Source organism: Hyphococcus aureus, assembly GCF_042643165.1.
GTDB lineage: Bacteria > Pseudomonadota > Alphaproteobacteria > Caulobacterales > Parvularculaceae > Hyphococcus > Hyphococcus aureus.
This window is the reverse complement of the sequence record NZ_JBHRSH010000001.1, coordinates 1235527-1680258: the sequence shown is the minus strand read 5'-3', so window position 1 is coordinate 1680258 and position 444732 is coordinate 1235527. Positions and strand designations below refer to the sequence as shown.

At 58.9% G+C, this 444732-nt stretch carries 456 protein-coding genes, 4 tRNA genes, 1 pseudogene and 3 riboswitches (2 of these 464 cut by a window edge); of the genes and pseudogenes, 186 read left to right on the top strand and 275 right to left on the bottom strand.

Annotated elements, in window-relative coordinates; translation table 11 throughout:
- The 4 genes in view from ACFOOP_RS08265 to ACFOOP_RS08250 are tightly spaced (at most 11 nt apart) and all read left to right on the top strand, a layout consistent with a single transcriptional unit that may run on beyond the window.
- On the top strand, nt 1-578 hold the 3' end of the coding sequence (locus ACFOOP_RS08265) for a carboxyl transferase domain-containing protein (protein ID WP_379880433.1). It extends 1027 nt beyond the left edge of the window; only the last 578 of its 1605 coding nucleotides appear in the window; its start codon lies off the left edge, out of view; the stop codon is at nt 576-578.
- Nucleotides 579-589: 11 nt separating this feature from the next.
- Nucleotides 590-1120 (top strand): GNAT family N-acetyltransferase, encoded by a 531-nt coding sequence (locus tag ACFOOP_RS08260; RefSeq protein WP_379880431.1) that lies wholly within the window; start codon nt 590-592, stop codon nt 1118-1120.
- A gap of 4 nt (nt 1121-1124) precedes the next feature.
- Nucleotides 1125-3131 (top strand): acetyl/propionyl/methylcrotonyl-CoA carboxylase subunit alpha, encoded by a 2007-nt coding sequence (locus ACFOOP_RS08255; protein ID WP_379880430.1) that lies wholly within the window; start codon nt 1125-1127, stop codon nt 3129-3131.
- Nucleotides 3128-4021 carry a hydroxymethylglutaryl-CoA lyase gene (locus ACFOOP_RS08250; RefSeq protein WP_379880429.1) on the top strand — a complete coding sequence of 298 codons (894 nt, stop codon included), beginning with the start codon at nt 3128-3130 and terminating at the stop codon, nt 4019-4021. The genes ACFOOP_RS08255 and ACFOOP_RS08250 overlap by 4 nt, the downstream gene beginning before the upstream one ends.
- Here ACFOOP_RS08250 and ACFOOP_RS08245 read toward each other — a convergent pair.
- The 3 genes from ACFOOP_RS08245 to ACFOOP_RS08235 form a co-directional block, all read right to left on the bottom strand.
- A complete protein-coding gene (locus tag ACFOOP_RS08245; protein ID WP_379880428.1) occupies nt 4018-4974 on the bottom strand; it encodes a homocysteine S-methyltransferase family protein in 957 nt (318 codons plus the stop codon). The genes ACFOOP_RS08250 and ACFOOP_RS08245 overlap by 4 nt on opposite strands.
- A gap of 118 nt (nt 4975-5092) precedes the next feature.
- Nucleotides 5093-6463 (bottom strand): serine hydrolase domain-containing protein, encoded by a 1371-nt coding sequence (locus ACFOOP_RS08240; RefSeq protein ID WP_379880427.1) that lies wholly within the window; start codon nt 6461-6463, stop codon nt 5093-5095.
- Between the two features lie 2 nt (nt 6464-6465).
- A complete protein-coding gene (locus tag ACFOOP_RS08235) occupies nt 6466-8187 on the bottom strand; it encodes a dipeptidyl-peptidase 3 family protein (RefSeq protein WP_379880426.1) in 1722 nt (573 codons plus the stop codon).
- 183 nt (nt 8188-8370) lie between these two features.
- Between ACFOOP_RS08235 and ACFOOP_RS08230 the strand changes: the two genes are divergently transcribed.
- From ACFOOP_RS08230 to ACFOOP_RS08200, 7 genes are all read left to right on the top strand, one after another.
- Nucleotides 8371-9567: a lytic murein transglycosylase gene (locus ACFOOP_RS08230; protein WP_379880425.1), complete on the top strand. Its 1197-nt coding sequence runs from the start codon at nt 8371-8373 to the stop codon at nt 9565-9567.
- A 216-nt stretch (nt 9568-9783) separates the two neighbouring features.
- Nucleotides 9784-12045, top strand: coding sequence for a TonB-dependent receptor (locus ACFOOP_RS08225; RefSeq protein ID WP_379880424.1), 2262 nt, complete (start codon nt 9784-9786; stop codon nt 12043-12045).
- Nucleotides 12046-12134: 89 nt separating this feature from the next.
- Entirely contained in the window at nt 12135-12818 is a 684-nt protein-coding gene (locus ACFOOP_RS08220; RefSeq protein WP_379880423.1) for a Fe2+-dependent dioxygenase, read from the top strand.
- Nucleotides 12819-12916: 98 nt separating this feature from the next.
- Nucleotides 12917-13441 (top strand): phasin family protein, encoded by a 525-nt coding sequence (locus tag ACFOOP_RS08215; protein ID WP_379880422.1) that lies wholly within the window; start codon nt 12917-12919, stop codon nt 13439-13441.
- 41 nt (nt 13442-13482) lie between these two features.
- Entirely contained in the window at nt 13483-15387 is a 1905-nt protein-coding gene (gene mnmC, locus ACFOOP_RS08210; RefSeq protein WP_379880421.1) for a bifunctional tRNA (5-methylaminomethyl-2-thiouridine)(34)-methyltransferase MnmC2/FAD-dependent 5-carboxymethylaminomethyl-2-thiouridine(34) oxidoreductase MnmC1, read from the top strand.
- A 72-nt stretch (nt 15388-15459) separates the two neighbouring features.
- On the top strand, nt 15460-16848 hold the full coding sequence (locus ACFOOP_RS08205; RefSeq protein WP_379880420.1) for a pyridoxal-phosphate dependent enzyme: 1389 nt from the start codon (nt 15460-15462) through the stop codon (nt 16846-16848).
- Nucleotides 16849-17296: 448 nt separating this feature from the next.
- Entirely contained in the window at nt 17297-17641 is a 345-nt protein-coding gene (locus tag ACFOOP_RS08200; protein WP_379880419.1) for an arsenate reductase, read from the top strand.
- Nucleotides 17642-17648: 7 nt separating this feature from the next.
- Here the strand turns inward: ACFOOP_RS08200 and ACFOOP_RS08195 are convergent, their stop codons facing one another.
- A complete protein-coding gene (locus ACFOOP_RS08195) occupies nt 17649-18044 on the bottom strand; it encodes a four-helix bundle copper-binding protein (protein ID WP_379880418.1) in 396 nt (131 codons plus the stop codon).
- Between the two features lie 92 nt (nt 18045-18136).
- On the opposite strand from ACFOOP_RS08195, the gene ACFOOP_RS08190 reads away from it, so the two are divergent.
- The 4 genes from ACFOOP_RS08190 to ACFOOP_RS08175 all read left to right on the top strand — a co-directional run bounded on the left by ACFOOP_RS08190 (nt 18137) and on the right by ACFOOP_RS08175 (nt 22107).
- Nucleotides 18137-18601 carry a YaiI/YqxD family protein gene (locus ACFOOP_RS08190; RefSeq protein ID WP_379880417.1) on the top strand — a complete coding sequence of 155 codons (465 nt, stop codon included), beginning with the start codon at nt 18137-18139 and terminating at the stop codon, nt 18599-18601.
- 155 nt (nt 18602-18756) lie between these two features.
- A complete protein-coding gene (locus ACFOOP_RS08185) occupies nt 18757-19248 on the top strand; it encodes an Hsp20/alpha crystallin family protein (protein WP_379880416.1) in 492 nt (163 codons plus the stop codon).
- Nucleotides 19249-19379: 131 nt separating this feature from the next.
- Nucleotides 19380-20549: a cystathionine gamma-synthase gene (locus ACFOOP_RS08180; RefSeq protein WP_379880415.1), complete on the top strand. Its 1170-nt coding sequence runs from the start codon at nt 19380-19382 to the stop codon at nt 20547-20549.
- A 142-nt stretch (nt 20550-20691) separates the two neighbouring features.
- A complete protein-coding gene (locus tag ACFOOP_RS08175; protein ID WP_379880414.1) occupies nt 20692-22107 on the top strand; it encodes an alanine/glycine:cation symporter family protein in 1416 nt (471 codons plus the stop codon).
- Here the strand turns inward: ACFOOP_RS08175 and ACFOOP_RS08170 are convergent.
- The 5 genes from ACFOOP_RS08170 to rpmH form a co-directional block, all read right to left on the bottom strand.
- Nucleotides 22104-23048, bottom strand: coding sequence for a tyrosine recombinase XerC (locus tag ACFOOP_RS08170; RefSeq protein ID WP_379880413.1), 945 nt, complete (start codon nt 23046-23048; stop codon nt 22104-22106). The two genes, ACFOOP_RS08175 and ACFOOP_RS08170, sit on opposite strands and share 4 nt — an antisense overlap.
- Before the next feature lie 50 nt (nt 23049-23098).
- Nucleotides 23099-23740 (bottom strand): ribosome biogenesis GTP-binding protein YihA/YsxC, encoded by a 642-nt coding sequence (gene yihA / locus ACFOOP_RS08165; protein WP_379880412.1) that lies wholly within the window; start codon nt 23738-23740, stop codon nt 23099-23101.
- Entirely contained in the window at nt 23737-25548 is a 1812-nt protein-coding gene (yidC, locus tag ACFOOP_RS08160; RefSeq protein WP_379880411.1) for a membrane protein insertase YidC, read from the bottom strand. The genes yihA and yidC overlap by 4 nt, the downstream gene beginning before the upstream one ends.
- A 55-nt stretch (nt 25549-25603) precedes the next feature.
- Entirely contained in the window at nt 25604-25939 is a 336-nt protein-coding gene (gene rnpA, locus ACFOOP_RS08155) for a ribonuclease P protein component (RefSeq protein WP_379880410.1), read from the bottom strand.
- Between the two features lie 71 nt (nt 25940-26010).
- The gene (gene rpmH, locus ACFOOP_RS08150) at nt 26011-26145 is read right to left on the bottom strand and encodes a 50S ribosomal protein L34 (RefSeq protein ID WP_379880409.1); all 135 of its coding nucleotides are present in this window, start codon (nt 26143-26145) and stop codon (nt 26011-26013) included.
- A 303-nt stretch (nt 26146-26448) separates the two neighbouring features.
- On the opposite strand from rpmH, the gene ACFOOP_RS08145 reads away from it, so the two are divergent.
- From ACFOOP_RS08145 to ACFOOP_RS08135, 3 genes are read left to right on the top strand one after another with little or no spacing between them, the layout of a single operon-like run.
- Nucleotides 26449-27177 (top strand): TVP38/TMEM64 family protein, encoded by a 729-nt coding sequence (locus ACFOOP_RS08145; protein WP_379880408.1) that lies wholly within the window; start codon nt 26449-26451, stop codon nt 27175-27177.
- 2 nt (nt 27178-27179) lie between these two features.
- Nucleotides 27180-28592: a dihydrolipoyl dehydrogenase family protein gene (locus ACFOOP_RS08140; protein WP_379880407.1), complete on the top strand. Its 1413-nt coding sequence runs from the start codon at nt 27180-27182 to the stop codon at nt 28590-28592.
- A gap of 6 nt (nt 28593-28598) precedes the next feature.
- Complete coding sequence (locus tag ACFOOP_RS08135) at nt 28599-30005, top strand: sensor histidine kinase (protein ID WP_379880406.1); 1407 nt, start codon at nt 28599-28601, stop codon at nt 30003-30005.
- Between the two features lie 2 nt (nt 30006-30007).
- Here the strand turns inward: ACFOOP_RS08135 and ggt are convergent, their stop codons facing one another.
- Nucleotides 30008-31822 carry a gamma-glutamyltransferase gene (gene ggt, locus ACFOOP_RS08130; protein ID WP_379880405.1) on the bottom strand — a complete coding sequence of 605 codons (1815 nt, stop codon included), beginning with the start codon at nt 31820-31822 and terminating at the stop codon, nt 30008-30010.
- A gap of 243 nt (nt 31823-32065) precedes the next feature.
- Here ggt and ACFOOP_RS08125 point away from each other — a divergent pair.
- Nucleotides 32066-32142 (top strand) — tRNA-Arg (locus ACFOOP_RS08125).
- A gap of 134 nt (nt 32143-32276) precedes the next feature.
- Entirely contained in the window at nt 32277-32585 is a 309-nt protein-coding gene (locus ACFOOP_RS08120; RefSeq protein WP_379880404.1) for a YdeI/OmpD-associated family protein, read from the top strand.
- Between the two features lie 134 nt (nt 32586-32719).
- Here ACFOOP_RS08120 and ACFOOP_RS08115 read toward each other — a convergent pair whose 3' ends face one another.
- Together ACFOOP_RS08115 and ligA are read right to left on the bottom strand one after the other, a co-directional pair.
- Nucleotides 32720-33562: a class III extradiol dioxygenase subunit beta gene (locus ACFOOP_RS08115; protein ID WP_379880403.1), complete on the bottom strand. Its 843-nt coding sequence runs from the start codon at nt 33560-33562 to the stop codon at nt 32720-32722.
- Between the two features lie 4 nt (nt 33563-33566).
- Entirely contained in the window at nt 33567-33971 is a 405-nt protein-coding gene (gene ligA / locus ACFOOP_RS08110) for a protocatechuate 4,5-dioxygenase subunit alpha (protein WP_379880402.1), read from the bottom strand.
- A 177-nt stretch (nt 33972-34148) separates the two neighbouring features.
- On the opposite strand from ligA, the gene ACFOOP_RS08105 reads away from it, so the two are divergent.
- The 3 genes from ACFOOP_RS08105 (at nt 34149) to ACFOOP_RS08095 (ending at nt 37260) form a co-directional block, all read left to right on the top strand.
- Nucleotides 34149-35342 (top strand): amino acid aminotransferase, encoded by a 1194-nt coding sequence (locus ACFOOP_RS08105; RefSeq protein ID WP_379880401.1) that lies wholly within the window; start codon nt 34149-34151, stop codon nt 35340-35342.
- A 37-nt stretch (nt 35343-35379) separates the two neighbouring features.
- On the top strand, nt 35380-35991 hold the full coding sequence (rnhB, locus tag ACFOOP_RS08100; protein ID WP_379880400.1) for a ribonuclease HII: 612 nt from the start codon (nt 35380-35382) through the stop codon (nt 35989-35991).
- Nucleotides 35992-36219: 228 nt separating this feature from the next.
- On the top strand, nt 36220-37260 hold the full coding sequence (locus ACFOOP_RS08095; protein ID WP_434056910.1) for a site-specific DNA-methyltransferase: 1041 nt from the start codon (nt 36220-36222) through the stop codon (nt 37258-37260).
- Nucleotides 37261-37264: 4 nt separating this feature from the next.
- Here ACFOOP_RS08095 and ACFOOP_RS08090 read toward each other — a convergent pair whose 3' ends face one another.
- Nucleotides 37265-38317 carry a hypothetical protein gene (locus ACFOOP_RS08090; protein ID WP_379880397.1) on the bottom strand — a complete coding sequence of 351 codons (1053 nt, stop codon included), beginning with the start codon at nt 38315-38317 and terminating at the stop codon, nt 37265-37267.
- A 27-nt stretch (nt 38318-38344) separates the two neighbouring features.
- Entirely contained in the window at nt 38345-38872 is a 528-nt protein-coding gene (locus tag ACFOOP_RS08085) for a lipocalin family protein (RefSeq protein ID WP_379880396.1), read from the bottom strand.
- A 413-nt stretch (nt 38873-39285) separates the two neighbouring features.
- Here ACFOOP_RS08085 and ACFOOP_RS08080 point away from each other — a divergent pair, with 413 nt between their 5' ends.
- Nucleotides 39286-40266 carry a 5'-nucleotidase, lipoprotein e(P4) family gene (locus ACFOOP_RS08080; RefSeq protein WP_379880395.1) on the top strand — a complete coding sequence of 327 codons (981 nt, stop codon included), beginning with the start codon at nt 39286-39288 and terminating at the stop codon, nt 40264-40266.
- A 151-nt stretch (nt 40267-40417) separates the two neighbouring features.
- Here the strand turns inward: ACFOOP_RS08080 and atpF are convergent, their stop codons facing one another.
- The 5 genes from atpF to ACFOOP_RS08055 all read right to left on the bottom strand — a co-directional run bounded on the left by atpF (nt 40418) and on the right by ACFOOP_RS08055 (nt 43083).
- Entirely contained in the window at nt 40418-40999 is a 582-nt protein-coding gene (gene atpF, locus ACFOOP_RS08075) for a F0F1 ATP synthase subunit B (protein WP_379880394.1), read from the bottom strand.
- Between the two features lie 14 nt (nt 41000-41013).
- A complete protein-coding gene (locus ACFOOP_RS08070) occupies nt 41014-41574 on the bottom strand; it encodes a F0F1 ATP synthase subunit B family protein (RefSeq protein ID WP_379880393.1) in 561 nt (186 codons plus the stop codon).
- 32 nt (nt 41575-41606) lie between these two features.
- Nucleotides 41607-41834, bottom strand: coding sequence for a F0F1 ATP synthase subunit C (locus ACFOOP_RS08065; protein WP_104828989.1), 228 nt, complete (start codon nt 41832-41834; stop codon nt 41607-41609).
- Nucleotides 41835-41921: 87 nt separating this feature from the next.
- Nucleotides 41922-42713 carry a F0F1 ATP synthase subunit A gene (locus ACFOOP_RS08060; RefSeq protein ID WP_379880392.1) on the bottom strand — a complete coding sequence of 264 codons (792 nt, stop codon included), beginning with the start codon at nt 42711-42713 and terminating at the stop codon, nt 41922-41924.
- A 40-nt stretch (nt 42714-42753) separates the two neighbouring features.
- Nucleotides 42754-43083, bottom strand: a complete 330-nt coding sequence (locus ACFOOP_RS08055) for an AtpZ/AtpI family protein (RefSeq protein WP_379880391.1) — start codon at nt 43081-43083, stop codon at nt 42754-42756.
- 260 nt (nt 43084-43343) lie between these two features.
- Between ACFOOP_RS08055 and ACFOOP_RS08050 the strand changes: the two genes are divergently transcribed.
- On the top strand, nt 43344-43841 hold the full coding sequence (locus ACFOOP_RS08050; RefSeq protein WP_379880390.1) for a hypothetical protein: 498 nt from the start codon (nt 43344-43346) through the stop codon (nt 43839-43841).
- Here the strand turns inward: ACFOOP_RS08050 and ACFOOP_RS08045 are convergent.
- The 11 genes from ACFOOP_RS08045 to ACFOOP_RS07995 all read right to left on the bottom strand — a co-directional run bounded on the left by ACFOOP_RS08045 (nt 43838) and on the right by ACFOOP_RS07995 (nt 52650).
- On the bottom strand, nt 43838-44191 hold the full coding sequence (locus ACFOOP_RS08045) for a DUF1428 domain-containing protein (RefSeq protein ID WP_379880389.1): 354 nt from the start codon (nt 44189-44191) through the stop codon (nt 43838-43840). The two genes, ACFOOP_RS08050 and ACFOOP_RS08045, sit on opposite strands and share 4 nt — an antisense overlap.
- 58 nt (nt 44192-44249) lie before the next feature.
- Entirely contained in the window at nt 44250-44900 is a 651-nt protein-coding gene (locus ACFOOP_RS08040) for a glutathione S-transferase family protein (RefSeq protein WP_379880387.1), read from the bottom strand.
- 4 nt (nt 44901-44904) lie between these two features.
- The gene (locus ACFOOP_RS08035) at nt 44905-45372 is read right to left on the bottom strand and encodes a VOC family protein (protein WP_379880386.1); all 468 of its coding nucleotides are present in this window, start codon (nt 45370-45372) and stop codon (nt 44905-44907) included.
- The gene (locus ACFOOP_RS08030) at nt 45369-45854 is read right to left on the bottom strand and encodes an SRPBCC family protein (protein ID WP_379880385.1); all 486 of its coding nucleotides are present in this window, start codon (nt 45852-45854) and stop codon (nt 45369-45371) included. The genes ACFOOP_RS08035 and ACFOOP_RS08030 overlap by 4 nt, the downstream gene beginning before the upstream one ends.
- Nucleotides 45854-46327, bottom strand: coding sequence for an SRPBCC family protein (locus tag ACFOOP_RS08025; RefSeq protein ID WP_379880384.1), 474 nt, complete (start codon nt 46325-46327; stop codon nt 45854-45856). Before ACFOOP_RS08025 ends, ACFOOP_RS08030 begins: the two co-directional genes overlap by 1 nt.
- Nucleotides 46328-46792 (bottom strand): SRPBCC family protein, encoded by a 465-nt coding sequence (locus ACFOOP_RS08020; RefSeq protein WP_379880383.1) that lies wholly within the window; start codon nt 46790-46792, stop codon nt 46328-46330.
- Nucleotides 46793-46818: 26 nt separating this feature from the next.
- Nucleotides 46819-47223 (bottom strand): VOC family protein, encoded by a 405-nt coding sequence (locus ACFOOP_RS08015; RefSeq protein WP_379880381.1) that lies wholly within the window; start codon nt 47221-47223, stop codon nt 46819-46821.
- Nucleotides 47220-47561, bottom strand: a complete 342-nt coding sequence (locus tag ACFOOP_RS08010; protein WP_379880380.1) for an ArsR/SmtB family transcription factor — start codon at nt 47559-47561, stop codon at nt 47220-47222. Before ACFOOP_RS08010 ends, ACFOOP_RS08015 begins: the two co-directional genes overlap by 4 nt.
- A gap of 199 nt (nt 47562-47760) precedes the next feature.
- Nucleotides 47761-51228, bottom strand: a complete 3468-nt coding sequence (gene smc, locus ACFOOP_RS08005; protein ID WP_379880379.1) for a chromosome segregation protein SMC — start codon at nt 51226-51228, stop codon at nt 47761-47763.
- Nucleotides 51229-51363: 135 nt separating this feature from the next.
- Nucleotides 51364-52089 (bottom strand): DsbA family protein, encoded by a 726-nt coding sequence (locus ACFOOP_RS08000; protein WP_379880377.1) that lies wholly within the window; start codon nt 52087-52089, stop codon nt 51364-51366.
- 105 nt (nt 52090-52194) lie between these two features.
- Complete coding sequence (locus ACFOOP_RS07995) at nt 52195-52650, bottom strand: DciA family protein (protein WP_379880376.1); 456 nt, start codon at nt 52648-52650, stop codon at nt 52195-52197.
- A 73-nt stretch (nt 52651-52723) separates the two neighbouring features.
- Here ACFOOP_RS07995 and mutY point away from each other — a divergent pair, with 73 nt between their 5' ends.
- The 3 genes from mutY (at nt 52724) to ACFOOP_RS07980 (ending at nt 55289) form a co-directional block, all read left to right on the top strand.
- Nucleotides 52724-53791 (top strand): A/G-specific adenine glycosylase, encoded by a 1068-nt coding sequence (mutY, locus tag ACFOOP_RS07990; protein WP_379880375.1) that lies wholly within the window; start codon nt 52724-52726, stop codon nt 53789-53791.
- Nucleotides 53792-53942: 151 nt separating this feature from the next.
- Nucleotides 53943-54683 carry a VPLPA-CTERM sorting domain-containing protein gene (locus ACFOOP_RS07985; RefSeq protein WP_379880374.1) on the top strand — a complete coding sequence of 247 codons (741 nt, stop codon included), beginning with the start codon at nt 53943-53945 and terminating at the stop codon, nt 54681-54683.
- Between the two features lie 30 nt (nt 54684-54713).
- Nucleotides 54714-55289, top strand: a complete 576-nt coding sequence (locus ACFOOP_RS07980; RefSeq protein WP_379880373.1) for a DUF924 family protein — start codon at nt 54714-54716, stop codon at nt 55287-55289.
- A 10-nt stretch (nt 55290-55299) separates the two neighbouring features.
- Here ACFOOP_RS07980 and ACFOOP_RS07975 read toward each other — a convergent pair whose 3' ends face one another.
- The 5 genes from ACFOOP_RS07975 to ACFOOP_RS07955 all read right to left on the bottom strand — a co-directional run bounded on the left by ACFOOP_RS07975 (nt 55300) and on the right by ACFOOP_RS07955 (nt 59263).
- On the bottom strand, nt 55300-56088 hold the full coding sequence (locus ACFOOP_RS07975) for an SDR family oxidoreductase (RefSeq protein ID WP_379880372.1): 789 nt from the start codon (nt 56086-56088) through the stop codon (nt 55300-55302).
- A 12-nt stretch (nt 56089-56100) separates the two neighbouring features.
- Complete coding sequence (locus tag ACFOOP_RS07970; RefSeq protein WP_379880371.1) at nt 56101-56547, bottom strand: nuclear transport factor 2 family protein; 447 nt, start codon at nt 56545-56547, stop codon at nt 56101-56103.
- A 7-nt stretch (nt 56548-56554) separates the two neighbouring features.
- Nucleotides 56555-58261: a methionine--tRNA ligase gene (gene metG / locus ACFOOP_RS07965; RefSeq protein WP_379880370.1), complete on the bottom strand. Its 1707-nt coding sequence runs from the start codon at nt 58259-58261 to the stop codon at nt 56555-56557.
- Nucleotides 58262-58327: 66 nt separating this feature from the next.
- Nucleotides 58328-58747 (bottom strand): DUF2267 domain-containing protein, encoded by a 420-nt coding sequence (locus ACFOOP_RS07960; RefSeq protein ID WP_379880369.1) that lies wholly within the window; start codon nt 58745-58747, stop codon nt 58328-58330.
- A 9-nt stretch (nt 58748-58756) separates the two neighbouring features.
- Nucleotides 58757-59263: a GNAT family N-acetyltransferase gene (locus tag ACFOOP_RS07955; protein WP_379880368.1), complete on the bottom strand. Its 507-nt coding sequence runs from the start codon at nt 59261-59263 to the stop codon at nt 58757-58759.
- Nucleotides 59264-59540: 277 nt separating this feature from the next.
- Between ACFOOP_RS07955 and ACFOOP_RS07950 the strand changes: the two genes are divergently transcribed.
- The 3 genes from ACFOOP_RS07950 to ACFOOP_RS07940 all read left to right on the top strand — a co-directional run bounded on the left by ACFOOP_RS07950 (nt 59541) and on the right by ACFOOP_RS07940 (nt 62195).
- The gene (locus tag ACFOOP_RS07950) at nt 59541-60383 is read left to right on the top strand and encodes a glycine/sarcosine N-methyltransferase (RefSeq protein ID WP_379880367.1); all 843 of its coding nucleotides are present in this window, start codon (nt 59541-59543) and stop codon (nt 60381-60383) included.
- Nucleotides 60383-61219 (top strand): SAM-dependent methyltransferase, encoded by an 837-nt coding sequence (locus tag ACFOOP_RS07945; protein ID WP_379880366.1) that lies wholly within the window; start codon nt 60383-60385, stop codon nt 61217-61219. Before ACFOOP_RS07950 ends, ACFOOP_RS07945 begins: the two co-directional genes overlap by 1 nt.
- Nucleotides 61220-61424: 205 nt before the next feature.
- Nucleotides 61425-62195, top strand: a complete 771-nt coding sequence (locus ACFOOP_RS07940; protein ID WP_379880365.1) for a class I SAM-dependent methyltransferase — start codon at nt 61425-61427, stop codon at nt 62193-62195.
- A 45-nt stretch (nt 62196-62240) separates the two neighbouring features.
- Here the strand turns inward: ACFOOP_RS07940 and ACFOOP_RS07935 are convergent, their stop codons facing one another.
- Genes ACFOOP_RS07935 through ACFOOP_RS07920 form a run of 4 tightly spaced genes read right to left on the bottom strand, consistent with a single transcriptional unit; the run spans nt 62241 to nt 64596 of the window.
- A complete protein-coding gene (locus ACFOOP_RS07935) occupies nt 62241-62630 on the bottom strand; it encodes a hypothetical protein (RefSeq protein WP_379880364.1) in 390 nt (129 codons plus the stop codon).
- Nucleotides 62631-62662: 32 nt separating this feature from the next.
- Nucleotides 62663-63133, bottom strand: a complete 471-nt coding sequence (locus ACFOOP_RS07930; protein WP_379880363.1) for a DUF1801 domain-containing protein — start codon at nt 63131-63133, stop codon at nt 62663-62665.
- A complete protein-coding gene (locus ACFOOP_RS07925) occupies nt 63133-64443 on the bottom strand; it encodes a spinster family MFS transporter (protein ID WP_434056909.1) in 1311 nt (436 codons plus the stop codon). The genes ACFOOP_RS07930 and ACFOOP_RS07925 overlap by 1 nt, the downstream gene beginning before the upstream one ends.
- Before the next feature lie 18 nt (nt 64444-64461).
- Nucleotides 64462-64596 carry a hypothetical protein gene (locus tag ACFOOP_RS07920; protein ID WP_379880361.1) on the bottom strand — a complete coding sequence of 45 codons (135 nt, stop codon included), beginning with the start codon at nt 64594-64596 and terminating at the stop codon, nt 64462-64464.
- Nucleotides 64597-64687: 91 nt separating this feature from the next.
- Here ACFOOP_RS07920 and ACFOOP_RS07915 point away from each other — a divergent pair, with 91 nt between their 5' ends.
- From ACFOOP_RS07915 to ACFOOP_RS07905, 3 genes are all read left to right on the top strand, one after another.
- Entirely contained in the window at nt 64688-65269 is a 582-nt protein-coding gene (locus ACFOOP_RS07915) for an LOG family protein (RefSeq protein WP_379880360.1), read from the top strand.
- Between the two features lie 29 nt (nt 65270-65298).
- Complete coding sequence (locus ACFOOP_RS07910; protein ID WP_379880359.1) at nt 65299-66294, top strand: NADPH:quinone oxidoreductase family protein; 996 nt, start codon at nt 65299-65301, stop codon at nt 66292-66294.
- Between the two features lie 144 nt (nt 66295-66438).
- The gene (locus tag ACFOOP_RS07905; RefSeq protein WP_379880358.1) at nt 66439-67113 is read left to right on the top strand and encodes a DUF2799 domain-containing protein; all 675 of its coding nucleotides are present in this window, start codon (nt 66439-66441) and stop codon (nt 67111-67113) included.
- Here ACFOOP_RS07905 and ACFOOP_RS07900 read toward each other — a convergent pair.
- From ACFOOP_RS07900 to ACFOOP_RS07855, 10 genes are all read right to left on the bottom strand, one after another.
- Nucleotides 67107-68624 carry an acyl-CoA carboxylase subunit beta gene (locus ACFOOP_RS07900; protein WP_379880357.1) on the bottom strand — a complete coding sequence of 506 codons (1518 nt, stop codon included), beginning with the start codon at nt 68622-68624 and terminating at the stop codon, nt 67107-67109. The two genes, ACFOOP_RS07905 and ACFOOP_RS07900, sit on opposite strands and share 7 nt — an antisense overlap.
- 60 nt (nt 68625-68684) lie before the next feature.
- Nucleotides 68685-70205, bottom strand: a complete 1521-nt coding sequence (locus ACFOOP_RS07895; protein WP_379880356.1) for an FMN-binding glutamate synthase family protein — start codon at nt 70203-70205, stop codon at nt 68685-68687.
- Between the two features lie 115 nt (nt 70206-70320).
- On the bottom strand, nt 70321-71901 hold the full coding sequence (gcvPB, locus tag ACFOOP_RS07890) for an aminomethyl-transferring glycine dehydrogenase subunit GcvPB (RefSeq protein WP_379880355.1): 1581 nt from the start codon (nt 71899-71901) through the stop codon (nt 70321-70323).
- Nucleotides 71898-73241: an aminomethyl-transferring glycine dehydrogenase subunit GcvPA gene (gene gcvPA / locus ACFOOP_RS07885; protein WP_379880354.1), complete on the bottom strand. Its 1344-nt coding sequence runs from the start codon at nt 73239-73241 to the stop codon at nt 71898-71900. Before gcvPA ends, gcvPB begins: the two co-directional genes overlap by 4 nt.
- A 30-nt stretch (nt 73242-73271) precedes the next feature.
- On the bottom strand, nt 73272-73643 hold the full coding sequence (gene gcvH, locus ACFOOP_RS07880) for a glycine cleavage system protein GcvH (RefSeq protein ID WP_379880353.1): 372 nt from the start codon (nt 73641-73643) through the stop codon (nt 73272-73274).
- A 9-nt stretch (nt 73644-73652) separates the two neighbouring features.
- Entirely contained in the window at nt 73653-74828 is a 1176-nt protein-coding gene (gene gcvT / locus ACFOOP_RS07875) for a glycine cleavage system aminomethyltransferase GcvT (RefSeq protein WP_379880352.1), read from the bottom strand.
- A gap of 35 nt (nt 74829-74863) precedes the next feature.
- Nucleotides 74864-74988: riboswitch (glycine riboswitch) on the bottom strand.
- A riboswitch (glycine riboswitch) is annotated at nt 74989-75094 on the bottom strand.
- Nucleotides 75095-75176: 82 nt separating this feature from the next.
- Nucleotides 75177-75626, bottom strand: coding sequence for a Fur family transcriptional regulator (locus tag ACFOOP_RS07870; protein ID WP_379880351.1), 450 nt, complete (start codon nt 75624-75626; stop codon nt 75177-75179).
- A 59-nt stretch (nt 75627-75685) separates the two neighbouring features.
- Nucleotides 75686-76951: a 2OG-Fe(II) oxygenase gene (locus ACFOOP_RS07865; RefSeq protein ID WP_379880350.1), complete on the bottom strand. Its 1266-nt coding sequence runs from the start codon at nt 76949-76951 to the stop codon at nt 75686-75688.
- 27 nt (nt 76952-76978) lie between these two features.
- The gene (locus tag ACFOOP_RS07860) at nt 76979-78034 is read right to left on the bottom strand and encodes a Fe(3+) ABC transporter substrate-binding protein (RefSeq protein WP_379880349.1); all 1056 of its coding nucleotides are present in this window, start codon (nt 78032-78034) and stop codon (nt 76979-76981) included.
- 105 nt (nt 78035-78139) lie between these two features.
- On the bottom strand, nt 78140-79150 hold the full coding sequence (locus tag ACFOOP_RS07855) for an ABC transporter ATP-binding protein (protein WP_379880347.1): 1011 nt from the start codon (nt 79148-79150) through the stop codon (nt 78140-78142).
- A gap of 102 nt (nt 79151-79252) precedes the next feature.
- Here ACFOOP_RS07855 and ACFOOP_RS07850 point away from each other — a divergent pair, with 102 nt between their 5' ends.
- Entirely contained in the window at nt 79253-80881 is a 1629-nt protein-coding gene (locus ACFOOP_RS07850; RefSeq protein WP_379880346.1) for an ABC transporter permease, read from the top strand.
- 1 nt (nt 80882) lies between these two features.
- Here the strand turns inward: ACFOOP_RS07850 and ACFOOP_RS07845 are convergent, their stop codons facing one another.
- Both ACFOOP_RS07845 and ACFOOP_RS07840 read right to left on the bottom strand, forming a co-directional pair.
- On the bottom strand, nt 80883-82169 hold the full coding sequence (locus ACFOOP_RS07845; RefSeq protein WP_379880344.1) for an amidohydrolase family protein: 1287 nt from the start codon (nt 82167-82169) through the stop codon (nt 80883-80885).
- 26 nt (nt 82170-82195) lie between these two features.
- Nucleotides 82196-83722, bottom strand: a complete 1527-nt coding sequence (locus ACFOOP_RS07840; protein WP_379880343.1) for an amidohydrolase — start codon at nt 83720-83722, stop codon at nt 82196-82198.
- Between the two features lie 152 nt (nt 83723-83874).
- Between ACFOOP_RS07840 and ACFOOP_RS07835 the strand changes: the two genes are divergently transcribed.
- The 3 genes from ACFOOP_RS07835 to ACFOOP_RS07825 all read left to right on the top strand — a co-directional run bounded on the left by ACFOOP_RS07835 (nt 83875) and on the right by ACFOOP_RS07825 (nt 87244).
- Nucleotides 83875-85614 (top strand): alkaline phosphatase D family protein, encoded by a 1740-nt coding sequence (locus ACFOOP_RS07835; protein WP_379880342.1) that lies wholly within the window; start codon nt 83875-83877, stop codon nt 85612-85614.
- A gap of 65 nt (nt 85615-85679) precedes the next feature.
- Complete coding sequence (locus tag ACFOOP_RS07830; protein ID WP_379880341.1) at nt 85680-86240, top strand: hypothetical protein; 561 nt, start codon at nt 85680-85682, stop codon at nt 86238-86240.
- The gene (locus ACFOOP_RS07825; protein ID WP_379880340.1) at nt 86237-87244 is read left to right on the top strand and encodes an adenosine deaminase; all 1008 of its coding nucleotides are present in this window, start codon (nt 86237-86239) and stop codon (nt 87242-87244) included. The genes ACFOOP_RS07830 and ACFOOP_RS07825 overlap by 4 nt, the downstream gene beginning before the upstream one ends.
- Here the strand turns inward: ACFOOP_RS07825 and ACFOOP_RS07820 are convergent.
- The 10 genes from ACFOOP_RS07820 to ACFOOP_RS07775 form a co-directional block, all read right to left on the bottom strand.
- A complete protein-coding gene (locus tag ACFOOP_RS07820) occupies nt 87241-87798 on the bottom strand; it encodes a BPSL1445 family SYLF domain-containing lipoprotein (protein ID WP_379880339.1) in 558 nt (185 codons plus the stop codon). The genes ACFOOP_RS07825 and ACFOOP_RS07820 overlap by 4 nt on opposite strands.
- Before the next feature lie 131 nt (nt 87799-87929).
- A complete protein-coding gene (locus tag ACFOOP_RS07815; protein ID WP_379880338.1) occupies nt 87930-88604 on the bottom strand; it encodes a DJ-1/PfpI family protein in 675 nt (224 codons plus the stop codon).
- Nucleotides 88601-88966 (bottom strand): MGMT family protein, encoded by a 366-nt coding sequence (locus tag ACFOOP_RS07810; RefSeq protein WP_379880337.1) that lies wholly within the window; start codon nt 88964-88966, stop codon nt 88601-88603. Before ACFOOP_RS07810 ends, ACFOOP_RS07815 begins: the two co-directional genes overlap by 4 nt.
- Nucleotides 88967-90163, bottom strand: a complete 1197-nt coding sequence (locus ACFOOP_RS07805) for an acetyl-CoA C-acyltransferase (protein ID WP_379880336.1) — start codon at nt 90161-90163, stop codon at nt 88967-88969.
- 11 nt (nt 90164-90174) lie between these two features.
- Nucleotides 90175-91095, bottom strand: coding sequence for an SDR family NAD(P)-dependent oxidoreductase (locus ACFOOP_RS07800; RefSeq protein ID WP_379880335.1), 921 nt, complete (start codon nt 91093-91095; stop codon nt 90175-90177).
- A gap of 10 nt (nt 91096-91105) precedes the next feature.
- The gene (locus tag ACFOOP_RS07795) at nt 91106-91561 is read right to left on the bottom strand and encodes a MaoC family dehydratase (RefSeq protein WP_379880334.1); all 456 of its coding nucleotides are present in this window, start codon (nt 91559-91561) and stop codon (nt 91106-91108) included.
- A gap of 34 nt (nt 91562-91595) precedes the next feature.
- The gene (locus ACFOOP_RS07790) at nt 91596-92735 is read right to left on the bottom strand and encodes an acyl-CoA dehydrogenase family protein (protein ID WP_379880333.1); all 1140 of its coding nucleotides are present in this window, start codon (nt 92733-92735) and stop codon (nt 91596-91598) included.
- Nucleotides 92736-92758: 23 nt separating this feature from the next.
- Complete coding sequence (locus ACFOOP_RS07785) at nt 92759-93961, bottom strand: acyl-CoA dehydrogenase family protein (protein WP_379880332.1); 1203 nt, start codon at nt 93959-93961, stop codon at nt 92759-92761.
- Nucleotides 93962-93976: 15 nt separating this feature from the next.
- Entirely contained in the window at nt 93977-95686 is a 1710-nt protein-coding gene (locus ACFOOP_RS07780; protein ID WP_379880331.1) for a class I adenylate-forming enzyme family protein, read from the bottom strand.
- A 107-nt stretch (nt 95687-95793) separates the two neighbouring features.
- Nucleotides 95794-97305, bottom strand: coding sequence for a lipopolysaccharide biosynthesis protein (locus ACFOOP_RS07775; RefSeq protein ID WP_379880330.1), 1512 nt, complete (start codon nt 97303-97305; stop codon nt 95794-95796).
- A 161-nt stretch (nt 97306-97466) separates the two neighbouring features.
- Here ACFOOP_RS07775 and ACFOOP_RS07770 point away from each other — a divergent pair, with 161 nt between their 5' ends.
- Nucleotides 97467-98258, top strand: coding sequence for an inositol monophosphatase family protein (locus tag ACFOOP_RS07770; protein ID WP_379880329.1), 792 nt, complete (start codon nt 97467-97469; stop codon nt 98256-98258).
- A 41-nt stretch (nt 98259-98299) separates the two neighbouring features.
- On the top strand, nt 98300-98941 hold the full coding sequence (locus ACFOOP_RS07765) for a histidine phosphatase family protein (protein ID WP_379880328.1): 642 nt from the start codon (nt 98300-98302) through the stop codon (nt 98939-98941).
- A gap of 35 nt (nt 98942-98976) precedes the next feature.
- Here the strand turns inward: ACFOOP_RS07765 and ACFOOP_RS07760 are convergent, their stop codons facing one another.
- The 4 genes from ACFOOP_RS07760 to ACFOOP_RS07745 all read right to left on the bottom strand — a co-directional run bounded on the left by ACFOOP_RS07760 (nt 98977) and on the right by ACFOOP_RS07745 (nt 101677).
- On the bottom strand, nt 98977-99816 hold the full coding sequence (locus ACFOOP_RS07760) for a beta-etherase (RefSeq protein WP_379880327.1): 840 nt from the start codon (nt 99814-99816) through the stop codon (nt 98977-98979).
- 42 nt (nt 99817-99858) lie between these two features.
- Nucleotides 99859-100701: an SDR family NAD(P)-dependent oxidoreductase gene (locus ACFOOP_RS07755; protein ID WP_379880326.1), complete on the bottom strand. Its 843-nt coding sequence runs from the start codon at nt 100699-100701 to the stop codon at nt 99859-99861.
- A gap of 129 nt (nt 100702-100830) precedes the next feature.
- Nucleotides 100831-101082 carry a hypothetical protein gene (locus tag ACFOOP_RS07750; RefSeq protein ID WP_379880324.1) on the bottom strand — a complete coding sequence of 84 codons (252 nt, stop codon included), beginning with the start codon at nt 101080-101082 and terminating at the stop codon, nt 100831-100833.
- A 133-nt stretch (nt 101083-101215) separates the two neighbouring features.
- Nucleotides 101216-101677, bottom strand: coding sequence for an Hsp20 family protein (locus ACFOOP_RS07745; protein ID WP_379880323.1), 462 nt, complete (start codon nt 101675-101677; stop codon nt 101216-101218).
- Between the two features lie 200 nt (nt 101678-101877).
- On the opposite strand from ACFOOP_RS07745, the gene ACFOOP_RS07740 reads away from it, so the two are divergent.
- The 3 genes from ACFOOP_RS07740 to ACFOOP_RS07730 are packed head-to-tail and all read left to right on the top strand — an operon-like array spanning nt 101878 to nt 104023.
- Entirely contained in the window at nt 101878-102777 is a 900-nt protein-coding gene (locus ACFOOP_RS07740; protein WP_379880322.1) for a class I SAM-dependent methyltransferase, read from the top strand.
- On the top strand, nt 102777-103094 hold the full coding sequence (locus ACFOOP_RS07735; protein ID WP_379880321.1) for a hypothetical protein: 318 nt from the start codon (nt 102777-102779) through the stop codon (nt 103092-103094). The genes ACFOOP_RS07740 and ACFOOP_RS07735 overlap by 1 nt, the downstream gene beginning before the upstream one ends.
- A complete protein-coding gene (locus ACFOOP_RS07730; RefSeq protein ID WP_379880320.1) occupies nt 103091-104023 on the top strand; it encodes an alpha/beta hydrolase in 933 nt (310 codons plus the stop codon). The genes ACFOOP_RS07735 and ACFOOP_RS07730 overlap by 4 nt, the downstream gene beginning before the upstream one ends.
- A gap of 9 nt (nt 104024-104032) precedes the next feature.
- Here the strand turns inward: ACFOOP_RS07730 and ACFOOP_RS07725 are convergent, their stop codons facing one another.
- From ACFOOP_RS07725 to ACFOOP_RS07705, 5 genes are all read right to left on the bottom strand, one after another.
- On the bottom strand, nt 104033-104461 hold the full coding sequence (locus tag ACFOOP_RS07725) for a c-type cytochrome (protein WP_379880319.1): 429 nt from the start codon (nt 104459-104461) through the stop codon (nt 104033-104035).
- A 64-nt stretch (nt 104462-104525) separates the two neighbouring features.
- A complete protein-coding gene (locus ACFOOP_RS07720; protein ID WP_379880318.1) occupies nt 104526-105347 on the bottom strand; it encodes an inositol monophosphatase family protein in 822 nt (273 codons plus the stop codon).
- Between the two features lie 66 nt (nt 105348-105413).
- Nucleotides 105414-105806, bottom strand: a complete 393-nt coding sequence (locus ACFOOP_RS07715; protein WP_379880317.1) for a helix-turn-helix domain-containing protein — start codon at nt 105804-105806, stop codon at nt 105414-105416.
- 196 nt (nt 105807-106002) lie between these two features.
- The gene (locus ACFOOP_RS07710; RefSeq protein WP_379880316.1) at nt 106003-107184 is read right to left on the bottom strand and encodes a glycosyltransferase family 4 protein; all 1182 of its coding nucleotides are present in this window, start codon (nt 107182-107184) and stop codon (nt 106003-106005) included.
- Between the two features lie 399 nt (nt 107185-107583).
- Nucleotides 107584-108489, bottom strand: coding sequence for an N-formylglutamate amidohydrolase (locus tag ACFOOP_RS07705; RefSeq protein WP_379880315.1), 906 nt, complete (start codon nt 108487-108489; stop codon nt 107584-107586).
- Between the two features lie 210 nt (nt 108490-108699).
- Here ACFOOP_RS07705 and cpdR point away from each other — a divergent pair, with 210 nt between their 5' ends.
- The 5 genes from cpdR to rfbA all read left to right on the top strand — a co-directional run bounded on the left by cpdR (nt 108700) and on the right by rfbA (nt 112292).
- Nucleotides 108700-109059 carry a cell cycle two-component system response regulator CpdR gene (gene cpdR / locus ACFOOP_RS07700; RefSeq protein WP_379880314.1) on the top strand — a complete coding sequence of 120 codons (360 nt, stop codon included), beginning with the start codon at nt 108700-108702 and terminating at the stop codon, nt 109057-109059.
- 165 nt (nt 109060-109224) lie between these two features.
- Nucleotides 109225-109299, top strand: a tRNA-Val gene (locus ACFOOP_RS07695).
- Between the two features lie 151 nt (nt 109300-109450).
- The gene (gene rfbB, locus ACFOOP_RS07690) at nt 109451-110518 is read left to right on the top strand and encodes a dTDP-glucose 4,6-dehydratase (protein WP_379880313.1); all 1068 of its coding nucleotides are present in this window, start codon (nt 109451-109453) and stop codon (nt 110516-110518) included.
- Between the two features lie 44 nt (nt 110519-110562).
- Entirely contained in the window at nt 110563-111429 is an 867-nt protein-coding gene (gene rfbD, locus ACFOOP_RS07685) for a dTDP-4-dehydrorhamnose reductase (RefSeq protein ID WP_379880312.1), read from the top strand.
- Nucleotides 111426-112292: a glucose-1-phosphate thymidylyltransferase RfbA gene (gene rfbA, locus ACFOOP_RS07680; RefSeq protein ID WP_379880311.1), complete on the top strand. Its 867-nt coding sequence runs from the start codon at nt 111426-111428 to the stop codon at nt 112290-112292. The genes rfbD and rfbA overlap by 4 nt, the downstream gene beginning before the upstream one ends.
- Nucleotides 112293-112295: 3 nt before the next feature.
- Here the strand turns inward: rfbA and ACFOOP_RS07675 are convergent, their stop codons facing one another.
- Complete coding sequence (locus ACFOOP_RS07675) at nt 112296-112982, bottom strand: phosphoadenylyl-sulfate reductase (protein WP_379881537.1); 687 nt, start codon at nt 112980-112982, stop codon at nt 112296-112298.
- Nucleotides 112983-113241: 259 nt separating this feature from the next.
- Here ACFOOP_RS07675 and ACFOOP_RS07670 point away from each other — a divergent pair, with 259 nt between their 5' ends.
- Nucleotides 113242-114423, top strand: a complete 1182-nt coding sequence (locus ACFOOP_RS07670) for an NAD-dependent epimerase/dehydratase family protein (RefSeq protein ID WP_379880310.1) — start codon at nt 113242-113244, stop codon at nt 114421-114423.
- Between the two features lie 17 nt (nt 114424-114440).
- Here ACFOOP_RS07670 and ACFOOP_RS07665 read toward each other — a convergent pair whose 3' ends face one another.
- The 4 genes from ACFOOP_RS07665 to ACFOOP_RS07650 all read right to left on the bottom strand — a co-directional run bounded on the left by ACFOOP_RS07665 (nt 114441) and on the right by ACFOOP_RS07650 (nt 117940).
- The gene (locus tag ACFOOP_RS07665; protein WP_379880309.1) at nt 114441-115382 is read right to left on the bottom strand and encodes a carbon-nitrogen hydrolase family protein; all 942 of its coding nucleotides are present in this window, start codon (nt 115380-115382) and stop codon (nt 114441-114443) included.
- Nucleotides 115382-115966: a thioredoxin family protein gene (locus ACFOOP_RS07660; protein WP_379880308.1), complete on the bottom strand. Its 585-nt coding sequence runs from the start codon at nt 115964-115966 to the stop codon at nt 115382-115384. The genes ACFOOP_RS07665 and ACFOOP_RS07660 overlap by 1 nt, the downstream gene beginning before the upstream one ends.
- Before the next feature lie 12 nt (nt 115967-115978).
- Nucleotides 115979-117145: an aminotransferase gene (locus ACFOOP_RS07655; protein WP_379880307.1), complete on the bottom strand. Its 1167-nt coding sequence runs from the start codon at nt 117143-117145 to the stop codon at nt 115979-115981.
- Nucleotides 117146-117271: 126 nt separating this feature from the next.
- Nucleotides 117272-117940, bottom strand: a complete 669-nt coding sequence (locus ACFOOP_RS07650) for a Fe2+-dependent dioxygenase (RefSeq protein WP_379880306.1) — start codon at nt 117938-117940, stop codon at nt 117272-117274.
- 107 nt (nt 117941-118047) lie between these two features.
- Here ACFOOP_RS07650 and ACFOOP_RS07645 point away from each other — a divergent pair, with 107 nt between their 5' ends.
- A complete protein-coding gene (locus ACFOOP_RS07645; RefSeq protein WP_379880305.1) occupies nt 118048-118983 on the top strand; it encodes an AEC family transporter in 936 nt (311 codons plus the stop codon).
- 52 nt (nt 118984-119035) lie between these two features.
- On the opposite strand, the gene ACFOOP_RS07640 is transcribed toward ACFOOP_RS07645, so the two are convergent.
- The 4 genes from ACFOOP_RS07640 to ACFOOP_RS07625 form a co-directional block, all read right to left on the bottom strand.
- Nucleotides 119036-119371 (bottom strand): hypothetical protein, encoded by a 336-nt coding sequence (locus tag ACFOOP_RS07640; RefSeq protein ID WP_379880304.1) that lies wholly within the window; start codon nt 119369-119371, stop codon nt 119036-119038.
- 128 nt (nt 119372-119499) lie between these two features.
- Nucleotides 119500-119979, bottom strand: coding sequence for a hypothetical protein (locus tag ACFOOP_RS07635; RefSeq protein WP_379880303.1), 480 nt, complete (start codon nt 119977-119979; stop codon nt 119500-119502).
- Between the two features lie 97 nt (nt 119980-120076).
- Complete coding sequence (locus tag ACFOOP_RS07630) at nt 120077-121366, bottom strand: O-acetylhomoserine aminocarboxypropyltransferase (RefSeq protein WP_379880302.1); 1290 nt, start codon at nt 121364-121366, stop codon at nt 120077-120079.
- A gap of 125 nt (nt 121367-121491) precedes the next feature.
- Complete coding sequence (locus ACFOOP_RS07625; protein ID WP_379880301.1) at nt 121492-122367, bottom strand: c-type cytochrome; 876 nt, start codon at nt 122365-122367, stop codon at nt 121492-121494.
- A gap of 111 nt (nt 122368-122478) precedes the next feature.
- Between ACFOOP_RS07625 and ACFOOP_RS07620 the strand changes: the two genes are divergently transcribed.
- Nucleotides 122479-123198: a sulfite exporter TauE/SafE family protein gene (locus ACFOOP_RS07620; protein ID WP_379880300.1), complete on the top strand. Its 720-nt coding sequence runs from the start codon at nt 122479-122481 to the stop codon at nt 123196-123198.
- 11 nt (nt 123199-123209) lie between these two features.
- Here ACFOOP_RS07620 and ACFOOP_RS07615 read toward each other — a convergent pair whose 3' ends face one another.
- Together ACFOOP_RS07615 and ACFOOP_RS07610 are read right to left on the bottom strand one after the other, a co-directional pair.
- A complete protein-coding gene (locus ACFOOP_RS07615; protein ID WP_379880299.1) occupies nt 123210-123620 on the bottom strand; it encodes an MAPEG family protein in 411 nt (136 codons plus the stop codon).
- A gap of 32 nt (nt 123621-123652) precedes the next feature.
- Nucleotides 123653-123847 carry a hypothetical protein gene (locus tag ACFOOP_RS07610; RefSeq protein ID WP_379880298.1) on the bottom strand — a complete coding sequence of 65 codons (195 nt, stop codon included), beginning with the start codon at nt 123845-123847 and terminating at the stop codon, nt 123653-123655.
- Between the two features lie 250 nt (nt 123848-124097).
- Here ACFOOP_RS07610 and ACFOOP_RS07605 point away from each other — a divergent pair, with 250 nt between their 5' ends.
- Nucleotides 124098-124484, top strand: coding sequence for an endonuclease domain-containing protein (locus tag ACFOOP_RS07605; RefSeq protein WP_379880297.1), 387 nt, complete (start codon nt 124098-124100; stop codon nt 124482-124484).
- A gap of 122 nt (nt 124485-124606) precedes the next feature.
- On the opposite strand, the gene ACFOOP_RS07600 is transcribed toward ACFOOP_RS07605, so the two are convergent.
- The 9 genes from ACFOOP_RS07600 to ACFOOP_RS07560 all read right to left on the bottom strand — a co-directional run bounded on the left by ACFOOP_RS07600 (nt 124607) and on the right by ACFOOP_RS07560 (nt 132935).
- The gene (locus ACFOOP_RS07600; RefSeq protein ID WP_379880296.1) at nt 124607-125194 is read right to left on the bottom strand and encodes a M15 family metallopeptidase; all 588 of its coding nucleotides are present in this window, start codon (nt 125192-125194) and stop codon (nt 124607-124609) included.
- A 50-nt stretch (nt 125195-125244) separates the two neighbouring features.
- Nucleotides 125245-125712: a hypothetical protein gene (locus ACFOOP_RS07595; RefSeq protein ID WP_379880295.1), complete on the bottom strand. Its 468-nt coding sequence runs from the start codon at nt 125710-125712 to the stop codon at nt 125245-125247.
- A gap of 27 nt (nt 125713-125739) precedes the next feature.
- A complete protein-coding gene (thiC, locus tag ACFOOP_RS07590) occupies nt 125740-127635 on the bottom strand; it encodes a phosphomethylpyrimidine synthase ThiC (protein WP_379880294.1) in 1896 nt (631 codons plus the stop codon).
- A gap of 49 nt (nt 127636-127684) precedes the next feature.
- A riboswitch (TPP riboswitch) is annotated at nt 127685-127794 on the bottom strand.
- 63 nt (nt 127795-127857) lie between these two features.
- Nucleotides 127858-128607 (bottom strand): hypothetical protein, encoded by a 750-nt coding sequence (locus tag ACFOOP_RS07585; protein WP_379880293.1) that lies wholly within the window; start codon nt 128605-128607, stop codon nt 127858-127860.
- Nucleotides 128608-128619: 12 nt separating this feature from the next.
- The gene (locus ACFOOP_RS07580) at nt 128620-129939 is read right to left on the bottom strand and encodes a M20/M25/M40 family metallo-hydrolase (protein ID WP_379880292.1); all 1320 of its coding nucleotides are present in this window, start codon (nt 129937-129939) and stop codon (nt 128620-128622) included.
- A gap of 73 nt (nt 129940-130012) precedes the next feature.
- On the bottom strand, nt 130013-130504 hold the full coding sequence (locus ACFOOP_RS07575; protein ID WP_379880291.1) for a GFA family protein: 492 nt from the start codon (nt 130502-130504) through the stop codon (nt 130013-130015).
- Between the two features lie 20 nt (nt 130505-130524).
- Nucleotides 130525-131316 carry a phosphodiester glycosidase family protein gene (locus tag ACFOOP_RS07570; protein ID WP_379880290.1) on the bottom strand — a complete coding sequence of 264 codons (792 nt, stop codon included), beginning with the start codon at nt 131314-131316 and terminating at the stop codon, nt 130525-130527.
- Nucleotides 131300-132076 (bottom strand): hypothetical protein, encoded by a 777-nt coding sequence (locus ACFOOP_RS07565; protein ID WP_379880289.1) that lies wholly within the window; start codon nt 132074-132076, stop codon nt 131300-131302. The genes ACFOOP_RS07570 and ACFOOP_RS07565 overlap by 17 nt, the downstream gene beginning before the upstream one ends.
- A 379-nt stretch (nt 132077-132455) precedes the next feature.
- Nucleotides 132456-132935: a thioredoxin domain-containing protein gene (locus ACFOOP_RS07560; RefSeq protein ID WP_379880288.1), complete on the bottom strand. Its 480-nt coding sequence runs from the start codon at nt 132933-132935 to the stop codon at nt 132456-132458.
- A 137-nt stretch (nt 132936-133072) separates the two neighbouring features.
- On the opposite strand from ACFOOP_RS07560, the gene ACFOOP_RS07555 reads away from it, so the two are divergent.
- Nucleotides 133073-134218 carry an FAD-dependent oxidoreductase gene (locus ACFOOP_RS07555; RefSeq protein WP_379880287.1) on the top strand — a complete coding sequence of 382 codons (1146 nt, stop codon included), beginning with the start codon at nt 133073-133075 and terminating at the stop codon, nt 134216-134218.
- Here the strand turns inward: ACFOOP_RS07555 and ACFOOP_RS07550 are convergent, their stop codons facing one another.
- A complete protein-coding gene (locus tag ACFOOP_RS07550; RefSeq protein WP_379880285.1) occupies nt 134219-135511 on the bottom strand; it encodes an adenylosuccinate synthase in 1293 nt (430 codons plus the stop codon).
- 150 nt (nt 135512-135661) lie between these two features.
- On the opposite strand from ACFOOP_RS07550, the gene ACFOOP_RS07545 reads away from it, so the two are divergent.
- Nucleotides 135662-136690, top strand: coding sequence for a helix-turn-helix domain-containing protein (locus ACFOOP_RS07545; RefSeq protein WP_379880283.1), 1029 nt, complete (start codon nt 135662-135664; stop codon nt 136688-136690).
- Between the two features lie 85 nt (nt 136691-136775).
- Nucleotides 136776-138137 (top strand): amidohydrolase family protein, encoded by a 1362-nt coding sequence (locus tag ACFOOP_RS07540; RefSeq protein WP_379880282.1) that lies wholly within the window; start codon nt 136776-136778, stop codon nt 138135-138137.
- A gap of 21 nt (nt 138138-138158) precedes the next feature.
- On the opposite strand, the gene serA is transcribed toward ACFOOP_RS07540, so the two are convergent.
- Together serA and ACFOOP_RS07530 are read right to left on the bottom strand one after the other, a co-directional pair.
- Entirely contained in the window at nt 138159-139745 is a 1587-nt protein-coding gene (serA, locus tag ACFOOP_RS07535; RefSeq protein WP_379881536.1) for a phosphoglycerate dehydrogenase, read from the bottom strand.
- A gap of 27 nt (nt 139746-139772) precedes the next feature.
- Nucleotides 139773-140930, bottom strand: a complete 1158-nt coding sequence (locus ACFOOP_RS07530; RefSeq protein WP_379880281.1) for a phosphoserine transaminase — start codon at nt 140928-140930, stop codon at nt 139773-139775.
- Nucleotides 140931-141091: 161 nt separating this feature from the next.
- Here ACFOOP_RS07530 and ACFOOP_RS07525 point away from each other — a divergent pair, with 161 nt between their 5' ends.
- Nucleotides 141092-142108, top strand: a complete 1017-nt coding sequence (locus tag ACFOOP_RS07525) for a DMT family transporter (protein WP_379880280.1) — start codon at nt 141092-141094, stop codon at nt 142106-142108.
- Here ACFOOP_RS07525 and ACFOOP_RS07520 read toward each other — a convergent pair.
- Both ACFOOP_RS07520 and thiD read right to left on the bottom strand, forming a co-directional pair.
- A complete protein-coding gene (locus ACFOOP_RS07520) occupies nt 142101-142988 on the bottom strand; it encodes a PhzF family phenazine biosynthesis protein (protein WP_379880279.1) in 888 nt (295 codons plus the stop codon). The genes ACFOOP_RS07525 and ACFOOP_RS07520 overlap by 8 nt on opposite strands.
- 95 nt (nt 142989-143083) lie before the next feature.
- The gene (gene thiD, locus ACFOOP_RS07515; protein WP_379880278.1) at nt 143084-143875 is read right to left on the bottom strand and encodes a bifunctional hydroxymethylpyrimidine kinase/phosphomethylpyrimidine kinase; all 792 of its coding nucleotides are present in this window, start codon (nt 143873-143875) and stop codon (nt 143084-143086) included.
- A gap of 125 nt (nt 143876-144000) precedes the next feature.
- On the opposite strand from thiD, the gene ACFOOP_RS07510 reads away from it, so the two are divergent.
- From ACFOOP_RS07510 to ACFOOP_RS07500, 3 genes are all read left to right on the top strand, one after another.
- Nucleotides 144001-144198 carry a hypothetical protein gene (locus tag ACFOOP_RS07510; RefSeq protein WP_379880277.1) on the top strand — a complete coding sequence of 66 codons (198 nt, stop codon included), beginning with the start codon at nt 144001-144003 and terminating at the stop codon, nt 144196-144198.
- A gap of 179 nt (nt 144199-144377) precedes the next feature.
- A complete protein-coding gene (locus tag ACFOOP_RS07505; protein WP_379880276.1) occupies nt 144378-144815 on the top strand; it encodes a glyoxalase superfamily protein in 438 nt (145 codons plus the stop codon).
- Nucleotides 144815-145234: an ester cyclase gene (locus tag ACFOOP_RS07500; protein ID WP_379880275.1), complete on the top strand. Its 420-nt coding sequence runs from the start codon at nt 144815-144817 to the stop codon at nt 145232-145234. Before ACFOOP_RS07505 ends, ACFOOP_RS07500 begins: the two co-directional genes overlap by 1 nt.
- Nucleotides 145235-145242: 8 nt before the next feature.
- Here ACFOOP_RS07500 and ACFOOP_RS07495 read toward each other — a convergent pair whose 3' ends face one another.
- Nucleotides 145243-145713, bottom strand: coding sequence for a winged helix-turn-helix transcriptional regulator (locus tag ACFOOP_RS07495; protein WP_379880274.1), 471 nt, complete (start codon nt 145711-145713; stop codon nt 145243-145245).
- 205 nt (nt 145714-145918) lie between these two features.
- Between ACFOOP_RS07495 and ACFOOP_RS07490 the strand changes: the two genes are divergently transcribed.
- Nucleotides 145919-146437, top strand: coding sequence for a hypothetical protein (locus ACFOOP_RS07490; protein WP_379880273.1), 519 nt, complete (start codon nt 145919-145921; stop codon nt 146435-146437).
- A 57-nt stretch (nt 146438-146494) separates the two neighbouring features.
- Here ACFOOP_RS07490 and ACFOOP_RS07485 read toward each other — a convergent pair whose 3' ends face one another.
- A complete protein-coding gene (locus ACFOOP_RS07485) occupies nt 146495-147064 on the bottom strand; it encodes a TetR/AcrR family transcriptional regulator (RefSeq protein ID WP_379880272.1) in 570 nt (189 codons plus the stop codon).
- 164 nt (nt 147065-147228) lie between these two features.
- Between ACFOOP_RS07485 and ACFOOP_RS07480 the strand changes: the two genes are divergently transcribed.
- Nucleotides 147229-147771 (top strand): carboxymuconolactone decarboxylase family protein, encoded by a 543-nt coding sequence (locus ACFOOP_RS07480; RefSeq protein WP_379880271.1) that lies wholly within the window; start codon nt 147229-147231, stop codon nt 147769-147771.
- Nucleotides 147772-147837: 66 nt separating this feature from the next.
- Here the strand turns inward: ACFOOP_RS07480 and glmM are convergent, their stop codons facing one another.
- Complete coding sequence (gene glmM, locus ACFOOP_RS07475; RefSeq protein WP_379880270.1) at nt 147838-149205, bottom strand: phosphoglucosamine mutase; 1368 nt, start codon at nt 149203-149205, stop codon at nt 147838-147840.
- Nucleotides 149206-149331: 126 nt separating this feature from the next.
- Here glmM and ACFOOP_RS07470 point away from each other — a divergent pair, with 126 nt between their 5' ends.
- Complete coding sequence (locus tag ACFOOP_RS07470) at nt 149332-150867, top strand: hypothetical protein (protein WP_379880269.1); 1536 nt, start codon at nt 149332-149334, stop codon at nt 150865-150867.
- Here the strand turns inward: ACFOOP_RS07470 and ACFOOP_RS07465 are convergent.
- From ACFOOP_RS07465 to ybgC, 13 genes are all read right to left on the bottom strand, one after another.
- Complete coding sequence (locus ACFOOP_RS07465; RefSeq protein ID WP_379880268.1) at nt 150864-151508, bottom strand: methyltransferase domain-containing protein; 645 nt, start codon at nt 151506-151508, stop codon at nt 150864-150866. The two genes, ACFOOP_RS07470 and ACFOOP_RS07465, sit on opposite strands and share 4 nt — an antisense overlap.
- The gene (locus ACFOOP_RS07460) at nt 151505-152608 is read right to left on the bottom strand and encodes a glycosyltransferase family 2 protein (RefSeq protein WP_379880267.1); all 1104 of its coding nucleotides are present in this window, start codon (nt 152606-152608) and stop codon (nt 151505-151507) included. Before ACFOOP_RS07460 ends, ACFOOP_RS07465 begins: the two co-directional genes overlap by 4 nt.
- A gap of 77 nt (nt 152609-152685) precedes the next feature.
- Entirely contained in the window at nt 152686-153492 is an 807-nt protein-coding gene (gene folP, locus ACFOOP_RS07455; RefSeq protein ID WP_452176987.1) for a dihydropteroate synthase, read from the bottom strand.
- 194 nt (nt 153493-153686) lie between these two features.
- On the bottom strand, nt 153687-154076 hold the full coding sequence (locus ACFOOP_RS07450) for a hypothetical protein (protein WP_379880266.1): 390 nt from the start codon (nt 154074-154076) through the stop codon (nt 153687-153689).
- 74 nt (nt 154077-154150) lie between these two features.
- On the bottom strand, nt 154151-156085 hold the full coding sequence (ftsH, locus tag ACFOOP_RS07445) for an ATP-dependent zinc metalloprotease FtsH (protein WP_379880265.1): 1935 nt from the start codon (nt 156083-156085) through the stop codon (nt 154151-154153).
- A gap of 143 nt (nt 156086-156228) precedes the next feature.
- Nucleotides 156229-157581 carry a tRNA lysidine(34) synthetase TilS gene (tilS, locus tag ACFOOP_RS07440; protein WP_379880264.1) on the bottom strand — a complete coding sequence of 451 codons (1353 nt, stop codon included), beginning with the start codon at nt 157579-157581 and terminating at the stop codon, nt 156229-156231.
- A 3-nt stretch (nt 157582-157584) separates the two neighbouring features.
- Nucleotides 157585-158409 carry a tol-pal system protein YbgF gene (gene ybgF, locus ACFOOP_RS07435; protein WP_379880263.1) on the bottom strand — a complete coding sequence of 275 codons (825 nt, stop codon included), beginning with the start codon at nt 158407-158409 and terminating at the stop codon, nt 157585-157587.
- A gap of 159 nt (nt 158410-158568) precedes the next feature.
- Nucleotides 158569-159069: a peptidoglycan-associated lipoprotein Pal gene (pal, locus tag ACFOOP_RS07430; RefSeq protein WP_379881532.1), complete on the bottom strand. Its 501-nt coding sequence runs from the start codon at nt 159067-159069 to the stop codon at nt 158569-158571.
- Nucleotides 159070-159371: 302 nt separating this feature from the next.
- The gene (gene tolB / locus ACFOOP_RS07425) at nt 159372-160697 is read right to left on the bottom strand and encodes a Tol-Pal system beta propeller repeat protein TolB (RefSeq protein WP_379880262.1); all 1326 of its coding nucleotides are present in this window, start codon (nt 160695-160697) and stop codon (nt 159372-159374) included.
- Between the two features lie 140 nt (nt 160698-160837).
- The gene (locus ACFOOP_RS07420; protein WP_379880260.1) at nt 160838-161710 is read right to left on the bottom strand and encodes a hypothetical protein; all 873 of its coding nucleotides are present in this window, start codon (nt 161708-161710) and stop codon (nt 160838-160840) included.
- Between the two features lie 38 nt (nt 161711-161748).
- Nucleotides 161749-162180 carry a protein TolR gene (gene tolR / locus ACFOOP_RS07415; RefSeq protein ID WP_379880259.1) on the bottom strand — a complete coding sequence of 144 codons (432 nt, stop codon included), beginning with the start codon at nt 162178-162180 and terminating at the stop codon, nt 161749-161751.
- A complete protein-coding gene (gene tolQ / locus ACFOOP_RS07410; protein ID WP_379880258.1) occupies nt 162180-162902 on the bottom strand; it encodes a protein TolQ in 723 nt (240 codons plus the stop codon). Before tolQ ends, tolR begins: the two co-directional genes overlap by 1 nt.
- Before the next feature lie 352 nt (nt 162903-163254).
- Nucleotides 163255-163677, bottom strand: a complete 423-nt coding sequence (gene ybgC, locus ACFOOP_RS07405; protein WP_379880257.1) for a tol-pal system-associated acyl-CoA thioesterase — start codon at nt 163675-163677, stop codon at nt 163255-163257.
- 62 nt (nt 163678-163739) lie between these two features.
- Here ybgC and ACFOOP_RS07400 point away from each other — a divergent pair, with 62 nt between their 5' ends.
- Nucleotides 163740-164783: a hypothetical protein gene (locus tag ACFOOP_RS07400; protein ID WP_379880256.1), complete on the top strand. Its 1044-nt coding sequence runs from the start codon at nt 163740-163742 to the stop codon at nt 164781-164783.
- Here ACFOOP_RS07400 and ACFOOP_RS07395 read toward each other — a convergent pair.
- From ACFOOP_RS07395 to ACFOOP_RS07350, 10 genes are all read right to left on the bottom strand, one after another.
- Complete coding sequence (locus tag ACFOOP_RS07395; protein ID WP_379880255.1) at nt 164780-165295, bottom strand: DUF3592 domain-containing protein; 516 nt, start codon at nt 165293-165295, stop codon at nt 164780-164782. The genes ACFOOP_RS07400 and ACFOOP_RS07395 overlap by 4 nt on opposite strands.
- 68 nt (nt 165296-165363) lie before the next feature.
- Nucleotides 165364-166401: a Holliday junction branch migration DNA helicase RuvB gene (ruvB, locus tag ACFOOP_RS07390; protein WP_379880254.1), complete on the bottom strand. Its 1038-nt coding sequence runs from the start codon at nt 166399-166401 to the stop codon at nt 165364-165366.
- Nucleotides 166401-166838, bottom strand: coding sequence for a hypothetical protein (locus ACFOOP_RS07385; protein ID WP_379880253.1), 438 nt, complete (start codon nt 166836-166838; stop codon nt 166401-166403). The genes ruvB and ACFOOP_RS07385 overlap by 1 nt, the downstream gene beginning before the upstream one ends.
- 10 nt (nt 166839-166848) lie before the next feature.
- Nucleotides 166849-167013 carry a hypothetical protein gene (locus ACFOOP_RS07380; protein WP_379880252.1) on the bottom strand — a complete coding sequence of 55 codons (165 nt, stop codon included), beginning with the start codon at nt 167011-167013 and terminating at the stop codon, nt 166849-166851.
- 17 nt (nt 167014-167030) lie between these two features.
- The gene (gene ruvA, locus ACFOOP_RS07375; protein ID WP_379880251.1) at nt 167031-167663 is read right to left on the bottom strand and encodes a Holliday junction branch migration protein RuvA; all 633 of its coding nucleotides are present in this window, start codon (nt 167661-167663) and stop codon (nt 167031-167033) included.
- Complete coding sequence (gene ruvC, locus ACFOOP_RS07370; RefSeq protein ID WP_379880250.1) at nt 167664-168164, bottom strand: crossover junction endodeoxyribonuclease RuvC; 501 nt, start codon at nt 168162-168164, stop codon at nt 167664-167666.
- A gap of 46 nt (nt 168165-168210) precedes the next feature.
- Entirely contained in the window at nt 168211-169149 is a 939-nt protein-coding gene (locus tag ACFOOP_RS07365) for a tetratricopeptide repeat protein (protein ID WP_379880249.1), read from the bottom strand.
- A gap of 371 nt (nt 169150-169520) precedes the next feature.
- A complete protein-coding gene (thiE, locus tag ACFOOP_RS07360; protein ID WP_379880248.1) occupies nt 169521-170168 on the bottom strand; it encodes a thiamine phosphate synthase in 648 nt (215 codons plus the stop codon).
- 39 nt (nt 170169-170207) lie between these two features.
- On the bottom strand, nt 170208-171074 hold the full coding sequence (locus tag ACFOOP_RS07355) for a Coq4 family protein (protein WP_379880247.1): 867 nt from the start codon (nt 171072-171074) through the stop codon (nt 170208-170210).
- A 112-nt stretch (nt 171075-171186) separates the two neighbouring features.
- Entirely contained in the window at nt 171187-171540 is a 354-nt protein-coding gene (locus ACFOOP_RS07350; RefSeq protein WP_379880246.1) for a DUF2794 domain-containing protein, read from the bottom strand.
- A gap of 298 nt (nt 171541-171838) precedes the next feature.
- Here ACFOOP_RS07350 and ACFOOP_RS07345 point away from each other — a divergent pair, with 298 nt between their 5' ends.
- Both ACFOOP_RS07345 and ACFOOP_RS07340 read left to right on the top strand, forming a co-directional pair.
- On the top strand, nt 171839-172771 hold the full coding sequence (locus ACFOOP_RS07345) for an AEC family transporter (protein WP_379880245.1): 933 nt from the start codon (nt 171839-171841) through the stop codon (nt 172769-172771).
- 51 nt (nt 172772-172822) lie between these two features.
- On the top strand, nt 172823-173263 hold the full coding sequence (locus ACFOOP_RS07340) for a putative signal transducing protein (protein ID WP_379880244.1): 441 nt from the start codon (nt 172823-172825) through the stop codon (nt 173261-173263).
- Nucleotides 173264-173267: 4 nt separating this feature from the next.
- Here ACFOOP_RS07340 and hisS read toward each other — a convergent pair whose 3' ends face one another.
- Nucleotides 173268-174758: a histidine--tRNA ligase gene (gene hisS / locus ACFOOP_RS07335; protein ID WP_379880243.1), complete on the bottom strand. Its 1491-nt coding sequence runs from the start codon at nt 174756-174758 to the stop codon at nt 173268-173270.
- Nucleotides 174759-174862: 104 nt separating this feature from the next.
- Here hisS and ACFOOP_RS07330 point away from each other — a divergent pair, with 104 nt between their 5' ends.
- Complete coding sequence (locus ACFOOP_RS07330; RefSeq protein ID WP_379880242.1) at nt 174863-175336, top strand: hypothetical protein; 474 nt, start codon at nt 174863-174865, stop codon at nt 175334-175336.
- A gap of 39 nt (nt 175337-175375) precedes the next feature.
- On the opposite strand, the gene ACFOOP_RS07325 is transcribed toward ACFOOP_RS07330, so the two are convergent.
- Genes ACFOOP_RS07325 through pgi form a run of 3 tightly spaced genes read right to left on the bottom strand, consistent with a single transcriptional unit; the run spans nt 175376 to nt 178244 of the window.
- The gene (locus ACFOOP_RS07325) at nt 175376-175975 is read right to left on the bottom strand and encodes a LysE family translocator (RefSeq protein WP_379880241.1); all 600 of its coding nucleotides are present in this window, start codon (nt 175973-175975) and stop codon (nt 175376-175378) included.
- Nucleotides 175976-175981: 6 nt separating this feature from the next.
- Nucleotides 175982-176566, bottom strand: coding sequence for a peptidylprolyl isomerase (locus tag ACFOOP_RS07320; RefSeq protein WP_379880240.1), 585 nt, complete (start codon nt 176564-176566; stop codon nt 175982-175984).
- A 13-nt stretch (nt 176567-176579) separates the two neighbouring features.
- Nucleotides 176580-178244, bottom strand: a complete 1665-nt coding sequence (gene pgi, locus ACFOOP_RS07315; RefSeq protein ID WP_379880239.1) for a glucose-6-phosphate isomerase — start codon at nt 178242-178244, stop codon at nt 176580-176582.
- 97 nt (nt 178245-178341) lie between these two features.
- On the opposite strand from pgi, the gene ACFOOP_RS07310 reads away from it, so the two are divergent.
- The gene (locus ACFOOP_RS07310) at nt 178342-178521 is read left to right on the top strand and encodes a hypothetical protein (RefSeq protein ID WP_379880237.1); all 180 of its coding nucleotides are present in this window, start codon (nt 178342-178344) and stop codon (nt 178519-178521) included.
- On the opposite strand, the gene ACFOOP_RS07305 is transcribed toward ACFOOP_RS07310, so the two are convergent.
- The 4 genes from ACFOOP_RS07305 to ACFOOP_RS07290 all read right to left on the bottom strand — a co-directional run bounded on the left by ACFOOP_RS07305 (nt 178504) and on the right by ACFOOP_RS07290 (nt 183132).
- Nucleotides 178504-180606 (bottom strand): protein-disulfide reductase DsbD family protein, encoded by a 2103-nt coding sequence (locus ACFOOP_RS07305; protein WP_379880236.1) that lies wholly within the window; start codon nt 180604-180606, stop codon nt 178504-178506. The genes ACFOOP_RS07310 and ACFOOP_RS07305 overlap by 18 nt on opposite strands.
- A 141-nt stretch (nt 180607-180747) precedes the next feature.
- Nucleotides 180748-181542, bottom strand: a complete 795-nt coding sequence (locus ACFOOP_RS07300; protein WP_379880235.1) for a SapC family protein — start codon at nt 181540-181542, stop codon at nt 180748-180750.
- 158 nt (nt 181543-181700) lie between these two features.
- The gene (locus ACFOOP_RS07295; protein ID WP_379880234.1) at nt 181701-182576 is read right to left on the bottom strand and encodes an alpha/beta fold hydrolase; all 876 of its coding nucleotides are present in this window, start codon (nt 182574-182576) and stop codon (nt 181701-181703) included.
- Between the two features lie 52 nt (nt 182577-182628).
- Nucleotides 182629-183132, bottom strand: a complete 504-nt coding sequence (locus ACFOOP_RS07290; RefSeq protein WP_379880232.1) for a 3'-5' exonuclease — start codon at nt 183130-183132, stop codon at nt 182629-182631.
- 132 nt (nt 183133-183264) lie between these two features.
- Between ACFOOP_RS07290 and ACFOOP_RS07285 the strand changes: the two genes are divergently transcribed.
- Entirely contained in the window at nt 183265-183675 is a 411-nt protein-coding gene (locus ACFOOP_RS07285; RefSeq protein WP_379880231.1) for a secondary thiamine-phosphate synthase enzyme YjbQ, read from the top strand.
- Here the strand turns inward: ACFOOP_RS07285 and ACFOOP_RS07280 are convergent.
- The gene (locus ACFOOP_RS07280; RefSeq protein ID WP_379880230.1) at nt 183672-183881 is read right to left on the bottom strand and encodes a hypothetical protein; all 210 of its coding nucleotides are present in this window, start codon (nt 183879-183881) and stop codon (nt 183672-183674) included. The two genes, ACFOOP_RS07285 and ACFOOP_RS07280, sit on opposite strands and share 4 nt — an antisense overlap.
- A 27-nt stretch (nt 183882-183908) precedes the next feature.
- Nucleotides 183909-184787 carry a S49 family peptidase gene (locus ACFOOP_RS07275; protein ID WP_379880228.1) on the bottom strand — a complete coding sequence of 293 codons (879 nt, stop codon included), beginning with the start codon at nt 184785-184787 and terminating at the stop codon, nt 183909-183911.
- 168 nt (nt 184788-184955) lie between these two features.
- Here ACFOOP_RS07275 and ACFOOP_RS07270 point away from each other — a divergent pair, with 168 nt between their 5' ends.
- Complete coding sequence (locus ACFOOP_RS07270; RefSeq protein ID WP_379880227.1) at nt 184956-185990, top strand: polyprenyl synthetase family protein; 1035 nt, start codon at nt 184956-184958, stop codon at nt 185988-185990.
- 7 nt (nt 185991-185997) lie between these two features.
- Here the strand turns inward: ACFOOP_RS07270 and ACFOOP_RS07265 are convergent, their stop codons facing one another.
- The 4 genes from ACFOOP_RS07265 to ACFOOP_RS07250 are packed head-to-tail and all read right to left on the bottom strand — an operon-like array spanning nt 185998 to nt 191507.
- Complete coding sequence (locus ACFOOP_RS07265; RefSeq protein ID WP_379880226.1) at nt 185998-187146, bottom strand: glycosyltransferase family 4 protein; 1149 nt, start codon at nt 187144-187146, stop codon at nt 185998-186000.
- Nucleotides 187147-187201: 55 nt separating this feature from the next.
- Complete coding sequence (locus ACFOOP_RS07260) at nt 187202-188080, bottom strand: 4-(cytidine 5'-diphospho)-2-C-methyl-D-erythritol kinase (RefSeq protein ID WP_379880225.1); 879 nt, start codon at nt 188078-188080, stop codon at nt 187202-187204.
- Nucleotides 188077-189816: a tetratricopeptide repeat protein gene (locus ACFOOP_RS07255; protein WP_379880224.1), complete on the bottom strand. Its 1740-nt coding sequence runs from the start codon at nt 189814-189816 to the stop codon at nt 188077-188079. The genes ACFOOP_RS07260 and ACFOOP_RS07255 overlap by 4 nt, the downstream gene beginning before the upstream one ends.
- An 11-nt stretch (nt 189817-189827) precedes the next feature.
- Nucleotides 189828-191507 (bottom strand): electron transfer flavoprotein-ubiquinone oxidoreductase, encoded by a 1680-nt coding sequence (locus ACFOOP_RS07250; protein WP_379880223.1) that lies wholly within the window; start codon nt 191505-191507, stop codon nt 189828-189830.
- Nucleotides 191508-191621: 114 nt separating this feature from the next.
- Here ACFOOP_RS07250 and ACFOOP_RS07245 point away from each other — a divergent pair, with 114 nt between their 5' ends.
- From ACFOOP_RS07245 to ACFOOP_RS07235, 3 genes are all read left to right on the top strand, one after another.
- Nucleotides 191622-192260 (top strand): lysoplasmalogenase, encoded by a 639-nt coding sequence (locus ACFOOP_RS07245; RefSeq protein ID WP_379880222.1) that lies wholly within the window; start codon nt 191622-191624, stop codon nt 192258-192260.
- A 26-nt stretch (nt 192261-192286) separates the two neighbouring features.
- On the top strand, nt 192287-193099 hold the full coding sequence (locus ACFOOP_RS07240) for a uracil-DNA glycosylase (protein ID WP_379880221.1): 813 nt from the start codon (nt 192287-192289) through the stop codon (nt 193097-193099).
- Nucleotides 193100-193223: 124 nt separating this feature from the next.
- Entirely contained in the window at nt 193224-195002 is a 1779-nt protein-coding gene (locus ACFOOP_RS07235) for a lytic transglycosylase domain-containing protein (protein ID WP_379880220.1), read from the top strand.
- A 7-nt stretch (nt 195003-195009) separates the two neighbouring features.
- Here ACFOOP_RS07235 and ACFOOP_RS07230 read toward each other — a convergent pair whose 3' ends face one another.
- A complete protein-coding gene (locus ACFOOP_RS07230; RefSeq protein WP_379880219.1) occupies nt 195010-195744 on the bottom strand; it encodes a ZIP family metal transporter in 735 nt (244 codons plus the stop codon).
- A 117-nt stretch (nt 195745-195861) separates the two neighbouring features.
- Here ACFOOP_RS07230 and ACFOOP_RS07225 point away from each other — a divergent pair, with 117 nt between their 5' ends.
- Nucleotides 195862-196272 (top strand): GFA family protein, encoded by a 411-nt coding sequence (locus ACFOOP_RS07225; protein WP_379880218.1) that lies wholly within the window; start codon nt 195862-195864, stop codon nt 196270-196272.
- A gap of 9 nt (nt 196273-196281) precedes the next feature.
- On the opposite strand, the gene ACFOOP_RS07220 is transcribed toward ACFOOP_RS07225, so the two are convergent.
- The 10 genes from ACFOOP_RS07220 to ACFOOP_RS07175 form a co-directional block, all read right to left on the bottom strand.
- A complete protein-coding gene (locus tag ACFOOP_RS07220; protein WP_379880217.1) occupies nt 196282-197253 on the bottom strand; it encodes a type II secretion system F family protein in 972 nt (323 codons plus the stop codon).
- Between the two features lie 7 nt (nt 197254-197260).
- Complete coding sequence (locus ACFOOP_RS07215) at nt 197261-198250, bottom strand: type II secretion system F family protein (RefSeq protein WP_379880216.1); 990 nt, start codon at nt 198248-198250, stop codon at nt 197261-197263.
- Between the two features lie 6 nt (nt 198251-198256).
- Complete coding sequence (locus ACFOOP_RS07210) at nt 198257-199747, bottom strand: TadA family conjugal transfer-associated ATPase (RefSeq protein WP_379880215.1); 1491 nt, start codon at nt 199745-199747, stop codon at nt 198257-198259.
- A 15-nt stretch (nt 199748-199762) separates the two neighbouring features.
- Entirely contained in the window at nt 199763-201556 is a 1794-nt protein-coding gene (locus tag ACFOOP_RS07205) for a CpaE/TadZ family protein (RefSeq protein ID WP_379880213.1), read from the bottom strand.
- Nucleotides 201557-201599: 43 nt separating this feature from the next.
- Nucleotides 201600-202280, bottom strand: coding sequence for a CpaD family pilus assembly protein (locus ACFOOP_RS07200; protein WP_379880212.1), 681 nt, complete (start codon nt 202278-202280; stop codon nt 201600-201602).
- A 14-nt stretch (nt 202281-202294) separates the two neighbouring features.
- Nucleotides 202295-203767, bottom strand: a complete 1473-nt coding sequence (locus ACFOOP_RS07195; RefSeq protein WP_379880211.1) for a type II and III secretion system protein family protein — start codon at nt 203765-203767, stop codon at nt 202295-202297.
- Between the two features lie 25 nt (nt 203768-203792).
- The gene (gene cpaB, locus ACFOOP_RS07190) at nt 203793-204536 is read right to left on the bottom strand and encodes a Flp pilus assembly protein CpaB (RefSeq protein WP_379880210.1); all 744 of its coding nucleotides are present in this window, start codon (nt 204534-204536) and stop codon (nt 203793-203795) included.
- Nucleotides 204537-204623: 87 nt separating this feature from the next.
- Nucleotides 204624-205130, bottom strand: a complete 507-nt coding sequence (locus ACFOOP_RS07185) for an A24 family peptidase (RefSeq protein ID WP_379880209.1) — start codon at nt 205128-205130, stop codon at nt 204624-204626.
- A 124-nt stretch (nt 205131-205254) separates the two neighbouring features.
- On the bottom strand, nt 205255-205425 hold the full coding sequence (locus ACFOOP_RS07180) for a Flp family type IVb pilin (protein WP_379880208.1): 171 nt from the start codon (nt 205423-205425) through the stop codon (nt 205255-205257).
- Between the two features lie 167 nt (nt 205426-205592).
- Nucleotides 205593-206315 carry a Crp/Fnr family transcriptional regulator gene (locus tag ACFOOP_RS07175; protein ID WP_379880207.1) on the bottom strand — a complete coding sequence of 241 codons (723 nt, stop codon included), beginning with the start codon at nt 206313-206315 and terminating at the stop codon, nt 205593-205595.
- A gap of 186 nt (nt 206316-206501) precedes the next feature.
- On the opposite strand from ACFOOP_RS07175, the gene ACFOOP_RS07170 reads away from it, so the two are divergent.
- Nucleotides 206502-206960, top strand: coding sequence for a pilus assembly protein N-terminal domain-containing protein (locus ACFOOP_RS07170; RefSeq protein ID WP_379880206.1), 459 nt, complete (start codon nt 206502-206504; stop codon nt 206958-206960).
- Nucleotides 206961-206994: 34 nt separating this feature from the next.
- On the opposite strand, the gene ACFOOP_RS07165 is transcribed toward ACFOOP_RS07170, so the two are convergent.
- Genes ACFOOP_RS07165 through ACFOOP_RS07150 form a run of 4 tightly spaced genes read right to left on the bottom strand, consistent with a single transcriptional unit; the run spans nt 206995 to nt 210953 of the window.
- Nucleotides 206995-208164, bottom strand: coding sequence for an acyl-CoA synthetase family protein (locus tag ACFOOP_RS07165; protein WP_379880205.1), 1170 nt, complete (start codon nt 208162-208164; stop codon nt 206995-206997).
- Nucleotides 208161-209027, bottom strand: coding sequence for an aminotransferase class IV (locus tag ACFOOP_RS07160; protein ID WP_379880204.1), 867 nt, complete (start codon nt 209025-209027; stop codon nt 208161-208163). The genes ACFOOP_RS07165 and ACFOOP_RS07160 overlap by 4 nt, the downstream gene beginning before the upstream one ends.
- Before the next feature lie 16 nt (nt 209028-209043).
- Nucleotides 209044-209607: an anthranilate synthase component II gene (locus ACFOOP_RS07155; protein ID WP_379880203.1), complete on the bottom strand. Its 564-nt coding sequence runs from the start codon at nt 209605-209607 to the stop codon at nt 209044-209046.
- A complete protein-coding gene (locus ACFOOP_RS07150) occupies nt 209604-210953 on the bottom strand; it encodes an anthranilate synthase component I family protein (protein ID WP_379881530.1) in 1350 nt (449 codons plus the stop codon). Before ACFOOP_RS07150 ends, ACFOOP_RS07155 begins: the two co-directional genes overlap by 4 nt.
- A gap of 157 nt (nt 210954-211110) precedes the next feature.
- Between ACFOOP_RS07150 and ACFOOP_RS07145 the strand changes: the two genes are divergently transcribed.
- On the top strand, nt 211111-212235 hold the full coding sequence (locus tag ACFOOP_RS07145) for an AI-2E family transporter (protein WP_379880202.1): 1125 nt from the start codon (nt 211111-211113) through the stop codon (nt 212233-212235).
- Here the strand turns inward: ACFOOP_RS07145 and ACFOOP_RS07140 are convergent.
- Nucleotides 212232-213128 (bottom strand): hydrogen peroxide-inducible genes activator, encoded by an 897-nt coding sequence (locus ACFOOP_RS07140; RefSeq protein ID WP_379880201.1) that lies wholly within the window; start codon nt 213126-213128, stop codon nt 212232-212234. The genes ACFOOP_RS07145 and ACFOOP_RS07140 overlap by 4 nt on opposite strands.
- Before the next feature lie 148 nt (nt 213129-213276).
- Here ACFOOP_RS07140 and ACFOOP_RS07135 point away from each other — a divergent pair, with 148 nt between their 5' ends.
- The 3 genes from ACFOOP_RS07135 to ahpD all read left to right on the top strand — a co-directional run bounded on the left by ACFOOP_RS07135 (nt 213277) and on the right by ahpD (nt 216428).
- Nucleotides 213277-213822, top strand: a complete 546-nt coding sequence (locus ACFOOP_RS07135) for a peroxiredoxin (protein ID WP_379880200.1) — start codon at nt 213277-213279, stop codon at nt 213820-213822.
- 62 nt (nt 213823-213884) lie between these two features.
- Nucleotides 213885-215885: a tetratricopeptide repeat-containing sulfotransferase family protein gene (locus tag ACFOOP_RS07130; protein ID WP_379880199.1), complete on the top strand. Its 2001-nt coding sequence runs from the start codon at nt 213885-213887 to the stop codon at nt 215883-215885.
- Nucleotides 215886-215903: 18 nt separating this feature from the next.
- Nucleotides 215904-216428 (top strand): alkylhydroperoxidase, AhpD family, encoded by a 525-nt coding sequence (ahpD, locus tag ACFOOP_RS07125; protein ID WP_379880197.1) that lies wholly within the window; start codon nt 215904-215906, stop codon nt 216426-216428.
- A gap of 52 nt (nt 216429-216480) precedes the next feature.
- Here ahpD and ACFOOP_RS07120 read toward each other — a convergent pair whose 3' ends face one another.
- From ACFOOP_RS07120 to ACFOOP_RS07110, 3 genes are all read right to left on the bottom strand, one after another.
- Nucleotides 216481-217440: a class I SAM-dependent methyltransferase gene (locus ACFOOP_RS07120; RefSeq protein ID WP_379880196.1), complete on the bottom strand. Its 960-nt coding sequence runs from the start codon at nt 217438-217440 to the stop codon at nt 216481-216483.
- A gap of 138 nt (nt 217441-217578) precedes the next feature.
- Nucleotides 217579-220596 carry a TonB-dependent receptor domain-containing protein gene (locus ACFOOP_RS07115; RefSeq protein ID WP_379880195.1) on the bottom strand — a complete coding sequence of 1006 codons (3018 nt, stop codon included), beginning with the start codon at nt 220594-220596 and terminating at the stop codon, nt 217579-217581.
- Between the two features lie 234 nt (nt 220597-220830).
- Entirely contained in the window at nt 220831-222630 is a 1800-nt protein-coding gene (locus ACFOOP_RS07110) for a tetratricopeptide repeat protein (protein ID WP_379880194.1), read from the bottom strand.
- Between the two features lie 150 nt (nt 222631-222780).
- On the opposite strand from ACFOOP_RS07110, the gene ACFOOP_RS07105 reads away from it, so the two are divergent.
- Together ACFOOP_RS07105 and ACFOOP_RS07100 are read left to right on the top strand one after the other, a co-directional pair.
- Nucleotides 222781-223344: a hypothetical protein gene (locus ACFOOP_RS07105; protein ID WP_379880193.1), complete on the top strand. Its 564-nt coding sequence runs from the start codon at nt 222781-222783 to the stop codon at nt 223342-223344.
- Between the two features lie 9 nt (nt 223345-223353).
- Nucleotides 223354-224208 carry an alpha/beta fold hydrolase gene (locus ACFOOP_RS07100; protein ID WP_379880192.1) on the top strand — a complete coding sequence of 285 codons (855 nt, stop codon included), beginning with the start codon at nt 223354-223356 and terminating at the stop codon, nt 224206-224208.
- Between the two features lie 14 nt (nt 224209-224222).
- Here ACFOOP_RS07100 and ACFOOP_RS07095 read toward each other — a convergent pair whose 3' ends face one another.
- The 7 genes from ACFOOP_RS07095 to cysG form a co-directional block, all read right to left on the bottom strand.
- Complete coding sequence (locus ACFOOP_RS07095; RefSeq protein ID WP_379880190.1) at nt 224223-224867, bottom strand: 5-formyltetrahydrofolate cyclo-ligase; 645 nt, start codon at nt 224865-224867, stop codon at nt 224223-224225.
- A 103-nt stretch (nt 224868-224970) separates the two neighbouring features.
- The gene (locus ACFOOP_RS07090; protein ID WP_379880189.1) at nt 224971-225723 is read right to left on the bottom strand and encodes a phosphoadenylyl-sulfate reductase; all 753 of its coding nucleotides are present in this window, start codon (nt 225721-225723) and stop codon (nt 224971-224973) included.
- 9 nt (nt 225724-225732) lie between these two features.
- Nucleotides 225733-226194 (bottom strand): DUF934 domain-containing protein, encoded by a 462-nt coding sequence (locus tag ACFOOP_RS07085; protein WP_379880188.1) that lies wholly within the window; start codon nt 226192-226194, stop codon nt 225733-225735.
- On the bottom strand, nt 226181-227836 hold the full coding sequence (locus ACFOOP_RS07080; protein ID WP_379880186.1) for a nitrite/sulfite reductase: 1656 nt from the start codon (nt 227834-227836) through the stop codon (nt 226181-226183). Before ACFOOP_RS07080 ends, ACFOOP_RS07085 begins: the two co-directional genes overlap by 14 nt.
- Nucleotides 227836-228456: a glutathione S-transferase family protein gene (locus ACFOOP_RS07075; protein ID WP_379880185.1), complete on the bottom strand. Its 621-nt coding sequence runs from the start codon at nt 228454-228456 to the stop codon at nt 227836-227838. Before ACFOOP_RS07075 ends, ACFOOP_RS07080 begins: the two co-directional genes overlap by 1 nt.
- Nucleotides 228457-228459: 3 nt before the next feature.
- Nucleotides 228460-228741 (bottom strand): DUF2849 domain-containing protein, encoded by a 282-nt coding sequence (locus ACFOOP_RS07070; RefSeq protein ID WP_379880184.1) that lies wholly within the window; start codon nt 228739-228741, stop codon nt 228460-228462.
- The gene (gene cysG, locus ACFOOP_RS07065) at nt 228738-230147 is read right to left on the bottom strand and encodes a siroheme synthase CysG (protein WP_379880183.1); all 1410 of its coding nucleotides are present in this window, start codon (nt 230145-230147) and stop codon (nt 228738-228740) included. The genes ACFOOP_RS07070 and cysG overlap by 4 nt, the downstream gene beginning before the upstream one ends.
- A 263-nt stretch (nt 230148-230410) precedes the next feature.
- On the opposite strand from cysG, the gene gcvA reads away from it, so the two are divergent.
- Nucleotides 230411-231346, top strand: coding sequence for a transcriptional regulator GcvA (gene gcvA, locus ACFOOP_RS07060; protein WP_379880182.1), 936 nt, complete (start codon nt 230411-230413; stop codon nt 231344-231346).
- Between the two features lie 193 nt (nt 231347-231539).
- On the opposite strand, the gene ACFOOP_RS07055 is transcribed toward gcvA, so the two are convergent.
- Entirely contained in the window at nt 231540-231995 is a 456-nt protein-coding gene (locus tag ACFOOP_RS07055; protein ID WP_379880181.1) for an iron-sulfur cluster assembly scaffold protein, read from the bottom strand.
- Between the two features lie 21 nt (nt 231996-232016).
- Nucleotides 232017-232712 carry a pirin family protein gene (locus tag ACFOOP_RS07050; protein ID WP_379880180.1) on the bottom strand — a complete coding sequence of 232 codons (696 nt, stop codon included), beginning with the start codon at nt 232710-232712 and terminating at the stop codon, nt 232017-232019.
- A 348-nt stretch (nt 232713-233060) separates the two neighbouring features.
- On the opposite strand from ACFOOP_RS07050, the gene ACFOOP_RS07045 reads away from it, so the two are divergent.
- Nucleotides 233061-233573, top strand: coding sequence for a hypothetical protein (locus ACFOOP_RS07045; RefSeq protein ID WP_379880179.1), 513 nt, complete (start codon nt 233061-233063; stop codon nt 233571-233573).
- Between the two features lie 64 nt (nt 233574-233637).
- Here ACFOOP_RS07045 and ACFOOP_RS07040 read toward each other — a convergent pair whose 3' ends face one another.
- From ACFOOP_RS07040 to cysS, 5 genes are all read right to left on the bottom strand, one after another.
- Nucleotides 233638-234480, bottom strand: a complete 843-nt coding sequence (locus ACFOOP_RS07040) for a class III extradiol dioxygenase family protein (protein ID WP_379880178.1) — start codon at nt 234478-234480, stop codon at nt 233638-233640.
- A 12-nt stretch (nt 234481-234492) separates the two neighbouring features.
- Complete coding sequence (locus tag ACFOOP_RS07035) at nt 234493-234843, bottom strand: protocatechuate 4,5-dioxygenase subunit alpha (protein WP_379881528.1); 351 nt, start codon at nt 234841-234843, stop codon at nt 234493-234495.
- 97 nt (nt 234844-234940) lie between these two features.
- A complete protein-coding gene (locus ACFOOP_RS07030) occupies nt 234941-236104 on the bottom strand; it encodes a hypothetical protein (protein WP_379880176.1) in 1164 nt (387 codons plus the stop codon).
- Between the two features lie 90 nt (nt 236105-236194).
- Nucleotides 236195-237220: a TIGR00341 family protein gene (locus tag ACFOOP_RS07025; RefSeq protein ID WP_379880175.1), complete on the bottom strand. Its 1026-nt coding sequence runs from the start codon at nt 237218-237220 to the stop codon at nt 236195-236197.
- Nucleotides 237221-237224: 4 nt separating this feature from the next.
- Entirely contained in the window at nt 237225-238598 is a 1374-nt protein-coding gene (gene cysS, locus ACFOOP_RS07020; protein WP_379880174.1) for a cysteine--tRNA ligase, read from the bottom strand.
- A 137-nt stretch (nt 238599-238735) separates the two neighbouring features.
- Here cysS and hisI point away from each other — a divergent pair, with 137 nt between their 5' ends.
- A complete protein-coding gene (gene hisI, locus ACFOOP_RS07015; RefSeq protein WP_379880173.1) occupies nt 238736-239140 on the top strand; it encodes a phosphoribosyl-AMP cyclohydrolase in 405 nt (134 codons plus the stop codon).
- A 10-nt stretch (nt 239141-239150) separates the two neighbouring features.
- Here the strand turns inward: hisI and ACFOOP_RS07010 are convergent, their stop codons facing one another.
- Complete coding sequence (locus ACFOOP_RS07010) at nt 239151-239714, bottom strand: TetR/AcrR family transcriptional regulator (protein WP_379880172.1); 564 nt, start codon at nt 239712-239714, stop codon at nt 239151-239153.
- A gap of 255 nt (nt 239715-239969) precedes the next feature.
- On the opposite strand from ACFOOP_RS07010, the gene ACFOOP_RS07005 reads away from it, so the two are divergent.
- The 3 genes from ACFOOP_RS07005 to ACFOOP_RS06995 all read left to right on the top strand — a co-directional run bounded on the left by ACFOOP_RS07005 (nt 239970) and on the right by ACFOOP_RS06995 (nt 241395).
- Nucleotides 239970-240182 carry a hypothetical protein gene (locus ACFOOP_RS07005; protein ID WP_379880171.1) on the top strand — a complete coding sequence of 71 codons (213 nt, stop codon included), beginning with the start codon at nt 239970-239972 and terminating at the stop codon, nt 240180-240182.
- Nucleotides 240183-240336: 154 nt separating this feature from the next.
- Nucleotides 240337-240741 (top strand): nuclear transport factor 2 family protein, encoded by a 405-nt coding sequence (locus tag ACFOOP_RS07000; RefSeq protein WP_379880170.1) that lies wholly within the window; start codon nt 240337-240339, stop codon nt 240739-240741.
- 18 nt (nt 240742-240759) lie between these two features.
- The gene (locus ACFOOP_RS06995; RefSeq protein ID WP_379880169.1) at nt 240760-241395 is read left to right on the top strand and encodes a pyridoxamine 5'-phosphate oxidase family protein; all 636 of its coding nucleotides are present in this window, start codon (nt 240760-240762) and stop codon (nt 241393-241395) included.
- Here ACFOOP_RS06995 and ACFOOP_RS06990 read toward each other — a convergent pair.
- Together ACFOOP_RS06990 and ACFOOP_RS06985 are read right to left on the bottom strand one after the other, a co-directional pair.
- The gene (locus ACFOOP_RS06990; protein ID WP_379880168.1) at nt 241392-242090 is read right to left on the bottom strand and encodes a DUF2270 domain-containing protein; all 699 of its coding nucleotides are present in this window, start codon (nt 242088-242090) and stop codon (nt 241392-241394) included. The two genes, ACFOOP_RS06995 and ACFOOP_RS06990, sit on opposite strands and share 4 nt — an antisense overlap.
- Nucleotides 242091-242128: 38 nt before the next feature.
- A complete protein-coding gene (locus ACFOOP_RS06985) occupies nt 242129-243892 on the bottom strand; it encodes a tetratricopeptide repeat-containing sulfotransferase family protein (protein ID WP_379881526.1) in 1764 nt (587 codons plus the stop codon).
- A 414-nt stretch (nt 243893-244306) separates the two neighbouring features.
- Between ACFOOP_RS06985 and ACFOOP_RS06980 the strand changes: the two genes are divergently transcribed.
- Complete coding sequence (locus ACFOOP_RS06980; RefSeq protein ID WP_379880167.1) at nt 244307-245668, top strand: MATE family efflux transporter; 1362 nt, start codon at nt 244307-244309, stop codon at nt 245666-245668.
- Here ACFOOP_RS06980 and ACFOOP_RS06975 read toward each other — a convergent pair.
- Together ACFOOP_RS06975 and ACFOOP_RS06970 are read right to left on the bottom strand one after the other, a co-directional pair.
- Nucleotides 245665-246723: a quinone-dependent dihydroorotate dehydrogenase gene (locus ACFOOP_RS06975; RefSeq protein WP_379880166.1), complete on the bottom strand. Its 1059-nt coding sequence runs from the start codon at nt 246721-246723 to the stop codon at nt 245665-245667. The two genes, ACFOOP_RS06980 and ACFOOP_RS06975, sit on opposite strands and share 4 nt — an antisense overlap.
- Nucleotides 246720-247076 (bottom strand): DUF952 domain-containing protein, encoded by a 357-nt coding sequence (locus ACFOOP_RS06970; protein ID WP_379880165.1) that lies wholly within the window; start codon nt 247074-247076, stop codon nt 246720-246722. Before ACFOOP_RS06970 ends, ACFOOP_RS06975 begins: the two co-directional genes overlap by 4 nt.
- A gap of 84 nt (nt 247077-247160) precedes the next feature.
- Between ACFOOP_RS06970 and ACFOOP_RS06965 the strand changes: the two genes are divergently transcribed.
- Nucleotides 247161-248525, top strand: a complete 1365-nt coding sequence (locus ACFOOP_RS06965) for an SLC13 family permease (RefSeq protein WP_379880164.1) — start codon at nt 247161-247163, stop codon at nt 248523-248525.
- Between the two features lie 3 nt (nt 248526-248528).
- Here ACFOOP_RS06965 and ACFOOP_RS06960 read toward each other — a convergent pair whose 3' ends face one another.
- Together ACFOOP_RS06960 and ACFOOP_RS06955 are read right to left on the bottom strand one after the other, a co-directional pair.
- Nucleotides 248529-249272: a sulfite exporter TauE/SafE family protein gene (locus ACFOOP_RS06960; protein WP_379880163.1), complete on the bottom strand. Its 744-nt coding sequence runs from the start codon at nt 249270-249272 to the stop codon at nt 248529-248531.
- Between the two features lie 97 nt (nt 249273-249369).
- Nucleotides 249370-249804, bottom strand: a complete 435-nt coding sequence (locus tag ACFOOP_RS06955) for a tellurite resistance TerB family protein (RefSeq protein WP_379880162.1) — start codon at nt 249802-249804, stop codon at nt 249370-249372.
- Between the two features lie 161 nt (nt 249805-249965).
- Here ACFOOP_RS06955 and ACFOOP_RS06950 point away from each other — a divergent pair, with 161 nt between their 5' ends.
- From ACFOOP_RS06950 to ACFOOP_RS06905, 10 genes are all read left to right on the top strand, one after another.
- A complete protein-coding gene (locus ACFOOP_RS06950) occupies nt 249966-251549 on the top strand; it encodes a lysine--tRNA ligase (protein WP_379880161.1) in 1584 nt (527 codons plus the stop codon).
- 41 nt (nt 251550-251590) lie between these two features.
- On the top strand, nt 251591-252976 hold the full coding sequence (locus tag ACFOOP_RS06945) for a mechanosensitive ion channel domain-containing protein (RefSeq protein WP_379880160.1): 1386 nt from the start codon (nt 251591-251593) through the stop codon (nt 252974-252976).
- 61 nt (nt 252977-253037) lie between these two features.
- Entirely contained in the window at nt 253038-253700 is a 663-nt protein-coding gene (locus ACFOOP_RS06940) for a DUF6629 family protein (RefSeq protein ID WP_379880159.1), read from the top strand.
- A 279-nt stretch (nt 253701-253979) separates the two neighbouring features.
- Entirely contained in the window at nt 253980-254228 is a 249-nt protein-coding gene (locus tag ACFOOP_RS06935) for a hypothetical protein (protein WP_379880158.1), read from the top strand.
- 97 nt (nt 254229-254325) lie between these two features.
- On the top strand, nt 254326-256275 hold the full coding sequence (locus tag ACFOOP_RS06930; protein WP_379880157.1) for a PrkA family serine protein kinase: 1950 nt from the start codon (nt 254326-254328) through the stop codon (nt 256273-256275).
- 68 nt (nt 256276-256343) lie between these two features.
- A complete protein-coding gene (locus tag ACFOOP_RS06925) occupies nt 256344-257666 on the top strand; it encodes a YeaH/YhbH family protein (protein ID WP_379880156.1) in 1323 nt (440 codons plus the stop codon).
- Nucleotides 257663-257995, top strand: coding sequence for a hypothetical protein (locus tag ACFOOP_RS06920; RefSeq protein ID WP_379880155.1), 333 nt, complete (start codon nt 257663-257665; stop codon nt 257993-257995). Before ACFOOP_RS06925 ends, ACFOOP_RS06920 begins: the two co-directional genes overlap by 4 nt.
- The gene (locus tag ACFOOP_RS06915; protein WP_379880154.1) at nt 257992-259485 is read left to right on the top strand and encodes a SpoVR family protein; all 1494 of its coding nucleotides are present in this window, start codon (nt 257992-257994) and stop codon (nt 259483-259485) included. Before ACFOOP_RS06920 ends, ACFOOP_RS06915 begins: the two co-directional genes overlap by 4 nt.
- A 182-nt stretch (nt 259486-259667) precedes the next feature.
- Nucleotides 259668-260849, top strand: a complete 1182-nt coding sequence (locus ACFOOP_RS06910; RefSeq protein ID WP_379880153.1) for a PIG-L deacetylase family protein — start codon at nt 259668-259670, stop codon at nt 260847-260849.
- 92 nt (nt 260850-260941) lie between these two features.
- Entirely contained in the window at nt 260942-261415 is a 474-nt protein-coding gene (locus tag ACFOOP_RS06905; RefSeq protein WP_379880152.1) for a RidA family protein, read from the top strand.
- Nucleotides 261416-261430: 15 nt separating this feature from the next.
- Here ACFOOP_RS06905 and ACFOOP_RS06900 read toward each other — a convergent pair whose 3' ends face one another.
- The 3 genes from ACFOOP_RS06900 to ACFOOP_RS06890 form a co-directional block, all read right to left on the bottom strand.
- Nucleotides 261431-262363, bottom strand: a complete 933-nt coding sequence (locus ACFOOP_RS06900) for a prephenate/arogenate dehydrogenase family protein (protein ID WP_379880151.1) — start codon at nt 262361-262363, stop codon at nt 261431-261433.
- A complete protein-coding gene (gene hisC, locus ACFOOP_RS06895) occupies nt 262356-263450 on the bottom strand; it encodes a histidinol-phosphate transaminase (protein ID WP_379880150.1) in 1095 nt (364 codons plus the stop codon). Before hisC ends, ACFOOP_RS06900 begins: the two co-directional genes overlap by 8 nt.
- A gap of 66 nt (nt 263451-263516) precedes the next feature.
- Complete coding sequence (locus ACFOOP_RS06890; RefSeq protein WP_379880148.1) at nt 263517-264260, bottom strand: class I SAM-dependent methyltransferase; 744 nt, start codon at nt 264258-264260, stop codon at nt 263517-263519.
- Nucleotides 264261-264365: 105 nt separating this feature from the next.
- Here ACFOOP_RS06890 and gloB point away from each other — a divergent pair, with 105 nt between their 5' ends.
- Nucleotides 264366-265148, top strand: coding sequence for a hydroxyacylglutathione hydrolase (gloB, locus tag ACFOOP_RS06885; protein ID WP_379880147.1), 783 nt, complete (start codon nt 264366-264368; stop codon nt 265146-265148).
- 2 nt (nt 265149-265150) lie between these two features.
- On the opposite strand, the gene ACFOOP_RS06880 is transcribed toward gloB, so the two are convergent.
- Both ACFOOP_RS06880 and ACFOOP_RS06875 read right to left on the bottom strand, forming a co-directional pair.
- Complete coding sequence (locus ACFOOP_RS06880; protein WP_379880146.1) at nt 265151-265951, bottom strand: IclR family transcriptional regulator; 801 nt, start codon at nt 265949-265951, stop codon at nt 265151-265153.
- Between the two features lie 317 nt (nt 265952-266268).
- Nucleotides 266269-266342, bottom strand: a tRNA-Gly gene (locus ACFOOP_RS06875).
- A 253-nt stretch (nt 266343-266595) separates the two neighbouring features.
- On the opposite strand from ACFOOP_RS06875, the gene ACFOOP_RS06870 reads away from it, so the two are divergent.
- From ACFOOP_RS06870 to ACFOOP_RS06855, 4 genes are all read left to right on the top strand, one after another.
- Nucleotides 266596-267423 carry a lipid-binding SYLF domain-containing protein gene (locus ACFOOP_RS06870; protein WP_379880145.1) on the top strand — a complete coding sequence of 276 codons (828 nt, stop codon included), beginning with the start codon at nt 266596-266598 and terminating at the stop codon, nt 267421-267423.
- 109 nt (nt 267424-267532) lie between these two features.
- Nucleotides 267533-268471: a radical SAM protein gene (locus ACFOOP_RS06865; protein ID WP_379880144.1), complete on the top strand. Its 939-nt coding sequence runs from the start codon at nt 267533-267535 to the stop codon at nt 268469-268471.
- A gap of 10 nt (nt 268472-268481) precedes the next feature.
- On the top strand, nt 268482-269138 hold the full coding sequence (locus ACFOOP_RS06860; protein ID WP_379880143.1) for a DUF938 domain-containing protein: 657 nt from the start codon (nt 268482-268484) through the stop codon (nt 269136-269138).
- A 761-nt stretch (nt 269139-269899) separates the two neighbouring features.
- Nucleotides 269900-271174 (top strand): MFS transporter, encoded by a 1275-nt coding sequence (locus tag ACFOOP_RS06855; protein WP_379880142.1) that lies wholly within the window; start codon nt 269900-269902, stop codon nt 271172-271174.
- On the opposite strand, the gene ACFOOP_RS06850 is transcribed toward ACFOOP_RS06855, so the two are convergent.
- The gene (locus ACFOOP_RS06850; protein ID WP_379880141.1) at nt 271149-272246 is read right to left on the bottom strand and encodes a 2'-deoxycytidine 5'-triphosphate deaminase; all 1098 of its coding nucleotides are present in this window, start codon (nt 272244-272246) and stop codon (nt 271149-271151) included. The genes ACFOOP_RS06855 and ACFOOP_RS06850 overlap by 26 nt on opposite strands.
- Nucleotides 272247-272391: 145 nt before the next feature.
- On the opposite strand from ACFOOP_RS06850, the gene apaG reads away from it, so the two are divergent.
- The 3 genes from apaG (at nt 272392) to ACFOOP_RS06835 (ending at nt 275711) form a co-directional block, all read left to right on the top strand.
- Complete coding sequence (gene apaG / locus ACFOOP_RS06845) at nt 272392-272832, top strand: Co2+/Mg2+ efflux protein ApaG (protein WP_379880140.1); 441 nt, start codon at nt 272392-272394, stop codon at nt 272830-272832.
- Between the two features lie 40 nt (nt 272833-272872).
- Entirely contained in the window at nt 272873-274348 is a 1476-nt protein-coding gene (locus tag ACFOOP_RS06840; RefSeq protein ID WP_379880138.1) for a TrkH family potassium uptake protein, read from the top strand.
- Nucleotides 274349-274445: 97 nt separating this feature from the next.
- Entirely contained in the window at nt 274446-275711 is a 1266-nt protein-coding gene (locus ACFOOP_RS06835; RefSeq protein WP_379880137.1) for a hypothetical protein, read from the top strand.
- A 57-nt stretch (nt 275712-275768) separates the two neighbouring features.
- Here the strand turns inward: ACFOOP_RS06835 and ACFOOP_RS06830 are convergent, their stop codons facing one another.
- On the bottom strand, nt 275769-278216 hold the full coding sequence (locus ACFOOP_RS06830; protein ID WP_379880136.1) for a hypothetical protein: 2448 nt from the start codon (nt 278214-278216) through the stop codon (nt 275769-275771).
- An 87-nt stretch (nt 278217-278303) separates the two neighbouring features.
- On the bottom strand, nt 278304-279182 hold the full coding sequence (gene ypfJ / locus ACFOOP_RS06825; protein ID WP_434056908.1) for a KPN_02809 family neutral zinc metallopeptidase: 879 nt from the start codon (nt 279180-279182) through the stop codon (nt 278304-278306).
- A 185-nt stretch (nt 279183-279367) separates the two neighbouring features.
- Between ypfJ and ACFOOP_RS06820 the strand changes: the two genes are divergently transcribed.
- Together ACFOOP_RS06820 and ACFOOP_RS06815 are read left to right on the top strand one after the other, a co-directional pair.
- A complete protein-coding gene (locus ACFOOP_RS06820; RefSeq protein ID WP_379880132.1) occupies nt 279368-280699 on the top strand; it encodes a hypothetical protein in 1332 nt (443 codons plus the stop codon).
- A 132-nt stretch (nt 280700-280831) separates the two neighbouring features.
- Nucleotides 280832-281527, top strand: a complete 696-nt coding sequence (locus ACFOOP_RS06815) for a Crp/Fnr family transcriptional regulator (RefSeq protein WP_379880131.1) — start codon at nt 280832-280834, stop codon at nt 281525-281527.
- Nucleotides 281528-281530: 3 nt separating this feature from the next.
- Here ACFOOP_RS06815 and ACFOOP_RS06810 read toward each other — a convergent pair whose 3' ends face one another.
- From ACFOOP_RS06810 to ACFOOP_RS06785, 6 genes are all read right to left on the bottom strand, one after another.
- Nucleotides 281531-282556, bottom strand: coding sequence for a methyltransferase (locus tag ACFOOP_RS06810; RefSeq protein ID WP_379880130.1), 1026 nt, complete (start codon nt 282554-282556; stop codon nt 281531-281533).
- A gap of 144 nt (nt 282557-282700) precedes the next feature.
- Nucleotides 282701-283510: an ABC transporter permease gene (locus tag ACFOOP_RS06805; protein WP_379880129.1), complete on the bottom strand. Its 810-nt coding sequence runs from the start codon at nt 283508-283510 to the stop codon at nt 282701-282703.
- Between the two features lie 9 nt (nt 283511-283519).
- Nucleotides 283520-284452, bottom strand: coding sequence for an ABC transporter ATP-binding protein (locus ACFOOP_RS06800; protein ID WP_379880128.1), 933 nt, complete (start codon nt 284450-284452; stop codon nt 283520-283522).
- Between the two features lie 171 nt (nt 284453-284623).
- Entirely contained in the window at nt 284624-285505 is an 882-nt protein-coding gene (locus ACFOOP_RS06795; protein WP_379880127.1) for an NHL repeat-containing protein, read from the bottom strand.
- Nucleotides 285499-285828, bottom strand: a complete 330-nt coding sequence (locus ACFOOP_RS06790) for a hypothetical protein (RefSeq protein WP_379880126.1) — start codon at nt 285826-285828, stop codon at nt 285499-285501. The genes ACFOOP_RS06795 and ACFOOP_RS06790 overlap by 7 nt, the downstream gene beginning before the upstream one ends.
- A gap of 129 nt (nt 285829-285957) precedes the next feature.
- Complete coding sequence (locus ACFOOP_RS06785) at nt 285958-286155, bottom strand: DUF1674 domain-containing protein (RefSeq protein ID WP_379880125.1); 198 nt, start codon at nt 286153-286155, stop codon at nt 285958-285960.
- Between the two features lie 69 nt (nt 286156-286224).
- Here ACFOOP_RS06785 and htpX point away from each other — a divergent pair, with 69 nt between their 5' ends.
- Complete coding sequence (gene htpX / locus ACFOOP_RS06780) at nt 286225-287142, top strand: zinc metalloprotease HtpX (RefSeq protein ID WP_379880123.1); 918 nt, start codon at nt 286225-286227, stop codon at nt 287140-287142.
- Nucleotides 287139-287876: a hypothetical protein gene (locus ACFOOP_RS06775; RefSeq protein ID WP_379880122.1), complete on the top strand. Its 738-nt coding sequence runs from the start codon at nt 287139-287141 to the stop codon at nt 287874-287876. The genes htpX and ACFOOP_RS06775 overlap by 4 nt, the downstream gene beginning before the upstream one ends.
- Nucleotides 287877-287896: 20 nt before the next feature.
- Here the strand turns inward: ACFOOP_RS06775 and ACFOOP_RS06770 are convergent, their stop codons facing one another.
- Both ACFOOP_RS06770 and polA read right to left on the bottom strand, forming a co-directional pair.
- The gene (locus ACFOOP_RS06770) at nt 287897-288430 is read right to left on the bottom strand and encodes a methylated-DNA--[protein]-cysteine S-methyltransferase (protein ID WP_379880121.1); all 534 of its coding nucleotides are present in this window, start codon (nt 288428-288430) and stop codon (nt 287897-287899) included.
- A gap of 68 nt (nt 288431-288498) precedes the next feature.
- Nucleotides 288499-291288 carry a DNA polymerase I gene (gene polA, locus ACFOOP_RS06765; protein ID WP_379880120.1) on the bottom strand — a complete coding sequence of 930 codons (2790 nt, stop codon included), beginning with the start codon at nt 291286-291288 and terminating at the stop codon, nt 288499-288501.
- Nucleotides 291289-291343: 55 nt separating this feature from the next.
- Between polA and ACFOOP_RS06760 the strand changes: the two genes are divergently transcribed.
- Nucleotides 291344-291727, top strand: coding sequence for a VOC family protein (locus ACFOOP_RS06760; RefSeq protein ID WP_379880119.1), 384 nt, complete (start codon nt 291344-291346; stop codon nt 291725-291727).
- A 6-nt stretch (nt 291728-291733) separates the two neighbouring features.
- On the opposite strand, the gene ACFOOP_RS06755 is transcribed toward ACFOOP_RS06760, so the two are convergent.
- Together ACFOOP_RS06755 and ACFOOP_RS06750 are read right to left on the bottom strand one after the other, a co-directional pair.
- On the bottom strand, nt 291734-293026 hold the full coding sequence (locus ACFOOP_RS06755; RefSeq protein WP_379880118.1) for a polyhydroxyalkanoate depolymerase: 1293 nt from the start codon (nt 293024-293026) through the stop codon (nt 291734-291736).
- Between the two features lie 219 nt (nt 293027-293245).
- Complete coding sequence (locus ACFOOP_RS06750; protein WP_379880117.1) at nt 293246-293848, bottom strand: SCO family protein; 603 nt, start codon at nt 293846-293848, stop codon at nt 293246-293248.
- 80 nt (nt 293849-293928) lie between these two features.
- On the opposite strand from ACFOOP_RS06750, the gene ACFOOP_RS06745 reads away from it, so the two are divergent.
- From ACFOOP_RS06745 to ACFOOP_RS06735, 3 genes are all read left to right on the top strand, one after another.
- Entirely contained in the window at nt 293929-295275 is a 1347-nt protein-coding gene (locus tag ACFOOP_RS06745; protein ID WP_379880116.1) for an ActS/PrrB/RegB family redox-sensitive histidine kinase, read from the top strand.
- Between the two features lie 80 nt (nt 295276-295355).
- Nucleotides 295356-295925, top strand: coding sequence for an ActR/PrrA/RegA family redox response regulator transcription factor (locus tag ACFOOP_RS06740; RefSeq protein ID WP_379880115.1), 570 nt, complete (start codon nt 295356-295358; stop codon nt 295923-295925).
- A 145-nt stretch (nt 295926-296070) separates the two neighbouring features.
- Complete coding sequence (locus ACFOOP_RS06735) at nt 296071-298809, top strand: M16 family metallopeptidase (RefSeq protein ID WP_379880114.1); 2739 nt, start codon at nt 296071-296073, stop codon at nt 298807-298809.
- A gap of 185 nt (nt 298810-298994) precedes the next feature.
- On the opposite strand, the gene ACFOOP_RS06730 is transcribed toward ACFOOP_RS06735, so the two are convergent.
- On the bottom strand, nt 298995-299348 hold the full coding sequence (locus tag ACFOOP_RS06730; RefSeq protein WP_379880113.1) for a hypothetical protein: 354 nt from the start codon (nt 299346-299348) through the stop codon (nt 298995-298997).
- A gap of 300 nt (nt 299349-299648) precedes the next feature.
- Here ACFOOP_RS06730 and ACFOOP_RS06725 point away from each other — a divergent pair, with 300 nt between their 5' ends.
- The 4 genes from ACFOOP_RS06725 to ACFOOP_RS06710 are packed head-to-tail and all read left to right on the top strand — an operon-like array spanning nt 299649 to nt 303414.
- Nucleotides 299649-300599 carry a flagellar motor protein MotA gene (locus ACFOOP_RS06725; protein ID WP_379880112.1) on the top strand — a complete coding sequence of 317 codons (951 nt, stop codon included), beginning with the start codon at nt 299649-299651 and terminating at the stop codon, nt 300597-300599.
- An 18-nt stretch (nt 300600-300617) separates the two neighbouring features.
- On the top strand, nt 300618-301646 hold the full coding sequence (locus ACFOOP_RS06720) for a peptidoglycan -binding protein (protein WP_379880111.1): 1029 nt from the start codon (nt 300618-300620) through the stop codon (nt 301644-301646).
- Between the two features lie 20 nt (nt 301647-301666).
- A complete protein-coding gene (locus tag ACFOOP_RS06715) occupies nt 301667-302545 on the top strand; it encodes a hypothetical protein (protein ID WP_379880110.1) in 879 nt (292 codons plus the stop codon).
- Nucleotides 302542-303414 carry a M23 family metallopeptidase gene (locus ACFOOP_RS06710; RefSeq protein ID WP_379880109.1) on the top strand — a complete coding sequence of 291 codons (873 nt, stop codon included), beginning with the start codon at nt 302542-302544 and terminating at the stop codon, nt 303412-303414. Before ACFOOP_RS06715 ends, ACFOOP_RS06710 begins: the two co-directional genes overlap by 4 nt.
- On the opposite strand, the gene ACFOOP_RS06705 is transcribed toward ACFOOP_RS06710, so the two are convergent.
- The 11 genes from ACFOOP_RS06705 to ACFOOP_RS06660 all read right to left on the bottom strand — a co-directional run bounded on the left by ACFOOP_RS06705 (nt 303415) and on the right by ACFOOP_RS06660 (nt 312005).
- A complete protein-coding gene (locus ACFOOP_RS06705) occupies nt 303415-303834 on the bottom strand; it encodes a DUF2306 domain-containing protein (RefSeq protein WP_379880108.1) in 420 nt (139 codons plus the stop codon).
- 71 nt (nt 303835-303905) lie between these two features.
- Complete coding sequence (locus ACFOOP_RS06700) at nt 303906-304637, bottom strand: SURF1 family protein (RefSeq protein ID WP_379880107.1); 732 nt, start codon at nt 304635-304637, stop codon at nt 303906-303908.
- Entirely contained in the window at nt 304624-304992 is a 369-nt protein-coding gene (locus ACFOOP_RS06695; RefSeq protein ID WP_379880106.1) for a DUF983 domain-containing protein, read from the bottom strand. Before ACFOOP_RS06695 ends, ACFOOP_RS06700 begins: the two co-directional genes overlap by 14 nt.
- A 9-nt stretch (nt 304993-305001) precedes the next feature.
- Nucleotides 305002-305586, bottom strand: coding sequence for a hypothetical protein (locus tag ACFOOP_RS06690; protein ID WP_379880105.1), 585 nt, complete (start codon nt 305584-305586; stop codon nt 305002-305004).
- A 111-nt stretch (nt 305587-305697) separates the two neighbouring features.
- Nucleotides 305698-306669, bottom strand: a complete 972-nt coding sequence (locus ACFOOP_RS06685; RefSeq protein WP_379880104.1) for a cytochrome c oxidase subunit 3 — start codon at nt 306667-306669, stop codon at nt 305698-305700.
- A gap of 105 nt (nt 306670-306774) precedes the next feature.
- Complete coding sequence (locus ACFOOP_RS06680; RefSeq protein WP_379880103.1) at nt 306775-307344, bottom strand: cytochrome c oxidase assembly protein; 570 nt, start codon at nt 307342-307344, stop codon at nt 306775-306777.
- Nucleotides 307345-307357: 13 nt separating this feature from the next.
- Entirely contained in the window at nt 307358-307474 is a 117-nt protein-coding gene (locus tag ACFOOP_RS19895) for a cytochrome c oxidase system small membrane protein (RefSeq protein WP_491062255.1), read from the bottom strand.
- A 21-nt stretch (nt 307475-307495) separates the two neighbouring features.
- Entirely contained in the window at nt 307496-308434 is a 939-nt protein-coding gene (locus ACFOOP_RS06675) for a heme o synthase (protein ID WP_379880102.1), read from the bottom strand.
- Between the two features lie 104 nt (nt 308435-308538).
- Entirely contained in the window at nt 308539-308919 is a 381-nt protein-coding gene (locus tag ACFOOP_RS06670; protein ID WP_379880101.1) for a hypothetical protein, read from the bottom strand.
- Between the two features lie 234 nt (nt 308920-309153).
- Nucleotides 309154-310827 (bottom strand): cytochrome c oxidase subunit I, encoded by a 1674-nt coding sequence (gene ctaD, locus ACFOOP_RS06665; protein WP_379880100.1) that lies wholly within the window; start codon nt 310825-310827, stop codon nt 309154-309156.
- Nucleotides 310828-310844: 17 nt separating this feature from the next.
- Nucleotides 310845-312005, bottom strand: a complete 1161-nt coding sequence (locus tag ACFOOP_RS06660; protein WP_379880099.1) for a cytochrome c oxidase subunit II — start codon at nt 312003-312005, stop codon at nt 310845-310847.
- Nucleotides 312006-312259: 254 nt separating this feature from the next.
- Between ACFOOP_RS06660 and ACFOOP_RS06655 the strand changes: the two genes are divergently transcribed.
- The 3 genes from ACFOOP_RS06655 (at nt 312260) to ACFOOP_RS06645 (ending at nt 315476) form a co-directional block, all read left to right on the top strand.
- Nucleotides 312260-312799: a tetratricopeptide repeat protein gene (locus tag ACFOOP_RS06655; protein WP_379880098.1), complete on the top strand. Its 540-nt coding sequence runs from the start codon at nt 312260-312262 to the stop codon at nt 312797-312799.
- Nucleotides 312800-312876: 77 nt separating this feature from the next.
- Nucleotides 312877-314298, top strand: a complete 1422-nt coding sequence (tldD, locus tag ACFOOP_RS06650) for a metalloprotease TldD (protein WP_379880097.1) — start codon at nt 312877-312879, stop codon at nt 314296-314298.
- 233 nt (nt 314299-314531) lie between these two features.
- A complete protein-coding gene (locus ACFOOP_RS06645; RefSeq protein WP_379880095.1) occupies nt 314532-315476 on the top strand; it encodes a hypothetical protein in 945 nt (314 codons plus the stop codon).
- 39 nt (nt 315477-315515) lie between these two features.
- Here the strand turns inward: ACFOOP_RS06645 and ACFOOP_RS06640 are convergent, their stop codons facing one another.
- Nucleotides 315516-316649 (bottom strand): DUF3667 domain-containing protein, encoded by a 1134-nt coding sequence (locus ACFOOP_RS06640; RefSeq protein ID WP_379880093.1) that lies wholly within the window; start codon nt 316647-316649, stop codon nt 315516-315518.
- A gap of 126 nt (nt 316650-316775) precedes the next feature.
- Between ACFOOP_RS06640 and ACFOOP_RS06635 the strand changes: the two genes are divergently transcribed.
- Together ACFOOP_RS06635 and gluQRS are read left to right on the top strand one after the other, a co-directional pair.
- The gene (locus tag ACFOOP_RS06635; protein WP_379880092.1) at nt 316776-317486 is read left to right on the top strand and encodes a DUF8692 domain-containing protein; all 711 of its coding nucleotides are present in this window, start codon (nt 316776-316778) and stop codon (nt 317484-317486) included.
- A gap of 4 nt (nt 317487-317490) precedes the next feature.
- The gene (gluQRS, locus tag ACFOOP_RS06630; RefSeq protein WP_379880091.1) at nt 317491-318369 is read left to right on the top strand and encodes a tRNA glutamyl-Q(34) synthetase GluQRS; all 879 of its coding nucleotides are present in this window, start codon (nt 317491-317493) and stop codon (nt 318367-318369) included.
- Here the strand turns inward: gluQRS and ACFOOP_RS06625 are convergent.
- Both ACFOOP_RS06625 and ACFOOP_RS06620 read right to left on the bottom strand, forming a co-directional pair.
- The gene (locus tag ACFOOP_RS06625) at nt 318366-319358 is read right to left on the bottom strand and encodes an aldo/keto reductase (protein WP_379880090.1); all 993 of its coding nucleotides are present in this window, start codon (nt 319356-319358) and stop codon (nt 318366-318368) included. The two genes, gluQRS and ACFOOP_RS06625, sit on opposite strands and share 4 nt — an antisense overlap.
- A gap of 106 nt (nt 319359-319464) precedes the next feature.
- Entirely contained in the window at nt 319465-320070 is a 606-nt protein-coding gene (locus ACFOOP_RS06620; RefSeq protein WP_379880089.1) for a DUF1287 domain-containing protein, read from the bottom strand.
- A 140-nt stretch (nt 320071-320210) separates the two neighbouring features.
- Here ACFOOP_RS06620 and ACFOOP_RS06615 point away from each other — a divergent pair, with 140 nt between their 5' ends.
- The 3 genes from ACFOOP_RS06615 (at nt 320211) to ACFOOP_RS06605 (ending at nt 321744) form a co-directional block, all read left to right on the top strand.
- A complete protein-coding gene (locus tag ACFOOP_RS06615) occupies nt 320211-320633 on the top strand; it encodes a hypothetical protein (protein WP_379880088.1) in 423 nt (140 codons plus the stop codon).
- A gap of 125 nt (nt 320634-320758) precedes the next feature.
- Entirely contained in the window at nt 320759-321181 is a 423-nt protein-coding gene (locus ACFOOP_RS06610; protein ID WP_379881524.1) for a YccF domain-containing protein, read from the top strand.
- 35 nt (nt 321182-321216) lie between these two features.
- Nucleotides 321217-321744 carry a GNAT family N-acetyltransferase gene (locus ACFOOP_RS06605; protein ID WP_379880087.1) on the top strand — a complete coding sequence of 176 codons (528 nt, stop codon included), beginning with the start codon at nt 321217-321219 and terminating at the stop codon, nt 321742-321744.
- A gap of 48 nt (nt 321745-321792) precedes the next feature.
- Here the strand turns inward: ACFOOP_RS06605 and ACFOOP_RS06600 are convergent, their stop codons facing one another.
- Together ACFOOP_RS06600 and ACFOOP_RS06595 are read right to left on the bottom strand one after the other, a co-directional pair.
- The gene (locus tag ACFOOP_RS06600) at nt 321793-322263 is read right to left on the bottom strand and encodes an NfeD family protein (RefSeq protein ID WP_379880085.1); all 471 of its coding nucleotides are present in this window, start codon (nt 322261-322263) and stop codon (nt 321793-321795) included.
- Nucleotides 322264-322329: 66 nt separating this feature from the next.
- A pseudogene (locus ACFOOP_RS06595) lies at nt 322330-323282 on the bottom strand (SPFH domain-containing protein).
- 215 nt (nt 323283-323497) lie between these two features.
- Between ACFOOP_RS06595 and ACFOOP_RS06590 the strand changes: the two are divergent.
- The 6 genes from ACFOOP_RS06590 (at nt 323498) to ACFOOP_RS06565 (ending at nt 328666) form a co-directional block, all read left to right on the top strand.
- Nucleotides 323498-325273, top strand: coding sequence for a hypothetical protein (locus ACFOOP_RS06590; RefSeq protein ID WP_379880084.1), 1776 nt, complete (start codon nt 323498-323500; stop codon nt 325271-325273).
- 67 nt (nt 325274-325340) lie between these two features.
- Nucleotides 325341-325544 (top strand): twin transmembrane helix small protein, encoded by a 204-nt coding sequence (locus tag ACFOOP_RS06585; RefSeq protein WP_379880083.1) that lies wholly within the window; start codon nt 325341-325343, stop codon nt 325542-325544.
- A 180-nt stretch (nt 325545-325724) separates the two neighbouring features.
- Nucleotides 325725-326474 (top strand): electron transfer flavoprotein subunit beta/FixA family protein, encoded by a 750-nt coding sequence (locus ACFOOP_RS06580; protein WP_379880082.1) that lies wholly within the window; start codon nt 325725-325727, stop codon nt 326472-326474.
- A complete protein-coding gene (locus ACFOOP_RS06575) occupies nt 326474-327403 on the top strand; it encodes an electron transfer flavoprotein subunit alpha/FixB family protein (RefSeq protein ID WP_379880081.1) in 930 nt (309 codons plus the stop codon). Before ACFOOP_RS06580 ends, ACFOOP_RS06575 begins: the two co-directional genes overlap by 1 nt.
- A gap of 124 nt (nt 327404-327527) precedes the next feature.
- On the top strand, nt 327528-328118 hold the full coding sequence (locus tag ACFOOP_RS06570; RefSeq protein WP_379880079.1) for a hypothetical protein: 591 nt from the start codon (nt 327528-327530) through the stop codon (nt 328116-328118).
- Between the two features lie 77 nt (nt 328119-328195).
- Nucleotides 328196-328666, top strand: coding sequence for a DUF1203 domain-containing protein (locus ACFOOP_RS06565; protein WP_379880078.1), 471 nt, complete (start codon nt 328196-328198; stop codon nt 328664-328666).
- Between the two features lie 3 nt (nt 328667-328669).
- On the opposite strand, the gene ACFOOP_RS06560 is transcribed toward ACFOOP_RS06565, so the two are convergent.
- Nucleotides 328670-329851 carry a DUF819 family protein gene (locus ACFOOP_RS06560; protein ID WP_379880077.1) on the bottom strand — a complete coding sequence of 394 codons (1182 nt, stop codon included), beginning with the start codon at nt 329849-329851 and terminating at the stop codon, nt 328670-328672.
- A gap of 215 nt (nt 329852-330066) precedes the next feature.
- Between ACFOOP_RS06560 and ACFOOP_RS06555 the strand changes: the two genes are divergently transcribed.
- Nucleotides 330067-330945, top strand: coding sequence for a 3-hydroxybutyryl-CoA dehydrogenase (locus tag ACFOOP_RS06555; protein WP_379880076.1), 879 nt, complete (start codon nt 330067-330069; stop codon nt 330943-330945).
- A 128-nt stretch (nt 330946-331073) separates the two neighbouring features.
- Nucleotides 331074-331277, top strand: a complete 204-nt coding sequence (locus ACFOOP_RS06550) for a dodecin family protein (RefSeq protein WP_379880075.1) — start codon at nt 331074-331076, stop codon at nt 331275-331277.
- 60 nt (nt 331278-331337) lie between these two features.
- Here the strand turns inward: ACFOOP_RS06550 and ACFOOP_RS06545 are convergent, their stop codons facing one another.
- The 3 genes from ACFOOP_RS06545 to ACFOOP_RS06535 all read right to left on the bottom strand — a co-directional run bounded on the left by ACFOOP_RS06545 (nt 331338) and on the right by ACFOOP_RS06535 (nt 335663).
- Nucleotides 331338-333152 carry an aq_1923 C-terminal domain gene (locus ACFOOP_RS06545; protein WP_379880074.1) on the bottom strand — a complete coding sequence of 605 codons (1815 nt, stop codon included), beginning with the start codon at nt 333150-333152 and terminating at the stop codon, nt 331338-331340.
- 117 nt (nt 333153-333269) lie between these two features.
- Nucleotides 333270-334946 carry an aq_1923 C-terminal domain gene (locus ACFOOP_RS06540; RefSeq protein ID WP_379880072.1) on the bottom strand — a complete coding sequence of 559 codons (1677 nt, stop codon included), beginning with the start codon at nt 334944-334946 and terminating at the stop codon, nt 333270-333272.
- 108 nt (nt 334947-335054) lie between these two features.
- Nucleotides 335055-335663, bottom strand: a complete 609-nt coding sequence (locus ACFOOP_RS06535; RefSeq protein WP_379880070.1) for a TlpA family protein disulfide reductase — start codon at nt 335661-335663, stop codon at nt 335055-335057.
- 40 nt (nt 335664-335703) lie between these two features.
- On the opposite strand from ACFOOP_RS06535, the gene argH reads away from it, so the two are divergent.
- The 3 genes from argH to lysA are packed head-to-tail and all read left to right on the top strand — an operon-like array spanning nt 335704 to nt 338492.
- Nucleotides 335704-337110 (top strand): argininosuccinate lyase, encoded by a 1407-nt coding sequence (argH, locus tag ACFOOP_RS06530; protein WP_379880069.1) that lies wholly within the window; start codon nt 335704-335706, stop codon nt 337108-337110.
- Between the two features lie 4 nt (nt 337111-337114).
- A complete protein-coding gene (gene lptM / locus ACFOOP_RS19885; RefSeq protein ID WP_434056907.1) occupies nt 337115-337225 on the top strand; it encodes an LPS translocon maturation chaperone LptM in 111 nt (36 codons plus the stop codon).
- A 7-nt stretch (nt 337226-337232) separates the two neighbouring features.
- Nucleotides 337233-338492 carry a diaminopimelate decarboxylase gene (lysA, locus tag ACFOOP_RS06525; protein ID WP_379880068.1) on the top strand — a complete coding sequence of 420 codons (1260 nt, stop codon included), beginning with the start codon at nt 337233-337235 and terminating at the stop codon, nt 338490-338492.
- 212 nt (nt 338493-338704) lie between these two features.
- On the opposite strand, the gene ACFOOP_RS06520 is transcribed toward lysA, so the two are convergent.
- Complete coding sequence (locus ACFOOP_RS06520; RefSeq protein ID WP_379880067.1) at nt 338705-339079, bottom strand: DUF5658 family protein; 375 nt, start codon at nt 339077-339079, stop codon at nt 338705-338707.
- Between the two features lie 113 nt (nt 339080-339192).
- Between ACFOOP_RS06520 and ACFOOP_RS06515 the strand changes: the two genes are divergently transcribed.
- Nucleotides 339193-341700, top strand: coding sequence for a DUF4175 domain-containing protein (locus ACFOOP_RS06515; protein WP_379880066.1), 2508 nt, complete (start codon nt 339193-339195; stop codon nt 341698-341700).
- A 65-nt stretch (nt 341701-341765) separates the two neighbouring features.
- On the opposite strand, the gene ACFOOP_RS06510 is transcribed toward ACFOOP_RS06515, so the two are convergent.
- The 3 genes from ACFOOP_RS06510 to ACFOOP_RS06500 all read right to left on the bottom strand — a co-directional run bounded on the left by ACFOOP_RS06510 (nt 341766) and on the right by ACFOOP_RS06500 (nt 344845).
- On the bottom strand, nt 341766-342566 hold the full coding sequence (locus ACFOOP_RS06510) for a hypothetical protein (protein WP_379880065.1): 801 nt from the start codon (nt 342564-342566) through the stop codon (nt 341766-341768).
- A 196-nt stretch (nt 342567-342762) separates the two neighbouring features.
- A complete protein-coding gene (locus tag ACFOOP_RS06505; RefSeq protein WP_379880063.1) occupies nt 342763-343278 on the bottom strand; it encodes a phosphoribosyltransferase in 516 nt (171 codons plus the stop codon).
- A gap of 112 nt (nt 343279-343390) precedes the next feature.
- Complete coding sequence (locus ACFOOP_RS06500; RefSeq protein ID WP_379880062.1) at nt 343391-344845, bottom strand: zinc-ribbon domain-containing protein; 1455 nt, start codon at nt 344843-344845, stop codon at nt 343391-343393.
- Nucleotides 344846-344925: 80 nt separating this feature from the next.
- On the opposite strand from ACFOOP_RS06500, the gene ftsE reads away from it, so the two are divergent.
- The 5 genes from ftsE to ACFOOP_RS06475 all read left to right on the top strand — a co-directional run bounded on the left by ftsE (nt 344926) and on the right by ACFOOP_RS06475 (nt 348960).
- Nucleotides 344926-345621, top strand: a complete 696-nt coding sequence (gene ftsE, locus ACFOOP_RS06495; protein WP_379880061.1) for a cell division ATP-binding protein FtsE — start codon at nt 344926-344928, stop codon at nt 345619-345621.
- 1 nt (nt 345622) lies between these two features.
- A complete protein-coding gene (locus ACFOOP_RS06490) occupies nt 345623-346576 on the top strand; it encodes a cell division protein FtsX (protein WP_379880060.1) in 954 nt (317 codons plus the stop codon).
- Nucleotides 346577-346666: 90 nt separating this feature from the next.
- Complete coding sequence (locus tag ACFOOP_RS06485; protein WP_379880059.1) at nt 346667-347251, top strand: YdcF family protein; 585 nt, start codon at nt 346667-346669, stop codon at nt 347249-347251.
- A 4-nt stretch (nt 347252-347255) separates the two neighbouring features.
- Nucleotides 347256-347984, top strand: coding sequence for a lysophospholipid acyltransferase family protein (locus tag ACFOOP_RS06480; protein WP_379880058.1), 729 nt, complete (start codon nt 347256-347258; stop codon nt 347982-347984).
- Entirely contained in the window at nt 347977-348960 is a 984-nt protein-coding gene (locus tag ACFOOP_RS06475; protein WP_379880057.1) for a DUF2125 domain-containing protein, read from the top strand. The genes ACFOOP_RS06480 and ACFOOP_RS06475 overlap by 8 nt, the downstream gene beginning before the upstream one ends.
- A gap of 3 nt (nt 348961-348963) precedes the next feature.
- Here ACFOOP_RS06475 and ACFOOP_RS06470 read toward each other — a convergent pair whose 3' ends face one another.
- Together ACFOOP_RS06470 and ACFOOP_RS06465 are read right to left on the bottom strand one after the other, a co-directional pair.
- Nucleotides 348964-349317, bottom strand: coding sequence for a MarR family transcriptional regulator (locus ACFOOP_RS06470; protein WP_379880056.1), 354 nt, complete (start codon nt 349315-349317; stop codon nt 348964-348966).
- A gap of 77 nt (nt 349318-349394) precedes the next feature.
- Nucleotides 349395-350762, bottom strand: a complete 1368-nt coding sequence (locus ACFOOP_RS06465) for a leucyl aminopeptidase family protein (protein ID WP_379880055.1) — start codon at nt 350760-350762, stop codon at nt 349395-349397.
- Nucleotides 350763-350891: 129 nt separating this feature from the next.
- Here ACFOOP_RS06465 and ACFOOP_RS06460 point away from each other — a divergent pair, with 129 nt between their 5' ends.
- The 5 genes from ACFOOP_RS06460 to ACFOOP_RS06440 all read left to right on the top strand — a co-directional run bounded on the left by ACFOOP_RS06460 (nt 350892) and on the right by ACFOOP_RS06440 (nt 355693).
- The gene (locus ACFOOP_RS06460; RefSeq protein ID WP_379880053.1) at nt 350892-351917 is read left to right on the top strand and encodes a tetratricopeptide repeat protein; all 1026 of its coding nucleotides are present in this window, start codon (nt 350892-350894) and stop codon (nt 351915-351917) included.
- A 185-nt stretch (nt 351918-352102) separates the two neighbouring features.
- Entirely contained in the window at nt 352103-353320 is a 1218-nt protein-coding gene (locus ACFOOP_RS06455; protein WP_379880052.1) for an Nramp family divalent metal transporter, read from the top strand.
- Entirely contained in the window at nt 353320-354063 is a 744-nt protein-coding gene (pxpA, locus tag ACFOOP_RS06450; RefSeq protein ID WP_379880051.1) for a 5-oxoprolinase subunit PxpA, read from the top strand. The genes ACFOOP_RS06455 and pxpA overlap by 1 nt, the downstream gene beginning before the upstream one ends.
- Nucleotides 354060-354749, top strand: a complete 690-nt coding sequence (gene pxpB / locus ACFOOP_RS06445; RefSeq protein WP_379880050.1) for a 5-oxoprolinase subunit PxpB — start codon at nt 354060-354062, stop codon at nt 354747-354749. The genes pxpA and pxpB overlap by 4 nt, the downstream gene beginning before the upstream one ends.
- Nucleotides 354746-355693, top strand: coding sequence for a 5-oxoprolinase subunit C family protein (locus ACFOOP_RS06440; protein WP_379880049.1), 948 nt, complete (start codon nt 354746-354748; stop codon nt 355691-355693). The genes pxpB and ACFOOP_RS06440 overlap by 4 nt, the downstream gene beginning before the upstream one ends.
- Here the strand turns inward: ACFOOP_RS06440 and ACFOOP_RS06435 are convergent.
- The 3 genes from ACFOOP_RS06435 to ACFOOP_RS06425 all read right to left on the bottom strand — a co-directional run bounded on the left by ACFOOP_RS06435 (nt 355652) and on the right by ACFOOP_RS06425 (nt 359777).
- Nucleotides 355652-357205, bottom strand: coding sequence for a BCCT family transporter (locus tag ACFOOP_RS06435; RefSeq protein ID WP_379880048.1), 1554 nt, complete (start codon nt 357203-357205; stop codon nt 355652-355654). The two genes, ACFOOP_RS06440 and ACFOOP_RS06435, sit on opposite strands and share 42 nt — an antisense overlap.
- A gap of 130 nt (nt 357206-357335) precedes the next feature.
- Nucleotides 357336-358487: a sialidase family protein gene (locus tag ACFOOP_RS06430; RefSeq protein ID WP_379880047.1), complete on the bottom strand. Its 1152-nt coding sequence runs from the start codon at nt 358485-358487 to the stop codon at nt 357336-357338.
- Nucleotides 358488-358529: 42 nt separating this feature from the next.
- Complete coding sequence (locus ACFOOP_RS06425; RefSeq protein WP_379880046.1) at nt 358530-359777, bottom strand: sialidase family protein; 1248 nt, start codon at nt 359775-359777, stop codon at nt 358530-358532.
- A 246-nt stretch (nt 359778-360023) separates the two neighbouring features.
- On the opposite strand from ACFOOP_RS06425, the gene ACFOOP_RS06420 reads away from it, so the two are divergent.
- On the top strand, nt 360024-361268 hold the full coding sequence (locus ACFOOP_RS06420; RefSeq protein WP_379880045.1) for a sialidase family protein: 1245 nt from the start codon (nt 360024-360026) through the stop codon (nt 361266-361268).
- A gap of 179 nt (nt 361269-361447) precedes the next feature.
- Here ACFOOP_RS06420 and ACFOOP_RS06415 read toward each other — a convergent pair whose 3' ends face one another.
- From ACFOOP_RS06415 to ACFOOP_RS06400, 4 genes are all read right to left on the bottom strand, one after another.
- Nucleotides 361448-362437 (bottom strand): amidohydrolase family protein, encoded by a 990-nt coding sequence (locus tag ACFOOP_RS06415; protein ID WP_379880044.1) that lies wholly within the window; start codon nt 362435-362437, stop codon nt 361448-361450.
- Between the two features lie 182 nt (nt 362438-362619).
- A complete protein-coding gene (locus tag ACFOOP_RS06410; RefSeq protein ID WP_379880043.1) occupies nt 362620-365172 on the bottom strand; it encodes a TonB-dependent receptor in 2553 nt (850 codons plus the stop codon).
- 372 nt (nt 365173-365544) lie between these two features.
- Nucleotides 365545-366468 carry an amidohydrolase family protein gene (locus ACFOOP_RS06405; RefSeq protein WP_379880042.1) on the bottom strand — a complete coding sequence of 308 codons (924 nt, stop codon included), beginning with the start codon at nt 366466-366468 and terminating at the stop codon, nt 365545-365547.
- 529 nt (nt 366469-366997) lie between these two features.
- On the bottom strand, nt 366998-367777 hold the full coding sequence (locus ACFOOP_RS06400) for an SDR family oxidoreductase (RefSeq protein WP_379880041.1): 780 nt from the start codon (nt 367775-367777) through the stop codon (nt 366998-367000).
- Nucleotides 367778-368013: 236 nt separating this feature from the next.
- On the opposite strand from ACFOOP_RS06400, the gene ACFOOP_RS06395 reads away from it, so the two are divergent.
- The 6 genes from ACFOOP_RS06395 (at nt 368014) to kce (ending at nt 373379) form a co-directional block, all read left to right on the top strand.
- The gene (locus ACFOOP_RS06395) at nt 368014-369174 is read left to right on the top strand and encodes an iron-containing alcohol dehydrogenase (protein ID WP_379880040.1); all 1161 of its coding nucleotides are present in this window, start codon (nt 368014-368016) and stop codon (nt 369172-369174) included.
- The gene (locus ACFOOP_RS06390; protein WP_379881522.1) at nt 369149-369208 is read left to right on the top strand and encodes a hypothetical protein; all 60 of its coding nucleotides are present in this window, start codon (nt 369149-369151) and stop codon (nt 369206-369208) included. Before ACFOOP_RS06395 ends, ACFOOP_RS06390 begins: the two co-directional genes overlap by 26 nt.
- A 206-nt stretch (nt 369209-369414) precedes the next feature.
- On the top strand, nt 369415-370371 hold the full coding sequence (locus tag ACFOOP_RS06385; protein ID WP_379880039.1) for a helix-turn-helix domain-containing protein: 957 nt from the start codon (nt 369415-369417) through the stop codon (nt 370369-370371).
- 100 nt (nt 370372-370471) lie between these two features.
- Nucleotides 370472-370933 (top strand): Cif family virulence factor, encoded by a 462-nt coding sequence (locus ACFOOP_RS06380; RefSeq protein WP_379880037.1) that lies wholly within the window; start codon nt 370472-370474, stop codon nt 370931-370933.
- A gap of 17 nt (nt 370934-370950) precedes the next feature.
- On the top strand, nt 370951-372432 hold the full coding sequence (locus tag ACFOOP_RS06375; protein WP_379880036.1) for an NAD-dependent succinate-semialdehyde dehydrogenase: 1482 nt from the start codon (nt 370951-370953) through the stop codon (nt 372430-372432).
- Between the two features lie 11 nt (nt 372433-372443).
- Nucleotides 372444-373379 carry a 3,5-dioxohexanoate:acetyl-CoA acetone transferase gene (gene kce / locus ACFOOP_RS06370; protein WP_379880035.1) on the top strand — a complete coding sequence of 312 codons (936 nt, stop codon included), beginning with the start codon at nt 372444-372446 and terminating at the stop codon, nt 373377-373379.
- A gap of 9 nt (nt 373380-373388) precedes the next feature.
- Here the strand turns inward: kce and ACFOOP_RS06365 are convergent, their stop codons facing one another.
- The 12 genes from ACFOOP_RS06365 to rpmI all read right to left on the bottom strand — a co-directional run bounded on the left by ACFOOP_RS06365 (nt 373389) and on the right by rpmI (nt 385442).
- The gene (locus tag ACFOOP_RS06365; protein ID WP_379880034.1) at nt 373389-374309 is read right to left on the bottom strand and encodes a cupin domain-containing protein; all 921 of its coding nucleotides are present in this window, start codon (nt 374307-374309) and stop codon (nt 373389-373391) included.
- Nucleotides 374310-374341: 32 nt separating this feature from the next.
- Nucleotides 374342-375100: an HpcH/HpaI aldolase family protein gene (locus ACFOOP_RS06360; protein ID WP_379880033.1), complete on the bottom strand. Its 759-nt coding sequence runs from the start codon at nt 375098-375100 to the stop codon at nt 374342-374344.
- A gap of 123 nt (nt 375101-375223) precedes the next feature.
- A complete protein-coding gene (locus ACFOOP_RS06355) occupies nt 375224-376540 on the bottom strand; it encodes an MFS transporter (protein WP_379880032.1) in 1317 nt (438 codons plus the stop codon).
- Between the two features lie 35 nt (nt 376541-376575).
- A complete protein-coding gene (bla, locus tag ACFOOP_RS06350; protein ID WP_379880031.1) occupies nt 376576-377532 on the bottom strand; it encodes a subclass B3 metallo-beta-lactamase in 957 nt (318 codons plus the stop codon).
- 213 nt (nt 377533-377745) lie between these two features.
- Entirely contained in the window at nt 377746-379872 is a 2127-nt protein-coding gene (locus tag ACFOOP_RS06345) for a nuclear transport factor 2 family protein (RefSeq protein ID WP_379880030.1), read from the bottom strand.
- Between the two features lie 192 nt (nt 379873-380064).
- Nucleotides 380065-380140: transfer RNA gene (locus ACFOOP_RS06340), tRNA-Thr, on the bottom strand.
- A gap of 94 nt (nt 380141-380234) precedes the next feature.
- Complete coding sequence (gene pheT / locus ACFOOP_RS06335; protein ID WP_379880028.1) at nt 380235-382643, bottom strand: phenylalanine--tRNA ligase subunit beta; 2409 nt, start codon at nt 382641-382643, stop codon at nt 380235-380237.
- A gap of 13 nt (nt 382644-382656) precedes the next feature.
- Entirely contained in the window at nt 382657-383040 is a 384-nt protein-coding gene (locus ACFOOP_RS06330; RefSeq protein ID WP_379880027.1) for a DUF302 domain-containing protein, read from the bottom strand.
- Between the two features lie 11 nt (nt 383041-383051).
- Nucleotides 383052-384128: a phenylalanine--tRNA ligase subunit alpha gene (gene pheS, locus ACFOOP_RS06325; RefSeq protein WP_379880026.1), complete on the bottom strand. Its 1077-nt coding sequence runs from the start codon at nt 384126-384128 to the stop codon at nt 383052-383054.
- A 223-nt stretch (nt 384129-384351) separates the two neighbouring features.
- The gene (locus ACFOOP_RS06320; RefSeq protein WP_379880025.1) at nt 384352-384654 is read right to left on the bottom strand and encodes a UrcA family protein; all 303 of its coding nucleotides are present in this window, start codon (nt 384652-384654) and stop codon (nt 384352-384354) included.
- A gap of 218 nt (nt 384655-384872) precedes the next feature.
- Nucleotides 384873-385229 (bottom strand): 50S ribosomal protein L20, encoded by a 357-nt coding sequence (rplT, locus tag ACFOOP_RS06315; RefSeq protein ID WP_379880024.1) that lies wholly within the window; start codon nt 385227-385229, stop codon nt 384873-384875.
- A 12-nt stretch (nt 385230-385241) separates the two neighbouring features.
- On the bottom strand, nt 385242-385442 hold the full coding sequence (gene rpmI / locus ACFOOP_RS06310) for a 50S ribosomal protein L35 (RefSeq protein WP_379880023.1): 201 nt from the start codon (nt 385440-385442) through the stop codon (nt 385242-385244).
- 406 nt (nt 385443-385848) lie between these two features.
- Between rpmI and ACFOOP_RS06305 the strand changes: the two genes are divergently transcribed.
- Nucleotides 385849-386793, top strand: a complete 945-nt coding sequence (locus ACFOOP_RS06305; protein WP_379881520.1) for an aspartyl protease family protein — start codon at nt 385849-385851, stop codon at nt 386791-386793.
- A gap of 78 nt (nt 386794-386871) precedes the next feature.
- The gene (locus ACFOOP_RS06300) at nt 386872-388179 is read left to right on the top strand and encodes a metal-dependent hydrolase family protein (RefSeq protein WP_379881519.1); all 1308 of its coding nucleotides are present in this window, start codon (nt 386872-386874) and stop codon (nt 388177-388179) included.
- A gap of 107 nt (nt 388180-388286) precedes the next feature.
- Here the strand turns inward: ACFOOP_RS06300 and ACFOOP_RS06295 are convergent, their stop codons facing one another.
- A complete protein-coding gene (locus ACFOOP_RS06295; protein ID WP_379880022.1) occupies nt 388287-388745 on the bottom strand; it encodes an Lrp/AsnC family transcriptional regulator in 459 nt (152 codons plus the stop codon).
- A 124-nt stretch (nt 388746-388869) separates the two neighbouring features.
- Here ACFOOP_RS06295 and ACFOOP_RS06290 point away from each other — a divergent pair, with 124 nt between their 5' ends.
- The 4 genes from ACFOOP_RS06290 to ACFOOP_RS06275 all read left to right on the top strand — a co-directional run bounded on the left by ACFOOP_RS06290 (nt 388870) and on the right by ACFOOP_RS06275 (nt 391720).
- Nucleotides 388870-389157 (top strand): DUF6356 family protein, encoded by a 288-nt coding sequence (locus tag ACFOOP_RS06290; protein WP_379880021.1) that lies wholly within the window; start codon nt 388870-388872, stop codon nt 389155-389157.
- Between the two features lie 28 nt (nt 389158-389185).
- Complete coding sequence (locus ACFOOP_RS06285; protein WP_379880020.1) at nt 389186-390199, top strand: YeiH family protein; 1014 nt, start codon at nt 389186-389188, stop codon at nt 390197-390199.
- A gap of 110 nt (nt 390200-390309) precedes the next feature.
- The gene (locus ACFOOP_RS06280; RefSeq protein WP_379880018.1) at nt 390310-391260 is read left to right on the top strand and encodes a hypothetical protein; all 951 of its coding nucleotides are present in this window, start codon (nt 390310-390312) and stop codon (nt 391258-391260) included.
- Nucleotides 391261-391273: 13 nt separating this feature from the next.
- A complete protein-coding gene (locus tag ACFOOP_RS06275; RefSeq protein ID WP_379880017.1) occupies nt 391274-391720 on the top strand; it encodes a hypothetical protein in 447 nt (148 codons plus the stop codon).
- 27 nt (nt 391721-391747) lie between these two features.
- Here the strand turns inward: ACFOOP_RS06275 and ACFOOP_RS06270 are convergent, their stop codons facing one another.
- A complete protein-coding gene (locus ACFOOP_RS06270) occupies nt 391748-392254 on the bottom strand; it encodes a type III secretion system chaperone family protein (RefSeq protein ID WP_379880016.1) in 507 nt (168 codons plus the stop codon).
- A gap of 192 nt (nt 392255-392446) precedes the next feature.
- Between ACFOOP_RS06270 and sdhC the strand changes: the two genes are divergently transcribed.
- The 5 genes from sdhC to ACFOOP_RS06245 all read left to right on the top strand — a co-directional run bounded on the left by sdhC (nt 392447) and on the right by ACFOOP_RS06245 (nt 396844).
- Nucleotides 392447-392878 carry a succinate dehydrogenase, cytochrome b556 subunit gene (gene sdhC, locus ACFOOP_RS06265; protein ID WP_379880015.1) on the top strand — a complete coding sequence of 144 codons (432 nt, stop codon included), beginning with the start codon at nt 392447-392449 and terminating at the stop codon, nt 392876-392878.
- Between the two features lie 3 nt (nt 392879-392881).
- Nucleotides 392882-393217, top strand: coding sequence for a succinate dehydrogenase, hydrophobic membrane anchor protein (gene sdhD / locus ACFOOP_RS06260; protein ID WP_379880014.1), 336 nt, complete (start codon nt 392882-392884; stop codon nt 393215-393217).
- A gap of 4 nt (nt 393218-393221) precedes the next feature.
- On the top strand, nt 393222-395009 hold the full coding sequence (gene sdhA / locus ACFOOP_RS06255) for a succinate dehydrogenase flavoprotein subunit (protein ID WP_379880013.1): 1788 nt from the start codon (nt 393222-393224) through the stop codon (nt 395007-395009).
- Nucleotides 395010-395020: 11 nt separating this feature from the next.
- Nucleotides 395021-395680 (top strand): hypothetical protein, encoded by a 660-nt coding sequence (locus ACFOOP_RS06250; protein WP_379880012.1) that lies wholly within the window; start codon nt 395021-395023, stop codon nt 395678-395680.
- A gap of 81 nt (nt 395681-395761) precedes the next feature.
- Nucleotides 395762-396844 (top strand): dipeptidase, encoded by a 1083-nt coding sequence (locus tag ACFOOP_RS06245; protein WP_379880011.1) that lies wholly within the window; start codon nt 395762-395764, stop codon nt 396842-396844.
- An 8-nt stretch (nt 396845-396852) separates the two neighbouring features.
- Here ACFOOP_RS06245 and ACFOOP_RS06240 read toward each other — a convergent pair whose 3' ends face one another.
- Both ACFOOP_RS06240 and ACFOOP_RS06235 read right to left on the bottom strand, forming a co-directional pair.
- Nucleotides 396853-397650 (bottom strand): hypothetical protein, encoded by a 798-nt coding sequence (locus ACFOOP_RS06240; protein ID WP_379880010.1) that lies wholly within the window; start codon nt 397648-397650, stop codon nt 396853-396855.
- Nucleotides 397647-398111, bottom strand: coding sequence for an ABA4-like family protein (locus tag ACFOOP_RS06235; RefSeq protein WP_379880009.1), 465 nt, complete (start codon nt 398109-398111; stop codon nt 397647-397649). The genes ACFOOP_RS06240 and ACFOOP_RS06235 overlap by 4 nt, the downstream gene beginning before the upstream one ends.
- A gap of 202 nt (nt 398112-398313) precedes the next feature.
- On the opposite strand from ACFOOP_RS06235, the gene ACFOOP_RS06230 reads away from it, so the two are divergent.
- Nucleotides 398314-399072: a LytTR family DNA-binding domain-containing protein gene (locus ACFOOP_RS06230; protein WP_379880008.1), complete on the top strand. Its 759-nt coding sequence runs from the start codon at nt 398314-398316 to the stop codon at nt 399070-399072.
- 18 nt (nt 399073-399090) lie between these two features.
- Here ACFOOP_RS06230 and ACFOOP_RS06225 read toward each other — a convergent pair whose 3' ends face one another.
- The gene (locus tag ACFOOP_RS06225; RefSeq protein ID WP_379880007.1) at nt 399091-399768 is read right to left on the bottom strand and encodes a ferritin-like domain-containing protein; all 678 of its coding nucleotides are present in this window, start codon (nt 399766-399768) and stop codon (nt 399091-399093) included.
- A 91-nt stretch (nt 399769-399859) separates the two neighbouring features.
- Complete coding sequence (locus ACFOOP_RS06220; protein WP_379880006.1) at nt 399860-401041, bottom strand: TonB family protein; 1182 nt, start codon at nt 401039-401041, stop codon at nt 399860-399862.
- 248 nt (nt 401042-401289) lie between these two features.
- Here ACFOOP_RS06220 and ACFOOP_RS06215 point away from each other — a divergent pair, with 248 nt between their 5' ends.
- Entirely contained in the window at nt 401290-402126 is an 837-nt protein-coding gene (locus tag ACFOOP_RS06215; RefSeq protein WP_379880005.1) for a crotonase/enoyl-CoA hydratase family protein, read from the top strand.
- Here the strand turns inward: ACFOOP_RS06215 and ACFOOP_RS06210 are convergent.
- Complete coding sequence (locus tag ACFOOP_RS06210; RefSeq protein WP_379880004.1) at nt 402121-404169, bottom strand: NAD(P)-binding protein; 2049 nt, start codon at nt 404167-404169, stop codon at nt 402121-402123. The genes ACFOOP_RS06215 and ACFOOP_RS06210 overlap by 6 nt on opposite strands.
- On the opposite strand from ACFOOP_RS06210, the gene creD reads away from it, so the two are divergent.
- From creD to ACFOOP_RS06195, 3 genes are read left to right on the top strand one after another with little or no spacing between them, the layout of a single operon-like run.
- On the top strand, nt 404168-405535 hold the full coding sequence (gene creD / locus ACFOOP_RS06205; RefSeq protein WP_379880003.1) for a cell envelope integrity protein CreD: 1368 nt from the start codon (nt 404168-404170) through the stop codon (nt 405533-405535). The genes ACFOOP_RS06210 and creD overlap by 2 nt on opposite strands.
- 37 nt (nt 405536-405572) lie before the next feature.
- Nucleotides 405573-406403 carry a succinate dehydrogenase iron-sulfur subunit gene (locus ACFOOP_RS06200; RefSeq protein WP_379880002.1) on the top strand — a complete coding sequence of 277 codons (831 nt, stop codon included), beginning with the start codon at nt 405573-405575 and terminating at the stop codon, nt 406401-406403.
- Nucleotides 406404-407348, top strand: coding sequence for a hypothetical protein (locus ACFOOP_RS06195; RefSeq protein ID WP_379880000.1), 945 nt, complete (start codon nt 406404-406406; stop codon nt 407346-407348).
- On the opposite strand, the gene ACFOOP_RS06190 is transcribed toward ACFOOP_RS06195, so the two are convergent.
- A complete protein-coding gene (locus ACFOOP_RS06190) occupies nt 407322-407612 on the bottom strand; it encodes a hypothetical protein (protein ID WP_379879998.1) in 291 nt (96 codons plus the stop codon). The two genes, ACFOOP_RS06195 and ACFOOP_RS06190, sit on opposite strands and share 27 nt — an antisense overlap.
- Before the next feature lie 403 nt (nt 407613-408015).
- On the opposite strand from ACFOOP_RS06190, the gene ACFOOP_RS06185 reads away from it, so the two are divergent.
- Nucleotides 408016-409383, top strand: a complete 1368-nt coding sequence (locus tag ACFOOP_RS06185) for an ammonium transporter family protein (RefSeq protein ID WP_379879996.1) — start codon at nt 408016-408018, stop codon at nt 409381-409383.
- Nucleotides 409384-409447: 64 nt separating this feature from the next.
- Here the strand turns inward: ACFOOP_RS06185 and ACFOOP_RS06180 are convergent, their stop codons facing one another.
- Entirely contained in the window at nt 409448-410227 is a 780-nt protein-coding gene (locus ACFOOP_RS06180; RefSeq protein ID WP_379879995.1) for a hypothetical protein, read from the bottom strand.
- 101 nt (nt 410228-410328) lie between these two features.
- Between ACFOOP_RS06180 and ACFOOP_RS06175 the strand changes: the two genes are divergently transcribed.
- The 6 genes from ACFOOP_RS06175 to ACFOOP_RS06150 are packed head-to-tail and all read left to right on the top strand — an operon-like array spanning nt 410329 to nt 415064.
- A complete protein-coding gene (locus ACFOOP_RS06175; protein WP_379879994.1) occupies nt 410329-410661 on the top strand; it encodes an ArsR/SmtB family transcription factor in 333 nt (110 codons plus the stop codon).
- Nucleotides 410658-411086 carry an ArsI/CadI family heavy metal resistance metalloenzyme gene (locus tag ACFOOP_RS06170; protein ID WP_379879993.1) on the top strand — a complete coding sequence of 143 codons (429 nt, stop codon included), beginning with the start codon at nt 410658-410660 and terminating at the stop codon, nt 411084-411086. Before ACFOOP_RS06175 ends, ACFOOP_RS06170 begins: the two co-directional genes overlap by 4 nt.
- A 3-nt stretch (nt 411087-411089) precedes the next feature.
- Entirely contained in the window at nt 411090-411548 is a 459-nt protein-coding gene (locus ACFOOP_RS06165; protein ID WP_379879992.1) for an arsenate reductase ArsC, read from the top strand.
- Nucleotides 411549-411558: 10 nt separating this feature from the next.
- Complete coding sequence (gene arsB, locus ACFOOP_RS06160) at nt 411559-412596, top strand: ACR3 family arsenite efflux transporter (RefSeq protein WP_379879991.1); 1038 nt, start codon at nt 411559-411561, stop codon at nt 412594-412596.
- Between the two features lie 26 nt (nt 412597-412622).
- Nucleotides 412623-413756 carry a cell division protein ZapE gene (zapE, locus tag ACFOOP_RS06155; RefSeq protein WP_379879990.1) on the top strand — a complete coding sequence of 378 codons (1134 nt, stop codon included), beginning with the start codon at nt 412623-412625 and terminating at the stop codon, nt 413754-413756.
- Between the two features lie 39 nt (nt 413757-413795).
- Nucleotides 413796-415064, top strand: a complete 1269-nt coding sequence (locus ACFOOP_RS06150) for a hypothetical protein (RefSeq protein ID WP_379879989.1) — start codon at nt 413796-413798, stop codon at nt 415062-415064.
- Here the strand turns inward: ACFOOP_RS06150 and ACFOOP_RS06145 are convergent.
- Nucleotides 415061-416815: a sodium:solute symporter family protein gene (locus ACFOOP_RS06145; protein ID WP_379879988.1), complete on the bottom strand. Its 1755-nt coding sequence runs from the start codon at nt 416813-416815 to the stop codon at nt 415061-415063. The two genes, ACFOOP_RS06150 and ACFOOP_RS06145, sit on opposite strands and share 4 nt — an antisense overlap.
- A gap of 8 nt (nt 416816-416823) precedes the next feature.
- Entirely contained in the window at nt 416824-417111 is a 288-nt protein-coding gene (locus ACFOOP_RS06140; protein WP_379879987.1) for a DUF4212 domain-containing protein, read from the bottom strand.
- Between the two features lie 104 nt (nt 417112-417215).
- Between ACFOOP_RS06140 and ACFOOP_RS06135 the strand changes: the two genes are divergently transcribed.
- The 5 genes from ACFOOP_RS06135 to rplS all read left to right on the top strand — a co-directional run bounded on the left by ACFOOP_RS06135 (nt 417216) and on the right by rplS (nt 420889).
- A complete protein-coding gene (locus ACFOOP_RS06135; protein ID WP_379879986.1) occupies nt 417216-418457 on the top strand; it encodes a multidrug effflux MFS transporter in 1242 nt (413 codons plus the stop codon).
- Nucleotides 418454-418999 carry a ribosome maturation factor RimM gene (rimM, locus tag ACFOOP_RS06130; protein WP_379879985.1) on the top strand — a complete coding sequence of 182 codons (546 nt, stop codon included), beginning with the start codon at nt 418454-418456 and terminating at the stop codon, nt 418997-418999. Before ACFOOP_RS06135 ends, rimM begins: the two co-directional genes overlap by 4 nt.
- A gap of 245 nt (nt 419000-419244) precedes the next feature.
- Nucleotides 419245-419700, top strand: coding sequence for a hypothetical protein (locus ACFOOP_RS06125; protein ID WP_379879984.1), 456 nt, complete (start codon nt 419245-419247; stop codon nt 419698-419700).
- An 89-nt stretch (nt 419701-419789) separates the two neighbouring features.
- The gene (trmD, locus tag ACFOOP_RS06120) at nt 419790-420515 is read left to right on the top strand and encodes a tRNA (guanosine(37)-N1)-methyltransferase TrmD (protein WP_379879983.1); all 726 of its coding nucleotides are present in this window, start codon (nt 419790-419792) and stop codon (nt 420513-420515) included.
- Entirely contained in the window at nt 420515-420889 is a 375-nt protein-coding gene (gene rplS, locus ACFOOP_RS06115) for a 50S ribosomal protein L19 (protein WP_379879982.1), read from the top strand. The genes trmD and rplS overlap by 1 nt, the downstream gene beginning before the upstream one ends.
- A gap of 60 nt (nt 420890-420949) precedes the next feature.
- On the opposite strand, the gene ACFOOP_RS06110 is transcribed toward rplS, so the two are convergent.
- The 6 genes from ACFOOP_RS06110 to ACFOOP_RS06085 form a co-directional block, all read right to left on the bottom strand.
- Nucleotides 420950-422146: an alkaline phosphatase D family protein gene (locus ACFOOP_RS06110; protein ID WP_379879981.1), complete on the bottom strand. Its 1197-nt coding sequence runs from the start codon at nt 422144-422146 to the stop codon at nt 420950-420952.
- A gap of 65 nt (nt 422147-422211) precedes the next feature.
- A complete protein-coding gene (locus tag ACFOOP_RS06105; RefSeq protein ID WP_379879980.1) occupies nt 422212-423633 on the bottom strand; it encodes a M20/M25/M40 family metallo-hydrolase in 1422 nt (473 codons plus the stop codon).
- A gap of 101 nt (nt 423634-423734) precedes the next feature.
- A complete protein-coding gene (locus ACFOOP_RS06100; protein WP_379879979.1) occupies nt 423735-424250 on the bottom strand; it encodes a hypothetical protein in 516 nt (171 codons plus the stop codon).
- 81 nt (nt 424251-424331) lie between these two features.
- Nucleotides 424332-424886 carry a GNAT family N-acetyltransferase gene (locus ACFOOP_RS06095; RefSeq protein ID WP_379879978.1) on the bottom strand — a complete coding sequence of 185 codons (555 nt, stop codon included), beginning with the start codon at nt 424884-424886 and terminating at the stop codon, nt 424332-424334.
- Nucleotides 424887-424888: 2 nt separating this feature from the next.
- Nucleotides 424889-425893: an acyltransferase family protein gene (locus ACFOOP_RS06090; RefSeq protein WP_379879977.1), complete on the bottom strand. Its 1005-nt coding sequence runs from the start codon at nt 425891-425893 to the stop codon at nt 424889-424891.
- Nucleotides 425890-427029: a glycosyltransferase family 4 protein gene (locus tag ACFOOP_RS06085; RefSeq protein WP_379879976.1), complete on the bottom strand. Its 1140-nt coding sequence runs from the start codon at nt 427027-427029 to the stop codon at nt 425890-425892. The genes ACFOOP_RS06090 and ACFOOP_RS06085 overlap by 4 nt, the downstream gene beginning before the upstream one ends.
- A 179-nt stretch (nt 427030-427208) precedes the next feature.
- Between ACFOOP_RS06085 and ACFOOP_RS06080 the strand changes: the two genes are divergently transcribed.
- Nucleotides 427209-427577, top strand: coding sequence for a hypothetical protein (locus ACFOOP_RS06080; protein ID WP_379879975.1), 369 nt, complete (start codon nt 427209-427211; stop codon nt 427575-427577).
- Nucleotides 427578-427579: 2 nt separating this feature from the next.
- Here the strand turns inward: ACFOOP_RS06080 and ACFOOP_RS06075 are convergent, their stop codons facing one another.
- From ACFOOP_RS06075 to ACFOOP_RS06045, 7 genes are all read right to left on the bottom strand, one after another.
- On the bottom strand, nt 427580-428257 hold the full coding sequence (locus ACFOOP_RS06075; RefSeq protein WP_379879974.1) for a hypothetical protein: 678 nt from the start codon (nt 428255-428257) through the stop codon (nt 427580-427582).
- The gene (locus ACFOOP_RS06070) at nt 428221-428535 is read right to left on the bottom strand and encodes a hypothetical protein (protein WP_379879972.1); all 315 of its coding nucleotides are present in this window, start codon (nt 428533-428535) and stop codon (nt 428221-428223) included. Before ACFOOP_RS06070 ends, ACFOOP_RS06075 begins: the two co-directional genes overlap by 37 nt.
- Nucleotides 428536-428588: 53 nt before the next feature.
- Entirely contained in the window at nt 428589-429161 is a 573-nt protein-coding gene (locus tag ACFOOP_RS06065) for a hypothetical protein (RefSeq protein WP_379879971.1), read from the bottom strand.
- Nucleotides 429162-429407: 246 nt separating this feature from the next.
- Entirely contained in the window at nt 429408-430370 is a 963-nt protein-coding gene (gene mdh, locus ACFOOP_RS06060; RefSeq protein WP_379879970.1) for a malate dehydrogenase, read from the bottom strand.
- Between the two features lie 147 nt (nt 430371-430517).
- On the bottom strand, nt 430518-431135 hold the full coding sequence (locus tag ACFOOP_RS06055; RefSeq protein WP_379879969.1) for a LysE family translocator: 618 nt from the start codon (nt 431133-431135) through the stop codon (nt 430518-430520).
- 4 nt (nt 431136-431139) lie between these two features.
- The gene (locus ACFOOP_RS06050) at nt 431140-431814 is read right to left on the bottom strand and encodes an outer membrane protein (RefSeq protein ID WP_379879968.1); all 675 of its coding nucleotides are present in this window, start codon (nt 431812-431814) and stop codon (nt 431140-431142) included.
- Nucleotides 431815-431915: 101 nt separating this feature from the next.
- Nucleotides 431916-433367: an alanine/glycine:cation symporter family protein gene (locus ACFOOP_RS06045; RefSeq protein ID WP_379879967.1), complete on the bottom strand. Its 1452-nt coding sequence runs from the start codon at nt 433365-433367 to the stop codon at nt 431916-431918.
- A 253-nt stretch (nt 433368-433620) separates the two neighbouring features.
- On the opposite strand from ACFOOP_RS06045, the gene ACFOOP_RS06040 reads away from it, so the two are divergent.
- Entirely contained in the window at nt 433621-434040 is a 420-nt protein-coding gene (locus ACFOOP_RS06040; protein ID WP_379879966.1) for a hypothetical protein, read from the top strand.
- A gap of 266 nt (nt 434041-434306) precedes the next feature.
- Here the strand turns inward: ACFOOP_RS06040 and ACFOOP_RS06035 are convergent, their stop codons facing one another.
- The 11 genes from ACFOOP_RS06035 to ACFOOP_RS05985 form a co-directional block, all read right to left on the bottom strand.
- Nucleotides 434307-435197, bottom strand: coding sequence for a DUF4349 domain-containing protein (locus tag ACFOOP_RS06035; RefSeq protein ID WP_379879965.1), 891 nt, complete (start codon nt 435195-435197; stop codon nt 434307-434309).
- 133 nt (nt 435198-435330) lie between these two features.
- A complete protein-coding gene (locus ACFOOP_RS06030; RefSeq protein WP_379879964.1) occupies nt 435331-435537 on the bottom strand; it encodes a hypothetical protein in 207 nt (68 codons plus the stop codon).
- A gap of 190 nt (nt 435538-435727) precedes the next feature.
- Nucleotides 435728-436114, bottom strand: a complete 387-nt coding sequence (gene rpsP, locus ACFOOP_RS06025) for a 30S ribosomal protein S16 (protein WP_379879963.1) — start codon at nt 436112-436114, stop codon at nt 435728-435730.
- Between the two features lie 26 nt (nt 436115-436140).
- A complete protein-coding gene (locus tag ACFOOP_RS06020) occupies nt 436141-436680 on the bottom strand; it encodes a hypothetical protein (RefSeq protein ID WP_379879962.1) in 540 nt (179 codons plus the stop codon).
- Complete coding sequence (gene ffh, locus ACFOOP_RS06015) at nt 436677-438221, bottom strand: signal recognition particle protein (RefSeq protein WP_379879961.1); 1545 nt, start codon at nt 438219-438221, stop codon at nt 436677-436679. The genes ACFOOP_RS06020 and ffh overlap by 4 nt, the downstream gene beginning before the upstream one ends.
- A gap of 13 nt (nt 438222-438234) precedes the next feature.
- Nucleotides 438235-438561 carry a cupin domain-containing protein gene (locus ACFOOP_RS06010; protein ID WP_379879960.1) on the bottom strand — a complete coding sequence of 109 codons (327 nt, stop codon included), beginning with the start codon at nt 438559-438561 and terminating at the stop codon, nt 438235-438237.
- Between the two features lie 213 nt (nt 438562-438774).
- Nucleotides 438775-439134, bottom strand: a complete 360-nt coding sequence (locus tag ACFOOP_RS06005) for a hypothetical protein (protein WP_379879959.1) — start codon at nt 439132-439134, stop codon at nt 438775-438777.
- A gap of 99 nt (nt 439135-439233) precedes the next feature.
- Nucleotides 439234-439611 (bottom strand): hypothetical protein, encoded by a 378-nt coding sequence (locus ACFOOP_RS06000; protein WP_379879958.1) that lies wholly within the window; start codon nt 439609-439611, stop codon nt 439234-439236.
- Between the two features lie 101 nt (nt 439612-439712).
- On the bottom strand, nt 439713-440108 hold the full coding sequence (locus tag ACFOOP_RS05995; RefSeq protein ID WP_379879957.1) for a hypothetical protein: 396 nt from the start codon (nt 440106-440108) through the stop codon (nt 439713-439715).
- Nucleotides 440109-440409: 301 nt separating this feature from the next.
- Complete coding sequence (locus ACFOOP_RS05990) at nt 440410-441051, bottom strand: helix-turn-helix domain-containing protein (RefSeq protein WP_379879956.1); 642 nt, start codon at nt 441049-441051, stop codon at nt 440410-440412.
- A 22-nt stretch (nt 441052-441073) separates the two neighbouring features.
- Nucleotides 441074-442492, bottom strand: coding sequence for a dicarboxylate/amino acid:cation symporter (locus ACFOOP_RS05985; protein ID WP_379879955.1), 1419 nt, complete (start codon nt 442490-442492; stop codon nt 441074-441076).
- Between the two features lie 110 nt (nt 442493-442602).
- Between ACFOOP_RS05985 and ACFOOP_RS05980 the strand changes: the two genes are divergently transcribed.
- Nucleotides 442603-442797 (top strand): CsbD family protein, encoded by a 195-nt coding sequence (locus ACFOOP_RS05980; RefSeq protein WP_379879954.1) that lies wholly within the window; start codon nt 442603-442605, stop codon nt 442795-442797.
- Nucleotides 442798-442900: 103 nt separating this feature from the next.
- Here the strand turns inward: ACFOOP_RS05980 and ACFOOP_RS05975 are convergent, their stop codons facing one another.
- Nucleotides 442901-444732, bottom strand: the 3' portion of a protein-coding gene (locus ACFOOP_RS05975) for a prolyl oligopeptidase family serine peptidase (protein ID WP_379879953.1). Its footprint extends 274 nt past the window's final position; 1832 of the gene's 2106 nt are visible here — the last part of the coding sequence; the start codon falls outside the window, past its right edge; its stop codon occupies nt 442901-442903.

The following is a 444732-nucleotide window of genomic DNA, read 5'->3' as shown; positions in this document are numbered from 1 at the left end:
CCAATAACGGCATCCTGTTTTCCGAAAGCGCCAAGAAAGGCGCTCATTTCATTGAGCTTTGCTGCCAGCGCAAAATCCCGCTGGTGTTCTTGCAAAACATCACAGGTTTCATGGTGGGGCGGTCCGCAGAAGAAGGCGGCATCGCCAAGGACGGCGCCAAGCTCGTCACAGCCGTCGCCACAGCTGCGGTGCCGAAATTCACCGTGGTTGTCGGCGGCTCCTACGGTGCCGGCAATTACGGTATGTGCGGACGCGCTTACGGTCCCCGCTTTATGTTCATGTGGCCGAACGCGCGCATCTCCGTCATGGGCGGCGAACAGGCGGCGAGCGTCCTCGCCACAGTCAAACGCGACGGGTTACGCGACGGCGAGACATGGAGCGCCGAAGAGGAAGATGAGTTCAAAGCCAAAATCCGCGCCAGTTACGACGAACAGGGCTCGCCTTATTACTCCTCCGCACGGCTCTGGGATGACGGCATCATAGATCCGGCGCAAACCCGCGATGTGTTAGGGTTGTGTCTCTCGGCGTCAATGAATGCGCCTGTCGAGGAAACACGCTTCGGCATGTTCAGAATGTAGGAAATGACTAAATGACGCTTGGCCTTTTCATTCGCGACGCCGTCGATGACGACCATGACGCTCTCCATGGCCTCATTGCAAGCGCCTTTGGTCGCGATGACGAGGCGCAGCTCATGCGCACATTATGGTCCGAACACGCCGTCGAAATCGAACTCGTTGCGGAAACAGGCGGCGTTGTCGTCGGCTATTGCGCCTTCACGCCCATAAGCTGCAAGCCTGATCTTGATGGCCTGCTTTTGGGACTTGGCCCCCTTGCCGTTGCGCCTGAGCATCAGCGCCAGGGCGTCGGCGCCGCGCTGGTGGAAAAAGGACTGCAACATTGCCGCTCGCGAAATGCGCGCTTAATCGCGGTTCTTGGCGATCCTGACTATTATGCGCGGTTCGGATTTGAACCCGCAGCAAAACGAAAAATGACCTGGGCGGGATTTGACGCTGGCGACGCTTTTCGCGTCATCGCGCGCGAAGATGACGCGTTTGGCCGCGTCACGCCCAATGAAATCCGCACCATTCATTATCACAACGCTTTCGACATGGTGAGTTAACGCAATGTTCAAGAAAATTCTCATCGCCAATCGCGGAGAAATCGCTGTTCGCGTCGCTAGGACGGCGCGGCGCATGGGCGTCGCCACCGTCGCTGTCTACTCCGACGCCGACGCAAACGCTCCCCATGTGCGCGCCTGCGATGATACGGTCTATATTGGTCCTTCCGCCGCTGCGGAAAGTTATCTGCGCGCGGAAAAGATTATCGACGCCTGTAAAAAAACCGGCGCCGAGGCAGTGCATCCGGGCTATGGTTTTCTTTCCGAGAACGCTTCGTTCGCCGAGGCGCTCGACAAGGCCGGTATTGTCTTTATCGGACCCAGCGCCGAGACGATCCGCGCCATGGGATCGAAATCGGCGGCGAAAGATTTGATGGAAGCGGCCAACGTGCCGACGACGCCCGGCTATCAGGGCGAAGATCAGGCTGTCGCAACATTTAAAAAGGAAGCAATGCGTATCGGCTATCCGGTGCTCCTGAAAGCGACGGCGGGCGGCGGCGGCAAGGGCATGCGCATGGTCGCCCGCGAGGAAGACCTTGAGGATGCCCTCACTTCCGCGCAGCGCGAAGCGAAATCCGCTTTCGGCGATGACCGCTTTTTGATCGAGAAATATGTGACGCGTGCGCGCCATGTTGAGGTGCAGATTTTTGGCGACGGCAAAGGCGACGTCGTGCACATGTTCGAGCGCGACTGCTCGGTGCAGCGCCGCCACCAGAAGGTCATCGAGGAAGCGCCCGCGCCGAACCTGCCCGCGAATACTCGCGCTGCGCTCCTGAAAGCCGGCGTTGACGCCGGCAAGGCCGTGAATTATCGCGGCGCGGGCACGGTGGAGTTTCTCTACGACGCAGAAAATGACGCCGTCTATTTCATGGAAATGAACACGCGCCTACAGGTCGAACATCCTGTGTCGGAAATGATCACCGGGCTTGATTTTGTCGAATGGCAATTGCGCATCGCCTCTGGTAAAGGCCTGCCGTTGTTGCAAGACCAGATCGGGGAAAATGGCCACGCCTTCGAGGCGCGGCTATACGCCGAAAACCCGAACCAGAATTTCGCCCCCTCAATCGGCACGCTGACAACGCTGCGGTTGCCGTCCGAAACCGCGCGCATCGATTCCGGTGTCGAGGAAGGTCAGGCAATCACGCCGTTTTACGACCCCATGATCGCGAAAATCATCACCTATGGATCAACGCGTGAGGAAGCTTTGGGCGCCATGCGCGCCGCATTGTCTGAAACGCGCGTCGCCGGGCTGGAGACCAACGCCGCCTTTCTCTATGCCCTCGCCGCCGAACCGGATTTCATCACGGGCGAGGTTTCAACGAAATTTATCGAAGAGCATGACGGCGCACTCTTCGCGCAAGCGCCTGCCGGACCGAAACAATGGGCCGTTGCGGCGCTATGGAAGCAACCGCCTGTCGCCCATCACAAAGACCCCTGGAACAGCTTAACAGGCTTCCGCCTGAACCGTCCGCGTCACGAAGTGATGTGGGTCGAGCATGAGGGCCATGCTGCGATCCTGCGTCTTTCCAAAGACGGCGAGGCTTTCAAGGCGACGCTCGAACCCGATGCTTCCGCCGCCGCGCGACGCGAAGGCCGCGAGCCGCAAGCGCCCATCCAGTTTTCGTTTTCCGGCGTGAACAATGGCGTCGACATGCGGCTTGCCGTGGAAGGTGAAGACGCTGTCGCTTTCGCCGCGCCCCATAACGACAAGCTTCGCGTCTGGATCGGCGCAGGGCATTGGGACATCGCCTTCCCTGACCCGCTCGCCGGGATTTCCACGCATCATTCGAGCGAAGGCTCGCTTGTCGCGCCCATGCCCGGCGTCGTGACGCTCCTCTCCGCCAAGCCCGGTGACGCCATCGAGGCGGGCAAGCCGCTTCTCGTCATGGAAGCCATGAAAATGGAGCACGCCATCAAGGCGCCCTTCGACGGCGTCATCAAAGCCTACAAATTCCAGCCCGGCGACCAGGTGAAAGACGGCGATCTGCTGGTGGAATTCGAGGAAAGCGCGTGAGCCAATTCATCACCCTTTTTGAAGTCGGCCCGCGCGACGGTCTGCAAAATGAAAAACAGACTGTCGACGTCGCCACCAAGGTCGAGCTGATCGAGCGGCTCGCCGCCTGCGGTTTCAAAAATGTCGAGGGCGGCGCGTTCGTCTCACCGAAATGGGTGCCGCAGATGGCGGCGTCTGACGAGGTGATGGCGAAGATCGAGCGCAAGCCCGGCGTTTCCTATCCGGTGCTGACGCCGAATATGAAGGGCTATGAGGGCGCGCGCGCCGCGAAAGCCGATACGGTCGCGATCTTTGGCGCAGCGTCGGAAAGTTTTTCACAGAAAAACATCAACTGCTCCATCGCCGAAAGCCTGGAGCGCTTTCGCCCGGTGGTCGAGGCGGCGAAGGCCGACGGCGTCAAAGTGCGTGGCTATGTCTCCTGCGTCCTCGGCTGTCCCTATGAGGGAAAGATCACGCCAAGCCAGGTCGTTCCCGTCGCCAAGGCGCTTTACGAGATGGGCTGTTATGAAATTTCGCTGGGCGACACGATCGGCGTTGGAACACCCGAAGAAACAAAAGCGCTGGTCCGCGCCGTCGCGACAGAAGTTCCCCTCGCCGCGCTTGCCGGACATTTCCACGACACCTACGGACAGGCGCTCGCCAATACCTGGGCGGCGATAGCGGAAGGCGTCACCGTATTCGACAGTTCCGTGTCCGGCCTCGGCGGCTGCCCTTATGCGAAAGGCGCGAGCGGCAATGTGGCGAGCGAGGACGTTGTCTACTCCCTCGCCCGCTCCGGTTTTGAAACCGGCGTCGATCTCGACACGCTGGTCGCCACAAGCCTCTGGATTTCAGAAAAGCTCGGACGCAAGCCCGGCTCGAAAGTGACGCTCGCCCGAACGGCCGGTTAGGCCGCCGCTTTTTTCGCCCGACTGATTTCCTGAGCGATCGCCGACACATGACGCAAATCCGTGCCGCAGCATCCGCCGAAAATCGTCAGCGACGGAACCAGCCGCCGCAACGCTTCATTTTCCAGCGCTAACTCGCCCGGATTGCCGTCATCCAGCGCCTCGGCTTCATCAAGCTCCGCATGAGAGCATTTCGACGCATTGGCGCGTACGCCCTTCAGCCGCGAGAGCCAATGATCACTATCGCGCAGCACATTTGTAAAATGGGTCGGATGTGCACAGTTGATCATGTAATAGGCTGGCGCTTTTCGCGCTTCGAAATCCGTTTCCATAATCGCTTCGCCCAATGGCTGACCGGATGGCAGGCGCCCATCGGTCTCGACCGTGAACGACACGGCGCAAGGCATTCCCGCCGCCGCCGCTGCATTCACAAAGCCAATCGCTTCCGGCGTATTGTTCATGGTCAGCGCAGTCGTGATGTCCGCCGCCGTGCCGACGAAAATCTCCGCCTGAAACGAGTGATAGTCTTCCGCCTCTTGCACTGTCATCAGAGCGCCCGCCTGGTAGCCGTCGCCGCGCGGTCCGACATTGGCTGAGATGACGAAAGGCCGCTCGAGCGCTGCTTCGTCGCGCACCTCTTCAATAAGCGCAATGGCGTCGCGATTCGCCGCTTCCAGCGCGGCGCGGTCGTAACCGAGCTTTGGGCCCCAATCGGGGCTTGCGCGCCAGGTTGCCGTTTCGAAAATAAAGCCGAAGCCATACCGTTTCGCTAGCCGCGCATGCTCCAGACAATATTCGCGCATGGCCGCACGGCCCTTTTCATCCTTCAGCAAGGTGAAAGACGCGAAATGCGGCAACTCAAATCCCTTGTTGAACAGAAGATCCGTTTCCATGCCGCTGTCGGTCAGGAAAATGTCCTCACCCAGTTGCGGCAGTTTTTTTCTATAGGTCGTCATGCCTTGTTCCTTCTCTCTTTGAGCGCAGGAGATAGGAGCGCGCGCACCCCGCCTTTACTGGCGGATGGCGGGAGACATCTCTGACTTTCGTCAGGGAAAACCTGTCTTTCAGGTAAGGTTAGCCCTCCAGCGCGGCGAGAAGATCGGCGGAGAATTTCGCAATATCGAAACCACCGCCATCGTCGAATCCCCTGCGCACCACGAGCATGTTGTGCGCAGGAATGATCACCAGATATTGCCCGCGATTGCCTTGCGCCGCGTAGGTTCCTTCCGGCAGCCCGTGGCGTTCGCCGAAAAGCCAGAACTGGGCGCCGTAACCGGGCATCTGTGCGCCATTGGCGCGAGTTAGAGGCGGCTGCGCCGGCGCAGGCGTCGCCACATAATTGGCCCACCCTTTGGGCAGGATGCGCTCGCCTTCCCAGACGCCGTCAGCCAGATAAAGAAGCCCGATACGCGAAAGATCGCGCGCGGTCGTCCATACCTGTGACGACATGACGAAATCGCCATTCCAGTCAGTTTCCAGAAAGGTGTGCTCCATGCCAAGCGGCAACAACACGCGCCAGAATGGATACTCAATATATTGCTGGTCGTTCTTCATGCGCTCGCGCAGGGCCCGCATCGCCGTCATGGTGTCATTATTCGCATAGCGCCAGCGTGTTCCCGGCGCCGCGACAAGACGGTTCGTAATCGCATGATCGACAACACGCCCGCCGCCGAAATAAACATCGTCGGTTCGATTGCCCGCAGTCGGCGATGTGAGACCGCTGGACATGTGCAGCAGGTTTTCAAGCGTGATGGCGCCGCGTGGATCGCCAGGCGAGCCCCACGCGGCAAGTCCCGCCGGTTTGTCAACCTCGATAAGTCCGTCATGGACCGCGGCGCCGATCACTGTCGCTGCAATCGATTTCGCCACAGACCATGTGCGCTGCGGCGTCGCAGCGTCAAAGCCGTCACGGTATTTTTCCGCTATGACAGCGCCGTCTTTCAGGACGAGAACGGCCGTCGTCTCCGTCCCCTCTCCATAGGTGGCGCGGTCAAAGGCCACGTCAACAATGCCCAACAAATCGGGATCATTGCTGAGACGCTCGGTCAGCGGGCTAGGCGCCTTGCGATCCCAGAAAGATTTAACATAGGGAAGCGCGCCAATGGCGTCTTTATCCGCCATGGCGGGCAGTTGCGCACAACCGAGATATGGACGCCAGGCGGCCATGCGAGCACCGCCTTCATAACGGACCAAAACCGTCTTTGCCTTATCGTCGATCACCGCATCAGGCAGCGCCGCCATGGCTTCGCGATAATCCGGATAGATGCGGTGAAGCTCGTCGCCAGCGATTTCATCAACTGAGCGGTCAGCGTTAAAATGCGCCGAACAGGTAAACGCCGCCTTGTAGCCCGCCACATTGGAAAGATGGGCAGGGTCAGGCGTTTGCGCATGCGCAGCGCTGGCCATGAGAGGCAACGCTATGGCGGAGATCAGTGAGGGTTTCATGCTTAAAGCTCATCCGCATAAACCGGCTGAATATCCACCGGCAGATCAGTGAGCGAAGCGATGATACTTTCCGCATGTTCATCAAGTTTGGCATATGTGTTGAGGAAAGTTTTTGCCCCATCATAGTCGCCATCGCCCTGAACGATAACAACATCGCGCGTCAGGTCGGAAATCGCCTGTTCCAGCTTCGCGAAATCAATCACGTAGCGCTCCGCCTGCGCGTCCCACGAAAAGGCGCCCGCTTCCTTGAAATAGGAATACTGAAACGCCGCGCCTTTTCCATGCGCTTCGTTAATGCCGAAACGCATGGCGCGGAACAGCCCGACAAAATAGGTGGCGAGGAAATTTTCTTTCTCCGCCGCCGGCATGTCGCCCCGCTCCATCATATACAGAATGTTATAGGCGCCCATGACATCGGCTTTGCCTTCCTCAACCGCAGAATAAAGCTCCTGCAACTGGGCGTTCACCGTCGTCTCTTCACCATCAACCGTGATCGTGCCAGGCCCGAGGCTGTGGGAGAGTTCATGGAACAGCGTTTCGCCGGACATGTATTTTTTCATGAGCAGCGACGCCTGCCCGTCTACAAGCACGTCTTCGGCCATTGGCGCCAGAATGCGGTCAAACTTTGCGCCCAGCACATTGTTGAGCAGGACTTTCTTGGCGCCTTTCGCTTCGCGCACCCGCTCGTCATTCGGCAGGTTGAAGGCGATGGTCTGAACGCCCGGCACATTGTCGCCGCCGCCATGAACCTGATAGGTGACGGCGATGGGCGATTCAAAACCGCGCTTGAAATTTTTATAGCTCTCATCGACCGGCAAATTCGCCTCCATGTCGCGGAGGTAATCTTTATATTTAGCGAGCGCTGCGCTTTCTTCCGGATTCTTGATCGTAATGAAGGCTTCAAAGGCGGTCTTGTAGCCGAACAGGCCGTCCGTATAGACCTCATATGGCCCAATGGCCGCTTCAATGGGGCCTTGAAGGTCCATCCACGCCATTTCCGATTCATAGTAATCGTCAGAGAGGAACGCATCCGCGCGGAGCGTCAGGAATTTCTTGAGGCTTTCATTAGTGGTGATGTCCGCCGCCTCGCGCAGCAACGCCGCCGCTGGCTCCAAAAATTCGCGGTAATGTTCAGAATAGGGAATGGCCTTTAGTCCGCCGTCATCCGTGCGGCGGATCACGGTGTAACCGCTGGTGAAAGCGTCCTCGTCTTCAGGATGCGCGGCGATCCAGGCGGCGAATTCCTGCTTGGTCATATCGGCGGGATAGAACGCCGCGCCTTCCGGCAATTCCATCTCACCGTAAAACGGCTTGTTGTGGTCGAGCGTATCCCATGGACCGAAATGAAGATCGAACATCTCAAGCAGCAGCTCATTGCCGCCCGCTTCAATTTCCGCACGCCATGCAGGGTTCATCTCGCTGCGCTGGCGCAGATAGATTTTCGACATCAGAGTGCCGACCTGGTTGAGTTTGTTGACAACCTGCCGCTCCTCATCCGTGAGGAAGGAGGTGTCGGCCTCCATCTCAACAACCGCGAACTGGGCGCGCATGGTTTTCAACTCGTCTTGACCAGCCATCATTTTCTCCTCAGAGGCCGCCTCTTCGCCTGCCGCCTTTTCCGGCGCGGCCTTATCAGGCGCGGTCGATGCGTCCTGGCCTGAACAAGCCGCGACAAGCGCCAATGCAGAGACTGCGAAAAGGGAGGAAAAATTGCGGTTGAGCATGTCGAATCCTTAACACTTCGGTCGGCGGGCGCCGCCCCTTTTGCGGCGCAATCTAGCCCTTTCGCCGCGTCTCCGCAAAGCTTGCCATAATCCGGCCTTGCGGGGACGGTAGGGTTTTAATATTGCTTTGGCGGCATGATTTTTGGCCGATTGTATGATTCGCGTGCGACCAAAGGGGACGGCATGAAAAACTGGCTTATCAGTCTCGGCATCTTCGCCGCCGCCAGCCTTTCGGGCGCAAGGGCTGAACCTGCTGATTTCGAACGCTGGCTCGACAGCTTCCGCGCCGAGGCCGCCGCCGCCGGAATTTCCCAAAGCGTTCTCGACGAGGCCTTGACCGGCCTGTCCATCAATCCACGAGTTTATGAACTCAACGACAACCAGCCAGAATTTTCTCGCGGCATCTGGGATTATCTCGACAGCGCCGTCTCCGCGACGCGGGTCACTAACGGCAAGGCAAAATATCTTGAAAACCAGCGCCTCTTTACGCTGATTGAAAACGCCTATGGCGTTGACGCAGAAATCGTCGCTGCAATCTGGGGACTTGAGTCCTCTTACGGAGCGATCATGGGTGGGCACGACACCATTCAGGCGCTGGCGACGCTTGCTTTCGAAGGGCGCCGCACCGGCTATGGCCGCAGCCAGTTGATTGGCGCGCTTAAGATCATCCAGCATGGATACGCCGCGCGCAACGAGTTGAAAGGCTCCTGGGCGGGCGCCATGGGTCACACACAATTCATTCCGACCACCTATCTTGCCTACGCCGTCGATCACGATGGCGATGGACGGCGCGACATCTGGTCGAATCTCGGCGATGTCTTTGCCTCAACGGCGAATTATCTCAGCGTTTCCGGCTATCGCGGCGGCGACCCCTGGGGTCTGGAAGTCAGACTGCCCGCAGGCTTCGATTACAGCCTCGCTGACAGCGACATCAAAAAGGCGGTTGTCGAATGGGCGGCCAGCGGCGTCGAAGCGATCAGTGGGCCAGGCCTGATAGAGCGCTTTGATCCGAATATGCGCGGACGCCTCATTATTCCCGCTGGCGCGCGCGGCCCCGCATTTATCGTCTTCGATAATTTCAGCGCCATCCTGAAATATAATCGGTCCACCTCCTATGCGCTCGCCGTCTCTCTTCTGTCGGAAGAGATCGCCGGACGCAGCGGCGCGATTGTCGCCGCATGGCCAAGAGACGACCGGCCGCTCTCACTGGATGAACGCAAGGCGCTGCAACAGGCGTTGAAAGATCGCGGTTTCGATCCGGGCCCAGTGGACGGGATTATCGGCGCCGGCACAAAGAGCGCGCTCCGCGCCTGGCAGAAACAGGCCGGCCTTCCCGCTGACGGCTACGCCTCGGCCAGTGTTCTGGACGCCCTGCGCTAAAATTTCTCCAATTCGGCTTTTATGCCTCGCCGCATTCTCGCGGCGACATACTATTTTTATCCTCCACACCAATGCCTTACTATCTTTCTGCGATTTATTATCAGAATCATTCGCAAATTTATTGCGAATGATTCTTAACTGCGTTATGAGCCCCTCGCCGGGCAATGTCCGGCGCAAACCGTCTCGTCTTTCAGTCATTTCCAATGGGGGCTCGCCGTGGGCAGCAATTCCGTCAAACAGCCGAAATCTCTTCGCTTCATCGCTTCACAAACCGCACTCGCCGGGCTCGGCGGCCTTTCCGCCGCGCAGGCGCAGGAAACAATCCTGCTCGCCTCAGCAGCGCCGACAGTGCGTGATGAAATCATCGTCGAAGGCGAAAAGCGCGGCTCGAACCCCTTCGCCGACCCTGAAGCGCCTTACAAAATCGACCGCTCCGCGTCCTCGAAACTCACGGAAGATCTTCTGAACACCGCCAAATCGGTTTCCGTCATCCCGAAAGAGTTGATCGACGACGCCGGCGCCACTTCCCTCCGCGACATTATCCGCACCCAGCCCGGCGTCACTATCGGCACCGGTGAAGGCGGCAACGCCTTCGGTGACCGCATCTTCATTCGTGGCTTCGATGCGCGCAACGACGTTTATGTCGACGGCGTACGCGATCCGGGCGTTGTCAGCCGTGAAGTCTTCGCCGTCGAACAGATTGAAATCCTGAAAGGCCCATCGGGCGCCTTCGCAGGCCGCGGCTCCACCGGCGGCGCGGTCAGTCTCATTTCAAAAGCGCCGCAGCTCACCAATTTCGGCGACGTCGAGGCGAGCGTCGGCACCAGCGACACATATCGCGTCACCGCCGATCTCAACTACGCCTTTTCCGACACCCTCGCCCTTCGGGTGAACGGTCTTTATCACGAGTCCGATACGCCGGGCCGCAATGAAGTCTACAATGATCGCTGGGGCGCGGCAGCGGCGCTTTTGTGGACTCCCACTGAAGCGCTCGCCATCACACTCGATTATTATCATCTCGATACGGATGAGCTGCCCGATTACGGCCATCCATGGAACGAAGCCGAAAATGCGCCCTTTGATGTGCAGCGCGACTTTTTCTATGGCCTCGTCAATCGCGATTTCCGCGAGACATTCGCCAATATCTACACAGGCCGCATTGAATTCGCGCCGGCGGACAACATTACGCTCAACAGCGTCACCCGCTACGGCAAAACCGGAAACGCCTATGTCGTGACAGCGCCGGAGCGGCCGGACATCACCGATCCGAATCCGGCGAGCTGGACGCTGAGCGCCAACCCGAAAAACCGCAATTCGGTGAACAAATATATCGCCAACCAGACGGATGCCACGATTGATCTCATGACCGGCGGACTTGAACACACTATCGTTGCGGGTTTTGAAATCAGCCGCGAGGATATTGAAAACCGTCCCTTCGCATTCCTCGACTCAGAAGACCCGTCAACAGGCAATCCCATAACGCCCTTCACAGTGACGCAACCCATTTTCAATCCGGATCCGTTTGCGGCCTGGCCCTTCCCGGTTGAAGAAAGCGGCGCTTATTCCATCGCAGAAGTGGAATCCAACGCCGTCTATTTTCTCGATACAATTAAGCTGAATGAAGCCTTCTCCGTCTTTGGCGGCGTAAGATACGATGACTACTCGATCGATGTAGAATCGATCGGCGGCCGTTTCGGAGACAGCATGGTCTCCAATGACAGTGACTTTGTGAACTGGCATCTCGGCGCTCTCTGGAAGCCGGCGCCCAACGCATCGATCTATGCGTCGTTCGGCTCCTCTTCAAACCCGTCGGGCGAACAGGTAGACGGCCTCGGCGATTCCTATGGCGGCATCACGGCGACAACGGAGAATCTGGATCCCGAGCGCAACAAATCCTACGAGCTCGGCGCCAAGTGGAACATCTTTGACGAGCATCTGTCGCTGACAGCCGCAATCTATCGCACCAACAAGACCAATGCGCGCGTGCAGGTGGAGCCGGGATTTGGCGGCGCTTTCGCGCTCGAAGGCGAACAACGCGTGCAGGGAATCGAATTCGGCTTTTCGGGAAATGTTACGGAGGCCTGGAGCCTGTATGGGGGACTTTCGCTGCTTGAGGCGGAGATCACCAAGTCGCCGAACCCTGATGAAATTGGCGGAAAATTTCCCAATGTCGCAGAGAAAAGCTTTACGCTTCTGTCACGCTACGACATCACCGAACGCATTCATATCGGTGGTCAGGCGAATTACCAGGGCGCGCGCGCCGGTGGAACAACTGTCGGGATCGGAACGGAAATTCCTGATTATTGGCGCTTTGACTTTTTCGGCGGCTGGCAGGTGACGGATCGCGTCGGCGTTTCCTTTAACGTCCTGAACGCCACAGGCGAAGTCTACTATGATGCGATCTACCGTTCAGGCACACCTTTCGTTTACATCGCGCCAGGCCGTTCAGCCCTGTTTACTATCGACATCGATATCTGAGGTGATGACGGCTTTCCCTCTCTGCCTCTTATCACCTAAACTCCGCCGACCGCTTAGGCCGGCGGCTTTTGCGTTTGAAAGAACTCACCATGCTTTTGCCGATTCCAGATTTGCTGGGCGCTGACGACGTCGCATATATCCTCGAACAGCTGGGCGCGGCAGAATGGGTGGATGGCCGCGCGACCGCTGGCGCGCAGTCGCGGGAAATGAAGCGCAACACACAGCTTCCCGAAAACAGCCCGGTCGCCAAAGCGCTCGGCGACAGAATTCTGGATGCGCTGGCGCAGAACAGCTTGTTCATTTCGGCGGCTCTGCCGCTGCGGATATTTCCGCCCCTCTTCAATAAATATGAAGGCGGCGGCGCGTTCGATGCGCATGTGGACAACGCCATCCGGGGCGTGCCGGGAACCCCGGTCCGTCTGCGCACCGATCTTTCAGCGACACTATTCCTTACAGAACCGGATTCTTATGACGGCGGCGAACTCCTGATCGAGACCCCTTTTGGCGCTCAGGAGGTCAAGCTTCCCGCCGGCTCCATGGTGCTCTATCCGTCATCAAGCCTCCACCGCGTGGCGCCCGTGACGCGGGGAGCCCGGATCGCGTCGTTCTTCTGGATGCAGAGCATGATCCGGTCGTCAGACGATCGAGCCATGCTGTTCGACCTCGATCAGTCGATCCAGGCCCTCAGCCGGGAAAAAGGCCTCAACGACCCCTTGGTTCTCAATCTTTCCGCCGTTTACCACAATATGATCCGCCGGCTGGCCGAAACCTGATTTCCAGCCCTTGCTGCACTGCAAAAATGCGCCTATATCCCGCGGCAATTGCTGCGCCGCACAATCCCGGCGCGGCTCCAGGGATAAGGAGCGCCATAATGGCTACGACTAAGAAAACTGCGGCGAAAAAAGTCGCCGCACCCTCGACCGAGACCAAAGCCGTCGAAACCCCGATCATGCCGGACATTATGTCTTTTTCATCGGCGACCGATTGGGCGGAAACCGCAAAACAACAATTCGAAACGATGATGTCTTCTTTCACGGGCAATTTTGACGACATGCGCTCGCAGGCCGAAGGCCTCGCGGAAACTACACAAGCCCGCATGAAAACCGTGCAAGATCACGCAGCTGAAACCAACAACCGCCTCATGGAAGCCGCGCAGGAAGAAATGTCCAGCGCAGTTCAGTTCGCGAACGATCTTACAAATGCGAAAAGCTTCGCTGACGCGTTGAGCGTTCAACAATCCTACTGGACGAAGCTGTTCGAAACGCGCATGGCCCATGCCCGCGAGATCAGCGAACGCTCCGTCGCAACAGCGCGCGAGACCATGACGCCCATGGATACGCCGTTCGCCAACATGAAGGCGTTTGAAAAATTCTTCGCCTTCCCGATGAAAGCCTAGGCATAAAGACTTTCTCTTCGTCTTGAGCTACATCTCGTCTCATGAGCGGCGGGAAGCAGATCAACGAAGCGGACATTGAATGGGGCGCGCCCGATAGTGACGGCGCGCCCTCTTTTGTTGTCCCCCGTTCCACTCAATTCGATGACGTCTATTTTTCCGGCGATGGTCTTGCGGAAACGCAACATGTTTTCCTTGCCGGCAATAATCTGCCCGCACGGTTCAACACGAGACGCTTCCATATCGGCGAACTGGGCTTCGGCACCGGCCTAAACTTTCTCGCAGTATGGGACGCTTGGAACAGGGCTGAAAAGCCCGGCGGCGCACGTCTCAATTTCCTGTCCTTCGAGGCTTACCCCCTCTCCGCCGCGCAAATGGCCCGCGCACACGAGGCTTGGCCCGCCCTGGCCAGCCTTGCCGCCAGACTGCGCGCCGCTCTGCCGCCGCCGCAGCAGGGGTTTCATGTCCTGGATTTCGGCGACATATCCCTGACGCTTTACTATGGCGACGCTTTTGAAGGTCTACTGTGCGTCGAAGGCGGTGTGGATGCGTGGTTTCTCGACGGTTTTACTCCGGCGAAAAATCCCGGTCTCTGGTCGCCGGACATTTTCAATGAAATGGCGCGGCTTTCCGCGCCCGGCGCCACTTTCGCCACGTTCACCGTCTCTGGCGGTGTGCGACGTGCGCTCGAAGCCGCAGGGTTTCAGTGGGAAAAGCGCGCAGGTTTCGGCCGCAAAAGACAAATGCTGGCGGGCCGTATCGAGACGCCGCCACATACAACACATCGCGAGCCATGGCTTCCTGCCGCCACGCCGCTACACCCTGGCGCACGCATTGCGGTCATTGGCGCAGGAATTGCCGGCGCCAGCCTTGCCCACGCCATGCGGCGTTCAGGATTTCACCCATCCGTTTACGAAGCATCGGCGCCCGCGAGCGGCGCGTCGGGAAACCCCGCAGGCCTCATCATGCCTCGGCTTGACGTCGGCGATACGCCGGCGGGGTCATTTCATGCAAACGCTTATCTTCATGTGTTGCAACTTCTTTCTGTTCTTGGAGGCGATGTATTCAGGCCATGCGGCGTGCTTCATCATGCGGCCAGCGACAGGGATCGTGAGCGTCAGATAAAATTACTGGCGCAAGGCGCGCTTCCCGAGGGCTTCATGGAAGAGCGCAGGGAAGGGCTGTTCTTCCCCCAGGCCGGGGTTGTCGATCCTCCCGCATTTGTAAAAGCATTGCTAAGCGACACCGAGCTTGTTTCCGGGCGCGTCGAACGCCTGCAGCAAGCGACTAGTGGCTGGCGCGTGTTCACAGGGAAAAGCGAAACAGAATTCGATGCGGTGATCATCGCCAACGGGCTTGACGCATTACGCTTCGCCGAAGCGCGAACTCTGCCGCTGGCGGGCTCCGCCGGACAGATCGACTGGTTTCCAGATGCGCCAGCGCCGGACCACGCCCATGCATTCGGCCCTTATGCGGCGCCTTGCCCAAGAGGCGGCGCGATTATCGGCGCGACCTATGCCCCCATCTCCATCGGCGCCGAGGCGCGCTTCACTAATGAGGCGACGCAATCGAACATCGCCGCCGTCGCCCGCGCGCTTCCTGAGGTCGCTGCAACGCTGGATGCGAACCAGTCACACCCGCGCGCATCGGTCCGCTGCACGACGCCAGATCGATTGCCCCTTTGCGGCCCCCTTCCCGACTGGGGCTTTTATGGGGGCGCCTATGACGGTCTCAGAACCGGCAAAAAAAGAGACTATCCATCGGGGGAAACGCGGCCCGGCCTGTTTGTCCTGACCGGGCTCGGTTCGCGCGGGCTCGTCACCGCTCCTTACGCCGCCGCCCTCCTCGCTGCGGAACTCGCAGGCGCGCCAAGCGACGCAACAATCATGCAAGCGCTCCATCCTGCGCGCTTTTTTATCCGCGATTTGAAGCGAGCCGGCGCCAGATAATTCCTCGCCTTGCGAGGGGTCCGTGCTTTGGGGTAAGCCCGCTGCAAGCTCTAAATCCAAGGAACCCCCGCCATGCGTGAAACGCCCTTCGGCCCCGTTTATGACAATGTGCTTGAAGGGATCGGCAAGACGCCGATGGTCAAGACCTCACGTCTCGATACGGGCCCGTGCGAGCTTTATCTCAAGCTTGAATCTTCGAACCCCGGCGGCTCCATCAAGGACCGGATCGGCATCGCCATGATCGAAGCGGCGGAGCGCGAAGGAAAGCTGAAGCCCGGAGGCACGATCATCGAGGCGACCGCCGGCAACACCGGACTCGCCCTCGCCCTCGTCGCCGCGCAAAAAGGCTACAAAACCATTATCGTTGTGCCGGACAAAATGGCGCAGGAGAAAATTTTTCATCTAAAGGCGCTCGGCGCCGATGTGCGCCTCACACGCTCCGATGTGGGCAAGGGTCATCCGGAATATTATCAGGACGTGGCTGAACGCATCGCGGAAGAGACTGGCGCCTTTTACGTCAACCAGTTCGGCAATGACGCAAATCCGAAAGCTCATGAGGATAGCACAGGACCGGAAATTCTCGGCCAGCTCGACGGCAAGGTCGACGCCATCGTCGCCGGCGTCGGTTCCGCCGGGACAATTACGGGCTTGTCGCGCTTCTTCAAGGAGCATTCGCCAGAAACGGATATCATCTTGGCGGACCCCAAGGGCTCAATCCTCACCGACTATGTAAACAAGGGCGCGCCGCCCAACGAGGTCGGTTCATGGCTGGTGGAAGGCATTGGCGAGGATTTCATTCCTGACATCGCCGACCTTTCTCATATCAAAAAGGCCTATGACATCACCGACAAGGAAAGCTTTGAGGCGGCGCGGGATCTCCTAAAAAAAGAAGGCATTCTCGGCGGCTCGTCGTCCGGAACAATCCTCGCGGCGGCGCTAAAATATTGCCGCGAACAGAAAGAGAAAAAGCGCGTTGTCGCTTTCGTCTGCGACCGCGGTGATAAATATCTCTCCAAGATGTTCAACGACTACTGGATGTACGATCAGGGCTTTTTGAAACGTCCGCCAAAAGGCGACCTGACCGACCTGATTACGCGGCGCCACTCGGAACGTGCGACCGTAACCGTCAAGCCCGACGACACGTTGATGAGCGCTTACGGCAAGATGAAGCTCTATGACATTTCGCAATTGCCGGTGCTCGACGATGACGCAAATGTCATCGGCCTCCTTGACGAAGAAGACCTGCTGTTCGCTGTCGTCAGAAATCGCGACAAGTTCAAAGACCCGGTGAAATCGGCCATGACCTATCGCGTCGAAACCGTCGAAGCGAAACAGGACATGCAGTCGCTTCTACCCATCTTCGCCAAAGGCCATGTGGCGGTCGTATTGAACGAAGGCAAGTTCGAGGGGCTGATTACCCGGACGGATTTGTTGAATTATTTGAGACTGCAGGTGGCTTAAATATCAAAGTAGCGATTCAACGTGACCGGCACATGCTTAAACTGCAAATTTCCTAAACGCTCCTTATGGGTGCCTGGTGAAAGGCACCCTGAGCTTGTTAACATAGATAGAGGGATAAATACGGCGCTCTCAGTATGCCGAGCATGCAGCCAGAAGTGGCTTTCTTCATACTACGAACCTTATTCATCCTTTGAATATATTGTACCTTGGCTATTCCCAGCAGATGCTTTTAAAAAAGCACACAATCTAGGTGGGGCAAAAACCATCTGTGGCTGGCATCGGCATGAAGTAAAACGTCTTGGAACTGACTTACCACCTGAAACACTTGAATTGATCGAAAAACACTACCAACGTTCATATGGTTGTGAAGACTTACGGCCCACAGGCGATGACAATCCAATAATTCTTGACGACAAACCTTCCGCTCAAGCTTAACAGAAAAACTTCTATGATCCTTTACGGCCTTAAAAACTGCGACACTTGCAAAAAAGCGCGCAAAGCACTGGAAGCAGTAGGCGAAGACATAACGTTTCACGATGTGCGCGCCGACGGCGTCACAAAAACCCAAATCGCAAACTGGGCGAAGGCCGCTGGCTGGGAAAAACTCCTCAACAAATCTTCCACCACCTGGCGCGGGCTCTCCGACGCCGAAAAAGACGGCGTCACCGAGAAAAAAGCGCTCGCCCTCATGGCGGAACATCCGACGCTGATCAAACGTCCAATTATCGAAAACGGTCCGACGCAGGTTTTTGTGGGCTGGTCGAAAGACGTTCAGGAAAAACTACTGGGCTAACAGCCCATCAATTCACTTCCGGCAGCGCTTGACGACAGTCTGACGTACATTCGCGGCACATTTTCCCGCAGCGATTGCAATGCTGGTTGTCATGCTTTTCACACTCTTCGGCGCACGCTTCGCACGCCAGAATGCAGGCTTGGAGCTGGGCGCGCAGAACGACAATATTTTGCGCCGTACGGCGCAGTCCGGTTTTCGCTGTCGCCTCGCAAATATCCGAACAATCGAGACAATTACGGATGCACTGGCGCATATCCTTGGCCGTGCTTTCCGCAAGACACGCATCCGCACAGGAGGCGCAGATTTCAGCACAATACATGGCGTGCCGCACAGCAACGCCTAACTCTTCGGTGAAGTCGTCACCCACCTGAGGGTGGTTCTTTATCATATCCATTACAAGCATGACGCCATCTCCTTTGACCTTTACCTTAACTGGTCTTAGGGAACCCATGATGTGCAGGATCGTTCCTGCACCCAATCCCTACTGGAAGATCCATGGTTATCTCACCTGAAATCCTTGTGGACGCTGACGCCTGCCCCGTTAAGGAGGAGGTTTATAAGGTTGCTTTCAGACATGAAATTCCTGTCACAGTCGTCGCGAATGCGCCGATCCGCATTCCGGATCATGAGCTGATTACGCGCGTCACCGTCAATGATCATTATGATGCGGCGGATGATTATGTAGCGGAACATGCGCACTCCCACGCGGTCATCATCACTGCCGACATCCTTCTCGCTGAGCGTTGTCTGATAAAAGACGCAATCGTCATCAGCCCGAAAGGCGAGCCTTTCACCAAAGACTCTATTGGCGGCGCGATCGCCGCGAGAGCCTTGATGGCGGGTTTGCGCGCCGGGGCGGAAAGCGCTTCCGGCGGACCAGCGCCTTTCCAGAAAGCCGACCGATCACGCTTTCTCCAGAAGCTCGACGAAACCCTCGTGCGCCTCAAACGGCAAGCGTAGGCGTCATTTCTGAGACATACTATCATTTGCGGAAAAACGTCGCACTTGAACTGGACGCGCCGGCTTTTATGTGTGGTGCGTCAACAGGAATAGCCTGATTGGCGTTCCCGTTTGACGTTGTCTGTTTCGATTTTCACCCGACAGGAGACAATGTCATGTTCAAACCTCTAAGTGTTTTCAATCGTAATCGCACGTCGCCGGCTCTAACCGATGATGACGGTGCGCCTTTCTTTCAATTACATCGGGAGATGAATCGTCTTTTTGACGACTTCTTCTCTGATTTCGGCGCACCGGCGGCGTTCGCCGGACAAGGCGGCAACGGCGCCCGCGCCATTCATGTCGATTTCAAGGACAATGGCAAAGCCCTTGAAATTGAAGCTGAACTTCCCGGGGTCGATGAGGATAATGTGGATGTCGAGCTTCATGACAACCTCCTCACCATCCGCGGCGAAAGAAAGGACGAGGAAGAAAAGGAAGGCGTCTCACGCCGCTCCTACGCCTCATTCCAGCGTTCAATGTCGCTTCCCTTCGACGTCGACCCGGACGCGATTGAGGCGAAATTCAAGAACGGCGTCTTGAAACTTATCCTGCCCAAGCCGCCGGAGCTTGAGGCCAGAACGAAGAAAATAGCGGTGCAGCGCGGGTAACGTCCCTTCTCGCGCTTTTGGGGGAAACATCGCGATGGATTTCCAGTGGCCTGTCCCCAAGCCGCATATATGGCCGCTGGAAATTCCTCTTCATGCGCGCTAAGTCCCTTGCCAAAGAGAAGGGACGCCCCATGACCAGCGACAAAAAGAACCGCCCCGCCTTCGCGACCCGCGTCATTCACGCGGGCCAGGAACACGACCCGACGACCGGCGCGGTGATGCAGCCGATTTACCAGACCTCGACCTACGCACAGGAAAGCCCGGGCGTGCATAAGGGGTTCGTCTACGCCCGCGGCGCCAACCCGACGCGCTTCGCGTATGAACGTTGTATCGCCGACCTCGAAAATGGCGCGCGCGGATTCGCCTTCGCCTCGGGCATGGCCGCGATCTCCACCATGCTGGAGCTTTTTCCGGCAGGATCGCACATCATCGCCATGGACGATGTCTATGGCGGCACCTTTCGCCTGTTCGAACGCGTGCGCCGCGATTCAGCCAATCTCGACTTCGCTTATGTGGATCTGACAGACCCGGCGAAGTTTGAAGCTGCTATCACGCCGCAAACAAAGCTCGTCTGGCTTGAAACACCGACAAACCCGCTTTTGAAAATCGTCGACATTGAAGCGATTTCAAAAATCGCAAAGAAACACGGGATCACCGTTGGCTGCGACAACACTTTCGCCTCACCCTATTGCCAGCGCCCGCTCGACCATGGCGCCGACATCGTCATGCACTCCGCAACAAAATATATTGGCGGCCATTCCGACGTTATTGGCGGCGTCCTTGTTGTGAATAACGCCGAACTTGCTGACCGCATCGCCTTCCTGCAAAACTCCGTGGGCGGCATACAGGGTCCGTTCGATTCTTTTCTTGCGCTGCGCGGCCTGAAAACCCTGGCGCTGCGCCTTGAACGCTCGACCTCCAACGCCATGGCCCTTGCCGAATGGCTGGAAGCGCATCCCGCCATCGATCGCGTCACCTATCCGGGGCTTAAGTCCCATCCGGGTCATGAGGTCGCCAAGCGCCAGATGGACGCCTTTGGCGGTATGGTCACCATTTTCGTGAAAGGCGGCCTCGACGCCGCCAAGACCATGCTCGAGCGGGTTGAACTTTTCACCCTCGCGGAAAGCCTTGGCGGTGTAGAAAGCCTCGTCGAGCATCCCGGCATCATGACCCATGCGTCGATCCCGCCGGAACGGCGCGCGGAAATGGGCCTCGACGATTCGCTGGTGCGTCTTTCCATCGGCGTTGAAGATATCGGCGATCTGCGCGCCGATCTCGATCAGGCGCTGCAAGGCTTGTAGGACCGCAAATAACAAGGCGAATGGCGCTGACAGGCTCTTTGTTAAGCGTCGTTACATGGCTGCCCGGCCTCCACTTTTCCTGAAAACGCTTTAAGGTGCGCGGCTCCCACCGCCGCGGCGCGCGGCCTTATCAGGATTTTTCATGGCCGACGTCTCCTTCGCTGACCGCATTGACAACGCCCTGACCCCGGTCAGCGACTTCGTGTCCTCAATCATCTTTTATTCCATAGACGTCTTTGGCGTATCCCTGCCTCTCGTCGTCATCTGGCTCATGACAGCAGCGGTCATCATCACCTTCTCGCTCGGCTTCATCAATCTGAGCGGCTTTCGTCACGCCTGGTCGCTCATCATCAGTCCCCGCGACCAGCAAGGCGCCCATGGTGAAATCTCTCACTTTCAGGCGCTCTCCTCTGCGCTTTCAGGCACCGTAGGCCTCGGCAATATCGCTTCAGTGCCTGTCGCCATCGCCATCGGCGGCCCCGGCGCTGTTTTCTGGATGGTGCTTGCCGGCTTCTTCGGCATGTCGTCGAAATTCGCCGAATGCGCTCTCGCCGTGAAATATCGCAAGGTGCGCCCGGATGGTTCAACGCTGGGCGGACCGATGTATTACATTGAAGACGTGTTTCGGCGGCTTGGTCTGAAGACACTCGGCAAGGCTGCGGCGATCTTCTTCGCTATCATGGCCATCGGCGCCTCTATCAGCATCTTTCAGGTGAACCAGTCCCACGCGCAATTCGCCAATGTCACCGGGCTGAATATCCCTGTCACTTTCGGCGTCATCATGGCGGCGGGCGTCGCCTATGTCATTCTCGGCGGCATCAAACGTATCGGCAAAGTGACGGGCATTCTCGTGCCGATGATGGGCGCGCTTTATCTCGGCGCCGGCCTCGTCATTCTCGCCATGAACTTCACAGCCATCCCCGACGCTTTCGTCACTATTTTTGAAAGCGCCTTTGGACTTGATGCGGCGGGCGGCGGCTTTGTGGGCGCCCTGATCAATGGCATCCGGCGCGCAACCTATTCCAATGAAGCCGGTGTCGGCTCCGCCGCTATCGCGCACTCTGCGGTCAAGACCAACGAACCGCTGACGGAGGGTTATGTGGCGCTGCTCGAACCTTTCATCGACACGATTGTGGTCTGCATGATCACAGCCCTCGTCGTGATCGTCACTGGCGCTTATGAGCCCTATCTATACGCGGAAAATATTGTCGGTATCGAGATCACATCCGCCGCCTATGAAAGCGCCTTTTCCTGGTTTCCCTATATCCTCCTAGTCGCCTCCATGTTGTTCGCATTCACGACACTTGTAAGCTGGGCGTTTTACGGTGCGCAGGCCGCCGCCTACCTCTTTGGCGACACGAAAAAGGTCGATGTGCTGTTCAAACTCGCGCTCTGTGTCGTTTTGTCGACGGGCGCCGCGGTGTCGCTGTCTTCGATCCTCAACTTTATCGACTCCATGTTGTTTGGCATGTGCATACCCAACATCATCGCGCTCTATTTCCTTCTGCCGGAACTGAAACGCGATGTGAAAATCTACAAGGCGAAATATGGAGTTTAGGCGCGAGGATGCGCCTTATCGAAAACCTTCAGGAGGTTTTCCCTGTCGATCTTGGTATAGCGCTGGGTCGCGGCCAGAGAAGAATGACCGAGCAATTCCTGAATAGCGCGCAGATCGCCTCCTGCTGAAAGAAGATGCGTCGCAAAGCCGTGACGCAGGGCGTGCGGCGTCGCCGAGTCAGGCAGATTCAGCGCCGCGCGCAGCTTCGCCATAGTGCGCTGGGCGAGCGTCGCCGATAGCGGCTTTCCGCGGGTTGAAAAAAACAGGGGGTCGTCCGCTTCGCCGCCATAAGGGCAAAGCTTCTGATAGGCCTCCACCGCATCGCGGGCGGCTGGAACCACCGGCACGAGCCGCGTTTTGGCGCCCTTGCCTTTGATGCGCAGTGTGTCGCTCAACGGCACATCGGCCCAGCGCAAAGAGAGCGCCTCGGAAATCCTGAGGCCCACGCCATAAAGCAGCGTGATCAACGCGGCGTCACGCGCCTGCTCCCAAGTCTCTTTCCGGGTGGACGTTTTCATCGTCGCCGCCGCTTCGATCAGCGCCTCTGCGTCCGCTTCCGTCACAGGACGCGGCAGGCGCTCTTTCGCCTTCGGTCCGCGCATCACGGCGATGGCGTCATTCTCGACTTCAGCGCGCCGTCCCAGAAATTTGTAAAATGTCTTCAGCGCGGAAAGCTCAAGCTTGAGCGATGGCGGGCCCAAGCCTTCATTCCGGCGCTGGGCGAGATAGGCGCGGAAGTCTTTTGTCTCAAGGCGCGACAGATCCTTTAGCGAGGCCGGACCGCCGAGATGGCCTGCGAGAAAGACCTCGAAATGCGAAAGCGTCGAGGTGTAATTCCTGAGGGTATAGACGCTGGCGCGCTTTTCCGATTTCAAAAAGCGTTCAAAAGCGCCCCGCCAATGGGCGAGCGATGTTTCGCTGCTGGAGTGCGATTGCGCCATAATACTAGAACGCCGCGGCGAAGGTTAAGAAAGTCTTTACGCGCTTAAACCTATTCCGCCAGCGCAGCGAGATCGGCCCGGAGTTCGGCGATGCCGTCTCCTTTTTCCGATGAGGTCGCCCGCACAATGGGATGCGCCGCGGGCCGGCGCACGATCTGTTTGCCTGTCGCCTCAATCAGTTTTTCAAGCGCAGTCGGTTTGATCTTGTCCGTTTTTGTCAGCACGATTTGATAATTCACCGCCGCCTCGTCAAGAAGGTCCAGAACCTCAACATCGACGGGTTTCAGTCCATGGCGTGAATCGATAAGAACGCAGACACGGCGCAACACTGACCGGCCGCGCAGGAAATCGCGCGTCAGGGCAGTCCATTGCTCCACGTCTTTGCGCGGCGCTTTCGCATAGCCGTAACCGGGCAGATCGACGAGACGCAGCGCGCCTTCAAGGTCGAAATAATTGATTTCCCGCGTGCGCCCCGGCGTGTTCGAGGCGCGCGCAAGGCCGTTTTGACCGACCAGCGCATTGAGAAGGGTCGATTTGCCCACATTGGAGCGGCCCGCAAAGGCGACTTCGGAAGGCCCCTCATCGGGCAGCGTTTCCAGCGCCGTCACACCGAGCATGAACTCGGCGCGCTTGGCGAACATTAACCGGCCCGCTTCGATCGCCGCAGGAGAGAACGCGTCGGGCGTCGTCACTTGGCGTCACTGGGTGCGTCTGTGGCGGCGCTCTTTTTCGCCCAGGGCAAATTCAGCCTTTGACCAAGTTCAACCTTCACGCCGTTCTTTTTCATGATGTACCACTGCTGGAGAATGCCCAGCGTTGTGTTCCAGAACCAGTACAGCACAAGCCCGGCCGCAAATGGCGCGAAGATGAAGACAAAAACGAAGGGCATGAAGGCAAAAACCTGCGCCTGAACCGGGTCGGCCGGCGGCGGGTTCAGCTTGGTCTGGAACCACATGGCGACGCCCATCAGCAGGGGTAAAAACCCGATCCCGAGAAGCCCGCCGATCATTGGCAGCGCTGTCGGATCAAAAGGCAGCAACCCGAAAAGATTGAAAACTGTTGTCGGGTCCGGAGCGGAGAGATCCTGTATGTAAAGAAACGGCTGGTGACGAAGCTCAATCGTGACGAACAGCGTCTTATAAAGCGCGTAAAAAATCGGCATCTGCAACAGAATTGGAAAACAGCCCGCAAGCGGATTCATCTTTTCCTTTTTGTAGAGCGCCATCATTTCCTGTTGCAGCTTCATCTTGTCGTCAGCGTAGCGCTCCTGAAGCTTTTTGATTTCCGGCTGCAGTTTCTTCATCTTCGACATGGACTCATAGCCCTTGTTCGCGATCGGGAACAAAATCAGCTTGATGACCAATGTCAGGAGAAGAATCGCGACGCCGAAATTACCGAGCGTATCGCCGAAAAAGTTGAGCGTGTAGAAAATCGGCCGCGTCAAAAAGAAGAAATGACCCCAGTCCACGGCTTTGTCGAAATCATAAACACCGAGACCGCCGTCCTCCGGTTTGGCTTCATAGGACTGCAACAGGTCCACATCCTTCGGGCCGCCAAACATATAGGACTGCATGGACTTTGTTTCACCTGGCGCGAGGGCAGTGCTAGGCATGGCGTAAAACGCCTCAAAGATCGGCTTTTCGGTCGTGCCGCGATTGGCGAGCGTCGCCTCTATTTCAGCATCCGCTGGCGGAATGGAAGCGGCGAGCCAGAATTTATTGGTGACGCCGACCCAACCGCCAACGCCGGTCTCTTCAACCTTGGCGTCTTTGTTCTTTTTAAGCTTGTTGTATTTGCGCTCGAAAAGTTTGGTTCCAATAACGCCAAGCGGGCCTTCATGCAGGATCATGAAGTTGGTATAGTCTTCCGGCGTATTACGCTGCGTCACAGTCGCGAAGGGGCGCAGGTTTTTAGTTTCGTCGGAATTGTTCGTCACGGTCTGGGTCACCGTGAACATGTATTTCTCATCGACGGAGATCGTTTTCTCAAATGTCAGACCGCCGCCGGTTCGAGTCAGCGTCACCGGCGTCTGCGGCGTGAGGGTGGAACCTTCTGCTACTGTCCATTGTGCGCCCGCCGCCGTATCGGCGCCGACCGCCCAGCCCTGCTGCATGAAATGACCATGCTGTGTTTCCGCCGGGCTTAAGAGCCGGATCGGCGCGCTGGCGTCATCGAGCCCTTCGCGATATTGCAAAAGCAGAAGGTCATCGAAACGGCCGCCTTTCAAATTGATCGACCCTTGAAGGGTCTGGGTCTTGATCGGAACGCGCGCCGTGGATTTTGCAATGGCGTCTTCGACGGAGACATCCGCTTCTGGCGCCGCGATGCCGCCAATATCCGGATCCATGTCCGAGGTTTGCACGGCCTGGACCTGTTGAGCGGCCTGCGCGGCCCGGGCTGCTTCCTGCTGCGCCTCTCGCTGGGGCCCAAGCACCATATAATCCCAGACGAGAAATACGCCGAAGGAAAGGGCGATCGCCAAGATCAAATTGCGGTCCATGAAAAATCCCGATGAATGCTGGAAACGGCGCAGGCCTCGCCCACTTCAGTCCGTTCTATGTAGGGTTACGGTTGAGCCTTAAAAGGGCGCGCTTCATATCGTCAAGCAGCGCTTCGAAATTGCGGTCATAAGCCGCTTTTCGAGCGACGAGAACATAGTCAGCGCCGGGGGCCGCCAGATCGGGGAAAACTTCTCGCGCAGCCGCCCTCAAACGCCGCCGGATGCGGTTGCGGATAACCGCATTTCCAAGCTTTTTAGTGACGGTGAGGCCAAGCCGGGCCGTAGGGCCATTTTCCGGATTTTCCCGGGCCAGCATCAGAAAAGAGGCGCTGTGGGCCTTTTCGGCCCCGCGCATCGCCAGAAAGTCCCGACGTTTCTTGATGACGCCCATGGGCAGCCTCACGCGGGTGACGCTAAAGGATTGGTCTGATTTGGTTTTTTCGCCGTGGCCCAAGCGCCGAACTAGGCGGAGAGACGCTTGCGGCCCTTGGCGCGGCGCGACGCCAGCACTTTTTGGCCGCCCTTGGTCGCTTTGCGCGCGCGGAATCCGTGACGGCGCTTGCGCTTAATCCGGCTCGGTTGAAAAGTGCGTTTCATCTTTCGATCCTCAAAGACGGGTGCTGAGCGGCGCGCGCCGCCAATTCAGCATTCAAACAAGAGGCGGGGGAATAAACCGGCGGCGGCGCGCCGTCAACACCGGGAATGGCTTATTCCGGAGGGTTTTCACCGATTTCGCCGATTCCTCATTCCCGAAACCCGGTTTCGCGCGCTTGTGACCCTTCGGGGGCGAAGCGTGACGTGAAATCCCGGCCTTTCCGGCTAGAAAGCGGGCGGCGGGGACCAATCATCAGTATAGATGAGCCCGCTGCCCGTCGTCCTGATTCCTGAAAGGCTTATTTCTTGTCCGAAGCATCTCCCCCCGCCAAGAGCCTGCTCCACCGCCTCCTCCCCCTTGTCATTATCGGGGCCGCGCTCATCGCGTTCTTCGCCCTTGGCCTGCACCGCTATTTCACCCTCGACGCCCTGCGCGACAACCGTGAGGCCCTTCAGCGATGGGTGGCCGCCGACCCGCTGCGCGCGATGGCGATTTTTTTGGCCGTTTATGCGGCCGCGGTCGCGATCTCGTTTCCGGGCGCCAGCATCCTCACCATATTCGGCGGCTATCTGTTCGGCCTCTGGGTTGGCACACCGTTGATCGTCATCGCGGCGACGATCGGCGCCACTCTCATTTTCTTTGCGGCGAAAACGGCGCTTGGCGATCTCTTGTCGAAACGCGCCGGCGGATTTGCGAAACGCATGGAGGAAGGATTTCGCAAAGGAGAGCTTTCCTACATGTTCATCCTCCGGCTGGCGCCGATCTTTCCTTTCTGGGCGGTGAATATCGCCGCCGGTCTCATGGGCGTATCCTTGCGCAACTTTTTGATCGGCACTTTTTTCGGCATCATTCCCGGCTCTTTTGTCTACGCCAGCATCGGCGCAGCGGCGGGCGCAGCTTTTGACGCCGGCGAAGATATCTCGCTCACCGGCGTTCTTTTGAAACCGGAAACGCTGACGCCCATTGTTGGACTGATCGTCCTGGCGCTGATCCCGATCCTTCTCAAACGCAAGACTGCCCCGGAGGCGCAATAAACATGGCGCAGACAATCAAAGCTGATCTTTGCGTCATTGGCGCAGGTTCAGGCGGCCTTTCCGTTGCGGCTGGCGCCGCCATGCTCGGCCGCAATGTCGTTCTCATTGAGAAAGGCGAGATGGGCGGCGACTGCCTCAATACTGGCTGCGTGCCGTCAAAGGCGCTTATCGCCGCGGCGGCGCGCGCGCAGGAAATGCGCGAGGCGGATAAATTCGGGGTCGCCAGCGTCGAACCGAATATCGATTTCGCAGCAGTGATGGATCATGTCCACGGCGTTATCGCCGGGATCGCGCCGATTGACAGTCAGGAGCGGTTCGAAGGGTTAGGCGTCACCGTTATTCGCGAACATGGCGCCTTCAGCGGACCGCGCGAAGTGACAGCCGGCGACAATCTCATCCGCGCAAAACATTTCGTGATTGCGACCGGATCAACGCCCCTGGTTCCGCCCATACCCGGCCTTGAGGATGTCCCCTATTTCACCAACGAAACCCTGTTCGACAACCGCATCGCGCCTGATCACCTGATCATCATTGGCGGCGGACCCATCGGCATTGAAATGGCGCAGGCGCACAGACGCCTCGGCGCAAAAGTGACCGTGATCGAAGGCGGCAAGATTTTGGGGCGCGAAGATCCTGAACTCGCCGACATCGTTCGTGCGCGCCTCGTCAAGGAAGGCATCGATCTTGTCGAAGGCGGCCAGGCCGAGCGCGTTGAGAAAACGCCGTCCGGCGTCAGCGTCACTGTGGGCGCGCGCGCCATCGAAGGCTCGCATCTACTTGTCGCCGTTGGGCGCAAGCCAACCGTCGAAGGAATGAATCTGGAAGCGGCCGGAGTCGATTACGACAAAAAAGGGCTGAAGACTGATAGCCGCCTTCGCACGACCAACAAACGCATCTACGCCGCCGGCGATGTTGCGGGCGGGCGGCAGTTCACGCATGTGGCGGGCTATCACGCCTCCGTTCTTGTCAGAAACATCCTCTTCAAGGCGCCCAGCAGGAATAATGAACATCTCGCGCCTCACGTCACCTATTGCGATCCGGAACTGGCGCAGGTCGGCCTGACCGAGAAAGAAGCGCGCGAGCGCCATGGCGAGATAAAAGTAGTAAGATGGCCATTCTCGGAAAATGACCGCGCCCAAGCCGAGCGGGAAACGGAAGGCCTCGTGAAAATCGTCACCGACAAGAAGGGCTACATCCTTGGCACCGGGGTTGTTGGGCGCGGCGCCGGCGATTTGCTGCAGCCATGGACGCTCGCCCTCTCATCTAAGCTCAAAATCCGCGCCTTTACTGATATGATCGCGCCCTATCCCACCCGCAGTGAGGCGAGCAAACGCGCCGCCAGCGCATGGTATTCGGATACGCTGTTTTCCGACCGTACACGATTTTTGGTCCGTCTTCTTTCCATGTTTGACTAGGTCTCCATGAAAGCCGCAATCGCAAAACGGTCGCTTTCGACCAAACTCCTCTTCCTGACGATCATCTTCGTGTTCGTCGCGGAATTTGTCGTGCTGGTGCCATCCATTGCGAAGCAACGGCGCGACTGGTTTACAATGCGCTTCGAGGAAGCCTATCTGGCGAGCCTTGCGCTTGAAAGCCCGAGAGAAGGCGCCGCGGACGAAATGCTGGTGCGTCAGCTTTTTTCCACCGCCAACATCCTTGGCGTCACTATTCACAGCGATGACATGCGCATGCTGATCCTGGCGCCGGAGATCAACCCTCATGGCGCGCCAAATATGCTGCGGGTGGATCTGACACGCGAAAACTTCATGAATATGATCACCAATGCCTGGGGAACTTATTTTTCTCGCGGCGATCATCTCATCCAGGCGACCGGCCGTCCGGAATTCTCCACCGGCCAGACCGTTGACATCATCGTCTCCCAAAAAGCGCTGCGTGAGGATCTCTATGCCTATGCACGCAACATCTTTTTTCTGTCGCTGATCATCTCCACCCTGACGGCGGGACTAGTTTACTGGTCGCTCAACCGCATGATTGTACGGCCCGTCAAGAGACTGACCGAAAACATCACCGCTTTTGACGCCGATCCGGAAAATGCATTCGGCATATTGAAGCCTTCCGGCCGCAAGGATGAAATCGGCGCGGCGGAGGAAAGCCTCGCCGCCATGGAGAAAAGCGTGCGCGACCTGCTTGGCGAACGCCGTCGCCTCGCCGCGCTTGGCGCCGGCATTTCAAAGATCAGCCACGATCTCCGCAACATTCTCGCCTCGGCGCAGCTCATGTCAGACCGGCTTGCAAAATCCGAAGACCCGAGCGTCAGAAAGCTTTCGCCCCGTCTGATCTCTGCGCTTGATCGCGCCATTGCCCTCAGCCGCGACACGCTGACTTTCGGCCGCATGGAATCGCGACTGCTCAGCAAGGCGCCGTTTTCCCTGCATGACCTCGTTGATGAAGTGCTGGACGACACCGCCGCCATGGGCGTGACGGCGCTCAACAAGGCGCCGGAAAGCCTGACCATCGCCGCTGACCGCACGCAGCTTTATCGCGCGCTCTTCAACCTCGTGCGCAACGCCGTTGAAGCAATACAGGAAATTGAAGCCAGCGAAACGCTCGGCTCAGTGACGATCGACGCCCATGTTGAGGACGGCGCCGTCGCCATCGTCATTACCGATAGCGGACCGGGCTTACCCGATCACGCTAAGGCCGATCTTTTCGAACCGTTCAAAGGATCACAAAAACCCGGCGGGTCCGGCCTCGGCGTCGCGATCGCCGCGGAAATCGCGCGCGCCCATGGCGGATCGCTGATCCTTGAAAAGAGCGATGCGACCGGCGCGGTTTTTCGCATCACCCTTCCCGGCGCAGCGCAATAAAGCTATTGCGCTTCAACCTCGCCGGTCAGCCACACGCCTTCGCGCCGCGGGTCCGCGCCGCCCTCAAAAGAACCATCAGGCAGTCTTTTGAACGCATGCACGCCGCTATTGAGTTCGCGCGTTTCGACCGCATGACCGCGCGCTTTGAGCCCCTCAATGATCTGATTGTCATATCCATCAGCTTCGAGAATTGGCGCGCCGCGCGGATAGACAGCGTTCGGATAGTTTACGGCTTCCTGCGTCGACATCCCCCAATCGATCATGGCGATCAGTGTTTTCGCCACATAGCCGATGATCGCTGGTCCGCCGGGTGAACCCGCCGCCGCCCAGATCTCGCCATCGCCGTCAAAGACAATCGCCGGCGTCATGGAGCTGCGCGGGCGTTTGCCCGGCGCAACGGCGTTCGCCACAGGCTTGCCGTCACGCACAGGCAGGAATGAAAAATCCGTCAGCTGATTATTCAGCACCATGCCCGCCGCCATCTGGTGACTGCCAAAGGCAAACTCCACTGTCGTGGTCATGGAAACGACATTGCCGTCGCTATCGACAATAACGAAATGACTGGTCGAGGGCGGCTCCGGCGAGGCGTCGGCGCCATAGCGCCTCCATTGGCCCGCGCCGTCAGCAAGTTCGTAGGCCGAAGGATCCCCCGCTTCCACGGCTTCAGCAGCTGTTGACGGATTGATCTGCGCCGCGCGGGCCTTGAGATAGGCAGGGTTCAGCAAGCCTGCAATCACCGCCTCCGGTGACAGGCCCTCATCTTCACCCGCCAGCATTTCATTGTCAGCGAGATATTCGTTGCGGTCCGCATAGGCGAGACGTGAGGCTTCAAACAGGAGATGCAGCGATTCAATGGAGCCAGCGCCGGCGCCAGCGATATCGAAAGGCTCAAGCAACGCCAGAATTTGCAACAAGGTCACCCCGCCTGAGCTGGGCGGCGCCATGGAGCAAATCTGGTAGGCGCGATACGCTCCGCAAACAGGGTCGAGCTTCACCGCCGTGTAAGTCTCAAGATCGGCGAGCGACATCCCACCGGGATTAGGCGCGGAATTCACCGCCTCCACGATCGCTTCAGCGATAGGTCCCTTATAAAAAGCGTCAGCGCCGCCAGCAGCAATCGTTTTCAATGTCTCGGCGTATGCCGGGTTTTTCAACACATGCCCGACAGGCCATGGGGCGCCGTCATCGCCATAAAAATACGCCGCCGCCGCCGGCATCTGTTTGAGGCGCGGAATGCGGGAAAGCAGACCATTTAACCGCGGCGACACTTTAAATCCCGTTTCAGAAAGCGCGATCGCCGTTTCAAACCCATCGCCCCAGGGAAGCTTGCCATGTTCGTTGTGCGCAAGCTCCAGCATGCGCACCGCGCCGGGAACGCCAATGGAAAGGCCGCCCGCCACGGCGTCGTAAAAATTCATCGCCTCGCCGTCTGCGGTGAGAAAGCGCTCGGGCGTCGCCGACGCCGGCGCCATCTCGCGGCCATTATAGGTTTCGAGAAGATCAGCCTTGGCGTCATAATGAATCATGAAGGCGCCGCCGCCGAGACCCGATGATTGCGGCTCCACCAACCCCAACACCGTCTGGGTCGCAATCGCCGCATCGACGGCCGAACCGCCTTTTTTGAGGATTTCGGCGCCCGCCTCAGCCGCATAAGGGTTCGCCGCAGCGATAAACCAGCGGCCCGGCGCAGCCTCTTCAATGGTGACGTCAGAAGCCTGTATCGCTGGATTCGCACTCTCCGGGGCCGCGTCCCGCCCACACGCCGCCAGAAGCGCCATGGCTCCCGTCGCCCAAAGCCATCTCATCCTACCCGTCATGCCTCGCCTTCCCATTGCTGCGTCGCGTTCTGTCTTTTCATACGCGAGGCGGCGAGACCTTTCGACCCCCGAAGCGAACCGCAGCCACCCTTGGCTTGCAGATTTCCAAGCATTGATTTTGGGGCTGTTCCCACAAAAACCTGGAAAGGACAGATGAACGAAAAGATTCGGGCGCCCCAGCGCTTGCAATTGCCCCGGTCTTGGGGTTAAACCCGCGCCTCGCGCCGCACTGGCGCTAGCGCAGCACCCGTAGCTCAGCTGGATAGAGCACCAGACTACGAATCTGGGGGTCTGAGGTTCGAATCCTCACGGGTGCGCCATTTTTTTCAACCAACTGAATTCTCAAAGCTTTTTCTATCACCAGAGAAACGGCCAAGAACTGTTCGGAGTTGATGGTCGCTTATCGTCCAAAGTGGATGATTGACCGGTAAGGCATATTTGATAGTCGATATATATGAGAACGAAAATTTCAGGCGGCTTGGTACACGAACTTCCCACTGACTTAGTCAAAGCCCTGACCGAAACCAAAGAAATTACGGACCTCTGGGAAAACCTGACGCCGATAGCCAGAAATGAATTTATTTGTTGGGTTGAAGACGCCAAACAAGAAAAGACGCGCTCAAGACGAATCAAGCGAACTGTTGAGGAACTCCTCGACGGACAAAAACGGCCCTGCTGTTGGGCAGGCTGCGTTCACCGCACCGATAAGAAACCCAGCAAATGGCAGCAGGACGTGTTGATAGACAAAAAGAAAAGAAACTAGGCGTCAGAGGCATAATTGCCTTGCTTTCAAAACCGCCCAGTTCCCGGTTTCATCCGCGCCGGTGCGCCATTTCCTCAAATCACCAAAAAATCAAAGTGTGTAAGAAAGACGGCTGGGTTTAGCGTCCTGAAAGGTCAAGCCTTCGCCTGATAAACCACATGCCCGACAGCTGTGTTGCTCGCGGGGACGCGGTAGAAACGATGCAGCTCGTCAACGCCGTAACCGAGCGCAGCGCGCATGATCAGCCACATGATCAACTCAATTCCCTCAGTGCCGGCCTCGCGCAGATATTCGAGCCGTGTCCAGGTGGCGAGTTCTTCGGGCTCATGCGCAAGCAGATCGAGAAAACGGTTATCGAATTCCTTGTTGATCAATCCCGCGCGGGTTCCCTGCAGCTGGTGGCTCATGCCGCCCGTGCCCCAGACCTGAACATCGAGATCTTCAGGAAAGGTTTTCACTGCGTTGCGGATCGCCTCGCCAAGTTTCCAGCAACGCTCTCCCGACGGCGTCGGGAATTGAGTGACGTTGACCGCAAGCGGGATGACTTTGCATGGCCATTCCTCGACCTGACCGAACACCAGGCTGAGCGGAATGGTCAAGCCATGGTCGACATCCATTTCGTTGATAATGGTTATGTCGAATTCATCGATGACCAGCTGTTCGGCGACATGCGCGGCAAGATCGATATGGTTATGCACCAGCGGCACAGGGCGGCGCCCCCATCCCTCATCAGCCGACTGGAACGTATCGGCGAAACCGATCGCAAAGGTCGGCACGATGTCGAGCATCAGGGCCGAGGCATGGTCGTTATAGGCGAGGATGACAACGTCTGGGGTGTTGTCCTTGATCCATTCCTTGACGAATTCATAGCCCTCGAAAACCGGCGCCCAATATTCATCTTGCGTCTTGCCGAGATCGATCGCGGCGCCGATCGCTGGAACGTGGCTGGTCGCGATGCCGGCGGAAATGCGCGCCATAGGTTTAATTGCCTTTCCTGATGGAGCGCACGCCCTCCGGGCTGCGGCCGCCGTCAAGCATCATTGTGGCGTATTCCTCTGGCGACATGCCGGTCATAGAGCCAACCGCCTTTTGCGCGCTCCAGCCATCGGTCGATGCGATCTTGACGAGAAAATACATGTTCCCGCCGAGTTCAATGAGCTTGTTGAAGTCGCGAGCGAGCACCGCCTGTTTCTGGTCTTCGGTCATCGCGAACCGGTCAAGATAAGCCCGTTCGTCCGCTTTGAATTCCTCGCGGTTCTCCACCTGCATCAGGCTCATACAAAATTTGTGCAGGTAATAGCCCTGCCGGCTGCGGCGGGCGGTGAAAACCTTTGTGCCCGGAATATCTTCCAGATCTTCAAGCGGATAAAGGCGTTGGCGTGGCATGTCTGATCACCTACCACACCCCGGACGAGACTGTCCACGCTCGCCCTTGCGCTCCGCCGAGGAGCTCCGGTTTATCCTTGGCGGGTATTGGAGCGACACATCAAAGCGTTGCGGCTTCCTGAAAACCAACGGAGGAGACGGCTTGACGGCGAAGGCAGTGCTGATACGAAGGCGGCCATGTTTGAAGATGCAAAACTCCTCCCGCCCGACCCGATCCTTGGCCTGAGCAAGCTGTTTCAGGACGACCCTCGCTCTGAAAAAATTGACCTGGGCGTCGGCGTCTATCGCGACCTCAACGGCCGCACACCAGTCATGAAGGCTGTGGCCAAAGCCGAAACGAATGTGACGGCGGCGCAAACAACGAAAGCCTATACGCCCGTCGACGGGGCGCCCGGTTTTGGCCCCGCCATTCTCGATCTGGTTTTTGGCGCGGACAGCCCCATTCTCTCGGCGGGCCGTGCAGCAGCGGTGCAGACACCAGGCGGCTGCGGCGCGCTCCGCCTTGCAGGCGAACTTCTCAACAGTCAAGGCGCAGCGAGCCTGACGCTGGGCGCGCCAACCTGGCCGAACCATATCCCGCTGCTTTCCGCAGCCGGCCTGAAAATCAATTCTATCCCCTATTACGACCGGGACGCGAACGCCGTCGATTTCGAAGCGTTCAAGGCAGGCGCCGCGAAGCTTGGGCCGAAGGATGTGCTGCTCCTCCATGGCTGCTGCCATAATCCGACAGGCGCCGACCTTTCCCCAGCGCAAATCGACGAGATCGCCGCCATGGCGGCGGCGCAGGGCTTCCTGCCCTTGGTCGACACCGCCTATCACGGGTTTGCAAAAGATCTCGATACGGATGTTTACATGATCCGCAAATTTTCGGCTGAGCTGCCGGAAGTGCTGATCACCTATTCCTGTTCGAAAAATTTCGGGCTTTATCGCGAGCGTACGGGCGCGCTTATCATCGTCGGCGCGAGCGCGGATCGCGCGCTTGCCGTTAAATCCCAGGCGACCAGCCTTGCCCGCAAGAACTACTCCATGCCGCCCGCCCATGGCGGCGCTATTGTCGCGGAAATTCTCGGCGATCCGGCGCTCAGCGCGTTGTGGCGCGAAGAGCTTTCGGAAATGGCGGACAGGGTGCGCGGCAACCGCCGGCTTCTGGCGCAAACCGCGCAGGATTTCGGCCTCCATAACCGGCTCAGCTTTATCGCAGATCAGGCGGGCATGTTCTCCCTCTTGCCGCTCACTGAGGATCAGATTGGCGCCTTGCGCGATCAGCACGGCGTCTATGTCGTCGGCGGCGGCCGCATCAATCTCTGCGGCGTCAATGAAACCAATGTGAAGCATCTCATCAGCTCTTTTAAGGCGGTCACCGAAGCCTGATGGCTGCAAACGCCGTTTAATCATTGGGCGCCGTCTCATGGACCTGCCGAGCTTCGATATTGAACGAATGCATTCCGGCATCGTCGCCGGTATTGACGAGGCCGGCCGCGGCCCGTGGGCGGGGCCCGTTGTCGCCGCAGCCGTTATCCTGGACCCAGATAACATTCCCGAAGGCCTCGCCGATTCCAAAACGCTGACAGAAAAACGGCGTGAGAAAATAGCGCCACTCATCCGCGAGCGCGCCATGGTTGGCGTCGGCGTCGCGAGCGTTGAGGAGATCGACAAGATCAATATTCTCCAGGCGACATTTCTCGCCATGGCCCGCGCCGAAGCCGCGCTTGCGACAAGGCCACATGTCTGCATCGTCGATGGGTCTCAAAAACCGAAATTGAGGGCGAAGACGCAGATGGTTGTGAAAGGCGATGCAAAATCCCTGTCTATCGCCGCCGCATCGATCATCGCCAAAACGGCGCGCGATCAAATGATGCGTGATCTTGCCGTTCAGCACCCGTTTTATGAGTGGGAGAAAAACAAGGGTTATGGCGCGCCGGCGCACAGACGCGGCCTCGAAAGTCATGGCGTTACACCACATCATCGCAAGAGTTTCGCGCCGATCCACAATATCTTGTATCCAGAGGCTGCACGTTAAGACTTCTTACTAACCTATTAACATATTGAATCCGCTAAAAAATTTCGCCCGACTCTTGACGGGGACTCGGGGCCGACTCAAAGTGCCGCTCCTTGTTTCCGGGCCAAGTTGAGGGGCGTTGCAATGCCAGCGAATAAAACTGCGAAAAAACCAAAAAAGAAAAACGCAGCCGCGAAAACGGCCGAATTGCCGCTCGACACGATTTTGACGGGCGATTGCATCGCGGCGATGAAGAAGCTGCCTGACAATTCGGTTGATCTCGTCTTCGCTGATCCGCCTTACAATCTTCAACTTGGCGGCGACCTGACGCGGCCGGACAATTCCCGCGTCGACGGCGTCGATGACGACTGGGACAAGTTTGAAAGCTTCAAGACCTATGACAAGTTCACGCGCGGCTGGCTGAAAGAAGCGCGGCGCGTATTGAAACCGGACGGTGCGATCTGGGTGATCGGCTCTTACCACAATATTTTTCGTGTCGGCGCGGCGATCCAGGACGAAGGTTTCTGGATTTTGAATGACGTCATCTGGCGCAAGTCGAACCCGATGCCGAATTTCCGCGGCACGCGCCTGACCAACGCTCATGAAACGCTGATCTGGGCGGCGAAGTCGGAAAAATCGAAATACACCTTCAACTATCGCGCGTTGAAAACCGCTAATGACGATCTTCAAATGCGCTCCGACTGGGAGTTTCCCATCTGCACCGGCCATGAGCGCATCAAAGGCGAGGACGGCGCGAAAACGCACCCGACGCAAAAACCTGAATCCCTGCTCTATCGCATTCTTATCGGCTCGACGAAGCCAGGCGATGTTGTCCTCGATCCGTTCTTTGGCTCGGGCACAACGGGCGCCGCCGCGAAATATCTCGGTCGTCATTTCATCGGCGTTGAGCGCGACAAAACCTATATCGCCGCCGCGAAAAAACGCATCGCGCGGGTAAAACCGCTCGCGGGCGACGACCTTTCGACCCAGCCTTCACCAAAGGCCGCGCCGCGCGTGCCGTTTGGCTCGGTGGTTGAAAGCAAGCTGATCAAGCCGGGCGCGAAACTCTATTCTCCGCGCGGCAATCATTCGGCGAAGGTGCGCGCTGATGGCTCGTTGTTTGTGAAAGACGGCGAGATCGAAATTCAGGGCTCTATCCACAAGGTCGGCGCCGCGGTTCAGAATGCGCAAGCCTGCAATGGCTGGACCTACTGGCACTATGAGGAAAAGACCGGCCGCAAACCGATAGACTTCCTGCGCGACAAAATCAGGAAAGGCATGGCGGGGTAGGTTTTCAAGCTTCCAGTTTCATTAGAAAGTCATCCAACAAATCCACCAAAATAGCATTCTGGTCGTCACCGTTGTCTTTTGCCGTAAGCATACTTTTTAAGTCACTTACGGTTAGGTTTATTATCAGTTTTCCGTGTTCCCGAAGAGCACGTCGGCAGGCAGTCAGAGCATTTGGGTCAGGCCCGAATGGAGAAATGATAACAGCCATAGACCGCAAAGCAGTTCTATAAAGATATTTTTCCGTAGTATAAACTTCTCCTTGCTTGATCTTATCCGCATGATTTTTGAATTCAAAAATAATGTAACGAGAGCCGAATTCTGTAACAATTGAATTCCAAAAATCGTGTCGTGAACTTACTCTCGCTATGGCATCGAATCTCGACATGCCAGTCTCTGTACTATTCTGTGATGACCATGATACGAGGTCATCTTGGAATATATATTTTAGAGCCTCTAGACACGCGTTTTCAAACTCCCGCCAAGGCTTCCCCGGTGATATTTCCGAGAGGTTCTGAGCCAGTTTTACTCCAGGATTCAGTACCGCCGTCGGTATCTTAAGAAGCCCTCCCAAGCCCTGAATATTTTTAAGATCAATTTCGACCGGAGCGATTTCTTTTTCCTGGCTAGAGGGCTCTGAAAATGCTGACTTGGTTTGCACAAACGAGTCCAGTTTCGCAGCCAGCTCCGGATCGTCCTGAACTAGATAGTTCAGAAATTTAATATCAAGGAAAAGCAGTGCAGGATGCTCAGATTTAATGCGCTCATGCACAGGCTCAGCGATAGCGTTTCCCACTACAAGAAAACCGCGCTCAGCTTTTTCTTCAGCTCTAACGGTGTCCAATATTTTCGCTGCTCGAAGTATCGGAGCTGCGGGCACGATCACTGTGCGGTATATTTTTACCTCTCCAACAGCGAACGGGGAATTGCCTTTACCATCAACGAAAAAATCAGCACGGGATTTGGACGTATCCGGCGGCGTTCTTATACCCAAGCCCTGCTTGCGCAATATTTCTATCACTAAGTCGGCAAACTCAAGATTTAATCGCGTTTCTGCCATGCGCTGATCACCGTCGATATTTTAGCATCACTGCTCCGTCCAATAAAGCTCGTCCGTGTAATAGCCCATCTGGCGGAGATCGTTGACGGCGGCGTGGCGCACCTCATCGGAAATCGTCGGTGTGCGGCTTAATATCCAGAGATAGCGCCCCTCCGGTTCGCCGACCAGCGCGAGGGAATAATCATCGGCCAGGCCGATCACCCAATAGTCGCCCCAGAAGGGGCCGAAGAAACTGACCTTCAGTTTTGCGTTGGTCGCCTCGTCGACAATGCGCGCGCGGCCCTTTGCAACTTCGGTCTGACCATCGGGCGATCCCTTGTGGCAGGTGTTGGTGACGGAGATGAGGCCGTCATCGCGCATGGCGTAATCGGCGGTGACGCCTTCGCAGCCTTCCTCGAACCGGTTCGGAAAACGCGCAATCTCATACCAGCGGCCGAGATAACGCTCGAGGTCCACCTGGTCGACGGTTTCCAGCGGCATCGTGGTGTTGCGGTTTACGGGCGGCCCGCCGCACGCGGCGAGTGCGAGGAACAATGTGAGAACAGTCATGCGCATGGACATCTCCAAATATTCTCTGCGGCCATGATAACACGGCATTCGGGTCATGGATCCCGGCAAACACAGTGCAACGCCGCCGCAGCCGAACCGGCCCGAGCGTAGAAGATAGAGAGGAGCGCGGGACGCGAAACATCCTCGTCGCTTGGCAGCAGCACATGGACGCATCGCGTCCCGCGCAGGCGGCGTTTTATCGGACCGGCGGACCCGGCCGTAATCATGACCGCCGGAGGGTTTTACGCCCCAGACGTTGAGCCATGAGAAAGCCCGGGCTCTGCGACCGGCAGACATAGAGGGGTCTCCGTCATGCAACCCCGCCATCTCGCGCGCCGCAATCCGGACCGAAAGGAAACGGCAGGCCTTCCGCCTCTCCATGTCCGGACTGCAGGCAGTATAGGGCCAAAAGAAAAGTGGTGAAAACTTATCCACGGGCGCCGGAATGGCCTTATACTGGCCGCCGCCCCATGCGCCCCCAGGGCGCCTCAGCGCCCTCGCCGATCACTGTCACCAACGGGAACAGAACCATGCCGCACATACGCTCTCTTGCATTGACCGGGGCCGCATGCCTCGCCCTCGCCGCCTGCGCGACGACTCCAGTTTCCACGGCGGCAACCGGCCCCGCGCCGGATGACCGGCTCAACGCGACGCTGTGGATGCAGCAGGCGGTCGAATATAAAGCCAACGCGGACGCGATCTATGCGCTTGCGGGCAAACGCCTTGATGAAGCGCTTGGCGACAAGCGCTGGACAGCGGCGCCCGTGGAGCAGCAGCCCGGATATGAGACGCTGCCGCCGGCGATCATTCTCGATGCGGATGAAACCGTGCTCGACAATTCGCCCTATCAGGCTTGGATGGTGAAAACCGGCGCCGGTTATTCGAGCGATAGCTGGAACGCCTGGGCGGGCTCCGGCGATGCGGGCGCGATCGCCGGCGCGGTCGCCTTCACAAACGCCGCCGCGCAAAAAGGCGTCAAAGTTTTCTACGTCACCAATCGCAGCGTCGAAGTCGAAGACGGTACAGCGCGCAATCTTGCAGCGCTCGGTTTTCCCATGGGCGGTAATGTGGACACACTATTGACCAAGGGGGAACAACCGGACTGGACGTCAGTCAAAGGAACGCGCCGCGCCGCCGTCGCAGAGGATTATCGCATCCTGCTTTTGCTCGGCGATAATTTCGGAGACTTCACCGATGATTATCACGGCTCTCCCGAAGAGCGTCAGCAAGTCTATGAAGAGAATGCGGAACGCTGGGGCCGCGAGTGGCTGACGCTGCCGAACCCCGCTTATGGTTCGTGGGAATCATCCGCCTTTGGCGGCGATTACGCGCTTTCGCCGGAACAACAGCGCCAGCGCAAGATCGATGCGCTGGACGCGTGGTCTCCTGAGAGTAAGTAAGCCTTTGGGATCGATTGCTATTGCTATGCCGGTTATTCACGCCTTCGTCCTTCGAGACGATATTTTTCCTTCATCCTGAGGGAGCCGAAGGCTCGTCTCGAAGGGCGAAGGAAAAATTTCTCCTCAGGATGAAGGCTGAGGCGCCTGGATCTTAGTTCAGCTTGTCGCGCAGACCGGCGATGGCCTTGTCGATGAACGGGCCTTGGGCGCCGCCATCCATCCGCTCACGGATGATTACGCGCGCCGCCTCGATGGCGAGGTCGGCGGTCTGGCCGCGCACTTCAGACAGGGCCTGCGCCTCAGCGCGGGCGATCTTGTCTTCGGCGGCCTTGATGCGGCGCTCGGTCTGATCCTCGATCTTGGCGCGCGCTTCCGCGGTCATGCGGGCCGCGTCTTTCTTCGCCTGCTCGATGATGCCGGCGGCTTCTTCTTCGGCTTCGCGCTGGCGGCGCTGATAGGAAGCAAGCAGCTCCTGCGCCTCTTCACGCATCTTGCGGACTTCGTTGATCTCATCGGCGATTTTTGCAGCGCGCTTGTCGAGACCGGAGACGATCATCTTGTGTACGCCGGCGCGGGCGAAGACGCCGATGACAATCAGGAAGGCGATCAGGACGTAGAACGCCGAATCCTGAAACAGGCCCGGAGAAGCGTGGCCGGCTTCGGCGGCTCCCCCGACAGCTTCATGGGCGGCTTCTTCAGCGGCGGCGGCGGCAAGCGCAACGAGGGTCAGCATCTTGTCTTCGTCCTTTAAGCGCGAACGGCGGCGATGGCTTTCGCCACCGCGTCGTCGGTCGGCGCCTCGTCGATCAGGGTTTCGACGACGGCGCGGGTGGTGTCGGACGCCGCTTCGCGCACTTTCGCGGAAGCGTCGGCCTTCATGCTGGCGATGCGGGCTTCTGCGGCGCCGAGCTGTTTGTCGAGCGCCTCATCCGTTTCCGCCTGAAGCGCAGCGATTTCCTTGTCCATTTCGCCGCGCGTGTCGGCGGCGATCGCGCCGGCCTTCGCCCGTGCGTCGGCGAGCGCCTTGTTATAGGCGGTCTCCGCGTCTTCAGCCTGACGTTTGAATTCCGCCGCCTGGTCGAGATCGTCCGCGATGCGGTCGCGGCGCTCCTCAATGGCGCCGCCCAGCGACGGCAGGAACTTGCCCGCCATCAGCCAGTAAAGAACGCCAAAGGTGAGCGTGAGCCAGAATAGCTGGCTCGGCCAGGAAGACGGGTCAAGCTGCGGCAGACCGGCGGAAGCGGCTTCTTCGTGCGCTTCCACAGCGCCTGCTGCGGCTGTGACGATCAGATTTGCGAAGACGGACAAGGATCCTCTCCTTCTTTAAAAAGAGCTGAGCCTTAGAACGTGTAGAGAATGATCATCGCGATCGCGAAGCCGAGAAGACCGGTGAATTCGGTCAGCGCGAAGGCGAGCAGCATGGTCGGCTGGTTCTGGGCGGCGGCCGAAGGATTGCGGAACGCGCCGGAAAGGAAGTTGCCGAAGATGAGACCGAGGCCGACGCCTGCGCCCGCGAGCGGGATCGCGGCGAGACCGGCGCCGATAAGTTTTGCTGCTTCTGCTTCCATTGTCTTAACTCCTGAAGTTTTTTTCGTTGAGCCGTTAATCCCGGTTTCGCGGCTGGCCCTGATGTCACCGCGCGGGAAATTGGTTGGTTAGTGGTCGGCCGCGTGCGCCGCGTCCGAAAGATAGATGCAGGTCAACACCGCAAACACGTAAGCCTGAAGCGCGGCGACCAGGAATTCGAGCATCGTCACCGCGACCGCGCCGAGAAACGGCGCCAGGCCCATGACGGAGATAAACCCGCCAACGCCAAGCATCGACACGACGAAGCCGGCGAACAATTTGAGAATGATGTGGCCGGCGAACATGTTGGCGAAGAGACGAACAGCGAGCGAGATCGGACGAGAGAGGAACGAGATCACCTCGATCGGCACGATCAGCGGATACATGTAAATCGGCAGGCCCGACGGCGCGAAGAGTTTGAAGAATTTAAGGCCGTTCTTCATGAAGCCGTAAACAACGACGATGGTAATCGTCACCATGGCGAGCGCCAGCGTCACAATCAGATGGCTCGTGGTCGTGAAGGTGTGAAATTCATGCGGCGCGCCCGGGATGGAGGGCAACAGGCCCAGAAGGTTCGCAGCCAGAATGAAAATGAACAGCGTAAAGACATAAGGGAAGAACTTGCGCCCTTCGGAGCCTATGGTGTCGCGCACGAGATCGGCGACAAACTCATACATGACTTCCGCGGCGGACTGGACACGACCGGGGATCAGGCTCGCGCGGCGCGTCGCCATGAAGAAGAAGAACATGATGACGCCCGTGGCGATCAGCATCCACAACGCCGAATTGGTGAGCGAAATATCGATCCCGCCGAGTGACAGAGGCACGATCGGCGAGATCTCAAACTGCTCCATGGGCCCGGCGGCGCGCAAATCAATCATCTCTTTTTTTCTTCCCGTCGCCTTCCGGCTTCTTCGGTCGTCAGTTCCCTGACGATTGATCGTTTTCCTGTTGCATCGTGCGCATCATATTGCGCAGCCCCGCAGCAAATCCGAGCCCCAGACCAACCAGCAGGAACAACGGCTTCGTTCCCAACCAGGTATCAAGACCCAATCCCAAGAGGCAGCCGACGAAAATCCCGGCCAGAAGGTCCGACGAAACCCGCATCGCCCGTCCCCAGGCGGAGGCGGATTTTTGGTCAGTCGCCGGCTCTTTGCCGCGCTCACGCATCCGCTCCAGACGCTCGGAGAACTCATCCAGCGAGGCCGGCCGGTCGTCGTCAGCCTTGTCTGCGCCGGAGTCATTACTCATGAGCATGCCCGAAAACAGGCGCGAACGGTCGCTCGCGCCCCTTGAAATCGCGGCGGACCATATAGGCGCCGCAACGCAGCGTCAAGCAAAGGCTTTTTCGCGTAAGCTATTGATTTTTATGGGAAGATGCGGGCGCGGCGTCTGGCCGCAAGACGGCCCCCGGAAAGCCCGGAGGATTTGCCCGAATCTACTAAGAAAATGTTTTCTCCTCGCATTTTAGCCTGCTGCAATATTGGCGGATTGATCGCGGGGAGGCGGCCATGTTTGGACTGTTCAAGACAAAGCACATCAAGCCATTGGAGCTAGAGGGCACGGCGACGATACACGCCCCGGCGGCGCTGATTTTCGGCCTCGTCGATTTTACCAGCCCGGCCAACCGGCTGGCGGCGCGCGGCTTTCAGTTTTCCGAAAGAGCCACGCAGACCGGGCGCTTCGCGGCGACCGACCCAAATCTTCCCGATGTCCGGTTTGAATTCGATGTCGACCTCTATGAAACGCCAAAGACCTATGGCTTTTTCTCCAGGATCGTCGCCGACCCGCCCTTTGGCGGCTTTGAGCGCAATCGCGAGGAATACCACATCGAAGCGCTCGACGACCGCAATTGCCGCGTCACCCTGAAGACGACAAACTGGTACCGCGAGGGAATGGCCAGCCGCGAGCGCCGCAATGAAGAGGCGTTGATGACCCAGGCGGTCGCGCAGGATTTGATGAAGCTGAAACTCGAGGCCGAAGCGCTGGTGAAAGAATACGCCGCCTAAGCCTCGACGATCGCCTCAAAGCCGCCAAAGATCATGCGCTTTCCATCAAATGGAATCTCGTCGTCTTTCATCAGTTCGTGGATTTCATCCATCACCGTTCTGTTTCCGGCGTCGCGTATTTCTTTCGACGGCCAGGTTATCCAGGAAAAAACGACACTTTCATCGGCTTCAAGTTTCACCGCCATGGGAAACGACGTGAGCTTCCCTTCGGGCACATCATCACCCCAGCACTCAACGACACTGAGCGCGCCATGCTTTTTGAAAATAGGCGCGCAGGCTGCGGCGATCTTGCGGTATGCTTCGCGCTTTTGAGTTGGCACCGGGATCAGGAATCCATCTACATAGGTCATTGCTTTCTCCTTGCTATGAATTTGGCGGAAGTGCAGCCATTGTTTTAAGAGTCTCCACTCAATCCCGGTCGGGCGCGCCGGGCGGAAACCACCCGCGATAGGGACGCGCATCATCGACACATCGCTTAACAGCAGGCAGCGAAAGCAAATGCGCCCGCCATTGTTTCAGGCGCGAACAATCCTCGGGGATTGGATGCACCCAATCGGCGTAAAAGAGTGACGGCGCTGCGGCGCATTCTATCAGGGAAATGCGCTCGGGCCGGTCGTAACGATCCAGCCAGCTTTCGAGCCAGCCATAGACGCGGATCAGCTTCTCCCTCGCCTCCCCGATCCGGGTTGCGTCGGGGTTTTCAGCGTCACGAATATATTCGTCGACGACAATCTGCATGACGCCCATCACGTAATTGTCGAATACGCGATCCATCATTCGCAGACTAATCGCAGCGGCACGCTCACTCGGAATCAAGGCAGCCGCGTTATCGAATCGATCAGACAGATGTTCGATAATCGACGTCGCCTCGAAGATCAGGGCGCCGTCATCGTCAAGCACGGGAAACTTGCCAAGGGGGCTGGCGCTTTTGACAATTTCCTGATGTCGCGGATGTTCTGGATCGACGACCCGAAACTCGAACGGAATCTCCGTGTCGTAAAGCGCGATCAGCGCTTTCCATGTGTAAGAAGAAAAGGGATGGCCATAAAGTGCGAGCATTGCATCACCCCTTTGCAGCGGCTTCGATGGCGGCGATGTCAATCTTGCGCATGTCATACATGGCTTGCAGCGCGCGCTCCGCCGAGACCCGGTCACTTGACGTGACTGCGCGCATCAATGCTTTCGGCACGATCTGCCAGGAGACGCCGAACCGGTCGGAAAGCCAGCCACACATGCTTTCCTCACCGCCATCGGCGAGAAGCGCATCCCACAACCGATCCGTTTCCGCCTGATCTTCGGTCAACACTGAAATCGACGCAGCGGGGGTAAGCTTGTAATGCGGCCCGCCATTCAGAATCTGATAGGGCGCGCCCGCGAGCGTAAATTCAACCGTGAGCGGTTCTTTACCCGCCTCTGTAGGGTATTCGCTTTCAAGGCGACTGTCCGGCAATAGGGATATGTAGAACTTCGCCGCTTCGAGCCCGCCTTTTTCAAACCACAGACAGGTGCGGACTTTCTGTTGAAGGTTCATGACGCTTCTCTCGCAAGTTTTTCAAGATAAGGCCCGATCTCGTCGAGCGTCTTGTTCCAGCTCGTCGAAAAGCCCGCCGCATTGGCCGCATCAAGCGCGTTCTCGTCAGGGAACCGGGTTTCAATGGTGAGCTGGGTCTTCGATGTCTGCAGCGCGTCGAACAACACCGTGACACGCGCTTTCGGAGGCAGGCCGCAACCACATGCGGTTGGCGCGCGCGCATCGCCTTCATAAACGATCCGTTCGGGCTCAACGATTTCGAGATATTCGCCAGCGGCCGGGACGACCGCGCCGTCTGGCGTTTTCATCAACACCTTGAATTCGCCGCCCACGCGGAAATCCATTTCGCAAATTGTGCGCTTCGGCCCGAAAGGCCCCCACCATTGCTGGAGGTGTTTCGGCTCGGTCCAGACTTTCCAGACCAGCGGCCGCGGCGCGTTATAAATCCGCGACATCCGAAGCTCGTTGGGAATGAACGGCATCAGGAAAGCCTCTGATTGTTTAGCGCTTCTTCAAGGCGGCCAAGGCCCCAATTCCAGCCTTCCGTACGGCCTGCGTTTTCGTCCACGCCCGTCAGAAACGCATTGCCTTCGGTCAGGGTAAGGCGCGTTCCGTTTCCATGCGGCTTCATTTCGATGATTGTCATGGAAACCGAATACGGCGCGTCGTCGATCGTCATGTAATAAGTGAGAACGATTTTCTCATTCTCGACAATATAGTGATAGACGCCGTCATTGGAAAAAGTTCCGCCGCCAGGCTTGCGGCCGTAATAACGCTCTGCGCCGCCAGGCCGGAAATCAAGGCGATATTCTTCGATCTCGAAACCGTCGCTTTCGGCGCCGAACCACTGGCGCTTCGCTTCGGCGGATGACCAGGCGGCGAAAACACGCTCTGGCGGGAAATCATAATCGCGCGTGACGGTGAGGCTTGCATGTGCGATCTCCGGACTGTTCATTCAGAGCCCCTGCGCAATCTCGTCGAGTTGTTCGAAGACTTTGCCCCAGCCGTCGTGAAATCCCATCTCTTCGTGCTGTTTTTTATCTTCCGCATTTTTGTGTTTGACCGTTGCGGAATATTCCACACCCTGCGGACAGTCCTTTATGGTGATGATCGCCGTCATGAAAGACGACCCCGTCGGGCGCCAGTCCTTTTCCATGCAGTCAGTAAAGACGATGCATTCCTTTTCTTTGACATAAACGATGCAGCCATTTTGCGGCATTTCCTCACCATTGGGCCCGCACATCACCATTTCCGAAGCGCCGCCGGGACGCAGCTCTATATTGACGTCCTTCACTGTCCAGGGCTTTGGGCACCACCATTTGGCGAGGATGTCGGGATCTGTCCACGCCTTCCAGAGCTGGTCGCGCGTGACGTTTTTCATCATGCGGGAAATGTAAAGGTCGTTTGCTTCCGGTTTCATGGGTCGTCCTGTTGTCATTGCTGTTTTCAGGCGCAGTGGATCATCCACCGCGTATCGAAGCAGTCGATGAACTGGGCGTATTTTGTTGCAAAGAACGTCTTTTCCATAGCCATGATGATTTCGCCGCCTTCGGAAAGCGCCTTGTAAAGCCGCTCCGCCTCCTTCTCATTATCGAGTGTGATGCAGATGCTTGCACCCAGCATCTTTTCGTACATGGGGGGCGGACAATCCGAGGCGAGAATGCTTGAGCCTTCGAAGCCCAGCGCGGCGTGCAAGATTTCGTTCTTTGATTCCGGCGGGAAATGCGGTTCGGCGGGCGAACCGGCGACTTTCATCATCGCGGAGATTTCTCCGCCAAGTACTGAGTGATAAAACTTTATCGCCTCTTCGCACTGGCCTTTAAACAAAAGATAGGTGTTGAGGCGCATCATTTTTTCTCCGTAGACTGAAGAGTTTTGAGATAAGCGTCGAGACGATCGAGACGTCCTTCCCAGACCGCGCGCTGGCGGGCGATCCATTCTTCGGCTTCTGTCAGCGTCTTCATCTGCGCTTCGCAGGTTCGGACCCGCCCCTCTTTTTTCGAGGTCACGAGCCCGCTTTCCTCCAGCACCTTGAGATGCTGGAGGAAAGACGGAAGCGCCATCTCGAAGGGTTTGGCGAGGTCGCTCACCGTGGCCGGGCCTTGGGTGAGGCGCGCCAGAACCGCACGGCGTGTGGGGTCCGCGAGGGCCTGGAAGACATTATCGAGTTCAGGATCATTGTTAGGCATACGCCTAACTAATCATGATAACTGCTGGCCGTCAACAATAATTAGGCAATTACCTAAGTTTAATATTCTCACCAGGGGTCGCTTTCCCGGTCCGATCAAGGAAACTGCGCCATGGCGGTGATGAAAAAGCAGACGCAAAACAGCGCCTCTTTCGAGGCGCTGTTTTGCGTCAAGCCAGACGTTTTAAACTGCAGACGCCCTACTCCGCCGCGACCAGCTCTTCGGCTTTGGTGAGGTCCACGGAGACAAGCTGCGACACGCCGCGCTCAATCATGGTCACGCCGAAGAGGCGGCTCATGCGCGACATGGTGAGCGCGTGGTGCGTGATGACGATGAAGCGGGTGTCCGTTTCCGCCGCCATTTCGTGCAGCATTGCGCAGAACCGGTCCACATTGGCGTCATCGAGCGGGGCGTCGACCTCGTCCAGCACACAGACCGGCGCCGGATTGGCCATGAACACCGCAAAGATCAGCGCGGTCGCCGTCAGCGCCTGTTCGCCGCCGGACATCAGCGACATGGATGTGAGCTTTTTGCCCGGAGGCGATGCGAAAATTTCGAGACCGGCTTCGAGCGGGTCCTCGGCGTCCACGAGGCGCAACTCCGCCTGACCGCCATTGAAGAGCCGCTTGAAAAGGGCGGTGAAGTTTGTGCTCACCGTTTCAAACGCTTCGAGCAGGCGCTGGCGCGCTTCGCGGTTCAAATTGCCGATCGCCGTGCGCAGCTTGCGGATCGCGCTGTCGCAATCCTCACGCTCCACCGCCAGTTCTTCGAGACGGGTTGAGACTTCCTGCATCTCTTCATCAGCGCGCAAGTTTACGCCACCGAGATTTTCGCGCTCGCGCTTATAGCGCTCAAGCTTGCGCTCCACATCGTCCCGGTCCGGAAGATCGACGCCTTCTTTATGTTCAGCGATCGCCAGCAATTGATCGGGCTCGGCCTCACAAGTCTCATGTGACAACCGGGTCGCCTCTTCGACACGCTCGGCGGCGGCTTCGGCCTGCGCCTGAAGACGCGCACGCGCCTCGCGCGCTTCCGCAGCTTCGGTGTCAGCGGCCTTGGCGGTTTTCGCCGCTTCCATAGCGACATGCTGGCCTTCAGCCAGCGCGTCTGCGGCCTCGTTGCGGCGGGCCTCCGCGCCGGAAAGCTGATCGAGCAGCGCCTTGCGCTTCTCCTCGATCACGGCGGGCGCGCCGGCGGCGGCCTCATGGGCGGAGGTCACATCACTCAGATGCGTTTCGATTTCGGCGATGCGTCCGCGCGCAGCGTCGCCGCGCTGGGCCCAGGAATTTTTGTCGCGCGCAATCTCATTCAGCCGTTCCGCCCGGCGGCGCGCGTCATTGGCGAGGTCATTATGCGCGGTGCGCGTTTCCGCGGCATGGGCGCGCGCTGAGGCAACCTGTTCACGCGCCCGCTCCACGCCTTCGCCGATCAAATTCGCATCGGGGAAGGATGCATGTTCCGCCGTCAAGGTTTCCCGGGTGCGTTCGCTTTCAGTTTTTTCTTCGCCGAGACGCGCCAGGTTTTCGTCAATGGACGAAAGGCGGGCGGCGGCGCGCTCATGGCCGCGCTCCAGCTCGTTGAGATTTGTGCGCGCGGTGTCCAGCGCCCTGCGCGCGTCATTAAAGAGCGAGCGCACTTCACGTTCATTCGCCTGTTTCGATTTCAGACTTTGCGTCGCTTCACCATGCTCATGACGGGCGGCCTCTGCGCTCGCCTCTGCGTCGACAAAATTGCGATCGAGCACGGCCAGGCGGTTGCGTTGTTCAAGACGGATCGCGGCGGATGTTTTGGCGTCTGCATGGGTTGTGAAACCGTCCCAGCGCCAGAGATCGCCATCGCGGGAGACAAGCCGCTGACCCGGCTTTAACTGCGCGCGCAACTCGGCGCCGACTTCGCGCTCGATGACGCCAATCGCGGCAAGACGACGGTTGAGCGCTGCGGGCGCGCGGACAAAACGCGACAAAGGCGAAACGCCCTCAGGCAGGGAAAGATCCGTAGCCGTTTCGCCGAGATGCGACCAATGGGCGGGCGCGGCCTCATCCACCGCGGCGCCAAGATCGTCGCCAAGCGCCGCTGCGAGTGCGTTTTCATAACCGGCGTCCACCTCGATCATTTCGATCAGCGGCGTCCAGTCTTCGCTTTCATTGGCGGCGAGCACCCGGCGCAGGGCCTCACGTTCCGCATCGAGTTCTGTGAGGCTTTGCTCCGCCTTGCGCAATGGGCCGCGCAGTTCCGTCTCGCGTTCTTCCGCAGCCGAACGCTCTTCCTCTGCACGATGGAAGGCGGCTTCAGCGGCGTTCGCGGCTTCTTCAGCCGAAGCAAAGCGCGCTTTCGCCTCTTCGAGCGCCTGCGCCTGTTCCGGCGTGGGCTCGATCAACTGGCGCTCATCCGTATAGGAACGGATCTGCTCTTCAATTTTCTCCAGCCGGCGCTCGGCGGCGGAAAGATTGCCGGAGACAGCCTTGCGGCGCGCCTCGATATCAGCGGCTTCTTTCGATTTCTGGTCGAAAAGCGATTCCGCCGCTTCAAGCGCGGCGGCGGCCTCAACCATCGCCGTTTGCGCGGCGGTCACATGCTCGGCCTCAGACGCCTCACGCTGGCGCAGGGCTTCCTCTTCACCCGAAAGGGCCTCCACCGCGTTGTCAGCGTCAGCGAGGAGGTCTTTCTCCCGCGCCATGTCGCCTTTAAGGCGCTCGATTTCGCCAGAAAGGCGGGCAAGCTCCGCTTCGGCGCGGCGCGCTTCTTCATCCAGACCTTCGCGCGCAACAGTCAGACGGTGAAGCGCAGCGGCGGCTTCCGCCTCCGAAAGGCGCAACGGGTCGAGCGCTTCATGGGCGTTCGCCTGCGCCGTCGTCGCCAGCGCCGCGACACGCGCGGTCTCTTCAATCAGCGCACTGATTTCTTTCAATCCCGCTTCGGCTTTTTCCTGCGCCTCGACAGCATCGCGCCAGCGGATGAAAGACAACATCGCTTCGGTGCGGCGAATATCGCCGGAGACATTGCGGTAACGCGTCGCCTGACGCGCCTGGCGGGCGAGCGCGGTCTTTTGCGTTTCAAGTTCGCCGATCACGTCATCAAGACGCTCAAGATTTTGCTCGGCGGCGCGCAGACGCAATTCAGCCTCGTGACGGCGGGAATGAAGCCCGGTGACGCCCGCGGCTTCTTCCAGCAGGCGGCGGCGGTTCTGCGGCTTGGCGGAGATCAGCTCCGCGACCTGGCCCTGACGGACCAGCGCCGGTGAGTTCGCGCCCGTGGAAGCGTCTGCAAACAGAAGCTGGACGTCTTTTGCGCGCACTTCCTTCGAATTGATGCGATAAATGGACTGCGTGCCCTCTTCCTTGCGGATGATGCGGCGCGAGACCTCAAGCGTTTCATGTTCGTTATATTCGGCCGGCGCCGAGCGGTCGGAATTGTCCAGCGTCAGAATGACTTCGGCCCAATTGCGCGCGGGCCGCATGGTGGTGCCGGAGAAGATAACCGCTTCCATGCCGTCGCCGCGCAGCGCCTTCGCCGAGGTGGCGCCCATCACCCAGCGCAGCGCCTCAAGCAGGTTCGACTTGCCGCAGCCATTCGGCCCCACAATGCCGGTCAGGCCCTCGCGGATTTCGAAGTCGGTCGGCTCGACAAAGGATTTGAAGCCGACAAGGCGGACATTGGTGAATTTCACAGGTCTTTTCCCGATAACGACAACGCCGCCACCCACATTGGCGGCGCTGTTTCCAAAGGCGTTAGAGATCGGCGATTCTGATGCGAGGCCAAGGCCTTGGACGCCCCCGCGTCCAAAGACTTATTCCCCAGCCCGTCACTCGCCGCCCGCGCCGCCATCGGTTTTTTTCTCCAGCGCCTCGTCCAGCGCCTTGGAGAAATCCTCGGCGTTCGAAAAATGGCGCGTCTGCCCCTCGACAACGAAGCTCGGGGTTGAGTTGATGCCGTATTTTTCGCTGCCTTCCTTGATATTTTCATTAATTAAATCAAGCAATTCTTTTCTTTGGACGCAGGCGTCGAAGTCTTCCGCGCTCATCCCGGCCTGGGACGCGATCTTCAACAGTTCGTCGCGGGGGCTCTCCCCGTAAATCCAGGTGCGCTGAGTCTGAAACAGCGCGTTCAGGATCACGAAATAGGCGTCATCGCCGCGTTTTTCAGCGGCGCAACGCGCCAACATGGAGCCTGCTACGGAAAGATTGGCCGGGGCCGTCGGAAATTCACGGAAGATGAACCGAACCTTGCCGGTGTCGATATAATTCTTCTTGATCTCCGGAAAGATCTCCTGGTGGAAGGTCGCGCAATGGGGGCAGGTCACCGACGCGTATTCAACGACGGTGATGGGCGCATCCGCCTCCCCCATGGCCATGTCGCCAAGCGAGCCCTCTCCGTGCTTTTCGATCGATCCGCCAGCCGCCGTCTCCGCGCCCGGGGTCTCCGATTCCGAGGAATTGGCCCCGCCGCAGGCGGCGAGAAGGAGCGCCAGCCCGCCAGCGGCAATGGCGGAAATGGCCGGGCGGCGTGAAGAGACGAGATTAAGGGACATCACGGGAATTGCCTTTCAATACCGGCTGCGGCGAGGCGCAGCCTACCTAAATCGAATTGTGCGCAAAATCGCCGATGGCGGGCGTCTGCGCAAGTCAAAAGGGGTTTATTTTCCGCCGTTTCGGCGATGAATGGCGGCCCTGAAGGACGCCAGCGCCGCGCCAAGCTCGGCATCACCCCCTGCCGTCTCGGCTTTCCCTGCCGCAGGCCGTGTCGGCGCCTTTGTGGCCTTGCCGGTCTGGATGATGGCGATGCGCGACACCGATCCCGGCCCCAGATAAGCGTTGAGCCGGGCGATCAGCCCGTCCCGCTCCATTTCCGCCGCCGCGGCCGCCGCGCCATGGGGGACATAAAGCTCCAGCGTGCGCCCGAGACCCCGGCCCGTGAGCCTGCCCGGCCGGCAGAGCGCGGCGAGCTTTTCCCCGGCGAGCTGGGGCCAGCGTTCGGCCAGCGCCGGGTCCATGAATTTTGTGCGCTGGGCGAGATCACGGAATACACCCGCCGACGCCCGGGCGATGGCGGGCGCTGAGGAACGAGCGGGACGTGTGGGCCGATAGTTCATAGAGGCTTTGCCGTTTGCATGCCGACACACTAACACTGACGCGTCGACAGAGAAAACGCCGCTGCGCCAGAACGTGCCAAAAGCTTCGCAAAAGAAATCCCCAATCGCTCCCCCGCTCTCAGGCGAGTTGCTCGCCTGGTATGACCGCCATGCGCGCGACTTGCCCTGGCGCGTGGGGCCGAACGCCCGTGGACGGCCCGACCCATATGCCGTGTGGCTGTCGGAAATCATGTTGCAGCAAACTACCGTAGCGACGGTCGGCCCCCGCTATGCAGAGTTCCTGACGCGCTGGCCCGATGTGAACGCCATGGCCGCCGCGCCGCAGGAAGATATTCTCGGGCAATGGGCGGGGCTCGGTTACTATGCCCGCGCGCGCAATCTTCATAAATGCGCTGTTGTCGTGGCGAATGACCATGGCGGTGTTTTTCCTGATAATGAGGACGGCTTGCGCGCGCTGCCCGGCATTGGCGATTACACCGCCGCCGCGATCGCCGCCATCGCTTTTGACCAGCGCGCCATCGTCATCGACGGCAATGTCGAGCGCGTTGTCTCAAGGCTTTATGAAATCGAAACGCCCCTGCCCGCCGCAAAGTCAGAGATCAGGGAGCGGCTTGAAAAAATCTGGCCTGACAAACGCTCCGGCGATTTTGCGCAAAGCCTGATGGATCTCGGCGCAAGCATCTGCCGCCCGAAAGCGCCGTCATGCCTGCTGTGCCCGATTTCAAAACATTGCGCGGCGCAGAAAGCCGGGACGCAGGAAAATTTTCCGGTGAAGGCGGCGAAGAAAGCAAAACCAAACCGTATCGGCGCTGTCTTCGCCCTGACCAATACGCGCGGCGAAATGCTGTTTGAGCGGCGGCCGGAAAAAGGTCTGCTAGGCGGCATGCTCGGCCTACCCGGCACGGAGTGGAAAGAAGAATTGAAGGGCGATCTTTTCGCGTCGGCGCCAGCCAAATCCAAATGGAAAAAAACCGGCGAAGCGACGCATACCTTCACGCATTTCCATTTGACGCTTGATGTTTACGCCGGCGTGGCGCCGAAAGGATTTCGAAAAGGCGCAAGCCAGCAATGGATAAAGCCCGATGAAGCGCGGTTGCCTACTGTGATGAAAAAGGCTGTTGGAATCGCACGCCAAGATTGAGCCGCCGCAAACACATCACGCATGGCGGTTGTAGAATGAAGCCTTGCTGTAACAACTATATGAAGATTTACGCTTAACAAGGATACGCCAATTGACAATGTAAATGCATTGGCAATTGTACTGGAACGCAACACTAGACGAGGCTTATTTCATGAAATTTGGCGCTCTTATTTCCATTACTTTTATGGCCGTCGGCCTGAGTTGCATGCCTGCAAAGGCGACATTGGTAAACTTTGTTGACTACGCGGCCTCTAATCCGGGACATGCTACAGGGGACCTGATCGACTTCGGTGATGACGTTCTTCTTCGGCTGAGAGCTAGCCAAAATATTGTCGCAACGAATGACGGATTTACCGGAGGCGGCAGCCTTGATGTTGAGGCCTATCTTGACGACCCCGCGATGAGCGCTTCGAGAGGAGCGGGCGTTTGTCGCTCAGTTGTTGGCAACCCTGGTTTTTTTGACTCCGGCTTTCCCTGCGAAAACCCAGCGGACACTGCGGTTGATGGAGCAGATGGTGAAGATGAAGCGCTTCTGGTTATTTTTTGGGATTACACTTATCTGAACGCCTTGTCGTTTCGCGGCATCGACAATCAATCCCTGAACGACTCAGATGGTTTAGTTGAGTTTTATATTGGCGGACTGGATGCGTCTGTAGGCGGCATAACGACATTTTCCGACCTGGTTCTCCGTGCAATGGCTGGTGAATTCGGGCGTGTTTTCCAAATGGCGTTCGGATATGTAAACACTGAGTTCTATCTGGAATCACTGGAGGCGGAGGCGATCTCCGACGTCCCCCTCCCTGCTGGACTTCCACTCCTGCTTTCGGGACTGGCTGGGCTCGGCTGGGCCACACGCCGTAAAACATTGCTTGAACGAAAACCTCAATTGTAATTTCTATCGCTGATGATTAATTGGCGTATTATGTCATGCGCAATTTCTATCCGCCCCACAAACGCCAATGGCGACGCCGTTCTCCACTTCTGGTTTGAAGAAACGAAGCCTTATCAGTGGTTCCGGCGCGACGACGCCTTTGACGAAGCGATCAAGACGCGGTTCGGCGCGATGCATCAGGCGGCGACACGCGGGCGACTCGATGTCTGGCGCGCGCACCCGGTTTATTCGCTGTCGCTGATCCTCATCCTCGATCAGTTTTCGCGCAATCTCTATCGCGACACGCCGAAGGCCTTCGCGCAGGATTCTCAGGCGCTCGATGTCGCGCGCGAAGCGCTGGCGCGGCGGTTCGATCATCTGGTGAACGATCAGCGCAAGGCGTTCTTTTACATGCCGCTCATGCACGCCGAAGATTTATCGGTGCAGGAGGAATGCGTTACGCTGTTCAAGGCGCGGCTCCCGACCGGCATGAATCTGCCCTACGCCATAGAGCATCGCGACATCGTCAAGCGCTTCGGGCGTTTTCCGCACCGGAACAAAACCTTCGGGCGCAAGTCGTCGCCGGAAGAAATCGCGTTTTTGAAAGCTGGCGGGTTTAACCCCTGATCTTTAGAACTTAACCCCAAGCCTGTCCGATTTGCGAATAGGCGACGCCGCCATCGACGGCGAGCGTATCGCCCACCACATAATCACCGGCGCGCGAGGCGAGGAACACCGCCGTGCCCGCCATATCGCTGTCGCGGCCGATGCGTTTCGCCGGGATCATTTTCGCGACTGCGTCGCCATGATCTTTCGCCGCCTTGTTCATTTCCGACGGGAACGCGCCCGGTGCGATGCCGGAGACGCAGATATTGTCCTGAATGAGTCGCGCCGCCATGCGCCGGGTCAGGTGAATGACCGCCGCCTTTGACGCCTGATAAGCATAGGTTTCCCACGGATTGATTTTGATGCCGTCGATCGACGCGATGTTGATCACCTTGCCCGCAGGGTCTTTGCTCGCCGCTTTTTTCAGAAGCGGATGAAGCTTCTGCGTCATGAAAAACAGCGACTTCACATTGAGGTCCATGGTCTTGTCCCAGCCGCTTTCGGGATAGTCGTCGAAATCGGCGCCCCATGCAGCGCCCGCATTGTTCACCAGAATATCAAGCCCGGTTTCATGAGTCGCAAGCTCCGCCGCCAGCGCCTCGCAGCCCGCAACGCTGGAAAGGTCGTGCGGCAGCGACACACATGTTCCATATTGCGATAATTCTTCCGCCGCCTGATCGCAGGCGGGCGCTTTACGCGCGGTGATATAGACCTTGGCGCCCTGCTCCAGAAAGCCCTGCGCGATCATCTTGCCGATGCCGCGCGAGCCGCCGGTGACCAGCGCTATGCGGCCTTCGAGCGAAAACAGATCTTTCATCATGGGTGTCGCCTCCTATTGCGGAGGGTAATACCAGAAGCGTTTCACCTTGCCGTCAATGATTTCATACACAACGATCGAGGCTTGGGATTTACGCTCACCCGCTTCCTGCCAAACCGGGCGCTCCACGGCGGTTACGAAATTGCCGTTGACGGTGATGTTCTCAAGGCTCGACGATACGGTCGGATAGGCCTCGAAATAGGCGACAAGCTCGTCATGAAGCTGCATTGCGCTGGTCGTCACCGGACTCGCCTGTTCGCCGGAAAGTTCAATCCAGGTGACGTCCGAGTGCCAATAGTCGCGCATCTTGTCGGCGTCATGGTCATTGAACGCCGCCATCAGCCCGGTGATGACATTCACATTATCGCCTGCGGCGGGCGGCGGCGCCGTGCGCTCCGCATCGGGCGAACAGGCGGCGAGAAAACATACAGACAAAATAATGGTTGCAATACGCCGCATCATTTTTCCCTTACTCCGCCCCGAACCGGTCGCGCCATTCGGTCACCTGATCGTCCTCGATCTTCGCAAAGAGAACATCTGGCGGCGAAAACGCCTCGCCGCCCTTGAACCGCGAAAGCGCTTCTTTGGCGGAACTCGGCCAGGCCGACGCCTCCGCAGGATCGAGATTGAATATAGCGAACATCTTGTCCGCCGTGAATGGGATAACGGGACGCGACAACGCCGCAAACAACGCAATCAAATTGAGAGCGCAGCGCACTGACGCGGCGGCTTTATCCTTATCCTGTTTGATGACCGTCCACGGAGCCGCGACTTGCAGATATTCATTGCCGGCGACCCAGATGCCGCGCAGATCCGCAAATGCTTTCCTGAACTCCATCTGCTCGAGATTATCCGTGTAGGATTTGATCTTGGCGTCGAGTTCTTTTTCAAGCGCCGCTTCCGGTTCGCCATAGTCGCCTTCGGCCGGAACCGCCTCGCCAAATCGCGCGCTGCAAAAGCGGGTGATGCGATTGACGAAGTTGCCGAGAACGTCCGCAAGGTCTTTGTTCACAACCGATGCAAAATGCTCAAGCGTGAAGGACGCGTCGTCGGATTCCGGCGCATTCGCCATCAAATGCCAGCGCCAGTAATCGGCGGGCAGCAATTCCAGCGCCTGATCCATGAAAATGCCGCGGTTCTGGCTGGTGGAGAATTTGCCGCCATACCAGGTGAGCCAGTTCAAGGATTTCAGCGTGTCCACCAGCTTCCACGGCTCTTCCGAGCCAAGAATGGTGGCGGGAAAACTCACCGTGTGAAAGGCGACATTGTCCTTGCCCATGAATTCCACATAGCGGACATCCTCGGCGCCCTTGTCGGTGCGCCACCAGCGCTCCCAGTTTTCGCCCGTCTTGTCGGACCATTCCTCTGTCGCGGCGATATATTCGATGGGCGCATCGAACCAGACATAGAAAACCTTGTTTTCAAATCCGGGCCGCGCCTTGCCTTCATAAGCGACGGGGATGCCCCATTTGAGATCGCGCGTAATCGACCGGTCGCGAAGCCCTTCCTTCAACCATTTTTGCGCAATGGATTTCGTCAGCTGCGGCCAATCCGGTTTCGAGTTGATCCAGCTCGCGATCCGATCCTGCATCTGGCCTTGAAGAAGATAGAGATGCTTCGTTGCGCGCACTTCCACATTCTTCGATCCGGAAATCGCCGAGTAAGGGTCTTTCAACTCCGTCGGATCAAGCAGGCGTCCGCAATTGTCGCATTGGTCGCCGCGCGCCTTTTCATAATCGCAATGGGGGCATGTGCCCTCCACATAGCGGTCCGGCAGAAAGCGCTCATCGTCGACGGAATAGACCTGTTCGTCGGTGCGTTCTTCGATGAGGCCCTTTCCTTCCAGCACATGAGCGAAATGCTGCGTCAGGCGATGGTTCGGCGGATTGGACGAGCGGCCGAAATGATCGAAGGAAAGGCCGAACTCGGCGCCGGCCTGTTTCTGGATATCATGCTGCTCGCGGCAATAATCGGCGACGTCCTGGCCTGCTGTCCGGGCCGCGAGCTCCGCCGGGGTGCCGTGCTCGTCCGTCGCGCAGATATAAAGCACTTCATCGCCCTGCTGGCGCTTGAAACGGGCATAGACATCCGCCGGCAGCATGGAGCCCACCAGATTCCCCAAATGCTTGATTCCATTGATATAGGGGAGCGCAGAAGTGATGAGAATGCGGGCCATGGGGACTTTCCTGAATTCGAGCCCGGTCTATAGCCGCAAGCGGGCGCGCTTCACAAGGAAAGCCTCTCACCCCACCCAGAGCGGGCGCAGCGCCTCAGGAAGCTTTTCCGCCACCTGTTTCGCCTTGTGAGGCGGCAACTCCCTTCGCCAGACCGAGAACACAGCCTCGGCGATATCTTCCGGCGGCGGCTGATGGGGCTCCAGCCGCGATACAAGGCGCTCGTAAAACTCAGTCCCGGAGGCGACGGTGTGTTTCCTTGCCCCCAGCGCCCAGCCATCAAGCATGACGCCGCGCGCCAGCGCGGGAAGCGCGTTGGCGATCACCAGCGCGTCTTCATCGCTGACACTGTCGCGCAACTCCTGCATTACGGCGCACATCATCGCCTGTGACTGATTGAGGGTCGCGAGCATTGCCGCCTCTTTCAGCGCAACAAGCCATTTTTGATATTGCTGAGATGCGAACTCAACATCGTATGGCTGGGTCATGGATTTTTCCTACAACGCTCTGAACATAATATAGGCGTCGACAAAGCCGCGCGCAGGATGACAAAACGCGCCGGGCACAGTTCCGATAATTTCCATTCCGGCTTTTTTCCAGGCTTTGACCGCGGCTTCATTCGTTGACACCACCAGATTGAATTTCATGCCGCGAAAACCCATCGCCCTCGCCTGATCCTGTGACTGAAGACAGAGCGCCGTCGCCAGCCCGCGACCGCGCGCCGCCTCAGCGATGACATAACCCGCATTGCAGATATGATCGCCCGGACCGCCCTGATCCGGGCGCAAATAATATACACCCAGAACCGCACCATTGTGATCGCGCGCGACTGCATTAAAGCCGTCAGTCTTGATCCAGTAGCGTTTCGCGTCTTCCTCGCTGACATCGCGCGGCAAAGGGTAAGATTCACCAGCGCGAAAAGCAGGCTCAAGCACACGCCAGACATCTAGCCAGTCAGGTTCACCTTGTTCGCAAATATCCATATCCGTCATCGAAGCGCTCATATGCAAAACCCTACTCGTCCATTAGATAAAATCGCATATTCAAAATGTATCATTTTTATGAAACCCCGAATTTACTCATTATACTGATTATTAAAATGCGATAAAGCCGCAGAAAAACCGAAAAAACATCAAAAAATTCCAATTTCACGGTTCAAATCACCAGAACATCGCGTTAGGCTGCCCCCGAAATCAGAAATCGTGACTCGAACTGCGCCGAATTTGCGCCATGCATTTCCGCGGGTCGCGGAGCTTTTGAATAAAGCGGAGAGAGAGATTCATGACTTCAGATCAACAGATTACAACAGAACGACCTAACAATGATACGCAGACACAGGATTTTGGGGACAACCCTATAGAGGTCCGTGAAACCGATCATTACCAGGAAGAATATATCCGCGGTTTTGTCGAAAAGTGGGATGATTTGATCGATTGGAACGCCCGGGCCAGAAGCGAAGGGCAGTTCTTCATCGATATGCTGAAAGCGCGCGGGAAGAAAACTGTGCTCGATGTCGCCTGCGGCACGGGTTTCCATTCAGTTCAGCTCCTCAAAGCCGGCTTTGACGTCACCAGCGTCGATGGTTCTGCCGAAATGGTCGCCAAAGCTTTCGAAAACGCCCGCGATCGCAATTTGATGCTGAAAACAGTTCACTCGGACTGGCGCTGGCTAAACCGGGATATTGTCGGAAAATTCGACGCCATTATTTGTCTCGGGAATTCCTTTACGCATCTTTTCAAGGAAGAAGACCGCCGCCGCGCCTTGGCCGAGTTCTACGCCGCCTTGAAACATGACGGCATTCTTATTCTCGATCAGCGCAATTACGACGCGATTCTCGATGTCGGCTACGACAGCAAACACAAATATTATTATTGCGGCGACAAGGTCACCGCCGAACCTGCCCACATGGACAACTCCCTGGCGCGCTTTCGCTACACATTCCCTGACGGCTCCGAGTACTATCTCAACATGTTCCCCTTGCGCAAAGCCTATATGCGCAATCTCATGAAGGAAGTCGGGTTCCAGCGCGTCAACACCTATGGCGACTTTCAGGAAACGTTCGACGAGCACGACCCGGATTTTCTCGTGCACATCGCTGACAAGACATTCATAGAGCAAGCCTAATGAACCAACAGACAGCATCGGTCACCGAGATCGCGCGCGACTATTACGATAGCAAGGATGCGGATAATTTCTACGCCGCTATCTGGGGCGGTGAAGACATTCACATCGGCCTTTATGATAGCGAGCGCTCCATCAAACAGGCGAGCCATGAAACAGTGCTGCATATGGCGCGCCGGCTTCGGGGTCTGAAACCCGGCGCCCACGTTCTGGACATCGGCTCCGGCTATGGCGGCGCCGCGCGGGTGCTCGCCGGCGGCTTTGGCGCCGATGTCACCTGCCTCAACCTTTCCCGGGTGGAGAATGATCGCAACGACGCCCTGACCAAAGAACAAGGCCTCAGCGATAAGATCGCCATTCTTGAAGGGTCCTTCGAAGACATTCCGGCGAACGACGCTGCGTTCGACATCGTCTGGTCGCAGGACGCCATCCTTCATGCCGGCGATCGGGGCAAGGTGCTCGACGAAGTCGCCCGCGTTTTGAAAAAAGGCGGTGAGTTTATTTTCACCGACCCGATGCAAGCCGACGCCTTGACGGACGCCAGCGTTCTGCAAGCGATTTATGACCGCATACATCTGACGAGCCTTGCGTCTTTCGGTTTTTACCGCCGCGAGCTTGAGCAGAGAGGGTTTAGCGAAGTCGCTGTCGAGGACTTCACCAATCAGCTGCGCAATCACTATGCGCGGGTCAAAGCCGAACTGGCCGAGCGCCGTCCGCAATTCGAAGGCAAAATCTCACCGGATTATATCGACCGCATGCTCGCCGGTCTTCAATCCTGGGTCGATGGCGCTGATCAAGGGCATCTCGCCTGGGGCGTCATGCATTTCGAAAAAAGCTGATCAGAAGAAAGATCATGATCCAAGGAAAACCGGCGCCCTTACAGCGCCGGTTTTTTTAATCCGCGCTATTCCTTCTCAACAGGCTGCGCACGCGATTGTGATTGGACACTCAAGCCGTCGCAAATGCGCAGCGCTTCATCGAAAGCGCCATGCAATGACAAGGCTTTCGGCGGATGCTCCCGCATCCATAAATCGGAGGATTCTGATGAAACATTTTGCATTCGCCGCCGCAACCACCCTTCTGTGCGCCGCCTTGTTCGGCGCAGCAGCGGCAAAAGACATTCCATACAACATCAAGGCCGGCATTGATAATTCTCAGCGTAAAGAAGAAAACCGCGCCCGTGACGAGGGCCGCAAACCGGGCGAGGTGCTGGCATTTTATGGCGTTGAGGAAGACATGACCGTCGCCGATCTGGCGGCGGGCGGCGGCTATTTCACGGAAATTCTGTCAGGCGTAGTTGGCCCTGACGGCAAGGTCATCGCACATTACCCAACCAACCCGAGATTCGAAGAAAACAGAGCCGCCTTAGAGGCGCAGTTTGCACCTTTCGGCAATATCGAGATCACGACAGCGGCGACTGGCGAGCCTTTTCCGATCGAGGACGATTCCGTCGACATTGTACTGTTGTCGCTGATCGCGCACCATCTGCATTATGCCGAAGATTCCGGTGAGGAAATGCCGTCCAATTCCGCACGCGCCTATAATGAGATCAAACGCATCCTAAAACCCGGCGGCGTCTTCGCCATCATAGAGCACACAGCCGCACCAGGGTCGACGCGCGCGCAAAGCGCCGCCTGGCACCGCGCGCCTGAAGACATCATCAAGGCTGACGTGACAAGCGTCGGATTTGAATTCGCCGGCGCCGCCGATGACATACACATGAACCCGGAAGATGATCTGAAGAATAATTTCTTTGAATCGGGCCTGCGCGGCAAAACCACCCGCATGGTGCATAAATATATCAGCCCGGAATAACGCCGGAGGTCACGAAAAGAAAATGGCGCCCTTGTGGCGCCGTTTTTATATCGAACGCCGCCTTGTCAGACGAATAAGCAGGGATCCGACCAGAATGATGATCAGCGCCCCGCCGGCCGCAAAAACCGGGAAGGCGACGATCAGCCCTTCATCTTCGCAGTCGAAAATGCCCGGCTCGCCCCGCTCCCACGCCGCTTGTTCCAGCGCCTCGCAATTGGCGATGGCGCCGGGCAGATAAAACTCAATGAGCCCGAAGATTATCGCCGCGGTCAGGGCGATGACCGCACAAATACTGAAGAAAAAAGCGCCAAGCGCTGCGCCCGCAGAGCCCCTCAGCCCCTTTGATGCGACGGCGAGAATAATCAATGCGACCAACACGCCCGGGCCGAAAACAAGCAGCGGCTCGATGATCTCGTGCGACAAGAGCTCCTGCATTCCATCCGCCCCATCAACCGGCGAAGATCAGCCTACCCCCACTTCGCCTTGGTCGCCTTGTAAGATTTCGCCACGATTTTTTCGAGCACCGAAAGGTCAACCTTGTCGAGGGCGCTGATATAAAGGCAGCTTTTGCCGTTTTTATAGGGGCCGAGCTTTTTCAGCAGCGGCTCATCCTCGCCGAGAGAACCCAGCACATAGAGCGCCATATTCGTCTTGCGCGGAGAAAAGCCTACGGCGAGCATATCGCCTTCGCGTCCGCTTTCATATTTATAATGATACTCGCCAAACCCGATGATTGACGGGCCCCACATTGTCGCCTTCTCGCCCGTCACTTTCTTCATCATGGCGACAAGGGTTTTGGCGTCTTTTTTACGGGTTTCATTTTCAACGCTGTTGATGAAGGCCGTTACGCTTTGCGCCGTCGGAATTGTTTTGAGACTTGCTTGTTTAGCCGCCTTGCTGGTTTTCTTTGTTGTGGACGTTTTGCGTTTAACCGCCATTACCTCTCTCCTGTAGCCTTAGCCCAGTCGGCAGGCAGCTTGAGTGACGTCCAGTAGAATGCGCCGGCGGAGAGCAGGCTGAAAGCAGCAAGCGTGGTCATGGCGATGCGCAATCCGGTGACTTCGCCATAATCAGCCGCGAAGATATCTGACAAGGCGCCGACCCAAAGCGGACCGAAGCCCAGCGCGATCAGATTCAGGATCAAGAAAAAAAACGCCGTCGCAAAAGCGCGCAGTTTGATCGGCGCAAGGGTTTGAACCAGGGAAAAACCAGGCCCCAGATACATGCCGAGGCCAATCAGAAACGGCGCCGACCACAAGAAGGCGCCGAGCGCATTGGGCGACCACAAGGACAGCCAGCCGCAGGGGATCGTCAGCAGCATGCCGAGCGCCGGCACCCAGCCATAAGCGCCCTTGCCTTTTTTGCCCAACCGGTCGGTGAGATAACCGCCAAGATAGGTGCCGATGCCATAGGCTACGCCGTTCAACAGCGCGAGCGGCACCGTGATCTCCACATAGGAAAGCTCATAAGTGCGGCGGTAAAAATCAACGATCCACAAGCCAGTGCCATAGCCAGTAAACGAAGCGAAGGTCACCCCGGCGATAACGCCCCAATAGGTCGGTATCGTCATTAGCTGTTTCAGGCCTTGGGAGAATTTTACCGGCTGAACAGTTGTGGCCTGTACATCCTGGGCGCCGCGAATGGGTTCGCGGATCGCCAGCTTCATGATGATCGCGAGGAGAACGCCGGGAATGCCCACCACAAAAAACGCATTGCGCCAGCCAAGCTCCTGCAACACCCAGCCGCCGGCGAGAAACGCAAACATCTGACCAAACGGAATGCCGAGGGAATAGATGGCGAGCGCACTGGCGCGCTTTTCTTTCGGGAAATAGTCGGAGATCAGGGAGTGCGCCGGCGGCGAACAGCCCGCCTCGCCGATGCCGACGCCAATCCGCGCCAGCGCCAGTTGCGTCGCTGTCGTCGTGATCCCCGACAGCGCGGTGAAACCTGACCAGAGCGCCAGCGAAATCGCAATAATATTGACCCGGTTCCAGCGATCAGCGAGCCATGCGATGGGGATGCCCAGCGTCGTATAAAGCACCGCGAAGGCAAGCCCCTTCAACAGCCCCAGCATGGAGTCGGACAGGCCCAGATCTTCCTTGATCGCAGGCGACAAAATCGCGATGATCTGGCGGTCAATGAAGTTGAATGTATAAACCAGCGTCAACACGCCAAGCACAAAGTAGGAATAGCGGCTGGACGCAGGTTGTGAGGATTGTTCCGTAGACGGAGCGGCGGCATTGGAAATGTCTGTCACAATACCGGCCTAGAGCTCGAAACCGGCGGCGGCGCCAGGCGCGCCGATAACGCGAACCCGGCCTTGTCGCGTGTAGTGCGCCGCCATTGCGCAGGCTGCCTTTGGCCATGCGGCGAGCGCGCCCAGAATGAGCCCTTGCACCATCCCCGTCCTCCCATGTGATCTGTTATTGACCATTTCTTTGAACTGGAACAATGCTTAAGAAACAACCCGAGAGCAAGGACAAAGGGCGCCTATGAAGCGCGTTACCGTTTACTGCGCATCAAGCCCGAAAACGCATGCGGATTATCTGAATGCGGCGACGCGGCTTGGGGAAATTCTTGGCGACGCCGGATGGACAACCGTCTATGGCGGCGGCGGCATCGGCTCGATGGGCGCGCTCGCCGACGGCGCCCTGTCGCGAGGCGGACGCGTCGAAGGCGTATTGCCACGCTTCATGTATGACCTTGAATGGGGCCACACGGGGCTGACGGACCTTCACCTCGTCAATGACCTGCATGAGCGCAAACGGCTGATGATTGACCGCGCCGACGCAGTTGTCGCCCTGCCCGGCGGATGCGGCACCTTTGAAGAACTGTTCGAGGCGATCACCTGGAAGCGTCTCGGCCTGTTCGCCAAGCCGATTATCATCGTCAATATACGGAATTATTACGACCCTTGCCTTAAGCTTCTGGAGCAGGCGGTCCGTGAACACTTTATGAATGAAAAGCACCTAGAGATGTGGTCGGTCGCTGCTGGCGCTGACGAGGTGCTTGATAAGATTGAACAGGCGCCGGCCTGGAGTGAGGATGACCGGCGTTTCGCAGCCGTTAAGTAAAATACGAGTCCGGAAAGGAAATATCCAAGATGAAAGCCATGATGAGTCACGAAGCCGGCGGACCGGACTCGCTCAAACTGACCGAGGTTCCGACGCCCGAACCCGGCAAGGGACAGGTGCGGATCGCCGTCAAAGCTGCGGGCGTGAACTTTCCCGACACGCTCATCATTCAGGACCTTTATCAGTTCAAACCGCCCCGCCCCTTCACCCCGGGCGGCGAAGTCGCCGGCGTTGTCGATGCTGTCGGTGAAGGCGTTGAAGGCTTGGTTGTGGGCGACCGCGTCCTCGCCAGCGGGATTAATGGCGGCTATGCAACCCATCTGATCGCGAACGCTTCTGGAACCCATAAAATTCCCGACAATATGCCTTTTGATGAAGCCGCATCTTTCATGATGACCTATGGCACATCGCATTATGCATTGCGTGATCGCGCAAAACTCCAGCCCGGCGAAACGCTGTTTATTCTCGGCGCCGCGGGCGGCGTCGGCGCAGCGGCGATTGAGCTTGGCAAAGCTATGGGCGCGAAAGTCGTCGCCGGCGTTTCCTCCGAGGATAAAGCCGCGTTCTGTAAAGAGCTAGGCGCTGACGAAACCCTGATCTATCCCCGCGGCAGTCTCGATCGCGCCTCACAGAAAAAACTGACAACGGAAATCAAAACCCTATGCGGCAGCGGCGCCAATGTCGTTTATGACGCCGTTGGCGGCGACTACGCCGAGGCCGCATTGCGCGCCATGGCGTGGGAGGGACGCTTCCTCGTGGTTGGTTTCCCCGCAGGCATTCCGAAAATTCCGTTGAACCTGACGCTGCTTAAGTCCTGTCAGATTGTCGGCGTCTTCTGGGGCGCCTTCACCATGCGCAACCCGGCGAAGAACGAGGAATATGTGGCGGAAATTTTCCAGTTCTATAAGGACGGGAAAATCCGCCCACGGATCACGGCTAGCTTCCCGCTGGAAGAGGCGGGCAAGGCGCTCTCCATGATTCAGGACCGCAAGGCGACAGGCAAAATCGTTCTCACCATCGACTAGGCCGCAAGGCCGCCGCAATTTCGCCCGCTTCGCGTCCAACTGGCTAACAAGCCGTTGCGCGGAGCGGCCGAATACGGCGTATCCGCAAAGGCGGCTGTTAAGCTCTGGCTGGTTAGGCTGCCCTCTTCGAGAGAGGGTTCTGTCATGCGTATTCTTGTTTCTGCGACGTTTATCGCCTTGCCTTTGATGGCGTTGGGGGGCTGCGCCGGCGGCCTGTCTAAAGACGAATGCCTTTACGCCGACTGGCAAGCGATTGGCTATGAAGATGGCGCGCGCGGCGCGCCGGCGAGCGCCGTGTCATCGCACCGTCAGGCCTGCGCCAAGAAAGCGGGCGTGACGCCCAATATGAGCGCTTACCTGATGGGCCGCGACGAAGGCCTTATCGAATATTGCCAGGCCTCGAACGCGTTCACTATTGGCGCGCGCGGCGGGCGTTATTACGGCGTTTGCACCGGACCTGAAGAAGGATCTTTTGTCACCGCTTTTCAGCAGGGCAACCAACTTTTTGCGCTGAGAAATGATGTGGCGCGTGCCGAGAATGCGCTCGCAAACGCAGAGAAAAGATTGCAGGAAATCAATCACCAGATCGATCACGCAGAAGCCGCACTGATCTCTCCTGCGACACCCCACCTGGAGCGCGTAGACATTCTCGCCGATCTCAAAAATCTCAATGAAGAAAAACAGCGCGTGAAACGATCCTTCGGGCCGCTTCGCAGGGACTATGAATTGGCGCAGGACGAACTCGCAGATTATCGCGCGTTCCTAGCGGCGAACGGACCTTATCCCGGGGCGCTGGGCGTGACGTCGGCGGGCTATTGACGGCTGGCAAGCGCTGCGAACTCGCACAATAAAGGCCGCGTCTCGCGCGGGTCGATGATGTCCTCAACCAGAAACTGTTCCGCCGTGCGAAATGGCGAGGTTACTTTAGACAGCCGCACTTTGATTTCAGCGAGCGCCGCCGCAGGGTCTTCGGCCTTTTCAAGCTCTGACTTGTAAGCAACCTCAACGCCGCCTTCCATGGGTAGCGACCCCCAGTCGCCTGACGGCCAGGCGAAGCGATACTGAAACCGCGTATGATCGGACATGGCGGCGCCGGCGACGCCATAGGCCTTGCGGATGATCACCGTCGCCCAGGGAATGGTGGCGTCGTAAATTGCATTCATGGCGTCGACGCCCCGGCGAATGGTGGCGGCGCGTTCGGCTTCCAGCCCGATCATGAAACCCGGATTGTCCACGAGATGAATGACCGGCAGGCGAAACAACTCCGCCAGTTGAACAAATCGCCGCGCCTTTTCGGCCGTATCCGCAGTCCACGAGCCGCCGAGAAAAGTCGGGTCGGACGCCAGCACCGCGACCGGCCAGCCGTCAAAGCGCGCGAAAGCGGTGATCGCGGCGCGGCCCCAGCGCTTGCCCATTTCAAAGACACTGCCTTTATCTGCGACCATCTCCAGAATCTTGCGCATGGAGTAAGCCTCGCGGCGGTTTTCCGGCACGGCGGAAAGCAGCGCCTTTTCTTTGCGTTCGGGCCGGTCGCCAGTCTCCCGCCGTTCCGGCCGAGCCCCCGCATAGGATGGAAGATAAGACAAAAACGCGCGGGCCATGGCGAAGGCATGATCTTCGGTTTCTGCCTCGTCATCGATAACGCCGTTGCGCGTGTGAATCTCCGCGCCGCCCAATTGTTCCTTGTCGAGATGTTCCCCCGTCCCCAGGCCTGAAACAACCGCAGGCCCTGCGGTGAAAATCTGCGACAGCCCGCGCACCATGACCGAGTAATGCGACGCGACCATGCGCGCCGCGCCGAGCCCCGCCGTCGGCCCGAGCGCGAGCGCAACCACCGGCACGGTCTTCAGGTTCTTCACCACATGCTCCCAACCGGGAACGAAGGGCACATAGGTGAAGCCCATCTCTTCGAGCATCTTCACCGAACCGCCGCCGCCCGTGCCGTCAATCATACGAATAAGCGGTAGGCGCATCTCATGGGCCATCTGTTCGGCCATGGCGAATTTGCGATGGATCGCAGCATCCGCCGCGCCGCCGCGCACGGTGAAGTCGTCGGCGCTCGCGACCACCGGCGCGCCATTGATACGGCCCCGTCCGAATATGAAATTCGATGCGGAAAAATCCGTCAGGTCGCCATTTTCGTCATAACGCCCCCGCCCGGCGATCTTGCCGATTTCGCGGAAGGAGTTTTCATCCAGGAGACGGCGAAGGCGTTGGCGCGCGTCAAGCTTGCCGCGCTCATGCTGGCGGCCGACCTTTTCCGCCCCGCCCATTTTTTCGGCGAGCGCAGAACGCAGCTTCAGGTCTTCGAGTTCTTTTTCCCATGCCATAGCGCGACTGTAGGCGCCGCCGCAGGTTCGTAAAGCGTGAAAAGCAGAACAAAACGCCGATCAGGCGTCTTTATATTCATGAGGCGCTTTTGGGCGGCGCTTGGCGAGCAATTCATCCAGCGGCACAGACGTGCCGTCGCCCTGTTGGATGCGCACATGCAATGGCTTGAGCGCACGGGCATGAGGCGCGCCGCAGGAATGAGCGATCATGGCGACGTCCTTGCGCATCTTCTCCACATAATTCGCCACGTTTTTCGCTTTCACCTTCGGATCGAGGCCGCCTTGCAAATGTTTTTTATGGGTGGTGACGCCTGTGGGGCAGCTATTGGTGTGACATCGCATGGCCTGAATGCAGCCAATAGAAAACATGAAGCCGCGCGCCGTGTTCACCACATCGGCGCCGGCGCAATAGGCCCAGGCGACTTCCGCCGGCGTCACCAGCTTGCCAGAGGCAATTACCTTGATGCGATTTCGAAGCCCGCGACGTTCCAGAATATCGGTCAACATGGGCAACGCCTGTTTCAACGGCAGGCCTACATTGTCCATCAGCGACATGGGCGCCGCGCCGGTACCGCCGTCGCCGCCGTCAAGCGTGATGAAGTCCGGCGCCGACTCGACGCCGCGCCGCTCAATCGCGTCACAAAGGTCGTCGACCCAGCCATAGGCGCCCATCACCGTTTTAAAACCGGTCGGCAATTGCGACACGCGCCGGACGCGGTCAATAAAATCGAGCAACTCTTCCACATTGTCGATTTCAGGATGACGGTTGGGAGAGATCGACGGCTTGCCCACGGGGATGTGCCGGATCTTCGCGATTTCCTTGGTGACTTTGACGCCGGGCAGAATGCCGCCTTTGCCGGGCTTTGCGCCTTGCGCCAGTTTGACTTCAATCATTTTTACGGATGAATGAGCGGCGATCGTCGCAAGCTTGGCGTCATCAAGCATCCCAGCATCGTCGCGGCAACCATATTTCGCCGTACCCATCTGAAAGACGATGTCGCAGCCGCCTTCCAGATGATAGGGCGCCAGTCCGCCCTCGCCCGTATTCATGTAACAGCCCGCCAGCGCGGCGCCGCGCGACAGCGCCTGCACGGCCGGTTTCGACAAAGACCCATAACTCATGGCGGAAACATTGATCACCGATGGCGCGCGATAGGGGTTTGGCGTGTACGGACCGAATTCTACCGCTGGCGGATCAGTAGCCTCTTCATCAAGGCGCGGAAAAGCGCAATTGATAAAAATCGGACAGCCAACCAGCGTCAGGTTACGCGTCGAGCCAAAAGGATGGGTGTTGTTCTGGCCTTTGGCGGATTTATAGATCCAGTCACGCTCGGCGCGATTGAAGGGCATCTCCTCGCGATCGAGCGCAAAGAAATATTGACGAAAAAACTCTCCGAGCCGAGTGAAGAGGTCGCGGAAGCGCCCGATTACCGGGTAATTGTGGCGAACCGCATCACGCGACTGCGACTTGTCGGTAAAGTACATGAGAATGACGGCGAGCACCGTGATTCCGACGACGAAAATGAAAATCGTCGACAAAAGCTCCAGCCCCGTCATCGTCAATCTGGTGAGCAAATCCATGGCCCTCGCCCTCTTGTTAATCTGGCGCGAGCCTTATCCTCTATGTTTTCGCGGTGAAAGCCAATCGGCGCGCCGCTTTAGCAAAAGTGATGCGCCGTGAGCTTTCCTGTGCGGACTACTCCGCCGCTTCGGCCTTTTGCGCCGGCGTCCACCTGAGCACAGGATGGCGGGCGGCCGCTGTCTCATCCAGCCTGCGGCGCGGCGCATAGACCGGCGCGGCTTTAAAGCTCTCCGCCTCGCCCGCTTTGGCGCGCTTTGCGAGCGAAAGCATGGCGCCGCAGAAAAGATCGAGTTCGCGTTTCGATTCTGACTCTGTCGGCTCGATCAGCATGGCGCCATGGACCACCAGCGGGAAATACATGGTCATGGGGTGATAGCCCTCGTCGATCATCGCTTTTGCAAAGTCGATGGTCTCAACGCCGGTGTCTTTCAGAAACCTGTCATCGAACAGCGCTTCATGCATGCAATGGCCTTCAAAGGCCGGCGTCATTTCCGCCTTGAGACGCGCAAGCACATAGTTTGCATTCAGCACGGCATCCTCGGACGCCTGGCGCACCCCATCCTTGCCGTGGCTCATCATATAGGAGAGCGCGCGCACGAACATACCCATCTGGCCGTGGAAGGCGGTGAGGCGCCCAAAGCTTTCGGCGCTTTCGCCTTCCGCTTTCGCGGCGCGGCGCGTCTCCACAAGGCTGTATTTTCCGTCTTCGCAGATGACATAAGGCACCGGCGCAAAGGGCGCGAGCGCCTCTGACAAGACAGTCGGACCCGAACCCGGACCGCCGCCGCCATGGGGCGTAGAAAAAGTCTTGTGCAGATTGATGTGCATGGCGTCGACGCCGAGATCGCCGGGCCGCACTTTCCCTGCAATGGCGTTGAAATTCGCGCCGTCACAATAGAAATAGCCGCCCGCCTCATGCACTGCGTCGGCGATGGCGCGAATATCGCGTTCAAAAAGGCCGCAGGTGTTGGGGTTCGTCACCATGATCCCGGCGATGTCGTCGCCCAGTTTCGCTTTCAGCGCTTCCAGATCCACGCGGCCGGTTTTGTCAGCGGGAATATTCTCCACCGTGAAACCGCATTGCACCGCCGTCGCAGGGTTGGTGCCATGAGCGGATTCCGGCGCCAGCACGCGCTTGCGCTTGCCCGCTTCGCCGCGCGCTTCGAGCGCCGCCTTGATCGCCATCATGCCGCAAAGCTCGCCATGGGCGCCGGCTTTCGGCGACATGGCGACGGCGGGCATGCCGGTCAGTTCTTTCAGCCAAAAAGCGAGTGTGTCGATCAGTTCAAGCGCGCCCTGCACCGCGCTTTCCGGCGCCAGCGGATGCAGATCGCCGAAACCGGGCAGCCGCGCCATTTTTTCGTTCAGGCGCGGATTGTGTTTCATGGTGCATGACCCAAGCGGAAACGGCCCCATGTCGATGGCGTAATTCTTTTGGCTGAGACGCACGAAGTGGCGCATGGTCTCCGGCTCGGAAAGGCCCGGCAAGCCGATGTCATTATTCCGGTTCAATCCGCCAAGACGATCCGCGCCGCCTTTTGGTTCCGGCAAATCCACTCCGGTCTGCGCATAAGACCCGATCTCGAAGGACAACCCTTCTTCGATTTGCAGCGCCTTGTTGCCGGTGAAGGTTTTCACATTGCTTGCGGTCGCTTCGCCGATGCCTGTGGGGCGGCCCTGATTGTTCATACTCATGACAGCGCCTCACCAAGTTTCGTCGAAAAGGTTTTGATGTCTTCATCCGTCACACACTCGGTCGCAGCGACGATCAGGAGATTGTGCGCCTCACTGTCATGGGGCCACAGGCGCGCACCGGGAACGCCTGCAAGAACGCCTTCACTCGCAAGCTTGTCCACCACTTCAGAGGCGTCTTTCGAAAGGCGCAACGTGAACTCGTTGAAGTAAGATGTGTTCACGACTTCGACGCCTTTAACCTTGGCGAGGGCGTCGGCGGTCTTGCACGCGGCTTCATGATTGAGCATCGCAAGCTTGCGCAAACCCGCTTCGCCCAGCAGCGTCATGTGGATCGTGAAGGCGAGCGTGCACAGGCCGGAATTGGTGCAGATGTTCGAGGTCGCCTTATCGCGGCGGATATGCTGCTCGCGCGTTGAGAGCGTCAAAACGAAACCGCGTTTTCCTTCCGCGTCGTGGGTTTCGCCGCAAAGGCGCCCCGGCATGTTGCGGATATATTTCTGGCGGGTTGCAAACAGGCCCACATAAGGCCCGCCGAAATTCAACCCATTGCCGATGGACTGGCCTTCGCCAACGACGATATCGGCGCCCATTTCACCGGGGCTTTTCAAGGCGCCAAGCGACACCGCTTCCGTCACCACCGCGACGAGGAGCGCGCCTTTCGCATGAGCGGCTTCGGCGATCGGCGTAAGGTCGCGTACATTGCCGAACACATCCGGCGACTGAACGATCACGCAGGCGGTGTCGTCATCAATTTGCGATGCAATGTCTTCGGACGCATCCACATCGATGGGCGCCTGCACAACCTTTGCGTCGACCAGTTCAAGATTGGTGCGCGTCACCGCGCCGTAATGCGGGTGAAGTCCGCCGGAAAGCACCACCTTGTTTTTCTTGGTGACGCGCCGGGCCATCAGCGCGGCTTCGGCGCAGCCGGTGGAGCCGTCATACATGGAGGCGTTGGCGACCTCCATGCCGGTCAGGGCCGCAACCTGCGTCTGGAATTCGAAAAGATACTGGAGCGTTCCTTGCGCGATTTCCGGCTGGTACGGCGTGTAGGCGGTCAGAAACTCCGAGCGCTGGATGATGTGATCCACCATGGCCGGGATGTGATGCTTGTAGGCGCCGGCGCCGATGAAACACGGCCCCGCCCCGGCGGCGCGGTTTTTCGCCGCCATGCCCCCAAGCGCGCGCTCAACTTCCATCTCGCCCATATGATCGGGAAGATCGAATTTGGCGTTCAGCGCATCCGCCGGAACATCTTCGAACAGCGCATCAATATTGGAAACACCGACCGCCTTTAGCATCGCTTGCCGGTCGATGTCGTTATGGGGCAAATATCGCATCAAACATTCCTTTTATCGCCGGACAACAACCTACGAATTAGCGGCGAAATCCTTGTAGGCGCCTTCATCCATCAGCCCGTCGATCTCCGCCGGGTTCGACGGCTTGATCTTTACGAACCAGGCGGCGCCTTGCGGGTCTTCATTCACTTTTGCGGGCTCTTCAACGATGGCGGTATTGACCTCAACAATGTCTCCGGAAATCGGCGCATAGACATCGGAAGCGGCTTTCACCGATTCAACGACGGCCATTTCATCGCCTTTCGCAAAGGTCTTGCCCACTTCCGGCAATTCCACAAAAACGACATCGCCAAGCTGTTCCGCCGCATGCGCGCTGACGCCGATGACATAGACATCGCCTTCAGACTTCAGCCATTCATGGTCTTCGGTGTATTTGACAGTCATGGTTCTCTCCTAACCGCGATAATATCTGTGTGGCGCAAACGGCATATCGGCGACGACCGCGGGCAGAGGCTTACCGCGCACAATCAAATTCACCTGCGTTCCTGTTTTTGAATGTTCTGCGTCGACATAACCCATGGCCACCGGCGCGCCGACGCTCGGTCCAAAGCCGCCAGACGTCACGGCGCCAATGGTCTTTCCATCCGTAGACTGAATTTCCGCCCCTTCGCGCGCAGGCGCGCGGCCTTCGGGACGCAGCCCCACGCGCAGCCTTTTGGGTCCCTCGGCCAGTTCGTGTTGAATGCGGGCGGCGCCCGGAAAGCCGCCTTCCGCTCGCCGTCGCTTGCCCACGGCAAAAGCGATATTGCCTTCAATGGGTGATGTTTCCGGCGTCAGGTCGTGACCATAGAGACAAAGCCCCGCCTCAAGGCGCAGCGAATCGCGCGCGCCAAGACCGACGGGCTCGACTTCCGGCGCGGCGAGGAGCGCCTTCGCCAACAGCTCCGCATGAGAATTGGGAACAGAAATCTCGAACCCGTCTTCGCCAGTATAGCCGAGGCGGCTGACGACGATATAGGCGCGGTCATCGGAGGCGGGCCAGTAATGCGGCCGCACGGACATGAAAGGCTGCTCCGCCGAACCCGGGAAAAGCCGGTTCACAACATCCGCCGCTTTTGGTCCCTGCACGGCCAGAAGCGACCGGTCCGTCATAACATCCAGCGTCGCGACGCCGTCCAGTTTTTCGCGGATCAACGCAAAATCCTGATCCTTGGCCGCAGCGTTCACCACCAGCGACAACTTGCCTTTCATCTCATCGAGATAAAGGCGTGTGATCATCAAATCGTCGAGGACGCCGCCTTCTTCAGACAACAACACAGTGTAGCGAACGCCGCCCTTTTTCAGGCTTTTGATATCGCCAGGCACAAGAGTCTCGATGGCGGCAGCGATTTTTTCGTGAGCCTCATCGGTTCCGAGCAACGCCTCGGTCGTCGTCAGGTAAGCCAGCCCCATGTGAGAGACATCAAAAAGGCCCGCCTTCTCACGCGTATGCAGATGTTCCTTCAAGACGCCGGCGGGATATTGCACCGGCATCGCATAGCCAGCGAATTCCACCATCTTGGCGCCAAGCGACAGATGCAGATCATAAAGAGGAGTTTTTTTTAGTGTGGTGTTTTCAGTGGCCGACATTCAGATTTCCCATGACAAAATCGCCGCGCATAACGGCGACCCCGGCTGTCACGGGAACCTGAGAGATTTCGCAAAAACTGCGGTCGAAAAACCGCCTGCCTTGCTTACTCCGTCGGTGGAGCAGCGCATCAATTCAGCACCGCCCGCTTTCCAGCCTGCACAGCAACAAGCGGTCCTTTTGCCTGAGAGTTTCCGGGGCGGTTGCTCCTTCGGCGCCAGCGGAACCTCTACTATGAGTTCCGCATGGTCTCTCCCGCATGCTGCGTGTTCGCCGTAAAGCGAACATGGCGAGACATTAGGCGCGCCGTTTTAAGAGTCAATCGGCCTGATAATGACTTGCAGAAAAACTTACGCGACGTTGGCCTTGGTAATCGATGCGCAGGCGCTGCAATTGCCTTTGATTTCGAGGCGCGCCGTGTGCATGTCAAAAGCCGCGGCGCGAACGGCCGGCGCAATGTCGGCCTCAACGGCAATCACCTCAAGCTCTTTCACCGTGGAACAGGTTTCGCAAACGAGAAACGCCTGCACCACATGCGGGCCTTCGTGGTTGCACACCACAAACGCGTTCAGCCCATCAAGCTTGTGAATATGCCCCTTGGCCTCAAGTCCATCGAGGGCGCGATAGACCGTCATCGGCGCGCGCACCCCTCGCTCCTTCAGGCGATCGAGAATTTCATAGGCTTTTAGCGGGTCCCTGCTGGCGGCCAGCACGTCCCAGACGAGCTTTTCATTTTTCAGCAAACCCGCGGGTCGTTTGCGGGAGCCCCCCTCGTCGTGATCATGGGTATGGTTGGTCACAACAAATCTCCTCCGTCCGGCTGGAAATGTTATATCTTTGTTATATCAGTTTGGAAACCCTAGTGACGGTAGTTTTTTTCCCGATACCAGGTTGAGCCCAACCATTTCTTCCCCTCACGTACCGGACGCCCCGCATGCCGGGAATGGGGGGCCGGATCGCCGTTTTCCGATAGATTCTCGAACATGAGAACGTCTCCCGCCCCGCCCTTGAAGGCAAGGTCGGGAACGAGAAAATGTGTCTCACCGCCGTCATACTCGTCATTGAGATAGATAAGCGCCGTTGCGGCGCGCTGGCCGCCGCGATCAAGCTCCGGTCCCGGGGGGAGCCAATCGCAATGGGGCCGATATTCATGACCTTCCGCGTAATAAAGCACGCCAAGGCATTCGCCATTTTCCGGCGGCATCCCCGCCATTGCCGCCAGACGTCGGTTGATCATAACGAGGGCCAGGTCGAGATCGACAAGCGACAGGATTGCGGTCAGCGAGGTCCTGTAGGGATCTTGAACCGGCGCCCCCGTGCGAGGGTCCGAGATCTGCGACGGCGCAAGAAGCCGCGCCGAGGCGGCGATCACATATTCGCATTCTTCGGGAGAGAAGACCGCGCGGAAAGCCCGCGCCGGCGGCGTTTCACAAAGAACCTCCGGCGCGATGGCAGGCGCCGCGGGCTCCTGTTCCAGCTTTTCTGCAATACGCACCCAGTCCGGCGGCGATGGTTGAAAGCGCTGCGGCGACGCGTGCTTATCAAATGCGGCGCGCAGCGACATCGCATGGGGATATTGCACCCGCTCCAAGAGTTCGAGATGAGCGCGCGCCGATGCAGAATCGGCATGGGACCGGCCAAGCGCAAAACGGCGCACAGCGACCGCGCCGGCGACAGGATCGCGGGGCGCGGCAGTCGCCAGAAGATTGGCGCCGTCTTCGTCATCACGATCAGCAACAAAAAGCAGCATTGAAAGCTCGCGCATAGCGGCGGGATCGCCCGCTTGCGCCGCGCCGGTCACAAGCGCCACAGCCTCGCTCCAGTCACGCGCACCCCCAAGCCCCATGGCGTGAAGAACGCCAAGCAACCGCCTGGCCGGGGTCGAACCGTCTTGCACCGCGCGCGCGAGCATTTCAGCCGCCGCAACGAGTCCATCATGATCGAGCCTGCGCGTTGCAAGCGTATAAAGCGCATCGCCGAAGCCTTGCGCGGCGGCGGCGTTGAGCCAGCGTTCGGCCTCTTGCTTTTCGCCTGCGCCGCTCAACTGCGCCGCAAGCATATATTGCGCGCGCGCATCGCCTTTTTCAGCGTGTTGTTTCAATTCACTGAGAGACGGCGCCTGCATGAAGCGACGCTAGCACCGGTTTTGCAATCAGGGCCAGCCTGCCCGGTCAAAAATGCCCACCGCTTCGGCCTGATGCTCGCCAAGCGCCGAGACCGGAAGCTCATCAGCCTTGAAATCGGCATAAGCCGCGATGGGGCCTTCAGGCGCAATCCCGGGAACGACAGGATATTCATTATTGCCGCTTGCAAAAGCGCGCTGCGACTCATCACGCAGGAGAAATGCGATCAGCTTTTCGGCGTTTTCGGCGTTAGGCGCATGTTTGGTCACGCCCGCGCCGGAAATATTCACATGAGCGCCACGGTCATTTTGATTCGGGAAAAAGAGTTCAAACATCTCGCCGATGGCCGCCGCCTTGCTGTCTTTCGATCCTTTATAACGCGCCGTGTAATAGGAATTGACGATCCCGAGGCGACAGATACCTGCGGCGACCGCTTCTATCTGCGAGGTGTCATTGCCTTGCGGTTTCCGCGCGAAATTTGCAACGACGCCCTCGGCCCAACGCTCCGCCGCTTCGGCGCCGTCATGGGCGATAATAGAGGCAAGCAAGGATTGATTATAAATGTTCGAGGATGAGCGGACGCAGATCATGCCGCGATAGGCCGGATCGGCGAGATCTTCATAGGTCTCAAGCCCTTCCGGCAACCCCATTTCCTTGTTGTAAATGATGATGCGCGCACGCTTTGAAAGTCCGACCCATTTGCCTTCGGGATGGCGGTACTGCGCCGGGACGCGCTGGTTGAATGCTTCATTATCCGTGGCGCGGAAGACATCGCGTTGATCGGCGCGCCAGAGAATGCCGACGTCCGCCGTCATGAAAATATCGGCGGGACTGGCTTCAGCCTCCTGCGTGATCCGTTCGATCAACGCATCGCCGCCCGCCTCGATCAGATTGACCCTAATCCCGGTTTCTTCCGTGAACTGATCGAACAGGACAATGTCGGAATCATAATGGCGCCCTGAATAAACATTGACGTCGCCGGTGATCGTACGCGAAGCGCTCGATTTACCCTCCCCTCCGCCACTGCAGGCGGCGGCGCCAAGCAGCATGAGGAAAACGGCGGTCCATTTACGAGCGCTGATCACGAATATGTCTCCGGTGTCTTTTTTTGCGAATAATTCTCAATATCAAAATATCAGCGATGCCTCAGAAAGCAAGGGATGACGGCGCCTTATCGATAAGAGCTTGAGTTATCCTGCAAAAACAAATGCTTTTGACCAGTCGGCAATTACGGAAACACCGTCTCCGAGGGAGGGCGGCGCCTCCATGGTCACCCACAGAGGCGCGCCCTTTTCCTGGTCCAGCCTGACGCGCCATGCCGGACCGGCAAACCGCATATCGGCGACGCGAAACGGCGCGCGCGCGTCACGAGACGCCGTCAGACAATCGGCGCGCAAGATGGCGCGGGCGGGGCCTGCCGCGACGCCGGGCGCGTCTACCTCGCCCAGCACGCTCTGAAAGACGCCGCGGCGCACTTCGCCGATCAAGGTCTGACTTCCGGGAAAAAGGCCGGCGCCATCGGGCGTGCGAGGCTGCTCAAATAAAGCCTCAGGCGTTGCTATCTCGGCGATTTCACCTTCGCGCATCAGGGCGATCCGGTCGCCAAGCGCCAGCGCCTCATCGGCGTCATGAGTGACCAAAAGCACCGCGGCTTTCTGTTCTTTCAGCACACGGCGCAATTCCTCCCGCAAGCGGCGGCGCAAGGCGACATCGATGCTGGCGAATGGCTCATCCAGCAACAGCGCTTTTGGTCGGCGCGCCACCGCGCGGGCGAGCGCGACGCGCTGCTGCTGTCCGCCGGAGAGTTCATGGGGGAAACGGCGCGAAAGCGCTTCTATGCCAAACGCCGCCAGTTGTTCAGCGACGCGCGCTTTCGCATCAGCGACGCCTTTCAGGCCAAAGGCGATGTTCTTTTCCACCGTGAGGTGAGGAAAGAGGACGTAGTCCTGAAAGACAAACCCGATGGGCCTTTGCTCCGGCGGGGTTTCTTTCTCCGGCCGGGCGAGCACCGCCCCTCCCAGACGAATCTCACCTTCCTGCAACGCCTCAAGACCCGCCGCGATGCGCAACAGCGTGGTCTTGCCGCAACCGGACGGTCCGAAAAGGCACGCAATCTCCCCCGCCTCAACGGCGAGGCTCGCGCTGCGGACAGCAGCCACAGCACCGTAGCGATGGGAAATGCGATCAAGCTCGAGGCTCATAACTCAATGACGCCCTTTCTCACAGGAGGGATTGGGAATTGCCTTACTTTCGCATAGATGTCACCAGTTGATAACGAGAATTAAGAGCAAGGCTGGACGACCATGAGACAAAGGCGGGCGAAATCAGGCGGGTGGCGCGGCGCAGCCGTGATCCTCCTGATCGCACTCGCCGCCGCCGTGCCCATAGCCGCCGTGCTTGCCGGATCGACGGGCGGGGATGGAACCGGGCCAGACCTTTTCATGACCGGTCTGGGCCTGCGCTATCTCACAACAACGCTCTTTCTATGCGGGCTTGCCGGATTGGGCGCCGGACTGATCGGCGCCGGCGCCAGCCTGCTTGTCTCTCTTGCCGAGTTTCCCGGGCGACGGATGCTCGCCATCGCGCTGGCGCTTCCCTTCGCCATTCCGGCCTATGTCGCGGCTTACGCCTATGGCGATATTTTCGGCCCCTTCGGGCCCGTCGCCGATGTTCTCGGCGCGGCAGCCTTGCCGGAAATCCGGTCCCTTCCCGGCGCCGCTTTTGTCCTGATGCTGACGACTTATCCATATGTCTATCTCGCCATGCGCGCTTCGCTTAGCGCAAGGTCAGGCGCATTGATGGAGGCTGCGCGCGCGCTCGGCGCCTCCCCCTTGCGCGCAAGTCTTGGCGTCTTGCTGACGGCGAGCCGTCCGGCCTTCTTTGGCGGTCTTGCGCTGGCGCTCATGGAAATCGCCGCCGATTACGGCGTTGCTGATTTTTTCGGCGTGCCCACTTTAAGCGTCGGCATTTTTCGCACCTGGTATGGGCGTGGTGATCTTACGGGCGCCATGCAGCTTGCGACGGGATTGTTTCTTGTCGCGCTGATGCTGGTCCTGATGGAAAGCGCCAGCCGCAAGGGCCGCGCCAGCGAAGATGTGCGCGCCCAGCGCAAGGCGCAAAGGCTCAAACTGTCTCCGCTGCACGGGAGTCTTGCCTTCTTTCTTTGCCTTCTTCCCGTGTTCTTCGGTTTTATCGCCCCGGCAGGGCTTCTTCTTTCCAAGCTGCAGCCGGAAATGAACCCGATTATCATGCGCAACCTTGCGGAGGCGAGCGCCAACACCGCCCTGATCGCATGCGCCGGCGCCGTCATTGCGCTTTTCCTGTCGTTGCTTCTGGCCTATGGCGCGCGGGCGGCCCGAGGGCGGGCGATCAAATTTGCGCTGCGCGCAGCGACGCTTGGCTATGCGGTGCCCGGCGCGGTGATGGCGATCGGCGTCCTGGCGCTTTCGGCGAGTCTCGCGCGCCTCTCAGGCCACACCATCGCCGGCGGCGTTCTCATTTTGCTTTACGCTTATGTCGCGCGCTTCCTCACCGCCGGATACAACGCCGCCGCAGGCGGGCTGGTTCAAATCAGCCCGCAAATGGACGGCGCCGCGCGAACGCTTGGCGCGTCTCCAGAGCGCATCATTAGAGAATTGCATTGGCCTCTGGCGCGGCTCTCGCTCCTCGCCGGCGCCGCGATCGTCGCAATCGACATCGCCAAGGAATTGCCGGCGACACTAATCCTGCGGCCTTTCAATTTTGAAACCCTCAGCACCCAGATTTATCGCCTCGCCGCAGACGAGCGCCTTGCGGACGCGGCGCCTGCCGCCTTGATCCTGATTGCGCTGGGGCTTGTTCCCGCCATCGCCCTCAGCCTGATCGCAGACAACCAACAAAAAACCCGCAAGCGCGAAACGCTTGCGGGTCTGGAAACTCAAACAGCGAGTTAATTTAGTCAGCGCCGCGATAGGCGAAGGGAAGATCACCCCGTTCGAGATCGCGATACCGCTCCATCAGCATTTTCTGACGGTTGTTGAGATCCTGCGGACGGCCATTGATGAACACCGCTTCCGGCCGGGTCGTCACTTCCAGAGGATCGCCGTCCCAGATCACCACATCAGCGATCTTGCCCGCCTCAAGGGAGCCAAGCTGATCGCCCAGCCCGTACATGGTGGCCGGGTTAAGCGTGATCGCCGCAAGCGCCGCATCGAAAGGCAGACCTTCGGCGACGGCGTTGCCCGCATGCTGGCGAATAAGGCGGATATTGTGCGCGCCCTCGGTGAAGGAGACTTTCACACCCGCTTCATTCAGGCGCGCCGCATTTTTCAACGTGGCGTCAATATCCTCAAACTCGCCTGGCAGATTGTAGAGGCCGTCGGTAATCACCGGAATATTCGCCGTCGCAATCTCGCGCGCGACGCGCCAGCCTTCAGAAGCGCCGACAATAATCACGTTCAGACGATAGGTGTTTTTGAACCTGATCGTGGCGCGAATATCATTGGCGCTGTTCACGGCGACGATCAGCGGCTGTTCGCCATTGATGACGGGGCCAAGGGCTTTCAGATCGGAAATCGCAAAACGCCCGTCATGAGGACGGCGAATATAATCATTGGGATTGGCGTGATATGAACGCGCCTCATCGAGATATTCACGCAACACCGCCCATGCGCCCATTCGGGTGCCGCCATTGCGTTCAGCGCCGCGCTCGCCCATGGCGACATATTGCGCCGCTTCTGCGCGGGTGACGGAATTTGGCCGGCCCGACATATCAATCACGGCCGCTCGGCCGGCGAAGATTGTCGGCCCTACGGCCGGCGCCATCAATGCGCGGGTGACGCCCGCCGCCCGGTTCACCGGGATCAGCACCGAAGAGGGATTGTAGGCGTCTATGGCGTTCAGCGCAGCGCCAAGGGGAAAGGCGCCGACTGGCTCCTGCGCCGGCGACGCATCATTGGCGTCGTCGACAGCGCCGATCTCGACCAGTCCGATTGTGGACACAGGCGCAAAGAGGCCCGGCGTAACCACCTTGCCCGAAGCGTCAATGACGCTCGCGCCCGCAGGCGCCGAAAGATCGGCGCCGACCTGGGTGATGCGGCCGTCACGAATGATGACGTCGCCATTTTCAATGACGCCGCCGGAAACCGTGTGCACGGTTCCATCCATGATGGCGACGGTTTGCGCGCTCGAGGCCGCAGAAACTGCGGCGGCGGCGGCGATGAAAGCGGTGAGCATTTTCATGGGAGTTGCTTTCTTTGTTGCGCCTATCATTGTCCTGCCCCGCCCGTAAAGCTGTTGTCATGAAGACCGAGTTCGAAATCCATACGCGGCGAGCGCGACGGATCCGACCGGTCATACATGAGCGCGCCGTCGATATAGACTTTCTCGGCCTTTGCGTAGACCGAGAACGGATTGCCGTTCCAGACGACAACGTCAGCCATCTTGCCGGTCTCAAGCGTGCCGGTTTGATCGAGAATGCCCATGGCTTTCGCCGGATTGGCGGTCAGCCACGCAATTGCGTCCTCGGGTTCAATCTCGACGCCAATGCGGCGCCCGTCAGCCATGGCTTTCGCCGCTTCCTGATTGAGGCGCTGAATGCCGAGCGCATCATCGGAATGGACAATGGCGCAGCCGCCGGGCTGGGCGTGCACCAGCGCAATATTTTCGCCAACCGTGTCGAACGCTTCGAGTTTAAAACCCCACCAGTCAGCCCACATGGCGGCGCAGACATCATTCTCTGCGAGATAGTCCGCGACCTTGTAAGCTTCGATGGCGTGGTGAAAGGTTCTCACTTTATAACCAAACTCCTTGGCCATATCGAGCACCTGCACCATTTCATCGGCGCGGTAGCAATGCATGTTGACAGTGATGTCGCCATTCAGCGCACCGGCAAGGGTTTCCAGCTTCAAATCGCGCGTCGGCGCTTCCGGCGCATCGCCCTTGTCGTCATCATCATCTTCGACCCACTCGTCATAGTCGGCCCAGTAATCTTCCCACTTCTTCTTGTAGGCGGCCGCTTCTATCCATGCAGATCGATAGCCGGCGAAATTGCCCATGCGTGTGCCCGGCCCGCCCCGCTCGCCATAAACGCGCTTGGGGTTTTCGCCGCAGGCCATTTTCAGACCATACGGTGCGCCCGGAAATTTCATTCCCTGTACGGAGCGTGACGGCACGTTTTTAAGGATCGCCGAGCGTCCGCCGAAAAGGTTGGCCGACCCCGGCAGCACTTGCAAAGAGGTGATCCCGCCCGCCAGCGCCCGGGTAAAGCCCGCATCCTGCGGCCAGACCGAATGTTCGGCCCACACATAGGCGGTGTTTGGCGATACGATCTCATTGCCGTCCGACGTCGAGGCGTTTGAGGGTGACGGGTAATCCCCGAGATGGGAGTGAATGTCGATGATGCCAGGCGTGATCCATTTGCCATTGGCGTTGACGGTGCGCGCGCCTTCCGGCGCCTCGATGTCGCCCGCAGCGCCCACAGCGGTGATCTTGCCGTCGGCGATCAACACCGCGCCATTGTCGATGCGCTCCCCCGCGCCAGTGAGCAGCGTCGCGCCGGTCAGCAGCACCGTTTCCCCGGGATAAGGCTCATAGGTCGACGGATAGGGGTCCAGCGGCGGATGAATCGCGCCGTCCGCCTTTTTCTTGTCATCCGTCTTTTCATCTGACTTGGCGGCGGTTTCCGTTTTGGCCGGCGCCGCAGCATCAGCCGCTTCCTCGCTATCCGCCCCGTTTTGCTGGGCGCAAGCGCTGAGCATCAGAACGGCAAGCGCCGTCCATCCCGTTTTTCGCATAGGTCCCTCGACTAGCTGCAGGCGCGACTTCGGCTGCGCCATAATTTGTGTCATAAGACTAGCGCAAAAACGGGGCGCGGCCACCCCATCCGCATGCCGGATCTCCAGTATTCGGTTCTGGCTTTACAGGGTTCCGGGGGACGGGAGTGAATATGACAACGGGCAAGATCACGCGGCGCGCAGCGCTTTTATCCGGCGCGGCGATAGGCGCAGCATCCTGCGCCAGCTCACCAAAGATGACGCCTTATGTCGCAGTCAACGAAAGCGCCGCTGGCGCTTTCGCCCATGGCGTTGCTTCGGGCGATCCGGCTGCGACGTCTGTGGTATTATGGACGCGCCTCGATCACGAGATGCTGTCGTCCGCCCCCTCCTCGCTTACCGTCAACTGGCAGATTTCAAAGAGCGATGACTTTGCGGCAATAGCGGACGAAGGCCAGTTCACCACGGGCGCGTCGCGCGACTGGACGGTGAAAGTTCTCGCCGAAGATCTCCAACCGGGTACGCATTATTATTACCGGTTTGAACTTGGCGGCGTCTATTCACCTACGGGACGCACGAAAACATTGCCGACAGGCGCCATTGATCAGGCGCGCTTTGCCGTTCTGTCATGCTCGAACTATCCGTTTGGGTATTTCAATGTCTATGACCTCGTCGCCAGACACGAAGACATCGACGCGGTCATTCATCTCGGCGATTACATTTATGAATATAGCCGAGAAGGCTATGGCGGCGATCAGGGTCGCATACTGCAACGCGAGCACCTTCCCGCGCATGAATGCGTCACCCTCGCCGATTACCGTCAGCGTCATGCGCAATATAAAGCGGACCCGGCGTCGCAGGCGATGCACGCCAAACATCCGCTGATCGCCATCTGGGACGATCATGAAATCTCAAACGATTCCTGGTCCGGCGGCGCAGAGAACCATAATCCCGAAACCGAAGGCGACTGGGAGCCGCGCCGGCGCGCCGCCTTGCAGGCCTATTACGAGTGGCAGCCTGTGCGCGAACCGGAAATGGCGCCGGAAGCCTTTTTCCGGTCTTTCTCTTTCGGCGATCTCCTGACCGTCGCCGCGCTTGAAACCCGGCTGATGGCCCGTGCGCAACAATTCGAATACTCCAAAGTCATCCCGACCTTGCAAACGCCGGAGGATATCGCCCATTTCCGCGACACTGTGCTGTGGGATGAAAGCCGCGAGATGCTTGGCGCCGCGCAGATCGATTATCTGGACCGCACCTTCAGAACTTCGGTCGCAGAAGGCCAGCCATGGCGGCTGATCGCCAATCAGGTGACCATGGCGAAAGTGACGGCGCCGGACCTCAACCCGCATGTCAACGAAGCGCAGATCATTGAACTTGAAGAGCAGTGGAATGAAGCGCGGGCGTTTGTTAAAATGTCCGCACTCGGATTACCGCTTAATTTCGACGCATGGGACGGATATCCGGCGGCGCGCGAGCGGTTTTACAATCTGGCGCGCGAGGCAGGGGATACAGGGCTGCTCGTCGTCACCGGCGACACACACGCTTGGTGGGCGAACGATCTAGTAGACAAGAATGGCGGCCATATGGGCGTCGAGCTTGGCGTGCACTCCGTTACGTCGCCATCGCCTTACCGCAAAGAATTCCTCGGCGGCATGGGGGCCGAATACGCATTGCTCACCAATCGCGATAACAAGGATGTGCGTTATCTTTCCGGCGAGCATCACGGCTTTATCGATCTCACAATCACGCGCGACGCCGCGCATGCTGAGTATAAAGCCGTCGACACCATCGAAAGCGGTAATTACAACGCCTTTGTCCACGCCTCTTTCGATATCAAAAAGACAGATAACAGCGCGGAATTTTCCAGCGTCAAAGGCGCCGGCTTCAAGGAGCGCTATCTCTTCGGACACTAGGCTGGCGGCCTTCTCCGGTTTTGCGCCTGAAAGACGTGTGGTAGAACGCCCTTCAGGAGGGCGCCATGAAGTTTATTTCCCGCAGCATCGAAAAAGCCGGCTGGGTGAAGTTTCTTGTAAGCTTTATCTTGTTGTTCGCCTATTCTTATTGGGCCTTCATTCGCCCCGGTTTCTGGAGCCGCGCCAATGACGCCGCTGCGCCATTGCCGGAAACCTTGCAAGGCTTTCCCGAGGGCGAGCCCGCCCGCGCCTTCGCACTTCTCGGCGAAGCGACAAGCGATTATTTGATCTTTCAGGCCGTTGACATTCCCTTCGCGTTGCTCAACGCCGTGATGATTATAGCCGCGATCGGCCTTGGCCTGAAAACATTGAAGCTCGCTGGAACGCCTTTGCGGTTTCTCCTCATCCTGCCGCTGATTCTTTTTGCTTCGGAGATCGTCGAGGACGCCCTTCTCTTTCTCATGGCCGCGGACTACATAGCCGACACAGGCGCGCCCGCACTGACGCAGCAAATCATGACCAACATCAAAGGCGCGGCCGGGATGCTCGGAACTGTTTGCGCGCTTGCCGCTATTATCGGCGCCGGCGTCGCATGGCTCGTCCGCCTATTCAGGAAACCCGCATGACCAAGCAAGACCTTATCGCTTACGCCGCCGCGCTGCCAAAGGCTGAGCTGCATCTGCACATCGAGGGCAGCCTTGAACCGGAGATGCTGTTCAAACTAGCGCAGCGCAACAAGGTCGATATTCCGTTTAAGTCCTTGGAGGAAATCCGCGCCGCCTACGAATTTTCAAACCTGCAGGATTTTCTGGATATCTATTATCAGGGGATGAGCGTTCTTCTGACCGAAGAAGACTTTTTCGATCTGACCATGGCGTATCTCAACCGCGCGCGCGCCGACAATGTGCGTCATGTCGAGATCTTCTTCGACCCGCAGGGACACACAGAGCGCGGCGTTTCCTTTGACACGGCGATCAGCGGCATCCTGACGGCGCTGTCCATGGCCAAGGCGCAGTTCGGCATGACGGCGAAGCTGATCATGTGTTTTCTGCGCCATTTGCCGGAGGAAGACGCGTTTGAAACGCTGAAACAGGCGGAAAACTGGCTCGACCGGATTGATGGCGTCGGGCTTGATTCCTCCGAAGTCGGGCACCCGCCATCAAAATTCGAAGGCGTGTTCAAGATGGCGCGCGAGCGCGGCCTCAAACTCGTCGCCCATGCCGGCGAAGAAGGCCCGCCGGATTATGTCTATGAAGCGCTCGACCTGCTCACCATCGACCGTCTCGACCATGGGAACCGCTCACTTGAAGACGATGCGCTTGTTGCTCGGCTCGCGAAAGAAGAAATGACTCTTACTGTCTGCCCGCTATCGAATCTCAAACTTTGCGTTGTCGATGACATGCGCGAGCACCCCTTGAAACGAATGCTCGATCTCAACCTCCGCGCGACGGTGAACTCCGACGACCCGTCTTATTTCGGCGGCTATATGAACGACAATTTCAAGGCGGTGATTGAGGCCCTGCCGCTAACGCGCGAGGACGTGAAAACCCTCGCAAGGAACAGTTTTCTCGGCTCGTTCCTAAGCGAGGGTGAAAAGCGCGCGCAGCTCGCTGCGATTGATCTGGTTTAATCGTCTTCGTGGATCTTGCTGATCTTCGAGCCTTCAAGCGACAGATTATACATCAGGCCTTTATTGTCGAAGACGAAAGCGACGATCGGCTGGTTCAACTGAGTCGTGTCGATCGCGCCACCGGCGCCAAGCGTGACGACCGCAACGGAGGCGTCGACGCCGATTTCCCATCCCTGGCTGGAGCGAAACTTGTCGAGGGCGTCCTGATCGAGGAAGACAATAATCTGCCGGCGCGACTGTCCGCCGAACTGAAGGCCGATTGAGGCCGCTGCGGTCGAATAATAGTCAACCGTATTGCCGCCGATGCGCAACGCGCCCTGACCATATTCGCCGCCGATCCCGATGCCGCCTTTTCTGATCAGCGGAAAAACGAGAACGCCTTTGGCTTTGGCGAGCACTTCATTGGCGCCGCCAATATCCTCCCGAAATTCGGAGAGCGCTTCGTTGGTGCGCCGCTCGATTTTTTCCTTGGAGGCGGCGAAAGCAGCGCCGGAAAACGCGAGCACGCTCGCAAGCGCGATAAATATGATTCGGATGAAACGAATGGCGGTCATGAAGGTCTCCAAAAAAACCATGGCGGAGTCTCGCCCCGCATTTCGGCGATAATAGGGCCGCCGAACTTGCCGCGGGCTTAACTCTTCGCAAGGCGCCGCTTAACAGAAGCTTAACAAGCCTGCCAGCGCGCCTATTGGCGGCCTTGGGCGGCGGCCGCAAGCGCCTTTCGGAAATCAGCCACCCGAGGGGCGTAGCGCGCCGTCATGGCCTCAAGCGTCGCCTGCGCCGCCTTGTCAGGCGACCCGGCATGAAAGGGCGGCGCGGGATCATATTCAAGCCCGAGCTGGATCGCCTTGGCGACATCATCGCCTGCGATCTCCGCCGCCAGTGTGAAGGCGAAGTCGATCCCCGCCGTGACGCCGCCGCCGGTGAAAAGATTGCCGTCGCGCACGACACGGGCCTGCACCGGCTCAGCGCCGACATGTTTTAATTCATCGTGATACGCCCAGTGCGTCGTCGCTTTCTTTCCCTTTAGGAGTCCCGCCGCGCCGAGAATGAAGGCGCCGGTGCAAACAGAGGTCACATAGCTTGCGCGCGCGCCTTCGCGTTTTACAAAGGCGATCGTCTCCTTATCCTGCATGGCGTCGTCAATGCCGAACCCGCCCGGGATGCAAAGAAGATCCGTCGGCGGGCAGTCGCTGAAATCATGCGTCGGGTTCAAGGTCAGCACGGCGTCCGTCGGCACCGGCGCCTTATGCTTTGCCGCCAGCGCAACCTGCGCGCCCGGCAGCCGCGACAGGACCTGCAGCGGCCCGGTGAAATCGAGCTGGGTCAGGTTCGGGAAGAGAAGGAAGGTGATGTTCATTTTTTCCAGCCGGCGATGATTTCCATCACCTCTTCAATCTCCCGGCCGGATTTGTCCACCCACTTTTGCGATGGGCCGCGCCAGCGACATTGCGCCCAGTCGACGGCGCCGTTCTTTTTGAAGGCGACGCCTTCTTTTTTCAGGCGCCGCCTCTGTTCTTCTGCGCCGGAATGATCGGCGGGCGCGCCGGACGAGGTGAGGATGCGATACCATTTCAGGTCTTTCGGCGCCGTCCACATGGCGCGCGCGACCATACGCGGACCGACGCCGGGCAAGAGACTCGCAATCATGCCGTAGCTTGCGACCTCGCCTTTCGGCACTTCGCGGATGAGAACGTGGATCGCTGTATAGTCTGTTGTCACTTACGCAACTTCGAACAACCCCGCCGCGCCCATGCCGCCGCCGACGCACATGGTGCAGACGACATATTTCGCGCCGCGGCGTTTGCCCTCGATCAGCGCATGGCCAACCATGCGCGCGCCGGACATGCCGTAAGGATGGCCGATGGAAATGGCGCCGCCATTGACGTTCAGGAGCTCATCGGGAATGCCGAGCTTGTCGCGGCAGTAAAGAACCTGCACGGCGAAGGCTTCGTTCAACTCCCACAGGCCGATGTCGTCCATTTTGAGATTGAATTTTTCGAGCAGCTTCGGCACGGCGAAGACAGGGCCGATGCCCATCTCGTCGGGGTTCGTGCCCGCGACCGCCATGCCGCGATAAATCCCGAGCGGGGACAAGCCCCGTTTCGAGGCTTCCTTCGCTTCCATCACCACGGCGGCCGAGGCGCCGTCAGACAATTGCGAGGCGTTGCCGGCGGTGATGTATTTGCCTTCCTTGACGACCTGTCCGCCCTTGAAAACCGTCTTCAGGCCCTTGAGGCCTTCGAGGGTCGTTTCCGGGCGGTTGCCCTCGTCCTTGTCGAGCTTCACCTCAACATCGGAGCTTTCGCCGGTTTCCTTGTTGATGAATTTCATCACGCTCGCGAGCGGCACAATTTCATCGTCGAACTTGCCGGCCTGCTGCGCGGCGTGGGTGCGCTGTTGCGACTGGAACGCGTATTCGTCCTGGGCGTCGCGGGAAATGTTGTAACGGTCGCCGACAATCTCCGCCGTCTCGATCATCTGCATATAGGTGGAGGGAAGGTTCTGCAGAAGCCACGGATCGGGATGCACGAACATCTGTTTGGTCTGGTTCATGGAAATCGATTCCACACCGACGCCGATGGCGACTTGCATATTGTCGGAGATCACCTGCTTCGCTGCGGTCGCAATCGCCATCATGCCGGACGCGCATTGACGGTCGAGAGACTGGCCCGGCACGGAATGCGGCATCCCGGCGCGCAACAGTGAAAGCCGCGCGACGTTCGGCGTCGCGGTGCCCATCTGCAGCGCTGCGCCAGCCACAACATCCTCCACCTCGACCGGGTCAACTTTCGCGCGCGCAATGGCGTTGGTCATCGCATGGGCGGCGAGCGCCGACGATGTCGTGTTGTTATAGGCGCCGCGATAGGCTTTGCCGATGGGCGTGCGGGCGGTTGAAACGATGACAGCTTCTCTCATGGCGATGTTCCTTACTTGCCGATGGCGTAATCTTTGGCCTTGGTCATAAAGTTCATATTCGGGCCTGACGAATTCTCGTAATAATGTACGTGCTCGGTGGAGGAGATTTCATCCCACTTTTTCGCGATCTCTTCCGGCGTCTGTTTTTCCGGCGGCAGATAAACGCCGTCGGTCTCAACGATATAGGCGCGGGAATAACCGCCGGCGGCGCAGGACACAATCGCGCGAGAAGGCGCGTCTTCGCTGACGAGATACAGCATCGCTGCCGTGATGGCTTCCGGCGTCATCTGGTCGAGAATGGCTTCGGGAATGCCTAGATCTTCGGTCATGCGGGTTTTGGCGGACGGAGATAGCACATTCGCCTTGATGTTGTATTTCGCGCCTTCAAGATGAAGCGCATTCATCATCCCGATCATGCCGGCTTTGGCCGCGCCGTAATTCACCTGACCGAAAATGCCGTGCAACCCCGACGGGGACGACGTCAGAATGATGCGGCCATAGGTCTGCTCGCGCATGATCGGCCAGACTGTGTGGGTGCAGATGGCGGAGCCGACAAGGTGAACGTCGATTACCGCCCGGAAATCATCAAGCGTCATTTTATGAAATGACTTGTCGCGCAAAATGCCGGCATTGTTCACCAGAATGTCGATGCGGCCCCATTTATCCATGGCGGCTTTCACCATGGCGGCAACTTCCGCCTCATTGGTTACGTTGGCGCCGTCGGCGATCGCCTCCCCGCCCGAGGCGTTGATGTGATTGACGACCTCCTGCGCTGCGGAAATCGAGCCGCCCGACCCGTCGCGCGCGCCGCCGAGATCGTTGACGACGACTTTGGCGCCGCGCTCGGCAAGCGCCAGCGCATGAGACCGGCCAAGCCCGTTGCCGGCGCCGGTGACGATAGCGACCTTGTTCTTGAAATCGATTTCAGACATTTCTGTCTCCTTATACAAACTGCATGGTCAGCCATTCGGCGACCAGGGCGGGTTTGGTCTCGCCTTCAATCTCGACCTTCACCGCATATTTCAGCGTCCACTGGCCCGGCACTTTGGTGTCCGCCGACATCAGTGTGAAGCGCCCGCGGATATTCTGGCCGGATTTCACGGGATTGACGAAGCGCACTTTTTCAAAACCGTAATTGACGCCCATCTTGACGCCTTCAAGGATAATGACGCTGCCAGAGGCCAGCTTCGACAGCATGGAGAGCGTCAAAAAACCATGGGCGATGGTGGTTCCGAAGGGCGTCTTCGCCGCCGCTTCCGGGTCAATGTGAATGAACTGGTGATCTTCGGTGACATCGGCGAATTGATTGATGCGCTCCTGATCAATGGCGATCCAGTCGGAAACGCCGGTTTCCTTGCCGACGAAATCGGCGATCTTGTCGGGCGTCGTTACGGGCATGGTTTTCTCTCAAGCTGCGGCGCTATGGCCCTTATCAGTATCCGCGCATTTGCGCGAGACGGTCGGCGTGAAAAGCCGCGTCGCCGAACATTTCCTGCGCCACGCGAATGCGCTTCATGTAAAAACCGATATCGAATTCATCGGTCATGCCGATGCCGCCATACATCTGAACTGCTTCCTGGCTGGCGAGCTTGGCGACGTCGCCGGCCTTCGCTTTCGCCAACGAACAAATCGGCCCGGCCATGCCGTAATGGGCGTCAAGATCCTGTAGGGCTTTGAGGACCGCGGATTTTGCCAGCTCGATTTCCGAATAGAGATGCGCCGCGCGATGTTGCAGCGCCTGGAATGTCCCGATCTCGGTTCCGAACTGCTTGCGCTCTTTCAGGTAACTGACAGTCATCTCGAACGCCTGCTGCGCCGAGCCTGACATTTCGGCGGCGAGACCGGCGCGCCCGGCGTTCAACACGCCTTCAAGCGCCATATAGCCGCCGTCGACTTCGCCCAGCACTTCATCGCCGGTCGCCTCGACACCGTCAAACTTGATGCGCGCCGCGTTGCGGCTATCGACCATCTGCGTACGCTCGACGGAAACGCCCTTGGCTTTGGCGTCCACGAGGAACAGGGTCAGACCGTTCTGCTCTCCGGCGGCACCTGCGGAGCGGGCCGCCACGATAATCTTATCGGCCACATGACCGTCAGCGACGAAGGTCTTGTCACCGGAAAGCTTGAAGCCATTGCCGTGTTTTTCCGCCTGCATAGAAATTTTTGCAGGGCGATGTTTGCGATGCTCATCGACGGCCAACGCATAAAGCGTTTCACCCGCGGCGATATTCGGCAGGTTCGCCTGTTTTTGCGCATCGCTCCCGAGCTTTTTCAGCGCCGTCGCAGCAAGGATAGAGGTTGAAAGAAAGGGTGACGCCGTCAGTGTGCGCCCCATCTCCTCGGCGAGAACGCCAGCGCCGACGAAACCGAAATCGGCGCCGCCGTGCTCTTCTTCAACAAGAATGCCGGCCCAGCCCATTTCCGCCATCTCCTTCCAGAGACCGCGGTCGAACCCGTCCGGATTGTTGTCGTCGCGAAGTTTGCGCAAAGCAGAGACCGGCGCTTTTTCATCGAGAAACCCGCGCGCCGACTCGCGCAGCATTTCCTGTTCTTCATTCAATACGAGAGGCATGAGACTTCCTTTTACGCCCGAGTTTAAGCGCCCGGCAATTCAAGAATGCGCTTGGCGATAACATTGAGCTGCACTTCCGAGGTGCCGCCTTCAATGGAGTTGGCCTTGGTGCGCAGCCAGCCGCGGGCGAGTTTGCCGTTTTTGGTCCGCTCGCCTTCCCATTCAAGCTCATCGGAGCCGCCGATATCCATGAGAATTTCAAAGCGGCGCTTGTTGAACTCGGTGCCGTAATATTTGAGCATCGACGAATTGGCGCCGACGCCCTGGCCCGCTTTGGCTTCGTCTTTCATCCGTTCCAGCGTCAACAAAAACGCCCAGCCGTCGATTTCCGCCTGCGCGATTTTGGCGCGCAAAAGCGGATCGGAAAGACGACCATGTTCAAGTCCGATTTCATTCGCTGCAACCTCGCCCATGCCGCGCCCGCCAAGAAGACCGCCGCCGCCGGCGGAAATCATCTCCCGCTCATGAGTGAGAAGATATTTCGCAACGTCCCAGCCTTTATTGAGCTCGCCGACGATCGCGGACACTCCGGGGGCATAGTCCTTCGGCGCCGTTGCATCGTCAAAGAAGGTTTCACAGAAAGGCGATTTGCCGGAGATCAGTTTGATCGGCTTTGTCGAAACGCCGTCCTGTTCCATGTCCACGAGAATGAAACTGATGCCAGTGTGCTTCGTCGCTTTCGGATCGGTGCGGACAAGCACAAAAATCCAGTCGGACTGGTCGGCGTAAGACGTCCAGACTTTCTGCCCGTTGATCAGCCAGTGATCGCCCTTGTCTTCACATTTGCATTGAAGCGAGGCGAGGTCAGAGCCTGCGTTTGGTTCTGAATAGCCCTGACACCAGCGAATTTCTCCGCGTGCAATGGGCGGTAGAAAATGAGATTTTTGTTCATGGGTTCCGTATTTCAACAGCGCCGGGCCAAGCATCCAGATGCCGAAACTTTCGAGCGGCGACCGGCATTTCAGCTTGCGCATTTCTTCTTTAAGGACTTTCACTTCTTCCTTGGAAAGCCCGCCGCCGCCATATTCTTTGGGCCATGCCGGCACGGTCCAGCCTTTCGCCGCCATGCGGTCGAGCCAGGTTTTTTGCGCATCGGACTGGAAGGTCCACTGCTTACCGCCCCAGCAGATATTCTCTTCGCCGCCGGCGCCGTCGCGCATTTCCTTCGGGCAGTTTTCTTCAAGCCAGGCCCGCGCTTCGGCGCGGAAGGTTTCGAGGTCGCTCATGAGCGGCTCCTAAAGTTAAACAGACAGCGCAGGCGGATGCTGAAGCGCGATCTTTTTGACGGTGATCTTGTCGAACTTCGCCGTGCCGAGCTGCGGCAGCTTGGTCGGTGAAATCCAGATACGTTCCGGCACTTTAAACGCCGCAAGTTCCTCCGCAACAAAGTTGCGCAGTTCGGCGGCGTCAATCGTCATCCCCTCTTTAGGGTAAACGACGAGGCCCACGCGTTCACCGAGAACTTCGTCCGGCACGGAAAAGACCACCGCCTCGGCGACGTCGCCATGGTCGTAAACGCGATTTTCAACCTCAAGACAGGAGATATTTTCACCACCCCGGATGATCAGGTCTTTCAGGCGGTCGACAATATAGAGATAGCCTTCGGCGTCCATCTTGCCGAGATCGCCGGTGCGGAACCAGCCATCGGACGTGATCGCCTTCGCCGTCTCCTCGGGCAGATTATGATACCCCCGGAAATTCGCAGGGCTCTTGATCCAGACTTCGCCGACGCCGCCGACAGGCTGTTGTTCGCCATCTTCCATGATCTTGATGTCCGTCACCGGCGGCACAGGCCGGCCAGTGGAATCAGGCCGCAACTGATAATCGCCCTGGGATATGACGCACCCAAGCGCATTGGTTTCCGATAATCCGTAGCCGGAAGATGGTTTGCCGTTCTGAAACTTCGCCGCAAGCTTCTTCACATGATCCGCCGGGCGCTTGGCGCCGCCTGAGCCGATATCGATCAGCGACGGCAGCCCTTCCGGTCCCACCGCCTGCATCAGTTCGAAAGACTGGCTCGGCACGCCGACGAAATTGGTCAGTTTTTCGCGGTTGATGATCGCCGCCGCCTCTTTCGGGTCCCAGCGATACATCATGACGACGCGGCGCCCGACCATATAGGAAAGCAGGAAGATCGAGTGCGATCCTGTGACATGGAAAAGCGGTATGCCGAGCAGGATGCCAGGATCATCGCCAAAGGGACTGACGCCGCCGCGCAATTCTTTCAGAATAGATGCGATGAAGGTCCAGGAAAACAGCGCTGAAATAGCGCCGCGATGGGTCAGCACAACGCCTTTGGGGTGGCCTGTGGAGCCTGATGTGTAAACGATGCAAAAATCGTCATCAGGATGGATCTCGACTTGCGGCTGCGCGTCGCTTTTTGCGCCCTTGAGCAGGTCTTCATAGCGGTAATCCGCGCCTTCACCGCCTTCCCGGGCCAGCACCAGCGTCAGACCGAGCTCGTCTTTGCAAGGCGCAATATACTCCAGACGCCTGGCGTCGGCGATGACGATCCTGGCGCCGCAATCTTTGAGCCCGTAATGAAGTTCTTCGTCCTTCCACCACGCATTGAGGGGGACAACGACGGCGCCGAGGGAGATCACCGCCATATAGCTCACGCACCATTCAGGGAAATTGCGCATGGCGAGGGCGACCTTGTCGCCCTGTTTCACACCAAGCTCGTCCTGTAGCGCATGAGCGAAACGGCACGCCCGCCGCCATAGCTCAGCAAAGCTGAGACGCTCGTCTTCGAAAATCAGAAATTCTTTCTCGCCATGGGTGGCGGCGGCATGCGCAAAAAGCCCGGCCAGGCTTGGCGGCGCATTTTCGAAAACCCGGTAGACATTGCCGCGTATCTCCGCTTCGCCAACCTTGAAGAGGGGATTTTCTGCGAGCAATTTAAATGCAGCGGCGGCGGTTTTCGCCGGATCGAGCGGCGCCATATCGGCCATAGTCGATGATGTCCTTACCCTGTTTGTCCCTGATCCCTTCCTAGCCGAAGGCGGGAAGGCGCGGAACAGCCGGGTGCAGCTAATCGGCTAAAAAGTCGTTGCGGGGCTCAGTTAGGAGAAAATTTTCGGACCGTCATTGACGCCGCAGAAAGGATACGGCGCTCTATGCCGTCAGGGGCGCCGCCAAGCCGCCAGAGAGAGAAAAGCGCCGCCGTGTAGACAAGACCGCCCATAACAATGTCGGCGCCTAGCCGCCAGACCGGCTCCAGGTCCGCGACGGGGCCGAATTGCGGCCGCAAGACCAGAAACCAGATCGCCATGGCGCCAACGGCGCCAAGCGGTCTGTGCGCGGCGAGAAGCGGCTCGAAAAAGGGCCGGCCGCTCGCCCGGGCGTAGAGCGCAAGATTGAGCGCCACATGGAAGACCCCCATTGCCGCCACCGCAAAAACAGCGCCCTGAAGTCCATATGCGAATACGGCCCAGACAAACACCGGCATCCGCACCAGGAAAAAGATCAGCTCACGGAAGAAGACAAGGCGCGTGAGGCCAAGCGCCACCGCATAGGCCTGTGTTGCATAAAACAGCGATTGCAACCCGATGACAGGCGCCAGAAAGGCGATCACCGGCGCCGCCGCCTGCCATTTTTCGCCAAGGACAACCTGGGTGAGATCCTGCGCCACGAAAGCAAGCCCGAAGGCGGCCGGCATGGCGAAGGCGCCCAACGCCTCAACGCCTTTGAGGAACCCGACGCGCATGCGACCCGGCTCGTCCTGCAATTCCGACAGCCCGGGGTAAATCGCCCGCGTCAAAGGCGCTGCAATCTGACCCGTCACCATTTCCGATAATTGAAAGCCCAGAAAATAGACGCCCGTTCCGCCTGCGCCCACCAGCCGGGCGAGAATCGGCACGTCGAGCTTGTTGTTCAGCGCCGCCATGAAACTGACGCCTGCGAGCCATCCGGAAAAGCCGAACACTTTGCGCAAGGAGTTAAAGGTAAGGCGCGGCGCATGCGGGCGCAGGAGATAGGAAAGAGACAATTGCACCATCGCGCTCGCCAGCATGCCGCCGATGATCGCCCAATAGGTGCGGAAAACTATCGCGATGGTAAGGGAGACGGCGACGCCCGTAAGCCGGTTGAAAAGGGTGACGATAAATTCGCGCGAGAATTTCAAATCGCGTTCGAACTCATAAAACCGCGGATTGAGAAAGCCCGTCAGCACCGGAAACAGCGCGACGCCGACAAACGCCCAGAACAGGCGCGGATCGCCGTAAAACATCGCAGCCAGCGGCGCGGCGACGAACAACAACGCGCCGATGAAAAGCCCGCGAATGACGGACAGGGTGAAAAGCGTGTTGAGATCGTCGCTGTCCGCGTTGCGGAATTTCACCACCGCCTGGGAAACGCCGATGTCGGATATCCCTTGCAGAAGCTGCATGGCGACGGTTGCTGTCGCGACAATCCCGATATCCTCAGGTGCAAGGAGGCGCGCGACTATGATCGTATTGAGCGCGCCGAGAAGCCGCGCAGCGACGCCGGCGCCGAATATCCACGCCGCCCCGCGCGCAACACGAGTGGTGAGCGAGGCGGATTCGGGCGAAGGGGTTAACGGTTCGGACATGACGCTCGGGCAAGGGACGCTCAGTTACGTCCCCGGGGCTTAGCCCGGTTTGGCGCGGCTGGCGACCTGACCTGAAATCAGGGTCAATGGGCGCTTGCGCCGCGCGCGGCCATCGCTATGGTGCGCCGCCTCACCCACCAGAACCCTCCGGGACGGCCACCATGCCCCACGCTTCCGCCTTGATGACCGTGATGATTAACGCCGCGCGCAAAGCCGCCCGCGGGCTAATCCGCGATTTCGGCGAGTCACAGGCCCTGCAGGTTTCACGCAAAGGCGCCGCCGACTTCGTCTCCCGCGCAGACCACAAAGCCGAACAGGACATTTTTGAGGAATTATCCCGCGCCCGGCCGAAATACGGTTTCATCATGGAAGAGCGCGGAGAGATTGAGGGGACGGACAATTCCAACTGGTGGATCGTCGACCCCCTCGACGGGACCACGAATTTTCTCCACGGCCTGCCGCATTTCGCGATTTCCATCGCCCTTGAACGCGACCGCCAGCCTTATGCGGGCGTCGTCTTCAATCCGGCGACCGACGAGATTTTCTGGGCCGAGAAAGGCGAAGGCGCTTATCTGAACGACCGCCGCCTGCGCGTCTCGGGCCGTGACGATCTGACAGCGTGCCTTTTCGCCTGCGGCCTTCCCTTTGCCGGAAAGCCGGGCCGCAAAGAGGCCCTCGCCGAAGCCGAGCGCGTGCTTGAAAAGACCGCTGGCGTTCGCCGCTTCGGCGCCGCTGCGCTCGATCTCGCCTTCGTCGCCGCCGGACGTTATGACGCCTTTTGGGAGCGCGACCTCAATAGCTGGGACGTCGCAGCGGGCGCGATTCTGGTGCGCGAAGCCGGCGGACATGTGAGCGAGATCGATGGCGGCCGGAACTTTATCACCGGCGGGTCGATCCTCGCGGCTAATGCAGAAATCTACGATAAAGCCAAAGCGCTTATTCAGGGCGCCTAACGCCAGGGCGCCCGGACCATTGCACAAGGCGCCGAAAAACCATGACCCGCACTCTTTATTTTATTCGCCACGGCCAGACCGAATGGAACGCCGAACGGCGCATGCAGGGGCAATGGGAATCGGACCTGACAGAGTTGGGCCGCGAGCAAGCGGAACGGACAGCCATCGCCGTCGCAGAACTTGGCGTTGACGCAATCTACGCCTCCCCCCTTCGGCGCACCCGCGCGTCGGTGAAACCTCTTTGCGATTTAACAGGGCGTCCATCCACATTCGATGACCGACTGAAAGAATGGCGCGCCGGCGACTGGTCCGGCAATCTTTACGCAGACATTGTCACGCGCTGGCCTGAAGAATGGGCGGCATGGCGTCAGGATATGTGGCGCTATCGCCCCCCGAACGCAGAAAATTTTGATGATTTAAAAGAACGCGGCGGCGCTTTTTTGAACGATGTTTTGGCGACAAAAGACTCACGGATCGCGATTGTCAGCCATGGCTTCATCACTCGCGCGATGATCGCGCATCTGCTCGAGCTATCGCCCGAATACGCCCTAGGTCTTGAGACAGCGAATGACACTTTCTTTTGCCTTTATCAGCAAACGTCCGGGTGGTGCGGTGAACGCCATGATGCGGACACCGGTCCGACAGATCTCTTTGGCGGACAAGAACCGCCAAGCCTCGCCTGATGCGAGGCCTGGCGGCAGGCTACCAATGGGTAGTTTCAGCCAGCTTTCGATTTGGTAATTGCTTCGGTTTCGGCGCGCGTCGATTCAGGGCCCGTATTGCGCTTCGCCTGTCCGCCCCAGGGACCGCCTTTCATCCACGGATCCGGATCGCCTTCGCGCTGTTCGAGACCGAAGAGCGGGAACAGGCCCGGATGCCGGCCAAGGCCGCCAAAAAGATCGAAGCAGCGATCGACCCAGTCGCGCAGCGGATCGTCATCGGCGAGCGCAGGAATCTTCGCGACAGAGGCGGTGAAGAGAAAGCCGCCGAGAATACGGTAGTCCGCATAATTCGGCTCCTCTCCGCCGAGCCATTTCGCTTCATAGAGCGCCTTGCGCAAGGGTTCGAGCGCCAGTGATATCCCAGGCAGGCGATCTTCGCGGCCGGCCTGCATATCTTCCAGCGTTGACCCGAGCATGTTTTCTCGTGTGGACGTCACATATTCATGATCCTCCGGCACGGAGAGATCGCGATAATCCTTGCAGTAACAACGCATCCATGGGCCCACCGCAGCGCCCCAGAACCAGGTGTCGAGGGCGCGAGTCAAAACCGCGATGCCCGGATGCGGGATCAGCGCAGGACGGTCAGGATAAGTCTCATCGAGATATTCAACGATGCCCCAGCTATCGAGCACCCATTTGCCGTCATCGACAATCGCCGGAAGGCGCTCGGACTTGCCGCCCGTGCGCTCCAGAATGCCGGTGAAACCGCCCGGCACAATGTCCATCTCAAAGCCCTTATGGGCGAGCGCATATTTTGTCGCCCAGACAAAAGGACTGATCGTCGCCCCGGTCGAAAGCGCGAGATCGTAAATTGTGATCTTGTTGTCTTTAGCCATTGAAGCCTCCCTTTACTGCGCGCGCCCGAAACCATTCGCGCGTCAAAACTGAAAATCCGAATCCGGTGTTGCGGCGAGCATCGCTTCGGCGCGCTCGCGCATCCGGTTTTTGAACTGACCATGGGTGATGATATAGAGATCGTTGTTGAGGATGCCTTTAGCAACCATCTCGCCCACCTCGTCAGGCTCCATCCACTCTTCGCCGATTTCGCGTTCCGACAGCGCTTTTTCCGACGCAGCGAAGCCGCTGTCATCGCGTAGATGGGCAGGCCGGTTTTGCGCCGCTTCATGAATGTTGGATTTCGTAAAAGCGGGCAGGAGAACGCTCATGCCAATATTCTTTCCGGCCAGCACCTCGCGCATATTTTCCGAGAGATTCAACACCGCCGCCTTGCCCGCCGAATAGATGACGAATTGTTCCGGCATCATCACTGCGGCTGCGAGCGACGCGGTGTTGACCACATGGCCGCCGCGGCCATGCGCGATCATTTGCGGCAGGAAGCATTGTAGCCCGTTGACAACGCCGCCGAGATTGACGCCAAGCCCGAAATCCCAGTCGGCGTAGCGCGCGTCAAGGATTGGCCCCTCAACACCAACGCCGGCATTGTTAATGAGAATATCGACGCCGCCGAAATCCGATTGCATTTTCTGCGCCGCTTCGGCGTAGGTTTCGCGGTTTGTGACATCGACCTCGATTGCGGTGACGCTGTTGGACTGGGCGCCGCCGGCAAATCCTGCCAGCGCTTTTTCAATATGGTCAGGACGCAGATCGGCGATGACGATGCGCGCGCCGCATGCGCTCAACGCCTTGGCGATCCCGAGGCCAATGCCGCTTGCGCCGCCGGTAATGAACGCCGTTCGCCCTTCAAAGTTTGTGACCGCCATGCCGTTCCTCTTTCTGCAACGCCTGATTAGCGCAAGCGCGCGCGGGCGACATGTCCAGATAGGAAGTCAGCTTGATCCTCTAGGGCCGGAACGGCGCCGCAAAAAATGTGAAGCGGAATTCAGACACCGTCAGACGCAGCGATAATGGCGGTAGCGCCAGCGCACTTCGTGAGGGTTCGCGGTCTCGCCGTCAAAGACGGCCCGGAGATTATAGGCGCGGCAGTGGGCGTCAGCCTCCGCCTGAAGATCGTCAGGATCGAAATCATACGGATCATAGGGGATCGAGATCGACTGATCTCCGTAAGTCGGGCCCTGATCGGTTGCGCAGGCGGCAAGCGCCGCAAACGCCAGCCCGGCCGCCACAATTTTCACCACACCCATGGACCTCATCCCTTCCCGCTGTACCCGGTCATCGTATCGCGCCGGACCTGAATAAAAAAGGGCGCGGGAGGAAATCCCGCGCCCGAGTATCTCGGATTTCAATTAGAGAGGGAATTTAAGGGATAAGCCTCCCTTAGGCTGCGTCAGCATCCTTGAGGATTTTGACATTGCCGGCTTTTTCGCCGGAGATCGAAATCTTGCGCGGTTTCGCAGATTCAGGGATTTCCCGCTGAAGCTCAATGTTCAAAAGCCCGTTCACCAGGGATGCGCCCGCCACTTTCACATGCTCGGCGAGCTGGAAACGGCGCTGGAAAGAACGTCCGGCGATGCCCTGATAGAGGAAAGTGCGGCCTTCATCAGCCTCGCCGCGCGAGCCTGTGACCGTCAATGTGTTTTCATGAAGCTCAACATCAAGCTCGTCTTCGGAAAAGCCTGCGACCGCGAGTGTGACCCGGTAGTCGTCTTCGTCGAGCCGCTCGATATTGTAAGGCGGATAGCCGCCGGTCTCAGCCTTGCCAACGGTGTCGAGCAGGTCAAAGACGCGGTCAAAACCGACCGTCGAGCGATAAAGGGGGGTTAAGTCAAAAGTACGCATGTGCTTGGTTCCTCCTTGGTTCAAGCGAGGGTTGCGCGCGTCCTTTGCTCCGCCATCAGGCCGGAACGAACGCGAACGGAGCCGGTATGGCCTCCGTCCAAACCGAAATAGGCGCTGAAAGTATGAGTTCAAGAGGCCCCTGTTTCGGACTGGCGAAAAACCGTGGTAAACAGCCCGCCACAGTTGGATGGGAACGAAACATGACTTTGAAATCAGCCCTTTATGCCGGGTTCGCCGCCGCAATGAGCCTCTCGCTCGCCGCATGTGGCGGCGGCGAAACCGCGGCGCCTGAGCAAGAGGCTGCGCCCCTAGATAACGCCTCCCGGCTGGACGCCGTTCTCGCGGGCGAGCACCGCAGCGATGAGGAACGCGCTCGCGATGAGCAACGCCACCCCAAAGAAACGCTCCTGTTCTTTGGACTGACCCCCGATATGACCGTCGTTGAGGTCTATCCCGGCGGCGGCTGGTACACACAAGTCATCGCGCCTTATGTGAAGACCGGCGGCGGCAAGTTCTATGCGGCGAGCTTTCCGGCGGAAGGCGCAAGCGAGCGCGCCCGCGCCTCGCTCGACACATACCGCAAGACTTATGTGGAAGCCCCCGACATTTATGGCGATGTTGAAATGACCACGCTTGGCGACGGCCATCACATCGCCCCTGAAGGCGCCGCCGACATGGTCGTCACCTTCCGCAACATTCACAGCTTCATGGGCCGCGGCAATCAAGAAGCGACGTTCGAGGAATTTTATCGCGCCCTGAAACCGGGCGGCGTTCTCGGCGTGGTCGAGCACCGCGCCGACGGCGCCGACCTCCCCCATGACGGCTCCAAGGGTTATGTGTATACGGATGATGTAAAGGCGCTGGCCGAAGCCGTAGGCTTCGAGTTCGAGGCCGCATCGGAGATCAACGCCAACCCGGCCGATACGAAAGATCACCCCTTCGGCGTCTGGACACTGCCGCCGGTGCGCCGCTCAGCCCAGATTAATGGCGAGGACGATCCGAATTTCGACCGCGCCCATTATGATTCCATCGGCGAGAGCGACCGCATGACTCTGAAGTTCCGCAAACCGATTGCGGCCGACGGCGCGCTTTTGGAATAATGACGAAAGCGGGCGAACAGGACGCGCTCAGCGCAGCGGCGGCGAAGGCGTTCGCCGCGTCTTTTGGCGCCGTCATCAAACTGGCGCCTGAAGACGGCGCGCCATTATGGGTCGATGGCCGCAAGACACCGCCGGCAGTCTCCGCCAAAGCTCCTAAAGGCGTTGAAGCGAGCTGCCTTTGGCGAGGCCGCCGCGAAGCGTTGACCCGCGCCATGGCTAGCGCTCGCTCCCTTGAAAGCGCCTATGTCGCCGGGCGCATCGCCGTCGCCGGCGATATGAGCGTCATGGCGCGCCTCAAACTGGAGGAAGGCCGGTGACGCATTTCATCGACATCGCGGATAATCCGGCGCCGGAAGGCGCCAGTGTTGAAGAGATCACCGCAAGCGATGGCGCGAAACTGCGCGCGGCTTTCTTTCCGGCAAAAACCCCGCGCGGCACCGTCGTGCTAGTCACCGGCTGGTCGGAATTCATCGAAAAATATTTTGAGACCGTGCGAGATCTGAATGCGCGCGGGCTCAATGTCGCCATGATGGACTGGCGCGGCCAGGGCCTGTCCGACCGGGACAGCGCCCGCGCCGCGAAATGGAACGGCTATTTTCAGACCCTGAAAAATGATCTCCGCGATTTCACAGACCGCCATGTGAAGCCAAGGTTCGGCGGGCCTTATATTCTCATGACTCACTCCATGGGTGGTCTGCCGGGGTTGATGCTTCTTGCCGATGGTTACGAAGGCTTTTCGCGCGCCATATTGTGCGCGCCCATGACCCGGCTCTTTCCCGATGCGCAGAACAAGGTCATGTCATTCGCCGCCGCGACAGCATGCACCCTCGGATTCGCCTGCACCGAAACCGCGCGCTCAAAAGATCATTCAGAAATTTTCGAAGACAATATCTTCACCAGCGACAAGACGCGTCATGCAAGATTTCGGGATTTGAAACTCGCCGCGCCGGAAGCGGCCTCTACGACGCCCACCTATGGCTGGGTCAATGCGGCGATGAAAGAAAGCGCCGCGCTGCATGCGCCCGGCGGTCTCGCCGGAATTAAAACCCCCGTGCTGATTATCTCCGCCGGCGCCGAACAGCAAATAGACGGCGCCGACCACAAGATCATCGCAGATGCGAGCGACATGATCTCCCTTGAGATCATTCCCGGGGCGCTTCACGAAATCATGATGGAGCGCGATTCCATTCGCGCGCTTTACTTCAAGGCGTTTGATGATTTTACCGCGCCGGTGTTTTCCAGCTGACTCACCTCGTCAGTAATCCGGAAATTCAGTATATTGCGCCTGAAGAAAAGCGACCAGGTCGATAAGTTCGCTGACGGTCAATTCGTCATTATAATTGCGCATTTTCGAAACCCCATCTTCCGAATAGGCGTCGGAGCGATAGGCGCGGGCGATCCGGTGCGAAGGATTGATGACCGAGGTCACTAGTTGACCATAGGTGTCCACATTCGTTGTCATGCCGCCAATGGGCACGGTGTTTTCAATTTCCACGCCTTCACGCAAGCTCTCCTTGCCTTCAATGACATGGCAGCTCGAACACATCTTCTCGACAAAGACTTCGCGACCTGCATCTGCATCGCCGTCAGGCAGCCGGAAGCCATAACTTGAGGTGGGTCGCAGATCGCATCCTGAGAGCGCTGTCGCCGCCAACAAGGAAAGATATAAAAGGAGCTTTTTCATCACGCCTCCGCCAGTCCGCCGCTAAGGAATTCTACAGCGCGCAAATGTCAGATTTGTAACGGCGCTACCCGGCCAGCAATTCAAGCGCCGCCCGGTGAAGTTCCGGCGATGCGGCGGCAATCAATTCGCCTTTTTCATCGTCCCCCGGCGCTTCACCACGCCAGTTGGTGATGACCCCGCCCGCCCCTTCGACCACGGGAATGAGCGCCGCATAATCATAGCGCTGCAGGCCGCTTTCGATAACGATGTCCAGTTCGCCAATGGCGAGCAGGCCGTAGGCATAAGCGTCGAGGGAGTAACGCGCGACCCGGGCCGCTTTCGCAACCCGCGCAAACGCCTTCGCTTCTTCGTCGGAGAAATAACCGGTCGCGAGCGGGTCGGTCGTCGACAAGCGCGCTTTTGCGATCTCGGTGAGACCGCTTGTTTTCGCGGCCGCCGTTTCGCCCCCATTGGTGTAAAATGTTTGGCCGTTCGCCCCGATCCACCGCTCATCCGTGAAGGGCTGGTCGATGAGGCCGAGCACTGGCGCGCCGTCATGCTCCAAAGCGATCAACGTCGCCCAGCTCGTCGTTCCGCACATGAAGGCGCGCGTCCCATCCACCGGATCGAGCACCCAGCGCCAGTTTCCAGAATCCGGCCCTTCAGCTTTGGTTTCCGCGAATTCTTCACCAAGCACGCCGTGGCCGGGATAGATCTTCTCTATCATTCGGCGTAACGCGCGCTCCGCTTCACGATCGGCGTCGGTCACAGGATCGAACCAGGGACCAGCCTTGTTGAAGATGGTCGTGCCCTTGCGAAACCGCGGCAAGGTTTCGGCGCGCGCAGCATCGGCGAGCCGCGACGCAAAGCCGGTAAATTCTTTCAACTCTTCAGGTGAGAAAACCATGACGCGGCGATCATGATGATCGCCGCGTCATGGTGCAAGCAAGAAGTTCTCGGAGGGTTTGCTTGTCTAGCTCTCGGAAAGGGCGCGCGCCAGGTCGAGCAAGCGACGGCGCGGCTCTTCCCCAAGCTGATAATAATAGCGCACCAGATCGATGGTTTCCTTTTCGTCGAGAAGCCCTTCGGCAGGCGTCTCGGCGAAACCGTATTCACTGCGCAGATCGAAATCGAGTTTCGGTTCTGCGCCATTCATGCCTTCGAAGAAATAAGTAATCGAAACATCGAGCGCTTTGGCCAACGACCAAAGACGCGAGGCGGAAATGCGGTTCGAGCCGCTTTCATATTTTTGAATCTGCTGGAAGCGGATATCCACCGCCTGAGCCAGCTTTTCCTGCGTCAGCCCGAGCAGACGGCGACGCTGCCTCAGCCGCCGTCCCACATGCACGTCAATTGGATGCGCCATTATTCTTAACTCCACTCACGCCCGCCACGCACCCCATCGCACGTCCCGGCTCGCCAGCTATGACGCAAACACCATGCCGGAGGCGTGAACCCCTTCTAATTCGCTCGCCTAATAGGCGCGTTTCACGCGTGGAGGATGTGCGCGCGCCCTAAAGGGACGCAGGAAAGAGGCGCCATGTGTTTCGCAACGGCACAGATCAGTCGATCATCTTTGCTGAGCGCAACCAGAAGTTTTCGTCAAAGCCCGGCGTTTCGAGATTGGCGATAAACTGGCGCGAAGCGGCCTCCCAGGAGAAATTCTCAGCCCATTCGCGGCAGGCCTTGGGATCGCGGTTTTCATAGGCGGTGATGCACGCCTTGGCCAAATCTTCATCCATGGAGCCGCATCCCGCCGGAGCGCCGTCGAGAATTTCGAGAGGGCCCCGCACAGGATAGGCCGCCACGGGCACGCCGCAGGCAAGGGCCTCAACGTTAACGAGACCGAACGTGTCAGTGCGCGAGGGAAAGACGAAAACATCCGCCGCCTGATAATATTTTGTCAGCTCGTCGCCATATTTCGGGCCGGTAAACACCGCGTCTTTATATTTCGCTTCAAGCTCTTCTCGCTGCGGTCCCTCGCCGACGATAACTTTTGTCCCGGGGAGCTTTGCCTCGAGAAAATCCTCGATGCTTTTTTCAACAGCGAGCCGGCCAACATAAAGAAACACAGGGCGTTCATATTTATCCAGCAAAGAGCGATCGCCTGGCGTGAATTGCTCCAGATCGACGCCGCGAGCCCACAATTTCATATTGGTGAAGCCGCGCTCTTTCAGTTCCGCCATAAGGCCCGGCGTCGCCACCATCATGGTTTCGCCGTCTTTGTGAAAATCCTTGAGAATGCCGTAGCCCCAGCTTGTGGGCACTTTCCAGCGCTCATTGGCATATTCGGCAAAGCGCGTGTGAAAGCTGGTCGTAAACGGGTAACCACGGCGCTTGCAGAAGCGCCGCGCGGCGCGGCCAATGGGGCCTTCGGTCGCGATATGAACAGCATCGGGCTGAAACTCGTTAATCATCTTCGACACCTTGCGGTTCGGCATCAATGACAAACGAATCTCTGGATAGGACGGCAGCGGCACCGAACGGAATTCGTTTGGCGTGACGTAAAGAACCTCATTGCCGAAATCGGTGAGGATCTTGCCGAGCGTGTCCAGCGTTCTGACAACGCCGTTCAACTGCGGTTTCCAGGCGTCAGTCGCGATGACGATTTTCAGCCCCTGCTCGCCTTTGGGCATATCGAATTTCTGCTTAACGCGCGTCAGCCGGCCCACACCCGAGCCGAGGCGGCGCAGAGCGCTTTTCTTTTTTTCGATCGGTTCGGTCCGGGTTGGGCTGTCGCTCATTGCGGGGCACCTGTCCTGAGTGGGGCGGCGAGTAAGATGGTTAAGGAGACCGCGTGGCGTAAGGCGCCGTGACCGATTTGACAATCTCCAGCGCCCGGACTGGGGTTCTACGGCTCAGGGGGGTGCTTGAAAAACCACGTTTGGATCAGGGCCGGAGGCGCAATTCTGGGGAAAACTGGCGGAAAATCTGGCTTCCTTCTCAGTTCAGCCGGTTTGCGCCCAAAGAATGCTGCGTTGCAAAATTTTTTGTTGCGTCGCAATAATAGTTAGTGTTATAAACGATCTTGCAGCGCTTCGGTGCTGCTGCCCAGTTCTTGGGCGTTTCCTCCCTAACGACTTTGGCCGCGGCTCTGCCGCGGCCTTTTTTTATTTTTGAGCCGCCGGTCTATCGATTTTGCGCTATTCAGCCGCCTGCGGCAAGCGCAAATCATCCGAATCGAATGCTGTCAGGCGCTCCATCAGCGAAATCATGTTCCGACGAAGAGGCTCAAAACCTTCGGTGCGGGCAATGCGCCGCTCATCAAGGTAAAGGGCGCGGTTGATCTCGATCTGGAGCGCATGAACGCCGCTGCGGGGCCGGCCATAAGATGACGCCACATAGCCGCCGGCATACGGCGCATTTCGGGCCACCTGATAGCCCATGCCGGTCAGGACATCCTCCACAAAACGGATAATCGACGGGGCGCAGGAAGACCCGAAACGATCCCCGAGAACAAAGTCGATACGAGGCTCGCCCGCCCGGAAAGGGGCGCCGCCAGCGGACGGCATGGAATGGCAGTCAATCAGAATGGCGCAGCCGAAACGGCCCCGGGATTCGTCAATCAGGCCGCGCAAAGTGCGATGATAGGGATCGTAACAGGCCGCCAGGCGCCCACGGGCGTCAAGATAATAGAGCTTGCGGCCATATATATCCTGCCCATCCGCGACGATGCGGGGAATGACCCCGAGGCCCGCAATCACCCGGCTAGACCGGCTGTCGGAGGTTTTCGGCACGTCATCGGCGAACATGCGCGGATCGAGCTCATCGCGTGATCGGTTCACATCCACATAGGCCCGGGGAAACAGCGCACGCAGCAGCGGGGCGCCGAAATGGGGCGCCTCATCAAACAACAGGTCCACATAGCTGTCTTCGGATTGGCGCAAAGAGTGCCGGTCAAGCCGGGAATTCTTTAACAGCTCGCCGGGATATTCGCGGCCCGAATGAGGCGACGCGAAGATCAGCGGTGAACGCACCGCCGGCGGGGCCAGCACTTCGACCGCCCGGGGCGAGGGAAATCGCCCTTCTCTTTCCATATCCTGCTTCATTGCGGCGGCAGGCTCCATCAGACTTGAATTCAAAACGACTTACGTCATGTTAGCGTGAAGTTGCAGGATTCGTTAAGGCCATATTGTTAATCCAGCCTCAGCGGAGCGGTTTTTGCAGAAATTGAAGTCAGACGGCGGATCGGGCCTCAATCGATCCCCATATAGGACAATCAACGCCCTGAAGGGTCCGGATTACAAGGGTTAGCGTAAATGGCGGCGATTTTACTGGCTGAAGACGACGATTCCATGCGGCGCTTTTTGAAAAAGGCGCTGGAGCGGGCGGGCCATTCGGTCATCGACGCCGCACAAGGGGACGAAGCGCTGACGGAGTTGCAGTTGCGCGAATTCGACCTCCTCCTCACCGACATCGTGATGCCGGTCATGGACGGGATTGAGCTTGCCCGCCGCGCCACCGAAATCGACCCGGAAATGAAGATCATGTTCATCACCGGCTTCGCCGCCGTGGCGCTTAACGCTGCGAACCAGGCCCCGGAGGACGCCAAGGTCCTGTCCAAACCGTTCCACCTCAAAGACCTCGTCCATGAGGTTGAGCGTGTGGTCGCGGCCTGACGACCGGAATTAACCTCAAAGACGATCCCGACCCGGAAATTTGCAGTCGCGCGGTCGAACCGGAAAACCGCTTTCCACTTTTCCTGATCACGCACGGGAAGGCTTGCGCGCCTCAAAGTTTCCCGTTAGAGAGCGACCCCTTCGACGCGGGGCCCGTCCCGCTTCGGGCGCATAGCTCAGGGGTAGAGCGCTACCTTGACATGGTAGAGGTCCGTGGTTCGAAACCACGTGCGCCCACCACTTCTCTCCTCCGGATTAACCCCCGATTTCCCTCAGGGCTGCTACAAAGACGCTTGGCCTGTGTTAGACACCCATCGCGGGAATCTTGCGGCGTAATTCTTGCTGCAACGCGAGGATATTATCTGGCTGAGAACGACAAGGAGTGACGGCCATGAGGCTTATGGTTACCGGCGGCGCCGGCTTTATCGGATCGGCGGTTGTCCGCCGCGCGATCGAGAGGGGCGACGATGTCCTGAATGTGGACAAACTCACCTATGCCGCAAATCCCGAAAATGTCGCCATGGTCGCCGACAATGCGCGTTATCAGTTTGCGCAGGAAGACATCTGCGATTTCGCCGCCATGGCGAGGCTGATGAACGAGTTCAAGCCGGACGCGGTCATGAACCTCGCCGCCGAAACCCATGTGGACCGCTCCATTGATGGGCCCGGCGCTTTCATCCAGACCAACATCGTCGGAACCTACAGCCTGCTTGAAGCCGCACGCGGCTACAAGGCGAGCGGCCATGCGCCGAAGGATTTCCGTTTCCACCATATTTCAACAGATGAGGTGTACGGATCATTAGGCCCCACAGGCGAGTTCACGGAAACCTCGCCCTATCAGCCGAACTCGCCCTACTCCGCCGCCAAAGCCTCCTCCGACATGCTGGCGCGGGCCTGGCGCGAGACATTCGACCTTCCGGTCATCGTCACCAACTGCTCGAATAATTACGGGCCGTACCAGTTTCCGGAAAAACTCATTCCTGTCGTGATCATCGCCGCCCTCGAAGGCCGCGACATTCCGATCTATGGCAAGGGCGACAATATTCGCGACTGGCTCCATGTCGAAGACCACGCTGAGGCGCTTCTTCTCGCTGCGCGTGAAGGCAAGCCCGGAGAAACATACAATATCGGCGGGCGCGCAGAGCGCACCAATCTCGATCTCGTTCATATGATCTGCGAAGTCCTTGATGAGGAGCTGAAAGCATCTCCTCATGCGCCGCATAAGGGGCTCATTAAATTCGTCACCGACAGGCCCGGGCACGACCACCGCTACGCTATCAATTGCGACAAGATTGAGCGTGAATTGGGCTGGACGCCGGCGCACACGATTGAAGAAGGCATGCGCGACACCGTGAAATGGTATCTCGGCAATCGCGACTGGTGGGAAAAGATCCGCCAGGACGGCTTCGATGTCGCCAAACGTCAGGGCCTGAAATCAGGCTTAAAGCAAAGCGCCTAACCCAAACCTACAGGCAATCAAGTCCAAGGGGGACGACACGCGTCATGCGCATGCTGGTTTTTGGCAGAAACGGACAGGTCGCTCGGGCCTTGCAAGACATCGGCGGCGAAGGCGTCATCGCCCTTGGCCGCGATGAGGCTGACCTGATGCAAGCGGGCGCGGCGCGCAATGCAATCACGGCGAACAAACCTGACATTATCGTCAACGCCTCGGCCTATACCGCTGTAGACAAAGCCGAAACGGATGAGGCGGCGGCGCGCCGCCTCAACATGGAAGCGCCCGCGGAAATGGCTGTGGCGGCCGCTGAAATGGGCGTTCCGTTCATTCATATTTCGACGGATTATGTTTTTGATGGAACCTTTGAAGCGCGTCTTGATGAAAACGCCGCCATCAATCCGTTGAATGTTTACGGCCGCACGAAGGGCGATGGGGAAAGCGCCGTCATGAACGCTCATCCCGGCGCGGTCATCCTCCGCACCTCCTGGGTGTTCTCCGAATATGGCGGCAACTTTGTCAAAACCATGCTGCGCCTCGGCGCCGAGCGCGATGCGCTCACCATTGTCGCCGACCAGATTGGCGGCCCAACCGCCGCCGCCGACATCGCCCGCGCAATCATCGCCATCGCCGGAAAGAAACATCGCGGCGCACCGGGCGCGGGCCTCTATCACTTTCAGGGCGCTCCGGCAGTGAGCTGGGCCGGCTTCGCCGAGAAAATTTTCGAGATCGCCGGCCTTTCCGTAAAGGTTTCGCACATAAAAACCGAAGACTATCCAACCCCAGCGACGCGCCCTCTCTACACGGTGCTTGACTGCGCGAAGGTGGAGCGCGATTTCGGGGTCGCCCAGCCGGACTGGCGCACAGAACTGCGCCGGGTCTTCGCTGCATTAGAAAAAGAAGGACAAGCGCAATGAAGGGGATCATTCTCGCCGGCGGTTCGGGCACACGGCTTTACCCGGTGACCAAAGGCGTCTCCAAACAGCTGACGCCGGTCTATGACAAGCCGATGGTTTATTACCCATTGAGCGTTCTGATGCTTGCTGGCATCCGCGATATGCTCATCATCACCACGCCTGAAGACAGCCCGGCCTTCGAACGGCTTCTCGGCGACGGTTCGGAATGGGGCATCAAGATCAGCTACGCCATCCAGCCCTCTCCAGACGGGCTCGCTCAGGCTTTCATCATTGGCGAGGACTTTATTGGCGGCGATAAATGCGCGCTCGTGCTCGGCGATAATATTTTCTACGGACAAGGCCTGACGAAACAACTGCGCGCCGCCGCATCGCTGGAGAAAGGCGCGGAGATTTTCGCCTATCAGGTGACCGATCCGGAACGCTACGGCGTCGTCGAATTCGACGCCAACGGGAACGCCATCTCCATCGAGGAAAAACCGGCGAAACCAAAATCAAATTACGCCGCCACGGGACTTTATTTCTATGATGAGACCGTCGTTGAGCGCGCCAAAGCCGTGAAGCCATCCCATCGCGGCGAACTGGAAATTACAACGCTCAACGAAATGTACATGCATGACGGCGAGCTTCGCGTTCAAATGCTCGGTCGCGGATTCGCCTGGCTCGACACCGGCACCCATGAATCGCTTCTGGAAGCGGCGCATTTCGTCCAGACCATCGAGACCCGTCAGGGCCTTAAAGTGTCCTGCCCGGAAGAAATCGCCTATCGTTCCGGCTTCATCGATCGCGACCAGTTAAAAGCGCTCGCCGAACCGCTGAAGAAAAATCAGTACGGACAATATCTCTTACGCCTTGCCGCTGAATAGCATTTATTTTTTAGGCGTGTGAATTCCGCATTCGGTTTTCGCCTGTCCCGCCCATCGTCCGGCGCGGGCGTCATTTTCGCTCTCGACTTTTGAAGTGCAGGGCATGCAGCCGATGGAGAAATAGCCCTGCCGCACCAAGGGATGCTCGGGCAGTTTGTGGGCTGAGAAATATTCCTTGATATCGGCGCGGGTCCATGCGGCGAGCGGATTGAGTTTATACGCGTCGCCATCATGTTCGATGACATCCATGTCCTTGCGGAAATCGGTCTGGTGGCGCTTGCGGCCTGTGGCCCAGCAGTCGAACCCGGTAAGCGCCCGGGTCAAGGGCTCGCCCTTGCGCAACCGGCAGCATTCGTCGGGATCGCGCATGGACAGCGTGCCCTGGGGGTCTTCACGCTCCAGGTCGGCTTTTCTGGGGCCAATCACCCGCACATCTTCAAGCCCGAACTGGTGTTGCAGCCGCGACCGATAACGCACCGTCTCCCCAAAGAGCTTGTTGGTGTCGAGGAAAAGGACCGGAATCGAGGGATCGACCGAGGCCATCAGGTGCAAAAGCACGGCCGATTCGGCCCCGAAGGAGGAGACAAAAGCGATCCGGCCGGGGAACGCCTCGTGGACGGCGTGGTCAATGATCGCAGCGGCGCTTCTGCCCTCATATAACGCGTTGAGCGCGCCCAGCCTGTCTTCCACATCAACCAAGGACGCTTTTCCTTTGTCCCGCGCCCGGGCGCGCCACCCGTGCCTTTTCCGCAATGCACCAAAGGCTAGCTGGGGATCGGGCCGGGTGCAACGGCGGAGCGTTCGGGCATAGTCTTGCCCCTTAGCATGGGGGGCTCTATGACGGCGTGAACGGCGGCGCGGCCCCCATATGCAGGTGGACATTTGACGGTTCTGGCGCAGCCACGGGTGAAGACCTTAAGATTGAAATTTTAGACGAGTAGGAAGCGATATGAAGATCCTGGTGATTGGGGGCGATGGATTTTGCGGCTGGCCGACGGCGCTGCATCTGTCAAATTTGGGCCATGATGTGGTGATTGTGGACAATCTCTCTCGCCGCAAGATCGACATTGAACTTGAGGTCGAAAGCCTGACCCCGATCCAGCCGGTCTCGACCCGCCTGAAAGCCTGGGAAGAAGTCTCGGGCCGGCGCATCCTGTTTGAAAACATCGACGCGGCGAAAAACTATTCGCGGCTGATGAACCTGATCAAGGATTTCGAGCCTGACGCGATCGTGCACTTCGCCGAACAGCGCGCCGCGCCCTATTCCATGAAGTCGTCCTATCACAAGCGCTATACGGTGGATAACAATCTGAACGCCACGAACAATGTGCTGGCGGCGATTGTTGAGTCGGGCGTCGACGCCCATCTTGTTCACCTCGGCACCATGGGCGTTTATGGCTATGGCACCGCAGGGATGAAGATCCCCGAAGGCTATCTGCCAATCAAGATCGAAACCGATTCGGGCGAAGAGATCCGCCAAGAGATTTTGTATCCAGCAAATCCGGGCTCGATCTATCACATGACCAAGACCCAGGACCAATTGCTGTTCGCGTTCTATAACAAGAATGACGGCCTCAAGATTACCGATCTCCATCAGGGCATTGTCTGGGGCACGCAAACAGAAGAGACCAAGAAAGACGAACGCCTGATCAACCGCTTCGACTATGACGGCGACTATGGCACCGTGTTGAACCGCTTCCTGATGCAGGCAGCAGTCGGCTTCCCTATGACTGTCCACGGCACCGGCGGCCAGACGCGGGCCTTCATCCACATTCAGGACACTGTAAAGTGTATTGAGCTGGCGATTGAAACGCCGCCGCAGCATGGCGAGCGCGTGCGCATCCTCAATCAGATGACCGAGACCCACCGGGTGCGCGATCTCGCCAAGCTTATCGAGTCAAAGACCGGCGCCGGCATTGAATATGTGAACAATCCGCGCAAGGAAGATGCGGAAAACGAGCTCAATGTTGAAAACCAGCGGCTCCTGGGCCTTGGCCTCGATCCCATCACTCTCGAGGAAGGCCTGCTTGAAGAGGTCACTGAGATCGCCAGAAAATACGCTGACCGCTGCGACAAAACAAAAATCCCGTGCGTCTCATACTGGACGACAGAACAGCAGGGTAAGGCTTAAAGGAAAAACGCAGAGCCTTATGCGTCACTCATCGGTGATTGGCGCATACGGTTCACCTGCAGCTGGAAGACATCAGGCCGCGCGTAATGTCCGGCGACGTCGAAATCCATTTTTCCCTTGATGATTTCCGCCGGGTCGAGATTGGCGTAGAGAATTGTTTCTTCGCCATGACACGGACCGGCGAGAATGTCGCCAAGCGGCGACACAATCAGGCTGCCGCCGTTGATCAACACAGTTTCCGACGCATCGCCCTGGATGGGATGAAAATCCGGCGGCGCATCCGAGCGCCGCATGAACTGGCATGCGGAAATGACGAAGCAACGCCCCTCAAGGGCGACGACGCGCATCAGCGACGCCCAGCTTTCCCGGTCATCAACAGTCGGCGCGCAATATAGCTCAACACCCTGCGCATACTGGCTCATGCGCAGCATGGGCATGAAATTCTCCCAGCAGATCGCCGCGCCCACCCGTCCCGCCCGCACATCGAAAGCGTCGAGGGTGGAGCCGTCGCCGCACCCCCAGATCACGCGCTCCGCCGCCGTCGGCATTAATTTTTTGCGCCGGCCGCAGAATTTTCCGTCTGCGGAAAAAACCAGCGCCGAGCAGTACAACGTGCCGCCGCCTTCGCTTTTCGGCGCGCGTTCGATAGCGCCGACAATAAGATCGGCCTTGATCGCGCCGGCAAGCCGGGCCAGCCGTTCTGTCTCTGGTCCGGGAACCTCGATCGCTCCCTCAAAATACTGGCGAAAAAGGCTGCGCCCCTCAGCCGAGCGGGAACCGACCGGCGCGCCAAAATGGCTGCCTTTCGGATAGCCGCCGATAAACGCTTCCGGAAAAACGATGAAATTCGCGCCATTCTCGGCCGCCGCGGCCGCCAGCGCCTCAACTTTTTCAAGGGTCGCCGGCGTATCGAATAAAACCGGCGCCGCCTGCACCGCCGCCGCTTTCATCTCAAGCATCACATCCCGCCGCTTCCGGCAAAGCGCCGAAAATAATTAAGGGTTTCGTCATAAGGCTTTGAATCGGCGGTGCGCCAGTCGTGAACGCTCTCGCGGTTCAACAGTTTACTGTCCGGCGACACAATCAGCACTGTAGGCGTGCCGAGCAGCTCCATCACGCCAAAGCGCGCCGGAACATCGAGATTGAGATCACGATAACCGACATCCACGTAAACAAGCTCATAGCCGTCGGCGATGACCGCCGCGAGTTCATCGCGCTGAAATTTCGCCGCCAGTCCGCGACTGTCATGGCACCAATTGCCGCCAAGAACGAGCAGGACATTTTTGCCGCTGGTCTGCGCAGCATTGAGGGCGGCGTTCACATCAGCCATGGCGTTGCGGCTGTCGTCAAAGGGACGCGGATCGTCATCATGATCGCGCGGCTCAAAAGCGGCCTCGACCACATCGCCGGAAACCCCCGCTGTTGTTTTCACCGCCGTTTTCGTCACGCCTGCCGCAGCGCCGACGCTCGTTGTGACGGCCTTGACGCAACCACTGAAAAGCGCGGCGCCGGCAAGCATCCAGAACAGGCCCGTTTTCATCATGCTTGACCTTTCTTAAGCGAAATAGCGCGCAAGCCGCGCCGACGCCTCCTGCAATATCTCAGGCCGCTTGCAGAAGCAAAAACGCGCATAATTTTGCGGCGCGCCCGATTGTGAGGGATGATAGAACGCAGAGATCGGCACCGCCGCGACCTTCGCTTTTTCAGTGATCTCCCGGCAGAACGCTGCGTCGTCATCCCTCCCCACGGAGCGAATATCCACTGTCAGGAAATAAGTGCCCTCGCAAGGAAGCACATCGAAGCCGGCCGCCTTCAAACCCTCCGCAAGCAGATCGCGCTTCGCCTGCATATCGCGCACGAAGCGCTCATAATAATCGTCATCCATCGCGAGCCCCGCCGCCACCGCTTTTTGCAAAGGGCCCGGCGACGTATAGGAAAGATGCTGATGGGCTTTCATAAGCCCGGTGATGAGCGGCGCCGGTCCCGTCACATAGCCGATGCGAAAGCCGGTAAGAGAAAACGTCTTGCCCGCCGAGCCAATGCGGATCGACCGCTCTTTCATGCCAGGCAAACTCATCAATGGAATATGAGGCTGGCCGTCAAAAACAAGATGCTCATAAACCTCGTCGCAAATGACGATAAGATCATGCCGGCGCGCCGCGTCAGCGACGATCTCAAGCTCCACCCTGCTCATGACCTTGCCGAGCGGATTGTGCGGGGTGTTGATGACAATCAGTTTGGTCTTCGCTGTAATCGCCGCTTCAAGCGCCGCAGCCTCAAGGCGCCACGCAGGTGGAACAAGGTCCACAAATTTGACGCGCCCGCCTGCCGCTTCGATCTGGGGCGCGTAGCACTCGTAAAACGGCGCCAGCAACACCGCCTCATCGCCCGGCTCCAAATATCCCTGAAACGCGGCGGCGAGCGCCTCCGTGGCGCCGGACGTGACCTGAACTTCCCGGTCCGGATCGATATCGAGACCGTAAAACCGCTTATTGTCCCGCGCCACCGCCGCGCACAATTCCGGCAACCCCTCAACCGGCGCATATTGGTTCGGGCCGTCGATGATCGCCTTCGCCGCAATCTCAAGAATTTCCTTGGGGCCGTCCTCATCGGGAAAGCCCTGGCCGAGATTGATGGCATTCTGTTCGCGCGCAAGCCGCGACATGGTGGGAAAGATGGATTGCGGGCGGGCGGAGTAGACGGGATTTAAGGAGCGGGTCATGACGCCTAAATAACAGGACCGGCGGACAAGCGCCATTCGCAATCAGCGGCTCTGTAAAACGCCCTCAACAACGTCAGCGATATTGCGGCCTTCAATCCGTCTGGTCTTGTCCTTAAAGGACGCCGCTTAAACATCCGCCCACATCTGCAAGAGATTCGCCGCCGCCTTGGCGAGGAGGTCGGAGTTTTTCGACTTTCCGTAATGTTCAAAAAAGTCCAGCCGCGCTACATTGAGATCATAAAGAATCTCGCGCTTCTTGGCGTCGCGCACCATGCTCTGCGCCCAGCCGACGGCGGCGAGACGTTCTCCGCGCGTGACTTCCTCAACCCGATGCAGCGTCGTTGACGGATAGATGACCATCGATCCCGCCGGGAGTTTGATTTCGAGTTCCCCGGCGCCATCCATGATGACAAGCGCTCCCCCGTCATAGGCATGGGGGTCATTGAGAAACAATGTGAAGGAAATATCGCGGCGCATCTCGCCGCCGCCGGAAATCGGATGATCCACGTGGGCGCCGTAAGACATGCCCGGCTTGTATCGACTCAGCATGATAGACGACAGCTTCAGCGGCCGAGCGGCAAGGCGGAACTCCGGATGCCGGAAGATCGTGTCAGCGATCATTTTCCGGAAAGGTTCAGCCTCGGCGTCGCCGGGAATCGCTTGCTCATTGTTCTTGACGAGCACTGCCTGAGCCCCGGCGCTGGCGCGGCCATCGCGGAAGGCAATGCGTTCAAAGGCGGCCCGTATATCGCGCACCGACTCAGGCGGAAGAATATCTTCAAAGGTCAGGATCATGATCGCTTTATAGCGCGAGCCGCGCCCTGATGGCGAGACGCCGGGTTAGCCGAAATACTCGACATTTATCAGCACTAGTGACATCGCTCCTCTCAAGAAAGAGCCCCATGACCGCCATTCTCACCATTGTCGCGCCCGTCTTTTTCGTGATCGCTTGCGGTTACGTCGCAGCCCGGATCGGGCTCATCGGTCGCGAAGGCGCAAAAGGGCTTAACGACTTCGTCCTTTATTTCTGTATTCCGCCGCTTCTTTTCCGCACAATGCAGTCCGTCGACATGACCGTATCGGCGACCGGCGTCTGGGGCGCTTATTATGTCGCCGCCGGGATTGTCTGGCTCATTGTCGCCTTTGGCGCAAACCGCATTCAAGGTCTCAGTGACGCGGGCGGATCGGCGGCGGCCTTCGCCTCGACATTCGGCAATCTCGGCATGATGGGTCTTTCCATCGCCTATCTCTCTTTCGGCGAAGAGGGCTTGATCATCGCCGCGCTGATCATCGCCGTTCACGCCGCAAGCCACTGGTTCGTCGGCACATTATGGGCGGAGCTCGCCAACGCCAAACGCGGGATCAACATCGCCGCGACGACCGGGGGCGTTCTCGTCTCGCTAGCAAAGAACCCAGTGGTGCTGGCGCTCACCGCCGGCGCCTTGTGGAACGCCAGCGGATGGACCATGCCGGCGATTGGCGAACGGATTATCGATCTTGGCGGCGACGCGGCGATCCCCACCGGCCTCTTCGCTTTGGGCCTTGCGGTCGCGGCCTATCCCTTACGCGGCAATACTGTCGGCGTCGCGACGATCATGATTTTGAAAATGGCGGTGTTCCCCTTGATCGCCTGGGCGCTTGCCTCTTTTGTCTTTCACCTGCCGGCGAGAGAAATCGCGCTGGTGACGCTTTTCGCAGCGCTCCCCACGGGCATGAACCCTTATCTTTTTGCGGTGAAGTTCAACGCCAGTCTCGCCGCTGTTTCCGGCGCCATCGCGCTCGGCGTCATTTTGTCCGCGTTTACAGTGCCCTTCGTACTCTGGCTGGTCGGCGCATAAAAAAACCGGCGCCAAAAAGGCGCCGGTTTTGTCATTTTATTAAAGACAGAAATTACCCTTGCGGATCTTCTTCCACTTCGTCTTCCATCTCTTCAGCGGCTTCATCAACCGCATCGCCGAACTCGTCAGCCGCCTCTTCCGCAGCATCGCCGGCGCCGTCAGCGGCGTCTTCCGCTGCTTCTTCAATATCTTCCGCCGTCTCGTCGATGGCGTCGCCCATTTCGTCGGCGATCTCTTCGGCGTCGTCGCCAGCTTCTTCCGCAGCGTCAGCGGCGTCGTCAGCGGCTTCCTCCATTTGTTCTTCCGCTGTCGGCTCGCCGCAGGCGACAAGGCCCGTAGCAGCGAAAACAAAGGCGGCGCTCATAAGCAGTCGTTTCGTATTCATCATATAACCCCTTCTATTGGTCTGTCCGGAATTCTAACACGCAATTGCAACATTGGTTCACCATTGCATCCTCACCCATGCTAAGCCTCAGAAAACAATGGGTTATTTACGCATTTGAGGGTCTTCGCCCCCTAATCCGCGCACTGATCCTCCCACTGAATATAGACGCCGAACACCTCGCGCGAGGGAAGTTCGTAGTCCACCAACACTGGCCGGCGTGTTGCGGCGGCGCGTTCGAATGTGTCCAGGAAACGAGTCCATTTCAATGTTTCCGCCGTGGATGCGATCGGCATGCCAGACGAAGGTGGAATATATCGGATCTCATCGGCTTCGAGATTAAAGGTCTGATCGCCCGTGGACGTCGCGATGGTGAAGGAAACCGCATAGCGATTGATCGACTGAATATTATAGAGCTCATGCTTGATGCAGCCAGCCGCGCGCTGGACGCCGGGCTTGGCGATTTCCGGCAAGGCTAAATCCCGACCGGCGGGTAGCGGAATTTTCCGGGTCTGATCGATCTCCGGACTCTTTTCCTTGATCTGCGCCAACGCTGGCGCCGCGGCGAGCAGGACCGGCGCAAACGCGGCTGTCAAAACGGCAAGTCTGTTCATTTCAGTCTCCCCTTGGCAAAATTTGCAAAGGGGAGATTACCAGCTTTCCGGCGATCACACATGCGCCGGATATTACAAAATGGCGAGACGCCGCGCTTCACGCTTGGCTCAAAGCCTGTTCCAGATCGGCGATGATATCGTCTGCGGTTTCAATGCCGACGGAAAGGCGCACAACATCGGGGCCCGCCCCCGCCGCAACTTTCTGTTCATCCGTCAGCTGACGGTGGGTTGTCGACGCCGGATGAATGATCAGGCTTTTGGCGTCGCCGACATTGGCGAGATGGCTGAACAGCTTCACCCCCTTCACCACCTCAACGCCCGCCGCATAGCCGCCCTTCAGGCCGAAGGTGAAAACCGATCCGGCGCCCTTTGGCGCGATCTTTTTCATCAGCGCATGATGCGGGCTTGAGGGCAGCCCCGCATAAGCGACCCAGGCGACCTTGTCGTGATTTTCGAGATATTGGGCGACCTTCAGGGCGTTTTCGCAGTGACGCTCCATCCGCAGGGAAAGCGTCTCGATCCCTTGCAGGATCAGGAATGAGTTGAACGGTGAAATCGCCGGACCCAGCGCACGCAGCCCAAGGACGCGGCACGCGATGGCGAACGCAATCGGCCCGAAGGTCGGATAAAACTCAACGCCGTGATAGTCGGCGTTCGCCTCGACCAGATGTTTGAAGCGCGCATCCGCCGCCCAGTCGAAATTGCCGCCATCAACAATCACCCCGCCCATGGAGGTGCCGTGTCCGCCGAGAAATTTGGTCAGGGAATGAACGACGATATTGGCGCCAAGTTCAATCGGCCGGCAGAGATAGGGAGAGGCCAGCGTGTTGTCGACGATCAGCGGCACACCCGCCTCTTTCGCAACGGCGGCGATCGCGGCGATGTCGGTCGGCGCGCCCGCCGGGTTGGCAAAACTTTCAATGAAGATCGCTTTGGTCTTAGGGCCGACCGCCTTTTTGAAACTTTCCGGGTCCGCGCCGTCGGCCCAGTCGACCTCCCAGCCGAAGCGTTTGAAGGCGTGATCGAACTGGTTCACCGAGCCGCCGTAAAGCTGACGCGCGGCGACATAATGGTCACCGGGCTCTAACAGCGTATGCAGCACCACCAGTTGCGCCGCATGGCCCGACGCAACAGCCAGCGCCGCCGTACCGCCTTCAAGCGCAGCCACCCGCTGTTCCAGAACATCCGTGGTCGGATTCATGATCCGCGTATAGACATTGCCGAATTCCTGGAGATTGAAGAGACGCGCCGCCTGATCCACATCGTCGAAGACATAGGATGTGGTTTGATAGATCGGCGTCGCGCGCGATTTCGTCGTCGGGTCCGGCGCAGCGCCCGCATGGATTTGGGCGGTTTCAAATTTGTAGCTCGGCGTTTCGTCGGTCATGTCTCTCTCCGCTGGTCCCGTCAGACGGGAAAATTACACGGCTTCCATAGCGAGAAAGACGACGCAGCGGAAGATCAGCGACGCTCCGTAAACGGGATTCCCGCACGCTGTAAGGGCGCAGCAGATCAAGGCCGCCAGAACACCCCTTCCGGGACAGGCTCGTCCGCAAGAGCTGTAAGGTGTAGATAAAGCGCATCGATTTCTTCTTTTGAAAGTTCGGGAAAACGGTCCGGCGCCACAAGCCGCATGAGGCCCAACTCCCGCCCGCTCATCGCGACGCCGGTCGTGATCAGCTTTTCAAATTCGTCTCGCGAATAAGCAGAGACGATGATGAGATCCGGCGTCACTGCATCCCACAAAGTTGCGCCGCGCAGATCAAGCCCATGACATTCATTGCACATGGTCATGGCGAGATATTCACCGAGGGCGCGCTGCGGCTCCGCTTCCGGGTCAACGCGCAAGGCCGGAACATGGTCAGCCCATTCCTCGTAATGCGTCTCTTCGCCTGTCGCAAAACTCCAGCGCGCGATCCAGCCGAGTTTCGGTTTTGGCAAATCGATTTCCACCACTGGCGCCGAACGCAAAAACGCGATCAGCGCGGCGAGATCTTCGTCCGTCAGGCGCGCAAAATTATAAGACGGCATGGAGACCAAGCCCTTACCATTTGCGCCGATCCCTTGCCGGATGGCGGCCTCCAGCGTAGCGACGTCATGCTCGCGCGCATAAAGCGCCAGGTTCGGCGCAACGGCGCGCTCAGGCCAGTCCCATTGCTCGTCAAAATCCTTGCCCTGAAGCTGTTGCCCGTGACAGCCGAAACAGCCGCGCGTGCGCGCAATATGGCGGCCATGTTCGATAGAGGCGGCATCGGTCGGGATCGGCGCCTCGAACGCCGGATCGTATGTCACGTCGCGGAGCTTCGCCTCACTTACAAAATAAACGCCGCCCAGCCCCAAAAGCGGCGCCGCGATCAATATAGCGGCGATAATAATCAGAATGCGCAAAGCCGGCTCCCCCCGATTGCCGTGACAGATTAGCAGCAAATGACGGCAAGGGAACCAGATTGCTGCGCATGACGATGTTTCCTCATGGGCGGAACCGGTTAAATCGTTTTTATGGTCTGGATTCTCCTTATCCTTTTTGTCGCCGCCATCTTGCAGGGCGCCGTGGGATTCGGCTTCGCCCTTGTCGCCATGCCGGCGCTGGCGCTGGTCATGGACGCGCCTTCGGCCGCGGCGCTGGTGGCGCTGACCGGCATTTCGCTCAGCACGGTGATGCTGCTTCAGAACCGGAAGGGACTTCACATGGGCGAGGCCGCGGGGCTGATCGTCGCCGCAGCGGCCGGCGTTCCGATCGGCGTCTTTCTTCTCGCCCATGCGCCGCGCGGACCGCTCCTGATCGCGCTCGGGATTATCATCATCGCCTTCAGCGTGTTCTCCCTGGCGCGCCCGTCAGCGCTCGAGATCAAGGACCGGCGCTGGCGCTTCGCCGCGGGTTTCGCAGGCGGCATTCTCGGCGGCGCCTATAATATTCCGGGCCCGCCGATTATTTTCTACGGCGCCATGCGGCGCTGGCCGCCCGAACGGTTCCTCGCGGTGACGCAGGCGTTCTTTTTACCCGTGGCGATCATGATCGCGGCGGGCCACGCGGTCGCCGGCTTCTGGAGCCGGGAACTCCTGATCACCTGCGCCGCGAGCATTCCCGGCGTCATCATCGCCAGCTTCATCGGCCGGCGCATCACCGCCGGCATTTCAGCCGAGGCCCTGTCAAAGGCGGTCTACGGATTATGCCTGGTGCTGGGGCTGGTCATTCTGACGATGAATCTGGGCGGATAGTCTTACCGGCGCTAAAACAAAGACGCCGCGTGAACGACCAGAACAATGGAAAGCACGGCGCCGGTGATATAGGTGCCGAGCGCGCCGATGAATTTGAGCGGGTTCGCGGTGTGAATGCTCTCACTCGTCAGCACCCCGACCGCATGAATATAGCGCGCGGCGACCGCGAGCAGCATCAGCGCCGCAACCCACCATGGCGTCAGCGGCAGGCGCAGGCCGAGCGCGAGAATGAGCAGCGACAAGGTCGGCGCATATTCGATGCAATTGCCATGGGCGCGGATGGCTTTTCTGAGCGGGCTTTTCGGATCGCCTTCATGCTCATGCTGGGTGTGCATCACCGAGCCGCGAATGCGGCTGACATTGAACCCGAGGAGAAACACCAACAGGCCCATCAGGCCGACAGACAAGAGCGCATAAGGCATGGTTGATTTCCTTTTTGTAGCCGGGTTCCGGTTTAGGGGCGTTCAGGGAGCGGAACAAGCGGGCAAGCCGCTTGCGTGAAACAGGCCGCTTCCGGCCCGCCGCGTTCCGTCCGCCCCGCGCCGTTGCTGGGCTGCAGGCCGATCTGGCGCCATTTGGACGATTCCGCCAACCGGACTTGCGGCGCGCTTTCACCGGCGTCTGGCGCAATCATTCGCATACGGTTCATCACACTTTTCTCCTTCAATGCGCCCATCATACGGCCAAAAGAAAAGTGGTGAAAACTTATCCACGGGTTCCGGAATGGGGTTATAATGGCTGCCGCCCCCTGCGTCCCCCTGTTATTCTCGAACGCCCGCTTCGCCGACACTTCCTCCATAAATGTGGGAAGAGGGAGTTTTCAGCAAAGCCCGGCTTTCTCCTCCCCCGTGCAAACGGGGGAGGTGTCGCGAAGCGACGGAGGGGGCTAATCTGTACCCATGCGCAGGCCCCACCGAAACGCACGCACTCTCCGCCAAACGATGCCCGAGGCGGAGCGGCGTTTGTGGATGCGCCTGCGCAACCATCAACTCGGCGGTTTCCGCTTCCGACGACAGCATTCGGTCGGACCCTACGTCGCCGACTTCGCCTGCGTTGAGGCAATGCTTGTCATCGAATGTGACGGCGAACAGCACGGCTTTCCCGAAGCGCAAAAGCGCGACGCCGCACGCGACGAGTTTATGAGAAAACATGGCTGGATGGTTCTGCGGTTCTGGAACAACGAGGTCTATGACAATTTGGACGGCGTTCTGGAAAAGATATTTGAGACGGCGGAAAACTCTGTTCGTTTTTTGAAAAACCAAGCGTCTGACGAAAGCGCCGATTAGCCCCCATCCCCGGCTTCGCCGGTACTTCCCCCTTAAACGGGGGAAGAGGGCGCGCGCCGCAGAGCGCTGACCTTCTCCTCCCCCGTTTACGGGGGAGGTGTCAGCGAAGCTGACGGAGGGAGCTAATCCCCCGACGGCGAAAAATGCATGAAGTCCTTCTGGCGGCCGGGAAGCTCGCCGCCCCATTTCCAGCCCATGTCCATCAACTCTTCATAGAGCGGCGCGTCGGGCGTAATGCCGCCGGGCGCATCGGGGCGCCATTCGCCGCCGCGAACAAGACGGCATTCACCGGAAAACTCCGTACAGCGATCATAAAGACCGTTCTTCTCTGCATTGACATCTATGGCGAGACCGAAGGAATGGTTTGAATATTCTGTGCGTTTTCCGTCGATGTCGAGCACGCCCTTCGAGCGCCCGACGCGGTAGCCGGTGACGGTCTCGATCTCAAAACCCCGCGCAAGCGCGCGCGTCAGCGCCGCCTCCACATCCTCCGCGACCGCCTTGCAGATTTGAAACGGCGCGACGCCGGGCAGCGCAATCTCCACCTGATCCTCACGGCAGATGGAGCAGCCCGTAGCCCCATCACGCTCATCATCCGTCAGCGCGGCGTAAGGCTTTTCAACCTCGCGGATATCAACCGCCCGTCGGTCCGCCGCGGACCATGTCCAGTCGACATAGGTGCAGGTTTGAGGCTCATGGATCGGCGCCACGGCAAGCCTCAGCGTTAATAAGAAAACAACGCCTATGCTAAACACTGAATTTATTCGGTGCTAACTGATTTGAATAGACAATCCGTGCTTGGAAATGCAACGCCATCAATTTTTTTCATGCATACGTCAAGCATTTCCCGTCCGGGTCGATCCATGTCTTCCGAACCTTCTACAAATTCTTCGCGCCAATATGCCCCATCAACAACTTCAGCAATTTCATACCCCACATAAGCAGCAGTCATCACTAAACCGACATGGCTGTAATACTGGCAAAGAGCCACTTTATCAGCACCCCAACCAATGAACTTTGCTTGCGCCCAAAGGCCGGTGTCTGGATGCTGGCGTTGGACTCGCGCGGCCGTACCTTCGGAGTAATTCGGCCATAATTTTGCTTCGCCGCTCGCGAACGCTACTCGTCCAGCTTCAGGTGAAGGACAAATCAAGGATTCCTCCGCAGACGCAGTCTGAAGGTTGCACTCAATAAATGTCAGGGCCAAAATACTTAGAATCAATCTCATAAAACGAAGTCCTCTCTAGCCAGTCGTTCACAGCCCCTCATTCGCCTTCTTCACCGCTTGCTCCTCAAGATAAAGCTCGGAGCCCATTTCGCGGTATTTCTCCGACATTTCCTTCATGCCTTCCTGGCTGAGCTTTTCGAGGTCCTTTTTCTCGTTGTCGCTCATGCCCGCCGCGTAGTCGCGGACCTCGGCCGTGATCTTCATGGAGCAGAATTTCGGCCCGCACATGGAGCAGAAATGCGCGACCTTGTGCGCCTCTTTCGGCAGGGTCTGGTCGTGATAGTCGCGCGCGGTTTCCGGGTCGAGCGCGAGATTGAACTGATCCTCCCAGCGGAAATCGAAGCGCGCGCGGGAGACGGCGTCGTCCCTGACCTGCGCCGCCGGGTGGCCCTTGGCGAGGTCGGCGGCGTGCGCCGCAAGCTTGTAGGTGATGACGCCGACTTTCACGTCGTCGCGGTCGGGGAGGCCCAGATGCTCCTTCGGCGTGACGTAACACAGCATCGCCGTGCCGAACCAGCCGATCATCGCCGCGCCGATTCCTGACGTAATGTGGTCATAGCCCGGCGCGATATCGGTGGTGAGCGGCCCCAGCGTATAGAACGGCGCCTCGCCGCAGGTTTTCAGCTGCTTGTCCATATTCACTTTGATCTTGTGCATGGGGACGTGGCCCGGCCCCTCGATCATCACCTGACAGCCATGGTCCCAGGCGATTTTCGTCAGTTCACCGAGGGTTTCGAGCTCCGCAAACTGCGCGCGGTCATTGGCGTCCGCGATGGAGCCCGGGCGCAAGCCATCGCCCAGCGAGAAGGAGACGTCATAGCGCCGCATAATCTCGCAGATTTCCGCAAAGTTCGTATAGAGGAACGACTCGCGGTGATGGGCGAGGCACCATTTCGCCATGATCGAGCCGCCGCGCGAGACAATCCCCGTCACGCGGTCGGCGGTGAGATGAATATAGGGAAGCCGCACGCCCGCGTGAATGGTGAAATAATCGACGCCCTGCTCCGCTTGTTCGATCAGCGTGTCGCGATAGACCTCCCACGTTAAATCTTCCGCGACGCCGTTCACTTTCTCCAGCGCCTGATAGATGGGCACCGTGCCGATGGGGACGGGCGAGTTGCGGATGATCCATTCGCGGGTGTTGTGAATGTTGCGGCCCGTGGACAGGTCCATGACATTGTCCGCACCCCAGCGCGTCGCCCAGACCATCTTGTCGACCTCTTCCTCAACGGAAGACGCCACGGCGGAGTTGCCGATATTGGCGTTGATCTTGACGAGGAAGTTGCGGCCGATGATCTGCGGCTCGATCTCCGGGTGGTTGATGTTGGACGGAATGATCGCGCGGCCGCGGGCGATCTCGTCGCGCACAAATTCCGGCGTGATGAAGGGCGGGATCTCGGCGCCGAACGACTCGCCCTGTTCGACGCGGGCCTCCGCACCGTCGAGCATTTGCTTGCGGCCCAAATTTTCGCGGATCGCGACGAACTCCATCTCCTTCGTGATGATCTCGGCTTTGGCGAATTCATATTGCGTGACCGGGCCGGTTCCCGTGCCGCGCAAGGGTCGGTTCCGGATCGGGAATTCGCGCGCCAGATGTTTGCCCGACGCGCCGCCATTGTCTTCGGGCTTCACTTCGCGGCCGTCATATTCCTCTACATGTCCCCGTTCCTTGATCCATGCGGTGCGGGTGCGGGCGAGCCCCTTCTCCACATCAATGGTCACCGCCGGGTCGGTGTAAGGCCCGGAGGTGTCATAGACCGGCACGGGCGGCTCGCCAGCGCTCGAGTGCAGATCGATCTCGCGCACCGGCACGGCGATGTCTTTGTAGATGTCGCCCGACACATAGACCTTGCGCGACGCGGGCAGCGGCCCGGTCGTCACTTCCGGGGTTTTGAAATCGGATTGGGGAATGTGTTTGTTCATTGCGGGCGCTCGCTTTCATATGACAACCGGGTTTTCGGGCGTTGAAAGAGAAAGCAAAGCAATCCGTCCCTACGCCGGTCTTAACCGATCAGGTTCAAAGGGTGCCCGGGTGACAAAACCCGGTCTCAGCAGGTGGCGCCTGCGCCCCTCGGAAGGTTGGCGTATCCCTAGCAAATCGCCGGGGCCGCATCAAGGAAGACGAAAGAGGAGAAACCGGGCGGTTTACACGTTTTCGCTTTTGATCCGCGCGATCAGGGCCGGATCGTTCAGTTCAATCCAGAGGGCGTTGGACGCGGCGATAATCTCGCGGTTTTCGTCGAGCAATACAGACGACGAATAATGCTTGCGGCCTTCCTCGCCCGTCCGCCAGGCTGCGGCAATAAGGCGCTCGCCCGGCGCTGGGCGGCGAGTGATCTCAACGGCGAGACGGCCAAGCAAGGTCATGCGGTCACCGACACGCAACGCATAAGCCGTCGGGCAATCCAACGCCGCCCATAAAAATTCCGGACGCACCAGCCCGTCATCGCCGGCGAGGTCCGCCGCCGGCGTCCAGAAATCCGCATTCACCGGGCTGTCCGGCGCTGCGCCCGAAAAAATCCTGAGGCCGTCGCCGGACGCCCGCTTCGTTCCGCACACAAAGCAATAGGGAATGAGATGCGCGTCGCCGATGGTTTTCAGAAAATCGTCATGCGCCGCCGCGACATCAGCATCGCTCGGCATCGCGGGGGGATCGACACGCACAACCGCCGGTTCGATGGAGGCGATAACCGCGTCGCCTGTGACTGCTTCAAAACCACTTTCCAACTTGCGCAATTCTATCGGCGTATCGAATGGCGGCGGCTTCATCAGCTTTACGGCGGCGGGCCCGTCGATCGCGCGCGCAAAAAGCCCGGCGGAATAGCCGCCATTGCCAGAAGATTTGGGACCGCAAAATCGTTTGTCGATTACGACGCTGCGCACTGCATCACTCATCTCGCTCTCCCGTTATTCGAAACGCGGCGCATCCTCGCGCGTCAGGCGATAGATGAGCAAGGCGGCGCGCGCCGTGGCGTCACGCACCGACGGAATGTCGAGCCATTCTTCCGGCGTGTGGCCGCGCCCGCCCTCGGGCCCGAGCCCGTCCATGGAGGCGCCGACATGGGGTGCGGCGAAGGAAATATCCGCGGCGCCGCGCTTTGACGGATCATTGCCCGCAAGCGCGCCCTGCCCCAAGGCTTCGCTGACGGACGACGCGACAGCCAGCAGCGCCTCATTGCCTTCACTCGGGCTCATCGCGGGATAGCTGTCTTCGAAAGTGATCTCGGCGCCGGTTTGCGGCCGGTGCGCCTCGACAATCTCCCGCATTTTTTCGCGCGCAGCTTCTTTCTGTTCTTCGGAAATGAAGCGCAAGCCGCCATCGACCACCGCCTTCTGCGCCACGACATTGGTCTTGCCAAACGCTGAGCCGCGGGTTGCGTCCATGTCATACTGGACATCAGTGCCGCCAACGATGACGCCGGGGTTGAAGGTCAGATATTCCTCTGCGGCGAGCGTTTCGTAAATTTCATCGAGGATTCGCGCCATCTCGAAAATCGCGCCGGCGCCGACATCTTCGGAAAAGATGCCGCTTGAATGGGCGCGCACGCCGGTCGTCGTGACCGTCCAGCCGGAGGAGCCGCGCCGCGACGTCACCACTTCGCCCTCGCCGCCGCCTTCAAAATTCAGCGCTATATCAACGCGCTTCGCCGCCTTGATGAGCGCCTTACGGGAGATATCGATGGGTTTGCCTGTCATCTCTTCATCGCCGGTCATGATGACGGTGATCGCCGCATCGTTCAGGAGGTCCAGATCGTCAAGCGCCTTCAGCGCGTAGAGCAGGACGATATCGCCGCCTTTCATGTCGACAACACCGGGGCCCGTCGCCACATCGCCGTCGCGGCGCCATTCGAGGAAGTCGCCGTCTTTGGCGAACACGGTGTCGAGGTGACCGATCAGCAAAAGCCGCGCGCCCGCATCGCCTTTTTTCACCGCGTGAAAATGACCGGCGCGGTTGACGTCATCCTGGTCGATCCAGTCGACATCAAACCCCAGCGCCTCAAACGGCTCAACAAAAGCATGCCCAACTTCGCGCACACCTTCATGATTCATTGTGCCGGAATTGATGTTCACAATCTCTTCGAGCATTGCGAGCGAGGCGTCGAAATTTTCCTCAACGCGCGCGACGATCGCCGCTTCGGGTTCGCTCAGCGCGGCGGGCGGTTCTTGCGCAGCGGCGACAAGCGGAAACAGAATGAGGCATAAAACAGCAGCGGTGATTGTTTTCACGGGAATGATGAACTCCTCTGAACGCCGGCGCCAGCAGCATGCCGGTTTCCGCGCAGAATGCAAAGAAGGGAATTTAGTCGACCCAGAGTCCGCGCGACTTATGCCAGTCTTCGATGCTTTCATCCGGATAATGATCGAAAGTCTGGTCATCGCGGCCAATCGCAGGCGTCACCCAAGCCGCCTTGTCTTTCAAAAGGCAATGGACGAGCGAGGGCGGCTTGGGCAAATCACTGTCGATGGCGGAGGCGTGGGGATGCACTAGATCCGGCCAGTTCGGATCGTAGAGCCAGAGCGCCGTTCCGCATTTTTTACAAAAATTGCGCTCGCCCGAGCTTTTTTCGCATACGCCGCCGCGGTCAATGACAGCCTGATAAACGCCGATATGGGTTTTGCCCTTGATCTTCAGCGTTTTGTTGAGCGCGCCAAGATTGATGGCGTAGCCTCCGCCGCCAGCCGTCTTGCGGCAAATGCTGCAATAGCAGCGCTGATAGGGAACGGGCGTGTGGGTGTCGACGGTGAAACTGACGGCGCCGCAGCGGCAACCGCCTTTAAGCGTCAACGGCATGTCAGGCCTCCCTTGCTATGTCAGTCCGGCGATGCTTCGTTTTTTCTGGTCACAATGCCCATGATCGGCCCCATGGCGGCGCCGGGATCATTGCGGTCCAGTTCCGGCGCATAGAGCCGCGAGATACTGCCGTCGAGATAAAGCGCATTGGGGGTCTTCAAGACATCGCGAAAGTAAGACGCGAAATCGTAAAATCTAACGGGAGTGTCGGCCAGCACAAAGAAGACGCCGCCTTCTTCGGTCACGCCGACGCCATTGCGGCGCTTCACGGAATCCGAGTCCGGCAGGAAGCGCGGATGGATGGCGCCATCGATGACCAGCATGGGCCCGGATTGCGTGGCGTAATGTGGCGGCTTGCGTTTGGTCATGAGATAAACGCCGGTTTCATCAACGCCGGCGGCGCCATTTTCGAGCACGTAAAAAACGCCATTCGGTTTCAGATGAAAATTGCCGGGCCCGTCATTTGTATTCACTGGCGCCATATCCTCGCCAGCCTCGCGGTAAAACCCCACGGGCGAACGGTCTTCGTGATACATCCCGGCGTTCATGGCGAAGAGGAGCGTTTCCCCGCGTTCCGCCAGCGCTTCCTTCACCCAGTTGAAATGACCATAGGGTTCGCCGTCAGCGTTGTTGAGGAACAGGCGGATATCATGCGCCGCCGGGTCAAAACGACAGACAACGTAATCGGCGTTTTTGTATTTTACCGCCTCGCATCCCCTGTCAGCGGCGTCTACAGGCGTCGCGCCGCCGATTGCAAGCAGCGCCGCAAGGACCGATACGGGCGACAAGAACGACTTAATGCGCGGCGCCATCACTTAACACTGCGCCGTCGTCAATCGACGCGGTCGCGCCCCAATTTGCAGTCAAGGCGCGTGTCAGCATATGCGCCGTGTCGCGCGGGCCCATGGCGTCAAGACTGCTTTCGGCGAAACCGCTCCATAACCGCTTGCCGTCCTGGAGAATATAGATGGTGACGCGAACGCTTGGCCGGGTTTCTTTTTTATCGGGCGCAGGACCAAGCGCGATGGCGGGCCGCAGGCCGCTCTCTGGCTGTTGCGTACGCACCACCGCCGGGTCACGCGTATCGACGCCGCGCTCTGGCTCAAGCCGAATGCGAGACTGCGGGAAGCCCTCTTTTTTGTCGCCAAAGTTTTTCAGCGATGCAGAATAGGAAATCCGCAGGCCCGTTTCGTCTTGCGCTGAGACCTTGGCGCCGCTTGCCGACAAATAGGACGTAATCTCGCCGCGAACCGCCTCTTCCAGTTCGCTTTCATAATAGTCGGGCATGAAAAACTGCGCATCCGCAGGCAATGGCCCGGATGAAAAGGCGCGAAGCCAGCCGACATGCGTTATGCCAACGCTCGCGGAGCTTGCCGGGAGAGCACCGCCTGCCGCCGCTTCAGCAGCAACGGGGTGCGGGGCCGCATTCAGGACCGCATCGCCGCCCACATCGCCTTGATCGCTTTCCTGAGCGGACGCGCTCACCGCAACGCCAGCGGCGAAGAGAGCAGACGTCGCAACGGCAACGCTGCAAAGTAACGCTTTGCGAAACTCAACTTGAAAAACTGTCATCCTAATGCCGGTCTCCTCATCGCCGCATATGCTTCCAAGATCTGGCGACGAGGAAATCGACGTCGGACCTTCCCCCTGCTCTGAGGCGCAAGATCCAATGCGGCTCCGTCCCTTCGCCGGCATAACCCGGATCAGGTTCACAGGGTGCATCTCAGTCCCATTTGCCCTAGCTTCCTGGCGCACATTGCTCCTGATCCGGATAAGAATCAAAGAGTTGCACGTCGCACAAGCCGTCGTCAATTGGCGACAGGCGGGACGCCCCTCGGAACAGGAATAATCGTGTCCTAAACAGGACAAAAAGGCAAGTTAAATCGGCGCCAATTACAAAGTCACAATGCGTTGCGAAGCGCCCGAAAACACCGCGAAATCCATTCCGGATTTATTCTTCCGTATCGTGATTATTGTCTTCACCCACGTCACTGCGCGCGGCGATGGCGACCGCCTGCGCAATCGCGCTGCGCATGGCGTTCTTGTCATAATTGACCGTAAGACTGTCGATAATATCGCCGGTCTTGCGGTCCACAAGCAATGTAAACCCGGTCGCGCCTTTGAAACGCGGATAGATGTTTTCAAGACCTTCGGCGCGCGCCTGCTCCTCGATGGCGCCGCGCTCACCGAAGGTGAAATCAAGCTCCACGAATTTCACCGGCTGGTCCGCGAAATCCGGCATGACCTCCGCAAGGCGCGGCTTCAGGATCTTGCAGGAAGAACACCATGCCGAAGAAAAAGTCGCGGCGATCACCTCCGGCTCGCGGTCAAGCGTATAGTCAGCGCCGCTCGCGGAATCGCGTCCCGTCAGCGCGAAGACCGCCAGACCGACAACCAAAACGGCTGGAAAAATAAAATTTTTGACCCGCATCCTGAATGATCCTTTTGCCCCATCCTAGTCGGCGCGTCTTTGTCACACCAGACAACTCTTTCTCACGAGTGTGGGAGCTTGCCTAACAACGCCACTGGCGAAAAGATGGCGTGGCGACAGTGAAGGGGATGTAACAGATGCTCCAGAGGCGACAATTCCTGACCGCAGCGGCGCTTTCACCGGCGCTCGGCGCCCTTCCCGCCCGCGCGGCGGACGATCACGCAAGGCCGTTCGCCGCGCCCTATTCGCCGGTCCTGTCCCAGCCCTCGCGGGAAATCCGCACGGTGGTGGGCCTCAGACCCTATCGCAGCAACGGCTTCCGCCTGGAGCATGAACAATTCGGCCGCCGCGACGTCATCCATAATTACGGTCATGGCGGCTGCGGCGTGACGCTCTCCTGGGGCTGCGCGCAGCTCGCGGTCGAACTGGCGGAAACGATCGATGACCGCCGCGCGGCGGTGATCGGCGCGGGCGTCAACGGCCTGACGACGGCGCTGTTGCTGCTTCGCCGCGGCTATCAGGTCAGCGTCTATGGAGCCGCGCTGCCGCCTTACACGACCTCCAACATCGCCGGCGCCTATTGGCATCCGACGACCCTGTTCGACAGCCGTGACGCGATCAGCGATCACTTCACCGGTCAATTTGTGCGCGCGGCGCAGATCGCCCAGCGCAAGTTCCAGCACCTCGCCAACGATCCCCGATATGGCGTCTATTACATGCGGTATCTGGGCCTGCGCGAGGAGCCGCCGATCAGGCCTTACCGCCCCACCCTCGAAGGCGATGAGCTTTATGCGGGACATGCGATTGAGACCGATCCCGAACGCTATTTCGGCTATGGTTATGTGGAGCGCCATCACGCCTTGATGATCGATCCCGACATCTATCTACGCGCCTTGATGCGCGACGTTGAGAATGCGGGCGGTCGCATTGTTCAGAAAAGCTTTAAAACCACGGATGACGTTTTCGATCTCAAGGAAAAACTGATATTCAATTGCACCGGGCTCGGCGCGCGCAACCTGTTCGGCGACGAGACTCTCGGCCCGGCGCGCGGACAATTGACCATGCTGCTGCCGCAACCGGAAGTCGATTACGGCTATGTGCACGGCACGCCGGAAGGCGTCCTTTATATGTTCCCGCGCAAGGGCGCGATCCTGCTCGGCGGCACAGTGGAAATGGGCGACTGGTCGCTGGAGCCAAGCGAGACCGAACGCATCCGCATGCTTGGCGGTCACGCGATGATTGCGCAAAGGATCGCCGAAGCAGCGGCGACGAAAAAGAATTAGTCAGTCCTGAAACGGATCGCGCATCAGGATGACGTCATCGCGCTCCGGGCTGGTCGAGACCAGCGCCACCGGCGTTTCGATCAGCTCCTCGATGCGGCGAACATATTTCACCGCTTCAGCCGGAAGGTCGGCCCATGACCGCGCACGCTCCGTGGAGCCCGACCAGCCTTCCATGACTTCATAGACGGGCTCTGCGCCGGCTTGCGCATCCATGCCCGCGGGCAGGTAATCGACATCCTTGCCGCCGATTTTGTAGCCGACACAGACCTTGATCTCCTCGAAGCCATCGAGGACGTCGAGTTTCGTCAGCGCAATGCCGTCGACGCCGGCGATCTTCAGGGACTGGCGCACAAGACAGGCGTCGAACCAGCCGCACCGCCTTTGACGCCCTGTCACGGTGCCAAACTCATGACCGCGTTCGCCGAGACGCTTGCCGACAGCGTCATGGAGCTCCGTCGGAAACGGGCCCTCGCCGACGCGGGTGGTGTAGGCTTTGACAATGCCGAGCACATAATTGACCGAGCGCGGGCCCATGCCGGAGCCGGTCGCCGCCTGTCCCGCCACGGTGTTCGACGAGGTGACGTAAGGATAAGTGCCGTGATCCACATCGAGGAGCATGCCTTGCGCGCCCTCGAACAAAATCCGCTTTCCGCTCTTGTGCGCCAGATCAAGCTCGCGCCAGACCGGACGAATAAACGGCGTCACTTTCGGCGCAATTTCTTTCAACTGATCCACAAGCGCGCCCGCATCCACCTCCGCAGCGCCAAACCCCCGGCGCAGCGCATTGTGATGGACGAGAAGATTTTCGACTTTCGCCGCCAGCGTGTCGGGATTGGTGAGATCAATCACACGCAGGCCCCGGCGCCCGGCCTTGTCTTCATAGGCGGGGCCGATGCCGCGCTTGGTCGTGCCAATCTTGACGCCGGACGCGGAGCCCTCGCGCATGGCGTCGAGTTCGGAATGCACGGGCAGGATCAGCGTCGCGTTTTCGGCGATCATCAGATTGTCAGGCGTCACATCGACGCCCTGCTCCTTGATGCGGCCAATCTCGGCGAGGAGCGCAAACGGATCGACGACAACCCCGGCGCCGATCACCCCGACGCAGCCCTTGCGGACAACGCCAGAAGGAAGCAGCGAGAGTTTATAAACGGCGCCGTCAATTACGAGCGTATGGCCGGCGTTATGGCCGCCCTGAAAGCGGACGACCACATCGGCCCGGGCCGACAGCCAGTCCACAATCTTGCCCTTGCCCTCGTCGCCCCATTGCGCGCCGACGACCGCCACATCCGCCATATTGGTCTCCGAAATTCCTGATAATGCGGGCGCACCATAGGGCTTTCCGAGGTCCGGTCAACGCAGGAGGCGAGGGTTTGCCAGCCCATGGACTTCGCTGGCAGGATTGCGCGAAAAAGGTGCTGGAACGGCGCGCGAAGGGGCGAGGGCATGACCGTCGAATTGATCAACCTGCTGCAATGGCTGCTCGCTTCGGCGTGTCTGACAGCGGGACTGATTCTCTCGGCGCGGCGGCGCCTGCGCGCCCTCGCGGCGCTTCTGATTCTTTTTTCAGTCCACATGCTTTTCAATGCGCTGGAGGAAACACGCCTCCTGCCAGGCGCAATCCTCGTCACGCCAGCCTTCGGCCTTGTCTATGGGCCGCTGTTTTATATTTTCGTGCGGCGATTAATCTTCGCGGGCGGCCATGGCTGGCGCCGGGTTTATCCCCATTTCATTCCGGCGCTAATCGCCCTTCCCCTCGCCCAGTGGTTTGACTTTATTCATCTCGCAGCGCTGGCGAGCCTTATCACTTATGGCGCGCTGACTGTCCGGCTCATCGGCCGCTACCACGCCGAGACCGCGTCGACCCGCTCCGACGCGGCGTCGATCCGACTGAACTGGATCACACAGGTCTTTGCCGGATTTGCTGCGCTAACCGTGATCGACGCCGTCCGCATGTTCACACGCAGCCTGCAGAGCCCGCTGGCGGAAACACTCTCATATGCCGGTGTGTTGACAGCAGGTGGGGTTCTGATGGGCGCGCTTGTCTGGCGCGCCATCACCCAGCCAGATTATTTCAAGGGACTGGCGGGAAACGAACCCGCCTGTCCCGCCGAAACCACGCCCGATCCCGCCGATGCCCCCCTGTTCCTGACCATTGACGAAAAAATCCGAGCCGATGCGCTTCATCGCCAGCCACATTTGACCCTGTCCGACGTCGCGTCCGTCGCCAATCTGACCGAACGCGACGTCTCCCGCGCGATTAACGCCGGCGCCGGGCGCAGCTTTTGCGATTATATCAACGCATTCCGGGTCAGCGATGTCTGCGCCATGCTGAACGCCCGGCCCGACGCGACAATCCTCGATATCGCCTTTGAAGCGGGCTTCACCTCAAAATCGAGTTTCAATGCTGTCTTCAAGAAAGAATCGGGGGTAACCCCGAGCGAATATCGCCGCCGTAACACCCGAAATCACTGATCTGGACGTCCGAAAACACGTATCTGGACGACGCGCGCGCGCAAGATGGCCAGAAATCTCACCCGAACCAACCTGGGAGAGAACCATGACCATCCATCGCCTTTTCACCGCCGTCGCGATGCTCTTGGCTGGCGCCTGCGCCACGCAAACAGCGCCGCCAGCCGATATCGCCATCCGCAATGTGAACGTCATTCCCATGACGGAAGAAACCATCCTGCAAGACCGGACCGTGCTGATCCGTGATGGCAGGATTTCGGAGATTCAGTCCGGCGTACAAAGCGCCGCTCACGCGCAACAGATCATCGACGGCAATGGCGGTTACCTGATCCCCGGCCTTGCAGACATGCACGCCCATCTGGGGCTCATTCTCCCCTGGGACGGGGACCCTTCCCGCGATCGCAAAGCCCGCGATCTTTGCCTTTATCTGCCGAATGGCGTCACCAAAATTCGCAATATGCGCGGCACACCGGGCGACCTTGAATTGCGCGCCGAGCTGCGGAACGGAACCCTGACTGGTCCGGAGCTTCTTCTTGCTGGACCGTCACTCCATTCAACCTTGCCGGACTCTTTTGGCCCCAAGGTCACCACCGCCGAAGAAGCCGAAGCGATCGTGCGCGCGCAAGCCGCCGCCGGATATGACCTCATCAAGGTTCACAATGCGCTGCCCCAACCGGCCTATGACGCCGTTATCGAAACCGCCGCCGCACTGGACATCCCCGTGGCCGGACATATTCAGCAAGGAAAAAGCGCGGCGGAAAACGCCCGGCTGGGCTCCATCGAACACGCTGAAGAACTCGTGAAGATGTTGGGCGACGGTAAGGATTTCTCCGATGCGCCGGAATTTTTGGACGCGCTGAAAACAAGCGGCGCTTATGTAACGCCGACGCTTGTCGTTTTTGAAACTATCGCCAAATATCTGGACGACACTTCGCTGGCGGCGCTCTATGACGCGCCGGAAACCGCATACGTCTCCGCCTATTGGCGCCGGAACATGTCAGCGGAAAAAAACTTTTTCCGCCAGTCCTTTGGCGAAAATTACGCCTCACAGATCGAAGGGTTGAACGAGCAGTCGGCGCAGCACCGCATAATGACACGACAGCTTAACGACGCCGGCGTTCCGCTACTGCTGGGAACAGACGCCGTGGGGCTTGTGGCGCCAGGATTCTCCACGCATCAGGAATTGATGCTGATGGTCAAAAGCGGGATGACGCCGTACGAGGCTTTGCTGACTGCGACCGTCAATCCCGCCCGCTGGGCGGGGAAGACTGGCGCCGAAGGCGTCATCGTCACAGACGCGAAGGCGGATCTCGTTCTTCTATCAAGCAATCCGCTTGAAAATATCAACGCGACAACCTCAGTCATTGGCGTCATGAAGAGTGGCGAATGGATGGATCGCCCCCGCCTAGACGCCATGCTTGATCAATGCCGAGAGCCCGATGCCGAATAGACGCAACGGGCATTGGCGCTGTCAGAATGACAGCGCCGTCGCCTGGGTCACATGAGGCAGCGCACGAACCTTTTCGAGAACCTCGTCGCTGATCGGATCGTCGACGGCGACGAGCGCGATAGCGCCTTCGCCCGGCCCGGCGCGGCCGAGATTGAAGGTCGCGATATTGACGCCCGCCTCGCCCAGCGTCTTGCCAAGCGCGCCGATAAAGCCTGGCTTGTCCTCATTGGTGGTGTAGAGCATGTGCGGCGCGAATGACGCCTCCATCTCAACGCCCTTGATCTCGACAATGCGCGGCGCGCCGCCAAAGATCGTGCCGGAAACCGTGCGTGTCTGCTGTTCCGTCGTGATCTTGAGGCGAATGATGCTGTCATAAGATTCGGCGTCGTCACAGGTCGTCTCGGAAATTGTCACGCCCCGTTCGCGCGCAATCACCGGCGCATTGACTATGTTCACCTCTGACAGCATGGGCTTCAAAACGCCCGCCACCGCAGACGCCGTCAGCGGTTTCAGATTAAGCGCGGCCACTTCGCCTTCATAAGTCACTTCGATTTGCTTTAGCCCTGTGCGGGTCAGCTGCCCGGCGAACAGGCCGAGTTTTTCCGCGAGCGCAATATAAGGCTTCAGCCGCGGCGCTTCCTCGGCCGTCACCGAGGGAGAGTTGAGCGCATTGGAAACGGCGCCTCGGGTCAAATAATCCGCCATCTGTTCGGCGACCTGGATCGCGACATTTTCCTGCGCTTCCGACGTCGAGGCGCCGAGATGCGGCGTTGCGATGACTTTCGGATGGCCAAACAACGGATGCTCCGTCGCCGGCTCCGTTGCAAACACGTCAAGCGCCGCGCCGGAAAGGTGACCTGCATCGAGAAGGTCTTTCAGCGCGTCTTCGTCGACGAGGCCGCCGCGGGCGCAGTTGACGACATAAGCGCCCTTTTTAAGCTTCGCGAGATTGTCGCGGCTTAAAATGTTGCGCGTCTGGTCCGTTAGCGGCGTGTGCAGCGTGACAATGTCAGCGCGCGACAGCAGCGTATCCAGATCGACTTTTTCGACGCCAAGTTCAATGGCGCGCTCTTCCGTCAGGAAAGGATCAAAGGCGATGACGCGCATTTTCAAACCGACAGCGCGATCGGCGACGATGGAGCCGATATTGCCGCAGCCGATAACGCCAAGGGTTTTGCCGAAGACTTCCGTTCCCATAAAGGCGGATTTTTCCCATTTGCCGAGATGGGTCGAGGCGCTCGCCTGCGGGATCGAACGCACGAGCGAAAACATCATCGCAATCGCGTGCTCTGCCGTCGTGATGGCGTTGCCGTAAGGCGTGTTCATGACAACGATGCCCGCCGCCGTCGCCGCAGGAATGTCGATATTGTCGACGCCAATGCCGGCGCGGCCGATGACTTTGAGATTTTTGCCGGCTTCGATGATCGCCGCTGTCGCCTTAGTGGCGGAGCGCACGGCAAGACCGTCATACTGGCCGATCACGGACAGAAGCTTTTCCTTGTCCTTGCCGAGCGACGGTTCGAAATCGACGTCGACGCCGCGCTCCCTGAAAATATTGACGGCGGTTTCGCTCAGCTTGTCGGAAACGAGAACTTTAGGCATGGGGATTCCCCGATCTGAATTTGAATAAGAAAACTAAAGGGCGGATTTGGCTTCGGCGAAGGCCCAGTCGAGCCAGGGGCCGAGCGCTTTGATATCCGCGGTTTCAACGGTGGCGCCGCACCAGATGCGAAGACCCGGCGGCGCGTCGCGATAACCGCCAATGTCATAGGCGGCGCCCTTTTCCTCGAGGCGCTTTTCCATGGACTTGACGAAAGCGCGCTGTCCGGCGTCGTCGAACTTCATGATGTCCGGATCGACAATCTTCAAACACACGGAGGTGTTGGAGCGAATGCCGGGATTGGCGCAAAGATAATCAATCCATGGCGCGCTTTCGGCCCAGTCATGAAGGGCGGCGGCGTTGGCGTCGGCGCGGGCGTGCAGCGCCTCAAGCCCGCCAAGGCTTTCCGCCCATTTCAAGGCGTCGATATAATCTTCGACACAGAGCATGGACGGCGTGTTGATGGTCGCGCCGGTGAAAATGTCTTCATTGAGCTTGCCGCCCTTCACCATGCGGAAGAGTTTCGGCATGGGCCAAGCGGGTGTGTAACTTTCAAGGCGTTCAACCGCGCGCGGCGACAGAATGAGGACGCCATGCGCGCCCTCCCCGCCCAGCACTTTCTGCCAGGAATAGGTGACGACATCGAGTTTCGGCCAGTCGAGCGCCTGCGCGAAGATCGCCGAGGTCGCGTCGCAAATCGTCACGCCTGCGCGGTCCGCCGAAATCCAGTCGGCGTTTGGCGCGCGCACGCCCGACGTGGTGCCGTTCCAGGTGAACACGACATCATGGGCCGGATCGACGGCGGAAAGGTCCGCGATCTCGCCGTAAGGCGCTTTCAGGATGTTTGCATCGAGTTTGAGCTGTTTCACCACATCGGTGATCCAGCCTTCGCCGAAACTTTCCCAGGCGAGCATATCCACAGGCCGTGCGCCCAGCATGGACCACATGGCCATCTCGACAGCGCCAGTGTCTGATGCGGGCACAATGCCGATGCGGTAATCATCGGGCACGCCTAACAAGGCGCGGGTGCGGTCGATCGCCTCTTTAAGGCGCGCCTTGCCGACTTTTGACCGGTGCGAACGTCCGAGCGTGTCGGTGCTGAAATTTTGGGGAGACCATCCGGGGCGCTTGGCGCAGGGGCCGGACGAAAAATGCGGGCGCGCTGGACGCACCGCTGGCGTGGTTTCTGGCATGTTTTACTCCATCCTTCCAGATGGCTCGCGCCCCGTTGGGGAGGCGTGGCCCGCGCCCGCCTTCGCATGGAAAGGGCGCCAGCGTCAAATCATAAAATTTTTTGTAGCGAAGAGATTTTCTCCCTTGCGCGAAACAGCCCCCGCCGATAGCGCGGATATTAATGGCTCGTAAACACATCACCCCGGCCGAGGCGACCCTGTTCGACTGGGCGCTGCTCGCCCTGATCGTCGCCTTTGGCGGTTCTTCCTTCGCCTTTATCCGCAAGGCCGTAGAGACAGCGCCGCCGGCTGTGGTCGCCGCCGGGCGGCTCTGGGTCGCCGCCATCCTCGTTTACCTTCTTATGCGCGCCGCCGGACGGCGCCTGCCGCCCTTATTGATCCGTAGCGGGAGCAACTGGCGCATCCGCCGCTCCTGGCTGTGGATGATCGCCGTCGGGGCGAGCGGCAATGTGTTGCCGTTCTATCTCTTCCCCTGGGCGCAGCAGCATGTGGAGAGCGGCCTCGCTGGCGTTTACATGGCGTTCATGCCGATCTGGACGGTCGGCCTCGCCTATTTTTTCGCGGGCGAGCATCTGACCGGGCGCAAGCTCGCCGGTTTTGCACTCGGCTTTCTGGGGGTGATTTTGTTAATGGGGCCAGACGCGGTCAAAGGCGCCCTGACAAGCAGTTTTCTGGCGCAGGCGGGGCTGTTGCTGGCGACGCTGCTTTACGCTGTCTCCGCGGTGCTCTCGCGCCGGGCGCCGCCGATCCGGCCGCGGGTTTTCGCCTCCGGCATGCTGATCGTCGCTGCGATCATGGCCGTCCCGGCGCTCTTTTTTACGGACCTCAAACAAGAGCAATGGAGCGCCGCCAGCCTGTGGAGCATCGTTTTTCTCGGCGTCTTTCCGACCGGCATTAACGGGGTTCTCATCATCATGCTGATCCGGCGCGCCGGCGCCGGCTTCATGGCGCTGTCGAATTACATCACCCCGCTCTGGGCGGTTGGCCTTGGGGCGATCATGTATCACGAACGGCTCGAACTGAACGCGCTGATCGCACTCGCCATCATTCTCATGGGCCTCGCCGTCAGCCAACGCTCACCCTTCAGCAAAAAGCGAACGGGCGCGATTGAAGCGGGCGACGGTCTCGCCGGAGAGCTTGCGCCCATGATTGAACGGGCGGACGAGAAAGTCAGATAAAAATCTGACCCTTCTGCACAAAGACCGCATCGCCGCCGATGCGCACCGACTGAACGGCGCCGTTTTCGACGGCGACCGTCGCGATAATCCGGCTCGGGCGGCCCATCTCAAAGCCCTGCTCGATCACCCAGCGATGAACGCCGTCTTCGATCGTCTCGCTACGGATGATTTGTCCCGGGAAACCCGCCGCAGCACTGCCGGTCGCCGGGTCTTCGGCGATGCCGGCATTCGGCGCGAACATGCGCGCATGGTACGAAGCATCCGCCGCCTCGCCGCCTTTCGCATAAAGATAGACGCCAATGACATTATCCAGTTTCAGCGCGTCCCAGGCGGCGCTGTTGACTTTCGCAGACCGCACCGCATCCAGCGTGGCGCAGACATAAAGATAATCGACCCCGGCGCCGCAAAGGCGCGGCGCTTTCGCGCCTTGCTGGACGGCGTCTTCAGAAATCGAAAGCGCCGCCGCAATGTCCTTGATCGATGGCGCGGCGCCGGTTTCTGTGGGCAGGTTCGGGTTTTGAAATTCTGCAAAACCGTTTTCACTTGCGGCTTCCACCGTCACCGGGAAAACGCCGGTATTCAGTTCCAGCCGAATCTCACCTTTCAGGCCCCGCGCGCGCGCGATTGCAATCGCCGTTCCGACTGTCGGATGGCCCGCAAACGGCATCTCATAGCCGAGGGTAAAAATCCTCACGCGCGCTGTGTTTTCAGGATTTTCCGGCGGCAACACAAAGGTTGTTTCGGAGAGATTGAACTCACGGGTGACGGTCAGCATCTCTTCCGTCGACAGGCCGCGCGCATCCATCAGGACGGCGAGCTGGTTGCCGGTGAATTTTTTGTCTGTGAAAACATCGAGCGTCACGAAATCATAGGCGGTCATGGCCGTCTCCTTTTTCTTTCGCTCGCCTATCCTACTGGCGCGCGCCACATACAAGCCAGAATTTCTTCAAGGCGTGATAGGCGCGCTAGCGCCGGCTAGTCCTCACACGGATGCGCGTGATTGAGCGGTCCGTTTCCACCACCGAAACCCGGCGCTGTTGCAATCGCCTTGTGCACATAATCGACGGCGCGCTTCACCGCTGTTTGCAGCGGCATTCCTTGCGCCAGCCCGGTCGCAATTGCAGACGCGAGCGTGCAACCAGTGCCATGGGTTGATGTGGTTTCAATTCGGGGATTTGAAAAAATGCGCGCGCCCGAAGCGGAAACCAGCGCATCCTCGACAGTATCGCCTTTCATATGACCGCCTTTGACGAGCGCCGCTTTGGCGCCGCGCGCAACCAGCGCCTCGCCCGCCGCGATCATTCCATCGCGATCCTTTATCGCCATCCCGGTCAGCGCGCACGCTTCGTCCGTATTCGGTGTAATGACCGCCGCGAGCGGCGCGAGCCGGTCTCGAATAAACGCGGCGACGCCGTCCTTCGCCAGCGCATCGCCGCTGGTCGCGATAAGAACGGGATCGAGCACGACAGGAACGGCCGAATATTTTTTTAGCGCCGTTTCAATGACCGCCGCCGTTTCAACATCGCCAATCATGCCGATCTTGATGGAGTCGGCGCCGATATCGCTCATCACCGCCTCGATCTGCGCGGCGATCACGTCTGGCGCAACGGCGTGAACAGCGGTGACGCCTTTGGTGTTCTGCACGGTCAGTGCAGTAATCGCGCTCGCCGCATAGCCGCCAAGCGCCGTCACCGTCTTGATGTCGGCCTGAATGCCGGCGCCGCCCGATGGGTCCGACCCGGCGATGATGAGCACGCGGCCTTTCATTTGTATCCTTTCTTCCGCCGCAACATACACACGAACGCCCCATGGTTTTCAAACATGCGCCCGAATTGCGCAATATCCGCTCTTTCATCTTCGGGCTGGGGCGCTTTCGGAGAGAGACCAGTTTCATGACCAACAGCCTAATCTGGACAGGCCTTGCCTGCTGTCTTGCCGCGCTCGGGCTTCAGCTTTTCCCGGACCTCGCCTTCCGCATCGGCGCAGAGCCCGCCGCCGCCTGGCTCGTTTTCGGATTTGGCGTCTTTTTGATGCTGATCGCCGCGATGATGGCTTCCGGCGCGCGCCGGACAGGCGGAAAAGCGGATTGACAGGGCAAGGCTCACGGCGTTATGTCCCGCGCCGGGTGAAGGCCCCTGCCGCTCGCGAGCGATAAGCTTTGGTGAAGTCCTTCGATACTGCACTGGTCAGCCACGCTTTCGAGCCACGCGGACTGATGGCAATGCGAGCCCCATCTGAGATTTCCGCATGGCGAAAGACGAGGTCTGCCATGACAACACCTGCTATTCCGTCTCTGGATGCGTTGAAACAACAGGCGAAGCGCCTGCGCGCCGGACTTGATGAAGACGGCGATTTTCTAACCCACAGTGAAAGCCTTGAACTGGTGGCGAAGCAATATGGCTTTCGCGACTGGAACACATTGCACGCCGCTATCGGCAACCGCCCGCCGATCAAGCGCTTCCAGCTCGGCTCGCGCGTTAAGGGCCGTTATCTCGGCCAGGACTTTACGGGCGAAATCATCGCCATCAGGTCCATGCCGCCGGATCATTTGCGTATCGTCCTCAAGTTCGATGAACCCGTTGACGTTGTGACATTCGACAGCTTTTCCGCCTATCGAAGCCGCGTTTCCGTCACGGTCAATCGGGAAGGCGTAACGGCGGAGAAAACCTCCGACGGAGCGCCGCAGCTTGTGATGGAGGCGCTGTGATGACAGCTTCAAACAGCGAAACGCTGCGCCGCTTCATTGACGCCGTCTGGAACAAGGGCGAGCTTGACGCCATTGAGGGTTTTCTCGCTCCCGCCTATGCGATCCGCCACGATCCCGGCGATCCCTGGGACGGGAAAACCCTCGATGCGGCGGGGCTGAGGGAACGCATCCGTATTTCCCGCGCGCCCTTTCCCGACCAGCGCTTCACCATCCTCAATTGCTTTGAGGACGGCGATCAGGTTGCAATTTTCTGGACCTGGGAAGCGACGCATCAAGGCGACATTCCGGGCTTTCCCGCGTCCGGAAAATCCATCGCCATGTCCGGCGCAACGATCTATTCCTTCGAAGACGGAAAGATCGCCGGGCACTGGCAAGTCGCCGACCGGCTCGGCGTCATGCAGCAGCTTGCACAACGATGAGAAAAAAATCAGGACGCTTTTTTAAATTGCGCTTCTGAAAGCGATGCGGTTGAGCCCGCATTGTCTACAAGCCCGAGATGCAAGGGCTGGCCGGTGCGGCGGCTGACTATGGCCGCCGCCTGCGCTTCGGCGAGGATATGTTTCTGGCCCCATTGCATGAGCGCCATCAGCGGCAGCGCCAGATCGACGCCCTTGGAGGTGAGCACATATTGATGACGCGTGCGCTGGCCCGCCTGCTTGTAGGCGCGGCGGCGCAAGACCCCGCCTTCGACAAGTTTTTTAAGCCGGTTCGACAGCACCGTGCGCGGCATGCCGAGGCCGGTCTGCAGCTCGTCAAAACGCGTCACGCCATAAAGCGCCGAACGGATAATGAGCAGCGTCCAGCGGTCCCCGACAAGTTCGATCGCCGCGGCGAGGCCGCAATGGTCCAGCGGCGGCGCGCCGTCACTGGCCTCGGGTTTGTCATGGGTGAACGCCATGGGCGAATCGTTAAGGTGATTTGCAGCCAGTGCGCAATCTTATCGGCGCTCCTTCACCAGCCCCGATCACGCGCCCTCTCACACAGATGTGTGGGGATGGGGAGAACAGGGCCGTTTTTTGACCGGAAATCGCGCCATTCTCGCCCCAATTCCCGTTCATTTAAGGCTTCATCGACATCCGGCTGGGGAAAGCACGGAGAGCGACATGAAACGATTGATGAAACCGCTGATCGCTGGCGCGTTGGGGCTCGCCGCCCTCGGTGCGGGGGCAGCCTGGGCGAAACCCGCCTATTGCAGCCACGATCACGACCACCGCAGCCACGCTGCGGATTATTACGATTACTATTCGGCGGACAGATATTCACGCGCCGGCGCCTATCGCAATTCGGGCGTCAGCTTTTCCATCACCTTCGGCGACAATGACCGTTATGACGGGCGCCGCGGCTATGACCATGATCGCGACTATGATCGACGCCATGACTATGGCCGCCGCAACGGCTATCGCGGCCGCGAGGGCCGGATCGTAAACCGCGAAGTCTTCGACACGCGCTATCGCGCGCGCATCATCCTGACCGAAGAGATCGTGCGCACACGCCGCGGTCCGCGCCTGATATGCACTGTGGACGCCCGCGGCCCGCAAGCGCGTTATGTGCCTAATAAACGTCTCCGCAAAATCGCGCGCCATGAATGTTCGCGCCGCGCGGAGGTGCGCATCGTCACCTAAACTATCTTTGAGTGGCGTAAAACAAACCCGCCGGCATGCGTATCTTGCCGGCGGGTTTTATATTGCCTTGATCGCCGCTGACGCCGCCGCCTTGATGACGCGCAAGGGCGCATCCGCCTTGGTCAGTATCCGAAGACCAAGATAGGTAGAGAGCAACGCAGCGGCCCGTTCTTCGCAGGCTTTTCTGTCGCGGTTATACGGCGCCGAGATCGTCAGCGCCTTGCGGAACATTTTTTCCAGCCGCCCCATGGAGGCGCTCACAATCGCTGTCGCCTCTTCGTCTTCCTGTCCCTGATCGGCGGCGGCGTTGCACAGGAAGCAGCCGCGCCGGTCGCCCTGCGCCGCCTGTGCGATGACGCCGCCAAAGAGCGCTTCAAAGCGCGCCTGCGCGGTCCCGGGAGCGGTCAGGACGTCTTCGGCCTTTTCGAACTCAATCGCCTCGAAGCGTTCAAGCGCCGCGAGATACATCGCCCGCTTGTCCGGAAAAATCCTGTACAGGCTCTGCTTGTTGAGCCCCGTCGCCGCCTCAATGTCCTGCATGGAGGCGCCGTCATAGCCCTGCCGCCAGAAGACGCCCATCACGCCGTCCAGCGCCTCGCCAATTTCAAATTCCCGCAATCGCGCCATTTTCCGCCTCTCACGCTAACGTTACCGGTCGGTCCGGAATGAATAGTTGACCATTCAGTCCGCAATTACATATGAAGCATCGCAGCAGGGCGCAAGAGACCCGGCCGCAGCAACCAGAAGTCTTGATCAAAAACGAACCTCAACAAGAAAAAAGGAAAACCAGCATGAGCCGTCTTACACAACTTTCCGACACCGAAGCCTCGACCGAAGCCGCAACGCTTTTCAGCGCCATCAAATCGAAGCTGGGCATTGTGCCCAATCTTTACCGCGTCATCGGCAACGCCCCGGCCGTTCTTTCCGCCGCGCTCGGCTTCAACGAAGCTCTGGGCAAAGGCTCTTTCGACCAGAAGACGAGAGAAGCGATCGCGCTTACCGTCGCAGGCGAGAACGCTTGTGACTACTGCGCCTCCGCTCACTCGGCGATTTCGCGTAGTCTCAAAGTCGATGAAGCGGAAATTACCGCCCGCCTTCACGGCAAGTCCGCCGACCCGAAACTGAACGCCGTTCTCACTTTCGCCGCCGCCGTCGTCGAAAAGCGTGGGCGTGTGTCGGACGAAGACCTGGCGTCAGCCCGAAACGCGGGCCTGAACGAAGGTGAAATTGTTGAAACCGTTGGCGTTGTCGTCGCGAATATTCTGACGAACTACATCAACCACGTCGCCGACACGGAAATCGACTTCCCCGTGGTGCGCACCCAAGCTGCGTAACGCGCATCACTGAAACGGCCGGGCCAGTCCCCCACACCCGGCCGTTTTTCTTTTTTGAAAACCGGCTTACGCCGCCGCTTCAACCGCGGCGCAGATGTCTTCGACAACGGCCCTGACGAGAGTCTCATTCTCTCCCTCGCCCATTACGCGGATCAGGGGTTCGGTGCCGGATTTTCGGATCACGAGACGGCCGGCCTTGCCGAATTTGTCTTCGCCCGCCTTGATCGCCGCCTTGACCGCATCAGCGTCCAACGGATCGCCGCCTTTGTAACGGACGTTTTTCAGGAGTTGCGGGAAAGGCGCAAAACAACGGCAGATATCGCTCACTTTGCGGCCTTCGCTTGCGACCACCGCCAGCACCTGAAGCGCGGTCACTAGCCCGTCGCCGGTGGTGCCATAGTCTGACAACACCACATGGCCCGATGGCTCGCCGCCAATATTGATGCCTTTGGCGCGCATTTCCTCAACCACATAGCGGTCGCCGACTTTGGTGCGCTCCAGCTTCAGTCCCTGATCGCCCAAAAACTTGTCCAAACCCATATTCGCCATCACGGTCGAGACCACGCCGCCGCCTTTCAAGGCGCCGGTTTTTTTCCATGCGTTAGCGATCAGCGCGAGAATCTGGTCGCCGTCGACAATATGCCCTTGTTCGTCACAGATAATGACGCGGTCTGCATCGCCATCGAGCGCGATGCCGATATCGGCGCGATATTCATGCACCGCCTTCTGCATTTTTTCCGGCGAGGTCGAACCGACTTCATGATTGATATTGAAGCCATTGGGTTCAACGCCGATGGATTTCACTTCGGCGCCAAGCTCCCACAACACGGTGGGCGCAACCTTGTATCCGGCGCCATTGGCGCAATCGATGACGACGCGCACGCCATCAAGGGATTGCCGGCGCGGAAAAGCGGCTTTTGCAAATTCGATATAGCGCGCGCCAGCGTCATCGATGCGCTTGACCCGGCCAAGGTCGGCTGCGCCGGCGCGTCCGGCGTCCGGACCTTCGCGCATCAGCCGTTCAATTTCCATTTCGGTTTCATCCGACAGCTTAAACCCGTCGGGCCCGAAAAACTTCACGCCATTGTCGTGATAGGGATTATGCGACGCGGAGATCATCACGCCGAGATCGGCGCGCAGCGAACGCGTCAACATCGCCATGGCCGGCGTCGGCAGCGGCCCGAGAAGAAACACATCCATACCGGAAGCTGCGAAACCCGCCGTCAGCGCCGGTTCAATCATATAGCCCGACAGCCGCGTATCCTTGCCGATCACGACACGGTGCCGGTGCGATCCGTTTTTAAAGACGCGGCCAACCGCCATACCGAGACGCAAAATATTGTCGGGCGTCATCGCCCCCGCATTAGCGAGACCGCGCACGCCGTCGGTTCCGAAAATTTCGCGCTTGCCTGTCATCTGATCGTCGCCCCGCATGGGACCTGCTCCTTTACGAATACTTAAGCCTTAACACGAGGCGCCTTCCAAGCTCTTAATACATTGGCATGATATTGGCCGCTAGGTTACGCCAAGATCCTTAATGCAGGAAATCCGGCCGAAATCATGACCATTTTCGCCCAGCCATCGACATCGCATGCGCCCGCATCTCCCGCGCCCGCGCTTGCGGTCAGTCTCGATGGCCCAGCCTTCTGGCTCATGATCGCCGCCCTGGCCGGTCTCTCTCTGCCGCTTCGGCAGGCTGGCCTGACGCCGGATGTGAGCTGGCTTCTCGATATGTGCCGGCGCATGCTGGCTGGCGAGACGGCCTATGTGGACATTTTCGAAACGACGCCGCCCATTCCCACCCTTCTTTACATGCCGGGCGCCATGATCGCCGGAGCGACCGGCATTGGCGCAGGCGCCGCCGTTTACGCCACCTGTTACGTGGCGGTGTTGCTCGCCCTTTATGTCAGCGACCGGATTTTACCGCGCATGCTCGATGGCGCCGGATCAAGCCGGCTTGTCATCATGACGCCCGCCGCTTTCATTCTTTTTTTCCTGTGCAATGACGCCTTTGCCCAGCGCGAATATCTCGCCGCCGCTTTTGCATTGCCGGCCGCCTGTGTCTTCATTCGTCACAGCGAGACCGGCGATTGGCCGCCGCTTGGCGCCGTCGCCGCCGCTGCTTTACTCGCGGGACTGGCGGCCGCCATCAAGCCGCCTTTGTTCATGGCGCCCGGCCTTGCGCTCGCTCTTTATTATTTCTGGAAAGAACGGAACATCGTCTTTTTGTGGCGTAGCGGACTGATTGCAGCGGGGGTGGTTTTTGTCGCGCTGACAGCGCTCTCACTCCTCGCCTTCCCGGCCTATCTGGACGGCGTCACCCACCTCATGAGCGATATCTATGTCCCCTTGCGCTCAAGCCCGTTGATCGGGCTCACCTCCAAGGAATTCATCGCCGTCGCCGCCTGCATCGCCATCGCGCTGGCGTTCAACGCCATGCGAAAACCATCGCCCGCAATCGCGATCTTCTGCGTCATGGCGGTCTCTTTCACGGCGATCTATTTTATTCAGGGAAAATATTTTCCCTATCACCTTTATCCGGCCTCGTTTTTCGGCGGGTTGGCGCTTGTCGGAGCGGTCGCCAGCGCCTTGCGTCCGCGCCCCGATGAAACGGCCAGTTCACGCCGCGCTTTCTCCGTGGCGCTGGCGCTGATGCTTCCAGCCATGGCCTGGCCCACCTACGCCGCCTATGACGATAATCGCCCGCGCATGCATGATCTCGGCTGGGCGGAAAATCTGCACCAGCCTACGGCGCTGGCGATTTCAACAAATATCTCCATCTCCTTCCCCCTGGCGCAGGATATCGGAGCGGTCTGGAAAGACCGCATCCACAGCCAATGGATCGTGCTTTACGCGCGAGAGGGCCTGAAGAAAAAGCACTTCAGCGCCGAGCAAAAAGCGATCTTCCAATCCTATTACGATGCGGAGATCGACCGGATCCTGAATCGCATCATTGCGCAGAAACCGGACATCATCATCCGCAGCCTGCCCGACAAAGACCTCTATAATGAATTGCTGAAGCGCGATCCGCAGCTTCTCGACGCTTATAAACCGGTGGCGCGCGAAGGCGTCATCGAAATCCTGAAACGCCGTTAGGGTTCGCGGCGCGGCTTCGCCACAATCAGCATCTGCTTGGCCAGCGGCTTGAACGGCGAGGCCAGATAGCTCCGGATCAAAAACGGATGGACCGGCAAACGCGACTTGACGGTCAGAGGCAGAAATTTCGGCCTTATGTCGACAACCTCATACCCATTCGCCTCAAGAAAATCCGCAATGGAAACATGGGACCAGATGGCGATATGGGTGTAATCGTCGAAATATTCGCGGACCGCATAGCGATAATTCGGCTGAAGTATTGTGAGGCGCCCCTTGGCGGAGAGAACACGCTTCAGCCCCTTTAGTGTCGCCGCGAAATGATCCTGCGTGACATGCTCGAACACATTGCTCGCGAAAGCGAAATCCACCGATCCGTCGGCAACAGCATTCAAGTCGGCGATATCGCCGACAATGGTTTCAACGCCCGACGCCATAAGCTCCGGAAAGCCCGGCCACATATCGATCGCAATGCGTCTCTTCGCTGTGACATTGTTGGTGAACTCGCCGCGCCCGGCGCCGAGATCGAGCACGCAATCCTCCGGCCCGATATGCTTTGAGAAATAAGAACGCCACAACGCGCCCCATACGACATTGCGCCGCTTGTCTTCGGCAAAACGGGTTTCGTGGTAACCTGTCGTCATGCGGCTTTCTTCCAGCCAAAAGTAATGCCGCGCATCATTTCCAGCCCTACATGCAGCGCACGGAAATTATCGGTGTTGCCGCCTTTGCTTTCGCCAACCCGTGGGTGAAAAGTGACAGGGCATTCGATAAGCGTCAGTCCGGCCTCCAGCGCCTTGTCCATGAAATAGGCGTTAAACTCCAGATTCACTTCCGGGTTCAGTTGCGGCAATAATCTCGCCAACGCCCGGCGTCGCACCAGCTTGTAGGTGGAGCCCACATCGGTCAGCGTCGCCCGGCCGAGATATTTCGCCTCCAGCAATTTCGCGACAAAGAGATTGCCGTAAAACATGAAGGTGGTGAGCTGTGTTTTCTGTTCGCGCAGGGTTTCGACCGTGCGCGTTCCATTGACGATGTCCGTATGCGGCACAAATGTCACCAGCTTGTCGATATCGGCGGCGCGGAAAGTGCGGTCGCCTTCGCATAGAACAATCAGATCCGACGTGCTGCGCTTCATCGCTTCGAGATAACAGCGATAGACGCAGCGGCCATAACCCTGGCGCTCCTCATTGACGACAATAGCCCCCGCTTTTTCGGCGTTTTCAAAGGTTCTGTCCGTACTGTTGTTGGAGACGACGATGACCCGCTCCACGCGGTGATGAGACAGAAAATTTTCCACCGCCGCGGCGATGCTGTCCTCGTCATTATAGGCGGTCAGGGCGACCGTCACCTTGGCGTCGCGCATGGATTCTTCGCGATAGCGCCGCACCGGACGTTTGCGTTCGAAAAAGATGAAAAAATCTGCGGCGGCGAAGGTGATGCCGGTCAACAACGGAACGCCGCTATACCAGACGAGCCATTCCGCCACGGGCAGGAGCGCGTGATTAAGGCCTAACAGATATCGCGGGAACACCAGAAGGACGCCCACAAGATACATCGCGGTCGCCGCAACAAAGAGATAGAGGCTGTACATCAGCCATGGCAGATGCACGAGGCGCGCGATCAGCGACAACTTTTCCGCGTCAGGCTTTTGCAGAGGAAGCAGCGCATCGACGTCAGGGGCCTTCACCGCCTGCGCATCCTCGTCGACTTCAGCTTTAGTTAACTGTGCGCCGGATTGCATGCCGCCCCGGTCCCTTAACGCTTCATTGACCCTGCTAGCATGCAGTTTCCTGCAAAGGCCTTAACAAAAAGCGGAAATTACCGGCGGTCCTCAATAGCGGAAAAAACGCTGAGCGCCTGGCGTGTTTCGGCAACGTCATGAACCCGGAAAATCGAGGCGCCACCCTTTAGGCCGGCCATGACCGCCGCGAGAGAGCCGCCAAGCCGCTCTCCGGCGGGCGCATCGCGGTCGAGGGCGGCGATGAAGCGTTTGCGCGAGGCGCCCAGAAGGACGGGGCGCCCAAGCGCGCAGAAGCGATCAAGGTTCGCGAGCAGTGCGAGATTATGGTCGAGCGTCTTGCCGAAGCCGATCCCCGGATCGACTATCAGGCGCGTCTCGTCAACGCCCGCTTTGACGCAAGCCTCAATGCGTTTTGCGAGATAGGCGTAAACCTCCTCCACCACATCGTCATAATGCGGATCTTTCTGCATGGTTTTGGGATCGCCCTGCGCGTGCATCATCACGATGTCGCAGGAAAGCGATGCAGCGACCTCCAGACTGTCGGGCGCGAAGGTAAGCGCTGTGACATCGTTCCAGATCGATGCGCCTGCCGTCACGGCGGCGCGCGCTACCTCAGGCTTGCGCGTATCGATGGAAATGGCGGCGGCGCATCCTTTTTTGCGGACGCCTTCGATCACCGGAATGGTGCGGGCCAACTCAATTTCGAGCGGAACATCATCAGCGCCGGGACGCGTCGACTCCCCGCCAATATCGAGAATGTCGGCGCCGTCTTCGCGAAGCTGCAACGCGTGCGACACCGCAGCGCCGGCGTCAAGATAGGCGCCGCCGTCGGAAAAAGAATCCGGCGTCGCATTCACGACGCCCATGATGCGCCAGTCACCCAACGAAAGCACCTTTCAACGGATCGCGCGCAGTGTGGTTTCAGCGCGAGATGAAGGGTGTTTTATGAGCTTCCAGGGAGAATTGCGCAATGGCGGAAGGATAAGCCCTTACATTGCCGTCGGCATGAAAGACGCCGACGGCGTCCGCAACAAGTCTGCGAACGCCACTTTTTCCGCGCGGTGCCTCTGAACTGCACCTAATCAGCGCCAGGAGCGTTCACTTCGACGGTTTCTTCATCGAGCGTTTCATAGTCATCATCGTCATCATCCATGGCTTTCAGCTTGAAGGTGACAGTGATGTCGTCATCGTCGACGAAATTAAATGCGGTTGCATCGACCTGGAATTCGCGCGTTCCCGAGGGCTCAAATCCGGCGGCGTTGATCATCATCGGTTCGCCGCCATCGACTTCGAGGCTGAGATAAACGCGGCTCGTATTTTTCGAGCTCCACTGCAGATTGACCACATCGCCGATGCTGATTTCCTCCGGATCACCGACAATCTCGAGATCGCCGCTCGGATCAGGCGCGCCGCCGCAGGCGCCGAGCGCCAACATGCCGGCGGCAGTCATTATCATCTGAATTTTCATAGCTACCTCTGAATTCTGTTTCAGCTAAAGAACAGTATTCAGAGGGTTTGGCTCGCTGCGCCGGCCAAGCTGGCTCAGGCCCCTTGCGGGCTTGGCTCCATGCCGCCGGTTCCGTCATCACGCTTTTTCCCGCCTGTGGGGGCGCCAGCGCTTGGAACAGAAGATGGCGGCGTGTGATCCTTCGGATCGAGCGGATCTTCGCGAACAATCTCGCCGCCGTCCAGGAGCTTCTTGATTTCCTCACCGGTCAGCGTTTCGAATTCGAGAAGCGCCTGGGAAAGCTTTTCCCAATCGTCACGACGTTCGGTCAGAATCTTTTTCGCAAGATCGAACCCTTCGGTCACGAAGCGCTTGATCTCATCTTCGATGAGCTTTGCGGTGTCCGTGGAAATCGCCTTGCTGCGCGCGATCGACTGGCCAAGGAAGACCTCGCCGTCATCTTCAGCATAAGCAATGGGGCCGAGCTTTTCAGAGAGGCCATATTGCGTGACCATGGCGCGGGCGATCTTGGTCGCCATCTCGATATCGGATGACGCGCCGGACGTGACTTTTTCCTTGCCGAATTTGAGCTCCTCGGCGACGCGCCCGCCCATGGCCATGGCGATGCGCGCGGTCATTTGCTGGAGCGACATGGAATAACGGTCGCGCTCGGGTAGGGACTGAACCATGCCCAGGGCCCGGCCGCGCGGAATGATGGTCGCCTTGTGCACGGGATCATTGCCCGGCACACAGATCGCGACCATGGCGTGACCCGCCTCATGATAGGCGGTGAGCATCTTTTCTTCTTCGGTCATGACCATGGAGCGGCGTTCCGCGCCCATCATGACCTTGTCTTTGGCGTCATCGAATTCGCGCGCCGTGACAAAACGCTTGCCGCGACGTGCGGCGAGCAACGCCGCCTCATTCACGAGATTAGCGAGATCGGCGCCAGAGAAGCCCGGAGTGCCGCGCGCAATCGTGCGGATATTCACATCCGGCGCGAGCGGAACTTTCTTGGCGTGAACATTCAGAATTTTCTCACGGCCCGTAACGTCAGGGTTCGGCACCACGACCTGACGGTCGAAACGGCCGGGACGCAACAGCGCCGGATCAAGAACATCCGGGCGGTTCGTCGCCGCGATCAGGATGATGCCTTCATTGGCTTCAAAGCCATCCATCTCGACGAGGAGCTGGTTCAAGGTCTGTTCGCGTTCGTCATTGCCGCCGCCAAGACCAGCGCCGCGATGACGGCCGACCGCATCGATCTCGTCGATGAAGATGATGCAGGGCGCGTTCTTTTTCGCCTGCTCGAACATGTCGCGCACGCGGGATGCGCCGACGCCCACAAACATCTCGACGAAGTCGGAGCCGGAGATCGTGAAGAAAGGCACATTGGCCTCACCAGCGATGGCGCGCGCAAGCAGCGTTTTACCGGTGCCTGGAGGGCCGACGAGCAGTGCGCCTTTCGGGATCTTGCCGCCGAGGCGCTGAAACTTCATTGGGTCTCTGAGATACTCAACGATCTCTTCGAGTTCTTCTTTCGCCTCATCGATGCCAGCGACATCGTCAAAGGTGACGCGGCCCTGGCGTTCGGTCAAAAGCTTCGCTTTTGATTTTCCAAAGCCCATGGCCTTGCCGCCGGCGCCTTGCATCTGGCGCATGATGAACAGGAAAAACGCAAGGAAGATGAGAAGCGGCAGAATGTTGATGAGAAGCGAGAGCAAGAGCGGCAGCTCTTCTTCTTTCTCGATCGTGGTCGCGATCCCGGCGTCGTTCAAACGCTCGGCCGCAGCGGTCTGTCCGTCTTCCGGAATGGTGGTGACAAAGTCTGAGCCGTCGGAAAGTTTGCCCGTGACCTGGCCATGGGCGACGCTGGCTTCGTCAATGCCGCCATTATTGATGCGGTTCACAAATTCCGAATAGGTGAGCTGAGTCGGCTGCGGGCCGGGCGTTGAAAATTCGAAAAGCTGCAGCGCCACCACAAAGAAGACAATGACGAGGCCCCAGATGAGAATGTTGCGTCCGTTCATTCTGTGTCTTCTTTCCTCTCAAGACTTGGCGCGGCCATCAATGTCGCCGCGCAGGGGGGACGGTTCGGGAAATCCCTTAAACCGTAGTAGATAGGCGTTAAGAAATGCCAGCGCCATGACCTTCGGCGCAAAAGACGGCGATTCTACGAAAATCTAACAATTCGGCCTCGAAAACGCTCCATCGTCAAAGACAGGCAGGTCGGGGGCCGGCACGTCACGATCTCCGTGTCCATAAATGGGAGCGCCGGCGCGCCAATCAATACGCCATCCCGCATCAGCCCGGGCAGTGAGGCCAGAGCCTCTGGGGGCCCGCGAAAAAGCCCTGCATGCTGTCCCAGAAAAGCAGGCGCGTCATGCCCCAGAGGGGCGATTTGAAGGCCGGCGGCGGCCCCGGAGGGCGCGATCACAAAACGGCGATCCCAGAGCAACGGCGCGGCGAGGCCTTGCGGGGCCACGGGTGAGACCCCCGCCCGGCCGGTCAGCGCGGCCGCCTCTCGCAGGAACCAGAGCCGGCCGCGCCAGCGCATGATCATGGCGCCGCCCACTGTGGCTTTGGGGGTGGCTTTTTGGGGCGTGGCGGCCCCTGACGAAGCGGCCAGCTCCACCGCGTCGCGCGCGGCGGCGCCATCGGGCATATAGGCCCCGCCGCCGACCGCATAGATCAGCCGCCGCGCCAGCCCGTCTGCGCCTGGCGCATCTTCCCACCGGTCGAGCGACGCCCCGCCCCAGCCGTAAAAACAGCCGCCGAGATGATCGAACAGCGCATCTTCCTGGGCCATGGCGGCGTCTTCAGCTGCGGCGAGCTTGCGCGCTGAGGCCGCCATCGACGGCGTGGTTATCAGCCCCTGCTCGCCAAGCGCCGCCAGCAAGGCCCGCACGCGCACTCGCTCGAACCGGTCATCATCATTGGAGGGATCGTCGAAATAGTTTTGCGCGATTTCCCTCAGATAGGCGGTGACGCTGTCGCGGCTGAAAAACAGAAGCGGCCGCAACAGGCGCAACGGCTCGCCCGGCCCCGCCGCAATCAAGCTTTCCTCGCGCATGGCGGCGAGCCCGCGCAGCCCGGCGCCGCGAGCAAGACGCATAAACACCGTCTCCGCCTGATCGTCCTCGCTATGGGCGGTGAGCAACGCCTCGCAGCCATGGGCCTGCGCCGCTTCGATCAGCAATGCGTAACGCGCCGCACGCGCCGCCCCCTGAACGCCAGAGGATGGTTTTTCGCCTTCCCAATGCAAGGTGCGATGGGTGAGCCCCGCCGCTTCGCACCAGCGTTTCGCCTGCGCGGCTTCATCCGCCGCCCCGGCGCGCAGTCCGTGATCGACCGTCAGCGCCAGCGCCTCAGCGCCGTGTTTTTGCGCATAGGCTGCGCAAAGCCGCGCAAGCGCCATGGAATCGCGGCCGCCGGAAATGGCGACCGCAAACTTTTTTGGAACATTGAGCGAGGAAAGGCGCGAGAAAAACGCCGCTTCTTCGAGCGCAGGCGCCGCGTCAGTCACTGCTTATTTGCAGTCGATGCGGGCCATTTCCAGATCGGCGCGCTGCATGACCGGCGAGGGCGCATTCGGATGTTTCGACTTCATCGTCTTGAAGACCGTGCAGGCCTCGCTCGACTTGTCGAGACGGGCGAAGGCTGTGCCCAGTTTCAGATAGGCTTCGGCCGAGCGCTGATCATTCGGGTAATTGCGGATATGCGCAATGAAGGCGTCCGCCGCTGCGGCGTTCTCGCCAAGCGCCAGATGGATTTCACCGAGCCGGAACTGCGCATCCGCCGTACGCGGATGATTTGGGAAGGCTTCGACGTAAAGCGTGAAAGCTGACTTCGCGCGAGCATAGTCGCCTGCGAGCAAAAAGCCCGAGGCGTAATCGAACGCCGCATTGGGATCGAGCGGCAAAGCGATGTCGTTCGGATCACCTGCCGCCACGCCAGCGGGTGCGCCCGAAGATTGCGAAATCTGATCGCCGATGGGATCGCCTGATGCGCCTGGCATCAGCGATACAGGCCCGCCGCCCGGAACGCCTGCGGAAAAATCGCCGGGAGCCTGAAAATTCGAGTCGCCCGCGAGCACTGCGCTGACCGCATCAAGGCGCGTATTGGCCTGGTCCAACTCATATTGAAGGCGCTCAATCTCTCCGGTCATATCCTCCAACCGTCGCTCAAGCTGGGAAATTTTCAAGACGGCCTGGGATTGCCCCGACAGCGCCTGCTCCGCAGCGGCGAGCCGCGCCTGCAAATCGCGAATGTCGTCTTTGGTGCCAGCGGAGGCCGGCGATGCAAAAAGCAAAGCGGCGGCGAAAGTCATGGCGGCGGTTCTGATAAGCGTCATGGTCTAACCCTCGAACTTCAGCGGAGCAGTATCGCCCATTTTCTTATGGCGCAAAATGGGGCGAAAAAACGCCCCTGTTTTACACAGTGTAACACTTAGACATAAAAAAGGCGCGCCAGTCATGAATGACGGCGCGCCCCCTTTAATTCCTACGCCCAATTAAGCGCCGGCGCCAGTGATCGTCGTCGTGGCGTTGCGGTTCACCGACCAGGCTTGCTCTGTCGAGCGCGGGTCGATCGGACGCTCCTTGCCGTAGGACACAGTGGTGATGCGCGACGCGTCAACACCGAGGCTTACGAGATAGGATTTGGCGGCCTCGGCGCGGCGGGCGCCGAGCGCGAGGTTGTATTCACGAGTGCCGCGCTCATCGCAGTTGCCGGCGAGGAGAATGCGGGTTTCCGGATATTCTTTCAGCCACGCCGCCTGACGAGCGAGCGTCGCCTGGGCTTCACCGGTGAGGGTGTATTCGTTGTAGCCGTAGAAAACGCGGTGGCCGGCGGAATTTTCAAGATCCGCCTGGCTGCCCGGAACCGGGCCAACCGGCTGCGTCGTTGCGGACGTGTCGGTCCCCGCGGATGCGTCTAGATCCGGACCTGTGCTCGCACAGGCTGAGATCAGCGCAAGCGACGCGAAGATCCCGGCTATTTTGGTAAACTTCATCATTTTTTTAGCTCCACTTCCCCAGTCACCGGTATCAAACCGCTGGGCTCATCTGATTCCGGCCCGGCGAGCGCGCCCCCGCCCCTAAGCCTTTTTTACGTACACTCCGCCCGCGTTTGCGGCGCACAATCGCAGCGGAAGCTTATTTCCCCCTTCTTACAATTCTGTGTCAGCTGCTTCATAAAATTTAGCCAACTTCTGAATCGTAACGATACACGCGCCAGCAATCAAGAACGGCTGTTCCGGCGCGAAAATGAATTTTCGGTTACGAATCCCCCGAAAAACCTCCCTATACTAAGCAGTTAGGGCAAAAGCGGCGACCAGGCGGGGTCGGACGCCTCGCCCGGAGTCCGCACACGTCGCAAATTACGGCCCGTCAGATCAACGGACCAGAGCTGCGAATCACCGCCCGAGCCATCCCGGCGGGTCGGCGTTTGACGGTAGAACAAGATGACGCGGCCATTGGGCGACCAGGTCGGTCCCTCATCGAGAAAGCTCTCTGTCAGGAGGCGCTCGCCGCTGCCGTCCGGCCGGACGACCCCGATATAAAACCGGCCCTGATAAATCCGCGTAAAGGCGACGAGATCGCCGCGCGGGCTCCAGACCGGCGTCTGGTAATTGCCCTGACCGAAGGTGATGCGCTTCTGGTTCGAGCCGTCGGCGTTCATCGTGTAGATCTGCTGCGAGCCGCCGCGGTCCGACGTAAAGGCGATGCGACCGCCGTCCGGCGACATGGTCGGCGACACATCGATCGCCGGATTGTCCGTGAGCCGCGTCAGGCGCCGGGTCGACAGGTCCATATTGAAAATGTCGGAATTGCCGTTGCGCTCCATGGACATCAGGACGGCGCGGCCATCGGGCGAAAAGCGCGGCGCGAACGTCATGCCGCGGAACGTGCCGAGCTGTTCCTGTTCACCGGTTTCAATGTTGAACAGATACACCTGACCCGGGCGGTTATCGAACAGCGCCATATAGGTGATCTGCTGCTGCGTCGGTGAAAAGCGCGGCGTCAGCACCTGATAGTTCAGACCGTCGGTCAGCGGGATCGGATTGGCGCCGTCCTGATCCATGATCATCAGGCGCTTGACCTTTTTCTCTTTCGGTCCAGTTTCATGAACGAAGACAAGACGCGTATCGAAATAGCCGTCCTCGCCCGTGAGGGTTTTGTAAACGAAGTCCGCAACCTTGTGCGCGGCGCGGCGCCAGTTGTCGGCAGGCGTTTTGAAGGCGACGGCGGCCAGTTGTTCGTCGGAATAGACGTCCCAGATGCGGGTCGACACCTGAATGCGGCCGTCGGAAAGCTCTTCCACTTCACCGACGATCAAGACCTGCGCGTTGATGATGCGCCAGTCAGCGAAGCGCGGGCGCGCATTCACGCTTTCCGGCTTTTCGATATAGGCGCGCTGGTCGATCACCGAGAAAAGCCCCGAGCGGTCAAGGTCATTTATGATGACGCCGGTGATGTCGCGTCCGAGGCCCTGCGTCTGTTCGTCAGCGCCAAGGAAGTTCGGCGCCGCGACCGGCATCGGATCCACATTGCCCTGCGTGATGTCGATCGTGACACGCGCGAAGGCTGGCGTCGCCGCCGCTGAAATCGCAGCCAGGAGGATGATCAGTAATTTTTTCATATCTCTACTCTCTTTCAGGCCCCCTGAAATTTGTTCGCCTTCGGACCGTGCTTGCGAAGCTTATCGCCCGCATCGTCCCTATTTTTAACCCTTACGCATTTTAAATAACGGAAAATCGTCTTTGGTTCCCCGCATATGCTTTAACGCCCCACCATCTGGCTCGGATCGAAATTGAAGCGGAACTCTTTCCAGCTCTCATAACGCTCCGCCGGCAGAAAATCATAAGGCGCGCATTTGACGACGGCGCTCATGGCCTCGCGCTGCGCCACACGCCAGAACTGGTTGCCGGATAGATTGATTTGCAGTTCGTTCGCCACCCTTGGCTGTGACGACAGGCTGCCGTCGCGATTGAGCTCAAACTCGATGACAACAATCAACTTTTCCGGCTCCGGCGCGCCGATGATCGTGCCCGCATTCCAGCAGCGCTGGACGGCGGCGCGCATTTTCGCCTCATCGCTCGCGGTCAGCCGGTCGCCGGCTCCGATGGCCGCGCGCGCCTTGTCAGCGGTTTCCGTCGTCTGCGACGGGGCCTGGCTGGACGACTGGTTCCGCTTCTCCGGGTCCAAATCCTTCAGGGCATTTTCAAGCTCAGACATGAGATCAGGTTCCGGCTTTTTCGGCTCGGGCTTTTTCACCGGCGGTTTCGGCGTTTCTTTCGGCGGCTCGGGCTTTGGCTCCGGTTTCGGCTCTGGCTTCACCGGCTCTGGTTCCGGTTCTTCCACGACGGGCTCTGGTTCAGGCTCCGCCTCGACAACGGGCTCAGGCTCCGCCGCAGGCGCCGGCTCCTCAACGACTGGCTCAGGCAGGTCCGGTTCCGGCGCCTCTTCAACCACCGGCTCCGGCGCGGCGGCGGGAACGCTCGTGGTCAGATCAAGCTCGGCTTCTGCGATAAGATCGAGCGGAATATAAGGCTCCGACGTCACATCGGGCAGCTTGATAAAATTGGGCGCGAGAAAGCCCACCGCGACAATGGCGAGGTGCAGGAAGACCGAAGCGAAGAGGCCAAAACGCATGGAACCCGGGCCTTCGTTACTAACGTCCGTACACGCCGTTATTGTTCCTGATCGGTCACGAGACCGATGCGACGGAACCCGGCGGCGTTGATGCGGCCCATGACGCGCACGACGTCGCCATAGGCGCGATTTTCGTCGCCGCGAATGAAAATGCGCTGGTCGTAGCCGGCGGTTGCAACCGCCTCGAGATGGGCCACGAGATTTTCGTATTCCACCGGCGTTTCCTGCACATAGATCGTGCCGTCTGCGGAGACCGTCACGGTCAGCGGCTCACCCTGATCCTGGATCGGATTGGCCGCCGTTTCCGGCAGGTCCACCGCGACGCCAACTGTCAGCAGGGGCGCGGCGACCATGAACACGATCAACAGCACCAGCATGACGTCGACCAGCGGGGTGACGTTGATTTCCGCCATGGGCCTTGTCCGCCCCGGCCGGTGGCGCCCGCCGCCTGAGTTGAGGTTGACGCCCATCAGCGCGCCCTCTCGTCAAGCTGGCGCGACAGGATGTTCGAGAATTCATCCGCAAAACTGGAAAGCCGCACGGCGAAGGAATTGAGCGCTGAAGAATAGCGGTTATAGCCGACAACCGCGGGGATCGCGGCGAGCAGACCCAGCGCCGTGGCGAACAAGGCTTCGGCGATGCCGGGCGCGACGACGGCGAGGTTGGTGTCTTTCGTCAGCGCAATCGCCTGAAACGCGTTCATGATGCCCCAGACGGTGCCGAGGAGGCCGACAAACGGCGCCGCCGACCCGACCGTCGCCAGGACGCCAAGGCTGCTTTCGGCTTTTTCAAGTTCGCGTGAAACGGAAACGCTGAGGATCTTGTCGATGCGCTCACGCGCGCCAATGACGAGCGCGTCGCTGCGGCCCGAGGCCGTCTTCGCCGTACTCCATTCCTCCATGGCGGCGGCGAAAACCCGCGCCATCGGGTGATCCTGCTTGTCGCGCATTTTGCGATAAAGCTCATCGAGAGGCTTGCCGGACCAGAACTGGTCTTCGAACTTGTTCGACTTCGACTTGATGCGGCTGAAGGTCAGCGACTTGTCGATGATCACCGCCCATGACCACACGGACGCGATGACGAGAATGCCCATCACCGTTTTCACGATCGGATCGGCGCGCAGGAACAAGCTCCAGAGGCTGAAATCGCCCCCCATCCCGGCTGCTGCAGCGCTCGCGACTTCTGTTTCCATTGTTCTGACTATCCCTCATGCGCCCCGCCTTCAGGGGGGCCGATACCGAAACTGTTCTTAACCCACGCCCGACCCTCCCACCGGCTGATGAGAAAAATAGGCGCAAGCATCCTTATCGCGCGTTTCACCCCGCGCGGGGCCCAACCATGGTTAACACCGAACGGGCTTCCGTTTAATCCCCTTATCACTGGAATTTGGGCGAATAGGAGGCCTCCGCGCGGTCCAAAGCGGCGATTTCCAAAGTTTAATGACGGTTAATGAAAGGTTTATGGCGTTTTCCCTGCCGCCGCCCGGTTTGCACAGGATATTTAAGTGCCGGCGTCTGACCGTTGAGATCGCTACTTCAGACCATCTACCCGCCAGCGCGCGGGGCGATAAAACGGCTGATGACGTCCGCTGGCAGACGCCGGGGACGGCCCGAAACAGACATGCAGGCGGCCTCCACATCGGCTCTGGCGAGGAGCGCATCCTCCCGCCAGATTTCCTGCGCCAGGATCATCCGCGCGCCTTTCGCCGAGACAAAACGGGTCCGGACCTCCAGCATGTCGTCGATCTTCGCCGGGATCAGCCATTCCGTCGTCATCTTGCGCACGGCGAAGGCGAGCGGCTCCTCCCGGGTTAAAAGCTCTGAGTGATGGACGCCGCAGGCGCGCAGCGCCTCGGTCCGGCCGCGTTCGAAGAACTTCAGATAGGCCGCATGATAGACAACGCCGGAAAAATCCGTGTCTTCATAATAAATCCGGATCGGCAGCCGATATATTGTTTCATCGCTCATTATTCATGTTCTGGCATTACTCCGGCTTGTCCCGCAAGGAAAACGCGCTGTAGGCAGACGACATGAAAATCATCGGCAATCCCGACTGGACCAATCCGGCCGTCAGACTGAAAAACGCTATCGTCGCGCCGGCGCGTCGCGCAGCGGCGCTCGCTGGTCGCTGGACGCCCTACGCCGCTGCCGAGCTTGAGACCCGTCAAACGCAAACCCTGACGCTCTCCGGCGACAAACCGGAACAGAAGCGGCTCGTTTACGCCGCGCCGCGCCCGGAAAGTGAAACCGTCCAGAACCTTCTGTATACGGCGGAAGGCATGGGCGTCGCGGACGGCCGCATTGTTGAGCGCTTTTCGATACGTGCGCCGTCCCTGCCGGAAATCCTGAAAACCCCAGCGGCGCCCGCGCGAAGGATTGCGCAAGGAACTGTCATTGAGGCCGAAACGCCCTACACCTATGGCGACTGGGTCGGTGACTTCATCTGCGCCCTTGTCTGCGCTGAAAAGATCGCCGAGCCGATGGTGATGCCCGCCTCGCTTGCGGGCAAGCCTTATGTGAAGCGCGATATCGCGGCGCTCGGCCTCACCATGGAAGTCGCCGAGGCGCCGGTGTTAATCGAACAGGCGACAGTCCTGAGGAAACGCATCCCGAGCTATTACTGGAGCGAGAAAGAAGTCAGCGCCTATCGCAAGGCGTTTGATTTAACGCCGCCGCCGGCGCGCGAAGGCTCCATCACCTATCTCGGCCGTTTCGGCACGGTGTCGGAATCGGTGCAGCGCGACTATCCCACGGAAGAAACCGCGGCGATTGTAAAATCCCTTGGCGGCGATGTGTTCGACACACACAATTCCTCACCCGAGGTTTTCAACGACATGGCCGCCAACATGGAAACGGTCATCGCCGATCAGGGTTCAGCGATATTCGGCGTGATGCATTGGCGCACGAAAAACCTGATCGAGCTGACCCGCCGCGACTGGTGGCATTCGGCGAACCTCTTCATCGCCAAAGGCGCGGGTGTTGAAAACTACGCCGTCATCGCTGTTGACGATTTGGATGAGGCGGCGTTGCGCGCGCGCATTGAAGAGCATCTCAAAGAGTTCGGCGTGATTTAACGCCCGCTCGAATAAATCAGAATATTGTCGAGAAGCGACCCGGCGCCGCTTTCGCTCAGGAAAAACAGTGAAGCGATACCGACCGTAAAGATCGTCCAGATCGCGCCGAAGATCACGATAAAGAGGATTGAACGGTTGACGCCATAGGAAAGCACCGCGCGGTCCGGTTTCGACGGATCGTATCGCACAGCGACCTGCGCGCCCAAGGGCAGGGCCTCATAAATCTCGTGATGAAACTGGCGGCCCGAACTCGCCGTGTAACCGAACGCAATCGCCTTGCCCGTGCGCTCGTAGCCGTCGGGATTATATTTATATTCGATCTTCGCTTCGTAGGTGTCGCCGTCGCTGTCGGAATTGACCTTGAAGTCCGACGCGATGATGTCGCCGGGCGTTGTCGGCCAGTGCGCCGCCTCTTGCGCGTAATAGTAAGACCGCCCGCCCCAGAACAGCATCGCCGCCCCGACCGCCAGAAACAGTCCGAAAAACAGCGTAATGAAAATCGATCCGCCCATGCGCGCCTCCCCGATTTTGCGGGGGAAAGGCTAGGCCGGAATGGTCACCAGAAAATGACGATTTAGGTCTATTTTTCGGGAAACAGATTCGCGCCGGTCTTCGGCGCCGTGAGCCCGATATGCGTCCAGGCGGTTGCGGAGAGAACACGGCCGCGCGGCGTGCGCTGGATCAGACCCTGTTGCAGGAGGAACGGTTCGATCACATCCTCAACAGCGTCGCGCGCCTCGGCCAATGCAGCCGCAATGGTTTCAACGCCCACGGGGCCGCCGCCGAAATGCTCCGCAATCAGACGAAGATAGCGCCGGTCGAGCGGGTCGAGACCGAGCTTGTCGATCTCCAGACGCTTCAGCGCCTTGTCGGCGACCTTCGCATCGATGAGCCCCGACCCTTCCACCGTCGCCACGTCGCGCACCCGGCGAAGGAGCCGCCCGGCGACACGGGGGGTGCCGCGTGCGCGCCGTGCAATCTCGCCGGCGCCGTCGGCTGACATCTCAGCGTTCAATAAGGACGCACCGCGCGAAACGATATGCGCCAAATCTTTTTCAGAATAAAAATCAAGGCGCACCGGAATGCCGAAACGGTCGAGCAGCGGCTTCGCAAGCAGCCCCGAGCGTGTCGTGGCGCCAATCAGGGTGAAGCGTGGCAGGTCGATGCGCACCGACCGCGCCGCCGGTCCTTCGCCAATGATCAGATCAAGGGCGTAATCCTCCATCGCGGGGTAAAGCACTTCCTCGACGGCGGGCGAGAGGCGGTGAATCTCGTCGATGAACAAAACATCGCCGGCTTCCAAATTAGTGAGGAGCGCCGCGAGATCGCCGGGCTTGGTGATCGCCGGGCCCGAGGTCGCGCGGAAGCTCACTTCCAGTTCATTGGCGACAATCTGCGCCAGCGTTGTCTTGCCGAGACCCGGCGGCCCGTGAAAGAGGACGTGGTCGAGCGCCTCGCCGCGCGCCTTCGCCGCCTGCACGAAAACGCGCAGATTGTCCTTGGCGCTCGGCTGACCCACAAAATCGTCGAGCTTTTTCGGGCGCAGCGCCGCGTCGGCGTCTTCGATTTTACGCTCGCCGTCGATCAGCCGGTCGTCATTGTAAGCAGGTTCAGCCATTATTGAGTCACCGTAACATTTGTCTCGGCAAGCGAAGTGGTGGCTTTCAGGAAAAGTAAAAAAATCCCGGCAGCCCAAAACAATAACCAAGAGAAAATAAGGCGCCGCTGCCTTTGAATGAAAGAGCGATGTTTCGCAACAACATCCACGGTATGATTTACTTCGAAATGCATCGGTAATGCCATCAATATTGCCAGCAGCGTCGCTATTGCCAATAGAGCAAGGGGGACAAAATCAACCAAAGTAGAAAAGTTCAGCTGCCCCCCTAGCTGACTTAGAAACGGAATTACTGCAAAGGCCCCGGCGGACGCGCCAAATAGAAATTTGGCAATTTCAAAATATCTGTCGCCAACCTTCGAGGCTTCGCTAGTGACCCACTCCTTGGTCGCATCAGCCATATCATCGGCGGTGACTATCTCGGCAGCACTATCGGTCATGGTCTAGGTTTCAACAGGAATGAGCCTGTCCCCTGAAATAGCGTTTTCCGCAATTGCTACATTGCAAGATATCAGCAGAGCTCACTCCGTCGTTGATACTTTTTCCAATATCGCGCTCATTCCGCTCTTCTTGTTCTTCTCTTTTCTTCTTTGGTTCAGGTTTTTGCTCACTCATATCAGTAGCTCCCTCGATTACGCCGCAGCCAGTTCTTTGAGCGCCGCCTTGATCAGCGCTTCGACGCCCGGCGCGTGGATGCCTTCCGCAGCTCTCGCAACGGCGCGGCGCGCCTCCACTCCGTCATAGCCGAGATTGGCGAGCGCCGACACGGCGTCCGCTTTTGCAGAAAGCGCAGGGTCGGACGGCGCGGCGGCGGCGACTTTCTTGCGCGCGGCCATGGTGATCACTTCGCCGGAAGCGCCGGCGAGCGCGCCCGCTTTTGACTGCAATTCGGTGACGATCCGCTGGGCGAGTTTCTTGCCGACCCCATGGGCGCGGCTGACCGCCGTCACGTCTTCGGCAGTCACCGCATCGTAAAGCTCGGACGGCGTTAAAACCTGCAACAGGCCGAGCGCGTGTTTTGCGCCGACCCCTTGCACGCTTTGCAACAGACGAAACGCCTGACGCTCATTCTCTGACGGAAAACCGAACAGCCGGATCAGATCTTCGCGCACCAATGTTTCAATGGAGAGCGTCGCTTCATCGCCGGGGATCAATCCCTGCAATACGCGCGGCGCGGCGTAGATTTCGTAGCCGACGCCATTGACGTCTATGATGGCGGTCTCTTCCGCCAGCGAAATCACAACGCCTTTCAACCTGCCGATCATTTACGACGCCTCCAACCTTCTGATGCCCGCATGATGCGCATGACAGATCGCGACGGCGAGCGCGTCCGCTTCGTCGCTCGCCAGCGTCCCGCATTTGGGAAGCAACACTTTCACCATGGCCGCAACCTGGTGTTTGTCCGCATGGCCCTTGCCCACGACAGATTTCTTCACCGAGTTCGCGGCGTATTCGGCGACTGATAAACCGGCGAGCCCCGGCGCCAGCAATGCGACGCCGCGCGCCTGACCGAGCACCAGCGCGTCGCGCGGATTGGCGTTGACGAAAGTCTCCTCCACCGCCGCCTCATCCGGCGCAAATTCCGCGATCAGCTCTCTCAGCCCTTCGAAAATCACGCTGAGCTTTTGCGCAGGCGCGCTCCCCCGCTTCGGACGGATGACGCCCGAGGCCACATAGGACAGCCGCGCGCCGGAACTCTCGACAACGCCCCAGCCGGTCGCGGCCGAGCCGGGATCGACGCCCAATATACGAATCACTGCGTTCATGGCCGGACCATAGGGCGGTTCCGGCGCAAAAGAAACAAAACGTGAATCAGTGTTTTCGCGCCAGCTCTTTGCGGAGCTTTTCCGCATCCCGTTTCAGGGCCGGATCGACCGAAGGGTCAGCGAGGAGATCATCCACCAGTAGCTTCGCGCTTTCCGGGTCTGCCTCCCGGCCATCGCCTTGCGTCAGCGCCACAGCATAGAGAAACCGCCCTTGCGGATCGCCGGCCTCGGCGGCGCGCTCAAACCAGTCAGCCGGATGCCCGGCGTCGTCTTCGCCCTCAAGCCTGGCGCCGCCATGGAGCAACAGCCCGAGACCGGTCATCGCCGGCGCGAAGTCAGCCTGCGCCGCCTGATACATGCGCGCGGCGGCCGCATCCAGATCAGGAGGGCCGAGACGCCCCGATTGCAGCATCAGGCTGAGATTATAGGCCGCGAGCGCATCGCCGCCATTGGCGCTTTTGGCGAACCATTCCGCCGCCTTGCGGTCATCGGCGGCGACGCCGTCGCCCGACAGAAAAGCAATGGCGAGATTGCGCTGCGCCTCCGCATCGCCCGCTTCGGCGGCGTCAGTGAAATAGTCAACGCCGCGCGTCTTGTCCTGTTCAACGCCATTGCCTTCCAGATACATAACGCCAAGGCGCAGCTTCGCGCGAGCGTGCCCCTGCCGCGCGGCGAGCCTGTACCAGCCGAACGCCGTTTGCGAACTCTGGCGCACACCCTCTCCCGCCAGCGCCATTTCGCCTAACGCAAATTGCGCATCCGGCTGACCGGCGGTTCCTGCGGCGACGTATAGATCGACCGCATGCTGAAGATCTTTCTCAACCCCGAGACCGTTTTCATAAAGATAGCCGAGAAGGTGCTGCGCCTCCGCATCGCCAGCCTCCGCAAGCGGACTGACAAGGACGAGCGCGCCGTCATAATCGCCAGCGAGAAGCAGGTCGAAAGCTTCCGGCACGGCCGGGTCCTGCGCCGCGGCGGGCGTCAAGCTGAGGCCCAGATTCAGGCAAGCAAGGAGAGTAAAAAAAACGCGCCTCATGACGCGTTTGTTAAGCCGCTTCGCCGCGCGAGGCCAGATCATCGGGCGTTCCTCGGGATCGTCTTATTGATCTCGTTTTTATGGTCGCGCCGATATTACGAAAAACCGGCAACCGCTTTTTCGCCCGGCGCCTTAGCTAGCAGCCGCCATGGCGAGATTGGCGCCTTCCATAAAGGCGGCGGCGAAGCACAGGGCGACGGTCGCGACAGAGGCGGTCACAAGAATCCAGCGCAGGCTCATATTGATGCTCCTCAGGGTTGTGCGAGGAACGGTGCAAAAAGGATGCCGGTTGTAGCGTAATTTCAAGGGTTAACGAGGCGTCAGGCGGCGGCGATCGCGGCGTTGAACGCCTTTACGGCTGCGGCGGGGCCGTCTTCGCAAGACCAGACCGCCCCAGAAACAGCAAGGAAATCAGCGCCCGCCCGGACCAGGTCTCCGCAATTTTCCGGCGTGATTCCGCCAATAGCGACGCAAGGCAGCGTCGTGGCGAAACTCCACCATTCGAGCAGCGCCGGATCAGCCACCGTGGGCGCCTCTTTGGTCCGGGTCGGGAAAAACGCCCCGAAAGCAACGTAATCCGCGCCAGCCTCGCCCGCGATCAGGGCCAGGTGTTTCGAATTGTGACAGGTGACGCCCACCGTGGCGTCCTCGCCGAGAAGCGCGCGCGCCTTTTTACAACTTGCATCGGACTGGCCCACATGAACGCCGTCCGCGCCGCATTTCAGCGCAAGGTCAGGCCGGTCATTGATGAGAAAAGCGACATCATGCGCGCGCGCCAACGGCAGGAGTTTTTCCGCCGCGCGAAGAATGTCGTCGTCACTCGCGGCAACACCCTCGGGCGATTTCAGGCGCAACTGAACACAGGCGACATCGCCAGCGCCAAGCGCGCCGGCGAACTCCTCAGCAAACGCATCAAGGTCTGCAATCGCTGGCGGCGTTATCAGATAAAGGCGGCAATCATGGGTCATGGCCGCGCTATATAGGAATGTTACAGCCTCTGGGAAGCCTTAACCCGCTTGCAGCGCCGCGCGCTCCCTCGCGGCGCGTTCCCGTTCGGCCTGGGTCTCCGCCACTTTCGGCTTCAGCAGCGTGCGCTTAATCTCGTCGGGAACCGCGTTGTAGATTTTCGGCTCGCCGATCTTCAGTCGCGCGCGCGCATCAGCGAGGGGCATCGCCAGCAATTCCTCAACGTCATGCGCCAGCACCCATTCGGCGGCGCTTGCATTGCGTCTGGCCTCGGCGAGCGCTTTTTGTATTTGCGCGGAAGGCTGTTCTAGTTTCTGCGCAAGAAAACCAATGGCGACGATCAACCGGAAACCGGGATTATAGGTCTGGTGGCGCGTGTAGACGAGATTGCAAAGCTCGCCCAAAGCGTCACGGCCATAACCCGTCAGCACATGCCAGAGATCGTGGCTCACCTGCAAATGCATGAACAGGCGCATATATTCGGAGAATTCCGGATAGGCTTCGTAATCGATATCGGCTTCTTCAGCTGCAGACCGCAGCCCTTCCGGCGTCAGATTCTCGCCTTCCATGAAAGCGAGATAGGCGCGCGCCACAGTTCCCTCAGGGTAAGCGCGCAAGGCTTCGCGATCGCCGAGTATGTCTTCAAGCTTCACCGGCTCGGTCACGACCTTACGCCCGTAAGGCGTATCCGTGAATTTGCGGAACATGCGCTTGGGGCTGTCGCCCGCCATCGCCTGAATAATTTCGAAAACCTGTCGCGTGTCCTCCTTGTTGGAGATCAGCTTCAGGACGGACGCGACCGCATGCAAAGGCCGGCGCGGCTCGGACGGCGGCAACGGAAAGCCGTTGATCCAGTCATATTTCTCGGGCGGAATTTCGATACGGGTTGGCGCGGCGTCAGCAGTCATGGGGCAGCCTGTTTTTTATAGCGTTACACTGACCAGTTTACCTGACCGCATCTTGCCCCAGCGGGCCCGGAATTCAAGAGCAAGGGGCAAAATTTCGCCGGTGGCGCTGAATTCAGGTCGCGAGCTTGAGCTTCTGCCGGTCGAAGACTTTGAGCACCTGCGCCAGATCGTGCCCACGCTTGAGGACGGCGCCGGTCATGGAAACGACGACCCAGGCGCCCTGTTTCTTCGCCAGCGCCGGGCGTTTTTCGATGCGATAAAGAGGCAGCTCAGACGCGCGCCGGAAGATCGAGAACACCGCCGCGTCCTGAAGGGAGTCGATGGCGTAGTCGCGCCATTCCCCGGCGGCGACGAAATAGCCATAAACAGAGAGGATGCGCGTCAGCTCGCCCCGGTTGAAGGCGACCGCTTCGGGCTGCCTTCTGCTCTGGTCCCTCGCCGGGATTGATGCGGGATTAGTGCGCATTGGGACAGAGCATCGCCCGACCGGCGCGTCGCCGCAACCCCTTAAAGCCCCTTCGCAAGCGCAACCAAGCGGGGAAAATCATCCTTAAAATCGCCTTAATTGGTCCCTCTCCGCGCCCCAATCCGCCGTCAATGTCACTCGGCCGGGCGGATGCGACGGGCCGGAGTTTCCGGTTTTAACCATCGCCCCCAGCCCCCGGGAGATTTGGCCCTCACTCCGTCCGGCAATTTCTTTTCTTCCTTGCGCTTATCTGTTTCCCTTGACCGTTGCGGCGGCGCGCGGGAAACCCCGCCGGGTCATGAGCGCCGTCCTCACCATCGCCCTCCCCGTCTTTGCGGTCATCGCCGCCGGCATATTCGCCGGCCGGGCGAAGCTGCTCAGCCTTTCGGAGTCCGACGCGCTCAATAAATTCGTGTTCCGGTTCGCGATGCCCTGCGCGCTGTTCGGCCTCACCGCCGGCGCCTCGCCGCCCGACGCCAAGGATCTCGCTGTCGGGCTGTCCTATGGCGCGGGCGCGCTCGCCTCCCTCACTTTCGGCTATGTCCTGTCGCAGCGATTATTCGGCGTCACCAAACAGGAAGCCGGCGCGCACGCCCTTTCCTCGACGCTCGGCAACGCCGTTTTTCTCGGCCTGCCGATTGCCCTGACGATTGACGGCTGGGCGCGGCCCTTCGTTTCCGCCATGCTGATCGAAGGCACGATCATCATCGCGATTTTGACCGCGTTGATTTCGCCGCGCAAAGAAGACGGCCACGCGATCGAGCGCGCCTTGAGCTTCATTCTCGGACCGCTCAAGAACCCGCTGATCATGGGCATGATTTTAGGCTTCATATATTCCGCCCTCGGAATACATTTTGAAGGACCGGTCAGAACCTTTTTCGATTTGCTCGGCCGCGCGGCGGGACCGACGGCGCTTTTCTCGCTTGGCGTTTTCCTTGCGACGCATCAGTTCCCGGCGTTTCAATCCGTCGCTGGGCGGGTCAGCCTGATCGCTTTCGGCAAAATGGCGCTGCTTCCCGCCGTCGCGCTCACCACTGCGCATTTCCTCGGCGTCAGCGATCCGGATTACTGGGGCGCGCTTGCGCTGTTCGTCGCCGTGCCGTCCGGCGTCGGCACCTTCGTGATGGCGAGCCAGTACCGCGTCTATATGAGCGAAAGCGCCGCCGCCGTCAGCTTCACGACGATCATTTCCATCTTTACGATTTCAGCGGTGCTGGTGGCGTTTGGTTGAGGCAAGATCCCACCGCTTTCACTGCGTCATAAGACGCGCTAGTCTCAACAAATGGGAAACCTAATAGAAATAGCGCGCTTCTATGATCCGGAAGAAGCCTATTGTGCGAAAAGCTTTCTCCTATCCAACGGCATTGATTCATTCATACAGAACGATCACTACCTGACCATGGCGCCATGGATGCGTATCGCGTTGCATGGTTATGGCTTACAGGTGATGGCGTCTTCTGAAGACAACGCTCGAACGCTTCTGAGAAATATTGGCGCAACGCCGCTGGAAATTGTGGAAGAGGATTTTGTTGAAGACCTTCCACGGAAGCGAAAAACGAACTGGCTTTGGCTGCCTGTCGCATTCTCGAGCGGCGTTCCTTTTCTCCCCAAACCGAGGGCGGGATGGTTTGGAGCGCTTCAGGGCGCAGCATTGCTCACGCTCTACATGCTAGTCTTGTACGTGCTCTTCGAATGGCTCTGGTGGTTTCGTTACCAGATGTAACTGCCTACCGCCGCGCCAACACCTTCTTCACCGCTTCCACAAGCTCATCGCGCTTGACGGAAAACTGCGCGGGCTGCCCCTCGCGCCATTCGGCGTTGTCCTCGATCTCTTTTGAAAGCTCGGCGCCAAGCACCAGATCCTTGATCTGAAGCTCGCCGTTTTCACGCTCGTCAGAGCCCTGAATGACCGCAACGGGCGCGGCGCGCTTGTCGGCGTATTTCAACTGTTTGCCGAAATTGGAGCCGCCGAGATAGACCTCGGCCCTGACGCCCGCCTTGCGCAGATCGCCGGCCATTTTCTGATATTCCGCCATCTGATCTTTTTCGAGGGCGAGGATCACCACCGGGCCGCGCTCGACCTCCGCCGCGTCTTTTTTCAGTTCCAGCGCTGCAAGCAGGCGCGACACGCCGACAGAGACGCCAACGGCCGGCACCTCTACGCCTTTGAAACGTTTGACGAGACCGTCATAACGCCCGCCGCCGCCAATGGAGCCCATCTGCACCGGGCGGCCTTTTGCGTCTGTGAGGCCGCTCGAAAATTCCGCTTCGAAAACGGGGCCAGTGTAATAATCGAGCCCGCGAATGACCGAGCAATCGAAGAGGATCGGGCGTTTTTCGAAATCGGGAATTGACGCCTTGATGCCCTGCAATTCCGCAACGCCCTCGGCGCCGCTGCTGGTCTCGCCAAGCAATTGCTCGATCACGCTGAGCGGATCGGCGTTTGAATTCTCCGGCCCCGACGTCAGGAACGCCAGCACGGTTTCAATTTTGGCGTCGTCGAGCTTGGCGCCGTCGGTGAAGTCGCCGCTCTCGTCCTTGCGGCCCGGCCCGAGCAACAGACCGACGCCTTCAGCGCCGAACTTGTCGAACTTGTCCATGGACCGCATGACGGTGAGGCGCGTTTCCACATCACCCTCATCGGCCAGCCCGATTTTTTCGAACAACCCGTCGACGATCTTGCGGTTGGAGACGCGAATGAAGAAATCCTCCGGCGCGATCCCCGCCGCCTCGATCACATCGGCGAACAGCGCGCAGATTTCAGCGTCCGCATAGGGCGCGGGCGCGCCGACCGTATCCACATCGCATTGGGTGAACTGACGGAACCGGCCCGGTCCCGGTTTCTCATTGCGCCAGACAGGCCCCATCTGATAGCGCCGGAACGGCTTTGGCAGCGCGTCGTAATTTTCCGCCACAAAACGCGCGAGCGGCGCTGTCAGATCGTAGCGCAGGCTCATCCACTGTTCGTCATCATCCTGAAGCGAAAAAACGCCCTGGTTCGGCCGGTCCACATCGGGCAGGAACTTGCCCAGCGCGTCCGTATATTCGAAGGCGGGCGTTTCCAGCGCGTCAAAGCCATGGGCCTCATAAACGGCGCTGATCCGGCCCAGCATCTCGCGCTCGGCGGCGATTTCCGCGCCCAGCCGGTCGCGAAAGCCGCGGGGGATGCGCGCCTTGGGGCGGAAGGTTTTCTGTTTCTTGTTCGATTTATCAGCCATGAAGCGCGGGATAGCCGATCCCGGGGCCCCTCGCAATGTGGCGCGCCACGATTGAGCCTCTGGCCGGTTCAGCCCATAATTTCTGCATTTCCGGGGAGAGAAAAATGAAGGCTTTCAAATTCGGCTGGGCGCTGGCGCCCTTTGCGCTGTTCGGCTGCGGCGGTCCTGTGCCCGCCGATATGTTCCTGACCATGAGCGTGTCGACGCAGGACGTCGCGGTCACCACCTCCATCAATGGCAAGGAAGACGAGTTTCTGTCTGGCGACAGCGGCTCCATGTCCGGCTCGCGCCCGATCAACAAGCTGGTCCGCGAGGGCGAGAACGAGAACGAGGCGATCTTTGTGCTGACGCCGGTCGCCAACACGGGCGATGACGCAGCGCCGACGTTTCTTGCAACGCTTGAGATCGCCATCAAGGGCGAGATCGTCGACACGCTGAACCCGGGCGAGCGGACACTGTTCAGCCGCGAGTTGAGCGCGGAAGAAGCCGCCGCCATCTCAGCCGGTGAAAGCGTGACCATCACCGAACATTTTACGGTGGACGGCGCGGCGCTGAAGGCGATGAAAAACGGCGAATAGGCAAGACAACGGCAGGCGCGCCATATGCGTGGCGCGTCGTTAAAGCCTTGTCAGACTGTACAGGCCCGTCACCGCCATCATGACAGCAAAAACGCCACGGATTATGCGCCCATGTTCAGGATTGCTCGTCACCCGCTTGAAAACGCCGCCAGCCAACAACCAGCCCGTATCAATTAGACAAACGAGAAAGAATGTGACGGCGGCGGTCGCAACAGCGGACAGAGCCGGATCGGAATAACGCAACCCAAACGAAGCGAAGATTGCTGCAAAAGCAGCATAAGCCTTCGGATTAATAATGTTTAGAATAAACCCGTCCGAAAAGTTAGGCGCTTTCGCTCGCTTTTCCGTTTCAGTTCCAACAGCGCCGCGATATACGCGCATCGCGAGATACAGAATATAAGCCGCAGCAATACACTGAAGCATGAGGCGCAAAGGCGGCGCCGCAGACAGCACGGCGGCCACGCCGAAAGATGAAAACAGCATTACAAGAGCAGCCGCAGCGAGGAGCCCAAAAAGAAAATAAACGCCGCGCCGCGGCCCATAGGCAGCGCCGACACCGGCAAGCGCCATAGGAGCCGGGCCCGGCGAGCCCAGAAGGACGGTAACCGCCAAGCAAAGAGTCAGGAGATCGGCCAACATCCGCGCCTAGTCCTGAGGCCAATCGATCGGGTCGACGCGTTCAATGATCACCGGCTCCACCGGCACTTCGGCTTCGAAATCACCGCCGGGACCGGTCTCGACCTCGCCGATGGCGTCGGCGACATCCATGCCGTCGACGACGCGGCCAAACACCGTGTAGCCATAGACAGGCAGCCCCTCGAACATCTTGTGATCGAGTTTCGGGTTGTCGCGCAGATTGATGAACCATTGCGCCGCCGCGCTGTCCGGGCTGTCGCTGCGCGCCATGGCGATGGTCCCGCGCACATTCTTCAATCCATTGTCTGCTTCATAGGGGATTGGATCGCGCGTTGGACGCTCGGTGAAAAAGCGCGAATAGCCGCCGCCCTGAATCACAAAGCCGCGCACCACGCGGTGAATGAGTGTGCGGTCGTAATGACCGCTTGAAGCGTATTCGAGAAAGTTCGGCACCGTCTTCGGCGCCTTGTCGGGATAAAGCTCAACGACAATGTCGCCCATGGAGGTTTTGATCCTCGCATGGGTCTCGCCTTCCGCATACGCGCCGCTGGTGAACAGCAGCATGAAGGCCAATAAGGCGATCAGTCTTTTCATCGCGCTCGCTCCCTTATTTTATCTTTGCGCGGGCGGCGTTTATCCGGTCAATAAGGCCGTTTGTTGACGCGTCATGGTCTTTCGCCACGGGCTTTTCTTCGCCGGCTTTGGCCAGTTCGGGAAGGATCGTCTTCGCCAGCACCTTGCCCAGCTCCACACCCCACTGGTCAAAGGAATTGACGCCCCAGATGACGCCCTGACAGAAAATCTTGTGCTCATAAAGCGCGATCAGCGCGCCGAGATGTTCCGGCGTGAGCTTGTCCATCAGGATCGAATTGGTCGGCCGCCCGCCGGGAAACACCTTATGGGGCGCGAGCTTGTCGATTTCCGGTGGGGCGAGGCCCTGCGCCTTCAATTCCTCGCGTGCTTCCTTTTCGGTCTTGCCGCGCATCAGGGCTTCGGTCTGTGCGAGGAAATTCGAAAGCAGCTTCTCGTGATGATCGCCGGTTTCCGACTGGCTGATCGCCGGAGCGATAAAATCAGCCGAGATAATATCCGTGCCCTGATGAAGAAGCTGATAGAAAGCGTGCTGGCCGTTGGTGCCGGGCTCACCGAAAATCACCGGCCCGGTGGCGCAGGAAACCGGCGCTCCGTCGGCTTCAACCCGCTTGCCATTCGATTCCATGTCAGCCTGTTGCAGATAGGCCGACAGGCGATGCAAATGCTGGTCATAGGGCAGAACCGCGTGGGACGCCGCGCCCTGGAAATTGCGATTCCATATTCCGGTAAGCGCCAGCATCACCGGCATGTTCTCGCGCAGCTCCGTGCTGCGGAAATGCTCATCCATGGCGTGCGCGCCGCGCAGGAGCTTTTCGAAAATATCGAAACCGACCTGCAGCGCGATGGACATGCCGATAGCAGACCACAATGAATAGCGCCCACCGACCCAGTCCCAGAATTCGAACATATTTTCCGGCGCGATGCCGAACGCCTTCACGGCGTAAGCGTTGGTCGACAGCGCAATGAAATGTTTGGCGATGTCGCTTTCGCCGCCGCCGTTTTTCAGGAACCAGTCTTTCGCCGTCTCGGCATTGGTCATGGTCTCCTGCGTAGTGAAGGTTTTTGATGCAACGATGAAGAGCGTTGTTTCCGGATCGCATTGCGCCAGCGTATCGGCGATGTGCTGGCCGTCTACATTGGAAACGAAAAAGGCGCGCCGCCCGTCAATCCAGTAGGGGCGTAAAGCCTCCGTCGCCATCAGGGGCCCGAGATCAGACCCGCCGATGCCGATATTGACGATGGTCGTCAGGGGCTTGTCCGTGAAGCCCTTGCGCCCGCCGCCATGGACGGCGTCACAGAAAATCTTCATTTTTTCGCGTTCAGCGCGGACTTGTCTGGAGACATTTTCGCCGCCCACATGATAATCGCGCATGGAAAAGTCACGCAGCGCCGGATGCAGCACCGCCCGGCCTTCGGTGACGTTGATTTCTTCGCCGGCGAACATGGCGTCGCGGGCTGCTTCGAGCTTTGCGGCCATGGCGAGCGCAATCAGATGATCGGCGACGTCTTCGGTGATTTTGTTTTTGGAGTAATCGAGAAACAGCCCCGCCGCTTCGACGGAATAACGCTCGAACCGGGCCGGGTCGTCTTCGAAGAGGGCGCGGAGCGAAACATCTTCAAGCGCATCGGCGTCTCGTCGGAGCGCCTCCCATTGGGGGGTAGTTGCAATGCCGGTCATGCCCTTGTCCCTGAAACCTTTGCGCGATCTTGAAACTGATACGGATTTTAAACGTCTTCCTCAACGCGTTTTAAGGAAAAGGCGGTAAACGGGCGGGATGCAACTCACCGCTCCCACTCGCACCGATCTGATCAAACGCCTGCTGACGAGCCTTGCAGCCATCATCGCCGTGTCAGCGATTTTCGGGCTGAAAGCGCAGGAATGGGAGCAGCATGCTGCGGCGGAACATCGCAAAGCCGAAAGAATCGCCGCGACACAGCTAGAGACCGGCTCCTGAGACTGCGTTGAGCACCGCTTTCCTGGTCAGCGGCAGCGGCAAAACAGAGCCTTCTCCCGACGCATCATAGTAAACATAGAGCGGCACGCCGCTCGCCCCGAAGCTCGCCAGCGCCTGCGTGATTTCCGGATCGCGCACGGTCCAGTCCGCGACCATGAAGACCGTTCCCGTCTCGGCGAAGGCCCGGCCAAGCTTTTCGTCGGAGAAAACCGTCATCTTGTTGAACTGACAGGTGACGCACCAGGCGGCGGTGAAATCGATGAAGACCGGCCGGCCCTGCGCCCGATAGGCGTCGAGCGCCGCTGCGCCGTAAGGCTCGGCCGCGATTGCGCCATAACCATGCTCGGACACCGGCGACGTCTGCGCCGCCGCTGCGGGAAGACGGGTCAGCGGCGCAAGGGCGATCACAGCCGCCAGCGCCGAAACCGCCCGCAAGGCGAAAGCCAGACCGCCGTCGGCTTTACTTTTCTCATAACCCCAGGCCGCAAAGGCGAGGAGGACAGCCCCGGTGAGCACCGCGCCGAGCCCCGCGCCAGTGGTCTGCTGCGCCAGCACCCAGAGGAAATAGGCGGCGGCTGCGAAGACCGGGAAGGAAAGCGCCTGCTTGAAGATCGCCATCCACGGCCCCGGTTTGGGCAGGCGCTGGCCCAGCCCCGGCGCGAAGGACAGGAGGAGATAAGGCGCGGCAAGACCGAGACCAAGCATTGCGAAAATCGTCAGCCCCGCAATCGGCGGCAACAACAGCGCAGCGCCCATGGGCGCGCTCAATAATGGTCCGATGCAAGGCGCAGCGACAACAACCGCGAGCGCGCCGGTGAAAAAAGCGCCCATGCCGCCTTTTTTCGACGCAAGCCCTTCGCCCGCGCCCGCGAGCCCCTCGCCCGCAGAAAACAGCCCGGCGAGATTAAGCCCGACCAGCAACAGCACATAGGCCGACAGCGCCACCACCCATGGCGATTGCAGATGAAAGCCCCAGCCGAATTGGGCGCCGCCGGCGCGCAAGGCGAGCAGCGCGCCGCCCATCAGCAGAAACGTCGCCATAACGCCCGCTGCGTAAAGCAGGCCATGGAGCCGCACCGTATCAGGGTGTTCGCGCGCGCTCTGCATGAAAGCTGCGGCCTTGATAAACACCACCGGAAAGACGCAAGGCATGACATTCAAAATCACGCCGCCCAAAAAGGCGAACACCAGCAGCAAGCCGAGCCCGGGGGCTTTTTGCGGCGTCACTTGCGGGACCGTTGCCGGTTTTTGCAGCGGCGCCGGAACGTCGGCCGTCAGCGCAACAGCGCGAGCATCGCCGCCTTCGCCAAAGGTCAAAAGACCGGGAAAGGTCTTCTCTTCATAGCGCTCGACCCAACCCGGCTGCATCGCAATGCGCAAGGCGCTATCCGCCTCCACAACGTCCTGCGGCGCCGGCGGCGAGACGACGCCTTCAGGCCCGGCGAAGAAAAACACATTGTCTGAAACGAAATTTTCCGGCGCATCCATGGTCAACACATAGGCGCCGTCTTCGACAGCGATTGTCGCGCGCCCTTCATATGCTTCCGGCAGTTTGGCGCGCGCGAGGCTGAACAGAACCTTGTGCGACGGATCGGGAGTGCTCTGCGCCAGCACCGGCAGCGAAAAAGAAAAACGCCCGTCTTCGGGAACGCAGATTTCTTCGCAAGTCTGCCACGACGCATCGATGGCGATGTCGATGCTCGCCCCCGGCGTCGCATTCGCAGGCGCCATTACGGGAACGAGAAATACAGGCGCGCCTTCATGGGCATAACTCGCCAGCGGGCCCACGGGTATGAATTCCGGCGCGGGATGCGCGATCTCGCCCGCCGTAAATCCTTCGGGCAATGACCAGTCCAGCCGCAAGGGAAGCCCGGCATCGCCCGGATTGGTCCAGAACACGTGCCAACCGGGGCTGATCTCCTGACGAATCGCGAACCAGAGCGTCTCGCCCGGCGCAAACCCCGCCGCCTCAGGCGTAATCCCGGTTCTTGTGTAGTCGTTCTCAATCACGGTTTGCGCCCGCGCCCCGGCAAGGGACGCCGCAAAGGAGATCAGCGTGAGGAGAAATGCGAGACGGAATTTCATGGCGTCTTGGTAACGGGGCCCGCAGAGAAGGCCAATGCTTATTCGCTTTTCTCCGCTCAGGATCGCTGAAACTTGAACATGAAAAAGCCGGGCGGCGCTAATCACGCGGCCCGGCTGATCTTTGAGGTCGTTCTAAACCGGTTAGTTTGAAACCAGCGGTTTAAAGACATCCTGCTCGGTGAGGTTAAAGCGCTTGGCGCGGCGCTGAAGCAGGAGGCGCCAGTTGCCCATGGAGATGAGCAGCGCATAAATCAGGGCCAATACGCCCTGGCTTTCAAGCTCCATTTTGGTCTCAATGGGAAGCGCCTTCAAACGCTCTTCGTCAACGCCGAAATATTGCGCAAAGGTCACCGGCTCACTCGCGCCGGAGGGCGTGTAATGGGCGGTCTGCTGCTGGATCAGCTCATGATGGTTGAGGAGCTTTGCAAACTGCTCCGTCTGCTGACGGTCGCGTTCGTAGGTTTTGACGAAGTCCACCGCCGCCTGCGTTTGCTGCGTCATCTGGCCGTCTTCGAAAAGACGATTCTCACCCGTCGTGGTCAATCCTTCGAAGCCGCGGTCAATCACCACCGCCATGCGCTCGCCGCTCGCTTCGGCGGCGACGCCAAAGGGATAACGGCGCACATAGCCGGGGATGTAGGAGAAATCCTCCCAATTGCCGTTGTCGTCGACAAAAAGGTTGAAGTCATCATAAAGCCCGGTGACAGCCAGAAGCTGAGGCTGTTCCTGCGACATGAAGATCAAGGGATAATCTTTGATCGCCGACGGGATCTCGCCAAGCGTAACCGGCAGCGCCCGCACTTTGGAGGCGAAGCCGAAGGGATGCGACGCCGGCGTAATGCCGAGATCGCCATGTTTTTCTTTCATCAACAGTTCCGGCTGTTCGTAAAGGAACATACGGCCGGTCACTTCGGGGAGAGCTTGCGCCTCGCTCATTCTCAAAACCTTCCTTGACTAAAAACCGCCCGGTCTTTGACGCCGCCTTTGCGGGCCCTCCGTGCTGGTTTGGATATTCGGCAGCGACGCTTAGCAAAAAGGCCCTGAAGCTCCAACCCTTCTGGCGCCAGCAGCGGTTTTTTTCCGCGCAGATGTGGTCAGGACGCCAGAAAAGACGCCAATTCTTCAGGTTTTTGCATCGGCGCAAGATGTCCGGCGCCCTCGTCAACCGTCAGCTCCACGCCAAGTTTTTGGAGCCGGGCTCGCGCAAAGGCTGGAACGGTCGAGGCCGCCTGACGGGCCGCGAAAACACGAACCGGGGCTGGCGCATGCGCCGCCGCCTTCCAGAAATCATTGGCCTGGGCGGCAAAGGTCGCCGCCTCCCATGCGGGCGCACAGGAAAGGCGAACGCCCACCGCCCCCTCTGTCGCGAGGCCGTCGGTCAAATAATCTTCCAGAACGCCGGGCGCCCAATCGCGAAACAGGGTTTTGCGGCCATAGGAGGCGACAACCTCCTGCCGGGACGCCCATTGGCTGCGCCGTCGCAGCGACTGGCGCACCAGCGGCATGCGCGCGGCAAAGGCCGGCCAGAGCGGTGTTTTCGCAAAACTGGAAAGCCAGGCCGGCATGGCCACCGGCTCGATCAATTTCAGGGCGGCGACATCGCGCCTGCCTTCGGCGACCAGCAAGGCGACAGCGGCACCAAGAGAATGTCCGGCCAGCGTCCAGCCCTCACGGTTCTCCTGATCGAGAAAGGCGCGCACATCGTCGCGAAAAATCGCCCAGGACCGGAGGCTTCCCGGCTCGGCTGGCAGTTTGCTGCGACCATGGCCGCGATGATCGAGGGCGTAAATGTCATAGGCGCCGGCAAGCGACGACAGCATCCGGGCATAGGCGGAGGCGCAAAATCCGGTTGCATGAAGAAATAACAGCGGGGCGGCGCCGGTGTTTTCCCAGCGCCAGCCGCTCATTTCGCCATCCGCCAGATGAACCGTAAACCGGCGCGCTTCAGACGTTGCATTCGTATCTAACATGTTCCGGACATCGCCTATGGAACGATCAGGATCAACGCCTGATCACATAGCCTTATTGTTCAATGGCGAGCTTATAAAGCGCACGCATGTGAAGCGCGTCAGGGATCGCCCGGTGCAGGCGCGGCGCGGCGCGGTCAGCCTCCGCAATGCACCGATCAACCTTTTCAGGCGTGGCGCCACGGAAGATCGAGGAAAAATCGCTCACGACAAAGCGTTGCCGGACCTTGCCCGCCTGAAACAGGCGATAGAGCCAGAAACCGTCCCAGTCCGGCGCATCGGAATAGACGAGCTTGCCTGCGAGCGCTTCATTCAGTTTTTCACAAACCTCGCCAGGCTGAACCCCTTCGCGTTGAAGGTCGTCATGAGGCACGCCGTGCAGCGCCTCCGCCTCGGCGTCCCAGTCCTCGAGCGACCATGCAGGGTCAGGCCGGATCAGCATCGCCTGCGGGGCGCCGCTGGCGAAACACCAGCCCACCTCAATCGGCCAGGAACGCGCGGACAAGCCCGAGGCTTCAAGGTCGATGAAAGCGATGTCTTTCAATTGGGCAACAGACACATCAAAATCGGCATATCAAAAAATCGGGCGGAACGAACGGATTGCGGCGAACCGGGCGAGTATGGCTTGTGGCAGAGCGCGCGGCAAAACAATAGTGCCCCAGAATTTTTATTCAATTACAAGAGGTTATAGATGGCGACGCTTCTAACGGTCGAAACTGCGGGGCGCAAGGCCATCGACATCACGGCGCAGCTGGAGGCCGTCCTCGCCCAGGCCCCGATCCAGAACGGGCTCGCCCATCTGTTTATCCAGCATACCTCCGCATCGCTGACGATACAGGAAAACGCCGACCCGGATGTGATGCGCGACCTTCTCGACTGGCTCGACAGCATCGCGCCAGAAACCGGACCCTATCGCCATGACGCCGAAGGCCCGGATGACATGCCCGCGCATTTGAAATCCGCGGTGACCGCGACATCGCTCACCGTCCCGTTTGCTGAAGGACGATTACTGCTGGGAACCTGGCAGGGAATTTATGTGCTTGAACATCGGCGCGCGCCGCAAAGACGGCGCATTGTCGTCACCTTGATTGAAGGCGTTTAGGAACGCACCCCGCCCTTGGGACGAAAGACGCCGCTTTCAGAGTCCTGTTCATAGTCGATGACATCGCCGCCAGTAGGGGACGCCGCTTTTCGCATCTCGTTCAACGCCTTGCGAAGCGGCCGCATGCGTCTTTCAGCGACGCGGAACAGGGCGACAGCGCCCGCGGCGGCCGCAACCGTCGCAACAAGAGTGGTGACTGCGCTCATGGCGAATCTCCTGTCCAAGTCTCGGCCCTAAAGACCGAATCGCGCCCATAACGCCCTGCGCTCGCCCGCCGCCAGCATCTCATCGGCGTCGATCAGGGACGGCGCCGAAAGTCCTGACGCCCCAGCTTCGCCCCCCATCAGTTTTTTCAGGAGAGACCCGCTGTCGGGCGAGATACGCTTGACCTTAACATCTTTTCCGTAGCGGTCGCGCAGAAAATCGCCGAGTTGAGCGGTTCCGTCGACCAATCCCTTTTGCGCCGCCGCAGCGCCTGTCCAGAACCGTCCCGAAAAGAGATCGGGATCGCTGGAAAGCTTGTCACCGCGCCGCTCCTTCACCAGCGCAATGAACTGGTCGTGGAGTTCAGCGAGCATCACCTCGAGCCGGGCCACATCTTCCGGATCTTCGGGTTTGAACGGGTCCAGCGTCGATTTGTTTTCGCCAGCCGTGTAAACGCGCCGCTCAATCCCCAGCTTTTTGATCGCTTCTGGAAATCCGAAACCGCCGGAAATCACGCCGATCGAGCCCACAATGGAGCTTTCATCAGCGTAAATTTCGTCGGCGGCGATAGCGAGAATATATCCGCCCGAAGCGCCCACATCCTCGATAAAGGCCAGGACAGGAACATCCTTTTCGCGCGCCTGCCGCCGGATGGCGCTCATGATAAGACGCGATTGAACCGGAGACCCGCCGGGCGAATTGATCGCCAGCGCCACTGCTTTCAGATCACCCGGCTTGAACGCCGCCTCAATCGCCTTCTCGATTTTTTTGAGCGTCAGCCCTTTGCGCCCGGCGCCCATTTCGCCAATGACGCCGTTAAGCTCAATCACGGATACGCGAGGCGCCGATTCACCTGTGAAGGGGAGCTTCAGCCAGAGATTTTTGAAGAGTTCGGAGATATCTGCCATCGGCTGCAAGTAAGGTAAAAGCCGAAGCTTTTCAATGCGCCAGCGCCAGCGCCGCTGGAAAGATGGTTACCCGGGACGCCGCCGAAAGGCCGCAGCCGGGAGCGCTTGACCGGTCAGCCGCCAGCGACCAATCTGCGAACCCGTTGCAATGAGGCGAAAGGCGTAATTTTGGGACTGGCCGCGACAGCAAGCGAGACTATCGCCGCAAAACGCGCGCCGGAGTTCCTTTCGGCGGTCGACCGCCTGCGCGCGCTGACCGACGCCGATCTTCAGGCTGTGAACCGGGAAATCCTGGGCCGCCTCGATTCGCCGGTGGCGATGATCCCGCAACTGGCGGGTCACCTCATCAATGCCGGGGGCAAGCGGCTACGCCCGATGCTCACCCTCGCCTCCGCCGGCGTCTTTTCCTATGACGGCGATGACCATGTGAAACTCGCCGCTGCGGTTGAGCTTATCCATGGCGCCACGCTGCTGCATGACGATGTCGTTGACGGATCGGCGCTGCGCCGCGGCGCCTCCACCGCGAACATCATCTGGGGCAATAAGGAAAGCGTGCTCGTCGGCGATTTCATTTTCTCGCGCGCCTTTGAACTGATGGTCGAAGCGAAGAATCTGGGCGTCCTGCGCGCCCTGTCCCATGCGTCAGGCGTTATCGCCGAAGGCGAAGTCCTGCAATTGACGACACAGAAAAATATCGCCGCCACCTTCGAGACCTATATCAATGTGGTGAAGGCGAAGACGGCGGCGCTGTTCGCCGCCGCAACGGAAGTCGGCGCCATGATCTCCGGCTCCGGCGCACAGGATGAAGACGCCATGCGCCGTTTCGGCGATCATTTCGGCGTCGCCTATCAGCTTATTGATGACGCACTTGATTATTCAGGATTCGAATACGCGCTCGGCAAAACAATCGGCGATGATTTCCGCGAAGGCAAGATGACGGCGCCGGTGGTTTTCGCCGTCGCCCGCGCGCGCGATGAAGAAAAACCTTTCTGGCGCCGGGTCATCACCGAAGGCCGCCAGGAAAAAGGCGATTTCGAAAAAGCGCGGGAATTGATGGAGCGCGACGGCGCGCTTGAAGACACGATTGAATGCGCCCGTTCCTACACCCGCAAGGCGCTTGATGCGCTTGAAGATGCGCCGCAGAACGACTTTACGAGCGCGCTCGCCGACCTGGTCGAAACCTCGACAGCCCGCGGCGCTTAAAGCAACTCTATTCAGCGGCGGAAAAAGACGCATCCGGTTCGGCGCTCGCCAACAGCCCGGCGCGCATCGCGGGGCGATAGATCGCGACCGCGCCAATCGTGAACAGGAGCGACAGCACCAGCGGAGTCATCCAGTGCAGCGTCGCCGGATGAGTCAGCATCAAAATCGCCGCCGCCGATGAGAAACTGATCAGCGACATATAGACAATAGAGACCCGCGCATGGGACGCGCCGAGACGCATCATCAACTGGTAGAAATGCTCGCGGTGGGCCTCAAGGACATTCTGTTTCCGCAAGAAGCGCGAAACCAGCGTCCATGCAACGTCAAACAGAAACGGCAAAAAGATCACCGGAATGACGAGCGCGCTGAGATGCCCGTCTGTCCAGTTGACGCCGAGCACCGCGAAAGCCGCGATGAAAAAACCGAGCGCCTGACTGCCATTGTCGCCCATGAACAATTTACCGCGCAAAAGATTTTCCGGCAGGAACGACGCCGCCGACAGCGCCAGCAACAGCGCCGCAACCGCCAGCGCCGGGGCGCCCGTGAAACTCGCGATCACCGCAAACCAGGCGAGGCCCACCGCCGCCGCGCCGCCAGCCATGCCATTGGCGCCGTCCATGAAATTAAACGCGTTCATGAAACCCGCGATCCAGAGGATCGTGACCGGCACGCTCACCGCAGCAGGAATCGCCACCTCCCCGAACCACGGCAACGGAACGGATTGGAGCGGCGCGAAAAGAATGGTGAAAAGCGCGGCGATCGCCACCTGTCCCACCAGTTTCCAGATCGGCGAAAATGTCAGATGATCGTCAGCGTAACCGAGTGCGAAGGCGAGACCGCCGCAGACCGCCAGTCTTGCGAGCTTGCCGGCAGCGTCCGCATCGCCCGCGAAAGCGGAAACAACAAAAGCCCCCGCGACCCAGCCCGCCATGATCGCCGAACCGCCATTGCGCGGGGTCGCGCTCGTGTGGCTGGACCGCTCATTGGGATGATCGAGCACGCGCCGCGCCTGCGCCGCATAAAGACAGGCGCAATAGCTGACGGCGATCGTGACCGCGCCGGCACAGGCGAAAATGAAAGGTTCGATCAGCATGAAATCCGCCGGGTTCTGGAGCTTAAAACCTAGACCATCATGCACAATTTCGAAAGCGCTCATGATGGTCTAGGTATTTGTTTATCGCAGCGTTTTACGAAAACCAGCTAACGCTTTTTCAAACGTCGCCCAGGCGCACATAAAGCGCCGAGGCCATGGCCCAGTGTCCACGCGCTTGCGCCGCACGCGCCGCACGAGAGGCCGAAACGGGCGACGCAAACAAGGCGAAACACGTAGCGCCGGAGCCGGACATGCGCGCCGCGAGAGCGCCGGGCGCCGCCGCGAGCCGATTGATCACCTCACGGATCACCGGCGCCTTTTCGATAGCGAAAGCTTCGAGATCATTGCGCGTCGCCTGCATCGCCTGTTTCAGTTGCTGGTAGTTAGCCGCCCTGAAATTCGCGAGCAATGGCGCCGGCGGCGCGGGATAGGCCTTGTCAAAGGCGCGAAAAATCGGCCCCGTGGGCATTTCCACACGCGGATTGACGAGCGTGATCCATAATGGCGGCAAGGACGGGCCTTGCTCGATCCGCTCCCCCGCGCCCGAAACATTCACCGGCGCTTTTGCAAGACAGGCCGGAACATCGGCGCCCAAACGGAAGGCGAGCCGGATCAACGCCTCCTCACCAATATCAATCTTCCATAGCGCCACCAGCGCGTTCAACGCCGCCGCCGCATCGGCCGATCCGCCGCCGACGCCCGCCGCGACGGGAAGATTTTTCTCCAGCGTAATTGCAGCCCCCGCCTCAACCCCCGCCGCATGGGCGAGCATTTGCGCTGCGCGATAGACAAGGTTTTTTTCCGGCGGAAGATCTTTCAGCAGCGGCGCATAAGGCCCCGTCATGGTTAGCGACAAACTCTTCGCAGGCTCAACGCGAATGACGTCGCCGTCACGGGCGAACACAAAAAGACTGGCGAGATCATGCAGCCCGTCAGGACGAACAGGCCCGATATGCAGATAAAGATTGATCTTTGCAGGCGCGGCGAGAGCGATCATGCATCATTTTCCGGCGAACCGGTTTCCGGCGGCAACCCATCCTTGATCTTGTCTTCAATGCTTTTGCGCAATGTTTCCGTGGGCTCCAGCTCCAGAACGCGGCGCCATTCATAGCGCGCCTCAATCTTGCGTCCGAGACGCCAATAGACATCGCCAAGATGATCCGTAATCGTCGGATCAGCGGGCTCCAGAGACGCAGCGTGCTCGAGATGCCCGACCGCTTCCTCATAATCGCCGCGCTGATAGTGGGCCCAGCCGAGACTGTCGATATAGGCGCCGGAATTGGGCTCAAGCGCCACCGCCTTTTCGATCAGACTGAACGCCTCTTCGAGATTTTCACCGCGCTCCGCCCAGGAATAACCGAGATAGTTGAGCGCCGCAGATTCTTCCGGAGCGATCTCCACCGCCCGCTTCAGATCGGTTTCTGCAGCGGGCCAGTTATCGAGCGTCAGATAAGAGGCGGCGCGCCCGACCAGAAACCGCCATGCGTCTTCATGGGGATCTTCCGGTAGGGCGTCGATCAGCGCCGTATATTCGCGCACGGCGCCGCGATGATCGCCTTCACTGGCGAGCAGGTTAGCATAGGTGAACCGTCCTTCCGGCGAGCTTCCCGAATTGGCCAGCGCGCGTAAGAGCCTTTTTGCTTCACGGTCCTCGCCTTGCGCCATAAGCCCGCCGGCAACTTCGATCTGCGCCTGCTCATAAAAAGCGGAAGATTTCGGAATGCCCCGCAACATGGCGACGGCCTTTTTATTGTCGCCATAGGCGTTCAAAATCGAGCCCGCGAGACGCTGCGCATGATCGAATTCCGGCGCGAGATAGAGCGCAATGCGCGTGAAAGCCAGCGGCATATCATAATTGGCGTCACCGACGCGAAAGCCGGCTTTTTCCGCCGCGTCACGCTGTTCAACAGTTTGCTGCAGCACTGCAGAGCCGAAGATATACAGCGCGACGGCAGCGCCTTTTTGCGGCGTTACATCGGCCCAAGCCGTATCGGTCTTGCCGGCGTCAAGGCGGCGCAGTCCGCTCTCCGCCACCTGACGGTCAGGACCGGGATATTGCGCCAATAATTCATAATGGTTGCGGGCGCCGTCGAGACCGCCGGAGCGCTCAAGAAACGATCCATAGGCGTCACGGGCGACGATGCCGCCATAGGACATGAGCGCAAGCTGGTACGCAGTGCGCGCCTCATCAACGAGCCCGGCGTTTTCAAACAGAAACGCCTGATGCAAAGGATGAAATCCGCGGAAGGTTTCGCCCTTTTTCGCCGCCAGCGCTTTGAGCGCCGGTTCCGGCCCCTCTTCACCAGCGATGGCCCATGCATCGAGGATGATCATGGCCGCCGCGAAATACTCAACCTCCGCATCAGCGGAAAGCGCAGCGCGCGCGCCAGGATAGTTTTTGTTTTTCAGAGCGTGCGCAGCTTCGACCAACCGCGCGAGATCGTCATCCTCAATATCGTCATTGGAAAGAATTTTCGGCGCCAGCGCAGCAGCCGCGTCAATGTCGCCGGACGCCACCTGAAAGAAAAACGCGCCACGCAGAACTTCATCGGTGTTTGAACCGCCGGTCTCGACATCGCCGAAGGCTTCCGCCGCGACGCCGACATTATTGCTGCGCGCGGCGAGACGCCCCGTCAGGTAGTCGCCAACGACGGTCGCCTCATTCGGCGACGTCGCGCAGCCGGTAGCGGCCAGACCAATGGCGAATAGACTAAACAGACTTTTGCGCGGCACTCGGGCGCTCCTTACATATTTGGATAATTCGGCCCGCCGCCGCCTTCAGGCGTCGTCCAGACAATGTTTTGCGACGGATCTTTGATGTCGCAGGTTTTGCAGTGAACGCAGTTCTGGGCATTGATCTGAAACTGCGGATCGCCGCCGCCCTCCCCGGTCACCACTTCATAAACACCTGCCGGACAATAGCGTTGCGCAGGCTCGGCATAGACCGGCAGATTAACGCCGATGGGGATTGAAGGATCTTTAAGTTTGAGGTGGGAAGGCTGATCTTCTTCGTGATTGGTCGCGGAAAAGGCGACATTTGTCAGTCGGTCGAAGGTTGTCTGTCCATCGGGGCGCGGATACTCGACAGGCTTGTGCTTGGCCGCCGGCTCCGTCGCCGCCGCATCGGTTTTCCCGTGCCTCAATGTCCCGAAAAAGGACAGCCCGGAAACAATCGAATTCATCCATAATTCGAGCCCGCCCAGCGCAATAGCGCCGATGCGCGTGCCGAATTTTGACCATAGGGGTTTCACATTGCGCGCCTTGAAAAGCTCTCGCTTGACGCCGGAGGCGTGATAGGCGGCCTCATAAGCGTCGAGCATATCGCCTTCGCGACCGGCGCTTACAGCCTCGAAAGCCGCATCCGCCGCCATCATGCCCGTCAGCATGGCGTTGTGATTGCCCTTGATGCGCGGCACATTGACGAAGCCCGCGGAACAGCCGATCAGCGCGCCGCCCGGAAAGGCGAGTTTCGGAACAGACTGATAGCCGCCCTCGGTAATGGCGCGCGAGCCATAGGCGATACGCTTGCCGCCTTCCAGAAGCTCGGCGATCTCCGGATGGGTCTTGAATTTCTGAAACTCCCCATACGGATAAAGGTAGGGATTTTTATAGTTCAGATGCACGACAAAACCGAGCGCGATGGTGTTGTCGCTATAGTGATAGAGGAACGAGCCGCCGCCGGTGTCGTCTTTCAGCGGCCAACCGAATGTATGTTGCACATGGCCGGGGCGCGATTTTTCCGGCGCAATCTCCCACAGCTCTTTCAAGCCGATGCCGTATTTTTGCGGATCGCTGTTTTCATCGAGCTTGAAATTCGCGATCAGCTGTTTCGCCAGCGAACCGCGCACGCCCTCGCCGATCAGCACATATTTGCCGACAAGCTTCATGCCGGGCTCGTAGGAGTCTTTTTTCTGGCCGTCCTTGCCGATGCCCATTTCACCGACAACGACGCCGCGCACCGAACCATCCTCGCGATAGAGCAGTTGCGAGGCCGCCATGCCGGGATAAATCTCAACGCCCATGCCTTCAGCCTGTTCGGCGAGCCAGCGGCAGACATTGCCCATGGAAACGATATAGCAGCCATGGTTCTTGACCATGTCCGGCATGCCAATCACGGGCAGCGACATAGACCCGCTCGCGCCCAGAATTTTAAAGCTCTCGGACGAAACAGGCGTGTCGATGGGCGAGCCCATATCGCGCCAGTCAGGGAGCAGCGCGTCAAGACCTGATGGATCGAGCACAGCGCCCGACAAAATATGAGCGCCGACTTCCGAGCCCTTTTCAACAACCACGACATTGATGTCGCCGCCGGCCTCGGCCGCGCGCTGTTTGAGGCGTATGGCGGCGGAAAGGCCCGCCGGCCCCGCCCCGACAATCACCACATCGAATTCCATCGCTTCGCGTTCTGGCGCTTCTTCTGTCATTACGTCTTCTCTTTTTCGCTGCCACGAGGTTTAGTCCCGCATCGGGGTCCTGCGGTTTTGGCAAAAATCATCGGGAAAAGCCACGTCGCAAAGCATTGTTTTCCGAAGGATCATATGAGTTTTAATATAGCCGCCATGGTTTGCGCCGGTTTCGTCGCACTGCTTTTGCTGGCTGAGCATCGCGGCGACGAGCGGCTGCGATGGATCGCAAAGCCTGCAGCGTCGCTTGCTTTCGTGCTGGCGGCGCTCGCTGGCGGCGCAGGCGAGAGCGCCTATGGGCTCTGGGTGCTCGCGGCGCTGATCTTGTGCATGGCGGGCGACATCCTCCTTATTCCTGCTGGGGAAAAAACCTTTCTCGGGGGCATGGGCGCCTTCGCCGCCGGTCACGCCGCCTATATCGGCGCATTTTTTTGGGGCTGGCCCCAATTGACGGCGATTTTCATCGTCGGGGCGGCGGCCATGATTGTCTTCGCCGCGCTCTCCCTGCGCTGGCTTTGGCCGCATCTCGGGGCCTTTCGCGGGCCGGTTGCGGTCTACACAGCCATCATCGCCATGATGGTCGCGACCAGTTTTCTCGCCGCGCCGCCAACCCGCCCCACGCCAAGCCTCCTCGTTATCGCAGGGGCCATCGGCTTCGCAGTTTCAGATCTCGCCGTCGCCCGGGAGAAATTTGTCGCCCCGGCGTTTTTCAACAGGGCCTGGGGCCTGCCGCTTTATTATGGGGCGCAATTGATGCTCGCGGCTTCTGTTTAAGGCGTCTCTTCTGTTAGGATATGACCATGGTGGAAGTTTCCGAAGTCGAGGCGGCGCGCGCCCTGTTGCGCTGGTATGCGGAAATGGGCGTCGATGAAGCGGTCGGGCCCGCACCCGCCGATCTTTACAGCTGGACTCGCCTTGATCCCGCCGCCGCGCCGCGCCTTGAAAGCGTGCGCAAGGCCGATGCGCCTGCTGCGCCGGCACCGCCCGATCCGGAATCAATCTCCACAGACGAGGCGATCAAAGCCGCCGAAGCGCTGGCGGCCGCCTGCGACAGCTACGAGGCGCTCGAAGCCGCCGTGAAAGCCTTTGAGGGCTGCCCCTTGAAGACCGGCGCGAAAAACACCGTTTTCGCCGACGGAACGCCGGGGGCCGACCTCCTGGTGATCGGCGAGGCGCCGGGCCGGGACGAGGACCAGATCGGCAAACCCTTTGTGGGCCGTGCGGGCCAGTTGCTCGACCGGATGCTCGCCGCCATCGGCCGGGACCGCACCTCTAATACACTGATTTCAAATGTTATTTTTTGGCGTCCGCCAGCTAACCGGACGCCGACGGCGCTCGAAACCGCCGTCTGCAGGCCGTTCGTGGACCGTCTGATCGAAATCACCGATCCCAAAGCGGTCCTGATCGCCGGAGGCGCGCCGCTTCAGGCGCTGCTCGGGATCACCGGCATCATGCGGGCGCGAGGCGTGTGGCGGGAGATCGAGACGGCGGGCGGCAAGCGCTATCCGGCGCTCCCCACCTATCACCCGGCCTTTTTGCTTCGCCAGCCGGCGGGCAAGCGCCTCGCCTGGGCTGACCTTCAGTCCCTCGACCGGCGGTTAAAGGAGCATTAACCGACATTACCATATTCTTAGGTGTAAAGTTTGGGGCGTTGGGATCATTTCCCTTTTTTCACTTCCGGCGGCGATAATGCCGTCACCGGGTCCCGCAAAAGCGGGCAAAAGGAAGATTTGAGTTATGGCGGCTATGCGCTGGTTTTCGGTTTTTGTGATGTGCGCCGCACAGGGAGCGGTCGCCGCAGCCGCTGCGGATGAAACCGCGCCGCAGGAAATCACCCTCGCCGATCCTGCTGCCGCATCGGCCCTTTCCGTCCGTGTGCTGAGCGATCAGGACGCCGCGCTCTATAAGGAAATTTTCGCGCTGCAAGAAGATGGCCGCTGGAAAGAAGCGGACGCGAAAATCGCTGCGCTCGAAAACGACATCCTGATGGGCTATGTGCAATTTCAGCGCTATATGCACCCAACCGCCTATCGCTCCACCTTCGGTGAGTTGAAACGCTGGATGTCGTACTACGCCGACCATCCGGAAGCGGATAAAATTTATTCACTGGCCCGCAAACGCCAGCCTCGCGGCGAAACTTCCCCCGTTCGTCCGATTTCGCGCAAATGGCGTTCAGAGCCTGAAAAGGAACTCCACCCCGATCTTGAAGGGGACTACGACCGGAAAAGCCGTTCCAATGTGCGCCGCATCGAAGGCCGCGTTCGCTTTCTCTCCAACAAGGAGCGTGCGCTTGAAGCCAGGCGTGAAATCGACGGCCATTTGAAACGCGGAACCATCACCGAGCGCCAATATGACCGCATGTCTTCCTGGATTGCGGCCAGCCTTTATTATCAGGGCTATATCGACGCGGCCGCTGAGATGGCCGACGCCGCAGCCGCCCGCAATGGCGACAGCGCAGTGCTGGCATACTGGATCGCGGGGCTGATCAAATATCGCCAGGGCGATATCACCGGCGCCCATAATCTCTTCAAAGCCATGGCCGCCACGCCTTATCAGGAAGATTCGCTTCGATCCGCCGCCGGCTTCTGGGCCGCGCGCACAGCGCTCGCGGCCGGCGCCGCCGCGGATGTCACGCCCAATCTTGAGATCGCCGCCGAATATCCGTTCACCTTCTATGGACAGCTCGCCCTCGCCCAGCTAGGCCGCGCCTATGATTATAACTGGACGGCGCCGGAACTGACGCAGGATCAGCTTGAAGATCTCGCGGAAGACCAGCCGCGCATTCTTCGCGCCATTGCGCTGAACGAAGTTGGACAGACAAGCGAAGCCGATCTCGAATTGCGCTGGGCCAACGGCGCCATCGACGCGGACGAAACACCGCAATTACTCGCGCTCGCCATCGCGCTCGATTTGCCCGCCGCACAAGTTGATATCGCTCTTTCCGACGACAATCCGGCGCTTCAGGCCGGACTTTTCCCGGTCCCCCATTATGCGCCGGAAAACGGTTTCAAGGTGGACCGCGCGCTGCTTTACGCGCTGATGCGGCAGGAATCGAAATTCAAAACCGATGCGACGAGCCGCGTCGGCGCCCGCGGACTGATGCAGCTGATGCCGCGCACGGCAAGCTACATCGCCGGCGACCGCTCCCTTCGTTACAGCTCAGGCCGGGAACGGCTTTACGATCCGGCCTATAATATGGAGCTCGGCCAGAATTACGTGGATCATCTAATGACCCGCTCAACAGACGGCGACCTTTTCCATATGGCTGTCGCTTATAATGGCGGGCCCGGCAATTTGCGCCGCTGGAAACGCGATGTCGCGATTGAGGACCCGCTGCTTTTCATTGAAAGCATTCCAAACCGCGAAAGCCGTAACTTCGTTGAAATCGTGTTGACGAATTTCTGGGTCTATCGCGCCCGCCTCGGTCAGCCGGCGCCATCTCGCGAAAAAGTCGCGGCGGGTGAATTGCCACTCTATGAAGCGATCGATCAAATTGCAGGCCAAAGCGGCGAATAGGCGCCGCTCAGCCGACAAAGGCGTGTCCCGCCATTCCGACCATAAAGCCGACGACCGCCCCCATTGACGGATACCATGCGCGCTCCAATTGCGCCTGCGGCGCCACATCCCGAAACACCAGATAGACGATGCCCCCTGCGCAAAAGGTCATGATTGAACCGAGCAGCACATGGTCGGGGTGAAAAACGAAATAGCCCAGAAAGCCCCAGCCCACGCCTGACAGCGCCGCGAGTGAAATCACCAGAAGGGCGTGCTGCGCCATCCCCTTTCCGCCGCCCCTGTGCGTGATCTCGCGATAGGCGTTGAAGGCTTCGGGAATATTCTGCGCCGCAATGATCAGCGTCAGGAACAGCGCCTCGCCGTAATTCCGCGAAATCACCGCGCCGACAACAATGGCTTCCGGCACAAAGTCGAGCAGCATCGCCAGCAATTGCGACAGCGGCGTGCCGCGATTGGTGAAATACCGGTCGCACATCAAAAACGCGAAGGCGCCGCCTCCGAAACTCAGCAGCGACGCCCAAGCAGGCTGCAGCGCCATGCCCTTCGGAACCAGAACAAGCGACACCGCCGCAAGCAGCGCGCCGCCGCCAAAGGCGATGACGCCATGACGCACTTCCGAGCGCATCCAGTTCGGGTGAATGCGCTCCCAGCGTCCAAGGGCGCCGCCCGCCATGGCGGAAAAGGCGGCGATCAGGAGGAGGATGAGAAGCTTGATTTCCATACAGGCAGAAATTAACACCATGATTCACGAAACTGCGCGCGGCCAATAACAGCGCCGGACTTTGCCTGCGGGAAATGCTAGTCTGGCGCAATGCAAACAGGCGGGCATGCGCCCGCTCCATCATCCAGGATGCAGCCTATGAGCAATTCCATTGACGCCGAAGGCGGATGCCTGTGCGGCTCGGTCCGCTACCGGGTTTCCGGAAAGATTGAGGAAAGCGGCTATTGCCATTGCCGGACCTGTCAGCGCCAGTCCGGGTCGCCAGTGGTCGCCTGGTTTGCGCTGAACGCCTCCGGCTTTTCCTATCTCAAGGGCGCGCCAAAAACCTATCGCGCATCCGATCATGCGGGCCGGGAATTCTGCAGCGATTGCGGAACCTATATCGTGTTTCGCGAAGACGATGAGTCACAAACGCTGGGCGTCAACACGGCGACGCTGGATGACCCGGCGCTGTCGCCGCCGGATTTCCATATCTATTGCGAGGATCGCATTGAATGGTTTGAGACGGATGACCATCTGCCGCGCTTTAAGCGAGGCCGCACAGACTAGCGCAAACGCTTACTGCGTGCTCATGATCGACATGATCGCAGGGCCAAGGATAACCGCGAACAGAACCGGCAGGAAGAAGCCGATCATCGGCACGGTGAGTTTCGGCGGCAGCGCGGCGGCTTTCTTTTCCGCTTCCTGCATCCTCAGCTCCCGGCTTTCCTTCGCCATCACGCGCAAGGACTGGCCAAGGGGCGTACCGTATTTTTCCGACTGGACCAGCGCTGTGACAACGCCTCTCACCGAGTCGAGACCGGTGCGCTCTGCGAGATTCACATAAGCTTGTTTGCGTTCCTGCAAGTAAGAAAGTTCCGCCGTCGTCAGACCAAGCTCTTCAGCAAGTTCAGGACAGTTCGGACCTACTTCATCGCCGACTTTCTGGAGCGCCGCCTCGATAGACATGCCCGCTTCAACACAGATCAGGAGGAGGTCAAGCGCATCAGGCCAGGTCTCCTGAATGCTTTTCTGGCGCTTGGAGACCGCATTGGAGATATAAATACTCGGCAGATAAAAGCCGACGCAGAACCCGCCAAAGGTCGCCATCAGCTTGCCGAAGCTGTCGAGTTCAAACCCGTCCAGCAGATAAACATAGATCCCGGCGATAATCGCTACGATGAACGGCAGGCTGAGACGCGCCGTCATGAAAGTGAAGACCGGACCCTGACCGCGATAGCCGGCCATCATCAGTTTCTTGCGCGCGGAATCGGCGTCGAAAACTTCAAGCAGCTTGAGGCTTTCCACAAGCTCTTTGACCGCGCCTTGCGGCGTGGTGTTTCGCAGGCCCTTGGTTTTCTTCGCCAGCGCATCACGCTGTTGTTTACGGAGATTGTCGCGGTAATTGCCGACCGATTTCATCCGCTCCTTGAGCTTGTCCTTGACGAGCAAGGGCTCAAGCACGGTGAAGATCGTCGCGATCGCCGCCAGCGAAACTAGCGCTGCGATCTGGAAACTCCTGTCCGTGACAGCATTGATGATGGCTTCCATGACGACGTTAAACCTTAATCTGGGTCATCTTCTTCATAACGAAGATGCCTGTTCCCATCCAAAGCCCGGCGCCAATCAGGATGAAATTACCGACTTTTTCCGTAAACAGCGGCGTCAGATAATCCGGTGACGAGAGCTGCACCGCGCCCGCCACAAGGAAGGGCAGCGAGCCGATAATCCAGGCGGATGCCTTGGCTTCCGACGAAAGCGCCTTGATCTTGCCTTCCATCAGCTTGCGCGAGCGCAACACATTGGCAAGGTTGCCCAAGGCTTCGGCGAGGTTACCGCCAGTCTTTTGCTGGATCATCAAAACGATGCCGAAGAAATTCACTTCCTGAAGCGGCATCCGCTCATACATGCGTTCAAGCGCCTGATCGAGTGAAAGACCGACGCGGATGCCCTCGACCAGCATGTGAAACTCGTCGCTGACCGGACGCGGCGCCTCGCGCGCGATGATTTTCAAGCACTCATTGACCGGCAGGCCCGACTTCACACCGCGCACAATGACGTCGATGGCGTTGGAGAATTCACTGACGAATTTCTTTTGACGGCGCGTGCGCAGGAAGTTCAAAACCCAGCGGGGGAATCCGAGACCGCCAACAGCAACCATGAGGCCGCTGATCCACAATTTTTGCCCGGAGATGACGCCAATAAGACCGAACATCAGCGCCGCAACCGCCGAGGCGATATAAAAATGCTTGCGCTTCATGGGCAGACCCGCCTGTTCGAGGGTCTGATCCATCGTCAGGCGTTTTTTCTTTTTCAGGTTTTTCGTCTTGTCGTCGAGCGCCGCCAGAGACTCTGCGAGTTTCTTGCGCCGCTCTTTATGTTGGGCTTCTGCATTGCCGCCGCCTGAGCGCTTCGCGACCTTGGCGGTATTGAGCGCCGCGACACGCTTATTCGCCTTGTCGCGCTGATTGGGCGTGAGCAGAACAACGGCGAGCGCGCCGAACGCGACCACCCCGAGAACCACAACAATGAGGATCTGCTGATCCATAAACCCCTACTCCGATGCGGCGTCGAGTGCGGAGGCAAGCTCCGCTTCCTTGCCGTAATACCGGGCGCGGTCCCAGAATGCCGGACGCGCGATACCGGTCGATTTGTGCTTGCCGACGATCTTTCCGTCAGCGTCTTCGCCATCCATATCGTATACGAACAGATCCTGCGTGATGATCGTGTCGCCTTCCGTGCCGAGCACTTCAGTGACATGCGTGATGCGGCGCGAACCGTCGCGCAGACGCGCAGCCTGAACCACGATATCGATTGAACCGACAATCATTTCCTTGATCGTTTTTGAAGGCAGGTTGTAGCCGCCCATCGTGATCATGGATTCGATACGCTGCAGGGCTTCGCGCGGGGAGTTGGCGTGAAGCGTGCCCATGGAGCCGTCGTGACCGGTGTTCATGGCCTGAAGCAAGTCGAACGCTTCGGGGCCGCGGACCTCGCCGACGATGATCCGTTCAGGGCGCATACGCAGACAGTTTTTCACGAGATCGCGCATGGTCACTTCGCCCGACCCTTCAAGGTTGGGCGGGCGCGTTTCGAGGCGCACCGTATGGGGCTGCTGCAGCTGAAGTTCCGCCGCGTCCTCACAGGTGATGATGCGTTCATCATGCTCGATAAAGCCGGTCATACAGTTCAGAAGGGTCGTTTTACCGGAACCCGTACCGCCAGAGATCAGCGTGTTGATCCGGCAGTGACCGATAATCTCGAGCACCTTGGCGCCTTCCGGCGAAATTGAGCCGAAATTGACAAGATCCTGAATGCGGAGCTTGTCCTTTTTAAACTTACGAATGGTGAGCGCGGCGCCGTCGATCGAGAGCGGCGGCGCGATGACGTTCACACGAGACCCGTCCGGCAAGCGCGCGTCGCATATGGGGCTGGCTTCGTCGACGCGGCGGCCGACCTGGGACACGATGCGCTGACAGATATTCATCAGCTGCGCATTATCGCGGAAGCGCACATTGGTGAGCTGAATTTTACCGCCGACTTCGATGAAGACGCGGCTGGCGCCGTTGACCATGATATCGGCGATGTCGTCGCGGGCGAGCAGCGGCTCGAGCGGGCCATAGCCAAGAACGTCGTTGCAGATGTCCTGCAAAAGCGACTCTTGCTCGGCGATCGACATCGAGACGTTCTTGATCGAAATGATCTCGTTGACGATGTCGCGAATTTCCTCCGCGGCCGCCTCGGTGTCGAGCTGTGCGAGCTGCGACAGATCGATCGTATCGATCAACGCATTGAAGATCGTTGTCTTGGTCTGAAAATACTCATCCGACCGACCGCCGATCTCCACGGTGGAGGCCGGCTTGGCGGGAGGCGTTGCAACGCGGGGCGGCGCAGACGCCGCAGCTTTCGCCTCCGGCTTCGCCGCCTTTACGGGCGGCTTTGCAACGGGCTTTTTCGGCGCCGCGGAAGACGGCGCTGGCTTTTTCGCCGCCGGCGCCGGCGCTTCCCGAGCAGGCTCAACAGGACCTGTTCTTCGTCCGAACATTACTCACCACCTTGTTTATTTCTTCTTGAACAATCCGGACAGGCTGAATTTTGGACGCGCAATATTCGCTTCATTGCGGCCCAGCAGATGCGCCGAAAGATCACGGATCGATTGCGCCACTTTAGACTTCGCCCCAACTTCCAGCAGCGGCGCCGCATTGGTGGCGGCCGTGCCGAAGAGTTGCGGATCCCACTGAATGACCTGCTGCGGCTTGATGCCGACATGCTCGGCGAACTGATCGGCCTGAACCGCAGACATTTTCGGATCGAACTGGTTGATAATCAGCGTCGGCGAGGAATCATTCGGCCGCGCCGCGCCAAGAATATCAATCAGGTTCTTGGTGTTGCGGAACGAAGCCAGATCCGGCGTCGCCGTGATGACGATTTCATCCGCCGTCATCAAGATACGCTTGGACCAGGTGGTCCAGATATGAGGAACGTCGACGATAATCGTCGGCGCGGTGCCGCGAACAACATCAAGCACTGTTTCAAACGCCTGATCGTCGAGGTCGAAATCGCGGTCAAGCATGGACGGCGCCGTAAACAGGCTCAGCCGGTCCGTATGTTTTTGCAGCAGGCGGTCGAGCAGCACGTCATCAAGACGTTCGGGCGAGCTCAACGCCTCGACAAGTCCAGCGGACGCTTCCTGATCAAAATCAAGGCTCGCCGTGCCAAAGGGCAGATCGAGATCGAGAATGACCGTATCGCTCTTGTATTCTTCCGCCGTACACCAGCCCACATTGTGCGCGATCGTTGACGAACCGACGCCGCCGCGCGCGCCAACAAAGGCCATGGTTTTGCCGATTGGCGGCGCCGCCGGATCGACATAAAGATCAGCGACGGTCTTGATGATCTGCAGCGGCGAATTCGGCCGGACGATATATTCGCTGACGCCCTGACGGATCAGTTCGCGATAGAGAATGATATCGTTGACCTGACCAATGATGATGACCTTGGTCGACGGGTCGCAGACTTCGGCCAGTTCACCGAGCTTGGCGAAAATTTCTGCGCCGCCCGCGGTCGTCTCAAGAATGATGAGATTCGGCGTCGAGGCGGTCTGGAAGTGATCAACCGCCTTGTTGATGCCGCCCATGTGGATGGTAAGGTGCGCTTTGGACAGACGGCGGTCGACAGATGCTTTTTCAAGCAGCTGGGTGACGCCCGGCGTTTCGCAAAATGCATGGATCGAAATGCGCGGCACCGGACGATGATCGACGTCCTCGCCGCCAAGACCGGTTACATCACCGCCATAAGTGTGTGCTTCCTCGAGCGCGCCGCCGGCGGCTTCCGCCGCCGTCACCAATGCGCCGCCCGATTCCGGCGCAGCTTCTTCTGCGGCTTCATAATCTTCAGAAGAGAACTCTTCCGCACTGAAATCTTCGTCTGAAAAGTCTTCATCAGAAAAGTCTTCAGCCGCGGCTTCTTCTGCGGCGAAAGCCTGGTCGGTGAAGGCTTCCTCTTCAAAGGCGGCCTCTCCGGCGTCAGCGACGGGATCGTCAATTGCCGGCGCTGCGCCAAGCTCGTCATCTTCGAAGTCGGCTTCAAGGTCTTCCTCGAAGGCTTCTTCTCCGAAGACGTCATCGCCGAAATCTTCTTCGCCGAGGGCTGCAAGCTCTTCGTCAGAAAGCTCTTCATTCAACCAGTCGGCATCGTCGCCGAAGGCGTCTGAAAAGTCTTCTTCAACGGCCTGTTCGGCGGCTGCAGGAGTTTTCGCCGCAGGGCCGCCGTCAGCGCCGAGGCTGGCGGCGCCATCGGCGACACCCTCTTCGTCATCTGCCGGCTGATAGGCGGTTTCAGCAGCGTTTTTCATCTTCATCTCCCTCGAGCTTCCCCTGATAGAGCCCGATCAATTGTTATTGCGACGTCTCGGCGTTGATATTCTTGTCAACACTAGACGCTGTAATCTCTCCTTCGCGGTAGAGCGTCACCGCACGGACGACGGATTCGCCGTCGACAGGATCCACCTCGGACGGCGCAATCAAGTCATGCGGATCGGCGATCATCGCCGCGTAATTGTTCATTGTTGCGCAGCCCATATTGGGCGAGCGCAAATTGCGATACACACTCGACTTCAAACCCGACCAGACGCCGCACTGGCTGGCGGTCGCGACATAGCGCGTGAACGACAGAATGATTTCGTCATTCGACGCTTCGCCGGTCCGATAGGTGGCGCCATGGATCGCCGACCACGGAACCCCAACATCATTGAGCGCCTGACGAATATCCGCCGCGGCTTCATGATCATTGCGGTCATTGCCGGCGCCGGAGGGCGCGGTCACCGTCAGCGGTCCGTGACCATTTGTAAGGTATGAGTCAGCGAAAGCCCTGAGGCGCGCCTTGTCCAGATTGGAAAGGTCGCTGGTCGAAACATCACCGCTGATCGTCAGCGTCATCACCTGGCTGTCAACCGAGATCGGATGCGTCTCTGCAATCGTCAGCGCATCTTCAGGCCCATTGAACATGCCGCCTGCGCAAGCCGAAAGGCCAAGCGATGCTGCGGAAAGAAGCGTGATTTTCAAAAGTGAAGCGTTCATAACTTTCTTTCCCATCAATCAAGAATGAAGCCCATCGGTCCCTGCAGCGAGGCTTCGTTGACGCCCGCGCCCGCAAGTCCGTAGGTGGAGACCATTTTGCCGAACAAGATCGTTTCAGCATCGCTCGCCGGCACAAAACCCTTGGTCGGATCCATGAGGTTCGTTTCATGCGTCGGCTTTACGAGGTAAGGCGTTACGATGATGACCAGTTCCGATTCATTATTCGCGTAGTTGCGGCTGCGGAAAAGCTGACCAAGAACCGGCACATCCTTGACGCCTGGAATGCCCTCAATCGTCGAACGCATATCTTCCTGAAGGAGCCCGGCCATGACGAGGCTGCCGCCGGAAGGAAGTTCGACGACCGTATTGGCGCGGCGGACCGAAAGACCCGGGATGGACAGACCGGCCGTGGTGATCAAATTGCCCTGATCATCAACCGTCGTGGCGCCAGGCACGAAGAACGCATTCTCCGTCGTGATTTCCGACACCTCGGTCGAAATCTTCACATTGATCCGCCCTTTGCTGAGCACCAGCGGCGTGAAACCGAGGCCAACACCGAATTCCTTGAATTCAATCGAGATGACGCCGTCATCCTGGCCGACCGGCACAGGAAATTCACCGCCCGCGAGGAAGCGCGCGGATTCACCCGAAATCGCGGTGAGGTTTGGTTCGGCGAGAATTCGAATGAGGCCCGTCGACTCAAAAGCCTGCAGCGACGTATCGAGAATCTCGAGGTCGCCCGTATTGAATTTACGGCTCGCCAGCCCGAGGCCGCCCGTCGTGGCGATTGAATTGGTCGCCGCAGCCGTAACCGCAGCGTCGGAAAGCTGGAAGGTGCCCGTTGCGGAGACGCCGAGCTGTTTCAAAAGCTGGCGCTGCATTTCAACAATGCGCACTTTCAACATGACCTGTTCAGGATCGCGCACAGAAAGAAGGTTGACGACATTTTCGTCATTGCCGACAAAACGTCCGGCAAGCGAAGATGCGTTCGCCGCTTCACTGGCGGATTGTACAACACCGCGCAAAATGACGTTGTCGTTTACGGATTCAATCTCAATCCGCGCTTCCGGCATGACGCGCGAAAACAATTCGGAAAGCGCGTCCATGTCGCGCTCAACGAGAATTTCAAGATTCAAAATCTGACGGCCGCGCGCATCAAAGAAAAACGCATTTGTCTGCCCGGTGGAAAGACCGAGCAGGAAAACGCGCCGCGGCGAGCGCACGACGGCGTCAACTACGCTTGGCTGAGAGACAAGCACATCAGCCGCCGCTTCCGGCAGCTCCACGATCGCCGCCTTGTCGAGCGGAAGAACGATGCTTTTTGAGACAGCGCTGTCGCCGCCGACGCTGATGCGAACCGGCTGCGAACCGCGCTGCGCAGATGCAGGCGCGGCAAGCCCCATCGCCGCGGCGCCGAGCAGAGCTGCGGCGGCGGTTTTGGCGACGCGCCCTGCGGCGGCGTTCATCACTTTTGCAAGCATTGACATCTGACCCCCCTGGCCCGGTTGTTGATTACGAACGCCCATAACGAATCACACTCACATTGGATGACCGCCGGTCCGTCGCCTGAAGCTCGGTTTCCGGCTTGAAAATGCTGCGCAGAACCAGGCTCAACGAACCTGAGTCGCGTGCAGCAATGAAAGCTTCCGCATCGGTTGGAGCAAGCTCCAGCGTGACGTTTGATCCCGCCACATGCGATGCTTCGGTGTTTTCTGAAAACAGCGTATCTACGGCAAGCACGCGCACATCTTCGAAAATTGTGCGCGCCGGAGCGGTAGACCCGCGTCCGCCGGCGACCATGATGTCGACTTTATCGCCCGGCAGAATGAACCCGCCCGAAGAAGTTTCAGGCGAGACGCGCATAGTGACCGCACGCATGCCCGGCGCAAGGATCGCCGCCATAAGACCGGAGGAGCCTGCGCGCACCAGTTTGGCGTTGACGATCGGTTCGCCCATCACGATCAGGGAACGGGCGACAGCCGATTCCAGATCTTCGCGCGCCGCTTCGTTATCTTCAGTAATGAAAGTCGGCTGAACCGCTTTTTTCGGCCAGGTGACCCAGCTCGTCGCTTCTGCGCCGAGCCGCTCGCCACGCTGAATATCACGGCTTGAAACCATCACGCGCACGGTCTCTTCGCGAACCGGCTCAACGATCTGGACAGGCGTGATGTCCTTGTTCTGACTCAGCATGAGGACAAACGCGCCAGCGCCTGCGATAAGAGCAACGCCGAGAATTGCAATGCGACTAACGTTCATTTCGAACCTGCCTTTTCATGCTTCTTACAGAGAACGCCTTGCGCCAATGGTGCGGCAAAGTTCTCAAAACTCTGTTAACTGATCTTGTTAACCGCCAATGACCAATTGGAAGTATGGCGTTTGCGAAAAGCTAAGGAGTCCGCCCGCTGCGATGGCTACCGCATAGGGAAGATCCTTTTTCCGTTCGTGCAATCTGATTAACCAGGGCGCGTGAGCGTAAACGGGCAGAAGGGGAAATTTCCTGAACATTCCCATTACGATGGCGAGAACCAGCCCGGCCATGGCCGTATTGATCAAAAAGACGCCAAGGGATGCGAGCCCCAGCCAGGGGGCGGTCGCCGCAAACAGCTTGGCGTCGCCGCCGCCGATAATTTTGAAAGCGAACAAGGCGAAACCGAGCGCCAGACCGGCGGCGCCGATCAAGACGCCTTCAGCCACAACGTCGTAGCTGGCGCCCACCGCGAGGCCCGCCAGGGGGTATACGCAGACCAGAACGATAGAGATCCAGTTCGGGATCTTGAATTCGTAAACATCATTCGCCGCGGCAATCAAAAGCGCAGCAGGGAAGACAGAAAGTAGAAGGTATGCGACCACGCCTCGCCCTCCGGCAATAATTTCAGACGTTAAAGATAGGCGCCGCGGTCTTAATGTTCCGTTAGATATAAACAAAAAAAGGAGGCCATAAGGCCTCCTTTTTCACCAGTAACTGGGACGTCGCTTACGCGCCGTCGAGCTCGCTGGAAACTCCGCTGAATGTGTTGCTGAGCGAACCGGATACGGAACGCAGCGCAGCAATAATAGCAACGGCGATAAGAGCGGCGATCAGGCCGTATTCGATGGCCGTCGCGCCGGATTCATCGGTTTTAAAACGATTGATAAGAGCTTTCATGTGTCGACTCCTGCTTACTCTTCACTTGCACCGCTGAAGAGGATATCCCCTTCAGTCTCGGACATCGTGCCCCCAAGCCGTAAAGAAATGATGAACAGCCCGTAAGTTATATCTGTATACTGATTATAGTTAATACCGATTAACCAAGACAGAAAACCGCATATTCTCTAGCTCGCAAGCTGATTGAGGCGCGACATATCGTTTACGATCAGTCCGGGATAATTACGCTGCGCCACACCTTCTTGAATTAAAGCTGCGATGGCGCCCGCCGCAGCGGCCTCATCAACGCCTGCGCGATCGGCGAGCTCGCGATGTTTCGGCATTTTGTCGATCTTCCAGGCGCCGCTGACGGCGTCACGCTCGACACATTCAAGAAGCACTGCATAGACGCGCTGTTCAGGCGCGGCCTGCGCGCCCATGGCGCGAAAACGCTGAGCGACGAGCTGGCTTGCAAGATGTATGGCGACATTGCGCATCAGCGACGGACGGTTCGCGGCGAGAGATTTGAACTCGGCCGCGTCAATAAGAGCGAGTTTACAGTCTTTTTCAGCCGTGACAGCGATCTGCTGAAACATCGACGGATCGGGATCGGCGATCGCGATCTCCAGGCCGAATATGCCGCCCTGGGAGACCTCCTCTATTAGCATCGCGCCCGTCGCCCCGTCGGTGACGGAAACTCTCAATGCGCCGCTCAAAACAACAAGAAACTCCGCGCCGTCATATTGGCCAAGCGAGAACACTGTTTGCCCCGCGCTGTAATCGCGCGTCTCGCTCTGGTCGCTCAGAAGCGACAGCACCGCCTCGGGCAGATCTTCAAAAGGCGCAATTCTGGACAGAACCTGCGCCTGGGATGGGCCGATTTCAGCAGGCTGGATCGATACTGCAGTCATTGTAAACTCCACCGGTCCCTCCGCCTTAACAGTTCTCCCTTTAAGCTCCGGTAAAATTCAGTCGGGTAAATGGTTGCGATCGTTCGTTTGGCGCCCGATCCGCCGCCGAAATGCGTCCCTTTCCTTTAAGTTTTCTTTGACACCTCACGGCTAGGGTAAAGACCTCTTTTCGAGGAAGGACCATCCATGCGCAGTCTTCTTATCGCCGCCGCTTTTTTCGCTGCCGCAACCCAAACCGCCGCTGCAGAGCAGCTGTGGCTGACCATGGATCAGGTGCGCCCGTTCAAGCTTGAAAATCCGGCGAAGTCTATTGTGGTCGGAAACCCCGCAATCGCTGATGTGACAATCCAGGATAATGCAAACATCCTCCTGTTCGGGAAAACACCGGGCCTTACCAATATTTATATCTTCGATGAAAATGGCGAAGCGGTGAAAAATCTGATCATCCGCGTGCGCACCCCCAGCGCTGACATGCTGACAGTGCATCGCGGTGTTGGCCGTACGACATATAACTGCACGACCAATTGCGAAGCCACCATCACCGTCGGCGATGAGCAGGGGCAATTCGGGATTGTTTCGACCCAGGTTCAGAGCAAATATTCACAGGCGACGGCGCTTTCCCAGGATTCCAGCGCCAACAACTAACGCTGTCTCCGACATTGAACGGGCGCGCAAAGCTTTACGCTGGCGCGCCCGTTTCCATTTCAAAATTGTAGATTTGCGGCCGTTCCTGCTGGCGGAGATTGACCCGGCACCAGACATCAATGTCGCGAGCGGTGCGCTCATTGGGCAGGGTTTTGTTGGCGAGGATGATATTCGCGATAAGACGCGCCGCGCCATCGCCGCGCCGGCCGACGACAATCCGGCATTCCTTGATATGGGGATGGGCGCGCAACGTCTCTGCGACCGCTTCGGGAAAAACATTGACGGCGCCGATCTGCACCGCGCCGTCGCGCCGGCCCGAAAGCGTAAAGCTACGCTCGCCAGTCCAAGCCATAAGGTCCATGGCCTCCACCTGACGCGCCTCGCCATCCGGGCAAAGCCGCATCAGGCCATCGCCCTCGCGCCGCCAGTGATCGAACAGGACAAACGCCTCGCCGGGATTGTCCCGCCAGGCCATCAGTCCCGTTTCCGTCGAGCCATAGAGTTCGCGCAAGACGCCAAAACCGCTTTTGCGCATGTCGACCGCGAGCTCCGGCGTCATGGGCTCGCCAAAGGACACGGCGAGGGAATTGTCCGGCGCCTGCAATTCCTCCTGCATCATGTAGCGCCAAAGCGTCGGCGTCGCGACAAGAACGTCCCCGAATAGGAGGTTCTTCGACAACTCGTCCGGCGTCATGCCGCGCGCGTCCACCGCCTCAATCCCTAAAAGGTTCGGCGTCAACACTGAAAGCTCCAGCCCCAACAGGCTGTGCGGCGCTACAAAAGACAAAAGACGCCGGCGCCCATAGAGCACATTCGCCGCCGCCGCCGCGTCCTGATAGATTGCGTCGGCATTATGAGTAAAAGCGGCGTCTTCGTCGTTGCGCGCGGCGGGCTTGAAGGAAAATGATGTAAGACCGGCGCTCAACGCAGCGGCGAGATCATGGGCCCAGTCGGCGATTTTTTCCGCTGGCCGCTCGGCGAGATAATCAGCCTCAAGCCCAAAGAGCGTCGCTGCGCGCCGGGCGCAGGCGATCTTCTCCTCTTCATCCAGAGAGAGGCCGCCGCGCCCCAGAGGCGTATTCTGGGTCCAGGAGGCAATGGTCAGAAAATCCGCATGACGGTTAAATCGCCGCGACAACTCATCGGCCGCCGCCGCGCCGATAACGCGGGCGATCTGGTCTTCGCTGAGAGAAAAAGCCTTCAACGCGCCGCCCCGAATGCATCCAGATCCGCCTTCATAGCGGCTTCATAACGTGATTTGAGTTCAGCAATCTTCGCCATATCAGCGCCTCCCGGCGCCCGCCCGCCCGCCTTGGCCGCCGGCCGGAGCCCAATGAGGCTGTTTGTCAAAAACAACGCAGACGCAAAAAGCTCCTTACTGTCTACAGGCGCCAGTTCTGTTTCAATTCCCGCTTTTTGCGCTTCTTCAAGAACAACGCCGCGCACAACGCCTGGCATGGCGCCCTCCTCCAACGGCGGCGTCTTCAATGTCTCGCCCCGAACCAGAAAAATATTCGACGACGATGCGCAGGCGACGCGTCGCGCCGAGTTCAGCATAATCGCGTCATCGGCGCCGGCGACGGTCGCCTCCTCTTTCGCCATGATATTGTCGAGATAGTTGAGAGTTTTCCAGCGCGCGGTGATGCTGTGTTCGTTTCTGACATGCTTGGAGACGATCACCGCCGCCGGTCCGTGGTCCAATGGCGCCGCATAACGGTTCACTGAAATCAGCAAGGTGGGTGACCATTCCCCTTTGACGAAAGCAAGCCCACGCGGGCCAACGCCGCGCGTCAGCGTTAATCGCGCCCAGGCTTTTCCCGCACTCGCCTCATTACGCGCCGCAAGCGATATGACAGCGTCGGCGAGCACATTTTCATCAAGCCGAGCCTCAATGCCGAGGGCGGCGGCGCCGGCGCGCATGCGCCTTATATGCGCGGAAAAAAAGGCTGGGCGGCCATCCACCATAAGGACGGTTTCAAACACCCCGTCGCCGAGAAGAAAGCCGCGATCGGCGATGTGGATCGCCGCACGATCTTCCCTGACGTCACCATTTAGCCAGAACGCCATCGGGTTCGCTCCTTCCCTAACACTGCGCAAGGAAGTTATGGATGATTCGCCGCCCATGAGGCGTCAGCAGGGATTCAGGGTGGAATTGCACCCCGAACCACGGCCGCGTTTCATGAGCGACGCCCATTAATTCGCCATCCGCGCTCCAGGCCGTCTCATGCAAAGGGCCCCCTTTGGCCGGAACCGAGATGAGGGAGTGATAGCGCCCGGCCATCATCGGTGACGGCGCCCCCGCGAAAACACCGCGCCCATCATGACGTATTTCACTCGCCTCCCCATGCAGGGGCGAACGCGCCCGCTGGGTGACGCCGCCGAAAACCTCCACCAGACATTGATGACCGAGGCAGACGCCAAGCATCGGCGCATTCGCATCAAGCGCGCGCAACAGGGGCATGGAAACGCCCGCCTCCGCAGGCGTTTTCGGCCCCGGAGAAATAACAACGCCCGCCGGCTGCATCGCAAGGCAGTCCTCTACGCTGATCGCGTCATTGCGGACGACATAAGTCTCACGCCCCTCTTCGCGGATATACCGTGCGAGATTGTTCACAAAGGAATCGTAATTGTCGATGACGAGGATCATGGTTTCGCCGCCGCCATTTCCGGACGGCCCAGCGCCGCAAGAGCGCCGCGCGCCTTGATGATCGTCTCTTCATATTCTTCCTGCGGCTTCGACCGCAAGGTGACGCCGCCGCCGACCGGCATGACGACCCGTGCGCCCTCGACCATCAGGGTGCGGATCGCTACGGCGAAATCCATGGCGCCGCTATCGTCAATATAGCCAATGGCGCCGCAATAGGGTCCGCGCCCGACTTTCTCAATACGGGCGATCGCGTTCATGGCCTCAATCTTCGGGGCGCCGGTGATTGAGCCACAGGGAAAGAGCGCGGCGAAAATGTCCGCGGCGCTCACATCGTCTCTCAATATGCCACTGATGCGCGACACCAGATGATGCACATTGGCGAGGGTCATAAGCGCACAGACCGCGTCCTCGCGGATGGCGCCGTCGCAGCAGATGCGCGACAGGTCATTGCGCAACAGATCGGCGATCATGATATTTTCGGCGCGGTCCTTGGGGTCGGCAAGAAGCGCGCTGGCGAGCCTTGCATCCTCTTCGGGCGTGGTCCCTCGTGGGCGCGTCCCCTTTATAGGCTCGGCCAGAATGCGCCGGCGGCCATAGGCGCCCGGCTCCACCCGGAAGAAACGCTCCGGCGAATTTGAAAGCACGGCGCCGTGCTCATATTGCAGGAACGCACCGTGAAAAGCATCGCTGCCTTCGGCGAGACGGCGAAACAGATCAAACGGCGACACCTCGCCCGATGCGCTGACCGCAAGCTGGTGGGAGAGGTTCGCCTGATAATAATCGCCATCGAGAATATTCTCGATCGCCGCCGCCACCGCCTCACGATATCCCGCCTCGGTGAAGTTCGAGGACAGAGCGCCGAACTGCGCTGCTGCAGGCGCAGGCAACGGATCTGCTCCCAAGGCGCCGCGCAACCGGCGGCAGGCCGTTTCGTCGCGGCCAACGATAAACGCTTTGCATTTGACGCGCGAGAAAAGCGCCGCCGCGTCATAAAGCCCGAGGGCGACACCGGGGAAGGCAAAGGGGGCTGGCGGCAGATCAAGACAGGGTTCGAAAAATCGCGCCGCCTCATAGCCCACAAAGCCGACGGCGCCGGAAACGAAAGGCAGATCGTATGTCGCATCGCTGCGTTCGGCGAACCGCTCGCGCAATAATTCGTCCAGTTTTAGAAACGGGTTGGCGTCGTCTTTTTCGGCGGTAAGAACCGTCGACGGGAAAGCCGTGATAATCGACCATTCCGCGGCATGGGAGCGGTCGCCGCCATGGAGCAGATGCGCGTCCGCCTCGCCCGCAAGAGGCGCAAAAGCGCTGAGAGGGTCGCGCCAGTCGATTTCCCACATGATCATGGACAATGTCGTAGCGCCGGGCCTTGCGGAAAGGAAGCGGCAATAGGGTAGCGGGTCACAGCGGACCGCGCAGTTGGCGCGCCAGCCCTGCTATGGCGCGAAAGAGCAAATCGGCTTAACCGCAAGGAGATCGTGGTTGAGAAAAGGAAGCCCTTCCATGGCGCACGCCGCCGGACATAGCATGGCCCGCACCTTCTACACCCTGGCTGTGGCGGTGCTCGTCGGCTTCATCGCCTATGTGGGACGCGGCGTCCTGATCCCCTTCGTGGTCGCGGGCTTTCTGGCTTTCCTGATTTACACACTGAAGGAAAACGTCAAACGCATTCCGGTGGTCGGAAATTACATGCCCGACTGGGTTGGGTATCTCTTCGCCTTCATCCTCATCGGCGCCGGCATGGTGTTGTTCGTGGAAATCATCCGCGCCAATGTGGAAACGCTGCTCGGCGCCTGGCCCAGCTATGAGAAGCGCCTCGAAGCGCTGGCGAATGATGCGATAGAATTTTTCCGGACAAGCAGCTTCCTGCCCGCTGAATTGCTCGGCGGCGTCGAACAGATTCAACAATCTGCAATCGGCCTGATCCGCCCGCTTCTGTCGCAGGCCGCGGGCTCGCTCAAATCGCTGACGTCAAATTTCCTCACCTTCATCACGGTGTTCCTCTACCTCGTCTTCATGCTCATCGAGCGGGGGCGCATTTTCACAAAGATCGGCCTGCTCGGCGCCAATGATCGCCAGCGTAGAGCCATTCACGAGACTATCGGCGATATCGGCGTCATGGTGCGCCAGTACATTACTGTCAAAACAGTCTCCAATCTGATCACGGCGAGTCTGAGTTATGTGATCATGCTGGTGATCGGCGTGCAGTTTGCGGGCTTCTGGGCGCTGCTGATCTTCGCCCTGAATTACATTCCGATCTTCGGCGCGCCTTCAGCGATGATCCTTCCTGTTTTGCTCTCGCTCGTCCAGCCGGACGGCGGCGGTCTGCGCATGGCGCTCATCACGCTGGGCTGTCTCATCGCCGCCGATCAGGTCATGGCGAACGGCGTCGAACCGCGCATCGTCGGGCGCACGCTTAATTTAAGCCCGCTTGTGGTCCTCTTTACGCTCGGCGTGTGGGGCTCGCTCTGGGGCTTTGCAGGGCTGCTGTTGAGCGTTCCGATCACCGTGACGGTGATGATCGTGCTGTCGCAATTCCGGTCGACGCGAGCCGTTGCGATCATGATGTCGGACAATGGCGAGATTGCTGAATTAAAGCATGAAGCGCTCTCGCCTGACGCGGCTTAGACAAAGATTTTCTTCAATTCTTCGGCGAGCGCCAGCGCCTCCTCCTTACGGCCCGACCCGCGACGCCAGGCGACGCCGATTTTTCGCGCAGGCGCAGGAGCGGCAAAGGGAATCACTTTCAACCCGGCGCTTTTCGCAAGCCCTTCCCTGACAGCCATATCGGGAAGCAGCGTAGCGCCAAGCCCCGCCTTGGTCATCTGCGCCAGGGTGAAAAGGCTGGTGCCGCCAAAAGACGCCGCAGCATCCCTGTCACGCAATTCGCACGCGTCAAGCGCATGCTCGCGCAGGCAATGACCATCTTCCAGAAGCAGCAATTCGCAGGTGGAGACCTCGTTACGCTTCAATGATTTTTTGTTCGCAAACGGATGATCCGGCGCGCAGGCGAACCAGAACGGATCATCGCCAATCTCAACAGAATCAATGCCGGGAAGATCATAAGGAAAAGCGAGGATGGCGGCGTCGAGAAGCCCCGCCGACAAACGCTCCGCAAGCGTCGCCGTCAAATCCTCCCGCAGATAAAGCTCAAGTTTCGGGAACGCTTTTTTAAACGCCTTCGCCGCGCGCGGCAGAATGAAGGGCGCAATGGTCGGGATGACGCCAAGAGTGAACGGCCCTTCAAGCGGGTTGCGCCCGCTGGCGGCGCGCACAAGATCCTCCGCGCCGGCCAGAAGCGCGGGCGCACGGCTCGCCACCTCCTCCCCGGCGGGGGTCAGCGCAAAGGAACGGGTCGAGCGGTCCACGAGCTGCTGATTCATCAACGCCTCCATCTCCTTGATGGCGGAGGAGAGGGTCGACTGGGACACCAGACAGTCTTCCGCCGCCTTGGAGAAGGATTCGCGGCGCACAAGAGCCATAAAAAACTGCAACTGGCGCAAAGTCGGTAAAGGCGTCATTCTATTGACCTTTTTCAATCGTCTAAATCGATATAATTCACGAATATAATCTATTTGATTAATTTTCCAAGGGCGTTAAGTAGTCTCTTGCGGCTCGCCCTGTCGGGCCCTTACGAGTTTCATTCATGCACGCAAAAAGGAGACAGGAATGTTAGGCGTCGGCGACAAGCTTCCCGATTTTTCCGTTGTCGGGGTTAAGCCCGGCTTTAACACCCACGAAGAAGGCGGCCAGTCCGCATTCGAAGACATCACCCAGGACAGCTTTTCGGGCAAATGGAAAATTATCTATTTCTACCCGAAAGATTTCACCTTCATCTGCCCGACCGAGATCGCCGAGTTCGGCCGTCTCAACAAGGAATTCGCAGACCGTGACGCCGTCGTCATGGGCGGCAGCTCGGACAACGAGTTCTGCAAGCTCGCCTGGCGCCGCGATCACCCGGATCTCGACAAGCACCCGGCCTGGTCATTTGCGGACACGACCGGTTCTCTGATCGACGGCCTCGGCATTCGTGCGCCGGAAGGCGTTGCGTTGCGTGCGACATTCATTGTCGACCCACACAATGTTATCCAGCATGTGACGGTGAACGGCCTTAATGTCGGCCGTAACCCGCAGGAAACGCTTCGCATTCTCGATGGTCTGCAGACGGACGAACTTTGTCCCTGCAACCGTCCGCTTGGCGGCGACACGCTGTAAGTCTTTCTTTCTATCCTGAAGCCGGAAGAGGATCGCCTCTTCCGGCTGTTTTCTGGACGATCATGACAAACCCAATGCTCGAACAGGCGACCGCCGCGCGGCTCAATGGCGACGAGCAAACCGCCATTCGCCTCTGCCGGGAAATCCTCGTTCAAAACCCCGACAATGCTGACGCCGCAAGCCTTTTGGGCGTTTCCCTCGCGGAAACCGGCGATGTAAAGGCGGCGCGTCCGTTTATCATTCGGGCCCTCGAAACTGCGCCCCAAAACTGGCGCTTTTTATTGAATTATTCCGTTCTCCTCGAAAGCGAAGGCGACCTTGGCGCCGCGCGAAGCGAGGCTGAGAGCGCCGCCGCCATCGCGCCTGACAGGTTTGAATGCTGGGGCCGTGTTGGCGATCTCGCGGGTAAAGCTGAAGATTACAAAAGCGCTGCAGACGCACTCGACAAAGCGCTCAAAATCCAGCCGCATCCCGTGCTCTCCTTGCGCCTTGCCGGCGCCGCCTATGAACTTGGCGACTATGACCGCGCCACCTTGGCGCTCGACGAATTTGAAAAAGCCGCGCCAGGCCACCCGCAAGCCCTCAAGCTGCGCACGCATATCGCACGGCAGAAAAATGACTGGGACGAACTGATCACAGCGGCGAAAGCTTCGCTAGCAGCCTCTCCAAATGAAGAAGCGCCGCGCATGGCGCTTGCATTCGCCTATTCCCAGCAAGGCTATGCCTTGAAAGCCGCCGAAATTTACCGGCCCCTCGCCGAGCAAGAGCCGCCAAAAGCCATTCACCTTGCGACACTCGGGAAATACCTGCTTGGCGCCCGCGATCTCGACGGCGGCGCTGATCTATACAGGCGCGCGCTCGAATTGGAGCCGAACAACACCCTCGCCGCAGCCGGATATAGCCGCCATTTGAATTTCACCGGCGACTTTGAAAACGCCATCAAATACGCCCGCCTGGCGATCGCCGCCGACCCGAACAATGCTGAGGCTTTTGCAGAGCTCGCTCTGGCCTCGGGCTCGAAATTCACTGACGAAGAAATCGCCCAGGCGAAGAAAATAGGTGCGAACGATCTTTCCGGTGTGAAACACCGGGCGATCGCCCTGTTTGCATGCGGCGACGCCCTGCACCAGCGAAAAGACCGGGATGGCGCCTTTGAAGCCTGGACGGAAGCCAACAGGTTGAAACGCAGCCTCGGGGAAACCGACGCGGCGGCGCGCTATGTGGCCGCCGATATCGAGCGCTATGTGGACCAGATTATCAGCGCCTTTCCGCAAGACTACGCCGGCAACGATTCTGAACGCGCGCGCCGCCCCGCGCCGATCTTCATCGTCGGCATGCCGCGGTCCGGAACCACTCTTCTTGATAGCGCAATATCCGCACACAAGGATGTGTCGAGCGGCGGCGAGCTTCCCTATATGGTGTTCGCCCTGAATGAATATCTTAAGCTTCCCGGCCGCCAGGCTTGGGGGCATGGGCCGTTGCCTTACGACCTGGCGCAAGCGTTCCGCCAAAAATATCAAGACCAGTATCGCAGCTATAATGTCGCCGAAGCTCCTTTTGTCACCGACAAGCAGCCCAGCAATTTCTACGCGGTAGGGCTCATCCGGCGCGTCTTTCCCGAAGCGCGTATCATTTATATCCGCCGCAATCCCGTGGAAGTCTGTTTTTCCATGTATCGCCGGAATTTCTCCAACAGCTGGCAGGCGTCAACTTCTCTCGAAGACCTCGCGCATTATTACGCACAACAAGCGCGCATCATGGATTACTGGCGTGACATGCTTGGCGACAATCTTGGCTTTGTTCAGTATGAAGATTTTGTCCGGAATTTTGATGCTGAAATCCGCAGGCTGATTGCCTTTTGCGGTCTCGATTGGGACCCTGCCTGCCTTGAATACTACAAACAGGACCGCACTGTCATCACGTTCAGCGCCGCACAGGTGCGCAAGCCGCCCTCGCCTGAACATCTCAACTCCACATCCCCCTATGACGCCTACCTCGCGCCCTTGCGCGACGCGCTTGCGAACCGGGGCGTAGACCTCGAAACCGGCGCACTCACCGACTGAAAAAAGAAAGGAAAATTCATGAGCATTGATGCTTTGAGGGATCAGATCCCTGACTACGCAAAAGATATTCGCCTCAATCTCGGCACGCTGGCGAGCGAAAGCGCACTAAGCGACCAGCAGAAATGGGGCGCATTCCTCGCTTCAGCATTGGCGACCGGCAATAGCGCTGTGATTAACGCCGTTATTGAGGAAACCAAGGACAAACTCAGCGCCGAGGCGACAAATGCCGCTCGCGCCGCAGCGGCGATCATGGCCATGAACAATGTCTATTATCGCGCAACGCATTTGATGAGCAGCGATGAATATCAGAAAATGCCGGCGAAGTTGCGCATGAACGTGATTGGCAATCCCGGCGTAGAAAAGGTCGACTTTGAACTGTGGTCGCTTGCCGTTTCCGCCATCAATGGCTGCGGCATGTGTCTTGACGCCCACGAACAGGTCGTGCGCAAAGGCGGGCTCACGGCGGAACAGGTGCAGACCGCTATCCGTATCGCCGCCGCCGTCAACGCCGCCGCCGCGGTTTTGCGCGCCGAAGCTGCGTAACTTTCTACTATGACTTCTTTTGCGGCGCCTTGAGGTTCTCAAGGCGCCGTTTTCATGCGGGACTTTCTGTTTTCAAAAGCCACGCCGCCGGGGCGGTCTTTCCTTTTGGCGTCAAAACCTCTGGCGCCGCCATATTGGCTCCGCAGCTTGCCAGCCTGTCCCTCGCCTCTTTCACCCCGACATTGTCCAGCGCGCTTTGCGTCATTGCGCGCATCCGGCCCTCATATAACATGACCTCGGCGCGCATCGCCTCGCACCAACCAAGAGCCTCCGCTGGCGCATAAGCCTGACGACGCGAGACCAGTTGCGACACGTCGCCGAGAAGCCGCGCCAGCATTTCTTTCGCAGCGACGCGCTCCCCTTCCAGACAGGGTTTCAACGCCGCAAAGCCGGTTTTGAGTTTATCAGCGGCGCCGTCATGGTCCGGGCCGCGAATAGCCTCCATGGCGACATCAAAAAGGCCCTGCTGTAAAATGGCCGCGAGCACGCGGGCGTTCTCCGAACATTCGCGATCAATGCCGCCGCCTTTAAAATGCATGATGAATTGCATGGCGCCGCCAGGGGCGAGCATACGCGCCGCCTCAGAAAAAGCATTCATACCGGCATATTCAATCCCGAACTGACTGATCACAATATCGAAAGCGCCATCGGCAAAGGGAAGCTCTGCGGCGCTCGCGGCGACGCCATGGATCGCGGCGTTCTTTGGCGGTTTCTTTCGCGCAACCGCCGCCGCAGCCGAACCAGCATAATCAAGTCCAATAAAGCGGGCGTCGTTCACGGCGGTTGACGCGCCTGCAATCTCCAGCGCGCGGCCGAGTATCACACCCGCGCCGCAGGCGAGGTCGAGCAGCGAGGGCGTCTCTCGAACAGAAAGAGCCTCCGCCAGGAAGATCCGCCAGATCTCGTCAAAAAGATCGCCTGGCGCATCGCCAGACAAGGCGGCGCGTCGCCCACTGGCTGCGCCCCAATAGGCCTCCCAATGGGCGGCTTGCGATGTTCGCGACAATGTCATGGGACGGTCTTAGCGCGCCTTAGCGAAAGGGAAAACACTATCCGCGGGGCTGGCGCCAGGCGTGGCCAGCAATTTGAAGACAAAAAGAAAACGGCGGGCCGAAGCCCGCCGTTTTCCATTCCGTAAAACTCGGATCGCTTAGAAGCGGACCGAGGCGCCAACGAAGAGCTGGCGGCCGAGCGTTTCATACGTCGCCGGGAAGGTGTTCGCCTGCTCGTTGACCGTAGAGCCAAGGAGCGGAGCGTCTTTACCGGTGATGTTCTGAACGCCAACCGTGAGGTCAACATTTTCGTTCACAGCATACTGCAGCGTAACGTCGATATAGTTGAACATACCGATGTCATCCGACAGATCGCCAATCGTGGTCTGGGTGGCAGGATCGAAAACCGACGGATCGATCTCGGTGCCGCCAATCAGACGCCAGCGAACAGAGGTCGTCAGAGGACCGCTGACCAGCGAGGTCTGCATGGTGTGCTTGTATGTCGGCGTCGGCTCGTTTGCGACGATGCCGCAGTTACCAGCATAATAGCCCACACAGTCGATCACCGGAGCCGACGGGTCAATCTGGAAGCTCGATTCCAGAGTGTAGTTTCCGTAGTAGACCATGGAAACCGTACCGATATCGGACAGATCGAACGAGTAGTTCGCCTGGAAGTCGATACCAGATGCTTTAAAGCCAGCGATGTTCAGGCCGCCAATGCTTGGCAGGAACGGAGCACCGATACGACCTGAAACCGGCGAGCGAGTGCCCGGACCGAAGAAGGTGTCGCAAGTCGATGTGTCGCCAGCAACGTAGCAGCGGTCCAGAACGAGCTGGAGCGGCACGCCGGTGATCGCGTCTTCAACTTCAACATTGTAGTAGTCGACCTGAAGGACGAGACCGTCGATCGAAGCCGGCTGCCAGACACCGCCAATGGTGATCGTGTCAGCAGTTTCTTCGAAGAGGTTCGGGTTGCCGCCGAACAACGCTTCGATCTGGCCAGACAGCTGGAAGTTCGTTCCAACTGCGCCCGCGGGAACGCCGTATGCCTGGCAGATCGCTGCCTGGCCTTCGCCGCTACCGAAACCACCGGCAGCCGAGCAAGGATCCTGTGCGCCCGGGAAGCCGTTGGTGAAGGCGCCAAACAGTTCCGAAATGTTCGGCGCACGCGCCGCACGCTGGAACTGACCGCGGATGCGGAGCTCTTCGACAGGAGACCACTCAGCGCCAGCAGCAAACGTGTGCACGCCGCCAACCGTTGAGTAATCAGAGTAACGATACGCACCGTTGAGGGCGAGTTCTTCGATACCCGGCACGCCCTGAACGATCGGGATGCGGGTTTCCATGAACAGTTCGTACACGTCATAGCGACCGGAAACCGGCAGCGATGCGTTGAAGCCGCGGACGTCAGGGCCCAGAACGGAGTCGGGTTTGAAGTCAGCGAATTCTTCGCGGTATTCGACGCCAACCGCAAGAGCGACGGAGTCATCAGCCCAAGGAGCTTTGAAGCCCTCAAGCGTACCGTTCACGGTGCCGACAAACTGCGTCTGCTCAACCGTGCTGGTGATGATGCCGGTGCGGTTGATCAAGGTGGCGCAAGCATCATTCAGCGTATCAACACCAAAGATATTACAGGTGCCGTTTGCAACGCCTGCAACCAGGTTGCTGAACGAGATGTTTCCGGTCTGGGTTTGGGTCGCAGAAGAACGGCCAAACTGCAGGAATGCGTCATAGCTCCAGTTCGGAGACAGATCGCCACGAACACCCGTCATGATCTGGAACGACGACGTATCCCGGAGACTGTTCCGCGGACCGAGAACCGAGTCGTTATAACGGCGAGCGGCGAACAGGCTGACATCATCCGAGCCATTGCCGTCACGGTCCTGAACGTCAGACGCGTCGAGGCAAACGCCACCGGCCACTGTCGGGTTGCCGTTGCCGTCCGTGCAAGGATCCGGATCGACATAGTCATAGGTCGCAACCAAGGCGTCACGGAAGTCTGACGGCAGGTTCGGATCATCCAGGTTCACGGTGAAGTTGCCGCCGACCGGGGTCGCAGCCAGCTGGCTGTCAACAACGGACTGAGCAAAAATGCCGCGAGCATAGACTTCAATGGAATCGTTCACTTCAAACGAACCACCAGCATAGATCGAGTAACGTTCCTGCGGCAGCTGGAGATAGTTGACCGGCGCATAGTTGTACTGGTCGCCCGGGTTGATGTAACGGCGGCCATTCGGATTCGGCGTCGCGCCGCCGAATGTCACGCTGTTCGAGCAAACCTGTGCACCGGCGCTGGTGCAAGGGAAGAACGGATCGCCCATCGCATTGAGGAAGCCCGGAGCTTCGTCATCAAGATCGAATGGCTCCATGTCGTCGTCCGGATCTGCGCCCGTGGTTTCGTTGTTTGTGTTGGCGTTCGAAATGAACTGGCCGCCAAGTGCGTTACCCGAACCACCGGTCAGGAATTCCGTGCCGCCCGGGCCCGGATCGAAGAGCGAGTCAGACGAGAAATCGCGGTCGCCCTGGAAGAGCGCTTCGCGGTTGGTGTAGGACAACGACACAATCGCATTACCACGACCGTCGGCGAAGTTGCCGCCCATGGTCAGCGCTGCGTTGAAGATGTTCGCATCCCAGCCGGCTGCAGACATTTCGTTGGAAACGTCGAGCTGGACGCCTTCGAAGTCGTCTTTCAGGATGAAGTTCACAACGCCAGCGATGGCGTCGGAACCGTAAACAGCGGAGGAACCGCCGGTCACGACATCAACCTGCTGAACCAGCGCGGTCGGGATCGCGTTGAGGTCGACAACGCCGCCCGGACCGGAAGCCACATAACGCGAGCCGTCAACGAGGACGAGCGTCCGGTTCGTGCCAAGGCCGCGCAGGGAGACTGTCGCGGTGCCGTTGCCTGGGTTGTTCGACGTGGAGTCGAAAGCCGGCACGACTTGCGGCAGCGTGTTCAGGAACTGCTCTGAGTTGATCGTGTTGGTCAACGTAAGCTGTTCGGCGTCGACACGGGCGATCGGGCTTGGAGCAGCCAAATCTTCGCGCGCAATACGCGAACCGGTGACGATGATGGTGTCGCCATCTTGGGCGACGGCCGGCATGGCTGCAGCAGCAGCGACACCGGAAAGCATTGTGGTGCGTAGGAAACGCCCAGCAAGCCGCTTTCTTAACATTATTATCCCTCCGAGTTAAAACACACGCGCGACCTCCCTGCGGCAGGCAGGAAACTCACGATATTCGCCCCCCCGAGAAAAGGGCACGATGATCGCTGACGGGAATCCGCCAACTTGGCGAGAAGCTATGGCCGCCGGGATGATGAGGTCAACAAGCTTAAGACGCGCCCGCGCACTACACTTGCCAGTGTGGCAATATCACAACAGATTTGTTTAACAGAAGCTTAACTGAGCTTATCGTGGAGCGAGATCAAATGGCGCGGTGATCCGCGGCCGCACAGATGCGAAAGGTTCGACGCCGTGCCACATATAGGATGGGAAAAAGATCACGGCGCCGACTTCAGGCCTGAACCAGCGCTCCGCCTCTAGCGTCACCCCGCCAAGTCCCGAGGCCCCTAGGCGCAGAAAGCCGGCTTTTTCCCCATGCGCAACTTCATCGGGCACCTGGACATAATAGGACGCGCTGATCCAGCCCTTAGGGTGGATGTGATCGACATGCCCGCCGCCGGACGCCAGCACCACCGACCACGCACCCTGACACGTCAAGTCTTTGCTTTTTCTGCATAAAAATGGGTGCGCCGGATCGTCAGGCAAATCTTCGACATAACGCGCGGCGGCGGCGAGGAGCTGGCCTTTCAGGGCTTGTATGAGGGGATGCGGCTCCTCCCAGAGCCGGCCTACGGACTGGGTTCCACCATAAAGGGTCTGCTCCAGCGGATGGGCGGCGGTGCGGTGCAACGGCAGGATCGCCTCAACCAGCGCAGCATTAAAGGCGGCGAGATCGGCGTAGCCCTCCGGCGGTTCAATGAACATTTTCCGGGTGAAACGGTCATAATCATAATAGAGCCGGTACTCCGGATCACCGCTCAAACGCATGGCGTTGGCTTTCAGCGCGATATGCTTTTGCAAATGGTCCGGGGGCGGTTCACGATCGAGCAGGCGAACCGCTTCTTCAAATTCTCCGCTCGCCAGGCGCGTTTCCACCAGCGTATGCAGCGTCTCATAATCGTCTGGCGCTGCCGCAAGCGCGTCAGCAAACATTTCGGCGGCCGCTGCAGAATCGCCATGATGGCGCCGGACCAGACCGAGAATCCGTTTTGGGGTCGGCGCCGCCTGATCGAGGGCCAACGCCCGGGACGCCGCTTCTTCTGCGAGATCCGGTAAACCGGCGAGATAAGCCAATTCCGACTTCAGTGAGAGCAGTTCGGCATTCGGATATTGCGCCAGCACCATATCGAGCGGCTCCAGGAATCGTGCGCCGACACCCTCTTCCCAGAGCATGCGGGCAAAATCCCGGTGAATGTCACTACGTAACGGCGTGATCGCCAAAGCCCGCCGAAAGGCGCTATCCGCCTCCCCCATAACGCCTGACTGCCGCAACGCATTGGCGTACTGATATTGCGTTTCCGCATCGTTTGGGGCAGCGGTCACCGCCATGCGCAAATCGGCAAGCGCCTCTTCTATGCGGCCGATTTTTCGCAACGCCGCGCCGCGGTTAACCCGTGCGAAATGCATGGATGGCTGCTTTTCAAGCGCTGCGGAAAACATCGCCGCCGCTTCCTCAGGCCGGTCCTGATCCTCCAGCAGCAAACCGAGATTGTTGAGCGCATTGACGTCGCCCGGCGCAAGCGAGAGCGTTTTGCGCATGACTTCTTCCGCGCGCGCGCCCTCGCCGGCTTGCCGCAACGCTAGACCGAGGCTAATCCAGGCGGTGATAAATCCCGGGTGAGCCGCAATCGCCGATTCATATTCGGCGATGGCGTCTTTGAACCGGCCGGCGGCCCGAAGGGCGTTTCCCTTGTTCGCGAGGATCGCATGCTTTTGCGGATGCCCCGCCGCCGCCTGATCGAATATCGGCAGCGCTTCGTCGACGCGGCCAAGGCGACCGAGGCACAGCGCCTTCATGTGCAAGGCTTCCGGGTGGCCCGGCTGCTGGCGCAAGGCGGTTTCACTGGCCTCCAGCGCCGCCTCAAAGGCGCCGCGCTGGAATTGCGCGGCGGCGCCCTGTAGCAACTGCATGAAGTTTCCGCTCATCCCAGTTTCCCGGCCCGTTACCCGGCCTGTTATCCACTTTTCCCTGAAGCGCTTGTCAGGCTAATCCAGCATAGCATGTTGACGCGATGAAGGGCGCTGTGTGTAATCAGCGCACGCCGCTCAACGCGGCGCTTTTGTTCAGGAGATGACATGAACGTCACGCCTTTCGCAATCCTAGCCGCCCTTTTCATCGCCAGCGCCGCCGCCGCGCAATCAAGCGAAGCCGAAGCCGTCGACGACGCTATCGCCTGCCTTCAGATCGAAGACGCCGGAGAACGCCTCGCCTGCCTCGAAGGAGCAGCGAAAACCCTGAAAGTGACAAGGGTCGTGCGCGAAGAGCAGACCGCCGCGGCAAAAGAAAACGAAAAAGCCAATTTCGGGCTCGCAGCAGCCGACAAACCTGAGCAGGTCGCAGAAGCGCCGAAAGATTTTGGCGACGAAGCCATCGCCGACGTGCGGCGGGACAAAGACGGCAAGCGCATCAAAAGCATCAATGCTCAAGTTGTCGAGATCAGCCTCAACTCGATGGGAAGAGCGACCGTATCACTCGATAACGGGCAAGTCTGGCGCCAACTCGATTCGGACGACAAAAAACTGCATTTCGGCAAGCGTGAGCGCCTCTTCACCGCTAAGGTGAAACGCAGCGCTTTCGGCAATTACATGATGACGGTGAACGAGCTTCACCGGACGATCCGTGTGCGCCGGATAAAATAGCACACCCCCATGGCCGCCTTTGAAGACAAATTCATTCCCGTCGCCAGCGGGATCAACCTTCATGCGAGAGCCTACAAGGGCGGCGTGAAAACGCCGGTCCTGTGCCTGCATGGTCTGACACGCAACGTCGCCGATTTCGAAGAACTGGCGCCGAAAATCGCCGCGACGGGCCGCAAGGTCGTCGCGCTTTCCTTTCGCGGGCGCGGGCGGTCGGATTACGACCCCGATTATCTGAACTATCACCCGCTCACCTATCGCGACGACGTGTTGAAGGTGATGGATGCGCTGGACATGCCGCAAGCGGTGCTGGTGGGCACATCGCTTGGCGGCATCACCACAATGCTGGTCAATGGGGCCGCGCCGGAACGTATCAAAGCGGCGATCATCAATGATGTGGGCCCGGAGCTCGCTATTGAAGGCATCACCCGGATCGCCGGTTACGCCGGCAAGACCAAAACCGACGTCGCTGACCTTGAAGAAGCGGCGGCGGAAATCCGCGCCGTCAACGGCGTCGCTTTTCCCGGCGCCAATGAAGAGTTCTGGCTTACATTCGCCCGTCGCACCTTCCGCGAAAATGCGGACGGAAGCTGGACGCTCGCCTATGATCCCAATATCGGTAAGGCGCTGACTGAAGTCGGGCCCGCACCGGATTTATGGGGCCCGTTCGAAAGCCTGAAGACCAAACCGACCCTCATTATTCGCGGCGCGATCAGCGATCTCCTTTCGCCGGAGATCATTGCAAAGATGCGCGCCGTTCACCCCGGCTTCGATTACACGGAAGTCCCGAATGTCGGCCACGCGCCCATGTTGACTGAACCAGCGGCGTGGAATGCTATTGAGGGCTTTTTAGCGGCCCTACCCTGAGATCGAGCCGTTCTTCATCGCTCATCTGTGACGATTACATTCATAGGTATGTCATACGGTTGCGGATAGATTGTCGACATCCGCGACCCCGCATAACCGACGCCAATCACTTTCGGTTTATACGGGATAGCGGCAAGCGTGCGATCAAAATATCCCCCGCCATAACCAAGTCGGTAATTTTTGCCGTCAAACCCCACAAGCGGCGCTATGATAATATCGGGGTTTGCCGTTGGAGCGGTTTCAGCAGGAACCGGAATATTCCAGATTCCGCATTCAAGCGGCTCGCCTTCAGTCCAAATGCGGAAAATCATTGGAGCCGCGCGTTTTGCGCAAACCGGTAGAGCCGTTTTCCCTCCTCTCGCTGCGATCTTCGCCATGAGCGGACGGAAATCAGGCTCTCCGCGAAAGGGCCAATAAGCACTAACCGTCAGCCCGCGGATGTCGCCGATCTCGCGTTCAACATTCGCTGCGATTTTCTCGCCAAGGGCCCGACGTTTCTCAACAGGAATTGCAAGTCTCTCTGCAATCAGTCTTTCACGTTCCTTTTTGCGCCAGCGCGATACGGCTTCTGTATCCCGTTCAAGTCCAGCATAGCCCGGATCGGCCTCGCTCAACGCGCAAGGCGACGACGCTGGTGAAGTCTCGGGGATCTTCATCATTTGAATCCATCAATGCGTGACAGCCCGATTTGGTCATCCATCGTCAATAATGATCAAACACTGAGGCGTTGAAAATAGCGATCAACGCGCTAATCGCCGCAGTTTAGGCGCGTGTTAACCCGTGAATGCCGCATTCGGTTTTCGCCGCGCCGCGCCAGCGGCCCGCGCGCACGTCGTCGCCGGCGGCCGCGGGATGGGTGCAGGGCCAACAGCCGATCGACGGATAGCCTTGCGCAATCAACGGATGTGACGGCAGGTCATGCGCCTCGTAATAGGCGTCGATGTCTTCTTTCGCCCAGCGCACGAGCGGGTTCACCTTGATATGCGACGGCGAGGCTTCGAAGGCCGGCAGATGAATGCGCCCGCCGCCGTGAAATTGTTTGCGGCCGGTGATCCACGCGTCGAATTCGTCGAGTGCAGGCGCCAGCGGCTCAACTTTTCTCAGCGTGCAACAGGCGTCGGCGTCATGCTTCCAGAGATCGCCGGACGGGTCGCGAAAGGTCAACGCTTCCTTTGAGGGATGAATGTCGCGCACATCGGTGAGGCCGAGTTTCGCGACCAGTTTCTTCCGGTAGCTCAGCGTTTGCGCGAAATGTTTTTCCGTCTCAAGAAAGATCACCGGGATTGACGGCTCGATTTGCGCCGCAAGATGCAACAGTGCCGCCGATTCCGCGCCAAAGGAAGATACAAGCGCAATCCGGCCCGGAAACTCCTCCTTGATGGCGACGCGCAAAATCTCGAGCGCATCCTCGCCGGAATGCTTCAGCGCAAGACGGCGCGCGCGCGCCTCCCGTTCGTCATTGGCGGGAATGTCGGGCGGCGTTTCCGCCAGCAGAGATGCCGATGCGCTCATCATGAGGTTCCTTTACGCCGCCGCAGCCCGGTCAAGACGTTTGCGCCAGACAGGCGCGAGATCGTCCGCCGCTGGCTGATAGGCAAAAGAGAACTCGTTCAACGCCGCATTGGCGCCGTCGACATCGCCGGTAAATTCAAATGCGTCGACGCCGCAGCGCGCCATGAACAAAAGCTGGTCGCGCAACACATCGCCGCGGGCGCGAATCTCGCCCGTATAGCCGTAACGCTCACGCAATAGCCGCGCCTGTGAATAGGCGCGCCCGTCCTTGAAAGCAGGGAACTCAAGGATAATCGTTGAAAAGCCTGCAAGGTCGCATTTGACATCAGCGAGCGAGGTGTCGTTGCTGATTTTGAGCGCCGTTGCATCCGCATGTTCCTGCGGATTATCGCGCCAATCCTCGAGCGATACTTCGGCGAGCGGCTCTTCAAGCGCCGGGAAAAGACGGCCGCGGGAAAGTTTAAGCAGCTTCATAAAGAGCCTCCTTGAAAGGTTCGGCGCCGAGACGGCGATAGGTGTCGAGAAAACGTTCTTTGTCCTGACGGTTCTGGCGATAGACGCCGACGAGCTTTTCGACCGCGTCGACAACCTGCTCTGACGACAGGCCGCGACCTGCGATCTCGCCGAGGGATGCGTCTTCGGCGCCGGAGCCGCCGAGCGTAACCTGGTAAAACTCCTCGCCTTTCTTATCGACGCCGAGAATGCCGATATGTCCCACATGGTGGTGTCCGCAGGCGTTGATGCAGCCGGAGATTTTTATCTTGAGCTCGCCGAGATCTTCCTGGTTGTCGAGATCGGCGAAGCGCTCGGAAATGCGCTGCGCAATCGGGATCGAGCGGGCGTTCGCCAGCGAGCAATAATCAAGCCCCGGACAGGCGATGATGTCGCTGACGAGACCGATATTCGCGGTCGCAAGCTCCGCAGCGTCAAGCGCTGTGTAGACCGCAAAAAGGTCGTCTTTTTTCACATGCGGCAGGACGAGGTTTTGTTCATGGGTCGCGCGAATTTCGTCGAGGCCATATTGCTCGGCTATATCGGCGACCGCCTCCATCTGCACATCGGTAATATCGCCCGGGACGCCGCCAATGGGCTTCAGGGAAATATTGGCGATGGCGTAGCCGGGAATTTTATGCGCCACCGTGTTGAGGCGCACCCAGCGGGCGAAATCTTTATCGCTCGCCTTTTTCTCTTCCAGCGCCGCGCTCTGGTCGGCAAGCTTTTCAAAGGCGGGCGGCGCGAAATAAGCGTTGATGCGCTCCATTTCCTCGCGCGGCAGGTCGATTCCTGAATCTTTAATCTGCGCCCATTCCGCCTCAACCATGTCGGCGAATTTTTCGATGCCTTCGGCGTTGACGAGGATCTTGATGCGCGCCTTGTACATATTGTCCCGGCGGCCTTCGAGATTATAAACGCGCAGGATCGCCTCGAGATAAGACAGGAGATATTTCTTCGGCAGGAATTTCCGGATCGTATGCCCGACATAGGGCGTACGTCCTAGGCCGCCGCCGACAATCACTTCAAAGCCGGTTTCGCCTTCATCGTTTTTATAAAGGCGCAGGCCGATATCGTGCACCTTCACCGCAGCGCGGTCATGATCGGCGGCGGTGATGGCGATTTTGAACTTGCGCGGCAGGAATGAAAATTCCGGATGGAAGGTCGACCATTGCCGGATCATTTCGCAATAGGGGCGCGGGTCTTCCACTTCTTCGGCGGTAGCGCCCGCATATTGGTCCGACGTCACATTGCGAATGCAATTGCCCGACGTCTGAATTGCATGCATCTCGACATCAGCGAGATCGTCGAGCAGGTCAGGGACATCGACGAGCGCCGGCCAATTGTACTGAATGTTCTGACGCGTCGTGAAATGGCCATAGCCGCGGTCATATTTGCGCGCGACTTCGCCCAGGCGGCGCATCTGTTTCGACGACATGGCGCCGTAAGGAACCGCAACGCGCAGCATATAGGCGTGCAATTGCAGATAGAGCCCGTTCATCAGGCGCAGCGGCTTGAACTGATCTTCGGTCAGATCGCCGGCAAGGCGGCGCTCCACCTGGCCGCGAAACTGCGCGACCCGTTCAGCGACCATCGTCGCGTCAAATTCATCATAGCGGTACATTAAGCGGCCTTCTTGGATTTTGCGGGACGGACGCCGAGATCGCGCTCAACGCGCGCAATCCATTTCAACAGCGCCGGATAAGGCGTCAGATCGAAGCCGCCTTCGGGTGCGACGCGCGTATAGGCGACCAGAGAAATATCGGCGAGGGTGAGTTTGTCGCCAACGAGGTAATCGGATTTCTGCAACGCCTGTTCAAGGCGCGTCAGCGCGGCGACGCCTTTCTCCATCAGCTTCGGATCGATCTCGGCGTCGGATTTTTTCAAATAGTGCTTTTGAAAACGGCGCACGGCGATAGCGGTTTCATGGGAATATTGCTCCCAAAAGAGCCACTCAAAAACCTTGGCGCGGGCGTAATCGCCTTTCGGCAACAACCCGCCTTTGTGAGCGCGATTGAGATAAAGAATAATCGCGTTCGACTGCGCGAGCGCTTTGCCGTCGGGCAGGATGACAGCGGGAACCTGTCCCGCCGGATTCATTTTCAGGAATTCCGGCGTGCGGGTTTCCGATTTCAATACGCTGGTTTCAATCCAGTCATATTTCAATCCCAGAAGATCGGCGGTCCATTTCACCTTGAGGCAATTGCCGCTGATCGAATCTCCGTAAATTTTAAGCTTGGCCACGACTTACGCCTCCGCCTGATAGCCAAGATCCAGCCGAACCGTCGGACCCGATCTGCGGATCGTCTCGCGCAGGGTTTCACGGCCTGTAGGCGCTCCCGCATCGCTCACATCGATAAGATAGGCGTCGGCGATTTCTTTCACGCGGGCCTGCGCCGCTGCAAGAACGTCTTTCGCATCATCGTCATCAAAGCGCGCGGCGGCGGTGAGATCGGCTGTCCAGCGGTCATCGTCGGCAAGATAGACAACGGCGCCGTCGTCGAGACGGTTTCCAGTGACGGCCTTCATGCGGCGGCCCTTTCTTTTCCAATAATCTCAAGGAGTGTTTCACCGTCAGCGAGGGCGGCGACTTCACCAATGACAAGGAGCGCCGGACCTTTGATCCCGCCCGCTTCAATGAGGCGCGGCAACTCAGCTAACGACCCTTTGACGATTTTCTGATTCTCGCGCGTGCCGTTTTCCACGACAGCGACAGGCGTTTCGCGTCCGCGGCCATGTTCGATCAGCTTCGAGGCTATCGTTTCGGCCTTGGTGACGCCCATATAGACGACCAACGTATTTTTCAGCGCCGCCAGCGCCGACCAGTCAAGGGCGGGGTCGGCCTCATCCTTCGCGTGACCGGTCACAAACGTGACGGCCTGGGCGCGGGCGCGATGGGTGAGCGCCATATTGGCGGCGGCGGCGCATCCGGTCGCGGCGGTGACGCCAGGGCAGACGAAAACGGGGATGTTTGCGTTCCGGAGCGCTTCCAGCTCCTCACCCCCGCGACCGAAAACAAAGGGGTCGCCGCCTTTAAGGCGCACAACCATTTTTCCCTCGCGCGCAAGTTCAATCAGGCGCGCCTCGATTTCGTCCTGAGGCACGGCGTGGTTTGACTTCGCCTTGCCCACATACAACCGGTCAGCGTCACGGCGGGCGAGATTAAGAATCTCGTCGCTGACCAGCCGGTCGTAAAGAATGACATCGGCGCGCTGTAGAAGCCGCAGCGCCTTGATAGTTAAAAGATCGGGATCGCCCGGCCCGGCGCCGACAATATGGACAGCGCCTGTATTGGATTTTTCTTCCGTCTGCGGACGATTAATCAAGGCGAGCATCGCCTCATGGGCGCCGGCCTCATCACCGGCGAGCACTTGCGCCGCAATCGGCCCCTCGAAAAACGCCTCCCAGAACGGGCGGCGCGCTCGCGGCGCGATGGTCGCTTTCACTGTATCGCGATAACGGTCGGCGAAATCGGCGAGCACGCCCAGCCGCGGCGGCAACAGCGCCTCGATGTCAGCGCGCAACCGCTTGCCCAGCACCGGGGCGGCGCCAGCCGTTGATATGGAGACTGTCACCCGTCCGCGATCAACAATCGACGGCGTCGTGAAATCGCACAGCGCCGGCTGGTCGACGACATTCAATAGTACACCCGCCATGCGGGCGATCTCGGCCCAGCGGCGCGCCTCATCCGCCGGAGTGTCTGCAATAAAGACCAGCACAGCCGCCTCGATATCGGCCGCCACGGGCTGGCGCTCGATAAAATGGGCGCGGCTTTGAAGCTCTGCTTTTGTTTCCGGCGCGAATTTCCGGGCAATCAGGGTCAGCCGCGCGCCCGCCCCCAGCATCAGCCGGGCCTTCGCCAGCGCTTCCGCTCCGCCGCCGATAATCAGCGCGGGACGGTCCTTTAGGTCGATATGAGCCGGAAATGCATTCATGATTAGATTTTCTAACACTATAGAATTTCTGCGCCCGTTCTTGGGCTGGTTTCCGGCAAGCTATTCTCGGGTTTTCCCGTTCTCAATCGAATATTTCTGCTAAATGCCTTAGCTTTGCTGACGGGATCGCGCATTTTCTGAGATTTTCACGAATTAGCTCACCTGATTAACGCTTCACAAGCGAGTGATGCGAAGCTTCCCTCTTGATTATTTAGGAAAGCTATCTGAATAATGGCCTCGAATGAGGAGAGAGACCCTGAAAAATGAAGCAATTGCCGCCCCTGAATGCGCTTCGCGTCTTTGAAGCCGCCGCCCGCCACTTAAGTTTCACTAAAGCTGCTGAGGAGCTCCATGTGACTCCCGGCGCTGTAAGCCAGCAGATCAAGGCGCTGGAGGACTTTCTCCAGACCCCCGTCTTCCGCCGCCATAAGCGGGCGCTCCTGCTCACGGATGAGGCGCAAGCGAGCCTGCCTATCCTCCGGGAAGGCTTCGACAAGCTGGTCGAGGCTGGAGAGATCCTTTCCAAAAAGGCTGACGCCGGCCGCCTTACGGTCTCGGTCGCGCCTTCCTTCGCGTCAAAATGGCTGGTGCCGCGCCTCGACCGGTTTCAGGAGGCCCATCCCGATATCGATGTCTGGGTTTCCGCCGACATGAATGTCGTCGACTTCGCCGTCGATGATGTGGATATCGCGATCCGTTACGGTGCCGGGCGCTATCAGGGGCTCGTCACCGAACATCTGATGGCGGAGAAGATCGTCCCGGTTTGCAGCCCCGCCTTGCTGACCGGAGACAATCCCATCAAGACGCCTGCGGACCTCGTCCATCACACGCTCTTGCATGACAGCGGCAATGACAAGGATCCGGGCTGCCCGACCTGGCCGATGTGGCTGAAAGCGGCAGGCGTCGAACACAAGACTGGCGATCGCGGCCTCAAATTCAATCAGTCATCGCTCGTGATCGAAGCGGCGGTCGCGGGCAAGGGCGTTGCGCTCGCCAAAGCCGCGCTGGCGCTCGCCGATCTCGAAGCGGCGCGGCTCGTGATTCCGTTCGACCTCACGACCCCGACGGAATTTTCCTATTACCTCGTCCATCCACCATCGAAGTCGTCCTCACCCGCCGTGAAAGCGTTCATGGCCTGGGTGCTGAAAGAAGCGGCTGACAGCATGGACGCGGCGGACGCACAGGAAGCAGCGGCGTAAGCTTGCTGTAAAAAATTTGCGCCCGCATTGTGGGGGAACAATGCGGGCGCCTTACAGCGGTCCTGACGAGAGGGGGAGAGAAGCAGGAACCGCCGCCTTTCCGATAAGATGGTCTTCTTAGCGCTTCGATCAAGCGCGGTTGTGATGACAAATCCGTTAGTCCGATCACGATTGACGTAAAGCCCTGCGACATTCAGTCAGTTGGTTGGTCGTAACCCAACTGATCAAGACAAGCGCAAACCGCTTCAAACACCAGCAATGTTGAAGCGTGACGCTGCGGATAGTCGCGAATGGGCTGAAGCATGGCGAGGTCACGCCAGCGCTCGTCCCACCCTTCGCCTGTGGGCGGCTCCCCATTTTCTTTCAGCATCGCCCGCATTGCGTCCCGCAAGCGATACAGCTCCTGCGCTTCGGCGGCGATGATATTGCGCGCGACGATGGAGGCCGACGCCTGACCAAGAGCACAGGCCTTCGCCTCCATGCCGAAATCGGCGACGCGTCCGTCTTTCATCACCAGATCAACCGTCACTTCAGAGCCGCAGACGCGGCTCACTTTTGTGGCGCTGGCGTCGGGCGCGTCGAGACGTCGCGCGGGCGGGATCGCCGCCGCCGCGTCCAAGACGCCGCCCGTATAGAGTTCGCTCAACATGCCGCTTTACATGGCGGATTTTTACGGCAAGTCAAACAACAGAATTTCGCTGTCGGCGAGCGCGCGGAAAGAAACGCTCTCCTCCTCTGCGATCTTCGCGCCGTCGCCAGCCTGCATCATCAGACCGCCGATTTCGACGCCGCCTTTCGCGACCTGAAGCCAGCCATAACGGCCGTCAGCAAACGCATGTGACAGCGTCTCGCCTTCCTTGACCTTGGCCGCGTAAAGCGCCGCATCCTGACGGATCGCGAAAGACCCGTCGCGCCCGTCGGGAGACGCGATCAGCGTCAAGGCGCCGTTCACCGTATCGGCGACCTTACGCTCTTCATAACGGGGCGCGCCGCCGCGCTCCTTCGGCAAAAGCCAGATCTGATAGAGATGCAGCGGGTCCACATCCGACGCGTTATATTCGCTATGGGTCACACCCGATCCGGCGGACATATATTGCACCAGACCCGGCGCAATGACCCCGCCGCCGCCAGTCGAGTCCTTATGCGCAAGGCTTCCCTCCAGCACATAAGTGATGATCTCCATGCTCTCGTGAGGATGGGTCGGAAATCCGGCGCCGGGATTGATGCGGTCTTCGTTGATCACACGCAGCGCGCGATAGCCCATATGATCGGGATGATAATAATTGGCGAAGGAGAAGGTGTGGTGCGTGTCGAGCCAGCCGTGATTGGCATGGCCGCGATCAACGCCTTTTCGGATCGTTATCATGATGTCTCCTTTTCGGCGTCTGGGTAAGCGTCCGGGCCGGTGCACGCCGCAAAACCGCAAACGCACTCATACCGCCCTGATGGCGGATCAGGTTGTTGATGATTCCCTGATCATTTAGGGGGCCGAAGCCGCGTTTAAAGACCGCCCCCGCCCATTGCACGCAGCTGTGATCTGCCCCTTCCGGCCAGCTTCATCCCGGCCCGGCAACGCTTCGCCGCAAACCCGTTGCCGGCCGCGCCCGCGGCGGCCAAGCTTCGTTTCATCAAGGGGCGCCGGACGTTGCGTTGCCTATTCAGGACGCCCCCAAAGAAACAAAACCGACAACGCACTCAGAAAAGGAAACCAGTTATGCTCAACCTCAACAAAGCCAAAACATTTATTTTTTCAGGCGCCGCCGCCCTTGGCCTCGCCATTGCCGCCCCCGCCGCTGTCGCCAATGATTTCGTCAATATCTCCTTTGACGATCTTGATTTTGGCGATGAAGATTTTCTTCAGAAACTAATTGAGATGGATGCGGAAGATATCGCGGATATGCGCGCGGAGATGGCCGACGCCCGCGCCGAAATTCTCGACGCCATCAGCGAAATCCAGGAAGCGCGTGCGGAAGCCGAAGCCAATCCGGAAACGCGGACGGTGATTGAAGCTGCACTGGCGGCGGCGAGCGCGGCGGTCACTTCGGCCACCAATAGCGCGTTTGAAAAAGTCCGCGAGGAACTGGATGAGGCGGAAATCGAACTCGCTGCGACTGATGTCAGCGCGGAAGAAAAGACCGAAACACAAGGCGCGATCGCTGCGGTGCGCGAAGAACTCGCGGGCATCGAAGCCGCTGTCGGCGAACTCGTCGCCGCCATGAAAGCCTGACGCCTGTAGAATAGCGCTGGAGACGACCAAATATGGCCGCCTCCTGCCACTCTCCCCCTGTCCGCTAAACCGCTTCCAGCACCACAGACGCCGCAGCGGTGTTGCTGATCGGGATGTGATAGTTTTCCGTTCGCTTGGCGAGCGGGCGCGCGCCAAGCGCGCCGCGCGCGGCGATCCAGTTCAGGATCTCCACGCCTTGCGTGCCGGCTTTCTCCACGATCCCTGCGATCGAATCCTGCACCAGCGCCTCCGGGTCGTTCATCAGATGATCGAGACAGAAGCGGTCATAATCGGAATTGATAAAGCCGGCGCGGGCGCCGTCGAGCTGATGCGACAGGCCGCCGGTACCCATGACAACGATTTTGTCGTCGCTCTCCCAGCTTTCAAGCGCGCGCCCGACCGCGCGGCCAAGGGCGAGGCAGCGTTTCGCCGACGGCAGAGGATGCTGGACCGTGTTGATCGCGATGGGAACCAGCTTCACCGGCCATGCGTCCACATTGGGCCAGGCGAGTTCGAACGGGATCGACATGGCGTGATCAACAAACATCTTCTGGCATGTGGTGATGTCGAACTCATCCCCGACAAGCGCTTCGATAATATGCCATGACAGGGCCGGATCGCCGGTGAATGTTTTATAGACCGGCAGGCCCCAGCCCTCGTCCGCGCTTTGATATTCATCGGCGGCGCCGACCGCGAAGGTCGGCATCTTGTCGAGGAAGAAATTCAATCCATGGTCGTTATAAAAGACGACGGCGACATCCGGTTTTTCCTGATTGAGCCATTTCTGGATCGGCGGAAACCCGTCAAAGAATGGCTTCCAATAGGGATCGCTCTGAAGCCCCTTCGCGATGGCGCCGCCTATGGCGGGCACATGGCTCGTAAAATATCCGCCGATAATTTCCGTCATGCCCGGCGCCCCCTATTCGCTGTATGAAAGCAGTTTCGCTTTGAAGGCGTCGACGCTCAGTCCGGTCTGCGCGGCGCCGAGATCCTGCACATTCAGGCCCCAGATGCCGGCGAGTTTGGCGAGATAATAAACATTGCCCCCTTCGGCGATCATGCCGAGCACGTCACGATCGGCGACAGCGCGGCGCTGGCCCGGCGTCAGATGGTATTTGCGGCAATAGGCTTCCTCATCGCGGCGAAACTCTTCCCGGTTTTCAGCATCGTTAAAGGAATAACACATCGCGTTCAGCGCATAGCCGCGCTGGGCCATGTCGCCATCAAACAGCGTCGTGCCCTCTATGGGTTGACGTTCGGAAGCTAGCATTGCGGACATAGGAACCTCGCCGGGATAACTCTCTACGGCGAGGATATTCACCGTGAAAGCGCCCTATGTCCTTGACGTGGATCAAGTCTTTTTTCAGTCACGCCGCTCTGGAAAATCTGCTTTTCAGCGCCTTTTTTATTTTTCTGAGAACGAAGAAGACTTCCGATTTCACCATCAGCAAAAAGACCGGCGCCCGGAATGTCAGCGGCAGGTTCCGGGCCTTCGCTTCATCCAGGATTTCGTGAAGATAGGTGATCTTCATCCGTTCGCGCGCTTTCACGCCCAATATCTCTAATGCCGTCGGCGGCCTGTCGAAGCATACCGGATCATAACCGACGGCCATAAAATTAAGCTTGGTGCGAATGCATTTTTCGCATTTTCCGCAATTTAATCCGGCGACTTTATTCTCCCAGCAAACCCGGATGTGTTTTGCGACCTCTGGATATTCACAGACTTTTTCCACGCGCTCACAACGCGTCATGCCTGAACATTCCGTATGGATAGAAAACCGGCCGCCAGAGAAAAAATGATTGAACAGTGCGCTCGTCCCCCAAGGGATCACAATGTTACGGTAATCCTCGTTAGCTCCGATCACACCCCAGCCGACCGCGCCGGAGAACTGATGCAGCGCCGCGAACAGACCCGCGCCATGCTCCAGCGCCCAATGCCCAAAATGGAAATCCCGCCAATTCGTGCGCACAATGCAAAACGGGATGTCAAACTCATGCAGACCCTGACGCGCATCCTCTTCCGCCTTGGCGAACCAAGCGTCATCGCTGACCGGAATATCGAATCCATGCATAAGCATGACCCCGGCAGGCTTGATCTTTCTGACGCCAAGGTCATCACCCGCATGACGCAGGAACGCGCAAGCCCCGTCTATGCCGCCGGAATAGGCGAATATCCCGGTTCCGTCTGTCACCGTGCTCGCACCCGCCTGCCCGTCAACAATAGTGTTCGCCGTGATCTCCACACGCGAATAGCCCGGCAGGCGCCAGTTGATCCACAATTCCTGAAACTCGGCGAGCCCCTTCAGACACTGGCGGGTGACAGGCCCCTCAATGTGGACGTCCCTGCCGCTACGCATCCCGATGTAGATCATGGCGATCGCCGCAAAATCATAAACCTCGAGAGGCGGCGGCAGGATGCCTCCGCTCACCTCGAACCAGATGTCAGGATGATCAGTGATTTTCAGCGTGCGCCGGACCGACAGGTCGCCGCGCTCTTCAACAACGCGGACAGTTAATTTTTGACGGCTCATGTCTACCCCGGCATGGTCATGACGCTTGCAATATACCCGATCCGGCCTTTGCAATTTCCGGACCTTCAGACGACCGGAAACCAAGCAACCTCAATCGCCCGAACCCGGCACATCCGGCATGGAGCCGGTCGGAGCGAATACAATAATTCCCACAAGGAGAACCAGAAGCACCGCCAGCACGGCGAGGTTAATTTTTGACGCCTTGCCTGCCGCTTGTTTCTCAAACCACGTCCGGGGGCGCACACCCTTGTACAAATAAACGCCCTGAGCGGCGATCATGATGCACACCACATTCACCGTCAGCAGCAAAAGCGACCGCCCGAAAAAACCAATCTCGCCTGCGCCAAGGAAAAGCCCCGCCGCCGCCGCGGGGGGAAGCAGCGCGACAGCGACCATAACGCCGACCAGCGCGGTGGAAATGCCCGCGACGATGGACAGCGCAGCGGCGACGCCGGCGGCAAGCGCCAGCACGACGGAATCAATACCGGCTATGGTGCGGCTCACCAGTTCATCGCTCTCAAGATTAACGCCGAACATGGCGCCGATCAGCGCCGCCGTCGCGAACCCCAGCGCCAACCCTGCAACGGCGTTGCGGCCGGCGCGCAACAACAATTTCGTATCGCCCAGCGCCGCTCCAAGAGAAATGGCGAGAATCGGACCAAGCAAAGGGGCGATCACCATGGCGCCGATCACGGCGGCGATGTTGTCGGCGTTTAACCCAAGCGCAGCAACGATGGCCGACGCGAATGTCAGGATGAAAAAGTCGAGGCTGAGTTTGGCGCCGTCAGCGACATCGTCGTAAATCTCTTCACGCAGAGCGACATTCTTGGAGCCTTTTTTCTTGCCTTCGCTTTTCTCGTCCTCGGGCTCTTCAGGTTTCGGCGCTGTAGCCTCCACCGGCAGCACAATAATGCGCCAGTCCTTTTTATTTCCGCAAATACTCTGCAGTTCATCCACGAGGCCTTGCGCGCCTCCTTCAATGAACAGGGCGCGCAGGACAGCACTGTCTTCTTCCTCGGTGGCAGAAAAGCGCCAGTGAGTCGGCTCGTGCTTTTTTACGGCCTCTTCGACTTTATCGCGTTTGCTTGCCGGAAAGACGGCTTCGATCAGACGCATAACATTATGCCCGGCGCCATGTTGCGCCTTGCGGCCCGTCTTCTAGAATAATCCCCTGGGCCGCCAAATCATCTCGTATCTCATCAGAGCGCGCGAAGTTTTTGGTTTTGCGCGCCTCAGCGCGTTCTGCGATCAGGGCTTCGATCTCTTCCGCGGACGGACCGCTGCTGCTCGCCGCCTGGAACCATTGCGCCGGGTCAACATTGAAAAAGCCCATCAGCCGGCCAGCATCCCGCAAGCGTGTAATCGCCGCAGCCTTGGCCTCCCCGTCCATTTGCCCGGCGATGTCGCGCAACTCATGCAGCCCCGCAAACGCTTCCGGCGAATTGAGGTCATCCTCCAGCGCCAGCATGATGCTTTGCGGCGCGGCGCCTGTTTCCTCTGTAAACGGAATATCTTCAAGAAGGCGATAAAACCGGTCGAGCTGCTTCTTCGACTGTTTCAGGAGCTCCTCGGTCCACTCGAGCGGCTGGCGGTAATGGGCCGACAACAACGCCCAGCGGATCACCTCGCCATGCCAGTCCTTCAGCAGATCATGGGCGAGCACGATATTGCCCAGCGACTTCGACATTTTGTCGGCGCCCATGCGCAAAAAGCCATTATGCATCCAATAGCGGGCGAGCGGCGCGCCCTGATGGGCGCAGGCCGATTGCGCGATTTCGTTTTCATGATGGGGAAATCGCAAATCCTGTCCGCCGCCATGAATGTCGATCGTCTCCCCCAACTCGCTCTCAATCATCACCGAGCATTCCAGATGCCATCCGGGCCTGCCGCGCCCCCAGGGGCTGTCCCATCCGGGCTCCCCCTCTTTCGCAGGCTTCCACAAAACGAAATCCGCCGGATTCTTTTTGTACGGCGCAACCTCGACACGCGCGCCAGCGATCATTTCATCGCGATCGGCGCCCGAAAGCTTGCCGTAATCGGGATAGGCGTCGACAGAAAAGAGCACATGCCCCTCCGCCGCATAGGCCGCGCCTTTCCCGATCAGCCGCTCCATCATGGCGATCATGGGGGCGACGTGGCCGGTCGCCGTCGGCTCCAGTCCGGGCCGGATAACGCCGAGAGCGCCCATGTCGGCGCGATAGATGTCGGCGAATTTTTTGGTGACGGCCTCTATGGGCTCGCCCGTTTCCGCCGCCGCCTTGATAATCTTGTCGTCTATGTCGGTGATGTTGCGGGCGTAGACGACATGATCAGCGCCGTAACGCGCGCGCAAGACCCGATAAAGAAGGTCAAACGCAACCGCCGAGCGCGCATTGCCGATATGCGCATAGCTGTAAACCGTCGGCCCGCAGACATACATAGTCACCCTGCTGGAATCGGCGGGCTCGAAAACACGCTTTTCGCGCGCCATGGAGTCATAAATCGTCAGGGACATGGTCACCGGCAATGGGGTCGCAGTTCATTCAGAGCCTGTTGCTAGCCGCGACGCCCCGCCGAGGCAACAACCCTGATGCCGGGCGGGCGGGAAGAGAGCGCTTCCCTGCCCTTGCGAGCCTGCTATGGTCTCGCCCCATGACAGGACAAACTCCCTTCGCCGCCCCTTCAGAACTCGATGAAAAAATCGAGGAAACGACCCGTTTCGCCCCGAAATTCGGCCCCGACGGGCTTATTCCGGCGGTCGCGACAGACGCCGCTACGGGCCGGATGCTGATGCTCGCTTATATGAATGCGGAAGCGCTCGCCAAAACCATAGAAAGCGGCGACGCATGGTACTGGTCCCGGTCACGCAGCCAGCTCTGGCGTAAGGGCGGAACCTCAGGCCACGTCCAGCGAGTGATTGAAATCCGCACCGACTGCGATCAGGACGCCATTGAACTCGTGGTCGAACAAGCCGGCCCCGCCTGTCACACCAAGCGCAAATCCTGTTTTTATCGCGCCGTAAGCGCCGACGGGGCGACGCTTAAGTTTCAGGAATAGGCGCAGGACTCTAAAGGCCCGCATTCCCAATCAAGATTTCGGCGGCAGCGCGGGCGTCCGCTGCTGCGGTTTCGGGATCGTGAAGATGCGCCAGCACGATAGCGCCTTCTTTCAGGGTGAGCAGTTGGCGCCCCAGCGCGTCCGGCGCTTTCGCGCCCGCCGCACGCGCCAGCCCTTCAATATAAACCAGCAACAAGCGTTTGTGCTCCGCCGATGCCGCGTGGATAGGGTGGTTGCGATCCTGATATTCCGATGACGCCTTGATGAACATGCAGGAGCGAAACTCCGGCTCCCGAAACCATTCCGCCAGCGCATCGAAAATTGAAAGCAGGCGATCGCGCGGCGTTGTCGCCAACGCCTCAACCCGGCGCACAAGCCAGTTCCGGAATTGCTCATCGCGCAACCGCAAGGTGGCGAGGATCAGATCCTCCTTGGTGCGGAAATGCTTGTACATCGCGGTTTTGGAGACGCCCGTCTCCTTTGCGAGCGCATCCATGCCGATGGCGTGAAAACCGCCCCGGTAAAACGCCTTCAACGCATTCTGCACCAGCTCGTCTCGCTTGGACGCACTCATATTAGCCTCACAAATAATACTGATCAGTCAATGTAATAGGCGCTTGAGCGATTGCAAATGTAAAATTTTTCTATCAGCTAAAACAAGGAATTGCGTCATTTTCGCGTGCCCCAGCCCCACCAATTGCATTTTTAATCGCTTACAAGGTTGACTGATCGGTTTCTGTGCCTTATCTGCACATTTACCGATCGGTACACCATTAAATCTAACCCGTCGGACGAATTCGGAGAAATCCGCTGAACAAGGAGAGGGATAATGAGAAAACACGCACCAGCTACGTTTTACCAAAGACCGCTGGATTTGATGGCGCTCACCGTGAGCGCCGCCGTCACCCTGCTTGCGATCGCCGGCACCATCACTGCTGTTGTCGCGTTTACCCCGTCGGCCAGCGCCGCAGAGACTACGTCCGAAATCATGGTGAGGCATCACGCAGTCGCCCCTGACGGACGTCAATTTTTATCGTCCTGATGCGGAACATTTGACGTTCGAAAGGCTTGAATATTTTCCACCTCGCATAATGAACCACTTTCTGCGCCGTAAAAAACAACAATGGGAGGCGCAGCTCCCTGCGGCGGGGCCCCTTGCCGCGGGGATTATCGTCACAAAAAAGGAGCATCAGAGCATGACGAAACTCACACCGCCCTTCACCGAAGCTACGGCGCGAGCCAAAGTCCAGGCTGCAGAAGATGCGTGGAACACAAAGGACGCCGAGCGCGTAGCCCTTGCCTATTCAGAAAACAGCGAATGGCGCAACCGCGATCGCTTCCTGAGCGGCCGGGAAGATATAAAAGCCTTCCTTCGCGAAAAATGGGCGCGTGAACTACATTACAAACTGAGAAAAGAATATTGGGCGCATACGGATAATCGTATCGCCGTACGGTTCGAATATGAATTCAAAGACGCTGACGGCCAGTGGTGGCGCAGCTACGGCAATGAAATGTGGGAATTCGATGAAGACGGCCTCATGCGCCGGCGCTACGCCAGCATCAATGATTCGCCCATAGACGAAAAAGACCGTCGCCTTTAACCCCTGCGGAGATATCTCATGGCACGCGCCTATTCCACAATCGCATTCACCGACCGCGTTCGCGCACTGCAACGTCAACACGGGTCCGCTGATGCTTACGCCCGCTTTCTGGCGCCCGAAACGCCCGCCGATGACGCGCTGGGAGCGCCCGAAGCCGAGTTCATTAGCGCTCGCGACGGATTCTATCAGGCGACGATTTCCGAAACCGGGTGGCCCTATCTCCAGTTTCGCGGCGGAGCGCCCGGCTTTGTCCATGTCGTGGACGAAAAAACTTTGGCTTACGCAGATTTCCGCGGCAACCGCCAATATCTTTCCGTCGGCAACCTTTCAGGCGATGACAGGATCGCCCTGTTTTTTATGGACTATCCCAATCAGCGTCGGCTGAAGATCTTTGGTCATGCAAGCGTCGTCGACGCAGAGCAAAACCCCGAAATTGTCCAAAGCCTTCATGTTCCCGGCTATCGCGCGACACCGGAGCGGGCAATCATTATCAAGGTGGCGGGATTTGACTGGAACTGCCCGCAACATATTCCCAAACGCCTGAACGCATCGGAATTGGAAATTGCAATCGCGCCTATACGCGCCCGCCTTGCCGAGCTGGAAACGGAAAACGCGGCGCTCAGAGAAAAGCTCTCGCTTAACGACGCGCCTTAACCCATCCCGCCGACACTGCCGGCGCCGCCATGTTTGTGATGATCGAGAATATGCGTGCGCACAGCCAAGGTGATCCACGCGCCGTGAAAAATTACACCCATCGCCAGGATCAAATATCCCGGGAAAGGACCGACAGCCATCCGGTCAAACAGCTCATTCATCGTCGTTAGCGGCGTCGGATGGATGATGATCTTGCCTATATATGCAACCGCCTGAAAGCTGAAGATCCACATGTAATTCCGGCGCAACCGCCGCCCCATGGCCCGCCAGAACCCAATATGATATTGCGGCTCAAGGTAATCCTTGGCGAGCACATCCTGCCACTCGCCGGGATCGGGCCGGGTCGAGCGAAACAACATCGGCGCATAGAACTTTGTCTCGATCCAGCGGCAACGCGCGCGCCAGACATTGAAAAATCGATAGCGGCGCGATTCAAGAATCAAAAACATGGTGATGAGAATGCCCACCAGCAAAAGCGGCAGCGGCGAGGCGAGCGGATCGGCGTAAGTGACCGACAAGGCGATGCCGAGCGTCACCACCGACCAGTTCGTCGTGTTGTCGAGGCGCGTGCGCCAGATGGTCGAGCGGTAAACCTCGCCTCTATAAAGATGCGCGAGCGCGCCTATCTCCGAGGAGTCGAGCTTGTTGCCGGTGCCGCCCGGCGGGCTTTGCCATTCTTTCCAATTATCTGTCACGAAAAGGCCGATCGCCGCCCTGACGGGCGCTCCCTTGACTAGTCTTCTCCCAGCCGTGCGATCAGAGGTTTAAGGAAGTTCTCGTATTTGCGCCACTCCTCAGAGCTGCCCTTATAGAGTTTTCTGCGCACCTGCATGGAAGAAATTGTCGCGACCGCGCGCTTCGTCTCGTGAAAATCGATGCAGGACTGCTCAAGATCGAGCCCGAGATAGTCGAGAAGCTTTCGCGTTTCCTCTTCCTGATTTTCCGTCAGGCTCTCATAGCTGAAATTATAGATGGCGCCAGGGAAGCGCTCCTCCCAGAATTTCATCAAATCCATATAGCTCGCGTAATACTCTCCGAGATCATCCAGGTCATACGCATAGCCATTTCCAAAATCGCTGAAATAATATTTGAAGATTGACCAGCAGCTGGCGATCGAGCGCCGTTTAATATGCACGATTTTGGCGCCGGGAAGCGCCATGCAGATAAATCCGATCCAACGATAATTAAGGTGCATCTTATCGGTGATAAAAGGCTCGGCGACGTCACGCCGATTCATGTCGGCCAAATATTTCTCGCGGATGGTCTGCAATTGTTCAGCAGTCACCTCGCCGCCGGACCACACGGAATTCACCGCCATGCCGAATGTCGTCAGCTCGCCTGCGCCGTATATTTGCGAATGACTGGCGAGAATATGCTCCGTCAGGGATGTGCCTGATCGCGGCATTCCCACCACGAAAATAGGCGTCTTCCGAAAGGGCTCCGCCGGCGCCCGATAGATGTTTTTGATGCGCTCCACATCCTCAAAACTTTCACGGACCATACGGAACAGGCGGCGTTCCAGATCCGGCGTGTAGTTCAGAAATTTTTTGCGCAGAAAATTCGCATTCTGGTAGTGAGTGAACGCCTCCCTGTGCTGGCCCAGATCCTCACTTACTTTCCCCAGCGCATAATTCAGATGCATGCGGTCATTATCTGAGATATCGTTGCGATCGAGCAGGCTCTTTATATAGGGGATTTGCGGGTCGTCTTTCTCATAACGCTTGACCGCGCCCAGACTTCTGAACGCTTCCGCGAAATCGGGTTTCAGCCGCAAGGCTTCAGCATAACTCGCCTCAGCCTCTTGCCTGCGACCAAGGTCGAAAAGATAACTTCCCTTATTATAGTGGGCCTCAGCGTAATCGGGTTTGACCTCGGTCGCTTTGGCGAAGCTCGCCAGCGCTTCTTCCTCCCGGCCAATATTTTTTAACGCCAGACCCAGATTATTATAAGCATCGGCGAAATTGGGATTAGCCAGCAAGACCGCGCTGAATTGCGACACCGCTTCTTCGTAACGCTGGAGCTTGTTGAGGAGAACGCCCAGATTATTGCGTGCGCCATTGTGTTTGGGCGCAATCCGGAGTGTTTGCTTGTAGTTGGAGACGGCGTCTTCCTGGCGCCCCAGATCGCGAAGCGCGTTCGCCATATTGAAATACGCCTCAGCATAATCCGGTTTGATGGATACTGCGCGCCTGTAATTCTCGATCGCTTCCTGCTGGCGCCCGAGCTTTTTCAAAGCAACGCCAAGATTATTATAGGCGTCCGGAAAAGCCGGATTTGTGTCAATTGCGTTCTGGAAATCCTTTGCGGCGCCTTCGTGATTTCCCTTTCGCGCATTCACTGCGCCACGGATATTATGCAGGATCGAGGCTGCGGGAAATTTTTCTATCAGCTCTGTCGTCGCCGCATGTGCGGCGTCAAGCTCGCCCCCATTATAAAGAGAAACGACGCTTTCAATTTGATCCCGGGTCGGGGTTTCGTTTCCTTCTTGCATTTCTATCCGCGCCGGATTTTTTCGCCGCCTTCCGACGTAGCTTTTATGGATTTGCTACTGTTACGCCCCTCCGGAAGACAGCGTTTGCATTGTCCAGTATAAGCAAGGCGCCGCCTCACGAACGAGCGCGTTCGTCGCATCTCAGATGCGGTTCACCGCACATTCACACGCATCAGCTCACAGCCGCATCGCCTTACGCTGAAATACGCAGAAGCTGTCCCAAGGCGGCTATAATATGCTGCCGGCGCCAAAAATGGGGTTGCCGAGACTGCTTTTTCGATTTGCAACGCCAAGAGATGATGAAAGCGGCAGCTATGCCCCGGCCCATATGTCCTGAAATTCTCCGATGCGAGGCCGGACGTCACATGGCCGGTGACTTGATACGCGCAGCAGGCTAAGGGCGGGCGTTGAGGAGCCTTTATGTCTGTCGCGGAAAACAAACCGGCCATAAGTTATGCAGAAATTTTGCGCCTCGCCTGGCCGGCGTCCGTTGCCGCGTCGGTAACGCCGCTATTGGGCGCCGTCGATGTCTGGGCGCTGGCGCAATCTTCACGCCCCCTCGACATCGCCGCGATCGGCCTCGGCTCGGTCATCTTCTCCCTCGCTTATTGGACCTTCGGCTTTATCCGCATGAGTGTTGCAGGCCTGACCGCGCAGGCCGCCGGCGCCGAAGATGAAGCCGAAGCGCGCGCGGCGTTAGTCAGGGGCGGCGTCATCGGCGCATGTATCGGCGTAGCGCTTGTTGTGTTGCAGTTCCCCATTGGCCTCGCCGCTTTTCAGCTTCTGGGAACAGGATCGGAAGCCAGCGCAGAAACGCTCGCCCACGGACGCACCTATTTCGACATCCGCATCTGGGGCGCGCCTTTCGCGCTCGCCTCCTACGCCGCCTTTGGCTGGCTCACGGCGCGCGGGCGAACGGATTTTCTGATGGCGGCGAGCCTGTTCATGACGCTCCTCAATATCGGTCTGGATTATTGGTTCGTGATGGGGCTTGGCTGGGGCGCCGCCGGCGTCGCTTACGGCACGCTGATCGCCGAAATCGCCGGGTTTTTCGCCGCCATGGCGTTCGTCCTTGTTCTCCTGAAAGATCATGGCGGCGTAAAAATGCACTGGCGGCCCCAGGAATTCTGGAAGGCGGAGCGGCTCAGCCGTACGGTCGCCATCAATTTCGATATTTTCATTCGCACCATGCTGCTCGCCTTTTGCTTCGCCTGGTTTGTCCAGCGCAGCGGCGCTTTTGGCGATGTCACCCTTGCCGCCAATCAGGCTTTGCTACAGCTCTTTTTGTTCACGGGGCTGGCTCTTGACGGTACGGCCATCGCCGCAGAAACCCTTGTGGGGCGAGCGATCGGCGCGCGCGACCGCGCCACTGGCAAGGCGCGTTATGTTCAAGCGGTGCGCAAGACGTTCCTGCTGGGCTGTATCGCCGCTGTTTTATTCACGCTTTTTTACTGGGCGGCAGGATCGCCGCTCATCGCCTTGCTGACGCCCGAAGGCCCGATCCGCGAAGACATGAATGCTTACATGCCCTGGGTGATTATCAGTCCGCTGATAGTCGTCATTGGATTTCAGCTTGACGGCATTTTCATCGGCGCCACCCGCTCACGCGAGATGCGCGATTCCATGATCGTCTCCGCCCCGATCTTCCTCGCCGCCTCGGTATGGCTGGCGAATAGCTGGGGCAATCACGGATTGTGGGCGGCGTTTTCGCTTTATTTCATTTTACGGGCAGTGACGCTTGCCATCTGGCTGCCGCGCATCGCCCGGTCTTTTGACAGCTAGAGAGCGCCGGCGCCGACCGCCTCGCCGATGCGATCAAAGCCGTCCGCATCGAGAAAAGCGGGAAGCTCGCCAAGAATTTGCGCGGGCAGCCCCGGCCCTGCATAGATCAGCGCGGTGTAAAGCTGCACAAGCGAAGCGCCGGCGAGAATTTTTTCATAAGCGTCCCGCGCTGAGGCGACGCCGCCGACGCCAATCAGCGGCACATCCCCGCCAATCATACGATAAAATTCGCGCAACAGCGCCGTCGACATGGCGAATAACGGCTTGCCGGAAAGCCCGCCCATCTGGCTGGCCTCTGCGCTGCGCAAATTCGGCGCGCGCGAAATGGTCGTATTGGAAATGATCAACGCATCAAGACGCATTGCGCGCGCGACCTCAGCAATGTCCGTCTTGTCTTCATCGGCAAGATCGGGCGCAATTTTCAGAAAGACCGGCGCGCCATGCCCGGCCTCATCGCGCGCCGCAAGCACCCGGCGCATCAGCTCTTCAAGCGAGGCTTTTCCCTGCAAGGCGCGCAAGCCAGGCGTGTTGGGCGAGGAAATATTGACGGTGAAAAAGTCAACAAACCCCGAAAGCGCCTTAACGCTTTTCACATAATCTTCCGTGCGGTCTTCTGAGTCTTTATTGGCGCCGAGATTGACGCCAACAATGCCGGCCCGCGCGCGCGCCTTAAGCCGCGCCGAAATAGCGTCGAGCCCGTCATTGTTGAAGCCATAGCGGTTGATGACGCCTGCATCGGCGCGCAGCCGGAACACCCGCGGCCGAGGGTTCCCCGATTGCGGGCGTGGCGTCACCGCCCCGACCTCCACAAAGCCGAAACCCATATCAAGCGCCGCATCGGGCGCTTCAGCGTTTTTGTCGAACCCTGCGGCCAGCCCCAGCGGGTTGGGAAAGGAAAGTCCCGCGACGTCAATGGCGAGGCGCGGGTTGGCGACCGTCACCTTCGGCCCGTAACCCGCTTTCAGCATACGGATGGTCAGATGATGAGCGGTTTCCGCATCGAGCAACCCCATCGCTTTGGCGCCCAACTCGGCAAATATCATCGGCGTTTTCACAAGGGGTCTCCGAAAGAGAAGGCGCCGCCCTCGCGTTTCAACCGGACAGCGCGGACCACATGCGCCGCCAACAGATCGCCGTAATAATGCGGAAACGCCTCGCCGCGTTTTGGCGCGAGTTCGAATTTCAGCTTGTCCGAAACCACCGCAACAGGAATTTCCAGAGCGACCAGATCGTCAACCCCCGCGAAATGAAGGCGCGCCGTTTCCAGCGCCTGTTCCTGTGTAGAAAGATGAAAATATCCGTCCTTGAGATCGATATCGCGCTTGGGGACAGCGCCGTTTTCGCGCGCCCGCCGCCATTCCGCAGCGCTTGCCAAGCGATAGATGAATTCCGGAGACTGTTCTGACATGGCGCTCCCCTATCGCGGCCCGCTGATCCAGTCCAGCCTTCTCCTGCTGGACAGCGCCCCGCAACCAAGGACAAAGTGCGCGCCATGAAACCCATGCGCATCCTTTTCGGCGTTCTTTTCGCCGCTGCTGCGGGCGCCGCCGCCCAAGCCGGCGGGTTGTCCCAACCTGTGACCGCAACCATCGCCATTACGGCGCTGACCGCATTCTGGTGGGTGAGCGAGGCCCTGCCCATTCCGGCGACATCGCTGGTTCCTTTCGCGCTGTTTCCGCTGGCGGGCGTGATGGACCAGCGCGAAGCGGCGGCGGCGCTCGGTTCCTACGTCATTATCCTTTTGATGGCGTCCTTCATGTTGTCGAAGGCGCTGGAGCGCTCCGGCGCCCATGAGCGGCTCGCCCTTTACATGATCAATCTCGTGGGCGGATCGGGCCGCCGGCTGGTGATAGGCTTCATGGTCGCGGCCGCTGTTCTTTCCATGTGGATTTCCAACACGGCGACGACCTTGATGCTCGCCACCATGGCGCTGGCGATCCTGTCGCGCACGGACGATCCGAAGCTTGGGCCCGCGCTGCTTCTCGGCATCGCCTACGCCGCATCTTTCGGCGGCACCGCGACGCTGATCGGCACGCCGCCCAATCTCATCTTCGCCGACAATTATTTGCGCGCCACTGGCGAGGAATATTCTTTCCTGCGCTGGATGCGCATCGGCCTCCCCATTGTCATCATCGGCATTCCGGTGATGGCTTTATGGCTGACGCGCAATCTCGGCGGCGTGCCAACGCCAAAGCTCGCCGATCCCGGTCCGTGGCGCACGGATGAAAAACGCACCCTCATCGTTTTCGCCATCGCGATTTTTCTTTGGGTGACGCGCATTGAACCCTTTGGCGGCTGGTCCGACGCTCTCGGCATGGAGATGGCGGGGGATTCCACCGTCGCAGTGTTCGCCGTCGTTCTGATGTTTCTCGTGCCCAATGGAAAAGGCGGCGCGTTGCTGGACTGGAAAGCCGCCGGCGACATTCCCTGGGGCATGCTGCTGCTTTTTGCAGGTGGCATCTGCATTGCGGGTGGTTTTCGCGCCAGCGGTCTCGATGCGTTGATCGGCGATCTGTTGTCAGGGCTCGCGAATGCGCCATTGTTCCTGACCATGCTCGGCCTCTGTCTCGCCGTGACCTTTCTCACCGAAGTCACCTCGAACACGGCGACAGCGAATTTGCTGATGCCGATCCTGGCGGCCGTCGCAACAGGCGCCGGATTGAAGCCGGAACTGCTCATGATCCCGGCGGTCATCTCCTGCTCCTGCGCCTTCATGCAGCCCGTAGCGACGGCGCCAAACGCTATTATTTATGGCACAGAACGTGTTTCCATCGCCCGCATGGCGCGGGAAGGCGCGGCGCTGAATGTGATCGTCGCCTTTATCGTGGCGGGCGTTTGTTGGATGATGTTGCGGTAAGGCTCACGCCAAAGCGGACCAGAGACCGTAAGCGCTGACGCCGCAGATCGTCGCCCCAACAAGCGCAGTCAGGGTGTGACGGGGCAGCCGCTTTGCGCCGAAAGCAGCGATAGGCGCAGCAAAGACGCCGCCGATGACAAGCCCCAGCGCCGCCTTGCCGAAATTCGGCCCAAGCGACGCAATAAATGTAACGGTAACCGCCGCCGTGACGAAGAACTCCGCCAGATTGACCGTGCCAACAACCTTTGCAGGCGCGGCGCCGCGCGCCAGAAGGTTGGAGGTAACGACCGGCCCCCAGCCGCCGCCGCCAACGGCGTCGCAAAAGCCCCCAACCGCGCCCAGAAGCACAACCCGTTCAATCTTTTTCTCCGGACGCTGAGCTTCCAGCGCACGGCGTATGACGACAACGCCCATCACAAACAAATAAGCCAGGATGAAAGGTCGCGCGGCGGCCATATCAATAAAGCTTATGGATGCCGCGCCCACCACACCCCCTGCCGCCCCGGCCAGCGCCAGTCTCAAAAACAATCGCCAGTCGACATTTCTTGCTACGGCATGAGAAACGCCGGACGCCGCCGTCGTGAAAACTTCGGCGGCATGCACATTGGCGCTGGCGAGAGCCGGCGGCATGCCAAGAAACAACAGCGCCGATGTGGAGGCGACGCCATAAGCCATGCCAAGCGCTCCGTCGATCAGCTGGGCGACGAAGCCAATGAGGACGAAAAAAGGAAATGATGCATCCGGCATGCAAGCCCAATCCGCTAGGACGAGCGCTTATAGAGCCGGTGAAAATAAGTGACGAATGAATTTTCCAGCATTGAGCGGAAGAAAAACTATTCGTCCCCTAAACTGTATCGTCGAGGGTCATATGACGCGCACGCGCGGCATGCTCGATCGCGGCGGCGCCTTCATCGGGTACGCCAAGCGAGTCGCGGATCAGTTCGAGAATACGGATCTCGGTGACATCCAGGCTTTCGTCGGCGGTCACGACATCGACCACCGCCGCGTAGGCAGTTTCCGAAAGATGCTTCGGCAGGGCCGTCGCAGCGGATTCCAGCACCTTGTGCAGGCCGCCTTCGGACGACATCAGCTTGCCGCAGGCTTCAGCCATCTCGACAAGCCCGGCCTCGTCCGCATCGGAAAACAGGGGAAAAGAGCGCACCACCCGGCCAATGGTCCTTAGCTCCTCATCCTTGATGGAGCCGTCGGAAGCCGACGTCATAACCATCAAATAGATTACCGCTTCCTGCGGCGTGAGGCTGGCGAGACTTCCGGCCATGTAGGGGCTCCTTTTCATGAGGGGGGCGTCAGACGAGCCAGACCCTAGCGGCGCGCCCCAAAAACGGCAACTGCGCGAAATGCGCCGTTTTCATTGCGGCGATTGACCTGCCGCCGCGCGGCGTTAAACCTCCGTCTCTGTTTAACGCCGAAAGCAACGCCATGACCGCCCTGCAAATCAAGAACTTCACCGCTGAAGACGCCGCCGAGGCCAAAAGCTGGCCGTTTCAGGAAGCCAAATCCCTGATCAAGCGCCTCGACAAGGTGAACAAGGACGGTCCCGTGATTTTCGAGACCGGTTACGGCCCGTCGGGCCCGCCGCATATCGGAACCTTCGGCGAAGTGGCGCGCACCACCATGGTGCGCCGCGCCTTTGAATTGCTGACGGGCCGGGAAACGCGTCTGATTGCTTTTTCCGACGATATGGACGGGATGCGCAAAGTCCCTCCGCATGTGCCCAATCAGGAGCTTTTGAACCAATATCTGCAAAAGCCCCTGACCGATGTGCCCGATCCCTGGGGCGAGCATGAAAGCTTCGCCCATCATAACAACGCCAAACTGCGCGCCTTTCTCGACCAGTTTGGCTTTGACTATGAGTTCGTTTCGTCAACGGCGTGCTATCGTGGCGGACAGTTCGACGACACGCTGATCCGGGTTCTTGAGCGCTATGACGCAGTGATGGAGATCATCCTGCCAACGCTCGGCGAAGAACGCCGCGCCAGCTATTCGCCGATCCTGCCGATCTCTCCGTCGACGGGCCGCGTCCTCTATGTGCCGATGCTGGAGATCGACGCGAAAAAAGGCGAAGTCGTCTTTGAAGACGAAAACGGCGAAAAGATCCGCACCTCCGTCGCTGGCGGCGCCGTCAAGCTGCAGTGGAAAGTCGACTGGGCCGGCCGGTGGTATGCCCTCGGCGTTGATTACGAAATGTCCGGCGAGGATCTGACTGAATCGGTGCGTCTGTCGAACCGCGTCGTAAAGGCGCTCGGCGCTGAACCGCCGGCGGGCTTCAATTACCAGCTCTTTGTCGACGAGCAGGGCAAGAAGATCTCCAAGACAAAAGGCAACGGCATCACCATCGAGGAATGGCTCACCTACGCCTCGCCGGAGAGTCTTTCGCTTTACATGTTCCAGAATCCGAAATCGGCGAAGAAGCTTCATTTCGACATCATCCCGAAAACGGCTGATGAATATTGGGCGCATCTTGACAAGTATGCGGGCCAGGACGGCGGCAAGGCGCTCGACAATCCGGCCTGGCATATCCATCAGGGCAAGCCGCCTGCGGTGCTGCCGCCGGTGAACTTCGCCATGCTCCTCAATCTGGTCAGCGCCGCCGGCGGCGCCGACGCCGAAGTGCTGCGCGGCTTTATCCGTAAATACCGCCCCGGCGCGAGCGAAGAGGAATTTGCAGCGGCGGACGCCATGATCGGTTATGCGCAACGCTATTTCGAGCGTTTCATTGAGCCGACAAAGAAATTCCGCCCGCCTACGGACAAAGAGCGCGCCGCCCTTGAGATGCTCTCGGCGCGGCTGAAAGAGCTTGGCGAAGGCGGCTCCGAAGACGATTACCAGACCGCTGTTTTCGACGCCGGCAAGGCCCAGGAGTTCGAGAACATTCGCGACTGGTTCAAGGGTCTCTATGAAGTTGTCTTCGGCCAGGAAGCGGGTCCGCGCATGGGCGCTTTCACGAAGATTTTCGGCGCCGGCGCAACCGCCAAGTTGATCGACGACGCGATAGCGCGCTAGTCTGCAATCAAATCGGGCCTCGCAACCATTCGGGCGAAATCGTGTTCTTCAGCCTCATGCCGGCAGCTTACAGGACAATTGCGCTTCTTTTTTCAGCGATGATGCTGCTCGCGGCGACGCCTGCTTTTGCACAGGAAGATATGCCGGCCGATCCCGAGCCGGTGATCGAAACCGCGCCGCCGGGCGCCAGCGACGGCGAAATCGCGGCCCGCATTCAAGACATCTTCGCGCAAATCGAGTCGCTTCAACATGTGGAGGCGTCCGTCGCATCAGGCGTCGTCACGCTTTCGGGCGAAACCCAGACGGCGGACGCCGCCGCGCGCGCCGAAGCCATCGCCGCGCGCATCAACGGCGTCGTGACGGTGGAGAACCAGATTCAGCGAGACGTCTCCGTCACCACGCGCCTGACGCCGGCGGCCGGACAGGCGGAGACGTTTTTCCGCAGCGCCGTGCGCTCCCTGCCGCTTATCTTGCTTGCCCTCGCCGCTTTCGCCGCCGTCGCCGCCTTCGGCTGGCTGCTCAGCGTGTGGCGCTGGCTCTGGCGGCATATCACGCCCAACGCCTTTATCGCGGAGCTTGCCGCCTCGACCTTTCGCGGTCTTTTCTTCGTTCTCGGCGCTGTCGCGGCTCTAAGCATTCTCGATGCCACAGCGCTACTCGGCGCGTTTCTGGGCGCCGCAGGCGTCATCGGCCTCGCTGTTGGCTTTGCCGTGCGCGACACGATCGAGAACTACATCGCCTCGATCATGCTATCCCTGCGCCAGCCCTTCCGGCCGAACGACTATGTGGTGATTGATAACAAGGAAGGCCGCGTCATTCGCCTGACGTCGCGGGCGACGATCCTCATGACCCTTGACGGCAACCATTTGCGCATCCCCAACGCCACCGTCTTCAAGGCGGTGATCCTCAACTACACCCGCAATCCGGAGCGGCGTTTTGATTTTGAACTGGGCGTCGACGCAGACGACGACCCCATCGCCGCCATCGAGACCGGCATTGAGGCGATCAAGACTCTCGATTTCGTTTTGAAGGACCCGCCGCCCATCGGCTTCATCAAGGCGGTTGGCGATTCCAATATCGTGATCTTCTTCGCCGCCTGGATCGATCAGCGCAAAGCAGATTTCGCCAAGTCCCGCAGCATCGCCCTTTCCGCCGCCAAGGACGCCCTGGAAGATGCAGGCTTCGCCCTGCCCGAGCCGATCTATCGCCTCCGCTTCGATGAGAAAGCCCCGCCGCTCCTGCAGGAGAAGGCGACCGCCGTGGCGTCGGAGACAAAACCCTCAGAAAAACCGGAAAAGCGGGAACGCATACCTGCCGCGACAGCGCAGGACGTAGCGCCCGATACGCATCTCGAAGAAAAAGTGGCTGAGGAACGCCGAGAGGAGCCGCAAGGCGACCTTCTCTCGACCACGGCGCCGGTAGAGTAGCCGGGAATGACGCTGTAAAACTATTCGACGCCCGCCCCGATACAGCGCTAAACTCCAGACCATGTGCTTTTCCGCCGCCGCCAGCTTCACGGCCGCCGCTGTCCTCGCAGGCGTCGGCGCAGCGACGCTGGCGCTGAAACCACAGCCAAAGGATCTGCCCTTTGCAGCCATCCCCCTGATTTTTGCTGTCCATCAGGCGATCGAAGGCGCCATCTGGATCACCCTCCACGAGGGCGCTGTCCCCTATGGCCTTGTGGTCGCCTATCTTCTCATCGCGCAGATTTTATGGCCCGCTTACATCCCCTTCAGCGTGATCGCGATGGAGCCGAAACGCCGCCGCCGACCGGGACTGTGGGTCCTGCTCGCCGCCGGGCTCACCGTCTCCGGCGCCCTTGCCTTCGTCCTTGCGCAACATCATTACACCGTGACAGCGGTCGCGGACGGACTGCGCTACGCGACCGATCTTGAATTCGAGCGGCGCCTTTTGGAGCTTTACTTGCTGGCCGTCGTCGCGCCGCTCCTTTTATCGCGCCACCGTTATGTGGTCGCCTTCGGCGCCGTGACGCTGGTCGGCGCGATCGTGACCGTCATGGCGTTTTACTTCGCCGCCGCATCCGTCTGGTGCTTTTTTTCGGGCGTCGCGAGCGTCCTCGTCTATTTGCATGTGCGGCAGACACGCCCGAGCGGCGTTACTGAAACGTCAACAAAGATTGAAGCGGCGTAAACGCGATTGGCAGCCAACGCGTGAAAGCGCTAATCGCCCGCAAAGCACGAACAAACTTTCCGGCGCGATTGGCAGAAGCTTCCAATAGCTCGCATTGCTCATAGGCGCCGCTGAAGAGCGCGAGTCAAATTGCGGCGACAATTAGGCTCGGCGTTTCGTGTTTTTACTGTCGCACCGAATCGTAATCGATGTTATATTATTCGCATACGAGCCAAAAATACGAAACGAAATGTTAGGGGCCCTTCGGTTAACCTTGTTTCGCGCACCGAAACGGGGCGCGTGCGTAAGAGAGTTTTGCATAGGGGTTCGCCGAAAGGCGGGGACGGGGCAGTCAAGGAAAAGATAAACACGGCGACTTTTATTGCGGCGGGCAAAATGACGGGAAGCAATCACAAAGAAGCGAAGATAATGGCGGTGCGCCATGCTTGCTTCATGATGAAAGCAACCCATATCAATTGCAGAAAGCCGACAAAGCCAGAGAAGGCGCCACAAGATGATACCGCCATTGTTGATGGCGAGGTTGCGTAGTGCGAATGGGGGCGCTGGTTTTTGCCAGCGCCTTTTTTAATTCAAAAAGTCGCGGACGCCCCCGCGATCTGAGCGAGTGAAAAGTGAGCGTGCGAACATGACCGAACAAAGCCTCGATGTTTTTGACGTTTTCTCCGAAAGCTACACCAAGCTGAAACAGGAGGCGATGAGCCTGCGCGATTATCTATTGGCGGCGCGCGACGACGAGATGCTCTACGCATCGCCGGCGGAACGCATGGTGAAAGCGATCGGCGAACCCACCCTCGTCGACACGTCAAAAGATCCGCGCCTCGCCCGCATTTTTTCAAACCGCACCATCCGCCACTACAAAGCCTTCGAAGGCTTTTACGGCATGGAAGACACGATTGAGCGCATCGTCTCTTTCTTCCGTCATGCGGCGCAAGGGCTCGAAGAAAAGCGCCAGATCATCTATCTCCTCGGCCCTGTTGGCGGCGGTAAATCCTCACTCGCCGAACGCCTTAAAGACATGATGGAGACCTATCCGATCTATGTCCTCAAAGCCGGCGACGAAATCTCCCCGGTCTTTGAAAGCCCGCTCGGCCTGTTCCAGTCGGATGAGTTGAAAAGCCTCCTCGCCGAAAAATACGGCATTGAAGAACGCCGCCTCAACGGCCTGATGAGCCCGTGGGCGGTGAAACGCCTCGATGAATTTGGCGGCGACATCTCCAAATTCGAAGTGGTGCGCATCTTCCCGTCGAAACTCCGCCAGCTCGCCATCGCGAAAACCGAGCCGGGCGACGAGAACAACCAGGATATCTCCGCGCTCGTCGGCAAGGTCGATATCCGCAAGCTTGAGCATTTCAGCCAGGACGACACCGACGCCTATTCCTATTCGGGCGGGCTGTGCCGCGCCAATCAGGGCCTTCTGGAATTTGTCGAAATGTTCAAGGCGCCGATCAAGGTGCTGCATCCGCTCCTGACGGCGACGCAGGAAAGCAATTATGTGGGCACCGAAGCGCTTGGCCCCATTCCCTTCACCGGGATCATCCTCGCGCACTCCAATGAAAGCGAGTGGCAGGCGTTTCGCAACAACAAGAACAATGAAGCGTTCCTCGACCGCATCAATGTGATCAAGGTGCCCTACTCCTTGCGCGTTACGGAAGAACGCCAGATCTATGAGAAATTGCTGGCGAGCTCCGAATTAAGCGAAGCGCCCTGCGCCCCGGAAACGCTCGACCTCCTCTCGCGCTTTTCGGTGCTGACGCGCCTGAAAGAACACGAAAATTCCAACCTCTATTCGAAGCTCCGGGTCTATGACGGCGAAAAGCTGAAAGACACCGACCCCAAAGCCAAAACCATGCAGGAATATCGTGACGCCGCCGGCATCGACGAAGGCATGGACGGCATTTCGACCCGCTTCGCCTATAAAGTGCTGTCGGAAACCTTTAATTTCGACACGGATGAAGTCGCGGCCGATCCGGTGCATCTCATGTATGTGCTTGAAAACGCCATCAAGCGCGAGCAATATCCGGACGAGACCGAGAAGCAATATCTCGACTTCATCAAGTCTGAGCTTTCCCAGCGCTATGCGGAGTTCATCGGCAAGGAAATCCAGAAAGCCTATCTCGAAAGCTATGCGGAATACGGCCAGAATCTCTTTGACCGTTACATCTCTTATGCGGATGCATGGATTGAGGATCAGGACTTCAAAGACCCTGACACCGGCCAGTTGCTCGACCGCGCGACGCTCGACACCGAGCTGTCGAAGATCGAAAAGCCCGCCGGCATTGCGAACCCGAAGGACTTCCGCAACGAGGTGGTGAAGTTCGCGCTTCGCGCCCGGGCGAACAATGAGGGCATGAACCCGAAATGGACATCCTATGAGAAACTGCGCAATGTCATTGAAAAGCGCATGTTCTCCCAGGTCGAGGACCTCCTGCCGGTGATCTCTTTCGACTCCAAGAAAGATTCAGAGACGGAAGCGAAACACGAAAACTTCGTCAGCCGCATGGAAGACCGGGGCTATACGCCGCGTCAGGTCCGCCGGCTCGTCGAATGGTATATGCGCGTCAACAAGGCCGGGTAAGGGAGTAGAGCGTAGCGAATAGTTTTAGCACCGATTGCTATTCGCTATTCGCCGCTCGCTAAAAGCATTTGAACTCGTTCCACTTCATCGACCGGCGCAAGAATCCCAAGGGCAAGTCCCTCGGGAACCGTCAGCGTTTCCTGAAACGCGCCAAGGCGCAGATCAAGGAAGCGGTGAACAAATCCCTGCGCGACCGCTCCATGAAAGAAATCGACAAGGGCGAGAAAATCTCGATCCCGTCGAAATCAACAGGCGAACCGCGCTTCTCCCATGACCGGGAGAAGGGCGCGCGTGAGGCGGTCCATCCCGGCAACAAGGAGTTTTCCGCCGGGGACAAGATCAAAAAACCGCCCAAGGGCGCGGGCCGCGGCAAGGGCAAGGACGCAAGCGATAGCGGCGAGGGAGAGGACAATTTCCAGTTCACGCTGACGCAGGACGAGTTTCTCGACATCTTTTTCGAAGACCTGGAGCTGCCCAATCTCGTCAAACGCTCCCTGAAAGAGATCAAGTCTTACGCCTATAAGCGCGCCGGCCTGACCGTCGCCGGCTCGCCCACCAACATGAATCTCGTGCGCACTATGCGCAACGCCCATGGCCGGCGCCTCGCCCTGAAGCGCCCGTCGACGAAAGAAATGAACGAGCTGAAAGAACGCCTGTTCCAGCTTGAGCGCATCGCCAGCCCGTCGGAAGACGAGATCGCGGAGAAAAAAGCGATCATCGAAAAGCTTGAAGGCATGGAAAAGCGCCGCCGCTTCACGCCGTTCATCGACCCCTTGGATATTCGCTACAACGCCTATGAGCCGACGCCGGTGGAGACGACCGCGGCGGTCATGTTCTGCCTCATGGACGTCTCAGGCTCCATGGGCGAGCGCGAGAAAGACCTCGCCAAGCGGTTTTACATGCTGCTCTATCTCTTCCTCAAACGCCGCTATGAGCGCGTGGAAGTCGTTTTCATCCGCCACACCCATCACGCCGAGGAAGTGGACGAGGAAACCTTTTTCTATTCGCGCCAGTCGGGCGGCACGGTCGTTTCAACCGCGCTTGAGAAAATGCTGGAGGTGCAGCGCGACCGCTTCCCGGCCCATGAATGGAACATCTATGTGGCGCAGGCGTCAGACGGCTTCACGCAATCGGGCGACGCCAAACGCTGTGTCGAGATGCTGGGCGAAGAGGTGATGCCGATTTCCCAGTATTACGCCTATATCGAAATCCTCGACGAGCGCGAGCTGGAAGTCTTTTCCGACGCGGATTCAGGCGCCGAGCTCTGGCGCGCATATCGCACCTTCGCGCCGCAATGGCCGAACTTCGCGCAAACACGCATCGCAAGGCCCCAGGACATCTTCCCGGTCTTCCGCGAGCTTTTCGCCCGCGACCGGAAGGAGGCGGCGTGATTTATCTCGCTTTCCTGATGATTACCGGTGCATTTCTGATTTTTTTAGCCCGTATCCTTGCGAAGGACGCTGCACACTTCGAACGAACCGGACGGTATGGTGGTCTGACTCAAAAAGTAAAAAGCGTTGGCCTCTGGTTTCTAGCCATATTCTTGATTGGCGTACTGCGAATTGAAACAGAACGCGGCCAGCTATCAAGTATTTTTTCTTACACTGGCCAGGTAGACTCATACATTTGCATAGCAAGCTTTGTATCTGCTGGCGCCGTGTTCTTAGTTACCCTTTTTGCTGAGCGAAAATCACATCGAGCGAGCGGAGAGGAGAAATGACCGCAACCGCCGAAAAACTTCCCCTCCTCTATTCCGAAGCCGACTGGGACTTCGAGACCCTAAAGCGCGCCTATGACGCGATCGAGGATATCGGACTCAATGATCTTGGGCTCGACGTCTATCCGAACCAGATCGAGATTATCTCGTCCGAACAGATGCTCGACGCCTATTCCAGTCACGGTATGCCGCTGATGTACAAGCACTGGTCATTCGGCAAACATTTCGCCCGGGACCAGATGACCTATCAGAAGGGTTACACTGGTCTCGCCTATGAGATCGTGATCAACTCCAACCCCTGCATCGCCTATCTCATGGAAGAAAACACCATGACCATGCAGGCGCTGGTGATGGCGCACGCCAGTTTCGGGCATAATCATTTTTTCAAGAACAACTATCTGTTCCGGCAATGGACCGACGCCGAAGGCATCCTGCCCTATCTCGACTTCGCCAAAAAATACATCGCCAAATGCGAAGACGAATATGGCTTCGAGGAAGTCGAGGCGGTGCTCGACGCGGCCCATGCGCTGATGGATCAAGGCGTTTTCCGCTATAACCGCCCGCCGCGCCTTTCCGACGCCGACCGGCTCGCCAAAATCGCCGCGCGCGTCAAACACGAAGAGACAAATTTCAACGATATCTGGCGCACGCTCCCCAATTCTGAGGAGCCCGAGGACGAGCTGGAAGAACGTCAGGCGGAAGTCCGCAACATTCAGCTTCCCGAGGAGAACCTCCTCTATTTCATTGAAAAAGCCTCGCCGGTTTTACGCCCGTGGCAGCGCGAACTGGTGCGGATCGTGCGCAACATCGCCCAATATTTCTATCCGCAAAAACAGACCAAGGTCATGAACGAGGGCTGCGCCACGTTTGTCCATCACTACATCATGAATGAGCTTTATGATCGCGGACAGATTTCCGAAGGCGCGATCATGGAGTTCTTGCACTCCCATTCCTCCGTCGTGTTCCAGCCGGAATTCGATGACCCGCGCTATTCAGGGATCAATCCTTACGCGCTCGGTTTCGCGATGATGGAAGACATCAAGCGCATCTGCGAAGATCCGAAAGATGAAGACCGCGAATGGTTTCCAGATATTGCGGGCTCGGGCGACTGGCGAGCCGTGTTGAAAGACGCCTGGGCCAATTACCGCGACGAAAGCTTCATTCTGCAATATCTATCGCCCACCGTGATGCGCCATTTTCGCATGTTCGCCATTGGCGATAATTCAGAGGCCAGCCATGTTGAGATCGAGGCGATCCACGACGACCAGGGTTTCCGCAAAGTGCGCCGGGCCCTCGCGGAAATGTATGATCTCGGCATGCATGAGCCGAATATTCAGGTGGTCGGCGCCGATCTCGAAGGCGACCGCACCCTGAAACTGCGTCACACCGTTCACAATGGCCGCAAGTTGAACGAGAAAACCGCCGCCGCCGTCCTCACCCATATCGAAACCCTGTGGGGCTACGATGTGACGATGGAAGAAGAAGACGCGTAAAGTCCAAAGGGCGTTTTGGCCTGAAATGGCCGCCCAACCTATCGCCAAACCATCCGATCCTGGATAGGCGCCGACATTGCGAACTGGCGTAGAGCACAAAAATTATCGCGAACAGCAGTGAGTGCTGTTATCTTCGAAGCCGCGCTACCGTGCGCAAATTCCATTTGGGAGGGGGTACGATAATGCGCAGCTTGCTCATTTTTCTAGGGGTCTTTTTGCTGGGAGCTTGCGACCGGCACGCGACGACAAATGAACAAGCAACACAAGTCGATCTTGCAGACTCTTTACGCGGCCAGAGACTCCTCTTTCTCGGGGCGCATCCTGATGACGAATGGGTGTTGATGCCGATTTTCGCAGAAGCCTGCCTCATTAACGGGGCGACTTGTCATTTCACCATCACGACTTCGGCGGAGCTTGGCTGTATGGAGACGATGGGAATGATTGACTTCGATGCGTGCGCCGCCATTCGCAAACAGGAATTAGCGACATCGGCCGCCATCGCAAATGGAAGCACCGAATTTCTCGGCTGGCAGGATCTTTTTTATGCACATGACGGCGAAGGATTGCGTCGCAATCTTGTTCGATGGGAAGAAATGAATGGCGGACGCGAGGCGCTTGTCGAGCAAGTCGTTGACCTGCTTCAGCGTAACAAGCCGGAAGTGGTTTTCGGCATTGACCCTCGGCATGGCTCAACATGCAATCCAAATCATCGCGCGACCTCTCTTCTTCTGGTCGAAGCCGTTAATCGCCTTCCCGTCGAAGACCGTCCGCGCGTGCTTTTTGAAAATACCTACACCGTATTCGAACGCATGACGCCGGACATGGCGGAAGCGGTTGACCATGGCGCCATGTTCCCCTGGCCAGACCGCAACGACCCGGATATTTTCTTTGATGCGACGCGTATTCTTCCCAATGGCAAGCGCGCCATTGACTATCAGCTTGATGCGCTGCGCGCGCACCCATCCCAGTTTCCGGGCTTTCCCGACGACGCAAGCATCAACGCCGACCCGGAACAACTTCTGATCCCCCTGGTGGATCTCGCAGACATCGACCCGACAGAAGAACTCTGTACGCCGCTCGGCCTGTCTGAATACAAAACCCTAGACAAAACGCTCACTTTTGTGGGGCGTAAATATGCCGAGATTGCCGAGAAAACTAACGAGCCTCATGCATTCCGCTTGACGCATGATGGCGAGGTCGTTGGCGAGTACGGGAGCCTCACCTCATGGCCACACAGTCTTCAAAGTGACTTCCCGGAGAAAGGCGTGAGCTTGATCGTTGCCGCCGCCACGGCTGCCGAAGCGGAAGCGGTTCAAAGCAAATATCTGCAATATGTGATGCGTTTTATCGAAGCGCCTGCCTGACGGAGAGCCGCAGAATCTCGTTGTGGTCTGCTCGCTATTACGCGCGGTTCATTGTAACATGCAGACAGTGAACAATTTTATTTGGGGGCTTCATGATTCACTATTTCGCTTCAATTCTTCTCGCAGGCGCAGCCGCGGCGGCCCCGGTAAAAGAAGCTGTGGTTCCGGAGGGTTTTGAAGAAATCGTTGAGCTGTACCATTACAATCCCGCCGTGAAGGTCGGCAATCAGCTTTATCTTGCCGGCGTCATGGCGTCCGTTCCCGACTATGACATCACCACAGGCGGCGAGGTCGACAAGGAAGCCATGTCAACTGCGTTTCGCGCTGCGTTCGAGGAAGCGGGCGCCGTTCTCAAGGAGGCAGGCGCAAGCTGGGACGACGTGGTGGATATCACGACGTTCCATACCGATATCGACGCTCAGATTTATCCGTTTGCGGATGTAAAGGACGAGTTCATCAAAGCGCCCTACCCTGCATGGACTGCCATTGATGTTGACCGGCTGTTCTCGCCCGAGGCAATCACGGAGATCAAAATCATCGCCGTCATGCCGGACAAAGCTGAATAGAGCGCGGGGCGGCGCTTAGCGCGGCTTGTCGTCCCGCCCGAAATTCGGCGCGGCGCTTTCCTGTCCCGCCTCGACGATTGCCTTGCGCAGACCGCGCACGCGGGTGAAAGCGTCTTCCAGCGCCTGGCCGTCGCCCCAACGGATCGCGCGCTGCATCACCGCAAGTTCTTCTGAAAACCGGCCAAGGACTTCCAGCACCGCTTCCTTGTTATTCAGAAAGACGTCGCGCCACATAACCGGGTCGGAGGCGGCGATACGGGTAAAGTCGCGGAAACCGCCGGCGGAATATTTCACAATCTCTCCGGCGGCGACCGATTCCACATCATCAGCGGCGCCGACAATCGTGAAGGCAATCAAGTGTGGCAGGTGGCTGGTGACGGCGAGCGCGAGGTCATGATGCTCAGCGGTCATGATCTCGACCTTGGCGCCGACGCCCGACCACAGCGCCGCGGCTTTGTCGACCGCCGCTTTATAAGCGTCATCATCGCGCGGGGCCGGCGTCAGAATGCACCAGCGGTCATGAAAGAGGCTGGCAAAGCCCGCTTCCGGGCCTGATTGCTCCGTGCCCGCAACCGGATGGCACGGCACGAAATGAACCCGCTCGGGCATCGCCTTCGCGGCATCGAGCGCGACGCCTTTCACCGAGCCAACATCGATAATGAGCGCGCCATCATCGGCGGCGCTAGCGAGTTCCGCCGCGACGGCGCCAATGGCGCCGACGGGCGTCGAAACAATGATGAGATCGGCGCCTTTGACGCCTTTGACAAGATCGGTCTCACCCTTGTCGATGACGCCGAGCTTTTGCGCGCGCGCAATCACGTCCGCGTCGCGGTCGACGCCAATAATCTCATCGACAAGAGCGGCGGTGCGCATGGCGTGCGCGAGCGAAGAGCCGATCAGGCCGACGCCGATGACGCAGGCGCGGTTGAATTTAACAGAATCAGTCACGGGAGAATTTCTTTTCCAAAAGCTCGATGAATTTACGATTGCCAGCTTTCGGGCCGACGCTGACGCGTAAATAGGCGCCGAGGCCATAAGAGCCCATATCGCGCACGATAACGCCGTTCGATTTCAAATAGGAAAGAACGTCATCCGCGTTCCTGCCGGGTTCTTCGGGAAACTTCACCAGAATGAAATTGCCATGGCTCGGAACGAATTCCAGCCCGAGACCGCCGATCTGTTGTTGCAGATAGTCCCGCTCCGCCCGGTTATGTTCGAAATTCCGCCGGACAAAGTCCTGATCTTCAACCGCCGCAACGCCCGCCGCCTGCGCCGCCGTGGAGACGTTGAACGGCCCTCTAATGCGATTGAGCGCATCGGCGATCAAAGGCGGGCAATAGGCCCAACCGAGTCGCAACGCCGCAAGTCCGTAAATTTTCGAGAAAGTGCGGGTCATGACCACATTGGGATAATCATCGACCAGCGCCGCGCCGTTTGCATAATCACCCTCGTCAACGAACTCCGCATAGGCGGCGTCGATAACCAACAGAATATCCTCGCGCAGATTTTCGCGCAGATGACGCAGCGCCGTATCTGTCAGATAGGTGCCTGTGGGATTGTTGGGATTGGCGATGAAAACGATCCGGGTTTTTTCGTCCACCAGGCCGAGCATCGCCTCAACATCGCCGGTCAGATTTTTTTCCGGCGCATAGCGGGGCTCTGCGCCGACGGACAGCGCGGCAATGGCGTAAACCACAAAGCCATGCGCGCTCATAATGATATTGTCGCCTTCGCCCACATAGGCGTGGGTCAGAAGCTGGAGAATTTCATCGGAGCCGGCGCCGCAAATAATCCGGGACGGATCGAGCCCGTGCACCTCGCCGATTTTCTCGCGCAACTGCACCGACGCGCCTTCAGGATAAAGAAAGAGCTTGTCGGCCGCGTCCCTGTAGGCCGCGATCGCCTTCGGGCTCGCCCCGAGGGCGGACTCGTTCGAAGACAGCTTATGGATCTCCATGGCGCCGGGCGCTTGCGATGCGCCGGGCGTGTAGGGTTTGATGTCCATAATGCCGGGACGCGGCTGCGGGAGCGCCATGACGTGAAATCCTATACTTGCACCGCCCGCGATATAGCGGCGGGACGCCCGCGCTGGCAACCAAGGCTATCGCGGCGCCGTATCCCGCCGGGTCGGCTGGGGCGCTGCGATGGCGGGTCGGAGCGCGCGCGCGCCTTCTCGGCGGACAAGGCCGACAGGCGCGAGCATGTCCTTTTCGGCCTCCAGCATCAAAACGCCGCCAAGCCCTGGCCAGAGCCGCGCCCCTGCGCGCTCCCACGCCCGCGCGGCCCGCAGCAATAATGTCGACCGGAAGGGCGGAAAAAATAACGCCGCGTTCCAGACCGTCGGCCGGAATATTGCGTCGCGCAGCAGCCCCTGCAGGCGGCGCTTGTGATAAGGGCGCCCCGCGGCGAAAGGCGTCGTGTCGATGACCGACCACAGGCCGCGACGGTGCGCGGCGACAATGATCACCCGGCCATCGTCTTTGAGGACGCGCCATATCTCACGCATAAGACGCTGGGGCTGCGGCGCTTCTTCAAGGCCGTGAACAATCAGCACGCGGTCGAGACTGGCGTCGGGAATAGGCCATTCATGCTCCGCGACGAGGCTCGCCGCATTCGCCTCACCATGCGGCCAGCGGATGACGCCCTGCCCCCCGGGCGCCAGCGCAAAGCGGGCGCGCGCGCCGGTGAAAAGTTCGAGATAGGGATTGGCGTAGCCAAAACCGGCAATGGCGAGCCCGGCGCCATCGCCCCAGATTTCCACAAGACGGCCGGAAATGAAGTCACGCGCCGTGCGCCCCAGCGGCGACTGGTAGAAATCGTGAAAATCGAGAATGTCTGTGCGCATGAAACGTCCCGCCCTGGTGATTTTGCGCCGGGCCTTTGCGATTGTTATGCTGGCGGTCTTAATCCGGCGTCAATGACGCCCGCGCCATCTGCCCGCACCTCGTGAATGAAAGACACCCTCATGCCCATGGATATTCGCCAGTTTGCCTGCCTTTCGGACAATTACGGCTATCTTGTCCATGACCGGGAGACAGGCGCGACGGCGGCCATCGACACGCCGGACGCCGAAGCCATCAACTGCGAGCTGGATGCGGCCGGCTGGAAACTCACGCATATTCTCAACACGCATCACCACTGGGACCATGTGGGCGGCAATCTCGCGCTAAAGGAAAAATGGGGCTGCACGATCATCGGCCCGAAGGGTGAGGCGGACAAAATCCCCGGTATCGATCAACCCGTGGGCGAAGGCGACGACATCATGCTCGGCGCGTCAAAAGCGAGCGTTCATACAACGCCGGGACATACGCTTGGGCATATCGTCTATTATTTCGCCGATGACCGCGCGGCGTTTGTCGGCGACACGATTTTCACCATGGGCTGCGGCCGGCTTTTTGAAGGAACCGCGGAGCAAATGTGGTCATCCCTGTCGATGATCGCCGCTCTCCCGCCGGAAACGAAACTTTATTGCGCCCATGAATACACGCAAGCCAACGCCGCTTTTGCGCTGTCGGTCGATCCGGAAAATGACGAATTGAAAAAACGATCAGCAGATGTCGATGCGCTGCGCGCGAATAACACGCCGACGGTGCCGACGACCGTTGCGCTGGAGCGCGCCACCAATCCATTCCTGCGTGCTGGCGAGCCTGCGCTTCAAGCCGCCATCAAGATGGCGGGGGCAAAGCCGGTTGACGCCTTTGCAGAGACGAGGCGTCTTAAAGATAATTTCTGACCTTAAACCGCGATGCGTTTTTCGATCAGGGTTTCTTCAGCATAGCCGCGCTTCCTGACGGAATATTTTCGGCAGAAATCAAGCATGGCTTTCACCGCTTCGCTGTCAGGGTTGATAATATCCTGATCGAGCGAGACCAGAGAGACCGCCGAAATGACTTTGTCATCATAAGACATGACGGGGGCGGCGATACACTGCCTTCCAGGCATGATTAAGCCGACGGAATAAGCATATCCAGCCTTGCGAATATCCTCGACCCTGGCCGAAACCTCTTTCATCGCAGCATCAAAATTATCTTTCGTCTGGCGCCGGACAACGTCTTCGATGCGGTCACGGTGGCCGAACGCCAGGAACACCATTCCTGTCGCCGAGGTGAGAATCGGGATTGAAACCCCTGCCCCCAACATCGCCATTGTCGGCCGTTTCGATCGCTCAAAGCGGACAATTGTCGGACCGCTGTCAGCCCAAACGGTCAGGAAACTGTCGGCGGCGGTTTCGTCAGTAAGCTTCGCCAGGGCTTCGCCTGCGCGGTTGACGATGTCGACCCGGTTAATCGCCGCCAAACCGAGCCGCAATGTCTCCATGCCGAGATCATAGGCGCCCGATTTCGCCGCCTGATTCAGAAAACCGCAGGCGCAAAGACTCTGCAAATACCGGTGGGCTTTACTCGGCGCGACGCCGGCTCGCGCCGCAATCTCCTTCAACGACACAGGCCCGTCCATCTGGGCCACCACATTCAAAATATTGATCGCTTGACTGACTGACTTAACGCCGGAGGCCGTTTCACTCTCTGTTTTCGTCATGAATTCCCCGCAAATTGCTCCTTTGGGAGGAACACAACATCGGCGGCCTCCCTGATGGCTTTTTTCAAATTTGGTGCGGGCGCCCCCCCGGAAGCACGCATGGATTCCAGTCATTCGGATTCCGAATACCTAGAATAATATTACAATACAGGATAAGTTCAGAAACTGAAAATTTTTATTATTCTGCAATACGGAATGAATTTTGCGCTGCGGCAACAAATGTTACCGACACTAGCACCATCCCGCACTGCTTATATTTTCAAGTATAGATAAAAATTATGATGCAGGCTTCGCGCCTGTTGTGAGTAATCATAAAATGGAGCGGGTGAAGGGAATCGAACCCTCGTCGTAAGCTTGGGAAGCTTCTGCTCTACCATTGAGCTACACCCGCCAGCCAGTTCCTAGCATTGGCAATCCGGCGGTGTTCATTTCGCCCCGGCGCAGGAAAAGGTCAAGCAGGCGTTTTCCAGCCAGTTCGGGTCCGAAAGAGCCTAGACCTCGCAGGCGAAACTCACCAAGAATTCATTTCCGAAACCGTGCGACGCCATCTTTTAGCCCGCGCGAACAGGTTTATCTAAGGCCCGGAACGAAAATGGCCCCATGCCGTTTTCCAGAAAGTTCGGGATTTTGAAAGGAGGCCGGTCATGTGGAAACGGCTAGCAGGTATTTTTGGCGCAGTTGGCGCAGCGCTTCTGGTGGCGATCGCCCCGGCCGCAGCCAAGCCCAAGGCGGAAAAAGCCGCCGAATTGGTGGTCGATGCGGCGGACACGGTGAGTTATTTCGCCAATGACAGCGCTTTTGAACCCCTATGGGAAATGGCGGATGACGCCAAGGCCATGGTCATCGTCCCGAAATCCATTCGCGGCGGTTTTATTCTCGGCGCGTCGGGCGGCAATGCAGTCATGATCGCCCGCAATGAAGACGGAAGCTGGTCGGAACCGACATTCCTCACCATCGGTTCAATTTCCTTCGGCTTCCAGGCCGGCCTTGAAGGCTCTGAAACCGTGCTTCTGGTGATGACACAGCGCGGCATGGAACATCTCCTGTCGACGACCGTGAAGCTCGGCGCGGACCTGTCGCTCGCCGCCGGGCCAATTGGCGCCGGCGCAAAAGCGCAAACAGTGGATGTCCTCGCCTTTTCCCGCTCGCGCGGCCTTTACGGCGGCGTCAGCCTTGAGGGCGCCATCCTGAAAGCGCGCCACAGCTGGAACCAGGATTACTATCAGGCGAATGTCACGCCTGCTGACATCATCTATCGCGAGAAAGTTTCGCAACCGCAGTCCGCGGTTTTGCAAAACGCGGTCTGGGCCCTCGCCCATCGCGACCAGCCCGGCGCGCAACCTACAATGATGGCGCCAGTGCAACCGGCGCGCGTCGATCCGGTGACTGGCGAACCTTTACCGGAAGAGCCGGAATACGAAGATGACGCTGTCTGGGGCGCCCCGATTGGCGATATCGACGACAACAACTAGGATTTCTGACATAGAATTGATCCTCTTGTGATCAAAGCCGAAACACCCGCCGGTTGCTCCCGGCGGGTGTTTTCGTTCATGCTGGCGCGCTATTCAAAAAGAGACGCATATGGACGGCGAACAGCCCGCGCCCAAAAAATTTCAGCATCCCGATATCACCGCCAAGGGCGAGCCGCGCGCTGCGGTTCCGTTTGTCACCCTCGACACGCTCTGGGTGAATACCGGCACGCTTTGCAATGTTGAATGCACGCATTGTTACATCGAGTCTTCACCGACAAATGACCGCCTGGTTTATCTGACGGCGGCTGATATCATCCCCTTTCTGGATGAAGCGCGCGCCATGAACGCGCGGGAGATCGGCTTTACTGGCGGCGAGCCGTTTATGAATCCGGAGATGATCGCCATAGCCGATGCGGCGCTTTCCCGGGGCTTTGAAAGCCTGATCCTCACCAATGCCATGCGCCCCATGATGCGTCCGAAAATCCGCGAGGGCTTGCTCAACCTTCGCGACCGGTTTGGCCGCCTCCTGACCTTGCGGGTCAGCCTCGATCATTATTCAGCGGAGAGCCATGACATGGAACGCGGGTCCGGCGCCTTCGAGGCGGGCATGGCTGGCGTCAAATGGCTTGATGAAAACGGTTTTGCGATAACCATCGCCGGACGCAGCCTCAGTGGAGAAAGCGACGGGGAATTGCGCGCAGGGTTTTCCGCCCTGTTTGCTGAACGCGGTCTTTCCCTCGATGCACAAGACCTGGCGCAGCTTGTTATATTTCCGGAAATGGACCCGGTAAAAGAGGTTCCCGAAATCACCACCGCCTGCTGGTCGATCCTTGGTAAAGACCCTGCGGAGGTGATGTGCGCCAATTCACGCATGCTCGTGAAACGCAAGGGCGCGGAGAGGCCCGCCGTTCTATCCTGCACGCTCCTTCCCTATGACGCACAGTTTGAAATGGGCGCGAGCCTCGCCGAAGCGGCGGCGCCGGTGCGGCTCAACCATCCTTTCTGCGCCCAGTTTTGCGTTCTTGGCGGCGCAAGCTGTTCAGGCTAAGGCACGGACAATGACCACACCGCCAAAAGAAACCGCCCTCGAACAACGCGCCGCAGAAGGCGCAAAAATGTATTCGCCGTCGGCAGCCCGCAACCGCGACAACATTCGCGATGTGTTTGTGCAAACCATGCCCCAGGAAGGAGAAATCCTCGAAGTCGGCGGCGGCACGGGCGAACATGCCGTTCATCTCGCCGCAGCCTTGCCGCAGGTCAGGTGGTTCACGGGCGACCCGGATGAAACGGCGAGAGCCTCCATCGCGGCATGGATCGCCGACGCAAAGCTGGGCAATCTTCACGGACCCCATGCAATCGATGTTACAGCGGAGAACTGGGACGCAAGTCTCGCCGCCGCTTACGAAGGCGTTGTCTCCATCAACATGATCCACATCGCCCCCTTTACAGCGGCGGAAGGATTGTTCACCGGCGCAGGAAGACTGTTGCGGCCCGGCGGGAAACTGTTTCTTTACGGACCATTTTCCAGAATGGGCGTCCACACCGCGCCGTCGAACGACGCCTTTGATCGCAGTCTTAAATCGCGAAACCCCGACTGGGGCGTGCGCGATCTGGAAAACGACATCGTGCCGCTTGCCCGGAAAAATTTCCTCACCCTTGATCAGGCTGTGGAAATGCCGGCCAACAATTTCTCCGTCATCTTTCGGAAAAACTGACAAATCCAATCTGAATCAGCCCCTTCTTTTCCCCACAGCCCCAGGCGAAAGAATGTGGAAAAGAATGATTCGACGAATGTCAATTCTTCGGTATCCTGATCTTGTTTCGCGGCTCTATTGGCCATTCACAGCACATACCTAGCTGAGGGTGGAACGAGCAAACGGAATGATGCGCTAGCCCGGATGCGACGCTCAGAAGCATACCGGACAGGACAAAACCGATAGGTGGGATTTGTCGCGCGTGGCCGGACCTGAGCGGTCCGCCCCTGAACGAAACGCCGAAAGGCAGATCGTGAACCGGGGGACTGGCATCGCCGTGAACAGCGGGCAAGCTGTAAATCGGCGCGCGACGTCAATGTCATGCGACAGCGCAAGCTGGCGCGTTGGAAAAGGCGGCGCGGATCTGAAGGACGCATGGCGGCGGACATGGCGAAACGCAAATTGCCGGCAGCCACGACCCGAGTTGTGCGCCCGAAAGGTCTAGCGGTTGGAGATATTGGCGGCAACGTCTGTATTTAACAGTCGCACTGGAGAGCATCTGAATTCTCACTGGATTGGGGTGTGCTCCGGATTTCCGCGAAAGCGGGAAGAAAGGGCGTCGCGCAAGCGTCGCCCTTTTTTCTTATGCGCATTTTTGCGCATTCGTCGGCTTGGAGTCCCAGCCTGCGCTTAAAATCGTATGCTTTTAGCCTGGCGCAGAACCTATTCTCTGACAGGCGCCCCCTATGCGTCGACGGTCAAAGACCTGTATAGGGCCCCACATGGCCCGGACCATCCGCACCCTTGCCGCCCTGTTGATCGCGGCCTTTTTCCTCATCGTCGGCAATGGCCTCCAGGGGACGCTCCTATCCGTTCGCGGCAATATGGAAGGCTTCCCGCTGGTGCTGGTGGGCCTCCTCATGTCCGCTTATTTCGTGGGCTTCATGGCGGGCTGCCAGTTCGCGCCGGCCATGGTCAAGCGTGTGGGCCACATCCGCGCCTTCACCGCCCTCGCCTCCATCGCCTCAGCCGCCGCCCTCGCCTATGCGCTTGCCGTCGAGCCCGTCTTCTGGCTGGCCCTGCGCGTGATCACAGGCTTTGCGCTGGCCGGGCTCTATATGATCATCGAGAGCTGGATCAACGAGGCCGTCGACAATGAACAGCGCGGGCGCACGCTCGCCGTTTACCGGCTGGTGGACCTGTCGGCCGCGACCATCGGCCAGGCGATGATCGCCCTCGCCGCGCCCACTGCCTTCACCCTGTTCGCCATTGTCTCGATCCTGATCTCGCTCGCGCTCGTGCCGGTCGCCATGACCACCTCGGCGCAGCCGCGCCCCATCAGCAGCGCCAAGCTCGAGCTCGGAAAGCTGTTCCGCATCTCCTCCCTCGCCGCTGTCGGATGCCTCGCCGTCGGGGCCGCCAATGGGGCCTTTTGGGCGGTTGGAGCCGTCTATGTCCAGGAGCTCGGCTACCCCGTCACCACCGTCGCGATTTTCATGACGACGGTCGTCATCGCCGGGGCGCTGGTGCAAATGCCGCTCGGCCTTATCTCCGATCGCCTTGACCGGCGCATCGTCGTTGTGGCGACGGCGGGCTTGTGTTCTGCGGCGGGCGCTTTTCTGGCTCTGGTTGGCGGCGCCTCCAGTGAGATGCTGCTTTACGGCGGCTTTGCTTTCGGCTTTACGGCGATGCCGATTTTCGGCCTGTGCGTCGCCCACGCCAATGACCGCGCAGAACCGCATGAATATGTAACCCTCGCCGCGGGGCTTCTCTGGCTTTATGGCGCGGGCGCCGTCGCGGGCCCCGTGATCGCGCCTATGGTCATGAATGCATTCGGGCCCAAAGCGCTCTTCATTCACACCAGCGTCATTTACGGCGCGCTTGTCGTGTTTGGCCTCTTCCGGATCCTTGTTCGCGACGCAGCGCCGCAGAAAAACCGCGAAGCCTATGTTTCGGTGCCGCGCACATCACCGACCGTGTTTGAAATCGATCCGCGCGGCGAGCATGACGAAGAGAGCGACGAAGACGGCGTCAGCGAAAATGCTTCGACAGTTTAAGCCCCTGGCCCTGATAGTTTGACTTCACGGCCTCGCCGTATAGCCGTTCCGGGCGCGCCGACATTTTCTCATAGACCAGACGCGCAACAAGCTGGCCGTCTTCAAGAACAAACGGCGCATCATGACTGCGGACCTCAAGCACGCCGCGCGACCCGTTGGCGCCGGTCCCGCTCCACCCGAACCCGGGATCGAAAAACCCCGCATAATGCACCCGAAACTCGCCAAGGCCCGGGCTGATGGGCGTCATCTCAGCCGCATAATCGGGCGGCACGGCGAGCGCCTCCTTTGAGGCGAGAATATAAAACTCATCAGGGTCAAGAATAATAAACCCTGACGCCGGCGCCGCGATGGGTTCAAAAAACTCCTGCGCATCAAGCGCGCCAACCTTGTCGACATCTATCAGCGCCGAATGGCGCCGAGCGCGCCAGCCGACTAGCCCATCGCCCGCGCGCAGCGCCACCGACAGACCGAGCCCGCCGGCGATATCCGCCGCCCCCTCGACCAGCGGCGATGCCTCATTCAGCAGCCTCAATGCCGCATCATCAAGCCGGTACTCGCCATATTTGAGACGTAGCTGGTTCAAGCTCGACCCGGCGCGGGCGAGGATCGAAAACGTCCGTGGACTGATTTCCGCATAAAGCGGCCCCTCATAGCCCGCAGGAATTTCATCGAAGGCGGCGCCATGATCGGTGACAAGACGCACAAACACATCAATGCGGCCGGTGGAGCTTTTCGGATTAGCGGCGCCTTCAAGCCCTTCGGGCAGCGCCAGCCTCTCATTCAACTCTACGAGGTAAACGCAGCCACGCTCGAATACGGCGCCTGCAGAAAGGTCGATTTCCTGCATGGCGAGCCCATCGGCGAGGCGCGCGGCCACTGTCCGCGCCCGCGAGGGAAGAAAGGAAGCGCGCACCCGCCACGCGCGAGGCGACAAGGTGAGATCAAGGCTTGCCGGCTGCAAGCGGAAGGGGTGAGCGCCAACGATCACGCCGCTATCCATCAGCGTGGCGATCGTCTGCGACGCGAGCACGCCATCCGCCAGCGTGTTCATCAGTGTCTGTGCATCCGTCATCGGGCCCGTTTGCCTCCCACAAGCGCCAATGGCAAGGGCTTTAGCGTGCACGCCCCGCCAGCTTTTCCCCGCCTCGTTGAATTTGCATTCATTGTCTGGCGCATTGCAACGACGCAGCATAGATTGTGCAAAAAAGGGGATAGTGATGGAGTTGCAAGGCGGCGCGATGTCGAGGGGAGACCGCAGCGGCGAAAACTATGAAAGCGTGACACGGGGCATCCGCGTCAGCGTGACCCCGCGCTTTCTCGAAGACCAGTCAGATCCCGACGAACCGCGCTATGTCTGGGCCTATACGGTCCGCATTAACAATGAATCCGAAACGCCCGTCCAACTGCGCACGCGTTACTGGCGGATCACGGATTCACGCGGTCAGACTGATATTGTCGCAGGTGACGGCGTGGTCGGTGAACAACCGGTGATCCGCCCTGGCGAAGGGTTTGAATACACCTCTGGCGCGCCGCTGGCGACGCCTTCCGGCCTGATGGTCGGCGCTTACGGCATGGAGGCCGCCGGCGGCGAGACCTTTGACGTCGATATCCCCGCTTTCTCCCTCGACAGCCCCCATGAAATGCGCCAAGTCCATTAGCAGCCTGCCCCCTTTCGGGCGTCGCTGACGAACGCCATTCATGCTGAATTTCCGCCCCGTCTTGCTGGTTACAGGCGCGCTTGTAGCCGCGCTGGGCGTGATGATGCTGATCCCCATGTTTGCGGACCTTATCGCCACGGCGGAGGTCCATCGCGCGGACTGGTCCGCTTTCGCTATCGGCGCCTCGGCGTCTGTCCTGATCGGCGGCGGCGCTGCGGCGGCGAGCTGGGGGCGGATCGAAACCATTTCGCTGCGCGAAGGCTTTTTGCTGACATCGGCGAGCTGGCTTGCGATTGTCGTCTTCTCCGCGATCCCGCTTGCGATTGGCGAGATGGAGCTTTCCTATACGGACGCTTTTTTCGAGGCGATGTCCGGCATCACCACAACAGGCTCGACCGTTGTCAGCGGTCTTGACGATGCGCCGCCAGGTTTTTTGTTGTGGCGCTCAATGCTGCAATGGTTTGGCGGCGTCGGCGTCATCATCATGGCCTTCGCTGTTTTACCTGCGCTCAAAATCGGCGGCATGCAGATTTTCAAAAACGAAGCCTGGGACACATCGGAAAAATTCATCGCCAACGCCGCGCAATATTCGCTCGGCCTCAGCGGCATCTATGTGTTTTTCACCATCGCCTGTTTCATCGCGCTCTGGGGCTTTGGCATGCCCGCTTTCGACGCGCTCAATCATGCGCTGACAGCAATTTCCACTGGCGGCTTTTCAACCAAGGACGCTTCCGTCGGCGCATTCCTGACCGTGGGCCGTGCGCCGCTGGATCTCGTCATCACCGTGTTTATGGTGATTGGCTCCCTGCCGTTCGGCATCTTCCTGATCGTGATCATGCGCGGCGCCTGGAAAAGACTGTTCACGGACAGTCAGATCCGTTTTTTCGCCCTGACCATCCTCGTGCTGACGCTTGCCGTGATGGTCGATGTCATCGAGGCTTTCGGCCATCTGGGGCTTTTCACGGCCTTTCGCATGGCGATTTTCAATGTCGTTTCAATTCTGACGGGCACCGGCTACGCTACAACGGACTATGACGACTGGGGCCCGTTCGCGATCGCCTTCTTTTTCTGCATCATGTTTGTGGGCGGTTGCGCCGGCTCGACATCCTGCGGGATGAAAATCTTCCGCTTTCAGGTCGCGCTCGCGGCGTTGGTGCTTTATGCGCGCCGTCTGGCGCATCCGAATGGCGTCTTCGTGGCGCGCTATAACGGACACCCGCTCACCAATGAGGTGTTCGTTTCGGTGCTGAGCTTTTTCTTTGTCTATTTCGCGATCTTCGCCACGCTCGCCGTGTTTCTGTCCGGGCTCGGCCTCGACACCCTGACGGCGATTTCTTCGGCAGGCACGGCGGTCGCAAATGTCGGCCCTGGGCTTGGCGATATTGTCGGGCCGGCGGGCAATTTCGCGACCCTGCCCGACGCTGCAAAATGGGCCATGGCCGCCGGCATGCTGCTTGGCCGGCTCGAATTTTTCACCGTGCTTGTCCTGTTTTCGCCAGCATTCTGGCGGGGTTGAGGAACGACGCGTTCCTCGCGCAGCCGACCAATTTACTTTCCTGTTGCGCCTTCTCGACTATCCCAGATAGGCTTTGGCCGGGGTCAAGGAGGGGCATATGAAGTTAAGCAGGTTTTTGGCTTGCCTGACCGTTGCAGGCGGCGTTTTGGGAAGCATTGCGCTGGCGCAAGGCCTCACCGCTTCCAGTCCCGGTTTCCATTTTTTCTACAAACCCGGCGCGACAATGACGGATCATAATGATGCGCTGGTCGCCTGCGCTATCGCCACACGCGGCATGATCAATGGCAGCGACGCCATGACAGGCATTGCAGCGGCTACAGGCGGCGGGCTTTTGGGCGCTATTGTCGGCGGCGTCATCGACAATAACGAAAACCGCCAAGGCGCGGCGGCGAACATGGAAAACTGCATGGCCCTGCGCGGATGGAGCGTTGTTGGCCTGACAGAAGAACAAGGCAAAGCGCTCGAGGCGTGGGACGATGATCCTCCTCGATTGCGCGAAGAGTTGAAGCCCTTCGTAGAGGCGCCAACGGCGCTTGGCATTCTTCACCGCGGAACGTTTGCAAACGAACTCGCCATTGGCGGCTTCCGTGTTCGCGAAGCTGAGGACCTTGAAGAAGTCTCCTTGAGCCGCCGCGCAGTGGAGGACATGACCGACGCCGCTATTGAAGCCGCGGGCGAGCTTCGACCGCCCAAACCGCCAAAAGGTGTAAAAGCGCCGAAGCCTGTCAAAGCCGTGAAGGAAAAAGACATCGCCACCGTGAGCGAGGACAGGGGGCAAATTCTATTAAGCATGGTCGGCGGGAGAACCGACCTGAACATGCACAGCATTATTTTTCAGCGCCTAGACGACGACGGCGCCGAGGTCATTTATGACGGCGAACCAGTCAGCGTTACGCTTGGCGGCAATCTCACTCCGAAGATCCGGAAAACCAGAGGCGGCGAAATCCGTCGCTATGATTTTCTTGCGGAGATACCACCGGGCATCTGGAAAATGGCGACGATCAATTGGGGCGCGTTCGCCGCAGATCTCTGCTTTGGCGCGCCGGCCTTTATCATTCATGACGGCGAAACGCTGTTTCTTGGCACAATGCACCTGCCTGAAGATGGCGGCTATCCGCTCGACCAGTCCGACCTGAGCGTCGCCCACGAGATTCTGGAGCCGCTGCCTGCATTGGCCGATCGCGTCAAAGTCGCAGCGCTCACAAACGGGTTTACGTCGGATTGCTTCGGTTCATATGCCTATGCGTATGAACAACCCGGCGCGCCTTTCGTCGACCAAGCGCCCGATGCAGACACGATTGCAGTTGAAACTGTTGACGATGTCTCTTCTGAAGCTGACCAGATGGAGGCAGGACTGAGATAGATATAAGTCTCTAACTCAGTCATGGATCGACGAAGCTTCCTGCGCCATCCAAAAATTTTACCGCCTGCGCCGCGCGGCGGGCTCTTCGGAGGAAGAGCTTTCGGTCTGTTCATCTTGCCCCAGAGCGAACACCACGCCGGGGCAAGGCTCGTTTTCAAGAACGGATTTGTACCAATCAAACGCTTCGTGCTCCAGGCCATGCCGGAAAGCCAGTCCGCTATACTGATTGCCGCCATGGGACATGGCCTTGTCGCCGAAAGTCGCCTGTAAGCTGTTCAACTGTTGCTGCAAGGATTGCAGATATTGCCGGTCTCCATAGTCCCCGGCATTATTCGCACAAGTTTTACCCATGCTTTCAAGCCAATACGCCGTTCCAAATATTTCAGAACACGCCGCCACACGCGCCTTATTGTCAGCCTGAGCCGAACGGCATGTCTGGGCAGTCTCATGATAAGGAACGAAAGGCTGGTTCTTTTCCTGAACAGGGGCGCCCTCGATATTTCTTTCCGAACTCTCCTTAAACAACACCGCCGCACGGCCATAGATTTCGCATGATGGCGGTTCTTCAATTGGCGGGAGCGAGACTTTACCTGACAGTGATCTCATGACCTCAAGATAGGACCGGTGAATATTTGCGCATGTCAGCAGGTTGTAATCTGTTGCGCCCGCAAGCTGCATCGGGCTGAAAAAATCGACCCTGCTGAAATCGAGCTTTCCGTTCCTGACACAGAACACCAAATCCTCCGGAGCGGACGGGGCGTTGAGGCATTTCTTGACGAGTGTTTTCCGGTAGCTATCGACTGTAAAGTCTTCAGGCGGCTCCATCCCGGCCTTGATGTGGCGATGCAGCTCCGCAGGCCAGCCAAGGGTGTTGGAGCAGGAGAGTTCATTCTTGTTATAACCGCGAGACGGAGTTTCCTGGGCGAGAGCGTAGGTTTTGAGGAAAGTCTGCGCAAAGCCTTTCCGCCCCAGCTCCCAGACCTCAATCGTCATCCGGCGATCCTTGCCGATCGCCGCTTCGGTGCAATAACCGAAGGCCGCAGGCATTTGCTGGAAAACCATATGAATGTCAGAGACGGTTCCGCCAATGATGGTTTGCCCCTGCGCCTGATTATTATTTATCGCGGATTGCTGGTTATAGAGATATGCATTGTCCTTGGGATAAGAAAACTGACTCGCTGCGTTCAGGTTGATAAACTCGTCCTCGACCCTTGTGTCCGTAACCAGCGTCGCCAGCAGCTCCACACGTTCATAGCCAACGCGTTTGATCTCGACATCGCCAAGCCGCATATAAGGCTCAGTTGTAACGAACTCTTTCTCGCGCATGTCAGCAAGGGCAGTCAGTTCGTCCCCGGACAGAGCATGAGACAATGATGCGCTCATGCCGGTCGAATAGTCACTGACGCCGACTGTGATTTCCTTCAAGGCGAAATGATCGGAAAAAGGGTTTTGCTTTACCGACAGGGTGACACGGCATGGATCTTGGCCGACCTGCGTCATCTCGATGGTGTCTCGTAAATTCCCCCAGCGGCAGCCTACGCCCTCGGCAGGCTTGCCCTGGTGATAAACTTGCGCTTCCGGCGCCGCATTCCGGCGCAAGCTTACTCTCACCTCATAATCTTCGGGCTTGGTTCGTTTCGTTGCGCGCTGCGCCGAGTAGTTGTTGGAAAAATAGTTACTCAGCGCAAGCGTCATCATATAGCTTGGCACCGTCAATTCCTGGCCATCGCGCAATTCAACCTGAAGCCACGGCAATGGCGCCGATGTGAGTTGCTGGAAAACCTCGAGATCAAGAATGTCCTTGCCGTCTTCGAGCACAAACTCAAAGTCTGCACAGCGCTCCACCTTCGCCTGGCGCACCACCGGATTGTCGCCAGCCTCAATGAATTTACAGGAGCGCTCTTTCACCTTGACGCCCGGCGGCCAGTTGATAGCGCCTTTAATGCGGCCATCGCCGGATCCCTGCTCATCAATCGTGAACGTCATCAGCTCCGCAATATCTTTCGCGCGTTGCGACACATTCATTTCCTGAAGCGTCGTCGCCATGACCGACGTGTCTTCGCGAATGCTTTTGGTCGTTCGATCAATGCGCGATGTAGAATCGTCGATGGATTCCATGCGATCGAGCATGGCCGCCACATTGCTGTTTTCGTCATTGCCGCCGAGGATAATCAACGATGACGCGGTCAAGAGCGCACCGAAACTGGCGAGATAGACATGCACCAGGGTTTTGCGAACGGCTTTCGGCCGATGCTGGGAGACAAGTGAAATGGACAGAGCGACAATCGCCGCAACGGAAAGCGCGAGGACGGACCACAAAACCCGCGAATAGGCCTGAACGATATCTGCGCCGACGGTGAACAGGCTGCTCGCCGTCAGAAACGCCGCGCCTTGCATATCGAGAGAATGGCGAACTTGTTTATAGATCAGCCGCCAGGACCGGGGGGAAAGCAGTCTCACCGAATTTGAAAGAAAACCAAAAATGCTGCCTGGAATTGACGCCATGCTCACCGCCCCGCTTTATTTTGGTTTTATTTCAACGCAAACCGACGGCAGCGGCAAGGCGAACAGCCAGGAAAACAGGTATCAAGATCAGAGATCTTGCGTATTAAAGGTGTCGCAGGCGTCGACGCTGCCGGAACGGTAGCCTTGCGTAAACCAGCGCTGACGCTGCGCCGACGAGCCATGCGTGAACTTCTCCGGTTTCACTTCCTGGCCGGCGCCGCGTTGCAGCGCGTCATCGCCGATCACTTCCGCGGCCTTGAGACCTTCTGCAATGTCGCCTGCATCGAGAAACTGCCCCATCCTGTCGGCGTAGTGGGCCCAGACGCCAGCATAGCAATCGGCCTGAAGCTCCATCATCACCTGATAGGCATTGGCCTCAGCTTCGCCGCGCGCGCGTTGCTGCGCTGTGCGAACCTGATTGGAGATGCCCGTAACTGTTTGCACATGGTGGCCAACCTCATGAGCGATCACATAGGCGGCCGCGAAATCGCCCGGCGCGCCGAAGCGCTGCGCCAGTTCGCGGAAAAACCCCACATCGAGATAGAGTTTCTGATCGGCGGGACAGTAAAAAGGCCCGGTCCCAGAGGAGGCGAATCCGCAACCCGACTGCGTATTGCCGGTAAACATGACGAGCGTCGGTTCGGGATAGTCGGACCCTGCCTCTTCAAACAGGCGCGACCAGACATCTTCGGTTTCCGCCAGCACGGCGCGGACAAATTGCGACGACTCGTCGTCAATCGGCTCCGCCTGCTGCTGCCCGACGCCGCCGCCTTGCAACAGGGCCATGGGATTGACCCCGGCCATATAAAGGCCAACGCCGATGACCCCGACAAAGAGGAGCCCGCGAATGCCGAAGCGCCCGATGATCAGGCGCAGCAACATGAGCAGGATCCCGGCGCCGCCGGCCGCCGCGGCGCCGCGGCGGTCTTCCACATTGCGGCTCTGACGCCGTCCCTGCCATTTCACCATGTTTTCGTCTCCCGCCCGAGCCCGTTAACCCTGAAACTGGACCGCCAATAAGCCCCAAAGAGCGGCGCCTGTCGAGCCTGAAACCCGCCCTGAACCCAAAGGGTTCCGGGCTCACCTTGACTTGGCGCCGCCGCCATAGGACTTTCTGCCTCGCCTATTGGGGGGACGTCGGGGGTTGTTTCATGTCCGGAACCGGTGACGCTGTAAGACTTGCGGCGGCGTTCATCACTGCAGCGCTGTTTGGAGCGGCCATAGCCTGGCCGCAAGGCGGCGCCAAATTCGCTGAAAAGGCGGAAGCGTTCGCGGCGCGCGCTGACGGCGCTCCGATGTCGACGCGCGCCTGCGCCATTGGCGAGCCCGCGCTGTCCGGCCCGTTCGCGCCCCTCGACGATGTTCTGTCCGTGTCGCCGCTGGGCGGTGTGACGGCCCCGGGCGAAGCTCTGCCGGCGCCCTACATACGCATCAACACACGCTCCGGCGAACAGGCCTTTGAGCGGCGCGCGACACAGGCCCTGTCGCCGGCTAAGGCGGATATCGTCGCTATTGAAAGGCGCACCCTGCGCGACGCCTATGGCCGCGCCACCGGCCCCTCATGGACCGTTTATTTCCAGACCTGCGGCAATATCTCATTTTACTATGACCGTATCGACCGCATCGACGACGCCATACTTGAAAAGGCTGGCGGTCTGGTCGCCTTCAGCGAATTCGGCACGCCCGACCATATGGGTGTTGAAACCCGCATCCGGGTTGCGGTCGGCGATGTCGTTGGCGACAGCGACGGTTTCGACGTAGGGCTCCACGACCGCGATGCGACGCCCGCCGCGCTTGCCCGGCCCGAACGCTATCGAACCGATAGCTTCGCGCGCGCCGAAGTTTTTGACGCCCCGCCTAGCCTCGTCGCGGCGATAACAACCGATGTCACCCATGCGCGCTGCGCCATCGATTATCTTCCCAAGGATGAGCAGACGAAATGGGCCGCGCTTCTCGGCGATAGCTGGGGCGTGCGCCGCGCCAAGGGCGATAATGCCTGCCGCGCCGCCCTGGTGGACACGCCGGGCGCCGCGCAAGGCGCGTGGTTTACCGACGCCGCCCACAACGCCGCCGCCAGCAAGGTGAGCGCAATTGCGCTGTCGCCGGATTCCATCGACCCGAACCGGCTGATCTTCGCCCTGCATGGACGCCTGCCGTCCCTGACAGAAGACATGATTTCTCTGCCGAAAACACCTGGCGCCGCCGCGTCCGGCGTGGCCAAGGATTTCCTCTCCTTCACCGAAGGTGAAGGCCGCATCAATACGCCTTTCGCCAATGTCGCCGACATGGATGTCTATTGCTATCAAAAGCTACGCGCCAATTTTATCGGCCCGCTGGTCAATGGCGTCATCCTGCTTCAGCGTCAGCAAGGCGACAACGGCCTAGACCTGTTGAAGATCGAAGCGCGCAACAATGTTTCAGCCTGCATCGACCTTGAAGAGCCGTGGCGCTTCACCGGCAATGAAACCGTCTTCTACAGATAGGCGCCTGATACGCTCGTCCTCATTGCGCTGAAGCAAATTGCACGTCATGCTCCCCCGCGACCTTACGCGTTCGCTAAGACATACGGGCGCGCATGACGCAGTTCGCCAAAACACTGCAAGGAGTGTGACAAGGTGGCCAAAGGCGCAGAAACGCTGAACTGGATTGATGCGCTTCCCGACGAGTTGCGCGCCGCCGTCATGTCTCAGATGAAAACCGTGCGCGTCCGGGAAGGCGCGCTGATTTGTGAACGCTTCACCCCCGCCAAGGGGCTGTTTCGCGTGGTATCCGGCACTGTGCGGCTTTTCTCTCTGGCGCCGGACGGTCGCGAGATGATTTACAAACTCAACGGCGCCGGTGAAAGCTTTGGCGATATCGCCGCCATTGACGGCGGTCCCTATGCTGTATCGACTGAGGCGGTGACGGATTGCGAACTCCTGTTTCTTTCCAGAAGCCAACTGAACGAACTGCGGAAAAAATACCCCGAGCTGGAAACGGCGCTCCTTGGCTTTGTCGCACGCATCGCCCGCACCTCCATTATGTCGCTGGAAGTGGCGACGATTTTTCCGTTGCATGCGCGCGTCGCCTCACGACTTGTCTTCCTCGCCGCCAACGAGAACACCGGGTCCGGCCAGACGATAGAGCTCAAGATCGCACAAAAGGATCTGAGCATCATGGTCGGCGCCTCACGGCAGGCGGTCAACAAGGTCCTGGTCGAGTTCCAGTCGATGGCGTTGATAGAGACCCGTTACGGGTCGTTATGCATCACCGATCTTGACGGGCTGCGCCGCCAGACCATGCGCTTTTCGTCAGCGCCGCCGCTGGATTAGCCACTAAGGTTTTACCGCCGAAACAAGCGAATAATAAGGGCTCGTCTGGACAGCATCGACACTGACAAAACCGGCGTCCTCCAGATATTTCGTCAGCTCACGGAATGTATATTGCTTGCCTTTCGTGCCGCGGAGCATGAGGACAGAAAATGATGCTGGTGTCATCGGCCCGTCTTCATTGTCGTTCATGAGAATTTCGTGGAGAATAATCCGCCCGCCCGACGGCAGGGCGTCAAAGGATTTCTTTGACAATTGCGCGTTGATGTCGTCGTCCCAGTCATGAAACACGTTGGAAAAGAACAACGCGTCATAGCCAGTGGGCCAGTCCTCCCGGAACATATCGACAGCGATTGTGTCAACACGATCCGCCACCCCGGACGACGCGATGAATAATTCAGACGCCGCATCACACATCGTGTCGAGATCCATGATAGTGGCGCTAAGAGATGGGTTTCGCTGCGCCGCTGCGATGGAAAAGACACCGGACCCACCACCCACATCGAGCAGTTTTTTCACCTTGCTGAACGCGCCGGAACGGGCCGCCGCCACCGCCGCAGGCAAGGAATGAGCGTGCATAAATTTCGCGATGCTGCGCGCTGCGTCAGGGGGCACCTTGCCCGCCTCCCAGCCATCCGACGGCTTGTCCTCACGAGGCGTCTTTCCTGTTTTCAAAAGCGACAGAAGCTCGCCATGCAAAGGCGTGCCATTCTTGTAAATCTCAAACAATGGCGACCAGGAATAAGTTGTGCCGGATAGCAGATATGTTCTGGCATGAGGCGTCAGGCGCCAGACGCCTTCACGCCGGTTTACGAGCCCCAGCGCCGCCACGAGCGACATCACCACGCCAAGCGCTTTCGGATTGAGAGAGAGCTTGTCAGCGAGATCGTCAAGACTCAGAGGCTCAGCTTCAAGCGCTTCAAAAACGCCCGCCTCCTGCACGGCCGTCGCCGCCGGGAAGTAATGCATGGAAAGCCAAAGATCCCAGATCGCGCGATCGTCGACAGGCGGCGCTTCGTAAAATTCCGTCATACTCTCTCCCAATATCTTTTGAGCGAAGAGTACAGCACAGGACGGGAGCCATATGCTTTTTTGCGCATGGAATGACGACTGCCGGCGTTGTACCCGGAAATCCCAGACCGCATTCGCAGAGTAAATAGGCTGCGCGCAACCGGGTTACTTGATCTGCATTCTGCTCATATCGACAAGCATCAGCAAACTCATCCCGATCCCGCCCACAAGGCCGAACGCGAGCGCCTTCTCCACATTCTCCGGCATAAAGCCAAGCGTATTAAACGGCATCAACCACGGGAAATAGAGGCCGTATTCCGATGCCTGCGCGAAGATCGCAAAGAACCCGCCGCCGACACCGAGCGCCATGGGGATCAGGAAATTGCGGAAACGAAAGGCCGCCCAGAGCTGAACTGCAATCAGAAGAAATGACGAGAGGTAAACATAAGCGAGCCTTTCGGCGACGACGCGTTTCCATTCGCGGACCATGAGCATGACATCCATCCCACCGAACATCTGATCGTCGTCATCCATCATGGTCTCCGCAAGCGCTGCAAACGGCGCCGGGTCCATCAACTTGTTTTCTGGATTGAGCGCGCCGGCGAGCCAGCCGCCAAAGGCGAGCAATCCGCCTGTGAGCAAGCTCATCAGTGCAATAAGCCCGAGCGCGACGATCGCCTTCGCAGCGAAGACACGCCATTTCGGCACCGGCAGCGCTAGAAGATGCGCCCATGTTTTCGGCCCGTGCTCAAGTTGCGCCAACAGGGTTGCGATGATCGTCGCTGTCAGCGGCAACATGAAAGTCGCCCAGGCCGTCAGCCCCGCAAAGAAATAAAGCGGCCATGCGCGCAAATTTGCGCCACTCGCCTGTAATGAGAAAAACAAAAGCGCCACAAGCGCTGGCCCGGCAAGCATCACCAGCATGATCTTGGAGCGTTTCAATTTGATCAATTCGACCTGAATGGAGGCGAGCATAGCGTTTCCTCACTCCTGTCCGAGTTGCGGCTTGGCGCCGATAAGCTGGAGGAACAATTCTTCCAGCGTCCATGGCGCAATAGCGAGATGGTGCACATCAATGCCTGCTTCATTGAGTTTTCTGTTGATCGCAGCCGCGCGGGCCTTGGCGCCCTCCGCCGAGGATAGTTCTATCACCAAACGGCCATTGCGGCTTTCCACCTTGCGCGCGCCGCCACCCAGCATGGCCGAGGCGCTGGCGTCATCGGAGCAGCCGATTTCAAGGCGTGGCGCATGAAGCCCGCGCAACTCATTCATGGCGCCCTGGAAAACGATCTTGCCGAGATGGATCACCGCGACATGGGACGCCATCTGTTCAATCTCGGCGAGATGATGCGACGAAACGAAAACGGTGGCGCCAGTGCGCGCCGGCAGAGTCTTAATGAAATCGCGCATTTCGCGAATGCCGACGGGATCGAGCCCGTTGGTGGGCTCATCAAAAATAAGAAGCTTTGGCTTGCCGAGAAGCGCGCGGGCGAGCCCCAAACGATGACGCATACCGAGGGAATATTTCCGGACATGACGGCCGGCCACATGGGAAAGCTCCACCGTCGATAGCACCTGATCAATCTCGGCCTTATCGAGCTTCAAGAGCCGCCGGGTAATATCGAGATTTTCACGGCCTGTCAGATGTTCGTAATGGGCCGGCGTTTCAAATGCGACGCCTACGGATTTCAGGGCCCTTAAACGATTGCGGCGTAAGTCTTCGCCGAAAATTGAAATGCGTCCGCGATTGGGATTGAGCAGCCCAAGCAGGAGCCGGATCGTCGTCGTCTTGCCCGCCCCATTCGGCCCCAGAAATCCGAAAATGGCGCCTTCCGGCACCGAGAGGTCAACGCCGTCGACAGCGTTGACGCCGCGAAAGCGTTTACGCAGACCCTCAGTCTCGATTGCAATGCCCATAGCCCCCGTCTTCACGGGACAAAAGCGCCCGCGAAGCCTCCTTTTCATATCCGCCGTTCCGGCTTTTCACCGCCGGTTATGGGAAAAACATGGCCCCGCCGCCCCGATCAGGCAAGGCGCCATGCGTCAGTCTGACCGGAGAATGCGATAAAAGGGGAAGCCTCAAAGGCGCTATTTTATACCTGTGAAGACGAATTTCTGGACGCGGCGGCCGCTGTTCACTTCGGTTGTATAAATATTTCCGTCGCTGTCCACATCGACGCTGTGGAGCCAGATGAACTCGCCGGGATAGCGGCCATTGCGCCCGACAGCGCCAAGAAAGTCATAGGTTTTGGCGTCCAGAATCCAGACCTGTCCGTTCATCATATCGGAAACATACATGAAGGCGTTGTCAGGAGAGAAGGCGACATCGGAAACAGTCCGTGTACCACCTGTTTCCGGCGCGAAGACAATATCCTGAAGAAAGACAGTGTCGCCTGCGTCGCTTGTTTCAAAAACCTGCAACCGGTTATTGCGCCGGTCGCAGACATAGATGCGATCGCCCGGCCCCTTCACAATGCAGTGGACGATATCGCCAAAGGTTTTCGATTCCGGGTCCGCGCCGCCATCGGCATTGCTGGACGCCTGTGACTGGTCGAAAGAACCTTCGCGCGTTTCATCATCGGGAGACGCAGCGTAGGCTCCCCAGAAACGGGTGAACTCGCCTTCCTGATCAAATCCAATGATGCGCTTGTTTATATAGCCGTCCGCGATCAGGGTTTCGCCGCTTTCCGGATCATGGGTGATATCGGCGGGATTGCCGAGCGTGGCGCGGTCGAAGTTGCCGGCTGTTTGTCCTTTGCGCCCAATCGACCGAATGAAAACGCCGTCTGCGTTAAAGTTCAACACTACATGATCGCCGTCGCCATTGCCGCCGATCCAGACCCTATCTTCGTCATCAACGAAAAGACCGTGCACATTGGCTGGCCATTGATTGACGCCGTCGACTTCCGGGGCAAATTCTTCGCCGCCCCATTCGCCTACCAACTCGCCGTCCTGCGAAAATGTCAACACATGTGGAGCTGCGCGGCAGCACACAGCAATAGGCGGGTCCTGATCGAACCCAGTATCTGAAAAACCAAGGGAGTTGGGCCGCTGCAATATCCAGACATTGTCGTGACGGTCAACCGCCAGCCCGGCACCTGACCAAGAATGACATCATCGGGAAGATCGGGCCACGCGGCGTCGACCGCAAAACGCGGGATCGGGCGGTCGGTGAATTGCTGTATGCGGACATCGACCAGTGCGCCGCCGCTGTTCTTGTCTTCTGACGCAGCTCCGCATCCCGCCGCCACGAAAGACGCCGCAACACCCAATGCACTCGCCCGAAAAACCATCACCGCCCCTTCAATTGCTGTTTCGCAGCAAATCGTAATCACAAATATGCAGCGGCGCCATGCAGCGGACAGACGAACTTGCCGCTGCGCCCGCCGTATAACGAGAAAATGAAGCGAGATGAACGCCGCCTAAAAATCCACGGCCCGGCCGCCGCGCTCCCAGTCACCATAGCGGGTCGGCTCCTCACCTTTCGGGCCGTTAAGCTCTTTTGGACGGGCCTTCGCCTCAGCTTCAGCCGCCTTGCGGCGCGCCTCAGCCTCCGTCAGCGCCCGCTGGGCGGCTGGCGGCAGATCCTTGCGAGGAGATTCCTGGGTCTCGTCAGCCATATTGAAGCGCGCCTTTCGCACCCACATATAGGGGCTCTTGATGGCGATGGAAAGAAAGAGGCCCCGTCCATGAACACACTTCGCACCGGCATGCTGCTTGCGGCGATGACCGCGCTTTTCATGGGCGTCGGCTACATGATCGGCGGCGCCGGCGGAATGACCATCGCCTTTCTTGTGGCGGCGGGCATGAATGTTTTCGCCTACTGGAATTCCGACAAGATGGTGCTGCGCATGTACAAAGCGCAGGAGGTCGACGATGCGCACGCCTCCGGCGTTGCGCGGCGCTATGCGCAAACTGTGCGCGAGCTTGCCACAGGAGCGGGACTGCCCCAGCCGAAAGTCTATATTATCGAAAACGCACAGCCCAACGCCTTCGCTACGGGCCGCAATCCCGAAAACGCCGCTGTCGCCGCGACGACAGGCCTGTTGCGCATGCTGACCGAACAGGAAGTCGCGGGCGTCATGGCCCATGAACTCGCCCATGTGAAAAACCGAGACACGCTGACCATGACCGTAACCGCGACCCTTGCCGGCGCGATCACCATGCTGGCGAATTTCGCCATGTTCTTCGGCGGCAACCGCAATAATGGCGGCGGCATTATCGGCGCGATCGCCATCATGATTTTCGCGCCAATGGCGGCGGCGCTGGTGCAAATGGCGATCAGCCGCGGCCGCGAATATGAGGCGGACCGCATGGGCGCTGAAATCTGCGGCCATCCCGAATGGCTCGCCTCTGCGCTGGCGAAAATTTCAAACGGCGCCGCGCAAATTCCCAACGCCACCGCAGAGCGTCATCCCGAAACGGGCCAGATGATGATCATCAATCCGCTTTCGGGCCGCGGCGCGGATAATCTTTTCTCCACGCATCCGGGAACGCAAAACCGCATTGATCGCTTGATGGAGATGGCGGGAAAGGAAAGCGGCATGCGCCTCGACCCCGATGGCCCTTCCCCATTTGAAGGCCGCCGTAAAGGTCCGTGGGGATGAAAGCTGACACTCTTATCATGCCAACAACGAAACGCTTATTGGCACGAAGAATAGTGAATGCCTCAGTTAGCACTGGTGGAAACCTACTATTTCCCGGGCTCGGGTCATTGTTGGAAGCAATCTATAGCGTCACTCACAAAGACATTTCTGAAAAAGAACTTACTGATTGGCGCCAACAAACCGATGTCAACTTGCAGAAGCTGATCGATGAAGTCTTCCCCTCTATTCTACTTTCGGAGACCGCAGCATTAATCGCGCTTGATTTGTGTAACTCCTCCACAAAAGGGCGTGCAAAATTCGATTATTTTACAATCGAATCGATTCACGCTGAATTCCCAAAATTAACAAAGGAGCAAATTGAGGACGGCGTAGCAGAACTGCTTCATTTCGGCTTGATCTCAAAAGGACCAACTGCACAAACCTTGGTGACACCTGAGTACTCTCTTTTCTGGTTATTTGACCCTTTGTCGAACTTGCAGACAGACCCCTATCAAGATGCAAAGGCATTAGCCCGCGAGGCGTTGCAAGCTCCCACGTTTAATTCAAGAAAAATCATAAAAAAACTCGGGTGGTCGCCACGCAGATTTAATCCGGCGCTTTCATATATGTTGAATGAAATTTCGGAAGCTTTCATTATCAGCCGAGAAAGCAATCCCGATTTAATAGTAGTTGGCATGCACTACAAAACTGAAACTCGATTTCAGATAGGCTTGTTTTTGGGTGAAGCGCTATAAAATGTTCAGTTTGTAGCCGCTTAGTCGAAAAAATCAGGCTCCAGCGCGCCTTCGATTTTCAGAAGCTTGCGTTTTAATTCCGCGCCGCCGGGCGCAGAGAAACCCGTCATGGCGCCGGAGGCGCCGACAATTCGGTGACAGGGCACAATAATCGGAAACGGATTGCGCCCCAGCGCCTGACCCACTCGCCGTGACTGCGCCACATCACCCAGCGCCTTTGCAAGATCGCCATAGGTCTTCACCTCGCCCGGCCTGATTTTCAGCGAGAGCAAATAAACCTCGCGCTCGAAATTGCCGATCTCTTGCCAGTCGAGGCGCGCATGGGAGAGATCGCGGGGCTCGCCCTCGAACAGCGCCTTGATGTCACTGATGACCGCCGCAATGGCGTCGGGCGGGTCGGCCTCGGCGGCGCCGGGCGCACGGCGGCAAAGGTGTTTTACGGTCGCCTCATCGCTCGCTTCAGGGAAGCTTACAGAACGCACGCCCTTTGCGCCCCAGGCAATGCCGCAACGGCCCAGAGACGTGTCGAAAAGCGTGAAAGAAAAATCGCTCATATCGAAATGTTAGCACGGATTCGTGCGACCCGCCGCCCGTTTCCTGCTGAGCGTCAGGCCCCGCGCCCCTAGTGCGCTTCGTCCCAATTGTTGCCGGCGCGCGCGTCCACAATCAAGGGCACCGACAATGTCACCGCCGGCGCCGGGGCGCCGACCATGATCTCGGAGACAACTGCACAGGTTTTGTCCGCCTCATCTTTCGGACATTCAAAAATCAATTCGTCATGAACCTGCAGCAGCATTTTGGCGTTCAAATGCGCTTTCTTCAGCGCCGCCGGCATACGGATCATCGCCCGGCGAATAACATCCGCAGCGGCGCCCTGTATAGGCGCATTGATCGCCTGGCGCTCTGAATAGCCGCGCATGGCCGGGTTCTTGTCATTGATGCCGCCCACATAGGTGCGCCGTCCGAAGATCGTCTCCACAAACCCTTCCGCCTTTGCAGACGCAATCGTGTCGTCCATATACTGACGAATGCCGGGAAATTTTTTGAAATAGGCGTCGATATAATCTTTCGCCTCGCTGCGGGATATGCCGAGCTGATTGGCGAGACCGAAGGCGGAAATGCCGTAGATGATGCCAAAATTGATCGCCTTGGCGCGCCGGCGGATCATCGGGTCCATGCCTTCAACAGGCACATCGAACATTTCCGACGCGGTCAAGGCGTGAATGTCGACGCCGTCTGCAAAAGCCTGCTTCATGGATTTCAGATCAGCGATATGCGCGACAAGGCGCAGTTCGATCTGGCTGTAATCGGCAGAGACCAGCACACTGCCTTTCTCGTGAATGAAGGCCGTCCTGATTTTGCGCCCGTCTTCCGTCCTTATGGGAATGTTCTGCAGATTGGGATCGGTCGAGGCGAGCCGCCCTGTCGTGGTCGACGCCATGGCGTAGGATGTATGCACCCGCCCCGTTTCCGGATTGATCTCGCCCGGGAGCGAATCCGTATAGGTGCTTTTGAGCTTGGAAAGCCCGCGCCAGTCGAGCAGCACCTGCGGCAGATCATGCCCTTCCGCCGCAAGTTGTTCCAGCACATCCGCTTTGGTGGACCAGGCGCCCTTAGCGGTTTTCTTGCCGCCGGGAAGACCGAGCTTGCCAAAAAGAATGTCGGAAATCTGTTTTGGCGAACCGAGATTGAAATCCTCGCCCGCAAGTTTGTGCGCCTCCGCTTCCGCTGCCGCCATGCGCTGCGCAAAATCCGACGAAAGACGCGCCAGGACCGCCTTGTCGATTTTAACCCCTTCACGCTCCATGGCGACGATGACCGGCGCGAGAGGACGCTCCAGCGTTTCGTAAACTGTCGTCTTGCCTTCCGCCGCGAGGCGCGGTTTCAAGATCTCCCAGAGACGAAACGTAATGTCGGCGTCTTCTGCTGCGTATTTCGCCGCTTCCTTGATCGCAATCTGATCGAAGGTTTTCGCTTTCTTGCCGGTTCCTGCAACGTCGGAAAACTTGATCGTCTCATAATCAAGATGACGTTTGGCAAGCTCGTCCATTCCATGCCCGCCCTTGCCGCAGTCGAGCGCATAGGACATCAACATTGTGTCATCGAACGGCGCAATATTGATCCCGTAACGCGATAGCACCAGCGCATCATATTTCAAATTCTGTCCGATCTTGAGAATGCTTTCGTCTTCAAGCATGGGCTTTAGAATTTTCAGCGCCTTGTCGAGCGGAATTTGCTTTCCCGTATCCTCATCATCGAGCGCAAGCCCCTCGGCGCCATGACCGAGCGGGATGTAACAGCCCTCCCCTGCGCGCGTTGACAAGGAAACGCCCACAAGATTGGCGCGCATGGCGTTGAGGCTGTCCGTTTCGGTGTCGACGGCGATGACGCCGCGCTCATGGGCGCGCGCAATCCATGCTTTCAGCGCCGGTTCACTGAAAACGGTTTCATAGGCGATGTCGCCATCCGGCGCCGGCGGCGGACCCGATCGCGCGTCAAGGTCCGCCATGCCGACCTCGCGCTTGACGCGATCAATCAGTTTGGTGAACTCCATCTCTTCAAGGAACGGCAACAGCAAGTCGAGATCGATTGACCGCATTTTCAGTTCATCGACGGCGAACTCCAGCGGCACATCGGTGCGCAATTCCACAAGCTTTTTTGAAATGCGCGCCTGTTCGGCGAATTCGATGAGGTTTTCGCGCCGCTTGTTCTGTTTGATCTCTTCCGCACGGCTCAATAGCGTTTCAAGATCGCCATATTCCTCGATCAGTTGCGCTGCGGTTTTGATCCCGACGCCGGGCACGCCGGGCACATTGTCGGAGGAGTCCCCTGCGAGCGATTGAATGTCGACCACATGCTCCGGCCCAAGACCGAATTTTTCAATCACTTCTTCGCGGCCGATCTTCTTGTTCTTCATGGGGTCGAACATCGACACTTTGTCGGAGACAAGCTGCATCAGATCCTTGTCGGAGGAGATGATCACCACTTCACCGCCATCGGCCTCAACATTGCGCGCATAGGTGGCGATGATATCGTCGGCCTCAAACCCTTCGGTCTCAATGCAGGGTACGTTGAACGCCCGGGTCGCCTTGCGCACCAGCGGAAATTGCGGGATCAGATCTTCCGGCGCATCGGGGCGGTTGCCTTTGTAGTCGGGATAGATCTCATTGCGGAACGTCTTGCCCGAATAATCAAAGATCACCGCAAGATGGGTCGGGTCGTGCTCGTCCTGCATATCGGTCAGGAGCTTGTTGAGCATGTTTGAAAAGCCGAGCACGGCGCCGACGGGCAAGCCGTCTGACTGACGCGTCAAGCCTTCGCGCGAGCGCGCCATGGCGAAATAGGCCCGGAATAAATAACCGGACCCGTCAACGAGGTAGAGACGCGTTTCACTTTTGGATTTCGCCGCCATTTGTCGTAGCGTTCCTTTCCGGACTTCAAAGTCCCGCCTCAATAGGAGATCGTCCATGAAAGTTCTAGGGATTCGATTCTGCAAAGTCGCGCATGCTGATGACGCCAAGGCTGTCGCCGATCTGCTTGGGGAAAATGGGCTTGGCCTCAGCCCCATGGATCTCGGCCAAAGCGACGGGTTTTCCGGCGCGGTTTTCCCCGTCGACGAAGGCGCAAAACAGGGACTTGGCAGTTGGATCGAACTCTGGGCGGCGGGCGAGCAAATGCCTGAGATGACCATGCTCCAGATTGTTGTCGATGACGCCGACGCCTATGCCGAACGCGCGAAGAAAAACGGCCTCGACGTCAAAGGGCCGGACGACGCACATGGAGAGCGCATCTATTATCTCGAAGGCGCCGGCGGATTGCCCATCGCGTTTTTGTCGAAGGCAACAACTTAAGACATTTTATTCTGCGGCAACGCTTATGTCTGAGTCTTTGCGCTTTACCGCTTCTTTGCCTGCCATACGCATGAACTCTGCGATACGGGGCTGGATTTCCGAGCGCCAGCGCGACCCGTTAAAGACGCCGTAATGGCCGACTTCCGGCTGAATGTAATCGAGCTGCAATTTCTCCGGAATGTTCACGCAGAGATCATGCGCCGCCTGCGTCTGGCCGATGCCGGAGATGTCGTCATTTTCACCTTCGACCGTCATCAGCGCAATGTCCGTGATGGCTGCGGGCTTCACAAGCCGACCGCGATGCATGAACTTGCCTTCGGGAAGCGTGTGCTCCTGAAAGACTTCACGGATGGTTTGAATGTAGAACTCTTCCGTCATGTCGAGCACGGAGAGATATTCGTCATAAAATTTGCGATGCTTGTCGGCGCCGTCGCCGTCGCCCTGCACGAGATGCTCATAATAATCATACTGGGCGTTCATATGGCGACCAGAATTCATCGACAGGAATGAATAAAGCTGCACAAAGCCCGGATATACGCGGCGCATGGCACCGGCGTAAGGCGCTGGCACCGTGTAAATCATATTCTGTTCGAACCAGTGTAAAGGCCGCTCCTTGGAGAGCTGGTTCGGCACGGTCGGCGAACGGCGCGTATCGATCGGGCTGCCCATCAGCGTGATCGACGCAGGACGCAACGGATCCTTGTCTTCCGCCATCACCGCCCCGGCGATCAGGAGAGGCGGCCCCGGCTGGCACACGGCCATGGCGTGTGTTCCGGCGCCAATCGTCCGTATAAAGCCGATCAGATAATCGACATAATCATTCAGGTCGAAACGGCCAGCCGACAGCGGCACATGACGGGCGTCGGTCCAGTCGGTGATATAGACGTCATGATCGGGAAGCATCGCCTCCACCGTGCCGCGCAACAATGTCGCGTAATGGCCGGAAAGCGGCGCCACGATCAGCACTTTCGGATCGGGCTCTGTATTGCCCGTCGCCGCCGCCAGCGCGGTCGCATCGCGCTCGAAATGCAGAAGCGTGCAGAAATCTTCTTTCACCGTTTCCCGGATCACCAGCGGAACTTCGACGCCATTTACAAAGGTGGAATCGATCCCCCATTCCGGCTTCGGATAGCGGCGCATGACATTCTCGAAAACGTCGAGCGCTGCGGCGGTCGAACGGCCGAACCAGCTTTCAGCGGCGGGGTTCATCGATGAGCGCCAGAATTTAGCGCCCATTCCGGCCGCCATGCGCGCAGGCGCAACGGCGGCGTAGGCAAGCTCGTAAGCGGTGTACAACATGGGGTGTGGCGCGTCCTGACTCTACTTGGGGGCTCTGGAGCCCTATATATCCATTTTATGCTGCATAGCACAAAAAGTGCGCAAAAGCCTAAAGAGGCCGGGACTATGCGCCGGATCGTAAGGCGGAATCAATCATTTATGAACTTTTTGCAAACTTCCACAGACACCCGCACATACCCGCTAGAATATTGTTTTTAAAAAGAAAAATATTTTTTGGCACTATTTGCGGATTTCACGGCGCAAAAGCGCGGCGAGTTCCTGGGGGCTGATCCCGCCGACAATGGCGTGCTGTGGCTGGCCCTGGCGGTCGTTAATATAGAAAAACCGGCCGTGATTGACGGTATAGCCCACCGCACTGTCTTTCAGCGTTTCCTTCTGGGCGACCAGCTTATAGGCGCCCCGGGCTGCGGCGGCGGCTTCCACCGAACCGGTGAGCGGGACGATGCGCGGGTCAAAGGCGAAGTAATCCGTGATGGCTTGGGGCGAGTCCCGCTCCGGATCGACGGAGATAAAGATCGCCGCCACCTTGTCTGCGTCGTCGCCAAGCTCGTTCAGGGCTGCGCTCATCACGCCGATATCGCCCGGACACACATCGGGGCAGTTGGTGAAGCCGAAATAGACCAGCATCACCTTGTCCTCAAAATCTTCGTCGCTGACGGCGTTGCCGCTCTTGTCCACAAGGTCGAACTCGCCAGTGAACTGTTCGGAGAGCGCGATGACGCCCTCTTTCGGGATCGCGACTTGCGGTTCGCGCGGGCCGCAGGCTGCAGCGAGACACAACAAGCCGGTTGCGAGAAATTTGGGGGCGAGGAAACGGATCATGCCGGTCTCCGGTCAGAACTTGTGGTTGGCCCTTCCTTAGCAGCTTTCCTTTCAAAGGACATACGAGCTAAAAGCGCGGAATGCCGCACACCCTCGCCGAACGTCAGGACACTCAGGACGCATTGAACGCGCTGCGCGGGCCGGTGCGGCTGCGCACCCTGACGGCGCTGCGCTGGCTCGCCGTTATTGGCCAGTCCGTAGCGATTGTGATCGTGCATTTTGCACTCGGCTTTCAAACGCCTCTGGGCCTTTGCCTCGCGGCCATCGCCGCCAGCGCCTGGCTCAATCTGTTCACAATGCTGCGTTTCTCGCCGCAACGGTTTTTGTCCGATCGCGAGGCGGCGGCCTATATCGCCTTCGACATCACCCAGCTTTGCGCCTTGCTGTTTTTCACCGGCGGCATTCAAAACCCCTTTTCCGCGCTTATCATCGCGCCGGTGACGATTGCCGCGAGCGTTCTGCCCCTGCGCTTCACCATCGGCATTGCGGCCCTCGCCATCGCCGGCGTCAGCATCCTCGGCGTTAATCACATGCCCCTTCCCTGGTATGCGGAGGAAACTCTTGACCTGGCGCCCATCTACAAAGCCGGCGTATGGGCGGCGCTTTCCTTTTCGATTGCGTTCTTCGCCGCCTACGCCCACCGTATTGCCGCAGAGTCTGCGCTGATGCGGTCGGCGCTTGCCGCGACGCAATTGGTGCTGGCCCGCGAAGAACGGCTGACTGCGCTGGGCGGGCTCGCCGCCGCGGCGGCGCATGAACTCGGCACACCGCTCGCAACCATCCAGGTGACCGCGAAAGAAATGCTGCGCGAGGTCAAACGCACCCATCCCGAAGAAGACGATCTGATCGACGATGCGGCCTTGCTGGTCAGTCAGGCGGAACGGTGCCGCGACATTCTCGGGCGGCTCTCGCGTCATGGCGATGCGGGCGATCTGATGCATGACAAGCTCAGCGTCACGGCGCTGATGCGCGAAGCGGCGGGTCCATTCCTCGATCAGCCCGGCGGGCCGTCCATCAGCTTTGAAGGCCATAGCCTCGACGGCGCTGCCGAACCGGTCCTGAAACGGCGTCCCGAAATCACTTTCGGCCTGCGGAATTTCATCGAGAACGCCGCCAGCTATGCCCGCGAACAGGTGCTGATCCGGGCGGAGTGGGACGCCGCGCGCCTGATTCTGACTGTTCACGATGACGGACCGGGCTTTTCTTCTGAAATCCTCACCCGGCTCGGAGAGCCCTATGTGAGCGCCCGGGGCGGCAAAACCGGGCTGGGCCTTGGTTTCTTCATCGCGAAAACCCTTCTGGAATCGAGCGGCGCGACGATCCGCTTTGACAATCGCCCGCTCGAAAGCAGCGAACGCAAAAGCGCCGGCGCGTGGGTTCAGGCGGAATGGGCGCTCGGCCCCCGATCTTCTGGCCTAATTGCTTGAAATCCGCGCAAAAAAGCGCATTTATGGGGCGGATATTCCGGTACAGAAAAAACGCCCCAAATAAAGCTGCAGTTGACCTTATGACCCATCTCGATGAAGCCCGCGTAGACGACCAGTCCCTGCCCGAGGACGCGACGCTTTTAATTGTCGATGATGACGAACCCTTCCGCACCCGGCTTGGAAGGGCGCTCGAAAAACGCGGCTTCCAGCCGATCCTCGCCGCCGGCGTCACCGACGCCGAAGCCATGATCAAGGACATTCCGCCGGCATTCGCCGTGGTCGATCTGCGGCTCGAAGACGGCGATGGCTTGCAGGTGGTGGAGCGCATTCGCGAAAGGCGCGATGATTGCCGCGTGGTGATGCTGACCGGTTACGGCAATATCGCCACCGCCGTCGCCGCAGTGAAAGCGGGCGCCATCGATTACCTCTCCAAACCCGCCGACGCCGATGACGTGGAAAAGGCGCTTCTGGCGCGGCCGGGCGAGCGTCCGGCGCCGCCGGAAAATCCCATGTCCGCCGACCGGGTGCGCTGGGAGCATATTCAGCGCGTCTATGAGCTGTGCGACCATAATGTCTCCGAGACAGCCCGCCGTCTCGGCATGCACCGCCGGACGCTGCAGCGCATCCTCGCCAAACGCGCGCCGAAATAGGCTTAAATTCCTGTTTACCCATAAAGGCTTGCGGTGAACCGTGCGCAGCGCGCGGTGAACCGGTGACGCTGCATGGCATTAGGATTTGCCCTTCCCGCCTGTAATTGCCACAAACGACGATACAGATTTTCAGAAGGGGTCTTCCATGCGTTCATTCCTGCCGATGCTTGCCGGCGCTGCCGTTCTCGCGCTCGCGCCAGTCGCGGCGCCCGCCGCCGATATCGATCTTCCCTATGAAGAGTTCACGCTCGACAACGGCCTCACGCTGATTGTTCACGAAGACCGCAAGGCGCCGCTGGTCGCTGTCTCGATCTGGTATCATGTCGGATCGAAAGACGAGCCCGCAGGCAAGACCGGCTTTGCCCACCTCTTTGAACACATCATGTTCAATGGTTCCGAGAACTTTGACAGCGACTGGTTCGGGCCGCTCGAAGAAGTCGGCGCCACGGGGCTCAACGGCACCACATGGTTCGACCGCACCAATTATTTCCAGACTGTCCCAACGACGGCGCTTGAGCGCGTTCTGTGGATGGAGTCCGACCGTATGGGACACCTTCTCGGCGCGCTGACGCAGGACAAGCTCGATGAACAGCGCGGCGTCGTCCAGAACGAAAAGCGTCAGGGCGACAACCAGCCTTACGGCATGATGGAATATTCAACGCTCGCCGGTCTTCTTCCCGCCGGTCATCCCTACAGCCACTCCACCATTGGCTCGATGGAAGATCTTGAAGCTGCATCGCTTGAAACCACCAAGCAGTGGTTCAAGGATTATTACGGCGCCGCGAATGCGGTGCTCGTGCTCGCCGGCGACATCGACGCCGAAACAGGCAAAGCGCTTGTCGAGAAATATTTTGGCGACATTCCCGCCGGCCCGCCGGTGACGCAAACCAAAGCCAATGCGCCCAAGCTCGACGTCAACAAACGCGAGATCATGTATGACCGCGTGCCTCAACCGCGCCTTGACCGCAACTGGGTGGCGCCAGGCCGCACGACACGCGAAGCCGTTTTGCTCGATCTTGCGGCGCAAGTGCTTGGCGGCGGCAAGACATCGCGCCTTTACAAACATCTGATTGACGATCTTCAAATCGCCACTTCCGCGACAGCCAATAATCAGGACCAGGAGCTGCTTAGCTTTTATTCCGTGACCGTCGACGCAAAAGCGGACGCTGACCGCGCCGAGGTCGAGCGCGAAATGGAATCGGTGCTGGCCGAATTTCTCGCCAAGGGCCCAACAGCAGCTGAACTCTCGCGCGCCAAAACCAGCATCAAGGCGGATGTCCTGCGCGGGCTTGAGGAAATCGGCGGCTTTGGCGGCAAGGCGACCGCGCTGGCGCAAGGCGCGCTTTACGCTGACGATCCCGGCTTCATTCTGAAACAGCTGGAATGGCTTGACGCGGCGACGCCGAAAGACGTGCTCGCCGCCGCACGCGACGTGATGACCGCCGGCTATTATCAGCTCGAGGTTCTTCCCTTCCCGGAATATTCAACGACCGCCTCAACTGTCGATCGCTCAACAGGACTGCCCGCCGTTACAACGACGCCGGATCTCGTTTTCCCTGACATTCAGGAAACAACGCTCAACAATGGCGTGAAGCTGGTGCTGGCCGAACGCCACACCATGCCGCTGGTTGAAATTTCCGTGCAGTTCGACGCCGGCTATGCGGCGGACTCGGTCGATGGCGGCAAACTCGGCGCCTCGTCCTTCGCCGCCTCCATGCTCGACGAAGGCACGCAGCGCCGTTCCGCGTCGGACATCGCCGAAGAAGTCGAAGCGCTGGGCGCAACCCTCAGCGCCGGCGCCAATCTCGACGTCAACGCCGTCAGTATGTCGGCGCTGAAAGAGAACCTGCGTCCGTCGCTCGACATTCTCGCCGACGTTATCCGTAATCCGGCTTTCGCACAGTCTGAAATCGACAAGCTGCGCGGCCGCTGGCTTGCGGCGATCGAACAAGAAAAAGCGGCGCCGGTGCAACTCGCGCTAAGGCTCCTGCCGCCGCAGATCTATGGCGACGGTCACGCCTATGCTGTGCCGCTGACAGGGTCAGGCACCATCGCCTCGATCAACTCGCTGACCCGCGACGATCTTGTGGGTTTCCACCAGAAATGGATGCGTCCCGATAATGCGACGATCTTTGTTGTCGGCGACACGACCATGGATGAAATGAAGCCGCTGCTCGAGGCCGCGTTCAACCGCTGGTCGGCGCCGTCAACGCCGACGCCGCAAAAGAACGTCGCAGAGGTCGACCTTCCCGCGCGCGGCAAAGTGATTATTGTGGACAAGCCCGGCTCGCCGCAATCGCTGATCCTTGCAGCGCATGTGGCGCCGCCTTCGAATGCGCCCGACGCTATCGCCATCAACGCCATGAACGACATTATCGGCGGCCAGTTCTCCGCGCGGGTGAACATGAATCTGCGCGAAGACAAAGGCTGGGCCTATGGCGCCTACACCTTCCTGCAAGGCGCAAAGGGTCAACGTCCTTTCATGGTCTATGCGCCTGTGCAGACCGACAAGACGATGGAGTCACTCAGCGAACTCCTGAAAGAACTCAATGCCTATAAAACAACGAAACCGGCAACGCCCACGGAGCTTGAGCGCACTGTGCTCAACAATGTCCGCTCCCTGCCGGGGTCTTACGAAACATCGGGCGACGTGTTGGGGAGCCTGACATCAAGCGCCCGCTATGGCCGCCCCTGGAATTATCCGGCGACCGTGAAAGACAAATACGAAGCGCTCACGATTGCCAACATCACAGAGGCTGCGGCGGAAGTCATTCACCCGGAAAGCCTGGTCTGGGTGATTGTCGGCGATCGCGAAGAGATCGAAGCCGGCATACGCTCGCTCAATCTCGGCCCCATCGAAGTGATGAGCGCCAGCGATCTTTAAACTGATAATGCGCGGATGAATTTTTCATCCGCGCAATTCGGCGCATAAGCGCCGGCGCGCAGTCGCGCTTGCCTGCGCAACATGGATCAAAACAGATCCATGCAGCTTGGTTAGACCATCGCAATCAAAACAAAAACGCCGCCCCAAAAGGGCGGCGTTTTTTTGATTCTGCAGGTGATTGAGGTTTAGGCGCGAACCATCCGGATCACGTCCGCTTCAAGGGCGATCGCTTCGCCGTCAAGGAAGAGGACCGTGTAAGGGACATAGCCGCCAGGCTGGCCGTTCGGCAGGCGCGTTTTCACGCGCACATCCACAGCCCAGCAAGGAACGCCCTCATAGCCGCGAAGGTCGGCGAACACCTGATAAGGCTCGCCAGTAAAATCGTAACGCGCCGAGCGCGGGTCCGTCAGCCGTTCACCGAAATAGTCGACGGTCAGCGCCTCAAAATCAGCAGGCGCGTCGCCAAAATCAGCAGCGATCGCAGCAGCGCCAAAGGCGAGGGTCGCAGCGAAACCGGCAAGAGCTTGTTTTATTTTCATTTTATGCCCTTTCGTGTTGAAATTTTTGAATACAGGAAAGCATGACATCACTGTCATTAATCCGTCATATACATGTCACCGAACTGTCACGTCAAGAAAAATGCGCAAAATGTGCGCAAGATTTTTGTGACACTCGTGCGCACGCTGTGCATTTTTTGAAACTATGAACGTTACCCTGCCGGAACAGCCGGGCAAAAGCGGTGCAGAAAGCGCCAAAGATTGGCCCCGGGAAGTATCCCCCGGCCCGCTTTTTGAATACTGTAACGATACCTGTGGGGTGGTTAGAGCAAGGGGAAATCCATGGCGCGCTCGCTTGAACGGTCGGTAAAGTTCGTCCGGCCCGGTCGCTACATCATGAACATGTTGCTGTTCCTGATCGTGGTCGGCGCGATCATTTACTATCTGTCGCCGTGGAGCCCGCAGCCCTCGCCGCTGCTGCTGGATGCGTTTGAGGCGAACCCGGCGCTGAACGGCCTGATCCTCGGCGTCCTCGCCATCGGCATCATTTACAATCTGCGCCAGGCCGGGGTGATCGACCCGGCCGTGCGCTGGGTCGAAGCGTTCCGCGAGTCTGTTGACCCCGCACGTTCTCGCCTGCCCCGGGCCCCGGCCCTGATCGGGGCCATGTCGCGGCTTCTACTCGATGCGGACACGCGTTCCGGCAAGCTGTCGCCGGAATCGTCCCGCGCCATTCTCGATTCCATCGGCACACGGATGGATGAAGGCCGCGAGATGGGCCGCTATCTCATGAACCTTCTCGTGTTCCTCGGCCTTCTGGGCACGTTCTGGGGTCTCCTTGAAACGGTCAACGCCGTCGCCGCCACGATCAACGGCCTCGCCAGCGCCGGCGGATCACCGGAGGACGCCGTCTCCCAGTTGATCTCCAATCTGCGCGAGCCTCTCTCGGGCATGGGCACCGCCTTTTCATCCTCCCTTTTCGGCCTTGGCGGGAGCCTGATCGTCGGCTTTCTCGACCTGCAGGCCGGACAGTCGCAAAACCGTTTCTATACGGATCTTGAAGACTGGCTCGCAGGCATGACCGAAACTGTCCGCGCGAGCGGTAAGGGGGGCGCCAGCTATTCCGCCGATATCGCCGATGGCGATCTTGTGGGCGCCATTCAGGCGCTGGAAGCGGCGCTTGCGGCCAACACCGAAACGCAGATCAAGGCCGCAGCCGGACAGACAGCCGAACTCAAAGATGAAATCAGAGCGCTCAACCGGACATTGATCCGCGTTGGCGGCAAAGAATAACGGCGGCGGGGAGTAATCATGGCGCGACGGCGCTCTCGCAGCGAAGCCAATATCTGGCCGGGCTTTGTCGACGGTTTGTCGACCCTTCTGCTCGTCCTGATGTTCGTGCTATCGATCTTCGTTGTGGCGCAGTTTTATCTTGGCGACCGGCTGAATGTGGTCAAGCAGGAGCTGGCCGACAAGGATTCAGAACTCGCACGCCTGATCGCGCAGATCAATTCCCTGAACGATCAACTTGGTCTCGCCCAGGCTGACAGGGAGCGCCTAAATGCGCAGATCCTGTCGCTCGAAGACACGATCAAGGAAAAGGATGCCGAACTGGCGGGCCTCGCCGCCGCACTGGCGACAAGCCAGGCCGCCGTCGCCGCATCGGCTGAAGAGCTGGAGGCGGAAAAAGCGCTTTCGGAGGAACAGAAGAGCGAGATCGCCACCCTGAACGCCCAAATCGCCGCGCTGCGCCGCCAGCTTGCGAGCATTCAGGAAGCGCTCGACGCCGCCGAAGCCAAAGACAAAGAACAACAGGCGCAAATCGAAAATCTGTCGCAGCGCCTCAACGCCGCGCTCGCCCGCAAGGTGCAGGAACTTCAGGAAGTGCGCTCGCGCTTTTTCGAAGCCTTGCGCAAGGCGCTTGGCGACCGCAGCGACATCAAGGTCGTGGGCGACCGTTTCATCTTTGAGAGCGACATTCTCTTTGGCTCATGCTCGGCGACCCTCGGAGACGCCGGCAAGATTGAACTGAACAAGCTGGCAACCGCGCTTCTCGATATTCAGGGCGATATTCCGACGGAAGTGAACTGGGTCTTGCGGGTAGACGGCCATGCGGACGCGTCGCCGCTCGGGCCCTCCTGCCGCGCGGCGTTTGATTCCAATCTCGATCTCTCTGCACAGCGCGCCATTTCCGTTGTACAATATCTGCAAAGCCAAGGTGTGCCGGAACGGCGTCTTCTCGCCACCGGCTCCGGCTCTGCAGCGCCGCTGGTAGCGGGTTATTCCGCCTCAGCGCTCGCGCAGAACAGACGCATCGAATTCAAGCTGACGGAGCGCTGACACGCTCGAAAGGGGGAAGCATGAAGAAAATCCTGATCGCCGCCGCGAGCTTTACGGCGCTTTCGGGCGGGCTCGTATTCGCCCAGCCGCAAACAGAGACCCAAACAGATGCGCAGAGAGACACCCAGTCGGAAATACAAGTCTCCGAAGAAGAAGCCGCGCAAAACCCGCCTGACCCGCGGGTGATCGCCGAGCAGTTGCGCGCCAAGGCAAAGCGCATTCCCCGCCGCAATCTCGCCGCCGCCCTGCGTGCCGCCAGCGATGACCGCGACGACCGCGCGCGCACCATCGCCGCCCGGCCAAATCTCGACGCCTTGCGGGACGATTTAAAACGTACGGAGGCGGAAGACGCCGAACGCGACGCAGCGGAGATCCGCTCCCTGTCCAATCAAAGCTTCGCCGCCGCGCCGCGCCAGACAACGCCTCCTCCGCCGCCGCCCGGCATTCGCGCCATGGCCGCCTCAAGGCTTCGCAGCGCAGACGCCGAAGAAGTCAGCCGCGCGCGCGTGCCGGTGTTGCTGCCCGCCGAACTGCGTGACCGGATGAAGGTTTACGGCATGGAGAATATCTACACCGCGACGGCGACAATCGACGCCGAGGCGCGGCTGTTAATCTCCGGCACCTGCAACCGCGTCGTCGGCGGCGCGCCGGACACGGTCGCCTTCCGCAAACGCATCGCCGAAAGACCGCGGCGCCTCGCCGGTACCGGGGCGAGCTATCAGTTCAGCCGTAATGATTTCGGCGTGGATTTGAGCTTTTCGAAATTCGGCTGCGGCTATGTCATGACACTTGAATGCGGCGACCCGGGCGCCGATCCGCGCTGCGCCGCAGATGATTATCTCACCGGACTGGCCCAGTCGATGATCCTCGCAAACCCTGAACTCGCGGGAGGCGAATGATGAGCATGTTACACAAAACCTTCCTTGCGTTGTTGATGTCCGTTTCCATCGTCGCTTGCGATCAGCTTGGCGGCGAAGCCCCCGATCCTGTTGATCCGGGTCCCGTAGAACCAAGCGACCCGATTGAGCCCGATCCCATCAATCCTGACCCGGAAGAGCCGGACCCGCTGCCGGAAGAAGAATTTCTCGAAGACAGCGAAGGCCGTGAGTTCAGCTATGTGCCTGTTGGAGACCTGCTGCCCAATTCAGGCCCTGGCAATGTGGACAGCACGATCTACCGCCCGGATATTCTTTTTCCGCTTGAAGACGCAGCGTTCCTGAACAGTCAGGTCTATCGCTATGGCGGCGGTCAGGGCTCTCTTAACGGGATGAATGGCGGTCAGTGCGAGCCGTCAAATTACGACTATCCGTGGCAAGACACATTTTGCGAGTCGCGTTCGCGCTCCCAAATCATGTGCCCCACCGGCGGCCATGAAGGCGTCGATATCCGCCCCGCCACCTGCATCCCCGAAACCGGTGCAACCCATTGGGCCGTCGCCGTCGAGGACGGACGCATTGTCGGGCTTGAGGGATCGAAATACACGGTTCGCCTGCAAACCGAAGACGGCACACTATACCGGTATCTGCACCTTAAAATGAATCAGCTTGCGGTCACCGATGGTCAGTTTGTCACCAAGGGCCAGCGCATCGGCAGGGTGTCAAACGACTTTTTCAATTCCGTCGGCGAGAGCGTGCCCACCACCTATCATCTGCATTTCGAGATGTACCAGAATTATGCGCCCGACGAAGAAACCGAACCGGTGTTCGATCAGGTCAATCCCTATATGACGCTGGTCAACGCTTATGAGAAAAAGCTGCGGGACGAATAATCAATTGCCAAATGCGACCTGATGCATGATCCGGCCCGGCAGAAATGCAAGTATGCCGGCGATAATCAGTCCACCGATGAAAATGCCCCTGAAGGGCCGCGCATGATATTTAAGGCCCGGCCCACCCTTCACCAGCATCGTCACGCCAGCGACAACGCCAAACGCCGTCATGATGGTGAAAAGGTGGATCCAGGAAAACCACTTCACGAGCGGCAACCCCGGATAAAGCGCCGGGCGAACGAATATGCTGCTGATGGTGATGACAGACATCAGGACGATCCAGACGACGCCCAGCGTTTTGTGCGGCATCGTTCCTTTCGGCGCTGCAAATTGCACGACGCCCAGAATAAAAGCGGCGAACGCCGCAAAAGCATGCGCCTGAATAATCCAGGGAGCCTCAAGCAATGGGGTGAGCGACATGGCGTTCTCTCTCGCTGGAACGCAGAGGCGCGCCGGCGGTTCAATTCACTTTGTTTTTTAAAGTTAAGCACCTAATCCGGCTTTTTCAAGGAAAAAGCAATCCAGACCCCGACAAGGGTCGCCGCCAGACCGAACCAGGTCAGGGCGTATTCGAGATGGCGGTTGTTGAAATCAAGCCGTGTCGTTCCGCCTTTGGGCCAGTCCCGGCCCGCAACGGCGTACTGATCAATGTAATAGGCGGGCGCATCTATCCCGGCCTCAACGGCGAAAGCCTGCGGATCGCGCACAAACCATAATCCGTCTACGGACTTTCCCGTTGTCTGAAACCACGAGGCTGGCGGCGATGGCCGTTCCGCCGCACGAAGAAGGCCCGTAAACGCATCTTCCGTCGCGGCGGCGTCGCAAAAACACGGGACAGACAAGACGTCCTGCGGCGCGAAACCGCGATTAACATAAACCACGCCCGCCGCTGTCTCGACCGGCGCAAAAACATATGCGCCGGGCGCGCCGTCAAGGGTGCCGAAAACCCGCGCCTCCTTTTCAGCCTGCATGCGGCCGGCAATCGTCACCGGCGTATATTCCATGGCCTCGCCGGCGCCGGCGCGACGCACCGCATCGACAAATGGAATGGGCTCCCCATTCACACGCGCCTCAACCTGCGCGATCAGGCCTTGCTTCCATTCAAGCCGGCGCACCTGCCACGACCCAAGCGTGATGAGCAGCGCAAAGGCGATCGCAACGACAAAGGTCAAGGCAGGACGGAACTGAAAACGGTAAGACGACATATGTTTATTCGTCGACACGGCCTTCTTCGGCCTTATTCGCATATTGCAGCGCGATCATGGTCGCCTTCAAAGGCCGCAGCAAAGCCAGAATTAAGAAGGTGGCGAAACCGATGCTGAGCCCGAGCGCGACGCCAATCGGCGCGAACCAGACAAACCGGGCGATAAAGGCAAGCGCGACAGCGACAAAGCCGACAATGAAAATGACAAACACCGCGGGGCCGTCGCCGGAATCGGCCTTGGCGTAATCGAGCCCGCAGATTTCACAGGCGGGTCCGAGTTTCAAAAAGCCGTCGAACAATTTTCCCTGTCCGCACCGTGGACATTTACCGCCAAAGCCGGCGGCGTAGGGAGAGACAGGCGGGTAATAGGTCATGAATGAAGATTATTCCGTTTCTTCCAAGGGGGGCGCTGGCGCGATCAGGATTGCGGCGTCGACAATCTCGGCGACGTCGCCCCGGTGATAGGCCTTTGCAGCCTCTGTCAGTCCGCGCAATGTTTTCACCTTGCAGACAGAAAATTTTTCGTCGTCAGGTTCAAGATCGCCGCTCGCAATCAGCCGCGCGCGCAACTCCGCCGGCAGGTCAGGACAATTCATCAAAACCAGCAGCATACCGCCATCGCGTTTCGCGCCGTAATAATAGACAAAGTCATCACTCTCCGATGATTGCACAGCGTAACCGCCGCGCCCGATCCGGCGGAACCGCAGGAAAGCGGGATCATCGTCTTCTTCCGGATTGATGAAGCTATAGCCGCCGTCTTTCAGTTTGCGGGCCGTGAGGCGATCGCATTCATCGCCGGCTTCAATCTCTCCGTCCTTCAGCGGACAGGCGAGATAGTCGCCATCGCTAAAGGGGCGCGCCTTGCCAGTGCGCGCATCGAGCACCGGCACATCGGAAACAAGACACCCGCCAAGCGTCAGCATGGCGGCAAGTGCGAATGAAAAGCGGAAGAACGACAGAGAGCGCATAGTCACCCTACCCTGGCTGCTGCAAGTTTGCAGCATAGAGCGCCGGCGGGGAAAGGGGAAACCGGTTTGTCGCGACATAGGCGCGACAAACCCTCGCTCATCGCAAGCCGGTTAGGACAAAAGCCCCTGATTGCCGAGAACGTAGATAAAGGCGAACAGGAACAGCCAGACGACATCGACGAAGTGCCAATACCAGGCGGCGCATTCAAAGCCGAAATGGCGTTCCGGGGTGAAATGGCCCGCCATCGCACGGAAAAGGCAGACAATCAGGAAGAGCGTTCCGATGATCACATGCAGACCGTGAAAACCTGTCGCCATGAAGAAGGAGGAGCCGTATATGCCGCCGCCGGAAAACTTGAACATGCCGAGGGACAGCGCTTCGTTATATTCCACCGCCTGCAGCGCCGTGAAAATCATGCCAAGAATGATGGTGAGGACCAGGCCCTGAACGAGGCCTTTTTGATCATTGTGCTGAACAGCATAATGCGCCCAGGTCACGGTCGTGCCCGACAACAAAAGGATCAGCGTGTTGAGCAGCGGCAGCCCCCAGGCGGAAAGCGGCTCAACCCCAACCGGCGGCCAGACGCCGCCCATGGCGTGCACACGGCCGTCATTGCCGATAAAGGCCGGATCGCCATTGGCGTTCAACATCTGCGCGCCATCCGCAAGCATTACCGGCTCGAACGCAGTCGGGAACAGCGCGGCGCCGAAAAACGCCCAGAACCAGGCGGCGAAGAACATCACTTCGGATGCAATGAAAAGAAGCATGCCGTAGCGAAGACCGAGACGGACTACGGTCGATGTATTCTCGCCTGTGAGGCTTTCCTTGATGATGTCACGCCACCAGCCGATCATCGTCACTAGCACGCCAGCGAAGCCGAGCATGAACATCCAGTTGCCGGAAAGCGAAAACATCTTCGCGCCGCCATCCTCGTTCGCGCCGCCGATCAGCACGCCGCCGCCGCTGGACTTCATCCAGGCGACCGCGCCGATCATCATGATCGCCGCCGAGATCGATCCGACCAACGGCCATGGAGACGGATTAACGAGGTGATATTCGTGTTTGACTTCGTCGCCGGCCATGGCTGGTCCCTCTCAAGCGAATCCTGAAATTTGTCAGTGGTTTCTATACTGCGGCGCGCCGAAAATCCAAGCGCCAACCCCCATTAGAGGCCGCCAGCGCCCGCGCTATTCGGCCGCACTGTCCCCGCCAGAGCCAGTCTCGGCGTCCTCCCAAGGGAAAAAAGTGTAGGCCAGCGTGATCGTCTGGACGTCGTCGAGATTGGTGTCCTTCGCGATCGCCGGATCGACGAAATAGGTGACCGGCATGGAAACGGTCTCGCCCGGCTGCAGGGTCTGCTCGGTAAAGCAGAAGCATTCGATTTTCTTGAAATAAATCCCGGCCTTGGCGGGGGTCACGTTAAAGCTCGCGCGGCCCGTAACCGGCTTTGAAGAGAGATTTTCGGCCTCGAAGAAGGCGAGCGCGGTCTCGCCGATATGGAGGTCTTGAGAGACCTGTTCAGGCTTGAAGCGCCAGGAGAGCCCGTCGCTGACAGCGGCGTCGAACCGGACCGTCACCGGCCGCTCCAGCACCTCTTGCGCCCCGGCCTCGGCGCGCTGGGTCGTGCCGCCCCAGCCTGTGACCTGACAAAAAGCGCGATAAGCGGGCACGGCGGCGAAGGACATGGCGACCATGCCGACCGCGACGCCTGAAAAAATCAGCGCCGTCTTGCGGTTGCGGTTTGCGCCTTCGTTCATCACGCCCTCTTCCCTAATTCATGCTGAGCTTCAAAATCGTCACCACGAAGACAATCAGAATGAACCCCGCCAGTGACAGGGCGATCGCCAGATTGCGGCGCTTTCGCTGTTTCAGTTCTTCCGGCGTCATGGCTGTCTTTCCGAAGCTGGATCAGAGATAAGTCGCCGCCAGCGACTCCACAAGCAATGCGGCGAAAAGCGCAAATAGATAGAGAATTGAAAAACCAAAGAGTTTCTTGGCCGATCCATAGTCGCCAGGGGCTGAGCGGAACACCCGCCAGGACAGCCAGACAAACCCTGCGCCAAGAACGCCGCTGACGGCGAGATAAAGATAGCCCGCCATGCCGATGAAGAACGGGGCCAGCCCGGCGGCGGCGAGCACAATCGCATAGATGAATATCTGGCGGCGGGTCGAGGTCTCGCCCTGCGCCACCGGCATCATCGGCACGCCGGCGCGCTCATAATCGCCGGACTTGTAGAGCGCGAGCGCCCAGAAATGCGGCGGCGTCCACAGGAAAATGATCGCAAACAGCACCCACGGCTCAAGCGGCGCGGCGCCGGAAGCTGCGGCCCAGCCAACCACCGGGGGCAGCGCCCCTGCGGCGCCGCCAATGACGATGTTCTGCGGCGTCGAGCGCTTCAGCCACATGGAATAAATGACGACATAAAAGAAGATGGTGAAGGCAAGCAGCCCGGCGGCAAGATAGTTGGAGGCGAGCGCCAGTAGCGCCACTGACAGCGCCGACAGGAAACCGCCAAAAGCCGCCGCCTCAGCGCGCGGGACGCGCCCCATAGGAATTGGCCGCCCGGCGGTGCGGGTCATCACCGCATCGATATCTGCGTCCCACCACATATTGAGCGCCCCAGAAGCGCCAGCCCCCACAGCGATCGCGAATAGCGACACCGCCGCCAAAACAGGATTGAGCGCGCCCGGCGCCGCCGCCATCCCGACAAAGGCGGTGAAGATCACCAGCGACATAACGCGCGGTTTTAACAGCGAAAAATAATCCTCAGGCCCCGCCAGCGAATGGGCCGGGGCCACGCCCTTACCGGCGTTAAAATTCTCGGATTTCATTGTGCTTTCACTCATGGCGCGCCTTATGCCGGAAACATCGCGTCATGGAAACAAAAACCGAAAAACGGGCGGGTCCGTGAGAACCCGCCCGCTCGTCAATTGAACCTGAAAAAAATCGCTCAGCCTCTGGCGAGCATCGATTTCACGCCGAAAAAGATCAGGATCAGCACCATGAAAGCGATGAAATAGGCGAGCAGCGTGCCGGCCTGCATGTCCATGAATTGCAGCCAGCTATATTCAAGCTGGTTGACCGCCCTGTTGGTTGTGGCGACGGCGGCCGTATCCTCGGGAACAGGGCCCCGGAAAACACCTCTCAAAAACCCGCCGATAACGAAAAGCAAGAGCCCCAGAAGCGTCATCGAGCCAATCTGTGTGGACCTGCGCATCAGCATGACGGCCACCAGAACGGAGCCGAAAGCGATGACCAGCGCGATCAGATCCCCGCTCAGAAAGACCCCTTCGAAAATGTTGATCACGTCGTTGATGATTGTTTCAAGCATAGTTTACCCCTTCTCTTGCAAACACGGGCCAAGCCGAGTTGGAATCGAATTTTCGGGAACGCTACTGCGCCCCAAACAGCCCCCATGCGGCGTAAGTTCCGGAATCACGCCGCAGGAATTAACCCTCGTTTAATAAAGATTAACGTAAATTTTGTGAATTGGTCACGCTGCAACGCAAAAAAGCCCGGCTTGAAGCCGGGCTTTTTTTCAACGTCTATGAGTTGAGCGGAACCCCTAGTGGAATTCAGCGGCGTTCTTGTCGAAGCGCGGCAGTTCATTGAACTGGTGGAAGGGCGGCGGCGAAGGCAGCGTCCATTCCAGCGTTGTTGCGCCCTCTCCCCAGGGATTGGCGGCCGCTTTGCGGCGATAGATGAAGAACGCGTCGATCATCGCCACCACGAAGACCGCCATTGCAACGAGCGTCACGGCGTAACCGAGTGACGAAATCCCGTGCCAGAAGGCGAAGGCTTCCGGGTAATCGATATAGCGGCGCGGCATGCCTTGCAGGCCGAGGAAGTGCTGCGGGAAGAAGATCATGTTGACGCCGATGAACATGATCCAGAAATGCAGCTGTCCGAGAATCTCGCGGTACATCTTGCCGGTCATTTTCGGGAACCAGTAATACCAGCCCGCAAAGATGCCGAACACAGCGCCGAGCGACAGCACATAGTGGAAGTGCGCGACCACGTAATAAGTGTCGTGCATGTAGTGGTCGATGCCGGCGTTGGCGAGCAACACGCCGGTGACGCCGCCGACGGTGAACAGGAAGATGAAGCCCATCGCCCAGACCATCGGCGTCTTGAACTGGATCGAGCCGCCCCACATGGTCGCAATCCATGAGAAGATCTTGATGCCCGTTGGCACCGCGATGACCATGGTCGCCGCCACGAAGTAAGCCTTCATGTTCACAGAAAGGCCGACCGTGTACATGTGGTGCGCCCATACGATGAAGCCCACAAAGCCGATCGCGACCATGGCGTAGGCCATGCCGAGATAACCGAAGATCGGCTTGCGCGAGAAGGTCGAAACGATGTGCGAAATAATCCCGAAGGCCGGCAGGATGAGAATGTAGACTTCCGGGTGACCGAAGAACCAGAACAGGTGCTGGAACAGGAGCGGATCGCCGCCCCCGGCCGCGTCAAAGAAGGACGTGCCGAAATTGCGGTCGGTGAGAAGCATGGTGATGGCGCCGGCGAGCACGGGCAGCGACAGCACCAGAAGGAACGCCGTGACCAGCACCGACCATGCGAAAAGCGGCATCTTGTGCAAGGTCATGCCAGGCGCGCGCATGTTGAAGATTGTCGTGATGAAGTTGATCGCGCCGAGAATTGAGGACGCGCCCGCGAGGTGCAGCGAGAGAATCAACAAATCCATTGCCGGTCCGGGGTTGCCCGTATTCGCCGACAAGGGCGGGTACATCACCCAGCCTCCGCCAAAACCGAGATTGGAGCCGTAACCCGGCACAAACAGCGACGTCGTAATCAGGATGCCTGATGCGCCGTAAAGCCAGAAAGAAATATTGTTCATGCGCGGGAACGCCATGTCCGGCGCGCCGATCATGATCGGCACGAACCAGTTGCCGAAACCGCCGATCAGCGCCGGCATCACCATGAAGAAGATCATCAGGAGGCCGTGATAGGTGGTCAGCACGTTGTAGAAATTATAAGCCGCCGTGAGATCGCCGCCGGTGAACCGCGTCAGGATCGTCACGCCCGGCTCCGCAAGCTCCCAGCGCATCAGGCCCGACATCGCGCCGCCGACAATGCCGGCGATGATGGCGAAGATCAGATAGAGCGTGCCGATATCCTTGTGGTTCGTGGAGAAGAACCAGCGCACGAAAAACGGCGGCGTGTGGTCATGAGAATCATGGTGGGCGTCAGGAGCGCCATGTGCGTGTGCGTCAGCCATTTGTTTTAGCCCTTCTCTTATTCAGCCGCGGCGCTGGCGCCAGCCTGCGCGAGCTTCACATTGTCATCAATGAACATTGGATCGAGGCCCGCAAGCGCGCGCTGGCTGTCCACCCATGCTTCGAATTTCGGACGGGAGACGACCTCCACCGCGATCGGCATGAAGGAATGTCTGATGCCGCAGATTTCCGAGCACTGGCCGTAATAGACGCCTTCTTTCTCGGCGCGGAACCAGGTTTCATTGAACCGGCCCGGCACGGCGTCGATCTTGAGCGCAAAATTCGGCAGCGCCCATGAGTGAATGACGTCGCGCGCCGTCGTCGTCACGCGAATGCTTTCACCGACAGGAATAACAACGCGATTATCCACTGCAAAGCGGTATAATTCCGGCGTCGTCTGATCTTCCGGCAGCATATTCGAGGAATATTCGAAATCGCCAAAATCGGGATAGGAGTAAGTCCAACCCCACTGATATCCGCTCACTTTCAGCGTCATCGTTGGCGCCAGCACGACTTCCTTTTCACAGGCATCGATAAAGCGTTTCGACATAGGGCAGCCGGATACGTTTTGCGTCGAACGGCCGCCGCGCAGAATCACACTCGATCCCGCAGGCGCAGGCTCATTGAGCGATACGACCAGATCGCGCTCGCCCCAGCCTTCAACCTTGAAGTCCTTGCGGTTTTTCAGGGTGCGTCTTTCGGCGCCCGTATCAATCAAGACCTGTAGATGATCGGCGCGCTTGACCATGCGGCTATCCGGAAAGTCATTGGCGAACACAAAGTCCACCGTCTGGCCGTCACCGCGGGTCACTACCTGTTTGCCGTCAGGCGTCACGCCTTCCTTGTAAAGGAGTTCAAAAGACGGCAGCGCGATAATGAGAAGGATCAGAATGGGAATGCCGGTCCAGATGATCTCGACAAGCGTATTGTGGCTGAATTTTTGCGCCACGGGGTTCGCTTTAGAATTGTAGCGGACCATCACCCACAAAAGCAGCGCCAGCACCAGAAGGCTGATCACCGTCATCACAGGCATCAAAATACCGTTGTGAAAGAAGTGCACTTCCTCAGCCAGCGCCGAAGCCGCCGGCTGCATATCGATCCCGCCAGGCTCCGGCAGCGCATATGCGGCGGACGCCGCTAAAACGCTCAATCCTGCAAGCCCCGATAGAATTTTTTTCATTGTCGCATCCCGCGCCTGTCGCCAGCCCCCTGAACCGGGGCCAGCCATGCCAAAACTCGCCGCTTCGATACGCCTGCCCGAGCGCCAAGGTCAAACTTTTCGATCAAGCGATCCGGGCTGCTTATAAGCCCCCTACAGGCGGCGCGTCATCGCGCTTGGCGCGGAAAAATGGTCGCAGCGCGGAGGCGCCCGATCTGGCGGCGAAACCGCGATTTTGCTACAGTTGCGGAAAGCGGCGAATAGGAGCCTGCCCGATGAGCCTGAACATCAGCCTGTGGGGAGCGGCGATGCTGGCCATGGCCGCCTCAGGTCAGGACGCCCAGGATGGAACGCTGGTCTTCAAGACGGTGGTTCAGAACGCAATTCCCCATTTCGAGGACTGCTATCGCAACGCCGCTGACGGCGGCGCTGACTATGCGCTGCTGCGCCCTTGCGACCTCGCCCTTGAAAATGAAACTCTCACCCCGCGCCAAACCGCCATTCTGCGCGTTAATCGGGGCGTTATCCGCTATAATCTCGGGGATTATGAGGATGCAATTGAGGATTTCTCCGCCGCGCTGGACCTCAATATTAATGTGAAGGCCAAGGTGCTGGTCAATCGCGGATTATCCTTTGAGGCGGTGAGCGCCGAGCGGCTGGCGCGCCTCGACTATGAGTCGGCGCTCGCCTTCAATCCGGACAATCAAACCGCCCGGCGGCGGCTTGAGGAGCTGAAAAAGCCAATATATGAGCGCTCGCGCCTGCCCTCACGCATCAACGCAGGCCGTATGTTCCCGCCTGTCGCCGGAATTTGACGCGGAATCTCTTCAGAGCCTTTCTGATTTAGCCCTTTATCATTGCGAGGCATGAGCCAGCATCCTACATCTGGCTCATGAGTGATTCCTATTTTTTCTCCCGCACCGATCTCGACCGCGCCCGCATCCAATCGATCCTCGATGACGCTTTGAAAGGCGCCGACGATGGCGAGCTTTATCTCGAATATGGGCAGTCCGAAGCCTTTGTCTTCGATGACAACCGGCTGAAAACCGCCAATTTCGACGTCAATCAGGGCTTCGGCCTGCGCGCTGTCTGCGATGAATCAACGGGTTACGCCCATGCTTCCGAGCTTTCCGAGGCCGCGCTGAAGCGCGCCGCAGGCGCGGTGCATGCGGTCAAATCGGGCCGGGGCGGCGCCGCCATGGCCGATGGTCCGTCGCGGACCAACGCCAAGCTTTATCCGGACGACAACCCGCTGGGCGCCGAAAGCTTTGAGGAAAAGGCCAAGCTCCTCGCTGACATCAACGAATACGCCCGCGCCAGGGATCCCCGGGTGCGGCAGGTCTCCTGCTCCCTCTCAGGATCGTGGGAGGCCGTCGAGATTATCCGTGCGGGAGGCGAAATCATCCGTGATTTCCGGCCGCTTGTGCGCCTCAACGTGTCGGTGACGGCCGGCGAGGGCGACCGCCAGGAATCCGGCAGCTACGGCGCCGGCGGACGCGAGGGCTACGCGCGCTTTATCACCCCGGACGCCTGGCAGGCGCAGGTCGACGAGGCGCTGCGTCAGGCCCTCGTCAATCTGCAAGCCGAAGCCGCCCCTGCGGGCGAGATGGAAGTGGTGTTGGGGCCGGGCTGGACCGGCGTTCTTCTCCATGAAGCTGTCGGTCACGGTCTCGAAGGCGACTTCAACCGCAAGGGCACCTCCGCTTTCGCCGGCCGCATCGGCGAGCGCGTCGCCGCCCCGGGCGTCACCGTCGTCGATGACGGCACCATCGCCGGGCGCCGCGGCTCCCTGACTGTCGATGACGAAGGGACCCCGACCTCGCGCACCACCCTGATCGAGGACGGCATCCTGAAAGGCTATTTGCAGGACCGCCTGAATGCGCGCCTGATGGGCGTTAAAGCAACCGGCAATGGACGGCGCGAAAGCTTCGCCCACCAGCCCATGCCGCGCATGACCAACACCATGATGCTCGCCGGCGACAAAGACCCGGAAGAAATCCTCCGCAGCGTGAAAGACGGCATTTACGGCGTGAATTTTTCCGGCGGTCAGGTCGACATCACCTCGGGTAAGTTCGTTTTCAATTGCACTGAAGCCTACCGCGTCAAAGACGGCAAAGTCGGCGCCCCAATTAAAAACGCAGCGCTGATCGGCGACGGACCGAGCGTGCTCACCAAAGTGTCGATGATCGGCAACGACTTCAAACTCGATCCCGGCGTCGGCGTCTGCGGCAAGGCGGGACAGGGCGTGCCGGTGGGCGTTGGTCAGCCAACCATCAAGATCGACCGCCTCACGGTCGGCGGCGCCGGCGCTTAAACGGCCATCCAGGTCGCGCCATGCCCCGGCACATTCGCACTTTCAAAAGATCCGGGTTCGCAAACGCAGCACACAAGCGCAAATATCTTCATGCACAAAATGCAGAGGATAAAGCGCAGGCAATTATTGATTTCGCAGAGTGTTCTGAAAATCCTGCTGCGCTTGGCCATGAGTTCAGAAAAGAGTGACTATTCTTGCGAACTATGCTGCGCTCTCTGGAAATGGAGGCGGCCATGGCTCAACAACAAGCGCGAAAGCAAAAAAAAATACGATTGAGCACTCTTGAGGAATACCCGCCGGAAGAACCCACGCTCGTCAATATCGGCAACGCCGAACACTCCGTAAGCGGATTGCCAGAAGGCTATCCTTCTTCTCCTGCTGAAGCGCAGGCGCTGATTCTGAAGGCATTCTCCCCGATGGACGATGATGTTGACAAAGCGTTGAATTCTTCAACAAGGCCCCTAAGGAAAGCGAAAACAATCTATCAAGACAGGGTTGTGCGAATTCGCGCCCTTGAAGGCGGCTCCAAGGTTCTCTTTGTTTCATTTACAGGAATAGGGCACCAGCTTGGAGGCCTGCAAACCGATGAGTTCATCGGCACCATTCACGATGGCGGAAAGAATACCGCGCTCTTTGTCAGCGACATGCAACGGCTGTGGTATAATCACGCCAACCTTGTCCCCCAGGCGCTCCGGACAATTTGGACCATACAGGACGATCTGCAGCCAAAAAAAGTCGTCGCCATTGGCAATTCCATGGGCGGCTTTGGCGCCATCCTGTTCTCACGGATGATCAACGCAGACACTGTGATCGCGATTTCTCCGCAATTTTCGGTATGCGATGAAATTGTACCCGAGGAAGACCGGTGGCGCGAATTCCGTCAGCGGATCAAGATGTACCGATATCCCGATATCGCCCACGCATTCGGCAACAAAACTCAATACTTTGTTTTTTCAGGAGTGATTCCCGAGGAGCGGCGTCACATGGACCGCCTTCCCGATGCGCGAAACATACACAAGTTTTACGTGCCAAATCAGGGCCACTCCCTCGCCGCCGTTTTTAAGGAAAACGGCATTCAAAAGCGTATCGTCTCTTCGTGCTACACCTTGCCGCCGATGATCGCGGATATGAGAATCCGGCGCTTGCTGAAAAAAACATTTGGCGGCAAAGCGTCCTGACACAACCGCCATTGGGCGCCTTTGTGGCGACAGTTTCGATCAGGCGGTCGCACGCCAGACAATGTTCGACAGGATCGCCAGCAGAATTGAGAACAGGACGGCAAGATAGAGCGCGCCGGAAACAAGGGCCGTCCAGATCGTTTTCACCCAACCCCGGCCATAAGCGCGCCTCAACACTGCGATATAATAAACTGACAGGGCCGCAAAAGCCGCAACCCCCATATAGGGCGCGCCGAGTTGTGCGAAAATGAGACTGAGGCCAATGACGGCGAAGCCCGCAGCATGGGTGTAAAAAGCCAGGACCAAATGGTCGAAGAAAAGCACGCCGCGCCTTAGAAACAAGCCGAGAATAAGCGCCAATATAGGCGTCATGAAAAACAACACTCGCGGCAGCCAGTCATTAAAGGCGTCGTTGAATTCGCGTGGATTGGTGACCGCCCAGTTGATCCCCTCAAAAACCCGGTTGACGACTTCACCGGCCTGCTCGCGCTCCGTTTCGATCCCCTCGTCTTCCCCGACAGCGACATCTTCGGACGCGTCGATGACCTCTTGAGCATCATCGCGCGCATCGCCGAGACAAGCATTGATCCGCTCCCTATCGATCCGGAGATTTTTTTCCTTTACAAAAAATCGAAGCTGGCTCTCAAAGCTGCATTTGCCAGTCCTCGCTTCCTCGCTAAGCTCAACGCCCGCCTCTTCCGCCGCCGCGATAGCGGTTTCAAGTTTTTCCGGATCGGAATCTCTGAATTTAACCTCCACACCGACAAACAGCGTGTTGGTAAGGCCGATGGTCAGAAAAAACAGAAAGCTGACGACCAGAAACAACCGAACCGGGGGCGTAAATCTTGAGCGCCGGCCATGGGCGTATTCATTCGGCACGCGCCCCGGTGAAATTGCGAGCATCCCGAGCGTGCGCCACATACGCGAGTCGAAGCCAAAAGTGTCTTTCAGGAAATCCTTGCCGAGCACCCATGAACTGCGGCGCAGATCGTCATTCTTTTGACCGCATGAGGAACAATAAGGTCCGCGCACGTCGCCGCCGCAGGAAAGGCAGACCGCGCCGGCCGCGATCGCCGCTTCGGTCAGCCCGCCTGCGCCGGGCAAGCCGCCGCCAGCGTCTCCGCCGCTTTCCCCTCCGGCGTCTCCGCCATCAAGATCGTCAATTTCGCTCATGCCCCTCGCCCTTCCGGCGCAAGAATAGCAAGCGTCTTCAGCAAATTGAAGCTCCCTTTAAGCGATGATTGCGTGGAATGGCGAGCGTGACTATGCAGGAACCGGATATCACCCATAAACCTATTTGTGTTTTTTCTCCTTATGCACCTGAAAACCCTTTTCACATCGCTTTCCGCCTCCATTCTCCATGCCAGTGCGCATGCGCGCCGCACAGGCGCGATTTCGCTTGGCGTCTTTCTATTTATCTGGGCGGCTTTCTCCGGCGCCCATCTTCTGCAAATGCGGGGCTATCTTGCATCAGAGCAATGGCTGCTGTTTACAGATGGAGGGTATGCGGAATATGCCGAACATATATTGCTGCTCATCGCTTCAGGCGCATTTTTAAAACTCTTCCTGCGGAGCCGTGATGCTGCCTATGCGGTGATTGCCGTTATTCTTGTTTATATCACAGCAGACAATGCGCTGCGCCTGCATGAGATTGTCGGAGAACATTATGCAGACGCAGGTTTCGGCGCGCCCTTGTCCCGGCTTCTTCCAAAGCAGTATGGTGAGGTCTTATTCCTGGGGGCCGCGGGCGCGATTCTCCTGACGGCGCTTTTTCTCGCAGCCCGCAAAGCCGTCGCCCCGGCGCGCCAGGCGGCATGGATTATTGCTGCGCTTATTTTATGCATCGGCCTCTTTAGCGCCGTTATCGATACGGTGGGCGGCATGGCCGGCATATGGCAACTTGTCTTTCTGGAAGACTGCGGCGAGTTCTTCACGATTGCGCTCATCGCGGCTTATGCGATGTTTCTGACGGCGAAGCTCTCTCCGCATAACGGCCCCGCCACGGGGTGAAGGTGTGCGAAACGAACCCTGCAAGTTCACGACCCGCTTCGCCCCCTCGCCTACAGGGCTTTTGCATCTCGGCCACGCTTACTCAGCGCTACTCGCACATCGCGCCGCGCAAGACGCGAACGGACGTTTTCTCCTACGCATCGAAGATATCGACCAGACGCGCTGTAAACCGGAATTTGAAAACGCAATTTACGAAGACCTTTCCTGGCTGGGCCTGAACTGGGAAACCCCGGTGCGCCGCCAATCAGAGCATTTCCATGATTATATGTCGGCGCTCGACATCCTGCGTAAAAAAAATCTCGTCTATCGGTGTTTTAAAACGCGCAAGGAAATCGTCGATGAAATCGCACGCGCACCGCATCTGACAGCGCAAGGGCCCGAAGGCCCGGCCTATTTCGGCGCGCCGCTGCCGGCTGATGAGGAACGTTCGCTACTCGACGAAGGCGCGCCTTACGCCTGGCGACTGTCCATTTCCGCCGCGAAAGACTTTCTCGGCGACGCTTATGAAGACCTTTGCTTTATCGAAGAAACGCCGGACGGCGAACGAGCCATCAAGGCGGACCCGTCACTTTTCGGCGATGTCGTCATCGCCCGCAAAGACAGCGGCACGAGCTATCATCTGGCTTCCGTTCATGACGACGCCTTGCAAGGCGTCACCCATGTAATCCGTGGAGAAGACCTCTATCACGCCGCGCATCTGCACCGGCTGTTGCAAGCGATTTTCGATTATCCGGCGCCGACATACCGCCACCACCGGTTATTGACGGACGCAAGCGGCCGCCGCCTCGCCAAACGCGACAAGGCGGCGACCTTAAAGGCATTACGCGAAAGCGGCGCCGAGGCGCGCGACGTCATTGCCCGCCTCGGTTTTTCTGACGCCTAGCCGTTCAGGCTCGAAGACGTCGTCTCCGGATAACGCGCGCCCACAACAGCGTCAGGCGGCACGGCTTTTTCAATCGCCGCAATGTCTTCATCCGTCAGCTTGACCTCAAGCGCGCCGAGATTTTCTGCAAGGCGCGAGAGTATTTTTGTTCCCGGGATCGGGATGATGTCGTCGCCTTTCGAAAGAAGCCAGGCGAGGGCGATCTGCCCCGGCGCGGCATCTTTCGTTTTGGCGATGATAGAAATCTGATCCACAAGCGAGAGGTTTTTCTCAAGCGCGCCGTCTGCAAAACGCGGGCTCATCACCATGCGATAATCCGTTTCGCTGAAATCTTTCTCGCTGCGAAAGGCGCCAGTGAGCAAGCCACGCCCGAGCGGCGAGTAAGCGACAAAGGCGACGCCGAGATCACGGCAGGCCGGAATGAATTCCGCCTCCATATCGCGGGTCACGATGGAATATTCCGATTGAACCGCTGCAATCGGATGAACGGCGTTGGCTTTTTTCAACGTGTCGACGCTGACTTCGGAAAGCCCGAGGGCGCGCACCTTACCCGCCTTGACGAGATCCGCCATGGCACCGACCGACTCCTCAATTGGCACTTCCCTGTCGCGCCGATGCATATAGTAAAGGTCGATCACATCAACGCCGAGGCGTTTCAATGACGCGTCACAGGATGCTTTTATATATTCCGGATCGTTCGAAAGCCCGAGCCATCCGCCGTCATCGCCGCGCTGAATGGCGAATTTCGTCGCCAGCACAACATCATCGCGATGCTTTTTCAAAAACCCTGAAAGCTGTTCTTCATTACGTCCTGATCCATACATGTCGGCCGTGTCAAAGAAATTCACCCCCTGCTCGAGGGCGGCTTCAAGAATTTTTTCCGCTTCCGCGTTGGATAAGGGATCGCCATAGAATTCTGCGAGTCCCATACAGCCGAAACCGAGCCGTGAGACTTCAAGGCCTGACCGGCCTAAAGGAACCTTGCGCATCTGCGCCTCCTGCAATTTTGTGAAAACAGCGCAGACTCAGCGCCGATGACGCGACTTTACGAAAACTCTTGCGGCGATCAATTCTTGAAAATCACTTGCACCGTTCCTATGTGTGCGCCTCGATGAACTCGCTCGTCACACGATAGTGACCGGTCATCGGCCAATCAAACAGAACATCCTCAAGCTTCGGTCCGGCGCCGATATTATGCACCACCATGGGGCGGCCGGAGGGACCGATGCGATCCGTCACGACGCCAATATGGGGAAGCCAGCCATCATCACCGCGCAAATTCCACGCGACGATATCGCCCGGCAAATAATCCGCCGGCGCTTCGCTTGGCGCCAGCCGCGCGCCTTTGCGGGTCAGGAATGTTTCGAGATTGGGCACGCGCCGGTGATCTATATTGGAATCGGGCCGCGTCAGCCCCCAATGGGCTGGATAGGCGCTGAAATTGGCGCGCATATCTTCGTGGACAAGCTGCTGCAAATCGACTCCGAGCGCACGCAGGGCCCGCACGACGACATCGGCGCAAACGCCGCGATCCGGCGCAACATCGCCCATGGGATAGGACAGCCGCACATAGGCCGGATCGTAGACAACGCGGTGGCTGGTGCGATCAATTGCGGCGGCTGAAAACCGGGCGCCAAATTCTTCACCTTGCGCCGAGGCGGCCGCAAATGAGCAAAATCCGGCCGCAAGTATGGCGCTCATCACTTTCATGACAGCACTTCAGCATGGAAATGCGGCGCAGAAATGGCGCGCCAACACGGCGACCCCGCCGAAACGTGATGTGACGGCGCGGTCCGCCCGCGCCTATAAGCAACCATAGGGACTGTAATTGGGGGTTTGCCATGAAAGCTGTTCTACTTCTCGCCTTGCGCGCGACCACGGGCGCGCTCCTGATCATATGGGGTGTGCTGAGGGTCATGACCCCGCAAACCGCGGTGGGCCTTTCGGAAAAATATTATGGCGGGATGATCAGCGCAGATGCGTTGATCATGCCCCTCGCCTATGGACAGATCGCGCTCGGCGCGCTGGTCATTCTCGGCTTCCTTCGCAAGGTCATCTACCCGCTTCAGGCGATTGTTCTTGTCGGCGGCGCCGCGGCGATCTGGAAATATCTGGCGGACCCGCTGGGCCTCTATCTGTTGACGCCGGAGACAAACAAGCTCCTGTTTTTCCCGTCGACCACAGTAGCTGTCGCCTCGCTCATCATCATTTTTTTCAAAGAATATGACCGCATAGCGCTTGACCGGCTGTTAACCAAGGCGTGAGAACGCGCCGGGTCGTGCCATTTACGCGGTGAAATACATGGCGCCGCGCGCATCAGGGCCTATATCCTTGTTGAAGAAGGAGACGCCTTATGTACCCGGAACACCCCCTGCGCGACGAAAGCTCGATGTCGGTTTTCTCGCTCGTCCTGAACATTCTCTGGCTGGCGCTGGGCGGCGCTGTCGCTGCACTCGGCTGGTTCGTCGCCGCGTTGTTCCTGATGATCACCATTATCGGCCTGCCTTGGGCGCGTGCAGCCTTTGACAATGGCGTCTACACGCTCTGGCCGTTTGGCGCGAAGCCGATCAACCGCGAATTTCTTTATGGCGAGGAAATCGGCACAGGTCCTCTTGGCTTTCTCGGCAACATCATCTGGTTTGTGCTCGCCGGCTGGTGGCTGGCGCTCGGCCATGTGGTCGCCGCGTTCTTTCTCGCTATCACGATCATCGGCCTGCCCTTCGCCTGGGCGCATTTAAAACTGGCCGGCTTCGCGCTCTGGCCGATCGGACGGACGCTCGCGCATTCAGAGTTCAGACGCCGGGCCTATTGATTGACTTTCCGGATGGTGGGCGGCTTTCTTCCGTTATGGAGAAAGCTGCACACACGCTAAGATCTGCGACACCATCAGACGCAGACACGCTTGTCCGGCTGTGGACATCCACTTTCAACGACGCCTATCACGACCTTCATTCACCCCAAGACATCAACTCCTATTGCGCGGCGAACTATACGCTTGCCCATGCCACAGGCGTTTTGACGGATGGTGAACATGAGTGCGTCATCGCCGGCTCTGGAGATAGGTCCACTGGCCTACTGGTGATCAAATGGGCGCCGTGCCCCGTTGATATGGATGGACCTTCAGCGGAATTGAAACAGATCTATATCAGCGCCAGCGCATACGGAACCGGCCTCGGCAAAATGCTTTTTGAAAAAGCCATCGCAATGCTTGTCGACAAAAACATCCAATGGATGTGGCTCACCGTCTCTGACTCCAACCCCAGAGCCAAGGCGTTCTACGAGAAAAACGGATTTTCGCATTACGGCGCTGGTCCAGACCTTCATGTCGGGAAGGATGTTCTGGCGTCATCAATTCTGGTGCGGCGTGTGAAATAAAAAAAGGCGGCCAGCAAGGCCGCCTTTCAATTTCAAGCGGAACTGTCTTCAAACCGCCTTCACGAACAGCTTTGTTCCTTCGGCGCCCGTAATTTCAACGACCGCGTCTTTGGAGAAATTCTCACCGTTTTCACTTTCCGCCAGCCATTGCGTGTCGCCATAACGCACCTTGCCGGCGCCGTTTGAAAAGTCAGCGTCAACAATGGCGCGCTTGCCGATTTTCTGCGCGCCGCGTTCATTGAGCGTCAGGTGATCGGCCTGGCTTTTGTGCAGCCACGGCTTCACATAAGGCGGCGCCACCAGCGACAGGGCAATCGTGACCACCGCAAAGACAATCAGTTGCAACTGCCACGCGCCGTCAAGCGGACCAAGATCAAAGAAACCCGCGACAAGAGCCGCCGTCGCAGGCCACAGAAAATAGGTGGAGCCGGTCATCAGTTCGATCACCAGAAAAACCAGCACCAGCACCCACCAATACCAGAACGGCATGTCGCTGAGAAATGTGATGAGACTATCCATGGCAACGCCCCTTTCTTTTATGGCCGCCCGCCCCGGCGATGATCGCCGGGGCGGGCGTTGACGCTTTTACTGCGTATTCGGAACTGAGCCGGCCGTGCGGCGCGGCGCATTTTTCTCGAACGCTTCCTTGGCCAGTGCGCCGACGCCGGCGATGGTGCCGACCAGCGCGCTCATATCCGCAGGCACAATTACGGTTTTCTGCTGCGGCGAGATGGCGAGTTTTTCGAACGCCTTCACATAATCCTGCGCGACGAAGTAGTTGATCGCCTGCACATCGCCTTTTGCAATCGCCTCCGACACCATGCGGGTTGCATTCGCCTCCGCTTCGGCCTCGCGTTCACGCGCTTCGGCGTCCCGGAACGCCGCTTCTTTGCGGCCCTCCGCCTCCAGAATCGCCGCCTGCTTTTCACCTTCGGCGCGCAGCACGGCGGATTGTTTTTCACCCTCTGCCGTCAGGATTTCCGCGCGCTTTAAACGCTCAGCTTTCATCTGACGCGCCATGGCCTCTGTAATGTCGGCAGGCGGTTCAAGATCTTTAATCTCGACACGCGTCACCTTCACACCCCAGGGCTGCGTCGCCGCATCGATAACGCGCAGCAGTCTTTCATTGATGTCGTCGCGATTCGACAGCACCTCATCAAGATCGAGCGAACCAATCACGGTACGGATATTCGTCATGGAAAGATTGGAGATGGCGCGTGTGAGATTGTGCACCTCATAGGCCGCCGCCGCCGCATCCATGACCTGAATGAACGCCACCGCATCTGTTGAGACCTGCGCGTTGTCGCGGGTGATGACTTCCTGCGCGGGAATGTCGAGCACCTGCTCCATCATGTTCATCCGACGCCCGATGCGGTCGATAAACGGCGCCAGCACATGCAGGCCCGGCTTGATTGTCTTGGTGTACCGGCCGAAGCGCTCAATCGTGAACTCATATCCCTGCGGCACGATCTTGACGGTGTTGAACAGTAAAAAACGGCGAGAACGACCAGCACCGCTACAAATAATTCAAAACCCATATTCGCCTCCCTGTTTGCCCCTCGTGGGCCTTAGATCGTGACGCGCGGATCGTCGCGCCAGACTTGAAAATCCGATTTTTTGCACTAGCCCATTGAAAATACGCCCTTTTTTGAGATCGTGCAGGCGTATTTCCTTGCTAAAAATCTATCGAAAACCGGATTTTCCCCGACCCCACCCCCCTACCGAGTCGGTTAACCCCGGGTTAAAAGGGCTTATGAGCGTGTTGTGGAAATGGGCGCTGGCGGCGGGGGTGGCCGCCGGATGGGGAATGGCTGGCGCCGCCGCGGCGGAGGCCGTCGCCATTCCGCACGCTGTCAACACCGGCAAAGCCTGGGAAGTCTACAAGAGCGAATGGACCCCTGCGGATGAGGCGGGCTACGCGGCATTCGTTCACGCCATCGGCATGTCGAATTGCACCTCCATCGACGCCTGCATCAAGGACGAGGCGAATCCTTACCGCTCGGATATCGATCCACATCTTCCCGGCGACTGCGCCGACATGGCCTATGTGCTGCGCGCCTATTACGCCTGGAAAAACGGCCTGCCTTTTTCCTATCAGAACGCGATGCGGACAGCCGACCGGTCGAGACAGGATCTGCGTTATTCATCTGAAGGCAATGTCGTCGCCGGCCGCCGCCAGATTTTGAACCATGTTTCTAACGCGCCGGCGTTCATCGAGCGCATCGGCGGCGAAGTTTCCACCGCGATGTTCCGCACCGATCCGGTCGCGGGCGGCGGCAGGAGCTTTGACGATTTTTATCCGGTGAAGATCGAACGCGGCGCGGTTCGGCCCGGCGTGCTCGCGTATGACATTTACGGACATGTGGGCATTGTCTACGACGTGCTCGAAGACGGTCGCGTTCTCGTCGTTGCGTCGCATCCGGACAATTCGGTGACGCGCACCGCCTATGGCCCGAACTTCATGCGCTCGAAACCGGCCCTTGGCGCCGGCCTGAAAGCCTGGCGGCCCATTCGCGTTGAAGGCGCAACCACCGAACAGGACGGCTCTCTCCATGGCGGCCGGCTTCGTGCGGCGGCAAATGAAGAGATCGCCGACTTTTCCATGGAGCAATATTTCGGCAACGAGCCCCACCCGTCAGGAATCTGGCATTATGGCGAGTTCAGATATCGCGACCGCACGCTGAAATATTACGACTATGTGCGCCGCAAGCTCGCCGCGCCCGACTTCGCCTACAACCCTGTTGAAGAATTACGGTTCGGACTCGAGACTATTTGCGGTGACTTGAAGTCACGCAAAGTCGCCGTTGATGCAGCCTACACATCACGCGTCCATTTGAAGCCGCATCCGCCAAAACTTCCGCCGAATATTTTTGGCACCTATGGGGAGTGGGAGGAATATTCCACGCCGTCCCGCGATGCGCGCCTCAAGGTCAGCTTCATCGAGCTGCGGCGGAATGTTCAGCATCTGGTGGACGATGTGGAAGCAGGCGCGCCCGGTGTCGTTTATGAGGGCGACGATCTGGCTGCGGATCTGATCGAAGCTTTCGAAGAAGAGAAGAACGCCTGCACCTTCACCTATTGGCGCTCGGACGTGACGCGGGTGCGGCTGAACCTCGCCCACGCGATGGAGCGGCTTTGGGACCTGTCTTTCGATCCTTATCATTGTCCTGAACGGCGCTGGGGCGCGACCGGCGCCGAACTTGAAACCTGCACGGACGACGCCGTTAAGTCGCAATGGTACAATGCGCAGCGCTTCCTGCGCTTCCAGGCGGAGCGCACTTATGATGTGCGCATGGATTTCGCGCTTCAGGAACTGAAACCGCCGATGATGGCGCCGCCCGAACAAGGCGGTCTTGGCGTCGAAGCGCCGGCGGACGCTGATATCCGCGGCTATCTTTACCGTCTCGGCGCGCCGCTTGTCGCCGGATATGAAGGCGGCGCAACGGTCATTCCCGTGACTTATGAAGAGCCTGAGGAGGGCGTCTTCTTGCCGCGCTGGCATCAGCGGCTTCGCGAGCAGTCCCGGTAGCAATCAGCCGGGCGCGCACCTATATTGCGCGGCAAGAAGCCCATATTCCATTTCAGGAGCGCGCCTTATGGACGCCTTTGTATATATACTTATTCCGATCGGCCTTGCGGTCACCGCCATTATTCTCGGCATCGGCATCTACTCTCTCGCCAAGGGCGGAACCTTCGCCAAGGAAAACGGCAACAAGCTGATGCGCATGCGTATTATGGCCCAGGCTGTCACCATAGGGCTGATGATGCTTTTCCTCTGGCTCGTCGGCAAAGGCTCTTAAGCCCGAATTTCTGCGCTTTTTTCCGCATCGCGCAGGAAACGCAGCCACAAGGGGGCGGTGCCGGCTTTGGGCGCCTTTCGACGTTGAAACCTTGAAACGCCCCGACTATTGTCCGCCACGACTGAGCGCCCCCGGCATGCCCGGAAGGCCATTCCCCAACCGCCCGCAGGAGCAGATGAGATGAAAGTTCTCGTGCCCGTGAAACGCGTGATCGACTATAACGTCAAAGTGCGCGTGAAATCGGACCAGACCGGCGTCGACCTCGCCAACGTAAAAATGTCCATGAACCCGTTCGACGAAATCGCCGTCGAGGAAGCCGTTCGCCTGAAAGAGGCCGGAACGGCAGAAGAAATCGTCGCGATATCCATCGGGCCTGAAAAAGCGCAGGACCAGTTGCGCCAGGCGCTGGCTATGGGCGCGGACCGGGCGATCTTGATCAAGACGGATGAGACGGTGGAGCCGCTCGGCGTCGCCAAACTCCTCAAGGCCGTTGTCGAGGAAGAAAGCCCCCAGCTCGTTATTCTCGGCAAGCAGGCGATCGACGACGACAGTAACCAGACTGGCCAGATGCTCGCCGCATTGCTCGGCTGGAGCCAGGGCACCTTCGCCTCGGAAGTCAAAATCGACGGCGACAAAGCTAATGTCACCCGCGAGATCGACGGCGGATTGCAGACGATCGCGATCAACCTGCCCGCCATTGTCACCACCGACCTTCGCCTCAACGAGCCGCGCTACGCCTCGCTGCCGAACATCATGAAGGCGAAGAAAAAGCCGCTCGACGTGAAAGAGGTTGGCGATTACGGCGTCGATATCGCGCCGCGCCTCACCACGGTGAAAGTCACCGAGCCGCCGAAACGCGAAGCCGGCGTTAAAGTCGCCGATGTCGCGGAACTTGTGTCGAAACTCAAAAATGAAGCGGGAGTGATCTGATGGCGGTTCTCGTTGTTGCAGACGTTCATGGAAACTCGATTGACGAGTCCACCTTTAAGGTTGTCACCGCCGCAAAGGCGATTGGCGGCGATGTCGATATTCTGGTCGCCGGTTCCGGCGCGGGCGACGCGGCCGCAGCCGCCGCGAAAATCGATGGCGTGCGCAAGGTGCTTCACGCCGATGGCGAGCAATATGCGCACCGTCTCGCCGAGCCCTTCGCCGATCTGATCGTCTCGGTCGCGGGCGATTATGACGCGATCCTGAAATCCGCCGCCACGACGGGCAAGAACGTGATGCCCCGCGTCGCAGCGCTGCTTGACGTGATGCAGATTTCAGAAATCGTTGCGGTCGAGGCCCCGGATACTTTCGTGCGCCCGATCTACGCCGGCAACGCCATGCAGACGGTGAAGTCGTCGGACGCCAAGAAAATCATCACCGTGCGCGCAACGTCCTTCGCGGCGGCGGGCGACGGCGGGTCAGCGGAAGTTGCAAGCCTTGATGCGCCAGCCGATCCTGGCCTCTCCTCTTTCGTCGGCGAAGAACTGACCAAGTCGGAGCGTCCGGAACTCACCGGCGCCAAGATCGTCATCTCCGGCGGGCGCGCGCTCGGCTCCTACGAGAACTTCGAGAAATACATCTTCCCGGTCGCCGACAAGCTCGGCGCCGCGGTTGGCGCATCGCGCGCCGCCGTCGACGCCGGTTATGTGCCGAACGACTATCAGGTCGGCCAGACCGGCAAGGTGGTCGCGCCCGAGCTTTATATCGCCGTCGGCATCTCCGGCGCGATCCAGCACCTTGCGGGCATGAAGGACTCGAAAGTCATCGTCGCCATCAACAAGGACGAGGAAGCCCCGATCTTCCAGGTCGCGGACTACGGGTTGGTTGCGGACTTGTTCAAAGCGCTGCCGGAATTGGAAAGCGCGCTTTAGGCAATAAACGGGGGCGTTTATCAGTGCAGAGACCATATCGCCGGCGGCGCGACCGCTCTCTGCGCTGATCAGGATCGGCGGCGCGTCGATCCTCGCCGCCTTCGCCATCCATATCGCCGTCAACATGTTCCTGAAGGAGTTTCCGGCGCCGGATCTCGGCGCGCAGGATCTCGCGGCCTATTTCGAGCGCGAAGCCGACACCTGGGCGCTGGTGCACGGCCTGCGCTACGCCGCCATCGCCGGCATGGTCGTCTTTTTCGGCGCGCTGCATGCGCGCGTTGCGAGCGGACCGAAAGGCGCCGCCGCCGGCTGGGCGACGATTGGCCTAGTCGGGGGCGTGTTGCATGTGGCGAGCCTGTTCATCACCAATGGCATAGAGTTGTTCGCGTTCTCTGACGGCGCCTATATGGCGGCGCATCCGGATGCGTTCTGGCTCGTCTTTCAGATGACCCGGGTATTGTTCACCGCCGAAATCGCCGCCTGGGCGGTCCTCGCTTTCGGTTTCAGCATCGCCGGCTGGGTAAGCGGCGGGCTGCCGAAGCTCATCGCGCTTCTCGGTTTTGCGACGGCGGCGCTCTGCATGGCGTCTTCGGTTTTCATCGTCTCCATCCTGCAGGACGGCTGGGCGGTCGCGCTCATTCAGTTCGGCGAACTCGCCATGCTGGCGTGGTTTTTCAGCATCGGCGTCTTCATGCTCCTGCGCGGCGGCGGGTAATCGACGCCAAGCAAGAACCGGGTGGCCGGCGCTTAGGCGCGAAGGCAAAACCGCTCCAATAAAAAGGAGCCGCCCCCATGTCTTTCACCATCACCGGCCTTGCGCCCGCAGAATTCGCCCCGCTCTTCTCCCTCTCCGATGAGGAGCTCACAACACGCGGGATCATCCGCAAAACCGCAACGTCGAAACCCGGCTTTCCCTGCCGGGTGACGCTTGAGGACGCTGAGCCCGGCGAGACCGTCCTGTTGCTCAACTATGAAAGCCACAAGGCGGCGACGCCTTATCGCTCATTCTATGCGATCTATGTGCGCGAGGGGACGGCGGAAGCCGCCCGGTTTGAGAACGAATTGCCGCCTGTCTTCAAGGGGCGGCCTATCGCGCTGCGGCATTTCAATGCGGACGGTCATCTGATCGGCGCGAGCCTCGCGCTTGTCGGAGACGCGGCTGAAAAAATCGAAGCGGCGTTCACGGATGAACAGGTCGCCTATATCCACGCCCACAACGCCGCCCATGGGTGTTTCGCTGCGGAGATCCGCCGCGGCGGATAAGGCTCAGCGCAACAGCGCCGTCATAGCAAAACCGGCATAGGCGCCGAGCGCCGTGCCGATGGAGCCTATAAGAATCGCCGGCAAGACAAGATCATGCCGGTCCTCCGCCTCAGCAACGACAAAAGCCGTCGAACTCCCGCCGATATTTGCGGCGGACGCGATAGCGAGAACGACCGGTTCGATTTTTAACAGCGCGCCCACGCCAATCAGGATGACGGCGTGAATGACGAAAATGATCGTCACATAGGCGAACAGCATCGGCGTCAATTGGCCAGCCTCCGCCAGGGCGGCGAGATCCGCATTGGCGCCGACAACCGCAAGAAACAGATACACCGCCCAGAGGCCGATCGTGTGGGCGCTGGCGAGCCGCGAGAATGCCGGAACCTGCGCCGCGATCAACGCCAGCGTCGTCACGATAAGAACAGAGGGAACCCCAACGCCGCGTGCGCTTAGCCATGCTGAAACCATTGTCGACAGCCACACGGCCAGGCTGGCGAGCGCCAGCGGTAGGGCGATCTCCAGCGTTCCGGAAAGCGGCGTGTGATCAATCTGTGGCGCAACGGCTTGTTGGGAAGGCGCCGTTGCCGTGGAAGAGACCACCGCCCGGAACCAGCGCGTGCGCGATAACAGCGCCGGCAGCGCCAGCGCGATCAGAATCCAGACATCGGTCATGACATTGTCGACGACTGTCGTCGCCGTATAGAGCCCGCCGTCGCGGGTGACATCCATCGCTACGGCGACTGCGTTGAAATTCGCGCTGCCGCCAATATAGGTGCCGGTGAACATGCCGGCGAGCGCCCGGCTCTTGTCGCCAATCATGTCGTCCAGGGGAATGACAGCGTTGGCGATCAGCACACCGAGAAACACGCCAACCGCGCCGAGCGCAAAAGCGCCGATCATCTGGCCGCCAGCGCGGCGCAAGGCGCCGAGATTGACTTGCAAGAGTAGCAGAAAGATCGATCCCGAGATCACATAGGTGAACGTAAAATCGTAGACCGGGTTGCCGGAGGTGGCGGGCGGGATGATCCGTAAATTGGCGAGCAGCGCGCCGACGGCAATGACGATCAACGCCGCGCCGAGCTTTTTCATGGTCCGGTAACGGGCGAGCAATTCCGCAACCACGATGGACGCCAACAAAATCGCAAGCACCCCGAGCGGCGACGTAACAAGTGCGTCTGAAGTCATTTGCGGGGTCCACCGGTTGTTCAGGGTCTTTGATAAAGGAGGCTGGCTGGTGCGGCAATGAAACCGGCGGTTGCCGATGCCCCTCGAAAAACGCCCCTCCCGGATGGGACGTTAACCACACTTCACCCTTGCTCTCGCCTATGTTGCGGTGCAGTATCCGCGCCCCGCCAGACCGAATTAACGAGCGGGCCAACAGGGCGGACGGAGCGGAAATCATGAGCAAAATCAAGACAGTCGGTGTGATTGGCGCAGGCCAGATGGGGCGCGGGATCGCCCATGTGTTCGCCGCCGCCGGCTATGACGTCATCCTGACCGATATCAGCGCAGGCCAGCTTGAAGCCGCGATGTCCTCCATCGCCAAAAACCTGGCGCGCCAGACAGCAAAAGGCCTGATCAGCGAAGCCGACGAAAAAGCCGCCCTCGCCCGCATCAAAAGCGACACCGACGTCGCCGCGCTTTCTGAAAGCGACCTTGTGGTCGAAGCGGCGAGCGAAGTTCAGGCCGTCAAAAAAGAAATCTTCGCAAGCCTGAAAGGCATTCTGAAACCGACCGCCATTCTCGCCTCAAACACCTCGTCGCTGTCGATCACCGGGCTCGCCGCTGGGACCGACAAGCCCGAAAATTTCATCGGCATTCACTTCATGAATCCGGTGCCGGTGATGAAGCTGGTCGAAGTGATCCGCGGCATCGCCACCGCGAAGGAAACCTTCGAAACCACCAAGGAAGTGGTGGCGAGCCTCGGCAAGACGATGACGGTGTCAGAAGACTTCCCCGCGTTCATCGTCAATCGCGTGTTGATGCCGATGATCAACGAAGCGATCTACACGCTTTATGAAGGCGTTGGATCGGTCGAGGCGATCGACACAGGGATGAAACTCGGCGCCAACCACCCGATGGGCCCGCTGGAGCTCGCCGACTTTATTGGCCTCGATATCTGTCTTGCGATCATGCAGGTGCTGTACGAAGGGCTGGCGGATTCAAAATATCGTCCGTGCCCGTTGCTTGTGAAATATGTTGAGGCGGGCTGGCTTGGCCGCAAAACCGGCCGCGGCTTTTACGACTATTCCGGCGACACGCCGAAACCGACGCGATAAGCCAAAAGCTTTTGAATTAAAAAGCCGAAACCTGGTTGGCGTGATTTGCGCCGGGCCTGAAAAAGCGCTCTACTTCTCCTCCGCGCCTGTCCTAAAATGCAGGCCAACCACAAGAGAAGGAGGAGCATATGGCTGTCGCAAGGGTTACGGAAATCATTTCCGGCTCGCAGAAAGGCTTCAAGGACGCGATTGAGCAAGGCATTGATCGCGCCAACAAGACACTAAAAAATGTCGAAGGCGCCTGGGTCAAGGATCAGTCGATCATTCTCGACAAGGGCAAGATCAAGGAATATCGCGTCGTGATGAAGGTGACGTTCGTTCTCGACGACTAAAAATTCCAACATGCAAAAAAAACGGCCGCCTCAAAGACGGCCGTTTTTTCTTTACGGTTTTTACTCCGGCGTGTGCGTCACGGTGATGTTGAGAAGATCGGGCAAGGTCTGCGGCGCCGTTTGCGCCGCCGTCTGCACCTGCATCAATTCCACCGGCGCCGCCGGATCGGCGCTCACCGAAATCGTTCCGCCATTGTCGAGAAAATCAGCGATGGCTTTCGCATAACCCGTCAGGCGCGGATTCATTTGACCCGCTTGAAGGCCTGAAACCCTCACCATGCCCGAGACGGCCTGCCGCAACTCTTCGCCCGATCCCGCGCCGTTCTGCGCGGCGGCGAAAGCAAAGGCGCGATCAACAAAACCGTTGTCGGTGAAGACAAGATCGGCGCCTTGCAGCGTCATGCCGCCGACGGCGTCCTTCGCCAGCGTTTCATCGCGCGCCATAGCATCCCATTCGAACAGCGACGGCCCGCCGACATTGACCCCATAGGCGAGCAAAAAATTGTCGATAATGTCGGCGCTTGTGGTGACAGCCGCGTCGCCTGTCTCGCCATTCCAGCGCCAGGAAAGATCTCCGTCGCCGGCGATCTTCTCCAGGCCGAGCGCCGCAAGGGTTTGCGCCATCTGTTCAAATTGCGGCGCTGCCTCGGTCGCCATGCCCGGTCCCATGCTGTGACGAGCCTGTTCCATCGCTACGCCCATGTCATAGGCGGCGCCCCTATAGGTGACTTCATAATGCGAGGGCACAAGCCAGTAGAAATCCGCCGCGCTGATGCTGGCGTAATCAACCGTATAGAATGGCTGGCCGTTCCAGATCTGACGATAGCCGGTCATGGTCTGTTGACCGAGATCGATCAGATCGGTTTCGGTAATCGGCGGCAACTCCCATTTCGCAAGCCAGGCCAGCGCTTTGGAAACGCTGATATTGCGCGCCTCGGCGCTATCGATCTCGTAAGAGAGCGCGCCTCCGCCCGCCGCGGCGGCCAGGAACGCCGTCGGGTGACGCACAATCTCGCGCGCCGTCTCCGCCGGGGGCCGGTTGAGAATTTTTGCGTAAGGATTTTTCTCGGCGGCTTTTTGCGGTTTGCTGGAGTCTGAAACTTCAACAAGAGGCTGACCGCCAAAAGCATCAACCGACATCGAAAAGCCGTTGAGGCTTTGATACTCTGTGTCGCCGGCGCTATATCCGCGCGAAAACGCTTCTGCGACATTGATCGCGACCTTGTCGCCAAGACTATTATTAAGTTTTACGGAAAAATCGGAATAGGCGACGCCGTCATAAGCAAAGGAGCCCATGATCGCGGCGATATTACGAAGCACGCCGGCGCCGTCATTAGCGCCGGGCTTCGCCGCCAGCGCATACGACTTTGCGGCAAGCCCATCGATGACAAGTTTTTGCAGGGAAAGCGATGCGTTTTCCGCGCCCGCTTCCCACTGCACGCCTTCCGACGTCACATTCTCAAGTGACATTCGATCGAACAAAGGCGTCATGTCGGTGAAGCTCCCTGCGCCGGAAAAAACCGCTTCCATCGCCGCCGGGTCGGCACCCCAGATCACAGCGCGTTCGGCGCGCAACCCCGCGTCAGGCGCGCCAGCAAGCGCAAAACGAACATCGCTCACCACCATCGCGCCGAGACCGGCGTCAAAACTTGCCGCCCCATGTTCGACGCTGAGCCAGTCCGGCATCGCGGCGAACATCCGGTCCACATCGAAAGCCTCGCCGCCGCGCAGCGCATAAGGCGCTGAAAGAAGATCATCTGCAGTCAAAGTTGATGGCGCGCTCGCGCAAGCATGGAGCGCGAACGCCGCAACGGAAGCGCAGAACAGATTTCTTAGCGCCTTCGCGGGCCTAGGCGTCAGTTTGAATGTCGGCATAATCTTCCCCCTTCCGCCGCAGCGCGGCTTCACCACCACCCTGACGGTTTATCATCAGGGCCCTGTCGGCGGCGCGCCCGTCCCACCATGGCCAAGCGCCGGGAAAAGCTTAGCCGTTTATTCCTTGTGCGTCACGGTCAGACCGATCACATCGGGAACAGTTTGCGGCGCTGTCGCGCTTGCCGCCTGCAAGGACATGAACGAGACTGGCTCCGCCGGTTTTGCAGCGATTTCAAGCGATCCGCCCTTGGCTACAAAATCCGCCAGCGCATTCACATAATCTGACATGACGGGATTCATCTGCGCCAACTGCCCACCGGAAAGGCGGATCATGGCCGGCGCCGACATGCGCAGATCCTCGCCCGTGCCGCCCATTTGCAAGGCCGCTAGCGCAAAGATCGCATCCAGCGCTTTTTCATCCTCAATCTTGAGAGAAAAATTCCTGAACGCGCCTTTCGACAAGACGGCGTCATCGTCGCCCTCTTCCATAGCAGTCGCAATTTCATCAAGCTTCAGATTGGAAAAGGCGCCGTTTGCGCTGAAACTCGCAACCTTGTCCAGCGTGGCGTCATAGCTGAAATCCGCGGCGCCGCTTTTTTCATTCCACAACCAGCTGGCGCTGCCGTCACCTTTGACCTTGTCGAGGCCATTATCCTTGAGCACTTTCAGCGCGGCTTCGTCCGTCTCCGGAACATAGGCGGTGAAGTCGTAAACAGCGCCCTTGGTGTCGGCGCGAATATTCGACGGGATCATCCAGGTGAATTCCGCTGCGGAAAGGGTCGCCTCCTCAACCGTGGCGGCGAGCTTGCCATTGACGCGGCTTTCCATTTTCGTCGCCTTCATGGTTCCAAGATCCATGAGGTTCTTCTCTGTCACCGGCGGCTTTTCATCTTTCAGGCCCCAGGCGAGAAGGCCTGAGAAGTCGATGTCCCGCCATTCAAGGCGTTCCATGGCAACTTCCTGACTTTCCGGCGCGACAATGCCGGCGAGCGGCCCTGACATGAAAATCGCGGCCTGCGGGCCCATGGCCTCGCGCATGGCGGCGAGCGACTCGGCGCTTTGGTTCATGTCATAGGAAAGATCATTAGCGATAATCGCATTGACGCGTCCGCCGCCCATCCCCACGAAGCGCAGATCCGGCGCCGAAAAGGCGACCGTTGGGGCCTCTTGCGTATCGGTCACGAACTTCATGTCCTTGAAATAGAGCCCGGCGAGATTGACGGCGTTGAAAAAGCGCGCGCCTTCCTCCCCTACGCCGTCGCTTTCAATCCCGCCCTGACGAATCTGAAGCTGATCGAACTCAACGCCGCCGATATTGAGCGCGGCGGAGGCTTCTTCATTTTCATGACCCTCAGAGGTGACGTCAAAGAACCGCACTTTCTGAAAGATGGTTTCGAATGCGGCGTCTGGGCCGGCGTCTTCGGCGTCGCGCACACGGTTGATCGCGTCCAGATCGACGCCGTAAAATTCAGCGCGGGCGACCGTGACCGCTTCGCCGTCATCCGCATCGGCAAAACGAAGATTTTCCACGACCGTCGCGCCGAGCTTGTCGTCAAAGCGCGACGTTTCATAAGTCGGCCGCTCTCCTTCGGGCATCAGCGAAAAAAGCGCATCGAGATCGACCGCTTCTGCGCCTTTCAGGCTGAAGCGCTTGTCGAGAGGAGAGCCGGCGTCTGCTTTTGCCGCCTGCTCGCTCGTTTCTGATTTCGGCGCGTCGGCGGCGTTGTCTTTTTTTCCACAGGACACAAGCGCCAGCGCCGCAACGCCGGCCAGCAGGATGTTGGATAATTTCATGAAATCGTCTCCCTCGACGTTACAGCCCGCTCTGCGCCCGGCAGCAGCGGCCCCCGCAAATGAATTTCGCGGCTTCCCTATATCGGGGTTGGGTCGCCAATCCTAGGTTCAGGGCAGGACAGATTCGATCAGACGCCGCGTTTCCGGGGCGGACCAGTCGACCTCTCCGACAATCCGGCCGATTTCCTCGCCTCTGGCGCTATAGAGAATGCTGGTGGGCAAAATATCGGCGCCGCCCGCCGAGAACGCAAAGGTCATTCTGGGATCGGCGTAGAGTTTCAGATTTTTAATCTCCAGCCGGTCGAGAAAGGCCTGCGCGGTCTCAGGACCGCGCGGATCGGCGGCGACCGCCACCACTTCAAAGCGCGCGCCGCCAAGGTCGCCTTCCAGCGCATCGAGCGACGGAAGCTCCACGAGGCAGGGCGCGCAGGTCGTCGCCCAGAAATTGACCAGGACAGCGCGCCCACGAAAACTCGCCAGCGTCATTTCCTCGCCCTCATAGAGAAACGGCACGTCAGGCGCGCCGCGCGGCGGAAAAGTATAGACGAAATCGGCCATCTCGCCGGTCAGGAGCGACTGGTCGCGATCAAGCGCCGACGCCTTGCGATCGCCCTTTGGGCTTACACTTGCGCTCACGATGACGTAGAGGAGGAACGCCGCGCCGAGACCGCCCCAGACGAGCAACCAGAAACGCGGCTGTTTGAGTAAAGACGACACCTGTAACGCTCCTAAGCCTGCAAGAACCTCTAATTGAATTATGTCAGATAGAACCGAACAGTCCGAAAACCAAATGTGGGGCGGCAGATTTTCGCAAGGCCCGGCGGAAATCATGGAGGCGATCAACGCCTCCATCGATATCGACAAGCGGCTCTGGCGCGAGGACATCGCCGGATCGAAGGCCCATGCGGCGATGCTGGCCGAGGCCGGGATCATTTCCCGCGCCGACGCCGGGGCGATCCTGAAGGGGCTCGATCAGGTCGCTGGCGAGATCGAGGCCGGGACATTCAAGTTCTCCAAAGCGCTCGAAGACATTCACATGAATGTCGAGGCGCGCCTGAAAGAGATCATCGGCGAGCCCGCCGGACGGCTCCACACCGCGCGCTCGCGCAACGATCAGGTGGCGACGGATTTCCGCCTGTGGTGCCGCAGCGCCTGTGAAGACGCCGCGGCCGGGATTGGCGATCTGATGGCTGCGCTCGCCGACCGCGCGCTCGACAACGCCGACGCAATCATGCCGGGCTTCACCCATTTGCAGACGGCGCAGCCGGTGACCTTCGGTCATCACCTCCTCGCCTATGTGGAAATGTTCTCCCGTGACGCGGGCCGCTTCATGGATGCGCGCGAGCGAATGAATGAGTGCCCGCTCGGCTCGGCGGCGCTCGCCGGAACGCCCTTCCCCATCAATCGGGAGACCACCGCCGACGCGCTCGGTTTCGACCGCCCCTGCGCCAATTCGCTCGACGGGGTCTCCTCGCGCGACTTCGCGCTGGAGATGTTGTCAGCGGCGGCGATCGCGGCGACGCATCTCTCGCGCCTCGCCGAAGAGATTGTGTTGTGGACCTCGCCGCAATTCGGTTTCGCCTCACTGACCGACGCCTTCTCCACCGGTTCCTCGATCATGCCGCAAAAACGCAATCCGGACGCGGCGGAACTCGTGCGCGCGAAGACCGGCCGCATCACCGGCTCGCTCAATTCGCTGTTGACCGTCATGAAGGCCCTGCCGCTCGCCTACGCCAAGGATTTGCAGGAAGATAAAGCCGCGACTTTCGAGGCGGTCGACGCCCTCGCCCTCGCCCTTTCCGCTATGACTGGCATGATCCGCGACATCAACCCCAATCGCGACGCCATGAAAGAAGCGGCGGCGCGGGGTTTTTCCACGGCTACGGATATCGCCGACTGGCTGGTGCGCGAACTTGGCCTGCCCTTCCGCGACGCGCACCATGTCACCGGCCGCATCGTCGCGGTCGCAGAGCAGTCGGGCAAACGCCTCGACCAGCTTGCGCTCGCCGACATGCAAAAAGTCGAGCCGAAAATCACGGACGATATTTTCAACGTCTTGTCGGTGGAAGCCTCCGCCGCGTCACGCAAAGCCTATGGCGGAACCGCGCCGGACAATGTTAAGCGTGAAGCGCAGCGCTGGATCGCCGCGCTGAAAAAGGAGTAGCCCTATGCGCGCCCTGTTGCTCATTCTCGCTCTTTCTTTCGCTGTCTCCGCTTGCGGCAAGAAGGCGCCCCTGCGTGCGCCGGAAAAGCCCGAACAACAATCCCTGATAGGGTAGACGCGCCTTGCACCATTTCGATTACCGCGACGGCCGTCTTTATGCGGAGGATGTCGACGTAACGGCGCTTGCCGATGCGGTCGGCGCGCCTTTTTACGTCTATTCCGAAGCGACCCTGCGCCGTCACATGCAGGTTTTTCAAAAAGCGTTTGCGGGCGCCGATCCGCTGGTCGCTTTTTCGGTTAAGGCGAACTCCAACCTCGCGGTGCTGAAAATTCTCGCCAGCGAGGGCGCCGGCGCCGATGTTGTTTCGGGCGGCGAATTGCAGCGTGCGTTAAAAGCCGGGATCGCACCTGAGAAAATCGTTTTTTCCGGCGTCGGCAAAACCCGCGACGAAATGAAAGCGGCGCTCGACGCCGGGATCTATCAGTTCAATGTGGAATCGGCGCCGGAGCTAGACGCGCTGAACACGCTGGCGCTTTCGTTAAACAAGCGCGCGCCAGTCGCCTTGCGCGTCAATCCCGATGTGGCCGCGGGCGGGCATGACAAAATCTCCACCGGCCGCAAGGAAGACAAGTTCGGCGTCGCGTGGGAAGAGGCTCGCGGACTTTATGCGCAGGCGCGCGACATGAAAGGGATCGATGTCACCGGCGTCGATCTTCATATCGGATCGCAGATCGCCGATCTCGCGCCCTTCGAAGCGGCGTTCAGCAAGACCGCCGGGCTGATCAGTGATTTGCGCGCCGACGGGTGCACTATAGAGCGCCTTGATGTAGGCGGCGGGCTTGGCATTCCCTACGGCAATACGGCGGCGCCGCCCCATCCCGACGCCTATGCCGCGCTGATCAAAAAACTCACCGCGCCGCTGGATGTGAGGCTGATCTTCGAGCCCGGGCGGATGATCGCGGGCAATGCCGGCATTCTGGTGACGCGCGTCGTTTTTGTGAAAGAAGGCGTGGCGCGCAAATTCCTGATCGTAGACGCAGCGATGAACGATCTTATTCGCCCGGCGCTTTACGACGCCCATCACGACATTATTCCCGTCATCAAAAACGAAGACGCGGCGCAAACAACCTATGACGTCGTCGGCCCGGTCTGTGAGTCGAGCGACTTCTTCGCGAAACAGCGCGCCATGCCGGAAATGAAGCCGGGCGACCTCGCCGCGATCATGTCCGCCGGCGCCTATGGCGCGGTGCAGGCGTCGCAATACAATACGCGGCCATTAATCCCGGAAGTGCTTGTAAGCGGCGAGCGTTACGCCGTCATTCGCCGCCGCCCGAGCTTTGAGGAAATGATCGCGCTCGAAGACACGCCTGACTGGCTCTAAGCGTTTCTTCCTGCATTACACTTTTACCCCGATAGCGGGAATCGCCGCGACGAAAATTCATCACTTCTGATGAATTCGGGCTGTTTTTTGAGTGTTGGTGAAGAGTTATCCCCCACCTGCGCTGCGGGGTTATCTTCCCTGCTCACTCGATGGCTCACATCAGGAGCACGGACATGCCGCACAGATCAATCCCGGCCATAGTCGCAAAAACGCTAGATCAGTCCGGCGATGGAAAAGTTGTTGTAAACGATCAGCGCATTGCCAGTCGTCGCGACAGCGAAGAAGAACAACACGATCCAGTGCGGGAACCACAGCACCATGAAGCTGATCAGCCCCTGAAGCCCGAGCTTGGCGATGATCCAGCCATCGCCGGCATGCACCATCATCGAACTGACGAAAGGGTTGGCTTCGACGCCAGCCCCGCTTTCGATCGCAATCACGGTGGAGATAATATCGGTGACGCCAACGATGTTGTAGATCCCCACAAGGACCCAGGCGGCGGCGGTCAGCCAGACCGAGGCGCGGGAGCGGCGCGCGTCTTCCCCCAATTGCTGACGGCGCTTCGATGAGGTGAGCGTAAAAACCAACCTGATCTCCCGTTTTTGTTAACCTGTTTTCGCCAGCGATGCGCCAGACTGAGAAAGCTTTAAGGTGAAGCGGCGTCGACGAATGCAACTTCAAGAGCTATTGTGCAAGAAGTATGACCACCAGCGTGACACAGCCGGAAAAACCTGCCGGCCCGGCACCTGAAACGCCTGACGGCAAAGGCTCCAGGGCCCCGAAGCGTCGGCGCATCCCGGGCGCGGGGGCGATTTTCGCCGCCCGGCTTGTCCTCTTTTGGGAAAGGCTGTGGCCGGCGGTCCTGCCCGCTTTGGCGGTCCCGTCCGTTTTCGTCTTCATCAGCCTTTGCGATCTCTGGAAACTGATCCCGCCTTTCCTGCATTGGGGCATTCTAGTGATTGGCGGCGCCGCGTTCGCCGGCCTCCTCTATGACGGCCTGAAAGGCGTGCGGTTTCCCTCGCGGCGCGAGGCGCAGGCGCGTCTTGAAGAAGACGGCCATGTGGACCACGCCGCCTTGCAAGCCATGGATGACCGGCCGTTCAGCGCGGACGATCAGGCGTCGCCATTATGGCGCGCGCATCTGGAAGCGAGCGCGGAGCGAGCGCGCGCGGCGCGGCTGAACCGTGCGCGCGACACCGCCGGCGGTCGCGATCCGTGGGGCCTGCGCTTTATCGCCCTCGGGCTTCTCGCCATCGGCTTTGTCGCCAGCGGCAAGGATACGCTGTCGCGGCTTGCGCTCGGTTTCGATCCGCAGGCCCATGCGGGCGCCGGAAAACTGGTCGCCGATTTATGGATCGAGCCGCCCGCCTATGCCGGCCGGGCGCCGATCTATCTTTTGCGCGCGGGCCAGCCCATGCCCGCCGGCGCCGATCAGATTGATGCGCCCGAAGGCTCCGTCCTGAAAGCGCAGGTCAATGGCGGCGGACGCGTCCGCCTGACCTATCAGACAGAGAATGAAACCAAACGCGCCGCCTTTGATCGCGACAGGCAGGCCGCGCGCGCAGAGATCGCCATCGGCGAAAGCGGTTTGTTGCGGCTCAGGCTCGGCGCAAAGGAAGGCCGCTGGCCGATCGGCGTTCTCGCCGACGCCACGCCGACCGTCACCTTCGTCGAGCCTCCGGCGCGCACCGACGACGCCCGCGTCGATTTCACCGTCTCCATCGAGGATGATTACGGCGTCGCCGACGCCTGGCTCGTGATGCGTCTTGACCCCGATCAGGAGCGTCCGCTGGATTCGTCGCTGCTCGACAAAACCGCGCTGGGGGAAACCCGCACCATCCCCATTGACGGCGTCAGGGGCGTAAGCGGAGAGCGCTCGGCGACCCTCGATCTGCAGGCCGATCCGTGGGCGGGGCTTCAAGTGCTGGCGAAAGTCGTCGCCCGCGACGGCGCCGGACAGGAAGGCGACACCGGCGAAGTCGCGGTCATTCTCCCGACACGGATGTTTTATAACCCGGTGGCGAAAGCGGTCATCGAACAGCGCCAGACGCTCGCCGTCTCGGCGGAAGACTGGCGCCGCGCCGCGCGGTCATTCGACGCCATCACAATGGCGCCCGATATTTTCTACGAAGAAAAGCCCACGCATTATCTCATGCTGCGCTCCGCCTTTTGGCGGGTGATGCGCCGCAATGGCGACGGCTATGAAGACGCCGTTGAAAAATTCTGGCCCCTCGCCCTGCAACTGGAAGACGAAGCGCTGGAGCTTGCGCGTCAGCGTCTTGAGGCGGCGCGCGAGGCCTTGCGGCAGGCGCTCGAACGCGGCGCCAGCGACGAGGAGATCGAACGGCTGGTCGAAGAGTTGCGTCAGGCCATGAATGATTATCTGACGGCGCTCGCGCAATCGGGGCAGCCGATGGAGGAGGCGTCGCAAAACGCCCAGCAACTCGATCAATCGGATCTCGACGACATGCTCGATTCGATCCGAGACCTTTCGCAACAAGGCGCCAATAACGCCGCGCGGCAAATGCTCTCCGATCTGGAAAACATGCTGAACAATCTGCGCCTCTCTCAGGGCGGCGCCGGACAAAATGGAGAAGGCCAAAGCGGGCAAGGCCAGAGCGGCCAAGGCGAACGCGGCGGCGCGGCCGGCGCCGCAGGCGAACTGATCGGCCGCCAGCGCGAACTCGCCGATGAGGCTTTTGAGCGACGGCGCGAAGGCAACCTCAATGGCGACGATCTGGCGTCGCGCGAAGGCGGGCTTGGCGGCGATCTCGACGCGCTGATGGATGCGCTTGAAGGGGACAGCGAAGCCGACCCAAGCGGTGATGCGGGACGCGCCCTTGGCCGCGCGCGCAGCGCCATGCGCGAGGCCGAAGGCGCGCTGGCCGGCGATGATTTCGGCGCCGCCGGAGACGCCATGGAGCGCGCAATCGCCAATTTGCGCGACGGCGCCGAAGCGCTCGCCCGCGAACAGATGCGCCAGGCGCAGGGAGAACAAGGCGGCGGCGAAGGACAACGGGACGGCCGCGGCGCCGACCCGCTCGGCCGCCCGGCCGGCGACATTGCGGGCGAAGGCGTTGACGTGCCCGGCGAAAGCGAAGCGGGACGCACCCGCGCCGTGATCGAGGAATTGCGCCGGCGGCTTGGCGAACCCGGTCGCGACGAAGATGAGGTCGACTATCTGGAGCGGTTACTCGAGCGGTTTTAGAACGGCACGCCAAAAAAAACGGCGCGCCCGAAAGCGCGCCGTTTATATCTCAGTGTCGAGAGCCGTTACGCTCTGGCGCGGGTCCAGGGGAACGGCGCATTCGCATCGCGGTGACGACCGCCAATGCCGCCAGCGAAATAAGCGCCGGCTGCTGCAACGAGCGCGCTGGCGCCCAACAGAAACGCGCTGATGGCGCCGACTTTACGAGCTCTATCTGCTGCTTCGCGTGTTGTCGTTTCCCACTGATCGACGCGCGTGCGCGCTTCGCCTTCGGTGAGATCAGTGTTGTCTGCAATAACTTCAGCCGCAGCTTGTTTGTCATTTCCAGACAATTCACCGTCCGCGCCCGCGCGCGCAAGCACTGCCGCAATCGTCGCGCGGTCACCGGCGTCGGCGTCGCCGCCACGCAACATGATCGCAGCATCCGCATCATTATCCGTCATGACATTCGCACCAAGACTGGCGGCGCCGGCGGCCATATGAGCCGACAATGCAGCGCCGATCAGCAAGCCCGTCGCCCAAACGACAAGCCCGTGAACGCCGTCGCGAAACTCAACAGAATCCGCCGTTGCGCCGATAACGGGCCGGCGCAATCTGCCGGCGATATAGCCGCCAGCGAGGAAGCTGAAGATCATAACGAAAAGCACCCATGCCATGGTAATGTAGCTAAGCGTGTCCGCTTCCGCGCCCTGCCCCGGAAAGGGAGACGAGACGGAAAGCCCAACGCCGCCGCCAAAAGCAAAAAGCACAAGTGAGATTGCCGAAGCGACAAATGCCCCGGCGAAAACAGCGCCCCACTCCATATAGGAATGAGCGCTTCCTTCATCGTCGGATACGACGACGCCAATTTTTTCCGTGCTGCTCATGACCTTAAAGCCCTAAGAACGACAGAATGGCCATTACGACAACGACAAGCCCTACAAGATAAATAATTCCATGCATTGTTTTCTCTCCTTCGCCGATTCCGGTCGATCGGCGTTCATGTGTTCTGTTGAAACACACGCGACCGTGATAGGTTCCGAAGAGAAAGAAGGCAGTGACGCCGCAACGCAATAAATTCGCCTAATTGGCGGACCCGAGGAGCGGCAGCCCGCGTTTGCGGCCATCGTCATCCATGCCGTAGCCGACGAGGAAATCATCCGCCTGCGCCTCAAACCCGATATAGTCGCATTTAAGGTCCTCGGCGTGGCCGGTGAGTTTCTTCACAAAGACACAAAGCTTCACGTCTTTGGCGCCGCGATCCTCAATCATGCCTTTGCCGAAATGCAGCGAACGCCCGGTGTCAAGGACGTCATCGACGAGCAACACAGTCCGGCCTTTGATATCAACCGAGAAATCCTTGAGCAGGGTGACAACGCCTGACGATGCGCGTGCCCCGCCATAAGAGGACAGCTGCACAAAATCCACATGCGGATCGGCGCCGTGTCGGTACAGCGCGCGCAAGAGATCCGCCGCAAAGATGAAAGCGCCGGTCAGAACCGGCGCGAGAAGGAAGTCCTTCGGAAGGTCGCGCGCCATTTCCGCCGCCATCGCATCGATCCGCTGGGCGATTTCATCTTCCGTAAAAAGCGTGCGCATTGTCAGTCCATCCCGCCGTCTTCACCGTTGGGAGGCTCATAGAATCATTTCGGCCGCCACGCCAGACGCCGATCTACTGAATAGCTGCTGTATTATGCCTTGAAAGCGGCGGTTATTCGCCTTTGCCGGGAATCAGCGATTCAAGAACGCTCTTTTCCGGCGCGAAGGAAAGCGCCACTTCTGCGACCCCTTCAGGCGCCGGCGCACGGGTGATGAAATCAACCATTTCGCCTTCCGCCACGTCGCTCTGATTAGCCGAGAATGTCCAGCGCGCCAGCAATTCTCCGCGCGATCCCAATGCCTCGGCCTGGAGCAGCGGCGCCGCCACCAGCCCGTCCGATTCATTGCGCAGATTGCCGGTAATCTCGATGGTGGGTCCGTTGGTGGACATGGCGAGACGGTGGCGGACATTTTCAATGGCGAGACCATAGGGGTTCGCTTCAATACCAATCACGGCATAGGCGTCAGCCGTTTTCGGCGCCACTTTGACGATCTCGTCACGATAGACCAGAACGCCATAAACTACCGCCGCAACCACACCGAGCCACGCCGTCCAACCGACAACGCGCAACGGCGTGAGGCGGTTTTTCTCACGCGATTCTGCGCGGCGGCGCGCCTTGCGAATAGCGCGCTCAAGTTCACGCGGCGTTACGCGCAGAGCTGCAAAAAATTCTTCATCGAGATCTTCAGGATTGAGCGGACGCACATCCTCCATCCGCGCCAGTGCAGTCGCCCGGCGCCGTTCCGCGCGAATCTTTCGTCCGAACCCACGCGTGCGTTCGCCGCCATCTTCATCCACGTCTTCCCAGTCCGCGTCGACGACATAAGCCGCGTTATACTGATCCTGTTCGTCTTCTTCCGCATCGTCATCGGCAAAACGCAGAGATTCGCGCTCTTCGGGTTTTTCCTTGCGTTTGCGAGAAAATAACGGACGACGGTCGTCTTCCTCATCTTCCTCGACGATGAACTGACGGCCCTTGCGCCAACCTTTGCCGGCTGGCGCGTCATCATCATCCTCCTGATCGCGGCCCTTACGAGACGCCGGCGAGGTGAAAAGCGAATCATCGTCGTCATCCTCGTCTTCCTCTGCGAGGCGGCGGGCGCTACGGCTGCGCTTGGAGGCGGATTTTGTTTCGCGTTCCTCCTCTTCCTCGCGCCAGTCACGCTTTGCCGATTTGATGGTCTTGGCGCGCTTGGCGCTTGTGCGATCGTCGTCTTCTTCCGGCTCGTCATCTGCGATGCCGACTTTCATGCGGGGACGCGCGGCGCGGCTATCCTCGTCTTCATCCCCGTCTTCTTGGTCATCTTCAGCCGCCTCCACGCGCCGTTTGGCGCGGGCTGAGGCTTTCTCGTCCTCGATGTCCTTATCATCGTCATCCTGGTCAGCAGCGCGCTTGGCCGCTTTCTTCGCGACGGGCTTGTCCAGCGGCTCCATGTCGAGCAGCTCCGGCGCCGGCACAAACCAGCTTTCGCCGCAGGACGAACAGCGCACAGAGCGGCCATTTGGGGAAAACCGCTCATCATCCACATCATATCGAGTGGTGCATTCAGGACAGGTGATTATCATGTGAGACCAGAATCGTTTATGTGTTCGCCGTGAGCAGGCGCGCTGAAAGGCGCGCCCCCGACCGCTGCAACAGGATCGCCATGGACGCCGGCAAGGAAATCGTCAGGTTTGAAGAAATGGGCCTCGCCTATGAGGACGCGCCGGAAACCCTGAGCGACGTCACCATGACCTTGCGCGAAGGCGAGTTCCGTTTTCTCACAGGGCCGTCGGGCGCCGGCAAGACGTCGCTTCTGAAAATGATCTATCTCGCCCACAGACCAACGCGCGGCCGGTTTTTCCTGTTCGGAGAGAACGCAACCGAGGCCCCGCGCGAGGCGTTGCCTGCGCTGCGCCGGCGTATCGGCGTCGTCTTCCAGGAATTCCGTCTCCTCGATCATCTCACGGCCTATGAAAATGTGGCGCTGCCCATGAAAGTCGCAGGCGTTAACCAAAACCAATACCGGGAAGACGTAAGCGAACTCTTAAATTGGGTTGGTTTGGGGGATCGCATGGACGCCAAACCGCCGACGCTTTCCGGCGGTGAAAAGCAGCGCGTGGCGCTCGCCCGAGCGCTTGTTTCCAAGCCTGATCTCATTCTCGCTGACGAGCCGACGGGCAATGTCGACCCGGCCATGGGCGAGCGCATTATGAAATTGTTCGTTGAACTTAACAAACTCGGGGCTGCGGTGATTGTCGCAACCCATGACCTGCATCTCGTGCAATCCATCGGTAAACCGGTGTTAAGAATTGGTGAAGGCCGGGTGACCCGTAGCGCTGGCGCAGGAGGCGCGGCGTAATATGACGCAGACGGATGAGCGCGACACCAAAGAGGAAACGGCTGCCCTAAAAGCTCCGCGGCGCAGGATGTTTAGCCGTCAGACTGCGCCGCTGCTGCCCGAAGCGGGGGCCGCCGGCGCGCCCCTGACCGCCGTGATCGCGGTCATGTCCTTTCTCGCGGTGTTGGCGATGGCGTCGCTTTTGATGGTCAATCGCGCCGCCAGCGAATGGACCTCCGCCCTGCGGTCGGAAATCACCGTACAGGTCAAAGGCGCCAGCGCCCAAGAGATAGAGGGCAGCGTTGAGGCGGTGCTGCGTGTCCTGCGCGACACCGAAGGCGTACTCGAAGCGACCGAAAAAAGCCGCGAAGAAACGGCGGAGCTTCTGGAGCCGTGGCTGGGCGACGGCAATGCGCAGTCTTTCCTCAACATTCCGGCGATCATTGAAGTGAAGGCCGCGCCGTCTTTGCGTGACAATCTGGACCTGTTGCGCAATCGCATCGCCGCAGCGGCGCCGACGGCAAGCCTTGACGATCATGCGCGCTGGCATGACCGTCTGTCCGGCGCAGCGCGCTCAGGGCAAGCCATGGCCTTTGGGGTTTTCCTGCTGGTAATGGGCGCAGCCTGCGCCATATCGATTTTCGCGGCGCGAGCCGGTCTTGCCGCCAACCATGAGATCGTCTCGGTGCTGCATCTGGTCGGCGCGACAGACGGCTTCATCGCCGCAGAGGTGCAGCGACGATTTTTCATTCTCGGTCTTCGCGGCGCGCTTCTTGGTCTTTTCGCCGCGCTGACCGCGCTGGTTGTGGCCGGCGTCGCGATGCGCGCTGGCGGCGCGGCGGACAATTTCCTGCCCTCGCTCCGGCTCGGCGGCTGGATGATCCTCTGGCTTGCGGCGGCGCCAGTGGCCACCTGCCTCGTGACGGCGGTGACAGCGCGCCTGACAGTATTAAAAACTCTAAGTCAGCAATATTAAACTGTGGCAGGCGCGACGGTGGGGCGCTGGCACGCCGCCGCGCCTTCGGCTAAACTGGCATTCGGGCGGTGCAGGTGGAAGAAGATTCGCGTGAGACGGCTGATTGCTTTTTTGACCGGATTGGCGCTGCTTTGGGCGGGCGGGCTCGCCCTTTTCATCGCGGCCCTGCCCCAACCCGGCGCCACGGCGGCCAGCCCCGTGGAAGGTGTCGCCGTTTATACGGGCGGCGGCGGCGCCCGTATTTCCTCCGCCATGGCGATTTTCGCTGACGGCGCCGGCGAACGACTTTTAATCTCCGGCGTCCACCCAGACACTTCAGCGGCGCGACTTTCGGAATTCTGGGTCGGGCCTAAAGAACAATTTGACTGCTGCGTCGATCTCGGCCGCGATGCGCTCAGCACCGAGGGGAATGCGGGTGAACTAAGCGCCTGGGCCGCGTCGCATCAATACAGCAACATCATTCTGGTGACGTCCGATTATCACATGCCTCGCGCCCTTACGGTGACGCGCGCGCGTATGCCGGACGCTACGATTATTCCTTTCGCTGTCGCCTCCGGCTATCTCGACGATCAAGGCCGTCCCGCATCGTCTCAGGCGGTTCTTAAACTTGCGGGCGAATATACAAAGTTCCTTCTCGCGCGTGTGAAAGCGTTGATCCCTGTCGGCAACCGCTAACCGCATGGCAAGGCGCATCCGCTCAGCGGCCTTTTCGATCTATCTCGTCGTTACTGTCGTCGTGATGGGCGTCGTCTGCATGCCGGTGATGATGTTCGGGCGCGATGCAACCCGGGCGACCGTAAAACTATGGGCGCGTCTCGCCCTTTTCGGGCTGCATCAGATCGCTGGCGTTTCCTATAATGTTGAGGGCGCCGAAAACATGCCGCAAGGCGGCGCGCTCATCGCCGCCAATCATCAATCCATGTGGGAGACCATTGCGCTTTACGCCCTTGCACGAAAGCCGGTGATGATTTTCAAAAAGGAGCTCAAAGCCATTCCGATTTACGGTTGGTGGGCTTCGCGCGCCGGCAACATTGCGGTGGACCGGAAGGGCGGCGCAAAAGCCCTTCGCGCTATGACCCGCGCCGTCAAAGCCCGGGCGGAGGCCGGCGAGCAAGTCATCATCTTCCCCGAAGGCACGCGCACGCTGCCCGGTGAAACCAGGGCGCTTCAGCCCGGTGTGGCCGGGATTTACACCGCGATGGAAACCCCTTGCACGCCGGTCGCCCATGATAGCGGGCGCTTCTGGCGCCATCCGGGCGGCGAAAAAATTCCGGGCGCCATCACAATGCGCATCCTGCCGGCGATTCCCGCCGGGCTGGACCGCAGAGAATTCCTGCGCGTTCTTGCCGCCCGCCTTGAAGGCGGACGACCTGATCTCATCCCTGCGGAGATCCCGACCGATGGCTGACGGAAAATCGACACATCAACGCTGGCTTTATATTCCCTGGGGAATCGCTGCGGTCATCTTCGTCGCTTATTTCATGCTCTGGCGTTACGGCGCAGGCGAAATGGAAAAGGCCGTCACCTTATGGGTCGACGATCAGCGCGCTAGGGGTCTCGAGGTTTCGCATGGCGCGCTGAGAGCGGATGGATTCCCCTTTTTCCTGCGCCTTCATATTGAAGAACCACATATCGCTGCGCCGCGCGTTTGGGATTGGCGCACACAGCGTCTGACCATCGATGCCTTGCCTTACGATCTCAACCGACTGATTTTCTCAACGCGCAGCGAACAGGCTCTGTCACTCAAAAATTATGGCGACTGGCGCATCATTGCGGAGGATTTTCGCGTCTCTGTCGCCAATGACAAAAAACGCGACTGGGTGGCTGCGGTGAGCATTGGCGGCGCAACGGCGGCGCGAGACCAAGACGGCGCGGAAGCGTCAATCGGCGAGCTGGTCATGGATCTCGCGCCCGATGAAGCGGATCTGACTGTTCTCACAATAAACCTGATGGCTGTTAACGCTCGGACCAATGCAAACGGAACCGAGATCAATCTCGACAAGCTCCAGACAAGCCTGTCTGCAAGCGAGAGCTACGCCATAAGCGATGCGGACGCCTGGCGCCGGGCCGGCGGGGCGCTTCATATTGGCGGGCTTTTCGCGCAGCTCGAAGAAGGCCGCTTCGCCGCGACGGGAACGTTGAAACTCGACGCTGACGGCTCTCCAGAGGGCGCATTAAAGACCGAAATCATTGCGCCCGCGCCATTTATCCAGCTTCTCGCCAAGGCTGGCGCCCTTAACACGGAAGAGGCGGAAAAAGCGGCGGCGACGCTCACCCTCGCTGCCATCGCAGCAGGCGGAACACTGACGGCGCCGATTGAACTGAAGGAAGGCGCGGCGCATATCGCCGGCGCCAAAATCGCCGATCTTCCGTCCACAGATTAAGCGTCAGCCATACATGGCGCCGAGCGGCGCGTCTTCATTGTGGGTTTCCACAAGGCGGGAGAAATTGTCGAGATAGATAGCGCCTTCAGCCGTCTTCTGGACAATGACGATACGCTTGTCATTGGCGTCGCGCACACGTTTCACGAAACCAAGGATCGAGAGCGCATCAAGCGCCCGTGAGATCGCCGGCTTCGGCACGTTCAAATCGCGCGCGAGCGCGCGCACCGTATGCGGGCCCGGGCGCAGATAGACGGTCAGGAGGATCGACCACTGACGCATGGAAAGGTCTGGCCCGTCCGCGCGCACAGCGTCGCACATGACTTCCCGCCAGCTTGTGAGATTATCCGTCGACGCCATCGTCCGGCCTGTCGCCCTATCCGTTCAAAAAGAAGCCCTATGCTTGCAACCGTTCGCACGCAAAGGGCAAGGCCGAATTACGGGCGATAACGGTCCGAGAAAACATCGAAGAGGGCGCGAATCGCCTGGGCTTCGCCGCCGGAAGGACGGCCGGGCGCAGCTTTGGGCCGCCAGGCATAGAGGTCGAAATGCATCCAATGCGCGGCTTCGCCAGCAAATTTCTTGAGGAAGAGGGCCGCCGTGACCGAACCTGCGAAGTTGCCGCCGGTAATGTGGTTCACATCGGCGATCTGGGAGGACAGCATGGATTCATAGCCCCGCCAGAGCGGCATCCGCCAGACAGGATCAAAGGTTTTCACCGCCGACCGTTCAAGCGCGCCGCAAAGATCGGCGTCGTCACAATAATAGGGCGCAAGGTCAGGGCCGAGCGCCACGCGAGCCGCCCCGGTGAGGGTCGCCAGCGAAATCATTAGATCCGGGGCTTCCTCGCCGCCATAGGTAAGGGCGTCAGCGATAACGAGCCGGCCTTCAGCGTCGGTATTGCCGATCTCGACCGTCAGCCCTTTGCGGCTTTTGAGAATATCCCCCGGCCGAAAGGCGTCGCCTGAAATGGCGTTTTCTACAGCGGGAATCAGCACCCGCAGGCGCACCTTCAGCCCCGCCTCCATAATCATACGGGCAAGACCGAGACAGTGAGCGCTGCCGCCCATATCTTTTTTCATGAGCGCCATGCCTGCAGCGCCTTTGATATTGAGCCCGCCCGAATCGAAAGTGACGCCCTTACCGACAAGGGTGAGTTTCGGCGCATTTTCATCGCCCCAGCGCATATCAATGAGCCTTGGCGATCCCTTCGCCGCCCGCCCGACCGCATGGATCATGGGGAAATTCTGGCCAAGAAGGTCCTCGCCGACAATTGTCTCGACCTGGGCGCCCATTTCCGAAGCAAGATTGCGGGCCGCCTGTTCAAGCGCCGCCGGGCCCATATCGCCCGCGGGCGTGTTAACGAGATCGCGGACCAGAAAAACCGACGCAGCCGCACGTCTCAGGGCGGCGGCGTCCGCATTCTCCGGCGCCACCAACCGCGCAAGCGCAGGCTTTTGCTGCTTGTAGCGATCGAAGCGATACCCGCCGAGAAGCCAGCCCAGCACAGCCAGGTCAGCCGCATCTTTTTCCAGGCTATCAGCGAAAACATAATCGCCCTCCGGCAGCTTTTCCGCAGCAGCCGCCGCGATCAATGGATCGCTTCCATCGCCCAGCCCAAGCAGCGCCGCCTCGCCGTCACTGAAAACCCCGCCGGTTTCCCCGTTAAAGCCGTTTATCTGCGCAAGCTGTTTCAAGCCTTGCGGCGCGTCACTTTCATTGAGGCCGCCATCGCGCACCATATAGATTTTCGTCGCTGCATTCGCCGCGGCGCGTTCATAGTCGCTTAACAGATGAGGGGCCATAAATATTCCGTTAACTTACCAAGTCAGAACCGCATTAGGTTGCACATTAAGCATACGGTTAAGCCTTTATTGAATTCCTTGGGTCACGATGCGCCTGATCCATCAATGGAATTCATCGAGGCGCAACCCATGCTTACCGCATCCAAGCTTGCAACGAAATACGCGATTGTAGCTGGCGCAGCTATTATGCTGCCTGCCTGTGCATCATCGGTGCAGAAAACAACCGCGTCCGCCGGAATCGGAAATAACGACTATCGCGAAGCGATCGGCGTTTATTCGTCATCATCAGGCGATGAAGGCATGGACCCTATCGCCGCCGCCGCATTCTGGGGCACACGATACAACACCGATCAGTCCGATCCTGCCGTGGCTGTCAATTTTTCCCGCGCCTTGCGCAAGATCGGCTCCAATGAAGAAGCTGTCGGCGTGATGCAGAAAACAGCCGCCACGCATTTGGACAATGCGGACGTCAACCTTGAATATGGCAAGGTTCTCGTCGAAAGCGGTCGCGCCTTTGAAGCAGTGCGTTATCTTGAAACGGCTGTTGCGAAAGCCCCGGCTGACTGGCGCGCGCTTTCCGCCTATGGCGTCGCGCTCGACCAGATCGGCGAACATGACGAAGCGCGCGCAAAATATGACCGTGCTCTTGGCGTCGCTCCGGGCGAAGTCATGCTGCTCAACAATAAAGGTCTTTCCTACGCGCTTGACGGCAATCTTTCCCAGGCGCGCCAGACGCTGCGCCAGGCCGCCACGAATGCAGGCGCCGATTCCCGCATTCGCCAGAACCTTGCTCTCGTTCTCGCTCTTTCCGGCGACATGCGCGAAGCCGAACGCCTGGCGCGCTCGGACCTTCCGCCGCTGGTCGCCGACAACAATATCGATGTTTACCGTCAACTGATGAATCAGCCTGCCTATTGGGATCAATATGCCGCAGGCGATGTGGACACCCCGAATTTCGACGATGTTCCCGCTGCGCCGCTGTCGCCGGTCGCTCCTTCGCCGAAGCCACAGCTTCAGGAAGAGCCCAAGGAAGACGAAGAAAAAGCGGACACATCTCCAGTTGCGCTTATGGAAGTCGCGCCGGTCACCAGCGCCTCCATGCCAGCCGAGCCAGCCCCCGTCGAGGGCGGCATTGAGCTCAAAACCGACGAATAATTGGTCCAGGGGACCGATTGCAGGCGCTGCGTACGAAGCGCCAGGTAGCGTAAGCCGCTTCGAGCAGGGTTCGGGGCGGTTTTCGCGTTTCAGGCGGCTTAAAAAACGCCTCTTCCCGGCGGTCGTCCGCGACTGTTGCCTTTGCGCTATCGCAATCGGCGCAGCGCGCGATAAGCTCCCATTGCATGTTTAGACGATTTCGCGCGATCGGCCCGGGGGCGCTTACGGCGGCCGCGTTTATCGGCCCAGGCACAGTGACGACGGCGACCCTCGCCGGCGCAGGCTATGGTTACGCGCTGGTTTGGGCGCTGGTCTTCGCCACCATCGCCGCCATCATCTTGCAGGAAACAGCGGCGCGGCTAGGCGTCATCTCCCGGCTCGGCCTCGGCGAAGCGGTGATGCAGCGCTTTTCAACGGCGCCATTGATAAAATGGACCGCCGCTGCACTGATCATCTCTGCGCTGTTTATCGGCAACGCCGCCTATGAAGGCGGCAACATCGCCGGCGCTATTCTGGGAGTTGAGGCGGCGGCGCCAGACCTTGCTTCCCGGACAGTTCTAGCAGGGATCATCGCCGCCTTCGCTGGCGCAATCCTCGTATTCGGCGGATATCGCATCATCGAGAAAGTGTTGATCAGCGCCGTCCTGTTGATGACCATCGCGTTTGCAACTGCGCTTATCATTATCAGACCTGACTGGTCCGCGCTCGCAAGAGGGGCGCTTCTTCCCACCATTCCCGCCGGCGCCTTTCCACTCGTGCTCGGCCTCATTGGCACGACGATTGTGCCCTATAATCTCTTTCTGCACGCGGCGGCGGCGCGCAAACGCTGGCAAGGCGCCGAAGGTCTCGACGAAGCCCGTTTCGATGCGCGCGTTTCGATCGGCATGGGCGGCGTTGTTTCCATTCTTGTCCTGTCGACGGCGGCGGCCAGTCTTTTCGGAACGGGCCTTCAGATCACCAATGCTAGCGATATGGCCCAGCAATTGGAGCCCGCTTTTGGCGCCGGCGCGACCTATCTTCTGGCGTTGGGCCTTTTTGCTGCGGGGCTTTCCTCAGCTATCACCGCGCCGCTCGCCACAGGCTTCGCCGCGGCGGAGCTGTTCGGATTTGAAAGCGATCCCTCTGCGCTCAAATTCCGGCTGGTTGCAGGCGCGGTCCTCCTTATTGGCGCGCTTGTCGCCATGACGGGCGCCCGCCCCGTTGAGCTCATCCTTTTCGCCCAGATCGCCAATGGCGTTCTGTTGCCCGTGATTGCCGTCTTTCTGCTCTATGCCGCCAACAATCATCAATTGCTGGGCAAACACGCAAATGGGGCGCTCGCCAATATCGGCGGCGTTGTCGTTACGCTCATCGCCGCCGGGCTCGGTTTGCGCGGCGTCCTGCGCGCCTTCGGACTGATGTGATGCGCACCATAGACCTCAATGCAGATATGGGCGAATACGCCGATGACGCACAGCGCGATATTGAAAAAGCGCTGATGCCGCTGGTCACTTCCTGTTCCATCGCATGCGGCGGTCATGCGGGAACAGCGGAAACCATGTGTGTGACGGCGCGCCTCGCCAAGCAACACAATGTCAGAACCGGCGCTCATCCCTCTTACCCTGATCGCGAAGGTTTCGGACGGCGTCCGGTCGCACTTTCTGCTGAAGAATTGCGCCTGTCGCTCACCTTGCAGGTTGAGGCGCTCAAAGGCGTCCTCGCATTGGAAGCGCTGCCGCTTTCTCATGTGAAATCCCATGGCGCGCTCTACAATGATGCAGCGCAGGACATCGCATTGGCGCGTGTCGTAGCGTCCGTCAGCATCGGGACTACTCTTGTGGGCCCTGCAGGGTCTGCTCTTGAGGCTGCGGCGAAAGAAGCCGGGCTCTCATTTGCTGCGGAAGGTTTTGTAGACCGGCTCTATCTCGCTTCAGGAGCGCTTTCCCCCCGCAGCGAGCCGGGCGCCATCCTTGCTGATTTAGATGCGCGCGCAGCGCAGGCGCTTGCGATTGCAAAGGGTGAACAATTAAGAGCCCGGGATGGCGATCTTGTCGTCAGGGCGGACACGCTTTGCATACACAGCGATTCACCGGGCGCCGTTGAAACAGCTGCGGCTGTGCGCAAGGCTCTTGATGGGGCGGGCATCACTATCAGGCCGTTCGCATGAGCGCCTTTTCCTGTTCGGTGACGCCTTTCGGCGAAAACGGATGGCTGGCGACACTCTCCGGCGACGACATGGTCGACCGCGCCCTTGCCGCCAACTCCGCCGCTGACGCGTTACGCTGTTTATCCGGCGTGACAGACGCCGTTGCAGGTGTTGAAAGCCTTGTCCTTCGCTTTCACCCCGAAGAAATGACGTCTGAAGAGGCAAAAAATAAACTTGAAGACGCGCTGAAAAAATCAGCGATGCAGACCGCGCCACCTGGACCGGCGATAGACATTCCGGTTTGCTATGGCGGTGAACACGGGCCCGATTTTGAAGCGCTTTGCGAGAAGCTTTCGATCACCGGAGACCAGTTAATTGCGCTTCATTCATCCCAACTCTATCGCGTGCTGACTGTCGGCTTTGCGCCGGGCTTCGCTTATCTGGGGCCCTTGCCGTCGGCGCTGCAGACGGGGCGCCTTTCAACGCCGCGTGCGTATGTGCCTTCCGGCTCTGTCGGCGTGGCGGGCACCATGACAGGCGTTTACGCACTCGCCTCCCCCGGCGGCTGGCCCCTGATCGGTCGCACGCCGAAAAAACTTTTCGACGCCCATGGCGCCAAGCCTTTCCTTTTCTCAGCCGGCGCCGCTGTACGATTTCAGCCCATAGACGAAGATGCCTTCAATGCATTGAAGACGGACCTGACATGACCGTCATCGCTGAACTCACATCACCCGGCCTGATGACGACCCTTCAGGATCTCGGGCGGCCGGGCATGCGCCATCTCGGCGTCCCACTGTCCGGCGCCGCCGATCCGCTTTCTCTTGCCCTCGCCAACGCAGCCACCGGCAATGCGCCTGACGCCGCCGGGCTGGAATGCACGCTGAAAGGCCCGTCCTTGCGCTTCAAGACCGCAGCAAGTTTTGCGTTGGGCGGCGCTGATATGAAAGCGACGTTAAACAACGAACCGCTCGATCTTTACCGGCAACATCACGCACAAGCTGGAGATGTTCTTGGCCTCTGCTCCGCGCAAACCGGTGCGCGCGCCTATATCGCTTTTGCAGGCGGCTTAAGAGGCGAGGATTTTCTGGGGAGCTGCTCTACCTATATCCCTGCCACATTAGGCGGCCATAAAGGCCGCGCATTGATCGCAGGCGATGATATACTCTCTGCTGGTCTTGCGGTTGCATCGCCCCAAGACATTCCAATCACACTCCGTCCCAATATCGCCCATGACTTTTTTCTGCACGCACTGCCGGGGCCGGAAGCGGCTCAGTTGAGTGACGTGAGCCTCACCGACCTTTTCGCAACGGGCTGGACCGTTGGCCGACGCGCAGACCGAATGGGCGTGCAGATAATTGGTGAGGCGCTTTGCCTTCAGGACACGCCGCCGATGGCGTCCAGCCCTGTCTTTCCAGGCACAATCCAGTGCCCCCCGGACGGGAAGCCTTTCCTTCTGCTTTGCGATGCACAGACAGTCGGCGGCTATCCGCGGATTGCGCAAGTGATCGCCGCCGATCTTCACCTTGCCGGACAAATGCGCCCGGGGGACCGCATCTGGTTTCAAAAAATCACTCCAGAGGCCGCACGCGACATCGCGCAGCAAAGAGCCTCATTTTACGGCGACCTCTTCCCCGGCGGGTTTTTCCGCTGATGCCGGCTGCGCGGCGGCGCGAATCTCTCTGAGCCAGTTGACGCGCATCGTCACAATGACGGCGCCCATGGCGATCAGGATGAAAAGACCGGGCAGACCGCCAAGATTGGAAAGCATTCTGACGCCGTCAATTCCCGTCGTTGACGTCATGATGAAGGCGACCGCGCCAATCAGGGCGCCCCAGAAGATTTTCACCCAGCGTTCAGCGCGCGGGCGCTTTTCGCCGGGCTTGATATTTTTCAGGCACACGCTGGTGATCGAATGCGTGTTGGAATCCATCGCCGTTACGAAAGATATAAAGGTAAGACCGACAAACAGCATCATCACGATCGCGCTTGCAGGCAATGCATTGAACAGTGAATAAATCACGGCTTCGGGTCCGCGATCTTCGAGCGCCGCGACGAGCGCATGGTGCTCCGAAGCATCGACGCCAATCGATGCGCCGCCAAAGACAGCCATCCATACCCCGCCAAACAACGCCGGCGCGACAAGATTGAAGAGAATAAACTCGCGCACCGTATAACCGACCGCGATACGTCCCAGAAAAAGCGCCGTCACCGGCGCCCAGGCAAGCCAGTTGGCGAAATAGAAAACGGTCCAGTCCCGGGTCCAGTCAGCGCCGGCGCGTTCACCCAACGCAAGACTGCGCGGAATAAAGGTGACGACATATTCGCCAAGACTTTGTGCGCCCAACGCCAGAATATCGAGAGTCGGGCCCGCGATGAAAACAAAAACAATAAGCACGAAGAAGAACTTCGTGTTGAAGTCCGACAGGACTTTTATGCCGCGCTGAAGTCCGCTGATCGACGACGCCACGAACAGCGCAACGATGAGAAGCGTCACCACAAATCGCAGGAGGGTCGTGTCGTAAATCCCCGCTATCGCCTCAAGTCCGCCCGAAAGCGTCATCACGCCTGCGCCCAACGAAGCCGCGACGCCCGCAACCAATGCATAAAGTCCGACGGCGTCAATGACGGCGCCCGCTTTCCCCGTCGCGGCGCGGCCGAACACCAGCGACAACGGCCCGCTCAGGGAATAGGGCCGGCCAAGATTATAATGAGCCAGCGCGAAGGCGAGCGCCGGCACGGTGTATATAGCGTATGGCGTGATCGTCCAGTGCATGAACATGGAAGAAATGGCGAAGGTGGATGCATCTTCTGTATAGGGATTAATATGGGCGTAAGGCGGCGGCGCCTTGATATGGAACATGGGCTCCGCCGAACCCCAGAACAAAATCCCAATAGCGATCGTGGTGCATAGGGTAATCGAAAACCAGTTCCAGCGATTGAGAATAGGCTTTGCTTCCGGCCCGCCGATCCGCACCGCCCCCAGCGGTGAAATCGCGACCCAGCCAATAAGAAGCACCGCAGCGAAAGACGCATAGCTGAACAGCCAGTCAAAATGCGTCAAAATCCACTGATTGGCGGCGCTGACCAGGTGATGAAACCGGTCGAAGTCAACCAGACTGAAGGCGAGCGCTGCAGTGAGCAGCACAACAGGTGGCCAGAACACGAGCGGGCGGGTGGATTTAACGGTTTCTCTAAAGATGACCTCAGGCCTCACGCATTGCGGAGGTTAGGTCATAACGCACTGAGGCGAGATGCCCAAATCGGCCCTGAAAGGGCTCACAGCCTGAACATGGCTAAGGTCTGAACATTGTCCAGGCGATATGGCGGACGCCGCCATTCATCTGCATCGGATCATCTTTACGGTTGATGTAATAGACGGTCAGCAGCTTGCCGGGCTCCACTTCGATGACCCGGGGATAGCCGCAATCCCAGCTGCCGCCGTCGTCCCGTAGAATTATCTCCCGTCCCCATGAACGCCCGTCATCTTCACTGACCTTGTAGCGCACGCCGGAGGGCATCGTCCGATAGCCGTAAACACAGACAACGCGACCGTCACGCATAGGCACAAGATCGCCCGGCGCGCCAATATCATTCAGCCGGGACAGAAACCCCCAGGTTCGCCCACCATCGTGGCTCTCATAAATCTCCGTCCAGATGACGCTGCGCGCATCACGCTGATAACGCAGGGACGCCAGCACTTTGCCATTGGGAAGAACGACAATGCGCGGATAAAAATGCGGCAAAGGCGAATAGGGCGATTCCAAAACATAAAAAGGCGTTGGCGGCCGTTCCTCCACCATAAAGGAAAGGAAATACCAATCCGCGCCGTTCATGCAGCCATAGACAAGCGGGCGCGGCGACAGCGCTTCGGGTGAGTTGGTCTGGCAGCTAAGAAGATGCACGCCATCTTCGCGCGTCGCATACATGGACGAGCCGAAATTGGTGAGCGACGGCAAATCATATCGCGGCAGGATGATCGGCGCCCGCCAGCTTTTTCCGCCGTCAGTCGATGCGCGCATCCATGATTGAGCCGTCTGCCCGAAAAGCGACGGCACGCCGCCGCCCATGATCAGTGTGTCGCGGCTGAAGAAGTCGAGCGGCGGCAAACCGGACCAATCGGCGGCTTTACCTTCGGGAAAATCCTCTTCTTTTTTCCAGGACATATCGAAAACGGTCTGAAGGCTTGCAGGGCTCCAGTTGCGCCCACCATCGGCCGACCGAATGGTCACCAGATGCGCCGGCTTTTGCGCAATTTGCCCATGGTCTACATCGTCGGCGCCTGCATAATCATTCCGCACTCGCTTGAACCCGGCGACAATGTCGCCGTTTTCCGTTCGCCATAGCCCGCAATAAAACGGCCAGCCGCAATATTCCGCTTCATTGCGATAGACGACGCCATGCTCCGCTCCGGCGACACGTTGTGGTGGTTTGAAATCGTCTGACATGAAACGGGTCCGGTTTGTTTTATTCAGTCGCGATCATCGCGCTTACGGACGGAACGTCGTCCATGCGATATGGCGCACGCCGCCATTCACCTGCACGGGATCGCTTTTGAGGTTCATATAATAGATCGTCATGAGCTTGCCGGGTTCGGTTTCGATGACGCGCGGGTAGCCAAGATCCCAACTGCCGCCGTCATCGCGCAGGATCATTTCCTTGCCCCATGTCCGGCCCTTGTCTTCACTCACCCGGTACCGAATGCCCTGCGGCTCAATGCGATATCCGTAGACACAGACGACGCGCCCGTCGCGCATGGGCACAAGATCGCCCGGGGCGCCCCAGTCATTCACACGCGACAGGAAGCTCCAGGTCCGTCCGCCATCCTTGCTCTCATAAATCTCTGTCCAGATGACATTGCGCGGATCGCGCTGATAGCGCAGCGACGCGAGCATATGTCCGCCCTGCAAAATCGTCACGCGCGGATAGAAATGCGGCGCGGGCGCGAAAGGCGAGCCGCCCTTGTAAAATGCGGATGGCGGCTTTTCAGGCGTTACAAAGGAAAGGAACCGCCAATCGGCGCCATCCATTGACGAATAGACAAGCGGCCGCGGCGACATCGCCTCCGGAGAGGTTGTGTTGAGGCCAAGCAGATGGACGCCGTCTTCGCGCGTCGCATACATGGAGGAGCCGAACGCCGTCAGGGACGGCAGACTGTATTTCGGTAGAAACATCGTTCGCCGCCATGTCCGGCCGCCATCGGCCGATGCGCGCAGCCACGCCTCGGCGCCGGGCGCGAAAAGCCGCGGCAGGCCGCCGCCCATCAACAGCGTATCGCGGCTGAAAAAATCCAGCGGCGGAAGGTCTGACCAGTCAGCCGCATGACCGCCTGGGAGATCGCTCCCCTCCCGGTAGTTCATATCGAAGACTTCCTGAAAACTGTTCGGGTCCCAGCTTTGTCCGTTGTCGGTTGATCGGATCGTCCAGAGCTTGCCGCGATGGCGCGTCAGATTGTTATGATCGACATCATTATAGGCGTTGTACTCGGTCGGTATGCGCTTGAAGCTTGCGAGAAGGCTTCCGTCAGCCGTTTTCCAGAAACCGCAATAAAACGGCCAGCCGCAAAACTCACGCTCATTGCGATAGACAACGCCATGCTTAACTGTTTCGTCGAGTTGCGGGCGTTGAAATTGCGTTTTCAAAGGATCGGCGCGACGCGTCGCGGGCGCACCGGTGGCGCAGGATGCGAGCGCCGTCACGCCCAAGCCGGAAATAAGCACGCCGCGGCGTTCGATCATTGTTTCTCAATCGCGTTGCGAAAAGTGACGCCTCGAAGATATGACGCGCGGCGCCAACACGACTTGCCCGAAAAGGACCAAAATGTTGTCGGGCGTCCGATTGATAAGCGTGTTGCAACGCGGCATTTGACCGTGCAGGCGCTGATTTTGGATGATCTCGGCCTTCTCTCAGTATCTTGTTGCAAGCGCGTTTCGGTCGCCTACAAACTTTACGTTATCCGCGATAAGCCCTGTTGGAGAACCGCAATGATTGAACGACGTAACGTACTGATTTCCGGAATCGTCGGCGCCGGCCTGGCTGCCAGTCCCGCCGTCGCCAAAAAGTCTGCGGTGATCAAAACATATCAGGCCCCGCGCGGCGCGAAAGACGTCGATCACGCCGTCGTTTATCGCCGCGAAGATGAATTTTGCTCCTGGCCGTATACAATGGGGTTCTGGGAAACCGCGAATGGCGACTTCCTCCAGAGCTTTTTGTCTCTGACCGTCGTCTATGACGATCCGAACAATATCAATCACGACAATCTCGCCTCCAGAGCCACGGATCGGCGCATGGTGACAGTTCGCTCCACCGATCGGGGCCGGACCTGGAACGGCGATAACCCGATCATCAACATGCTTGATCGCGGCAATAACGGGACCACAGGACCAATTGAGGACTGGGGCCCGGTCAACTATCTCGACAAAAATGTGCTGATCAGCAATTTCGGCCAAAATTTCGGCAAGCCCGACGCGCGCACCTATATCCAGATTTCAAAGGATTCAGGCGACACATGGTCACCGAAATCATTCCTGCCGCTTGATGGGTTGAGCTCGCTCACTGGGCTCAACTCCTATCTGGTGCGCCCGGATGGCCGTTGCCTACTGTTCCTGTTCGAATCCGCAGATGATGGCTGGAATCGCCGGCCGCTGGTCTACGGCAGCGTCGATGGCGGGACGGAATTCCGCTTCATGTCGATGATCACCCCCCAGCACGACCCGAAAGGCGAAGCGGCCGGCGATTGGAAAACCAGTCACGCTTTTGGCGGCCATCGCTGGTTCTATCCCCGCGCCATCAACCTTCCCAATGGCCGGATCCTTTGCATCCTGCGCTGTCAGCGCGATCCACGCGGCACCATGTGGTCCGAAATTTACCAAAGCGATGACGGCGGAAGAACCTGGGGCTTCCTCTCGCGTGTAAATGACTGGGGCGCCCCTGGCAGTCTCGTGCGCATGAGCGACGGCAGGCTTGTCGTCGTATATGGCTATAGACTGCCTAACTCCGGCATCCGCGCGGTCGTCAGCGAAGATGAAGGCAAGACATGGGGCAGCGAAATCATTGTTCGTGACGATGGCGGCAGCTGGGATGTCGGCTATCCGAATGCTTTCGAAGTCGAGCCCGGGAAGATCGGCGCGATCTATTATTTCAACAGCAAGAACGATCCGATGCAGGTTGTGGGCGGTAGCAAAGGCGGCGTCCGTCATATTGCACGGAGCATCTTTACCGTCGATTGATGGTCGCCTGGTAACTTTCAATCGAGTTAATGCAAAGCGGCGCGGAAAATATTTCCGCGCCGCTTTTTGTTGCGTGCTTGATCGATAGAACTGGCTTCAGAATAAAAAAGCCGGCGGCGTCAGGAATAACGCCGCCGGTATCCGGCGCTCATGGAAGGAAAGAGTTTGTTGCGAGGCCGTTAAGCCGCCCCGCGTCCGCCGGGAATGAAGAGACCTTTCGCCGTATCATAGAAGAGGGCTTTTTGCTGCTCTAATGAAAACCCGCTCGCTGAATCGAGCGCATGCTGTACGAACTCAAGATCATCGACCTCGCTATTGCCGATATCAGAGCCCCAGATCATGTGATCAGCGCCATAAACGCCAACCGTGTACTCCAAAAATTCTTTCAGCGGCGTGTCATCAGCAAGCAGCATCTCAATAAGGAACGTCGTATATTTGAAATAGATATTCTTGTGATTCGCGAGCTCCAAATGCTCTGGCAAATAGCCCCAGGAATCGGGCCGGGCGCCGTAGCGCGGAAAACCGATGTGATCGAGCACAACGCCCACATTAGAATATTTGTCGGCGAGCTCACCTACGCGTGTAATCGCCTTGCCGGGGTCCGTGCGAGAGATCGGCATCAATGTGATCGTCAGACCGAGCTCATTCGCCATTTCCCACGAGCCGGAGGCGGCGTCCGTCAGGAACAGAAACTCGTTATTCTCATTCGGCACGCCCATAAAGCGCACGCCGGCGATGCCGTTTTCGCTCGCCATCTTTTTCAGAGTCGCCGGCGTTTCCTCCGCGGTGGCGTCGAGAATAACGATCGGCGTGATGCGGTCATATTTCGCCGCAATATCCAGAAGATATGAGTTGTCCGTGAAATAGGTGCTCGAATATTGGACGCCGAGGCCGCGCTCAATTCCGGCCTTGTCCCAAAACGCCAGAACCTTTTCCGCCGTCATCGGATTTTCCATAGCCTTGGCGACCATGCGTTCCGGACCATAACGCGCCGTATGGGCATCAAAAGGGTATTTTCGCCATTCATCCGTGTAGAAATGACCGTGACAATCATAGAGCTTGAAGGGCCGTCCTTTGGTTTTGGCCGCCATGGCGGAGGCTTGTCCGGACAACGGCGCCAGAGCCGTCGCCGCGACAGCGGATGCAAGCAGAGTGCGGCGTTCAATCATGAAATTCCTCCAATTATTCTGCGGTATTCGTTCTAGTTCTCTGTCGCCATCGTCAAGCGCAACCTTATAAAGAAAGAGGCGCTGCAGGCAATTTGAGCTTAGCCCGAAAAACCCAATCAGCGCCTTTTTTAGTCTTGCGGCTGCAACCAAGCCCAATCGGACCAGGTTGCAGCCATCAACGATTAGAACCGTTTCTTGACGGTGACATACCATTCGCGCGGCGCTGCAGGCTGACCGAGATTGGTCGGCAGGCCGAACGCCTGGAAGGCGATCTTGTTGCGGTAATAGAATTTTTCGAAGAGATTGGTCGCTCCGATGGAGACGTCATAGTCATGCTCTTCATTGTGATAGGTGATGCGTGTGTTCACCAAGCTATATGCTTCCTGGTCAAATTCCGGAAGGTTCGCATTATATGCGGTCCGACCCGTGAAGTACCAGTCAAGGCGCGGTGTGATCGATCCGCCCAGCACATCCAGAAACTCGTAGGAAACACCAGCGCTGGCCGTCCAGTCGGGAACGCGGACCACCCTTGTGATGTCGTCAGCCTTCCATTTCACATAGCCCATTGAGCCGGTGATATGCAGATTGTCGACCGGTTCGGCTTCAATCTCCGCTTCGATGCCTTTCACCTTGCCCGCAACGCTATAGTAGTAGCTACGCGCAACGCAGTTGACGCCGACACCTGCGGCCGGATTCGCTGGCCCATCCAACGCCATATCGTAATCGCGACAGGTGAAGAACGCCGCATCCAGACCAGTGCCGGTGGGTCCGCCCGGAATCACCGTCGAAGCGCCGGGAACATTTCCGGATAGATCGTCCGTTAGCTGAGCTTCCTGACCGGCGTAGGTCGCCGGGCGTTCCGTGAAATCCATCAGGAATGCAGCGAGGTTTGTTTTTAACCTGCCGTCAAAGAGCTCGGACTTGGCGCCGATCTCATAACTTCTAAGCGCTTCGCCTGGCGTTTGCCCTTCCTGCCCAGGCTGTGACGGACGAACATTGAAGCCCGGAAGCCGGTATCCGGTGCCTGCTGATGCATAGAGCATGAGTTCATCGGTGAACCTGTAGTCGATGCCTGCTTTCCAGTCCCAGCGTTCCGTCGCAATCGTGACATCAAAGATCGTGCTCGCCGGTGAGGCCACGAAGTCAAGCTGCCCCGGAGGCGTAGCATCGGTCAGGCTGTTGAAGTCGACAAACTTCTCGTCATCCGACCGGCGAATGCCGCCTGTCAGATTCAAACGGTCATCAAGAAGGTGGATCACAACGTTTCCGTAGCCGGCCCATGCCGTCGGTTCGTAGAGGTCAACCTGAAAGCGCTGTGTGCCGGCGCGCACACCCTGAGGCTGACCGATATGCTCCGCAGACCCCTTATAGTAAAAGAAGCCTGCGACCCAGTCGATCCAGTCATGCTGACCGGTCAGACGCGCTTCGCCATTCCAGTGAGATTCATCAAATGCGTGATAGATGACTGAATCATTGAGCGGCGTTCCGTCAGAGGCTGCGCCGAAACTCAATTCCAGTTCGCGATAGCCGCCGATCAATGTGAAGTCGATATTGTCCGTAATCCCGTAGACCGCCTTGCCCTGGAACCCCCAGTTTGTGAGCGGAACGGTGTTGCCATAGCATTTCCCGCCCTTGAAGACCGAACCGTTATAGTAAGTGTTTCCCGGAATCAGTGTGCCTGCCGGGAACGGATCGCAGTAATTGTCGTAGGTCTTGTAAGGGTCTCCTGTTTCGAAGCGATTATCCCATTGGAAGGGCGTTTCGCCGGGAACGGAAAACTCATCGAACGCGGTTACGAAATTGGGACGCGTCGTTGTCTGAGCGTAGTCCGTATCGCTGATATATTCCGCCGGAATTTCATCATTCTGGTCCATATAGTCAGCGCTAAAGGAGACGGACAGCCGGTCTGTCGGCTCCCAGTACACAGAACCGCGAATAGCGCGCGTATCCTCGCCGCCAAGGTGATCAATCACGCAATTGTCAGGCGTGCGTCCGCCGCCGAAGGTCGTATCCGGCGTTTGAAAGGGGAATGAGCCAGCGAGTTCAGGCGTGCCATTCATGTACATCTGGCACGAGAAGTCGATCATCTCCTGATAGCCTTCGCGCTTTTTGGAAAGCGCTGTGACGGCCACCGCCAGATTATCCGTAACGGGAACACTGAACGCCGCCCTGAAATCACGGCGTTCATATGCGCCCATGGTCGCCTCGATAGAAGCGCTGGCCTCCGTCAGGCTCGGCTTTTTGCTGACGATGTTGAGCGCGCCGGCGATCGCATTCCGTCCGAAGAGCGTACCTTGCGGACCGCGCAGCACTTCAACATGATCCAGGTCAAGCAGGTCGAACTGTGACCCGAACAAATGCGGGTAGTAGACGTCGTCAATGTAAAACGCGACGGCCGGCTCCCCGTTGAGTTGTGGGTCGCTTTGCCCAATGCCGCGCAAGAAAACGGTCACAGCGGGCCCGAAAACGCCTTGCGATTTCTGGAAATCGGCGTTCGGAACGATTTTTCCAAGATCAGCGGTTGTTGTGAGCCCCCGCTCTGCCAGCGTTTCGGATGTCACCGCCGTGATCGCGATCGGTGTTTCCTGAAGATTGGTTTCAACCTTCGTCGCCGTCACGACGATCTGGTCTCGCTCCCGGCGATTGTCGCCGGAATCTTCCGTTTGCGCGTGAGCGCCTTGCGCAGCCAGTAAGGCCGCTGTCGAGATCGACGCCATCGTTAGTGTTTTTAACATTTCCTACCCCTCCTCATGGACGCAATTGTTGTAATTGTCAGTACAGGTAACCGAGCCGCGGTAACCCGGCTTGATCCAATCGGATCAAAATTTTGTGTTGGATTTCATTCAAGGACGGGAATTAAGAAAGCGTCAGAAAAGCCTAACATTCTTTATCTGGCTGGAATGAGCCCGTTTCGCCCGCCCCCCTCGCCCAGCGCTATGCGAGCACAGAAAACACCGAAACCATGGGTTCAAGCCTGAACTTCCATTCAGCGCCGATCATCGTCAGCACACCCACATTACAGAAATGAACCTAGGCCCCCGCGCCTGCATCGTCTCATGCAGAGGGCTGCTGCGCGACAGGCGTTATCCGCTCAGCCGGCCTTAAGGTCAGCTGACATGACTGTAGATCCGCGCAGCGTTGTCGCGGAGAAACTTTCTCGTCTCATCCTCTGAGAGAAAATCGGCGGCGCTGTGCGCCATTTCAGTTTTCTCCTGATAGGACCACAGCATGCTCTGACCGATGTCCGATCCCCAGACCAGACGGTCAGGCCCAAAGCTGTCGACCATGCGCCTTACAATCCGGGCGGGCCGGATATTCTCCGCCATTAGACGTTCGATATTGATCTCGGTGAACTTGAAATAAATGTTTGGAACATCTTCAAAAATTTTGATCGTTTCATCAATGCCGAAATCCGGGGGAGGCGGCATAACGACCTCCTCTCCATCCTCCTCGGCGTAACCCACTTCGACCTGAGTCATGCCATATGGCATGCCGCCATGATCGACGATAATCGGAAGGTCGGGAAACTTCTCAGCGATGATTTTGAGCAGCGGCAAATTATAAGATAGCTGCTTTTGATAGAAAATGATCGTCATCGGCGTGCCGAGATCCGCGCAGGCCTTCCAGACATCCATCGCCGCCGGCGAGCTCATCCAGGCCGTGTCGAGTATCCAGGGCCGTGTATGCGCCATTCGGAAACCGCACACTCCATCTCTTCTGACCATATCGCGGTAGACTTCAGGCGTGGCCGCATCCTGCGTGTCCAGAATGACGACCGGATGCAGGCGCTTTGGGAACTTGGCCGCCGAGTCAATAATGTAGCTGTTGTCATAGCCATAAACGTGGCCGCGCTGAACGAGACAGGCCCGTTCCACATTGTTCGCGTCCATCATCTCAATCAGCGAATCAACGGTTACAGAATAATTCGGACGTTCGGGCGTTGGCAGGTCCGGCGTCAACGGCTTCGGACGATACGTATCCCAATCATCTGAAATCAGATGTGCATGTGTATCAAACAATGCAATCGCCATATAAAGCGCCCTTTCAAAACTCTCTTTTGCGCCGCCCGGGCGTCATCCGCGCCTCACCGCCAGTTTCATTTCCTGAAAAAATCCGGCGATGCTCTTCATTCTGAAGGTTTGCAGCCATGCGGATTTTTCGCCTTAAAAGTTCTCCGTTAAAATTGCGCCACCCCAGACCGGACGTCAGCAATTGCGCGCTGCGTTCGACTGGGATGGCGGCCGACCACCGCAAGGGAGGAAACGGGCCGACTGAAACAATTGAGCTCTTCTCAACGACCCCAACGCCAGAGGCGCGAAATCACGTCACTGGCGAACGAACCGCAAACATAGCTCCAACGGAATGTTTCAAAATTCTTCTCCCCATCCGTCATTTGTCGTTTTCTGTTCTGGGGTCAGGGTATTCAGCGCGGCCTTTCGCAACTTGCCTGAAACGGAGCCACGATTTGCCGTAATAGCGACGGGAGAAACTTCGCGTCGCCAAGCGCGTTGATACGTAAACCGCGCGGGACTTTCTGAATGTCGCCCTGCTGACGATACCTTAGAGCGCGGCGATATATCCGCCATCGAGCGGAATGGTGCACCCATTCACATAGGCGCCGGCCCGGGATGATAAAAAGACCACGAGACCTTCGATGTCATCCGGTTCGCCCGGCCGGCCGAGCGGCACATAGGTCGCTACGCTTTTCTTCACGGCGTCCGACCCTGTATCCGTTAGTCGTGACGGGAAAGGGCCTGGCGCAATGGCGTTCACGGTTATTCCTTTGCCGCCAAGCCTCTTCGCGAGCGCCCGGGTAAGATGATGGATGGCCGCTTTGGAAGCGCCATAGGGAAACGCATCCCAATTCGGAATATGGAGCCCGCCAATGGATCCGAGATTGATGATCCGCGCCGGATCGGCGCCGTCGGCGCCCGCCTCCAGCAGCGGCAATAATTTCTGCACCAGAAAGAACGGCGCCCGAAGATTGACGTTCACAACCATGTCCCACGCCTCAAGGGACACGTCAGGCAGCGACGCCGTCTCCCCGGCCCCGGCATTATTCACCAAGATGTGGAGCGCGGTCTCCCGGCGCGCCAGCTCGTCAGCCAGTTTTTGGGGTCCCTCATCTTCTGAAAGATCGGCCCCCAGACCGATACAGGCGCCGCGTTCCTCGGCCGATATTTTTTCGGCAAACTCACTCGCTATGGTTGCGTCGCGCCCTGTGATGTACGTTTTTACGCCGCGCCGCACGAGCCCTCTCGCGATCATCAGGCCAACCCCGCTGGTTCCGCCGGTCACAAGCGCGATTTTCCCATCAACTGCAAAAAGCGGATCTGTCATGGCGCGTTCTCTCGTCTTGTCTCTTCGGAGCTAGGTTCGGTCGAAACACCACTAAGGGGGCGCAAACCGGCTTTGCAAGCGCGATCCCCGGCTCCTTCAGAATTTCGCCGATCGTGCAAATCCTTGCGCCGTTCAGATCAAATCGGGGAGCGAAAACCGTAATAGAGTGATCCGGAGTTGCATGAAATTCAGGATGATCCAATGGGTCCAGGGCCAATAGGGCCGAAAGGCGACGCATGACGGAGCCGGGCCAACGCCTTCTTACTCTGTTTAATGTCGGGACCCTGAGTTTCGGGGCCGGCGCAGCTTTGCGTTGCCCCGAGGACCTTATGGATCGCGGCGCGACCCGGTTGTTCATTGTCACCTCACCGCCCACGCGCAGCCTGTGTCACCCGCTGGTTTCCGCGATTGAAAAACGCGGTGGCGCTGCCGCCCTTTGGGACGACCTCAAAGGCGAGCCGACTTTTGATGAATTCGCACAAGCGATGGAGGCGGCCCGCGCCTTCGGCGCAGATGCTGTCATTGGTCTTGGCGGCGGCAGTTGTATGGATGTCGCAAAGCTCGTCGCGGCGCTCTATGACGGCAAACAGTCCATCAAGGAGGCGATCGGCGTCGACCTCCTCAAAGGCCGGGCCCTTCCCGTCGCCTGCATTCCAACGACCGCGGGAACCGGCAGTGAGGTTACGCCCATCGCGATTCTCGGCGACGAGGATGAAGACCTCAAAAAAGGCGTCGTCAGCCGCCATCTTGTGCCCGACGGCGCTTATCTTGATCCCCTGATGACGGTGACCATGCCGCCCGCGGTCACCGCGGCCACCGGATTTGATGCGCTCACTCACTGCATCGAGGCTTACGCCAACAAATTTGCGCACCCGATTGCAGATATATACGCGGAAGCGGGCATTCGCCTGATCGCGAATAAAATTGAACGCGCCTGCAAGCACGGCGATGATCTCGCCGCGCGCGAGGCGATGCTGCTCGCAAGCCTTTATGGCGGCATGTGCCTTGGCCCTGTGAACACCGCAGCGGTTCATGCGCTGGCTTATCCGTTGGGCGGCGAGTTTCATATCGCTCACGGCGTCGCCAACGCCCTGCTTCTGCCCCATGTTTTACGCTTCAATATTGAGGCCGCGCCCGCGCGCTATGCAGCGGTCGCTCGCGCTCTTGGCGCAGAGGATACAGGCGGCGATGTTGCAACCGCACAAAAGGGCGTAGATGTCATTGTCGATCTCGCGGAGCGCTGCGGCATTGAACAGCGCATGTCGGCTTTTGGCATCGACGTAGGCGCCGTCCCACGCATGGCGAAAGCAGCGATGACAGTCACGCGACTTCTCGAACGCAATCCGCGAACGCTCACGGAAGCGGATACAATTGGAATTTACGAAGCTGCTTTGTAACTCTGCAAGCAGTGCATGTTTCAGACTCGCTTGACGTTAATATTAACGCGCTGCTCCGGCTGTTCGCAGACCGGATGCGCAGATGTTTGCGTCAAATTTGCACGCGTCCCAAGACCTGCAAAATCCCTTATATTTCCTAGCTTGACGTCGCCGAAGGTCGGTGCAAGAGTCTGTTATAAGCGGTAAAAAGCCGCTTTTGGCACCGGAACAAAAAAGCCGGGCCAAGTGGGAGGTGTGCAGATGGAAAAGATTAGCACGATTGGTTTGCCGACAAGCGGCCGGACCGCAGCCTGGAATGCTCTTTATGCGTCGCAAATGAGCCAGGTTGAATTTACGCCCGCTGACAAACAAGGCTTTGGCGCTGAACTCAGCATCGGCACACTCGGCCCTGTCAAACTCGCGAAACTCACGATGGACTGCTACAGCGTTGAGCGCAGCAAAGATCACATCAACGACAAGCGACCGCGTATCTATTCGCTTCTTTTGCAAGCCAAAGGCAGCAGCGTTCTTCACCATTGCGGTCATGAATCAAACATGACGGAAGGTGATTTCGTTCTTGTCGACACCGGTCTGCCTCATTTCTTCGATACAAAAGATTTCTCTGTTACGATCATGGTGCGCGTACTGCCATCCTTGCTTCGCGAATATCTTCCTACGCCGGAACAATTCAGCGGCCTTCGCCTCGGCCATGCGGTCGGGCTCGTGGGCACGCTTGGCGCAATGGTGGAATCCTTGAGTGAAAGCGTCGGCAACGGAATCAGCGCCGATCATGAAGACCGTGTAGCGCGGCATCTGCTCGAAATGATTTCGATGTCTTACACGGCCGGTTTCGACATATCGGAAGACTCCGCCATTTTATGGCGCCGCCGGAACGACGTGATCTCGTTTATCGAAAGCAATCTGCGCGATCCTGGCTTGTGCGCGTCTTCCATCGCAACGAGCCTTAACCTGTCGCCGCGCTACCTTCGCTCGGTCTTTTCGGTTTCAGGCGAGAAAATCTCCGCCTTCATTCTGCGGCGGCGCCTCGAGGAATGCGCCCGGCAGATGAGGAACCCCGCCTGGAACGGCCATACGCTGACCGAAATCGCGTTTTCCTGGGGCTTCAACAGCGCCGCGCATTTCACCCGCTGTTTCCGCGATAAATTCGGCATGGCGCCCCGGGAATACCGGAGCGTCGCTACAAACGCCCACAACTAAGGCTCAAATCCGCTCCGCTCAAATTTTCTTTCCCCTCCGAACAAGACCGGAGGGGAAGACACCGCGATGGTCTATCCTGACCACATAAAGGAGCGCGGCGGTGTATCAGGATGACGTCCTTAAGTTAAATGCAGAACTCTCTCTGCAGCTTGCCGAATATTGGCATGAGATCGACACCAATGGGGGACGCAACGCCTCCACTTACTACACCGATGACGCAGAATTTCACGGCCAGTTCGCTTCCTATCACGGCAAGTCAAAAATTCAGGACTTCTATGACTGGCGGGTGAAACAGGGCCCGCGGCTATCGGTTCATTCCTTCACAAACTTTCGGGCTTACTTCACGGGCCCCGACACCGCCGAAGCAACAAACTTCCTTTTTCTCTACGCCAAAAATGGCGAGAAGGTTTTGCCAACCCATCCGCCCATCACCATTTCGCTGGCGACGGATCGGTACAAACGCACAAGCGATGGGCGCTGGCTTTGCACCTATCGGCGTTTCGAACATTGGTTCGAGGGCGACACGCCCGTGACCAACCCAAATCTGGACGATGATAAGTAAAGGTATTCGAGAGCAACATGCCTCACGCTGATGGAAGCCCCCAACTCGAACGCGGAAAACTGTCCCGGCCGGACCTGATCCGCGACAAGGCCTATGTGAACGGACAATGGATTGCTGCTGACGGCGGCGCCGTCATTGATGTCGATGATCCTTTCACTGGCGAGATTATCGGCCACGCGCCGTCGCTTTCAGAACAACAGGCGCGATCCTCGATTGACGCGGCCGAACGCGCCTTTCCCGCCTGGGCGAAAGTACTGACGCGGAACCGGGGCGCCATTTTGCGCCGCTGGTTTGACTTGGTCATAGCGCACCAGGAAGATCTTGCCCGCCTGATCACGCTCGAGAACGGCAAGCCGCTCAAGGAAGCCCGTGCGGAAGTCGCGTACGGCGCCGGCTTTATTGAATTCTACGCCGATGAGGCGGGCCGCATGATCGGGGAAATTATTCCCGCCCCGGTCGCCGGTCGCCGCCTGATGGTCGAACCCGAGCCAATAGGCGTATGCGCCGCAATCACGCCTTGGAACTTCCCGCTGGCGATGCTGACGCGCAAGGCCGCGCCGGCGCTCGCCGCGGGCTGCACGATTATCGCCAAGCCGGCGAGCCAGACCCCACTATCGGCATACGCGCTTGCGGTTCTGGCGGAGGAGGCCGGCGTGCCGGCAGGCGTCTTGAACGTCATCACCGGCAAAGCCAGCATGATCGGCAAGCTCCTCACCTCTTCTCCAGTGGTGCGCAAAATCAGCTTTACCGGCTCAACAGAAATCGGCGCGCAATTGATGGAAGCGTCAGCGCCGTTAATCAAACGTCTCTCGCTTGAGCTTGGCGGCAATGCGCCGCTCCTGATTTTTGATGACGCCGACCTCGAAACGGCTGTTGAAACGGCGCTTGTCGCGAAGTTCCGCAATAGCGGCCAAAGCTGTATCGCCGCGAACCGCATCTACGCTCAAAAAGACATCTGTGAATCCTTTCTGGACGCCTTTGCAGAACGCGTGAACGCACTCGCGCCGGGCGACGGTTTCGATGAAAGATCTGATATTGGTCCGCTGATCGATAAAGCGGGCGTCGCCAAGGTGGAAGAACATCTCGACGACGCCGTCAAAGGCGGCGCGACAATCCTCGCTGGCGGAAAATCTTCGGGCGGCCAACTAATGCCGCCGACGCTAGTGCGTGATGTAGCGCCGGACGCGCTGCTAACCAGCGAAGAAACATTCGGCCCTCTTGCCGGCGTCATTCCATTTGAAACGATGGAAGAAGGCGTCGCGCTCGCCAACAACACGCCCTTTGGGCTTGCGGCTTATCTATGCTCCGAAAACCCGGCGACCATCGCCCGCGCCGGCCGCGACATCGAAAGCGGCATGGTCGGGATCAACACCGGGCTGATTTCAACGGCGGTCGTTCCCTTTGGCGGCGTCAAGATGTCCGGTCTCGGCCGGGAGGGGTCTTCCCATGGGCTCGCAGAATATTTGAACCTCAAATATCTCTGCCAGGCCGGGCTTTAGGAAACGCGATCATGCGCAAAAGCGGTAAGGTCATGATCACCTGTGCGCCGACAGGCTCAATCCATACGCCATCCATGTCGCCTTATCTGCCGGTGACGCCTGACGAGATCGCCGCAGCGTCTATCGAGGCGGCGGAAGCTGGCGCGGCGATCCTTCATCTGCACGCCCGCGACCCGGAAAACGGCCGCCCAAGCCCAGCGGCGAAAGACTTCATGGCGTTCCTGCCGCGGATCAAACAGGCGAGCGACGCCGTCATCAATATATCGACCGGCGGCAGCGCCAACATGTCGCTCGACGATCGCCTCGAAGGCGCCCATGCGGCGCAACCCGAAGTCTGCTCTTTGAATATGGGCCCGCTGATTTTCGACTTCAGCGCCGCTGGCGCGAAAGTCGAGAAATGGGCGCATGAGTGGGAGCGCGACTATGTGGAAACGTCGAATGACCGCATCATGTATAATTCGAACAGTTATATCGAGCGGATCATGCGCGAAGTGGGCGAGGCCTATGGCACGCGGTTCGAATTTGAATGCTATGATATCGGGCATCTTTACACCCTCGCGCATTTCGCCGAACGCGGCCTGATTAAACCGCCTTTCCTCATTCAGGGAATTTTCGGCATCTTGGGCGGCGTCGGCGCGGACCCGCGTAACCTCGCCCATATGGTGACCATCGCCGACAGCCTGTTTGGCGATGATTATGTCTTTTCCGCCTTCGCGGCGGGCCGCAACCAGATGGCGTTCTGTAATCAGTCAGCGCTACTTGGCGGCAATGTCCGCGTCGGACTTGAGGACAGCCTTTATATCAGCCGCGGCGAGCTTGCGAAAAGCAACGCCGATCAAGTGCGTAAAGTGCGCAACATTATTGAAGAACTGGGCCTTGAAATCGCAACGCCCGATGAGGCCCGAAACCTGCTGGGCCTCAAAGGCGCTGACCACACAGCGTTTTAACAAAAGACCTTATGCGTCATCCATGTCCGGGGGCGTCGGATATTCGTCCGCATTGAGCACCCAGCCATCCATTTTCGAAAAGTCTTCGCGCGGCGGCGAAAAGATATCGATCAAGAGATTGACCCCGGGATCGACCGCCGCCGATGTGTGAATGGCTTTGGGCGGGATCACCGTCACGGATGGCGCGCCGCAAAGTTCATGATCGTCATCGCGCCATTCCGCAAGATTGGCCGTCCAGGGCCAGCGCAGATGATGCACATATTGGCCGCCGATAACGAGCGAACATTGTTCGAAGTCATCATGGTGGTGTGGCGACAATTTTGACGGGTCGCGCGGGCCATGCTGCGGCGGAAAGACATTCACCATGAACGTTGTACAGCGCCAGATCTTGCCGAAACGGCCCTCCTCTTCGGGCACATCAAGACTATAGCTGCGAATTTTGTAGCCGCCTTTCGGTTCCGGCCAGAGTTCAAGCGGCGGAATATGGGGATGATGCTCACGATAGTCTTTTTCATTGGCGGTCTTGTCCGCAAGGTCACGTGACTGCGTTGAAAAGAGACGAATGATTTTTCCGTCCGCCTTCACCGTAATGGAGCTGTCGCCCGGCGGCACGATGGTGATCGTGAAACCGCCGATTTCCCGCGTCTCGCGCGCGGCCGTCACGCTTGCGCTCATATCCTCGTCCTGCAGGATCAGGACATATTCATCAGGCTGGTCTTTTCGCTCAAATGTCGCCCCTGCTTTCACCTCGGAATAAGCGACAATGAAATTCTGGCCACGCGCCAGCCATGTCCGCGCTGTGTCAGTTTCTTCCTGCGGCGGCGAATCGTAAAACCGCTCATAAACGGCCGCCGAATAGGCTTCGCCGCTCGCCGCCGAGACGGCGCCGCTGGTGGAAAGACGGGAACGGGGATCAACAGTCTGACTCATTTCAACCTCAATGTAAGTTGCCGCAGACCGCGTTAGCGCGCGCGGCTTTCAGCGACAGCCGCAGCAGCGGCTTTCGCAAAGATCGTTGCATCGTTGCTTACCATGACAAGCGAATAGCCCATCTCAGTATAGATTTTAGCCTCTTCCGGCGTCGCGGCCGCAGCGCCGGAAAGCTTCCCAGAAGCGCGCGCAGCATCCGCAACACGCTGGGTAAGCTTGCGGACCTCAGGGTCGGAAGACGACTTTCCGCTCGACAAATACAAATCGCCATGTCCGATGAAAACGCCGCTCACTGTGGGAATTTCCAGATAATCTTCCACGGCCTCCACAGTGTCCCAGCTTTCGAGCTGGACCATGCGCAAACATTGTTCATCGCCGCGCTTGAGATAATCCGCCATGGGGGTCAGGCCCCAACTTCCCGCGCGTGACGTTGTGCCAAGTCCCCGCTCTCCGTTCGGGCTGAACACCATTTGCCGCGTGAGGCGCTCAGCCGTTTCAACACTCGTCATGCGCGGCGCGAGGAGACCGTCTGCGCCAGAGTCGAGGAGGCGCTGAATGTCGGAGCCACTATGGTCGGCTAAGCGCACCAGCGCCGCCATGCCGGACGCCTGCGTCGCGAAAATGAATTGATACACCTGATCGAGACTGTGCGGCGCATGCTCCATATCGATGACAAGGTAGTCAAAGCCGGCTTGCCCAAGCATCTCCACGGTCGCCAGGGTTGGAAGCTTGAGCCAGGTGCCCAAGAGGCCGCCGCCGCGGTTGGCGCAAAAGTCTAGAAACTGTTTCATCGGAACACCCTGAGCGGCACAATATCGAATGACGGAGCCCCGCCACTTTATCCAAGCGGCCCCAAGAGTTGACGCCGCCGGAAGTCACCTCGGCGGCGTTCACCACTTCGGCGGAAAACGGCCCTAGCCGGTCGCTTCCGGCGCCCGCCCTTCATCGAGTTCGCGCAGGTCGCGCCCCACCGTCTCCGGCAGCAGGACCGTGGCGATCAGGGCGCAAATGACGCCAATCACGCCCATCACAGTCATGGACACGTTAAGCGCGACCGTCGCCGCAAGGATCGCCACCCCCTGGATAAAGATGCCGCTCACCGCCCGCCCGAAATTATACGCGAAGGCTTGGCCCGATGCGCGTATCTGCGTCGGAAACAACTCGGTGAAATAAGGCCCGAACGATCCGTATAAGCCGAATTGGCAGAAAGCCTGAACGAAGCCCGCAGGGATGAGCAAATAAGCGTGACTGCCAAGCGGCGCACAAAGATAAACAATTGTGGCGACGATAAACGCAGCGCCAAACATTCGGAACGCCATACGCCGGCCGAACCGATCACTGAAATACGCATTGGCGATAAGCCCGAAAAAGGCGCCGGCGCTGTTCAGAAGAACAAATATCCCGGCGGTTGACGCCGAAATGCCGCGCTCATTTTGCAGGAAAGTCGTCAGGTAACTCGAGACCGAATAGCCTGCCCCCTGCGCGCCGACAGCAAGCAAGGCGGCCAGCGCCGTTATACGCAGATATTTCGGGCAAAAGATCTCCAATGGCGTGACCGATTTTTTCTCCGCATCGCGCTTGGCTTTATTCTCCTTGAACACTTCGGAGTCATCGTCGCCGCGGCGCACGAAAAAAATCAGCAGCGCCGGCAGGATGCCGATCCAGAAGACGATCCGCCAACCGAGTTCCGGTTCGAACATCGCAACGAACGGTCCTGCGAGAAGAGCGGCGAGACCCGACCCGACGGCGACGCCGCTTTGTACTGATCCGAGCGCCTTGCCGCGGTCCTTGCGCGCGACAATCTCGCCCAGCAAGACGGCGCCAACCGCCCATTCAGCGCCGAACCCAACGCCCTGCAACACGCGCAAGAACAAGAGTTGCTCATAGGTCTGAGCGAATCCTGAAAGAAAAGAGAAAACCGAAAACCACAAAATGGTCAGTTGAAGGATGCGCACCCGACCGAATTTGTCAGCGAGCCATCCACCCATCCAGCCGCCGATCGCCGAGGCGAAATAACTCGCGCTCGCAATAGCGGCAGCCTGCGCCAGCGTAACGCCAAAAGCGACGATGATGACCGGGATGAGATACTGATAGACAAGCGCATCCATCGCATCGAGCGTCCAGGCGACCGAACATGTCCAGAAGACGCGCCGGACTTTCCTGTCGGCGCGCTGGTACCACGCGAACGGCCCGGTTCCGACGGGCTCTTCAAGGCTTTCTGTCATGCTCATCAATTACGCCTGCTGTTTTATAAGCGATAGAAGTCTTATTGTTCGGCCGTTTCTTCGGCGATGCGTTTTTCGAGGCCGGCGGCTCCGCTTGCGGCATAAGCACGGCATGCACCAGAATCAACGAATGGATTAACCGTAGGGTCTTCCGCGCGCGCCGCCAGCTTTTCCTTCACACCAAATGAAAGCGGCGACGGCGTCAGCAAGACATCGCAAGGTAAATCGGCGACCGTTGCGACGGCGCTGCGAAATGCATCAACCCGGCTCGGATTATCGTCATCGCCCGTGAAACGGAAACCGGCGCCGGAGCGGGTTGAAAAGGAGTCGGCGAAGACGACGTCAAGACAGAGTTCTTCCTCGCAGGAGCGCCAGCTCCAGGCTGCGCTGCCAGGCGTGTGGGCTGGCGTATAATGCGCCGTCACTGTGATATCGCCGACTTCGAGCGTATCACCATCGGCGACGGCTTGCGCTTGCGGTACGGCGGGAAAGACATTGTCCTCCATAGCGCGTTGAGGATCGTCTTCCGTGGGCCGGCCCTGCTTGAGCGCTTCGACGCCGCGCTCCGTTGCGGCGACTTTTGCGCCGGTTGCGCGCGCCAGGGCGGCGATGCCCCCGGCATGGTCGAAATGGGCGTGGGTGTTCAATATCAGGCGCAAATCGCCGAGCGAAAATCCGAGCGCTTCGATATTCGCCGCAATTTGTGGCGCGGTCTGGGTCATTCCGCCATTGATCAGGACAAGACCATCATCTGAGGCAATCAGCACAGAAGAGATCATGGCCGTACCCACATAATAAGTGTCGCCATAGACCTGAAACGGCTCTGCGGGCTCGTTCAGCCTTTCGCAAAAATCACAGACATGCGCCGGGTCAGGCATCAGCGTAACTTGCCGCGTAGCCACCGGCTCGTCAGATGACGAACAGGCGGCGAGCGCCGCTGCGCCCAAAACGGATGCGGTTAGTCGCAACAATGCGGCGGCGGGGCTTTTCCAGATCATGTTCGGATTACCTTGGGCTAGAGGAAGCTGGCGGGATCAAAAGCGGCGGATCGGGAAGCGGCCTAGCCGTCTCCCGGCGCCTCTGGCCTCCAATTTCACCAGACGCGCCAATTATCTAGCAAGCATCCGGACGCCCGGTCTTGATCCGGGAGGCATACAAATTTGCCTCAGCTTTTGCCGCTTTGCAGCAAATGCGCCCACCTCTGCGCCTTATCACCGGCCCTGAAGTTCCACGCCGTCAATCTCCGGCCCGGTCGGAGGCTTCTGGTACCCATGCTTGGTCATGCTGGCCTCCGGCACGATCTCGCAGGGGACGCAATCGGGCCAATACGTCGCCGGTTCGCGCCCACTGACGGGATTTCGATAGTGAAACCACATGGGCAGGATGCCGGGCCATTCAATTGTCTCGCCAGTGCCGCCTTTGAACCCCTCCTGCCGCCGGCCAAGGTCGGTCAGCACGACATCGGGCGGATAGATGTCCAGAAGCTTGCTGCGATAGGGTTCGGCGTCGCCTTCCGGGTCCTTCGCCGCAGACCATCCGCCTTCCCATTCCGGGGAATAGAAATAGTGTTCATCAATGGTCAGGCTCCAGAACCGCCAGATGCCGTTCTCCAGCACAATCTGGTCATTAGGGTACATGCCGCCATGAACGCCGCCCATGTAAAAATAGGCGGGCGCCCCCGGATCTTTTGTTGTGCGTGGCTGAAACAGACGGGTGCGAAGATTGGCCGACCGTCCATCATGAGAGACATGAATGACGGGCTGGGTGCGCCAGTGAAATGAAATCGCGGGGCGCAGCTTTTTCGCCGGGCCCCACATTGCATTTGCGGCGCCCATGATCCGATCGCGCCCCAGATAATACCCGGCGAAGGGTGACTGCTTGTTTCCCTCGACAGCGAAAAGCGACGACAATTCCGTCCACTGAAAATCGTCAAGATAAAACCCATAGGCGGCGGACACATTCACGGCGCCGTCATAAGCCTCAGAGCGCAACAAACGGCGGCGCGCTTCCGCAAGGCGCATCTCTGGTTTCGGGGACGCCTGCTCCGCGTCAGCCTTTTCAACCGCGCCGGTCAGATTTTCATCTGCGACAAGGCTCAACTCGCCGGTATCCACAGGATCGCCTGTCGCCGGGTTAGGTCCGAGAAACGCCGGCAAATCCGGACTGAAGAGGCCAAGCTCGCCGCCATTCCCCCACCCGGTCTTGTATTGGGCTTTCATCAGCGGATAGACGCGCAGTTCCTTGAATTTCCAGACGCCGGCTTCTTTCACGAAGCGGTTGCGATAGACATTGATCCCCCAATGCGCCGTTCCTTCATCAGCGTCGCCCAGCATGGCGAGCTCGATCCCGCGGCTTTCCGCTTCACCCCCGGGCGCCAGCATGACGATGGTGTCAAACAGAGGATGCTCATTGAGTTCGCCATGGCTGAGCCCCGCCGGTCCCATTCGCTCCATGGCCTTGCGCACGCCCGCGCGCCCTTCGAATACGCCTTCGCCGCTAATCTCAACCGCGCTTTCATCAGCAAAAAGATCAACGATATCGTCCCACATTTTACGATCGACATAATAGCCATAGGCGTTTTGCAGATTTCGCACGGCGTCTTCGTCATTCAGCGCGTCGATGCGCTGTTCGAGACTATCTAGGGTTTCTGACGTCGCCGTCGCCGGCTCCACAGGCTCGGGAATGGGAATTCCCGTTTCATCAATGCTGAAATGGTAGGGAATAATCGGCAGGTCTTCCCCATCCACATTGGTCCACCCTTCCGTATAAGGACCTTCATATTGCGGATAGTAGCGCATTACTGCGATTTTCCAGACGCCATCTTCACGGACATAGTCATTTTCATAAAGACCGCCCTCGAACCAGGCCTCGCCGTTGCCATCGCCTTTGAATGCGAGGCTCATCCAGCGCCCTTTCGCGCTGACGCCATTCACGGACAAATTGATCAGCGGCTGGTCAATAAATTCCGTGTTGAGGGCGCCAGGCGCGAGATCTGAAACGGCAGCGCCCCTTTCACGCAACCAATTTTCGATTGCGGCGGCGCCTTCAATCTTCTGATCGCCCCAGGCGACAACGGCATTTTCGGAAAACAGGGCCGCCATGTCGGACCACAATCCGAACTGGCCATATTGCGCATAGTTGCGCTGCAGGTCCTTGACCGCGCGCAACGATTCAAGTCGTTCGACATCGCGGGCAAGATCATTGACGTCTTCCGACTGCTCTGCCTGCGTGGCGCTTACGGGCGACGCTTCATCTGTTTGTGCAGGGCGGGAACAATTTACGGCAAAGGCGCAAAGAAACCAGATCGCCAACGCCCTGCCGAATTTTAAAGCCGCCATTTGCAATCCTCCCGTTCGTTCAAAGCATTTTTCGGCAGCTTCAAACGAATGATCCATCGTTACAAGGCGTGAATGGGCGGCGGGCGCAATCCTCCAAAGATTACGCCCATAGGGTCAATTTGACCGGCGGGCGATCCTCCTTCGAAGGGTTGCTCCGCTCAAGCTGAAGACGGTGAGCTTTGGTTGAGGAAGTGGTGCCGCTTAGGTGACTTGAACACCTGACCCCATCATTACGAATGATGTGCTCTACCAGCTGAGCTAAAGCGGCAAACCGGCTGGAGGAGGCGCGTCATAACTTGGCGAGACGCGATCCGCAAGCCGGTTTGCGCGGGAAAAATGGCGCTTGCTGGCGCCGCCCCCCCTCAGGCCCGCAGGCTCCCGCCCACTGCCTTTTCAACCTGAGCCACGATGCGGGCCGAAACAGCCTCAATTTCCTCGTCGGTGAGGGTTTTGTCCCGCGGCTGCAGCGTCACCTCGACGGCAAGGGATTTCTTTCCTTCCGGCACGCCTTTGCCCTGGTAAACGTCGAAGAGGCTGACATCGGAGATGAGCTTTTTCTCCGCCCCGCGCACCGCCTTGAGGAGCGCTTCGGCGGCGACGGCTTCATCGACAACGAAGGCGAAATCGCGCGAGAGCGGCAAGAGCTCGGATGCGTCGAGTGCTGGCCGGGTTTTCGCCGCCTTCTTTTTCGGTTCGGGAATGAGGTCGAGGAAGACCTCAAAACCGTGGACAGGACCGTCCACATCCATGGCCTTCAACACCCGCGGATGGATCTCTCCGAAATGGGCGAGCGTTTTAGGCCCGAGGCGCAGCGCGCCGGACCGGCCGGGATGGAAATAGTCGGGCGCTTCCGCCGCCGTTTGCAAGCTTGCAACAGGCGCGCCCGCCGCTTCAAGCGCCGCCATGGCGTCAGCTTTCACTGTGAAGACATCGACCTTCGCCGCAACGCCCTGCCAGTGACGCCGGGGGTCGGAACGGCGCGCGCCGCCCGCGGCATTCGCATGATCCGTAGGCTGATCGCCAACATAGATCGGCGCAACCTCAAACAGGGCGAGATCATCGCGGCCACGGTCTGCGTTACGCTGAAGCGCGGCTATCAGGTTTGGCAGGAGTGACGAACGCATGACACCAAGATCGGATGCAATCGGATTGGCGAGGATGAGGCCTTTCGCCTTGATCACATTCGCGCTCATGAAAAGTTCGGCGTGTTTCTGATCAAGAAAAGACCATGTCACCGCCTCCAGAAGCCCGCGCCCCGCGAGCGCGCGGCGCGCCATGCGGCGGCGTTCCTGGCCTGCGGTCAGTTTTGGCGTTTCCACCGCTTTGAGCATGGGCAAGGGCGCAGCAGGCAACTTGTCGAAGCCGGTAATCCGCGCGATTTCCTCAACAAGGTCGGCCTTGCCCTCAATATCTGGCCGCCAGGACGGGGCATCCACTTGCCATGGGTCGCTTTTGCGCACGGTGAAGCCAAGCGCGGAAAGAATTTGCTCGCAATCCTGCGGCGCGACATCCAGACCGGTCAAACGCTTCACCTCAACGGGCGGGAAAAGAACGGTTTTGTCCATTTGCGGAATGTCGCCGGCAAGAACAATTTCCGACGGCTCGCCGCCGCACATATCCATCACGAGCTGCGTCGCCATCTCCATCCCCGGCAGGATGAACGCCGGATCGACGCCACGCTCGAAACGATAGCGCGCATCGGAGGCAATGCCGGTTTTGCGGCCGGTTTTCGCTGTACGCAGAGGATCGAAATAAGCGCACTCGATGAAGACATTCGTTGTTTCTTCGGTGCAGCCGGTGTCCTCGCCACCCATGATTCCGCCAAGGCCAAGAACAGCAGCGTCATCGGCGATCACTGTCATGGTCTCATCGACTTTATATTCCTTGCCATCAAGGGCGAGGAATTTTTCACCTTGCTTTCCAAGGCGCGCACGCAGAACGCCATTGAGTTTATCGGCGTCAAAGACGTGCAGCGGACGGGCGCGGTCGTAAGACATATAGTTGGTGATATCTACCAGCGCGCTGATCGGGCGCAGGCCGAGCGCACGCAGGCGATCCTGCAGCCATTTCGGCGATGGCCCGTTCTTGACGCCGCGCACATAGCGCCCGGCGAAAGCAGGACAAGCGTTTTCCGATCCCGCCGGGAAATCGAGCACAACCTTTTGCGGAGAAGGATAGGCCCCTTTCAGCGGTTTCGGTTCAGGCGTAATCAGTTTGCCGAGCCCCGCCGCGGCGAGGTCACGCGCAACACCGTTGACGCCGTTGGTGTCGGGGCGGTTCGGCGTCACTTCGAAATCGATCACCGGATCATTGGCGCCCATAATCTTCGCCACCGGATCGCCAACCTTCGCGGACGCCGGCGCCTCGATAATGCCGTCATGATCGTCGCCCATCTCAAGCTCGCGGACCGAACACATCATACCGAAGGATTCAACGCCGCGGATTTTCGCTTTCGAGAGGGTGACATCGATGCCGGGCACATAAGCCCCGACCGGCGCATAGGCGACCTTGATCCCGGCTCGCGCATTGGGCGCGCCGCAAACGATCTGCATCTCACCATCTTTGGTGGCGACCTTGCAGACCTGCAGCTTGTCGGCGTCAGGATGCGGGTTCGCTTCCAGCACTTCGCCGATGGAAAACGCCGCGAGGCGCTCTTCGGGATTTTCGACCGCTTCAACCTCAAGGCCGACAGCGACCATGGTCTCGACGATGTCATCAAGACTGGCGTCAGTATCGAGATGCTCTTTCAGCCAGGACAGAGTGAATTTCATTATTCTGCTTTTCTCAAAGGGAGTTCACAACGCGCGCAAGCGCTTCTTTCACGGGGCCGGCGATATCGCCAAGGCCGGGATTTTCCACCGCCTGCATGGAGGCGACCGGATCGACCGCGGCGACTTCAACGCCCTTGTCCGTTTTTTGAACAATTACATTGCAGGGGAGCATCACGCCGATCTTGTCCTCAGCGGACAGCGCCTTGTAGGCCATCTGCGGATTGCAGGCGCCGAGAATGCGGTAGGGACGGAAATCCACATCGATCTTTTTCTTCAGCGTCGCCGCGACGTCGATCTCGGTGAGGACGCCGAAGCCCTCGGCCTTGAGCGCTTCGGTGACACGCGCGATCACGTCGTCAAACTCACCGGATACGGTCTTTGCGATGTAGTAGCTCATGGTGTCAGCTCCTATTTGCTCAAGCCCGCCCACAGGCTCGGCTGGTCGGCGGCGTCAAAGCCGTAATGCTCCAGCCAGCGCGCATCGGCGGCGAAGAAATCACGCAGATCGGGAATGCCGTATTTCAGCATGGCGAGGCGGTCGACGCCCATGCCCCAGGCGAAACCCTGATACTCGTCGGGGTCGAGACCGCAATTGCGGAGCACATTCGGATGCACCATGCCGCAGCCGAGAATTTCCATCCAGTCATCGCCCTGACCGAAGCGGATTTCGTTCCCGACCCGCTCATAGCCGATATCCATTTCCGCTGACGGCTCCGTGAACGGAAAGAAATGCGGGCGGAAGCGCGTCTTCACATCGTCAATCTCGAAGAAGGTTTTGACGAAGGCTTCGAGCGTGCCTTTGAGATGGCCCATATGGGTTTCTTTATCGATGACCAGCCCCTCAACCTGATGGAACATGGGCGTGTGGGTCTGGTCTGAGTCGCAGCGGAAGGTGCGGCCCGGAATGATGATCCGGATCGGCGGCTTTTGCGACATCATGGTGCGGATCTGCACCGGGCTTGTGTGGGTGCGCAACACCATGCGCGAGCCATCTTCCTTCGGCTCGAAGAAGAAGGTGTCGTGCATTTCACGCGCCGGGTGGTCGGGCGGAAAATTCAGCGCCGTGAAATTGTGGAAGTCGTCTTCAATATCCGGCCCTTCAGCGACGTCGAAACCCATCGCCGAGAAGATCGCAATGATTTCTTCCGTAACCTGACTAACCGGGTGAATTTTGCCTTTTGGCTCCGGGCGGATCGGGAGCGTCACATCGATTTTTTCAGACGCGAGGCGTTCATTCAAGGCCGCCTCTTCCAGCGCCTGTTTTTTCGCTTCGATCGCTTCGGTGATGCGCGTCTTGAGGCCGTTCAAGGCAGGGCCCATTTCCTTGCGCTCTTCAGGGCTCATCTTCCCGAGCGTTTTCATCCGCTCGGAGACAGCGCCTTTTTTGCCGATAGCGCCGACCCGCACTTCCTCAAGCGCGGCGCCCGTTTCCGCGGCGGCGATTTTAGCGGCGAGATCGCGTTCCAGTTCTTCAATGTCGGACATCGGGTCCGGTCTCCAGTCCTATCAAATACAAAAAAAGCGCCATCCTCGGATGACGCTTACCGGCAGATACCGCTTTGGTCACCCGTTCAATCGGCGCTCCGAAAAAAGAACTCAAAATCAGGCATGAAAGGCGGCTCCGCGCTGTCAGACACTTCAATATAAAGAGCGGGCCCTCTTGTCGAGGGCCCGCTCTGTCTCATGTCCGGTGAGAGGAAGCGCCGTCCTATTTGGCGGCGATCTGGGTAGGTTCAGCCTGAGCCGTCATAAGCTTTTGAGCGATCTGGGCTTCGGCGTCGGCGGAAGCCTGTTCGACACAGTTGCGCAGACGGGACGCGTAAAGCGGCGAGCCGGCATATTCGGCCTTACAGACCTTGGCGGCGGCGGCGCTGATGTCAGACTTAACAGCTTCAAGATATGCAGGGTCTTCAAGACGGGCCGAATCGAATTCGACGACAATGTCGCCAGCAAATGCGGGGGCCTGGACGGCCACGAATACTGTGGCGGCGATAGCAAGGGTCCGGATCATTTCGGTATTCCTTTCAATCGGTTAACGAAAGCCCGGGCGTCTCCGAATTGTTATTGGTCACAACAATGCTGCGACGCACAATGAATATCACAACGAATCGTTCAGTCAACATTTTTGTATGCGTTGCGTACAATTTTCATGAAATTCGACCCCTCCAAAAGAGAAAGGCGCCTGGAAACCAAGCGCCTTTCTGGATCGTTTTTTTCGCGGAAAGATTGTTAGGCGAGAGCTGCTTTCGCTTTGTCGGCAAGCGCCTTGAACGCTTCCGGCTCTTTCACGGCGATGTCGGCGAGCACCTTGCGGTCAACTTCGACGCCGGCCTTGGTCAGGCCGTCAATGAAGCGGGCATAGGTGAAATCAAGCTCACGGCAGGCGGCGTTGATGCGCTGAATCCAGAGCGAGCGGAAATTACGCTTGCGGACGCGGCGGTCGCGATAGGCATATTGGCCGGCCTTCTCCACCGCCTGATTGGCGACGCGGAAGGTGTTTTTGCGGCGGCCGTAATAGCCTTTGGCTTTGCCGATGATTTTCTTGTGGCGGGCGTGGGCTGTGACGCCTCTTTTTACACGTGACATGTCGAGACCTCCTTACCGCGCGTAGGGCATGTATTTTTTGACGATCCGGGCGTCCGCATCCGAAAGCAGATCCATGCCGCGGTTCTGGCGGATTTGCTTGGGCGTACGCTTGATCATGCCGTGGCGTTTGCCGGCGACACCGGCCTTGACCTTCCCGGAGGCGGTCATCTTGAAGCGCTTTTTGGCGCCAGACTTTGTCTTCATCTTGGGCATTTTGCTTTTCCTAAAAGGGCCCTTTCGGGCGCGCAACAAAACCGCCAAGGCATGCCATCTGGCCTGGCGGCTGGTGAGAAGGCGCGGGTTATAGCCGAAGAGGCCGTTATGGCAAGGGATTTCGCCCTATTTTATCAAGAGAAAAGCCCCACTGAGGAGAGCGACAAGAGAAAGGACGAACAAAGCCGCCTGAATGCGCGGCGGCAGCCTCTTCATGATATGCAACATTCTCCGCTTCCCTCACATGTTTTGCATTGAAGTATGACCGGGCAGTCCGCCGTGACAAGCCCTGACAAGCTGGCTAGCATTTATCCGGGGCGCGCATTCCTCTCGCGGAAAATATAAAAAACTCAAGGGTGGGGCGCATTTAGTGACTGGATTTATAAGGCTTTTTCGCTCCGTGGCCATGGCCGCAGCGGGCGTGACCATAGGGCTGGGGGCGCTCGGCGGCGCGCTGGCGGCGCATCCTTTATCCGGCGCAGAGCCGTTCGATTGGGTTCCCTACCGCATCGATTACCAGGGTTGGATCACTGTTAACGCAACTGTGAACGGCGACGGCCCCAATGATTTCATCGTCGATTCCGGCGCCACCATTACATCGGCTTTCGCCAATCTCGCTGAAAAGCAGAATTTTATCCCGGCCGAGCGTGGTCCGATCAAAATTCTCGGTCTCGCCAGCACCGAGGCCCTGCCCGCCTACCAGCTGGGCGAGATCTCCGTTGGAAAGCTCCGCCTGGAAAACCAGATCGGCGTCGTTCTGCCCGATTGGGCGCCGCCCAATACACCGCCGCAAGGCGTCCTTGGTCTCGATCTCCTGACCCGCCACACCGTCATGATCGATGAGGACGCGCGCCGGGTGAACTTTTATGAACGGGGCGTCAGGCCCGACCGAAACGCCAAGGGGTGGACACGAACCAGCCTGAAGCCGCTGCATGTCGCAGACCAGGACACGCCGCTTTATCAGATCAATGTGAATGTCCGCGGTCTCGACATTCCTTGCGTCGTCGATCTTGGCGCATCAGGAACGGTTTTCAATGGCCCTGCTTTGCGCGCCATGTCCTCAGGCGTCCGCATCAATTCCTATGGATATAGAAGCTCCACCGCCGCCTCCCACCTTAACGATGTTTTTGATAACACGTCGAAGGCGAAAGCGGTGAAAATCGCCCGCCTCAAAATCAGCGGCGCGCGCTGGCGCAATCAGATCTTCCTGGTTTACGATGCGGAAGTCTTTCGCGCCCTTGGCGCCGGGGCGAAACCTTTCTGCCTCGTGGGCATGGATCTGTTCGCTGATCGCAGCGTCATTTTCGACTTCGCCAACGAACATTTCTACATAGGCCCACCTGCGAAATAATACGCCTGCATCGCCTCGACACATAACATTCGACACTGCCGTTGATCTTCGCCGGCCAGCTGTCCAGGGAGCTCCATGATGAAACGACTATTGCCTTTCGCCCTCGCGCTGATGTCCACCGGGGCCCAGGCCGCCGATTACGCCATCATTCACGCCGGGCGCCTGCTCGCCGTTCCCGGCAATGCAGTAACCGAGAATCAAACCATCATCATCAAGGACGGTTTGGTTGAGCGTGTGGCGAACGGATTTCTCGGCGCGGATGCGATTGGCGCTGGCGCGGATGACACAGTCGTCCTTCATGATCTGAAAGACATGTTCGTGATGCCCGGCCTGATCGACGGCCATGTGCATATCCTCAGCGAAAACAATCCCCGCGCAAGGCTGCAACGCGTGGAACTGTCGGACGCGGACAACGCCATCACCGGCGCAGGCTTCGCAAAGAAGACATTGATGGCCGGCTTTACGACAGTGAGAGATGTCGGCGCCGGCTCGGGCGATGCTATCTTCGCCCTGCGCGACGGCATCGCCCGCGGCGACGTCACGGGCCCGCGCATATACGCTTCCGGCGCAACGATTTCCGTCACCGGCGGCCATGGCGACGGCACCCAAGGCTACACAGACGAGATCGCAGAACTGCTTCATTCCAAAGGCGTGTGCGACGGCGTTGGTGAATGCCGCCACGCAGTGCGCGAACAGGTGCGCCGCGGCGCCGATCACATCAAGCTAACGGCGACGGCCGGCGTTCTTTCAAACACTTCAGCCGGCCTTGAGCAGCAATTCTTTGAGGACGAGCTAAAAGCCATTATGGATTCAGCGCACGCCATGGGCCGCAAGGTCACGGCGCATGCGCATGGCGTCAACGGCATCAACGCCGCCTTGCGCGCCGGCGTCGATTCTATCGAACACGGCACCTATCTTGATGCAGAGTCGATCCGCCTGTTCAAACGCAACAACGCCTATCTGGTGCCAACCATTCTCGCCGGGGTCACTGTCGCGGAATGGGCGGCGGATCCGAGTTCTTTCCTGTTGCCGCCGCAACGCGAGAAGGCCGCCGAAGTCGGTCCGAAAATGATCGACATGGCGCGCCGCGCCCATGAAGGCGGCGTCAAAATCGCTTTCGGCACGGACACGGGCGTTTCGAAACATGGAGACAATGCGCGCGAGTTCGCATTGCTGGTGCAGGCGGGCCTTACGCCTATGGAGGCGATCCGCGCGGCAACGGTTTCAGGCGCCGACAACTTAGGAAAATCCGATATGCTCGGATCGATCGCGCCAGGAAAATATGGCGATCTTGTCGCCGTTGAAGGCGACCCCCTTTCCGATATCACCGAGCTTGAAGACATCGACTTCGTGATGAAGGAAGGCGTCGCCTACAAGGCGAAATAGTCCGTCTAAAGCCATGTCATTTCTGATTGGGTTACGAGCATGGCTTTAGGTTTTTGATTTGACGCATTTCCAGACGGCGAACCGCATACACTTCGCCTAAAAATGCGTCAGGCATAATCCAACGGCAATTCCGTCGTCTGCTTCAACACTTCCATGGAGAAGGTCGAGGTGAAGTCGGAGAACTCCGCCGTCGCGATCAGGCGTTTATAGACCCGGTCGTAATGGGCCATGTCGGGGACGACCACTTTCAACATGTAGTCGACCTCGCCGCTCATCCTGTGCACCTCGACAATCTCGGGGATGCGTTGAACGGCGTCCGCAAACCGCTTCAGCCAGGCTTCATTATGCTGGGCGGTTTTCACCGAAATGATCGCCGTCAGGGAAAGGTTGAGCGCCGCCGGGTCTGCAAGCGCCACCCGGCGCTGGATGACGCCCTCCTCCTCCAGCTTCTTGATCCGTCGCCAGCATGGGGTCGCCGACAGCCCCACCGATTCGGCAATCTCACTCACAGGAGTGGCTGAGTCGCGTTGTAATATCGCCAATATGGCTTTATCCGTAGGGTCCATTCTAATATCTATAAAGATAATAGAAAAAACTCGCAATCATTAGTTTTTCTATCGTTCTTTGTAGGATATTTTTTCACCTGTTCCCGCTTAAGCTTAATCTCAACAAACGGGGATGACCTACGCCATGATCAAGCGCGCCTTTACCGAGCATCCGGCCAGCGTCGGGGAAAGCTATTTCGAGCATCTGGGCATGGCCTTTGGCTTCGGCGCGAAAATGGTGATTTCGGGGATCGCTTGTCTGATCCATGCGATTTTCCCGTTTATGTTCGTGTGCACCGGCCGCAAATGCATTGAAGAGTTGCACACTCGCATGGTGACTCACCGAGACCGCCGCAAATGCGCGGATGCGTCGGCGTCGTCTCAAATGCCGTCTCTGGCGCGCGAGCAGCAATCACTCCACGCTGCGGAATAGCTTCCGCTCCGCAACCGTCAGCCCGCCCGTGACCCATTTCAGCCGTCTCGCCGATCAGGCGAAAATCCTCATGCCCGGCGTTCTCCTCGCCGTGACGGTGGCGCTCGCCTCGCTGTTCATCTCATCACGTTATGGCGGGCCGGTGATGCTGTATGCGATCCTTTTCGGCATCGCCTTCAACTTCATGAATGACGACCCCAAAACGAAACCAGGCGTTCAGTTCGCTTCGAAGCGCATACTCCAGCTCGGCGTCATACTTCTGGGAGCGTCTGTCACTTTTTCAGAAATCGCCGAGCTCGGCTGGGGCACGGCGCTATTGGTTGTCGCCGCGGTAACGACAACCATTGCCGCTGGCTTTCTGATTGGCCGCAGCGCAGGACTTTCCGGACCCCACTCAACCCTGTCCGCCGGCGCAGTCGCGATTTGCGGCGCATCAGCAGCGATGGCCATTGCTTCGGTTCTGCCGCAGACGAAAGACAGCGAGCGCAACCTTATTCTCACCGTTGTCGGCGTTACGACATTGTCCACCATCGCCATGGTGACCTATCCGTCGCTCACGCATCTTTTCGGCTTCACCGAAATGCAGGCCGGCGTTTTCCTCGGGGCCACCATCCATGACGTCGCGCAGGTCATCGGCGCCGGCTATATCGTTTCCGATGATGCGGGCGCCGTCGCCGCCGTCGTGAAGCTGATGCGCGTCACCCTCTTGGCGCCGGCCGTCTTTATCATCGCCATGATCTTTTCGCGCCATGCCGGCGCAGAAGCCACCGGCCGCGCCTTTCCGATTTTCCTGTTCGGTTTCGCCGCCCTGATGGCCGCCAACAGTTTCGGCCTTGTGCCGGCAGAGGCAAGAGCTGGCCTTGCAGGCGCATCGCGTTTCGCGCTCGTGGTTGCGGTCTCTGCGCTTGGCGTCAAAACCTCGCTCAAGGATCTCTTTGAGGTGGGCCCGAAGCCGGTCGCCGCGCTCGCGCTCCAGACCGCCTGGCTGGCGGTTTTTGTGGGTCTCGCCGTCGCCTTCGGCAAGGGCGTACTGCCGCATTAGGCAGTTGGTTAACCCCGACTTAAACCACCAATCTTCGCGGCTCTTTTTCCCTGATTTTAACTTCGATCGGCGAGGTTTCCGGCCATCTGATTTATTCCCGGGGAGCCGCCATGACGGACCAGTCGCTTCAAACCCGCATCGCCGCCATCGGCGCGGACGGTTTCGTCTCTGCAGACGAAGTCTTGTTCCTGCGCCGTAAGGTTTTTGAAAACGGCATCGTCGGGCCGGCCGAGCTGAACGCCCTGTTCGATCTTGGCGATCGCGCGCAGGACGGCGACCCAGAATGGTTTCAATTCTTCGCCGAAGCCGCCGCGGATTTTTATCTTCGCGAGGAAGAACCGCAGGGCTATCTGACGGCGGAGGAGTTTCAGTCGTTGCGATCTCTCGTCCTGCGCAACGGCCACGCCAACGCCCTTGAGATCGCCCTGATGGTGAAGCTCATGGAAACCGCCGACCAGACGCCGCCGGAAATGGCGTCATTTGTCGGCGAACAGATCAAGGCGATGATCCTCGATAAACCGGACGGTCCGGTCGTTTCCAAACAGGACGCGATCATGATCCGCCGTTATCTGTTCGCCGCAGGCGGCGATGGCAATGTCGCCGTGACGCGCCGCGAAACTGAACTTCTTTTCGATATCAATGACGCCACCGAAAACGCACGTAACAATCCGGCGTGGACGGAGCTTTTCGTGCAAGGGGTTGTCAATCATCTGATGGCGCATCTCGGCTACACGGCGCCAAGCCGCGAGGAAGCCTTCCGCCGCAACGCCTGGGCGAAAGACACGTCCGTCAATGTCGGCGGCTTCTTCAAGAAAATGATCGCCGGCGGCCTTTCTGGCTTCAAACCGACAGAAAGCGTCATCCAGGCGCATCATGACAAACGTGAAGCCGATATTGCGCAGGCAGAGCGACTCACCAAGGCGGAAGCTGACTGGCTCGCCTCGCGTATCGGCAAGGATGGCGGTTTCGACGTCAATGAACGCCGTCTTCTTGAGCGCCTGCGAGAACTTGAAAAAGAACTGCCGGAAGGTCTCAAGGCGCTGATCGACCGCGCAGCGTAACAAGCCGATGAACATGGAACGGATTGTCATCGCCGCTTTTGCCGCCACCGGCAGTGTCATCGCTCTTGCAACTGTCGGCCCGAGCAAAGCGCCTTTCGATTACGCTACCGCAACACTGGAAGATAAACAGCGCTACCTTGAGACCAAAGCGAAAAACTTTTCGCGCGGCTTCAATCTGACCAAAGGCGGCGCGTCGGACATCTCCGATATCTATGTGGATGCGGAAACCGACCTCGTCAGCATCATTGTCCAGATCAACGGCGCTAATAACAGCTACATCCCTGCGGGAGAGCTGGAGTCAATGCGCGGGAAAATCCTTCGCACGGCCTGCGGCCTGACCGAACGCGATCTGCTGACGCAAACCGACTTCAAACTACGGATGCGCTTTCTAAAACCCGGCGGCGGTTCACTGATGACCGTCGAGGCGAGCGGCGACAGTTGTACGCCGTATTTCTCCTGAAGATGAGTAAGCGCTGAAGGAACCAGCCTAACTTACCGGCTCGCCTTTCTGGAATTTCGACACAAAGGCCGAGATGACATCCGCCCAGCGGGCGATGTTTTGCGACAGATGTTCTTCGGTGACGCCGCCATTCAGTTCGATCACATAATCGACGCCAACCTCGCCCGTGCCTTCGAGCACATAGGCGCGGCCAAACACCTGGCTGTCATTGAAGCCGTTGACGATGCGGTAATCGGCGGACGTCACCTCGCGGCCAAGCTCGAAATTGGCGAAGAAGACGAGGGTCTCGCACGTCTTGGGCGCGCCCGAACAGGAAAGCGCACGCACGTAAAATCCGAATTGCCCGGCTTTTCCCTGCGCCACTGGCGCACCGGACGCGCTGTCCGCCATCATATCGGGGTTAAGCCCGGCCTCAGCGAGGACGCTCTCAAGCTGGTCTGCGGTCACGCCGCTCAGGGTTTGCGCGCCGGCGCCGCCGCAAAGCGCCATCGCAAAAGCCGCCCCAGCCGCCGCGCTTTTCAGTAAATTCTTCATCCCCAACCCCACGCACATTTTACCGGTCCCACCTCCCAGCATGACCGAAACAACCCTGCTTTGGCAATGGCTTGGTCGCAGGCATGGCGCATCTTGACGCCCCCTGAACACGTTGACTTGGAAAAGGGGCGGCCTATGTTCGCCAGCGACCTTCCAACGCCTAGTTTTTAGGCCTGACTTTCCGGGGTTTTCATGCCTGATCAAGCCGGGGTTACTCCAGCGCAGCCCGCGCGCCCCTCCTTCTCGCGACCTTTGTCGCCGCATCTGCAAATCTGGCGCTTCACCGTCACCATGGCGGCCTCCATCACCCATCGCGGGACCGGCATGGTCCTTTATGGCGGCTCCCTTTTGCTGGGCGTATGGGCCTATGCGCTGGCGTTCAGCCCGTCGCTCTTCGCCGCCGTGTCAGGCTTCGTCACCTCACCCTTCGGGATCATCATTGTCGCCGGCTATGTCTGGGCGCTTTGCTTCCATCTGCTGAACGGCCTTCGCCATCTCTATTGGGATTCCGGCCGCGGCCTCGCCCCGGCGACAGCGACCAAGACCGCCTGGGCGATCTATATCGGATCGCTGATCCTCGCTTTGATCGTCCTTTATGCCGGCCAGCTCGGCTGGAGGTCTTAAATCATGGCGCACAAAGGCACCTCGACTTTCATCATTCAGCGCGCCACCGCCGCGCTCATGATCCCGCTCGGCGTCTGGTTTCTGATTGGCGTCGTTTCCCATCTTGGCGCCAATTACATGGTCGCTCGCGAATGGGTTGGGCAGTGGTGGAACGCAGCCCTACTCGCGGCCTTCATCACCATTGGCGCATTGCATATGCGCATCGGCATGGCGGAGATCATCGCCGACTACATCCATGGCGGCCTCAAGGGCGTTTTGTCGATTCTCAACTGGCTCGCCGCGCTCAGCGTCATCGCCGGCGTCCTCTGGGCCCTCTATAACATTTCATTTGCAGGCTGACGAAATGACTTCGAGTTACGAGATTGTCGATCACGAATATGATGTTGTTGTCGTCGGCGCCGGCGGCGCCGGTTTGCGCGCGACGCTCGGCGCGGCGCAGGCGGGACTGAAAACGGCTTGCGTCACCAAGGTCTTCCCGACGCGCTCCCATACGGTTGCTGCGCAGGGCGGCATCTCCGCCGCGCTCGGCAATATGTCGGAAGACGACTGGCGCTGGCACATGTACGACACCGTCAAGGGGTCGGACTGGCTCGGCGATCAGGACGCCATCGAATATCTCTGCAAGAACGCGCCCGCCGCCGTGTACGAGCTTGAGCATTGGGGCGTTCCCTTCTCGCGCACCGAAGAAGGTAAGATCTATCAGCGCGCCTTTGGCGGCATGACAAAGAACTATGGCGAGGGACAGGTGCAGCGCACTTGCGCCGCCGCCGACCGCACCGGCCATGCGATCCTGCACACGCTCTACGGTCAGTCCGTGAAGCAGAACGCCAAATTCTTCATCGAACATTTCGCACTTGATCTCATCATGTCCGACGAAGGCGAATGCCGCGGCGTGATTTCATGGGAGCTCGACACCGGGATCATCCACCGCTTCAACGCCAAGATGGTGATCCTCGCGACCGGCGGTTACGGCCGCGTTTATTTCTCCTGCACCTCCGCGCATACCTGCACAGGCGATGGCAACGCCATGGTCCTGCGCGCGGGGCTTCCATTGCAAGACATGGAGTTCGTGCAATTCCACCCGACCGGGATTTACGGCGCCGGCGTTCTCATCACCGAGGGCTCGCGCGGCGAAGGCGGATATCTCACCAATTCCGAAGGCGAGCGCTTCATGGAGCGCTATGCGCCGTCAGCCAAAGACCTCGCCTCGCGCGATGTCGTCTCGCGGTCGATGACGATTGAAATTCGCGAGGGACGCGGCGTCGGGCCGAACAAGGACCATATCCACCTCAACCTCAACCATCTCGACCCGAAAGTCCTGCATGAGCGCCTGCCCGGCATTTCGGAAAGCGCAAAGATTTTCGCGGGCGTTGATGTCACCAAGGAACCGATCCCGGTGCTTCCGACCGTGCATTATAATATGGGCGGCATCCCGACCAATTACCATGGCGAAGTGCTGACCAAGCGCGGCGACGATCCGGAAGTGGTGGTGCCCGGCCTGATGGCGATCGGCGAAGCGGCCTGCGTTTCCGTGCACGGCGCCAACCGCCTCGGCTCCAACTCGCTGATCGACCTTGTGGTGTTCGGACGCGCGGCGGGCCTGCGCTGCGGTGAAGTCGTAAAATCGGGCGGCGCCAATCCGGAGCTGCCGAAACGCGCAACCGACGACGCTCTTGCCCGTCTCGACAAGTTCCGCCACGCCAAAGGCGACACGCCCACCGCCGTCTTGCGCGCGCGCATGCAAGGCGTGATGCAGAACAACTGCGCCGTCTTCCGCACCGGTGAGGTGCTCGAGGAAGGCCGTGAGAAAATCAAGGAAGTCTATGACGCCATGCCGAATATCGGCGTCACTGACCGTACGCTGGTCTGGAACACTGATCTCGTCGAAACGCTCGAATTCGACAATATGATCGGCCAGGCCGTCGTCACCATGGAAGGCGCATCGAACCGCAAGGAAAGCCGCGGCGCGCACGCGCGCGAAGACTTCCCCGACCGCGACGACGCCAACTGGATGAAACACACCGCCGCCTGGTTCTCCAACGGCAAGGCGACGCTCGACTATCGCCCTGTGCATGATTTCACCATGACCGACGAGATCAAATATATCGAACCGAAAAAGCGTGTTTATTGAGAGCTGTGCGTATGAAACTGAACGCTTGGCGAGCGATACTTATCTTAACCGCATTCGCTTTCAGCGCATGCGAACAGCGTTCAGATTTAACAAGCAATAAGCAAGCGAGCAAAGAGTCTGTCGTTTCGGAAACCGCCGTTGCCAATGAGTTTTTTAAGCTCACGCTAGACGCGCCAACCGATTGGTATGTTCTAACGAATGTGGAACTTCTTGAGCTTCTCAATATGGGAGGCAAAGTAGCGGCATCGGGAAATCGCGAAATGGAAGCCGTTCTGGATGCTTCGGAAGAAAATCAGGCGGCATTGTTCGGCGTTTTCCGTCACCCTCCGGGCACGCCTGTTGAGATCAATCCAAACGTAATCGCAAGCGCCGAGCGGGTTTCATTTTCACCCGGTATAAAACGCGGCAGCGACTACTTTTTTCATACAAAAAGAATGCTGGGCCAGTCCAATTTGGCAGTGACATTTGAGAACGGATACGCCGAACGTGAAATAGGCGGCGTGAATTTTGATCGTATGAACACGACGATGACCGTACAAGGCATTACAATAAATCAGTCCTATTATGCTGCGAAGTTTGATGATCACATCGTTCTACTCGTTGCCACCCCCGGAGACGCGACAACGGATCCCGTTCTAGATGGGATAAAACTGGAATGGCCCAAGGACTGATCATTCCCGACGATGATTGACAGCCTTCGCGTTACCCCAAAAAATTGCTAGCCTCTCCGTTCAAACCGGAGAGGATTTTTCATGACATACACCAGACGCGACGCCATCAGTTTGGGCGCGGGCGCAGCCATGACCTTCGCAGGCGCTAGTGCGGCATCGGCCAATGACCGGCTGAACAGCCTATACGACAAATCCATCGTCATCGACGCGCTTTCCTTCGCTCAGGAATGGGATGACGTCGAATATGAAGCGGTGAGAAAATCCGGCTACACAGGCATCATCACCAGCCTCAATCGCCGCGATCTTCAGACCGCCATTGATGAACTCCTGACCTGGAAGAGACGCGTCGAGGAATTTCCTGACCGTTATCTGATCGCGCTGGAGGCGCGCGATTTCGAGCGCGCCAAGCGCGAAGGCAAACTCGCCGTGATGATGAACTTCCAGAACGCGACCATGCTGGAAGGCGACGCAGACAATGTGGATGCGCTGCACACCCTCGGCATGCGCTGTTTTCAGCTCACCTATAACAATCGCAATCTCATCGGCGACGGCTGCCTTGAGCGCACTAACGCCGGGCTATCCGATTTCGGCGTCGAGGTGGTTGAACGCATGAACAAGCTCGGCGTTCTGGTGGATCTGTCTCATTGCGGCGCCCAGACGACCCTCGACGGCATTGCGCTTTCGCAAAAACCCGTCGCCATCACCCACTCAATGATCGAAAAATTCCGCCCCGGTCACCCGCGCGCCAAGACCGACGACCAGATCAAGGCGCTGGCCGACAAGGGCGGCGTTTTCGGCGTCGCGGCGCTCGGCTATTTCATCGGCAAAAATCCCGGAACCGACACCACCATCGAAACTTACGCCGATCACATAGAACATGCCGTCAATCTGATCGGCATCGAACATGTCGGCGTTTCCACCGATTACCCGGTGCGCGGTCTTGAAAGCTGGATCACGCGCGAGAATTGGTATGAGCCGCGGCTTACAATCTACAAACCGAGCTATGACGTGCAATGGCCGCCTTACATCCCTGAACTCGACACGCCGGAACGGTTCCGCAACCTGATCGCCGTTCTTGACCGGCGCGGGTGGAAGACGCGCGATATGGAACGGCTATTGGGCGAAAACTGGCTGCGCCTTTTCAAAGACGTTTTCGGGCGCTGAGGGCCTGCCTACCCAATAAACGGCTTGCCTACCAACGCCTGCGTCAAGGTCGCCGCCGTAATTGCAACGCCGATCGCCGCCGCGATCCAGACCACGCGTTTCGCCGCAACGGCGTTCCTCAGCATCCTGTCCGCCGCGTAACCCACAAGCGGCAAAGCCTGCATCAGATGGGTTGCGAAAAAATGCGGTACGCGGAGATCGCCGCCTTCGCGCGACCATCCAAACAGAGGCAGCCCGCCAGCGTCCGTGCGCGACGCGTCGACCCAATGCCCGCCGGATTGCGCCGACATATATCCGGCGATCCCAAGGGTCAGGAAAAACCCGAGCGTCAAGCCGAGCCCACCGCCAAGTTTCAAGCCAGGCGTCAGCTTTTCCGTCACCGGCGCACGCAGCAGCCAGACCCCGACGACGATCGCCGGCATGATGATCAGCAAGGCGCCGCCCCCCATAAAGGCATAGATCAAGGCGTCCAGCTCTGTTGAAAAATTGAAATGGGAGCCAACGCCCCGCGCCGACTGCGTTACGATAATCGCAATTTCCACAATCGCCGCGAACGCCGACACTGCTGCAACGATGCTGAAGCCCATTCCGGCGCGCGCCTTTTCCGACAGGAACCGCGCCAGCACGGCGAGCGTTGCGAGATGCAGCGCCGTCGAACCGTAAAACTTCAGCGGTTTGATCCAGATATTGATGTCATTGACCATGCGCGGGTCGAATTGTTGCGCGATCAGCGTCGCCGGAATGGCGGCGAGCAGCAAAAACGCCGATTGAAGCCACACACTCTCTGCAAAGAAATACCTTTTCATGATGCCGCTCCCGCTGTTGTCGTGTTGCGCTTGCCGCCAATCGACCGCCAGCCCGCATCGGTCAGGACAAACAGGAGAAAGCCGAGGGGGCCGAACATGAAGGTGAAAAACAGGATCGGGATCTGCACCAGCCGCGACAGGCCGGAAGCGTCCGCCCGCTGCGCGATCACGGCCCCGATGGCGAGATCGAAGGCGAGGTAATGCACCCATCCGGCCAGCAGCACGGAATCATTGGAGAACAGCGACCTGACCTGAGAGAGGGAGCTATATCCGCCGCCCTCGGTTTCGGCGAAATGCGTGAGCATCAGCCCGCCATAAAGCGCGCCCAACAGCGCCGGGATAATAACCCCCGCAGTCAGCAGCACCCATCCCCAGCGTTTGGGTGAAAACAAAAGCAGCACCCAGCCAATCAGGGCGAGATTGCCGCTCCAGCCGAACAGGGTTTCCACATCAGTTGGCATTGGTATTTTCCTCCCAAACATCTCAATTGCACCGCCAAACCCATGACCGGTGCGCGCTGAAACCTATAGGCATGCCTGCCTGCGCCCCGGCAACCGGACATACGCGAAGCGGCTGGAATCCTTCGTCAATTGCTATTAAGTTCACTTGCGAAGCGCGAATTGCAGTTCGCGAAGCGTGAGTTGCAGGGGCATTCTGGGGAAAATGGCGCTGATCCGGAAATATTTTTGGCTCGGTTTGGTTTCCACCTTGGCATTGGGCGCCGTGTTCGCCTTTCTCGGCGTTTACGACACGGATAATTTGCCATTTCAGAAACGCTACATTTTCTGGACATCAACCATGGTGACGGGCACCGCCGCAGGAGCGCTGGCGGGCCCATGGGTCTTCAATCACGTCCTGCGCGGCCGCAACACCATCGCTCAACTGGCGGTCGTCGCCGCTCTCATTTCCTGCCCGGTTCTGCTCGTCATCGTGGGATTCAGCACCGGCTTTACGTCGTCCTGGCCGACCAATGATTTGCCGATGCAGTACGCGCGCGTCTTCGCCATTTCCTTTATTCTGGTCAGCGGAACCTATGTCGCCGCAAAGGCGCTCGGCGTGATCGGCGTCGCCGCCGTTTCGTCCACATCGGACCCCTCGCCCATCACCAAATTCCTGAGCCGCCTGCCGGCGAAATATCGCGGGGCGGAGCTCTATGCAGTCTCGTCAGAGGATCATTATCTGCGCATCCATACCGATCGCGGGGAAGAGCTCATCCTGATGCGGCTGTCCGACGCCATGCGCGAGCTGGAAGGCGCAGAAGGGCTGCAAACGCACCGTTCCTGGTGGGTCGCCAGCAAGGGCGTTGATGAGATGAGCCGCGAAAATGGAAAGCAAACGCTGATGCTGAAATCCGGCGTCGCCGCGCCCGTTTCGCGTTCTTTTGCAAAAGCGGTCAGGGAAGCGGGTCTTGGCGGCCTCTAAGGGGTAGAGCGCAGGATTTTACACCGCCGCTGCAGCGCCCATGATCCCCTGCGCCTCGCCGTCATCCTGCCAGTTCGTACGGCGCGGCATGGCCGGGTTCAAATATACGGACGGCACTTTCCAGAAAACGAGGCTTTTGTGCACGGCCCAGTCGGCGGTGAGCTCGTTCCATTTCGGTTTCCCGCCATCATTATTTTCGAGCCAGTCGCGATAGGGCGTCCAGTGGCTCGGTTCGTCGACGCGAATGACTTCGAAGATTTTCTTCAGTCGCTCATCTGAGGTCACAAGCTTGTCTTCGAGCAAAATATCGAGCTGGTTCATGCCGCGGATTTCGGTGATCATGATGATCCGGCACAGCCTGAAAAAAAGCTCGTCATCCGCCGTCACCGCATCTGTATCCAGCTCGTCAATGCTGCAACCGAAGGTCAGCCGGATCAGCCTGTCGATATGACCGCAGGATTTATCCACCGCGAACGGCATCCGCCCGAGATCCTCAAAATATTTTTTGAACATGAGGTAATGCTTGCGCTCGTCGCGGCGATGCTTTTCCACTGCATCGATAAACCAGCGCTCGCTGGAATGACGCGCGCGCACCGCAAGCAAAACGCGGTCAATGCTCGAATATCCCCGGTGCTCATTGTAAATGTAGATCGAGGCGAGGACGTCAAGAAACCGGCGCTGGGCTTTTTGAAGCATGGCGCACAATGGAACCGGAAATAACGCCCCGTCAACACGCCTCCTCTTTAATGCCCGTTTTGTGATGGAGCGGGCCGGATTTGACCGCGAATTATTTTCTGAAATTCAGGGTCGCTGTCTTGCCGGTTTCGACCGCCGACGCGCCATCCACGGTGCGTGGGGAGAAACGCCAGCGCCCTACGGTGTTCAGGGCCTCGGTTTCAAAACAGTTATTGGTTGAGGAGGCGACGCGCATATTGACGGCGCGGCCTTCCGCGCTGACGTCAAAGCGCAAGGTGACCGATTCCATGTCATTCGCCCCGCGCGTGCAGCGATTGGGGTAATCGGGCGCAATAGAGCGGGAGAGTTCGGCTTTCACAATGACCGGCTGGCGCGGCGGCGGCGCGGGTCGCGCGCGGCGGGGCAAGGCGCGCTCGCGCGGCTCTTCAACCGCTGGAGCTGGCGTTTCAGCTTGCACGGGTTCCTCAGTCACTTCAGGCGCTGGCGTCGTTTCCTCAGCAGACGGAACTGTCTGTGCATCTGAAGCCGCGGCCGGTATCGCGCCAGCGGCCTCTTCGGCTGACGTCTCCGGCGGAGATAAATTTTTAGTCGCAGCAGCGTCGGGCGCGGGCGTCTCATCGGCGACGGGCGCGTTTTCAGTTTCAACAATTTGCGATGTTTCCGGCACGACCGGAGCCGGTGCGTTTTGCGGCGCTTGGCTGGCCGGCGCGGGTCTCGCTTCCAGGCGCGTCGCAGTGGGCTGTTCCTGATGACCGCCGCCGCCCAAGACCTGATAGCCAATCCAGAGGGCGAACAGGATAACGGCCAGCATGGCGAAAACCGAGCCAAGACGCGCGCCGTCCCCTTGGGGCATCACGCCTTCGGCGGCTGGCGCCGTCACCGGCGCGGGCGTCGCTGCGATCGCTTCGGCCTTGAACGCCGCCGCAACCTGATCGGCGTCAAGGCCGAGATAACGCGCATAGGCCTTCACAAAACCGGTTATATAGGCGAGCGCGGGCAGACGGTCGAGACGCATCCATTCAATCGCCTCAACATGCTCCGCCTTTACTTTGGTGGCCGCGCTGACCGCTTCGACGGAAAGATTGGCGGCTTCGCGCGCGGCGCGCAGGAAAGCCCCGGCGCCTAAATCTTCAAGGCCCGGTTTGTGAAGGTCCGGCTGTTCAGGAGCCGGCGCCTCATCCGCGTTAAAACTCTCCGGGGCGGGCGCAGGTTCTTGCGGCGGCTCTGCGGCGCCGCTGAATTTGATGATTTCCGCACTTTTGTCCTGCGCCATGAGGCTGGAACCCAACTCTAACCGTGTCCGCATCTTACGGCCCGGCCCTCGTCAGATTGAGACAAGTCGCCGAAACGATGCCGCCGGAATGGCGGCGCACCCCAAGGCAAAGCATATTCGGCGCCATGTTTTCGCAAATATCCAGGCGTTGAGGCGCTGCTGTCGCCGCTGGCGTTAACCACCCTATCATGGAAAAACAGGAGCGCCGAATCCAGCAAAAAGGAGCGCGGGCGCCCCGCGAAAGCCCTATGAATTATAGCTGCTTTAAAGCCGACATTTCGGACGGGATTGCGCATCTGCGCTTTTCACGGCCTGACAAATTCAATTCCTTCATTCCTGAATTCTGGCGCGAATTGCCCGAGGCCGTCACGGAGATTTCGGAAAACGCAAAAGCGCGCGTCATCGTTCTGTCTGCGGAGGGAAAGCATTTCACGGCAGGGATGGACATTTCCGTTTTCATGTCCGGCGCATTGGATGCGCCGCCTGAAAACCGCGAAGTCGCCGCCGAAGCCTTTCGCCACCATGTGAAGGCGTTGCAGGCGACGTTCTCCGCACTAGAAAATGCGCGCCAGCCGGTGCTCGCCGCCATTCAGGGGGGAACCATCGGCGCCGGCGTCGACCTCGTTTCCGCCTGCGACTGCCGCTACGCCTCAGCCGATGCGTTTTTCTGCGTGCAGGAGACGGCCATCGGCATGACCGCCGATGTTGGGACATTTCCGCGGCTTGCGAAGATCATTCCCGAAGGCTGGGCGCGACAGATGGCCTATACCGCTGAACGCATTCCGGCGGCGAAAGCAAAAGAGATCGGCCTCGTCAACGAGGTCTTCGACAGTCATGATGGGTTGCTCAGCGGCGTGATGGAGATCGCGGGCAAGATCGCCGCCCATTCGCCGCTCGCCGTAACGGGCTGCAAACAGATGATCAATTACGCCCGCGATCATTCGACAGCGGACACCCTCGATTACATCGCTCTGTGGAATGCGGCGATGCTGCGCGCCGACGACATCAAGGAAAGCTATATCGCCAAATCGGAAAAGCGCGATCCCGCCTTTGACGAATTGAAACCGCTGAAAAAGTCCCTATAGCGCCAGCAATTCATTCACTGCGCGGTCAGCGGCGTCGATGGCGCCTTGCACATAGGCAAGCGCGCTCGCATCGGAATTGGCGACGCTCATCCGGCCCAGCGGCGCCCGCGCCGTCACATGGGGGCCATAAGCCGGGCTCCATGTCCACGGATCGTAAAGCTCGTTATATTCATAGGCGTATCCATGGGGCCAGCGATTGACGGTGATCCCGGCGATGTCGCGCGCCGCGTCAAAACCATAAGGCCCGAGCATGCCGGTCATTTGCTCGACAATCTCTCTTTCAAAATCATCGAAGGTCATCTCATAGAGTTTGGCGCGCCCGGCGCGATGCTGTTCGCGTTCTGTAAGGCCCGCCTGAAGCGGCACATGTTGAAGATGAGCGATGACCGGCTGATCCGGTGAGCGGGAGAACTTCACGCCGCCCATGGAGACCGGGAAATCGAGGGCAATCGATTCAAAGAAGCCTTGCGGCGAATACACCCGGTGATACCCGGCCTTTTCAAAGGCGCGCCAGTTGCGCAGAGCCACATTCACATAGACCAGCGGGATTTTTTCGAGCGTCTCCACCGCTTCGCGCTGAACCTCTCCGATCTCCGGCGAGATAAAGGGGAGCATGTGCAAATAGCCCGCATAGATCGCATTTTTCCCGCGCACACGGAACACTTCGCCGTCTTTCACATAGGCGACATCAACGCCGCCATTCACATTGCGCGCCTCCACAGCCGTAGCGCCCAACCGCATGCGCACTGATGCATCCGCCATATCGAGAAGGTCATAACGCGCTTGGGCCATGAGGGCGTCTTCCATCGTCGAGCCGGGAAGCACATCAGGGCGCAAGGCGCGCATCAGCAGCCGCGCCACGCTGGCGTTGCCGTCGGGGAAGTGAAAAATATAGGGATCGTCATTTTCGTAAGGCTCCGGAATGACTCCCTCAATGCCGAGCCCCGCCGTTCCAGGCATGCCGATGCGCGCGCCCTCCAGCGCCGACAGCGCATCCCATCCAACGCCCCAGAGCCCGGTGATGGAGCGGCGCAAGAGCACAACGATATCTTCGCTCGCGCCGGCATGTTGCAACAAAAACTGCTCGTAACTGATGCGGCGCATGAGATCAATTTTTTCAGAAACGGGTTTCCCGGCGAGATAGTCGGAAGGCGATAACGCAAGCTCCATGAGTTTTGCGCGCGCCGTTTCCGGCCAGGGAATGGCGCCGATAGCAGCCTTTGCTTTTTCCGGCGACGGCGCAGCGGACCACATAGCGTAAGGCTGGTCTATGAGCGTGTCTTCGCCATAATGAGTTTTGTTGAGATAAAGACCCGCGTCCATATTCCGGCGCGCATAAAAGTCGCGATCGAAATAATCGTAGAACTTCTCCACATCGACGCCGATCTCTTTCACGAGATCCTGCGCAACCTTCGACCATGAATGCGGTCCGTCGATGGACTGGCTGCCACCATAGCCAATAAGCTTTTCACCATCGACATTGAATTCATTGCGCTTTGCGTGACCGCCAAAATCGTCGTGATTATCGAGGATCAGAATACGTGCGTCTTCACCCGCGCGCCGGCGCCAGAAATAGGCGGACGCCAGCCCTGAAATGCCGCCACCGATTACGACCAAATCATAATCAGCGTCGGTCTGGGTTTCGGGACGCGGCCAGGTCTTTCCCTCCCAGGCAAGCGCATGGGCGGTCTCGAACGATCCGGCGTGCGACCCGCGCATCCCTGTCAGCGCCGGCGGATAAGGCCCGTTATAAGACCCACCCTGCGGGTTTCTGCCGCATCCGAACAAGGCGGCCGGCGCCAGACCGGCGGCGACGGGCAAGCTGACGCCGCCAAGGAAATCGCGGCGGGTAATCGACGACAGGCGTTTCATGCAAGGGGACTCCGAACCAGCGGCGCGGATCGGAACCGAATTCTCCCGCGCCGTCAAACCGTAAACCATAAATGGCCTTGAGGCTTCCCCGTCTTCGCCACGCCAGCGCCATGCATGATCCTTACAGGCTGCAAACAGGCTGGCGCGATCTTTACCGGGGAGTTCTTCCATGGAAATCAATATGCCGTTGCGACACCGATCGCTCGGCCTCAAGCTTATTCTCGTCGGCGCTCTCGCTTTCATGCTCTGGATTCCGGCGATGCTGGTTTACGGGCTGGTGTTCGAACGCTCGACCCGCGCGGACAGCGTCAAGCGCGAAATTTACAGTCTCGCCGGGGGCGAACAGACGATCAGCGGCCCGGTCATTATCGCCCCTGCACTGATCGACACCGGCAAGCAACGAAACGATGGCGAACAGATCATCGATTCGACATTTCTCGTCTTCACGCCGGCGACGCTATCCATCGACGCCGATGTAAACGCCACCCAGCGGCGTCGCTCCATCTATGAAGCGACCATTTATGACGCCGACATCATAATGGACGGCAAGTTCGGGCCGCTGATCGCGCCTCCTGTTCAGGGCGAAATTACCGAAATCGCCTGGGACCGGGCTGTGATCGCGGTGAAATTCGGCTCCAATGAAGCCCTGAAAGGCGTTCGCGACACACCCCGCCTCCTGATCAACGGCAAGGACGCGGCGGCTACGTTTGAGCCCGGCGTCAATATGGCGGCCTTCACGGGCAGACGCGCGGAACACGGCCTCAATGAACCGGGCATCAGCGCGCTGGCGCCCATCCCCGATCCGCAACAAGGATTTTCTTTCAAGCTGACCCTGCCCATGTCCGGCGGGGGCGCGCTTTATTTTGCGCCGGTCGGCGAGGAGACGCATGTGGCTATGCGCGCGAACTGGCCCGACCCGAGCTTTCAGGGCGCTTACTTGCCCGATGCGCGGGTGGTCCGCGCGGACGGGTTTACGGCGGAATGGCGCATCCCCTATCTCGCCCGCAATCTGCCGCGCAGCTTCACGGCGAGCGAACGCCTCAGCGAACTCGACGCCGGCAAGACCTTCGGCGCCCAGTTTATCGACGCGGCGAGCCCCTATCAGTCAGTCAACCGGGCGCTGAAATACGCCCTGATGTTCATGGGCATCGTTTTTCTGACTTTCTTCCTGTTCGAAGCGACGACCGGCGCCCGCGCCCACCCGGCCCAGTACATTCTTCTCGGGCTGACGCAGGTGATTTTCTATCTCCTCGTCCTCGCCTTTTCGGAACATGTGGGTTTTGAGACCGCCTTCGCCGGAACCGCGGCGGCGACCGTCGCCCTTTCCGGGGCCTATGCTGCGACGGTGTTTCACAGCCTGTGGCGCGGGATAATCGCACTCTTGGCCTTTTCAGGCGCCTATGGGTTGATATATTTACTCATGAAATCAGAGGATTACGCCCTTCTGATCGGTTCCGTGACAGCGTTTGGCGCGATCGCCCTCACCATGTATGTCACACGGGAGCTTGATTGGTACGGCGGACGCGATAAGGCGTAGGGCTTGTCGTGGGAACAACACAAAGGTCTTGAAGTCGATGGTCGAACTGACGCTGCCGAAGAACTCGAAAATCAACAAGAACGGCAAGACCTGGAAAGCAAAGGAAGGCGCGGGCAAAACCCGCACCTTCCATATCTATCGTTACGACCCGTCAATGCCGGAGAACCCGAGCGTCGACTCTTATGAAGTCGATGTCTCGAACGTCTCCATGGTGCTCGACGCGCTGATCAAGATCAAAAACGAAACTGACGCGACGCTCGCCTTCCGGCGCTCCTGCCGCGAAGGCGTGTGCGGCTCCTGCGCCATGAACATCAACGGTTCGAACACGCTCGCCTGCACCGCGGGGCTCGATGAATGCGGCGATGGCGATGTGCACATCTATCCTTTGCCGCATCAGCCGGTTGTCCGGGATCTCGTCACCGACCTTTCGAATTTCTACAAACAGCACGCCTATGTTGAGCCTTATCTCCAGGCGAAAACGGCGGACCCGGAAACCGAATGGCGCCAGTCGCCAGAACAGCGCGAAAAACTCGACGGGCTTTACGAGTGCATTCTCTGCGCCTGCTGCTCCACCTCATGCCCTTCTTACTGGTGGAATGGCGAAACCGACGATCACAAGAACGAATATCTCGGCCCCGCAGCTTTGTTGCAGGCCTATCGCTGGCTCGCCGACAGCCGCGACCAGCTCGACAATGAGCGCCTCGACAAGCTGGAGGACGAGTTCAAGCTCTATCGCTGTCACACCATCATGAACTGCGCGCAGGTCTGTCCGAAGCACCTCAATCCGGCTAAGGCCATCGCGGAAATCAAGAAGCTGATGGTGACCCGGCCCGATAGCAAGGCGACCGCCGCCCAACAGGCGGACTAGATGACAGCGCCTGACCTTTCCGAACATTTCGGACCGGTCGGCGAATTGGTTATTGGACTGATCGGCCTCTTGCTCCTGTCGCTGATGCACAAGGATGTGCGGCAAGCCGGAAGAAAGCTTCTTAAAAAGTCAGCCGCTGGAATAAAGGGCCTGCATTATGGCGTTTATTCGCGGCATAAGGTTTACGCGCGCTGGAATGACGCCTTCCAGCTAATCTTCAGACAAAAGCGGGATCTGCTTATCATCTTCGCCGCGCTGGTCATCTTCGATCACGCTGTGAGCTATTATTATAATTTGATCAGAGAGCTTCTCATTCTGCCGCTTCATGAGAGTCTTTCATGGGACGACCCAAAAATCATTCAACTCTCATATCTGCACGCTTATTCCAGCAGCCTGCTGACCTGTCTCGGTTATGCGCTTTTTGGCTGGCTCATTTATCAACGCGCGCAGGGCGAGAACTACAAGCAAGCCCAATCATTTCGACCTTTGTCAAAAGCAGTCGCGTTTGGCCTATGTCTGGCCGGCGCTGAGACCCTCACAAAAACAGTTTATCCATGGCTGTTCATAGACCTCAGCTGGCTGAAAGAACCCATGGCTGTGGGATGGGTCGCAGGCGGCGTTGTCCTCGGCCTTTTGCTTTTTGGGGCTGGCGCGAGGTTTTTACTCAGCGCCCACCAGCAAAAAAGCGCCTGGACGGCGCTTTGCGTTTATTTTGCGCTGACGCAATCATTGCAGTGGTTCTATTACCTGCTTTCATTGCCGGGACAGCCATATGAAATGTGGATGCGCATTGCGAAACAGCAGTTGTCGCAATTCACCTACATCGCATTATGGGACATTGCTTTGACTGGTTTCATTGTCGTTATCGCATTTTCAGCTCAAACGAAAACAAATCCTGCCTTGCGAGATTATGGACTATCAAACAGTCCCGCGAACGCGGTTTGATTTGATTTTCTTCTTTGAGCCCGCTGCTTTAATCGCAGCGGCGCGCGCCGACCGGGCGCCAGCGTCGCTCAAGGCCGCCGACGCAAGCGCGCTTGCCTGCCAGTAAAGCGCACGCGCCTCACTCAACACGGCGTATGCGCGCATCGACAAAACCGCGCCGATAATCGCAAGCGCCAGCCCCGCAACAATGCCGCCAATTTGGAATACGGCCATGTTGGCCTCGATATCCTGCGCCAGCCTCGAGGCCACATCCTGCTCTTCCATACACCCCTCTTTACCCGTCACGCCCCATGACTTCGGCCCCCAGACAAAAAAGTATGAGACACCAAATGCGCTAGTTGATTGGCGCACTAACCAATCTCCAGCCTGTCATTATTGCACTTTTCAAAAATCCTATACGCTGCGACACGCCGCCCGCAAGCCAATTGTTGCACCACAACATTCCTCATGGCGAAATTCGGAGTTTTGTTTCATAAATTTAGCATATTACTCCCCAAGTTTCGACTATTTTAGCTATTTTAGCGAAGCGCGCGCAAAAACCGTTAATGCTTTGTTGCAATGCGAAAATCTTTTGCTCATCATCCCTACACGAACAGATTGCGCTGTCTGACGTTTTCATCTTTGTACGGATGATGATCAGCCGGCGCGTTTCTAGCGAGGGGCTGGTATGACAAAAATAAAATACATTCTCTTCGCCGCCATGGGGGCGGTGATGTTAGCGGGGGGCGCGGCCGCGCAGGAACCTGCAGCGGCGGAAGCCGTCGAAGCGGTCGTGGAGGCGGCGTCGACAACGCCGGCGCCGGATACGGCGTTCGTCTTTAATACGATGCTGTTCCTGATCATGGGCATGGTCGTCATGTTCATGGCGGCGGGCTTTTGCATGCTCGAAGCGGGCTTGGTGCGCTCCAAAAACGCCGCAACCATCTGTCTGAAAAACATTACACTCTACGCCATTGCGACCGTGATGGTGTGGTTGATCGGCTACAACATTATCTACGGCGTTGAGGAAGGCGGCTATATCGGCACGCTCGCCATGTGGGCGGCGGATGATTCCGCAGCGCTTGAGACGGGCTATTCGGCTTCATCCGACTGGTTCTTCCAGATGGTGTTCGTCGCGACAGCCGCGTCGATTGTCTCCGGCACGGTGGCTGAACGGGTTCGCCTGTGGCCGTTCTTCATTTTCACCGCGGTGCTGACCGGCCTGATCTATCCGATCCAGGCGTCATGGGAATGGGGCGGCGGATGGCTTGACGCCAATTACGGCTTCTCCGATTTCGCGGGATCAACGCTGGTGCACGCAACTGGCGGCTGGGCGGCGCTTGCCGGCGCGCTGGCGCTCGGCCCTCGTCGCGGCAAATACGGACCGAATGGCCAGATCAACACCATCCGCGGCTCTTCCCTGCCGCTGGCGACGCTTGGCGTGTTCATCCTCTGGCTCGGCTGGTTCGGCTTCAATGGCGGCTCACAGCTGGCGCTGGGGTCTCTCGACGACGCTATCGCTGTTTCCAACATCTTCGTGAATACGAATATGGCGGCGGCGACAGGTGTGATCACCGTTGTTGTCCTGTGCACCTTCCTGAAGCGCAAAATCGACCTTTCCATGGCGTTGAACGGCGCTATTGGCGGCCTCGTCTCCATCACGGCTGAACCGTTGACGCCGGCGATCTGGCAAGCGGCGCTGATCGGCTCTGTCGGCGGCGGCATTATTTTTGTCGTCACGCCGCTGCTTGAAAACCTCCGCATTGATGATGTTGTGGGCGCTATTCCCGCGCACCTTTTCTGCGGCATGTGGGGAACGATCATCGTTCCGTTCACAAACTCCGACGCCACCTATATCGGCCAGGCTGTCGGCATCGGCGCGAACGCGATCTTCGTCTTTACGACAAGCCTTGTGCTCTGGATCCTTCTCAAAATGATTGTGGGAATCCGGGCGAGCGCTGACGAAGAAGACAAGGGCCTCGACGAGTCAGAAATCGGGGCGCCTGCCTGGCCCGACTTCTCGGAGAAGCCTAATCCCTTGCAACCTGCCGAATAGCGCAAACGCAGGTATTGCAAGCCCCACGGAGCCCGGCGGCCGAAAGACCGCCGGGTTCTTCCGTTTACAGAGTAGTGTTTCCGCCGCCGTTTTCATAACGCGAAAAGGCCATGATCTTCTGCCAGATCTTGCGCGACAGGGCTGTCGTTAATTGCTCAATGTCGCCGGCGCCGGCGACGACTTCCGGATCGCGGCAGCTTTGCGCAAACAGCGCGGCGAGCTTTGCGGTCAGTGACAGCATCTCCGAACAATAATCGAGATACCGTTCAAGCAGCGGGCCCTGAAGGCTGACGTCGGGGGAAGACGCCGTAGTCGGCAGCAATCGCCGATAAGGGTCTTTGGTGAGCTGGTGCATGTCGACAACATGCGCGATGGAACGCAGCTCATGGAGATAGTCGAGCGCCCGGGCGCGCTTCCAGCGCTCCTCAAGCCGGCCGAGGGTGACAACGCCCAAGCCCACCAGAACCGCAATATTCATCGCCGGCTCCAACACCTGAACGAGCCCCGCCGCCTCGAATTCAACCGCATCGTAATGCAGCGTCAGCGCGATCCAGCCGAGCGCGGCCCCGCCCAGCGCCCAGATTGAATAAACCGACACCCGGATCGGAATCACCGGATCGCGCAGGCGTTCCGATTCAGCGGCGCAGCGACGCGCCACCTCGGACAGTTGGTCTGACACTCTATTGAGTCCCGAACCCGGAAATCGTTCTTCGATCCGGCGCGAAAGGGCGTCGATCGTATCGATAACCTGGGCGGCGCTCAGCGTGCGGTAAGGCAAAAGAAAATATCCGGCGAAGAGGAGTCTGAAGACCAGATGACTGGCGAACCTACCCTGCTTCGCCAAAAGAGTAAGCCCGAAGCTGTCGAGCTATTCGCGCAAACCAATCAGACAGGCCAGCGGAAGTTAATGGTTGCAATATTCTATAATTATATTATTATGGAAATATGGAAACAGATACAGCAACCCAGGCTTTTTCAGCCCTCGCGCAGAATGCACGGCTCCAGACCGTGAAAATGCTGGTTAAAGCCGGCCCAAAAGGGGCTGCCGCCGGCGAGATTGCAGAGGCGCTTGGCCTACCAGCCCCGACCATGTCCTTTCATTTGAAAGAACTGGAAAGGTCCGGCCTCATCAACTCCCGCAAGGATGGGCGGCGCGTCATCTACGCCGCGGACTATGGCGGCATTCGAGAGCTGATCGATTATCTGCTCGCCGATTGCTGTGGCGGCGACCGCCGCCTTTGCGGGCCCTATGTCGTGATCAAGGAGACTGCCGCATGAAACGCACCCATATCCATCTCAGCACCGACAATCTGGAAGCGTCCCTCGCCTATTACACCGCCCTTTTCGGCGCCGAACCGGTCAAACGCGAGCCTGACTACGCCAAATGGCTGCTAGACGATCCGGCGCTCAACTTCGCCATCTCAACCCATGGCGGGACCAGCGGCATTTCCCATCTGGGGATTTCCGTAGACAGCAATGAAGAGCTTGACGCTGTCGCGGCGCGCCTTCGCGATGCAGACGCCCCGGCTACGGAAGAATCGGACGCCACCTGCTGCTATGCGCGCAGCGACAAATATTGGAGCCATGACCCCCAGGGCGCGGTCTGGGAATTGTTCCGCACCTTCGGCGAGTCCGAAACCTACGGCCCCGGACGCAATCCCGAACCAAAGGCGGGCCAATGCTGCGCCCCCGCCGCCAGCTGAGCGATGCGCAACATCCTGTTCCTGTGCACCGGCAATTCGGCCCGCTCGATCATGGCCGAGGCCTATATGAACCACATCGGGTCGGGGGCCGGCAAAGGCTCGTGGCGGGCCTTCTCCGCGGGGTCTACACCGACAGGCAAGGTCAACCCTTTCGCCCTCGAAACGCTGCGCGCCCACGGCGTCGCCAGCCCCAAAGACGTGCGGTCCAAAAGCTGGGACGAATTCGCGAAGCCTGGCGGGCCGCTCATGGATGTCGTCGTCACGGTCTGCGACAACGCCGCCGGGGAGATCTGCCCCATCTGGCCCACAAGGAATGGCGCGGCCCCACGAAAACTGCATTGGAGTTTTCCAGACCCTGCGGCCATTGAAGGCGATGAAGCGACGAAACGGGCCGCCTTTGAAACCGTCTTCGCCGACATTCGCGGCCGCATAGACGCTTTTCTGTCGCAAGCCGACACCTAGGGGGATTTCTTTGTCGCTGTTCGAAAGATATCTATCGCTGTGGGTCGCCTTGTGCATCGTCGCCGGCATCGCACTTGGCGAGCTCATACCCGGCCTTTTTGAAACCCTCGCCTCCTGGCAGGCCGCCAATGTCAACTTCGCCGTCGCCGTCCTCATCTGGGCGATGGTGTTTCCGATGATGATCGGCGTCGATTTCGCCAGCCTGAAGCGGATTGGCGACCGCCCGAAAGGGCTAGTCATTACCCTCATTGTGAATTGGCTAATCAAGCCGTTCACCATGGCGGGACTTGGCGTTCTCTTCTTCAAACATATTTTCGCAGACCTCATCCCGCCCGCAGATGCGGAGAGCTATATCGCCGGACTGATCCTGCTTGGCGCCGCTCCCTGCACAGCCATGGTGTTCGTCTGGTCTCAGCTCACTAAGGGGGATCCGACTTACACGCTGGCCCAAGTCAGCGTGAATGACGCGATCATGGTTTTCGCCTTTGCGCCGATTGTCGCGTTCCTTCTCGGCGTCGTCGACATCGCCGTGCCTTGGGAAACCCTGATCCTGTCTGTCGGATTATATGTAGTGATCCCACTGATCGCGGGCGTCGCCACACGCTCCGCCCTATTGCGCACAGGCGGCGAGGCCGCCGTCACCGCCTTCACCGCGAAGCTCAAACCTTTTTCAATCGTCGGCTTGCTGGCAACAGTTGTGCTGCTTTTCGGCTTTCAGGGCGGTGTCATTCTAGACCACCCGCTCATCATTGCGCTGATTGCAGTCCCTCTCCTGATACAGTCTTACGGCGTCTTCGCCGCCGCCTATGCCGCCGCCTGGGCGTGGCGCATCCCCTTCAACATTGCCGCGCCTTGCGCCTTGATTGGAACATCAAATTTCTTCGAGCTTGCGGTCGCCGTCGCCATCAGCCTGTTCGGACTTAATTCCGGCGCAGCCCTCGCCACCGTGGTGGGCGTTCTTGTTGAGGTGCCAGTCATGCTCTCGCTTGTCGCCTTCGCCAATGCAACGCAGCGTCATTTTCCAGCTGGCGACACACTCGACCCATGAGGCGAGCCGCGATATAGCCCCAACCCATGAGCAAGGGACCGCGCCCGCGATATGAGGCGCTTTTAGAATCGGGCGCGCTGTCCCCCGATCCGGCGCAGGAAGAGGCGGCGGACCGGCTGCAGGCGCTCCATGACGCACTCCAGTCCTATTCGGGCCCGGGAAATGGCTGGTTCGGCGCGAAGAAGACGCCGCCGAAAGGGCTTTATCTCTGGGGCGGGGTCGGCCGCGGCAAGACGCTGCTCATGGATCTCTTCTTCAACAATACGGACTTCGCGAAAAAGCGCCGCGTCCATTTCCACGAATTCATGGCCGAGGCGCATGACCGCATCGCCGCCTGGCGCGCGCTTGACGATGCGGAAAAGAAAAAACACAGGGCCTATAACCGCGCCTCTCCTGACGATCCCATGCCGCCGGTCGCCCATGACCTCGCCGCCGACGCGCTGCTTCTTTGTTTCGACGAATTCCATGTCACCGACATCGCCGACGCCATGATCCTTGGACGTCTTTTTACATCTTTGTTCGAGCGCGGCGTTGTCATCGTCGCCACCTCAAACCGGGCACCCGACGATCTTTACAAGGACGGACTGAACCGCCAGTTGTTTTTGCCGTTCATCGAGCTTCTAAAAGCGAGCCTCGATATTTTCGAGATGCAGTCGGCCCGCGATTACCGCCTCGTGAAACTCACTGCGGCGCCGGTTTATCTGGCGCCCCTGGGCGAGGCCGCCGACAAGGCCATGGACCTTGCCTGGGAGAACATGATCTCGGGCGCACATGAGCGCCGCGAGGAAATAGAGATAAAAGGGCGCAAGCTCTCCATTCCGCGCACGGCCCGCGGCGCGGCGCGATTTGAGTTTGCAGCGCTTTGTGAAAAGCCGCTCGGGGCAGGCGACTACCTCGCCATCGCGCGGCGCTATGGGGCGCTCTTTATCGACCATATTCCGGTGATGGGCCCGGAAAAACGCAATGAAGCGAAACGCTTTTCCACCCTGATCGACACGCTCTATGACGCGAAGGTGAAGCTCGTCTGCTCCGCCGGCGCAGAGCCTGACGCCCTCTACCCCGCAGGCCATGGCGCTTTTGAATTCGAGCGAACCGCCTCGCGGCTCATGGAAATGCGGACAGCAGACTATCTCGGCGCGGCGATGGATTCCGCGCGCTAGTCCGGTTAGAATTGGCGCAACCAGAAAGGGATTTGTCCCATGAACCGCCTCAGCACGCTCGGCGCCCTGATCATCGGCGCCATCATTCTCGCCGCCGTTTACGCTTCGGCTTTCGGCGACAGCGATGGGGGCGTCAAAATCGAGATCAATGACGATGAAGGCGTGCGTCAGGTCGTGCATGGCGACCGCGGCAGCTTCGCGCTGAAACAGGACGGCCTCGACATCGAAGCGTCCTGGCGCGGCGACTATGAATTGAATGACGCCGGCGACGCGATCTCCTCGCTTGAGCACAAGCTTGAAATCACGCGCGACCGGGACGGAGTTGAGGAGCGTGTCGTTTTCGAGCCGGAGGGCGATGATGTTTCAAGCGTTTATTATATTGACGGCGACAAGCAGGATGAAAACACCGAAACGGAGACCGCCAAGAAAAAGCTGCTCATCGCCTTTCTCGAAGCCAGCGGCGCCAAAGCAGAAGAACGCGTTGACGTTTTATTGAAAGAAGGCGGCCCGGCGGCAGTCCTCGACAAGATCAACAACATCTACAGCGATCATTCACGGCTGCGCTACATCACCGAGCTGACCAAACAGGCCGACCTCGATGACGACGAAATCCAGGCGTTGCTGAAATCGCTGAAAAACATTGAAGGCGATCACGATTTGCGGGTGGCGCTCGACGCGGTTCTGCAGAATGAAACACTGAGCACAGACAAGATGCCGATGTTTCTCGACGCGGCGTCGCGCATCGAAAGCGACTATGATCTCCGCCGGCTGATCGAAAGCGTCGCCGAACGCGATCTCAATGATGACGCGATCACTCTCGCCATCGGGCTGATGGAGCGGCTTGAAAGCGACCATGATCTTCGCCGCGCGAGCGAAGCGTTGTTGGGGCAGGACAATATTACACCCCGTGCGGCGGCGCGCCTTCTCGAGACGATCGGCGACCGCATTGACAGCGACCATGATCTGCGTCTCGTTTTAAGCGATGCGGCGCCGTTTCTGGCGAAAGACGACGCGGCGGCGACCGCATGGATCGGCGCCTTCAACGCGCTGGACTCCGATCACGACCAGCGCCTGACTCTGGAAGAAGCCTCCGGCGTCAAAGGTCTTTCGCAAGAGACAAAACTGGCGCTGATCGCGGCAAGCGAAAAGATAGACTCCGGTCATGACCGCCGCCTCGCTCTTGAAGCTTTCTCTGACATGGTTGAGGACAACGACGCCTTGCGCGCCGCTTATGAAAAAGCCGCGAAAGGCATCCGCTCGGAAAAGGACCGTGAAGGCGCGCTGGAGGCGGCGGGCCTCAACGACTAGCCGCTTTCCGGCACCCTGATCGCATCGACCATGACGCGCACGCTTGCCGGCGTCGGCGCGGTGAAGCGGGAGATGGCGACGGCGGTGACAAAATTCAGCGCCATGCCAACGGCGCCGATCCCTTCAGGCGAGATGCCAAAAAGCCAATGATCCGCATCGTTGACCGCGCCGAACCAGGGCGACTTGAAATAGACGATATATGAGAGCGTGAAGACCAACCCCGCCAGCATGCCCGCGACGGCCCCTTCGCGATTGATGTGTTTGAAAAAGATGCCCATCAGGATCGCCGGAAAAAGCGACGCCGCTGCAAGCCCGAAGGCAAGCGCCACCACCTGCGCCACGAAACCCGGCGGATTAATGCCGAGATAACCGGCGACAAGGATCGCCGCCGCCGCAGCGCCGCGCGCCGCCATCAGTTCGGTTTTCTCTGTAATCTGTGGGCGGAAGGTTTTTTTCAAAAGATCGTGACTGATCGCGGTTGAGATAACGAGCAGGAGCCCCGCCGCCGTCGACAGCGCCGCAGCGACGCCGCCAGCGGCCACCAGCGCGATCACCCATCCGGGCAGCCCGGCGATCTCCGGATTGGCGAGCACCATGATGTCGCGATCGACGGAAATTTCATTGGCGTTGTCCGTCGGCGCATTGGCGACAAGCCGCTCTCCGTTGGGGCCCGTCTCGCCGGTGAACTCCGCCCGCCCGTCAAAAGGCGCGCCGGGCGCATATTGAATGACGCCATCGCCATTCTTGTCGAGCCATGCAATCAGGCCGATCCCCTCCCAGCTTTTCACCCATTGCGGCGCCTCGGCGTAGGACTGCTCATGAACATTTTCGATAAAGTTGAGGCGCGCAAAGGCGCCCACCGCCGGCGCAGTTGTGTAAAGAATTGCGATGAAAACCAGCGCATAGCCTGCGGAAAGACGCGCATCGGAAACCTTCGGCACGGTGAAGAACCGCACGATCACATGAGGCAGCCCCGCCGTCCCCACCATCAGGGCGAGCGTGATGGCGAACACGTCGATGGTTGACTTGGTCCCCGCTGTGAAAGCCGAAAATCCGAGATCAAGCAATGCGCCATCAAGCTTTTCAAGAACCGAAACCGTTTCGCCCGTCACATGAGAGCCGAGGCCCAGTTGCGGTATGGGATTTCCGGTTATCATCATGGAAATGAAAATCGCCGGCACGAGATAGGCGAAAATCAACACGCAATATTGTGCAACTTGGGTGTAGGTGATGCCTTTCATGCCGCCAAGCACGGCGTAGAAAAACACAACGCCCATGCCGGTGACGACGCCCCATTCGATCGGCATTTCCAGAAAGCGCGAAAAGACAACGCCGACGCCGCGCATTTGCCCGGCGATATAGGTGAAGGAAACGACGATCAAACAGATCACCGCAACTACGCGCGCGGTTTTCGAATAATACCGCTCGCCGATAAAATCCGGCACGGTGAACTGGCCGAATTTACGAAGATAAGGCGCAAGCAAAAGCGCCAGCAAGACATAGCCGCCGGTCCAGCCCATCAGGTAAACGCTCGCGTCATAGCCTGCGAACGCGATGATCCCCGCCATGGAAATAAACGAGGCGGCGCTCATCCAGTCAGCGGCGGTCGCCATGCCATTGGCGATGGGGTGCACATGTCCGCCAGCGACATAAAACTCGGCGGTCGACCCCGCCCGGGACCAGACAGCAATGCCAATATAGAGCGCGAAGGACGCGCCGACAAAAATATAGGTGAGAGATTGCGCGTCCATGGTTTCGCCTATTCGCCGGAAGCGCCGAAACGCCGGTCAATGGCTTTCATACGCGCGGCGTAGATGAAAATCAGAATCACAAAGACGACAATCGATCCTTGTTGCGCGAACCAGAAGCCCAGCTTGAAACCGCCTATGTGAATGGCGTTCAGCGCATCGACAAACAGGACACCCGCGCCGAAAGAGACGGCGAACCACACGGCAAGCAACGCCAAGAGCAATTTCACATTCTCGCGCCAATAGGCTTTCGCCCGCGCCGACGCGGTCTCGCCCGTCTTTTTATCATTGTCCGTCATCAGACCTCGCCCTCCCTAGGGGATGCGAAGCCTAATCAGGTTTCCCGGGAACTCCTATCCCCCTGCTTATTGCCAAATGCGGCGCGGGCGCGTAGGCCCCGACCATGACCGACGCGGCGCGAGACACCCCCCGCCTATCCTATTGGGAGCTGGTCGCCATCGTCGCCGCGTCGATGGCGCTCAACGCCTTTGCGGTCGATATCATGCTCCCGGCGCTGGGCATTATCGGCGACGAACTTGGCGCGCGCCACGACAATGACCGCCAGCTCATCATCATTATTTACGTCCTTGCGAACGGCATCGCCCAATTGTTCTTCGGGCCGATTGTGGATCGGTTCGGGCGAAAGCGCGTGCTGATGTGGTCTCTCGCCGCTTATACGGTGGGCTCGCTGCTTTCGATCATGGCCTCGTCCTTCACCTTGCTCCTCGCCGCGCGCGCCTTTCAGGGCGTCGCCACCGCCGCGACGCGGGTCGCCGCCGTCGCCGTTGTGCGCGATCAATGTTCCGGGCGGCGCATGGCGGAGATCATGTCGCTCGCGATCACCATCTTCATGGCGGCGCCGATTCTGGCGCCCGGCATCGGCCAGTTGATTTTGTTTGTGGCGCCCTGGCGCGGCATTTTCATTGCGCTGCTTGTTTACGGCGCCATTTTCGCGCTCTGGGCCGCCTACAGGCTGCCTGAGACCCTGGCGCCGGAAGATGTGAAGCCCTTGCGCGCGCGGCCCATCATCGCCTCCTATCTGCTGTTCCTCACCAACCGGATCTCCATCGGCTATACGCTGGCGGCGGCAAGTTTCTTTGGCGCAGTGTTCAGTTATATCAGCTCCGCCGAACAGGTTTTCATCGACGTGTTCAAGCTTGGCGATAAATTCACCCTGGTCTTTGCTTTCATCGCCAGCGCTTTCGCGGTTTCATCGCTGGTGAATTCGCGGCTGGTTTCGCGTTTCGGCATGCGCCGTCTGTCGCATTCCGCCATGTTCCTTTTTATTGGCGCCAATGTCGTGCATCTGATTTTCATCGCCCTGATTGGCGAAAATCTGGCGGCGTTTATCATCTGCATGATGGCGTCGTTTTTCGCCATGGGCCTGATCGGGCCCAACGCCACCGCCCTCGCCATGGAGCCAATGGGGCACAACGCCGGGTCGGCGGCGGCGCTCAACGGATTCGCCGGAACCACCATCGCCGGACTACTGGGCGGCATTGTCGGCGCGCAATTCAACGGCACCACGACGCCAATGGTGGTCGGTTTCGTCATTCTTGGCGTCGCCGGCTCGCTCCTCATCTACTGGACCGAAAACGGCAAGCTGTTCGGGGTCGGCGAACATGAGCCGGAGCCTGCTGAATGAGCGGCGCGCAGCGTGTATGCCTTGGCGCCTTCGCCGGCGCCCATGGCGTTAAAGGCGACGCCAAAATCAAGACCTTCACCGAAACGCCCAAAGGGGTCGCCGCCTATGGCCGCGTTGAAACCGAAGACGGCGCGCGCAGTTTCACACTGAAAATCGTCAAGGTCCTCACAGACGGCTTCGTTATTGTGAGCGCGCCGGAGATAAAAAGCCGAGAAGATGCACAGGCCCTCAAAGGCGTGAGCCTCTATATAAACCGGGACGTTCTCCCGGCGCCCGAAGAGGACGAATTCTACCTCGACGATCTCGTCGGTCTCAAAGCCTTCGACGAAACCGGCGCAGCCCTGGGCGAGGTCAAAGCCGTCTATAATTTCGGCGCCGGCGACGTGCTGGAGCTAACAGGCATCCCAGACGTCAAAGGCGTGAGGCTCGTGCCATTTACGAAAGAGGCGGCTCCCGCCGTGGCCATCGCTGAAGCCCGGATTACTATTGCACGCGACGCTATTGAACTCGGTGACGAAGAACCGCCAGCCGATGAAGACTGAACGGGCGCACTCCCGTTAATTCCGGTCTCAAAGCTTGAGTTGAAGCAAATCCCTGCCTGAAAAATCCACACGAATTCACAGCATTCAGCAACGAAACAGGCATTGCGCGCTTAAATATCGCAGCATCTCTTGGTGATCTGTTATTTATTATTATAATAACAGTATAGATTATAAAAAATAAAATCTATACTTAATTCTGTACTGTAGATTTTTGCATAATTCAACACTTCAAATAGAGGCACGTTATGAATTTCAACAACATAATCAGCGCATCCTGTTCGATATGGCTTTGCAACTCTCTGGCTGTTGCACTCGCAGGAGAAGCAGTCAGCTATCCAATATCGATTACTGATGTCGACACTTCGCTATCTGGCGAATGCAAGCTTTTGGTCACGAATCCAGACGGGGGCTATACGGAAAAAGACATCGCCTTGAAAGAAGGTGTCTTTGAAGGCCTTCGGTTACGGTGCTTCCTAAATGGAAATGAAACGCCTACCGCCAGATCGATCAGCATGTCGGCGGAAATCCCTGATGATGTCATTCAGTGTCACTCTGGCCCCAGCGGAGGCGACACAGGCAACTTTACCGCGCCAATTATACAATCCAGCCTGCAGAATCGAAATCTGAGCTGCAAATTTTTAATTGCCCCTCAACCATTTAAAACCTTCATCCAGATCGGCCCCAAGGGGACAAGCGATTAGAAATTCACCAATAGAAGCAGCCTGAACCGAAACGAACGCCAAGAGCCCCCTCCTTGCCTCCCCTTCGCCCCCATGCCATCTGACCGGGCATGAGCTGGCAAGCGACCATATTGACGCTTTTCCCGGAGTTGTTTCCGGGGCCCCTCGGCGCCTCCGTTCTCGGACGGGCCGCCGCCGAGGGCCTGTGGGCGCTCGACACGGTCAACATCCGGGATTTTTCCGACAATAAATACGGTTCGGTGGACGACACCCCCGCCGGCGGCGGGGCTGGCCTCGTCATGCGCGCTGATATTCTCGCCCACGCGATTGATTCCGTTGCCCGAAACGACCGGCCAATTGTCTGCCTTACGCCCCGGGGGAAGCCTTTTTCCCAGGCCCGCGCCCGATCGCTCGCCGCCGGGCCGGGCCTCATCGCCCTGTGCGGCCGGTTTGAGGGGATCGATGAGCGGCTTTTCGACGCCAGAGACGTGGAAGAGGTCTCTATTGGCGATTTCGTCCTCGCCGGGGGAGAAATCCCCGCCATGGCCCTGATCGAGGCTTGCGTCCGGCTAATTCCGGGGGTATTGGGCTCGGCTTCCTCCCTTGGGGAGGAAAGCTTTGAGGGCGGTCTTCTGGAATATCCCCAGTACACCCGCCCGCGAGAATTCGAAGGCCGGGCCATCCCGGACGTGCTGCTCGGAGGCGATCACCAGAAAATCGCCGCGTGGCGGCGCGAAAAGCGGCAAGAAATAACGCGAACGCGACGACCGGACCTCTGGGAGAGGTTTTCATCTGACGGTCCTATCCGGCGCAGCGACAACAAGGAACCGAAGTGATGAACATCATCGAACAACTCGAAAAAGAACAGATCGCCGAACTCGGCAAAACCATTCCAGATTTCGCACCGGGCGACACCGTGAAGGTGAACGTCAAGGTGAAAGAAGGCGAACGCGAACGCATCCAGGCCTATGAAGGCGTGTGCATTGCGCGCAAAGGCGGCGGCCTCAATGAGAGCTTCACCGTCCGCAAGATTTCGTTCGGCGAAGGCGTCGAGCGCGTCTTCCCGGTCCACTCGCCCATGATCGACTCCATCGACGTCGTGCGCCGCGGCAAGGTTCGCCGCGCGAAGCTTTATTATCTGCGCGATCGCCGCGGCAAGTCGGCCCGCATCGCGGAAAAAGTCGACAAGCGCGCCAAGAAAGGCGCCTAAGGCTTTTCAAATATCCGAATTGAAAACGGGGCTCTCTGAGCCCCGTTTTTTTGTGCCGGATTATTGAAGCGATCGAAGATTGATCGTTTCACTGAGATAAGGATCGCCATCCTTGCTGCGGATCGAGACAGCAATGGCGCCTTGGTCCCAATCGATGTCGATGACGCCGTAATTCGCTTCATAGATCATGTCGCCAAGACGGTTCGGACCTTCCTCCATCCAGGTCTCGCCACTTTCCGCGCGCCAGATGCTTGCAGGCAAATTCAGCGAAGAGGATGTCGCCTCGAACAAAGGATAATCATTGACGCCGTCCTTGCGATAGAGCGCCGCTCCATGGCGGTCGCCAGAAAGAAAAACGACGCCATTGACGCCAAGTCCGGTGATCGTCTTGTAAAGCCGCGCGCGCTCATGGGGGAACAGTCGCCAAGACTCCCAGCCATGACCATCAGCGATGACCTGTATCGAGGAAACAACAAGGCGCAGATCAGCCGGCTTTTGCAGCTCTTCCGCAAACCACCGCCACTGCCCGTCGCCCAGTATGGTTTTCGACGGATCGTCGTCGGGGACATAGCGCTCCTTGCCATGGGCGCCGCGCTCATCAGTCTCAACAAGCGGCGAGCGGAAAAACCTCGTATCAAGCATGATCACCTGAACGCGCTTGCCCTCCTCTGCGCCGATAATCCACGAGCCGTAAACGCCGGGGCGCGTGCGGCGGGGGTCGTCTTCATGCATGGCCCAGACATAGTCGAACAAGGCTTCGGATTTTTCTTTCAGCGCATAGTCGCCGCCGCCGTCATTGCGGCCATAATCATGATCATCCCAGACCGTGAGCATGGGCGCGGCGGCCCGCGCTCTTGCAAACGGTTCCGACTGCGCAAGGCGCATGTAAGCGGTTTTCAATTCGGGAAGCGCCGGCTCGTCGGGGCTGACATCGCCATAGACATTGTCGCCCATATAGAGCGTAAGGTCGGGATGTTCCGACGCAATCTGATCCCAGATCGACTGGTCGCCATTCTGCTGCGCGCAGGAGGCAAAGACGATGCGGGTCAGCGTTTGAGTTTCATCAAGCGGCGCGGAAGGCATGGGGATGGCGCGGATGGCGCCGTCGGGCTCATCCAGGCTCGGGTACTGAATTGTATAATATCTTTTCTGAAAGTTATCGCCTTCATCAGCATCTATTGATGTTGATGCACAAGACGCCAGCAGGAGGGCGCCTGCCGCTGACGCCAGCACTGTTTTCAGGATTGCGTTTTTCATCGCGGCCCCCTGTCTTTGCCGGCGCTGTTATATCGCCAGCATGTGACAGAGGTTTAGCATTGATGCTACTGCGCGTCCCCTTTCACCGGCAGACGGCCGAAATCACCATCGAGTTCCGATGCGATGTAGAGAAACGCCGCCCAGGCCGCCACATTCTGACGAAGCTCGGTGAGATCGACCTTGTCGAGCGTGTCGTCGGGCGTGTGGTGAAGATCGAAGTAATCGGTTCCGTCCTGACGCAGTGACACAACCGGCACACCGAGATCACGGACGCCGCCTACATCGGCGCCGCCGAAAGCCATGTTATTTCCGGGGGTCACCGCAAGACGGCGCAGCGCGCCTTCAAAGACCTTTGCTTTGGGCCGTTCCTCTTCGCTGAACCGCGTGTCGAAGCGATAAACAACGCCGGCGCCGAAATCGGATTCGGCGGCGAGCACATGTTTGTCGATTTCATCCTTATGCGCATCGGCATACGCCTTGCCGCCATAGATGCCGACTTCTTCGGCGCCCCACATGACGACGCGGAGAGTGCGCTTTGGTTTGCCCTTGAGATCGCCGACAAGTTTCGCCGCCGCCGTCGTGATGGCTATGCCGGACGCGTCATCAATGGCGCCGGTGCCGAGATCCCAACTGTCGAGATGGCCGCCGATCACAATAATTTCGTCCGTCTGCCCCGGAATTTCACCGACGACATTGCCGGACGTCACGCTCTCCGCCGTCTCAACCTGAAGATTCAGCTTCACCGTCACAGGTCCCTTCGCGCGTTCTAGCGCGCGCGCAAGCTGGTCGGCGTCAGGATTGGAAAGCGCCGCCGCAGGAACCGCCGTTTCGCCCTCGCCGCGCAACCCGCCGCCCGTATGGGGATTGCGATGGCTGTCTGTCCCGGCGGAGCGGATCAGCGACGCAACAGCGCCGCGCTTGCCGGCTTCAACCGCCGCCTGGCTACGTTTGGCGACAGCGGTTCCGTAGCCAGAGCCGTCTTGCGTCCGCGCCATCGGCTCGTCGACAAAAACGATCTTGCCTTCAAAGCCGGTTTCCGGCGCCGCCTGCAACGCAAGCAAAGTCGGGAAACGCACAACTTCACCGGTGACGCCGCCTTCCGGCGTTGCTTTCGATCTCCCCAGCGCCGTCACCGCAAGCGGCTGCGGGAAAGGCGAAATGATTTCGGCGCTTTCCGAAACCCGCGCCCAGTATGGCATCTCATAGGTTTCGATGCGGACATTTTTGAAACCGAGCGCTTTCAGCTTGGCGACGCCCCAGTCGCGCGCGCGCGCCTCTGCCGGCGACCCGCCAAGGCGCGGCCCCACTTCCGTGGTCAGGCTTTCAAGAATGTCCCAGGCGAGATCATCTTCCAGTCCGGCGTCGATTAACCGGTCGGCGGTCTTCGCCTGCGCGTCGCTGAGCGCTGGCGGCGCTTTTTCCTGCGCGAGCGCCGGACCAGCAAACGCCAACACCAGCGCTGAAATGACAAACTGCTTCAAAAACATGGAGACGCCCCTGATGACTGTGAGGGCGCATGATCATCCTTACGCGAGCGAGGTCAACCTCTAATCGGCGACCCGGGGCGCGTCACAATGCAAGCGACAGCTTATAGCTGCACAGGGCTCTTTCCCCTTTCAGATTTAATAGCGGCGAGCATGAACCGCTCGAACTTTTCGTCATATTGCGAACTGCCGACCGCCTGTTTGCTTGTGAAATCGCCGACATTTACGCTCCACCAGGACCGGTAATCATCGCGTCCCGCAAAATGATGAATGAAAGCGCTCCATCCGGGCCACTGCGTTTTCCTGATCGCTTTCGGCGCACGCGCATAAGACACAAATGCGTTCTCAAGCATCGATGTCAGAATATCGAACATAATATCCCGCTGAATAATGTCCTTCGGATCTGTCAGCGGTTGAATCTGGTCATGGGTGTACCAGGAGGTTTGAAGCTGGGGATGTTCCAGACACAGCTTCATGTAATCGATATAGCTTTCATGAACCCCGTCATATCTGGCGAAGATCGCCTGCTGCGTCTGCGCATGCTGGTTCTTCAGAAACACAATGACCGAACCAAACGCGCCCAGCACAGCGAGCGCCACGCCAATTGTTTCGAAATCCATTTTGCCCCTCCACGTTGCTCCCGCGGCTGAATTTACCGCAAGGCAGCAACACACGCCAGAAAAAGCAGGGGCGCCCGAAGGTCAACCGAACCGGGAGCGCCACGCCTCACGCTCTGCCGCCCAGATGTCGAGCTTGAAGTCCCAGAACTCGAACACTTCACCGGTCTTTTCCTCGCCGATTTTCTTCGCCACGGCCTGGCTATTGGTGTTCTCAGGCAGGATGTTCGAGATGATCCGGGACAAGTCCGGGAACTGATCAAATGTCCATTTGATCGTCCCGATGGCGGCCTCCGGCGCATAGCCTTTCCCCCAAAAGGGGCGTGCGATGGACCAGCCGCATTCAATCCCCGGCCAGCCGTCGGGCATCCACGGGCCGACGCGCCCCACCCAGGCGCCGGTGGCCTTTTCCTCGACGGAGAACCATCCGAAACCACGTATCTCCCAATGCCCGAGATAAGACGCGAATTGCCGCCAGAGATCATGGCGCGCCTGCGGCTTGCCATTGGGGCTCAGCGTCGCCGCCACATCGGGATCGAGCATCATGGAAATATGCGCTTCACAGTCTTGCGGCGCCAGCGGACGCAAGATCAGTCGCTCTGTTTCAATGCGGATAGGCGTTGTCTTGTGTCTGGTCATCTTCAATTTGCTTTGTCAATTTCTTGCTTTTGTCGGGCCTTGGCGAAGCGGCGCTGCGCCGGTTTTTCCACCCCATAAGTGAGCGCCGCCGCGACGCCTATCATGACGGCGAAGGCTGCGGCAACAGAGATGAACCAGCCGGCGCCGATAGCTTGAAGCGCCAGGATAAGGCGATAGCCAATCTCCTGATGGGTGAGATAAAGCGCATAGGAAATGGCGCCGAACCATGTCAACAGGGCGAGCCCGGGCAGGCGCGCCGCTTCCGGACGGAGCGCAAGCGCAAAAAGCCCCATGGAAATGGCGAGCGCCGCTGCGCCCTCAAAACCAAAGATCAGCGCCTGTACGGCGAGCCCCGCTGCGAGCAGGGCGCCGTAACGCCAGCGCATCCCATCGCGCCAGATGAAATAGAAGACGAGACCGCAAGCGAAAAGATGCGCGTAGTTGTGGATCATCAACAGATAATGCAACGGCGCCGGGATATAGGGAGCAAGCCCCTGAAACGCCGCAGCGCCAGCAATCCAGAACGCTGGAAGCAAGGGAACCCAGCGCTGCTGTCCAAGCCGGTAGACCGCATACATGAAGGCGTAAAAACCAAGCTCATAAGCGAGGCTCCAATACACTCCGTCAATATTCTCTATACGGACATAATCCGCCGCCATGGTGATGTTGCCGAGAAACTGAAGAACCGAAATGGGCTGCACAGGCGGCGCAAAAGAGATGACAATCGTGGTCAAAAGCAATGACGCCCAGAACACCGGATAGAGCCTGAAAAATCGCGCCCGCGGGAAACCCTTTGCGTGACGGCGCTCAAGACTCATGAGAATGACGAAGCCCGAAATCAGAAAGAAGAGATGCACGCCGTAATGGCCATAGGGAAAGCTGACCGGCGCCGGCAGGGCGACGGGATACATCTCCCGGATACGAAACGAATAGTGAAACGCCACAACGGCAAGCGCCGCCAGGCCGCGCAGGGCGTCAAGCGACACAAGTCGCTTTGGGGCGGTCATGCAGCGGCGTCCTTCAGACGTTCGGCGATCTCCTCCACCCGGCGGGCGTTGCCCGCCCAGGTGTAATCGCGCCGCTTCACCTTTTCCGCCGCAGCCGCGCCAAGCCGGGCGCGCAGATCCGCGTCATCAATCAAGGCCGCAAGCGCGCCCTCAAACCCGCCCACCCCGAACAACAAGCCGTCTTCACCGCTTGTCAGCACTTCACGAATATTGGCGCTCTCAGGCGCAATTACCGGTTTACCCTGCGCCATATACTCGAACAGCTTCAACGGCGAGGCGTAGGGAACAACCGCGGGCTGGAGCGCAATATCAAACGCCGCCACATGGGCCGCCATGGCCTCTCGCTGGACGACGCCGGCAAAGGTGACACGGCCCGCAACGCCAAGCTCACTCGCGAGCCGTTCCAGCCCGGCGCGCGCAGGCCCATCCCCGACAATAAACAGATGCAGATCGTCACGCGGCGCCTGCGCCAAGAATCTAACGGCGCGATCCAGCCCATGCCATTCGCGCACGAACCCCGTGAAACCCAACACCAGCTTGCCTTCAAGGCCATATTGCGCACGCACGGACGCCGGGTCGTGCGACGCCAGAAAGTCATCGTCGACACCGTTCTGGATCACCTGAATGCGGGCCTCGGGAACGCCAGCTGCGCGAACATATTCCGCAAGCGCATTTGTCACCGGCAACACAATGTCAGCCTCACGCCAGATCGCCCGTTCACTGGCACGCGCCCAGCCTTTGAAAAAAAGATTTCCATGCTCTGCGCGCTCGGCCGCCAGCGGCGCATTCACTTCGAGGATGAAAGGCAATCCGGTTTTGCGCTTCAGCCAGCCCCCGGCGTGAAAGAAAAGATTGTACCGCTCATAGAGAATATCGGGCGCTGACTGCGCCGCCGCCGCCGAGAGGCGGCGATGGGCCGGAAAAGAATATCCGTATTCGGCGCATTCATAGACAGGCGCCGGCAATAAGCCTGTCAGCCCGCGCTGCGAGGATGCATCGAGCTTCCGCGCAGGCTCCGCATCCGGACCACACATCACAACCTCATGCCCGCGCGCCTCAAGCGCATGGGTCAGCGCGCTGATGTGAACGCGTTGTCCGTCGGCGGCGCGCGTGCGGTGCGAATACAAGAACTTCATCGCTCGCTTCTATCCCGATGCGTGCAGCTCTGGCTACGCTTTTGAAGCGAACATACAGGAGGCGGCACACGCGACACGCGATGAACGGACGACTAATCCTTCACAACCGCCTTCCAGCGCTTGCGCGCCTGTCCGGTGAGGCGCAGCATTGTCTCTCGTGGTTATGAGTGGAGCTGTTTATGCGTATTTTTCTATGCTGCCTCGCCGGCGTCGCCGCCCTTTACGGCGCCGCTGCCGCCCATCCGGGCTCAAATCTGCTGATCACCGACAGCAAGGCCGCAGCCCGCGCCATGTCAGACGGCGTCAGTTTTGAGGAATCAAACGGCGTGCACCTTTTCAAGGGCCGCGCGCGCACCAGCATGCAAACCGAAGAGACGGCCCTGCTCGGCGGCGAACCCGTTGCATCGGCGAAAAACTGCAATATTGAAATTGAAATACGCGAGCGCCCCTGGCGGCGCCTGCGCCAATTGCGCACGCAAGGGTTTTATTCAGGCGTTCCCTATCGCTCACGCCCATACACGCAAGGTTTTTATAGCGGCGTGCGGTAAGTTCAGCGGCGCATGTCGCTGACTGTTAACGCCTCGGGCGACGCCTTTTGAGGCTTTAGCTGCGGCGCCGGCGCAAGCTTGAATATCCTATTGAAGCCATCACCCATGCCCTCTGGATGCGCATCCAATGCGGAGGATTGCCGCTCCATCGACACCGGTGTGGCGATGGTTGCGGGGGCGCCGGGCGCGGCGGTCCCCATATGGCCTGACGGTTGCGGCGCCATCGCGCCGCCAAGCCCCGGCGGTAATCCCATACGCAGCAAATCAAGCTCCATGCGCATGCGCGTAATTTCCAATTCATACAGCTTTGTGCAGTCGGGCCGTTTCGGCCGGTCGCCGAGCGGCACAACGATGCGCCCATAGACCGAGGCCGTATCGCGATTATAGACATCCTGCGATCCGATGAGCCCTATGTCGAGATAAGGCCCGCCGCTTCCCACCGCCGACTGGCATGAAACGCCCGCTGCGCCGCGCACGCTGTCAGTTCCGTGCGCAACCGGCGGGGTCGGCAGGTAAACGCTGTTCTGATTGTAAATCGAACTTTGAGACGGCGGAATATAGGACGGGTAAACCGGCGCAAGCTGCGTGTCGGCGCCTTGCGACACCGCCGCGCCTGTCGTCAACAGCCATCCGAAGACAATTGCTATTGTGCGAGTTGAACGATGTCGTATTTTCCGCATACCTCGCCTCTTACTGGCGAGCCGGCGCCGGTTGCAAAAAACTGGGAGGTGACACAAACAAGAATGCGTTTCGACGCAGGCACGTCGCCCCAAACATAAAATGCGCCGGATTCTCCCGGTGGGAGCGAAAAGTTCGGCATCGTCGCCTGCACCCGCGGCACAGGCTGATTCCACTCATCACGCAGCGCCACCGAAAAACGCTGCGGCGTGTTATAAGGATTGGATGCCGTCAGCAGCATCGCGAACTGATGGCTGTAGGTTCGGACCTCCCCCTTCATGGGTGAAAGACCCTGCGCCGTCGCATGCGGGGAAACCAGAAGAACTAAAAAAATCAGGAAGGAACGCATCGCACTGTCACCGGAAGCTGATAGGAGCCAGCCGGGAAAACCCCAGCGCCCCTGGTCGCCGTCGCCCCGACGGAAAGGGTTGTAAGCCCGAGCCCGAGCGCAGAAAGAGCGCCGTCGACAATATCGACAAGGCTGGTCACGCCGGTGGCGCTGACCAACGCCCCATAAGTTACTCCAGTGTCGCCGCCTGCCGGCATGGCGGAAAAGCCTACAGGCGAATCGATTTGTAAATCGAAATCAAGGCTTGTCGTAACCACCGTCGCCGCGCCGCGGGCGCCGCCGGCATTCTCACTGGAAAGGCTGGTATAGGTCGCGTCCGCTGCGAGCGTGCCCGTGCTCAAAATCGCAACGACGCATGTATCGAGGATCAGACCATTAAAAATAACGTCGCCGCTTGTTTGCGCTGAGGCGTTTTCAGTGGAAGAAAACACACAAGCGGCGACGCCTAAGCTATAAAATACTCGACGCAACAGCATCGACACAACTCCCCCTGCCGTCAGCAGGACAAACATATAGTAAAGCTTTCGCCTGTTCCAATCAGCATGCTGCTGCGTCATTTTTTAGCGGCTTGATATTGAGGGGAATATCGTCACCGCCGTTCTTTATGAGGCTGACCTTAGTGGTCACGCGTCACCAAAGCGTTAAGCATAGAATTTTTATGACGTGTACGTAGTAATTTCAGAATGCGAAACCTTTTCTACAAAAAACGCATTCCACATTACGGAACCAATTTTCTATATTTTCGGGATAAACAAAAAGGGCGCCCCAAGGAGCGCCCTTTCATTGCCGTTTTCTCTTTGTTTTTAGCCAAGACTCGGATCCAGCTTGACGCAGGCATCCATCAATTCATGGACAGCAGCCACGGAGCTGTCGAACATCGCTTTTTCATCCTTGTTGAGTTTGACCTCAACAATCCGCTCGCAACCATCCGCGCCGAGCACGATTGGCACGCCAACATAAAGGTCGTTGAGGCCATACTGGCCGGAGAGTTGCGCAGCGCATGGCACGACAAGCTTCTTGTCTTTCAGATAGCATTCGGCCATCTGGATCGCCGACGCCGCCGGCGCATAGTAAGCGGAACCGGTTTTCAGCAGCGCAACGATTTCACCGCCGCCCTTGCGAGTGCGATCGACAATAGCGTCGATCTTCGCCTGCGTCGTCCACCCCATCTCGATAAGATCCGGCAACGGAATGCCCGCAACCGTTGAATAGCGCACCAGCGGCACCATGGTGTCGCCGTGACCGCCGAGAACGAACGCTGTGACGCTTTCAACAGAAACGTTGAATTCTTCGGCAAGGAAGTAACGGAAACGCGCGCTATCGAGAATGCCCGCCATGCCGACGACTTTGTTCGCGGGCAGGCCGGAGAATTTTTGCAGCGCCCAGACCATGGCGTCGAGCGGATTGGTGATGCAGATGACAAGAGCATTCGGCGCATGGGTCTTGATGCCTTCGCCAACGGATTTCATCACTTTCAGGTTGATGCCGAGAAGGTCGTCGCGGCTCATGCCGGGCTTGCGGGCGACGCCTGCGGTGACGATGCAAACATCGGCGCCGGCGATATCCTTGTAATCCTGTGAGCCCTTCAGATGGCTGTCATAGCCGTCAATCGGCGAGCTTTCGGCAATATCGAGCCCTTTGCCTTCGGGGATGCCTTCGGCGATATCGAACAAAACAACGTCGCCAAGTTCTTTCTGGGCGGCGAGATGGGCGAGCGTGCCGCCGATCATGCCGGCGCCGATAAGGGCGATTTTCTTGCGGGCCATGGGTATCTCCTTGAAAACGGGCGCGATTGCCGCGCGGAATAAGATCTTCGGCGCGTGGTCTAGCGCAAGGCGCCCCGGTTTTGAAGGCGGCCGATGCGCCCAGCATCAGTTTTCTTGAAAGACCCGCGCGCCGGTGGACGGGCCAGCCTATTTACGAGAGAGCGCGAGCCCGGCGGCGGCGGCGATCAAAACCCCGCCGGAGATCCGATTGCCCCAGCGGCCGAGGCGCGCGAAGAGCGGGCGGGCGCGGTCGGCGGCGAGCGCCCAGCCGGAATCGATCGTGATGCTGACCGCAAAGAAGGTCGCCGCGAGCAGCGCAAGCTGCGGCAGGGCCGGAGCATCTGCTGAAACGAATAAGGGGAAAAACGCCGCGTAGAAAATCAGCGGCTTCGGATTGAAGAGCGCAACGAAAAACCCTTCGGTGAAAAGCCGCTGGGGCGATTTCGCCGTTGGCGCGGAGAAATCATCGGGCGCTAGCGCCGAACGGTCGCGCAGGGTTTTCACCCCGAGATAGAGAAGATAGGCGGCGCCCAGCCATTTGATCCAGTAGAGCGCCTCGCCGAGATGGGCGAGCAAGGTCGACAGGCCGAAACACACAAGCAGCATGTGAAGAATGCACGATGTCGATGTGCCGGCGATGATCCAGAAGGCGGCCTTGACGCCCCAGCGCATGCTCGTCGCCGTAACCAGCGCCACGATGGGCCCCGGCGTCAAGATCAACAGCGCCGTCGCAGCCACAAAGGCGAGATAAAGCTGAAGCGTCATGATGCTAGAAGCGCCGGCGTAAAGACACCATCACCGAGGAGGCCTGATAGCGGTCATCCGCGACAACGAAATCAATTCGGTCGGAGAACTCAAGATCGTTGGTGCGCAAATAAATATATTCAAAATCGGCTGAAAAACCGGTTCCCATTTCAAGCGAAACGCCCGCACGTCCCTGCAACGCCAGCGCAGCATCGCGCTCATCAAATTGATTGGTGACAAAGGCGCCGCCAACGCCGCCGCCGACAAACGGCGTCAAAGGCGATGAATTTGCGAAATCGAAAAAGAAATTGGTCATCAGGAGATGCGCTTTCATCTCTCCGTCAACCTCGGAAACAATCCCGTCGAAAAGTCCGCCGACCTGCGTCAGCGTATCCTCCGGGCTCGAAGCGTAGCGGTATTCCAGCTCTGTACGGATGCCGTCTGCATAATCAAAACCAAGCGCCGCTGCGAAGGTTTTCCCGGTTCCGTAATCCGTGACATCCTCGTTTGGAGGCGTCAGGGCAAAAACGACGCCGGGATAGGCGAACTCGCGCTCCCGCTCCCCCAGAAACGTCGCGCCAACACCGAGGCGGATATAGGCCCCGTCCTTTGCAGGCTCATCCTGCGCACTAGCGCCACCGGAAATCGATAGGGCTGCGAGCCCTGCAATGACGGAATGGAAAGCAAATCCGTTTTTCACTCTGACGCTCCTCAACTCTCTCACGGCCAGAATAGACGCACCCGGCCTGTGAGCCAAGCCGGGCGCGCGTCACCTTGTTTTGATCGCCTTTCGGCGACTGTTTATCCCTTCGCTTTTTCGGCTTTCTCTCGCTCGAAATAGTCTTTGGTGAGCTTCGCCACCAGCGGCGACAGGACCAGAAGCGCGACGAGGTTCGGCGCCGCCATCAGGCCGGTCAGCGTGTCGGCGATGAGCCAGAACATGTTGACGACATTGGTCACGCCGCCCTCCTCCAGCATCAGGACGAAAGCGCCGAGGAAGGTCACGACAATCCAGCTGATGCGGAACGGCGTGATGATCTTTTCCCCAAACAGAAACTCCGCACAGCGTTCGCCATAATAGCTCCAGCCGAGAATGGTGGTGAAGCCGAACAGGGCAAGGCCAATGGTGACGACGTGAACGCCAATGCCCGGCAGGGCCTGGTTGAAGGCGGTGACGGTCAGCGGCGCGCCGGTCTCGCATCCAGCCGGCAACAGAACGAGGGACTCGCGCACGAAAGGCGCACAGGCGTCGGGAATGATGCCCGCGGTCAGGATGACCAGCGCCGTAATCGAGCAGACAATGATGGTGTCGATGAAGGTGCCGAGCATGGCGATCACGCCCTGGTTCACCGGGTCCTTGTTTTTCGCGGCGGCGTGGGCGATCGGGGCGGAACCCTGACCCGCCTCGTTTGAAAAGATGCCGCGCGCGACGCCTTTTTGCATGGCGAGCAGCAAGACGCCGCCGACAATGCCGCCCTTGGCGGCGTCATAGCCGAACGCGCTTGAGAAAATCGACGCGAAGGCTGCGGGCACATGCTCAACATTGATGCCGACAACGATCAGACCGGCAATGAGATAGGCTGCCGCCATGGTCGGGACGAGCCCGCTGGCGACCGTTGCAATACGCTGAATGCCGCCAAGGATGACGGCTGCGGCGCCGCCCGCCAGGACGAGGCCGGAAATCCAGGGCGCAATCGAATAGCTGTTATTGAGCGCATCGGCGATGGAGTTCGCCTGGATCGAGGCGCCAGTGCCCCAGGCCGCGAGAATGCCGAACAGCGCAAAGACAGCGCCGAGCCATGCCCATTTCTTCCCCATGCCGTTCTTGATGTAATACATCGGCCCACCGACGTGGCGGCCTTCGGAATCGACTTCGCGGAATTTCACAGCGAGCACGCCCTCGGCGTATTTCGACGCCATCCCCACCAGCGCCGTCATCCACATCCAGAACACCGCGCCCGGCCCGCCGATAGCGATGGCCACGGCGACGCCCGCGATATTGCCGGTCCCGATGGTGGAGGAGAGCGCCGTCATCAGCGCGCCGAAAGGCGATACGTCGCCATCTTCGCCCGCATGGCGACGGCGGCCGTGAACAAGCTGGATGAAGGCGTAGGGCAGCCGCCGGATCGGCATGAAGCCAAGGCGCAGCATCAAATAGAGCCCGGTGCCGAGCAGCAACAGCAACACCGGCGGATAGGGAATGCTGTCAGAGCCCCAGACCAGAGAATTCGTCAATGTAATGAAATCAATCACGTAGGCTTACCCCTGTTCGCGCCGCCCCGCTTCGGCGCTTGGTTAAATTGCGCTGGAGAGTAGGCGGGCCCGCCCCCAAGGAGCAAGGAAAAGCTCGCCATCGCCAATTACGGCGGATTTGGCCCCAATCAAGGCGATTTTGCGAACCAAAACAAGGTTGTGACGCCCGTCACAGGCGCCGGAAAGCTCTCCGCCTATGGTTAAGCCCAATGAGGCGGCGCCACTGGCCGCTTCAGGGAAACGGGAGAGGGAAATGAGCAACCGGACGATTTACATGAGTATCATCGCGTTCACCGCCGCCGCTGCAGTAAACGCCAACGCGCCCGCAAAAGCCGAAATTCGCGGCTATGCAACCTTGTCGGAACTGATCCAGGAAGACCTTGATGTTGAACAGGATGAGTTCACGCTGGCGCTGACGACGCGCACAGCGGCGAAAATCAACGCCCGCATGGCGAAGCTCGATAATGTCTTCGGCCCGCTGGTCGCTTTTGACGATGCGCCGGAGGCGATCATCGAAACCGCCCGTCACGACCTGACCATCGGTCTCAATGCGCGGGTTCTTGCGAGCGCCGAATTCGAAGTCGCCAAAGATGCGGCGAATATTGAAAACCCGTTCAATCCGCATTTGCCGATGCCGACGGGGATTGTCGCCTTCGCCAGCGAGGAGCGCTGAAAAACGGTTCTCTCTTCCCGGAGAGGCGGCCCTTGCACAGGCGGGCGGTTGTTCAGGGAGAGCAAAGCTAAAGCAGATTGCGCCTAGAGGGGGTGCGGCTGGGGAGCCAAAACCCGGGGGAGAAGAAAGCGGGACGTGCGGCCCAAATCCGGGCGGCATTGTTGGGGGACACCTCGCTTTCTGAAGGATGGCCCTGAAGGCGGCGCTGCGTATCGCGCCCGCCCTTCGGGGCCATCTCTTCATGCAGAGGCGCCGGTCCCTGTTTTCTAGGCTCTTTTTGTGCGGCGCCCGCGCCACCAGGCGCGCAGGACAAACAGAACTCCCATGGCGATTAAAAAGAACGGCCAGGCGCGGGCGACGAAATTCACCGCAGCCGCCAGTGAGGCGATCGAGGTTCTGAAAAAGCTCTTGAACGCCTCCGCCAGCGGTTTGAAAGCGCCGGTCGAGGTTTCAGGATCGCTTTCATAGGAAATCGACAGCGCCGACATATCGACCCGCGCCCTGGCGGCGGCGCGCTGCGCCGTCATGGAATCGATTTCGCCCTGCACGTCAGCCAGCGCACGTTCCGCCGCAAGAATATCGGACAAACTTCCGTCGCGGGTTTCCAGCAATTGCCGGATGCGGTCGCGCAAGGCCAGCTTGGCTGAAAGCCGCGCCTCGATATCCACAAGATACGCCGTCAGATCCTCCGTGTTCACATTATCAGAGGTGACGCGCCCGCCCGCTTTATCCGCGTCCGCCGCAATCTCTGTCCGGAAAGTTGTGAGCCAGTCCGGCGCGGCGCGCAGATTGAGATAGGCCGACACATGATCCTCACCCCACGAACTGACTGAAGAGCCGAGCACCTGACAAAGCTTTGGCCCGGCGTCCATGCAGGCTTTTTCGTGCGCTGATTTTAGCGGCGCCACAGCCTCTTTCGGCGCCTTCACTCCCATGGAGTAGGAGTAGGCGAGCATAAGACCAGCCTGTTCGCCCGGCTCAGGCGCCGGTGACGGCTCACTAGGCGCCATGCCCCTCGCCGGCGCGCTTTCTGCGCGTTCCATGGCGACGCCGCCCATTGAAGAAGGCGCAGCGTCATATTCGGGCCCGCCGCCGCCATCACAGGCGGCCAGCGCGAGCGCCGCTAAGCCCAGTAAAATCCGTTTCCGTCCCGTCATTTTTCGACCCTTTCGTTAGATCCGCCTCTCTTTAGCATAGAACCAAAAGCGGCGGCTGCAGGGCGCACAAGAAAAAAGCGCACCTGCGTTGAGGCGCGCTTTTCAGATTTCGCGTGGCGTAAAAGCCGGGAGCTTAATCGCGATCATCATCAACGGCGTCGGCCGGACCTCTGGTCTCGGGATCGCCATCATAGGCTTCTTCTAGCGGATCAAATTCGCCGTCATTTTCAGTGGCTTCATCATAACCGATGGCCCCGGCGCCGGCGGCGGCGCCCAAAAGGCAACCGGAAAGCGACGTCGACATCATCATCAGGGCCATAAGGCCTGCAAGTTTTTTCATGTCCATTCTCCTTCATGCGCCGCGCAGCAAGCAACGGCGCAAGGCCGCGAAGCGCCCGGCAAGTAACGCTCACGGAGGAACAAACAGGCGCGCCGCGGCAAAGTTCCGGCACATGACGAAACCTCAACAAAAAGCCCGCCCGGCAATGCGCCGGGCGGGCTTTTCGAAGAATTTTTCAGGCCGTGCTGTTTTACTCGGCGGCGGCTTCTTCCGCCGGGGCTTCGGCTGGCGCGTTCGCAGCGGCTTCTTTTTCAGCCTTTTCCGTTGCGCGTTCCTGCGCCTTCTGGCCCGGCTTGCCCTTGTTCGGGTTGTCGCCATGCTCCCATTTCACGAGACCGTTCACCGCGAAAAAGCGGGCGACGCGGTCGGTCGCTTTCGCGCCTTTGGAAAGCCAGTATTTGGCGCGTTCCTCATCATACTGAACGCGCTTTTCATCGTCGCGCGCGAGCAGCGGATTGTAGGTGCCGATCTTTTCGATGAAGCGGCCGTCACGCGGATTACGCGAGTCGGCGACGACGATTGAGTAGAACGGACGTTTCTTGGCGCCACCACGGGCCAGTCTGATTTTCAACGACATGTTGGTCTTCCTTCTGTTGTTCGGAATTAGTCTGACAACTTCAATAGAAGTTGCGTCTCGTTTTGTGGGTTGAACCAATAGCAATCAGCGCCTTCATAATATGATTGGACGCAAATATATGGCTTCCCTAATTGCCGGACTGCTTCGTACTCTTCGCGCGGAAGCGCCGGAATTTCATCAAAAAGGTCGTAGATATCTTGCGGAGCTTTCCATGGTTCAAGATCACGCGTCGAATGGGGCCCGAGCATTTCCCAAATCTGCTCAGCTATTTTATGCGCTTCCCGGTTATCGATGCCAGAGGCATCCACAGCAGTTAGCGCAGGAAGCGCAACCTCATGCGAGAAGACTTTCTGGAAGCCTTCTGCAAAAATCGACAGCTGAGCTACAGCTGATGCGCAGTCTTCTCCCGTTAGCGTAAGAATAACATTATCTTCCGCCTCTAAACTCGTGAATGCGATTTCCTGCACATACAAAAAGTCACATCGATCTTCGTCGTTTCCCAATGCCTCGCCACCAAAGAACAAACTGAATAAAGCGAAGGTTACTGCTTTTGATAATTTCGTCATTTCTTCTTCCCCGGCAAGCCGCCCACCCCCGGCGGCATGGCGCCCTTTCCGGAGAGCGCCTTTTCGATGGCGTCAAAGTCGAGATCGTCCGCTGACGGAGCGTTGCCGCTCTTGCCGCCCTTGGCTTGTTCCAGAAGCGCCGCCGCATCGGGCCCGCCACCGCCGCCGAGCATGCCGCCCAAGCCACCGCCCCCGCCCATGCCTGCCATTTGCGCGGCAAGGCCTTTCATGCCGCCCTTGCCCATCTTCTTCATCATGTCCGCCATCTGGCGGTGCGCTTTCAACAGCTTGTTCACTTCCTGAACGGAGGTGCCGGAGCCCGCGGCGACGCGTTTTTTCCGCTTGGCGTTCATCAAAGCGGGCTTTTTGCGCTCGGCCTTGGTCATGGAAGAGATGATCGCTTCCTGATGGATGACTTCCTTGTCATCGAGGCCGCCGGCCTGATCGACCATCTTCTTCATCTTGCCCATGCCGGGCAGCATGCCGAGGATCGCGCCCATGCCGCCCATCTTGCGCATCTGTTTGAACTGGTCGGCGAGGTCGTTCATGTCGAACTCGCCCTTGGCCATGCGCTTGGCGGCTTTTTCAGCCTGGGCCGCATCCATTTCCTCGGATGCTTTTTCAACCAGCGAAACGATGTCGCCCATGCCGAGAATGCGGCCGGCCATGCGTTTGGGCTCAAAGCCTTCCAGCGCGTCGAGCTTTTCACCGACGCCGACAAATTTGATCGGCGCCCCGGTGACCGCGCGCATGGAAAGCGCCGCGCCGCCGCGCGCATCGCCGTCGATCCGGGTCATGACAACGCCGGTGACAGATACACGCTCTTTGAATTTCTCCGCCGTCGTCACCGCGTCCTGACCGGTGAGGGCGTCAACGACGAGCAGCGTTTCAATCGGCTTCGTCGCCAGGTGAATATCGGCGATTTCGGTCATCAACTGTTCGTCGATGGAAAGACGCCCGGCGGTGTCGAGCATCACGACGTCATAACCGCCGAGCTTGCCCGCCTCGATGGCGCGGTTGGCGATATCGCGTGGGCTTTGCCCGGCGATGATCGGCAGGGTTTTGACATCCGCCTGCTCACCGAGAATGGCGAGTTGCTCCTGCGCAGCCGGGCGGCGGGTGTCGAGCGAGGCCATCAGGACTTTTTTCTTCTCGCGCTTCTGGAGCCGGAGGGCGATCTTCGCGGTCGAGGTCGTCTTACCCGAACCCTGCAGGCCGACCATCATGATCACCGCAGGGGGCGTCGTTGCGAAGGAAAGGCCGCTTTCGGCCTCCTCCCCGCCGAGCATGTCGACCAGCGCGTCATGAACGATCTTGACGACCTGCTGGCCTGGCGTCACGGAGCGCAGGACTTCGGCGCCGACAGCGCGTTCCTTGACCTTGGCGATGAAATCCTTGGCAACCGGCAGCGCGACGTCAGCTTCGAGCAGCGCAACGCGCACTTCGCGCAAGGCCTCGTTGACGTCTTTTTCTTCCAGGGCTCCTTTTCCGCGGAGCCCTTCGAAGATTGCGCCTAAGCGATCACTTAAAGAATCAAACATCAATTCGCTCTTTTCACTTCACGTCGTCATCGATGAGGAACAGGACCGCGCGTTGCGTCAGCGCGCGCGGCCGGTGCCGGTCGGTCTCGCCATGGGGGATCGTGAGCGCATCGCCCGCCGAGAGACGCACGGTCTTCGCGTCAAACTCGATCTCAAGCTCACCCTCCACCACAAGACCCAGATGACCGGTCTCGCACCAGTCAGGGTGGTGAGAGGCGGGTGTGAGTTCAAGGAGGCGGAAAATCTTGCCGCCGCGCGCCACGCGTTTCAGCCGGGCCGACCCGCCAAGGGCTGGCTCCCAGTCCGTTTCCGCAAAGGCGACGCGATAATCCAACGCCAAGTCCTTCTTTCCAAACGCAGTTCGCGCGAAGACGCGCATAACGCCAATTGCCGCCGCGAGAGCATTACTCTGGCGGCGGGACATCCCCGGCCTCGTCCCATTTTCTTGATTGGGGGTCGTGCCGGCAGACGCGGGAAAGGTCAGTTTTCCCTGAATGCGCGGGGATATAGGCGATCAGCTGCGGGATAGCAAGGCGGGCCTAGCCCGCCCCGATTATGCGCCAGGCCCGAAAATACCTGGAAACATAAGCGCCAGAACCAGCACAATCAGGAGATAGGCCACGAACGCGCCGATCCCCGTGAGGACCGCCAAGGCGTATTTCGCCGGCCCCGGCAGTGACCCCCGCATGATCTGGATGTTGATGGCGCAGGCCCCGCCGCCGCAGGCGCCGCCGATAAACCCGCCCACGAAGATAAGAATGAGCGGCCAGAGGCAGGCGATTTTCTGGGGCAGCGTCAGGCCGGCCATTTGGGAAAGCGGATCTTTGCCTTTCCCGGAAGGCTTGCCCGAGCTTTCTTTGAGGGGAACACTCTGATCCCCTGGCTGGCGTTTTCCGAAACTGTTTTCGGGCATCGTCCCCTCCTCAGCTTTAGAGCGTCGAGCCTGACTTTCAGTGGTTGAAACGCCTTTAATCCGGCGAGACATTTTAGCGGGAGCTGGAGCCGGTGCGGCCTAAAACCACTTCCGCCATTTTCCGATATTGCGGTCGAAAACGCCCATCAATCCGCCGTCGGAATATTTGTCGAGGATTTTGAGAATGCCCAGGCCCCACATCGTGGCGACGATCAGACTGAACACAATGTTCGACGCGGCGAGCGAGAAATAATAAGTCGCCGCAAGCGTGTCCCGAAAGAAAAACCGGCCCAACAGGTGCCAGCTATTGATGACGAAATACAGGAAGTAATAAATGAAAAATGTTCGGTGGATGAAAGCGCCGTTGAGACTCTTTGTGTGCCAGAACTGCCAGAACAGCACCATGCCAAGAATCGCAACGGGCGCAATCAGATTGACGGACGCATTCTTCAAAAACGCGTAAAAGGTATTATCCAAGACCCAATTGATGGCGATAACTGTCGACGCCAGCTTGAGGTTCCTGGACCCCGAAAAGTAGCATAGGGCGACCCCGAAAAACAGGAACGCCCCAAAGCGCGCTACGACAATCCACTCATTAGCAGAGATGCGATCACCTCCGGCGGATTTTCTTTCGGTGTGCCGCCAGCCTGCAAAAATACGAACGCCCCCTTCTGGGCGAGCGCTTCGATTGCATTGTGACCTTTGGAAACTGCCTCGGCAAGGTTCATTAACCAGGCGTTTGCGTCATTCGTCGCAAATGCGGCGCTTTCCACCTCAGCCGCATATTGCATGAGCGAAGCATCGCCCATTTTTTCAGCAACGCTGGCCGCCGCCGCCGTCACAGCCGCGACGCCCGCGATCAACGGCGCCTTGTCCAGGGGCTTACCCGAAGCTTTGGCTTCAGCAGCCTTTGTAAGGGATTTTTCAAAACGAAGCAGCGCGATTTGCTCGCTGCGCAGATCTTTATTTTTCATGGGCTTCTCCACTGCCGGCCCTGCGCCGGGGTGGAGAAAGAAGACAACTTCTGGCTTAAACTGCAGTTAAGTGCGGAGACCGTTTTGGTTAAGAAAAAATTAACGCTGCGCCCGCAACGCCAGCGCGCAGAGGGGGAGAAAACTCTTCCCTGCGGCGCAGCCATTTGTTAAGGATGCCGGATCATCCAACGCGCCGGGGCAAACGAGACGGGGGACCACTTGGAGGACGACGACCGCAAGCGAGCGGAAACGCTATATCAGCGTTTGCTGGATGTTTTTCCGAAAAGGAAAAGCAGCAATATTATTCCATTTCCGGGGGCCGCGCGCGCTCGTCAATCTGCGAAAACGCAACAATCATCGACATTGCCCCTTGAAGGGCCGCATCGAGGCGCTCCTGGAAATCCGGCGGCGGATCGTCAAAGCAGGATTGAAGGATTGCTAAAGCGGTTATTTGAAGACCTTTCGAAAGACGACTGAGCGCCTTTTCATCAAGCATTCCCGGCGCCGGCTTTTCCAACCCTGACATTTCGGGATTCGATTTTTCCAGCGTCGATGGCTGCGCGCCGCCCTGCACAAAGGCAATAAGACTGCACACGGCCTCTGCAAGGTCGTCTTCTGTAATCTTCTCCGCCAGCTTCAATCCGCAAGTTTTCGCTGCGATCGCAAGAATGCCGTAACGCACGCTAAGGGGACAGACCGAGGCGCGGTCAGCGTCGGGGCGCGGCACGGATGATACAATCGCCTGAATGTCCGCATCCGGATCAAGCACAGCTTCAGGAGGAATGCCAAGCGCGCCGCTGACGACATCGATCCATGCGTCTGTAAGCGCACGCTCGCCTGATTCCAGCCGCGGCAAGTATTCAGGATAAACACCGATCAGCCGCGAAAATTCGCGGGGCGTGAACAGGAAACCAAGACGCAGACGTTTTATATTGTTGGCCATGGCGCGGCTTCCTGTGTGCCTTTTAGTTGGAGCTTCTCTGTCGGAACACCTCTTCATCAAGCTCGCCTTCCCACTTGGCGACCGTGACAGCAACGGTTGCGTCGCCAGTCACATTCACGACTGTGCGCATCATATCCAAAAGGCGGTCGAATGGAAAAATGAACCCGACGATAATAGCCGTGTGCTCGGGCGTCACGTCAAACACTTGCAGCACTGTCGCAAGGAGAAACAGAGAAGCCGACGGAATGCCCGCAGTGCCGATCGAAACGAGCGCCGCGGTCAAGGCGATCAAGCCATAATGATGCGGCTCCAATGAATAGCCAAAGGCCTGCGCCGTGAACAGCGCCACAATGCCAAGATAGAGCGCAGTCCCGTCCATATTGATCGTCGCGCCCAGCGGCAGGACCGAGCCGGCGATCGATTTCTTGACCCCGAGATTTTCGGTGACGTTGGAGATCGTGACCGGCAGCGTCGCCGACGAAGATGACGTCGAATAGGCCACCATCTGCGCATCGAGAATGCCGCGGAAAAAATTGACGAAAGGAAGCTTGAGACCAAACTTGACAATCGCGCCATAGACGACCGCCATATGGATAAAGCAGCCAAGATAGACCGCGATAACAAGCCAGAATATCGCTGTGAATGTTTCAAGACCGCGCGTGCCGGCGACCCAGGCGATCAGGGCGAACACGCCAAAGGGCGCAATCTCCATGATGAGATGCGTCACCCCCAGAACCTTGTCTGAAGCGTAAGTGAAAAACCGCATCGCCGGGCCATCGTCTCCGGGCTCAAACAGGAACGTGATACCGATAACAAGCGACACGAAAATCAGGAAAAGAATATCCATCGACGCCATCGCGATCCCGAGCGCGAACAGTGCGATGAAAATCATCGCAACGACTGGGCGCTTGACGCCGCCTTCCTCAACACGGCGGGTCAGCCAGATCGCAGCAAGGATAAGCAACCCGGCGATAACAAGCGTCATCGGGTCGCCCGCCATGATGTTTTCGAAAGGGTTTTTCGTCGCCATACCGACAATACGGTCCAGAAATCCGCCGGCGTCAGCGCTGATCACCCGGGGTTCGGCGGCGCCAAGCTCGACGCCCTTGCCGGGGCGAAAAATCGTGCCCATGGCGAGGCCGATGGTGTTGGCGAAGAACGTCGTCAACAAATAGAGCACTAAGGTTTTGAGACCGATGGTGCCGAGTTTTTTCGGGTCGCCCAGCGCCAGCACGCCAGCGACGAGCGTGAAAAAGATCAATGGAATAATGACGAGGCGGATGGCGGCGATAAATATATCGCCCACGATTTTTATCTCGGTCAGAAGCTTCTCACCGGCCTCCGGCGCCATGGTCTGCGACACGGCAAGACCAAAGATTACACCGAGGATAAGCCCCAGAAAAACCCGTTTCCAAAGTTTGACGCCAAACCACCAGGACATGCGCCCTCCATTTCATGCACGCGCAACTTTAGGCTTGTTTCCCGTCAAAAGGGAACGGTGCGCGCAGTTTGTGTGTTCGATTGATGAGCAACAGGAAAGGAGCTCCCATCATGAATTCGGACGAACTGAAAGGCAAATGGAACCAGCTTAAAGGCTCGGCGAAAGCCCAGTGGGGCAAGCTCACCGACGATGAGCTGACGGAAATTGAAGGCAATCAGGACAAGCTTGTCGGCAAAATTCAGGAAAAATACGGGGTCGCCCGCGAAGAAGCCGAAAAGCAGGTCGAGAACTGGCGCGCGGCCTGAACCGGCGCCCTCGCCTCATCGATAATTCTGTATTACGAAAAAGCCGCCCCCGACAGGGGCGGCTTTGCCTTTGAAAACTGGGCGCCTTGAAAGCGCGCGGCGCTTACTCCCCGGCGCCCATGAGCATGCGGGCGAAATACACCCATTCAAGCGCGGTCCGGTGCGCAAGCTGTTCCTGATTGGCGGTGCCGCCATGGCCGCCTTCTATGTTTTCGTAGTAGAAGAAATCATAGCCGAGATCAGACATTTTCGCCGCCGCCTTACGGGCGTGCCCGGGATGAACGCGGTCATCCTTGGTGGAGGTGTAGAACAGCACCTTGGGGTAAGGCTCGCCCGCCTTCAGAAGCTGATAGGGCGAGTATTTGGAAATATACGCCCACTCCTCCGGAATATCGGGATTGCCATATTCGCCCATCCATGACGCGCCAGCGAGCAGTTTGTTATAGCGCTTCATATCTAGCAGCGGCACGCCGATATCGATCGCCGCATAAAGGTCCGGACGCTGGGTCAGCATCGCGCCCATCAGCAAGCCGCCATTCGAGCGGCCGATCGCGCCAAGCTTTTCAGGGCTCGTGACCCCCGTCGCAATCAGGTCTTCGGAGATCGCAATAAAGTCATCAAACCCGCGCTGACGGTTTTCCTTCAGCGCCGCCTGATGCCAGCGGGGCCCGTATTCCGAACCGCCGCGAATATTCGAAAGCACAAGAATCCCGCCGCGCTTCACCCACATCAGACCGGCTAGGGCGCCATGCTGGGGCCGCGACGGATCTTCGTAATAGACTGGCAGGATCGGCACGAGAAACCCGCCATAGCCATACTGCACCGTCGGCGCGTCGCCTTGTTTCAGAACAGAATCGAGCCCCATGATGTAATAGGGAACCTTTGTGCCGTCAGCGGATGTTGCAAAGCGCTGTTCGACGACAACGCCTGTGGCGTCAAAAAACGCCGGTGTTTCAGCGATTTTTTCAACTTTATTGCCGGCCGTGACATAATAAAGCGAGTCCGGCGTCGTCATGCTCTCAAATGAGAACATGGCGTCATCGGTCCCGCCGCCGGCGGACACGACAGAGACAACGCCATTCTCGGGAAGCGCAATGGACTTCGCTTTCCACTTGCCTTTTTTGGAACGCGCCACGCGCACCGCCGCGCCGGAAACATCGTCGAGATATTGGATGATGATATCGGACTTTCCGATTTCGACATCTTCCACCGATTGATTGGCGGATGCTTCGAACACCGTTTCCACCGAACCATCAGCGAGACCATAAGCGACCACCGCGCCCTGGCCATGGGTTTCGTCTTCATGCGTCCAGTCTTCACGCAAGGTGAAGATCGCGCGCCCGTCCAGCATACCCTGATAATCAGCGTTAAGCGGCAGCGGGAGTTTTTCAAATCCCTCCGTACCCGGCGCATAAAAATATTCCGACTCAAAGAAAGTGACGGCGCGATTGATGATGACATGGGCCGCGTTGTCTTCATGCTCGACCGTCGTGAATTCGGCGACGTCTCCCTCTTCTCCTTCAAAGATCACCGGCGCATCTGCAACGGCGTCTCCGCGCTCCAACAATTGCACCGTCCTTGGATATCCCGATGAGGTGAGCGAGCCCTCGCCGGTGTCCGTGCCGATCAGGAGCGTGTCCTCATCGAACCAGGCGACGTTCGACTTGGCTTCTCCAAGCGAAAAGCCGTCTTCGAGAAAAGCTTTCTCCGCCGTGTTGAATTCGCGCCAATATCCGGCGTCCTTACCGCCGTCGGAAAGCTCGACCATGCAGTGGACATAGGCGGGGGAAAGGCAGGAAATGGAGCCGAGTATCCAGTTGCGCTCTTCAGCCGCGGCGAAAGCGTCAACATCGAGCACCGTTTCCCATTCCGGGTCGCCCGCCCGGTAGCTCTCCACGCTGGCGCGGCGCCAGAGCCCGCGTTTGTGGTCGTCAT

Coding starts and splice junctions, on each gene's coding strand:
- ACFOOP_RS08245 (WP_379880428.1), bottom strand. CDS start 4,974: ATGACGACCTATAGAAAAAAACTGCCGCAACTGGGTGAGGACATTTTC.
- ACFOOP_RS06505 (WP_379880063.1), bottom strand. CDS start 343,278: ATGCGCACGCTTTTTACGGAAGATGAAATCGCCCAGCGGATCGATGCG.
- ACFOOP_RS07565 (WP_379880289.1), bottom strand. CDS start 132,076: ATGACAGTTTTTCAAGTTGAGTTTCGCAAAGCGTTACTTTGCAGCGTT.
- ACFOOP_RS06995 (WP_379880169.1), top strand. CDS start 240,760: ATGGCACGCGCCTATTCCACAATCGCATTCACCGACCGCGTTCGCGCA.
- gcvH (WP_379880353.1), bottom strand. CDS start 73,643: ATGACTGTCAAATACACCGAAGACCATGAATGGCTGAAGTCTGAAGGC.
- cpdR (WP_379880314.1), top strand. CDS start 108,700: ATGGCGGCGATTTTACTGGCTGAAGACGACGATTCCATGCGGCGCTTT.
- zapE (WP_379879990.1), top strand. CDS start 412,623: ATGAGCAAGGGACCGCGCCCGCGATATGAGGCGCTTTTAGAATCGGGC.
- ACFOOP_RS06415 (WP_379880044.1), bottom strand. CDS start 362,437: ATGATTGAACGCCGCACTCTGCTTGCATCCGCTGTCGCGGCGACGGCT.
- ACFOOP_RS06270 (WP_379880016.1), bottom strand. CDS start 392,254: ATGAAGAATTTACTGAAAAGCGCGGCGGCTGGGGCGGCTTTTGCGATG.
- cpaB (WP_379880210.1), bottom strand. CDS start 204,536: ATGAACGTTAGTCGCATTGCAATTCTCGGCGTTGCTCTTATCGCAGGC.
- ACFOOP_RS07380 (WP_379880252.1), bottom strand. CDS start 167,013: ATGAGTGAGCAAAAACCTGAACCAAAGAAGAAAAGAGAAGAACAAGAA.
- ACFOOP_RS07905 (WP_379880358.1), top strand. CDS start 66,439: ATGCGTATTCTTGTTTCTGCGACGTTTATCGCCTTGCCTTTGATGGCG.
- ACFOOP_RS07615 (WP_379880299.1), bottom strand. CDS start 123,620: ATGCCTTATGCGCTCTTGTCTGTCGGCCTGATGGGCCTGTTGGTGTTT.
- ACFOOP_RS06685 (WP_379880104.1), bottom strand. CDS start 306,669: ATGGCCGGCGACGAAGTCAAACACGAATATCACCTCGTTAATCCGTCT.
- ACFOOP_RS08015 (WP_379880381.1), bottom strand. CDS start 47,223: ATGATGCGCCTCAACACCTATCTTTTGTTTAAAGGCCAGTGCGAAGAG.
- ACFOOP_RS07300 (WP_379880235.1), bottom strand. CDS start 181,542: ATGAGCGAGGCGCAAGCTCTCCCCGAAGTGACCGGCCGTATGTTCCTT.
- ACFOOP_RS07140 (WP_379880201.1), bottom strand. CDS start 213,128: ATGACGCCTTTACCGACTTTGCGCCAGTTGCAGTTTTTTATGGCTCTT.
- ACFOOP_RS06540 (WP_379880072.1), bottom strand. CDS start 334,946: ATGAAATTATCCAACATCCTGCTGGCCGGCGTTGCGGCGCTGGCGCTT.
- ACFOOP_RS07400 (WP_379880256.1), top strand. CDS start 163,740: ATGAAAATCATCGGCAATCCCGACTGGACCAATCCGGCCGTCAGACTG.
- ACFOOP_RS07025 (WP_379880175.1), bottom strand. CDS start 237,220: ATGCGTCTGATCGAAGCCGTCTTTCCGGCAAGCAAACGCGATAAAGTC.
- ACFOOP_RS07115 (WP_379880195.1), bottom strand. CDS start 220,596: ATGTTAAGAAAGCGGCTTGCTGGGCGTTTCCTACGCACCACAATGCTT.
- ACFOOP_RS06580 (WP_379880082.1), top strand. CDS start 325,725: ATGAAAGTTCTCGTGCCCGTGAAACGCGTGATCGACTATAACGTCAAA.
- ACFOOP_RS07655 (WP_379880307.1), bottom strand. CDS start 117,145: ATGACCCGCTCCTTAAATCCCGTCTACTCCGCCCGCCCGCAATCCATC.
- ACFOOP_RS06065 (WP_379879971.1), bottom strand. CDS start 429,161: ATGACGCAGCAGCATGCTGATTGGAACAGGCGAAAGCTTTACTATATG.
- rpmH (WP_379880409.1), bottom strand. CDS start 26,145: ATGAAACGCACTTTTCAACCGAGCCGGATTAAGCGCAAGCGCCGTCAC.
- ACFOOP_RS08035 (WP_379880386.1), bottom strand. CDS start 45,372: ATGAACCTTCAACAGAAAGTCCGCACCTGTCTGTGGTTTGAAAAAGGC.
- ACFOOP_RS07640 (WP_379880304.1), bottom strand. CDS start 119,371: ATGATGAATACGAAACGACTGCTTATGAGCGCCGCCTTTGTTTTCGCT.
- rfbD (WP_379880312.1), top strand. CDS start 110,563: ATGCGCATGCTGGTTTTTGGCAGAAACGGACAGGTCGCTCGGGCCTTG.
- ACFOOP_RS06675 (WP_379880102.1), bottom strand. CDS start 308,434: ATGAGTGAAAGCACAATGAAATCCGAGAATTTTAACGCCGGTAAGGGC.
- thiC (WP_379880294.1), bottom strand. CDS start 127,635: ATGAACAAACACATTCCCCAATCCGATTTCAAAACCCCGGAAGTGACG.
- ACFOOP_RS07745 (WP_379880323.1), bottom strand. CDS start 101,677: ATGCGTACTTTTGACTTAACCCCCCTTTATCGCTCGACGGTCGGTTTT.
- ACFOOP_RS07265 (WP_379880226.1), bottom strand. CDS start 187,146: ATGAGCGCTTTCGAAATTGTGCATGATGGTCTAGGTTTTAAGCTCCAG.
- ahpD (WP_379880197.1), top strand. CDS start 215,904: ATGAGCATTGATGCTTTGAGGGATCAGATCCCTGACTACGCAAAAGAT.
- ACFOOP_RS07820 (WP_379880339.1), bottom strand. CDS start 87,798: ATGACCGCCATTCGTTTCATCCGAATCATATTTATCGCGCTTGCGAGC.
- ACFOOP_RS06835 (WP_379880137.1), top strand. CDS start 274,446: ATGAAGTTAAGCAGGTTTTTGGCTTGCCTGACCGTTGCAGGCGGCGTT.
- ACFOOP_RS07945 (WP_379880366.1), top strand. CDS start 60,383: ATGAACCAACAGACAGCATCGGTCACCGAGATCGCGCGCGACTATTAC.
- ACFOOP_RS07200 (WP_379880212.1), bottom strand. CDS start 202,280: ATGAACGCTTCACTTTTGAAAATCACGCTTCTTTCCGCAGCATCGCTT.
- ACFOOP_RS06250 (WP_379880012.1), top strand. CDS start 395,021: ATGAAACTGAACGCTTGGCGAGCGATACTTATCTTAACCGCATTCGCT.
- ACFOOP_RS06055 (WP_379879969.1), bottom strand. CDS start 431,135: ATGACGCTTCAGCTTTATCTCGCCTTTGTGGCTGCGACGGCGCTGTTG.
- ACFOOP_RS07900 (WP_379880357.1), bottom strand. CDS start 68,624: ATGGCATGGGAAAAAGAACTCGAAGACCTGAAGCTGCGTTCTGCGCTC.
- ACFOOP_RS07545 (WP_379880283.1), top strand. CDS start 135,662: ATGACCGTCGAATTGATCAACCTGCTGCAATGGCTGCTCGCTTCGGCG.
- ACFOOP_RS08055 (WP_379880391.1), bottom strand. CDS start 43,083: ATGAGTAATGACTCCGGCGCAGACAAGGCTGACGACGACCGGCCGGCC.
- ACFOOP_RS07050 (WP_379880180.1), bottom strand. CDS start 232,712: ATGATAACGATCCGAAAAGGCGTTGATCGCGGCCATGCCAATCACGGC.
- ACFOOP_RS07305 (WP_379880236.1), bottom strand. CDS start 180,606: ATGAAATTCCGTCTCGCATTTCTCCTCACGCTGATCTCCTTTGCGGCG.
- ACFOOP_RS08200 (WP_379880419.1), top strand. CDS start 17,297: ATGATCCTTTACGGCCTTAAAAACTGCGACACTTGCAAAAAAGCGCGC.
- ligA (WP_379880402.1), bottom strand. CDS start 33,971: ATGCCACGCCAACGCCTTTATCCGCTTGAAGATCTGGAAGATATTCCG.
- ACFOOP_RS07720 (WP_379880318.1), bottom strand. CDS start 105,347: ATGGTTTTCTCACCTGAAGAGTTGAAAGAATTTACCGGCTTTGCGTCG.
- ggt (WP_379880405.1), bottom strand. CDS start 31,822: ATGACGGGTAGGATGAGATGGCTTTGGGCGACGGGAGCCATGGCGCTT.
- ACFOOP_RS08220 (WP_379880423.1), top strand. CDS start 12,135: ATGCTTTTGCCGATTCCAGATTTGCTGGGCGCTGACGACGTCGCATAT.
- cysG (WP_379880183.1), bottom strand. CDS start 230,147: ATGAATGCATTTCCGGCTCATATCGACCTAAAGGACCGTCCCGCGCTG.
- mdh (WP_379879970.1), bottom strand. CDS start 430,370: ATGGCCCGCAAGAAAATCGCCCTTATCGGCGCCGGCATGATCGGCGGC.
- ACFOOP_RS06480 (WP_379880058.1), top strand. CDS start 347,256: ATGGCAAGGCGCATCCGCTCAGCGGCCTTTTCGATCTATCTCGTCGTT.
- ACFOOP_RS07490 (WP_379880273.1), top strand. CDS start 145,919: ATGAAACGATTGATGAAACCGCTGATCGCTGGCGCGTTGGGGCTCGCC.
- ACFOOP_RS06670 (WP_379880101.1), bottom strand. CDS start 308,919: ATGCTTGAAACAATCATCAACGACGTGATCAACATTTTCGAAGGGGTC.
- ACFOOP_RS06570 (WP_379880079.1), top strand. CDS start 327,528: ATGTTCCTGAAGGAGTTTCCGGCGCCGGATCTCGGCGCGCAGGATCTC.
- ACFOOP_RS07560 (WP_379880288.1), bottom strand. CDS start 132,935: ATGCGGGTCAAAAATTTTATTTTTCCAGCCGTTTTGGTTGTCGGTCTG.
- ACFOOP_RS07450 (WP_379880266.1), bottom strand. CDS start 154,076: ATGAAAATTCAGATGATAATGACTGCCGCCGGCATGTTGGCGCTCGGC.
- ACFOOP_RS07205 (WP_379880213.1), bottom strand. CDS start 201,556: ATGAAAAACGCTGCTGAAACCGCCTATCAGCCGGCAGATGACGAAGAG.
- ACFOOP_RS06615 (WP_379880088.1), top strand. CDS start 320,211: ATGAAAGCTGTTCTACTTCTCGCCTTGCGCGCGACCACGGGCGCGCTC.
- rnpA (WP_379880410.1), bottom strand. CDS start 25,939: ATGGGCGTCATCAAGAAACGTCGGGACTTTCTGGCGATGCGCGGGGCC.
- ACFOOP_RS06860 (WP_379880143.1), top strand. CDS start 268,482: ATGACCACACCGCCAAAAGAAACCGCCCTCGAACAACGCGCCGCAGAA.
- ACFOOP_RS06365 (WP_379880034.1), bottom strand. CDS start 374,309: ATGAGTCAGACTGTTGATCCCCGTTCCCGTCTTTCCACCAGCGGCGCC.
- polA (WP_379880120.1), bottom strand. CDS start 291,288: ATGGCGGCGAAATCCAAAAGTGAAACGCGTCTCTACCTCGTTGACGGG.
- ffh (WP_379879961.1), bottom strand. CDS start 438,221: ATGTTTGATTCTTTAAGTGATCGCTTAGGCGCAATCTTCGAAGGGCTC.
- ACFOOP_RS07510 (WP_379880277.1), top strand. CDS start 144,001: ATGACCAACAGCCTAATCTGGACAGGCCTTGCCTGCTGTCTTGCCGCG.
- ACFOOP_RS07755 (WP_379880326.1), bottom strand. CDS start 100,701: ATGGCGGTCACAAACTTTGAAGGGCGAACGGCGTTCATTACCGGCGGC.
- ACFOOP_RS07220 (WP_379880217.1), bottom strand. CDS start 197,253: ATGGAAGCCATCATCAATGCTGTCACGGACAGGAGTTTCCAGATCGCA.
- ACFOOP_RS07815 (WP_379880338.1), bottom strand. CDS start 88,604: ATGAACATCACCTTCCTTCTCTTCCCGAACCTGACCCAGCTCGATTTC.
- ACFOOP_RS08050 (WP_379880390.1), top strand. CDS start 43,344: ATGTTTGGACTGTTCAAGACAAAGCACATCAAGCCATTGGAGCTAGAG.
- ACFOOP_RS08260 (WP_379880431.1), top strand. CDS start 590: ATGACGCTTGGCCTTTTCATTCGCGACGCCGTCGATGACGACCATGAC.
- ACFOOP_RS07135 (WP_379880200.1), top strand. CDS start 213,277: ATGTTAGGCGTCGGCGACAAGCTTCCCGATTTTTCCGTTGTCGGGGTT.
- ACFOOP_RS19895 (WP_491062255.1), bottom strand. CDS start 307,474: ATGACGCCGGAAGAACTGAAACAGCGAAAGCGCCGCAATCTGGCGATC.
- ACFOOP_RS07080 (WP_379880186.1), bottom strand. CDS start 227,836: ATGTACCGCTATGATGAATTTGACGCGACGATGGTCGCTGAACGGGTC.
- ACFOOP_RS06970 (WP_379880165.1), bottom strand. CDS start 247,076: ATGTCAGAACAGTCTCCGGAATTCATCTATCGCTTGGCAAGCGCTGCG.
- ACFOOP_RS06470 (WP_379880056.1), bottom strand. CDS start 349,317: ATGGCGTCGACGGATAATCTCACAAGCTGGCGGGAAGTCATGTGCGAC.
- gcvPB (WP_379880355.1), bottom strand. CDS start 71,901: ATGAGTATGAACAATCAGGGCCGCCCCACAGGCATCGGCGAAGCGACC.
- ACFOOP_RS07275 (WP_379880228.1), bottom strand. CDS start 184,787: ATGGCAGATATCTCCGAACTCTTCAAAAATCTCTGGCTGAAGCTCCCC.
- ACFOOP_RS07420 (WP_379880260.1), bottom strand. CDS start 161,710: ATGCGTTTTGGCCTCTTCGCTTCGGTCTTCCTGCACCTCGCCATTGTC.
- gcvPA (WP_379880354.1), bottom strand. CDS start 73,241: ATGCGATATTTGCCCCATAACGACATCGACCGGCAAGCGATGCTAAAG.
- ACFOOP_RS08085 (WP_379880396.1), bottom strand. CDS start 38,872: ATGCGCATGACTGTTCTCACATTGTTCCTCGCACTCGCCGCGTGCGGC.
- ACFOOP_RS06305 (WP_379881520.1), top strand. CDS start 385,849: ATGGCCGCAGCGGGCGTGACCATAGGGCTGGGGGCGCTCGGCGGCGCG.
- ACFOOP_RS07385 (WP_379880253.1), bottom strand. CDS start 166,838: ATGACCGATAGTGCTGCCGAGATAGTCACCGCCGATGATATGGCTGAT.
- ACFOOP_RS07750 (WP_379880324.1), bottom strand. CDS start 101,082: ATGGGTGTGGTGAAAATTGTGGCGGCCGGGCTGGCGTTTGCGGCGCTT.
- ACFOOP_RS07605 (WP_379880297.1), top strand. CDS start 124,098: ATGCGCAGGCCCCACCGAAACGCACGCACTCTCCGCCAAACGATGCCC.
- ACFOOP_RS06680 (WP_379880103.1), bottom strand. CDS start 307,344: ATGAACGAAGGCGCAAACCGCAACCGCAAGACGGCGCTGATTTTTTCA.
- ACFOOP_RS06150 (WP_379879989.1), top strand. CDS start 413,796: ATGAACCGCCTCAGCACGCTCGGCGCCCTGATCATCGGCGCCATCATT.
- ACFOOP_RS07575 (WP_379880291.1), bottom strand. CDS start 130,504: ATGCCGTTGACGCTTAAAGGCGGTTGCCGCTGCGGCGCCGTCAGTTTC.
- ACFOOP_RS06420 (WP_379880045.1), top strand. CDS start 360,024: ATGATTGAACGACGTAACGTACTGATTTCCGGAATCGTCGGCGCCGGC.
- ACFOOP_RS06775 (WP_379880122.1), top strand. CDS start 287,139: ATGAAAGCTGACACTCTTATCATGCCAACAACGAAACGCTTATTGGCA.
- ACFOOP_RS08235 (WP_379880426.1), bottom strand. CDS start 8,187: ATGCTCAACCGCAATTTTTCCTCCCTTTTCGCAGTCTCTGCATTGGCG.
- ACFOOP_RS07210 (WP_379880215.1), bottom strand. CDS start 199,747: ATGTTCGGACGAAGAACAGGTCCTGTTGAGCCTGCTCGGGAAGCGCCG.
- ACFOOP_RS06140 (WP_379879987.1), bottom strand. CDS start 417,111: ATGACGGACAATGATAAAAAGACGGGCGAGACCGCGTCGGCGCGGGCG.
- ACFOOP_RS05985 (WP_379879955.1), bottom strand. CDS start 442,492: ATGTCCTGGTGGTTTGGCGTCAAACTTTGGAAACGGGTTTTTCTGGGG.
- ruvA (WP_379880251.1), bottom strand. CDS start 167,663: ATGATCGGCAGGTTGAAAGGCGTTGTGATTTCGCTGGCGGAAGAGACC.
- ACFOOP_RS08185 (WP_379880416.1), top strand. CDS start 18,757: ATGTTCAAACCTCTAAGTGTTTTCAATCGTAATCGCACGTCGCCGGCT.
- ACFOOP_RS08090 (WP_379880397.1), bottom strand. CDS start 38,317: ATGGCAGAAACGCGATTAAATCTTGAGTTTGCCGACTTAGTGATAGAA.
- ACFOOP_RS07980 (WP_379880373.1), top strand. CDS start 54,714: ATGTCATGCGCAATTTCTATCCGCCCCACAAACGCCAATGGCGACGCC.
- ACFOOP_RS07480 (WP_379880271.1), top strand. CDS start 147,229: ATGAGCCGTCTTACACAACTTTCCGACACCGAAGCCTCGACCGAAGCC.
- ACFOOP_RS07570 (WP_379880290.1), bottom strand. CDS start 131,316: ATGGCGCCGCGCATTAAGTCGTTCTTGTCGCCCGTATCGGTCCTTGCG.
- ACFOOP_RS06245 (WP_379880011.1), top strand. CDS start 395,762: ATGACATACACCAGACGCGACGCCATCAGTTTGGGCGCGGGCGCAGCC.
- ACFOOP_RS06695 (WP_379880106.1), bottom strand. CDS start 304,992: ATGACCTATTACCCGCCTGTCTCTCCCTACGCCGCCGGCTTTGGCGGT.
- ACFOOP_RS06790 (WP_379880126.1), bottom strand. CDS start 285,828: ATGGTTTTTCGGGCGAGTGCATTGGGTGTTGCGGCGTCTTTCGTGGCG.
- ACFOOP_RS06785 (WP_379880125.1), bottom strand. CDS start 286,155: ATGGCTGACGAGACCCAGGAATCTCCTCGCAAGGATCTGCCGCCAGCC.
- tolR (WP_379880259.1), bottom strand. CDS start 162,180: ATGGGCGTCAACCTCAACTCAGGCGGCGGGCGCCACCGGCCGGGGCGG.
- pxpB (WP_379880050.1), top strand. CDS start 354,060: ATGAGCGCCTTTTCCTGTTCGGTGACGCCTTTCGGCGAAAACGGATGG.
- ACFOOP_RS07285 (WP_379880231.1), top strand. CDS start 183,265: ATGGCGACGCTTCTAACGGTCGAAACTGCGGGGCGCAAGGCCATCGAC.
- ACFOOP_RS06355 (WP_379880032.1), bottom strand. CDS start 376,540: ATGAGCATGACAGAAAGCCTTGAAGAGCCCGTCGGAACCGGGCCGTTC.
- ACFOOP_RS06605 (WP_379880087.1), top strand. CDS start 321,217: ATGGAGAAAGCTGCACACACGCTAAGATCTGCGACACCATCAGACGCA.
- ACFOOP_RS06960 (WP_379880163.1), bottom strand. CDS start 249,272: ATGCCGGATGCATCATTTCCTTTTTTCGTCCTCATTGGCTTCGTCGCC.
- ACFOOP_RS07740 (WP_379880322.1), top strand. CDS start 101,878: ATGACTTTGAAATCAGCCCTTTATGCCGGGTTCGCCGCCGCAATGAGC.
- ACFOOP_RS06625 (WP_379880090.1), bottom strand. CDS start 319,358: ATGCGCAAGGTTCCTTTAGGCCGGTCAGGCCTTGAAGTCTCACGGCTC.
- ACFOOP_RS07630 (WP_379880302.1), bottom strand. CDS start 121,366: ATGACCGACGAAACGCCGAGCTACAAATTTGAAACCGCCCAAATCCAT.
- ACFOOP_RS07085 (WP_379880188.1), bottom strand. CDS start 226,194: ATGAAGCTGCTTAAACTTTCCCGCGGCCGTCTTTTCCCGGCGCTTGAA.
- ACFOOP_RS07110 (WP_379880194.1), bottom strand. CDS start 222,630: ATGAGCGGAAACTTCATGCAGTTGCTACAGGGCGCCGCCGCGCAATTC.
- rfbA (WP_379880311.1), top strand. CDS start 111,426: ATGAAGGGGATCATTCTCGCCGGCGGTTCGGGCACACGGCTTTACCCG.
- gcvA (WP_379880182.1), top strand. CDS start 230,411: ATGAAGCAATTGCCGCCCCTGAATGCGCTTCGCGTCTTTGAAGCCGCC.
- thiD (WP_379880278.1), bottom strand. CDS start 143,875: ATGAAAGGCCGCGTGCTCATCATCGCCGGGTCGGACCCATCGGGCGGC.
- rplT (WP_379880024.1), bottom strand. CDS start 385,229: ATGTCACGTGTAAAAAGAGGCGTCACAGCCCACGCCCGCCACAAGAAA.
- ACFOOP_RS06195 (WP_379880000.1), top strand. CDS start 406,404: ATGACAGCGCCTGACCTTTCCGAACATTTCGGACCGGTCGGCGAATTG.
- ACFOOP_RS06690 (WP_379880105.1), bottom strand. CDS start 305,586: ATGCGCTCTCTGTCGTTCTTCCGCTTTTCATTCGCACTTGCCGCCATG.
- ACFOOP_RS07830 (WP_379880341.1), top strand. CDS start 85,680: ATGAAGTTTATTTCCCGCAGCATCGAAAAAGCCGGCTGGGTGAAGTTT.
- ACFOOP_RS08190 (WP_379880417.1), top strand. CDS start 18,137: ATGGTTATCTCACCTGAAATCCTTGTGGACGCTGACGCCTGCCCCGTT.
- hisS (WP_379880243.1), bottom strand. CDS start 174,758: ATGGCTGATAAATCGAACAAGAAACAGAAAACCTTCCGCCCCAAGGCG.
- ACFOOP_RS07865 (WP_379880350.1), bottom strand. CDS start 76,951: ATGCAGGCGCCGTCTCTCAGTGAATTGAAACAACACGCTGAAAAAGGC.
- hisC (WP_379880150.1), bottom strand. CDS start 263,450: ATGGCGCTCCCGCAGCCGCGTCCCGGCATTATGGACATCAAACCCTAC.
- ACFOOP_RS07780 (WP_379880331.1), bottom strand. CDS start 95,686: ATGGCCGATATGGCGCCGCTCGATCCGGCGAAAACCGCCGCCGCTGCA.
- ACFOOP_RS06095 (WP_379879978.1), bottom strand. CDS start 424,886: ATGACCAGACACAAGACAACGCCTATCCGCATTGAAACAGAGCGACTG.
- ACFOOP_RS07530 (WP_379880281.1), bottom strand. CDS start 140,930: ATGCCAGAAACCACGCCAGCGGTGCGTCCAGCGCGCCCGCATTTTTCG.
- ACFOOP_RS07975 (WP_379880372.1), bottom strand. CDS start 56,088: ATGATGAAAGATCTGTTTTCGCTCGAAGGCCGCATAGCGCTGGTCACC.
- ACFOOP_RS06575 (WP_379880081.1), top strand. CDS start 326,474: ATGGCGGTTCTCGTTGTTGCAGACGTTCATGGAAACTCGATTGACGAG.
- ACFOOP_RS07000 (WP_379880170.1), top strand. CDS start 240,337: ATGACGAAACTCACACCGCCCTTCACCGAAGCTACGGCGCGAGCCAAA.
- ACFOOP_RS06725 (WP_379880112.1), top strand. CDS start 299,649: ATGGCGCGCTCGCTTGAACGGTCGGTAAAGTTCGTCCGGCCCGGTCGC.
- ACFOOP_RS07260 (WP_379880225.1), bottom strand. CDS start 188,080: ATGATCGCTCTCGCCGCGCCTGCAAAGATCAATCTTTATCTGCATATC.
- ACFOOP_RS06345 (WP_379880030.1), bottom strand. CDS start 379,872: ATGGCGGCTTTAAAATTCGGCAGGGCGTTGGCGATCTGGTTTCTTTGC.
- ACFOOP_RS06955 (WP_379880162.1), bottom strand. CDS start 249,804: ATGGCCGGAAGTCTCGCCAGCCTCACGCCGCAGGAAGCGGTAATCTAT.
- ACFOOP_RS07120 (WP_379880196.1), bottom strand. CDS start 217,440: ATGACATTGTCGCGAACATCGCAAGCCGCCCATTGGGAGGCCTATTGG.
- ACFOOP_RS06300 (WP_379881519.1), top strand. CDS start 386,872: ATGAAACGACTATTGCCTTTCGCCCTCGCGCTGATGTCCACCGGGGCC.
- ACFOOP_RS06645 (WP_379880095.1), top strand. CDS start 314,532: ATGGCTCAACAACAAGCGCGAAAGCAAAAAAAAATACGATTGAGCACT.
- ACFOOP_RS07005 (WP_379880171.1), top strand. CDS start 239,970: ATGAGAAAACACGCACCAGCTACGTTTTACCAAAGACCGCTGGATTTG.
- ACFOOP_RS07805 (WP_379880336.1), bottom strand. CDS start 90,163: ATGAGAGAAGCTGTCATCGTTTCAACCGCCCGCACGCCCATCGGCAAA.
- ACFOOP_RS06290 (WP_379880021.1), top strand. CDS start 388,870: ATGATCAAGCGCGCCTTTACCGAGCATCCGGCCAGCGTCGGGGAAAGC.
- apaG (WP_379880140.1), top strand. CDS start 272,392: ATGGAGTTGCAAGGCGGCGCGATGTCGAGGGGAGACCGCAGCGGCGAA.
- ACFOOP_RS06440 (WP_379880049.1), top strand. CDS start 354,746: ATGACCGTCATCGCTGAACTCACATCACCCGGCCTGATGACGACCCTT.
- creD (WP_379880003.1), top strand. CDS start 404,168: ATGGAAATCAATATGCCGTTGCGACACCGATCGCTCGGCCTCAAGCTT.
- ACFOOP_RS06215 (WP_379880005.1), top strand. CDS start 401,290: ATGAATTATAGCTGCTTTAAAGCCGACATTTCGGACGGGATTGCGCAT.
- ACFOOP_RS07525 (WP_379880280.1), top strand. CDS start 141,092: ATGGCTCGTAAACACATCACCCCGGCCGAGGCGACCCTGTTCGACTGG.
- rfbB (WP_379880313.1), top strand. CDS start 109,451: ATGAGGCTTATGGTTACCGGCGGCGCCGGCTTTATCGGATCGGCGGTT.
- ACFOOP_RS08175 (WP_379880414.1), top strand. CDS start 20,692: ATGGCCGACGTCTCCTTCGCTGACCGCATTGACAACGCCCTGACCCCG.
- ACFOOP_RS08140 (WP_379880407.1), top strand. CDS start 27,180: ATGGCGCAGACAATCAAAGCTGATCTTTGCGTCATTGGCGCAGGTTCA.
- ACFOOP_RS06410 (WP_379880043.1), bottom strand. CDS start 365,172: ATGTTAAAAACACTAACGATGGCGTCGATCTCGACAGCGGCCTTACTG.
- ACFOOP_RS07770 (WP_379880329.1), top strand. CDS start 97,467: ATGCCCCACGCTTCCGCCTTGATGACCGTGATGATTAACGCCGCGCGC.
- pal (WP_379881532.1), bottom strand. CDS start 159,069: ATGAAGTTTACCAAAATAGCCGGGATCTTCGCGTCGCTTGCGCTGATC.
- ACFOOP_RS06810 (WP_379880130.1), bottom strand. CDS start 282,556: ATGACGGAATTTTACGAAGCGCCGCCTGTCGACGATCGCGCGATCTGG.
- ruvB (WP_379880254.1), bottom strand. CDS start 166,401: ATGGCTGAACCTGCTTACAATGACGACCGGCTGATCGACGGCGAGCGT.
- ACFOOP_RS06980 (WP_379880167.1), top strand. CDS start 244,307: ATGTCTGTCGCGGAAAACAAACCGGCCATAAGTTATGCAGAAATTTTG.
- pheT (WP_379880028.1), bottom strand. CDS start 382,643: ATGAAATTCACTCTGTCCTGGCTGAAAGAGCATCTCGATACTGACGCC.
- yidC (WP_379880411.1), bottom strand. CDS start 25,548: ATGGACCGCAATTTGATCTTGGCGATCGCCCTTTCCTTCGGCGTATTT.
- ACFOOP_RS06035 (WP_379879965.1), bottom strand. CDS start 435,197: ATGACGGGACGGAAACGGATTTTACTGGGCTTAGCGGCGCTCGCGCTG.
- ACFOOP_RS08105 (WP_379880401.1), top strand. CDS start 34,149: ATGTTTGAAGATGCAAAACTCCTCCCGCCCGACCCGATCCTTGGCCTG.
- ACFOOP_RS06005 (WP_379879959.1), bottom strand. CDS start 439,134: ATGCCCGAAAACAGTTTCGGAAAACGCCAGCCAGGGGATCAGAGTGTT.
- ACFOOP_RS08040 (WP_379880387.1), bottom strand. CDS start 44,900: ATGCTCGCACTTTATGGCCATCCCTTTTCTTCTTACACATGGAAAGCG.
- ACFOOP_RS06200 (WP_379880002.1), top strand. CDS start 405,573: ATGGTCGAACTGACGCTGCCGAAGAACTCGAAAATCAACAAGAACGGC.
- ACFOOP_RS06800 (WP_379880128.1), bottom strand. CDS start 284,452: ATGGGCATTGCAATCGAGACTGAGGGTCTGCGTAAACGCTTTCGCGGC.
- ACFOOP_RS07635 (WP_379880303.1), bottom strand. CDS start 119,979: ATGAACAGACTTGCCGTTTTGACAGCCGCGTTTGCGCCGGTCCTGCTC.
- ACFOOP_RS07790 (WP_379880333.1), bottom strand. CDS start 92,735: ATGCCTCTCGTATTGAATGAAGAACAGGAAATGCTGCGCGAGTCGGCG.
- ACFOOP_RS07070 (WP_379880184.1), bottom strand. CDS start 228,741: ATGAAGGCCGTCACTGGAAACCGTCTCGACGACGGCGCCGTTGTCTAT.
- ybgC (WP_379880257.1), bottom strand. CDS start 163,677: ATGAGCGATGAAACAATATATCGGCTGCCGATCCGGATTTATTATGAA.
- ACFOOP_RS07665 (WP_379880309.1), bottom strand. CDS start 115,382: ATGCTTGAGATGAAAGCGGCGGCGGTGCAGGCGGCGCCGGTTTTATTC.
- ACFOOP_RS06640 (WP_379880093.1), bottom strand. CDS start 316,649: ATGAGCGAAATTGACGATCTTGATGGCGGAGACGCCGGAGGGGAAAGC.
- ACFOOP_RS07150 (WP_379881530.1), bottom strand. CDS start 210,953: ATGATCATGTGGGAAATCGACTGGCGCGACCCTCTCAGCGCTTTTGCG.
- ACFOOP_RS07240 (WP_379880221.1), top strand. CDS start 192,287: ATGGTGGAAGTTTCCGAAGTCGAGGCGGCGCGCGCCCTGTTGCGCTGG.
- ACFOOP_RS07710 (WP_379880316.1), bottom strand. CDS start 107,184: ATGAGCGACAGCCCAACCCGGACCGAACCGATCGAAAAAAAGAAAAGC.
- pxpA (WP_379880051.1), top strand. CDS start 353,320: ATGCGCACCATAGACCTCAATGCAGATATGGGCGAATACGCCGATGAC.
- ACFOOP_RS07505 (WP_379880276.1), top strand. CDS start 144,378: ATGACAACACCTGCTATTCCGTCTCTGGATGCGTTGAAACAACAGGCG.
- ACFOOP_RS07935 (WP_379880364.1), bottom strand. CDS start 62,630: ATGCAGGAGCTCTTGTCGCACGAGATCATCGAGCCGCTGCTTGTTTTC.
- ACFOOP_RS07090 (WP_379880189.1), bottom strand. CDS start 225,723: ATGATGAGCGCATCGGCATCTCTGCTGGCGGAAACGCCGCCCGACATT.
- ACFOOP_RS06475 (WP_379880057.1), top strand. CDS start 347,977: ATGGCTGACGGAAAATCGACACATCAACGCTGGCTTTATATTCCCTGG.
- ACFOOP_RS06510 (WP_379880065.1), bottom strand. CDS start 342,566: ATGAGCAGCACGGAAAAAATTGGCGTCGTCGTATCCGACGATGAAGGA.
- ACFOOP_RS06360 (WP_379880033.1), bottom strand. CDS start 375,100: ATGAAACAGTTTCTAGACTTTTGCGCCAACCGCGGCGGCGGCCTCTTG.
- ACFOOP_RS06750 (WP_379880117.1), bottom strand. CDS start 293,848: ATGATCCGTTTCCTCGCCCCCAAATTTCTCGCAACCGGCTTGTTGTGT.
- ACFOOP_RS06100 (WP_379879979.1), bottom strand. CDS start 424,250: ATGGATTTCGAAACAATTGGCGTGGCGCTCGCTGTGCTGGGCGCGTTT.
- ACFOOP_RS07030 (WP_379880176.1), bottom strand. CDS start 236,104: ATGAGCCGTCAAAAATTAACTGTCCGCGTTGTTGAAGAGCGCGGCGAC.
- ACFOOP_RS07340 (WP_379880244.1), top strand. CDS start 172,823: ATGGGAAACCTAATAGAAATAGCGCGCTTCTATGATCCGGAAGAAGCC.
- ACFOOP_RS06730 (WP_379880113.1), bottom strand. CDS start 299,348: ATGAAAATAAAACAAGCTCTTGCCGGTTTCGCTGCGACCCTCGCCTTT.
- ACFOOP_RS06820 (WP_379880132.1), top strand. CDS start 279,368: ATGTCCGGAACCGGTGACGCTGTAAGACTTGCGGCGGCGTTCATCACT.
- ACFOOP_RS07495 (WP_379880274.1), bottom strand. CDS start 145,713: ATGGCGTTCACCCATGACAAACCCGAGGCCAGTGACGGCGCGCCGCCG.
- ACFOOP_RS06950 (WP_379880161.1), top strand. CDS start 249,966: ATGACCGCCCTGCAAATCAAGAACTTCACCGCTGAAGACGCCGCCGAG.
- pheS (WP_379880026.1), bottom strand. CDS start 384,128: ATGTCCGACATTGAAGAACTGGAACGCGATCTCGCCGCTAAAATCGCC.
- ACFOOP_RS07895 (WP_379880356.1), bottom strand. CDS start 70,205: ATGGATTTGCTCACCAGATTGACGATGACGGGGCTGGAGCTTTTGTCG.
- ACFOOP_RS06905 (WP_379880152.1), top strand. CDS start 260,942: ATGATTCACTATTTCGCTTCAATTCTTCTCGCAGGCGCAGCCGCGGCG.
- ACFOOP_RS07595 (WP_379880295.1), bottom strand. CDS start 125,712: ATGAGATTGATTCTAAGTATTTTGGCCCTGACATTTATTGAGTGCAAC.
- ACFOOP_RS08230 (WP_379880425.1), top strand. CDS start 8,371: ATGAAAAACTGGCTTATCAGTCTCGGCATCTTCGCCGCCGCCAGCCTT.
- ACFOOP_RS07645 (WP_379880305.1), top strand. CDS start 118,048: ATGACCGCCATTCTCACCATTGTCGCGCCCGTCTTTTTCGTGATCGCT.
- mnmC (WP_379880421.1), top strand. CDS start 13,483: ATGAGCGGCGGGAAGCAGATCAACGAAGCGGACATTGAATGGGGCGCG.
- ACFOOP_RS06165 (WP_379879992.1), top strand. CDS start 411,090: ATGCGCAACATCCTGTTCCTGTGCACCGGCAATTCGGCCCGCTCGATC.
- ybgF (WP_379880263.1), bottom strand. CDS start 158,409: ATGACGCTTATCAGAACCGCCGCCATGACTTTCGCCGCCGCTTTGCTT.
- ACFOOP_RS07585 (WP_379880293.1), bottom strand. CDS start 128,607: ATGAGTGATGCAGTGCGCAGCGTCGTAATCGACAAACGATTTTGCGGT.
- tldD (WP_379880097.1), top strand. CDS start 312,877: ATGAGTGATTCCTATTTTTTCTCCCGCACCGATCTCGACCGCGCCCGC.
- ACFOOP_RS06585 (WP_379880083.1), top strand. CDS start 325,341: ATGGACGCCTTTGTATATATACTTATTCCGATCGGCCTTGCGGTCACC.
- ACFOOP_RS07725 (WP_379880319.1), bottom strand. CDS start 104,461: ATGAAAAAGCTCCTTTTATATCTTTCCTTGTTGGCGGCGACAGCGCTC.
- ACFOOP_RS07225 (WP_379880218.1), top strand. CDS start 195,862: ATGAGCAATTCCATTGACGCCGAAGGCGGATGCCTGTGCGGCTCGGTC.
- ACFOOP_RS06865 (WP_379880144.1), top strand. CDS start 267,533: ATGGACGGCGAACAGCCCGCGCCCAAAAAATTTCAGCATCCCGATATC.
- ACFOOP_RS07540 (WP_379880282.1), top strand. CDS start 136,776: ATGACCATCCATCGCCTTTTCACCGCCGTCGCGATGCTCTTGGCTGGC.
- ACFOOP_RS06940 (WP_379880159.1), top strand. CDS start 253,038: ATGTGCTTTTCCGCCGCCGCCAGCTTCACGGCCGCCGCTGTCCTCGCA.
- ACFOOP_RS07940 (WP_379880365.1), top strand. CDS start 61,425: ATGAAACATTTTGCATTCGCCGCCGCAACCACCCTTCTGTGCGCCGCC.
- ACFOOP_RS06020 (WP_379879962.1), bottom strand. CDS start 436,680: ATGACGAAATTATCAAAAGCAGTAACCTTCGCTTTATTCAGTTTGTTC.
- ACFOOP_RS07145 (WP_379880202.1), top strand. CDS start 211,111: ATGGCGCACGCCGCCGGACATAGCATGGCCCGCACCTTCTACACCCTG.
- ACFOOP_RS05995 (WP_379879957.1), bottom strand. CDS start 440,108: ATGAAAAATAAAGATCTGCGCAGCGAGCAAATCGCGCTGCTTCGTTTT.
- ACFOOP_RS06745 (WP_379880116.1), top strand. CDS start 293,929: ATGCCGCACACCCTCGCCGAACGTCAGGACACTCAGGACGCATTGAAC.
- ACFOOP_RS06230 (WP_379880008.1), top strand. CDS start 398,314: ATGGCGCTGATCCGGAAATATTTTTGGCTCGGTTTGGTTTCCACCTTG.
- ACFOOP_RS07325 (WP_379880241.1), bottom strand. CDS start 175,975: ATGTTGGCCGATCTCCTGACTCTTTGCTTGGCGGTTACCGTCCTTCTG.
- ACFOOP_RS06240 (WP_379880010.1), bottom strand. CDS start 397,650: ATGAAAAGGTATTTCTTTGCAGAGAGTGTGTGGCTTCAATCGGCGTTT.
- ACFOOP_RS06135 (WP_379879986.1), top strand. CDS start 417,216: ATGACCGACGCGGCGCGAGACACCCCCCGCCTATCCTATTGGGAGCTG.
- ACFOOP_RS07040 (WP_379880178.1), bottom strand. CDS start 234,480: ATGACGGAAATTATCGGCGGATATTTTACGAGCCATGTGCCCGCCATA.
- ACFOOP_RS06855 (WP_379880142.1), top strand. CDS start 269,900: ATGGCCCGGACCATCCGCACCCTTGCCGCCCTGTTGATCGCGGCCTTT.
- ACFOOP_RS06705 (WP_379880108.1), bottom strand. CDS start 303,834: ATGTCGCTCACCCCATTGCTTGAGGCTCCCTGGATTATTCAGGCGCAT.
- ACFOOP_RS06330 (WP_379880027.1), bottom strand. CDS start 383,040: ATGAGCTACTACATCGCAAAGACCGTATCCGGTGAGTTTGACGACGTG.
- bla (WP_379880031.1), bottom strand. CDS start 377,532: ATGATCTGGAAAAGCCCCGCCGCCGCATTGTTGCGACTAACCGCATCC.
- ACFOOP_RS07705 (WP_379880315.1), bottom strand. CDS start 108,489: ATGAAGCAGGATATGGAAAGAGAAGGGCGATTTCCCTCGCCCCGGGCG.
- ACFOOP_RS06965 (WP_379880164.1), top strand. CDS start 247,161: ATGAAACCCATGCGCATCCTTTTCGGCGTTCTTTTCGCCGCTGCTGCG.
- ACFOOP_RS07855 (WP_379880347.1), bottom strand. CDS start 79,150: ATGAGCCTCGAGCTTGATCGCATTTCCCATCGCTACGGTGCTGTGGCT.
- sdhD (WP_379880014.1), top strand. CDS start 392,882: ATGGCGCACAAAGGCACCTCGACTTTCATCATTCAGCGCGCCACCGCC.
- argH (WP_379880069.1), top strand. CDS start 335,704: ATGTCAGATAGAACCGAACAGTCCGAAAACCAAATGTGGGGCGGCAGA.
- ACFOOP_RS07850 (WP_379880346.1), top strand. CDS start 79,253: ATGAGACAAAGGCGGGCGAAATCAGGCGGGTGGCGCGGCGCAGCCGTG.
- pgi (WP_379880239.1), bottom strand. CDS start 178,244: ATGACCGGCATTGCAACTACCCCCCAATGGGAGGCGCTCCGACGAGAC.
- ACFOOP_RS07670 (WP_379880310.1), top strand. CDS start 113,242: ATGAAGATCCTGGTGATTGGGGGCGATGGATTTTGCGGCTGGCCGACG.
- ACFOOP_RS06070 (WP_379879972.1), bottom strand. CDS start 428,535: ATGAAGGGGGAGGTCCGAACCTACAGCCATCAGTTCGCGATGCTGCTG.
- ACFOOP_RS06710 (WP_379880109.1), top strand. CDS start 302,542: ATGATGAGCATGTTACACAAAACCTTCCTTGCGTTGTTGATGTCCGTT.
- ACFOOP_RS06145 (WP_379879988.1), bottom strand. CDS start 416,815: ATGGACGCGCAATCTCTCACCTATATTTTTGTCGGCGCGTCCTTCGCG.
- cysS (WP_379880174.1), bottom strand. CDS start 238,598: ATGTCCCTGACGATTTATGACTCCATGGCGCGCGAAAAGCGTGTTTTC.
- ACFOOP_RS06320 (WP_379880025.1), bottom strand. CDS start 384,654: ATGATCCGGACCCTTGCTATCGCCGCCACAGTATTCGTGGCCGTCCAG.
- ACFOOP_RS06805 (WP_379880129.1), bottom strand. CDS start 283,510: ATGCTCGCCTCCATTCAGGTCGAATTGATCAAATTGAAACGCTCCAAG.
- ACFOOP_RS06405 (WP_379880042.1), bottom strand. CDS start 366,468: ATGGCGATTGCATTGTTTGATACACATGCACATCTGATTTCAGATGAT.
- ACFOOP_RS07760 (WP_379880327.1), bottom strand. CDS start 99,816: ATGGCTAAAGACAACAAGATCACAATTTACGATCTCGCGCTTTCGACC.
- ACFOOP_RS08045 (WP_379880389.1), bottom strand. CDS start 44,191: ATGACCTATGTAGATGGATTCCTGATCCCGGTGCCAACTCAAAAGCGC.
- ACFOOP_RS07845 (WP_379880344.1), bottom strand. CDS start 82,169: ATGAAAATGCTCACCGCTTTCATCGCCGCCGCCGCCGCAGTTTCTGCG.
- ACFOOP_RS07835 (WP_379880342.1), top strand. CDS start 83,875: ATGACAACGGGCAAGATCACGCGGCGCGCAGCGCTTTTATCCGGCGCG.
- ACFOOP_RS08060 (WP_379880392.1), bottom strand. CDS start 42,713: ATGATTGATTTGCGCGCCGCCGGGCCCATGGAGCAGTTTGAGATCTCG.
- sdhC (WP_379880015.1), top strand. CDS start 392,447: ATGCCTGATCAAGCCGGGGTTACTCCAGCGCAGCCCGCGCGCCCCTCC.
- ACFOOP_RS07345 (WP_379880245.1), top strand. CDS start 171,839: ATGAGCGCCGTCCTCACCATCGCCCTCCCCGTCTTTGCGGTCATCGCC.
- ACFOOP_RS06105 (WP_379879980.1), bottom strand. CDS start 423,633: ATGTTTTTGAAGCAGTTTGTCATTTCAGCGCTGGTGTTGGCGTTTGCT.
- kce (WP_379880035.1), top strand. CDS start 372,444: ATGCGCAAAAGCGGTAAGGTCATGATCACCTGTGCGCCGACAGGCTCA.
- ACFOOP_RS06870 (WP_379880145.1), top strand. CDS start 266,596: ATGTGGAAACGGCTAGCAGGTATTTTTGGCGCAGTTGGCGCAGCGCTT.
- ACFOOP_RS07105 (WP_379880193.1), top strand. CDS start 222,781: ATGAACGTCACGCCTTTCGCAATCCTAGCCGCCCTTTTCATCGCCAGC.
- ACFOOP_RS06545 (WP_379880074.1), bottom strand. CDS start 333,152: ATGCCGACATTCAAACTGACGCCTAGGCCCGCGAAGGCGCTAAGAAAT.
- sdhA (WP_379880013.1), top strand. CDS start 393,222: ATGACTTCGAGTTACGAGATTGTCGATCACGAATATGATGTTGTTGTC.
- ACFOOP_RS07295 (WP_379880234.1), bottom strand. CDS start 182,576: ATGTTAGATACGAATGCAACGTCTGAAGCGCGCCGGTTTACGGTTCAT.
- ACFOOP_RS07460 (WP_379880267.1), bottom strand. CDS start 152,608: ATGCAATCCGGCGCACAGTTAACTAAAGCTGAAGTCGACGAGGATGCG.
- ACFOOP_RS07350 (WP_379880246.1), bottom strand. CDS start 171,540: ATGCGCACTAATCCCGCATCAATCCCGGCGAGGGACCAGAGCAGAAGG.
- ACFOOP_RS06770 (WP_379880121.1), bottom strand. CDS start 288,430: ATGAGCGATTTTTCTTTCACGCTTTTCGACACGTCTCTGGGCCGTTGC.
- ACFOOP_RS06175 (WP_379879994.1), top strand. CDS start 410,329: ATGGAAACAGATACAGCAACCCAGGCTTTTTCAGCCCTCGCGCAGAAT.
- ACFOOP_RS06080 (WP_379879975.1), top strand. CDS start 427,209: ATGCGTATTTTTCTATGCTGCCTCGCCGGCGTCGCCGCCCTTTACGGC.
- ACFOOP_RS07470 (WP_379880269.1), top strand. CDS start 149,332: ATGACCATTTTCGCCCAGCCATCGACATCGCATGCGCCCGCATCTCCC.
- atpF (WP_379880394.1), bottom strand. CDS start 40,999: ATGCTGACCCTCGTTGCGCTTGCCGCCGCCGCCGCTGAAGAAGCCGCC.
- ACFOOP_RS07555 (WP_379880287.1), top strand. CDS start 133,073: ATGCTCCAGAGGCGACAATTCCTGACCGCAGCGGCGCTTTCACCGGCG.
- ACFOOP_RS07800 (WP_379880335.1), bottom strand. CDS start 91,095: ATGTCTGAAATCGATTTCAAGAACAAGGTCGCTATCGTCACCGGCGCC.
- ACFOOP_RS07765 (WP_379880328.1), top strand. CDS start 98,300: ATGACCCGCACTCTTTATTTTATTCGCCACGGCCAGACCGAATGGAAC.
- ACFOOP_RS08010 (WP_379880380.1), bottom strand. CDS start 47,561: ATGCCTAACAATGATCCTGAACTCGATAATGTCTTCCAGGCCCTCGCG.
- ACFOOP_RS07355 (WP_379880247.1), bottom strand. CDS start 171,074: ATGACTGCTGACGCCGCGCCAACCCGTATCGAAATTCCGCCCGAGAAA.
- ACFOOP_RS07735 (WP_379880321.1), top strand. CDS start 102,777: ATGACGAAAGCGGGCGAACAGGACGCGCTCAGCGCAGCGGCGGCGAAG.
- ACFOOP_RS06560 (WP_379880077.1), bottom strand. CDS start 329,851: ATGACTTCAGACGCACTTGTTACGTCGCCGCTCGGGGTGCTTGCGATT.
- ACFOOP_RS07195 (WP_379880211.1), bottom strand. CDS start 203,767: ATGTCAATGCTTGCAAAAGTGATGAACGCCGCCGCAGGGCGCGTCGCC.
- ACFOOP_RS06565 (WP_379880078.1), top strand. CDS start 328,196: ATGTCTTTCACCATCACCGGCCTTGCGCCCGCAGAATTCGCCCCGCTC.
- ACFOOP_RS06210 (WP_379880004.1), bottom strand. CDS start 404,169: ATGGAAGAACTCCCCGGTAAAGATCGCGCCAGCCTGTTTGCAGCCTGT.
- ACFOOP_RS06590 (WP_379880084.1), top strand. CDS start 323,498: ATGAGCGTGTTGTGGAAATGGGCGCTGGCGGCGGGGGTGGCCGCCGGA.
- ACFOOP_RS07795 (WP_379880334.1), bottom strand. CDS start 91,561: ATGCCCGTAACGACGCCCGACAAGATCGCCGATTTCGTCGGCAAGGAA.
- ACFOOP_RS06655 (WP_379880098.1), top strand. CDS start 312,260: ATGAGCCTGAACATCAGCCTGTGGGGAGCGGCGATGCTGGCCATGGCC.
- ACFOOP_RS06465 (WP_379880055.1), bottom strand. CDS start 350,762: ATGGCCCCTCATCTGTTAAGCGACTATGAACGCGCCGCGGCGAATGCA.
- ACFOOP_RS08240 (WP_379880427.1), bottom strand. CDS start 6,463: ATGAAACCCTCACTGATCTCCGCCATAGCGTTGCCTCTCATGGCCAGC.
- ftsE (WP_379880061.1), top strand. CDS start 344,926: ATGGACGCCGGCAAGGAAATCGTCAGGTTTGAAGAAATGGGCCTCGCC.
- ACFOOP_RS06190 (WP_379879998.1), bottom strand. CDS start 407,612: ATGGAAGAGCAGGATGTGGCCTCGAGGCTGGCGCAGGATATCGAGGCC.
- ACFOOP_RS07840 (WP_379880343.1), bottom strand. CDS start 83,722: ATGCGAAAAACGGGATGGACGGCGCTTGCCGTTCTGATGCTCAGCGCT.
- ACFOOP_RS06840 (WP_379880138.1), top strand. CDS start 272,873: ATGCTGAATTTCCGCCCCGTCTTGCTGGTTACAGGCGCGCTTGTAGCC.
- ACFOOP_RS07035 (WP_379881528.1), bottom strand. CDS start 234,843: ATGCTAGCTTCCGAACGTCAACCCATAGAGGGCACGACGCTGTTTGAT.
- ACFOOP_RS08025 (WP_379880384.1), bottom strand. CDS start 46,327: ATGAACAGTCCGGAGATCGCACATGCAAGCCTCACCGTCACGCGCGAT.
- thiE (WP_379880248.1), bottom strand. CDS start 170,168: ATGACCCATGATTGCCGCCTTTATCTGATAACGCCGCCAGCGATTGCA.
- ACFOOP_RS07215 (WP_379880216.1), bottom strand. CDS start 198,250: ATGGATCAGCAGATCCTCATTGTTGTGGTTCTCGGGGTGGTCGCGTTC.
- ACFOOP_RS07550 (WP_379880285.1), bottom strand. CDS start 135,511: ATGGCGGATGTGGCGGTCGTCGGCGCGCAATGGGGCGACGAGGGCAAG.
- ACFOOP_RS07045 (WP_379880179.1), top strand. CDS start 233,061: ATGCTCAACCTCAACAAAGCCAAAACATTTATTTTTTCAGGCGCCGCC.
- ACFOOP_RS07960 (WP_379880369.1), bottom strand. CDS start 58,747: ATGACCCAGCCATACGATGTTGAGTTCGCATCTCAGCAATATCAAAAA.
- ACFOOP_RS07650 (WP_379880306.1), bottom strand. CDS start 117,940: ATGATCCTGACCTTTGAAGATATTCTTCCGCCTGAGTCGGTGCGCGAT.
- ACFOOP_RS06185 (WP_379879996.1), top strand. CDS start 408,016: ATGACAAAAATAAAATACATTCTCTTCGCCGCCATGGGGGCGGTGATG.
- ACFOOP_RS07995 (WP_379880376.1), bottom strand. CDS start 52,650: ATGAACTATCGGCCCACACGTCCCGCTCGTTCCTCAGCGCCCGCCATC.
- ACFOOP_RS06915 (WP_379880154.1), top strand. CDS start 257,992: ATGACCGCAACCGCCGAAAAACTTCCCCTCCTCTATTCCGAAGCCGAC.
- ACFOOP_RS08000 (WP_379880377.1), bottom strand. CDS start 52,089: ATGTCCCTTAATCTCGTCTCTTCACGCCGCCCGGCCATTTCCGCCATT.
- ACFOOP_RS08120 (WP_379880404.1), top strand. CDS start 32,277: ATGAGAACGAAAATTTCAGGCGGCTTGGTACACGAACTTCCCACTGAC.
- ACFOOP_RS07715 (WP_379880317.1), bottom strand. CDS start 105,806: ATGGCGCATCCAATTGACGTGCATGTGGGACGGCGGCTGAGGCAGCGT.
- rimM (WP_379879985.1), top strand. CDS start 418,454: ATGAGCGGCGCGCAGCGTGTATGCCTTGGCGCCTTCGCCGGCGCCCAT.
- ACFOOP_RS07095 (WP_379880190.1), bottom strand. CDS start 224,867: ATGATGAAGATCCCCGAGACTTCACCAGCGTCGTCGCCTTGCGCGTTG.
- lptM (WP_434056907.1), top strand. CDS start 337,115: ATGCGCGCCCTGTTGCTCATTCTCGCTCTTTCTTTCGCTGTCTCCGCT.
- hisI (WP_379880173.1), top strand. CDS start 238,736: ATGACAGGACAAACTCCCTTCGCCGCCCCTTCAGAACTCGATGAAAAA.
- ctaD (WP_379880100.1), bottom strand. CDS start 310,827: ATGGCTGACGCACACGCACATGGCGCTCCTGACGCCCACCATGATTCT.
- ACFOOP_RS06090 (WP_379879977.1), bottom strand. CDS start 425,893: ATGACCGCCCCAAAGCGACTTGTGTCGCTTGACGCCCTGCGCGGCCTG.
- ACFOOP_RS06430 (WP_379880047.1), bottom strand. CDS start 358,487: ATGTCAGACGATTTCAAACCACCACAACGTGTCGCCGGAGCGGAGCAT.
- ACFOOP_RS06600 (WP_379880085.1), bottom strand. CDS start 322,263: ATGGATAGTCTCATCACATTTCTCAGCGACATGCCGTTCTGGTATTGG.
- ACFOOP_RS07915 (WP_379880360.1), top strand. CDS start 64,688: ATGAAGCGCGTTACCGTTTACTGCGCATCAAGCCCGAAAACGCATGCG.
- ACFOOP_RS06375 (WP_379880036.1), top strand. CDS start 370,951: ATGCCTCACGCTGATGGAAGCCCCCAACTCGAACGCGGAAAACTGTCC.
- ACFOOP_RS06880 (WP_379880146.1), bottom strand. CDS start 265,951: ATGACGAAAACAGAGAGTGAAACGGCCTCCGGCGTTAAGTCAGTCAGT.
- rplS (WP_379879982.1), top strand. CDS start 420,515: ATGAACATCATCGAACAACTCGAAAAAGAACAGATCGCCGAACTCGGC.
- gloB (WP_379880147.1), top strand. CDS start 264,366: ATGAAAGACACCCTCATGCCCATGGATATTCGCCAGTTTGCCTGCCTT.
- ACFOOP_RS08215 (WP_379880422.1), top strand. CDS start 12,917: ATGGCTACGACTAAGAAAACTGCGGCGAAAAAAGTCGCCGCACCCTCG.
- ACFOOP_RS05980 (WP_379879954.1), top strand. CDS start 442,603: ATGAATTCGGACGAACTGAAAGGCAAATGGAACCAGCTTAAAGGCTCG.
- rpmI (WP_379880023.1), bottom strand. CDS start 385,442: ATGCCCAAGATGAAGACAAAGTCTGGCGCCAAAAAGCGCTTCAAGATG.
- ACFOOP_RS08115 (WP_379880403.1), bottom strand. CDS start 33,562: ATGGCGCGCATTTCCGCCGGCATCGCGACCAGCCACGTTCCAGCGATC.
- ACFOOP_RS06515 (WP_379880066.1), top strand. CDS start 339,193: ATGACCACCAGCGTGACACAGCCGGAAAAACCTGCCGGCCCGGCACCT.
- ACFOOP_RS06555 (WP_379880076.1), top strand. CDS start 330,067: ATGAGCAAAATCAAGACAGTCGGTGTGATTGGCGCAGGCCAGATGGGG.
- ACFOOP_RS06490 (WP_379880060.1), top strand. CDS start 345,623: ATGACGCAGACGGATGAGCGCGACACCAAAGAGGAAACGGCTGCCCTA.
- ACFOOP_RS08205 (WP_379880420.1), top strand. CDS start 15,460: ATGCGTGAAACGCCCTTCGGCCCCGTTTATGACAATGTGCTTGAAGGG.
- ACFOOP_RS07250 (WP_379880223.1), bottom strand. CDS start 191,507: ATGACAGAAGAAGCGCCAGAACGCGAAGCGATGGAATTCGATGTGGTG.
- ACFOOP_RS07245 (WP_379880222.1), top strand. CDS start 191,622: ATGAGTTTTAATATAGCCGCCATGGTTTGCGCCGGTTTCGTCGCACTG.
- ACFOOP_RS07170 (WP_379880206.1), top strand. CDS start 206,502: ATGCGCAGTCTTCTTATCGCCGCCGCTTTTTTCGCTGCCGCAACCCAA.
- ACFOOP_RS06040 (WP_379879966.1), top strand. CDS start 433,621: ATGAGCAACCGGACGATTTACATGAGTATCATCGCGTTCACCGCCGCC.
- ACFOOP_RS08170 (WP_379880413.1), bottom strand. CDS start 23,048: ATGGCGCAATCGCACTCCAGCAGCGAAACATCGCTCGCCCATTGGCGG.
- ACFOOP_RS07160 (WP_379880204.1), bottom strand. CDS start 209,027: ATGGCGTTCTGGCTAAATGGTGACGTCAGGGAAGATCGTGCGGCGATC.
- ACFOOP_RS08255 (WP_379880430.1), top strand. CDS start 1,125: ATGTTCAAGAAAATTCTCATCGCCAATCGCGGAGAAATCGCTGTTCGC.
- ACFOOP_RS06280 (WP_379880018.1), top strand. CDS start 390,310: ATGACGGACCAGTCGCTTCAAACCCGCATCGCCGCCATCGGCGCGGAC.
- ACFOOP_RS07485 (WP_379880272.1), bottom strand. CDS start 147,064: ATGGCGCGATTGCGGGAATTTGAAATTGGCGAGGCGCTGGACGGCGTG.
- ACFOOP_RS07955 (WP_379880368.1), bottom strand. CDS start 59,263: ATGAGCGCTTCGATGACGGATATGGATATTTGCGAACAAGGTGAACCT.
- ACFOOP_RS06085 (WP_379879976.1), bottom strand. CDS start 427,029: ATGAAGTTCTTGTATTCGCACCGCACGCGCGCCGCCGACGGACAACGC.
- ACFOOP_RS06500 (WP_379880062.1), bottom strand. CDS start 344,845: ATGATAATCACCTGTCCTGAATGCACCACTCGATATGATGTGGATGAT.
- ACFOOP_RS08020 (WP_379880383.1), bottom strand. CDS start 46,792: ATGAAACCGGAAGCAAACGACCTTTACATTTCCCGCATGATGAAAAAC.
- ACFOOP_RS07155 (WP_379880203.1), bottom strand. CDS start 209,607: ATGATCCTCGTCATCGACAATTACGATTCCTTTGTGAACAATCTCGCA.
- ACFOOP_RS07465 (WP_379880268.1), bottom strand. CDS start 151,508: ATGACGACAGGTTACCACGAAACCCGTTTTGCCGAAGACAAGCGGCGC.
- rnhB (WP_379880400.1), top strand. CDS start 35,380: ATGGACCTGCCGAGCTTCGATATTGAACGAATGCATTCCGGCATCGTC.
- ACFOOP_RS07620 (WP_379880300.1), top strand. CDS start 122,479: ATGGTCTGGATTCTCCTTATCCTTTTTGTCGCCGCCATCTTGCAGGGC.
- ACFOOP_RS06125 (WP_379879984.1), top strand. CDS start 419,245: ATGAATTTCAACAACATAATCAGCGCATCCTGTTCGATATGGCTTTGC.
- ACFOOP_RS07010 (WP_379880172.1), bottom strand. CDS start 239,714: ATGAGTGCGTCCAAGCGAGACGAGCTGGTGCAGAATGCGTTGAAGGCG.
- htpX (WP_379880123.1), top strand. CDS start 286,225: ATGAACACACTTCGCACCGGCATGCTGCTTGCGGCGATGACCGCGCTT.
- ACFOOP_RS06755 (WP_379880118.1), bottom strand. CDS start 293,026: ATGTTGTACACCGCTTACGAGCTTGCCTACGCCGCCGTTGCGCCTGCG.
- ACFOOP_RS08030 (WP_379880385.1), bottom strand. CDS start 45,854: ATGCCGTTCATTCCCAACGAGCTTCGGATGTCGCGGATTTATAACGCG.
- ACFOOP_RS08195 (WP_379880418.1), bottom strand. CDS start 18,044: ATGCTTGTAATGGATATGATAAAGAACCACCCTCAGGTGGGTGACGAC.
- ACFOOP_RS07100 (WP_379880192.1), top strand. CDS start 223,354: ATGGCCGCCTTTGAAGACAAATTCATTCCCGTCGCCAGCGGGATCAAC.
- ACFOOP_RS07230 (WP_379880219.1), bottom strand. CDS start 195,744: ATGGTGTTAATTTCTGCCTGTATGGAAATCAAGCTTCTCATCCTCCTC.
- ACFOOP_RS06425 (WP_379880046.1), bottom strand. CDS start 359,777: ATGATCGAACGCCGCGGCGTGCTTATTTCCGGCTTGGGCGTGACGGCG.
- ACFOOP_RS07910 (WP_379880359.1), top strand. CDS start 65,299: ATGAAAGCCATGATGAGTCACGAAGCCGGCGGACCGGACTCGCTCAAA.
- glmM (WP_379880270.1), bottom strand. CDS start 149,205: ATGCGGGGCGACGATCAGATGACAGGCAAGCGCGAAATTTTCGGAACC.
- ACFOOP_RS06715 (WP_379880110.1), top strand. CDS start 301,667: ATGAAGAAAATCCTGATCGCCGCCGCGAGCTTTACGGCGCTTTCGGGC.
- ACFOOP_RS06850 (WP_379880141.1), bottom strand. CDS start 272,246: ATGACGGATGCACAGACACTGATGAACACGCTGGCGGATGGCGTGCTC.
- ACFOOP_RS08180 (WP_379880415.1), top strand. CDS start 19,380: ATGACCAGCGACAAAAAGAACCGCCCCGCCTTCGCGACCCGCGTCATT.
- ACFOOP_RS06295 (WP_379880022.1), bottom strand. CDS start 388,745: ATGGACCCTACGGATAAAGCCATATTGGCGATATTACAACGCGACTCA.
- ACFOOP_RS07785 (WP_379880332.1), bottom strand. CDS start 93,961: ATGAGCGACCTCGAAACCTTCCGCGCCGAAGCGCGGGCCTGGCTTGAA.
- metG (WP_379880370.1), bottom strand. CDS start 58,261: ATGGCCCGCATTCTCATCACTTCTGCGCTCCCCTATATCAATGGAATC.
- tolQ (WP_379880258.1), bottom strand. CDS start 162,902: ATGGAAACAGAAGTCGCGAGCGCTGCAGCAGCCGGGATGGGGGGCGAT.
- ACFOOP_RS06735 (WP_379880114.1), top strand. CDS start 296,071: ATGCGTTCATTCCTGCCGATGCTTGCCGGCGCTGCCGTTCTCGCGCTC.
- ACFOOP_RS07920 (WP_379880361.1), bottom strand. CDS start 64,596: ATGGTGCAAGGGCTCATTCTGGGCGCGCTCGCCGCATGGCCAAAGGCA.
- trmD (WP_379879983.1), top strand. CDS start 419,790: ATGAGCTGGCAAGCGACCATATTGACGCTTTTCCCGGAGTTGTTTCCG.
- ACFOOP_RS06830 (WP_379880136.1), bottom strand. CDS start 278,216: ATGGCGTCAATTCCAGGCAGCATTTTTGGTTTTCTTTCAAATTCGGTG.
- ACFOOP_RS07395 (WP_379880255.1), bottom strand. CDS start 165,295: ATGGGCGGATCGATTTTCATTACGCTGTTTTTCGGACTGTTTCTGGCG.
- ACFOOP_RS07130 (WP_379880199.1), top strand. CDS start 213,885: ATGACAAACCCAATGCTCGAACAGGCGACCGCCGCGCGGCTCAATGGC.
- ACFOOP_RS07930 (WP_379880363.1), bottom strand. CDS start 63,133: ATGGCGGTTAAACGCAAAACGTCCACAACAAAGAAAACCAGCAAGGCG.
- ACFOOP_RS06660 (WP_379880099.1), bottom strand. CDS start 312,005: ATGAAAAAAATTCTATCGGGGCTTGCAGGATTGAGCGTTTTAGCGGCG.
- ACFOOP_RS06395 (WP_379880040.1), top strand. CDS start 368,014: ATGACGGAGCCGGGCCAACGCCTTCTTACTCTGTTTAATGTCGGGACC.
- ACFOOP_RS05990 (WP_379879956.1), bottom strand. CDS start 441,051: ATGGCCAACAATATAAAACGTCTGCGTCTTGGTTTCCTGTTCACGCCC.
- ACFOOP_RS06220 (WP_379880006.1), bottom strand. CDS start 401,041: ATGGCGCAGGACAAAAGTGCGGAAATCATCAAATTCAGCGGCGCCGCA.
- ACFOOP_RS07280 (WP_379880230.1), bottom strand. CDS start 183,881: ATGAGCGCAGTCACCACTCTTGTTGCGACGGTTGCGGCCGCCGCGGGC.
- ACFOOP_RS07175 (WP_379880207.1), bottom strand. CDS start 206,315: ATGACTGCAGTATCGATCCAGCCTGCTGAAATCGGCCCATCCCAGGCG.
- ACFOOP_RS07055 (WP_379880181.1), bottom strand. CDS start 231,995: ATGTTGAGCGAACTCTATACGGGCGGCGTCTTGGACGCGGCGGCGGCG.
- ACFOOP_RS06550 (WP_379880075.1), top strand. CDS start 331,074: ATGGCTGTCGCAAGGGTTACGGAAATCATTTCCGGCTCGCAGAAAGGC.
- ACFOOP_RS07970 (WP_379880371.1), bottom strand. CDS start 56,547: ATGATGCGGCGTATTGCAACCATTATTTTGTCTGTATGTTTTCTCGCC.
- ACFOOP_RS06460 (WP_379880053.1), top strand. CDS start 350,892: ATGCTTACCGCATCCAAGCTTGCAACGAAATACGCGATTGTAGCTGGC.
- ACFOOP_RS06110 (WP_379879981.1), bottom strand. CDS start 422,146: ATGAAAAACGCAATCCTGAAAACAGTGCTGGCGTCAGCGGCAGGCGCC.
- ACFOOP_RS07985 (WP_379880374.1), top strand. CDS start 53,943: ATGAAATTTGGCGCTCTTATTTCCATTACTTTTATGGCCGTCGGCCTG.
- ACFOOP_RS08065 (WP_104828989.1), bottom strand. CDS start 41,834: ATGGAAGCAGAAGCAGCAAAACTTATCGGCGCCGGTCTCGCCGCGATC.
- ACFOOP_RS06740 (WP_379880115.1), top strand. CDS start 295,356: ATGACCCATCTCGATGAAGCCCGCGTAGACGACCAGTCCCTGCCCGAG.
- ACFOOP_RS06455 (WP_379880052.1), top strand. CDS start 352,103: ATGTTTAGACGATTTCGCGCGATCGGCCCGGGGGCGCTTACGGCGGCC.
- ACFOOP_RS08135 (WP_379880406.1), top strand. CDS start 28,599: ATGAAAGCCGCAATCGCAAAACGGTCGCTTTCGACCAAACTCCTCTTC.
- ACFOOP_RS07310 (WP_379880237.1), top strand. CDS start 178,342: ATGCAACTCACCGCTCCCACTCGCACCGATCTGATCAAACGCCTGCTG.
- ACFOOP_RS06720 (WP_379880111.1), top strand. CDS start 300,618: ATGGCGCGACGGCGCTCTCGCAGCGAAGCCAATATCTGGCCGGGCTTT.
- ACFOOP_RS06760 (WP_379880119.1), top strand. CDS start 291,344: ATGAAAGTTCTAGGGATTCGATTCTGCAAAGTCGCGCATGCTGATGAC.
- ACFOOP_RS06930 (WP_379880157.1), top strand. CDS start 254,326: ATGACCGAACAAAGCCTCGATGTTTTTGACGTTTTCTCCGAAAGCTAC.
- ACFOOP_RS07180 (WP_379880208.1), bottom strand. CDS start 205,425: ATGAAAGCTCTTATCAATCGTTTTAAAACCGATGAATCCGGCGCGACG.
- ACFOOP_RS06225 (WP_379880007.1), bottom strand. CDS start 399,768: ATGCTTCAAAAAGCCCAGCGCCGGTTTCTTGACGTCCTCGCCTCGATC.
- ruvC (WP_379880250.1), bottom strand. CDS start 168,164: ATGAACGCAGTGATTCGTATATTGGGCGTCGATCCCGGCTCGGCCGCG.
- ACFOOP_RS07520 (WP_379880279.1), bottom strand. CDS start 142,988: ATGACCGCCTATGATTTCGTGACGCTCGATGTTTTCACAGACAAAAAA.
- ACFOOP_RS07330 (WP_379880242.1), top strand. CDS start 174,863: ATGAAGGCTTTCAAATTCGGCTGGGCGCTGGCGCCCTTTGCGCTGTTC.
- ACFOOP_RS06890 (WP_379880148.1), bottom strand. CDS start 264,260: ATGCGCACAGACATTCTCGATTTTCACGATTTCTACCAGTCGCCGCTG.
- ACFOOP_RS06385 (WP_379880039.1), top strand. CDS start 369,415: ATGGAAAAGATTAGCACGATTGGTTTGCCGACAAGCGGCCGGACCGCA.
- ACFOOP_RS07950 (WP_379880367.1), top strand. CDS start 59,541: ATGACTTCAGATCAACAGATTACAACAGAACGACCTAACAATGATACG.
- ACFOOP_RS06170 (WP_379879993.1), top strand. CDS start 410,658: ATGAAACGCACCCATATCCATCTCAGCACCGACAATCTGGAAGCGTCC.
- ACFOOP_RS07775 (WP_379880330.1), bottom strand. CDS start 97,305: ATGTCCGAACCGTTAACCCCTTCGCCCGAATCCGCCTCGCTCACCACT.
- tolB (WP_379880262.1), bottom strand. CDS start 160,697: ATGAAAAAATTACTGATCATCCTCCTGGCTGCGATTTCAGCGGCGGCG.
- rpsP (WP_379879963.1), bottom strand. CDS start 436,114: ATGTCGTTGAAAATCAGACTGGCCCGTGGTGGCGCCAAGAAACGTCCG.
- ACFOOP_RS06275 (WP_379880017.1), top strand. CDS start 391,274: ATGGAACGGATTGTCATCGCCGCTTTTGCCGCCACCGGCAGTGTCATC.
- ACFOOP_RS06235 (WP_379880009.1), bottom strand. CDS start 398,111: ATGCCAACTGATGTGGAAACCCTGTTCGGCTGGAGCGGCAATCTCGCC.
- ACFOOP_RS06620 (WP_379880089.1), bottom strand. CDS start 320,070: ATGAGCGCCATACTTGCGGCCGGATTTTGCTCATTTGCGGCCGCCTCG.
- ACFOOP_RS07660 (WP_379880308.1), bottom strand. CDS start 115,966: ATGATGAAAACGGGCCTGTTCTGGATGCTTGCCGGCGCCGCGCTTTTC.
- ACFOOP_RS07500 (WP_379880275.1), top strand. CDS start 144,815: ATGACAGCTTCAAACAGCGAAACGCTGCGCCGCTTCATTGACGCCGTC.
- ACFOOP_RS07235 (WP_379880220.1), top strand. CDS start 193,224: ATGGCGGCTATGCGCTGGTTTTCGGTTTTTGTGATGTGCGCCGCACAG.
- ACFOOP_RS06610 (WP_379881524.1), top strand. CDS start 320,759: ATGTCGGTTTTCTCGCTCGTCCTGAACATTCTCTGGCTGGCGCTGGGC.
- ACFOOP_RS06400 (WP_379880041.1), bottom strand. CDS start 367,777: ATGACAGATCCGCTTTTTGCAGTTGATGGGAAAATCGCGCTTGTGACC.
- ACFOOP_RS07825 (WP_379880340.1), top strand. CDS start 86,237: ATGACCAAGCAAGACCTTATCGCTTACGCCGCCGCGCTGCCAAAGGCT.
- ACFOOP_RS07610 (WP_379880298.1), bottom strand. CDS start 123,847: ATGAACCGTATGCGAATGATTGCGCCAGACGCCGGTGAAAGCGCGCCG.
- ACFOOP_RS08095 (WP_434056910.1), top strand. CDS start 36,220: ATGAAGAAGCTGCCTGACAATTCGGTTGATCTCGTCTTCGCTGATCCG.
- ftsH (WP_379880265.1), bottom strand. CDS start 156,085: ATGAACGGACGCAACATTCTCATCTGGGGCCTCGTCATTGTCTTCTTT.
- ACFOOP_RS07320 (WP_379880240.1), bottom strand. CDS start 176,566: ATGAAAAGACTGATCGCCTTATTGGCCTTCATGCTGCTGTTCACCAGC.
- gcvT (WP_379880352.1), bottom strand. CDS start 74,828: ATGTCGGCCACTGAAAACACCACACTAAAAAAAACTCCTCTTTATGAT.
- ACFOOP_RS06910 (WP_379880153.1), top strand. CDS start 259,668: ATGCGCAGCTTGCTCATTTTTCTAGGGGTCTTTTTGCTGGGAGCTTGC.
- ACFOOP_RS06075 (WP_379879974.1), bottom strand. CDS start 428,257: ATGCGGAAAATACGACATCGTTCAACTCGCACAATAGCAATTGTCTTC.
- ACFOOP_RS06030 (WP_379879964.1), bottom strand. CDS start 435,537: ATGAAAAAACTTGCAGGCCTTATGGCCCTGATGATGATGTCGACGTCG.